Here is a 454,350-nt window from a genome sequence, read left to right on the forward strand (position 1 = left end):
AGGGGCCGGGGATCGACAGCATCCCCGGCGCCATCCATGATCGGTTCCGATGGCGGACGACAGAAGCAACGAAACCAGACCTTCCCCGGACGCGCTGCTCGAGCATGCCGAACGCGAGGGGCGCGGCCGTCTGCGAATATTCCTGGGTGCAGCACCGGGCGTCGGCAAGACCTACGAGATGCTGATGTCTGGCCGCGCCGGGCTGGCCGATGGTGTGGACGTGGTGATTGGCGTCGTCGAGACGCATGGCCGCAAGGAGACGCTGGCCCTGGTCGAGGGCTATGAAGTCATTCCCCGCCGCAAGGTCGAATACAAGGGGCGCATCCTCGAGGAGATGGATATCGACGCCATCATCGCCCGGCGGCCCGCGCTGGTTCTTGTCGACGAACTCGCCCACACCAACGCGCCTGGCAGCCGCCATCCCAAACGCTACCTCGATGTCCAGGAGATTCTGACCCAGGGCATCGACGTCTACACGACGCTCAACGTCCAGCATGTCGAAAGCCTGAACGATGTCGTCGCCCAGATCACCAAGGTCAGGGTGCGCGAGACGGTTCCCGATTCCATCATCGACCAGGCCGACGATGTCGAGATCATCGATCTCACTCCCGACGACCTGATCAAGCGGCTCGAGGAAGGCAAAGTCTATTTCCCCAACACCGCGCAGCGGGCGATCGAGAACTATTTCTCACCCGGCAATCTGACGGCGCTCAGGGAGTTGGCGCTGCGCCGCACCGCGCAGCGCGTCGACGACCAATTGCTGATCCATATGCAGGCCCACGCCATTCCCGGCCCGTGGGCCGCAGGCGAAAGGGTCCTCGTCTGCGTCGATTCGCGTCCGGGCGGGGCGGCCCGCATTCGCTATGCGCGCAGGCTGGCCGACCGGCTCCGTGCGCCCTGGACGGCGCTTCATGTCGATACGCCTCGTTCGGCAGGCATGTCCGAGGAAGACAAGGACCGGCTCGCGACGAACCTGCGCCTTGCCGAGCAGCTCGGCGCCGAGGTGACGACCATTCCCGGGCAGAACGTCGCGCAGGAGATCGTTCGCCATGCGACGGCGAACAACTTCACCCATATCGTGGTCGGCAGGCCGACCCGGTCGCGCTGGCGGGAATTGATCGAAGGCTCGCTGACCTATGATCTCATCCGCAATGCCGGCGATATCAGCGTCCATGTCATTTCGGGAACCGAACGCAACACCGAGGCAACGTCGAGAAACGTCAAGGCGGCCGACGAGCAGTGGCAGTTCCAGATCCGGCCCTATCTCAAGGCCACGGCCTTTGTCGCCGGCTCGCTCGCCTTCGCCGTCCTGCTCGACCAGTTTCTCGACGTTCGCAACCTGGCGATCATCTTTCTCATCGGGGTGCTGACATCGGCGGTGACCGGCGGTCTCTGGCCGGCACTGTACGCCTGTCTCATCAGCGCCCTTGCCTTCAACTATTTCTTCCTGGAGCCGCGCTACACGCTGACGATCCGGGATCCGGAGAGCATTGTCGCGCTCGGCGTCTTCCTGGTTGTTGCGGTCATCGCCAGCAATCTGACGGCACGCGTGCAGCGCCAGGCGGTCGCCGCCCGCTCACGGGCGCGGGCGACGGAGGACATCTATCTCTTTTCAAAGAAGCTTGCCGGTGCCGGCACGCTCGACGACGTTCTCTGGGCCACCGCCTTCCAGATCGCCTCGATGCTGAAATTGCGCGTGGTGCTGCTCCTGCCGGAAGACGGAACGATCACCGTCAAGGCCGGCTATCCGCCCGACGATACACTGGCGGAGGCCGACATCGCCGCCGCCCGCTGGGCCTGGGAGCACAACCGCGCCGCAGGACGCGGTGCCGACACGCTTCCCGGCGCCAAGCGCCTCTATCTGCCCTTGCGGACAGGGCGCACCGCAATCGGCGTTGTCGGCCTCGACAACGACAAGCAGGGCCCGCTGCTGACGCCCGAGCAACAGCGCCTGCTCGACGCGCTGGCCGATCAGGCAGCGGTCGCTATCGAGCGCATCCAGCTCGTCGCCGACGTCGATCGCGCCGGGCTCGCCGCCGAGGCGGACAGGCTGCGCTCGGCGCTTCTCACCTCGATCTCGCATGATCTGAAGACGCCGCTCGCCGCCATCATGGGTGCTGCAGGTACGCTGCGGGAGTTCGCGCCGGCACTTCCCGAAAATGATCGGGCGGAGTTGCTGACGACCGTGCTCGACGAATCCGAGCGCTTGAACCGCTTCATCGCCAATCTGCTCGACATGACCAAGATCGAATCCGGCGCGATGGAGCCGAACTACGCTTTCCACTATGTCGGCGACATGGTCGGCTCCGCGTTGCAGAGAGCCAAGAAAATCATCGGCGAGCACAAGATCGAGACGGACATCCCTTCGGATCTGCCGATGTTGAAGGTGGACCCCGTCCTGTTCGAGCAAGCGTTGTTCAATCTCCTCGACAATGCGGCAAAATACGCACCCGCCGGATCGACGATCCGCTTGCAGGGCTGGACCGACAACGGTTCCGTCATCTTGCAGCTCATGGATGAAGGGCCGGGCATTCCTCCCGGCGATCTGGAACGGATTTTCGATACCTTCTACCGGGTGCGCAAGCGCGATCAGGTCCGCGCCGGCACCGGGCTTGGGCTGTCGATCTGCCGTGGCTTCATCGAGGCGATGGGCGGCACGATCTCGGCGGCGAACCGCACCGACCGTTCGGGCGCGGTTTTCACCATCAGGATGCCGAGGCCGGCGAATCCGCCGGATCTCGATGCCTCCACTACGGACGACCACGATGTTGGTGACTTTGCATGACAAACTCAAACGTCAGGATACTGGTTGTCGATGACGAACCGCCGATCCGCAAGCTGCTTCGCGTCGGCCTCGGCAGCCAGGGCTATGCGATCAGCGAGGCGCCGAACGCCAGGGTGGCGATCGAATTGATGGAGGCGGAGAAGCCCGATCTCGTCTTGCTCGACCTCGGCCTACCCGGCATGGGCGGCCATGAGCTGTTGCGCAAATGGCGCGACGACGGCCTCGATATACCGGTGGTCATTCTTTCCAGCCGCACTGACGAGGCCGGCATCGTCAACGCACTGGAACTTGGCGCCGACGACTACGTCACCAAGCCTTTCGGCATGAACGAGCTGATCGCTCGCATCCGCGTGGCGCTGCGGCACAAGTTCCAGCAACAGGGCGAGAAGCCGGTGTTCCACACCGGCGACCTCAGCGTCGATCTGGTCAAGCGCATCGTCAAGGTCGAAGGCAAGGACGTAAAGCTGTCGCCAAAGGAATATGACATCCTGCGCATCCTGGTGCAGCATGCCGGCAAGGTCCTGACCCACCATTTCCTGTTGAAGCAGGTCTGGGGCGATTCGACCGACGTGCAATATCTCAGGGTCTATGTCCGGCAGCTGCGGCAGAAGATCGAGAAGACCCCCGACCAACCGCGCTATATCACTACCGAGACTGGTGTCGGCTACCGCTTGCGCGAGGTCGAATGAGCGAGAGTCCATTCGACCTCTCGGGATTCTGTCCTAGAGCAGTTCACCGTTTCACGGAAACGGCAAACCGCTCTAACTCTTTGTTTTGACGCAATTCCGGACGGAAAACCGTTTCACACTTTTCCTGGAATTGCTCTAACTGATAGCCTCCTGCAGCCGGTTTGCCGTCGTCGATGTCCGCAAGGCCGCCAGGCAGCCGACAATGCCGAGCGGCACGAAAGCGAGGAACAGCCAGGTCGCGACATTCGCCGCGGCGTCATGGCTCAGTCCCTCCGAAAAGCCGCTGGCATTGGCGACGATCCCGGCAAGCGCGGCGCCCACGGCATAGCCGATGCGCTGCATGGTTGGCACCGCCGCGGAGGCGATGGTCTGTTCGTCGTGTCGCGCCGACGCCACAATGACGCGCGTGAGGAAGGGCCAGGCGATGCCGAAGCCGCCGCCTTGCAACAAGGCGCACATCAGAATCAGAGGAATGGACCCCACCGGTATCGTATAGGCAAAACCGGCGATGCCGGAGGCGATCATCACCGCGCCGCCGACGATGATCAGCCGTTCGCGCCGCGGCGGCGCATTGGCGACGAGGATCGACAGGATCGACCAGGCGATCGATTCGGCGGCGATGATGTAGCCGGTGGTCAGCAGCGGAATGTCGTGCAGGCTGGTCAGCAGCAGCGGTCCGTAGACGCCGAAGGAGCAGGTCGCCACCGAAAAGGCGGCGACCATGGTCATGCCGGCACCGACCGGCGTGCGCCACGAGAACAGTCGCGCCGGGAAAAGCCGAGAGCGCGGCTTCAGCGCGTCGATATAAAAGAACAGCGCCAGGCCAATGAGGCCGAGGACCATCAGCAGCGAGGAGCGCAGCAAGGCGATGTCGACGCCGGCCGAGGCGATCAGCACCACGGCCATGGCAAGGCAGCCGAGCGCGATGAAGGGGAAGGGCGGTGGCTTGCCGCTGGTCGCCTGCGGCCTTTTTGCCTCGGGCGTGTTGAGGACAATCACGCTGGCCAGGGCCATGGCGGCACCACCGAAGGTGAAGATGCCGAAGGCCCAGCGCCATGACAGGAGTTCGGTCATGATCGCACCGAGCATCGGCCCGCTGAAGGCGGCGACGCCCCAGATCGCCGACATGATGCCGAAGAGCTGCGGCCAGATGGCGCGTGAAAACAGCCGTTCGACCGAGACGAAGGCCAGCGACACCAGCGCGCCGCCGCCAAATCCCTCGATCAGGCGGCCGGCAAGGAACAATTGCATGGAAGGCGAGGTGGCGCAGACCAGTGCCCCGGCGGCATAGAGCAGGGCCGCGACCACCATGTTGGTGCGCAGTGCGACATAGCTCACCAGCCGTCCGGCCGCAGCACCAGCGACGATGGCGCCGAGCTCGTAGATCGCCAGCGACCAGCCGACGAGCTGCACGCCGGCCAGTTCTCCGACCATGGCGGGCATGACGGTCGCCACCATCGTCTCATTGGTGGCGTGCAGCAGGATGCCGAGGCTGATGAAACAGAAACGCGCCAGGTCGCCGCTTGCCCACAATGCGCGCCAGTCGACCCTGTTCGTGCTGATTTCGGCCATTCTCGCTTTCCATATCTCGACGCGAGCGCACGACACCAGAAGCCAGTACGGGTTTCCGGCAGGACCATGCGCATCAGCAACGCCCGGCAAGGCGCTGCTCTATTCGGGGCAGGCTTGTAAAACCTCAACCGTGGTTGAGCTCAAGCAGTTTTTTGAGAGCCTGTTCTCGCGGCCGCCTTCCAGGATAGGCGGCCTTTATTGGGGTCAATTCTCGGTGCTGCGCAACTGGAACTGGCTGACGCCGATCGCGAGGTTGATGCCGGTCTGTGTCTGCAGGCTGAGCGGCTGCAAGGTGAAGGCCTGCGAGGAGCCGCCGACCAGCAGATTGGCACCGGCGCCGACGGCGGCCGTCACTTCGGCGCTGGCGCCGACATAGTCTCCAGCCAGCGCGCCCGGCGCGTAGATATTCTTCAACGGCGTCAGCACCAACCACTGCATCACCGACTGCTTTGTGGTGCCGATGTCGAGGCCGTATTTGTTGACCGCGCCGAAATAGGCTTCCGGCGCAAAGCTCTTGTCGGCTGGGGTGAAGGTGCAGCTCAAATCCTTGCTCGAGCCGAAGATGAAGCCGGTGCCACCGCCGATGGCGCAATCAAGCGTGCCGAGCTCTATGCCCCGGTCCTGCGCCTGAGCCGCGCCGGCAAGCACGGTTGCGATTATGGCAGCGGCGAAGGCTGTCTTCGGCATGGCGGTCCCCTCAAAAATCAAACGGCGCGGAACCATCCTATCCGGTTCCGCGCCGCAGGGTGAGGGGCATGGAGCACCTGGCTCCATGCATTTATTTGAACGAGTGGATCAGCTCGAGCGAGGTCACGGCGACGGCAAGATTGACGCCGGTCTGTGCCTGGACGCTGAGCGGTTCCAGCATGAAGGCGCTGTTCAGCCCACCGACAAGCAGGTTGGCGCCGCCACCGGTGACAACGCTCGCTTCGGCGTTGACGCCATAGTAGCTGCCGGCGAGATCGCCTGCGTCGCGGTTGCGCGTTGCCGCCAGCACGGCCCAGACGAGCTGTCCCTGATGGGTCTTGCCGACATCGACGCCGATCTTGGAGATGACGCCGGTATACATCTCCGACGGACCGCCATGATGCGGCCTGAAGGTGCAGGACACGCCCTTGTTGGACGCGACGACGTAGCCGGTGCCGCCATCTATGGTGCAGTCGAGGGTGCCGAGTTGCAGCCTGCCGGCGCTGGCCGGGGCGGCGGCGAATACCGTCGTGGCGAGGGCAGCGGCGCAGGCGAGTTTCTTGATCATGGGTGGGTCCTTTCGCAAATTGCTTCGAAGTAACGGCTTGGATGGCCAGACCGTTCCGCCGAAAACTTGGCGCGAACAAGGCAAGGGCCGGCGGCCTGCCGCCGGGGCTAGCGCGCGGTTGCCGGATCGACGGCGATCGGCGGCGCCGCGTGTCCTTTCGAACACGCAAAGACACCGCGGCATTTGGATGGATGCTGGGGCGCTGCTGAAATCGATATCAGCTGACGCGGGCCAGGCCGTCCTTGGCTGGCTGGTAGGTGGGGTCGAGGTGAACGGCTTCGCGATAGGATTTCGCCGCCTTGACCTTGTCGCCGCGCCGCTCGTAGATCAGCGCCTGGTTGGCCCAGGCCTCGGCGTTCTTGCCATCCAGCTTGATGGCCATGTTGAAGTCGGCGAAGGCATTGTCCTCGTCATTCATCGCCAGATAGGAGAGACCGCGGCCGTTGTAGGGCTCGGCGGCATCGGGCGCGAGCGAGATGGCGGTCGAGAAATCCTCGATGGCGAACTTGTGCTGGCCCTGGCTCTGATAGATCAGGCCGCGATTGTGGTAGGCACGGGCATCGGTCGTGTCGAGCTGGATCGCCTTCTGGAAGTCATTGAAGGCCTCCTGGGTGCGGCCCGCCTTACGGTAGAGATTGCCCCGGCCGATATAGGCCGCGTCGTAATTGCCGTTGATCTGGATCGAGCGGTTGTAATCGTCGAGCGCGGCCGCCTGATTGCCGAGGAAGCGCTGGATGAGCGCGCGGTTGGAATAGGCCTGGAAGAAATTCGGGTTGAGCTGGATCGCGGTGTTGAAATCCTTGAGCGCCGCCTGGTACTGGCCGCCCCGGCCATAGGCGGAGCCGCGCACATTGTAGCCTTCGGGATCCTGGGGATTGCGCTGGATCACCGCCGACAGCGAGGAGATGTTCTCGCTCGACCCTTGCGCCTTGTCGATGTTGTTGAATTCGCCGGTCGGGCCAGCTGTCTGGCAGCCGGCAAGCGCCAGGCCGGAAAGCAGGACTGCCGTCAGGGCGAAACCACGCAATGCGGTCCCGCGCTCCACGCTTGTTGCGTTCATGTCTGCCCTGTCCTCACTTGTGCCGCGTCGTTCAGGTCCGGTTCCCCCCTCCGGGCCGGGTCACAATCAAAACAAAAAGGTGGCGGCGATTCCACATCGCGCCACCTTGGATATCCTTGGAAAAGGACGAAAAATTGGCGTTAGAACCGCGGCGGACGCGGAGCACCACCTGCACCGCCGGCAGCACCAGCGGCAACCGGGCGAGGCGTCATCGGCAGCAGGCCTTCGCGCTGTGCGCGCTTGCGGGCCAGCTTGCGGGCGCGGCGCACGGCTTCCGCCTTTTCACGGGCGCGCTTCTCGGAAGGCTTCTCGTAATGTCCGCGCATCTTCATTTCGCGGAAAATGCCTTCACGCTGCATCTTCTTCTTGAGAGCGCGAAGCGCCTGATCAACATTGTTGTCGCGGACGAGTACCTGCACGGGCAATCCTGTCTTTCGGGTTTGATATCAACAGGCAAGCGGACATAGCCACTAGCCTCCGCGGCGATTTACACCACGAATTGTGGCGGCTGATAGCAGAATCATCCCGCGCTGTCCACAGCCGAAATGAACTTGGACGGCCAAACAGCGGCCGGTTTTGCCGCGGGACAAGGGAGCCGGCTATGCCGTGGCCAGGTGAAGCCGCTCGAAATCCTCGAAGAACTCGCCGTAGTCACAGGTGATTTCCTCGCCCGCTGCGATGTCGCGGGTGGCGGTTGCGCCGCCATACTGCGAAAAATCCGTGTTTGGATTTCCAGCATGGTTCATGAAGCGGCCATTGTCGACTTCATAAACCATGAAACCCGGCCGGTCGGGGCTCGGATAGGCATAGCGGTCGAGCAATTCCCTGAGGTGCGGGGGTGCTGCCTCGTATTTCTCCGTCGGCACCAGCCGGTCGAAGTCCGGATCGAGCCGCCAGATCGAGGCGCCTTTCCGGATCGGCTCGGCGGCGAACACGCCGACGCCCTCGATCGCGCTCGCAGCCACATAGGTTCTGATCAGCATCATGGTTCCGGGCCCCGCTTTTCGACAGGAATTCGACAGGAGACGGAATCGCCAAATCGCGGGAAAAAAGCAAGACCGACGGCCTGCGTCACGGCGACGAAGAGGCATGTTCGCCGCGAAAACGCTTCACGTCCGGTTGATCGACACGCCGCCGTCGGCGAACAGCGCGGTTCCGGGGGTGAGCTAGAGGCATCGGAGAGGCTCCAACCCGCGATGCCGAGGCCGAGCAAGGCGGCCAGCTCCAGCAGGAAGCGCAATGTCAAATTCCGCCGGGCATTGCCCACAATCTTGCTCCAAAGGTTCGGCAACACGAATAGTGGCCGAGGGCCGTTGCATCGGCCAGTCCGGATGCGTCTTTTTTGTCGCGGCGCAAAACGGCAAGCGCCGTCGCAAACAGCGCAAGGGTGGAAGCCCGGTTTCGCTAGTGATACACCTCGCGCGCCGGGACCGACTGAACGCCCGGCTGCAATCCGCGAGATCTGTTGGCGCGAGGCTGGGACGTTGAAGAAATATTCGGTATTCGCCATCGCCCGCGAGGCCATGCGCGGCCACAAGGGCTGGGAGGAACAGTGGTCCTCGCCTGAGCCCAAGAAGGAATACGACGTCATCATCGTCGGCGCCGGCGGTCACGGCCTGGCCACCGCCTATTATCTCGCCACGGTCCACGGCATCACCAATGTCGCGGTGCTGGAAAAGGGCTGGCTGGGCGGTGGCAACACCGGCCGCAACACCACCATCATCCGCTCCAACTATCTCTATGACGAGAGCGCCGGCATCTACGACCATGCGCTGAAGCTGTGGGACGGGCTCAGCCAGGAGCTCAACTACAACGTCATGTATTCGGCGCGCGGCGTCATGATGCTGGCCCACAACGTGCACGACGTGCAGGTGCTGAAGCGCCATGTCCACGCCAACCGGCTGAACGGCATCGACAATGAATGGCTGTCGCCGGAGCAGGCGAAGGAATTCTGCCCGCCGCTCAACATCGCCAGGGATGCGCGCTATCCGGTGGTCGGCGCGGCGCTGCAGCGCCGTGGCGGCACGGCGCGCCACGATGCGGTGGCCTGGGGCTATGCGCGCGGCGCTTCGGCGCGCGGCGTGCATATCATCCAGAACTGCGAGGTCACCGGGGTCAAGCGGGCACCGAACGGCGCGGTCATGGGTGTCGACACGACACGCGGCTTTATCGGCGCCAAGAAGGTCGGCGTCGTCGCCGCCGGCCATTCCTCGGTCATCATGAACATGGCCGGCGTGCGCATGCCGCTGGAAAGCTACCCGCTGCAGGCGCTGGTGTCCGAGCCGGTCAAGCCGGTGGTGCCGTGCGTGGTGATGTCGAACACGGTGCACGCCTACATCTCGCAGTCCGACAAGGGCGAGCTGGTGATCGGCGCCGGCACCGACCAGTATGTCTCCTATTCGCAGACCGGCGGCCTGCACATCCTGCAGCACACGCTTGACGCCATCTGCGAGATGTTCCCGATCTTCACGCGCATGAAGATGCTGCGTTCCTGGGGCGGCATCGTCGACGTCACGCCAGACCGCTCGCCGATCCTGGCCAAGACGCCGGTGCCCGGCCTCTATGTCAATTGCGGCTGGGGCACGGGCGGCTTCAAGGCAACGCCGGGCTCCGGCCATGTCTTTGCCCACACCATCGCCGGGGATGACCCGCATCCGATCAACGCACCCTTCACCATCGAACGCTTCCGCACCGGCCGCCTGATCGACGAGGCGGCGGCGGCGGCCGTGGCGCACTGATGATGGCGCAGATGGCTGTCGCGATGCCGCTGATGCTGGCGGGGGAACAGGGCATGTTCCATTTTCCCTCGGCGGACGAAGTGCGTACGCAGCCGATCAGCCGCGCCGGGAACGAGGCCAACTGGCCGTTTTCCGTCGACGACGGCGTGCTCGCCTGCGTGTGGAGCGGCGGCCAGAAGGTGGTCATGTTCCTGGAGAACAGGCCTTCCGATCTTGGCGAGGACGACACATTCGAGCCACGTCGCGTCATCGTCACGACCGATCCGGTGCAACTCACCATCGGCAACATGGCGTATCGCGACCTGTTTCGCCCGGCCGCGAGCGTGGAGGAGCGCATCCGGCTCGTCGCGCCTTTTGCGGCGATGGGCCAGAGGCTTTGCGACCAACCGGCCGGCGCCCGCGTCGGCCACGGCGAATTGTAGGAACGAACACGATGCTTCTCATTCGTTGCCCCTATTGCGAGGAAGAGCGCCCGGAGCTCGAATTCCGCAATGCCGGCGAAGCGCATATCGCGCGCTCGGCCAACATTGCCGGCGAGAGCGACGACGATTTCGAGAAATTCTTCTTCATCCGCTCGAATCCCAAGGGCATCATCCATGAGCGTTGGCGGCACATGCATGGCTGCGCCCGCTTCTTCAACGCCGTGCGCGACACGGTCACCGACAAGTTCATCATGACCTACAAGGCCGGCGAGCCGAAGCCGTCGAAGCTGCCCAAAATCTCCAACGAAGTGGTTGCCAAATGAGCGGCGCGTTCCGCATTCCCAGCGCCGGCCGCCTCAGCCAGGCGAAGACCGCGCGGTTCAGCTTCGATGGCCAGTCCTACGCCGGCATCGAGGGCGATACGCTGGCTTCGGCGCTGCTCGCCAATGGCGTCCATCTTGTCGGCCGCTCGTTCAAGTACCATCGTCCGCGCGGCATCCTGTCGGCGGGCGCGGAAGAGCCGAACGCGCTGGTCGAGATCAAGCGCGACGCGGCGCGCAAGACGCCGAACGTGCGGGCCACCGTGCAGGAGCTCTATGACGGGCTTGCCGCCCAGTCGCAGAACCGCTGGCCGTCGCTGTCCTTCGATGTCGGCGCGGTCAATGATGTCGCCTCGCCATTGTTTTCCGCTGGTTTCTACTACAAGACCTTCATGTGGCCGAAGGCGGCCTGGAAGAGCCTTTATGAGCCGAAGATCCGCGCAGCGGCCGGTCTTGGCGTTTCCCCGGATCAGCCTGATCCCGATCACTATTCATCGCGCTATGCGCATTGCGACGTGCTGGTGCTGGGCGGTGGTGCCGCCGGCATCGCGGCGGCATTGGCCGCGGCCGAGACCGGGGTGCGCGTCATCCTCGCCGACGAGCAGGCCGAGTTCGGCGGCAGCCTGCGTTTCGAAAGCGGCGCCAGGATCGACGGCCAGGACGGTTTTGCCTGGGCTCAAGGCGTGGTGGGGAAGCTCGCCGCCATGGACAATGTCCGTGTGCTCTCGCGCACCACCGCCTTTGGGTACTACGCGCAGAATTTCGTCGGCCTTGTCGAGCGCCTCAGTGATCATCTGAAGGCCCCCGGCCACGAACTGCCGCGCGAGCGGCTGTGGCAGGTTCGCGCCAAGCGCGTCGTGCTGGCGTCGGGCGCCATCGAGCGGCACATGGTTTTCGCCGACAACGACCGGCCAGGCATTATGCTGGCGGGCGCGGCGCGCACCTATCTCAACCACTATGGTGTGGCGGTCGGCAAGAATGTCGGCGTCTACACCGCCAATGATTCGGCTTACGCGGCGGCGATCGACTTGAAGAAGGCCGGCGTCAATGTGGCGGCGATCGTCGATTTGCGCGACAATCCGGCCGGTCCAGTAATCGACGAGGCAAGGGCGCTTGGCATCGAGGTTAATTTCGGCCGCGCGGTGATCCGTGCCGGCGGCAAGCTCAGGGTATCGTCGATGACCGTGCAGCCGAAGAATGGCGGCGGCGAACGCACCATTCCTGTCGACGCGATCCTGATGTCGGCCGGCTGGACGCCGTCGGTGCACCTGTTCTCGCAGTCGCGCGGCAAGGTCGCCTTCAACGACGAGACCAAGCGCTTCGTGCCGGGAACCTACGCGCAAGACTGCGTCTCGGTCGGCGCCTGCAACGGCACGGACGGGCTGTCGGCGTCGCTCGACGAGGCCTATGCGGCGGGCGCCAAGGCGGCCAAGGATGCCGGCGCGAAGGATTCCAGCGTTAAGGCGGGCAAGGGCACGAAGCCGAAGGTCGACGCCTCGGAGAGCTGGTCGCGCGGCATGCTGGGCGCCGCCCCCGGCGCCGGGCCGGATACGACGGTGAAAGCCTTTGTCGATTTCCAGAACGACGTCACCGCCAAGGATATCCGCCAGGCGGTGCACGAGGGCATGCGCTCGATCGAGCACGTCAAGCGCTTCACCACCAACGGCATGGCGACCGACCAGGGCAAGACCTCCAACATGCACGGCCTGGCGATTGCCGCCGAGACGCTTGGCAAGCCGATCCCGGAGGTCGGCCTGACCACGTTCCGGGCGCCCTATACGCCGGTGACGTTCGGCGCGATCGTCAGCCATGCGCGCGGTCCGCTGTTCGACCCGACTCGTAAGACGGCGATCCATCCGTGGGCCGAAGCCCAGGGTGCGGTGTTCGAGGATGTCGGCCAGTGGAAGCGCGCCTGGTATTTCCCCAAGGCGGGCGAAGACATGCACGCGGCGGTGGACCGCGAGTGTGTGGCGGTTCGTACGACAGCCGGCCTGTTCGATGCCTCGACGCTCGGCAAGATCGAAGTGGTCGGGCCGGACGCGGCCAAGTTCATGGAACTGCTCTACACCAATCCGTGGGAGAAGCTGGAGCCCGGCCGCTGCCGCTATGGCATCATGCTGCGCGAGGACGGCTTCATCTATGATGACGGCGTGGTCGGTCGGCTGGCGCCCGATCGTTTCCATGTGACGACGACGACGGGCGGCGCGCCGCGCGTCATGAACCACATGGAGGATTATCTCCAGACCGAGTTCCCGCATCTCAATGTCTGGCTGACCTCGATCACCGAGCAGTGGGCGGTCATCGCCGTGCAGGGCCCCAAGTCCCGCGACATCATCGCGCCGCTGGTCGAAGGCATCGATATGTCCGACGAGGCGCTGCCGCATATGTCGGTGCGCGAAGGCAAGATCTGCGGCGTGCCGACGCGGCTGTTCCGCATGTCGTTCACCGGCGAGCGCGGCTTCGAAGTCAATGTGCCGGCCGACTACGGCCAAGCCGTCTGGGAAGCGCTGTGGGCCGAAGGGCAGAAGCATGGTGCCGCGGCTTACGGTACCGAGGCCATGCACGTGCTGCGCGCCGAAAAGGGCTACATCATCGTCGGCCAGGATACGGACGGCACGGTGACGCCGAACGACGCCGGTCTCGACTGGGCGGTCGGCAAGAAAAAGGCCGATTTCGTCGGCATCCGCGGCATGGCGCGGCCGGACCTGGTGGCCAAGGGCCGCAAGCAACTGGTCGGCCTGAAGACCAAGGACCCGAAGGTGGTGCTCGAAGAAGGCGCGCAGATCGTCGAGGATCCGAAGCAGGCGATCCCGATGAAGATGATTGGCCATGTCACCTCGAGCTACTGGTCGCAAAATTGCGGCCGCTCCATCGCTCTGGCGCTGGTCGCCGGCGGCCGCGACCGCATGGGCGACACGCTCTATGTGCCAATGCCGAACGGGGTGATCGAGGTGGAGGTTACCGGCATGGTGTTCTTCGACGAGACTGGAGGGCGCCTCAATGGCTAAGGCCGCCGTGAAAAAAGCAACAACTGTCGCAACGCCGTCGGTCGAGCGCCGCCCGGCGCTGGCCGGTCGCACCACCTCCGCACCCGCCGTCAAGGTCGAGGTGCTGCCGCCGGCCGAGCGCATATCGCTGCGCGCGCCGGAGGCTTCGGTCGCCGCGCTTTCGAAGGCACTCGGTGTGACGTTGCCGAAGAAGCCGAAAACCTCGGCTTCGAAAGCCGGACGGACCGCCCTGTGGCTCGGCCCCGATGAATGGCTGGTGATCGACGAGGCCGGCAACGATCCGCTCGCCGATTGCGCCGGGGTTTCCGCCCTGCACTCGGCTGTCGGCATCTCGCATCGCAACGCCGCGATTGCCGTGACGGGTGCGGGAGCTGCGGCGACGATCAATGCGGGCTGTCCGCAGGATCTGTCGCTTGATGCCTTTCCGGTCGGTGCGTGTTCACGCACCATCCTGGGCAAGACCGAGATCGTGCTGTTGCGCAATGCCGCCGATGCGTTCCGGGTCGAGTGCTGGCGTTCCTTCTCGGACTATGTCTTTACTTTCCTGTCCGAGGGATCGCGGGACGCGGCGGTCTGAACTCGGAACGTTTTGCAGGGCACGCTCGTTCTGCATTCGCACGCCGAGGGAGAATGCCGATGCCGTCGAATTCCACGCCAAGATCACAGGCCAAGAAGTCGCCGGCCGTTCGCTCCCTGGAGCATGAGCAACACGAAGAGCCGAGTGCCGAACAGGAACTCGAGGAGGGGCTCGAGGACACGTTCCCGGCCAGCGATCCGATATCGATCACGGGAACGGCCATTCCCGGCGCACCGGCGAAACCGGGCAAGGCCAAGACAGTGGCCGGGCGCAAGAAGCGCAAGACTTAATTTTCGTCGGACAAGGCCGGATCGGACCTTCTCAATCCCATGGGGCATGCTATTTAAAGCGCTTTGGGAGACGAAAATGCCGACAAAAGCCGTTGTTTGGGGCGAAAATGTCCATGAGCAAACCAATGCCGCCGTGCGCGACCTCTATCCCTTGGGCATGCATGGCACCATTGCCGTCGCGCTCAACCAGGACAAGGGCATCGAGGCGACCACAGCCACCTTGCAGGAACCCGAACATGGCTTGAGCGAGAAGCGCCTGGCCGCCACCGATGTCCTGCTGTGGTGGGGTCATGCGGCGCATGGCGAGGTCAAGGACGAGATCGTCGAGCGTGTGCAGAAGCGGGTCTGGGAAGGCATGGGGCTGATCGTGCTCCATTCCGGCCACTACTCGAAGATATTCAAGCGGCTGATGGGCACGCCCTGTTCGCTGAAATGGCGCGAGGCGGGCGAGCGCGAGCGTGTCTGGGCGATCAACCGCGGCCACCCGATCGCTCAAGGCATCGGCGAATGCCTGGAGATCGGCGAGACGGAGATGTATGGCGAGCCGTTCGCGGTGCCGGAGCCGCTCGAGACGGTGTTCGTCTCCTGGTACGAAGGCGGCGAGGTGTTCCGATCCGGGCTGACCTATCAGCGCGGCGCCGGCAGGATCTTCTACTTCTCGCCCGGCCACGAGACCTACCCGATCTATCACAATGAGGGCGTGCAGCAGGTGCTGCGCAACGCCGTGCGCTGGGCGCACAACCCGGCGCCGGCATGGTCCGGCATCACCAAAGCGCCCAACGTGCCGACGGAGGCGGCCAAGGAGAAGATCGTCCAGAAGGGTCTGCGCCTGCATGCCGATGGCGACAAGGGCTTGAGTTGATTGGGGCCTGATCCGATGCATCGACTGCTTCTGCTCGGCACCGGCGGCATCGCCGGGCATCATGTGGAGGAATTCGCCAAGATTCCCGGCTGTGCCATCGTCGCCTGCGTCGACCAGGTGCCGGGCCGCGCGGCAGCGTTCGCCGCCGCCAACAGAATAGGCGATTTCTTCGAGAGCCTGGAGGCAGCGATTAGCTGGGGCGAGTTCGACGCCGCCATCAACGCGACGCCGGACGGCGCGCACAAGGCAACGACACTGGCGTTGCTCGCCGCCGGCAAGCATGTCTTCTGCGAAAAGCCGCTGGCGCCGAACCATGCCGATGCACTTGATATGACGGAAGCGGCCGAGGCGGCCGGGGTCGTCAACATGGTCAACCTGACCTATCGCAACTCACCGGCGATCCAGGAAGCACGGCGCATGGTGCAGGCCGGTGAGATCGGCGAGTTGCGCCATGTCGAGGCGAGCTACCGGCAAAGCTGGCTGGTCAGCAAATCGTGGGGCGACTGGCGGGTCGAGGAAAAATGGCTGTGGCGCCTGTCGAGCCGGCACGGTTCGACAGGCGTGCTGGGCGATGTCGGCATCCACATCCTGGACTTCGCCACCTATGGCGCCGCCCAGGAAATCGTCAGCCTGCATGCGGATCTGGTGACGTTTCCGAAGGCCGAGGGCGAGCGGATCGGCGACTATGTACTGGACGCCAACGACAGCGTGGCGATGACGGCGAGGTTCAAATCCGGTGCACTCGCCACGATCGTGGCAAGCCGTTACATGACCGGCCACGCCAACGATTTGTCGCTGGCCCTGCACGGCACCAGGGGCGCCATCAAGGTCGGGACCGACGGCAAGGCATCGCACCTGTCCGCTTGCCTGGGCAAGGATGTCGACCAGCAGTGCTGGCGAACGCTTGTGCTGCCGGATGTCAAGCGCAACGCCCAGCGTTTTGCCGAGGCGCTGGATGCAGGCCGGAACGGCGATCCGTCCTTCCGGCGCGCCGCCGACATGCAGAAGCTGATCGACGCGGCCTTCGAGAGTTCAGCGGCCAAATTGCCGGTCCCGGTCGCCTGAAGCTGGCCGGCTCGTGCCGGCCAGAAGTGATTTCAAGCTGATATCAGAATGCGCTCGGCATAATCCATGGATTGATGCTGATGCCGAGCCGCGGGCCCTTGCCGTCAGCGGTGTTTTCCGTGGAGCTTTTCTTCTCGACCGATCCGGTCGAAGCGCAATCGAGCTTCACATGGGTCCTGGTGTCGACGCAGGTCGCGGCCGGCGCGTGCTTGACCGGCTGGCTGGCGCTGGCGGCGAAGGCCGAGCCCGAAAGTGCCAGCACGGCGGCGAGGGTGAGGAGTGTCTTTTTCATCGTCAGTCTCCGTTTTTCGACGGGTGAATTCCCTCCGTACATGTACGGTATGGCGTACAAATACGACCATCGATCGCGAAGTTCAAGTCGGAATCGTACGCGTACGATAAACTTTTTGTTAACCAAGAAACTCGCCCCCCCGTTTGGCTGCGGAGGATGGTGAGGACTATGGAAACGAAAGGAGCTGGCGTTCAGCAGTTGACCGGTGTCTCGCTCAGCGGCGGCACGTTCTGCGTGCTGAGCGAGGCAAGCGTGAAATCGCACATCCGCTTCACGAAAGCCTGCGGGTCGCCAAAGGGGTAGAACGGAAAGGTGATCAGCAGCGAGATCGTACCGTGGCCCACCGCCCACAGCATGGTGGCGATGGCGCGCGGATCGCCTTGCAACTTGCCAGCGGCGACGCAGGCCTCGACCCGGCTGATGAGCACTTTCATCGCCGGGTTGCCTTCTTCCATGTCGTCGTAGCTCCTGCCTTCCGGCAGCCTGGTCTTTTCGGTCATGAAGACGGTGCGGTATTCGTTGGGATTGCCGAGCCCGAAGGCGGCATATTCCGTCATGACCGCCTGCAATGCCTCGATCGGATCGTCGGACGAATGCTCCTCGATGCGCCGGGCAAGCGTCTCGAACGCATCCTCGGCCAGCGCGAACAGGATGTCCTGCTTGTCGGCGAAGTAGGAGTAGACCGACATCGGCGCGTATCCGACCCGCTTGGCCAGCTTGCGGATGGTCAGGCCTTCATAACCCTCTTCCTGGACGAGCTTGTGCGCGGCCTCGACCAGTTCGGATCGCAGTTCGGCTTTTTGTTTCTCGCGGCGTGTCTGGACGCTTGGCGGCAAGATCTCGTGCCTTCGTTTGGTTGGTGCGCGGCTAAATTATATACGCTGTACGAAAACGAACAAGGGCGCGACAGGTTCCCAAACGGCAGGTGTCAGATGGCGCCGATGCCGCCGTCGACGGCCAGCGCGTGGCCGGTCATGAAGGAATTGGCGGGGTCGGCGGCGAACAGGATGGCGGTGGTGATCTCCTCGACTTCGGCCACCCGCTTCATCGGCACGCCACGCGTCAGTTCGGCCAATGCCTCCGCCTCCGGCATGCCGGAGAGGCGTACGAAGCCGTCCCCCATCGCCGTCCTTGTGTGGGCGGGGCAGATGGCGTTGATGCGCAGGCCCTTGGTGGCGTATTCGATCGCGGCCGAGCGGGTCAGGCCGATGACGCCGTGCTTGGCGGCGGCGTAGACCGAGAGTTTCGGCGCGCCGGACAGGCCGGCGGCCGAGGCGATGTTGACGATGGCGCCACCCTTGCCAGTCGCCTTGAACTGCCGCTCCATCTGCGGAATCTGGTGCTTCATGGCATAGAAGACGCCGAGCAGATCGATCTCCAGCACGCGGCGGGCCTCGTCCGACGCGACATGCGGCAGGCGCACGAAGCTCTGGACGATGCCGGCATTGTTGACCGCGATGTCCAGCCGGCCGAATTTCTCGACCGCCAGCCTGACCAGATCCTCGGACAGGCTTTCGTCCGCTATGTTGCCGGCCAGGATCGCCGTTTCGGCCCGCAGCGTCCCGGCAAGATCGGCCAACGCCGTTTCGTCGATGTCCGACAGCACCAGCCGCGCGCCCTCAGTGGCAAAGCCCTTCGCGGCGCCCTGGCCGAGCCCGCCGGCGGCACCGGTGATCAGCACGGTTGCTCCGTCAAAACGGCCCATCACGCCTCCTTGTCGATCAGTTTCGAAGCGAGATGCGAAAGCAGCTTCACGGCTTCGCCATAGGTCTTGGCCTTTTCAGGATTGGAGGCGTTGCCGTCCAGCGCCCGCTTGTAGACACCCTGGCAGATCGCGGCCAGCCGGAAGAAGGAGAAGGCCAGGAAGAACGTCCAGTTGCCGATGCCGTCCAACCCGCGCCGCCGGCAGTAGGCGGCGACGTAGGCCTCTTCCGAGGGCAGGCCGAGTGCGGGGCGGTCGACACCACCCAGGCCGCGAAAACCCGAGGCGTGCGGCAAGCGCCATTGCATGCACTGATAGGCGATGTCGGCAAAGGGGTGGCCAAGAGTCGACAGTTCCCAGTCCAGCACCGCCAGCACCTGGGGCCGATCCGGGGCGAAGATCAGATTGTCCAGCCGGTAGTCGCCATGCACCAGCGAGACGCGGCCGTCATCGGCGGGCATGTGCTTCTCCAGCCAGGAAATAAGCCGGTCCATGTCGGCGACGGTGCCCGTCTCCGAGGCGCGGTACTGGCTGGTCCAGCGCGCCAGCTGCCGCTCGAAATAATTGCCCGGCCGGCCGAATTCGCCGAGTCCCACGGCCTCGACATCGACATCATGCATGGCCGCGAGCGTGACGTTCATGGCATCGTAGATGGCGGCGCGCTCATCGTTGTCGCGAGCTTCCGGCAGCGCCGGATCCCAAAAGATGCGGCCGTCGAGGAAATCCATCACGTAGAACATACGGCCGATCGGCGAGTCCTCCGCCGACAGGTGCAGCATTCGCGGCACAGGCACGGCGGTTCCGGCAAGCGCGCTCATCACGGTGAATTCGCGGTCGACCTGATGCGCCGATTTCAGCAACTGCCCAGGCGGCTTGGCGCGCAGCACGTAGCGGCCACTTGCCGCCGTTATCAGATAGGTCGGGTTCGATTGGCCTGATTTGAATTTTTCGATTGCAGCAAGCCCGGAAAAGCCGGGGATGTTCGCCTCAAGGTAAGGCGCTAGAGCCGCCTGGTCGAGAACGTTCGGATCGCTCATGCGGTCTCAGGCTGGCGTTCGATCAGGGTCAGCGTCAGCCAGCGCGCGGTCAATGCCGGCTTCTTCGAGCCCTCGATCTCGATCGTCACGTCATGGGCCGTCTGCACCCAGCCCGACGGCCTGACCTTGACGTCGGCCAGCACGAAACGGGTGCGGATGCGCGCCCCGGTCTTCACCGGTGCCAGGAAGCGCAGCGAATCGAAGCCGTGGTTGACGCCCATCTTGCTGTTTTCGAGCGGCGGCATGGTCTCGAAGGTCATTGCCGACAACAGCGACAGCGACAGGAAGCCGTGCGCGATCGTGCCGCCGAAGGGCGTCTCCCGCATGGCCCGCTCCGGGTCGCAATGGATGAACTGATGGTCGTCGGTGGCGTCCGCGAACTGATCGATCATGCGTTGCGTGACCACCCGCCACGGCGACACGCCAACCTCCTTGCCGACACTGGCCAGAAGCACATCGAGACTGATCGGTTCCACGCTGATGTCCTCCAGTTCACTCCCGGCTTCTGCGGCCGGAAAATGTCATTCCTTGAACAAGGTCAGCCCATGCTGCACCGACTGTCCGCCGTCGATCGGCAGAATGGCGCCGGTGACATAGCTGCCCGCACGGCTGCACAAATAGAGCGTTGCGCCGGCAATGTCATCCGGGGCGCCGATACGACCGATCGGAACGTGGCTGCCGACACGTTTCGCCTGTTCATCGCTGCCGGTGGCGAAAGCCGTCATGCGGCTCTGGAAGGGGCCGGGGGCAAAGGCGTTGACGGTGATGCGTCGGGCGGCGAACTCGAGCGCCAGAGTGCGCGTCAGATGGTGAACCGCGGCCTTCGAGGCGGTGTAGGAATAGGCATCGTCGGCCAACGGCTGCGTGCCCATCACCGAACCCAGATTGATGACCCGGGCCGGATCGGCATCACTGGCGGCGGCTTCCAGCAGCGGCAGCAATTCGCGGGTCAGATGGAAGACGGCGGTGACATTGACGCCGAACACCTTGGCCCATGCCGAATAAGGGAAGCTCTCCAGCGGCGCGCCCCAGGAAACGCCGGCATTGTTGACCAGAATGTCCAGTTTCGCCGTCCGCGCCTTGACCTCGGCCACCAGTGCCGTGATGCCAGCCTCGCTGGAGACATCGCCGGCGAAGCCTTCGGCCCGACCGGAAGCGCCAATCCCGTTCAACTCGGCGGCGACCTTGACGCAGTCCTCGCCCTTGCGCGAAGCGATCATCACGCTGGCGCCGGCCCTGACCAGCGCGGTTGCCGCCATGCGGCCGATGCCGGTCGCGGCGCCCGTCACCAGCGCGGTCTTGCCGGCCACCGAAAACAGCTCGTCCAGATAGCTCATCACAATCCTCCGCGCCTTGCCCCGGCATGCGGGCAAAACAGTTCGCGTTGACAAGGCTATCCGAAGTACGGTCATCCTTGCCACGGGTAAAGTGCCCGGCGTGCATGAAGGGTTAGCGACCGATGACAGACATGAATCTCGGCATGACCGAGCGGCTGAAGCCGATCCACGTGCGTGTCGCGGCGATGGTGCGCGACGAGATCATGCCGCTCGACAAGGAATTTCTCGGCGAGGTGGGCAAGGCCGGCGACCGCTGGGTCTATACGGCGCGCCAGAGCGAGATCCTCGACGGGCTGAAGAAGACCGCGAGAGAGCGCGGCCTGTGGAATTTCTGGCTGACCGGCTCGGAACGCGGCTACGGTCTTTCCACCGTCGAATACGCCTATCTGGCCGAGGAGATGGGCAAGGCGCATCTCGGCGCCGAGACCTTCAACTGCTCGGCGCCCGACACCGGCAACATGGAGGTGCTGGAGCGTTACGGTTCCGCCGAGCTCAAAAAGGCATGGCTGGAGCCCCTGCTCGACGGCAAGATCCGCTCGGCCTACCTGATGACCGAGCCGGATGTCGCTTCGTCCGACGCCACCAACATTTCGATGCGCTGCGAGCGGCAGGGTGGCGACTATGTGCTCAACGGCGAGAAATGGTGGGCCTCCGGCGCCGGCGATCCGCGTTGCGCCATCTATATCGTCATGGTCCGGACGGGCGGCGATGAAGAGCCGCAGCACCGCCGCCATTCGATGGTCCTGGTGCCATCAGACACAAAAGGCGTGACCAAGGTCAGGGCGATGCAGGTCTATGGCGACGACGACGCGCCGCACGGCCACATGCACCTCCGCTTCGACAATGTCAGGGTACCGGCATCGAACCTGATCCTCGGCGAGGGCAGGGGCTTCGAGATCGCGCAAGGCCGGCTCGGGCCCGGCCGCATCCATCACTGCATGCGCGCCATCGGCCAGGCCGAGATGGCGCTGGAGATGCTGTGCCAGCGTTCCGTGCGCCGCGAGGCCTTCGGCCAGAAGCTGGCGAAACTCGGCGCCAATTTCGACATCATCGCCGAATGCCGCATGGAGATCGAGATGGCCCGCCTGCTCTGCCTCAAGGCGGCGTGGATGATCGACCAGGGCGATGCGCGTGCCGCAGCGCCCTGGATCAGCCAGATCAAGGTCGTGGCACCGCGCGTCGCGCTCAAGGTCACCGACGAGGCGGTGCAGATGTTCGGCGCGCAAGGCATCAGCCAGGACACGCCGCTGGCGCGCTCGTGGACGCATTTGAGGACATTGCGCCTGGCCGACGGGCCCGACGCCGTGCATCGCCGGCAAGTGGCGCGCACCGAGTTGAAGAAATACACGCAGGAAAGGGTCTGAGCAGCGGCTCAGCGCGGCCGCGTTGCGGTCTTACTGCCGGTACCAAGGAGCGTTCCGATGACTGTCCCGTCCGAAATGAAGGCGCTGCTGCTGATCGGCGACGGCTACACCAGGACCCCTACCGGCAGCGTTCTGGAGGCGATGGAACCCTACCTGCAGCCTGGCAGTATCGCCCTGCCGACGCCCGGGCCGACGCAGGTTCTGATCAAGGTCAGCCTGGCTTCGATCAATCCGTCCGATGTCATGTTCGTCAAGGGCCAGTACGGCCAGCCACGCGCCAAGGGACAGCCGGCCGGCTTCGAGGGGGTCGGCACAGTCGTCGCCAGTGGTGATGAGCCTTATCCCAAAAGCCTGATCGGCAAGCGGGTCGCCTTCGCCACCGGCGTCACCAATTGGGGCTCATGGGCCGAATATGCCGTCGCCGAGGCGGCGGTCTGCATCCCGCTCCTCGACACGGTGCGCGACGAGGATGGCGCGGCTATGATCGTCAATCCGCTCACCGCGCTCGCCATGTTCGACATCGTCAGGGAAGAAGGCGAAAAGGCCTTCGTCATGACCGCGGGCGCCAGCCAGCTCTGCAAGCTGATCATCGGTCTGGCCAGCGAAGCGAGTTTCCGGCCTGTTGTCACCGTGCGGCGCGACGATCAGATCACGGCTCTGAAAGAGCTTGGCGCGGCGCACGTCCTCAACGAAAAGGCGCCGGATTTCAAGACGGCGCTGCGCGAGGTGATCAAAGCCGAGCAACCGCGCATCTTCCTCGACGCGGTGACCGGGCCGCTGGCCTCGGCCATCTTCGACGTCATGCCAAAACGGGCGCGCTGGATCATCTACGGGCGGCTCGATCCCGAGCCGACAGTCATCCGTGAACCCGGCCAGCTGATTTTCCAGCACAAGCATATCGAGGGCTTCTGGCTGAGCGAGTGGATGCGCCAGTTCCGCGACCGCCGCGGCCCGGCGATCCTGGAGGCGCAGAAGCGTTTTTCCGATGGGCGCTGGTCGACCGACGTGACGGCTGTCGTGCCGCTCTCCGAGGCGATGGCGCGGGTTCCGGCCGAACTGGCCAAGCCCAACGGCAAGGTATTCATCCGGCCTTAGCATCATCTGAAAGGACGCCAGAAGCTCGAATGCCAAGCTTTCCAAACCGCTCTTGATGGTCGATAAAAAGCCGGTGTCCTGCCGCTACCAGGCAGGCGGGACAGATATCCGCGTCTTTCAGTCCCTATGCCACGCTGCTTCGTCCGTGATATGCCGCCGCCATCGAAATGCCGGACGGCGCAGGCAAGGGCCTGTTGCGGGGTCGTGTGGGGTGACTTGATGACGATTTCCAAGCCGGTTTTCGACCGTTTGGGACTTAGCATGTGGATCGGAGCGTTCCTGATCGTTCTTGTCCTGGTGCTGTGGTCGCCCGACACGCGCACTGTGTTGCAGGCCTACAGATACGGCAGCGAGGAATTTCTGGCCGGCCGGCCGCTGTACAATATTCAGTCCGAGATGGGGTATCTGTACGCGCCGGCCTTTGCCGCGCTCTATGCTCCACTGTTCAAGCTGGGACCTCAGATAGGCGGGCTGCTGTGGCATGTTCTCGGCTTTGCAGTGCTGACCTTCGCCGCGGTGCGGCAGGTGCGCAAGCTCGGCGGCGGGGAATTGACCTGGCTGCTTTCGTTCGGTCTTTTCCTTGCCCTGCCGATGGCGCTCGGTGCGATCCGCAACGGCCAGGCGACGATCCTTTTGACCGGTGCTTGCTGGCTTCTCACTTTGTCGGCACTTGAAGGGCGGCGGGCCGAGACGTTTTTCTGGGCCTCGCTTGCCATCATCGCCAAGCCGACCGCGATCATCATGCTGCTGCTGGCTGGAGCGCTGCGACCCCGGTTGATACCGGTGCTGCTGCTGGCGGTGCTGTTCGTGCTCGCCCTGCCTTACGCCTTCGCTCCCGCCGGCTACCTAAACGACCAATATCGTGATTTCGCCCACATGCTGACCTCGATGGCCGTCGACAACACCAGCCACTTTGTTCCCACCGATTTCACCGCGCCCTTCACCGCGATAGGACTGCCCATTCCGGAATTCGATGCCACGATCGTGCGCATGGTCATGGCCCTGCTGACGCTTTCGGCGGTCATCTGGTTCGACCGCAAGCTCGAACAGGGAACGGCGGGGCTGGCGATCTTCCTGACAGCCACTTTCTACATGTGCGTCTTCAACCCGCGCGTCGAGCCCAACACCTATGCCATGATCGCCGTACCGGCCGGTCTCGCCATCGCCCTGTTGTGGCGCGAAGAACAAGGCGGCGTCCTGGCCTCGGTGCTGTCGATAGCGCTGTTCCTGACCGGACTGACCGGCGTCGAGCGACACGTGCACGATTTCTTCTATCCCTGGTTCCGGCCGATCACGGTCACCTTCATCGCCTGTTCGCTGATGTGGTGGTTCTGGGCCAGGGCGCGGGACAAGGTGGCGAATGAAGGGCCCGTTGCACATGGCTGAGTTGCGACCCACTCTCGATATCGTCGCACCGTTCTTCAACGAGGCGCAATCGGCATCGGCCTTCGCCGGGCTGCTCGACAAGCTCGAGGCGGCGGTGTCACAGCGCTTCGGCATGACTGTCCACAAGATCCTCGTCGATGACGGCAGCCGCGACGATGGCGCCGAACGGTTCTCCCATGTGCTGTCGGGGTCCTGGGAGATCGTCCGCCTCAGTCGCAATTTCGGCAAGGAGGTCGCCGTGCTTGCCGGCCTCGACCAGTCGCGCGGCGACATGGTGCTGATCATGGACGCCGACCTCCAGCATTCGATGGACATCAGCCTGAAACTGATCGCCGAACTGGTGGAAAACCCGGACATCGACGTCGTCTTCGCGCAGAACGACCGGCGTGAGGCGAGTTGGCGGCGCAGCCAGCTGGCGCGGCTTTTCTACAGCCTGATCAACAGCAGCCAGCGCTTCGACATTCCCGAGAACGCGGGAGATTTTCGCGTCATGCGTGGTGCCGAGGTGCGCGCGCTGACGAGCCTGCGTGACAAGCGGCGCTTCAACAAGGGCCTGTTCGCCTGGGCCGGCTTCCGCCAGAAAGCCATGCCCTATTCGCCGGAGAACCGCGCCGTCGGCACGTCGAAATGGAGCCGGCTCAACCTGATCGCCTTCTCGCTGGAAGGGTTCACGTCCTTTTCCGTCATACCGTTGCGCATCATCAGCCTGAGCGGAATGCTGGCGGCGTTGGCGGGCCTCGTTTACGGAGCCAAGGTGTTCTTCGAGGTGATGTTCTACGGCATCGCCGTCCCCGGCTATCCCAGCCTTATGGTCGCCGTGGTCCTGCTCGGCGGCCTCAACCTCACGCTGCTCGGCCTGATCGGCGAATATGTCTGGGTGACGCTGAGCGAGAGCAAGGATCGGCCCGTCTACATCGTGCGTGACGTTGTGCGCGGCGACGCCCCCGGCAAACTTTCGCCGGGTGCTCCCGAGACATGACGCGGCGCATCCGCCTGATCGCCGACGACTACGGCCTGGCGCCCGGGGTTTCCGCAGCGATCCTCGAACTGCTCGATCGCGGTCGCTTGACGGGTACTAGTTGCATGACCGGCTTTCCGGAATGGGAAGGGGAGGCGGCGCGCATGAAGCCGATCTGCGACCGTGCCGCGATCGGGCTGCATCTTACCTTGACCGACCAGCCAGCCATCACCGGCCAGTCGAGCCTGGCGCCGGAAGGCCGGTTGCCGCCGCTCCGCTCGCTGGCATTGCCGATCCTGAGCGGCCGTGTCGACGACCGCGACATCCATGCCGAGCTCGACGCCCAGTACGGCCGCTTCGTCGAGGCGCTGGGCCGCCGGCCCGCGTTCGTCGACGGGCACCAGCACGTGCATTTCCTTCCCGTCGTCCGCAGATGGCTGCGCGCGCGCCTTGCCGAAGGCGCCGGCAGGCCGGCGCTGCGCGGCGCCCCGGCACTGGCCGGTGGAGTCGCGGCGCCGAAAGTTGCCGCGATCGCGGCGCTCGCCGCCGGCTTCAACCGGTCGATGCAGCGCGCCGGCTTCACCATTCTCGAACCGCTGGCCGGTATCTATGACTGGCGGCAGCCCGAGAGGTTTGCTCCAGTGCTGCAGGCCGCCGTGGAGGCGTTGCCCGAGCGAGGGCTGTTCATGTGTCATCCTGGCCATGTCGACGCGACGCTGCGCGCGCGTGACCCGATGCAAGGCGTGCGCGAGGTCGAGTTCGCGTTCCTGGCTTCGGACGAATTCGGCGCAAGCCTGTCCCGTGCCGGCGTCGAGATCTTGGGCGGCAAGGGATGAGCGATGCCGACCGGCCCGGGCGTTCGACCGGCAGCAAGATCGTTCGCTTTGCCATCGTCGGACTGGCGAACACGGCCATCGACCTGGCCGGCTTCTTCGTGCTGCTCAAGCTGCATGTCCCGCCGCTGCCCGCCAACATCGCCGCCTGGTTCATCGCCGTCACCTTCTCTTTCGTGGCGAACGGCCTCTGGTCGTTCGAGCGCGATCCGGCCATCCGGCCGCGCGATGCCTTCCTTCGCTTCGTTTCGCTTGGGGCGCTGATTTCGCTCGGCGTCTCCAGCCTTTCGATCGCGCTGTTCGCCGGTATCGTCGGGGTTTGGCCGGCAAAGCTCGGCGGTGTCATTATGGCGGCGGTGCTGAATTTCCTGGCCGCGCGCTGGTCGATCGAGGGCCGCTTGCTGAAATAGCGGCGCCGTGATCGACGCCATCGTTGAACTGGATGGTGACGCGGCTCGGGCCGAGGAGGTCGACTCGACGTAACGTTGGCGGCCTAACGCAGGCTTTCCATCTCGCGGATGCGCTTGGCGCCTTTTGCTTCCAGTTGCCTTGTGACGGCGCCGATCAGCGTTTCGGCGACGACGAACAGGGCGGCGGAGGAATCCCATGCCGAAGGCACCGCGGTTCGTCCTGCGATGACATGGCGGGCAAAGCGGGCGATCGGCGACAGCCACTGGTCGGTGAACAGCACGATCTGCACGCCGCGCTGATGCGCCTTCTCGGCGAAGCGGACGAGGCTGTCCTGGTAGCGCCTGATGTCGAAGATCACCAGCACGTCGCGCTTGCCCATGTCGATCAGCCGGTCGCGCCACATGCTTTCCTGTCCCGCGAGGTGAAAGACATCAGGCTGAATGATGGCGAGGTGGGCGGCCATGTAACGCGCCAGCGGATCGGTGAAGCGGCCGCCGATCAGGAAGGTCTTGCCGCGCCGGTCAGCGAGCCGGGCCGCGATGTCGGCAAGCTGCTTGTCGGACAGGTGCCTGAAAGTCTCGCGCATGTTGTCGAGCGTCGCTTCCAGCATCGGTGACACGGTGCCGCCGCCGGGCGAGGGCGGGTTGAGCGTCCTTGTCGCCGGCGATTGCAGTTGCGCCGCCAGTTCGTCCTGCAGGCTCGACTGGAATTCCGGATAGTTCTGGAAGCCGAGCCGGGCAACGAAGCGCAGGATCGTCGGCGAGGAAACGCCGGCCGCGGCCGAGAATTCGGCAACCGTTTTCAGGCCGATCATAGGATAGCTGGCGATCAGCGTCTGTGCTGCCCGCCGTTCGCTGGCCGGCATCGTGCCAATACGGTCGGCGATCAATTCGGCAATGCTGGAAATCATCTTTTCCCCATCCCTGGCCTGGTCCACGGTCTTTTCCGAAATCGCATTTGACAAAGCCGGGCAAACTGTATGAAATCATCCACAGGGACGCAATGAGGCAAAATACGTAACATACGATACAGCGCTCCCCGGGGACGGCAGACTATGGAGAAAGCACGGCCCGCCAGCCTTGCATCGTCTGATACCGTAAGGGTGACGAACCCGGGCGGGTCGAGCCCTTTCGTGCTGACCTGCGATCACGCCTCGAATTTCCTGCCGGCCGAATTCGGAACGTTGGGCCTCGCCGCCGAGGACCTGTCCCGCCACATCGCCTGGGACCCGGGCGCGCTGCCGGTTGCGCTGCGCATGGCCGAGGCGCTTGACGCGACGCTGGTCGAAACCCGCATTTCTCGTCTCGTCATTGACTGCAACCGGCCGCTTGACGCGCCGGACCTGGTGCCGCCGGTCAGCGAGACCACGGCGATACCGGGCAATACCGGCCTGTCGGAACAGCAGCGCGCGGCGCGTGTTGCCCTGTCATGGCAGCCGTTCCATGGCGCCATCGAACGCATTGTCGAAGACAGGCTGGGGCGCGGGCAGGAGACCCGCCTGGTTTCCGTGCATTCCTTCACACCGGTCTACAAGGGCCGCAACCGGCCCTGGCATATCGGCATCATCCACGACGATGATCGCCGGCTGGCGTCACCGCTGATTGCCGCGCTGAAGCGGCTTGCCGGCGTCACCGTCGGCGTCAACGAACCCTATTCGCCGGCCGACCGCGTCTATTTCACGCTGGAACGCCACGCACGTTCGCGCGGCTTGCCGTGCGCGATGATCGAAATCCGCAATGACGAAATCGCCGGCGAAGCCGGGCAGCGGAAATGGGCGGATCTGCTCACGGGCATTTTTTCGGATCTGGAGCCAGAGGAGGCCAAGGGCTCTCGACCAGCAGTCAGCAAGTCAGTTCAATCGGCCAGCTAAGAACCAACAGGGGAAATCAAAATGGCAGCACCGGGTTATACAGACGTTGACAAGAAGGAGGACCTCAAGGTTCTCCATGGCATGGGCTACGCCCAGGAACTGTCGCGAAGCATGAGCCGCTTCTCGAATTTCGCGATCTCATTCTCTATCATCTGTATCCTGTCGGGCGGCATCAATTCCTTCGCCCAGGCCATCTCTTCGATCGGTGGCGCCGGCGCCGGCATCGGCTGGATTGTCGGTTGCGTTGTTTCAGGGTTCTTCGCCCTCGCAATGGCGCAGATCGCTTCGGCATTTCCGACAGCTGGCGGGCTTTACCACTGGTCATCCATCCTTGGGAATCGCTTCACCGGCTGGCTGACAGCCTGGCTCAATCTGCTCGGCCTGATCACCGTGCTGGGTGCCATCAACATCGGTACCGCATTCTTCTTCGTTGGAACGTTCGGGAGCTGGTTCGGCATTACCGGCACTCCGGGCGAGGTCGTTGGATTTGTTGCCGTCATCACCGTGATCCAGGCGCTCTGCAATCACTTCGGCATCAGACTGACCGCCATGCTGACCGACGCATCCGGCTTCCTGATCCTTGGCGCAACTGCTGTGTTGATCGTTGCTTGCCTGGTGTTTGCTCCGGCAATCGACGTCACACGGCTGTGGACGTTCACCAACTACTCGGGCGACGCCGGAGGTGGTGTTTTCCCGCAGTCGGATTCCATGAGCTACCTGTTCCTGCTCTGTCTGCTGCTGCCGGTCTACACCATCACTGGATATGATGCGTCGGCGCATACTTCGGAAGAAACGCTGAAGGCAGCGCATTCCGTTCCGCGGGCGATCGTTTCGTCCGTGCTCTGGTCGTCGCTGATCGGTTGGGCGATGGTCTGCGCGATCACTCTGGCGATCCCCGACCTAGCGGCCGGCGCCAAGCAGGGCTGGAGCGTCTTCTTCTCGACGATGGATGCAATCCTGCCGGTCTGGCTGAAAGAGCTGCTCTATCTGGCAATCCTGATCTCGCAGTTCCTCTGCGGCCTCGCCACGGTGACCTCGGCCTCGCGCATGTTGTTTGCTTTCTCTCGTGACGGTGGCATGCCGGTCGGTTCGGCCTCGCTCGCCAAAGTCAGCCCAACCTGGCGCACGCCGGTCAACGCCATCTGGACCGCCGCGATCCTCGAGATCATCTACGTCTTTCTTGCTCAGTTTATTTCAGTCGGCGGCACCAACATCTACACCATCGTCGTCAATTCGACGCTGGTGTTCCTGTTCCTGTCGTTCGTCATTCCGATCGTACTCGGCATGATGGCTTTTGGAACGGCGAAATGGCCGACTCCAGGCCCGTGGAATCTCGGCGCCGGGCTGTTCAAGCTGTTTTGCGTCCTGTCGGTCGTCGGCATGGTGATCATCTTCTACATCGCCATCCAGCCGCCGAACGACAAGGTGCTTTACATCACCATTGGCTTCATTGTGTTGACCGCCGTGCTTTGGTTCGGTTTCGAGAATCGCCGCTTCCAGGGCCCGCCGATCGGCGACCAGATCGCCAAGCGCCAGGCTGCCATCGCGGCTGCCGAGCTGGCGGTCGGCGAGACTGGCCACTGAACTCAGTCATCATCGTCATGGCCGGCATCGTGCCGGCCATGGCTCTGTTTACCCTTTCAAACGATAAGCGCTGGAGTGCCAAAGGAATGGCCGGAAATTTCTCGTTCGATCAGTTGAAGAAGGCGGTCTCCAGCGGCGAGATCGACACGGTGCTGGCCTGCATCGTCGACATGCAGGGGCGGCTGGCGGGAAAACGCTTCCTGGCGCAGTACTTCGTCGATTCCGCGCATGACGAGACACATGGCTGCAACTATCTCCTGGCCGCCGACATCGATATGGAGCCGGTGCCTGGCTACAAGGCGGCGAGCTGGTCGAAGGGCTACGGCGATTTCGTCATGAAGCCGGACCTGGCAACATTGCGGCGCATTCCGTGGCTGGAGAAGACGGCGCTGGTGATCTGCGACGTGCTCGACCACCACACCCATGACGACCTGCCGCATTCGCCGCGCGCCATCCTGAAGAAGCAGGTCAAGCGGCTGAAGGAGCGCGGCTATATCGGCTATTTCGCTTCCGAGCTTGAATTCTACCTGTTCAACGAAACCTACGATTCCGCCCGCAAGAAGCACTGGCAGGGCCTCGACACTGCATCGCCCTATATCGGCGACTACCAGATCGGCATCACCACCAAGGAAGAAGGCGTCATGCGCCGGCTTCGCAACGAGATGGAAGCAGCCGGCATCCCGATCGAGAACTCCAAGGGCGAGTGGGGCCCGGGCCAGGAAGAGATCAACGTGCGCTATGCCGAGGCGCTCGACATGGCCGATCGCCACGTCATCCTGAAGAACGGCGCCAAGGAGATCGCCGAGTCCGAGGGCAAGGCGATCTCCTTCATGTCCAAGTACAATTACGGGTTCGCAGGGAATTCCAGCCACATCCATAATTCGCTGTGGAGCGCCGACGGCAAGACGCCGCTGTTCTTCGACAAAAAGGCCGACTGGACGCTGTCGACGCTCGGCCAGCAATGGGCGGCCGGGCAGTTGAAGTACGCCAGGGAGTTCACCTGGTTCCTGGCGCCCTACATCAATTCCTACAAGCGCTTCCAGGCCGGCACTTTCGCGCCGACCAAGATCATGTGGAGCGAGGACAACCGCACCGCCGGCTTCCGCCTGTGCGGCGAAGGCACCAAGGGCATCCGCATGGAATGCCGCATAGGCGGCGCCGACCTCAACCCCTATCTCGCCTTTGCCGCGCTGATCGCCGCAGGTCTTGCCGGCATCGACGAGAAGCTCGAGCTGCAGAAGCCTTTCGTCGGCGACGCCTATCAGGCGTCACGACTGCCGGAGATACCAAAGACGCTGCGCGATGCCACCGAGACTCTGGCGAAGTCGAAGATGCTGAAGCAGGCGCTCGGCGATGACGTGCTCGAACACTATGTCCACACGGCAAAGTGGGAGCAGTTCGAATACGACCGCCGCATCACGGATTGGGAACTGCACAGGGGGTTCGAGCGGTATTAAGGTAGCCTGCGAACGTTGACGCCGCCCCTCACCCTTACCCTCTCCCCGTGAAGAACGGGGGGGGACGCCAGCGCTGGAGCGTTTCCCTTCTCCCCTCACATACGGGAGAAGGTGCCGGCAGGCGGATGAGGGGCGGCGCCAAGCCATGCGATTTGTCGATTGTTGCAGAAGTGCGAGGACTTACAAAATGACCGAAACGGTCAAAATAAAATCCCCCGTCGATGGCTCGATCTATGCCGAGCGGCCGATAGCGACTGACCAGGCGATCAATGCCGCGGTCGAGCGCGCGAAGGCGGCGCAGGAGAAATGGACTGAGACGCCGATCGTCGAACGCGGCAAGTACATGCTCGCCATGCTGGAGGCGCTGGTCGCGATGACCGACGAGATCGTGCCGGAGATCGCCTGGCAGATGGGGCGTCCGGTGCGTTACGGTGGCGAGTTCGGCGGCGTCAAGGAACGCACCAACTACATGGTCGAGATCGCCGAGGCGGCGCTCAAGTCCGTGCCGGCCTCCAATCCGAAGGAAGGGTTCCGCCGCTATGTGAAGAAAGATCCGCTCGGCGTGGTCATGGTGATCGCGCCGTGGAACTATCCTTACCTCACCGCCGTCAACACCATCGTGCCGGCGCTGATGGCCGGCAACGCGGTCATCCTCAAGCATGCGGCGCAGACGCTGCTGGTCGGCGAGCGTTTCCAGCAAGCCTTCGACAAGGCCGGCCTGCCCAAGGGCGTGTTCCAGAATGTCGTCCTCAACCACGCCCAGACCGAAAAGCTGCTCGGCTCGGGCAAGATCGACCATGTCAATTTCACCGGTTCGGTCGCCGGCGGCCGCGCCATCGAAAAGGCGGCGGCGGGCACCTTCATGACGCTCGGCCTCGAGCTTGGCGGCAAGGATCCGGCCTATGTGCTGCCGGACGCCAAGATGGATCATGCCGTCGCCAACCTGGTCGACGGCGCCTTCTACAATTCCGGCCAGTGCTGTTGCGGCATCGAGCGCGTCTATGTGCACGAGAAGGTCTATGACGAATTCGTCGAAGGCTTCATCGCCGAGGCGAAGAACTACGTGGTCGGCAACCCGCTCGACCAGGCGACGACGATGGGGCCGATGGCGCAGGCGCGCTTCGCCGACCTGATCCGCGAGCAGAAGGCCGAGGCGCTGCGCAAGGGCGCCAAGGCGCACATCAACATGAAGGTGGGCAACGACAAGGCCGGCTCGCCCTATCTGGCGCCGGAAGTGCTGACGCAAGTCAATCATCAGATGAGCGTCATGCGCGAGGAGAGCTTTGGCCCGATCGTCGGCATCATGAAGGTGCGCAATGATGAGGAGGCGATCGCGCTGATGAACGACAGTCCCTATGGGCTGACGGCTTCGATCTGGACGCGCGACACCGAGCATGCGGTGGCGATCGGCAACCGCGTTGAGACCGGCACGGTGTTCATGAACCGCTGCGACTACCTCGATCCGGCATTGGTCTGGACCGGCGTCAAGGACACCGGGAAGGGCGCGGCACTGTCGGCCATTGGGTACGACAATCTGACAAGGCCGAAGTCATTCCACCTGCGTGAAGTCATCTGATTTATTGAAAGACAAAAATGTCCAAGCTGATCTCCAAATGGAACTACCCCACCACCGTCCGCTTCGGCGCCGGGCGCATCAAGGAACTGCCTGAGGTTCTGGCGGCGACCGGCATCAAGCGGCCGCTTTTCGTCACCGATCCGGGCCTGGCGAAATTGCCGGTCGTCGCGTCGACCTTGAAGATCCTCGACGATGCCAAGGTCCCCTATGGCGTCTTCTCCGAGGTGAGGCCCAACCCGGTCGAATCCAACCTCACCGCCGGCATCGCCGTGTTCAAGAAGGGCAAGCATGACGGCGTCATCGCCTTCGGCGGCGGCTCGGCGCTCGATCTCGGCAAGCTGATCGCCTTCCAGGCCGGCCAGACGCGGCCGGTATGGGACTTCGAGGATGTCGACGACTGGTGGACACGCGCCAATTCGGATGCGATCGCACCGATCATCGCGGTGCCGACCACGGCCGGCACCGGATCGGAGGTCGGTCGCGCCGGCGTCATCACCAACGAGGCGACGCACACCAAGAAGGTCATCTTCCATCCCAAGCTGCTGCCGGCCATCGTCATCGCCGATCCGGAACTGTCGGTCGGCATGCCGGGCTTCATCACAGCCGGCACCGGCATGGACGCGCTCGCCCACTGTCTCGAAGCGTATTGCGCGCCGGGCTATCATCCGATGGCCGACGGCATCGCCGTCGAAGGTGTCCGGCTCGTTTTCGAAAACCTGCCGAAGGCCTACGCCAACGGCAAGGATCTCGTCGCGCGCGCCCATATGATGAGCGCCGCCGCCATGGGTGCCACCGCCTTCCAGAAGGGGCTTGGCGCCATCCACTCGCTGTCGCATCCGGTCGGCGCGCTCTACGACACCCATCACGGCATGACCAACGCCGTGTTCATGCCCTATGTGCTGGCCTTCAACCGCGATGCCATCGAGGTGCGCATCGCGCGGCTCGCCGCCTATTGCGGCATCAAGGGTGGCTTCGACGGCTTCGCCAAGGCGATCATCAAGCTGCGCAAGGAATTGAAGGTGCCGCATGCGCTGCCGGGCCTGATCAAGGGTCTCGACATGGACAAGAAACGCAAGGGGCTGATCGCCGACATGGCGGTGGTCGACCCGACCGCCGGCGGCAACCCGGTCAAGCTGACCAAGAAGGCCGCGCTGGCGTTGCTCGAAAACGCCATCGCCGGCACGGTCTGAGACGTTTTCCGCACAGGAAATTGATCTGAAAAGGGGCTACGAAAACAAGGGGGAGGATGAAGGGCAAGGCAGAAACTAGTTAGCCGGAAAAAGAATCGCGAGGCGATTGCTACATCAGGTTAAAAAGAGTTTACTTTTTCGTACTGCGAGCAGCCGGTTTCACAAAGCTTTCATCTGGCTGTCACATGAAAACGATACCGCATCGCAGGCGTCCAACGGCGTCAGTTCAACGGAGAGAACACATGTTCAAATTCACGGGGAAGGTGCTTTCCCTTTCGGCCGCGGCGCTTTTTGCGTCGACGGTGATTTCGTCCTCGGCTTCGATGGACGATCTCGTCAAGGCCGCGAAGGCAGAAGGCCAACTCACCACCATCGCCCTGCCGCATGACTGGTGCGGCTACGGCGATGTCATCGCCGGCTTCAAGGCGAAGTATCCGGAAATCACCATCAACGAACTCAACCCCGATGCCGGTTCCGGCGACGAGGTCGAGGCGATCAAGGCCAACAAGGACAACAAGGGTCCGCAGGCTCCCGACGTCATCGACGTCGGCCTGTCGTTCGGTCCGTCCGCCAAGAAGGATGGCCTGATCCAGGCTTACAAGGTGTCGACCTGGGACTCGATCCCCGACAGCGCCAAGGATGCGGAAGGGTTTTGGACCGGCGACTACTACGGCGTGCTTTCCTTCCAGGTGAACAAGGACCTGGTCAAGGAATCGCCGAAGGACTGGGCCGACCTGCTGAAGCCGGAATTCGCCAACTCGGTTGCCCTTGCCGGTGATCCGCGCGCCTCGAACCAGGCCATCCAGGCGGTTTACGCCGCCGGCCTGTCGTCGGGTGCGGCCGCTGGCGAAGCCGCTGGCACCGCCGGCCTCGACTTCTTCAAGAAGCTCAATGCCGCCGGCAACTTCGTGCCGGTCATCGGCAAGGCCGCCACGCTCGCCCAGGGTCAGACCCCGATCCTGGTCACCTGGGACTACAACGCGCTTGCCGGCCGCGACACGCTGAAGGGCAACCCGCCCGTCGACGTCGTCGTGCCGAAGACCGGTGTCGTCGCCGGCGTCTATGTACAGGCGATCAGCGCCTTTGCGCCGCACCCGAATGCAGCCAAGCTCTGGCTGGAATACCTCTATTCCGACGAAGGCCAGATCGCCTGGCTGAAGGGCTACTGCCACCCGATCCGCTTCAACGATCTTGCCAAGAACAACAAGATCCCGGCGGACGTGCTGGCCAAGCTGCCTCCGGCCGAGTCCTACGCGGCCGCGGTGTTCCCGACGCTCGACGAGCAGGGCAAGGCGAAGGAAGCCATCACCAAGAACTGGGACGCCGTTGTCGGCGCCAACGTCAAGTAACACTTGAAATCGATCCGGGCGGCCGCATGGCCGCCCGGACTCCCTCGATGACGGTAGCTGGCGCATGACCGATCTCTCGCTTTCCAATCAGGCCATCGCGGGGAAGACCGCACCCCCCGGTGAGGCGCGCGCCTTGCGGCTGCCGACGCAATGGCTTGGCGTCGCGCCGTTCTTCATCTTCGCCATCATGTTCCTGATCCTGCCCACGCTTTATCTAATGCTGGGCGCGTTCCAGAATGATGCGGGCGAGTTCACCTTCGAGAATATTGCGGCGCTGGCACAGCCGTCGATCGTCGCCGCCTACTGGATTTCGATCAAGGTCAGTCTGGCCTCGTCGCTGATTGGCGCCTTTGCGGGGCTGGCGATTGCCATCGCCATCGTGCGCGGCGGCCTGCCGGACTGGATACGTTCGGCGACACTGACGTTTTCCGGCGTCGCCTCCAATTTTGCTGGCGTGCCGCTGGCCTTCGCCTTCCTTGCCACGCTCGGCCGGCTCGGCCTTGCGACGGTGCTCCTGAACACCTTGTTCGGTCTCAACATCTACGCGCACGGCTTCAACATCCTGTCGTTCTGGGGCCTGACGCTGACCTATGTCTATTTCCAGATCCCGCTGATGGTGGTCATCATCGTGCCGGCCATTGACGGGCTGAAGAAGGAATGGGGCGAGGCCGCCGCGACGCTGGGCGCGACCATGGCGCAGTACTGGCGCATGGTGGTCATTCCGGTGATCTGGCCGAGTTTCCTCGGCACCGTGATCCTGCTGTTCGCCAATGCCTTCGGCGCCATCGCCACCGCCTATGCGTTGACCGGCTCGTCGCTCAACATCGTGCCGATCCTGCTCTATGCCCAGATCCGTGGGGATGTGCTGCACAATGCCCATCTCGGCTATGCCATAGCCTTCGGCATGATCGTCATTACCGGTCTTGCCAATGTCTTCTATATCTGGTTCCGCACCCGCTCCGAGAGGTGGCTCAAATGAAGGCTGGCAGGTTCTGGGCCTGGGTCGTCTTCGCGCTGGGCGCGGCCTATTTCTTCATTCCGCTGATCGCGACAGTGGAGTTCTCCATGCGCATGCGGCGCGGCGTCTATTCCTTTGACGCCTACAAGGTTGTGTTGGGCGACGCACGCTTCCAGGCGACGTTCGGCTATTCGGTTCTCGCCGCCGTCTTCACCATCATCCTCGGCGTGCTTATCGTGGTGCCGGCTGCCTACTGGATCCGGCTTCGCCTGCCGCAACTCAGGCCGGTCGTCGAGTTCATCACGCTGCTGCCGCTGGTCATTCCGGCCATCGTCATCGTCTTCGGCTATATCAGAATGTATGGCTCGAATTCACCGCTGCCGTTCCTGGCAACCGACACGGGCACCAATGCCTTGCTGGTCATCGGTTATGCGACACTGGCGCTGCCTTATATGTATCGAGCCGTCGATACGGGTCTGCGGACCATCGATGTGCGCACGCTGACGGAAGCGGCGCAGATTCTGGGCGCCGGTTGGGGTACGATCATCACCCGCGTCATCCTGCCCAACGTGCTGATCGCGGTGCTCTCCGGCGCCTTCCTCACCTTCGCGATCGTCATCGGCGAATTCACCATGGCGAGCCTGCTCAATCGGCCGGCTTTCGGTCCCTACCTGCAGAACATCGGTGCCAACCGCGCCTACGAGCCGGCGGCCCTCGCCATCATCGCCTTCGCCATCACCTGGGGGTGCATGTCGTTGATCCAGATCCTGTCCCGCTTCGCGCCGAAATCGGCGAACCGCCCGAACTGATCGAAAGAACAACTCCATGGCCGACCCGTTCCTCTCCATCCAGCATGTTCGAAAGTCCTTCGGCGCCACCACGGTCGTGGAGGATTTCAATCTCGACGTCGAGCGAGGCGAATTTGTCTCCTTCCTCGGGCCGTCCGGCTGCGGCAAGACCACCGTGCTTCGCATGGTCGCCGGCTTCGAGGAGCCGAGCGCCGGCAAGATCGTCGTAGGAGGCAAGGACATCACAAGGCTGAAGCCCAACCAGCGCAATGTCGGCATGGTGTTCCAGGCCTATGCGCTGTTCCCGAACCTGACCGTGGCGCAGAACATCGGCTTCGGCTTGAAGGTGGCGGGCATGTCCAAGGCGGACATCGATGCCCGTGTCGCCGAAATGCTGGGCATCATCAAGCTGCCGCAGATGGCGGACCGCTATCCGTATCAGCTCTCGGGTGGTCAGCAGCAGCGCATCGCGCTGGCCCGCGCTATCGCGCCCAAGCCGAAATTGCTGCTGCTCGACGAGCCGCTGTCGGCGCTCGACGCCAAGGTGCGCGTATCGCTGCGCGAGGAAATCCGCTCGATCCAGAAGAAGCTCGGCATCACCACCATTTTCGTGACGCACGACCAGGAAGAGGCGCTGTCGATCTCGGACCGCATCGCCGTGATGTATGGCGGCAAGGCCGAGCAGGTGGGTACGCCGTTCGAGATCTACAACCGCCCGGCGACCAAGTTCGTCGCCAATTTCGTTGGCACGCTGAACGTGCTGGAAGGCACCGTCACCGACGCCGCGTCGGGCAAGGTTCGCGTCAACAGCGAGGAAGTCCTGCTCAAGGGCAAGCTCAACGGGTCCAAGTCGGGCGATACGCTGTCGCTGGCGCTGCGGCCCGAGGCCATTTCGCTCGGTCGCCAGCCCGGCCGCGACTCCAGCCTTTCGGGGGAAATCTCCGAGGTGCATTTCCTCGGTTCGGTGATCCGGGTTCGGGTCGGCATAGGCGGCAACACGGTCTCGCTCGACACGTTCAACAGCCCGGCAACGCCGCCACCAGCGGTCGGGGAGAAGGCCGAGATTTCGTTTTCGTCGAGCGATATGCTGGTGCTGCACTAGGCTGTGCCGATGTTCAGGTGATGCCGGCTCGAAAATGGCGGTTTCCGGCGCTTCCGGGGCTCACATACTTCAAGTACGCTCCGCTCCGGGTCTCGGAAGCCACCTTGTTTGGTTGCTTCGCGCCCGTGTTCGACGCCGACTCGGCCTGACCTCAATCTCGACACCCTGGCTCGCCTAAATCGCGCGTTTTCGAGCCGGCGTTATGAACGGCTGCACCACTATCTGAAGTCAGGCAGCCCTTCCACCAGCGCGGTGTGGGCTCGTGCGGCAGGCCGAGCGCAGTACGCCACAAGTTCCAGGCGTTGCGCATGTCGGCCTGTACGCGACGACCAATCAACGGCATGTTGTTGGCCAGCTACTGCCGACAGTTCTGGTTCCGGGTATAACGAGCCATGGCTCTTTTCGAACTCACACTCGTCCTCTTGCTGATCGCTGTCGCACTCACGGCACTGTCGCGACGGCTGGAGATTCCTTACCCGTCCCTGCTGGCTTTGGCCGGGGTCGGGATTGCCTTCGTGCCTGGCGCGCCGACGATCGAGATCGACCCGGAACTGGCGCTGGCGCTGTTCATTGCGCCGGTGCTGCTGGATGCGGCCTACGACACATCGTTGCGGGATCTCAACCGCTATCGGCTGTCGCTCGTGCTGCTGGCGCTCGGCGCCGTCATTTTCACCACGGCGATCGTCGCCTTCGTCGGCTGGAAGATGGCCGGGCTGCCGATCGCGGCGGCAATAGCGCTCGGCGCCATCGTTGCTCCGCCAGATGCGGTGGCCGCAAGTGCTGTGCTCGGGCAATTCAAGGTGCCGCACCGCATCACCGCCATCCTGCAGGGCGAGAGCCTGCTCAACGATGCCACCGCTCTGTTGATCTACAGGCTGGCGGTTTCGGCAGCGGTAGGCGCGGTCACGCTGAGCAACGCCATTCCGACGATCCTGCTGTCGACGGTCGGCAGCGTGGTCGCGGGTTATCTGCTTGGCCGCTTTTCGCTGCTGACGCTTACCCGTATCGAGGATGCGGCAAGCAGCACCGTGGTGCAGTTCGCCGGGACATTCGGCGTCTGGATCCTGGCCGACAGGCTGGGCCTTTCGGCCATCATCACCATCGTCGTCTATGCCATGACGCTTGCGCGCCGCGCGCCGCGCCACATGTCGGCAAGGAGACGCGTCAGCACCTATTCGGTGTGGGAGTCGGCGGTCTTCGTCCTCAACGTGCTGGCCTTTGTGCTGATGGGCCTTCAGGCACGGTCGATCGTCGGCCGGCTTGCCGGGGACGGCCAGGGCGAAGCATTCGTCTTCGCCGCAACGGTGCTGGCCGTCGTCATCGTTTCGCGCCTCGCCTGGGTGTTGGGTTACGGCGTGATCATCAGATGGCTTGCCCGGTCCGGTAGCGAGGAGCGAAGGCGAGAAGCGCCGTCGGTTCGCGGCGGCTTGCTCGTCGGCTGGTGCGGGATGCGCGGGCTGGTGACGCTGGTGGCGGCCATTGCCCTGCCGGCCAACTTCCCTGGCCGCGATCCGATCGTGCTTGCCGCCTTCGCGGTCGTTCTCGGCACGCTGGTGCTGCAAGGTATGACGCTCAAGCCATTGCTGAAGGCGCTCAGCCTTGATCCGGACACGACAGTCGACCGCGAAGTGGCGCGGGCGCGTGTCGCCGTCATGCAGGCCGCGCTCAACGTGTTGAGCGGCAAGACATCGAATGCCGCCGCCGCCGTGCGCGAGCAATATACGGCGCAGCGCACGATCGCCGAAAACCCGGAAAACGCGCAGGCGGCGACGGAGTATGACCGGCTGCGCCTCTATGCCATCAACAGCCAGCGTGACGCGCTGGAGGAACTGCGCCGCAACGGCACGATCGGCGACGAAGCCTACCATCGCCTGGAAGAGGAAATCGACTGGTCCGAACTGGCGGCATCGCCCGCTGGGCGCTTCCAGCCTCTTACCACATAGGTGGTGTCTTCTCCTGGCCCAGCCACGCCATCGTGGCGGTCCATTGCAAGGCCATCGTCGAACCGTTACTGCCAACATCGAAATTGAGCCGGATTAGGAATGAAGCTGGTCAGCTACAACATCCAGTACGGATTCGGCGGTGACGGTCGCTACGATCTTTCGCGTGCCGCGCGCATTGTTGCCGGTGCCGATATTATTGCCTTGCAGGAAGTCGAGCGCCATTGGCAGCGCAGCAATTTCGACGACCAGCCGGAGCTGCTTTCCCGCCTCTTGCCGGACTATCACTGGGTCTATGGACCTGCCTTCGACATGGACGCCAGCGAACGACATGACGGCCGGATCGTCAACCGTCGCCGGCAGTTCGGCACCATGGTGCTGTCGAAGCTGCCGATCGTCTGGTCACGGCTGCATACGCTGCCGATGCGCCGTACGCTGCGGCCGCTCAACACCCGCAACGCGGCGCTCGAATGCATGATCCGCGCGCCGGCGGGTCCGGTGCGAGTGCTGTCGCTGCATCTCGCGCATATCGCGGCCGAGGAGCGGCTGGAGCAGATCGACTATCTGCTTGCCGAGCACCGCCGGGCGCCTTCCGATGGCGGCCCGTGGAGCGGCATGGATGACGAGCCGGCGCGCAACTGGACCAGCGGCGAAGCCGAGCCTGAGAACCCGCTGGCGGCGATCTGGATGGGCGACTTCAATATGGAACCGGGCAGCGCCGAATACCGCCGCATCGTCGGCAGCACGCCCTATCATCGCGGAGCCGCCTATCTCGACGGCTTCGTCGATGCCGCTTCAGTCGCCAGCGAGCCGGCCGCGGATTTCCATACCCATGTGAAGGCCATCGACGGCAAGCTGACCAAGCGCCGGCTTGATCATTGCTTCGTCGGCGGCATGTTCGCCGGGCGCGTGCGCTCGGTCAGCGCCGACATCGGCGAGGTTGCGTCGGACCATTTCCCGCTGCGGATCGACATCGACCTGGAGACACCGGGCATCGCCACCACCTCTGGAGGCCGATGAGGCGCACATGACCTTGTTCGTCTTTTTCGCGGTGCTCGCCGCCGCCGCCATGCACGCGATCTGGAACGCGCTGGTCAAGGTGCACCTCGACCGCTTCCTGTCGATCACGCTGATGACGCTTGGCATGGGCACTGCCGCCCTCGTGGCGCTGCCTTTCGTCGAAGTGCCGAAAGCCGAAGTGTGGCCCTACATCATCGCCTCGGTCTTCTTCCACATGGGCTACCGGACATTCCTCATCGGCGCCTACAAGGCCGGCGATTTCGCCCAGACCTATCCGCTGGCGCGCGGCACCGCGCCATTGCTCGCCGCCCTCGGCGGCCTGGTGGTGGTCAAGGAGGTTCCGGCGCCGCTCGCCATTCTCGGCATCGCTCTGTTGTCGGCCGGCACGCTGGTGATGTCGTTTCGCGGTGGCGCGCATCTGGAGAAGCTCAACCTTCGCGCCGTCGGTTTCGCGCTTGGCACCTCGATCTTCATCGCCAGCTATACGCTGTCGGACGGCAGTGGCGCACGGCTCGCCGCCACCGCGTCGAGCTATGCCGCCTGGCTGTTCATCTGCGACGCGCTCTGGGCGCTGGTGCTGTGCATCGTCTTCCGCGGGCCGCGGTCGCTGCCGGTGCTGGCGCGCGACTGGAAGGCGGGGCTGTTCACCGGTGTGCTCAGTGGCGCTGCCTACTGGATCGTGATGTGGGCGATGACCAAGGCGCCGATCGCCTCGGTGGCTTCGCTGCGCGAGACCTCGATCCTGTTCGCGATGATGATCTCGGTGTTCGCCCTCGGCGAGAAGATGACGGGCTGGCGCGGCGCTGCCGCGCTCAGCATCGTCGCCGGTGTCGTGGCACTGCGACTGGGATAACTGCCGTCAGTTGAGCACGGTCATCACCTGGCCGCGTCGCTCCGGACTGAAGCGGATGACGACCGGTCGGCAAAAGACAACAGCGATCAGTCGGCTTTGGAAAAACCGGCAGTCACTTTTTCGTAAGATCGAGGTCGAAAACCATCAACCCATCCGTTCCGCCTTCGAGCGCGGCCACCAGCCGGGCACCGGCGCGCTGGTGGGCTTCATGCACCAGATAGGCGTCGCGCACGGCGGCATCGCGGAAATCGATGGTGAAGCCATGGGTGAAGCCGCGGGCGAACGGTTCGGGGCTGACATTGGCGCTGAACTGGACCGCATCCATGCCGTCGATCACCTGTCGCAGTGCCTCGAGGTCGGCGTGGATCGCCTTGCGTTCGCCGACGCCGACATCATTGCGGAATTTGACGAAGACACAGTGCCTGATCATCGGATTGTTCCTTCTCGGCTGTCACGCCGCGCGATTGCCGGAAAACACCGCCGGCGGCAGCGGCTCGCGGCCGAGGACCAGATCGGCACCCTTTTCGCCGACCATGATGGTTGGCGCATTGGTGTTGGAGGAGGGCACGCGCGGCATCACCGAAGCATCGCAGACGCGTAAGGCTTCGATGCCGCGCAGCCGCAGATCCGGCGTCACAACCGCCATGTCGTCGTGGCCCATGCGGCAGGTGCCGACAGGGTGATGATCGGTCTTGGAGCTGCGGCAGGCGTAGTCGAACAGCTCGTCGTCGCTGGCGAGTGATGGGCCGGGCAGCACTTCGCGCAGCACATAAGGGGCAAGCGCCTTCTGCCGCATGATCTCGCGCGCCAGCCTGAGCCCCTTGATCGACATGGCGCGATCATAGGGATCGGACCAGTAGTTCGGGTCGATCAGCGGATGGTCGGCCGGGTCGCCGCTTTTCAGCCGCACGGTGCCGCGCGAGCGCGGCCGCAGGAAGGCCGAGTTTAGGGTGACGCCCGGATTGTTCAACTTCTCCACGCCGGCTTCGATGCCGGAGCCGAGGCCGAGATGGAACTGGATGTCGGGCGAGGCGGCTGTCGGATCGGCGTACCAGAAGCCGCCGGTCTCGAACAGGCTGGAGGCCACCGGTCCCTTCTTCAGCAGCAGGTATTGCAGACCGGCCCAGGCCGTACGGTGCAGCTTGGCGTAGTTGTCGTAGGTGTGGTCGCCAGTGCATTCGGCGATGACGAACAAATCGAGATGATCCTGCATGTTGGAGCCGACGCCGGGCAGATCGTGCACCGGCGTGACGCCGACGGATTTCAGGTGATCGGCCGGGCCGATGCCGGACTGCATCAGGAGCTTCGGCGAGCCGATGGCGCCGGACGAGACGATCACCTCGCGCTCGGCGCGCAGGATCGACTTCTGTCCGCCTGGTCTGTCGACGATTTCGACGCCGATGGCGCGGCCTTTCTCGACGACTATGCGGGTCACCAGCACATCGGTCCTGACGGTCAGGTTCTTACGCGCGCGGATCGGCTTGAGATAGGCAACCGAAGCGGAGGAGCGCCGGGCATCCTTCTGGGTGAGCTGGTAATAGCCGACGCCTTCCTGGCTGGCGCCGTTGAAATCCGGATTGAAGGGAATGCCCATCTCCTGGCCGGCGCGGAAATAGGCCTCGCAGATCGGCAGCGGCGAAATCGGGTTGGACACGCCGAGCGGCCCCTGGTCGCCATGAAAATCGTTGGCGTAGCGCTGGTTGTTCTCGGCGCGCTTGAAATAGGGCAGCACGTCGCGGTAGCCCCAGCCGGCGAGACCTTCTTCCTTCTCCCAGGCGTCGTAGTCGCGGGCATTGCCGCGCGTGTAGATCTGGGCGTTGATCGAGGAGCCGCCGCCGACCACCTTGGCCTGCGTGTACCAGAAGACGCGGTCCTTCATGTGCTTCTGCGGCACCGTTGACCAGCCCCAGGAGGCGATGCCCTTGGTCATCTTGGCGAAGCCGGCCGGCATGTGGATATAGGGATGCCAGTCCTTGCCGCCGGCCTCCAGAAGCAGGACCGAATTCGCCGGATCCTCGCTCAACCGGTTGGCCAGAACGCAGCCGGCCGGGCCGGCGCCCACGATGATGTAGTCGGTCATGACACTATCCACTTACAGTCGCGGCACGGAGAGCGCGCCGTCGACATTGATGATCGAGCCGGTCGAGAAGCCGAGCTTGCCGCCAGCCAGGGTTGCCACCACGGCGCCGATGTCGGCGGCCTCGCCCCAGCGCTTTGCCGGCACCAGTCCACCGTCGATCAATGTGTCGTATTTGGCTGCCACGCCTGCCGTCATGTCGGTGCGGATGATGCCCGGCCGCAGCTCGAAGACGCCGATATTCTCGGCGGCGAGCCTGAGAGCCAGGGTCTTCACCCACATCGAAAGGCCAGCCTTCGAGATGCAGTAGTCCGATCGCTCAGGCGAGGCCATTTCGGCGCTGACCGAGGTGATGGTGATGATCGATCTCGGCCAGTCGGCAGGTGCCGCCAGCATGGCCCTGGCCACCGCCTGGCTGAGGAAGATTGTGCCGCGCAGATTGACGCCGATCGTGCGGTCGAAATTCTCCGGTTTCAGTTCGAGCAGGTCGCCGCGCACGACAGCGCCGACGCCGGCATTGTTGACGAGACAGTCGATGCGGCCGAAGGCGCGCATCGCCGCGTCGACGAGCGTGGTGTGAGCGGAGAGATCGGCGATGTCACAACGGACATAAGCGAATTTCGCGCCGTGCGTGTTGATCGCCCGCGCAAGTCCGTCCGTAGCTTGTTCGGCAAGATCAGCAACAAGAATGTCGAAGCCAGCATCCGCCAGCGCCTGGGCACAGGCAAGACCGATGCCGCGCGCGCCGCCGGTGATGATGGCTGCGGGCCGGGTCATACGACCATGTCCCTTTGGACGTCAGCGCTGCCCCTCATCCGCCTGCCGGCACCTTCTCCCCGTATAGTGACGGGGAGAAGGGAGATGGCCGCAACGCTGGCGACCCCCTCTCCCCGTTCTTCACGGGGAGAGGGTAAGGGTGAGGGGCAGCGCCAACCGATCATGCCGCCAGCTCCGTCTTGCGGATGTGGTCGGCGACGCGCAGCGCTTGCGCGGCAATCGACAGCGCCGGATTGACGGCGGCCGAGTTCGGCAGGAAGCCGCCGTCGACGACGAACAGGTTCTGGTGGTCGAACGAGCGGCAGAAGGGATCAAGCGGCGCGGTGGCGGGATCGTCGCCCATCCTCACCGTGCCGCACTGGTGGGAAGGGGTGCGCTTGTCGAAGGGGCGCGACAGCACGATGGGATAGCCGCAGGCGCGGAAATTTTCGCGCATCACCTTGGTCAGGCCGTCGAGCGACTGCATGTTGGAGCGCCGCCACTGCATGATGATGTCCTTGCCGTCGACCATGATGCGGCTTTCGGGATCGGGCAGGTCCTCGCACATCAGGTACCAGTCGATGGCGTGGCCGGCCATGAAGTCGAGGGCGAATTTAGGCGCGAACTTCACATTGGCCCTGAGCATGTTGCCGTCGATCTTGCCGAGCAGCTGGACGTTGCCGAGCGGCTTGCCGCCCTTGCCGTCGGACAGATAATAGTCATTCAGCATCAGCGTCTTCTGGTAGACGGCATCGTTCCGGCGGCGCGGGTCGATCGCCAGCATGGCGCTCGAATTGTGATTCATGAAATTGCGGCCGACCTGGTCGGAGCGGTTGGCAAGACCTTTGCCACCTGCCTTCCCATTGGGTGAGGGCGAGCGCAGCAGGATCACGGCGGAATTGACCGCACCAGCTGAGAGGATGACCAGTTTCGGCGAGACTTTCTTCGCCTCGCCGTTCTGGCGATAGTGAATGGCCGATATGGTTTTGCAGTCGGGCGACGCTTCGAGATACTCGACATAAGCGCCGGTCTCGAGCTTGATGTTCTGGTCGTTCAGCGCCGTCGTCAGCGGTCCCGTTTGCGCGTCGATCTTGCCCTGGCCAGTGTTCGGGAAAGCGTCCCAGCCGGTCTTGCCTTCCTTCAGCCAGGTGTCGATGTCGACGCCGAGCGGCAGCGAGGCGGGGTGCAGGCCGAGTCCCCTAAGCTCGGCGCGGGCGCGCGCGATCGGCGCTTCGTCGGGCACCGCCTTGAAGGCGTAGGGGATCGAGTGGAACGGCTCGGTCGGGTCTTCGCCCAGGCTGCCGCGGACGCGAAACAGTTGCTCGGCTCTGGAATACCAGGGCTCGAACTCATCGTAAGAGAACGGCCAGGCGGGGGAGACACCGCCAAAGTGTTCCATGGCCGCGAAGTCTTCCTTGCGGTAGCGGATCAGCACCGCGCCATAGAATTTCGAATTGCCACCAACATAGTAGTAGTTGCCGGGGTTGAAGGCAGCACCGCCGGCTTCGCGCCACATCTCCTTCGGCCGGTAATGGCTGTCGACGAAGATGGAGCGCGTGTCACGCGCATGCGGCGTTGCCGGCAACGGCTCGCCGCGTTCCAGCATCAGGATCGAGGCACCACTGCCGGCAAGTCCGGAGGCGATCGTGGCGCCGCCGATGCCGGAGCCGATGATGACTATGTCCGGATTTGTCATAGCCGTCAGCGAATGCGATTCTCGGTCGCCGGATCGAAGAACACCGCCTTGGTCAGATTGAAGGCGAGCGGGGTGTTGGTGCCCGGCTGGATGTTGGCATCGGCGCGCAGCCGCGCCACCACGCCCTTGCCGCCGAGATTGGTGACCGCGAACGTATCGGAACCGGCCGGCTCCACCACTTCGATATGGCAATCGGCGGTGGCGATGTTGGAGGCGTTGCGCTCGGCGCCCTCCGGATCGGTGAGGGCTTCCGGGCGAACGCCGAAGATGATCGGCTTGCCCTGGAACGCCGACAGGCCCGCCGGTGCATTTGCCATCGGCAGTGAGATCGGCTCGCGCGCCTCGCGCTGCAGCACGACGGACAGCGCATTGCCGTTGGTGCCGATCGTGGCCGGGATGAGGTTCATCGCCGGCGAACCCATGAAGTCGGCGACGAAGAGATTGGTCGGGTTGTTGTAGATTTCGGCCGGCGTACCGAACTGCTGCACCTCGCCATCGCGCATCACGGCGATCTTGGTCGCCAGCGTCATCGCCTCGATCTGGTCGTGGGTGACGTAGACGATGGTCGTGCCGGTGGTGGCATGCAGGCGCTTGATCTCGATGCGCATGTCGACGCGCAGCTTGGCGTCGAGGTTGGACAGCGGCTCGTCGAACAGGAACAGTTTGGGGTCGCGCACCAGCGCCCGGCCCATGGCGACGCGCTGGCGCTGGCCGCCCGAAAGCTGGCTCGGCTTGCGCTGCAGGAGATGGCCGATCTGCAGCACCTTGGCGACCTTGTCGATCGCCTTCTGCCGCTCCGCCGCCGGCACGCCGCGCATCTCCATGCCGAAGGAGATATTTCCCGCCACCGTCATGTTCGGGTAGAGCGCGTAGCTCTGGAACACCATGGCGATGTCGCGCTTCGACGGATGCAGATCGTTGATCGTGCGGCCGTCGACACGGATTTCGCCGGAGGTGATCGTCTCCAGCCCGGCAATGGTGTTGAGCAGCGTGGACTTGCCGCAGCCGGACGGGCCGACCAGCACCAGGAAGCCGCCCTTCTCAAGCTCGACATCGATCCCCTTGAGGATCTCGACCTGGCCGAAGCGCTTCCTCAGACCATCAATTTCAAGAAAAGCCATCGGGTTATCCTTTGACGGCGCCGGCCATGAGACCGCGCACGAAGTAGCGGCCGGCGAGCACATAGACGAGAAGGGTGGGGAGTGCGGCGATCATCGCGGCGGCCATGTTGACGTTGTATTCGACGACGCCGGTCGAGGTGTTGACGACGTTGTTGAGCGCCACCGTCATCGGCATGGCGTCGCCGGTGCCGGCGTAGGCCGAGGCGAACAGGAAGTCGTTCCAGATGTTGGTGAACTGGTAAATCACCGTGACGACGAAGATCGGCATGGAATTCGGCAGCATGATGCGCCGAAAAATCTGGAAGAAGGAGGCGCCGTCGACCTGAGCCGCCTTGACCAGTTCGGTCGGGAACGCCTCGTAGTAATTGCGGAAGAACAAAGTCGTAAAGCCGATGCCATAGACGACATGGACGAAGACAAGATTGACCGTCGAATTGCCGAGGCCGAAGCTTGTTCCGATCGAGTTTTGCAGCGTCACGCCGAAGCGGCCGACGCTGCCGAGGATGGTCGCCATCGGCAACAGCACCGACTGGAACGGGATGAAGCAGGCGAACAGCATCAGCCCGAACACCAGCGTTGCGCCACGGAAGCGCCATTTGGTCAGCACGTAGCCGTTGAGGGCGCCGAGCATGGTCGAGATCAGCACGGCCGGAACCACCATCTTGATGGAGTTCCAGAAATAGCCCTTGATGCCGGCGCAGGTCAGGCCGACGCAGGTCTCGCCCCAGGCCTTCAGCCACGGATCGAAGGTCGGCGCCTTGGGCAGCGCCAGCATGTTGCCGCTCTGGATCTCGTCCATGGTCTTGAACGAGGTCACCAGCATGACGAACAGCGGCATCAGGTAGAACAGCGCGAACAGCGCCAGCAGCCCGTAGATGACGATGCGGTTGAGGGTCTTGACGCTCATGCCGCCGGAGGCCTGGCTGGCGGGAGTGGTGACGGCGCTCATCGCGGCTTCTCCCGCAGTTCCGAATAGAGATAGGGCACGATGATGGCGACGATGGTCATCAGCATGATCACCGCACTTGCCGAGCCGACGGCCATTTCGTTGCGCTTGAACGTATACTCATACATGAAGTTGGACGGCAGCCAGGCCGAGCCACCCGGCCCGCCGCTGGTCAGCGCCACGACAAGGTCATACGACTTGATGGCGAGGTGCGCGAGCACGATGAAGGCCGACAGGAAGATCGGCCGCAGCAGCGGAATGACGATGCGGCGATAGAGTTGAAAGGTGGTGGCGCCATCGATCTGCGCCGCCTTCATGATCTCGCCGTCGATGCCGCGCAGGCCGGCCAGGAACATCGCCATGATGAAGCCGGAGGCCTGCCAGACGCCAGCGATGACCACCGTGTAGATGACGAAATCCTTGTTCTTGATCCAGTCGAAATGGAAGCTCGTCCAGCCCCATTGATGCAAGGTCTGCTCGAGGCCGAGGCCGGGATCGAGGAACCATTTCCAGGCGACGCCGGTGACGATGAAGGATAGCGCCATCGGGTAGAGATAGATCGGCCGCAGCATGCCTTCGCCGCGGATCTTCTGGTCGAGCAGGATGGCCAGGAACAGGCCGAGCGCCAGGCAGATCAGGATATAGAGAAAGCCGAAAATACCCATATTGGTGATCGACGTGTACCAGCTCGACGGCGGGTCGGTGTCGAAGGTCCAGCCCCACAGCCGCTGATAGGCGCGCGGGCCGGTGATGACATAGGACGGGAAGGTCTTGGAATTGGTGAAGGACAGATAGATCGTCCACAGGATGAAGCCGTAGACGAAGACGATGGTGATGGCGAAGCTCGGCGCCAGCACGATCTTCGGCAGGGCGTCCTGCAGGCGCGAGCGCACCGAGGCGCGTGGCCGGGCTTGTTCCGGCGTCAGCTTGATCTGGCTTGTCGCTACCGTACTCATGAGGCTCCTCCCGTTTCGGGTCGTCCGTCCCTTGCCGTCATGCGGCAAGCCGGCCCCCGTTCAGGCGGGGTTCTGGTCGGCATGTTGCTGAGCATCGGATTTCCCGATGCTCCAAGCCAACCAACTGTGAGGCGGATCCTTCCCCGCCGGAGCGGGGAAGGTGTTTCATGCGTTGCGCTTACTTGGCGTCGTCGATTGCCTTGACCAGCTCGGTCACGGCCTCGTCCGAGGTCTTGATCTGACCATGGACGAACTTCGAGACGACATCCTTGTAGGCATTGGCGACCGCCGGAGGTGCGCCATAGCCCTGGGCCAGCGAGCCGAACAGCGTGCCGCCGTCATTGGCTGCCTTCAGGTCGGCGATGCCCTTCTTGCCGCAAGCGTCGAAGTCGGTGTCCGGAACGTCGGTACGAGCCGGAACCGAACCCTTGACGACGTTGAAGGCCGACTGGAAGCTCTTCGACAGGGTGGCGGTGGCCAGTGCGACCTGGGCGGCCTTGCGGTCGTCCGGAACGTTGAACATGCCGAACATGTCGGAGTTGTAGATCACCGAGCCGTCGGTGCCCGGGAAGCGATAGCACAGGAAATCCGTGCCCGGGGTCTTCTTGGCGGCGTGGAACTCACCCTTGGCCCAGTCGCCCATGACCTGCACCAGGGCATCGCCCTTGATGACCATGGCGGTGGCAAGGTTCCAGTCGCGGCCCGAGAAGTTCGGATCGACATAGGTGACGAGCTTGGCCAAGTTGTCGAACGACTTCTTCATCGTGTCGGACTTGAGCGAAGCATCGTCGAGATCGTTGAAGGCCTTCTTGTAGAACTCAGGTCCGCCGGTCGACAGCACGACCGAGTCGAACATGGTGGCTTCCTGCCAGTTCTGGCCGCCGAGAGCGAGCGGGATCACGCCTGCCGCCTTGGCCTTGTCGAGCAGTGCAATGAAGTCGTCGAAGGTCTTCGGCTCGGTGCCGCCGATCTTGTCCATGACGGCCTTGTTGATCCACAGCCAGTTGACCGAGTGGACGTTGACCGGAGCCGCGACCCACTTGCCTTCATAGACCGAGAACTTCTGCAGGGCGGCCGGAACCGACTTGTCCCAGCCTTCCTTCTTGGCCGTCTCGGTCAGGTCGCCCATCACGCCGGCCGCGGCATAGTCGAGCACGGTGTAGCCGAGCATCTGAGAGGCGGTCGGGTAGTTGCCGGCCGCGACCATTGCCTTCAGCGCGGTCATGGCAGCGTCGCCGCCGCCGCCGGCGACAGGCACGTCCTTCCAGGCAAAGCCTTCCTTGGCCAGGTCGCCCTTGAGGACGTTGAGAGCAGCCGCTTCGCCGCCCGACGTCCACCAATGCAGCATCTGGACTTCCTTGACGTCCTCGGCATGGGCCGCGAAAGCCAGGCCCGATGCGAGAGCCGTTCCGATAAGCAGTTTGCGCAACATGTACTTCCTCCCTTGTTGCATTACACGACCGGTGGAGCCCACCGGGTTCTTCCCAACTCAGCCGACCCACCAACCGGTGCGCTGGCCGCGATGAAACTGGATTGTCTTTTCCTCGGTATAATCCTCGACGGCGCGTTTGCCGAGTTCACGTCCGAGACCGGACTGCTTGTAGCCTCCGAAAGGCAGCTCGGGATAACCTTCCATGAATGTGTTCACCCAAACCGTCCCCGAACGCACCCCACGCGCCACCGACATGCAAGTGTCGATGCTGGCGCTCCACACGCCTGCCGATAAACCATAGGGCGTGTTGTTGGCGATGTGCAACGCCTTTTCAATCGATTCAAAAGTCAGCACGGAAAGCACCGGGCCGAACACTTCTTCGCGCGCGATGGCCATGTCCTCGGTGACACCACGGATGATGGTCGGATCGAGGTATTGGCCGGCATTGGAAGCCAGTTGCTTGCCGCCGCTGTAGACGCTGCTGCCATTGCTTGCTGCTGCCGTAACGTAACCGGCGACTTTGGCCAGGTGGTCCGACGAGATCATGGCGCCGACCTTGGTGCGATCGTCGAGCGGGTCACCAACAACCACCTTGGAAGTAAGTGCCTTCACCGTGCTGAGGAAATCGTCGGCGATCGCCTCGTGCACGATCAGCCGGCTGCCGGCGTTGCAGCACTCGCCGGCGTTGAAGAAGCCGCCGAACACCGCCGCGTCGGCGGCCGCCTCGAGGTCGGCGTCGGGGAAGACGATCTGGCCGTTCTTGCCGCCGAGCTCCATCGAGACTTTCTTCAGCGACTGCGCGGCCGATGCCATGGTCATCTTGCCGACGCGGGTGGAGCCGGTGAACGACACCATCTCGACCAGGGGATGGCTGACCATCGGCGCGCCGACATCGGCGCCCAGGCCGGCAAGGATGTTGACGACGCCGGCCGGCAGGCCGGCCTGCATCAGGATGTCGCCGAGGACGAAGGTCGATGCCGAGGTCATTTCGCTCGGCTTGACGACAGCCGTGCAGCCGGCGGCGAGTGCAAAGGGCAGTTTCTGGCTGACGATCAGGAACGGGAAATTCCACGGCGTGATGATCGAGACAACCCCGATCGGTTCACGCAGCACGACGCCCAGCATGGCGTCGCCGAGATTGGCGTAGGATTCGCCATGCAGGGTGCGGGCGAGCGATGCGGCATAGCGCCAGATGTCGACGGCGCCACCGATTTCGCCACGCGCCTGGGCGATCGGCTTGCCGGATTCCAGCGCGTCGAGCCGGGCGACCTCTTCCAGCCGCGCCTCGATCAGGTCGGCCGCCTTGAGCAGGATCGCGGCGCGTTCGGCCGCTTTCATGCGCGGCCACGGGCCGGTCTCGAACGCCTTGTGCGCGGCCTGGACAGCAGCTTCCACTTCCGCCGCGCCGGCCTGGGCATAGTGCGAGACGGTAAAACCATGGCCGGGGCTCTTGCGCTCCAGCATGCGGCCGTCGCGGGCATCGACATGCTTGCCGTCGATCAGCAGCCGATAGGTTTTTGGCGCTGCGGATGCCTCGGCGGGCATGGCGATGTTGAGGGGTGCGTTCATCAGATTTTGTTCTTCTCTAGGATCTTGAAAATGCCGGCTTCTGCTTGCTCTTGAAAGCGCCGACGCCGGCCTTGAGGTCGCCGGTCAGGGCGATGAAGCCACTGGCCAGTGCTTCGACGGCGGCGGCACTTTCCTCGCCTTCGGCGACCGCGATCATCAGCTTGGCGGCTTCCGTGGACAGCGGCCCGCGCTCGGCGATCTTTTCGGCCCAGGCCTTGGCCTCCGCATGACCCTTGCCGGTTTCGACCGCCCGGTCGACCACGCCCAGGGTCAGCGCTTCAGGAGCGAGGAGAACCTCGCCGCCGAGCGCCATGCGACGCACCGTCTGCGCGCCGAAGCGGCGCACCGCGCGCTGCGTGCCGGACCAGCCGGGCACCACGCCGATCGAGGTTTCGGGGAAGCCAACTTTCACATGCGCCTCGGCGATCCGGAAATCGCAGGCGACCGCCAATTCCAACCCGCCGCCCAGCGCATGGCCCGACAGCACGGCGATGGTCGGTTGCCGTAGCCGCGCCAGCCGGTCGAAGACACGATGCCCGTAGCGCACCCATTGCACCTGAAAATCGGCGGCGCTCATGGCGGCCCACGCCTCGACGTCGCCGCCGGCACAAAAGCCCTTGCCCTCGCCGCGCAGCAGCACGACACGCACGTCGACTGCCGTCTCTGCTTCGTCGAGTGCTGCCTCCAGCGCGCGCAGCATCGGAATGTCCAGCGCGTTGAATTTCTCCGGCCGGCGCAAGGTGATGGTGCCGATGGCGCCGTCCTGCTCGAAGGTGACGAGAGGCTCAGCCATGCGTGCCTCCAAGTGACGCGCCGCCATTCAGCGACAGGCTGATCGGCGGGTCGCGATAGAGCGCTTCCGGAGTCGTCTTGAGATCCTTGGAGACGGCAAGCGGAATTTCCGACTGCGCCAGCACGTCGCGCTGCAGGTCGATGCCCGGCGCGAGTTCGGTGACGACCAGACCTTCCGGGGTCAGCTTCATGACGCAGCGCTCGGTGACGTAGGTTATGTCCTGGCCCTGCGCGACGGCGCGCTTACCGGAGAAGGAGATGTGCTCGACCTCCGCGACCACCTTCTTGACCTTGCCTTCCTGGTCGATGCGGATGCCGCCATCGGCCAGCGACAGCTTGGCGCCGGCGTTGAAGAAGCCGGAGAACACGATCTTCTTCGCCCGCGCGGTGATGTCAACGAAGCCGCCGGCGCCGGCGGTGACATGCGGCCGCGCCGAGAGCTTCGACACGTTGACCGAGCCGTGGCGGTCGATCTGCAGGAAGGACAGCAGCGACGCGTCGAAGCCGCCGGCCTGGAAATAGATGAATTGGTGCGGCGAGGGCATGATCGCCTCGGCGTTCGAGGCACAGCCGAACTTGAAGTCGAGCAGCGGCACGCCGCCGACCGCGCCCTGTTCGATCACCCAGGTGACCTTGCCGTGCTGGCCTTCTTCGAGAAGGATGCGCGGCACATTGGCCGAGATGCCGAAGCCGATATTGACGGCCATGCCGTCCCGAAGCTCCATGGCGACGCGGCGCGCGATCACCTTCTGGACGTTCATCTCGGCGTTGCGGAAGCTGGACAGCGGCCGGAAGATCTCGCCGGAGATCGCCGGATCGTAGGGCGTCAGCGTCGTCTGCAACTGATCGGGTGCGACGACGATATGGTCGACCAGCACGCCCGGCACGCGCACGTCATGCGGCTTCAGCGTGCCGTTCTCGACAACGCGCTTGACCTGCGCGATGACGACGCCACCATTGTTGCGGGCGGCCAGCGCCTGCTCGAGACCGCCGAGATAGGCGCCCTCATGCTCGTAGGTGAGGTTACCGCGCTCGTCCGCCGTGGTGGCGCGGATGATTGAGACCTGTGGCACGATCGAGCGGAAATAGAGCCACTCCTCGCCGTCGAATTGCTGCACCGAAACGATCGGCTCGCTGGCGGCGGCGTTCATGGCGCAGCCCTGATGGCGTGGGTCGGCGAAGGTGTCGAGACCGACCTTGGTCAGCACGCCCGGGCGCTTGGCGGCGGCCTCGCGGTGCATGTCGAACAGGATGCCGGACGGGACGTTGTAGGCGGCGACAGAATTGTCGCCGATCATCTTCCAGATCTGCGGTGGCTCGGAAGAGGAGGGACCGGATGGATAGGAGCCGCACAGTGTCCGCTTCAACAGGCCCGGCTTGGCCAGATGGTCAATGCCCTTGATGCCATACATGTCACCGGCGGCGATCGGGTGCAGCGTGGTGATGTCCTTGGGATGGCCTTCGCTGTCGAAGCGCTCACCGATCGCGGCGAGCACGGCGTCCGGGCAGCCAAGACCACTCGACGACGACACGGAAACGACCATGCCGTCCTTGATGAGGCCCGCTGCCCGCGCTGCCGAAACGACCTTGCTCAATTCATGCTCCCGAGTTTCGGGTCAATCTTGACGGCCTTGCCGGAGTTGGCTGACTGAAGCGCTGCCTCGGCCGCCGTGAGCGACCAGATACCGTCCTCGCCAGTGGCGGAGGGCCGGCCCTCGCCACGGATCGCGGCATGGAACTGGCGTAGCGACCGGGAGTAGAGGTCCTCGCGGTCGAAGCTCAGTTGCTCCTCGCCCTTGGCGGTGCGCAGCATTACCGAGCCGACCGGCTTCTGCGTCATCACATTGCTGGCGATCAAGGAGCCATCCGAGCCATGCACCTCGAAGCCGGTGTCGGCGAATTTGGTGGTGAAGCCTTCGTGCGACTGCGCGATGACGCCCGACTTGAAGCGCCAGATGCACATGGCGCCGTCCTCCAGCCCGCTGCCGGCCATTCCCGCCGATTGGGTGAAGGCCGAAACCTCGAGGGGATCGTCGCCAAGCACGAAGCGCAGCGTATCGGCGTCATGCACGGTGATGTCGAGCACCACGCCGCCGCCCGCTTCCGGTTTGGTGATGCGCCAGCCCTGCAGGTTTTCCGGCAGATAGACGGAATGGAAGACACGCGCGGCGATCGGCTTGCCGATGCGGCCGGCGGCGATCGCCTCGCGCATGGCGCGATGCGCGCCGGCATTGCGCAGATGGTGGTTGGTGCCGAGTATGACGCCGGCAGCCCTGGCGGCGGCAACCATTGTGCGCGCATCGGCGCTAGTCAGCGCCAGCGGCTTCTCGCACAGCACATGCTTGCCCGCCCTGGCGGCGGCGAGGGCCTGTTCGAGATGCAGTTCGTTGGTGGTCGAGATGTAGACCGCATCGATGTCGGATTTGAGCAGGGCGTCAAGCGTCGAAACGGCGGCTGGAATGCCATTTTCCCTGGCATAGGCCGTGGCGCGCTCCGGGCTGGAACTCATCACCGCCTCGATCGCGCCATCGGACTGCGCCCGGATGGCGTTGATCATGAACTGCCTGGCAATCGTGCTGGCGCCGACCAGTCCCCATCTGACGCTCATGCCGCGTCTCCCAGGTCCGCGGATCGATTTGGGCCGCAGCTTTCCCTGACGACCAGATTGACGGCGCCGATATGGTCTTCGGCGCGGGTGGTGCGCGACTGGATCATCTTCAGCATGACGTGGGCGGCGCGTTCGCCCAGACCTGCCGTATCCACCGAAACGCTGGTCAGCGCCGGCATGTAGTGTTCGGCCTCGACCACATCGTCGAAACCGACGACGGCGAAATCCGTTCCCGGCTCAAGCCCACGCTTGCGCAATGCCAGCATGACGCCAAAGGCGACGGCGTCGTTGAAGCAGAGGGCCGCGGTCGGCGGTTCAGCCATCGCGAGAGCGGTTTCCAGGCAAGCGATGCCACCTCTGCGGCTGGTCTCGCCCTGGACGACAAGCGTGTCGCGGGCGGCGATGCCCAGCGCCTCGCAGGCTTCGCGAAAACCGCCCAGTCGTTCCTGATAGACCACTAGGTCCGAAGTGCCACCGAAGAAGACCAGCCGGCGATGCCCCTTGCCGATCAGATGGGCGGTGGCGAGATAGGCGCCGCGATGATTGTCGGGTGCGATCACCGGGATGCGGCTTTCAGGCAGCCGACGCATGGCGAAGACGACCGGCACGCCCGCCGTCTCCAGGCGCCGGAAGGCGCCAGGGGCGGTGCCGCGAGCCGGTGACACGATGAGGCCGGCGACGCCTTGCTCCATCAGCGATTTCAGCACCTCTTCCTGGCGCACGGGGTTCTCCGCCGTGTTGGCGATGAAAGGCACGATGCCGGCCGACTGGAAGACACGCTCCATGCCGACTGCCAGTTCCGCGAAGAAAGGATTGGTGAGATCGTTGATGACCATGCCGATGACGTTGGAATGAGCCTTGCGCAGATTGGCGGCACCGCGGTTGTAGACGTAACCGACATCCTCGATCGCCTTGCGCACCTTGACCGCGGTTTCAGGCCGGATCAGCCCGCTGCCCTGGAGCACGAGCGATACCGTCGATTTGGACACGCCCGCCTCGCGGGCAATGTCGAATATCGTCGCCTTGGCCCGGCTGGCCATCCCGATGTGTCCTCCCATTGTTTCTCGGTCAAATCTATTGGAACGTTCTAATCCTTGCTCCTAGGATGAGTCAATCGGGATTTTTTCTCGATTCAGAAAACTGATCTCTGGGGGCTGGATGCCATGCGCTTTAACGGGTTCTGTGTTGCATCGCAGCATTTTCATCTGGATCGACGATGAATCGCAAAGGTCCTTGATTTATTGGAACGTTCCATTTATAGGCGCGATAAAGGGAGAGTTCGATGGACATTGCCTTGCCTGGTCAGGAGGGCCGCAGCGCCCGCTACCATCTGGTCGGCCAGCCGGCGCGGCCGGTGATCGGCGCGCGGTTTTCGCGCATCGCCTATGCCGCCGCGCATGTCGTTGCCGACCCGCTTGCGATGACCGATCCGTGGTCGCGGCCGGTGGTCGACTGGGAACGGACTATGGCCTTCCGTCACCATTTGTGGCGGCTCGGCTTCCGCATCGCCGAAGCCATGGACACGTCGCAGCGCGGCATGGGTTTCGACTGGGCAAGCGCACAGGAATTGATCCGGCGGTCGATTGCCGAGGCACGCACGGTCGACGGCGCCGACCTTGCGTCGGGCGCAGGGACGGATCATCTGGCGCCGGCCGCCGCCAGGACGCTCGACGATGTGATCAGCGCCTATGAGGAGCAGTTCGCTTTCATCGAAGGCCTTGGCGGCAAGGCGATCATGATGGCCAGCCGGGCGCTGGCGGCTGTCGCCAAGGGCCCCGAAGACTATGCCAATGTCTATGACCGCATCCTGAGCCAAGCTTCCGGCAAGGTCATCCTGCACTGGCTGGGCGACATGTTCGACCCGGCGCTGAAAGGTTATTGGGGCAGCAGCGATTTCGAAACCGCGCTGGACACGGTCGTCGCCATCATCGAACGCCACGCCGGGAAGGTCGAAGGGATAAAGATCTCCCTGCTCGATGCCGGCAAGGAGGTCGCGCTGAGGAACCGGCTGCCCGAAGGGGTCGTCATGTTCACCGGCGACGATTTCAACTATCCCGAGCTGATCGCCGGCGACGGCAAGAAACACTCGCACGCTCTGCTCGGCATCTTCGATGCGATTGCGCCGGTCGCCAACGCCGCGCTGGCGAAACTGGCGAGCGGCGATCGCGCCGGCTATGACGCGCTGATGGCGCCGACGGTGCCGCTGTCGCGCAAGATCTTCGAGGCGCCGACCGAGTATTACAAGGCCGGCATTGTCTTCATGGCATGGCTGAACGGCCACCAGGACCATTTCTCGATGATCGGCGGCATGCAGTCGGCCCGTGGCATCCGCCACTATGCCGATGTCTTCCGGCTCGCCGACCAGGCGGGATTGCTGGCCGACCCGGAACTCGCCATCACCAGGATGAAGAGCCTCTGCGCCGTCGCGGGCGTCTGAGCTGCACGAAGTTGGGCTAAAAGAATCCCCGCACGGGGATTTGCGTTGTTGGTTTGAATCTGTATTGCGGGAGTGCAGATCAGGGACCAATAGAGCGATGGCAGACAAAGTGGCGCTCATCACCGGTGTAACCGGCCAGGACGGGGCTTATCTGGCACAGCTGCTTTTGCAGAAGGGCTATGTCGTCCACGGCATCAAGCGCCGCTCGTCTTCGTTCAACACCGAGCGCGTCGACGACATCTATATCGATCCGCATGAGCGCGACGCCCGCTTCTTCCTGCACTATGGCGACCTTACGGACGCCACCAACCTGATCCGTCTGGTGCAGGAGACGCAGCCGGACGAGATCTACAATCTCGGCGCCCAGAGCCATGTCCAGGTGAGTTTCGAGACGCCTGAATACACTGGCAATGCCGATGCGTTGGGGACGCTCAGGCTGCTGGAGGCAATCCGCATCCTGCGGCTGGAAAAAACGGTGCGTTTCTACCAGGCATCGACGTCGGAACTCTATGGAAGAGCACTGGAAGTTCCGCAGCGCGAGACGACGCCCTTCCAGCCGCGCTCGCCCTATGCCGCCGCCAAGCTCTATGCCTACTGGATCACGGTCAACTATCGCGAGGCCTATGGCATGTTTGCCGCCAATGGCATCCTGTTCAACCACGAGAGCCCGACCCGTGGCGAAACCTTCGTCACCCGCAAGATCACGCGCGCCGTCGCCTCAATTCATCGTGGCCTGCAGGAGACACTCTATCTCGGCAATATCGACGCCAGGCGCGACTGGGGTCATGCGCGCGACTATGTCGAGGGCATGTGGCGCATCCTGCAGCACGACGAGGCGGACGATTTCGTGCTGGCGACGGGCGAGGCGCATTCGGTGCGCGAATTCGTCGAACTGGCCTTTTCTGAAACCGGGCGGACCATTCGCTGGCAGGGCACGGGCGTGGACGAGATCGGCATCGATGCCGGCTCGGGCGCCGCGCTGGTGCGCATCGACCCGCGCTATTTCCGGCCGACCGAGGTCGACCTGCTCGTCGGCGACGCATCCAAGGCCAGAGCGAAGCTCGGCTGGTCGCACGTGACCGGTTTCAAGGACCTGGTGGCGGAGATGGTGCGCGCCGATCTGGCACGCGTCGCCGCTGATGCCGGGCACGGCTATTCCTGATACGGCAGGGCGATGAACGAGACCTTCGACCTCAGGGGCAAACGGGTTTTCGTGGCCGGACATCGCGGCATGGTCGGCTCCGCCATCGTGCGCAGGCTGGCAGCCGAGGATTGCGAGATCCTGACCGTAGGGCGCGACGAACTTGACCTCCTCGATCAGGCCGGCGTGCGGCGCTGGATGGCCGATCATCGGCCTGATGCCGTGGTGATGGCGGCCGCCAAGGTCGGCGGCATCCTGGCCAATGACAGGTTTCCGGCCGATTTCCTGTATGAGAACATCGAGCTGCAGACCAATGTCATCGAAGCTGCTTTTCGCAGCGAGGTGGGCAAACTGCTGTTTCTCGGCTCGTCCTGCATCTACCCGAAATTCGCGCCGCAGCCGATCCCGGAGGATGCCCTGCTGACCGGACCGCTCGAACCCACCAATGAATGGTACGCGATCGCCAAGATCGCAGGCTTGAAGCTCTGCCAGGCCTACCGGCGCCAGCAAGGCGTCGACTACATCTCGGCGATGCCAACCAATCTCTATGGTCCAGGTGACAATTTCCACCTTGAATCCGGTCACGTCATACCCGCATTGATGCGCAAGGCGCATGAAGCAAAGCAGGCTGGTCGCAAGAGCCTGCAGGTATGGGGATCGGGCAAACCGATGCGCGAGTTCCTGCATGTCGACGATGCAGCCGATGCGCTGGTCTTCCTCTTGAAAACCTACACCGGTGAAAGCCACATCAATGTCGGCACGGGTCAAGACATCACCATCGCCGAACTGGCCAGGACGGTCGCCTCGGTCGTCGACGGCGACGCGAAGATTACATTCGATACGACCAAGCCGGATGGCACACCGCGCAAGCTGCTGGACGTCTCGCGGCTGTTTGCCACCGGCTGGCGCCCTCGCTACTCGTTGCGCAGCGGGCTGGAGCAGACATATGCATGGTTCCTCCGGCATATCGAAGCCGGCCAGGTCCGGCTGTCAGCGCCCGAAAGTTGATGCCGCTTGAGCGATTTCTCCATGATGACATTGGCGGCGACCAGGGCAGACGGCCTTGGAGGGCGCCTGCTCGCCATGGTCAACGCAAAATGTCTCGCCGACAAACTGGGGTGCCGTTTCGGCTTCACCTGGAACCGCCGATCCCTCGACGACATGCAATTCCACATTGTCGATTCCGTCGACAAGGTTTTCGCCACTGGCTTTATCGAGAAACACTGGCTGGGCGAGAAGATCGACGTTTCCCTGTACGGTGTCCTCGACGGGACACCATTCACGCGGTCCAGCCTGGCAGCCGATGCCCGTCGGAACGGTTCCCAGGGATGGATCTGCGATGATTTCGGCATCCTGAAATCGTTCCGGCAGGGCTGGTTCAGGGCGATGCTGCCAGCCAACAGGTCGGCCCGGTCGAGGCATCGGACGTTTGGCACGCTTGGCTTTTCCGAACCCGTGAGAGCAACCATGGCCGCTGCCGACGGGCGTCGGTTTTCCCGGCCGATGGCCGCGCTGCATCTGCGCAGCGGCGATATCATCCACGGCAACTACCGCTCGCGGATGGAGTTTTGCGAGAAGGTCATTCCCGCACCCCTAGCCAAGGCGATCGTATCCAAACTGGCGTCAAAAGGCCTGGCGACGCTGGTGATCGGCCAGGATCGGGCAACGCTCGACTATCTGAAATCGGAGACGGGAGCTTTCCTCTCCGACGATTTCGGAGCGGGCCAGTTCGAAGACGAGACACTCAAGGCGTTTTTCGAAATGGCATTGATGGCTCGGTGTCGGCAGATCTATGCGGGAAGCAGCGTGTTCGCGACAATCTCCTCGGTGATGGGCGGTATCCGCGTCCTCCGACCAAAAGCCTTGTTCGGCGAACGTGGAACAGCGACGGCCATCCTGGACGAATTGAAGGTTCGGCAATCCGATTACCATCCGCTGGAGGCGGCCTTTGGCTATCAGTCGGCCTTCCTGCTTATGGAGGACAGCATCAGCCCAGCGCAGGCGCGGGGAATTCTCGAAAAGGCGGCCGCGCTCGATCCGCCGAACCCCGCCTATGCGCTGAAGATGGCGGCCGGCTATTTTCGGGAACAGAATTATCGAGGCGGCGAGGCAATTCTGAAAGCGTTCATGCTCAGGGAAATCGATGTCGACGCCGAAGATTCCATGCAGATCATGCAGGTTTTGACCGGCGCCTCGTGGCGCGGCCATGTCATGGCCCGTGACTTCGAACTCTACTTTGCCGCGGCCAAGGCTGGCTGTGCCTACGCCGCGGCATGCTCTGCCCATATCCTTCACACGGTTCTGGGCAGAACCGAGGCCGCCTTGGCAATGGCTGCGCTATCACTCAAGGCGGAACCCGCCAACCAGCTTTTCCGGGAAATCGAATTGGCGATCCGGACAGCCGCGACGGCAAATGACAGCTCGCTCTTGCGCGTTTAGCCGCCGGTAGGCGCCTTCGAACTTCGCAGTGGATTGGAACAGACATATGCATGGTTTCTCCGCCACATTGAAAAGGGCGATGTCCGGCTCGGGACCGCATGACGACAGGTCGATGTTGATCGCCGTCAACAGGGATGACGGGCTCGGCGGCCGCCTGCTGGCCATGGCCAACGCAAAGTCACTCGCCGACAGGCTCGGCTACCGTTTCGGCTTCACCTGGAACAGCAGCGCCATCGTCGACCAGGAATCCCATACCGTCGACGTGGTCGGCAAGATCTTTTCCGCCGACTTTATCGAGAAGCACTGGCTGGGCGAGAAGATCAAGACCTCCGATTTCGGCGTTCTTGGCGGCGCCGCGTTCACGCCGTCGGACCTTGATGCGGAGGCACGACAGGGAAGGCAGCGCGGCTGGATCTGCGACGACTTCGACGTCCTCGATTTCTTCCGCGACGATGATGCCGCACCGATGCGAAGGTCCGAAACGCTGCGGGCCTTCGGTTTCTCGCCGGCCGTGCGGCAGGCGCTCGACGCGGCCGGCAAATGCCGCTTTCCCGGCCCGATGGCAGCGTTGCATCTTCGCAGCGGCGACATCGTCTACGGCCATCATCGCAGACGGCTGGTTTTCGCCGACAAGGTCATTCCCTCGACTTTGGCCAAGGCGATCGTGTCGGAACTTTCATCGAGGGGCCTGACAACCCTGCTGATCGGCCAGGATCATGCCACGCTCGACTATCTCAAGGCCGAAACCGGGGCGCTGCGGACCGACGACTTCGGCGCTGGAGACTTCAGGGGGGAGGAAGCCCTCAGCGCATTCTTCGAGATGGCGCTGATGGCAAGATGCCAGCAGATCCATGCCGGAGGCAGCATCTACGCGGCGGTAGCATCGGTGATGGGCGATGTCCCTTGCGTCGGCGCCAGCGCGCTGTTCAGCAAGTCGCGCGCGGCGGAAATCATCTTGGAAGAGTTGCGGGCGCACCAATCAGACTATCACCCGCTTGAGGCTGCCTTTGGCTATCAATGGACCCTTCTGACCCTGGAAGACGAGATCAGTCCGGCGCGAGCAAGGGAGCTTCTGGCGAAAGCCCAGGTGCTGGACCCGCGAAACGATGCCTATGACCTGAAAATGGCGGCTGCCTGTTTTCGTGATGGCGATCCCGCCTCGGGCGAGGCGATCCTGAAATCGCTGATGACCAGCCAGTCCAGGACGCGCTCCAAGATTCCCTTGCCGATGATGGACATCCTGACCGATCGGCTCGGTGGTCGCCTGACGATGGAAAAGGACTTCGAGGTTTTCTTCGCCGCGGCGAAGGCTGGCCATCCCTACGCCATGGCTTGCTCGGCCTATATCCTTCTTGAAGTGCTGGGGAACAGGAAGTCGGCGGTGGAGATGGCGGCAAGGCTAGTGAAGACGGAGCCTGAAAATTCGATCTTCAGGAGAATCAGGCGGCGCGTGACGTTGGGCAAGAAGCCGAAATCCGGCCGAATGGCGAGAGCCATGTGGCGGCTCGGCCGGCTAAGGACGTCCTGGCTCTAAATTGCGATCGAGCACAGGTCCCGAGGCTTCGCGGCGTGATCGCCGCAGCGAAAGATGATGTCCGGCTGGCGGTACGGAGGTGTCATCAGGACCGTCCTCTCATGCAAGCATGGAGTAAATCGCCGGCATCGGCACTTTTCTTTTGAACCAATTCTCCCGGGATCGTCCTTTTGGCCGCCCTCGCCGTTTCGGTGCTGGCCGGCACCGTCCTGGCCAGGGCGGTTCTGCAACGAGGCTTCCCGGTGGTTCGACGACCTGCGGGGCTCGGTGGGAAAAACGGGACTTATTTGGAGGTAGCAGCAGGCTGTCGGATGCGGTAACCCAATGAGCTGCGAAGGGCTGAATTGGTTCGCTTCTCCCGGTCAGTCTATGTGACCAGGCTGAGGTCCGCGATTGACGGATTCGTAACAATCCTCAACGCTCGCCAAGATCATCTGGGGATCGCCTCGCCGTTTGTTCTGATCCTGTGACTTTCTGGCTACATACATGACTGACAAAGCTGATACACTTTGGTGCTTGTCGAATTCGGTGGGGATTCTGATGAAGAGTTTCTTGCTCGCTTCTGTTTTTGGTCTCGCACTGTGCGCACCTGTGATGGCTGCCGATATGGCAACGCCAGCCGAAACGCCGGAATGGACATGGCAAGGGCCTTATGCAGGCGTGTTTGGTGCGGGAACGCTTGAGCACTACAAGATTCACGAGCCGAACATCGACGCCAGTGCCACGCACAGTGTTGGCTCGGCGACCCTTGGCGGTTTTGCCGGCTACAACTTCCAATCGGGCAAGGTCGTCTACGGTGTTGAAGGCGAACTGGGCTATCGCTTCAAGAAGTCGTCCTTCGATGATATCCCTGGCCCGGGCAGACTGGACGCCTCGCTCGGCTTGTTCGGTTCGCTGAAGGGCAGGGTCGGTGTTGATATGGGCGCCTATATGCCCTTCGTGACAGCAGGTGTCACCGCAACCCGGCTGAAGACAAACGCAATCGGCTTCTCGGAGCAGGACGCGACGCTTGTCGGCGGCATTGTCGGTGCTGGTATCGATGTGGCGCTGACCCACAACGTCTTCCTGCGCGGTGAGTACGACTTCTCGTTCTTCGGCAAGAAGACGCTTGAATATTGTGGCGGCGGCTGCGTGCTCGAACACACAGTTCAGACGCATGATTTCAGGGTCGGTGTCGCGATGAAGTTCTAACTGCCCTTGGCCGCTATATAGGCGCGGGCTTCCGCGATCACACCAAAACTCCAGCCGTGCAAATCGGCCATGAGTTGCAGCGCGGCGGACCTGACGGCCGTCTGCCGGTGTCACGCTCTCTCCAGGCGGCGGCCTACCGCAGTTTGCCGAGATCCCAATAAAGCTGGAGCAGCGCAATTGCGGTGCCAACCATATCGACCCCGATAAGCGCCGCTATGCAGCAGAGGCTATCGGCTAAGTCTTGAAAGGATGGTGGGCGTGACAGGGATTGAACCTGTGACCCCTGCAATGTCAATGCAGTGCTCTCCCGCTGAGCTACACGCCCATCCGAAGCCGCGCATACACCATTTTTGATCCGGCGCGTCAATAGCAGGAAAAAGGAAAGAAGGCGTCGTCTCGCCGCAGCGGCGAACGGGCGCCGATGGCTAAAGCGCGTCGCGTCTGAACGGATTCAGGCGACGCGTTTTGGGTCTTTGTTTTCATGCGTGTCGTCCTCCCAAAACCGGGACCACTTTTGGGCGACATGCATTGGCCGGGAAAGCGGCTCAGGCTGCCTGCAGCATCTTTTCGACCTCGTTGACGAGATCGCGCAGGTGGAATGGTTTCGACAGCACCTTGGCGTCTTTCGGCGCCTTGGAATCAGGGTTCAGCGCGACGGCAGCGAAACCGGTGATGAACATCACCTTGAGGTCGGGATCGATCTCGGTGGCGCGCCGCGCGAGCTCTATGCCGTCCATCTCCGGCATGACGATGTCGGTCAAGAGCAGCGAGAACGGTTCTTCACGCAGGCGCTCATAGGCGCTGGCGCCGTTGTCGAAATCGCTGACCTGATAGCCGGCGCGCTCCAGCGCCTTGACGAGGAACCGACGCATATCGTCGTCGTCTTCCGCCAGAAGAATGCGTGCCATGATATCCCGTCCGAATCACCCGCCCGAGATTGCCGTTGGGCAAGCCCGTTAACCATCCTGTATATGAGGAGGTGAGGGTAAACATCAAGTGAACGAAGACGGCGATGAGCCATATTTGCCCGGCGGCGCGGCCGCTGAAATGCTGGACACGCGGCCAGCAAGGTGGCACTTTCACACAATGATGCACTGGTGTTTTCGGGTTCGCTCAAATTGAAGACGGCAGCCGAGGATTTTTCGGTCGTTCCCCCCTTCGAGATCCGGTCGGGCGCCGAGCAGCGCGTCCCCTTCCTCTTCAACTCACCGCATAGCGGTCGCTACTATCCGGAGCGCTTCCTTGCCATGGCAAGGCTGGACCGCAACGCCATCCGCCGGTCGGAGGATTGCTATGTCGATGAGCTGTTCGGCGGCGCCGTCGCACTTGGCGCGCCGATGCTGGCGGCGAACTTCCCGCGCGCCTATCTCGACGTCAACCGCGAGCCCTGGGAACTCGATCCGCGCATGTTCGCCGAGCCGGTGCCGTCCTTCTGCAACATCCGGTCGGCGCGGGTGGCCGGCGGGCTCGGCACCGTACCCAAGCTGGTGGGCGAGGGGCTGGATATCTATTCCGGCCGCTTGCCTTTGGCCGAAGCGGTCGCCCGCATCGAGGCCGTCTACAAGCCCTATCATGAGACGCTGAAACGGCTTTTGACCAGAACCCATGCCCGCTTCGGCTTTGCCGTGCTGATCGACTGTCATTCGATGCCGGCGAGCATCCGTGTCGGCGACAACGGTTTGCGGCCCGATTTCATCATCGGTGACCGTTTCGGCATCTCGGCCACCGCGGCATTGACCGAGACCGCCATCGGTCTGCTCACCGCCATGGGCTATACCGTCGCCCACAACAAGCCCTATGCCGGCGGCTTCATCACCGAACACTACGGTCGCCCGGCGCGTCATCTGCATGCGTTGCAGATCGAGGTCAATCGCGGGCTCTACATGAACGAGCGGACCTTCGAGAAGGCCGCCGGCTTCGACGCGCTGGCCGACGATCTGACGCGTTTCTCGGCGGATCTGATGGCGATGCCCGACCATCATTTCGTTGACCTGCCGCTGGCCGCGGAGTGAAATCGAGGCTTGTCTCTATACAAGTCGTTGTCCCAAGACCGCCGCGCACTTTTGGGCGACATGCATCGGGAATTGCGGCATAAAAAAAGACCGCATCGTTTGCACGATACGGTCGAAGTCTAGGGAGGAAACGCCCAAGGAGGGCATGGACAGGAAAACCTGTCCGAGGCTGAGGGTATTGTGCGCTGCACAAATGTCAAGCGATCTTCAGGCTTTTTTAATTCATAGTGATGTGGAAATTGCGTTTCGATGATATCGGCGTGACATTTTGGCAACGGTTGTCGCAGCGGAAAAGTCGTCGAACACCCTTGTCTTGGCTGGAAAGTGGCGGCAGAGCATGGCTTGGCCATGCTGCAATGCGGGAGAATCAGTTGGACGTCAGCATCGATTTCATGCGTCGCATTGCGCAGGCGGCAGCGGCGGAAACCCTGCCGCGTTTTCGTAGCCAGGGCGCGGTCGCCAACAAGGAAAAGGGCAGTTTCGATCCGGTCACCGAAGCCGACCGCGAGGCCGAACGCGCCATCCGGGCGCTGATATCGGCGAAGTATCCGGACCACGGCATCCTCGGCGAGGAGCATGGCAGCGAGAATACCACCAGCAGGAATGTCTGGGTGATCGATCCGATCGACGGCACGCGCGCCTTCATCTCCGGCCTGCCGGTGTGGGGGACACTGGTCGGGCTGACGGTCGATGGCGACGCGGTTGCCGGCATGATGTCGCAGCCCTTCACCGGCGAGCTCTTCTACGCCAATGCCTCGGGCTCGCACTATGAGGGACCGGGCGGCCCACGCAAGCTGACAACTCGCAAGACCACGAAGCTTGCCGATGCGACGTTCTTCACCACGACGCCGGCGCTCTACCAGGGTGAGGCGCGCAAGCGCTACGATCAGTTCGAAAAGCAGGTGCAACTCGCCCGCTACGGCACCGATTGCTATGCCTTCGCCATGGTCGCGTCAGGAAGCGTCGACATCGTCGCCGATCCCGGATTGAAGCCTTACGACATCGTGGCGCTGATCCCGATCATCGAGAAGGCGGGCGGCGTCGTCACCACCTTCGACGGCGGACCGGCGGAAAAGGGTGGCGACGTGCTGGCGGCGGCGACGCCGGAGCTGCATGCGGCCGCGATGGCGGCCTTGCGCGGTTAAGGTCCGCTGATATTCAGCCTGGATCTCGACGGACCCTGGCGCGGTGACGCGCAGGTTCGGGTTAAGGCATCGATTGCCAATCCGGCAGAGCAATCCTCCTGACAGACAGGTGTCAGTACCCTTCTGTTATGGGAGGATCTCACCAGGGGAGGACCACATGCCGACGCAATCAACAGTCAGCCGCATCAATGACGTTCCGGTGGATGGCCGCAGCGATTTCGATTTCTTCTTCGGCAACTGGGACGTCAGCCATCGAAGGCTGCAAAAGCGCCTGGCAGGCGACGGCAATTGGGACGTGTTCGGTGGCACATGCGTGGTGCGCTCGCTGCTCGGCGGGCTCGGCAATGTCGACGACAACGTGATCGAGCTGCCGGGCGGTGCCTATCGTGCGGCCACGGTGCGAACCTTCGACCCGGCGACGAGGCAATGGTCGATCTGGTGGATCGATGGCCGCAATCCCCTGACCATCGACGTGCCAATGCGCGGTGCGTTCTCCGACGGCGTCGGCATATTCCTGTGCGAGGATGTCTTCGACAGCAGGCCGATCCGGGTTCGCTTCCTCTGGTCAGGGATCACGCAAAATACGGCGCGCTGGGAGCAGGCCTTCTCGGTGGATGGCGGCACGAGCTGGGAGACCAACTGGATCATGGACTTCGCCCGTCGGGGATGAGTCGGCGAAAAGACGCTAACCTTGTGCTCCGGCATCAGAGCGTCGGGTCGTCGCTGCCTGGAATGAAGGCGTCGAAGGCAGCCAGCAACTGCTCGCGGTAGATGTCGGCTTCCTGCAGGATTTCATGGCGGGAGCCGTCGATCATCAGCAGCGAGCCGAGCCGCAGTTGCCGGGCATAGGCTTCCACTGCCTTGGTCGAGACGACCTGGTCGGCGCCAGCGGCGATCACCAGCAAAGGAACTTGGATCCTGGCCATGAAGTCGGGATCGCTGACGGCCTCGGATGCCTTCGCGGCCGCCCGTAGCCAGCGGATTGTAGGGCCGCCAAGCGCCAGTTGCGGATACTCTTCGTAGATGCGCGTGTTGCGTCGATAGCGAACGGGATCGGACGTCAGCTTGTTGGTGTCGAAGGGGGCGGTCACCTTCGGCCGCGGACCCCAGGCGGCATAGAGCCGGCCAAGGCCGAGCGCGCAGAAAAACGAACAGACGCGGCGGACCGTTCTGATCGAGACCGGCAGATCGGGAAGCGTCAGGAACGGCGCGATCAGCACCATCCGCCGCACGCGGTTCACCATCGACGGCGCGGCAAGCAGCGTGATCAATGCACCGGCCGAATGGGCGAGGATATAATACGGTCCGCGGCAGTCGGGCAGCACGATCTCCTCGAAGAACTGCTCCAGGTCCGCGGTATAGTCGCGGAAGCTCCTGACATAACCGCGCTGGCGGTCGCGGATCAGCCGGTCCGAATCGCCCTGGCCGCGCCAGTCGAGGGTGGCAACGCCGAAGCCGCGATCGGCAAGGTTGCGGATGGTTTCGAAGTACTTCTCGATGCACTCGTTGCGGCCGGACAGGACGACCACGGTGCCCTTCAACGGGCGTGCGACCGCTGCAAACAGGCCGTAGCGGATCTTCTTGCCGTCACGGGTGGTGAAGAAGCCGCCGGTGGCGTTTTTCGGTCGCGGATTGCCCTCGATTTCGTGAAAATGGGGGATGTCGTGGACAAGATCCGTCATTCGGCGCTTCGTGCTTGGCGTCTGGCGTGCCCGCCGGTGCTGGCTGGCTCCGCTAAGGTGATAGACGCCCATGCGCCAAAAGCAAAGGAATTCCGGGAGATGGGGAGCTGCAATGGGAAGGCCGGAAGCCGCTTCACGCGTGCCTCCGGCCTCTGTCGATCCGGGAGGAAGGGACGTTAACACCCGGTTCGGCCTCGTCGCGGCACCTGCCTATGAAATCCGGCGCCGCTGTCCTTGATCCTGGGGACACCCTAGCGCCGGCAGTCTGAACGGACGCCGAAGCGGCGGTTCATCTGCCGTTCATCGAGCACGTCGCCGGTCGTTTTTTTGCCGACAGGCGAAATCTTGAAATGTTTTCGAGCGCTCCCCAAATGTTGGATGCGGTCGCCAATGTCGGGGCCGCTGGTCCATCCGAAACGCCGATCGTGGGTTTCGCAGCGGCCATACGCAAACCATGTTGCTCAACAGGAGAACACCTCATGCGTCACGTTGATTTTTCCCCGCTTTATCGTTCGACCGTCGGCTTCGACCGTCTGTTCACCATGCTCGATTCGCTGGCGCAGCCTGACGGCGCGCAGACTTATCCGCCCTACAACATCGAGCGCACCGGCGAGGATTCCTACCGGATCTCGATGGCGGTTGCCGGCTTCTCGGACGACGAAATCTCGATCGAAGCCCACCGCAACGTGCTGACCGTGAAAGGCGAGCGCAAGGACGAGGGCACCGGTGAAGGTTCCGAACTGCTCTATCGCGGCATTGCCTCCAGGGCCTTCGAGCGCCGCTTCCAGCTTGCCGACCATGTCGACGTCGTCGGCGCCACACTTAAGAACGGCCTGCTCTTCGTCGACCTCAAGCGCAACATTCCCGAAGAGCTGAAGCCGCGCAAGATCGCGATCAGCTCGGCTCCGGCCAAGGCCAAGCAGATCGAGGCCAAGACCGCTGCTTAACGTGTTCTGACGCAATTCCGGAAAACCGCTTCACGCTTTTTCTGGAATCGCATTAAAGTCTCCTCCCGAGACGGAAGCGGCGCCGAAAGGCGCCGCTTTTTCGTTGCCGGTGAAACCGATTATCCGGCGATCATCTGGCCAAAGCGGTCGACCTCTTCGGCCGTCGTGGCGAAACTGGTGACGAAACGATAGAGCAACTCGTCCTCGCCGATATGGCCGTCGAAGCCGTGCGGCTTGTGCCAGTCGTAGAAGGCAGCGCCCGCCGCCTGCAGCTTTTCGGCTTCGGCTTTCTTGATCACCGCGAACACCTCATTCGCCTGCGGCAGCCATGCCAGCTTCGCCGAGGCCGAGTCCTCGATCGCCGCCGCAAGGCGGGCGGCCATGGCATTGGCATGCCTGGCTGTGTCGAGCCACAGCCCATCCTGAAAATAGGCTTCGAACTGCGCCGCGACGAAGCGCGACTTGGAAAACAGCTGGGCGGCGCGTTTGCGCAGGAAGGCCAATTCCCTGGCGCGGTCGAGATCGAACAGCACGATCGCTTCCGCGCACCAGCAGCCATTCTTGGTGCCGCCGAAGGACAGGATGTCGACGCCGCGTTTCCAGGTCATTTCGGCCGGCGTCGTTTCGAGCGCGACCAGCGCGTTGGCAAAGCGCGCGCCGTCCATGTGCAGCGGCACGGAATGCCTTTTGGCGATCGCTGAAATCGTCTCGATCTCATCCAGACCGTAGATGGTGCCGACCTCGGTCGACTGCGTGACCGAAACGGCCATCGGGCGCCCCCAATGGACGATTTCGGGCGCGAAGCGGCCAATGGCCCTTTCCAGATTGTGCGGATCGACCTTGCCCAGCGCGCCGTCGACGGCATGCAGCCGCGAGCCGCCGGAGAAATACTCCGGCGCGCCGCATTCATCTTCGATGACATGCGATTCGCGGTGGGCGAAGGAAATACCGCCGGGCTTGTTGAAGGTGGTCAAAGACAGTGAGTTGGCGGCTGTACCCGTTGCCACGAAGAACACCGCGACCTCGCGTTCGAAAATCTCGCTGAAGCGCCGGTAGACGGCCTGGTCGAGTGCGCCGTCGCCATAGGCGGTGGAAAAGCCGCCGGCATTGGCGGACAGGCCGGCGGCGATGTTGGGATGGGCGCCTGCCCAATTGTCGGAAGCGAAGAACATGCATCTGCCTGTGTTTTTGGGGAAGTCGCCGTGACCTTGGCCGGTTTCATGGCGTCCTCGCAAGGGCCAGGCACTGGAAAACCACTAAAGCCAGCCAAGCTGGCCGGGCAGCGGCCGGCGACCGAAGCTTACGTTTCTGCCTAGCTTCACGTAATTTTCTGTCGCCAGCGGTCCAAGTTTTTTGTGAATCGGTCTTGTGTGCGTCCAGGATTTCTGTCATAAAAATTTAGGACAGTAGTGCTGTCTTATTTTGTCGCACAAAACAGGCTGGATTGGCGTATCATTTGGGCCTCTCCGGCTATTGCCGCGAGCGACGGGTGGACGGCCTCAATCTGGCCTGTACGAATACGAGCCATGCGGAAAGCCGCCTGGTTCGGCAAGGATTTCGCAAGACGTGCCGTAAGGATCAAGGGTGGGCCAAGCGCTTGCCGAGGCAAACCAGCGCCCGAAGGGCTGGGAACGGAGGACAGGACGATGACGGACATGACGCTCTCTGCGACGAACGGCCAGGCCGCGCAGACGAAAGCGGCAACCGTCAAAAATACCTCCCGATCCAATATTGGCCGAACCACCACCGGTTTTTCCGCCCAAGGCCTCTACGATCCGCGCAACGAGCATGACGCCTGCGGCGTCGGCTTCATCGTCAACATGAAGGGCGTGAAGTCGCATCAGATCGTCAAGGACGGGCTTGCCGTGCTTGAAAACCTGACGCATCGCGGCGCCGTCGGCGCCGATCCGCTGGTGGGCGATGGTGCCGGCGTTCTGGTGCAGCTTCCAGACCGTTTCTTCCGCGAGGAGATGGCGGCCCAGGGCGTCGAACTGCCGCCGGTGGGTCAGTACGGCGTCGGACACTGGTTCATGCCGCAGGACGCGGCACTGCGTGCCCATATCGAGGACATCATCGCCGAATCGGCGCATTCCGAGGGGCTTCCGCTCATCGGTTTCCGTGACGTGCCGGTCGACAATTCCTCCCTGTCGAAGGCTCCGGACATCGCCGCGTCCGAGCCGTTCCATCGGCAGATCTTCATCGGCCGTACAGCCGACATCACCGACGACGAGGAGTACGAGGCCAGGCTCTATCTGCTGCGCAAGGTCATATCGGGCCGCATCTACGCCGAGAACGACAACAAGGACATCGGTGCCTACTGCGTGTCGCTGTCGGCGCGCACCATCGTCTACAAGGGCATGTTCCTGGCCTATCAGGTCGGCGCCTATTACAAGGACCTGACCGATCCGCGCTTCGAAACCGCGCTGATCCTTGTCCACCAGCGCTTCTCGACCAACACCTTCCCGTCGTGGAAGCTGGCGCATCCGTATCGCATGGTCGCGCACAATGGCGAGATCAACACCGTGCGCGGCAACAACAACTGGATGGCGGCGCGCCAGGCGTCGGTCGATTCCGAGCTGTTCGGCAACAACATCTCGAAGCTTTGGCCGATTTCCTACGACGGCCAGTCCGACACCGCATGCTTCGACAATGCGCTCGAGTTCCTGTTCCAGGGTGGCTACAAGCTCAGCCACGCCATGATGATGCTGATCCCGGAAGCCTGGGCCGGCAACAAGCTCATGGATGCCGACCGCAAGGCTTTCTACGAATACCATGCAGCACTTATGGAGCCGTGGGACGGCCCGGCGGCGGTCGTCTTCACCGATGGTCGCCAGATCGGCGCCACGCTCGACCGCAACGGACTGCGCCCGGCGCGCTACATAGTCACCGACGATGACCGCGTCATCATGGCCTCGGAGGCCGGCGTGCTGCCGGTGCCGGAGGAGAGGATTGTCAAGAAGTGGCGGCTGCAGCCTGGCCGCATGCTTTTGATCGACCTGGAGAAGGGGCGCATCGTCTCCGACGAGGAGCTCAAGTCGGAGATCGCGACCAAGCATCCCTACAAGACCTGGCTCGCCAACACGCAGCTGATCCTGGAAGACCTGAAGCCGGTCGAGCCGCGCGCGCTGCGCAAGGATGTCAGCCTGCTCGACCGTCAGCAGGCGTTCGGCTACAGCCAGGAAGACACCAAGCTTTTGATGTCGCCGATGGCGACGACAGGCCAGGAAGCGGTCGGCTCGATGGGCACCGACACGCCGATCTCGGCCATGTCGGACAGGTCGAAGCTGCTCTACACCTATTTCAAGCAGAACTTCGCCCAGGTCACCAACCCGCCGATCGACCCGATCCGCGAGGAGCTGGTGATGAGCCTGGTCTCCTTCATCGGACCGCGTCCCAACATCTTCGATCTGGTCGGCAATTCACGCCGCAAGCGGCTCGAAGTGCGCCAGCCGATCCTGACCAATGGCGATCTCGAGAAGATCCGCTCCATCGGCCACACCGAGGACCGTTTCGACACCAAGACGATCGACATCACCTATGCCTCGAATGAAGGGGCCGCGGGCATGCAGGGCGCCATCGACCGCTTGTGCGAGCGAGCGGAGGCGGCGGTCGCCGGCGGCTACAACATCATCATCCTGTCCGACCGCCAGGTCGGGCCGGACCGTATCGCCATACCGGCGCTGCTGGCGACGGCCGCGGTCCATCATCACCTGATCCGCAAGGGCCTGCGCACCTCCGTCGGCCTTGTCGTGGAATCCGGCGAGCCGCGCGAAGTGCATCATTTCTGCTGCCTTGCCGGCTACGGCGCCGAAGCGATCAATCCCTATCTCGCCTTCGACACGCTCACCGACATGCACAAGCGCGGCGAGTTGCCGGCGGAAGTCGACGCCTACGAGGTCGTCTCCCGCTACATCAAGTCGATCGGCAAGGGCATCCTCAAGGTGATGTCCAAGATGGGCATCTCGACCTACCAATCCTATTGCGGTGCGCAGATCTTCGATGCCATCGGGCTGAAGTCGGATTTCGTGCAGAAGTATTTCACCGGCACCGCCACGCTGATCGAAGGCGTCGGTCTGGACGAGATCGCGGCCGAGACGCTCAGCCGCCACACCGACGGCTTCGGCAACGATCCGGTGCTGCGCAACAGCCTCGAAGTCGGCGGCGAATACATGTTCCGCATGCGCGGCGAGGCGCATATATGGTCGCCCGACGCGGTCGCCACCTTGCAGCATGCCGTGCGCCAGGGTTCGTGGGAGACGTTCAAGGACTATTCCGCCCAGATCGACAGCGAGACGGCGCGGGCCCAGACCATTCGCGGCCTGTTCAGGATCAAGCTCGCGGACGAGACTGGCCGCAAGAAGGTCGCGCTCGACGAGGTGATGCCGGCGGCTGACATCGTCAAGCGGTTTTCGACCGGAGCGATGTCCTTCGGCTCGATCTCGCGGGAGGCGCACACCACGCTGGCGCGCGCCATGAACCAGATCGGCGGCAAGTCCAACACCGGCGAGGGCGGCGAAGAGGCCGACCGTTATTTGCCGCTGCCTGGCGGGGGCAAAAACCCCGAACGCTCGGCGATCAAGCAGGTCGCCTCGGGCCGTTTCGGCGTGACGGCGGAATACCTCGTCAATTCCGATGTCATGCAGATCAAGGTGGCGCAGGGTGCCAAGCCCGGCGAGGGCGGCCAGTTGCCCGGCCACAAGGTCGACGCCACCATCGCCAAGGTCCGGCATTCGACGCCGGGCGTCGGCCTCATCTCGCCGCCGCCGCATCACGACATCTATTCGATCGAGGATCTGGCGCAGCTGATCTACGACCTGAAGAACGTCAATCCGGCGGCCGACGTGTCGGTCAAGCTGGTGTCGGAAGTCGGCGTCGGCACGGTTGCGGCGGGCGTCGCCAAGGCGCGCGCCGACCACATCACCATCTCGGGCTATGATGGCGGCACCGGTGCGTCGCCGCTGACCTCGCTCAAGCACGCCGGCAGCCCGTGGGAAATGGGCCTGGCCGAGACGCACCAGACGCTGGTGCTGAACGGCCTGCGCTCGCGCGTCGCGCTGCAGGTCGATGGCGGGTTGCGCACCGGCCGCGACGTCATCATCGGCGCGTTGCTCGGTGCCGACGAGTTCGGCTTCTCGACCGCGCCGCTGATCGCGGCCGGCTGCATCATGATGCGCAAGTGCCACCTCAACACCTGTCCGGTCGGTGTCGCGACGCAGGATCCGGTGCTGCGCAAGCGCTTCAAGGGCACGCCCGAGCACGTCATCAATTTCTTCTTCTATGTGGCGGAAGAGGTGAGGGCGCTGCTCGCCGAGATGGGCTACACCCATATCGACCAGATCATCGGCGATACCGACCTTCTGGAAAAGCGCGACCTGATCGTGCACTGGAAGGCGCGCGGGCTCGACTTCAGCAAGATGTTCTTCAAGCCGGATGCGCCGCATGAAGCCGTGCACTGGACGGAACGCCAGAAGCATCCGATCGACGACGTGCTCGACCGCAAGCTGATCGAACTGGCAAAGCCGGCTCTCGAGAGCAAGCAGCCGGTCAAGATCGAGGTCGACATCCGCAATGTCGACCGCTCGACGGGCGCCATGTTGTCGGGCGAAGTGGCCAAGCGCTTCAAGCACAAGGGCCTGCGCGAGGACACGATCTCGGTGAAGCTGACCGGAACCGCTGGCCAGTCCTTCGGCGCCTTCCTGGCGCGCGGCATCTCGTTCGACCTCGTCGGCGCCGGCAATGACTATGTCGGCAAGGGGCTGTCGGGAGGACGCATCGTCATCCGGCCACCGGAGAACTCCAAGATCGTCGCGGCGGAATCCATCATCGTCGGCAACACCGTGCTCTACGGTGCGACCGAGGGCGAGGCCTATTTCGCCGGTGTCGCCGGTGAGCGTTTCGCGGTGCGCAATTCGGGCGTGGCCGCCGTCGTCGAAGGTGTTGGCGATCATGGCTGCGAGTACATGACCGGCGGCATCGTCGTCGTCATCGGCCAGACCGGCCGCAACTTCGCCGCCGGCATGTCGGGCGGTGTTGCCTATGTGCTCGACGAGGCGGGCGATTTCGCCGAACGCTGCAACATGGCGATGGTCGAACTGGAACCGGTGCCGGAAGAAGACGATCTGATGGAGAGACTGCTGCATCATGGCGGCGACCTCGACCACAAGGGTCGCGTCGACGTATCGGGTGACATGACCAGCCATGACGAGGAGCGGCTCTACCAGCTGATCTCCAACCATGTGCACTACACCGGCTCGGCGCGCGGTCGCGAGATCCTCGACGACTGGGCGACGTTCCGGCCGAAATTCCGCAAGATCATGCCGGTCGAATACCGACGTGCGCTGATCGAGATGGAACGCATGCGCATGGGCGTGGCGGCCGAATAGACTTTTGGAATTGCCGGGAAGCCCAGGTTTCCCGGCCCCCAACTTTCAACGACAGTTTGACCTCGTGCGGAAGGTTGCCATGGCTGCCTCAAGAGGTTAACGGGTGCGGCGAAACCGCACCATCTGGACAGCAGGAACTGGACTATGGGCAAGGTAACAGGCTTTCTCGAAATCGACCGGCAGGTGCACAAGTACCAGCCGGCCTCCGACCGCATCCGGCATTTCCGTGAGTTCACGCTGCCGATGTCGGACAAGGAGGTCGAGAAACAGGCCGCGCGCTGCATGGATTGCGGCATTCCGTTCTGCCACGGGCCGACGGGCTGCCCGATCCACAACCAGATCCCCGACTGGAACGACCTCGTCTACAATGGCGACTGGGACAACGCGATCCGCAACCTGCATTCGACCAACAACTTCCCGGAATTCACCGGCCGCATCTGCCCCGCGCCCTGCGAGGAAGCCTGCACGTTGAACCTCGAAGACATTCCCGTCGCCATCAAGACGGTGGAGCAGGCGATCGCCGACAAGGCCTACGAGACCGGTCACATCAGGCCCTATCCGCCGGAAAAGAAGACCGGCAAGCGCGTCGCCATCATCGGCTCCGGTCCAGCCGGCATGGCTGCCGCCCAACAGCTTGGCCGCGCCGGCCATGACGTGCATGTCTACGAGCGCGAGAGCCGGCCCGGCGGGCTGATGCGCTACGGCATCCCCGACTTCAAGATCGAGAAGCACTATATCGACCGGCGCATCGAGCAGATGCAGGGCGAGGGCGTGACCTTCCACTGCGACGTCAATGTCGGTGTCGACAAGCCGGTTGCCGAATTGCTCGCTGAACATGATGCCGTGTTGTACTGCGGCGGTTCCGAAACCCCACGCGCGGCCGGCATTCCGGGCGATGATCTCGGCGGCGTGCATGACGCGATGCCCTATCTGGTGCAGCAGAACAGGCGCGTCGGCGGCGAGCCGATCCAGTCGGTGGCTTGGCCGTCGCATCCGATCATCGCCGGTGGCCAGCATGTCGTCGTCGTCGGCGGTGGCGATACCGCGTCCGACTGTGTCGGCACCGCCTTCCGCCAGGGTGCGGTGCGCGTCACTCAGCTCGATATCCGTCCGCAGCCGCCGGAGAAGGAAGACAAGCTTTCGGTCTGGCCCTACTGGGCGACCAAGATGCGCACCTCGTCCTCACAGGCGGAAGGGGCGGAGCGCGAATTCCAGGTGGCGACGCTCGAGTTCATCGGCGAAGAGGGCCAACTGACCGGCGTCAAATGCTGCGAGGTCGACGACAAGCGCAAGCCGATCCCCGGCACCGAATTCGTCATCCGCGCCGATCTTGCCTTCATCGCCATCGGCTTTGCCGGGCCGGCCGCCGCCGGGGTGGTGTCGGAGCTGGACGGGCAGATGAAGATCGCCACCGACAGCCGCCGTTCGCGCAACGTCGAGGCCAATGACCGCGACTACAGGACCAGCGTCGACAGGCTCTACGCAGCGGGAGACGTGCGTCGTGGCCAATCGCTGGTCGTCTGGGCGATCCGCGAGGGCCGCCAGGCGGCGCGTTCGATCGACGAGGCGCTGATGGGGTCGAGCGTATTGCCTCGCTGAGCCCGTTGGAGACTCTACTCCCGCGGTCATATGACTGGCAGGAGCGAGCTTCGTAACCGCCTCCGAGGGGTCCGCGGCCCTAAGGATTGACCGCCGTCGTCGTATCGACCGCGGCGGCGGTGGCCGCCGGATTTGCGTTGGGCGGCCACGAGAAATCGTCGGCGCGGCCGGGCGAAGCCTGCGATGCCTTGCCCTCGACCACCAGTTTTTCGCCGGGCAGGTTCGGATTGGCCTTTGCCGGTGGTGCCGCGCCCAGCAGTTCGGAACCGCCGTCGAGCGCCGGATCGCTGAGCAGCATCGGCGCGGTGCGGTCGATGACGATGGGCGCCGCGGCAGGCGCCGGCGCCTCGACGGGAGCGCCCGCCGGAGCGGCCGTGACCGGGCTTCCCGGCGCGGTCAGGCCCAGGATCTTCAACAGCGATTTTTCAGTGTAGAAGGCGAGCTTGCGCTTGCCGGCCTTCGACACGTTGATGCCGTCATCGGCGCGCAGCCGAACGGGCTGGCCGTTCATGTCGGGGCCGCTGGTGACGAAGGCACCGTTCTCGTCGACGAACCCATCCCAGACGTCGACGAATTCGCCGCCATGAGCCTCGGCCGCCTGACGGTAGATGTCGTTGAAGGCAAGCATGTCGGAGGTCATCTTCGGCACCCGGAACGCCGGCATACCGACCCACAGGAAAGGCACCTTGGCCTCCGCGATGGCTTTGCCGAGCGCGTCGGTTCGGTGCTCATACTCCTTGGTCCAGTTCTCGGACCGAGGCTGTTCGCGCACGTCGCCCACCTTCATCTGCTGGCGGTCGTTGGATCCCAGCATGACGACCACGGCGGCGGGTTTTTCAGTCTCGATCAGCGACTTGATCTGTTCGGGCCAGTTGTAGAAGTCGTCCCGCACGAAGCCGGACGAGCCATTGGAGCGAGCGACGATCCTGATGCCGGCGTTTTCGCCAAAGGCGGTGTCGAGGCCTTCGGCAAGGCCGGCCGCCATGAAGTCGCCGACCACCAGGACGGTGCGGGCATCAGGCGCCTTCTCGACGATCGGCGTCTCTGGCTCGGCCGGCGCACGCGGGACGCGGGGCTTGCGCGGCTTTGGCTTCGCCTGCTGGATGTCGAGCGGCGGCTCGATCCGCTCGCTGCGGCGCGGAAACAAGAGATCGCGCAACGACCAGCCACGGCTTTGCTGCTGTTCCTGGGCCACGGCCGGGCTGTGGAGGGTCGCCGCAACACCGACGGTGAGCAGGACGACGGCCAGAATCAGCACCGGCACGCGACGAACAAGCCTTGCGATGCGCGCAGCCGAAGCCAATCGTTTCCTCCATCCCTGGCGCACTTCCCCCCGAAAAATCGCATCGACTTCCAGGAGAACCTTGCGCCAATCAGATTGCTACAGTGTCCTTTGCGCGTCCGAAAGGCCGCACGGCACCGCAGGTGGCTCTATTTCTGCCGGAGCCACTTCAGCACTTCCATGCTCGGATAGCCGTCCTGGGTCAAGCCGGCCTTGGCCTGGAAGGCCATGATGGCGGTCTTCGAGCCATCGCCGATCTTGCCGTCGAACTTGCCGTCGTAAAGGCCGTGCTGGGAAAGCCGCTTCTGCAGCTCCTGCCTTTCCTCGAAAGTGAGCTTGGTGAAGGGCCGCTTCCAGTCCTGCACAAGACCGCTGGAGCCGGCGATTTCGTCGGCAAGCAGACCAACCGCAAGCGCATATTTGTCGGCGTTGTTGTAGGCCTTGATGACCGAGAAATTCTTGATCATCAGGAAGGCTGGCCCACCGCGGCCATCCGGCACTTTCAGCGTCGCCTTGTCGGTGCCGTTCTTGAACGGCTTGCCGTTGGCCCTGACGACGCCGAGTGCCTGCCACTGCGCCAGCGTTTTCGATCCGGCGGGAAGTTTGCCGGCCGGCAGGGTGACTTCATAGCCCCAGGTCTTGCCGGCCTGCCAGCCGTTCTTCTTCAAGAGGTTGGCGGCGGTCGCCAGCGCATCGGGGATCGAGTTCCAGATGTCGCGCTTGCCATTGCCGTCCATGTCGACGGCATAGTGCTGATAGCTGGTCGGGATGAACTGGGTGTGGCCCATGGCGCCGGCCCAGGACCCGCTCAGATGGCTTTCGTCGATATCGCCGGTCTGCAGGATCTTCAGCGCGGCGATCAGCTGCGTGCGGGCGAATTTCGCGCGTTTCGGATCGGCATAGGCCAAAGTCGCCAGCGAACGCACGACATTGCGCATGATGTCATCGCGCTTGAGGATCTCGCCATAGTTCGATTCCATCGACCAGATGGCGAGCAGAATATAGCGGTCGACGCCGAACCTTGCCTCGATCCTGTCCAGCCATGGCTTCCACTTCTTGGCCATCTGCTGGCCGACGGCGACAGATTGGTCGTGGACGCGGTTGTCGAAATAGTCCCAGGCAGGCGCGGTGAATTCGGGTTGCGTGCGCGCTTTTTCCAGCACCACCGGGTCAATGTCCTTGATGTCCCTGAAGGCCTGGTCGTAAAGGGCGCCCGAAACGCCGCTTTGCACGGCAGTGGCGCGGAACCCGGCGACCCATTGCCGGAAACCGGCATCGGCGAAGGCAGGCCCGGCAGGCATCAGCAGAGCGAGCGAGAGGCTGGCGGCCGTCATGACGCTGGTCAAACGTTTTGCGGCATTGCGAACGGACATGTTTTCCTCCTTCTCTGTCTCAGGAAAGACCATTCATCGCCGAACCGGGTTAGGAATTAGTTTACCATAGGTGTCGCCTGGAACGAAAAGACACCTCGATGCTTTAACCGGTGCAAATTTCCCTTACCCGCCCCAGTAATCTTCAATTCCGGCGTGAAAATGTCGCGAGACAGGGATTGCGGAGCCGGCCAGCAAACGGATAATTGAAAGCATGAAGAGAGTTCGCAAGGCAGTTTTCCCGGTCGCCGGCCTCGGCACGCGGTTTCTCCCGGCCACCAAGGCTGTTCCCAAGGAAATGCTGACCGTCGTCGACAGGCCGGTCATCCAGTATGTCGTCGACGAGGCGCGCGAGGCGGGCATCGAGCATTTCATCTTCGTGACCGGCCGCAACAAGGCAGTCATAGAAGACCATTTCGATATCCAGTTCGAGCTCTATGACACGCTGGCGCAGCGCGGCAAGGACGAGCAGCTTGCCCGCCTGCAGCGACTGCAGCCGGCGCCGGGCCAAACCAGCTTTACCCGCCAGCAGGTGCCGATGGGCCTCGGCCATGCCGTCTGGTGCGCGCGAGAGCTGGTTGGCGACGAGCCCTTCGCGCTGTTGTTGCCCGACATGATCATGCAGTCGGAAAAGAGCTGCATGAAGTCCATGGTCGAGCTCTACGAGGAAACCGGCAACAACATCATTGCCGTGCAGGAGTGCGACCCGGCAGAGACCCACAAATACGGCATCGTCGGTCGCGGCGAGGATACGCATAACGGCTTCCGCATTACCGAGATGGTGGAGAAGCCGAAGACCGGCACAGCACCGTCCAACCTTTACATCAATGGGCGCTACATCCTGCAGCCCGAGATCTTCAAGATACTCGAAGACCAGGAAAAAGGTGCTGGCAACGAGATCCAGCTCACGGACGCCATGCTGAAGCTGGAAAAGCAGCAGCCCTTCTATGGCTACCACTATCAGGGCCGTACCTTTGACTGCGGATCGCCGGAGGGTTTTGTCGAGGCCAATGTCGCCTTCGCGCTGTGGCGCAGCGACATGAACGAGAACATGGCTGGCGTCATCCGCACGCTGCTCGATGAGATAAAACCATCGGAGCGGCGCGGCGCGGCCTTCTAGGATATATTGATATCCGGGTGATGCCGGCCAGCGAATGGCGGCTTCCCGCCTTTTCGGTGCTCACTTACTTTGAGTACGCTGCGCTCTGGTCCTCGGATCCCACCATTCTCGGCGCGGCCCTGACCTGAAGCTCAGCACATTCCTGGCGTTGGTGCGCCAGCGGCTCAGCGCTGCACTTTCACGCCCAGGTAGATGCTGTTGGCGGTGTAGTCGCGGCCGGGCAGGTTGCTGGTCAGCTTTTCGGTTCTCACCCTTGTGGTCAGGCCGGCATAGCGGTTCAGCCACCACGTCACCCCGGCTTCGGCGCTCAAGGTCATGTCGTGGCCGACGATGCCGATATAGTCGCGCCAGTCCAGGCCCAGAGCCGCATTTCCGGTCAGGTTGGCGCGTATCTGCCGTTCGCCCGTCAAGCGACCTGAATAGAGGATGTCGCCGCTTTGCCCGGCGGTGGTCGTGCCTTCGACGGTGGTCTTCCCGGTCAAGCCGATCGTGGTGCCGCGTTCCGGCGACCATTTGAGGTCGGCGTTCATGGTCGCGCCCGAGATCGCCTCCAGCCGGTCGTCGTCGATCGCTTCCCTCAGCCAGCCGGCCGAGAATTCGCCGGAAAGCTTCTCGCCCATGTCCAGCCGCAGGCCGGCGCGCGCGCCGAGCCGTGTCGAGGAGCGTTCGAAGCCATCGGTGTCGAAGCGGAGATCATAGGTCCGGCGACCGACCTCGATCTCGGTGAAGGGGGTGATGGCGGGGGAGATTTCGTAGCCGGTCCGCAAGGTCGCTGTATAGAGCGTGGAGTCGCGATCCTTCTGCGACAACGAGGTGCCGTCCGAAAGCTTGGCGTCGCCATAGAAGTCGTGCTCGACCGCGCCGGTCAACGCATAGCGCATCTTGCCGACATCCTTCTCGATGCCGAGGCTGCCGTTCACGGTCTGCCGCAGCGGCTGTGAGGAGACACCGGCAATGGCGTCCGGCGACGAGGCCGATTCCGGTACGGCCTCGTAGCCGAGCTTGGCGATGGCACGCAACTCGTTGTCGAGGTCGACGTTGAGCTGGCCTTCGATGCGGCCCTGCGCATTATGAACCGGGTAACCCGATACGGTCTCGCGGAAAAGGCCGTAGCCGTTGATCGTCGCCGAGTTCTCGCGCCAGTCCGAGGCGGCGGAAAAGCGCAGCGCCGTCTCGGACAACAGCGCCGACTTGCCGGCATTGCTCGAATCGCCGTTCGACGTGGCGGTGAGGCCCTGCTCGATCGTCGGCCGTATGACGAAGGAGCCCCACTTGATGCCGGTGGCGGCAAAGGGATCGTCCTCGACCTTCTTGTTCTGGCCTTCAATGGACGCGGTGCGTTCGGCGCCGGGGTCGAGCTTCTGCCGGTCGGCGCTGTCGACGGTGAGGGCGCGGCGATTGGCCGCCTGATCCGTGTCGGTATTGTCGGCGTTGTCGGCCGCGGCCGCAGTGGCGCCGGTGATGGTGGTGGCGTCCGTGGCCGCGGTCGTCGACTTCTTCTTCTTCGATTTGTCGGCGGCCTTGGCCTTGTCCGCCTCCTTTTGCCTGGCAGTCGATGGGCGGCGAGGCTTCGGCGGTGCCGAGGTGTCGGTGGACGTGTCGTCGGTGGCAGCCGGAGGATCGAAAACACTGCCGGTCGCGGTCACGTCGTTGGTGTTCGTGTCGTCAGGCACGGCGCCGGCGCTGGCCGGCAGGTAGGTTCGCGCCGGTGCGTTGTCCTGCGCCGCGTCGGCCGATGCCTGCTGCGCCTGCCTGGCAAGAGCCAGTTTTCTCGCCTTGCGCTGCTGATCGGACAGGATCGCCGATTCCGAGACCTCGCCACGCAGTTCCGTTTCCTGGGCATGGAGGGGCGCCGGGCGCAGCAAGGCAAGCATGCTGGTCGCCAGCAGCAAGGCGCAGGCCGCCTTGCCCCTTCGTCCTCTTGATCCTTCTGGCTGGGCCCCGGACATCGCCACCACTGCTTGCGCGGCGCACGCGCGCCATACTTACCGAACCGTAAATGGGGATGGTTAACGGAGGGTTGAGGCGGCGACTCGCCGGCAGCCTCGACCGCCGATTTCCACACCGATACATGCGGCTTGCGTCAGGCCTCTTGTTTTCATGACTGCCGTTAGCCCAGACCACCACCGCACAGTCTCGGGCGATACGCATCGGCGGCATTTCTGTTGGACAGGCGGGCGGCAAAGCGCTAATCGCATCATCCATGCATGCGGGATCCCTCGATAAGAAGCCTTTGGACAGGCAAGCGTCGATCGCTTCGGCGCTGAGAACGGTGGCAACCGAACAGGCTGGTGTCGCGGCACTCGCGGAGGCGCTCGAGAACGGACTGGCCGCGCCTTTCGCCCAGGCCGTCGACACCGTGTCAAGAATCGAAGGCCGGGTCATCGTCACCGGTGTCGGCAAAAGCGGTCATATCGGTTCGAAGATCGCGGCGACGCTGGCTTCGACCGGCACGCCGGCTTTCTTTGTCCATCCGTCCGAAGCCAATCATGGCGATCTCGGCATGATTGCCAGGGACGACGCCATCATCGCCATGTCGTGGTCGGGCGAGAGCAAGGAACTCAACGGCATCGTCGCCTATTCCAGGCGGTTCTCCATTCCGCTGATTGCGATCACTGCCGGAGAGACGTCGGCGCTGGCGCGGGCGGCGGATGTGGTGCTGCTGCTGCCCCGGGCTCAGGAAGCCTGTCCGCACGGCCTGGCGCCGACGACGTCGACACTGCTGCAACTGGTGATGGGCGACGCGCTGGCGATCGCCTTGCTTGAGGCCCGCGGCTTCACGCCGGACCATTTCCGCACCTTCCACCCGGGCGGCCAGCTCGGCGCCAACCTGACGCAGATCCGCGAGATCATGCATGTCGGTGACAGGCTGCCGCTGGTGGCCTCGGGCACCGGCATGCAGGACGCGATCATGGAACTGTCGCGCAAGGGATTTGGCTGCGTGGCGATCACTGACGCTGACGGCGCGCTGGTCGGCATCATCACCGATGGCGACATAAGGCGTCACATTGGCAGCAACCTGCTGGCAATGACGGTGGATCAGGTGATGACAAGAAAGCCGAAGACGGCGGCACCTGACACGCTGGTGGCAACGGCATTACAGACGATCAACAATTCGGCCATCACCAGCCTGATGGTGGTGGAGGGCAAGCAACCGGTCGGCCTGGTCCATCTGCACGATCTCCTGCGCATCGGCGCGGCCTGAGAGCTCAGACCGGCTCTACTGTCAGTTCCAGATCCGTGTCGGCCGCAGCCGTCACCCGCACCTGCGTGCCAGCCGGCAGGTCCGGGCCGGAGACACGCCACAGCGTATCGCCCAGCTTGATGCGGCCGCGCCCGTTGGCGATCGGCTCGGCAAGCGTGGCCGTCTTGCCAACCATCTGCGCGCCGCGCCTGTTGAGGAGCGGCTGATCGGTCGGTTCGTCGCGACCACCCACCAGTCTCTTGCCGACATAGGCCGAGACCAGCGACAGCGCCAGGAAGGCGAGGACCTGAACCTGCCAGGTCCAGAAGCCAGCATCCCAGAGCAACAGCGACACGGCGCCGATCAGAATTGCGGCGATGCCGATCCACAGCATGAAGATGCCCGGCGCGATGATTTCCATCACCAGCAGGACGAAGCCGAGAACCATCCAGTTCCACGGGCCGAGTTCGGAAATGACACGATCGATCATGGCGTTCTCCTATGTTGGAGACATCAGTTGTCGGTTGGGCGCACGACTGGCGGGCGCGCGGCCTGCCGTTGCGCACCGGTCGTGCCTTCGCTGCGGAAGACCTCCTTGGCGATCTCGCCGATGCCGCCGAGCGAGCCGATCAGCGACGACGCCTCGAAGGGCATCAGCACGATCTTGCTGTTGGTGGCCGTGCCGATCTTGCCCAGCGCCTCGGTATATTTCTGCGCGACGAAGTAGTTGAGCGCCTGCACGTCGCCCTTGGAAATCGCTTCCGACACCACCTGCGTGGCGCGGGCCTCCGCTTCGGCCGAGCGCTCGCGAGCCTCGGCGTCGCGGAAGGCTGCTTCCTTGCGGCCCTCGGCCTCGAGGATCTGCGACTGTTTTAGACCCTCGGCAGCGAGGATCTGCGCGCGCTTGTTGCGCTCCGCGGTCATCTGCCGGCCCATCGATTCGATCAGATTGGCCGGCGGGTTGATGTCCTTGATCTCGACGCGGGTGATCTTGATGCCCCACGGATGCGCGGCTTCGTCGACGACGCGCAGCAGCCGCTCGTTGATGGCGTCGCGGTTGGACAACAGCTCGTCGAGGTCCATCGAACCCATGACCGTACGGATGTTGGTCATCGTCAGGTTGAGGATGGCGTTCTGCAAGCCGGCAACCTGGTAGGCGGCCTGTGCCGCATTGAGAATCTGGTAGAAGGCGATGCCATCGACACCGACGATGGCGTTGTCGCGGGTGATGATCTCCTGGCTCGGAACGTCGAGCACCTGTTCCATCATGTTCATCTTGGCGCCGACGCGGTCGACGAAGGGCATGATGAGGTTGAGGCCGGGGCTCAGTGTCTTGGTGTAACGGCCAAAACGTTCGACGGTATAGTTATAGCCTTGCGGAATTGTCTTGATGCCCTTGAACAGCACCAGCACGACAAGCGCGACCAGAACAATGACCGCGATATCAAAACCACTGAAATCCATTTGGCTCTCCCTCAGACGTCGGCCGCGCGAGCCATTCTCGCGCGGCCGACTTCACCAAAGACTTAAGTGTGTTTCAGGAGCGTTACAATCAGGTGATAAGGGATTGTTTATGGGTTTGCGATCAGCGGTTGAAGGCAAACAGCCTTGCATCCGTATCTTCCAGCCCGTTGATCGAGGCCGAGACAATCTCCGACGCGATCTGTGAAAAGGTGATGCCGTTGCCGCCGTAGCCCATGACGGCGTGGATGCGGGGGTGCCTGGGAATGGCGCCGATATAGGGCAGGCCGGTGGTTGTGGTGCCGAAAGAACCGGTCCAGGCGAATTCGGGCCTGACATCGAGATGCGGAAACAGCCGGCCAAGCTTCTCGGATATCCGCGCGCTCTTGTCGGCGATCAGGCCATCTCGCCGCGTCTCGTCGACAAAATCCTCGTCCTCGCCGCCGCAGATGACCCTGCCGTCGGCTGTCGCGCGCATATAGAGGTACGGGTCCGAAGCCTCCCAGATGAACGCCGCCCGCGGCCAGATCTTTCGCGATTGCGAGCGTGTCGCCATCGCCCATGTCGAGATGATCTGGTGGGCCGCGGCCGGCACGACGTCGACCAGTTCGTAACCGGTGGCCAGAACAACATGCCGGGCGGTGATGGTCCGGCCATCCCTGGTCGAGACGACCACCTCGTCGGCGCTGTCCTCGATCGTCGTCGCTTCGACGGGGGCGTAGAAGCGTGCCTTGCGCTCGAGCGCCTTGAGCAGCAGACCTGCCGTCAGCTTGCGCGGGTCGAGCGCGATGTTGCCATGGCTGAGGATGGCACCGTCGCGGTCGATGCCGAATGTCTCGGCCAGCGGTGCCGGCGTGAGATAGGTCGCGGCGATGCCTGCTTGCCGACGCGCGTCGGCTTCCTCGCGCAGTTCCGACGGGCCGAGCACCGTGCCAGCGAGATAGAGTGACTGGGTGCGGCTCGGACCGCAATTGATGCCGAGTTCGGCAATGCGGGCGGCGAGACTGGAGACGGCAAGCCGCGAGCGGCGCCAGGCCTGCTCGGCCGCGCCCTTGCCGATCATCTTCGAGAGCGTCGTAAGCGGCTGGTCGATTTCGAACTGCACCAGCGCTGTGGTCGCGGGGGTCGAGCCTTTCAGCGGACCCCGGCGGTCGATGCAGATCACCGAATGGCCGTCGGCCGTCAGCGCCTCGGCGATCATGGCACCGCTGACGCCCATGCCGACGACCAGCACGTCGGTCTTCACGTCTCTTGTCAGACTATCCGTCGGCACAGCAGGCGCCCGATAGGCGGACCAGACGGGCCGGCCGGTTCTTAGGTCGAGTTTACGAGACATTGAATTCTCCGGAGGTGCGGCTCAACGCTCCGAAGCATGCGTGGTTCCGGTGTCAGATCGGCGAGCCGCTCCAACTCTTTGTTTGAGGCAATTCCGGACGGAAAACCGTTTCACACTTTTCCTGAAATTGCCTATGCCCAGCCGGACAATTCGCGCCGCACCATCGCCTCGATCACCGCCATACCCTCGGCACTGTCGTTGAGGCACGGGATGTGGGCGAAGTTCTTGCCGCCGGCATGGTGGAAGGTCTCGGCCGCCTCGCGGCCGATTTCGTCCAGCGTCTCGATGCAGTCGACCGAAAAGCCGGGATTGACAATAGCGATCGACTTCACGCCATCCTTGGCCAGTTTCTCCACCGTCTTGTCGGTATAGGGCTGCAGCCATTCCTGTGCGCCGAAGCGCGACTGGAAGGTGATGATCAGCTTCTTCTCGCTCCAACCGAGCCGTTCGCGCAACAGCCGCGTCGTCTTCTGGCAGTGGCAATGATAGGGATCGCCCTTCTCGAAATAAGGTTTTGGGATGCCGTGATAGGAGGCGATGACCACCTCAGGTTCGAAATCCAGCGTCGCCAGATGCCGCTCGATCGAACGGGCGAGCGCTTCGATATAGACGGGCTCGTCATGGTAAGGCGGCACGCTGCGGATGGCCGGCGCTGCCCGCATCTTCATCAAGGCACGAAAAAGCTGGTCATTGGCGGTGGCGGTGGTGGTCGCCGAGTATTGCGGATAGAGCGGGAACGACAGGATGCGGTCGCAGCCCTTGTCGACCAGTCCCTGGGCCACGCTCGCGGTCGAAGGATTGCCATAGCGCATCGCCCAGTCGACGACGACATTGGGCAGGTCGGCGAGCGCCTCGGCCAGCTTTTCGCCCTGGGCACGGGTGTAGGTGCGCAGCGGCGACTCGTTCCTCTCCTGGTTCCAGATCCGGGCATAGTTGGCACCGGACTTCTTCGGTCGCGCGGTGAGCACCAGGCCATAGAGGATCGGATACCAGATCGCCCTGTTGAGTTCGATGACGCGCGGGTCGGACAGGAATTCCCTGAGATAACGCCACATCGACTTGAAATCGGTGCCGTCGGGCGTGCCGAGATTGATCAGCATGACGCCGATCTTGCCAGCCTTGACCGGCGGATGTCCGGCCGGCAACGGGCCTACGGCCTTCGCGGCTTTGGGATCGACAGGGGTGGAAAGCGTCATAGGGGTTCTCCAGGAGACGCGAACCTAATCATCTCGCGCGCGCTTTCAATACCGCGTCTGGCCGCACCCTGGGCTCAAAACAGAAAACCCGCCCGAACTCCCGGGCGGGTTTTCCGTTGAAAGGGGCGAAGCGACGTTACTTGGCCGGGATGGTCAGCGTCGCGCCAAGCTTAAGCTGGTGGGGTCTTAGGCCCTTGTTGGCCTCATAAATCTGTTTCCACTTCGTCGCGTCGCCATAGGCCTTCTTGGCCAGATCCCAATAGGTATCGCCGGCGACGATGACATGGCTGCTTTCGGCAGGAGCTGCCTCGGCCGGCTTAGCCGGCTCGGCGGGTGTTGGCGCGGGGGCCGGGGCTGCTTCGGCCGGTTTTGCGGGCTCAGCCGGTGCAGCAGGCGCTGTCTCTGTCGATATGGCCGGTGGCGTGTTGGCGATGTCGCCCGAATTGGCTGGCAATTCAGGCATTGCCGGCGCCGCATCGGCGGGCTTGGCGGCTTCAGCTGGCTTTGCCGGTTCTGCAGCCGGAGCCGGAGCTGCTGGAGCCGCCTCCGCGGGTTTGGCGGGCTCGGCCGGCTTTGCGGGTTCGGCTGCGGGTGCTGCCGCAACGGTCGCGGCGATCTCGGTGATGCGGCCGTCGAGCTTCGGCGTGTAGGGCCGGTGCGCTCCGAGATAGTCGGCGACCACCTGTTCGAGGCCTGGACCGTAGTCGTAGGCGTTCTTGGCCTTCTCGGCGAAGACCTTGTAGCCGTCGCCGCCCTGGCGGACATAATTGTTGGTGGCGACGAGATAGTCCTTGTCCGGATTGAGCGGCGTCCAGGCGCCGCCCTCCATGACTTCCACCGACTTGACGCGGCCGGCGTTGGGCGCGACCGATTTGTCGAAGGAATATTTCAGGCCGGCGACCTGCGGGAAGCGGCCTGCGCCGTCCTCGATCTGGCTGAGACCGCTTTCGAGCCCCGCCACCAGGTCCTTGCCGGAAATCTGGAAGGTTGCCAGCGTGTTCTGGAACGGCAGCACGGTCAGCACCTCGCCCATGGTCACGGTGCCCTTGTCGATCGAGGCGCGCAGGCCGCCGCCATTGGAGATGACGATCTCGACGCCCTGTCCCTTGACGCGGTCGAGGATGGCGTCGGAGACGAGGTTGCCCATCGCGCATTCATGGGTGCGGCAGCTCTCGCGGCTGCCGTCGATGACGTCGGTGGTCTCGGCCACTTCCTTGTTCTTCAGCGCCTCGATCGGCGCGCCAAGCTCCTTGATGCGGGCGAGCACGGCGGGATCGGGCGTGATCGACTTGTCGAGATAGATCGGGTCGCCGCTGGCCGATTTGACGACGCCATTGTCGTCGAACACCACCTTGAACTCGCCGAGATATTTCGAATAGGAGGCCGCCTGCACCACCGGCACCTTGTAGCCGTCCGGGTTGTCGACCATCGTCGGGTAGGGGCCTTCCGCCTTCGGGTCGGTGTTCGACAGCAACGAATGGCTGTGGCCGCCGACGACGACGTCGATGCCCGGGATCTTGGCGATGACGTCGCGCTCGCGCCTGTAGCCGATATGAGTGACGGCGATGATCTTGTTGACGCCCTGTGCCTTCAGTTTTTCGACCTCGGCGGTGATCGACTTGACGTCATCCTCAATGGTGATGTTGGGGCCGGGCGAGGCGAGTTCCGGCGTGTCGTTGGTGACGGCGCCGATGATGCCGATCTTCTGGCCACCGACCTCGACGACGAGCGACGGCTTGACGCGGTCGCCGAGCTTGGACTGCGCGTTGGCCTTCACATTGGCGCCGAGCACCGGAAACTTGATCATGTCGAGGAACGGCGCCAGGGCGGTCTCGCCATCGTCGAATTCATGATTGCCGAGCGCCATGGCGTCGAACTTCATCTGGTTGAGGAATTCGCCTTCGACCTTGCCCTTGTAGGTCGTGTAGAACAGCGAGCCCTGGAAATTGTCGCCGGCGCTGAGCAGCAGCACGTTCTGGCCGTCGAGCTTCTTGCGTTCCTGGGCGATCGCGGTGATCAGCCGGCCCGCGCCGCCGATGCATTCGCCCTTGGTCTCCTCCTCGGCCGAACAGGTCGACTCGTATTTGTTGTTGCCTTCGATGCGGCTGTGCCAGTCGTTGATGTGCAGGATGTTCAGCGTGAAGTCGGCAAAGGATGCGCCAGCCGACAGGCCGAGCGTGGAGGCAGAAAGGGCGGCAATGGCGGCAAGCTTCTTCATCTTCGTCTCCCGGAAAGCTGATCAGAGGCGTTTAACGCTCTTGCTAGACTGGAACATGACAGTCGGCGTTTTGGCCATGTTCCCATCGCGTTCCGGATGACGCAAGCGGAAATCGGGTGCGCTTTGCCGGCATAAAAAAGGACGGCGGCCATCGGCCGCCGTCCTGTGCAGGAATGGCTGCGCTGGTTCAGGTGCGCCGTGTCAGCACGAAATTCTGGCCCGAGGCGCTGGTGCAGTTGAGCTGGCTTGTCGAAACCATCAGGCAGTTGAAGCTGACCGGCGTCTGGCGGATCAGCGAGGTGCCGTTGATCTGCACGGAAGTGGCACCGGTCATCGTGTAGCTGCCGTCGGCAAGCTTCTGGCCTGTGTCGGTGGCGACTGTCGTAAAGGTACCGCCGGTGAAGGTCGAAAGGCCGGTGCCCTTGGCATCGATCCAGGAGCCTTCGACGCCTTTCGGCGAGGCCGCCATCGGCGGCTGGTCAGGGCCGCTGGTGGCGCAAGCGGCAAGCATCGTCGCAAGGGCGCCAGCGATGCTCATCGAAAGAACTTTGCGCGCAATGATCATATGAAAATCCTCTCCTCTCGCATCGGCCCGAAAATCGGGATCGATTTTCGGAAGGCACAATGCGTGCATCCAAGTTTCGAGAGCGTACCTTGTGCGTCCAGATGGACGCAGGTCGCTCTCGTCCGCATCCCTTCAATCGCCCGATTTCCGGGCGATTGCAAGGCAGGGAGATATGCTCCGCAGGGCGCTATCGAACCAGGATGTTGCGGAATTGCCACGGGTCGTTCCGGTCGAGGTCTTCCGGGAACAGGCCGGGGCGGTTATCGAGCGGCGTCCAGTCGGTGTAGTGGCCCTCGACCGGCCCGAGATACTGGGACTGCACTTCCAGGCAGCGCTTGTAGTCCATCTCGTCGGCCTCGACGATGCCGGCCTGCGGGTTTTCCAATGCCCAGACCATGCCGGCGAGAACCGCCGAGGTGACCTGCAGGCCGGTGGCGTTCTGATAGGGGGCCAGCTTGCGCGCCTCGGCGAGCGAGAGATGCGAGCCGTACCAGTAGGCGTTCTTGTCGTGGCCGTAGAGCAGCACGCCGAGTTCGTCGACGCCGTCGACCAGTTCATTCTCGTCGAGCACGTGGTGTACCGGCTGGGCCTTGCCGGCGGCGCCGAACATCTCGTGCAGCGACAGCACCGCGTCATTGCAGGGATGGTAGGCATAGTGGCAGGTCGGGCGGTAATGCACCTTGCCCTTCTTGCCGCGAACGGTGAAGAAATCGGCGATCGAGATCGCCTCGTTGTGGGTCACCAGGAAGCCGTACTGTGGACCTGGCGTCGGGCACCATGAGCGCACGCGCGTGTTGGCGCCGGGCTGCTCCAGATAGATCGCCGCCTTGGAGCCATGCTTGTGCTTCTTGGCGTTCTTCGGCATCCACTTCTCATGCGTGCCCCAGCCGAGCTCGGCGGGCTGCAGGCCTTCGGAGATGAAGCCCTCGACCGACCATGTGTTCCAGAACACATTCATCGGCTTCGGCTTCTTGGCGCGCTGGGTGTCGCGCTCGGCGATGTGGATGCCCTTGACGCCGGCCTTCTTCATCAGCTTGGCCCAGCCCTCGCGGTCTTCCTGCGCGGGTTCCGAAAACTCGAGGCCAAGATCGGTGGCGAGGTTGACCAGCGCCTGCTTGACGAACCACGAGACCATGCCGGGATTGGCGCCGCAGGTGGAGACCGCCGTCGCACCGCCGGGCTTGTCGTGCTTTTCCTTGATCAGCGCCTCGCGCAGCGCATAGTTGGTACGGCTGGCATTGTCGGCATTGGCATCGAAATAGAAACCAAGCCATGGCTCGACGACGGTGTCGATGTAGAGCACACCGAGCTTGCGGCAGAGCCGCATCAGATCCACCGAGCCTGTATCGACCGACAGGTTGATACAGAAGCCCTGGCCGCCACCATTGGTCAGGAGCGGCGTCAGCAGCTTCTTGTAGTTCTTCTCGGTCACGGCTTCCTGAACGAAGGCGATGCCGCGCTCGTCGAGCAGCTTGCGGTCGGTGTCGCGCGGGTCGATGACCGTCATCCGCGACTTGTCGAACTTGAAATGGCGCTCGATCAGCGGCAGCGTTCCCCGGCCGATCGAACCGAAGCCGATCATCACGACAGGGCCGGTGATCTCGCCGTAAACGGGCCAGTTTTCAGTCGCCATTTTATCGAACACTCCTTCAAAACCCAGGAAACCGGGGAAAACACGCGCAAAAACCGGGCATTTTTGCCCGGCGGCCATGCGCTACATCACAGATCATTGTCACAAACCAGCGAAAAGCGCCAACCAGCGGCTACGCGTCATTGGCCATGTGGTTAAGGACGACGACCAGCCGGTCGCGGTCCGATGTCAGGCCCTTGTAGTCAAGCTGGGCGAGATCGAGGGCTTCGAGCTGGGCGGCGAAAGACATCGCGAGCTTCCCCCGATCCGGATGCCGCGCCAGCACCGCCAGGGGATCGAGGTGGATGCGGATGGTGAACAGGATGTCGCGCGATGCCGGCAGCTTCCTCAGCGTCTGCCGCTCGACGCGGATGAAGGCGTGCGCGTCGATATCGCCATCCGGAAACCGCGACGGGCGGTTGGTGGCGCGGTCGATGCGCTGCAGGTCGGAGAGCGGATGATAGAGTGCGTCGCCCGACTGGATCGACCAGTTGTAGCGCTCGACGGCCTGGCCCTGGAGGCCGTCGAACATGCGGTTGATCAGCTCGGCGGGCCTCGTGCCCGGACCGAAACCCGGCACCGGCGCATGGATATCCTGTAGCGGCCGGCCGAATTTCTCGACCAGCGACCACGACGAGGGAAAGCACAGCGAGCCGGCGACAAGCCGCCAGCCATTGTCGTCGCGGCGCATCAGGATCAGATCTTCCTGGATGAGCAGCGAGGCCGTGACAAGCGGGGCGCCATCGAGACCGGAAGGGGCAGTGAAACGGTTCGCCGCGCCCACTGCCTCGACGCCCGAACCGGTGCTCCGATAGGTGTCGGGAAACTTCTCCAGCAAATGCGTGCCGAGCAGGTCGAGCACTTCCTGCTGGGCGTCTCGCGTGTCGTCCTCCTCGACGAAAACCCGCTCGGGGATCTCGGCATAGAGCCGGCGCTTCTCGGCCAGATACGGCAGCAGATGGTCGTCGACCTCGATCCAGTCCGCCGGATCGAGCGGCTTCAGCCCGATGGTGAAGAGTTTCGACGAGCCGTCATAGGGCGTATGGGTGGGCAGGATTTCGGCCAAGCTCATGCTTCCCTGAAAGTGTCGAGCCCGGCCGCGGTCATCCTCGCCATGAATTCGGTGACATCGTAATCGGCCGCGCCTGCCTTGGCGAAAGGGTCGGCGGCCAACCTGGCGTCAAGCAGGTCGCGTGAGCCGCGCGCGATGATGATGCCGCCGGTCCGCGGTGTCTTCGGCCCTGAGGCGACGAAGATACCTTCCGCATAGCAGGCCTTCAGCCATTCGACATGGGCCGCCTGCAAGCGGTCGATCTCGGCCAGCGGCACCTTGTAGTTCAGAGAAACGATGAACATGGCATTCTCTCGGACACGTTTGGCTCTCGGACAAGTTGGCCCTTGGGCAAGTTGGCTCTCAGGCAAGTCTCGCAGGGATCAGTCCGCGCAGCGAGTTGCCAACGAACAGCGCCTTGGCGGATTGCAGATCAGCCAGGCTGTATATCGCTTCGCGTGCGCGGCCATCATCCAGAAGCTCGGCGCGCAATACACCAGGCAGCAGGCCGCAGTCGAGCCGGGGCGTCGCCAGCATGCCGTCGCCAAGATCGGCGAAGACGTTGGTGATGGTGCCTTCGCAGATTTCGCCGCGCTCATTGGCCAGCAGCACCTCGTCGGCCTGGGTGATGAGATATTCGGCGCGGGCATGGCTGTAGACCTGCCGCCGGCTGGTCTTGTGGCGCAGCAGCATGTCGTGCGAATCGAGCCTTGTCCGCGCCAGCCGCAGCACCCAGACCTTGTCGGCGGCGAGCGGTTCATAGGGCTGCGCGGAGGCGTTTACCTCGCCGTCGCGCGACAGGACGAGGCGCGTGCGCAATGCGATGCCGGACCGGTTTACCGCGCTGCTCAGGGCCTCGCCGACCTTGTCCGGATCGTGGCGGAAGCCCAGTTCCGACGCCGACCCGTAGAGACGCGCCAGATGGCGCTCGAACCGCAGGAAGCCCGAGCCGGGTTCCCACCGCATGGTCTCGATCAGGTCGAAATTGGCGGCGTTCCCGTCGCGAAGCGCGCTTTCAAGAGACACTCCTGATACTCCTCCTGCGCCGTCGAATCGAAGACGATGCCGCCACCGACATTGTAGACGGCCTCGCCGCTGGAAAAGAGCGAGATGGTGCGGATCGCCACGGAAAAGCGCATCGTGCCGCCGGGTGCGATCCAGCCGATGGCGCCGCAATAGACCTCGCGCGGCGTTCCCTCCAGGTCGTGCAGGATCTCCATAGCGCGGATCTTTGGCGCACCGGTGATCGAGCCGCAGGGAAACAGCGCCGCGAAGATCTGGCGGATGGTGAGGCCTGGCAGCAGTCTTGCCCTGACGTCGCTCACCATCTGGTGGACGGTCGGATAGGTCTCGATGCGGAACAGCGCCGGCACCTCCAGCGTGCCGACCTCGCTGATCAGCGAGATATCGTTGCGCAGGAGATCGACGATCATCCGGTTTTCGGCTTGGTTCTTCTCGTCGTTGCGCAGGAAGATCTTCTGCCGTTCGTCCTGCGCCTTGGTCGCGCCGCGCGGCGCCGTACCTTTCATCGGATGCGTCTCGATCATTCCTTTGGCGTCGATCTCGAAGAACAGCTCCGGCGAACGCGACAGTACGATGGGCTCGCCGAGCGCGACCAGCGCGCCATACTTCACCGGCTGGCGTTCGGTCAGCGCGTCGAAGGCGGCCAGCGGATCGCCCGACCATTGCGCATGCACCGGAAAGGTCAGATTGCCCTGGTAGCAATCGCCTTGCCTGATGTGCCGGTGCAGCCGCGCGAAGCGCTTTTCGTAATCCTCGAACGACCAGGTTGCGCGGGCATCGAAGATCGGGCCGTTGGTCGCCACAGCATCGCGGGGCGGCACCGCCCGTTCGACCGGCGCATCGAAGACTCCCAGACAGACAAGAGGGGCGCGGCGTCCGTCCGGCAGCAGGGGAACGAGCTTTGGTTCGAGCAGGTAACCCGCCTCGTAGGAAAAATAGCCGGCCAGCCATTGGCCGGCATCATGAGCGGCCTGTGCCGCCGCCAGCGCCGGCCCGAAATCCTTTGCCTCATGCGCCACGATGATTTCGGCCGGCCGGTCGAAAACGAGCTCGCGCGCGCTTTCGTCGTTGCGGAAAATTGCGGCGGGCAGGGACATGGGACTCGGATGCTGCGGTCAATGAAGCCGTTGACCGCTCTATATGGGGGGCCGCTCACGCGCAATCGAGGGAACGGCAGCCTCTCCCTCAAAGCCGACCTTTGGGCCGACCTCTGCGCCGACCTTTGGGGGCCGACCTTCGGGGAGACGCCTGTGCCGGCCTTGCGGCCAAAAACAAACCGGCGGCGCCATGGTTGCGCCGCCGGCTGCAATCGTCGGAGCTTGCCAATCGCTCAGGTGTTGCTGGCGGTTCCCGCCGTCGGAAACTGCTTGGCGAATTCCTTCTCGTTGCCGGCGGCGAGCAGCTTGGCCTGCTCGATCCAGCGTTCGCGCGCGATGCGGCCGTCGAAGTTCATGACCTCCTCAATCCGCTTGATGTCGGCGGCCGTCCAGGCTGCGATCTGGGCGAAGCTGGTGACACCCTGGGCCTTGAGCAGCTTCTCGTTGGCCGGGCCAATGCCGATCAACCGGCGTAGATTATCGGGCTTTCCGGATGCTGGCTTGGCTGTCGCCGGCGCCGCTTTCTTGGCGGCCGCCGCCTTTGGCGCGGCCGAACTCTTGGCTGCCGAGGCCGTGGCGGCGGGCTTGCTCGCCACGGATTTGGCTGGCGCCGTTGCCTTGGCCGCGGGTTTCGCCGCGGCTGGCTTTGGCGCCGCCGATTTTGCAGGGGCGACCTTCGCGGCGGCCGGCTTGGCAGATGCAGGCTTTGCCGGAGCGGATTTGGCTGCAGCGGATGTCGACATCAAAGCCGCGGGCGCCTGGCTGGCCGGCTTTGCCGCGCTGGTCCCGGCGGCGGGCATTGCCTGCGCTTCGCGCAGCCGGCGCTCGAGGTCGGCGCGGGTCTTGCCGCATGCATCCAGTTCGCCGGTCAGGCGGTCGCTGTCGGCGCGCAACCTGTCGCGTTCGCTGCGTGTGCGGTCGAGGTCGCCGCGCATGCTGTCGAGCTCACCGCGCAGACGTCCCCAGATGAACCAGCCAACCAACAAACCCACAAGGAACGCCAGGAGCATGTAGAAAAAAGTGCCCATTGTCTCTTTCTCCAGTCAGGTCCGCCCGCCGTGGCATGAGGCCATGACTTTCGGCGAAGGACTACTCGATGGTGGTTCCGCGGGTTCGCAGAACAGCCGGCTTCGATCGAGCTGTCGGCGATGGCTTTGCTTGCCCATGGCCAACGGCCGTTGTCGCGTTCGCCTGAGCGCCACGTCCGGCTGAGACTTCTCCTCGCCGATCCGCATGGGCTCCGGCTGAGCTTGGAGCGAAGCTACCATAGAGCTTGTGGAAAGCTATCGGAAAACTTCCGTGGAGAGTACTTCAAGAACAGATATTTAGGCCAAGAATAGAGCCGTTCCCAATATGCATTCCGGCTAAACTGCTTTGCGAACAGATGAGATCTACGGGACGCGTTTCATGCGTCGAGCAGTTCGAGTTCGTCGATCAGGCCGCTGATCACGCCCAACCCGATTTGCCAGAAGGCGGGATCGGTGGCGTCGAGGCCGAAGGGCGCCAGAAGCTCGGAATGATGCTTGGTGCCGCCGGCGCGCAGCATCTCGAAATACTTGTCCTGGAAGCCGCGCTCGGCGTTCTGGTAGACCGCGTAGAGGGAGTTCACCAGGCAGTCGCCGAAAGCATAGGCATAGACGTAGAAGGGCGAATGGATGAAGTGCGGGATGTAGGTCCAGAACACCTCGTAGCCTTCGCGCAGCTTGATCGCCGGCCCGAGACTTTCAGCCTGCACTTCCAGCCAGAACTGGCCGAGCCTGTCGGAGGTCAGCTCGCCATTCTTGCGCTCGGCATGCACCTTGCGCTCGAATTCGTAGAAGGCGATCTGGCGCACGACCGTGTTGATCATGTCCTCGACCTTCTGGGCGAGCATGGCCTTGCGCTCGCGCCTGTCGGAGGTCTGGTCGAGCAGCGAGCGGAAGGTCAGCATCTCGCCGAATACCGACGCCGTTTCGGCCAGCGTCAGCGGCGTCGAGGCCATCAGCGCGCCCTGGCCGCCGGCCAGCACCTGATGCACGCCATGGCCAAGCTCGTGCGCCAGCGTCATCACGTCGCGCGGCTTGCCCATGTAGTTGAGCAGGACATAGGGATGCGCCGACGGCACGGTCGGATGCGCGAAGGCGCCGGGCGACTTGCCCGGCCGCACCGGCGCGTCGATCCAGTTGCGGTCGAAGAAGGTTCGCGCGATCTCGGCCATGTCGGGCGAAAAGCGTTGATAGGCGGAAAGTACGGTGTTCCTGGCCTCGTCCCAGCCGATCACCGCCTGCGGCGTATCCGGCAACGGCGCGTTGCGGTCCCAGTGGTTCATCACCTCCATGCCCAGCCAGCGTGCCTTCATCGCGTAGTAGCGGTGCGACAGGCGCGGATAGGCCTCGCGCACCGCCGTGGCGAGCGCATCGACCACGCCGCGCTCGACACGGTTGGCGAGATGACGTGAATCGGCGATGTCCTCGAAGCCGCGCCAGCGGTCCGATATTTCCTTGTCCTTGGCCAGCGTGTTGGTGATCAGCGTGAAAGTGCGCAGGCTCTTGCGGAAGGTCGCGGCCAGCGCCTCGGAGGCCCGCCGGCGCACCTCGCCGTCGGCATCCTGCAGGCGGTTGAGCGCCGGTTCCAGCGTCAGCTCCTCGCCATCGATGTCGAAACGGAGGTCGGTCATCGTCTCGTCGAACAGGCGGTTCCAGGCTCCGCGCCCGGTGATCGATTTCTCGTGGAAGAGCTGCTCGACGCGGTCCTCGAGCTGGTAGGGCTTGTCCTTGCGCAGATCGAGCACCCATGGCCGGTAATGGCCGAACGCGGGATCGGCGGCCAGCGCGCCTTCGATCGCCGCGTCGTCGATCAGGTTGAGTTCGAGCGTGAAGAACAGAAGGTGCGCGCTGGCGTCGGTCATCTTCTCCTGGACGTCGCCATAGAGCTTGGCGCGCTGCGGATCGGCGGTGTTTCCGGCATAGACCAGTCCCGCATAGGAAACGATGCGGCCGATCAGTTCCTCCAGCGCCTCGTAGGCGACAAGCGCCTCGCCCAGCCTGCCGGCGCTGCCGCGCCCGGCCTCCGCGGCCAGCGTACCCTTCCAGCGGCTCTCGAAGCTGATCGCGTCGGTGGCGGCCTTGGCGATGTCGCGCTTCAGTTCCGGCGCCTCCATGCCGGCATAGAGATCGGCAAGGTTCCACTCTGGCAGGTCGCCAAGCTCGGCCGCGCCCTGACTGGACGTTGGCGCCGCAAGCTGACGACCAGAAACCATGCGCATTGCCAACACCTTCCGTGACCAAGGTTCAAGGAGAAACGTGAAGCCGGTCAAATCCTAAGGAATTCATTCACCGGGTTTTTTGAAACCTTATTTAGAACCCTGTGCCAAGATGGTCCACAGGGCAGAATTCCTCGGGCGGGCGTAGTCGTACCAGTCATGACAGGTTCCATACTCATAGTCGATGACGATCCCGTGCAGCGCCGGCTGCTCGAGGCCGCGGTGACGCGGTTCGGCCATGCGGCGATCGTCGTCGACGGCGGCACGGCCGCGCTCGATGTCCTCGATGGGCCCAGTGCCCGCGACGTCTCGGTGGTCATCCTCGATCTGGTCATGCCCGGTCTCGACGGCATCGGCGTGCTGAAGGCGATGCGCGAGCGCGACATAAATGTCCCGACGATCGTGCAGACCGCCCAGGGCGGCATCGAGACCGTGGTTTCGGCGATGCGCCACGGCGCCTTCGATTTCGTCGTCAAGCCCGCGTCTCCCGACAGGCTGCAGGCGTCGATCGGCAATGCGCTCAAGGTCGAGGCCGTCGAGGGCGAGGTCAAGCGCACGTCGCGCCGTCGCGGCGGCCTTCTGACCTTCAAGGACATGATCACGCACGGCCCGGCCATGGACAGGGTGATCCGCCTCGGCCAGAAGGCGGCGGCATCCAACATACCGATCCTGATCGAGGGCGAGTCGGGCGTCGGCAAGGAACTGGTGGCGCGCGCCATCCAGGGCAGCGGCGACCGCCGCTCGAAACCCTTCGTCACCGTCAATTGCGGCGCCATTCCCGACAATCTGGTCGAATCGATCCTGTTCGGTCACGAGAAGGGCTCGTTCACTGGCGCCACCGACAAGCACACCGGCAAGTTCGTCGAAGCGCATTCGGGTACGCTGTTCCTCGACGAGATCGGCGACCTGCCGCTCGACGTGCAGGTCAAGCTCCTGCGCGCCGTGCAGGACGGCGAGGTCGATCCGGTCGGCGGCCGATCGACCGTCAGGGTCGACATCAGGCTGATTTCGGCGACGCACCGCAACCTGCTGCAACAGGTCAAGGACGGCAAGTTCCGCGAGGATCTGTTCTACCGGCTGAACGTCTACCCGATCTTCGTGCCGCCGCTGCGCGACCGTCGCGACGACATTCCCTATCTGGTCGCGCATTTCATGCAGAAGGTGGCGCCGGCCGACCCGCGTCATCGCCTGCAAGGCATCTCGGCGGCGGCGCTGGCCGTGCTGCAGGCCTATGACTGGCCCGGAAACATCCGGCAACTCGAAAATGCCGTCTTCCGGGCCTCGGTGCTTTGCGAAGGCGATGTGCTGACCACCGAGGACTTCCCGCAGATCCGTGCGCAGGTGGAAGGCACCGTCAACCTCGATACCGGCGGCGTCAGGCCGTCACCGTCCTTGCCCCTGGACATCCAGCGCGACGAGCAAGCTTTGCCGGGCGAGGCCACCTCGATGACGGAGCTCGATCCGCCGGCCAGGCTTCAGCCTCGCTTCGGCACGTTGCGGGCGCTCGACGAGCGCGGCAATGTGCGTGCGCTGGCCGACGTCGAACTCGAGATGATCAAGCTCGCCATCGATCACTACAACGGCCAGATGAGCGAAGTCGCCCGCCGCCTCGGCATCGGCCGCTCGACGCTTTACCGTAAGCTCAAGGAATATGGCATCGACCCGGAAACCGGCCGCGTCGAACGGCTTGCTTCCTAGCCAGATTCCATTCAGATCGAATCTGGATTCCCGTCGGTTTGTTTGTGGGTGACCGTGTCCGAAAACCCGGACCGTGCCTCTCACGCAAGGCCGGGACCAGCTTGTAATGCCAGAACAGGCCCGGTATCGGGGTTTGGCGGAAATGCGGCAGGCCTATGGACAGGCCTGTTCACGCATTAAGGCTAACGGTAACAGATCGTGTTTCGTGCGAGGGCGGAAATATGATCTAAACCAGCGGTTTACCAAGAAACTCTGTGAACAATTTTTGACGGGATATCGCCATGGTGTTACCGCATTTCGGCTTCAATAAGCGATGATTAACCATTAGGATCGATATTCGGATGTGATAACGACACATCCGTTTGGGCAAATCCGGGGACAAACGGCAGCCTGCAAGGCCTTTGATTTGAACAGAATCGAACGACACACAGACGGGCGGCACCATCACGTGAGCGTCTGGCCGAAGTGGCTGGCAGCGTTGATTGTCGCATTTGGTTTTGTTGCCGCGGCTGCGACGGGCGCCAGCGCCGACACACGTTCGCTGAAGCTTTACCACCTCCACACGCATGAGAAGGCCGAGATCGTCTACAAGCGCAATGGCCGCTACGATCCGGAGGGCCTGAGGAAGATCAACATCATTCTGCGCGACTGGCGTCGCAACGAGCCGACCAAGATGGATCCGCGCCTGCTGGACCTGGTCTGGGAAGCCTATCGGGAAAGCGGTTCCTCGGACTACATCCAGGTCGTCTGCGGCTATCGTTCGCCGTCGACGAACTCGATGCTGCGCAGCCGCAGCAAGGGTGTCGCCGAAAAGAGCCAGCATATGCTCGGCAAGGCGATGGACTTCTACATTCCCGGCGTGCCGCTGAAGAAGCTGCGCAACATCGGTCTCAGGATGCAGGGCGGCGGCGTTGGCTACTACCCGACATCCGGTTCGCCGTTCGTCCATATGGATGTCGGCAACGTACGCCACTGGCCCGGCATCAGCCGCCAGGAACTGGTCAGCCTGTTCCCCAATGGCAAGACGCTGCATGTGCCGAGCGACGGCAGGCCTCTGCCCGGCTACGAGCAGGCGCTTGCCTCCTACAAGGCGCGCAGGGGTTCTGGCGCTCCGGCCATCGAGATGGCCAGCGCCGGTGGCAGCGGCAAGAAGTCGGGTGGGTTCCTATCAGCTTTCTTTGGCGGCGGCGACGACGAGGCTGACGACAGCGCGGATGTCCAAACCGCTTCGGCTGCGCCTCCGCCCAAGGCTAGAAACCTGAAGCCGGCCGCGGCAGCCAAGACCAGCAACCTGCCGGGCATCGCCATCGTGGCGCCCGAGAACGCGCAGCGCGCCGAAATTCCACAGGTCGCCGAAGAGCAGGCTCAGGAGCCGGAAAAGGATACGCCGGAGACGATCATCGCGGCGTTGCCTGCCCGCGAGATTCCGCTGCCCGATTTCGCGCCGCGGCCGAAGGCCGACATTGGCGCTCAGCCGCCTGAGACCGTGCCGTTCGGCACGGCGGATGCGACGGCGACCACCGAACAGGCCGTGGCGACCGCGCAGGCGCCGACCAATGTTCCTTTCGGCACGGCTAATGCATCGGCTACCGCCGATCCGGCACAGCTTGCCGTCAACAACATACCGTTGCCGACATGGCGTCCCGAGCGCACGCTGCCGGCAGACTTGGCCCCGCCGCCCAGCAAGGATGTGCTGATGGCGCTGGCCAATACGGCTGAGCAAGACAAGACCGCGACCGCCGCGTTCTCGGTGCTGCCGTCGGCACGGCCCGAGACGACCAAGCCGGATGCGGTAAAGGCCGTGCTCGACGAGGCCAACGCCCAGGTCGGCGAAGCGGCTGACGATTACCAGGTCGCTTCCTTGCCCGTGTCGCGTTCGGCCTTCAACGATCCATCGGGCGCCGATGCCGCATCGCCGCGCGAGGCTGTCGCTGCCCGCCCGGCCGGCTCCGACCCGGTCGCCGCGATCGGCACCGGCGTGAAGACGACGCGCAAGGAATCGAGGGCCACCGCCCGCGACCTGAAACCCGGCCCCAAGGCCATGGTGGTTGCCGCCGCGCCGCAGGCCGCTCGCTGGGCGCTGACCAGTGGCGACACTGTCGCCACCGTTTCGAGCGCGACGACGGCGCCGGGCTATGCCTACAATATCGTGCATACGCCGCCGAGCGAGGTTTACACGGCCGGCTTCCAGCCGGGTAACCAGATGGCCGATGCCAACCGCTTCACAGGCAATGCCGTCAAGTTCCTGTCGGTCGCCCGCTTCCAGACCAAGTAACGGACCAAGCAATCAACAAAGCCGCGCCGGGCAACCTGCGCGGCTTTTTGCGCGGCCGGGCGCGGGTCGCACCGCCCCCTGTAAGTCCGATCACGCCAGTCTGACATTGCAGTGACCGTGGAACTGCTCGCCAATTCAACGGTTTCTCCCAAGTTCATTCAAACCCGGAGATACCCATGAAGAGCATTCTAATGGCATCGGTCATTGCGTTGGCAACCGCTTCGGCGGCCATCGCTCCTACGCAGGCCGCCACCATGATCGTCAAGACCAACGACCACATGCACGGGATGAAGAAGCACTGCCGGACCAAGGTGGTCACGCATTGGCGGCATCACCACAAGGTGGTCGAGAAGGTCAGGGTCTGCAATTAAGCGGCCTGAAGGCGATCCAGCAAAGCCCGGTCGACGCAAGTCGGCCGGGCTTTCATGTCGTATGGAAAGGCCTTAGTTCGCGAGCTTGCACGCCGCGCGCGCCAAAGCTTCGATCTCGTCCCACTTGCCCGCCTTGACCAAGTCGTCGGGCGCCACCCAGGAGCCGCCGACACAGACGACATTGGGCAGGCTGAGATAATCGGCCGCGTTCTTGCCGGTGATGCCGCCGGTCGGGCAAAATTTCACATCGGCGAGCGGCGAAGCGAAGGCCTTCAGCGAGGCGATGCCGCCCGACTGCTCGGCCGGGAAGAACTTGAGAAAGCGCAAGCCCGCCTCGCGCGCGGCCATGATCTCGCCGGGCGTGATGGCGCCGGGCAACAGCGGAACCTCGCTGTCGGCAGCCGCGGCCAGAAGCTCGCGAGTGATGCCGGGGCTGACGATGAAGCGCGAGCCGGCGGCGGCGGCCTCATCGAACTGGCGGGCATCGAGAATGGTGCCGGCGCCGACAATGGCTTCCTTGACCTCGGCTGCCACCCGACGGATCGCTTCCAGCGCATCGGCGGTTCTGAGCGTGATCTCGATTGCCGGCAGGCCGCCGCGTGCCAGAGCGCGCGCCAGCGGTACGGCGTCAGCGACGTTGGTGATCTTCAGCACCGGAATGACTGGTTGGCCGTTGAGGAGCGACAGGAGCTTTTCGGTCTTGCTGGGCACTTCGTCTCTCCTTGATCTGGACAATTCAACCGATTAGCAGAAGGTCGTTTTCCTGTCCACGAAACCAGCCGTGTCGCGATGTCACGCAGTCGGGATCAGTCAGCTCTTCTCTCCATATGGGAAGGATCTACGGCTCTGCCTTGAATCGGCTTGCATGAGCGTTTAGTGGCTTCGGCAATGACTTCGTCCACGCCTCAACCTTTCCGCGTCGCCGCACTCTACCGGTTTGCGCGGCTCGACGCCTTCGAGGAATTGCGCGCGCCGCTCGCGGCCTTCTGCTGCGGGCGCGGCATCAAGGGAACCTTGCTACTGGCGCGTGAGGGCATCAACGGCACCGTTGCCGGCAGCGACGCCGACATCGCCGCCCTGATCGCGCATCTCGAAGCCCTCGAAGAACTGGCCGGCCTCGAGGTCAAGTACAGCGTAGCTGCGGAAATGCCGTTCCACCGCATGAAGGTGCGGCTGAAGCGCGAGATCGTCACCATGGGTGTCGGGGATATCGACCCGACGACAAGCGCTGGCACTTATGTCGCGCCGGCCGACTGGAACGCGCTGATCTCCGAGCCCGACACGATCGTCATCGACACCCGCAACGCCTACGAAGTGTCGATCGGAACCTTCAAAGGGGCGGTCGATCCGGCAACGGCAAGCTTTCGCGAGTTTCCGGCCTGGGTCGAAGCGCACCGGGCAGAGCTCGAAGGCCGCAAGGTCGCAATGTTCTGCACCGGAGGCATACGCTGCGAGAAAGCGACCGCTTACGTCAAGTCGCTCGGCTTCGAGGACGTGTTCCACCTCAAGGGCGGCATCCTCAAATACCTCGAGGATGTTCCGCCCGAACAGAGCCTGTGGCAAGGCGAGTGCTTCGTTTTCGACGAACGGGTTTCGGTGTCACACGGCCTCGCCGAGGGCGAGGCGGAGCTGTGTCGCGCCTGTCGCCATCCACTGACGCCGAGCGACCGGTTGTCGCCTGAATTTGCCGCCGGCGTCTCGTGCCCGCATTGCTTCGATGCCCGTTCGGACGAGGATCGCCAGCGCTATGCCGAGCGTCAGCGTCAGGTCGAACTGGCGCAGGCACGGGGCAGGGGTCCGCATATCGGATCTTAGGCCCGTGCTGGTTTCGTCGGTTGCGGCAAAGCGACGGTTTGTCATTGTAATGCAGAGATTCGGGCCCTACCTCTTCGACGTCCGAAACCTGCCCGTTCGGCCGGGCAATCCTGGAGGCATTGATGTTCGATCCCAAGAAGCTTCTCGACGATCTGCTCGGCTCGCAAATTCCCGGCACCAGCGGCACCGTCCGCGACAAGGCGGGGCAAGCCGTGCAGATGGCCAAGGACAATCCGCTGGCCGCCGGCGCACTCGCTGCCGTGCTGCTCGGGACGGGTGCCGGTCGCGAGGTGACGGGCGCCGCGGTGAAGCTTGGTGGACTGGCCGCGATCGGTGGCCTCGCCTATAAGGCGTACCAGAATTACAAGGCCGGCAACGCACCCGCGGAAGCGCCGTCAGCTGGCGAACCGGAATTGCTGCCGCCTCCCGAGGACACCGCCTTCCACCCGTCGCAGGCGCCGCAAGGCGAGGACGAATTCACGCTGACCCTGATCCGCGCGATGATCTCGGCCGCGAAGGCCGACGGCCATATCGACGATGACGAACGCCAGAAGATCGCCGGCAAGCTGAGCCTCTCGGGGATCGGTACCGATGCCGAAAAATTCCTGATGGCGGAGCTGGAGAGCCCGCTCGATCTCGACACGCTGGTGGCCGGCGCCAAGACCGATGCGCAGAAGCTCGAACTCTACACCGCGTCGCGCCTCACCATCGATCCCGACACACGCGCCGAGCGCGGTTATCTCGACCTGCTTGCCGGCCGGCTTGGCCTGCCGGACGCGCTGGTCGATCATGTCGAGGCGACGGTCTCGGCAGCCAAGGTGCCGGCAACAAAGGCCGGGACCTCACCCAATCCGCGCTGGTAGTCCAAATCGGCACAGGTCGCCTTCCCCTGCGTTAACCTTTCGTTAACTCAGGAAGCGCATGATTCTATGCAGTCGGACCGGCTTTCCTCCTCCCAAGCCCGGTTCAGATCAGGGCGGTCGCCAATGACCGCCCTTTTTGTCGGGACCTGTTGGTGGTTTCGCTTGCCATCACGCCGTTATGTGCAAAGCCTTCGCGCCAAACCCTGAAAATCAGGAGAGGAAGCGCGGCACCTTGTTTTATGCGTGTCGTTGTCCCAAAAACGCAGCGCACTTTTGGGCACCAGGAGGACTTCCATGACCGAGCAAAGAACCGCCATCGTCACCGGCGCCGGCACCGGCATCGGCAAGAGCGTCGCCACGGCGCTGCTCGAGGCCGGCTGGAACACGGTGTTCTGTGGGCGCCGCAAATCCGTGCTGGATGCCGCGATCGTCGAGGCCGGTCCGACGGACGCCAAGGCCTTGGCGGTTGCCTGCGACATCAGCAAGGCCGGCGAGGTCGATGATCTGTTCGAGACGGTGGCGGAGGCCTTCGGCCGTGTCGACCTGCTCTTCAACAATGCCGGCATGGGCTACAAATCGACGCTGATCGACGAGATCCCGGTCGAGGTGTGGAACGATATCGTCGGCGTCAATCTCACCGGTTCGTTCCTGTGCGCCCGCGCCGCCTTCGGCGCCATGCGCAAGCAGCGGCCGATGGGTGGCCGCATCATCAACAATGGCTCGGTGTCGGCCTACGCGCCGCGCCCGTGCTCGGTACCCTATACGGCGACCAAGCATGCCATCACCGGGCTGACCAAGACGCTGGCGCTCGACGGCCGGCCCTATGATATCGCCTGCGGCCAGATCGACATCGGCAACGCCCTGACCGACATGGCGCAGCCGATGACGGTCGGCGTACCGCAGGCCAACGGCTCCATCGCCGCCGAAGCGGTGATGGACGTTCAGCGCGTCGCCGACGCCGTCGTCCACATGGCCAGCCTGCCGCTGGACGCCAATGTGCTGTTCATGACGGTGATGGCGACCAAGATGCCGTTCGTCGGGCGTGGGTGAGCGGCGGGCACCGGCTGGGCTTTCGCCGCCGGCTCATTTGCCCGCCAGCGGCGCTCCGGGCTTGAAGAGCAGAATGGGCCTGATCTCGTAAACGGCGGTCGGATTGACGCGGCGAAGGTCGCGGGCGATCGCGATGGCGGCGTCTCTCGTGGCGCAGTCGACGACATAGAGGCCGAGCAACTGTTCCTTAGTCTCGGCGAAAGGGCCGTCGATGATCATGCCGTCGCCCGGACCGCGCAGGGTGCAGGCATCCTGGGTCGCGCCCAGGCGCGCGGACGGTCCAAGCGTGCCTGCCTCATGAAGCCGGGTGTTGATCTTCAGCAGGTCGGCCATCAGGGCCGCATCTTCCTGCGGCGTCAGCGCCTTGATCGCATCTTCCACGTGATAGGCAAGGATTGCATAGAACATCCGGCGCACCCCACTTCGATCCTTATTCGAGGACCGTAACCGTTCTGGTTATGCACGCCCAGTCTTGATTGCTCGACTCCGGACAGCTCATGACACCGCCATGGCAGCCGGCCGAAATCTTATAGGCTCGCGAGCCGGAGGCTGGGCCTTACTTTGCGAGGAACGCCCCGATCCGGTCCAGCGCGCGCAGGATGTTCTCCTCGGAGTTGGCGTAGGAGAGCCTGACATAGCCTTCGCCGAGGATGCCGAAATCGGGACCACCGATCAGCGCTACGCCGGCATCGTCAAGCAGGGCAGAGGCGAGCTTCTTCGCCTTCCAGCCGGTCTTCGAGACATTGGGGAAGGCGTAGAACGCGCCTTTTGGGGTGATGCAGGAGATGTTGGGCAAGGCATTCAACCCCTCGACCACGACCTTGCGGCGGCGGTCGAAGGCGCGCATCATCTTGTCGACATCGTCCTGCGGGCCGTCGATCGCGGCGATGCCGGCCAACTGGCTCGGCGCGTTGACGCAGGACCAGCAATTGACCGCCAGCTTGCGCACCTTGTCGTAGAGATGGGCGCCCTTGTCGCCATTCGGCCAGATCGACCAGCCCATGCGCCAGCCGGTCATCGCCCAGGTCTTCGACCAGCCGTTGAGAACGATCAGCCGGTCGCGGATCTCGGGAAAGCCAAGCAGAGAGCAATGCGTCTCGCCGTCATAGGTCATGACGTCGTAGATCTCGTCGGAGAGGATGGCGACGTCGGGGTGCTTCTCCAGCCCCTTGACCAGCTTCTCGATCTCGGCGCGTGGCGTAACGCCGCCGGTCGGGTTGGCCGGCGAGTTGAGGATCAGGAGCCTGGTCTTCGACGTGATCAGCGCCAGCGTCTCCTCGGCGGAGAAGGCAAAGCCGTTTTCCTCGCGCATCGGAACCGGGATCGGGGCGGCACCGGTGAACTCGATCATCGAGCGGTAGATGGGAAAGCCGGGGTCGGGATAGAGAATCTCGGCGCCCGGCTCGCCGAACATCAGGATCGCGGCGAACATGGTCGGCTTGCCGCCGGGCAGGATCATCACCGCTTCGGGCGAGACCTCGACGCCGGTGGTGGTTAGCGTGCGGCGCACCACCGCCTCGCGTGTCGCCAGCAGCCCGTTGGCCGGCGTATAGCCGTGGTAGCCGTCGCGCAGCGCCTTGATGGCGGCCTCGACGATATGCTGCGGCGTCTTGAAGTCCGGCTGGCCGATGCCGAGATTGACGATGTCGCGGCCTTGGCTCGCGAGTGCCGTCGCCCGCGCCAATACGGCAAAGGCGTTTTCCTCGCCGAGACGGTCGAAGGCCGAAATCGTGTGGAGCATTTTTCCCGTCCGTGTGGTTCTTACTGTTGGCGTGCGTTTTTGTGAGCTTCGGCGGGCAAATGTCAAACGGATTGGAGCTTTCGGTGTCGGAAAATCTCAAAGATTGGCAGCCGCGCCCGCGTCCCGCGCGCAAGACCATCGACGGCCGGTACGTCCGGCTCGAACCGCTGAGCGCCGCAAAACACGGCGACGGTCTCTATGAGGCCTCCTCTGTATCCGACGTCGACGGCCGCTTCGCCTGGCTGCCCGATTATCCGCCGGAAACCCGCGCCGCCTTCCAGCCATGGCTGGACAGAGTGGAAGCCAGCGAGGATCCGCTGTTCTTTGCCGTCATCGACAAGGCCAGCGGCAAGGTCGCCGGACGCCAGACGCTGATGCGCATCGATCCGGCCTATGGCGTCATCGAGATCGGCAACATCTATTGGGGTCCGCTGATCTCGCGCAAGCCGGCGGCGACGGAAGCGCAGTACCTGTTCATGAAATACATCTTCGACGAGCTCGGTTATCGCCGCTACGAATGGAAGTGCAACAACCGCAACGAGCCATCGAAGCGGGCAGCGGAACGGTTCGGCTTCAAGTTCGAAGGCATTTTCCGGCAGCATCTCATCGTCAAGGGTGAAAACCGCGATACCGCGTGGTATTCGATCATCGACAAGGAGTGGCCGGCCCTGCGCAATGCCTATGAAGAGTGGCTCGATCCGGCCAACTTCGATGGTGACGGCCAACAGAAGCGACGGCTTGAGGATTTTCGCGCGGAGTTCGGCGCGTGAGCTGAATTCGGCGTAACGGGAGTTCGTCATTGGCGCATAGCCACGATCATAGCGGGCACGATCATACTCGGCACGATCATGGGGCCGGCCATGTGCATGGCTCGACCGACAAGAAACGCGTCCTGATCGCCGCCGGCCTGACCGGTGGCTTCATGATCGCCGAAGCGCTTGGCGGCCTCTTCACCGGGTCGCTGGCGCTGCTGGCCGATGCCGGCCACATGCTTGCCGATTCGATCGCGCTTGGTCTTGCCTGGTATGCGTTTCATCTTGCGGGGCGCCCGGCGACCGGCCGTCTCACCTATGGCTTCGGGCGGGTCAAGACACTGGTGGCCTACACCAACGGCATCGCCATCTTCGTCATCGCGCTGTGGATCGTCTACGAGGCATGGGGGCGCCTGCAGGTGCCGGTGCCGGTGCTTGGCGGGCCGATGCTGGTGGTGGCGATCCTCGGCCTCGTGGTGAATATCGGTTGCTTCTTCGTGCTGCATGGCGGCGACCGCGAAAGCCTGAACATGCGCGGCGCCATCCTGCATGTCCTCGGCGACCTGCTCGGTTCGGCCGCCGCGATCGTTGCCGCGCTGGTCATCCTGGCCACGGGCTGGACGCCGATCGACCCGATCCTGTCGGTCTTGGTCTCGCTGCTGATCCTGTACACGGCGTGGTCGCTGATGCGCGAAGCCGCGCATGTGCTGCTCGAGGGCGTGCCGCCGACCCTCGACCGGGATCTGATCGCCAGGGACCTGGAAACGACGGTCCCGGGCGTGCGCGAGGTGCACCACATGCATGTCTGGTCACTCGACGGAACAAGCAACATGGCGACGCTGCATGCCTGCCTTGGCGAGGGCGTCGATGCCTATCAGGCGGTCAGCGCCGTCAAGAAGCGGCTTGCCAGCGAGCACGGCATCAGCCATGCCACGGTGGAACCGGAGTTCGGCCAGTGCGCCGACAAAGGCGACGACGACGATCATGATCGCGGGCACCATGCAGCGCCGCATCATGGCCATTATCACTAGGGCCGATCGATTGATGTCGATCGGTGCTGCCTCAGGAGTTCCAAAGCTTTGAAAGCCAGCCCGATGAATGACCGCCGCTGCCCGGGTGCAGCGTGATGGACCGCGACACGCGCAATGCAGCCATCGCGGCGGTGTGGATCATGCTTCTGTTCGGCATCGCGGCCTTCTATCTGCCGACCGTGATGTTGGCACTGGGCAGCCTCTCGACCGTGCTGGCCGGTGCCTTTGGCATTGTCTTCGTTCTGGCGTTTTTCTCGGTGTTCTGGTTGCGGGCCCGCAAGCAGCGCAAAAACCAGGGTAAGTAGAGGTCTTTGACATGCGCATTCTGATCACTGGTGCCGCGGGAATGGTCGGCCGCAAGCTCATCGCCCGGCTGGCCAAGGACGGCATGCTGCGCGGCCGCAAGATCACCGCGCTCGACCTGCACGATATCGTGCCGCCGCAGGCGCCAATCATGGACGGGGTCAGCATCGCGGCTCACACGGGCGATCTCGCCGTGGCCGGTGCCGCCGAAAGCCTGGTCGCATCGCGCCCCGATGTCGTCTTTCATCTCGCGGGCATCGTGTCCGGCGAGGCGGAAGCCAATTTCGATCTCGGCTACCGCGTCAATCTCGACGGCACACGGGCGCTGTTCGACGCCATCCGCCTGGCCGGCTTTGCGCCGCGCGTCGTCTTCACCTCGTCGATCGCGGTGTTCGGCGCGCCGTTCCCGGACGTCATCCCCGATGACTTCCATCCGACGCCGCTGACCTCCTACGGCACGCAGAAGCAGATGAGCGAAGCGCTGCTGGCCGACTACTCCAGGCGTGGTTTCTTCGACGGCATCGGCATCCGCCTGCCGACCATCTGCGTGCGGCCCGGCAAGCCAAACAAGGCGGCTTCGGGGTTCTTCTCCGGTATCATCCGCGAGCCGCTGAACGGTCAGGAGGCGGTCCTGCCGGTGCCGCGCACCGTCGTGCACACCCACGCCAGCCCGCGTTCGGCGGTGAATTTCCTGATCCATGCGGCTCAGATCGACGGCGCCGCCGTCGGGCCGCGCCGCAACCTGACGATGCCCGGCGTCGCCGTCACCGTTGGCGAACAGATCGATGCATTGGAGCGCGTTGCCGGCGCCAAGGCGGTAAGCCTGATCCGCGAACAGCCGGACGAGACGATCTGGGCGATCGTCAAGGGCTGGCCGACACGATTCGAGGCGCGGCGGTCAAGGGAGCTGGGCTTCAGCGCTGAAAAGAACTTCGACGAGATCATCCGCGCGCATATCGAGGATGAGCTGGGCGGCAAAGTGTATTGATATTCAGGTGATGCCGGCCTGCGAACGGCTGATATCTCCGCTTCCGGTGCTCACGTACTTTACGTACGCTCCGCTCCGGTTCTCGGTATCAACCGTTCTCGGCACGGCCTGACCTGAATCTCAACACACCTTCGGGCTCTACTTATGGGTCAAACGCTGCCGGTCAGGCTCGCCGACAGGAGCAACAGTCCGAACAGGAAGACGAAGGCGGCGCCGCCGATCTCGACGATCGAGTGGATGCGGTTGCCCATGCGGCCATCGCCGGCGAAATACACCGCCCAGTTCTTAGCGGTCACCGCAAGGGTCGCAAGCGCCGAGACGGTGATTGCGGTTCCGAGCGACATCGCCAGCACGGAGAGTAGGCCGCCAAGCCAAAGCCCATTGAGCAGGGCGAAGCTGAGCACGATCAGCGCGCCGGAGCAGGGGCGGATGCCGACGGCGGCCACCGCCGTCCAGGCTGTGCGCCAGTCAAAGCGATCGCCCGACAACAGCGCCGGATCGGGCGCGTGCGAATGGCCGCAAGTGTCGCAGACCTCGCCCGCCGCGTGATCGTGATGAGCATGATCGTGCGCGCCATGACCGTGGTCGTGATGGTCGTGCGAATGGCCGTGCGCGTGGTCGTGATCGTCATGAACGTGCAGGGCGTGCGAATGGGCATGCGCCGAATGGCCGTGACCAGCATGCGAGTGACCGGCATGCGAGTGGCCGCCGTGGGAATTACCGGCATGGGCCGCCGACAGGCTGTAGGCGGGGCCCCTGCCGAACAGCCGCAGGACGGAGGGGCCGAGCTTGCGCCACAGCAGCCAGGCACCAAACAGGGTGACGAAGACGAAGCTCATGATCTCCATGAACCAGGCCGCATCGGTCATCGAGACGGCTGTGCCGCGCAGGACGAAATAGGCGACCGCCATCACGGCGACCGCGGTCAGGCCCTGCAGCAGCGCAGAGACGAAAGACAACAGGATGCCGCGCCGCAGCGCCACTTCATTGGCCACCATGTAGGACGAGATCACCGCCTTGCCGTGACCGGGACCGGCGGCATGGAAGATGCCGTAGGCGAAGGACAGGCCGATGAGCAGCCAAAGTTTGCTGTCGTCCTGGCGCATCGCCTTCATCGCCGTCGCCAGCGCGCGATAGAATTCCTGCTGCCTGAGATTGATCCACATCAGGATGTGGGCGAACGGGCCGGTGGTGGGCGCCATGCCGTCATTGACGCCGATGCCGAGCGAGCTCTGGGCATGGGCGACGTTGGCGAAATGCATCATGGCGAAGGTGATGGCCAACAGGCCGAATGCCAAACGCAGGGACGGTTTCGTCACCGGGTTCATCCTTCTGGCTGACAGTTCAGTTCAAGCTTGGTGGCGAAGATCTTGCTCATGTCGGTGCCTGTCGGATCGTTGAAGAAGGCGTCCGTCAGGGTCTTCTGGTTTTCCTTGATGGCTTCATCCGGGTCCGGCCGAACGACCTTGCTGGTGCAGTTCGATGGCAGGCCTTCAACCGTTATGTTGGAATCCTCGGTGAAGTCGATCGCGGTGTAGAATGTCGGATCGTAGACGCCAATGTCGATCTTACCGGCCAGCTTGATCGGCACCTTCGGTTCGGACTCGAACAGGATGATCAACTGGTCGTTGTCGAAATTGGCCATCAAATGCGGCGGCGGTGTCATCGCCACGTCCTTGCCGTCGACGGTGACGAGCTGGAAATAGTTGAACTCGGCCAGCGAGGCGTGGACGGTGTCGGCAACCTCCTTCAGTTCGTTGTCGTCCAGCTTGAGGTCGGAGTTCTTGTCGAACTCCATCATCACCGTGCTGGAGAACAGATCGTCGAAGCGCCAGAGATGACGGAGCGCCTTCACACTTTGGTGATCCGGGGAGAGGATCACGTCGAGGCGGGCCTCGGCGAAGACGTGCGGATGCACCTCAGCCGGTTCGACGGCGGCAAAGGTCGCCGCCAAGGCCGAAGCCAGCATGATTGCGTGCCGTTTAAGATGCATTCTCGGTCGCGATTCCATCGGCCTCGGAGAGATGTCGAGAGTTACCAGAAAGGGGGCGAAATTGGGACCGCTGGTGCTTGTCACCCAGATGGCGTGGCGGCTTGGGGACATCTACACGCACAAGAAAAGACTCAAAGCGCGTTGCGGCGCAACGCGCTTTGACGGCTGAGCCTAGTCAGGCAGCCTCGCGCGTCCTGAACCACTGCACCAGGAAATCGACGAAGACGCGGACCTTCGCCGGCAGATAGCGGCGATGCGGGTAGACGGCGAAAATGCCGCCGCCGGACAGGATGCGGTCATCCAGCACCGTCACCAGCCGGGCGCTCTCGATGTCGGGCGCGGCGATGAAGTCCGGCAGGACGGAAAATCCCAACCCCGCCACCGCCGCGGCGCGCGCCGTCATCGGACTGTTGACTTCGATCGGGCCCGACACCGAAACGCTTATCGGATCGCCATTGTCACCCTTGAACGGCCAGTTGTTCAGGCCTCGGCCATTGGTGTCGATGATGCACGGCATGCGGCCAAGGTCCTGCGGCCGTGTCGGCGTGCCATGCTTGGCGATCAGCTCGGGGGAAGCGCAGAGCTTTATCGAAAACGGCGCCAGGCGCCGGGCGATCAGCGACGAATTCTCCAGCCGCGAGATGCGCACCGCAAGGTCGAAGCCTTCCTCGACGAGATCGACGAAACGGTCGTCGAGCTGGATGTCGAGCACGATGTCGGGGTGCTGCTTGGCGAAGTCGATCAGCGACTGGCCGATCGGCGCGTCGGCGAAGGTGCGCGGCGCCGACAGCTTGATCCGGCCGCGCACGTCGCCGGAGGATTCGCGCACGGCGTCGGCCAGGCTGTCGACCTCGCGCACGATTTCCGAGGCGCGCCGGTAGTAGGTGTGGCCGGCCTCGGTCATCGAGAACTGGCGGGTGGTGCGGTTGAGCAGCAGCGCGCCGAGCTCGTCCTCCAGCTCGCGCACATACTTCGACAGCAGCGCCTTGGAGCGGCCGATCTTGCGCGCCGCCGCGGAAAAGCCCTCGGCTTCGACCACGTCGATGAAGGCACGCATGCGGGTCAGTGTGTCCATGGTCAGGCCTTTCGTGCCGCGTCGAGAAGTTTCCGGCCGAGCCGTATCAGGGCAATGTCGCTGCCGGAAGGGCCAAGCAGCGACAGGCCGAACGGCGCGCCGGCGACCGAGCCGATGGGCAAGGTGATTTGCGGAAAGCCGGACAGTCCGGCCAGGCACAGAAGCCGCAGCGCCCGCTCGCGAAAGGCCTGGAATTGCTCCGGCGTGCTGTCCACATACGGCGCCGGGCCCGGAACCGTCGGCAGGACAAGGAAGCCGTCCTTGCCGAGCAGGGCGGCCAGTTCGCCGCGAAAGGTCAGCCGGCGTACCGTCTCGCCCTGCGCCGTTCGGTCGTCGACGGCACGGCCAAAGCCGAAACGTTCCTCGACGCCGGGGCCGAGGTCGCGCTCGCCACTGGTGATCCATTGCCCGTGCACCGCCCAGGCTTCCTTGGCCTGCAGCCGGCGAAAGCACCAGTAGAGTTCATCCGGAGACGAGGTGAAGGGCGTTTCCGGCGACGCCGGCGCGCCGAAAATCGCGCTCGCCAGCGCCTTCATGTCAGCATATTCGGCAATCGCCGGGCGGGCGACCAGATCGTCCAGCCAGTCCAGCGACAGCGGGCGGTCCAAGGGGTGGTGGTGCGGGTCGCGGCCGAGCAACAGCTTGCCGACCGTCTCGTAGGTCTCGATGTCGTCGGCGAACCAGCCGAACGTGTCGAAACTCGGCGCCAGTTGCATGGCACCGCCGAGCGAGATGCGTCCATGCGTGGTGCGCAGGCCAATCAGCCCGCAAAAGCTCGCCGGCGCGCGGATCGAACCGCCGGTGTCGGAGCCGGTCGCGATGTCGGCCAGCCTGCCCGCCACCGCCACCGCTGATCCCGACGATGAGCCGCCGGTGACGCGGTCGGGCGCTGCCGGGTTCACCGGAAACGAAAAATGCGCATTCTGGCCGAACAGCGCGAAGGCAAGCTCGTCGGTCTGGGTCTTGCCGACGAAGCGTGCGCCGGCATCGAGAATCATCTGCACGGCGGGTGCGGTGCGCGAGGCGGCATCGCTTTCGTCGAATTTCCGTAAATTGCCACAGCCAGTGCGGTAACCGGCAACGTCGTAGATGTCCTTGACAGCCAGCCGCAGGCCGGCAAGCGGTCCGAGCTCGGCATGTGCCACCGGCATCTCGGGAAGATCGAGAAAGGCGTTTAGAGGGCCGTGCGTGCCTGTCATCGTTCGATATCCGGATACGGTTGTCGCAACATTGTTCGATGCCGGAAATTTTACAACCTTGGATGCGATTTTTATTGATTGTGAAACGCTTCGCTCTTATATCGCGCTTGCCCAAAGTCGCACGTGCCTGTGGGTGTCCGCCGATCCTCGAATGGTGAGGGAAATCGGTAAGGTAACTGGAGCCAACCCCTCCAGTCGGTTTAGCGGCCAACCGCCAGACCGAGGACACCTTGAAGCAACGACGGTGCGGGCCTTTCTGGTGTTCTGCCGGTTGTCCAAAGACCGGGGTTACTGAAGAGGCACACCTTCATTGCCGGCAGTGCGGAACGGGGTCTCCCAATCCAAGCCAAGGCAGACAAAGCGAACCGAGGCCGGGCAAGGCCAAGGTTCACCGCCGCGAGACGGCGTTTCATGGTTCCGGGGTCTCCACCGGCTGGTTCCATGGATTTCCGTCCCGCCTTTGTCCACCGCGTGTTCGCGAGGCCGAGAGCCCGCGTCCCGCAGCCTTTGTGCGCGCCGAAAGGCGCTGATGGAGAGACCCGATGGCTACCCAGCGCATCCTTGACTTCCTCGCCACCCGACGTCCGACCGGCCCCTGCCTCGTGGTCGACCTCGATGTCGTGCGCGACAATTTCCGCGCCTTCGAGAAGGCGCTTCCCGATTCGAAGATCTACTATGCGGTGAAAGCAAACCCGGCGCCGGAAATCCTGCGCCTGCTTGCTGCGATGGGCTCGTCCTTCGACACTGCTTCCGTTGCCGAAGTCGAGATGGCCATGGACGCCGGTGCGCCGGCGGACCGCATTTCCTTCGGCAACACCATCAAGAAGGAGCGTGATATCGCGCGCGCCTACCAGCTCGGTATCAAGCTGTTCGCGGTCGATTGCGTCGAGGAGGTCGAAAAGATCGCCCGCGTCGCTCCCGGCGCGCGCGTGTTCTGCCGCGTGCTGACCGATGGCGAAGGCGCCGAGTGGCCGCTGTCGCGCAAGTTCGGCTGCGTGCCGGCGATGGCCGTCGACGTGCTGCGCCATGCCAAGGGGCTCGGCCTCGACGCCTATGGCGTGTCATTCCATGTCGGCTCGCAGCAGACCGACCTGACCGCCTGGGATCGTGCGCTCGCCGACGCCAAGGCGGTGTTCACGACGCTCGCCGAGGAAGGCATTGTGCTCAAGATGGTCAACATGGGTGGCGGTTTCCCGACGCGCTATCTGCGTGACGTGCCGGCCGCCCGGGCCTATGGCCAGGCGATCTTTTCGGCGCTGCGCAAGCATTTCGGCAATGCCATTCCGGAAACCATCATCGAGCCGGGCCGTGGCATGGTGGGGAACGCCGGCGTCATCAAGTCGGAAGTCGTGCTGATCTCGAAGAAGGCCGACAACGACAATGTGCGCTGGGTGTTCCTCGACATCGGCAAGTTCGGCGGCCTGGCCGAGACGATGGACGAGGCGATCCGCTATCCCCTCGTCACCCGCCATGACGGCACGGAGACCGCACCTTGCGTGCTCGCCGGCCCGACCTGCGATTCGGCCGACGTGATGTACGAGAAGACGCCTTATCCGCTGCCCTTGTCGCTGACCATCGGCGACGAGGTGCTGATCGAAGGCACCGGTGCCTACACGACCACCTATTCGGCGGTCGCCTTCAACGGCTTCGAGCCTCTCCGATCCTACGTGATCTGACGGTTCGCAAGAGCCGATCAGATCATCCGGCGCGGGCGAAGAGATCGCCCGCCTCGGCTCGCTTGTGGAACAGATCTCCGCTCGCCGGGGATTGCGGAAATGGACATTGCAAATTTCACTGTTGAAGGCGCCGCGCACTGGTCGATCTCCTCCCTTGGGGGAGAGGTGGCCGGCGCTGTTGCCATCGTTGCCGAAACCGCGGCCGACGTCACGGCACGCGAAGCCTTGCTCGACGATGCCATGGGGCCGAAGCGCAAGGCAAAGTCGTCGGAAAAGCTGCGGCGTGGCCGGCGCCCTTCGGAAGGCCTTGCCTTCGTCGCGCGCGATGCGTCCAGCGCCGTGGCCGGCACGGTGCGGCTGTGGGACGTCACGCTGGGCGAGGGCGGTCCGGCAGCGCTGCTGCTTGGCCCGCTCGCCGTCGCCCCATCGCTCAAGAGTGCCGGCATAGGCTCGGCGCTGATGCGCCATGCAATCGCCGAGGCGGCGCGCCTCGGCCACGCCGCGATCCTGCTGGTCGGCGACGAGCCCTACTACGGGCGCTTCGGATTCTCGGCCGCCAGGACCGGTTCGCTTGCCATGCCGGGACCCTATGAACGGCACCGCCTGCTGGCGCTGGAACTGGTGGACGGCGCGCTCGACGGTGTGCAAGGCACGCTGAAAGCGGCGGGACGCAAGCTGAAGGCACAGGAGCTGACGTCGGCGGCCTGAGGCTGCAAGGGCAGCTTAAAGCGGGTACTTGGCTTATCGTCCAAAACAAAACGCCGCCGGTCGGGCGGCGTTTTGTGTGTCTGAAATCGATCAGCCCAGCAGCTGGCTGAGCGCCATGGCGACGGTCATGTCGCCTTCGACCTTGATCTTGCCGGTCATGAACGCCATCGTCGGGTTCAGGTCGCCTGATATCAGCGAATCCAGATCGTCGAGCGAGAGCTTGATGGTGCAATCGGCGGGGGCGTCGGTGGTCGAAATGGTCGCGCCGTCGATGACGATGACGCCGTCGCCGCCGGTGTCGAACTTCACGGAACGATCGAACCCGCTGCTGGCCACGCGCGACCTGATCTTCTCGGCAATCTCCTGAACGCTCACGCTGTTCTCCTTGTCTGGTTGCATCTGTCGCCCACCGGCGCTTCGATCCGGCCGAAGCCCCATGCCGTGTTTTTCGCGATCCTGGTCGCTGCCGCATATAGCTTTGGGTTGACGTTTACGTCAACGCGAATTCCGGCTGCGGGCGGCTCAATGTTCCGTGGACGGCTTGGTCATTTCCGGCGCCGTCTCGCTTTTCTTGCGGCGCAGCCAGTTGTCGCGGATCTCGTCCTTCGACAGGAAGTTGACCTGATCGATCAGGACCTCATGCACCAGGGTCGCGCCGACACGCTTGTTGACGGTGTCGCGGATCGCGGCGCGGAAGGCATCGAGGTCGATCGCCTCCTTCTTGGTGAAGTCGATCTGCGGATTGGAATAGAGGTAGGAATAGACTTGGTCCGTAATGAGCGCTTCGGCCGGGATCGACAGCTTCTTTATCTGCTCGGGTTCCACGGTGTAGACGAGCTTGGTCAGGAAATAGCCGTCGATCCTGGAATCGCGGATCAGCGGCACTGAAATGATATCGGTCTTGACGTAGTCGAGCCCACCCAGCATCGGCTTCGGGGTTTCGCCGACGCCTTTTTCGCCCGCCGCCTGGAACGAATAGAACACGGCGCCGAGCGTGGCGGCGCAGATCCAGATGGCGATGGCGATGACCTTGATCATCGGGCGTTGTCATTCCCTGGCGATGGAAACGCGGCGCTGTCTTCTTGCCTCGGCAAGATCGTCGGCAAAAACCGCTTCCCTTTTTTCGTCGACGCGGTGGCTCGGCTCGGCATCATGCCTTCGACCAGCCGAACTCGCCGGCGGAGTAGGTGCCGTCGGCTTCCGAGCGCTGGATGGCGCTCCGCAACAGGCTGGCGACCTCATTGACCGCGCTGAGGTGAGCCAGGATCGCCGCCTCGTTCTTCGCCAGCTTCTGGCGCAGCCGGGTCAGGCCCTCGCGGTGCTGTTCGAGGAACTCGGCTTCACCGCCGCCCTTCATGGCGCGGGTCAGTTCATAGAGATAGCGGCTCTTGCGGGCGTTCGATGCCTTCAGGTCATAGCTGGTGTCGCTGCGGATGCCGGCGGTCTCTTCCTCGACCACTTCCTCGATGCGGCCGATGATGGCGGCGAGATTGCCAGGCCGCGCGAACGGGATCGGCGCTTCCGACACGCTCATGCGCGCGGGCAGGTTGGCGGTGAATTCCGAAAAGTCGGCCATGAGAATCCTGGTCTAGTTAGGTTGAACTCGGATACGCGCTATCTCAGTGCTTGAGCATGATCTTTCCGCAAAGCCGGTTCCGATTTCGGGGATCGTGCCTAGATCTTGATGTCGGTCTTGATGGTCGTGTCGTCACCGGTGATCGACCGCGCGGCCTTGCGCTGCAATTCGTGCACCAACGAGGTTGAGAGGCTGTTCTGCTGATCGATCTCGGTCTTTTCCGGCCCGCCCGAAACCGGGCCGACCGGCACAACGCGTTTGCCTTCGAGATAGTGGTCGGCAAGCATCGACTTGGCGATGCCGATGCCGCCGCGCTCGGCCATGACGTCGGCCACCCGCTCGGCAAGCTGCGATTTCCACATGTCGCCGGCCAGGCCCTTGCCGTAGACGCCTTCGGTGTCCTTGGGCAGCATGTTCTGGATGAAGGTCTGCAGCACCATCGCCTCGAACTTCTTGAACTTCTTGGCGGGGTCGGTTGACGCGGCGGCCTTGTCGGCGGTGGCGCGCGACAGGATCGAGCCGGCATCGACCGACGCGGCGGTGTCGACCGAAAACGTCCCGGCGGCACCACCGGCCCGCTTTGTCAGCGCGGCGCGGGCAGCCTCGATATCCGTCGGGTCGACGGCTCGGGCAACATCCATAACGATGTCGCTGGGTGGAGAGATCGCCAAGAAAGTCCGCCTTTTGTCGGTTTTCCGTGGTTAGGACAATGCCTCAACAAGCTTGTGGCAGGCTTGCGCGGTCGCTGGCTGAAGCGCATCGCCCGGAAACGCAATCCTGCGACGCGCTTCAAGTCCTTGTTTTCATGCATGCCGTTGTCCCAAGACCGGAACCATTTTTGGGGACATGCGCTAATCGTCACTTTCCGGTTGCCGCTTCTGCGCGATCAGGTCGAGGCGCTCGCGGTCGGAGCGTTGGCGTTCGTCGCGGCTGCGCACATCCTTGTAGGTGCGCTCGACCATGTTGGTGCGCGCGGTTGCCGCAGCGATGAGGCCGGCCTCTTGCCTGGCGCTTTCGAGGTTCGCTTCCTGGCGCCCGACCGCGCTGGCGATGCGGCGATGGTAAAGGTCGGGAAACAGGCCCGAAAGGGAATTGGCCTGGTCGAAATGTCCGACCAGATCCCTGGCCTCCGCCTCGGCGGCGCTGGCCGCGGCAAGGAAGGTGGCATGACGAGTTTCGTGCAGCGCCTTCAGTTGCTCCTGCACCTTGACCAGTTTCTTCAGGCGGTCCCTGCGTGCGCTCATTGTCATCTTGCCAGCGTCAGGTCGACAAAGCCGTTGACGAACAGCGACAGCATGGTGCCGACGGCAAAATAGAAGATGATCATGCCACCGGCGATGACGAAGGGCTGGGAGATGAAATAGATCGGGATCTGCGGGGTCAGCTTGTTGACGAAGCCGATCGTCAGATTGACCAGGATGGCATAGGCGACAAACGGGCTGCCGAGCCGGATGACAAGGAAGAAGGTGTCCGACACCGTGTCGGTGACATCGACGAGTGCGGCCTGCGGATTGAAGAAGATGTTGACCGGGGCGACCGTGTAGGAAGCGACCAGCGCGCGTACGATCTCATGGTCGAAATCGAAGACGAAGAGCATCAACAGCGCCGAGAACGAGATGATGGCGGCGAGCGCCGCCTGTGGTTCCGGCTCCTCGATCGCCGGTCCGCCGGTGCCGCCATAGCCGATCAGCATGGCGATGGCCGAGCCCATGAAGCGCAAGGCTTCCATGTACAGCCTGGTCATGGCGCCGATCAGTCCGCCGACCAAAAGTTCCGAGATGATCATCGGCACCAGGATCTGCGGGCGCGGGTCGACGAAGGGAATGATGCGGTCCCAAAGGAAGGCGAGCAGGCCGCCGGTGGCGGCGACCGCCACGAACAGCCTGACCTGGACCGGAACGCGGGCGCTGGACAGGCCGGGCATCAGCATGAAACAGGCGCCGATGCGGCAGAAGGCGAGGAACGCCGCGATGACGACGCTCTGCGAAAGCACGCTCACGATATGGTTCCGAGCACCCTGATCTCGACGCCCTTGGCGATTTCGACATGGCTGAGCACCGGCAGGGTGGTGAACAGCCGCTCGATGATCATGCGCACATAGGGGCGGGCATCGGGCGCGGTGACCAGCACGAAACGCTCGCCGGCTTCCAGATATTTCTTGATCGCCTTGGTGGCGTCCTGGCCGAACTCCTCGAGCTGGCGCGGATCGATGTCGAACTCGCGCACCTCGCCCTTGGCGTCGCGCTTGAGGCTCTGGTGAAAGGCGAGGTCCCAGCGGTTGCCAAGACGCAGCACCTTCAGCACGCCGCCCTCGGAGAGGTCGCCGCAGATCTGCTGGGCCATGCGGATGCGGACATGTTCGACGATCTGCTCGGTGCGGCGCACATGCGGCGCGATCTCGGCGATCGCCTCGATGATCAGATGCAGGTTGCGGATCGAGACGCGCTCGGCGAGCAGCAGCTTCAGCACCGCCTGCAGGCCGGGATAGGAGATGTGCGTGGTGCAGATATCGTCGGCGAGCTTGCGGTATTCCTGGTCCTGCCGTTCGAGCAGCGCCTTCATGTCCTTGTAGGACAGAAGCTGCGGCAGGTTGTTGCGGATGACCTCGGAGAGATGGGTGAGCAGCACCGACATGTTGTCGGCGAAGGTGTAGTTCTCGCGCTTCAAATCCTCGGCGAAGGTTTCGAGCACGGAGTAGGCGCGCATGCCGAAGGCCGGCTCGCGGATTTCCTCGCCCGGTATTTCGGGCAGGTCGCGATTGCCGAGCAGCACCATGATCTCGCCGACGCGCATCTGGTATTCGGCCACCACGGTGCCGTGCACCTTGATCTGGTAACTCTTCGGCGGGATGGCGAAATCGTCGGCGACGCGCACCTCCGGCACGACGAAGCCGTACTGGGTGGCGAATTTCTTGCGCATCTTGGACATGCGGAAAACCAGTTCCTGATGCGAAACCAGGAGCCGCGTCGAAAGCTGCTTGCCGATCAGCAGCTCGATCTCGGCGGTGGCGAGCGAGGCCTTGACCGAATTCTTCTCCTCCTCCGCCTTGGTCACCTTCTCCTGGTTTTTCACCGCTTCGGCTTCGGCGAGGACCCGATTGGCGCGCATCGGGATGACGTAGCCGAGCCCAGCCATGCCGCCGGCCAGCGCAAAGAACGGAAACAGCGGCAGGCCGGGCATCAGGCCGAGCAGCACCAGCAGCGACGCCGCCACATAGAGGGCGCGCGGATGGGCGCCGAGCTGGCCGAACACCGCCTGGTTGGTCGAGCCGCGGGTGCCGCCCTTGGACACCAGCAGGCCGGCGGCGAGCGAGACGATGAGCGCCGGGATCTGGGTGACGAGGCCGTCGCCAACCGACAGCTTGATGAACACGTCGGCTGCCTCGCCCATGCCCATGCCGTGCCTGATATAGCCGATGGCGATGCCGCCGACGATGTTGATGGCGGTGATGATGAGGCCGGCGATGGCGTCGCCGCGGACGAATTTCGAGGCGCCGTCCATCGAGCCGAAGAAGGAGGATTCCTCTTCCAGTTCACGGCGGCGCAACTGCGCCGTCTTGTCGTCGATCATGCCGGCGGAGAGGTCGGCGTCGATCGACATCTGCTTGCCGGGGATGGCGTCGAGGGTGAAGCGGGCGCCGACCTCGGCGATACGGGTGGCGCCCTTGGTGATGACGATGAAGTTCACCACGATTAGGATCATGAAGACGATGAGGCCGATGACGAAGTCGCTGGCCATCACCAGCTTGGAGAAGCCGGCGATGACGTAGCCGGCGGCATGCGTGCCCTCATTGCCATGCGACAGGATCATGCGCGTGGTGGCGATGTTGAGCGACAGCCGCAGCATGGTGGCGATGAGCAGCACCGTCGGGAATGACGAGAAGTCGAGCGGCCGCTGGATCCACAGCGCCACCATCAGGATCAGCACCGAAAGGGCGATCGAGAAGGCGAGGCCGATGTCGATGAGAAAGGCCGGGATCGGCAGGAACAGAACGGCCAGGATGATGACGATGCCGATGGCAAAGAAGACGTCGCGGCCGTTCTTGGCTACTGCCCCTGCCGCTATGCTTTCGCTGATCGCCATGTTGTCCCCAAACCATAGGCTGCCGAACGTGCGACAGCCCGGTGAGGGTAGCTGGCCAAGCTTGCGCGAGGGTGGGAGACTGGCAGGTTCGAACGTCTCGCAAGAAGGGAAACCAGATGCTTCTGATCATCGGCACGATCCGCTTGCCGCCCGACACGCTCGGGGAGGCAAGGCCGGCGATGGAGCGCATGGTTCGCGCCAGCCGCGCCGAGCCCGGCTGCCTCGAATATTCCTATGCGCAGGATGTCTTCGAGCCCGGGCTGATCCGGGTCACGGAAGTCTGGAGCGACAGGACCGCGCTCGACGCGCATTTCCGCGCGCCGCACCTTGCGGACTGGCGTGCGAGCTGGCCGGCGCTTGGCATCGGCGAACGCAACCTCGTGCTCTATGAAGCCGGGGAGCCCAAGCCGACCTGATCGATCCGCGGGCCGGTTCCCGCCCGCCGCTGACGAGCACTCAGGATTTGCTGGTTCCAGCCGTCGCGACGCCAACCAGCCAGCGCCTGACGGCTCGTTCTTCCGGCGCCGACAGGCCCTCGGTCAGTTCGCTCTCGATCGCATGCACCCGCTCGCGGCATGTCCGCAGCAGCGCCTGTCCGCTGTCGCTGAGATCGATATGCTGGATGCGGCCGTGGACGGCATGCGGCTTGCGGACCAGCGCGCCGGCCCGTTCCAGGTTGGCGACGATGACGCTGAGCGTCTGCGGCGTGAGCAGCGCCAGCCGGGCGAGATCGGCGTTGGAGATGCCAGGATACGCCGCAAGCATGGTCAGCGTCACAAATTGCGGTTGTGTCACGCCGAGATCGGCCAGCGCTCTTTCCACCCTGAGCCGATGAGCGCCTGCCGCCTGTCGCAAGAGATAGCCGAGATAGCCTTCCTCGCCGCGTTTGCCTTCGCCCGGAGCCGGAATCGACGGACGTTGATTTGGCTTGCGCATGATGTAAGAGCTCTTATATGTTGTTCGAATACTGATATTATGACGACAGGGAGCTTGTGGCGATGGGTCATCGCATTTTTCTTGCCGGCGCCTCCGGCGCGATCGGGCAACGGTTGATCCCGCAGCTTCTGGCGGCCGGCCATCATGTGACGGGCACCACGCGCAATGCGGACAAGGCCGTCACGTTGCGCGCCCTTGGCGTCAAGCCAGCGGTGGTGGATGTCTTTGATGCCGAGGCCCTGTCGCGTGCGATGCTTGCTGCCCGACCCGAAATCGTCATCCACCAGTTGACCGACCTGCCGCCGGGCCTGGACCCGACCAGGATGGGCGAGGCGATCGTGCGCAATGCGCGCCTTCGCGACGAAGGCACCCGCAATCTGGTCGCTGCAGCCACCGCATCCGGCGTCCGGCGCATGGTCGCGCAAAGCATCGCCTGGGCCTACGCGCCCGGTCCGGAACCGCATAGCGAGGCCGATCCGCTGGACAGCGCCGCGGGCGGAAACCGCGGCATCAGCGTCGGTGGCGTCATCGCGCTCGAAGCGGCGGTGCTTCGGGCGCCATTCGCCGGCATCGTCCTGCGATACGGCCAGCTTTATGGCCCAGGGACGGGAGCCGACGCGCCCGCCGGCCCGTCGCCTCTGCATGTCGATGCCGCCGCTTATGCCGCGCTGCTTGCGCTCGACAAGGGCGCGCCCGGCATCTTCAACGTGGCGGAACCCAACCAGGCCGTTTCGACGCAAAAGGCGTCGAGGAACTGGGCTGGCGCGCCGATTTTCGCTTGCCGGCCTGAGGCCGCCGGTTCGTGTTCGGAGACATCGTCATGATCGGCAATCAATCCCGCTTGCGCACCGGCCAATATCTTGCCGCCGCCGGCACTGCCGCGTTTCTGCTCGCGCTCGCGGCAAGATGGGCCGGGCAGGGCGTCGTCGGCGCCGCGCATGAGGGCATGGAAGGGCACATGGACATGCAAAGCGCTGATGCGGGCGGTTCCGCCACTTCGCGGCCGAAGACCGTCGTCACGCCGGTTTCCTGTGAAAAGCTGCCTGATATGCCGGGCAAGTCGGTCACCACGGTGATCGTGGAGTTCCCGCCCAACGCCTACACACCTCGGCACCGCCATCCGGGTTCGGTGAGTGCCTTCGTCCTGCAAGGCACGCTGCGCTCGCAGTTGGAAGGCAGTCCCGCCGGCACCTACACCGAGGGACAGACCTGGTTCGAGCCGCCCGGTGCGATCCATCTTTTCGCCGAAAACGCCAGCACGACGGAGCCGGCGGCGTTGCTGGCGACCTTCATCGCCGACGACGATTGCGGCGCGCTGACCATCCCGGACTGACGGCAGCGCCGCCCGCGCTCCAGCCACAGGCAGTAAAAGCCTGCCCCCAGCGGGTCCAGCGCCACAATGGCGCCTTGCATGTCGCCATTGTGGTTGCCACGCCGTGTCGCCCGGCGTATCAGGCGAGCCTTCCATTGCCTTTCTGTTATCGGCGAGCCGCCCCGGTGCTTTCCAGAAACCAACCGCAAGTCTACGCCCGCCGGCTGCGCGCGGTGCTGATCAGATCGCTGCCGCTGCTCGAGGCGCGCGGCATCGCGGTGGTCATTCTGGCAGGCGCCGTCGGGGTGATGGCGGGCATCCTCGTCACGGCGATGAGCCAGATCGTGCAGGACCTGCACGGGTTGTTGTTCGGCGTCCAGCCCGGCGGCCGGCTTTCCGGCATGTTCTCGCTCGCCAACCCGTTGCAGGCGCTGATACCGGCGATCGGCGGCATCCTGCTCGGACTTTCGGTGCTCTGGCTGAGAAAGCGGAAATTCCGCACCCCCGTCGACCCGATCGAGGCCAACGCGCTCTATGGCGGGCGCATGTCGCTGACCGACACCTTCATCATTGCCGGCCAGACGATGATTTCCAGCGGCTTCGGTGCTTCTGTCGGGCTGGAAGCCGGCTATACCCAGGTCGGGTCCGGCCTGGCGTCGCGGTTGGCGCGCGTGTTCAGGTTGCGCCGCAACGATGTCCGCATCCTGGTTGGCTGCGGTGCGGCCGGCGCCATCGCCGCCGCCTTCGACGCGCCGCTGACCGGCGCCTTCTATGGTTTCGAACTGGTCATCGGCATCTATTCGGTCGCCAATGTGGCGCCGGTGATGACGGCCGCGATCTCGGCCTCGCTGACCGCTGAAATGTTTGGCGGGGTGCCGTTTCCGCTCGAGCTTTCGGGTCTGCCGGCGCTAACCGCCAGCCAGTACGTGCCGTTCCTGCTGCTCGGCCTGCTCGGCGGTGCGGCCTCGATCGCCATCATGCATCTGGTGACGCTGATCGAACGCGCCTTTGCCGGGCTGTCGGTTGATGCGTCGCTGCGTCCCGTCATCGGTGGTGTCGTCGTCGGGCTGCTCGGACTGATCACCCCGCAGGTCCTGTCCAGTGGCCATGGCGCGCTGCATCGCGAATTCGCCATGAATTATGGGCTGGGCGTGGTGGCGAGCGTCTTCGTGCTGAAACTGGCGGCGTCGGCGATCTCGCTGGGGTCGGGTTTCCGCGGCGGCCTGTTCTTCGCCTCGCTGTTCCTCGGCGCGTTGCTCGGCAAGGCATTCGCCGGCGTGATGGCTTTCGTTTCGCCGGCGACCGGCATCGACCCGTCCGTCGCCGCCGTTGTCGGCATGACGTCGCTGGCCGTCGGTGTCGTGGGCGGTCCGCTGACGATGACCTTCCTGGCGCTGGAATCGACCCGCGACCTGACGCTGACCGGCGTTGTCCTGGCCGCCTCGATCATGGCCGCGATCCTGGTGCGTGAAACCTTCGGCTATTCGTTCTCGACATGGCGCTTCCACCTGCGCGGCGAAACAATCCGCAGCGCCCACGATGTCGGCTGGATGCGCAGCCTCACCGTCGGCTCGATGATGCGCAAGGATATCAAGACCATCGATGCCGCAACGACGCTTGCCGCCTTCCGCAAGGAAGTGCCGCTCGGTTCGGCCCAGCGCGTCATCGCCGTCGACGCGGGCGATCATTATGTCGGCGTGCTGATCGTGGCCGAACTGCACAGCGATCCCTCCGACGGCGAGGTGCCGGTGCGCTCGCTCGCCCAGTTCCAGGACGCCGTGCTGGTGCCCAGCATGAATGTGCAGTCGGCCGCAGAGACGTTCCAGCGCGCTGGCGCCGAAGAACTGGCCGTCGTCGAGGATTTCACCGACCGCATCGTGCTCGGGCTTCTGACCGAGGGCCATCTGATGCGGCGCTATGCCGAGGAACTCGACAAGGCGCGCAGGGACCTTTCGGGCGAAGGGTAGGGAGCGCAAAGCCCCCCGGGTGTCAGTGCTCGATCGGCCCCTTGGCCATGACGAGAGTCGTGCCGGCGGTCGTCGGGCGCTCGATCATGCGGCGCACGCGGGGCGGCTCGCCGCCGCTGTGCAGGGCGCGCAGGCGTTCGCCGACGACGGCGTCGGCATGGGTGATGCGTCCATTGTGGCGCACATATTCGAGCCAGGTCGGCGTGTGATAATGCTCGATCCAGATCGCCGGGTTTTCAAGGTCGCGCGCCAGCGTCCAGTTGCGGGCGCCGTCACGGCGTCGGATGCGGCCACGTTCAGCCATGGTGGCGAGGAACTCCGGCACGTCGTCATCGCGGATGATGTATTCGATCATGATGGCGATGGGGCCGCTGCGCGGCTTCAGGTCGAGTGCCAGGTGCGGTTCCTTGAAGCGGTTGAGCGGGTCGAGGTTGAGCACCTGCTGTTGCGGCAGCGGCAACAGCAAGCCGATGGCGCCGCCGGCCAGCATGGCGATGCTGGCCGCGATCAGCGCGGTCTCGGCACCATGCGCGTCGGCGACGACGCCCCAGATCCAGCTGCCGAGCGCGATGCCGCCGAAGGTCGCGGTCTGATAGACCGACAGCACCCGGCCGACCACCCAGCGTGGTGTCGCCATCTGCACCGTGACGTTGAAATGCGAAAGGGCGATCACCCAGCAGGCGCCGCCGACAAGCAAGCCAAGCGACGTCTGCCAGGCATGATGGCTGACGGCGGCATTGAAGGCGCAGACGGCGAAGCCGGCGAAGGCCGAACGCACCATCGTCTCGCTGGACAGCAGCTGGCGCAGCCGCACGCTGATCAGCGCGCCGCCGACGGCACCGATGCCGAAGGCGCCAAGCATGATGCCGTAGGTCAAGGCGTCGCCCTTGACGACATCGCGCGCCACCAGCGGCAGCAGCGCCAGCACCGCGCCGGCGCTGAAGCCGAAGGCGGCGCCCCTGACCAGCACCTTGCCGATGTTGGGCGACATGGCGACATAGCGCAGGCCGGCGCCCATGGCAGCCCCCAGCGATTCGCGCGGCAAGGTCGATACCGGCACGTCCGGCTTCCAGCGCGCCAGCACGACGATCAGGCCGATATAACTCACGGCATTGGCCGCGAAGGCCGCCGCCGCACCAGCCGCGGCGACGATGATGCCGCCGATCGCCGGGCCGACGCTGCGGGTCAGGTTGAAGCCCATCGAATTGAGCGCGACGGCGGCCGGCACCTTGTTTCGGGGAACGATGTCGCCGACCGAGGCCTGCCATGACGGGCTGTTCAGCGCCGTGCCGCTGTCGATCAGGAAGGTGAAGGCAAGCAGCGTCCACGGTGTGATCAGGCCGGAATAGGTGAACAGGGTCAGGAGCACCGAAACGACCAGCATGAAGGTCTGGGCGACGAGCATCACCTTGCGCCGGTCGAAACTGTCGGCGATCGCACCGGCGACGAGCGCAAACAGCATGATCGGCAAGGTGGTCGAGGCCTGGACCAGAGCCACCTGGTAGGACGAGGTGGCGATCGTGGTCATCATCCAGGCCGCGCCGACGCCCTGGATCAAGCCGCCGAAATTCGAGACGAGACTTGCGGCCCATACGGCGCGGAAAATGCCATGCCGGAACGGCGCCAGCGCCGAGGCGCCCTCGCTTTCCGGCTTTTCGTCAATCATCGGGAGTTCCTGCCATGTCGTGCGGATTCGTCAAATGATCCGTTTGCTGAGATCATTTGCCGAAAGTAGGGCATCGCACCGCAAAGGGCGAACGCCTTTCAAAAAGGATCATGGTCCAACAATGGGATAGCTGCGGTCCACGCCTTTATCTCCGGCCGAGGGGCAAGGGTGAATCAGCGCGCGTCACCGACCGCGGCATGCGGCGTCCGCAAAGACATCGATGCGCATGCGGTGACATCGGGCCGGCGACCGCCTTGCCGGCACGGACGGACCGAACCCGCTGCCCGCAAGCGGGGCGGTTGCTTTCACGCAATTGCGGACGGAAGGCCGCCGCGCCTGTCCTGAAGTGCTCAGAACCCGTTCTGGATGCGCTCGAAGATGACGTTGGTGAAGGCCGATATCTGGCTGCCGATGAAAGGCCCGGTCAGCGCCACCACCAGCATGATGGCGACGATCTTCGGCACGAAGGTCAATGTGATCTCCTGGACCTGCGTCAGCGCCTGGATGAGGGCGATGCCGATGCCGACGACCATGGCGACCAGCACCACCGGGGCGGACGCGGTGAGCACCGTCCACACCGCGTACTGGACGATGTCGAGAGCGTCGGCCTCGTTCATGTGGGAGGTTGGCCTAGCTTGCCGGCTTGATCGACACGCCTGCGCCGACGGGGACCAGGGTGCCATCCTGCAGCACCGCGATCAGTCCGCTGCTGGAGAGCGTCACCGAAGCCACTATTCCGGTGGTCTTGCCGTCGGCCGACGTGATCGAGCGACCGATAATCGCGTCGGCCTGCGACAGCGCCAACGACTGCATGATCTGGTCGAGCTTGGTGTTGGTCTGCACCGATTGCTCGACCTGCGAGAAGGTGGCGAGCTGCGCGACATACTGCGTCGAGTCCATCGGCTTGGTCGGATCCTGGTTCTTCATCTCGGCGATCAGAAGCTTCAGGAAGGACTGGTAGTCGACTGCTGTCTTCGAGGTCGACGTGGTCGTCGAATTGGCGCCAGTCGGTATCGTCGTCGTCATGTCCACGTTCATCAGTATCGTGCTCCCACAGCCAGCGGGCGCGCGCCCGGAACGTCGTCATTGCCGCCAAGCGCGCGGCGTTCGAGCGGATAGAGCGATCGGATCGCCTTCAGCGCCTCATAGATGTGATCCTCGCTGACCATGCGGTCGATCTGCTTGAGCGCGGTGCATATCTGGGCGTCCTCGAAGCTTACCAGCAGCAGCGGCAGCGAACGCCTGAACATGTCGCGCGCCTCGGCCGCGCCGGCCGGATTGATCAGCATGACCTGGAGGATGAAATACAGCTGCTTGAGTGGCGTCGAGGCGTCGTCGGCCTGTATCACATGGCTCTCGAGCAGGAATTGCACGTCGTTCATCAGTTCGACGGTGACCTTGCGGTCGACACGTATAACCGCGCCGTTGACGTAGATCTTTTCGTTCGGCTTCAGCGATATCTTCAGCGTGTTGGTCATTGAATGCCGTCCCGGATGATCTGGGACACCTCGATCAGCCCTTCGAAATTGTTGGTGCGGCCCTGGCGTATGTCCTCAGCCTCGCGCAGCAGCCACAGGCCGATGGAGATGAGGTTGGCGCGCAGTTCCTTGGGCAGGGCGTTGTCGCTGGAGCCGAGATCCTCGACGAACGCGGTCCAGACACGGTTGGTGAAATGCAAAGCCTCGATTGCCTCCATCGAGTCGTGGCCGATGGCCGCCGCCGCCGCCAGCATGTCGATGGAGCGGGTCAGGAGCTGCCGCTCACGGTCCTTCGCGTCGGCAACGGAGTTGCTCTGGATGTCGGCGTAGGAGAATTGGTACATCGTGGGGCTACCGTTCCGTTATGAGGTGTCAGGTCAGGTAATTCAGCAGGCTGAGCTGCTGCAGGCGTGCTGTCAGCGCGAAGGACGTCTCGATATGCTGGGTCAGATTTGCGACCCGGGTCGCGGCTTCGGCCGGGTCGACGGCTTCGAGATCGAGGATGTGCCGTTCGAACAGGTCGACCTGCGTCTTCATGCGGTCGCTGGCATCGGAGACACGCTTCTGCACGATGCCGGTTTCGGACTGGACCTGGGCGATGCCGCTCAGCGCCTCGCCGACCAGTGTCTGCGAGTGGCTGACGATGCTGTCCTTGGCCGCCTGACTGATGTTGCTGGTCATCAGGCTGGAGACCATGGCGGCCGCCATGGCGAGCTTCCGGATGCCGTCGCTGTTGGCGCTGGTCGAAGTCGCGGTAGTTTCGTTGAGCGCGATGCGGCTGACAATCTGCTGGTCGGTGGCATTCGACCAGTTGGTCTGCCAGCCAGAGCCGAGGAACTGCGGCGCGACATCGTTGGTGATGTAGTCGTCCATCTGGGCGGCGGTGATGTTGGCAGCGGCCGGGTCACTGGGCGTGAAACCGAAATGGGACACGAAGGAGGCGTCGAAGGCGGCCTTGGCGGGTGAGCCGGCCGCCGTGAAATCGTTGATCGGCTTGACGTCGGTGTTGGTGCCGGCGAACAGATATTCGCCGTTGACGCTGGTGTTGAGGATCGAGCCAAGCTGCTGGATGGTCGTGTTGGCCGTCGATTGGGTGAGGCTGTCGGAGGAATCGCCTGATGTCGCGGTGGTCAGGCTGGACAGGAAGGTCTGCGCCACGCTTGAGAGCTGGCCGAGCGAGGTCTGCGTCGACGAAAGCCGGGCGGCGACCAGCCCGTTGGAATCGATGATGACGTTGAGCCGGTCGAGATCGCGCGAGAAGGTGACGGACTGGGCCGTGCGCCCGCCCAGCGCCAGCCCGACATCGGCGACCTTGCCGGTGGAGGACTCCTTGGTGGCTTTGACGAGATCGGCCTGCATGCGCATCTGCTGGTAGCGCATGGCGTTGGAGATGGCGGCCGAGGAGACTGAAGTCATGGCTTATCCCACCGCGTTCAACAAGGCCGTCATCATGTCGTCGACGGTCTTCATCATCCGGGCCGATGCCTGATAGGTGTGCTCGAGGTCGAGCATGAGCGACATCTCCTGATCGACATTGACACCGGTTGCGTTGGACAGTGCCTCGGCGCTGCGCGACGCCAGCGCTTCCTTGGCGTCGGCGGCGGTCGAAGCCTGCTGGCGCACGCCCTGAAGCCAGCCGATCGAATTGGCCGCGTAGTCGGAGACGCTGGATGTTACCGAAATCCCGGCGGCGGGATCGAAGGTCATTGGCTGGTCGAGACGGTCGCCATAGGCAACCAGGAGGCTGGAATAGGAAGCGCCGCCGCTGGTATTGGCGACATAGGCCGCGCCGTTGGCGCCACCGTCGCGCAACAGCGTCGGATTGCCGCCGACGCTCGGATCCATCGCCGCGTTGATGCTGATCGAGGCGGCAAGGCCGTTGACCAGCGTGCCGGCGGCGGGCACGGCCGGCGCGCCCGACCAGGTGAACAGGCCGGCGGCATCGGGCATCGACGGAGCCGTCTCGGCAAAGGCGGAGATCAGGCCGCGCGCGGTCTCGTCGAGCTGGCTCTGCATGGTCGAGGCGACGCCGTCGCGCAATTGCAGCAGGCCGGCAAGCTTGCCGCTGGCGCTGGTGTTGCCGCCGGTTCCCGCCGAGATCGGCACGTTGTCGATATAGACGGCATTGCCGGCGGCACCGGCGCTGTAGCCGGACGACGGCGCGAAGCTGACCGAGCGTGGGATGGTTTCGAACAGCGTCGTGCCGTCACCCGTGGTGATGACCATGTCGTTGTCGCCACGCGTGAAGGTCGACACCGGGACATAGTCGGCGATCTTCTTCAAAAGCGCGTCGCGCTGGTCGAGCGCATCGGAAACATCGGTGCCGGAACGGGTTCCCGAAATGACCGCCGTGTTGGCATCCTGGAACTGGCTCAACAGCGAGTTGAGGTCGTCGACGGCCGTGGCGATCTGGCCGTCGGTCTGGGTGCGGAAATCCTGAATGGCCTTAGAGCCGTCATTCAGCGAACGCACGACCTGCTGGGCCGCGTCGATGACGCTGACGCCGAGATTCTGGTTGGACGGGGAGGTGGCATAGAGCTGCAGCGCCTGCTGCAGATTGCCCATCGCCGTCGACGGCGAGGATGCATTGTCGACGCCATTGACCGAAACGTCGAGCTGATCCATGCCGCTGTAGAGCGCATTCTGGCCGCTATACGCCGACAGAGCGCTGAGGTTCTGACGGAACAGCAGGTCGTTGGTGGTCCGCTGTATGTCGACCGAACGCGCGCCCGGGGCCGTGCTGGTGACGACGGCAATGCGGCGCGTGTAATCCGGGTTGGAAGCGTCGGAGACGTTGCGCGTGACAACGCTTGTCTGCCGCGCGGTGTTCATAAGCGCCGATTGGGCGATACTCAATGCGGTGGATAGCGACATGCGGGTCTTTCACGGGCCACGCCCGTTTTATCTCTTCAGGTTGACAAGGACGTCCATCAGGTCGGAACCGGTCTGGAAGACTTTCGAATTGGCGGTGTAGCTGCGCTGCGCCGCGATCATGTTGGTCAGTTCCTCGGCGATATCGACGTTGGAGTTCTCGAGCGCGCCGGAGACGATGGATCCGAGCTTGCCCTCATTGGCAAAGCCGACACGGACCGCGCCGGATTCGGTGCCCTGCGCGTAGACGTTGCCGGGCAGCGCCATGAGCTGGTCCGGGCTCTGCACGTCGGCCAGCGGAATCTTGTAGAGCGGTTTGGTGGAACCGTCCTTGTACTGTGCGTAGATGGTGCCGTCCTTGCTGATCTGGACCTTGTCGATGGTGCTCGGCGCATTGCCGTTGACCTCTGCATCGGAAACCGTGAAGCCGGTGCCGAGCTGGGTCAGCTTGGAAAGGTCAAGCGAGAAGGCACTGCCGTTGGGCACCGTCAGGCCGACGCTGGTGACGGCGCCGGTGAGCTTGCCGGTGGTGGTGTCGAAGGTGAGGTTGGCCGTGCCCAGGGCCCCACCGGTGTAGGGGAACGATGTTCCAGCCGTCGCTTTCGACTGGTCGAAGACCGATACTTCCCAGGTGCCGGCGCCGGTGTTGGTGAAATAGACGTCGAGCAGCACCTTGTTGCCGAGATTGTCGTAGGCGACCATCGAGGATTTCGACGTGTACTGCGCGCCCGCGGCGTTGGTGCTGGGCAGGCTGCCAGCCGCGACCGGCGTGGCGCCCGCGGGCAGGTTTCCGTTGAATGTACCCGCTGTGCTCGGCGTTGCCGTCATTTCCTGATCGGAGATGACCACCGGGACCAGCCCCTCGAAGCCGTTCACCGTCGCTGCCGGCACGCCATTGGCGTAGCTGTAGCCCATCAGCTGGAAGCCGGCCGCGTTGACCAGCCTGCCCTGCGCATCGGGAACGAAGGCACCGGCGCGGGTCAGGAATGGGGTTCCGCTCGGATCCTGAACGACAAAGAAACCATCGCCACTGACGGCAAGGTCGGAGACCGAGGTCGTGTATTGAAGCACGCCCTGGGAGCTGACCGCCGATCGGATCGTCGTGGTGACGCCGCCGGAATTGTAGGCGCCGCCCGTGTTCGGCATGACCAGGGTCGAAAATTCGGCGGAGGATCGCTTGTATCCGGTGGTGTCGGAATTGGCGATGTTGTCGGCCACGGTGGACAGCCGATTTGCCTGCGCATTCATGCCGGAAACGCCGGTCCGCATCATTCCGTAGAGGCTCATCGAAACGTCTCCGCTATGTCCATGCCACTGGCTGGGAGGCTACGCGTCCTGTCTTGCGCGAGGCTGGCGCGGTGCGGCATCAGAAGACCAGCCGGTAGCCGAGGAAGCGCTTGGAATCGATCGGGTCGGAACCTAGCTTCTCGCGCAGCTTCTTGCGCAGCTTGCTGATGTGGCTTTCCACCACGTTCTCCTCGACCTCTTCATCGAAGATGCCGTAGATGGCGTTGAAGACCTGGGTCTTGGTGACGCGACGCCCGCGATTGCTTGCCAGATATTCGAGGATGCGGCGTTCACGACGCGGCAAGGGCAGCGGCTGACCGTCGATCTCCGGGTCACGTCCATCCATGAAGATGCGCATGGCGCCGATCTCGGTGTAGGCGACGTCTTCGTGGGCACGACGGCGGATGGCGGTGATGCGGGCCAGTATCTCGCGGATGTGAACGGGCTTGCGAATGACATCGTCGACGCCGCTCTCGAACAACCGCAGCGTGTTCTCCAGGGAATGCTGCTCGCTGAGCGCAATAACCGGTGCGCCGGTGCGGTCGCGGATCTGCCGTGGCGAGATGACGCCCTCGCGGCAGTCGCCGATGAGGAAGGCCCTGACCGAGCGTAGATCGGTGTCGGCCGCCGAGTTCACCCACTCGCCGAACTCGCCTGGCGCGAAGCCTGCACAGGCGACGCCCTCGCGGTCAAAAAGTGAGTTGTATCCCTCTGTTACGAGCTCGCGCTCGTCAACGATTACAATCATCGGCCCCGCCTCCGAATCAAATTATTTGCCCCGTGAGGAGAGGCGTAGCCGTTGGCGAGAATCCTGAACAACCGTCATTTCTTGTAACTAGTTTCTTGGGAGTCCGGAATCGTGGCGGTTGTATTAGCGTGCAACCAGATATGCTTGCGGTGGCAAGTCTTGGCCAAGTCGAAGCGGCAAACCAAGGACCGTGCGATTGGTGTCCTAGATGCGGAAATACGCCTATGGGTTGCAGAAGGTGCGGGCGTTGGCGGTCCATTTTCCGAACCCGGTGGCGACCATGTTGGCGATGACGCGGCAGACATAGACCTTCTGCGCCGGATCGTTGTCTGGACCGGCATGGTAGCGGGCGACGGCCATCGACCATGTCTCGTGACGGGCATGGAGACTGGCCAGGAAGCGCGCCGCATAGTCGACGTTCTGACGCGGATCGAGCATGTCCTCGACGCTGCGAAAATGCGACGCGTGGTAGTGATGGTTGATCTGCATGCAGCCCAGATCGATCAGCGTCTTGCCCTCGCGCTGGGCATTGGCGAAGGTGGCAAGGGCTTCAGCACGGCTTCTCGGAAAGACCGCTTTTCCTTCTATATTCAATGCGTTGGGTTGAAGGCTGCCTTTCTTTCCGGTCTCGGTCAGGCCGACGGCATAGAGGATGCCGGCGGGCACGCCATAGCGATCGGCGGCGCGCAGGATCTCCGGCTCGCAAGGGTTGGTGGCAGCAGCGGCGGCGCTTGCGACGCTAGATAAACATATCGCCGCCAGCGCGCTCGCGAGAAGGCGAAGCGCCGCGGCCGTAGTCCTGCGCGTCATCGTTGCGTTTCCCCGCTGATTGCTGACCTGGTTGCTGGCCGCCGGCCCCGCTGTTGCCGCCGCCTGAATTTCCGGGTTGGAAGGATGACGGGTCGCGGCCCGGCGCCGCGGTCAGGGAAGCGGTGGCCTCAGCGCGGGTTGCAGCCGGAACCGCTACCGAAGGTTGCAGGATGGTGACCTTATCAACCTCAAAACCGAGTCCGCGCAGTGACTTTACGATCGCCTCGCTGTCGGTGGAAAGCCGGCGATAGGCGTCGTGTGTTTCGGGCTTCAATTCAATCGAGAGTTGTTCTCCGGAGAGGCGAAGGCTGGCTGTAACCATGCCGAGCTCGGCGGGGTGAAGTTCGATCTTCAACACATGTGTCGGAACCGCAACAGAGCCGGCCAATTGGGAGGTCGCGGAGGACGCCGAGAACGCCTGTTGCGCGCCGCCATCGGCGGTTATGGCGCCGATCACATTGATGGCTGCCTGGCTCATTGTGTTCTGCGGCGGCGCCGGGAAGCTCTGCTCGGAAACCACGTCGATGCGGCCAGCCGGCGAAGGCTGCTTTCCGGGGTCGGACCGCATCGAGGACTGGACGTCGGCGATGGTCTTCATCGCCGGCGCGGTCTGTCTCGGCTGCACGCCCGGCACATCGGCTGTTGGCGCGTCCGGCAGAGGACGGGCAGCGATCGCAGTGTCGCGCTTCGGCGCGCCGGGGGCCGCGCCGGCATCCCGGGTATCCTGGACGTCGAGCTCGGTCAAAGGACCGTCGACGATCGACGCCCGCTCGGATTTCGACATGGTTTCGAGGTCGTCGCCCCCGGCAGCGGATTTCGACCGATGAGCCTTTGGCAATTGCCCGGCGAGCACCGGGTCCTGTCCGGTTTCGCTTGAGTCGGCTGCCTTGGCCGATGTCGAGAAATGGCGCAGGTCGTGAAACGCCATCAGCAGCGGCAGATGGTCCTGGAGCGGCGTCGTTGCGGTGTCGTCCACTGTCGCTTCGGTGGCGTTGTCCGTGCCGGACCCGGTGTTCGCCGCATCCTTGGCGGCCTTTGTGGCCGACACTTTGGCCGACACGATCCTTCCGGAATCGGCCGATGCCGGCTCGGCCTTGTCGCCATGTCCGGCAAGGCTGGCGGCGAGCTTGCCCCAGCGCTGCTCGCGCGACCCCGCCTCGGTCGTCGGTCGCCGTTCCGGGTGGGCAGGACCTGTGTCGCCGCCCAGCATCTTGCCGAAGCCCGCGTCGTCCGTCTTGCCGTTCGCAGCCGGTTGTTCCGGCGTCGCGCGCGCGGGGGCAAATCCCGGCAAGGCCGAACCGAGGCTGGTGGTCATTTTGGGGCGGCTCCAAGCATCTGGTCGATCAGGTCGAGCTGTCGACGTGTTCTGGTCATGGCGGCATCGGTCGGATCGGCGGGTTCGGGAGCGGCCGCCGGCGATGGCGCCGACGCCGGCATGACAGTCGCCGCGTCGGCAGGCGCGGCCGCGACAGCCGGCGTATCCGGCGCGTGGATGGCTGGTCCGCTCGAGACCGTGGTGGCGGCAGGTTGCTCCGAGATCGCGCCTTCGACCGGTGGCAACCCGCTCGCGTCGGCGCCTTGCGCCGCGGCGGTCTGGGGAACCGGAGGTTGCCCGGCCGCGGCAGGGGCGGGGGGTCCTCGGGATGGACGGCGGGCGGCGCGACGACTTCGCTGGCGATGGCCTGGGCGGCGTCGAGCAGGGCGCGGTCGCCTTCCGACAACCGGCTGCGGTCGATCTTGCCCAGCCCGGCACGCACGTCCTCGATGGTGCCAGAGGTGACGGTGGACAGGCTGGCGTAAAGCAGGGCGCGTGGGTCGTCCTGGTTGGTGATGCCGTCGCGCCCTTGCTCGGCTCGAGCCGAGGCGAAGGCAGACAGGTCGTTCAGGCCGTCGATCGCGGCTCGGCGGGCGATGCGCAGGTAGATCACCTTCTCGCGCTCCGGATCCATCATCGAGGTGATGTCGGCCAGCTTGTCCTGGCTGATCGACATATGCAGCGTGATGACGCCGGTGACGAAGGAGTCGGCGAACTGGCTGGCATAGGGCGAATAGAGGTAGCGCTCGACATACTGGGTGGAGGCCAGCGCGAAGTGTGCCGCGTCACCTTGCGTGGCGGCAATGCCCACCGAACGGCGAAGTGCTGCTTCCTCGACAAGCGTGCCGGGGCTGAGCAATTTTGCCTCGTCGAGCAGCTTGAGCGCCGCCACCGGCTGGTCGCCGGCGAGCAGCGAGCCCTTGACCAGGGCAAGGAAGGCGCCGAGATCAGGCGGCAGCGCCATGGGATCGATCGGCTTCAAGGCTGCGATGGCCTCACCGGGCCGGCCGTTGAGGTAGTCTATCACGCCTTTGGCAATGGCAAGGTTCCGCGGGTCGCTCGTGGCGCGCGACGCGGCTGCCTCGACGGTCACCGGGTTGCCGCCGCTCATGCCGTAGACCAGCAGGGCGCGAAAATTCTTGGGATCCTTGAAATCCTCGGCATCCGCCGCGCGCAGGCGCGCATCCGTCATCTCAAGCAACTTGGCCTGCATCGGCAAGGCGGCATGATCGCCGGCGGCGATACGGTCCTGGATGAGTTGCAACGAGCGCACCAGCTGATACGGCTGCAGCGTGTCCTGGGCGAAGCCCGCCGACGGATATCCGCCGGCCAGCAGCAGCAGGCCAATCGATCGGCTGATGACGGTCGCCCGCCTCATCCGCCGGTCGCCATCAGGATTTCGATGCGGCGGTTCACGGCTGCCATTGGATCGGCGGGATCCTTCGGCTGACGGTCGGCGAAGCCGGCGACCTCGGTGATGCGACGTTCGTCGACGCCGCCGCGCACGAGCATGTAGTAGGCTGAATGCGCGCGCGCCGTCGACAATCGCCAATTGTCGTAGCTGTCGCTGCGGAACGGCCGTGCGTCGGTGTGGCCATTGATGCTGATGGTGCCTTTCTGGCCGTTGACGATGCGACCGATCTTCTCCATCGCCAGCACCAGTTCGCGTCTCGGCAGCGCCGAGCCCACTTCGAACATGCCGAAGTCGAGCTGGTCGGTGATCGAGATGACGACGCCCTTGTCGGTGGCTTCGACCGAGACGCCGTCATGCAGCTTGTCGCCGGGCTTGAACGCATCGGCCAACTGTTGCTTGACGTCAGCCGCGGCCTTGAGGGCGGCGGCGGTCGGCGCTTTTTCCGCGGCGTCTGGCTTGGCGACCTCTTGCGCCGCGGCGGCGTCCGCCTTGACCGCATCCGCCTTGACCGCATCCGTGGCCTTGGTGTCTTCGGGCTTGGTGTCTCCGGGCTTGGCATCGCTGGCCTTGGCATCGCCGGCCTTGGCATCGTCGGCCTTGGCCATCGTCGTGGCGGCGGCGTCCTTGCCGTCCTTTGCCAGAGGCTCGAGCGGTGCGTTTGTGACGGGCGGGGCCGGCGGCACGGCCTTGACCTTGGCGACCTGCGTCTCGGCGGCCTTGTCGCCGGGCTTGAGCGGGTCGCCCTCGATCCTGGCGCGCTGGGCGCTTGCCTCGGCGCCGGGCGCGGCGACCTGCTGCGACCAGAAATCCGGCTCGAAAGGATCGCGATAGGAGGCGCCACCGGAGGCGCCCGTCGCCGGGCCGGCAGCCTGCGCGCCGCCATCGCCCTTCTGGCTGACATTCTGCATGACGCCGGTGTCGGAGGCGATTTCCGAAAGCACCGCATAGGGGTCGGCGAAGAGATGCTCGTCGGAACGTTCCGACTGTTGCTGCTCCTGCTTGTCCTGTTTGTGATCCGACGAGCCCGCGCCAACGGCGCCATCCTGCCCGGCCTTGGCTGTCGCCTGTTTCGGGTTGTCGGCCGCGGCGCCCATCGCATGCGGACCGTCGCCGAGATCTTCCAGGCCCTTGCGGCTCGAATTGCGATCGACCAGCTTGACAGGGTTGAAGTAGCTGGCAACGGCTGCCTTGGTCTGCTCGTTGGCGGCGTTGATCAGCCACATGACCAGGAAGAAACACATCATGGCCGTCATGAAGTCGGCGAAGGCGATCTTCCAGACGCCGCCATGGTGGGCTTCGTCGTGGTCGTCGTGACCACGCCGCACGATGATGATTTCCTGGTGGGCGTGTCCGGCATCGGCGACGCTCATGCCAGAACCTCGGAAAGCGTCGTCGACCATTCAGCCATGCGCGTCTCGAACACCGCCTCGTCGATTGCGACCGTGAGGTCGAAGCCTGGTGTCTCGACGAAGTCGAGATTGGCGGCGCGGGGGCCGAGCGATGCCTTCAGTGTCTCGAACAGCGAGAGCGGTCCGCGTACCGCGATGCGCACAGCCTCGGCATCGCCGACAGCTTCGCGGATCGCGCCGGCGAGTGCCTCGAGCGAGCGTTTCTGCAGGTCCTCGCTGACGATGCCGCCGATGATGCGGGCGACCGTGGCGGCGACAAGCCCGGTCACGCGTGCCTCCATGGCGTCGAGGCGCGACGAGACCGCCTTGCCGATATCGTCGCCGAGGCTTTCGAGAAACAGCCTTGCTTCCTCGGCATTGGCCTGGCGCTCGGCTTCGAGCGCCGCTGCGTGAGCAATCGACAGGCGTGCCTCGAGCGCGGCTTCGGCCTGGACGACGGCCTCCGCGATCAGCGTGCCGATATCGGCCCGGGGCGCCGGCGCCTCGGGCTTGTGTTCGGGATCGACCGCAGTCCGCGGCTGGTCGGCACGTGGCGTGCGGGTGCCGAAATCGGGCAGAAGGTCGAACAGGGCGGCGGAAGGCATGGTTTACACCGCGACTTCCTGGGCAGCCCATTTGCGCAGGATCTGCGCGGTGCGTTCCTCGTTGAGGTCGACCATTCGGGCAAGCCGATCCTGTGGCGCGGGCCTGATCCTCTGGCGAAGATCGTCGAGCGGAGCGGGACTTGGGCGTGAGCTGGGCAAGGTGCCAACGGCAGCGCTTTCCGCGTTCGCGGTGGCTTCCGGCGTGGGCAGCGAGCGCTGGACTTCATCGAAATTGGGGCCTGACAGAGCCGGTGTCGCCTTTGCCGTCAGCGCTGCCGCCATTGGCCTCAGGCCGAAGAAGGCGACCATGAACACCACGACAATGAAGGCGCCGGCGTTGATCAGGGTGCCGGCGTGCTGGCCGATGGAATCGAGCATTCCAGCCTGCGGGATCGCCTCGCCATCCAGCCCGTCGATGAATTCGACCGCCGAGACGTCGATGACGTCGCCGCGCTTGTCGTCGAAGCCGGTGGCCGAGGTCACCATCTTCTGGATGTCGGCGACGCGCTTGGCAATCTGCTCGGCCGTGGCGTCCTTGCCGAGAATGGCCATCAGCCGCTGCTGGTTGACGACGACCGCAATCGACATCTTGGTGACGGTGTAGCCGTTGGAGACGGTGGCGATCTTCTTCGAATTGATCTCGTAATTGGTGATCTCTTCCTTGCGGTCGTTCTGCGAGGAGGATTGCGGACCTTCGGTGGCGGTCGCCTGGGTCTCGGGCAGGTTCTGCTCGACGCTGGCCGGGGTGGAGGCCTGCTTCTGGTTGTTGTTTTCGTTGGCGCGCACCGACTGCACCGAGCGTTCGACACGGGAATTCGGATCGAAAATGGTTTCTTCGGTCTGGCGGGTGTCGGTGTTGACCTCGGCCTTGACGCTGGCGCGGAAGTTGTCGGGACCGAGATAGGCTGTCAGGGCCCGGCGGATGTTGTCGCCGATCTGCGCCTCGACCGTCTGCTCGACGCCGAGCGTGCGGGCGGCGCTGGTGTTGGAGGGATCGTCGCCGGCGGCAAGCAGGTTGCCATTGGAATCGAGCACCGTGACCTTGTCGGCCGAGAGGCCGGGGACGGCGGCGGCGACGAGATGGCGGATCGACATGGCGCTCTTCTCGGCGTCGATGCCCGAGTAGCGGATGACCACCGATGCGGAAGGCTGCTGCTCGTCGCGGCGGAAATTGGCGCGCTCGGACATGACGATATGGACGCGTGCCGCCTTGATGCCTGCGATCGACTGGATGGTGCGGGCGATCTCGCCTTCCAGCGCACGCACCCGGGTGATCTGCTGCATGAAGGAGGTGAGGCCGAGCGAGCCGACATTGTCGAACAGTTCGTAGCCGGCATTGGCGCTGGTCGGCAGGCCCTTTTCGGCAAGCAGCATGCGCGCCTGCGCGGTGGTGCCGGCCGGCACCAGAACGGAGGTTCCGTCGGCGCCGACATCGAAGCCGATGCCGGCCTCGCCCAACACCAGGCCGATCTGGTTCACGTCGGCACGATCGAGCCCGACATAGAGCGTGTCGTAGGCCGGGCGGTTGAGATAGACCGAGGCGACGCCGATGACGCTCATCACCAGAATGGCGATGCCCGCCAGCATGGCGAGGCGCTTCACGCCAAACCCGCGGAGATTCGAGATGATGCTCTGGATCTGTTCCGGCACGATTCAGCGACTCCCAGCAATGACTGTCCGCCGGAACACTAGCCCTCGAAGCTTGTGCGAAAATGAAATCGGGCCGCGCTTGTGGCGCGGCCCGTCAATCGGAAGCGAAAGCGTGCCTCGGCTGCGGCCGGGTTAGCCGTTCTTGAACAGCGACAGGATCGACTGCGAGGAGCTGTTGGCGATCGACAGCGCCTGGATGCCGAGCTGCTGCTGAACCTGCAGTGCCCGGAGGCGGGTCGATTCCTTGTTCATGTCGGCATCGACGAGCTGGCCGACGCCGCGGTCGATGGAGTCCATCAGGCTCTGCGTGAAGGTCTTCTGCAGGTCGATGCTGCTCTTGGCCGAACCGAGGATGGTGGCCTGGTCGGTCAGCTGGCTCATGACCTTGTCGATCTTGCCGATCATCTGGGTGATGATGTCGTCGGTCACGCCCGATGCCGTGATGTCGAGATTGTAGGCGGAGACGTTGTCGATCTTGGTGACCGCCCCCGCCGCGGTCTGGCCAGCGGTGTTGGCGGCGATGTCGGTGGCGCCGCCGGCGAGCGCGGTCGCATAGGCGGTGTCATAGAGGTTCTGGGCCGCCGCCGTCGAATAGACGGAAGTCTGGCGATCGAGAGTGCCTTGGTTCTTGACGGCCGTGGAAAGGCCGGAATCAAACAGCTTGGTGGTCTCGACATTGATGTCGATCGTTCCGAGCGAGATGGCGCCCGACGAAGAGCGGTTGAACGAAGAGACGATCTTGGCGTCGGGCTGGACGCCGTCATTGGCCGCCGCGACCTGCGTGGAGGTCACCGACAGGAAGTTCGAGCCGGAGAAGGTCGCGGCATCGGCGAAGGACTTCATCTGCGCCTGCAGTGCCGTGATTTCGGTCTGCGTCTTTGCCTTGGCGGCATCCGTCTGGCCGACGGTCGAAAGCAGCTTGGTCTTGATCTGGCCGATCGTCGTCAGCACATTGTTCATGCCGGTATAGGCGGTGTCGACTTTCGAGGCGCCGAGGCCGAGCGCGTCCTGCACGGTCGACAGCGCCTGGTTGTCGGAGCGCATCGTGGTGGCGATCGACCAGTAGGCGGCGTTGTCGGAGGCCTCGGAGACCCTGTAGCCCGTGGAAATCCGGGCCTGCGTCTGTTCGAGCGATTTGTTGGTGGCGTTGAGGCTTTGAAGTGCGGTCAACGCCGCAGCGTTTGTCATGATGCTCGCCAAGAAACTCGCTCCTTTTCTAAGGCTGGCCTTCTCGAAGAACCAGCGTTGCCCTCGCAGGCCGGACAGGCCTGTGCATCGGTTGTCATCGTGCCCGATACGGCCGATTCGCCAACCGTTGTAAGCTATTGGTTAACCATGACTAGCGCGTTATGGTTAACGGCTTGTTAAAGGCCAGCTTTCGAGAGTTAAGGAACGAGGATTGCGTGAGCCTTGAGCAAAACGCAAATCGGGCCGCGCTTTTAGCGCGGCCCGATGTCTTGGTGCGAACTATGGTTGAGCGAAGTCGATTAACGGAAGAGCGACAGGATCGACTGCGACGAACCGTTGGCGATCGACAGCGCCTGGATGCCGAGCTGCTGCTGAACCTGCAGGGCCTGGAGGCGGGTCGATTCCTTGTTCATGTCGGCATCGACGAGCTGGCCGACACCGCGGTCGATGGAGTCCATCAGGCTCTGCGTGAAGGTCTTCTGCAGGTCGATGCTGCTCTTGGCGGCGCCGAGCTTGGTGGCGGCGGTCGTCATGTCCTTGAGCGCGGCGTCGACGACGTTCATCTGCTGGGCGATCTGCGCATCGCTGGCGGCCACGCCGCCGGTGGAGATGGACAGGGTGGCGACCGAATAGGTGTCGCCGGCGGCGGGAGCCGCACCCAGGGTCGGGGCCTGGGCCGTGCCGGTGATGGCACCGGTGGTGCCGAGGCGGGCCGCGTCCAGAATGCCCTTCGTGGTCGGGGCGGCGCCACCGTCATAAAGCTTGATGCTTTCAACGTTGACGTCGATCGTCGAGATCGAAGCCGCGCCGGCAGCGCTACGGTTGAAGGCCGAGACGATCTTGACGTCGGCCGAGGTGCCCGTGGCGTTTGACACCGAAAGCATGTTCGTGCCGGAGAAGGTCGCGCCATCGGCATAGGCCTTCAACTGCTTCTGAAGAGCAGCGATTTCGACCTGGGTCTTTTCCTTGTCGGCATCCGTCTGGCCGTAGGAAGCGGTCAGCTTCTCCTTGATCGTGTTGATGGTGTCGATCGCGCTGCTCATGCCGGTGTAGGCGGTGTCGACTTTCGACGCGCCGAGGCCGAGTGCGTCCGAAACGGTGGACATTGCCTGGTTGTCGGAGCGCATCGTGGTGGCGATCGACCAGTAGGCGGCGTTGTCCGAAGCCTGGGAGACGCGATAACCCGTCGAGATGCGGGCCTGGGTGTCCTGGAGGGATTTGTTGGTGGCGTTAAGGCTCTGCAGGGCCGTCAACGCGGCGGCGTTCGTCATGATACTGGACATGGCTACTCGTACCTTGTTTTTACAGGTGTTTTTTTGACATACCGGCTTGTCCGGTATGACGGAGCGGCATCATGCCAATGACCGTCGAAATCGATCACCCGCCATCTGCGAGCGAATATGGCGGCAAGTCCCTACCAAAGGGCTAAACCGGACGGTTAATCGAAAATATATCGCGTGAATTTTGAGCCGGCGAGGCGCGGGATCAGTTGAAGGAGCGCACCAGGCTGCCGACAAGCAGATTCCAGCCGTCGATCAGGACGAAGAACAGGATCTTGAACGGCAGCGACACCACGGTCGGCGGCAACATCATCATGCCCATCGCCATGGTGATGGTGGCGACGATCAGGTCGATGACCAGGAATGGCAGCACGATCAGGAAGCCGATCTCGAAGCCGCGGCGGATCTCCGAGATCATGAAGGCCGGCACCAGGATGCGCAGGTCGACGGTCTCTTTTGCAACGACCTGGCCGCGTTCGCGGGCGAGGTCGGCGAACAGGTCGAAATCCTTGTCGCGCACATTGCGCAACATGAAGGTGCGGAACGGATCGGAGATCTTTTCGAAGGCTTCGGTCTGGCTGATCTGGTTGTCCATCAGCGGCTTGACGCCGGTGTTCCAGGCCTGATCGAAAGTCGGCGCCATGACATAGAAGGTCATGAACAGCGACAGCGAAATGAGGATGAGGTTTGCCGGCGTCGATTGCAGGCCGATGCCGGCGCGCAGGATCGAAAAGGCGATCACGAAGCGGGTGAAGCTCGTCACCATGATCAGCAGGCCCGGCGCCACCGACAGCACGGTCAGCAGGCCGAACATCTGGATGATGTAGCCGACGGTGGTACCGTCGGCCTTGCCGATGCCGCCGAGGTCGAGTTGCTGGGCCGCCGCGACGGAGGTGGCGGCGGCGATCAGCGCCGCGGCGAGAATAAACTTCTTCATTCGACCAGCAATGTCCTGATGAGAATCTGCTTGGCGTGTCCCTCGCTGCGGATCGCGGCGCGTTCCTCGAGATCGGCCTTCAGGTGCTGGTAGCCGCTGGCGCCCTCCATCTGATGCATCTTCAAGGTGCGCACCAGGGCGAGCAGGTCCTGGTGGATGTCCTCCGACATTGCCGGCGACTGCGGCCCGTCATAGACCACCGAGATTTCCATTCTGATCCAGGTGTCCGCCGGCGAGGCGATGTTGGTGGTGATCGGCGCCAGCGCGACGAGCGTCGGCCCCGCGCCCGGCGACTCGGCCGCGGCTGGCTCCATCACTTTGCCTTCATTCTCGGGCGCGACCGGCACGGGCACCGGCCCCCCGACACCCTTGAGATAGCCGCCGGACAGCCAGCCCATGCCGATGGCGGCGGCCGTCACAAACAGCAGCATGGCGGCCTGGATGGCAAGGGAGGGACCCTTGCGCGGCTGTACCTGTTCGACATTCGCCACGGTGCCGTGTTCCCCAATTCCTAGAACGGAAGAACCTGATCGAGAACCTGCTGGCCATAGGCAGGTTGCTGGATCTCGGTTATGCGGCCGCGACCGCCGTAAGAGATGCGCGCTTCGGCGATGCGTTCGTAGGGGATCGTGTTCTCGGCGCCGATATCGGCCGGCCGCACGATGCCGGCGATGGTCAGCACCCTGAGTTCGGCATTGACGCGCACTTCCTGCGAACCCCTGATCATCAGATTGCCGTTGGGCAGCACGTCGGTGACAACGGCGGCAACGTTGAGCTCCAGCGTTTCCGAACGCTTGATCTCACCGTCCGCGGTGGTATCCGTGGCGGAATTGAGAGTGCCGGCGCCCTTGCCAGCAGTGCTCAGCTTGTCCCATTGCGCGCTGATGTCGAAGCCGAGCTTGCGGTTGGCGGTGCGGCTCCTGTCGTTCTGGTTCTTGAAGTTGGCGCGGTCGTTGATCTTGATGTTGACGGTCAGGATGTCGCCCTGGGACAGCGCTCGCGGATCGGTGAACAGCCGGCTCTGGCGGTCATCCCACAGCGAGAACTTCTTCGGTGCCGCCGGCGGTGTCTCCGGATATTTATAGAGGGAAGACGTGTTGCCGCCGTCGATGCCCGAGCCGACCGGAGACAACGCCGGTTCCCTGCCGACCTCCTTGAGGTTGGTGCCGCAGCCGGACAGCACGGCAACCGCGCACAGGACAAGCATCTTGCGGATCATGACGGATCTACCCTTCGGGCTGCGCTGGCCATGATGCCGGTGAGCGTCGCCGCCGCCTTCTGGTCCATTTCGTTGAGGATGACGCCGGCCTTGCGTGAATCGAGCTTCATCAATATGGCCGCCGCCAGATCGGCGTTGACGATTGCCAGCCGCTCGGCGGCGGCGTCGGGTTTCATGCCGGCATAGATCTGGACGACGCCGTCCTCGGCCCGGGCCAGGAAAACCTCGCGCCGCTTCAGCCAGGTCTCGTATTCGGCCTTCTTTTCGTCCAGTGCCTTCATGCGTTGGTCGATGCCGATCTGGAGTTGTTTCAGTTCCTCGGCCTGCAAGGCGTAGCGACGGTCGCGAGCGGCGTCGGCTATATTGGAGCAGAAGCGCTCGATCTCGCTTTGGTCTGGAGCCTTTTCCCGCGCCAATTGCTGCGGCGCCTCCGCGGCCGGTGCTCCGGGCAGGACCTGGCGAACCTTTTCCTCACCACGCGCGGTACCGACGGCAAGGGGCATGGCGGCAAGGATGGCGGCCGCGAGCAGGATCCCGGCGGGGCGGCGTCTGTCGGTGGGCGAGGGGGAGCGTGTCATCGGCATCGCCTATTGGAGAACCAGGTCGGCCTGCAGGGCGCCGGCCGACTTGATTCCCTGCAGAATGGCAATGATGCCGTCCGGCTTGACGCCGAGACGGTTGAGGCCGGAGACGAGCGTCTCGAGATCGGGTCCGTCAAGCACGGCGACGCGGGCATCGGGCCGGCTGGCGTCGATGGCGGTGAACGGTTCGACGGCGGTTTCGCCCTTGGAGAAGGGTTCGGGTTGCACGACGCGCGGCGCTTCCGTGATGCGCACCGTCAGTGTGCCGTGGCTGATGGCGACGCGGGAGATCTTGACGTCGTTGCCGATGACGATGGTGCCGGTGCGCTCGTCGATGACGACACGGGCCGGCGTATCGGATTCAACCACCAGGTTCTCGATCTCGGCATAGAAGCGCGCCGCTGAAACAGCCTTGGGCCTTCTGATCTGCACGGTGCGGGAATCGCGTTCGGCCGCCACGCGCATGCCGAAGCGCTGGCTGGTATAGTCGTTGATGGCATCGGCGATGCGGATGGCGGTCGAGAAATCGGGGTTGCGCAACTGCAGCGTCAGCGTTGCCTGATCATCGAATTCGGACTGGACCGCGCGCTCGACGATGGCGCCGTTCGGCACACGGCCGGCGGTCGGCACGCCTTGCGTCAGCTGCTCGGCCTGACCCTTGGCGGTGAAGCCGGAAACGATAACCGAGCCCTGGCCGACGGCGTAGATCTCGCCGTCCGCCGCCTTCAGCGGCGTCATGATCAGCGTACCGCCGGCGAGCGAGGTCGCGTCGCCCATCGAGGAGACGTCGATGTCGATGCGCGCGCCCGACTGCACATAGGGCGGCATGTTGGCGGTGACGATGACGGCGGCGACGTTCTTGGCGCGCGCGCTGCCGCCTTCGGTGGCAATGCCGAGATTTTCGAGCATGGCGCGGATCGACTGTTCGGTGAACGGCGAATTGCGCAGGCTGTCGCCGGATCCGGCAAGTCCGATGACCAGGCCGTAGCCGACGAGCTGGTTGTCGCGCGAACTCTGCAACTGGGCGATGTCCTTGATGCGCGAGGCGACCTGGCCCGGCGGCAGCGAACTCGGCCCGGACGAAACCCGGAACATGCGGTTGGTGGTGGCCGGATCATATTCCGGGTCGTCGTAGACGCCGCCATTCCTGGCGGCGAGTTCGCGCTTGGCCTTGGGCGTCAGGCCGTCGGCCAGCGCCGGCTGAAGGCCAAGTGCCGCGGCGAGCAGAAAGGCAAGTGGACGCATCATGAAGCGCTGACCCTGATGGAGCCGTCTGCCATCACGGTGCCGGACAGGATCTTGCCGCTGTCGATGTTGCGAACCTTGACGAGGTCGCCGGCGGCACCCGGCTGCAGCGTCACCGCCGTCGCCGAAATGGTGAGTCCGCCGGCAATGAAGAAGACCTGCACGGCCGCACCCTGTTCGACTAGCCAGGCCTCGCGGATGGCGGTGGTGGGAATGTAGCGGCCGGGCAGCAGCGTGCGCTTGGCGATCTTGCCGTTGAGGTCCTCGGCCCGCGTCGCCACCGCATCGGGCTTGTGCTTGCCCGCCATCAGGGTCACCTGCTTCAGGGCGGCGAGTTCGATGGTCTCGCCGGGATAGATGACCCGGTTGGGGATCAGCACAACCTCGCCGGCAGGCTGGCTGCTGGCGATCTGAGTGGCCGACTGATTGTCCGACTCCTGGGCGAAAGCCGGCATGGCGCCGGTCACCAACGCAAGGACGAGCGCGGTGCGGCGGAATGCGGGGCAGGAGATCGGCATGGCCATCATCCGTTACCTGATGTTCTTGGAGACGACGGAGGCCATGTCATCGGCGGCCTGGATGACCTTGGAGTTCATCTCATAGGCCCGTTGCGCCGAGATCAGCTCGGTGATCTCCTTGACCGGGTCGACGTTGGAAGCCTCGAGATAGCCCTGCTGGATGGTGGCGAAGCCAGGGTCGCCCGGCACGCCGACATTGGCCGGGCCGGACGCGGTGGTTTCCTTGAACAGGTTGTCGCCAAGCGGCGCGAGGCCTGCTTCGTTGGCGAAATTGGCGATCTGAATCTGGCCGAGATTCTGCAGGTCGGTCTGGCCGTCGATGCGGGCGAAGACCTGCCCCGTCTTGTTGACGATGACCTCGACGGCATCGACGGGAACGGTGATCGCCGGAATGACACTGGCGCCGTCGACCGTCACCAGCTGGCCGGTGGCGTTGGTGTTGAGGGCGCCGGCGCGGCTGTAGAGCGTGCCGCCATCGGCGCCCTCGATTTGGAACCAGCCCCTGCCGGTGAGCGCCAGGTCGAAACTGTTGCCGGTGCTGGTCAGTTCACCCTGGGTGTGCACGTTGCGCACGGCCGTCGTCTTGACGCCGAGGCCGATCGAGACGCCCTCCGGCACCAGCGAGGCGTTGGAGCGGTTGGGCACGCCCTGGGTGCGATCGACCTGGTAGAGCAGGTCGGAGAATTCGGCGCGGGCGCGCTTGTAGCCGGTGGTGTTGATGTTGGCGATGTTGTTGGCGATGACTTCCAGGTTTGTCTGCTGGGCATTCATGCCGGTGGCGGCGATGGAGAGTGCTTTCATGGCGGAGCTCCTCAGATGCCCATTCGACTGACTTCGAGATAGGCGGAAACCACCTTGTCGCGGATGGCGACGGCGGTCTGAAGCGCCTGCTGCGCGCTCATCACGGCGTCGACCACCTGACGGGTATCGGCGTCGCCCTTGAGCGCCTGCATCGACACCTGCTCGGCATTCTGCAGCGTGTTGACGGTCTTGGAGGCCGCCTGGCTCAACGCTTCGGCGAAGGAGGTGCCGAGGTTGCCGCCGGTCGCCGGCGCAACGCCACCCTGAAGCAGGTCCGTCGCCGTGTCGCTCAACCCGGGCTTCAGGTTAAGCGCGCCGATGCCACTCACGATCATTGGTTCCTCATCAGGTCGATGGTCATTGAAATGAGATCGCGCGCCTGCTTGACGACCTGAAGGTTGGCCTCATAGGAGCGGTTGGCCTCGGTCATGTCGGCCATTTCGATGAGCACGTTGACGTTGGGCATCTTGACGTAGCCCTTGTCGTCGGCGGCCTCGTTGCCGGGCTGGAACTCGACCGGAAAGTCACTGGGGTCACGGTCGATCGAGTTGACTACAACCGTCGAGCTGCCGGAGGTCCGATCGAGCTCCGAGACGAAGCTGATGGTCTTGCGGCGATAGGGATCGGAACCCGGTGTCGTGCCGGTCGACTGGGCGTTGGCCAGGTTTTCCGACACCACGCGCAGACGCTCCGACTGGGCGCCAAGGCCGGATGCCGCGACTTTGAGGGCTGCGGTCAGTGCGTCCATGGTCAGCTCTTCACCGCCATCATCATCATCGAATGAAACGCCTTGACGATCGCCGTGTTGAGTTCGAAGGAGCGACGCACCTCGCCGGCCTTCATCAATTGGTCTTCCAGCACGACCGAGTTCTTCGACGGCATGACGACGCCGTCGTCTTCCTGCGGCTTGATGGTGAAGCCGGCGTTGGTCGCGGCGTTGCCAAGATGGCCGGCCTGCGTGGCCTGCAGCGACACGGCGGTGCGATCGAGCACCTTTTCGAACGGCTCGACGTCGTTCGCCGTGTAGCCCGGCGTGTTGGCGTTGGCGATGTTGCCGGCGATCGCGGACTGGCGCACGGCCAGCCATTGCGCTTGCTTGGCAGCGAGGTCGAAAAGGGAAACGGGCTCCATGGGAATCTCCGGGCAGGTTCCCGCAGACTAGGCCGTCAGTCTTGCGCGGACCTTGCGGATAGCAGGGCCCTCAAACGCGGGGTGTCTACCTGGAAAGCTCGATCACCTGGTCGGTGCTGGTGACCATGACCCATTTGCCGTTGCGCTGCTCGATGGAAGACACCTGACTGGAGTCCGGCAATATCGATCCGCGCTGGACGATCCAGAGGCCGGCATCGTCCTCGATCATGGCGCGGCCATTGGCGACATGAACCATGCGGAATTTCGTGGCGTCTGTCGGAAAGGGCTGCTCGGCGGGCGCGGGATTGGGGTCGTCCTGCACCGTTCCGGTGGCGAGCAGATCCAGATTGACGGCCGGAACGTCCTTTGCCATCAGCGGCGCGCTGCGTTCGGCGACCACGCCGCCGCCGGCTCGCCCTGAATTGGTGCCGGTGCCGCCGAACTTGATCGCCTGGACGCCAAACTGTTCCTGGTTGAAGAAGATATACCAGGGAAACAGGGCGCAGATCAGCCCGAGCGTGATGCCGAGCGCGGCGACGACGAAGTCACTGCGCCGGCTGGACTCTTTCTTCAGCCTGGGAAACGGCGCCTTTGGTGGCTGCGGCCATTCGGTGAGCGGGAACAGGCCGTCGATCAGCGAGTCGCGGCTGGCCTGCGCAAGCTCGGCAGCCTCCGCCTGGCGAACCTCGGGCAGCGCGAGTTCGGGTGCTCTGACTAGGACAGGCTCGGCCTTGGCAGCCCTGGCCAGGACAGGCTCAGCCTTGGGGGCCCTGGCCAGGACAAGCTCAGCCTTGGGGGCCCTGGCCAGGACCGGCTCAGCCCTGGCGGCCCTGGGCAGGACCGGCTTGACAGCTCTGGCAAGAATAGCCTCGGCTTTGGCAGCTATGGCGCGGGCAGCCTTTGCCTTGGCAACTCGCGTTTCGTCAGCCCTGGCTTTCTCCGCAGCCTTGGCCTCGTCGATCATTTCGCGCAGGATGCGCTCGGTGTACTGGCGTTCAGTCTCCTGCATCGGCATTCATCTTGCTCTTGAGGTGACGGGCGAGATCGGAGAACGGATCGGCGGATGGGCGGTCCTTCGGCGATTGCGTGAGCGCCTCGTAGATCAGCGGCACCTGACGCACCGCGATATCGAGCTCGGCATCGGCACCGCCCTGGTAGGCGCCCAGCAAGCGGATGTCGCGCGTGTCCTCGAAGCGGGAGATCATCGACTTCAGCCTTGTCACCAGCGCGCGCTGTTCGACGCTCCAGGCCTTGCCGGCCAGTCGTGATATGGACGACAGCGGATTGACCGGCGGATAGCGGCCCTGTTCGGCGATCGCGCGGTCGAGCACGACATGGCCGTCGAGGATGCCGCGCACGGAGTCGGCGACCGGGTCGTTGTGGTCGTCGCCATCGACCAGCACGGAAATGATGGCGGTGATCGATCCCTTGCCTTCGGCGCCGGGCCCGGCGCGCTCAAGCAGCTTGGGCAGTTCGGTGAACACCGAGGCGGGATAGCCACGGGCGACCGGAGGCTCACCGGTTCCCGTCGCCACCTCGCGCAAGGCGTGGGCGAAGCGGGTGATCGAGTCCAGCACCAGGAGCACGCGTTGTCCCTGGTCGCGAAAATGCTCGGCGACGCGCATGGCGGTGTCCGGCGCGCGCCGGCGCATCATGGCGCTCTCGTCGCTGGTGGCGACGATGGCGACGGTCTTGGCCATGCTGTCGCCGATCGTATCCTCCAGGAATTCACGGACTTCGCGGCCTCGTTCGCCGATCAGCGCGACGACGACGGTGTCGAACGCGTCGGCGCCGGCGAGCATGGCGAGTAGCGTCGACTTGCCGACGCCGGAGCCGGCAAAGACGCCGAGGCGCTGGCCGAAACAAAGCGGGGTGAAGATGTCGATGACCTTAACGCCGGTCATGAAGGCGGTGCCGACGCGCTGCCGCGCCATGGCGCCGGGCGTCGTCAGGGCGGCGCTTGACGCGTCGTCTCCCCTGATCAGCGGCGGGCCGCCGTCGATCGCCCCGGTGAGCGCGTCGATGGTACGGCCGCGCCACGAGGCATGCGGCGCCACAGCGAGCGGACCACGGCGGAACACGGCATCACCGATACCGGCATCGGCGCTGCGTTCGAAAGGCGCGACAACGATTTCGTCACGGCTGATCTTGACGATCTCGCCGCGGCGCGTGCCGGCCTGGCCGCGCTGCTCGACGATGTCGCCCAGCACGGCGAAGTCGGAAAGGCCACGAACCTTGTAGTGCGTGGGCGTGACTTCGGCGACGCGGCCGCCGCGCTTGAGCAGCGCCTCGGTGTCGACGAAGCGCCGCCATACCCGTTCCAGTGCGGCAAGCCGGTCTTCCGGCGCCGGCTGGAGCTGTCGTTCGGGTGCGCGTATGGATGGCAGGTCGAGCGACATGGGTTACTTCGAGCCGAGTGTCTTGATCGCCTCGTCGGTGGAAGAGTCCGTCTGCCGCATCAGGGCGGCGGTGTTCTCGAAGGCGCGCTGAACCATGATCAGCCGGGTGATCTCCAGCACCGGATTGACGTTGGACTCTTCGAGAAATCCCTGGGCGATCCCGACATCGGAACGATCGGTGACCGGCTCTGGCGTGCGTGCTGGAACGACGCCGGAATTGCCGTAGCGGACGAAGTTCTCGCCCGGATCGAAATTGTAGAGGCCAATGGAGCCGACAAGCTGATCGTTCTGGCGCAGCGAACCGTCGGCGCCGGCCTTGGGCGGACCGTTGCGTGGGTCGAGCTGGATCGGCGCGCCGCCGGCATCGAGCACCGGGTGGCCCTCGATCGACATCAGTTCGCCATTCTCGTTCATCGAAAAGCGTCCGTCGCGGGTCATGACGGTGCCGACCGGAGTGTCGATGGCGAACCAGGCGTCGCCCTGGACGGCGAAATCGAACGGATTTCCAGTCTCGGTCAAGGCACCATGGGCGCCGGAAAGATAGGTCTTGCCTGGGGACGCGAAGGATACCGATTTCGGTCCGCTGCCGGAGACGACGTCTTCGAATTTCACACCGGTGGCGCGAAAGCCGATCGTCGAGGCGTTGGCGACGTTGTCGGCGATCGTGTCGAGGCGGCGCTCGAGCGCGATCTGCGAGGAAAGGGCGACGTACAGGCTGTCCCGCATGATGGTTTCAGAACCTCAGCTTCTGCATGGCCATCATAAGGTCGGTGGAGATGCCCACCGTGAGCGGCTGGGCAAACAGCACGCTGACCGAGGTGACGGCCGATGAGGTCGGGTTGTTGATCTCCCACATGCTGGTGAAGCGGGTCAGGAACTTGCCGAGTTTCTCCGGGTCGGAGAAGTCCGAGATGTCGAGTTTCTGCTCGAACAGCTGCGCCTGCTTGTCGATGTTGGCGGTAGCGAAGGAATCGGGGAGGCCGAGCGCGGTGCGCACGACGCTTGCAAGGGCGGTGTCGGCAAGCACGTCGTACCAGCTGGTGATGGTTGGCGCCTTGCGATCGAAATAGAGCGCCAGCCGCACGCCCTGGTTTGTATTGCCGGCATCCTCTTCGAGGGTCTGGCGCATGTATTTGTCGACAGTCGGCTGCTGCGCGGGATTGTAGGTGGTGGCGTTCTCGCCATAGGCCTTGAAATTGAAGGCAGAGGCCAATGCCGCGTAAGCCGGATTCGTCTGCTTGTTGGCGACGCTGTCGGGATCGCTCACGCCACCTTGCAGGACCTGCTTGATGAGGTCCTTGTCCTCCGTCGCCGAATCGAGGCCGAACGCGGCCAGCGCATAGGTGTAAAGCCGGTTGTTGCCCATCAGATCATCGATGGACTTCACCTTGGTGATGTTGGCGAGATAGTATGTCGTCTCGCCCTTCACATAGTCCGAATTCGGATCGACGCCGGCGATTTCCGCCTGTGCGGCGTAGTTCTTCGTCACCAGCTGCTGCGCCTTGTTGTAGATGGTCGCATCGGCGCCATTGGCGGCGAAGTTGAAGGCGCTGACAAACTCGGCATAGCGCTTGTCGGTGAGCTTGTTGGCGAAACTGTCGGGATCGGAAACGCCTTCCTTGAGCGCCTTGACCATGAAGGCCTTGGCGTAGTCCATGTCCTCGAGCCCATAGGCCTTCATCGCATATTTGAACAACCGGTCGTTGTTGACGAAATCGTCGATCGATTTCACCTTGGTGATGTTGTCCAGATAATATTTGGTATCGCGGTCGACCACGGGCTGCTGCTCGATCCTGTCGAGCGACTTGCCGATGTCCTTGGTGATGAGCTGGTAGCTGGTAAAGGTATTGAGCAAGAACGCGCCTCCGGCCGTAGCTTATGCCAGCACAATAGCCCCACTTCCTTGCGCGAAACTGAATCGTCTTCGACACGCCTCGATTCAAGCCTCACACAAGGCACGGGGACTATCCGTTGCTCCTGATGTGAAATGCGAAGGACCTGCCGTGGGCATTCTGATTGGACTGGTGGTTACGCTCGGCTGCGTCCTTGGCGGCTTCATGGCCATGGGTGGCCATCTGCACGTGCTGGTCCAGCCGTGGGAAGCCGTGGTCATCTGCGGCGCGGCGTTGGGCACATTCCTGGTCGCCAATCCGATGAAGACGGTCAAGGATACCGGCAAGGGCATCATAGAGGCGTTCAAGCAAGCGGTGCCGAAGGAACAGGACTATCTGGAAACGCTCGGCGTGCTGCACAGCCTGATGCGCGAGCTGCGCTCGAAGTCGCGCAGCGAGGTCGAAGCGCATATCGACAACCCCGAGGAGTCGGCGATCTTCCAGGCCTTTCCGACCGTGCTCAAGAACCACGACTTGATGGCCTTCATCTGCGACTATTGCCGCATCATCATCATCGGCAATGCCCGCTCGCATGAGATAGAGGCGCTGATGGACGAGGAGATCCAGACCATCAAGTCCGACAAGATGAAGGCCTATCACGCATTGGTGGCGGTCGGCGACGGCTTGCCGGCGCTCGGCATCGTCGCCGCCGTGCTTGGCGTGGTCAAGGCGATGGGGGCGCTCGACCAGTCGCCGGAAATCCTCGGTGGCCTGATCGGCGCGGCCCTGGTCGGCACCTTCCTCGGCATCTTCCTGTCCTACGCGGTGGTCGGGCCTATCGCCACCAAGATCAAGACGGTGCGCGAGAAGAAGAACCGCCTCTACATCATCGTCAAGCAGACGCTGCTGGCCTACATGAACGGCGCACTGCCGCAGGTGGCGATCGAGTTCGGCCGCAAGACCATATCGTCCTATGAGCGGCCGACGATCGACGCCGTCGAGCAGAGCACGATGAACACGGGCTCCGCCGAAAAGAAGGCCGCCTGAACGATGCGCGACAGCTTGGTCCAAGCCCTGCCATGACCAGTCCCGGAAGCCCAGCGGAAGCCCGCTCGCTGATCATCGAGCGTCTGATCGGCGACAGTGGCGAGGCCGCTCAGGTCATCGGTACCGGCCGGGCCATGGCCGAGCGCGCCGCGCCGCTGCTGCAGAAGAGCCTGACCAGTGAGCTTGGCGTCCCGGTCACCGTCGATCTCAGGGCGGTCGAGGTCAGCCGCGTCTCGGAGGCGCGCTCGCGTGCCGGCGACACGTTTGCCATGACAATCGTCGCATCGTCCACCTCCTCCGACGCCATGACCCTGGTGATCGATGCTCCCGCGATCGCGATCATGGTCTGCACGCTGTTCGGCGGCGATCCAGACCTGCCGGTGTCGCCGATCGAGCGCGATCTGTCGCAGATCGAAGTCGATGTCTCGACCATGGTGTTCCAGCAGGTCGCGCAGGCGCTCAACGGATCGGGACGGCGCTCGCTTGACCTGCGCCTGCCCGTGCCGCGGGCGATGTCGGGCAGCGAGGCGAAACGGCACGTGCTGCGCGACGGCGCGGCAGTGCGCATCGTCCTTGGCATTTCGACACCGGCCGAAACCGGCACCGTCACGGTGACGATGCCGCAGCGTATCGTGCTGGCCAGCCGCGGCGGCGCTGCCGGGGCGAGCGAGGGCGATCTTGGCGCCATCTGGCGCGCGCGCTTTTCGGAAGAGGTGATGCGCTCCACCGTCGCGCTCGAGGCGACCATGCCTCTGGCCCGGCTGACGCTCGGCGACCTCGCCGATTTCGAAATTGGCCAGGTTATCGAATTCGAGGAAACCGCGCAGTCGCGGGCGCGCCTCGGCGCCCGCGGCCAGACGTTGTTCGTGTGCGAGTTCGGCAAACTTGGGCAGAATTACACCGTTCGAATCCGGCATCCCTATGATGCCGGGCAGGACTTCATCGATGGGCTGATGCCGGCTGCCGCCGGGCGTGCCTGAGCATTTGGAGACGAAGCATGGCCATGACCAAGGTGGAAGCCGACCTCGACCAGCCGGACGAGCAGCTCGACCGTGCCATCGAAGAGTTGCGCGGTGTCCTGCATGAAGAGGAGAAACGCCCCGATGCGGCGTTCAGGGCCGCCTCCGGCGCCAATTCGAACGTCATCATGAACATCCCCGTCGATGTCCAGATCATCCTCGGCAGCACCGAGATGCCGGTCTCCGACTTGATGGCGCTGCAGAAGGGGTCGACGGTGGCGCTCAATCGCCGTATCGGCGAACCTGTCGACGTCGTGGTCAACGGTCGCAAGATCGCCCGCGGCGAGATCACCGTGCTGGAAAGCGATCCGTCGCGCTTCGGCATCAGGCTGACCGAAATCATCGCCGGCTCGAAGGGCGCCTAGCATGGGTTGCGGGGCTTGCCGGTGGCGGAGGCGAGAGGCATGACGACGGCAGCGACGCTGACGCGCGCGCAGAAGGCGGCCGCCATACTGGTGGCGATGGGCAAACCGTCGGCCAGCCGTCTGTTGAAATTCTTCAAGCAGGAAGAATTGAAGGCGCTGATCGAGGGCGCTCGCCTGCTGCGGACGATCCCGCAAAGCGATCTCGAGCGCATCGTCGCCGAATTCGAGGCCGAGTTCACCGAAGGGGCGGGATTGCTCGATTCGGCCGACAGGATGGACACCATCCTCAATGAATCGCTCTCGCCCGAGGAGATGAGCGCCATCATGGGCGACAAGAGGTTCGAGGTCGCGCCGGAAAGCCCGCCGCCGATCTGGCCCGAACTCGAGAAGCTCGAGCCGGCACGGCTCGGCACGTTCCTGGCTGGCGAACATCCGCAGACCGCGGCCATGGTGCTGTCGAAGCTGGCACCGCAGGCGGCGGCGAGCGTCCTGTTGACCATGACGAAGCCGATGCGCGGCGAAATCATCAAGCGCATGGTGACGATGGCGAATGTTCCGGACGCCGCCAGCAGGATCGTCGAGGACCGGCTGCGCTCCAGCGTGCTGACGGAAACCTCGACCAAGGACACATCGGCCGGACAGGCCCGCGTCGCCAGCGTGCTCAACGAACTGGACAAGCCGCTGCTCGAGGAGGTCATGCAGGATCTCGAGGCCGCCGGAACGCCCGATCTCGACGGCGTCAGGGCGCGCCTGTTCGCCTTCGACGACCTGCCGCTGCTGACACAGAAAGCGCGGGTGCTGTTGTTCGACGGGCTGTCGACCGAACTGGTCACGCTGGCCTTGCGCGGTGCTCCGGCCGCACTCGCCGAGGCGGTGCTGTCGGCGATCGGCGCGCGATCGCGGCGCATGATCGAGTCCGAACTCGGACAGGGTTCGGAGGGGATTCCCCTTGCCGACATCATGGCGGCCCGCAAGACGATCGTGACGACGACGATCCGGCTGTCGCGCGAAGGCGCGTTCGAGCTGCCCGCGACCCAGAACGCCGCCTAAGATTGCGGCATGGCTGACGCGGTCGACAAGGATTCGAAAACCGAAGAGGCGACGGAAAAGAAGATCCGCGACACCATCGAACAGGGCAAGCTGCCCCATTCGCGGGAAACGGCGCTTCTCGCATCCTTTGTCGCGATCCTGGTGTTCACCGTCTTCTATGCCAAGGACGCCATTGTCGATCTCGGCATGTTCCTGTCGATGTTCCTGGAGAAGCCGGAAGCCTGGCCGATGGACACCGAGACCGACGTCATCGCGCTCTACAAGATCGTCCTCCTCGAAGTGGGCCGCGCACTCGTCAGCCTGCTGGTGCTGCTGACCGTTGCAGGTGTCGGCGCCTCGGTGTTCCAGAACATGCCGCAATTCGTCGGCGATCGGGTGCGGCCGCAACTCTCGCGCATCTCGATCGCCAAGGGCTGGAGCAGGCTGTTCGGCATTCAGGGCTGGGTCGAGTTCCTGAAGTCGCTTGGCAAGGTCGGCTTCGCCATTGCCGTGCTCGCCTTCACGCTGTCGGAAGACCATCGCAAGCTGCTCGCCGGAATGATCACCAATCCCGTCGCCTTCGGCCTTGTCATCCGCGGCATCGCCGTCGACATCCTGGTGGCGATCGTCTTCGTCATGGGGCTGATCGCGGCGGTCGATATCGTCTGGTCGCGCTTCCACTGGAAGCAGGACCTGCGCATGAGCAAGCAGGAGGTCAAGGACGAGTTCAAGCAGTCCGAGGGCGACCCGATCGTCAAGTCGCGGCTGCGTTCACTGGCGCGCGACCGCGCGCGCAAGCGGATGATGACGGCGGTGCCGCGCGCGACGCTGATCATCGCCAACCCGACGCACTTCTCGATCGCGCTGAAATATGTGCGCGACGAGGACGCGGCACCGCTGGTGCTGGCCAAGGGACAGGATCTGATGGCGCTCAAGATTCGCGAGATCGCGCGGGAACACAATATCCCGATCTTCGAGGACGTGGCGCTCGCCCGCTCCATGTACAAGCAAGTTTCGGTGGATAATGTGATCCCGTCGCAATTCTATCAGGCCGTCGCCGAACTGGTGCGGATCGTCTACTCGAAAAAGGCTGAGCGCAGACAGACTTCATGAACCGCCAACCGCACGCAAATTCCCGCGAGATCATCGTCGCCGACGCCATCGAACAGGTGGTGGGGGAACTCAGGCTGATCGATGTCGCCGACTATATCGCCTTCATCCGGCTCGAGCATTTCGCTTGTCTGTCGGATCTGGTCGATTCAGCGGCGGAGTTGTTTTTCAGGCCGGGCACGCTGAGGCTCGGCCACGGCGGCGAGGCGCATGTCGACTGGAGCGGCAGTCCGCGCATCGTGCTCGATCTGGAACTGCGGCCGCCCGGCGTCACGGTCTATTTCCAGCTGACGCTGAGCGAGCGCGGCACCTCGGTGACGGTCAATTATGTTTCGTTCGAGAAGCCGGGCGAGAACCCCGAGCACAACACGGCCCTGCTGGAGGCGGTGATCGAACAAGCGCGTATTCGCAAGGTCGAGCCCCTGGCCTTTCGCTGAGAGTCGATCAATTCCCGGCGACCGCCGGCCGATCCTCGAACCGCTCTATTCGATCAAGCCCAGCCGCAGCGCCTTGGCCACGGCCTGGTTGCGGTTGACGGCGTTGAGCTTCTGGGTCGACTGGGTCAGGTACTGGTTGGCGGTGTGCACCGACAGCTTCAGGAGGCGCGCGATCTCCTCGCTGGTGTTGCCATTGGCGGTCAGCTTCAGGCATTCGAGCTCGCGTTTGGAGATCGAGCGCGTCCGACCTGCGTCGCTTGGACGGATGCGGGCGACAGCGGCGAACAATGAAAAGCAGCGGGCATGGATTTCGTAGAGCGCGTCCTGCGGCAAGATAATCTCCGAACCGAGGAAAACGACGAGGCCGCATTGCCCGCGGTCTGCGTGGACGGGGAATGCGATGCCGCTGGTGCCTGGCGCCAGTGGCGCCATCTGCTCGGTCCAGGCAAGATTGCGGAACGTCTCCGCCGCGGCAGCCAAGCCGTCGTCGGTCCACCAGCGCGGCTCCGTCGAGATGCGGGTGTGGCGCACGATCTCCTCGCCATTGGCGCCTGAAATGAATTTCGTCGCTACCCCAACGCCGGGATAGTCGGAATCGAAGCAAGGGACGAGCCGTGCCCGCTCCGGCGACGGGCTGACGAAGAACAGGCCGAAGGCCGCCGCGTTGATGTCGACGGCGATCCAGCGGCAGCGGCGCACGGCATCGGGAATGGTGACGGCGTGATGGGTTTCGGAACCGAGCGAAAAGGCGCCGAACGGATTGCGCTGCTCGTTGAAAAGGGCTTCGGCAGCCTCCTTGATGTCGGCGTTTTTCAAATGATGCCGCTCCTGATCGCCGTGGCGATGGCCATCGCGCGGTTGCTGGCCGCGAATTTCTGGATCGCGTGGGTGATGTAACTGTTGACGGTGTTGGAAGAGACGCCAAGGATGACGGCCACCTCGTCGGTGGTCTTGCCTTCGGAGACCCAGAACAGGCATTCGCGCTCGCGATCCGACAGCGGATCCTGCATGGCGGCGGCGGCGATCAGTTGCGGGATGTTCGAGAGCGCGTAGCAGCACTTCAGCTGGGCCTTCATCAGCGCCGGCGGGTCGATGCTGCCGGCGGTCGCCGCCGAGAACAAGGCGAACAGGCGCTGACGGCCGACATGGAGGCGCAGCGAATAGATTTCGGCATGGCCAAGCACGTCAAGAAGGCGGGCCTCCTCGCCGGTGACCAGGCCGTCGGCGTCTGGTGCCTGGGCCGCCACCAGCGGCTTCGGACGGATGCCGGGCGCGACGGTGAGCGCCCCTTGCGCAAGGCCGGCGATCAGCCGCTTGCCGATCAGTTCGATGGCGTCGAAAATCCAGTTGGACGAGACGATGCGCGCGTCGTTGCGGTCCTGGTCGTGGACGATGGCGACGAGCATGTAGCTGTCGGCGCCGATCTCGGCGGTCAGTTGCATGAAAAAGCTGGTCAGATCACCGCGCGACGCCAGGCGCGAGCCCAATGTGTCGGATTGAAGTTGCGCGGCGGGACTGCTCATTCTTGTTGCTTTTGGCCGGAATCGTTTCTGCTGTCCGGATGCTGGAAGCCAGCCGCCGAACCCGAATACGCATTACTTTGACGAAGACACACACGTGGCGCAGAGTTGCGCCAACCAGATCCGAATCCATTCAGGGAACGCGAAGACGTCCGCGTCTGGCGCCGGAAAACTCCGGAACGTGAGACTTTGGGTGGTCGCCGCCCCCCGAGGACCGGCTGATTCGCTTCTAATCTATCCGCAGATGAATCCGACATCAAATGCGATTTGACAAAATCGAATCGCGTCGACTCGCATGCGACTCAGAGACCCATTTTCGCGCCTTTCGAGACCGGGACACGAAAAGCCGGCTCTGGTTGCAAGCCAGCCATATCGGCGGCCGATCGATTCCGGTAGGTTCCGGAGCGACTGAAGAGGTGGGCGCCTCTTGCAGCCGTGTCCGCGGGCGACAAGACCGGCGCGGCGGAAATCTTGGTTTCGGGGGAAACGATGAGCGATTCATTTCGGGAAGTTACATCCGTCTCGTGGTTCGGGCGGATCAAGCGTGCGGTCGGCGGGGTCATCTTCGGCCTGCTTTTGATTGTGCTGATGGTGATCGGGCTGTTCTGGAATGAGGGCCGCGCGGTGCAGACGGCGCGCTCGCTGGCCGAGGGCGCGGGTGCCGTGGTCTCGGTAGGGGCCGACAGCGTCGATGCCGCCAATGACGGCAAGCTGGTGCATGTCAGCGGGCCGGTGACGGCCGACAGCGGCCTGTCCGATCCGGATTTCGGCATCGCGGCGCAAGGGCTGCGCCTGTCGCGCACCGCCGAGATGTACCAGTGGAAAGAGGAATCCAAGTCGGAGATGACGAAGAAGCTGGGCGGTGGCGAGGAGACGGTGACGACCTACTCCTATTCCAAGGTGTGGGACGACAGCCAGATCGACTCATCGGATTTCAAGAAGCCGGACGGCCACCAGAATCCGCCGATGGAAATCCACAGCAAGACCTTCCAGATTCCGGACGGCAAGCTTGTCGCGTTCGATCTCGATACGCCGGTGCTTGACCGTATCGAAGGCGACAAGGACTATTCGCTCGCCTCCAGCCAAGCGGCTGCGATCAAGGCTGCTTATACCGGCGCCAAGCCCATCAACGTCGTCGACGGCAAGATCTATCTCGGCGCCGACACGACATCGCCGGCGCTGGGCGATTATCGCATCGGCTATGAGTTGGCGCCGCTCGGCGTGGTCAGCATCGTCGCGCGCCAGGCCGGTAGCCGGTTCGAGCCTTACCAGACAGAGGCGGGCGATGCGTTGCTGATGGTCGACACCGGCGCCGTGCCGGCCGACAAGATGTTCGCCGAGGCGGTCAGTGCAAACACGCTGATCACGTGGCTGCTGCGCGCCGCCGGCCTGCTGCTGCTGACCATCGGCTTTGCCCTGTTCCTCGGCCCGATCGGCGTGATCCTCGACGTCATCCCGCTCCTCGGCAGCATGGCGCGGATGGGAACCGGCATTATCGCCTTCTTCCTGTCGATCCTGGTTGGCACGACTACGATTGCGATTGCCTGGTTCTGGTACCGGCCGGTCCTGGCGGCGGGCATCCTGGCGGCCGGCGTGATCGCGGCGGCGGCGGTCTATTATCTCGGCCGCTCACGCAAGGCATCCGCACCGATGGCCACGCCGAGCACTGGTGCTGCCGCCTAGTTGGAAACGAGGGGGCGCTTGCGCCCCCGTTGCTTCCTACTTGTCCTCGAAACCGGTCAGCACGCCGACGGCGTTGATGCCGATCTCCTCGACGGCATAGCCGCCTTCCATGACGAACAATGTCGGCAGGCCAAGTTTGGCGATGCGGCGGCCGATCTTGGGATAGTCCGATGTCTTCAGCTTGAACTGGCTGATCGGATCCTTCTCGAAGGTGTCGACACCCAGCGAAACGACGACGATGTCCGGCGCATAGGCGGCAAGCTTGACGCAGGCGTCCTCAAGAGAGGCGTTCCAGGCGCCCCAATCGGTGCCGAACGGCATCGGATAATTGATGTTGAAGCCTTCGCCCGTACCGGCGCCGCGTTCGTCGGCATGACCGAGGAAGAACGGATACTCCGTCATCGGGTCGCCATGCAGGTTGATGACCTGCACGTCGGCGCGGTCATAGAAGATTTCCTGCGTGCCGTTGCCGTGGTGGTAGTCGACATCGAGGATGGAGACACGGGCCGCGCCCTGGTCGCGGAACCATTGCGCGGCGACGGCGGCGTTGTTGATGTAGCAATAGCCGCCCATGAAGCCGGCACCGGCGTGATGGCCGGGCGGACGGCAGAGCGCGAAGGCGGAGGCCTCACCACCCTTGACCAGGCCAGCGGCGGTGAGCGCCACGTCATAGGACGACTTGATCGCGGTCCAGGTGCCTTCGACGAACGTGGCGCCGCCATCGAAGGAATAGTAGCCGAGCAGGGCGTCGATGCGCTTTGGCGGCACGTCGCCGCGCAGGCCGCGCGTCGGCCAGGTGAAAGGCATCGCCGAGCCCTTGAAGCCGGCTTCCGTCCATTGCGGCCAGACCGTCGGCAGGAAGTCGATGTAGTCGACCTTGTGGACACGCCTGGCGGCGGCAAGATCATGCTCGAGCGGCAAGATGATCGGACCAAGCTTCTCGCTTTCGACCCGCGCCTTGATGAATTCGGCCCGCGAAGGCTTCTCAAAACCCGGCACGATGGCTGATGTGACCAATTCCATCTGGCCGGTATGGCCGGCATGAAGCGGCGAATAGACAGTCTTCATAAGGTTCCTCTCGATGTGCGAAGTCAGTCAAGGTTGAGATAGGGCGTCACCAAAGCGAGCCACATGGATTCGACATCGTCCTCGATGAGGTCGAACGTCTTGCGATCTCTTTTCATGCCGACAAGCCGGCAGGCGTGCCCGACCTCCATCATGACCAGGCCGAGCCGTTTGGCGATCTTGTCTTCCAGCGCAGGGTTCACGTGTCGCAGCCAGGCGGCGTAAAGCGCGATGATCTGCTCGTCATATTCGTTCTGGATCGGCCTGAGGTCGGCGTTGCCTGAAATAGCCTCGATCACCGGCATAAGGGTGGCGTTCTCGAGATAGAGCCTGGACGTGTCGATGAAGAGCTTGCGCACTTCCCGCCGGAACTCTTCGCGGTTGGTGGGCGGGGCGACCTTGATGCGCTTCGCGATCACCTCGGGAAAGGATGACAGCCAGCGCCGGGCGAGGTCCAGAAGAATGGCTTCCTTGTTGGGAAAGTATTGATAGATCGAACCAACCGACAGGCCCGCGCGCTGCGCGATGGCAAGCGTCGTCGGCGTCCTGGTTCCTTGCTCCCGCGTCAAGATCAGCGCCGCGTCGAGAATCCGGTCGACCACCTTGCTCGAGCGCTGTTGCCGCGGCTGCTTGCGCGGCTCGAGCGCTATCCTGGTTTTGCGATCGAGACTGCGCTTCACTGCTTGATGTCCTCGTTCCCCGCCCGGTCCGAACACAGGCGGAGGATGCTGCCCACAATACATTCTAAATTCCGCATGTTGACAAACGCGAATAATCAATCGCATTCTTTATCCACGCTGTCCTCAGGGATAACAAGGGGAATTTCGAAGGCAGCGGACTGGCATCGTTTTTGTTCCGTGGCGCCGCTCCGGTGGAGCGGCAGGTCGTTGAGCGCAGGACTGTCGGTCTCAATCGGTCATCAAAAGCGCGGAGTCGCGATGTCTGTCACGGGTGCGGGTCGTAGTGCGGATCTGATCGTCATCAATGGTCGTGTGCTGACCATGGACGATGACAATCCCGCCGCCGAGGCAGTCGCCGTCAAGGACGGCGCCATCCTCGCCATCGGCAGCCGCGCTGCAATCGAAGAGCTCAAGGGAACGGCCACACAGGTGATCGACGCCAAGGGCGGTTCGGTCCTGCCTGGTTTCATCGAAGCACACATGCATCTGTTCGGCGGCGCGGCTGAACTCGACAATCTGCATCTGGCTGGCGTGCATGGCTTCGATGCCTTGCGCGATGCTATCCAGTCCTTTGCCGCGGCGCGGCCCAATGCCAGGCTTCTGATCGGCGCCGGCGTCGACTATGCGATCCTGCCCGAGCCGGTCACGCGCCACCATCTCGACCAAATCATCCCCGATCGCCCGTTCGCCATGTCGGCCTCCGACCATCATACGATGTGGGCGAACACCAAGGCGCTGGAAGAGGCGGGCCTCCTGCATGGCAGGGAATTGGGACCGGGCAATGAGATCGTTATGGGTGCCGATGGCCTCGCGGCGGGCGAATTGCGCGAGGGCGAGGCTTTCGGCCCGATCCTGGAGCATTTCGGGCAGAACCGCACACGGCTCGGTCTTACGGGTGGCGAGCCGGAGCCCTATCCGTCCGCCGAGGAGCTTGCCGCCGATCGGGATCTGATGCATCGCGGCCTGGAATGGTGCGCCCGCCACGGCATCACGTCGATCCAGAACATGGACGGCAACCTCTACCAGCTTGAGTTGCTTGCCGGCCTGGAGCAAGAAGGGCGGCTCATATGCCGTACAAAAATCCCGTTCCATTTCAAGAACTTCATGGAGCTGGGTATACTTGAAAAAGCGTCTGCCATGGCCGCGACCTACAAGTCCGAATGGCTGTCCTCGGGCATGGTCAAGGTGTTTTATGACGGCGTGCTCGATTCCTGGACCGCCGTGATGGTCGACGACTATGCCGACCGTCCCGGCTGGCGCGGCGAGCCATTGTTCACGCCCGAGCACTTCGCCGAGGTGGCGGTGGAGGCCGACCGCAGAGGCCTGCAGATCGCCGTTCATTCGATCGGTGACGGCGCAGTCCGCGCAGTGCTCGACGGTTATCAGGCGGCGCAAAAGGCCAATGGCAAGCGCGACAGCCGTCACCGCGTCGAGCATATCGAGGTCACCACCCCGACGGATGTGCCTCGGTTCGCCGAACTTGGCGTCATCGCTTCGATGCAACCGCCGCATCCGCCCGGCGCCATGAACTTTCCGCTGGAGCCGACGATTTCGCGCATCGGTCGCGACAAGTGGCCGCTGAGCTATGCCTGGCGCACGCTCAAGGATGCTGGCGCCCGCGTCGTGTTCGCTTCCGACTGGCCAGTCTCGCCGGTTGATCCGATCCTGGGCATCCAAGCTGCGGTCATGCGCAAACCTTGGGCAGAAGGCTTGCCGGACCAGAGTTTCTCGCTGCATGAAGCGCTTGCCGGCTATACGGTCGAGGGCGCCTACAGCGAATTCATGGAAGACCGCAAAGGCGTGCTGAAGCCGGGTTATCTGGCGGATCTTGTCGTTTTGTCGGCCGATATCGAGAGGACTGCCCCGGAAGCGTTGCATACGGTGCGGCCGGTGACGACCATCTGTGGCGGCAAAATCACCTACCAAGCCTGACTGTGGCATGGGGCTTGCTACCCCAAGACTACTAACTGAACTGTGATTCAATGCCGGGCTTGCCAACATACCGGGCGTATGATCACATCCAACAGGGGAACAGCTCCGCCAGCAAGAGCGGGGTCAACGATGAGGCGTAATCGTGCCGGACAAACCGGATCGGAATGCGATTGAAGTAGTAAACGTCAGCAAAATTTTCGGATCGGGTGAGGGGCAGGTCGCTGCCCTCGACACGGTCTCGGTATCGATCCGCGAGAACGAGTTCTTCACACTGCTGGGACCATCCGGCTGCGGAAAAACGACGTTGTTGCGGCTAATAGCCGGCTTTGATTTTCCGAGTGCCGGCGAAATCCTGCTCTACGGACAAGACATCGCGCCGCTGCCGCCGTTCAAGCGGCCGGTCAACACCGTCTTCCAGTCCTATGCGCTGTTTCCCCACATGACGGTGGCCGACAATATCGGCTTCGGTCTGGAAATGCTGGGCAAGCCGAAGGCGGAGATTGCGGCGCGCGTCGCCCAGATGCTGAAGCTGGTCAAGATGGAAGCGCTGAGCAATCGCCGCACCAGCCAGATCTCCGGCGGCCAGCAGCAGCGAGTGGCGTTGGCCCGGGCGCTCGCACCACAGCCGAAGGTCCTGCTGCTCGACGAGCCGCTCTCCGCACTCGACTACAAGCTGCGCAAGGAAATGCAGATCGAGTTGAAGCGGCTGCAGCACGAAACCGGCATCACCTTCATCTTCGTTACCCACGACCAGGAAGAAGCCCTGACCATGTCGGACCGCATCGCGGTCATGTCGGCCGGCAAGATCCTCCAGGTAGGCTCGCCACGCGACATCTACGACCGCCCGGCCGAGCGGTTCGTCGCCGACTTCATCGGCGAGACCAATTTCCTCAAGGGGACCGTGGTGTCGAAGAAATCCGGTGTCGCCACCGTCAAGCTCGCTTCCGACGCAATCGTGGCGGCAGGGTTCCCGGAAGACTTCGATCCCTCCGATGCGGTGACGGTCGTGGTTCGGCCGGAGCATGCGGATCTGATCGCCGACGCGTCCAAAGGCACGGTCGCCGGAACTTTGGCGAACGTCGTCTATTTCGGCACCGATACCCACTATCACGTGAAGCTTGATAGCGGTGACAACTTCATCGTGCGCCAGCAGAACAGCCGGTCCGGCGCGGTGACGTTCGAACCCGGCGCCAAGGTCGGTATCGTGTTCGAGGACGACGGCGCCCGGATTTTGAGGGACTGATGGCAAACGTTGTTTCCCGGGCTGCGTTGTTCGAAGCCAAAGCGGAGCGGGCCGCGAGCCGCCGCAATCGCCTGCTGGCTACGCCGGCGTTGGTCATCATCGGTATTTTCGGCGTGTTGCCGCTGCTGATTATCCTAGTCTATTCGTTTCTCGAGGCCGCGCCCTATGGTGGCGTCCAGTGGAAGTTTTCGACGGACGCCTATCTTAACTTCCTGTTCCAGCAGGACATTTTCGACGACACGCTGCAGTTTACGCCGGATTTCCTGATCATCTATCTGCGCTCGTTTCTGTTCGCAGTGGTGACGACGGTCATCTGCCTGCTGCTTGGTTTTCCAACCGCCTATTTCATGGCGACGCGGACACCGGCACAGCGCAACTGGTGGGTGCTGCTGATCACCATTCCGTTCTGGTCGAACCTTCTGGTACGTACGCTGGCCATCATGTTCATCATTCGCGACGAAGGCCTCATCAACAATCTTTTGATGGGGCTTGGCGTGATCGAGAAGCCGATCACCATGCTCTACACCAATTTCGCCATCCAACTCGGCCTGCTGTATTCATTCCTGCCATTCATGATCCTGCCGCTCTATGCCAGCCTGGAGAAGCTTGATTTCCGGCTGGTCGAAGCCGCCAACGACCTCTATGCGACACGCCGGCAAGCTCTTTGGCGGGTGATCATTCCGCTGTCGCTGCCGGGCATCATCGCGGGCTGTCTGTTGGTCTTTATTCCCGCCCTCGGCGCCTATGTGACGCCGCTTATCCTTGGCGGCGGCATCCACCTGATGATCGGCGATCTCATCGCCCAGCAGTTCGGTTCCGGGCGCAACTGGCCGCTCGGCTGTGCGCAAGCGCTGATCCTGATGGCTGCTGTGCTGGTCGCGCTCTATTTCTACGTTCGCAACACGTCGGGGAAAGTCCAGCATGGCTGATCCCCGCAACGTCGATATCAAGGACCAGCCGGGCTTCCGCACCATCGCCATCATATGCGTTGGCGTGCTCTATGTGCCGATCCTGATCCTGATGATCTTTTCGTTCAACACCGGTTCGCTCGTCACCCATTGGGAGGGTGTTGGCCTGAGCTGGTACGGGAGCGCGCTGCTCAATGAGGAATTCCACAACGCTGCCAAGAACACGCTGATCATTTCGACGAGCGCGACCGTGATTTCGACCATATGCGCCACGCTGGCGGCGATCGGCATGACGCGGGTGAAACCCTGGCGCGGGCTTCCGGCGGCCTTCATGGTTATCAACCTGCCGCTGATGGTCCCCGAAATCATCACAGCAGTGGCGACCTTGTCCTTCTTTGCCTTGATCGCCGGCGCCTTCGGGCTGAATTTCGGCATTGGCAATCTGATCCTTGCCCACACCGTGTTTTGCATTCCTTTCGCCTATATGCCGATCCGGGCGCGCCTGGAGGACATGGATCTGACGCTCGAATCCGCCGCGGCCGATCTTTATGCCACACCCTGGCATGCCTTCCGGCGCATAACATTGCCGTTGCTTGTCCCCGGCATTCTGTCTGGCGCCGCACTCGCCTTCATCGTGTCTTTCGACGATTTCACCATCACGCAGCTCGTCGCGGGGCCCGGGCAGACGACGCTGCCTCTCTATATCTGGAACCAGATCAGGCGGCCGATGACGCCGGAGATCAATGCCATCTCCACCATCCTGCTCCTGGTCTCGATCCTCTTCGTCTCGGTATCGTTCCTCATCGCGCGCCGACGCGCCAAGTGAATTAATGGGAAGGCAAAGGAGAACAAAATGTCTAGGAAACTGATGGCCGCCGTTTCGACGGCAGCGCTTTTATGGGCAGTGCCTGCGCTCGCCGATGGCGAGTTGCACATCTACAATTGGGGTGACTATACCAATCCCAAGCTGATCGAAAAATTCGAAAAGCAGTACAACGTCAAGGTCACGCTGGACGACTACGACTCCAACGAAACCATGCTGTCGAAAGTGCGCGCCGGCAATTCCGGCTATGACATCGTGGTGCCATCGGACTACACCGTGAAGATCATGGTCGACGAGGGTCTGCTCGAAAAGACCGAGCCCGCCGCGATGCCGAATGGCAAGAACATCGACCCGCGTTTCCTCGACATCTATTGGGACAGCGGCCGCCACTACACCGCGCCATGGCAGTTCGGCACTACGACGTTCGAAGTCAACACCGACAAGTACAAGGGCAACATCGACACGCTGGCGATCCTGTTCAACCCGCCGGACGAGTTGAAGGGCCAGATCAACATGCTCGACGATGTCAACACCGTCATGCATGCAGCGGAGCGCTATGCCGGCGTGCCGCGCTGTGGCGCCGACAAGGCCGACCTGAAGAAAATCAACGACATCCTGACGGCCGCCAAGCCGTCATGGAAGACCTTCAGTTACGACACGATCACCAAGATCACCTCCGGAGACGTCATCGTAACGCAAGCGTGGAACGGCGCGACCTATCGAGCGCGCCAGAAAATCCCGGCAATCAAATATGCTTATCCGAAGGAAGGCATCGAAGGCTGGATGGACAATGTGGCGGTGCTGAAGGGCGCCAAGAACCTCGAAAATGCCAAGCTGTTCCAGGATTTCATCATGGCTCCGGAAAACGCTGCGCTGATCTCGGAATTCGCAGGCTACGACAATGGTATTGCCGGCAGCCACAAGTTCCTGCCGGCTGATTTCGCCGCGTCGCCTGAAATCAACCCCCCGGCCGGTGCCCCGGCGGCGGAGTTCGTTCCGCCCTGTCCGCCGGATGTGGTGGAAATTTACAACAAGATCTGGACCAATTTGCGCAAATAGGTTCGGTCTAAAGTCCAGCGGAAGGGAGGCTTCGGCCTCCCTTCTTTGCGCTTACGGGGAGGGTTCCATGAGATCTTACCGCAATTCCGATCCGCGGCCGCCGATCATGCAGGGCTCGCCGCCCGTCATGGTGCCGCCGAAGCTCGACTGGGATAGGCCGCCCTGGAACCGCTGGGCGTTCCAGCATATCCGCGAAATCCTGCCGACCGCCGAAGTCTGGCGCGGCAATGGCCACCGACACCGTCTCGAACGCGCCGAGGTGGATCTCGACGGGCTGGCGGTCGAGGACGGCGAGGGCAAGCCGACAACGCTCGCCGGGCTGCTCGACGAGACCTACACCGATGGCTTCCTGGTGCTCAAGCACGGCAAGGTCGCCTACGAACGCTATTTCAACGGCATGGGCGAGCGCACGCTGCACCTGTCGCAGTCGATGGCGAAGTCCGTCACCGGCTCGGTGTTTGGCATATTGGTCGGCCGCGGCCTGATCGATCCGGCCAAGCCGGTGACGACCTATCTGCCGGAACTGGCGCAAACAGGCTGGGCCGGCGCCAGCGTCCAGCACGTGCTCGACATGACGAGCGGGGTGCGTTTCTCCGAGGAGTATACCGACCGCTATTCCGACATCGGTCAGGTCGATGTCGCCACCGGGTGGAAGCCGGTGCCGCCGGGCAGCGATCCGGCCTTCCGCTGGCCCTCGCATGTGTTCGAGCTGATCCTGGGCTTGAAGGAAACGGTCCGCCCGCATGGGGCCGCGTTCGAGTACCGCTCGATCGAGACCGATGTGCTCGCCTTCATCATGGAACGGGTGACGGGCAAGCGTCTGCCGCAGCTGGTTTCGGAAGAACTCTGGCAGAAGCTCGGCACTGATGAAAGCGCCTGCTTCACCGTCGACAGCGCCGGCTATGCGGTGGCCGATGGTGGCTTCAACGCAACGCTGCGCGACTATGGCCGCTTTGGCCAGCTGATCCTCGACAATGGCGGCGGCATCGTGCCGGCCGATTGGATCGAGGCGACGCGCAATGGCAGGCACGGACCGGATTTCAGCCCCAGCCTGCCGGAAGGCAGCTATCGCAACCAGTTCTGGATCGAGGATCCGCGCTCGCGCGCGCTGATGTGCCGGGGCGTGTTCGGACAGATGATCCATATCGACTGGAACACCGGAATGGTCGTGGTGAAGCTTTCGACCTATCCGGATTTCAGCAATCTAGCCTATTCCATGGCGACGCTGAAGGCCGTGCACGCCATCGCCGCCGCACTCAGCTAAATCCCAAAAGAAACGACCTGGAAGGAAATGCCATGACCGGCAAGACCGCGTTCGAAATCCGCCATGGCTTCCGCCGCAACGAGGTGCTGCTCGCCAACTGGCGCGAAAACCCGTTCAACCGCTGGTCGTTCCAGAATCTGGGCGAACTGGTGCCGACCGCACGCGTGGCGGCAGCGCCGGGCCTTGTCGAGGCGCCGGTGCGGGATCTGAGTGGCCTGCTTGGCGACAAGGTCACGGTGGCGAGCGCTCCCGAGACGGTGGCCGAGTTCCTCGTACGATCGAGTACCGATGCTCTGACGGTGATGAAGGGTGGCAAGATCGTCGGCGACTGGTTCGCGCCGCACATGGATTTCGGCGCCCGCCACATCATCTTTTCGATCAGCAAGTCGCTGACCGCGATTGTCGCCGGCATACTGGAAGGCGAGGGGGTGTTCGACCCGGAAGCGCCGGTGACGGCCTATATCCCTGAAGCCGCCGGCTCAGCCTATGGCGATGCGAGCGTGCGGCATGTGCTCGACATGAGCGTCAGCCTCGATTTCGAGGAAGCGTACCTGGACCCGGAAAGCGACTTTGCCCGCTATCGCCGCGCCACGCTGTGGAACCCGGGCGGCGGTACGGAAAGCCTGCGCGAATTCATCCTGACGCTGCAGCGGCTGGCCGAGCCGCATGGCCAGACCTTCCGCTATCGCTCGCCCAATTCCGACCTGCTCGGCATCCTGCTCGAGCGGGCGTCCGGCCAGCGCTTCAACGACCTGATGCGCGAGAAGCTGTGGCTGCCGCTCGGCGCCGTCAGCGAAGCCTCGATCGGCGTCGACATGGAAGGCACGGCACGTACCGCCGGCGGCATTTCGGTGACGCCGCGCGATCTGGCCCGTGTCGGCGAAATGATGCGGCAAGGCGGCATGGCCAATGGCCAGCGCATCGTGCCGGAGGCTTGGGTGCGCGACACGACCAGCACCGGCGGCAGTTCCGAAGCCTGGCAGCGCGGCACCATGGCCTTCCTTCTGCCGCAAGGACGCTACCGCAACAAATGGTACCAGACCGGTGGGACAAGCGGTGCCTTCTTCGGCCTTGGCATCCATGGCCAATGGCTCTATGTCGATCCGAAGGCCGAAGTGGTGATCGCCAAGATGTCGTCGCAGCCGGAGCCGGTCGACGATCCGCTCGATGTGGAGATCGTCGCCTTTTTCGAGGCCCTGAGCCGGATGGTCTAAGGTGTGCTGATATTCAGGTGATGCCGGCCTGCAAACGACGGCTTTCTGCGCTTCCGGTGCTCACGGACCTGAATGTCCGCTCCGCTCCGGTTCTCGAAAGCCATCGTTTTCGCCTCGGCCTAACCTGAATCTCAACACACCTTAAGACCGCGCCTGAGCGCCAAGTCAGCCCGTGCTTTCCTGTGGACCGCCGGGCTGACGGAAACGCGGCGGTTGGCGGACTGGAAGTCTGCGCCTATGGTCGCGCTCTTTTCGACGAGAGCAGGAACGACATGGCATCCGACATCAAGCGCATCGCAGCCATCATCGCGGCCGAGATCGCCGCGCGGCCAGAACAGGCGGCCGCGGCGATCGAACTGCTCGACGAGGGCGCGACGGTGCCGTTCGTGGCGCGTTACCGCAAGGAGGTGACCGGCGGGCTGGACGATACGCAACTGCGGCTGCTTTCCGAGCGTCTTGCCTATCTGCGCGAACTCGACGCGCGCCGCGACACCATCCTCGGTTCCATCCGCGAGCAGGGCAAGCTGACCACGGAGCTTGAAGGCAAGATCATCGCCGCCACCACCAAGGCGGAACTGGAAGACATCTATCTGCCTTACAAGCCGAAGCGGCGCACCAAGGCCGAGATTGCCAGGGAGCGTGGGCTGGGGCCACTGGCGGAGGCCATCCTCGCGAACCGTGCATTGGTGCCTGCCGAGCTGGCGCTCGCCTATGTCACCGGGGAGGTGGCCGATGCCAAGGCGGCGCTCGAGGGTGCGCGCGATATCCTGTCGGAACAATTCGCCGAGAATGCCGACCTGGTCGGCAAATTGCGGACCTACATGAAGGAGCGCGCCTTCATGCGCGCCAGGGTGGTCGACGGCAAGCAGGAGGCCGGCGCGAAGTTCTCCGACTATTTCGACCATGTCGAGCGCTGGGCAAATGTGCCGAGCCACCGGGCGCTGGCAATGCTGCGCGGCCGCAACGAGGAAGTGCTGTCGCTCGACATCGAGGTCGATGCCGATGACACCTCGCCGGTGAAGCCGGTCGAGCGGATGATCGCCAATGCCTATGCCATCGGTGGCAGCCTGCCGGGCGATCGCTGGTTGATGGAGGTCGCCGGTTGGACCTGGCGGATCAAACTGTCGTTGCACCTGACGCTCGACCTGATGCGCGACCTGCGCGAGCGGGCCGAGGAGGAAGCGATCCACGTCTTTGCCCGCAACCTCAAGGATCTGCTGTTGGCCGCGCCCGCCGGTTCGCGTGCCACGATGGGCCTGGATCCCGGCATCCGCACCGGCGTCAAGGTGGCTGTGGTGGACGGCACCGGCAAGGTGCTGACAACGACGACGGTCTATCCGTTTCCGCCGAGGAACGATGTGCGCGGCACACAGGCCGAACTGGCGAAGCTCATTCGCTTGCACAAGGTCGAGCTGATTTCGATCGGCAACGGCACCGGCAGCCGCGAGACGGAAAAGCTGGTGGCGGACATGCTGTCCGACATGCCGTCGGATTCAGGGCCGAAGCCGCTCAAGGTGATCGTCAGCGAAGCGGGCGCCTCGGTCTATTCGGCATCGGCGACGGCGGCAGCGGAATTCCCCGGCCTCGACGTGTCGCTGCGCGGCGCGGTGTCGATCGCGCGGCGGCTGCAGGATCCGCTCGCCGAACTGGTCAAGATCGAGCCCAAGTCGATCGGCGTCGGCCAGTACCAGCATGATGTCGACCAGTACCGGCTCGGCCGTTCGCTGGAGGCGGTGGTCGAGGACGCGGTCAACGCGGTCGGCGTCGATCTCAACACCGCTTCGGCGCCGTTGCTGGCGCGGGTTTCGGGTCTCGGCGCGTCGCTGGCCGACGCCATCGTCGCGCATCGCGATGCGACCGGACCCTTCGCCAGCCGGCGCGACCTGTTGAAGGTGCCGCGCCTTGGACCACGCGCGTTCGAACAATCCGCCGGCTTCCTGCGCATTGCCAATGGCAGCGAGCCGCTCGACGCCTCGTCAGTGCATCCGGAGGCCTATGGCGTGGCCAAGAAGATCGTCGCCGCCTGCGGGCGCGATGTGCGCTCGTTGATGGGCGACAGTGCCGCGCTCAAAGCGCTCGACCCGCGTGTCTTCGTCGATGAGCGTTTCGGCCTGCCGACGGTGCGCGACATCCTGGCGGAGCTGGAAAAGCCGGGCCGCGATCCGCGCCCCGGCTTCAAGACGGCGACTTTCGCCGACGGTATCGACGACATCAAGGATCTGAAGCCCGGCATGCTGCTGGAAGGCACGGTCACCAATGTCGCCGCCTTCGGCGCTTTCGTCGATATCGGCGTGCACCAGGACGGACTGGTGCATGTCTCGCAACTCGCCGACCGGTTCATCAAGGACGCGCATGAGGTGGTCAAGGCTGGCGATGTGGTCAAGGTGCGCGTCGTCGAGGTCGACATCAAGCGCAAGCGCATCGCCCTTTCCATGCGCAAGGACGGCGGCGAAGGTGGTGCATCGCGCGGCGGGCCGCGCGACAATGGCGGCGGCAGATCGGCGCCACGTTCGCCGACGCCACAGCGCCAGCCGGAACGCCCGGCCCAGCAAGGTGCGTTCGGTGCGGCGCTTGCCGATGCGCTGAAGCGGAAGTAGCTACCACGCCAGAACGGCCGGCTCCTTCTCAACCTGGCCCAGCAGCCAGTCGCGAAAGCTGGCGACGGGCGGATGGCCGCGCTTGTCGTGCGGGACGACGAGATAATAGGCGCTGCGGCTTTGCATGGGCTGGCCGGGCGCCGGCACCAACTGGCCGCGCTGCAATTCGCCGGCGATGAGGATCAGCGGCAACAGCGCCACGCCGAGCCCCGCCATGCAGGCCTGGGCGGCGGTGCCGAACTGTTCGAACTGCATGCCCGGCCCGGTCGGCGCGCTCAGGCCCTGATGCTCGAACCATTCGGTCCAGGCACCGGGGCGCGTCGCCATGTGCAGCAGCGGCAAGCGGCCGATATCGGCCGGGGTGGCGATGGCGCGGCCAGCGAGGAATTCGGGTGACACCACGGGCGCCACCGTCTCGCGCACCAGCAGCGTCGAGTCGGCCTCCGGCCAGTCGGGCAAGCCATAGTGGATGGCGGCATCCAGCCGTTCGCGAGCGAAGTCGAAGCGGCCAACGCGGGTGACGAAGTTGATGGTGATATCAGGGTTGTTTTCGACGAAATCAGGGATCATCGGCATCAGCCAGCGCGTGCCGAAGGTCGGCAGAATAGCCAAGTTGAGGATGCCACTATGCCGATTGCTCATCAATCCAAGCGCTGCGTCACGCAATTGGCCAAGCGCCGAACGCACCGCCTCGGCATAGATTTCACCCGGTGCCGACAGCCTGACATTGCGGCTGTCGCGCTCGAACAGCCGGCGGCCGAATTGATCCTCCAGCAATCTTATCTGCCGACTGACCGCGCCCTGGGTCAGGTCCAGTTCCTGAGCAGCGGCGGTGAAGCTGCCAAGACGGGCCACCGCCTCGAAGGCTGCGAGGGCGCTGATGTTGGGCAAAAGGCGACGTTGGACACTCATCATCCATTACTAACGCTCATTGATCGGTGAAGCAATTTCGTTTGATTTTTTCCGGCCGCGGGCCGATAAGCCGGGCCAAGATTTTGCTTCACGCATGTCGTTGTTCCCAAAGCCACTAAGCACTTTGGTCGGCATGCACGAGTCTGGGAGAACGCCATGGCCGCCGACAAGAATGCATTCGTCTGGGAAGACCCGTTCCTGATCGAGGACCAGCTTTCGGAAGACGAGCGCATGGTGCGCGACGGTGCGGCGGCTTTCGCCGCCGACAAGCTGGCGCCCAGGATCGAGGACGCCTATCTCAATGAAAAGACCGATGCCGGCATCTTTCGCGAGATGGGCGAGGCCGGCCTGCTCGGCATCACCATCCCGGAAGAGTATGGCGGTCTCGGCGCCAACTACGTGACTTACGGGCTGGTGGCGCGCGAGGTCGAGCGCGTCGATTCCGGCTACCGCTCGATGATGAGCGTGCAGTCGTCGCTGGTGATGTATCCGATCCATGCCTATGGCTCCGAAGAGCAGCGCAAGAAGTACCTGCCCAAGCTCGCCAGCGGTGAGTGGATCGGCTGCTTTGGCCTGACCGAGCCGGATGCAGGCTCGGACCCAGGCGGCATGAAGACGCGCGCCGAGAAGACGGCGAACGGCTACAAGCTCAGCGGCTCCAAGATGTGGATTTCCAACGCGCCGATCGCCGACGTGTTCGTCGTCTGGGCGAAGTTGAAGGGCGAGAACGGCAAGGACGAGATACGCGGCTTCGTGCTGGAAAAGGGCATGAAGGGGCTTTCGGCGCCGAAGATCGGCGGCAAGCTGTCGCTGCGGGCGTCGATCACCGGCGAAGTGGTGATGGAAGGCGTCGAAGTCGGCGAGGATGCGCTGCTGCCCAACGCCAAGGGCCTTGGCGGCCCGTTCGGCTGCCTCAACCGGGCCCGCTACGGCATCTCCTGGGGCTCGATGGGAGCCGCGGAAGATTGCTGGCACCGCGCCCGCCAGTACGGCCTCGACCGCAAGCAGTTCGGCAAGCCGCTGGCCGGCACGCAGCTTTACCAGAAGAAGCTCGCCGACATGCAGACCGAGATTGCCTTGGCGCTGCAGGCGTCGCTGCGGGTCGGGCGGCTGATGGACGAAGGCAAAATGGCGCCGGAAATGATCTCGATCGTCAAGCGCAACAATTGCGGCAAGGCGCTCGACATCGCCCGCCAGGCCCGTGACATGCATGGCGGCAACGGCATCCAGATCGGCTACCACGTGATGCGCCACGCGCAAAACCTGGAGACGGTCAACACCTATGAGGGCACGCACGACGTGCATGCGCTGATCCTCGGCAGGGCGCAGACTGGCATCCAGGCGTTCTTCTAAGCTGTGTCGATATTCAGGTGATGCCGGCCTGCAAACGGCGGTTTCCTGCGCTCCCGGTGCTCACATACGAAAAGTACGCTCCGCTCCGGTTCTCGGTATCAACCATTTTCGACAGGGCCTGACCTGAATCTCAACACGCCTTAAGCCGGCTTCGGCCGCTTAAATTAGGTGCACCGCAACATCTCTGCTTGGAGAATGGCCGGCAGATGTGTCAGGGTTCGGCGATCGAAACGCCGACTTCCGGGGCATCATGGCAATTCTGGCAGCCGTCTACCACCTGACCCACTACAAATATGACCGGCCGGTGGTTCTCGGCCCTCAAATCATCAGGCTGCAGCCGGCGCCGCACTCCCGCACCAAAGTGTTGAGCCATTCGCTCAAGGTCGAGCCGGCCAACCACTTCGTCAACCTGCAGCAGGACCCCTACGGCAACTTCCTCGCCCGCTTCGTCTTCCCCGAGCCGGTGACGGAGCTGAAGATCGAGGTCGACCTCGTCGCCGACATGACGGTCTACAATCCGTTCGATTTCTTCGTCGAACCGTCGGCCGAGACATTTCCGTTCGAATACCCGGAAGAGATACGCGACGATCTCACCATCTACCGCACACCCGAACCGGCGGGACCGCTGCTCTCGGCATTCCTGAAAACCATCGATACCAGCCCGAAGAACACGGTCAATTTCCTCGTTGACCTCAATGCCCGGCTGCAGCGCGAGATCGCCTATATCGTGCGCATGGAGACCGGCGTGTTCTCGCCGGAGGAAACGCTGGCCGCCACCAAGGGATCATGCCGCGATTCGAGCTGGCTGCTGGTGCAGATCCTGCGCAATCTCGGCATCGCCGCGCGCTTCGTCTCCGGCTACCTGATCCAGCTCAAGCCCGATCTCGTCGCGCTCGATGGACCACCGGGAACCGCCGTCGACTTCACCGATCTGCATGCCTGGTGCGAGGTCTATCTTCCCGGCGCCGGCTGGATCGGCTTCGACCCGACCTCCGGCCTGCTCACCGGCGAAAGCCATGTGCCGCTCGCCGCCACGCCGCATTTCCGCAATGCGGCCCCCATTTCCGGCATGGCGAGCTTCGCCAACGTGGAGTTCGGCTTCGAGATGCGGGTCGACCGCATCGCCGAGCATCCGCGCATCACCAAGCCGTTCTCGGACGAAAGCTGGCAGGCGCTCGATGCGCTCGGCAACAAGGTCGATGCGGCACTTGCGGCCGGGGACGTGAGGCTGACGATGGGCGGCGAGCCGACCTTCGTGTCTATCGATGACTTCGAGTCTGCCGAATGGAACACCGCCGCCGTCGGTCCGACCAAGCGCGAAAAGGCCGACGCGCTGATCCGCAAACTGCGCGAACGGTTCGCGCCCGGCGGCTTCCTGCATTACGGCCAGGGCAAATGGTATCCCGGCGAGAGCCTGCCGCGCTGGACCTTCTCGCTTTACTGGCGCGCCGACGGCGAGCCGGTATGGAGCGATCCGTCGCTTATCGCGCGCGAAAAGAGCGAGGCCGATATCGGGCCGAAGCAGGCCGAGAACCTGCTCACCGCGATCGCCGGCGAACTCGGCATCGACAAGACCATGGTCAGCGAAGCCTATGAGGACCCGGCCGAGTGGTTGCTCAAGGAAGGCAAGCTGCCTGATAATGTCGATCCATCCAATTCCAAGCTGGAAGACCCGGAAGAGCGCAGCCGCATGGCGAAAGTGTTCGAGCGCGGGCTGACCAAGCCGTCGGGCTATGTGCTGCCGGTGCAGCGCTGGAACAGCCAGGCGTCGGGACCGCGCTGGCGCTCGGAAAAATGGAAGACGCGGCGCGGCCGGCTGTTCCTGGTGCCCGGCGATTCACCGGTCGGGTACCGCTTACCGCTCGGCACGCTGCCCTATGTGCCGCCGGCGCAGTTCCCCTATATCGTGCCGGTCGATCCCTCGCTGCCGCGCGGGCCGCTGCCGGCACGCGAGGCTATTTTGCCCACCGCTGCTCCGGCAGAGCTGGAAGGCGCCGATGAAATGGCGCACCGCCAGCAGGCGGCGTCGTTCACGCCGGCGACCGGCCAGCAGGACCGGGTCGAGCAGGAGATCACCGAGATCGGCGGCGCGGTGCGCACCGCGCTTTCGGTTGAACCGCGCGACGGGCGGCTTTGCGTGTTCATGCCGCCGGTCGAGGCGCTGGAGGACTATCTGGAGCTGGTCGCGGCGGCCGAAAACGCGGCAAAGGCGATCGGCCTGCCCGTGCATATCGAGGGCTATGGACCGCCGCACGATCCGCGCCTCAACGTCATCCGCGTCGCCCCCGACCCCGGCGTCATCGAGGTCAACATCCATCCGGCTTCCAACTGGCAGGACTGCGTGGCTACGACGACGGCGATCTACGAGGAGGCGCGGCTGACGCGGCTTGGCGCCGACAAGTTCATGATCGACGGCCGCCACACCGGCACCGGCGGCGGCAACCATGTCGTGGTCGGCGGCGCGACGCCCAATGACAGCCCGTTCCTGCGCCGGCCCGATCTGTTGAAGAGCCTGGTGCTGCAATGGCAGCGGCATCCGTCGCTGTCCTACCTGTTCTCGGGCCTGTTCATCGGCCCGACCAGCCGGGCGCCGCGCTTCGACGAAGCCCGTCACGATTCGCTCTACGAGCTCGAGATCGCCATGGCGCAGGTGCCGCATCCGGACAAGGGCGCGGCACCCTTGCCGTGGCTGGTCGACCGGCTGTTCCGCAACCTGTTGACCGACGTCACCGGCAACACGCACCGCTCGGAAATCTGCATCGACAAACTGTTCTCGCCGGATGGCCCGACCGGCCGGCTCGGCCTGGTCGAATTCCGCGGCTTCGAGATGCCGCCCAATGCGCGCATGTCGCTGGCGCAGCAGCTTCTGGTCCGCGCCATCATTGCCCGCGCATGGAAGACCCCGCTCGACGGCCGCTTCGTGCGCTGGGGCACGTCGCTGCACGATCGTTTCATGCTGCCGCATTATGTCTGGGCCGATTTTCTCGACGTGCTCGACGATCTCAAGCTCAACGGCTTCGAGTTCCGTCCCGAATGGTTCGACGCCCAGCTCGAGTTCCGCTTCCCGTATTGCGGCGAGGTGCAGCATGCCGGCATCAAGCTGGAGCTGCGGCAGGCGCTGGAGCCGTGGCATGTCATGGGCGAGCAAGGCGCCATCGGCGGCACCGTGCGTTTCGTCGATTCCTCGGTCGAACGGCTGCAGGTCAAGACCGAAGGCCTCAATCCGGAACGCCATGCCATCGTCTGCAACGGCCGCATCGTGCCGATGAAGGTCACCGACAACCGCGAGGTGGCGGTGGCCGGTGTGCGCTTCAAGGCCTGGCAGCCAGCTTCGGGCCTGCATCCGGCGCTGCCGGTCAACACGCCGCTGGTCTTCGACATCTATGACCGCTGGTCGGGCCGTGCGGTCGGTGGCTGCGTCTACCATGTCGCGCACCCCGGCGGGCGCAACTACGACACCTTCCCGGTCAACGGCAACGAGGCGGAGGCACGGCGGCTCGCCCGCTTCGAACCGCGCGGCCACACGCCGTCCGGCTATGTGCTGCGCGAGGAACAACCGGCGGAAGATTTCCCGATGACCCTTGACCTTCGGCGGCCGGCAAGACTCTGATCAGCGATGGCAAAGGGGAATCACAAGAGGGTACGCGGCAAGCCGCAGATCCACAGCCTGCTGGAACACTACCAGCCGATCGACGGCGTCGTCGACGAGATGGTCGATGCTTCAGGCAACCCCCGTCCGGTATGGAAGGACTTCATCGAGGCGCTCGACGAACTGGGGCCTGAAACGCTCGGCCAGCGCTTCGCCCGCGCCGATCAGTATCTGCGCGACGCCGGTGTCTATTACCGTGTCTACGACAAGGCCGGCGCCAATGAGCGCGAATGGCCGCTGGCGCATGTGCCGCTGCTTATCGAGGACAAGGAATGGGCCGACATCAGTGCCGGCCTCGTGCAGCGCGCCGAGCTGTTCGAGGAAACCATCGCCGATATTTACGGGCCGAACCGGCTTGTCGAAAAAGGCATCCTGCCGGCTGGGTTGATCGCCGCCAGTCCGGAATTTTTGCGTCCCGTTGTCGGCACCGTGCCGGCCAGCGGCCATTTCCTGCATTTCTGCGCCTTCGAACTCGGCCGCGGGCCCGACGGCCAGTGGTGGGTGCTTGGCGACCGCACCCAGGCGCCGTCCGGCGCCGGCTTTGCGCTCGAGAACCGCGTCGCCACCACGCGCGCGCTGTCCGATATCTATGGCGAGATGCATGTGCATCGTCTTGCCGGCTTCTTCCGCCGCTTTCGCGACGCGCTGATCGGCATGGCCGAGGAGACCGGCGGCCGGGTCGCCATCCTGACGCCGGGGCCGCTCAACGAGACCTACTACGAACACGCCTATATCGCCCGCTATCTCGGCATCATGCTGCTCGAAGGCGAGGACCTGACTGTTTCCGGCGGCAAGCTGATGGTGCGCACGGTTTCCGGCCTGATGCCGATCAGCGTGTTGTGGCGGCGGCTCGATGCTGCCTTCGCCGATCCGCTCGAACTGCGCCCGGATTCGCAGATCGGCACGCCGGGGCTGGTCGAGGCGATCCGCCATGGCGCGGTTGCCACCGTCAACGCGCTGGGCTCGGGTCTGATGGAAACGCGGGCGCTGCTCGCCTTCCTGCCCAAGATTTCACGCGCCTTGCGGGGCGAGGAGCTTCTCTTGCCAAGCGTCGCCACGTGGTGGTGTGGCCAGGAGACGGAGCGCGCACATGTGCTGGCCAATATCGACCGCATGGTGATTGGCCCGGCGCTGTCGACCCGGCTTGCCTTCGAGGATGACGATTCGACCAAGCTCGGCTCGGCGCTGTCCGCCGGCGAGCGGGCGGAGTTGGTGGCGCGCATCGAACGCGGCGGCGGTGACTTCGTCGGCCAGGAAGCGGTGACGCTTTCAACGACACCCGTTTTTGTTGGCGGCTGGCTGGAGCCGCGGCCGGCGAGCCTGCGCGTCTATCTGGCACGAACCCCTGAGGGCTGGACGGTGATGCCGGGCGGCTTTGCCCGCGTCGGTCTGTCGCTCGATCCGACGGCGATCGCCATGCAGCGCGGCGGCCAGGCGGCGGATGTCTGGGTGGTTAGCGACAGGCCGGTGGAGCGCGAGACGCTGCTGCCGCAAGAGAGCGACAGCTTCACCCGCACCAGGCCGGGCAGCCTGCCCAGCCGGGCGGCGGAAAACCTGACCTGGCTCGGCCGCTACATCGAGCGCTCCGAAGACACGGTGCGCATCCTGCGCGCCTACCATGTGCGGCTGGCCGAAACGTCCGATCCCGACATGCCGCTGCTCGCCGACATCAGGGATTATCTCGAGCCCTTCGGCATCGATGTCGAGACGGCGATCCCACCAGGGCTGATCGGCACGCTCGATAGCGCCGTCTACAGTGCCGGGCAGATCCGCGACCGCTTCTCGCCCGATGGCTGGCTGGCGCTCAAGGACCTGTCCAAGACCATCCATCAGTTCGCGACGACGGTGGCGCCGGGTGACGATGCGACAAGGGCGATGACGGTGATCCTGCGCAAGCTCGCCGGTTTCTCCGGCCTGCTGCACGAGAACATGTACCGCTTCGCCGGCTGGCGTTTCCTCGAGATCGGCCGGCGGCTGGAGCGCGGCATCCAGATCGCCCGCACGCTGTCCCGGCTGACCAGCGCCAAGGCGCCGGATGGCGCGCTCGACATGATGCTGGAGATCGGCGACAGCGTGATGACCCACCGCCGGCAGTATCCGGTGCAGACCGGCCGGCGCACGGTGATCGATCTTCTGGCGCTCGACCCACTCAATCCGCGTTCCATCCTGTTCCAGCTCGAAAGGCTGAAGGCCGAAATCGGCCTTTTGCCGTCTGTTGGCGGCGAGGGGCATATGTCGCCGGCGGCCAAGGAAATCCTGCAGCTCAACACGCAGATCGCCATCAAGGAGCCTTCGGACATGACGGCAAAGGCCCTGGACGATCTCGCCTATGAAATCGGCGGCCTCTACAACAGCCTCGCCAAGGCCTACTTCGGATAGCGCATGCTCTACGACATCAGGCTTCATCTCCACTATGATTATGCGGCGGCGGCCGGCGGCGGTCGCCATCAGATTCGCGTGTTGCCGTCGACGATTTCCGGCGTGCAGCGCGTCATCGCCGCATCCTTGTCCTTTGCGCCGGCACCCAATGAACGTTCCGACTTTTCCGACTTCTTCGGCAACAACGTCACCTCGATCGCCTTTCGCGACGCGCATGACGCGCTCGACATCAGGATGAGCGCGCGCGTATCGGTGTCGCGGCCCGAGCCCGGGCTCGACGTATCGCCCGATATCGGCCGGCTCAGGCAGGAGCTCGCCGCTGTGCGGTCGCTGGCGCCGTCCTCGCCTCACCATTTTCTGGCCGGCAGCGCTCATTCCGGCATCGACGGAGCGATCACCGGCTACGCGCAAGACAGCATTGCCGGCTCGGCCGCCGGCACGGCAATGAAGCTCTGCAATCGTATCCATCGCGATTTCACCTATGATGGCGAAGCGACGACGGTGCGAACGCGGGCCAGCGATGCCTTCCGGCTGAAACGCGGCGTCTGCCAGGACTTTTCGCACATCATGATCGCCGGCCTGCGCGGGCTCGGCATTCCAGCCGGCTATGTCAGCGGCTTCCTGCGCACCATCCCGCCGAAGGGCAAGCCCCGGCTGGAAGGCGCCGATGCCATGCATGCCTGGGTCAAGGTCTGGTGCGGGCGCGATGCCGGCTGGCAGGAGTTCGACCCGACCAATGGCATGCGGGCGAGCAACGACCATATTACCGTCGGTTATGGGCGCGACTATTCGGACGTCGCGCCGATCGTCGGCGTTCTCAAGACCACCGGCGGACAAGTCGGCGAGCAGGCTGTCGACGTCATTCCGGTCGTGCTCGAAAAGGCGTAGAACCGAACCCAACGGCCCCACCGGTACAATTCTAGGTGGATAAGACCGCTTCTCAAACATCGATGTGGCCGCTAGTCTACATCCGTTTCGAGGTCGACAGTAATTGTATGTTCTTGGAACGCATCAATGCGGGGTTTTGTAATTGAGAGCGGTCAGCGTCGTCATTCCTGCCTACAACGCGGCGACCACCATCGCGACAACGCTGGCGTCGCTTGGTAGCGAGGCCGTGGTCATCGGCGAGATCCTGCTGGTCGACGATGCATCGACGGACAGCACGGTGGCTGTCGCGCGGCAGGCCGCGGCGCAACTGTCCCTGCCGCTGCGCGTGCTGCCGGCCGATTGCCGCGATGCCGGCGGCGCCCGCAATGTGGCGCTGGCGGAGGCGCGCTATCCCTGGGTATACCTGATCGACGCCGATGACCTGCATCTTCAGGGCGGTTTGCGCGCGCTGCTGCGGCAGGCGGAGAATCAACCGAAAGCCGATATGATCGTTGGCGCCTACCGGCGCCGGGTGAACGGCCAGAATCGGCAGATCAAGGTGCCGGACGGCTATCAGGCCGCCTGCCACGCGAACGCTTCGGCCTATGTCAAAGGCGATATACGGTCGGTCGCCGTTGGCAGCGTGCTGGCTTCGCGGCGCCTGATCGCCGAGACGCGGTTCCCGGTCGGACTGGCCTTTGACGAAGACACGTTGTTCTGGGCACGGCTGATGAGCAGGGCATCTCTGGCCATGATTCCCGACCCGGTCATGGTCTATGAGGTTTCGGTGGCGCGTTCCGACGACCGCTTTGCCATGAATCCGGTGCGGCGCTTCCTGGATTGGCGCCGTGAACTGCACACACTCACCGATTGCAATATCCCGGTATCGGCGCTCAAGACCAGGGAAGGGCTTGTCGCCCTCAAAATCGCCCGCGTCCACTATGCGCGCGGCGACCTGGACACCGCGGCGCGCTTCCTGGCGGTGGCCGCGGCCGCGCCGAAGCGACGGTCGGAGGCCTGGCGCTGCCTGCGCTACAAGTTCAAGCTCGCCGCGCGGCGACGCTTGTCCGCGCCATCGACCCAGCTGCAAGGCGCTCTGTAGGCGTCAGGCTCGTCAGCACCGCCGCTCCCGGCCGCCGACTTTTCGGACGATACGTGGAACCAGCAATCGGCCAGCGGCTTATCTACGGATATTTGCGTGGAGCGGACATGTTGCAAAGATCCGGGCTGTCGCACGGCCGGTCGGCTGACGAAGATGCCGTGGCGAAAAATGATGCGCTGAGCAGTGGGGCACAAACTTCGGCCCATCATGCCGCCCTGACCTATGTCAGCGATGCCGAGCCCGGTATCCGCCGGGTGAAGACGGGCAAGGGATTTTCCTACAAGGGACCAGATGGACGCGCAGTCTCGGACGCCAACAGGGCACGCATCGAGGCGATCGCCATTCCACCGGCCTGGACGGATGTCTGGATTTCGCCCGATGCCGATGGCCATATCCAGGCGACCGGCAGGGACCAGCGTGGACGCAAGCAATACCGCTATCATCCACAATGGGCCGACGAGCGTGATGGCGCCAAATATTCGAGCCTTGCCGGATTCGCCGAAAGCCTGCCCGAACTGCGGCGCCGGGTCGACGCCGATCTGCGCCGTCGCGGCTTGCCGCTCGAGCGCGTCGTCGCGGCGGTCGTCTGGTTGCTCGACAATACGATGATCCGGGTCGGCAATGCCGCCTACGCCCGCGACAACAAGAGTTTCGGGCTGACGACCTTGCGCGACCGCCATGTCGATATCGTCGGCTCAAGCCTGCGTTTCGCTTTCAAGGGCAAGTCCGGCAAGCAATGGAAACTGAAGCTGGTCGACCGCCGCATTGCCAGGATCGTTCGCGGGGCGCAGGAACTGCCAGGTCAGAAACTGTTCCAGTATCTCGATGAAGACGGCAACAGGCGGCCGGTCCATTCCGAGGACGTCAATTGGTTTATCCGGGAGGCCGTGGGCACCGATTTCAGCTCCAAGCATTTCCGGACATGGGGCGGCACCATCCGTGCGGCGTCCCTGTTTGCACGGACGGAATTGCCGGAAAGCCGCTCGCAGCAAAAGCAGGTGATGAACGGCGTCATCGACAAGGTCGCCGAGCGGCTGGGCAACACGCGCGCCGTCTGCCGCAAATGCTATATCCACCCGCAGATCTTCGAGGCCTGGGCGCAAGGCCGGCTACTCGACGAAATGATGGAGGCCAACAAGCGCAAGCGCTCGATTGACGGTCTCGATGACGAGGAAGCGCTGGTGCTGAGGTGGCTGAAGACGCACGAGCGCTGACGCACGGCACGGCGGTCACCAATTCCGCGGCGCCCGGATTTTTTTATCGACGCACTGTCGGGATCGGTCCTAGTGTTTCGTCCTTTGACAGAGAAAAGGACCAGCAATGCTCTACGCAATCCTCTGCTATGCTTCCGAAGATGTCGTCAGCTCGTGGAGCAAGGCGCAGGACGACGACGTCATGGCCAAGCTCCTCGATGTCCAGGACAAGTACGCCAAGGCCGGCCGGCTTGGCCCGGTGGCACGGCTGCTGCCGACCACGGCGGCAACGACGCTGAGGAAGGTCAAGGGCGAAGCGGTCGTCATCGACGGTCCGTTCGCCGAGACCAAGGAGCAGTTCCTCGGCTTCTACACGCTCGAATGCGCCGATCTCGACGAGGCCGTGGAGTTTGCGCGCGAGCTTTCCGAGGTCAATCCGAGCGGTGGCTCCTATGAGATCCGGCCGGTGTCGGTCTTCAATCCCCGCAAGGTTCCCGCATGACCGAGCTCGCCTGGATCAGCTCGGCGATCAGCGCCGCCCGCCCGCAAGCGATGGGCGCGCTGCTGCGTTACTTCCGCGACCTCGATACCGCGGAGGAAGCTTTCCAGGACGCGTGTCTCAGGGCGCTGAAAAACTGGCCGCAAAACGGGCCGCCGCGCGATCCGGCAGCTTGGCTGATCTTCGTTGGCCGCAATAGCGGCATCGATGCGGTGCGCAAGCGTGCCAAGCAGGCGCCGATGCCGGAAGAGGACCAGATCTCCGATCTGGAAGACGCCGAGAGCGACATAGCCGAGCGGCTGGACGGGGCGCATTACCGCGACGACATCTTGCGGCTGCTGTTCATCTGCTGTCATCCCGATCTTCCGGCGACGCAGCAGATCGCGGTTGCGCTGCGCGTTGTTTCCGGCCTCACGGTCAAGCAGATCGCGCGCGCCTTCCTGGTCGGCGAAAGCGCCATGGAGCAGCGCATCACCCGCGCCAAGGCCCGCATCGCCGATGCCGGCGTGCCGTTCGAGACGCCGGACGCTGTCGAGCGCTCCGAGCGGCTCGCCGCCGTCGCGGCAATGGTCTACCTGATCTTCAACGAGGGCTATTCGACCAACAGCGGCGAGGCACCGGCCCGCGCGCCGCTGTGCGAGGAGGCGATCCGGCTGGCCCGGCTGTTGCTGCGACTGTTCCAGACCGAGCCGGAGATCATGGGGCTGACGGCGCTGCTGCTTCTGCAGCATGCGCGCGCACCGGCTCGTTTCGACGAGAACGGCGAGATCGTCCTGCTTGAGGACCAGGATCGCAGCCTGTGGAGCCGCAAGATGATCGACGAGGGGCTGGCGCTGGTCGACAAGGCGCTGCGCCATCGCAAGCCTGGCCCCTACCAGGTGCAGGCGGCGATCGGCGCGCTGCATGCCCGGGCGGAGAAGGCCGAGGATACCGACTGGGTGGAGATCGATCTGCTGTACGGTCTGCTCGAACAGATGCAGCCGTCGCCGGTGGTCACGCTCAACCGTGCGGTCGCGGTCTCCAAGGTGCGCGGCCCGGAAGCGGCGCTTGCCATGATCGAGCCGCTCGAACAGAGGCTTTCCGGCTATTTCCACTTCTTCGGCCTCAAGGGCGGCCTGCTGATGCAACTCGACCGGGGCGAAGAGGCGCGCGTTGCCTTCGACCGCGCCATTTCGCTTGCCAACACGGCGGCGGAGGCCGCCCATATCCGCATGCATATCGACCGTTTGATGAAAGACGGTGCCGTGCGGGGGACTGCCCGCTCGGCAAAATGACGCGGCTGCGTCTGGTTCAACGGTCTGCGCCCGGCTTGGACCATGCCGGGGTGGCGATTTTGCCCTGAAACGAGTAATGCCACGCCATGACAGCGCTGATGTGCCCGTCGGCACACAGAGCGCAAGGCTTTGACCTGAGCCATATGATGGCGAACGGATCTGAAAGGGACAAAAATGACGATTGCGAAGGAAACGACCGAACTGCTGGCGAAACTGGGCGTCGCCAGGGAGGCGCTTGTTGGTGGCGACCTCGTCGTGCGCAGCCCGGTGACGGGCGAACAGATCGCGGCGCTGAAGACCATCTCGCCGGCTGACGCGGTCAAGACCATCGATGCCGCGCACAAGGCGTTCCAGTCCTGGCGGCTGGTACCGGGTCCGCGTCGCGGCGAGCTGGTACGGCTGCTCGGCGAGGAACTGCGCGCGCACAAGGCCGAGCTTGGCCGGCTGGTGTCGATCGAGGTCGGCAAGATCCCGTCCGAGGGCCTGGGCGAAGTGCAGGAGATGATCGACATCTGCGATTTCGCCGTCGGTCTTTCCCGGCAATTATACGGCCTGACCATCGCCACCGAGCGTCCGGGCCACCGCATGATGGAAACCTGGCATCCGCTGGGCGTCGTCGGTGTCATTTCCGCCTTCAACTTCCCGGTGGCGGTATGGTCGTGGAACGCGGCGCTGGCGCTGGTCTGTGGCGACGCGGTGGTGTGGAAGCCGTCCGAGAAGACGCCGCTGACGGCGCTCGCCTGCGAGGCGATTTTCGCGCTCGCGGTCAAGCGTTTCGGCACGGACGCGCCGCAGGGGCTGGCGCCGGTGCTGATCGGCGATCGTGCCGTTGGCGAAATCCTGGTCGACCATCCCAAGGTGCCGCTGGTCTCGGCCACCGGCTCGACCCGCATGGGCCGCGATGTCGGCCCGCGACTGGCCAAGCGCTTTGCCCGCGCCGTGCTGGAACTCGGCGGCAACAATGCCGGCATCGTCTGCCCGACCGCCGATCTCGACATGGCGCTGCGCGCCATCGCCTTCGGCGCCATGGGCACGGCCGGCCAGCGCTGCACCACGCTGCGGCGCCTGTTCGTGCATGACAGCGTCTATGATACGTTGGTCCCCCGTCTCAAGAAGGCTTACGAAAGCGTCTCCGTTGGCAATCCGCTGGAGACGTCCTCTCTGGTCGGGCCGCTGATCGACAAGGCAGCCTTCGACGCCATGCAGAAGGCGCTGAAGGAAGCCAGCGCCCATGGCGGCAAGGTGACTGGCGGCACGCGGGTCGAGAATGGTCATCCCGATGCCTATTATGTGCATCCGGCGCTGGTCGAAATGCCGAAGCAGGTGGCTCCGGTGACGGAAGAGACCTTCGCGCCGATCCTCTATGTGATGAAATATTCGGATTTCGACGCCGTGCTCGATGAGCACAATGCGGTGGGCGCTGGCCTGTCGTCGTCGATCTTCACCCGCGACCTGCAGGAATCCGAGCGCTTCCTCGGTGTCGACGGTTCGGATTGCGGCATCGCCAACGTCAACATCGGCACGTCGGGAGCCGAAATCGGCGGCGCCTTCGGCGGCGAAAAGGAAACCGGTGGCGGCCGCGAGAGCGGCTCAGATGCATGGAAGGCCTATATGCGCCGCGCCACCAACACGGTGAACTATTCCAAGGCGCTGCCGCTCGCCCAGGGCGTCTCCTTCGACATCGATTGAGAACGCCGACGCCTGCTCGTCGCTAGTGCGTGACTAATCGCCGAGCGATCAACTCTGTGCGTCCCCCGCATGGGGGATGCCGCACCGATCGACTGGCTGCGCTGACCGAGCCAGCCGCCGCAGCCGAGGTCTTTCGGCATGGGTTCGCGACAGCTTGAGCCATTTGGCGAATTGCCGATTGGCGCCGCCGCCAGCCGCAGTCCGAGGGAATGTTCAGCCGATCCGGGATGCCGGAAAACAGGTATCGAAAGCGGCATCGACAATGGCCAGCTTGGCGGCCTGGACGGTCATGTATTCCTGGTAGAAGGTGTTCGACACCCACATCACCGAATGGCCGCGCTTACCGAGCCAGCCGATGCTGCCGAGATTCTCGGCATCGCGCAACTTGCGGGCAAGATGGGTCCGCGACAGCTTGAGCCATCTGGCGAAGTCGCCGATCGAAACCACGCTGGTCGGGATCCGTTCCAGGCCGGCATCGTCGGGATCGATGCCCGACATCAGCCAGTCCATGACGATGCCGCCATTGTTGAGCCAGATGAACAGCGAAAAGGTCTGGTTGGGTTCGCGCACCGGCTTGGAGGCAAGCAGGCCGTCCGCCACCAGGGGCTGCAGCCTGGCAACCATGTCGGGCCGCTCCAGGAACCTGGTCAACCGGTCGCCACCATCGAGATGATCCAGCGTCCGCAGATGGGCAAGAACCCAACCCGTGAATGTCCGCACGGTCGCCGCCGTCGGCTGCAAGGGGTGCGTGCGCCCGTCCCCGCCCGACACATACTCGGCGATGTTGTAGTGCAGCATCTCCTTGATGAAAGCGTCCGCCGTGTTGCGGCTGGCCACCGCGTGCTGGTGCACGAACTCGATGAAACGCGATACCGTCAAGTCTTTGCGGCGGTCGTTCGGATCCTGCCTGAAATGCATGGCAAGGCCGACATGACCCATCAGCCAACGTTGCTGCGTGGCAAAAATAGAAGCGAGCCGCGGGCTATCTTCATAAATTCGGATCAGCGCCAGCGACTGTTCCTGAACGTAACGGTGCAAGGCCGGATGGCCGGCAATGTCTTCCAGATTCAGCGCTATGCTCCTCGTGTTTCTCTTCAACTCCGACAACGGAGTCGTGTTCCCCATTTTTCAGCCTTCAAAACGTGTGTCTATACGTACCAAATGCGGAGAACAGGCATTGTCGGTCACGACCGGTTGGTGGCCGGTGCGCTTGACCGCGCTGCCGGCAACCGCGACTCGGGCGAGGCCGTCGGAGTCTATGCGATCGGGCAGGTCACCACCACCGATGCGGCCAATTCGAACCACGACACCGGCTTCGTCGCTTCGGATTTCATGGCGGATGCACAAAGCCCGCCGCAAGGCATGCCCCAATCCGCCGCTCATCGATGCGATTGGCGGTCTGGGGCTGGTCAATGGCGGCACGCCGTCCGGCGACCCACGCCATCGTGCAAGGCAGCCTGATCATCCCGGCTAGCGCGGCGGGTGGAGGGATTCAGCCTGGCCTTGCCGGCCGGCCATTCGCCTCGGTGGCCGCTATCGCGACCCTTTGGAGGGCATGCCGGCTACATGCGCATCAGCAAGCCGCCATCGACAGCAAGCTCGATGCCGGTGATGTAGCTCGCCGCGTCGGAAAGGAGGAACAGTGCCGCGTTGGCCATGTCCTGCGGCGTGCCGATGCGGCCGAGCGGTGCGTAGCTCGCCACTGCCGAGCGCTTTTCCTCGGTGTCCCAGCGCGCCTGCAGCGGGGTCAGCGCCATGCCGGGGCAGATGGCGTTGGAGCGGATGCGCTCGCCGGCCAGCTGCATGGCGAGCGATTTCGAGAGTGCGCAGACGCCGGCCTTCGATGCCTGATAGGCATCCTGCGGGTTGGCATCGCCGCGATACCACTGGATGGTCGAGAAGTGCACCATGGCGCCACCGCGGCCGCCCGAGCGCATATGGGGGACGACCGACCGCGCGGTGTGCACGAACGACTTCAGATTGATCCTGAACACCTCGTCCCACACGTCGAGATCCATCTCGAGAGCCGACTTGTCGCGACCGAACCACAGCACGCCAGCGACATTGGCGAGATAGTCGATGCCACCGCGCTCGCGGCCAGCCGTGCCGACGACCTGTTCGACGAAGGCGGCGTCGGTGAGATCGCCCTGCGCGAAGGCGAGCCTGTCGTCATAGGAGGCAAGCGACGAAGGACGTGGCTTCACGTCGATGGCGGTGACGGAGGCGCCGGCATCGAGCAGCGCCAGCGTGATGGCTTCGCCCATGCCGCCGCCTGCCCCGGCGACGACCGCATGCCTGCCGGTGAAATCATAAACGATCATCTGCAACCCCTCATGTGCTCCGCCAACGCGCGATGTCGGGACAATAGGGGCGGATAAAAATTCCATCAAGCGGTATTAGAAAAAATTTGCCAAAATGGAAAATAGCGATATCGTACCGGGATCGATCCTCTCTCAGCTCGAATGGATTTCACGACCATGGACCTGCATTCCGGCGCGCGGACCTTCTCCGTGACCTCTCCCGTCGACGGTTCGACCTACACGACGCGTGCCTATGCCGACGGCGCCGCAATCGAGGCGGCGCTCATCCGCGCCCGTGCCGCCTTGCCGTCCTGGCGGCGGATGAAGCTGGCCGACAGGCTGGCGATCCTGCTGCGCTTCGGCGAGGAGATGAAGGCGCGGGCAACGCCGCTGGCCGAGATGGTGGCATGGCAGATCGGCCGGCCCTTGTGGCAGGCCGACGAGACGCCGCGCCCGGCGCTGGTCGGGCAGCTGCTTGCCGACATCGCGCCGGAGACGCTGGCCGACGTGCCTTACCCCTCGGACGAAACCATCCGCCGCTATGCTCGGCCGACGGCGGGGGGCCTGCATCTGTCGATCTGCGCCTGGAATTACCCGACCGCCATGCTCGGCTATCTCGTCACGGCGCCGCTTGCGGCCGGCAATGTCGTGATCTTCAAGCATTCGCCGCAGACGCCGCTGATTGCCGAGCAGGCTGAGGAAGCCTTCCGTGCCGCCGGCGGTCCCGAGGGCGTGTTCCAGAGCCTGCATCTCGATCATGCCGATGCCGAGCGCCTGATCGCGTCGGGCGCCTTCAACGCGGTGAACTTTATCGGTTCGGTCAATGGTGGCCGGCGCGTTCATACCGCCGCCGCCGGCACCTTCACCCAGGTGCATCTCGAGCTCGGCGGCAAGGATCCGACCTATGTCCGGGCCGACGCCGACCTCGAGGCGACAATCCCGCAGATCGCCGAAGGCACCTATTCCAATGCCGGCCAGTCCTGCTGCTCGGTCGAGCGCATCTATGTCGACAAGGCGATCCATGACCGCTTTGTCGAAGCCCTGGTTGCCGAGACGGCGAAATGGACCATCGGCCATCCCTTTGACGAGAAGCCGATGATCGGCCCGGTGGTGCGCGCGAGCGCCGCCGACACGATCCGCGATCTCACCGAACAGGCGGTGCGGGCAGGGGCCCGGCGCCTGATGCCGCAGGACGGCATCGCCAAGGCTTCTGGCCTCGGGACCGCCTATGTCGCGCCGGAGGTGCTGGTCGGCGTCGACCACAGCATGCAGATCATGCGCGACGAGCTGTTCGGGCCGGTGGCCTGCGTCCAGTCCGTCAGCGGCGACGAGCAGGCGATCGGCCTGATGAACGACAGCGATTTCGGCCTCAGCGCCAGTATCTGGACCAGTGATGTCGAGCGCGGCGTGGCGCTGCTCGACGAAGTCGAGGCCGGCACCGTCTATCTCAACCGTTGCGACCACGCCGACCTGCACCTGCCCTGGGGCGGCATCAAGAATTCCGGCCTCGGCCGCACCAATGGCCGCGCCGGCCCGGCGGAAGCGACAGCGGCGAAGGCCTATCATGTCCGCTCCGTCATCGGTTGATCCGAGGAGCGGCAAGATGAACGTGGCGAGCCTTGCAAGGCTTGATGATGCGACCATCACCACGCTGGCCGCGGCCGGCGTCGAGCGGCTGCGCACGGAGGCGGCCAGCCCCTATCTGCTGATCGCCGAACATGCCGGCAATCTGGTGCCCGCGCCATGGCATGATCTCGGCCCGGCAGTGCCCTATCTCGGCACGCATTTCGCCGTCGATATCGGCGTCGACGCCCTGACGCGCCGGCTCTCGCAAACGTTGCGGGCGCCGGCCGTGGTCGCGCATTATTCGCGCCTGTTCCTCGACTACAACCGCCCGGCCAGCGAGTGGGACTTCATGCGCCCGGATCTCGGCGGCATTCCGGTGCCCGGCAATCTGGCGCCCGACGCGACCGACCGCCGGCTGCGTACCCGTATTGCCTGGGAGCCGGTCGAACAGGCGATCATCGAGGCGGCGGCGGGCAGGCAGGCGCTGATCTCGGTGCATTCCTTCACCCCGGTGATGGGCGGCGTGCGGCGTAACGTCGACATTGGCGTGCTGTGGCGGGAGCCGTCCCCCTTCGTCACCTCGGTGCTGAAAACCCTCGGCGCGCAGGGCGCGGAGGCCGGGTTGAGGATCGGCGACAACGAGCCGTACGACTGGCGTCAGGCCGTCGGCTACACGCTGAACCGGCACGGGCTCGAGCAAGGCAGGCCCTGCCTCTATCTCGAAGTCCGCAACGACCTGCTTTCCGATCCGGAAACATTCGAACTCGTCAGCCGCACCCTGGAGGGTGTCTTTGCCACCGTAGCGATGTCGTTATGGCCGAAACCAGCCATAGCCGTCTAAAGGCTGGACGCCCCCATGCCACGCCGCTAGAGCTTGTCGAATTGGAAACACGACAGCCAAGGGCGTGGGCGATGCAGGGCAGTGTGGGCAGCAAGATCCGTGATGCGCGCAAGGAACGCAACATCACGCTGCGCGACCTCAGCGAACGCTCCGGCCTTTCGGTGTCGCAACTGTCGAAGCTGGAGAACGGCAAGGCCCGCCTGACGGTCGACGTCGCGCTGATGATCGCCGGCGTGCTGCATGTGCCGGTGGCATCCTTCCTGTTCAGCCCGAAGCCGGGCATGCAGGCGCGTCGCTCGATCACGCGCGCCGGCAGCGGCATCCTACATCAGGGCAATGCAATGGAATTCGAGGTCCTGTGCAGCGATTTTCGCGACAAGACCAACATTTTCTGGCGCGTCACGCTGCGGGCGAAGAGCTTCGAGGAAAATGGCGGCTGGCGCAGCCATTCCGGCGAAGAGTTCATCCACGTGCTCAGCGGCAACCTGGAACTGCACACCATCCACTATGATCCGACGGTGCTGCAGCCGGGCGACAGCATCCTGTTCGACGGCGAAATGCAACATGCCTATGTCGCGCTGGGCGGCGAGCCGGTCGTCATGCTGATGTCGAACACCGTGCCGCGCGACGGGCTCCCCGCCGGCGCTGGGGTCTGATCCTGGTCGGTCGGACCGGGTGGGATTCTGGTCGGAAAAGGCGGCGCTTCAACAATATTTTCTAAAATGGAAAAAAATACTTGTTATGGAAAAGTCGGAGGTCTAGCATCCTGTTGACCGGCCGACAGGAGAAATAGCCATCGGCCGGGATGGGAGATGTGACCCGATGCTGTCGGTTGAGTCAGTCGGCAAGACCTTTGGCGGCGTGCAGGCGTTGCGCGGTGCCTCGCTGTCCTGCGAGGCCGGCGAAATCCTCGGCCTTATCGGACCCAACGGCGCCGGCAAATCCACCCTGGTCAACGCCATCTCCGGCGTGCTCAAGCCCGACACCGGCAGTGTCCGGCTGGCAGGCAGGGAAATCACCGGTCATGGTCCCGAATATTGCGCACGGGCGGGAGTCGCGCGCACGTTCCAGACCATTCGGCTGTTCAGGGAATTGACCGTCCGGCAGAATGTCGAGGTCGCCCACATCACCTGCCAGTCCGTTCGGCCGGATGCCGCGGCACGCATCGGCGTCGACCAGTTGCTTGCCCAATACCAACTGGACGGCTTCGCCGACGTTCCGGCCGGCACCCTGTCCTATGGCAGCCAGCGCCGGCTCGAAATCGCCCGCGCGCTGGCGCTCGGTCCGTCGCTGCTGCTGCTCGACGAGCCGGCCGCCGGCCTCAATGAAGGCGAGTCCGAGACGCTGGCGCTGGCGATCGAGGGCATCCGCCGCGATGTCGGCTGCGCCACCATCGTCATCGATCACGATCTGCGCTTCATCAACCGGCTTTGCGACCGGCTCTGCGTCATGGACCAGGGCCAGGTGATCGCCTCCGGGCAGACCGAAGCAGTGTGGCGCGATCCGCGCGTCATCGAAGTTTATGTCGGGCAGTCCGAGACATCGTGACGGCGCCCCGGAACGGCAACAACAAGGGAGAAGGAGGGGTTCAATGGACAAGATGATTCTGGGAGCCGCGGTCGTCGCGGCGGGACTTTCGCAGGTGGCGCATGCTGGCGCCGCCGACCTGAAGATCGGGCTCGCGGTGGCGATGACCGGCACCTACGCACCCTACAGCGAGGCCGAAGGCGCGCGCTGCATGGCCGACGGACTGAACAAGGCCGCCGGCGCCGGTGATCCCAAGATCGAGCTGATGATCGAGGACAATCGTTCCGATCCGCAGCTTTCGGTTTCGCTCGGCCAGAAATTCCTCGATGCCGGCGCGCAGATCATCACCGGCGTGCCGTTCCCCGACGCGCTGATCCCGACCGCGCAGATCGCGGCGCCTTATGGCGCCACGGTGTTCTCGGCGCCGAACACGCAGCTCGAGATGCAGCAGGCCGGGCTCGACAATTTCATCGCCGGCGCGGTGCCGGATCCGATCAACGCGGCAGCCACCGCCAACGCGCTCTACGGCAAGGGCGCGCGCAGCGTGGCGCTGATGGTCTCGCCCGATGCCGGTTCCTATTCGGAAAAGCTGCCGGAATGGTTCGGCGAGGTGTTCGAGCATCTCGGCGGCAAGGTTGTCTCCAAGCTCAACTATTCCTGGGGCACCACCGACTGGTCGCCGCAGATCGCCAGCATCAAGGCCTTGCCGCAGAAGCCGGACGCCATCCACATTTGCGGCGTGCTGCCGGATGTCGGCATTTTCATCCGCCAGCTGCGCGCCAATGGCTATGACGGCTGGGTCGCCGGCTGCGACGCCTTCGACGACAAATCGCTGGAAGGCACCGTTGGCGATCCGGCGTCGCTGGAAAAAGTGATGTTCGCCACCCATGGCGCGACCGGCGTCGACAGCCCGATCGACAAGTTCCTGGCCCAGTGCAAGGCCGATGGCTACAAGATCAACGGCATCTTCGACGCACTCGGCGCCGACATGGTGCAGATCAGCTACGAAGCGGCGAAGAAATCAGGCACCGTCGAGCCCGCCGCCTTGCGCGAGGCGATCCGTGCACCGGGTGGCTATCCCGGCACTACGGCGCCGGTCATTTCTTTCGCCGAGAAGAAGGGCTACCCGGTCAAGGCGGTGCCTGTGATGGGCTTCTCGAACGGCAAGCGGGTGCTGATCTCCGATACGCCACCGACCTTCGTCCCGGCGCTGAACTGAGGCAGGCAGACTAGGTGATGATGGATCGAGCCTTCGCAGCGCAGGCCCAGTCGTGCTGACGGTCGACAATCTGATCGTCCGCTACGGCGCGGTGACGGCGGTGCGTGACCTCAGCCTGAAGGTTGGGCGGGGCGAGCTTGTCGCCCTGCTCGGTCCCAACGGTGCCGGCAAGAGCTCGACCATCAACGCACTGACTGGTCTGGTCACGCCGGCCTCCGGCCGCATCGTTCTCGACGGCCAGGACATCTCGCGGGTCCGCACCGAGGACCGCATTCGCGCTGGGCTGACCTCGACGCCGGAGGGCCGGCACATCTTCGCCAATCTGACGGTCGGCGAGAACCTGCGGCTCGGTGCGGCGACACGGCGTGACCCGAAGGGCGTACGCCAGGACATCGAGCGCTTCCTGGCGCTGTTTCCGGTGCTTTCAGAACGCTACGGCCAAGCGGCCGGCACGCTTTCGGGCGGCGAGCAGCAGATGCTGGCCATCGCCCGGTCGCTGATGTCGCGGCCGAAGCTGCTTCTGCTCGACGAACCGTCGCTCGGGCTGGCGCCGAAGATCGTGGTGCAGATCTTCGATTTCATCGGCGAGCTCAAGGCGGAGGGGCTGACGCTGCTGGTGGTCGAGCAGAACGCCAAGCAGGCGCTTCGTTTCGCGGACCGCGTCTATGTCGTCAGCGCCGGTACGCTTCGCCACAGCGGCCCGCCGGCAGGCCTCGCCGACGAACACGGCCTCTTCAATCTCTATATTGGCGGGTAGGCGGCGACATGGACTATGCCTTGCAGCAGCTTCTCAACGCGCTGGCTTTCGGCGCGGAATATTCGCTGGTCGCGCTCGGCCTCGCCGTGGTGTTCTCGATCATGGGCCTGGTCAATTTCGCGCATGGCGAAATCATCGGCGTCTCCGCCTACAGCGTGCTCCTGGCGGCGGCCCTTGGGCTGACGTCGCCAATCGTCGCCGTACTCCTCGCCGTTGCCGCCGCCGCACTGGCGGCGATAGCCTTCGAGCGGGTGGCGTTCCGGCCGGTGCGCTACGCGCCGACGACGACAGGGTTGCTGACCGCTTTCGGCGTCAGCATCGTCGTGCAGAACCTGTTCATGCTGCTGATCTCGCCAAAGCCGCAGTCAGTCTCGATCCTCAACGGGTTGAACCAGATGTGGTTCTTCGGCCCGTTCGCGGTGTCGTCATTGCAGGTGATGGAACTGGTCGTTTCCGGCCTCACCATTCTGGCGCTGGTGCTCTTCCTCAACCGCTCGACGCTTGGTCTGGCCATCCGCGCGGCATCGCGCGATTTCGCCACCGTGCGGCTGATGGGGATCAGGGCTAACCGGGTGATCGCAACGGCCTTCGCGATTTCGGGCGCGCTGGCAGGCATCGCCGCCGTGTTCATCATCGCGCGGCGTGGCAGCGTCTCGCCCGATCTCGGCTTCAGCCTGGTGCTGAAGGCATTCGTCGCTTGTGTCATCGGCGGCTTCGGCTCGCTTCCGGGAGCGGCGGCTGGCGGCATGCTGCTCGGCTTCATCGAGGTTGGCCTGCTAGTCGCGCTGCCGCAGGAATATGGGGGCTTCAAGGATGCGCTCACCTACGTGATCATCGTCGCGCTGCTTGTCTACCGGCCGGAAGGCCTGCTCGGCCAGCGGGTCGAACTCGGCGACAAGGAGATTTGAGGGTGGCGAGATTTGAAGTGTCGCAGGCAATCGAAAGTACCGCGCCTCCTGCCGCCGCCGTCGCGCAACCCGGCGGTTCCCTCACGCGGTCGCTGATCGGCGGGCTGGTGACGTCGCTGCCGGTGCTGATGGTCGGGTTGCTGATCCTGAATTTCGCACCGACCTATTACACCTATCTGGCGCTCGGTGCCTTCGTGAACCTGATCGTGGTCGTTGGCCTGCAAGTGTTCATGGGCAACAGCAACATCGCCAATCTCGGCCATAGCGCCTTTGTCGGTCTCGGCGCCTATGGCGTCGCCATCCTCTCCACGCCGCTGGCGATGAAGAAGCTGTCGATCCCCAATGCACCTTTCGGCTTCGCGACGCTGCAGCTCGATCCGGTATCGTCGGCGCTCATCGCGCTTGTCGTGGTCGGCATCCTTGCCGCCGTCAGCGGCAAGGTCATCAGCCGCCTGTCGGGCGTCGCGGCGACCATCGTCAGCCTGGCGCTGCTGATCATCGTCCATTCGGTGTTTCTCAACTGGACCGATCTGTTCAAGGGCAATCAGGCCTTCTTCGGCATTCCAAAGGTGGTTGGCCTGCCGTGGATGATGGTGTTCTCGGTCGTGGTGATCGTGCTGGCGCGGCTGTTCAAGGACAGCCGCTGGGGCCTGCAGCTGAGGGCCAGCGCCCAGAGCCCGCAGGCCGCCGCCGCACTTGGCATCGACGCCCGGCGCCTGCGGCTGATGTCATGGGTGCTGTCGGCGCTGATCTGCGGCCTGGCTGGAGTGCTCTACGCCTATTTCGCCGGCACGATCAGCCCCAAGCTGTTCTACTTCCAGATGATTTTCAACACGCTGGCGATGCTCATCCTGGGCGGCATGGCGACGGTGACAGGTGCCGTGACCGGCGTCATTGTGCTTTCGGTCGGGCTCGAATTCATCCGCAGCATCGAATCGGGCGTGACGATCGCCGGCATCCAGCTGCCGCAACTGCTCGGACTGTCGGGCGTGGCGCTCGGCGTCGTCATCGTGCTTTGCATGGCCTTCCGGCCAAGCGGCATCAGCGGGCGCTACGAACTCGACGAACTCTTGTCGCGATTTTTCAGGCGCAGCGCGAAATAGCGCAGCCCCTTGGTTTTCCTGGTGGAGGTTTGAACGTGGAATTTGAGGACAAGGCCGCGGAATACGCGCCGAAGCTTGAGGCGTTGCAGCGCGAATTGGCATCGAGCGGGGTCGAGTTTATCGAGGTGCACACGGTCGACACATCAGGAGCGTTCCGCTCGAAGATCGCGCCGCTGAAACTCTCGACCTATGGGGAATCGATCAACGCCATCCTCTATTGCGTCACCCATGGCGACGGCCAGCCGATGGGCGATGTCGCCTTCGCATCGCCGAGCGCCAATGAGGAGAACGGCTTTCCCAACATCAAAGGGATCATCGATCCGGCGACCGTCGTCCGCCACGGCTGGAAGCCGAAATTCGCCTCCGCCATCACGCGCTCCTACATGCTAGACGGAGCGGTCTGTCCGTTCGATCCGCGCGGCGTGCTGGCTCGCGTCGAGGAACACGCCAAGGCGCTTGGCTACGAGCCGATGTTCGCGCTCGAATACGAGTTCGGCATCTTCCACGCCGACCACGACCTGATGCGCGCCGGGCGCTACCGCGAGCTGAAGCCGTGGGGGCATTCGCTGATCAACTATGATCTGGTGCGCAGCGGCGAGTACCAGGATTTTGCCGCTGAATTCATCACCCGCATGAAGAGCATCGGCATCGGCGTCGCCTCGCTGGTCACCGAATATGGCTATGGCATGTATGAATATGCACTGACGCCGAAGAGTGCGCTGCAGGCGGCCGACGACGCCATGCGCGCCAAGCTGCATCTGCGCGAACTCTGTGCCGAACGTGGCCTGGTCGCCACTTTCATGACGCGCTTCCAGCCGCCGGGCAAGGAAAGCGCCTGCGGCGCGCATCACCATGTCAGCCTGTGGCGCGACGGCAAGCCGGCCTTCGCCGCCGGCCCGAACCGGCTGACGCCGGTCGCCCAGAAATTCCTCGCCGGCGTGCTGAACCGGATGAAGGAGACGCATCTCCTGTTCCGGCCGACGGTCAATTCCTACCGCCGCTTCGACCGTGGCGCCTGGTCGCCGGAAGACGTCGCATGGGGTTTCGAGAACCGCACCGCGCCGATCCGCGCCATCACCACGCCGAACGACGGCGCCTGCCGGCTGGAGCACCGTGCGCCGGGAGCCGACATCAACCCTTATCTGTCGATCGCGGCGATTCTGGCGGCGGGCTGCGAGGGTATCGAGAAGGAGCTGCCGCTCGAAGCGCCAGTGACATCGAACCTCGCCAATCTCGACAAGCCGAAACTGCCGCGCACGTTGAACGCCTCGATCGAGGCGTTCGCCGCATCAGACTTCTGCGCCGACGCTTTCGGCGAGACCTTCCGCGACAATTACGCCGAGAGCCGGCGGGCCGAGCAGGCGGCTTTCGATGCCTGGCAGGCGTCGCATATCACCGACTTCGAGTGGCAGCGCTACTTCGTCAGCTGATTGCGGCTCGAGATGCAAAACGAAACCGGCCAGCTTTCACCGGCCGGTCTGGCTGAAGCCTGATCAGATCAGCCGCAGACGCGGACCTGCTCGATCACCCTGTGATGGTGGCGCCAATGCTTGATCAGCTCGATATGGCAGCGGTGATGCCGGTGATGGCGACGGTACTGGCCGTCATTGTAGTCGCCGTATTGCACATCGCTGTTCTGATCGTTGCCATACTGGTTGTCCTGGTTGTCATAGATCCGCCGGTCATGATGGCGGCGAATGACGATCTGGCCGTTGTCGGACTGGTCGTCCGGTGAATACTGGTTGTTGTCGTCGGACTGGATAATCACGCTTGCGGCCTGCGTTGGCGCTATGACGGCGGCTGTGGCGGCCAATGCAACCATGGAAGCCAGGAATAACTTTTTCATGTCTCGTCCTCTCGCGGTTTCAGCTACATCAACTCGCGGAAGGACTTAGCGTTCCAATAGCGACCCATAAGCTTTTCAGGGCGGTGGGGCGTCAAGCTCGTCATCAACGGCTGGGGCCATGGCCCTACAAGCGAACAAACGCTGTCAGCGGCAGGTGATCCGAGGCAACCCGCGAAAGCGGCGTGTCGTGCGCTTCCACGGCCGAGATCATCCCGTGCCGGTTGGCCATGATGCGGTCGAGCGCCAGCAGTGGCAGGTTCGACGGGAAAGTGGGTACCGCCGGCGGCAGCGGTCCGAAGGTCACATGCAGCGTCTTCAGTGACGAGCGATTGCCAAGCCGCCATTCGTTCAGATCGCCGAGCAGCAGCGTTGGCGTCTCGTCGGGGCTGTTCATGATATCCAGCACGACCTGGGCCTGCTGCGATCGCGACCGGCGCAGCAATCCGAGATGGGCCGCGATGACCCGCAAGGTCCGGTTCCCGTCAAGATCGATTTCCGCCACCACGGCGCCGCGCGGTTCCAGTCCCGGGAGCCTGATCTGATGCACGTCGCGAACGACGCCCTTCTTGAACAGCAGGACATTGCCGTGCCAGCCGTGCCCTTTGCCATTGGCCGCGATCGGCACCGGCACCAGGCCGGTTTCCAGTTCGAGACGGGACAGGTCGAGAAGCCCGACGCGGTCGCCAAAGCGGTTGTCCGCTTCCTGCAGTGCAATGACATCCGGGTCGATTTCGCGGATGACGCGGCTGGTCCGCTCAGGATCGAACTTCCTGTCGATGCCGATGCATTTGTGGACATTGTAGGAGGCAACCAGCGTTCCGGTCATGCCCGCCCTCTTGGGGGCGCTGGCGTTTGCCTTCTGCATCCGCTTGTCGCGGATGGACAGAAGCATGCTTGCCGGGAGGCTGCGTCCAGTTCTCTGCATGTTTGTGCTGCTCGTCCTTGCTGGCTTCAATTCAGAACCTGGGTACCGTCAAAATAGAATCCATCGGCGTATGTTCAATGACGGCGGGCTCCCGAACAAGCCAATCTTGCCTAGAGATAGGGTGAGCCGAGCCACAATACCCGGTCAAACAGTCGAATGAGGAACGGCCGGGCCCGCAAGGAGTCCAGCGTGACCGGCACTGCGGAGGCGATTGCCAACCCGATCCGCGTCTCGATCTCGCTGGCAAAGCCCGTATCGAGGATCTCGAGGTCGATCTCGAAATTCAGCCGGAGCGACCGGGCGTCAAGATTGGAGGAGCCGACATAGGCCCACACGCCGTCGATCGAAAGCAGCTTCGAATGGTCAAAGGGCCCCTCCTTGCGCCAGACGCGGCAGTAGTGCTTGAGGACCTGATCGAGCTGCGCGGTCATCGCGCGATCGACCAGGAAGAGGTTGTTCACGGCCGGCACCACGATGTCGATCTCGACGCCGCGCCTTGCCGCGGTCGTCAAGGCGCTGATCAGTTCGCGGTCCGGCAGGAAATAGGGCGACATCAGGCGGATCGATTTGCGGGCGACGGAAAATGCGCCGATCAGCAGCTTGTGGTTGGTCTCGATGCTGGCGTCCGGACCGGACGCCACCGCCCGCACCAGCATCGGCAGGCCGGGGGCCGGCGACAGCGGGGCAATCCGCCAGGCATCGCCCTTCAGCGCCTCGTTGCCGGCGAAGCGCCAGTCCTCGGCGGCGACCGAAAAGAGATCGGCGACAACCGGGCCGGTGACCCGAAAGTGCGTGTCCCCGGCGCTGCTGGAGCCGGCGAACTCGGCAGAGAAGCCCTTGCGGATGTTCATGCCGCCGGTAAAGGCAACCGTGCCGTCGACGACGAGGATTTTCCGGTGCGTCCTCAGATTGGCGTAGGGCAGGCGCAGGCCCATGACGATGTTGCCGTTGAAGACATCGGCGGTGATGTTGGAATCGCGCAGATGCCCCAGGATGCTTGGCACGGAGTAGCGGGCGCCGACGGCATCGATCAGCACGCGGACGGTGACGCCGCGCCGGACGGCGCCGGCGAGCGCTTCGACGAAGCGCAGGCCGACGGCGTCATTGTCGAAAATATAGGTCTCGAGCAGGATGCTGCGTTCGGCTCCGTCGATCGCCGCGCACATGGCGGCATAGGCCTCGTCGCCCGTCTCCAGCACCGTGATTGCATTTCCCGGCTTGAGCGGGCGCCGCGCCACCCTGTCGCCCAGTGTCCTCAAGCCGGTGAACCGTGGCCCGTATCGCTCTATGATCAGGGCCTCTTCAGCGGCGATGTCGCGGTCTTGCTTGGCGGATGCGGCGTCGTCGGCCAGCGGGCGCTGCGCGCTGATCGAGGCGCGACGAATGCGGTTTATGCCGGCCACGGCATAGATCAGCACGCCAAGGATCGGCGACAGCACCATCACGCCGACCCAGCCGGTGGCCGCGCGGACATCCTCCTTCGTCATGACGGCGTGGATAATGCCGACAGTCGCCATCACCACGGAGATGATCGCGAGGATTTGCGGCCAGTGAGTCGCCAGGGTCTGCAACATTGCCGGGACTATCCAGCGAGCGGTTGCAGAACGCAATGCGGCCGTTCATGCCCAGCATGCTTGCCGCCGGCCTGGCCAGCGTCTCAGGTCTGAATCGGTGGCGCAGGATTTGATGATATCGGTCAGGCGGCGATGAATACTCCAGCGCAGAGCCGCGTACCGGACAACTGGTCCCAGTGGGTCGGCGCGGAATCGGCGATCACGATGCCGAGGCGGCAACCGGTGAAGACGCCGCCCACGTTTCGGCGATGGCGACGATCGCGGCGTTGATCGGTCCGCTCGGGATCGTCGGCATCACCGAGGCGTCGACGACAAAGATGTTCTCGAAGCCGTTCAGCCGCAAGTCGGGGTCGACGACGGCGTCGGCATCCTTGCCCATCCGGCACGTGCCGGCGGGGTGATGGTGCGTGGAGGCTGCCTTGGCGATGAAAGCGTCGAGATCGTCGTCCGATTGCACGGATGATCCCGGCAGAACTTCCACGTCGCGCCATTCGTCCAGTGCCGCATGATGGCCGACCATGCGCGCGGTCTTCAAGGCCATCCGGAAAACCGTGCGGTCGTGTTCGGTTTCGAGATAATGCGGGTCGATGACCGGCGCATCGTTACGGCCCGGCCCGCCCGGTGCGATGCGCCCACGGCTCGTTGGATGGGTGACGCCGCACAGGATCGTGAAAGCGGATCCGTAGGACGGGGCATTCAGGCCCTCGGCCGCTGAGGGAGCGACGACGCAGCCGAGCACGATGTCGGGACTTCCCGCGGCACGTGTCAGGTCGTCGCTGTGCAGGTACATCAGCGATTCGGAGTGCTGCAGGCGGGATGGTGGCACCGGCTTTTTCGCGGCGTAGACATTGCCGAGCGCCAGCAGATGGTCCTGCAGGTTGCGGCCGACATCGCGCCGGTCGGCAAGGCAGCGGATCCCCGCCTGCTTCAGCGCGTCTGGATCGCCGATGCCCGACCGCATGAGGACAAGCGGCGAGGACACCGCGCCGGCACAAAGAACGATCTTGTCGGCGCAGACCGTCATGGGATCTCCATTGCAGACGACAGCCACGCCGGTGGCCCGGTGGCCATCCAACACCAGATGCTCGACCTCGTGGGCCGTGAGCAAGGCGAGGTTCGGTCGCGCCAAGACCTCCGGCGGCAGGTAGGCGTCGGCGACGCTCAAGCGCTTGCCGTCGCGTATGTTGAGTGAATTGGGGCTGGTGCCGACCAGTTCGCCGCTGTTGTGGTCGGTCAGGGTGGGGACCCCCATGGCTCGCCCGGCGGCGATGTAGGCGCGCACGACCGGACTGACCTCGGCGTCCGGCAGGTACACGTCCAGCGGTCCGTTCCGGCCGCGCGTCGGCGCGTCGAAGGCCGTGAAGGCTTCGCTGCGGACAAAGCCCGGCAACAGTCCTCGATAAGACCAACGTTCGCCGCCGGCTTGCGCCCAGGTTTCGAAATCATCGGGATGGCCACGCAAATAGGCCATGGCATGCAGGCAACTCGAACCGCCGACGATTTTTCCGCGCGGCCATTCATGGACGCGGTTGGCGGTAAACGGTTGCGGCACGGTCCAGTAGGCCCAGTCGTAGGCGCGGCCTTGCAGCATCGTCCATTTCAGAGGGTCGGCGATATCCGGATCGGACGGCATGACGCCGGCCTCGATGAGGCCAACCTGGCACGAGCTGTCCTCGCTCAGCCGGCTGGCCACCACCGCCCCGGCGGATCCCGCGCCGACGACCAGCACATCGAAATGACGCGTCAATTTGAAAGTCCCCGCGAGCAGGCTGATTGGCTAGAACGTGCAACGATCACGCGGCAAAAGCGCCGGCATTCGACCGTTCCGTGATCTGTCTTTGCACGGAGAGCAAATGCGCGCGCATGGCGGCTTCCGCCGCCTCGGGATCGCGCTGCGAGATCGCCTCGGCAATCAGACGATGTTCGCCATCGCGCTCGGCGATCCGCTTGGGGCAGGTGGGCGCGGCGGTACGTGCGATCTTTACCCGCGCATCGACCCCGACCTGACGCAGCATCTTGTAGAATTCCGCCGCGAGATGGTTGCGGGCAGCGGCGACGATGGCGAGATGGAAGGCGAAGTCGACCGCGCCCGAGGGGGCGTTCTCCGGTGTGGTTGCGGCGTCCATGATCCGCGCCGTCTCGAAGGAGGAGGCGCGCAGCGATGCCAGCCGGGCGAGACCGGGCTCCATGAGCAGGCGCAATTCCAGTACCTCGATCGGGTTGGTTACCCTGACCAGTTCCTCCCCATATCTTGGCAGGGCGGTCGGCGCCCGCCTGGCGCGCGCCGGCTTGAGGTCGCCTGAATGGCGCAGCACCTCAAGCGCCTTGCGAAGCTGATGGCGCTTCACGCTCAGATGTTCCGCAAGATCGCGCTCGGACGGAAGTTTGCCGCCGCCTTGTTGCAACTGGCGGACCGCGGCAATGATGTCGTCGAGATCCGATGGTTCGACCTGCGGCTCGAATGCGCTCAAAACCAAATCTCCTGTCCGATCGGCAGGTGCCGACTCAACGTCCGGTTATCATATTGTGACACGAAACCTGATGGAAACGGCACTCAACCAATTCAACCAATCTACATCTGCATGCGATGGTTGACAACACCAGTTGCGCGATGGTTGACTGACTTCGTTGACGGCCGCCATCGCGGCTGTCCTTCTCCCGAGGATCACGCATGCCGGCTGGCGAAACCTTTGACTACGTCATTGTCGGCGCGGGTTCGGCCGGCTGCGTGCTGGCAAACCGGCTGAGCGAGGACCCCGCGATTTCCGTGCTGCTGCTGGAGGCAGGGGAATGGGACCGCGATCCGATGATCCACATCCCGCTCGGCTGGGGCAAGATCCTGACCGAGCGCCGTCACGACTGGATGTATTTCTGCGAGCCCGAGGCCAATGTCGGCGGGCGCAAGGTCGAATGCGCGCGCGGCAAGGTCATCGGCGGCTCTTCATCCACCAATGCCATGGCTTACGTGCGCGGCAATCGCGGCGATTACGATCGCTGGGCGGCAAGCGGACTGACCGATTGGTCGTTCGACAAGGTGCTACCCTACTTCAAGAAGCAGGAACGCTGGGAAAAGGGCGAAAGCCGCTATCGCGGCGGCAGCGGGCCGCTGAGCACCCAGTTCTGCCGCTACAAGGATGAACTGATCGATGCCTTCGCCACGGCCAGTCGGGATGCCGGATATCCGCAGACCGACGACTACAACGGCGCCATACAGGAGGGGTTCGGCCGCCTGCAGATGACCATTGCGAACGGCCGCCGCTGCTCGACCGCGTCCGCCTATCTGCGTCCAGCCATGCGCCGCGGCAACGTCAAGGTTCTGACCGGCGCGATGGCGACGAGGATTCTCTTGAGGGACGGGCGTGCGACGGGCATCGCCTACACCAGGGGTGGCGCGACACACGAGGTTGTGGCACGGCGTGAGGTCCTGCTTGCCGGTGGCGTCATCAATACGCCGCAGCTCATGATGCTGTCGGGAATCGGTGACAGCGCCGAACTTGCGGCACATGGCATCGAGACCAAGGTCGATCGCCGGCAGGTCGGCAAGAACCTGCAGGACCACGTTTCTGTCATCCTGATGTATCGGCGCAAGCAGCCGGGGCCGTTTCTCAAGATGATGCGGGCCGACCGCATCGGCCTCGATTTCGTCAAGACCTATCTCACCGGAAAGGGCTTTTCGGGAGATGTGCCTGGCGGGGTCGTGGCGTTCCTGAAAAGCGATGCAAGCCGGCCCCTACCGGATGTCCAGCTGCTTTTCACCGCTGCGCCTCTTGCCGCATGGCCCTATATGCCGCCGTTCAAGGCGCCCTTCGCCGATGGCTTCGCGACACGCATCGTCGCCGTGCAGCCGGAAAGCCGCGGCAGCGTCAACCTGGCGTCGAGCGATCCGCTCGCCGCTCCGCTGATCCATCAGAACTTCCTGTCTTCGCAGCGCGACTGGCAGTCGCTTCGCGCCGGCTTTCGTGTCGCGCGCAACCTTGCCAGCCAGCCGTCCATGGCTCCGTTCGTTGGCGCGGAATTCTTCCCCGGTCCGAAATGCGAGAGCGACGACGAAATCGACGAGCATATCCGCAAGACATCGATCACCGTGCATCATCCGGCCGGCACCTGCCGCATGGGCGTCGATGCGGATTCGGTGGTCGATCCGGAATTGCGGGTGCGCGGCGTTGCCGGACTTCGTGCCGTGGACGCTTCCGTGATGCCGGATCTCGTCTGCGGCAACATCAATGCGGCGGTCATCATGATCGCCGAAAAGGCCGCGGATCTGATCCGCAGCCGCGCTCAACAGAGCGTAGCGGCCTGACAATGGCGGCTGGAATGCAACCAAAATCTTTTGGTTGAGATTAAAATCTGTATTGGTTGAGCTGCCGTGTGATCGTGCATGGCCGTAGCGGGGTGGTCGCAACTCGCATCCACTAGCTTGTTTTGTGCGCTCTTTAGCCATTTTCTGCCTATTTTCGGGCATTTGCCTCTCGAAAACGCACCTCAACCAAAAACTTCAAAATTTCGCAATTTGGGGATTGTCGAGTAAAACCAATGCGAATACGGTTGAGTTGGTTAGAAGCATTTTCTTCGCGATGAGAGGTGTCCGATATGTCCCTGGCGCAACCAGCTAACGATGGGCTGACCAACAAGAAGGCGGCCCTCAAGGGCCTCTATGACGCTCTCTACGAAAAGAACATGTTTCCGTTCTGGGCGACGTCGGAAGGCGTCGACCATGACGAGATCAAGCAGCTGATGGCGACGTCGAAGGCCATTCCCTTCGTTTGGTCCTATTCGGACATCGAGCCGCTGCTGCAGCGCGCCGCCGAACTGGTGACCATGGACGACAGCGAGCGCCGTTCGCTGATCCTGGTCAATCCTGGCCTTGCGCCCAAGCGTGCATCGGTCAGCACCATGTACACCGCCTACCGCCTGAATGATCCGGACGAGATCATGCCACCGCACAAGCATTCGCCGAGCGCCATCCGCTTCGGCCTGACCGGCAAGGGCAACTTCACCGGCGTCGAAGGCGAGGACGTGGTCTTCGGCCCGGGCGACATGGTGCTGACGCCCAACGACGCCTGGCACAATCATGGCACCGTCGGCGGTGAGCAGGCGGTCAACCTGTCGGTGCTCGACCTGCCGCTGGTCGAGACGCTGCACGCCGTGCATTTCGACCACAAATACACCGAGATGGTCGATGGCAAGGAAGTCGAGAAGAAGGTGCAGACCGCGCGCTATCCGAACGACTACTCACAGCGCATCTATGGCGAGGGTGGCCTGATGCCGCGCTTCGTCGACCACAAGCGCGGCGGCGGCCTGTCGTCGCCGATGTATGTCTATCGCTGGGAGAAGATGGAAGCGGTCCTCGACGCCCACAAGGATTGGGATGGCGACCCCCATGAGGGCATCGTCGTCGACTACATCGATCCGACCACCGGCGGACCGGTCTTCCGCACCATCAATTTCTACGTTCAGATGCTGCGTCCAGGTGAGAAGACGCTGCCGCAGCGGGAGACCGCCAGCCTGCTTTTGGCGCCGTTCCGCGGCAGCGGCCATTCGATCATCGACGGCAAGCGTTACGACTGGAACCAGTTCGACACCATCGCCATACCGGGTGGCTCGTGGGTCGAGCACGTCAATGGCTCCGCGACGGAGCCGGTGATCTTCTTCGGCGCGACCGACGCTCCGACCCAGAAGGCGCTGCTGCTCTACAAGCGCTGGGGCCGCAACCAGGCTGGCGATCTGCTTCGCCTCGCCTGATCCCGGTCCTCCGGCATGCAATGTCGCGCCGCCAATGGCGGCGCGGACATCGAAAAAGACGTTTCAGCAGCAAGGGCGTATGCATTTGGTTTCGGCGTTCAACACCAAGCAGATCGGCCATGTCGACTGCCCAGGCGGCGGCCAGGTCTGGGTCGACGGCAACATCCTCTATATCGGCCACATGCGGCCGCCGAGCGGCACGACGCTGGTCGACATTTCCGACCCGCGCAATCCGCGCAAGATAACGACGATCGATGTCCCCCCCGGCTGGCACTCACACAAGGTGCGCGCCAAGGACGGGCTGATGATCATCAACCACGAGCGCTTCGGCAGCGAAGGCCCGGCCGACTTCGGCGGCGGACTGGCGCTTTACGACACCACCAAGCCAGCACAGCCCAAGCTCATCTCGAAATGGGTAACCGGCGGCAAGGGCGTCCACCGCTACGACTTCGACGGCCGTTACGCTTACATCTCGCCGACCGCCGACGGCTATGTCGGCAACATCGTGATGATCCTCGACCTGATCGATCCCACGAAGCCGGTCGAGGTCGGACGCTGGTGGATTCCCGGCCAGTGGACCGGCGGTGGCGAAGAATACCCCTGGCATGACTATGTCACGCCGCGTTGCCACCATCCGCTGCGCATGGGCGACCGACTCTATGTCAGCTACTGGCATCACGGCCTGTTCATCCTCGACATTTCGGACATCACGAAGCCGAAGCTGGTCTCGCACGTCAATTCAAGCCCGAGCTTTCCGCATCCCACGCACACATGCCTGCCCATCCCGCAGTTGCTCAAGGGTCGTAACATCATGGTGGTGGCGGACGAGGATGTCGCCAAACTCCGACCCTCGGCGCCGGCCTTTACCTGGATCTACGATATCACCGACGAGACGAACCCCTTGCCGATCTCGACCTTCCAGGTGCCGGGCCTCGACCCGGACGGCGCACCGCAACCGCCGATGACGGGATGCCATCAGCCTTCCGAACGGTTCAAGGGCACGGTCATTCCGTTTGCATGGTTCGCGCAGGGGCTGCGGCTCGTCGACATCGCCGACCCGTTCGCGCCAAAGGAGGTCGGCCATTTCATGCCCGACGCGCCGGAAGGTGCGGAGCGGTCCTCGTCCAACGACGTGACCATCGATGACCGGGGCATCGTCTATCTGATCGACCGCATCCGTGGCGTCGATATCATCGAAACCAGCGTTCTCTAGGAGCAGGCATTGAGCGACAGCACGCGAAAATCCGCCAGCCACTACGCCATCGGCAACAAGAATCCGAACCTGCCGTTTCATCCGGCGGTGCGTGCCGGCGATTTCATCTTCGTCTCCGGCCAGGTGCCGAAGGACGAGAACAACAACATGATCAGCGGCACGATCGAGGAAGAGACGCTGGCCACGCTGAAGACCATCGCGCGCGTCATCGCGCATGAAGGCGCGACGCTGTCGGATGTCGTGCGGATCACCACCTATCTCGAGGATACGCGCGATTTCGGCCGCTACAACAAGGCGTTCCTCGAAGGGATCGGCGACGCGGTGCTGGCGCGCACGACCGTCGAGGCAAAGGCGGTCATCAACACCAAGATCGAAATGGACGCCATCGTCTACAAGCCGCTGCCGGCGGGCAAGTAGGCCCTGGACACAATCGAGGAGACGACATGTACAAGCTCTTAGGCCGCCAGACATCAGGCAATGTTCAAAAGGTGCTCTTCATGCTCGAGGAGCTTGGCGCCGCGTACACGCGTGAGGACTACGGCCGCCAGTTCGAGAACACGCAGACGGCGGAATACAAGGCGCTCAACCCGACCTCGAAGGTCCCGACGCTGGTCGACGGCGACACCGTGATCTGGGAATCCAACACCATCCTGCGCTATCTCGCGGCATCCGGCGGCGAACACTTGAATGGCGCCACGCCGGCGGAAAAGACCGAAGTCGAGCGCTGGATGGATTTCCTGCTGGCTGCCGTCAATCCCGGCTATCTGGCTGCCTTCAAAGGCGCGAAGCTCACGCCCGAGGAACAGACCGCCGAATACAAGGAACAGGTGAAGGACCTTGTGGCGCAGCTCAAGATCATCGACAGCCACCTGGCCGGCAAGGATTTCCTGGCGATCGGCAAGCTGACCCTTGCCGACATCGCCTGCGCGCCGATCCTGAAGCGCTGCATCGACTTCAAGATAGACCGGCCGTCGATGCCCAATCTGGAGCGTTGGGTGGCCGCGATCGCCGCTCGGCCGGCCTTCAAGGCGGCAACCGCCGCGGCTCCGGCAAAGGCCGCATGATGATCAAGCGCGCCGCCCTCATCGGACTGGGTACGATGGGTCCGGGCATTGCCGCGCGGCTTTCGCGTGGCGGGCTCGATGTCACGGCGTATGATGTTTCGCCGGCGGCAGTCGAGCGTGCCCGGGGCATGCTCGATCTTGCCGGCGGCGTGCTCGACCGTCTCGACATCAAATCGCCAGGGACAGGCGCCGGCAGCGTGCGTTTCGTCGAGACGATCGCCGAGGCCGTCGATGGCGCCGAGCTGGTCATTGAGAACGTGCCGGAGACTATCGACATCAAGGCGCAGACCTATCGCGACATCGATCCGCTGATCGGCCCGTCGGTCATCGTCGCGTCCGACACGTCGGGCATCCCAATCACCAAACTGCAGGCGCATATCTCGCATCCCGAGCGGATGGTGGGCATGCACTGGTCGAACCCGCCGCACATCATTCCGATGATCGAGGTGATCGGCGGCGAAAAAGACCGCGCCTGAAACCGTGGCGACGATCCGAGACCTTATCCGCTCGATCGGCCTGCTGCCGGTGGTGGTGAAAAAGGATGTTCCGGGCTTCGTCGAGAACCGCGTGCTGTATGCGCTGCTGCGCGAGGCGGTCGATCTGGTCGAGCGCGGCGTCATCGAGCCGGAAGATCTCGACACCTGCGTATCCTGGGGCATCGGTTACAAGATCGCCGTCATCGGACCCATGGCGCTGCTCGATATGGCGGGGCTGGATATCTACAAGTCCGTCTCGTCCTTCCTGAATGCCGACCTCTCCAACCGCGACGATGTCGCGCCGATGGTGCTGGAGAAGACCGGCGCGTCGAAGTTCGGCATCAAGTCGGGCGAGGGGATGTTCTCCTACACACCCGAGCAGACAAAGGCGCTGCAAGGCGAACGGGCACGCAAGCTCGTCGCGGTGCGGCGCATCCTGGAAGGCCGAGAGTAGCCAATGTCACACAGCGCGCGGAGGGCCGGCCGGTTTGGTGAGTTCCGCCGTTCGGCCGTTTGTGCGAAAGCCGTCTTCGCAATCAGGACGGCACCGGCACGGCCGGGAACAGCGCGCGAGGCGACCAGCCATGCGCATTGAAACCATCCGGGCCGCCGGCGACAGACCATCCCACATCCGCCATGACGACCTCATCTCGACCAAGGGCGTTTCGGTGGTCATGGGCCGGCAACTGGTCCTCCAGAACATCGATCTTTCGGTGCCGAAGGGATCGTTCGTATCCCTCATAGGTCCTTCCGGTTGCGGGAAAAGCACTTTGCTGAAGGTGCTGGCCGGGCTGGTGCCGCCGAGCCAGGGCAGCGTTTCGATCGCCGGGCTCGCGCCGGCCGAGGCGACGCGTAAGCGGATGATCGGCCTCGTCTTTCAGGACGCCAACCTGCTGCCGTGGAAGAACGCCGTCGACAATGCCTCGATGCTGCTGGGCATCGCCGACAGGTCGCTGTCGCGCTCGCAGTTGCGGGCGCGCGGGCAGGAGATGCTGGAGCTGGTGGGGCTGGGCGATTCCGCCCACAAGCGCCCAAACGAACTGTCGGGCGGCATGCGGCAGCGCGTCGCCATCGCCCGAGCCCTGGCGCTCGACCCGGCGGTCCTGCTGATGGACGAGCCGTTCGGTGCGCTCGACGCCATCACCCGCGATTCCATGGGCCAATCGCTGCTGGAGATCTGGCAGCGCACCGGGAAGACGATCGTGCTCGTGACCCATTCCATCGACGAAGCCATTCACCTGTCGCGCCATGTTCATGTGCTGGGGATCAAGCCGGGGCGGATCACCGAGAGCCTCGATATCGCGCTGCCCTATCCGCGCGACCTGTCGGTCACCGAAGATCCGGAGTTCGTCAGGCTGGTGGTGCAACTGCGCACGATGCTGCGCTCCAGCCATCAGCCGGGAGGCGCGTCTTGAGCGAGCAACCCATCACCAATCTTTCCGAACCGCGGCTCGTCTCGGGCTGGAGTGCCGCGACGGGCAGCTGGCTTCCGGCAGTCATCCTCCTGCTGGTGACGATCGTGATGTGGGAAGCCGCGGTGCGGATCTTTGCCATATCCTCCTTCGTCGTTCCCGCCCCGACCGAGATCGCGCAATCGCTTGTCGCGCAATGGGGTACGCTGATGCAGGCGACGCTGGTGACGGCAGGCGAGATCCTGTTCGGCTTCCTGGTATCGGTCGTGGTCGGCATTGCCATCGCGCTGGTCATCGTGCGTTTCGATTGGCTGGGTCGAGCGCTCTATCCACTGGTGGTGCTGTTCCAGAATGTGCCCAAGGTGGCGCTCGCGCCGATCTTCATCCTGTGGTTCGGGTATGGGCTCGCGCCCAAGATCGGCCTGATCCTCGTCATTGCCTTTTTCCCGGTGACATTGTCGATGCTGGCCGGCATGCAGTCGGTCGACCGCTCGCTGCTGTCGCTGATGAATTCGGTCGGCGCCAGTCCGACGCAAATCCTGTTCAGGATCCGCGTTCCGCACTCGCTGCCAAACCTGATGGCCGGAACCAAGATCGCCGCGACCTTGAGTGTGATCGGCGCCATTGTCGGCGAATTCGCCGGCGCCTCGGACGGTCTCGGCTACGTCATCCAGTTCGCTTCGACCCAGCTCGATACGGCGCTGGTCTTTGCGGCGCTGCTGCTCGTTTCCGTGCTCGGCATCGCCTTCTACTACGCAGCCGAAATTCTCGAACGCATCGTGGTGCCGTGGGCGCCGAAATTCAGCCAGGCCTAGGCCCTCGAACAACCAACGCCACATAAGGGGAACAAAAAATGCTGAGACGCTCATTTATCAAGGCCGCTACCTTCGCGGCGTTTGTCGGAGCCATCGGCTTCTCCAGTGCGGCCCTGGCGGCCGACAAGGTCAACGTCCAGCTCGACTGGGTCGTGCGCGGCAATCACGCCATGTTCTTCGTCGGCAAGGAAAAAGGCTTCTTCGCCAAGAACGACATCGATGTGGCCGAGATCCGCAAGGGGTCGGGCTCGCCCGACGCAATGCGGCTGGTGGGCAACGGGAACGCGGATTTCGGATTCGGCGATCTTCCCACGCTTGCCGTCGCACGGTCGCAGAATGTTCCGGTCGTGGCGCTGGCGGCCGTCAACCAGCACTCGCCGCTGGCAGTCATTTCGCTGGCCAAGACGGTGAAGCTCGCAAAGCCGTCCGATCTCAAGGGGCTGACCATCGGCATTCACCCCGCCGGCTCCACCTACATTTTCTTCAAGGGCTTCCTAGCCGCCAACGGCCTGACCGAAAAGGATATGACGCTGAACAGCGTCTCGCCGCCCTATGAGAGCTACCTGCTGCTCGGTCGTGTCCAGACCGTGGTCGGCTATGTCGATGCCGAGGTTCCCGAACTGGAGGCCAAGGCCGGCGGTCCCGGTTCGCTCAGCATCATGATGGGCTCGGACTACGGCTGGAAGGCCTATGGCTCTGGCCTGTTCACCTCGCAGAAGATGATCAAGGACAAGCCCGAAATCGTGCAGCGCTTCGTCAAGGCCTACAAGCAAGCCTTCGACTATGTCGTTGCTCATCCCGAAGAGGCCGCCGAGATCACGGCCAAGGCCGCTCCGGGTTATGCGGACAAGAAGGACGTCTTGCTGGCGCAGATCAAGGCCGACATCGCATCGACGTTCACCAGCCCCGATACCAAGGAACACGGTCTCGGCTGGATGACGAAGACGCAGTGGGAGGAAACCTTGAAGACGCTCACGGATCAGGGCGTGCTCAAGGCAGCCCTGTCCGCGGACGATGTCTTCACCGACACATTCCTGGCGAAAGAATAGGGGCGCGCGGTGTTCGAGCGGACAGGTCGATGACCGCCTACCGGCAGACCAGGCTGTCCTGCGCCATGGTGCAGGAAACGGCACGCTCGCCTCTGGCGGCGTCGGCGCGATCCAGTGTGATCTGCACGCGGGTGGCATATGCGCGGCCCGACAGGCCGCACCAAAGCCGCTCGACGGGCAGGTTTTCGCGCTTGTCGTTGAGAAGCGTGAACGTGCCGGTCTTCGCATCGAACCAGAGTTCGACGCGGGCGCTCTTGCCCGGTTCGACCGTCGCGATCCCGGCTGAATACCAGTGGGCGAAGTCGGCGTTGCAGGACAGGCCTTCGCCGCCCGCATTCGAAATCGTCAACGGCATCATGTCGAGCCCGTCAGTGCCGGTGCGGACGGTGACATGGTGCAACTCAACCGCGTTGGCGAAGGACGAGAACGCCAGCATCACCGGAAGGACATAACGGATTTCCACTTTGCCTGAGCTCCATATGTAATTTTCTTGGGCAGTCTATCTCGCTTTCGCGCAATAACAATAAGAATATTGATTGGTAGATCAAACAGAGAGGGTAACATGTTAAAGCTTCTTAAGAGCAGTGTAAGTGCAGTTATATTGAGCGGCGTCTTGATGAGCGGCGCGCTTGCCGCCGAGATCAAGTCGATTGCTATCCTGACGCCTGAAGAAGGCACGGATTATGGCTGGAACCAGCAAGGCATCGACGCCGCCAAGGCGGCGGGCAAGGCCGCCGGTGTCGAGGTGGTCGTGGCCCAGGGCCTCGGCTATGGCGACGTTCGTCCGACATTGCGCGAACTTGCCTCCGACGGCGCCAGCCTGCTGATCGCCCACGCCAGCGGCTACAACACCTCGGCGCCCGAGATCGCCAAGGAATTGAAAGTTCCGGTGGCGATCGTCGACACGCCGAACGGCCTGGAGAAGGGCCTCGTCGCCGACTACACGCTGAGCGGCCACCAGGGCGCCTATCTCGCCGGCCGTCTCGCCGCCAAGATGTCGCGCTCCAAGTCGGTCGGCATCGTCGTCTCGGGCGAACCGCCATCGTGGAATTCGCAGTCGGCGGCGTTCGCGCAGGGCGTGAAGGCGGAGAACCCGGCCGTCAAGATCACCTATGCGGTGATCGGACCGGCCGCCTACAGCGATGCGGCCGGTGGCAAGCGCGTTACCGAAAGCGTGATTGCATCGGGCGCCGACATCATCTTCGGGCAGGGCAACGGTTCGAGCTTCGGCATGCTGCAGGCGGTCGAGACGACCAAGGCAGCCGATGGCGGCAAGGTCTATTTCATCGACGTCATCGGTGACAAGTCGCCGATCGACAAGGGCTTCCTGCTGTCGTCGGTGGTGTGGAACATCGAGCCGGTCTACGCGGCGATGATCGCCGACCTGAAGGCCGACACGTTCGGCACCAAACACTATACGATCGGCCTCAAGGACGACTCGGTCAAGCTTCTCAAAACCGCCGCGATCCCGGATAATGTCTGGGCAGAAATCCAGGCGCTACGCGAAGACGTCATTTCCGGCAAGATCGCGGTCGATCCGGTCTATGACGCGGCGGCCGTCAGGGCGCTGATGACAAGCGTCGCCCAGTAAGGCGACCAAGGTCGGCTGCCGGAGGGGTGATCCATCCACCCCTCCGGACGATTCCCATTTTCTGGTGCTGGGTTTTCATGAGCGGTTTTTCTTCATCGTCTGCTTCCGGGCGCGACATCGTCGCGCTCGAAGGCGTGACCAAACGGTTCCCCGGCATCGTCGCCAATGACAGCATCGACCTGGCGATCCGTCCGGGCGAGGTGCATGTGCTGCTTGGCGAGAACGGCGCCGGAAAATCGACGTTGATCGGCATGCTGTCGGGCCTGCAGCAGCCGGACGAGGGACGCATACTGGTCGACGGCAAACCGACCGCGATCACCTCGCCACGTCATGCGCTGGCACTCGGCATCGGGACCGTATTCCAGCACATGATGCTGGTGCCGACGCTGACGGTGGCGGAAAACCTCCTGCTTGGCGGGCCGTGGTGGCAGCGCCCCAGGACCGAGGAACTGGCGGCGCGCGTCGCCGAGATCACCAGCACGCTCGGCATCACCATCAAGCTGCATGCCAAGGTATCGGAGCTTTCGCTGGGCGAGCAGCAGCAGGTCGAGATCCTGCGCGCGATGGTGCGCAACAGCCGTCTGCTCATTCTTGACGAGTCCACCTCCATGCTCACGCCGAAGGGCATCGACGAACTGGGCGCGCTGATGCGTCGCCTCGTCGAGCAGGGCCTGGCGATCGTCTTCATCACCCACAAGCTGAAGGAGGCGGCGGCTTTCGGCGACCGCATCTCGGTGCTGAAGCTCGGCCGCAAGGTCGGCGAGATCCCGCCCGAGCGGTTTCGGGCACTGGGCGAGCAGGAGATCATCTCGGAGATCGTGGAGTTGATGTTCGGCAAGCAGAAGGATGATCCGGAAGCTGTCGAGCGTCCGGTCCGTACAGTCCACGCCGAAGCGGCTCCGCTGCTTCAGGTCGCGGATCTGGCGATCGCGCCGACGGACAATGCACCAGGCCTGTCGTCGATCTCCTTCGACATCCGCCCAGGCGAGATCCTGGGCATAGCCGGCATCGACGGCAACGGCCAGAAACAGCTGGCGGAAGCGCTGGCCGGCCAGCGCGCGACCACCGGCGGTTTGGTGCGGCTGGACGGCGCCGCCATCGAGACGCTGAGTGTCGGTGAACGCCGCCAGCGCGGCCTTCGCTACCTGACCGACGACCGGCTGGGCGAGGGCACTGTCGGCACCTTCCCGGTCTCGATCAACTTCTTCCTCAAGCAGGTCGGCGCGGCCCCGTTGTGGCGCAACGGCGTCGAGCAACGCGCGGAGATCGACAAGCGCGCCGCCCAGCTCGTGCGCGAATACGACGTGCGCACGCCAAGCCTGAAGACGCCGGTCGCCCGGCTGTCCGGCGGCAACATCCAGAAGGTGCTTCTGGCGCGCGAACTGGCAGAGGGCGCCAAGGTGGTGATCTTCAACAAGCCGACCTATGGGCTCGATCTCGCCAACACACTCGCGTCGCGCCAGCGTATCCGCGACACGGCGGCGCGTGGCCTTGCCGTGCTGCTCATTTCCACCGACCTCGAGGAATTGCTGAGCATGTGCGACCGCATCGCCGTCATCGCGAACGGAGCGCTGGTCGGTATCGTCGACAATGCCGACGACGCCCGCACCAAGGTCGGTCGCCTGATGATCGGACTTGCCGCATGAGCATCGACACCGCGCCCACAGTCAGTGCGACCGCACTCGATGCCACGAGCGGGGCGGCGACGCGCCGCGACATCCTGCATCGGTTGCTGATGACGCTCGGCCCGATCCTTGCCGCTCTCGTCATCGCCGGCTGCATCCTGCTTGCCGTCGGCGTCGACCCGCTCGCCTATTATGGCTACGTGCTGGAGAAAGGTCTGTTCTCGCCGCTCGGCATCCAGCAGACGCTGACGCGCATGGCGCCGCTGCTGTTTCTTGCCGCCGGCCTCATCGTGGCCTTTCGCGCCGGCATGTGGAACCTCGGCGGCGACGGCCAGTTCCTGCTCGGCGCGGTGACGGCGGCGGCCAGCGCCCCAGTGTTCGTTCAGATCATGCCGGCCTGGCTGGCGCTGTTCTGCTCGTTCCTCATTGCCATGATGGTGGCGATGACCTGGTCTCTGGTGCCGGCGCTGCTGCGTGCCTACCAGGGCGTCAACGAGATCATCACCACGCTGATGATGACGTTCCTCGGCACGTCGCTCGCCAATGTGCTGGTCAAGCTGGTGTTTCGCGATCCAGGCACGACCGTGCCGCAGACCCGGACGCTGCCGGTGGAAGACCGGCTGCCGCGCCTGTTCGAAACGACCATCACCAGCGGCCTGCTGCTTGGGTTGGCGGCAATCATTATCGTGCATCTGGTGATGACGCGCACTGCGTTCGGGCTGAAGCTGAGGATCGTCGGCGCCAACCCACGCGCGGCGGTTCACTCAGGGCTCGGCGTCCCCGGCCTGACCATCGCCGTCTTCGCCATTTCGGCCGGGCTGGCAGGCCTTGCCGGCGCCGTCGACATCATCGGCGTGCAGGGCAATGTCCGCGCCGACTGGAATCCCGCCTACGGACTTGCCGTGATTCCCGCCGTGTTTCTCGCCCGCATGAACGGCTTTGCGGCCATTGGCTTCGTGTTCCTGCTTTCGGTGCTGTCGATCGGTGGCGAGAGCGCGGCGCGGCGGCTTGGCGTGCCCAATCATTTCACCCTGGTGCTGGTCTCCATCGTGCTGATCGTGCTCGCTCTCGCCGAGTATGTCGATCACCGCTACAGCCAATCGAGAAAGGCCTGAGGCATGACCGGGCTGTTCAGCGAAGTCTTTCTCAGCGCGCTGCTGTTTGGCGCGGTCACCGCGGCAATCCCGCTGCTGCTTGCCGGACTTGGCGAGCAGATGTCGGAAAAGGCGGGCGTGCTCAACATTGGCATCGAAGGCATGATGCTTGCCGGCGCCTATCTCGGTTTTGTCGGCGCCTTCTATTCCGGGTCGCTGTGGCTGGGCTTTCTCACCGGTGCGGCCGGCGGCGTCGCGGTCGCGCTCATCATGGCGCTGCTTTGCGTGCGCATCGGGCTGAACCAGATCGTCATTGGTATCGCGTTGACGTTGGGGCTGGAAGGCCTGACGGCACTGCTCCACCATTTCCAGTTTTCGCGGAGCTATCCGCGCCTGCCGGCGGCTGAAGTGACGGTCATCCCGCTGCTATCGGACATTCCGGTGATAGGGCCAGCGCTCTTCAAGCAGCATCTCATCGTCTATCTGGCGGTCGCGCTGGTTTTCGGCATGGGGTATGTCTACCGGCGCACGCAGCTGGGCCTCAACCTGCAGGCCGCGGGCGACAAGCCGGCAGCGCTCGATGTGGCCGGCATCGACGTCGTGCGAACCCGCACCGTCGCCGTGTTGACGACCGGAGCGCTGGCCGGGCTTGGCGGCGCCTATCTGGCCAATGTCGGGGCCGGGCTGTTCATTCCTTTCATCACCAATGGGGCGGGCTTTCTCGGCATCGTGCTGGCCATGCTGGCGCGCGGTCGCCCGATATGGGTGCTGTTCGGCGCGTTGCTGTTCGGCGTCTGCCTGTCGTTGACGACGGCGATGCAGGTGGCCGGCATCAACATACCGACCGACATCATCCAGATGCTGCCGTTCCTGGCGGTGATGATCATGCTGGTGCTGTTTGGCCGGCGTGCCAGCCTGCCGGCGGCGCTTGGCATTCCATACGAGCGCGGCGCGCGCTGACGACAATTCATGCGCGGACGGGACCCGCGCCAAAACAGGAGGCAAGAATGTCGGATACCAAGGTCTATCTGCTCGACGGCGGCTCGCTCGTTCTCGACGGGTATCACGTGTTCTGGAACCGGGGCCCTGGCGGCGAAGTGCGCTTCCCCGTCTATTCGATCCTGATCGAGCACGCCGAGGGCCGGTTTCTCATCGACACCGGCTATGACTACGATCACGTGATGAAGGTGCTGCCCTTCGAAAAGCCGATCCAGCAAAAGCACCAGACCATCCCCGGCGCCCTGGCGCTGCTCGGCCTCGAACCGAAGGACATCGACGTCGTCGTCAATTCGCATTTCCACATCGACCATTGCGGCGGCAACAAGTATTTTCCGCATGCCAAGGAGATCTGCCACCGGAGCGAGGTGCCGCAGGCCTGCAATCCGCAGCCCTTCGAACATCTTGGCTATTCCGACCTGAGCTTCTCGGCTGAAGCGGCGGAGGCGCGTGGCGCGACCGCGCAGTTGCTGGAGGGCACCACGCGCGCCAACTCGACCTTCGAGGGCATCGACGGCGACGCCGACCTCGCCGAGGGCGTCAAGCTGATCTCGACGCCCGGCCACTCGATCGGCCATTACAGCCTGCTGGTGGAGTTCCCCAAACGCAAGCCGATCATGTTCACCATCGATGCCGCCTACACGCAGAAGAGCCTTGAAACGCTGTGCCGGGCATCCTTCCACATCGATCCGGTGGCGGGCGTCAATTCGATGCGCAGGGTGAAGAAGCTCGCCGAGGACCATGGCGCCGAGCTGATGTATTCGCACGACATGGACAACTTCAAGACCTACCGGACCGGCACGCAATTCTACGGCTGACCGTTACCAATGCGGAGACAAGACCATGCGCTATTCCGACCATGCCGAACCGGTCATCACACTCACCTCTGGGCCGGTGAACGCCTATCCTGATGTACTGCGCGGCCTCGGTCGCACGGTGCTCTACGACTACGACCCAGCGTTCCAGCTGTTCTACGAGAAGGTGATCGACAAGGCGCAGAAGGCGATGCGGCTGTCGAACAGGCCGGTCATTCTGCATGGTGAGCCGGTGCTTGGCCTGGAGGCCGCCGCCGCCTCCCTGATCGCGCCCGACGACGTCGTGCTCAACCTTGCCTCCGGCGTCTACGGCAAGGGGTTTGGCTATTGGGCGAAGCGCTATTCGCCACACCTGCTCGAGATCGAAGTGCCCTACAACGAGGCGATCGACCCGCTGGCGGTCGCGGCAATGCTGAAGGCGCATCCGGAAATCACCGTTGTTTCCGTCTGCCATCACGACACGCCGTCCGGCACCATCAATCCGATCGACGCCATCGGCGCGCTGGTTTCGGCGCATGGCGGTTATCTCATCGTCGATGCCGTCTCGTCGTTTGGCGGCATGAAGACGCATCCGGAGGATTGCAAGGCCGATATCTATGTCACCGGCCCGAACAAATGCCTGGGCGCGCCTCCCGGCCTCACGATGATGGGTGTCAGCGAGCGGGCCTGGGCCAAGATGAAGGCCAATCCCTTGGCGCCGCGCGCATCGATGCTGAGCATTGTCGACTGGGAAAATGCGTGGTCGAGGGACGAGCCGTTTCCATTCACGCCATCCGTCTCCGAGATGAGCGGGCTCGACGTCGCGCTCGACCTCTACCTTGGTGAGGGGCCGGAGGCGGTGTGGGCGCGCCACGCGCTCACCGCCAAGGCCATGCGTGCGGGCGTCGCCGCGATGGGCCTGTCGATCTGGGCCGCCAGCGAAGAGATCGCGTCGCCAACCACGACCGCCGTCCGCACGCCCGAAGGCGTCGACGAGAAGGCGCTTCGCCAGGCCGCGCGGGCCCGCTACGGCGTGGTGTTTTCGTCGGGGCGCGGCGAAACATTGGGCAAGCTGACGCGCATCGGCCATATGGGACCGACCGCCCAGCCGATCTACGCGATAGCGGCGCTGACAGCACTTGGCGGCGCCATGAAAGCGGCAGGGCAGAATCTCGCGATCGGCCAAGGCATTGATGCGGCGCTCGCCGTGATCGACGCCGACGCCTGAACAGACATCACCAGATCACGGATTGAGGGAGTATTTTCATGACTGAACGGCTCGCGGGAAAGACGGCCCTGGTTACGGGCGCCGCGCAGGGTATAGGCAAGGCGATCGCGGCGCGGCTTGCCGCCGACGGGGCAACCGTCATCGTCAGCGACATCAATGCCGAAGGCGCGAAGGCGGCCGCCGCAGCGATCGGCGGAAAGGCGAAGGCGATCGCCGCCGACATTTCCGATCCGGCATCCGTCAAGGCACTCTTTGCTGAAATCCTGGCCCTGACCGGGGGCATCGACATTCTGGTCAACAATGCCAGCATCGTGCCGTTCGTCGCCTGGGACGATGTCGATCTCGACCATTGGCGCAAGATCATCGACGTCAATCTGACAGGTACCTTCATTGTCAGCCGCGCCGGCACGGACCAGATGCGTGCGGCAGGCAAGGCGGGACGGGTGATCAGCATCGCCTCCAACACCTTCTTTGCCGGCACGCCGAACATGGCGGCCTATGTCGCGGCCAAGGGCGGCGTCATCGGCTTCACTAGGGCGCTCGCCACGGAGCTTGGCAAATACAACATCACCGCCAACGCGGTAACGCCCGGCCTGATCGAGAGCGACGGCGTCAAGGCGAGCCCACACAATGAAGCATTCGGCTTCGTCGAGATGCTTCAGGCGATGAAAGGCAAGGGCCAGCCGGAACATATCGCCGATGTGGTTTCGTTCCTGGCTTCCGACGATGCGCGCTGGATCACCGGCCAGACGCTCAATGTCGATGCCGGGATGGTGCGCCACTAGAGGGCATCGCGTTCCAATACCGCTGCACACTTTTGGGCGACTTGCATCGGGTCGCAACGGCGGACGGGCATGGCCAAATGCCTATCCGCAAGGCCTGACATGGACGGTCAATCAAGGGGAATATCATCGTGAATTTCGGGTTCGACACGTCGATGTTCGACGGGCTGACGATTGCCATGCTGGTCGCCGGCATGGCTGTGACCGGGGTGGCGTCCGGCGTGCTGGCCGGCCTGCTCGGGGTCGGCGGTGGCATCGTCATCGTCCCCGTGCTGTTCTGGGTGCTTACGTTGTTTCACTTTTCGCCGACGGTGATCAGTCACCTGGCGGTCGCGACGTCGCTTGCGGTCATTATCCCGACCTCGATCTCATCGATGCGGTCGCACAACAAGCGCGGCAATGTCGATCGGCCTCTGCTCGATCTGTGGGGGCCGGCTATTTTCATCAGTGCGCTCATCGGCGGCATCATGTCGAAATTCATCCCGGGCGCCGGCTTGCGGCTGGTTTTCGGCGTCGTCGGCCTGCTGGTGGCCGTCAACATGGCGCTGCCGAAGAACCTCGTGATCTCCGATCACTTGCCGCAAAGCGGCTGGATCAACCGTGCGGTTGCCTCCGTCATCGGCTTTGTTTCTTCGCTGATGGGAATTGGCGGCGGCACGCTCTCGGTGCCGACGCTTTCCAGCTTTTCCTTTCCGGTCCATCGGGCTGTCGGCACCTCGTCGGCGCTTGGCCTTCTTATCGCGCTTCCAGCGGTGGCCGGTTTCATCTGGTCGGGTCTCGCGGTTGCTGGCAGGCCTCCGCTCAGTCTCGGTTACGTCAGCCTGCCAGCGGTAGCCATCATAGCGCCCGTGAGCTTTTTGTTCGCACCCCTGGGCGCGAGGCTCGCCCACGCGCTCAACCCGCGCTACCTGAAACTTGCCTTTGCGTTCTTCCTGGCGATCACGGCCGGGCGGATGTTGCTTTCCTGAATCCTGGCCTTGGTTCGGAAGCGCAAGCTGGTCTCGATCGACGCACAACGGAGCCCGAGCGCGATGCCGTCCGGCTTGGAGGCGAGCACGGTTCCGACTCCGCCCTGAGTCTTTCCGTTCGAGACTCGGCTTCAGATCGAAGTGGCTGCCTGCCAGCCCGGCTTGCCATAGGCGTATCCATCGACGAGCGTGCTGGGCAGATCGAGGCACGAGAGGATGAAGCGGGCAGCCTTGGGATCCTCTCTCCCATCGGCAAGCGCTCTATAGGTCTTTGCCACCTCGACCATGTCGCATGTGTGCGGAGACAGGCGGATACGCCGGACGCTCCTGGAAGTGAGATCCGCCGGTGCCGGGCAGAAGGCCTGCACCTGGTTGGAGAGCGTCTGCACGCCATTGATCGCGAGAAACTGCTGGTCGTCGAGCGTGTCCACGGCAAGACCATCCGGGTCTCGTTCGCAGGTAAACTGACAGGAATCCTTGTGCAGGCCGTGGATGCGCGCGTGATAACATCGGCCGGAAAGCGCTAGCGGCAGCCGACCGAAGACGAAAATCTCGAATTCCGCCTCGGGACATGCGCCGGCCATGGCGCCGACCGCGGCGAGCGACAATTCCACGGGCGGGCATATCGTTGTGGCACCGCGCTGGATCAGGAACCGCGCGGAAGCCTCATTGTAGACGTTCAGGAACGGACCGGTCACGAAGGGCTTGCCGGAGCGTGAGGGCAGGGCGGTGACATCGTTGATCTCCACCAGCCGTTCGTCGGTGCAGAGGTCCGCGATGCTTCTGCGTTCTCGAACGGTTGCCGGCGCCGCCAGCGTGGACAGCACGACTTCCTTTCCCGCACGCTCGAGGCGTTCGATGATCTCGGGCCATGCCGGGTCGGAAAACGGCATCCGCTTGCCGCATATGACTTCGCCAACATGGACGCGGTCGATCGGAGCCTCGTCTGCTATCCGGCGGTAGAAATCCAGGAGGCGGTCGGGCGACCAATGGAAGAAGACCGGCCCAAGCGTCAACGCAATTGCGGACAAGGTGCTATCTCCACTTCTTGCTGTACGCTCCCGCCGTCTGCCGGGAACCTTCCGACTGGCCAGCAAGAATCCGATCGATCTCGATCGCGTCTCCACCTTGCTCGACGGCGTCAACGGCCTTCCGGAAGGCACGGACCACTTCCGTCACGTAACCTTTGCCACGCTGGCGTCCTTCAATCTTCAAGGCGGTTACGCCAGCGGCTTTCAGCCCGGCAATCATCCCGCCGGCGTTCAGGCTGACGGGATCCTCGAACAGATAGGAGGTCTTGCCGCCGGCCTTGAATTTGCCCTTGCACAAAGTGGGGTAGCCCACCGGCTCGCCTGGCTCGTAGCGGTCGATCGTGAACCCCGAAAGCCGCGCCGCCGTGCTGTTCTGCTCGTCGTCGTAGCTCACCATTTCGGGTGGCGAGCAGACGCCATTCAGATTTGGCGATCTTCCTGTCGCGTATGAAGAGAGATAGCATCGGCCTTCGATCATCACGCAAAGGCCGCCGAACACGAATGCTTCCGTTTCCACTTCGATCGCACGGTTGAGCGCCGCGATCTCCTGAACCGAAAGCACCCGCGGCAGGACGACGCGACGGATGCCGAAACTGGTCGCGTAGAATCCGATTGCCTCTGGCGTCGCGGCCGCGGCTTGCACAGAGAGATGAAGACGGACTTGCTTGTGGTTCTTCGCGACGTGATCGAGGACGGCGATATCCGCCGCGATGATCGCGTTTGCGCCGCATTCGGCCGCCGTATCCGCGGCCTTCTTCCACAGGTCGACATCATTGACCCGCGCGAAGGTGTTGATAGCGACCAGAACCTTGCTGCCGTGGTCATGCGCGAAGCGGACGCCCTCGGCCAGTTCTTCCCCGGAGAAGTTGAGTCCCGGGAAATTCCGGGCATTCGTTTCGTCGCGAAATCCGCAATAGACGGCGTCCGCGCCTGCCTGAACGGCTGCCCTCAACGTAGCGGGGGTTCCGGCCGGGCAGACAAGTTCCATGCGTCCGCTTGTCATGCCTCTGGTGCCTTGCGTCTGGAGTTGCGATCGGCCATTTGGCGCGCGACATCCAGCGCACCGAGAATTCCCGTATCGACAAGACGTGCCAGTGCGCCGCGCAAGCCGAGCAGATCCGCCGGGCGAAGCTCGGCATCCTCGATCGTGTTCCTCAGCGCGAGCACCGCCTCCGTGCGGCCGCTGATCGAGATGATCCGGCTGAAGAAAAGCGCGTCGCCATCAAGCGTGCCGTCGAGCAGGCTCAACAGTGTCAGAATAGGTCCCCTGATCTGGACGCTTGATGTCGCGGCCTCACTTTTCCCGACGACACGAACGATCGAGCGCTCCGCGTCCGGTACCACGGTAAATGCGAAGGCGAGGTCGATCGGGTCGATGAAATAGCAAGCTGTTCGATGTTCGCCGAGGCGATCGAACAATCGAGGCTGTCGCCCGGCCAAAGAGCGCAAGGACAGCGTGAGCAGCGGCCCGAGTGGCAGGCCGGCGAAGGCCGGGAAAAGATAGCGAACGACCGCCGGCAATCTCGGTTCCGTGTTTCCGGTCACCATTCAGTGCATCCTTCCGATATGGGGGGCGCTCAAGCGGATTTCGCGGCGGATTACGTGCTGCGTCCGTTCTCGAGCAGATCTGCAAAATTCTGGCTGTTCGGACAGAAATCCTGATAGTGGCTTTCGAAATCGAAGGCGGCCAGGTGATCATGACACTGGCGGCGATGCGGGCAGGTGATGCAGGTGCGTGCCATGAAACCGTGCGCTTGCAGCGATTGAAAACTGTCCGGATCGATGCCGGCTGAACGCATCGCCGAAGAAAGCAGGTCTTCCGAGGCGTATGGCAACCGCATGGCATCGTCGAATTCGCTTGGCGACAGACCGATGTCATTCAGAATGCCCGTGCACTCATCCATACCCATTGCCCAGAATTCCCTTGTCGCTGCCCTGCTCCGCCGGCGGTCCGCGAGAAGGGAAATTACGGACCGCCAAGCTTCGACAGTTTCACTGATGAGATTGCCGGCCATGTAAATCCCTCATTATTGCCCGGCGCCGCCAACGATGGTCTGCCCGCCTTCGCTGTCGGGGGGCGACCGCTTCCGTACGGCACCAAGTTCGAAAATTAGCGCGGACGGATCGATCGCTCTTTGCGCTAGCGCAAAGTTTCTCGTCAGCGCGCATGGCAGAATTGTCGGCCCGACGATCCGGTCGAGCCGGAATTCACGATGCATCACCGCTGCCTCCCGTCGTTTTCGGACCTCGGCTCATTCCTTTCGTACCTGGATGGGAATGGACAACTGCAGGAGGTCGGGGTGCCTGTTTCGACACGGCTCGAACTGACCGAGATCCACAGGCGGGTGATCGCCGCGAAAGGCCCGGCGCTGCGCCTGACCACGCCCATCGACGACCGCGGCGTCAGGTCGGCCTTTCCGGTCGTCGCGAATCTTTTCGGTACCCGGGAACGCGTCGCTTGGGGCCTTGGCACCGACCTTCCTGGGCTGGAAACCCTCGGCGCGCTTCTTGCGTGGATGAGATCGCCTCGGGCCCCACGGAACCTTCACCAGGCCCGACAGATGTTGCCGGTGGCGCGCGGGGCCTTCGCGGCGCGGCCGAAGATCGTTGCCCCGCCCCGAGAGTGGCGGGACGCCGATCCGGATTTTTCGTTTCTTCCCGTCCAGACCTGTTGGCCAGGAGACGCCGGCCCTCTCATAACCTGGCCCGTGGTTGTCACTCGCCCACCTGGTGAGGACGATCCGAGCACATACAATCTGGGCGTATATCGCATGCAGGTGCTTGCTCGTGATCGCGCCATCATACGATGGCTGCCCACGCGAGGTGGCGCCGCCCACCATCGCATGTGGCAGGCGCGAGGCCTCGAGATGCCGGTGGCGGTTGTCATCGGCGCGGACCCCGCCACGTTGATCGCGTCGGTGATGCCGGCGCCCGAAGGCGTGTCGGAGCTGGCACTGTCCGGGATGATCAACAATCGCCGAGTCGGATTGGCGCCCTGCAGGAGCATCATGCTTCACGCGCCGGCCAGTGCGGAAATCGTGCTTGAAGGTGTCGTCTCTCCAACAGAAACGGCGTTGGAGGGACCCTTCGGCGACCACACCGGATATTACAACGCGCCGGAACGATACCCCGTATTCAACCTCAAGCGCGTTCGCGCCCGTGACGGGGCAAATTACCTGACCACCTTCACCGGGCGCGCGCCCGACGAGCCCTCGGTCCTCGGCGAGGCGCTGCTCGATGTCTACAAGCCGCTCCTGCGCCAACAGATACCGGAAATCGTCGATGTGTGGCTTCCGCCGGAAGCCTGCTCCTACAGGATTGCCGTTATCTCGATCGCCAAGAAGTATGCCGGACAGGCCAGGCGCGTGATGATGGGGTTCTGGTCCCTGCTGCCGCAGTTCTCGATGACCAAGATGATCGTCGTGGTGGATGACGACATCGATATTCGATCATGGCCGGACGTGATGTGGGCGGTCGCCACCCGCATGGATCCCTCGCGCGATCTGATGCAGGTGGATCGGACCCCCATCGACCAGCTCGATTTCGCGTCACCGCTCGAGGGGCTTGGAGGCAAGATCGGGCTCGATGCGACGCGCAAGATTGGATCGGAGACCTCTCGCGAATGGGGAAAGGAGCTGACGATGTCAGCCGATATCGAGGAGCAGGTATCCCAACGATGGAACGAGTTTTTTTCGCAAACGACCGCTCGGAGGCAAGAATGACCAAACGGCTGATAATCGGTGTCACCGGTGCATCCGGCTCCGTGCTCGCGCTGGAGACCATTCGTCAACTGGTCAGGGCCGGGGTGGAGACGCATCTCGTCGTTTCCAAGGGCGCGCGATTGACCGTCGCCCATGAGCTCGGCGCCGACGGCCTTGCCCAACTGACGTCTGTCGCAAACATGGGCTAATCGCGGCGCGACTCACGATCTATTCCGTCGGGACGGCGGATGGTGAAGGCGGTTGCTCCTCGATAGAATCGGAAGCGGGCTCACGATTGGCGCCGGGCCCAAATATCGGACGGAGAGCAACCATGGAGCAGTATGTCGGCCTTGATGTTTCCTTGAAGGACACCGCAATTTCGATCCGCCAGGATGGTGAGCGGATTTGGCGTGGAAAATGTCCTTCTGACCCTCAGATACTGGCGCAAGTGATCCGCAAGCATGCACCGCACGCCAGCCGCGTCGTCTTCGAGACTGGGCCATTGGCAACTTGGTTCTATCACACGTTGGCGGCTAAAGGTCTGCCTGCGATCTGCATCGAAGCGCGCCATGCGCAGAAGGTGCTGAGCGAAACGCTCAACAAGACCGATGCCAATGACGCGGATGGGTTAGCCCGGCTTGCCGAAGCGGGCTTCTTCAAAGCGGTCCGAGTCAAGTCGTACGACACGATGTTGATCCGCACGCTGGTGGCGGCACGCAATCAATTCATCCTCATCTCGACGCAACTTGGCAACCAGATACGCGGAACAATGAAGACGTTTGGGCTCATCGTTCCGCGGGGCAAAGGAGGCGCGTTCGAAAACAATGTCCGGAACCTTCTGGACGGCGAAGAAGGTCTGGCTCGGATCATGCTGCCGCTGCTCGAAGCCTGGCGCGACGTTCGCAAGCGCGCGGCCGATCTCGATCGTCAGCTACTTGCGACGGTGCGCAAAAGTCAGCGGGCTCAGTTGCTGATGACCGTCCCCGGCATTGGTGCGGTGACGGCTATTTCCTATGTCGCAGCGATTGAGGACCCCGACAATTTCCGCAAGTCACGCGCGGTGGGCGCTTGGCTGGGCCTGACCACACGGCGTTACCAGTCCGGTGAGGTCGACTATGACGGCCACATCTCACGACGAGGTGACAAACGCCTGCGCAGCTTGCTCTATGAAGCAGCGCTGGTGATCCTCACCCGAACCGGCGCCAAGAACGAGAGCAGCCTCAAGACCTGGGGACTCCAGCTACGTGAGCGCCTGGGCTTCAAGCGCGCAGCGATCGCGGTGGCGCGTAAACTGTCAGTCATCATGCACGCGATGCTTAAGTCAGGAGAAGCTTTCAACCGATCGGCTGGGGCCAGCGCCTAGCCTAGGCAACCCAGCTCTACACTCTCAGCGCGTCGTCATTCTAGCGCGCCGAGGCGTCCCTGCCGGGACGTGGGTCAGACCATTCCGTTCTCGTGATTGCAGCTCTCCGGAGACTGCGGCGCAAACACAGGAAGGCCTCGCCTGCGAAGACCCATAATGCGACGGCCAAATGCCGATCGCGGAGACAACCCTGCTCCCGGCACTCGCCTATGACTCGCGCGAAAGCGGCCACTGCGGGCATGCCCATTCTTCGTTCCAACCTGCGGCGGTGCAATCCATCGCCCGACTAGAAATGGAGTTGACCAGATGAGAGCGATTAGACAACCACGCATATTCCTATCAGGACCTGGCCGCACCCATTGCCAGCGGCTCTTTCAGAACGGATGGCATGATTGTCGTTCCCTGTTCGATGCGTACCTTGGCGGCGATGGCGCATGGGTTGGGCGACAACCTTCTTACAAGGGCCGCCGATGTCGTGCTGAAGGAAAAGCGCCGGCTGGTCATCGTGCCGCGCGAGGCGCCGCTCCACGAAGGGCACCTTGACGCTATGCTCAGGCTGGCCCGGATGGGGGCGATCATCGCGCCGCCAGTGCCGCCATTCTATGTCAAGCTTGCCTCGGTCGAGGAAATGGTGGTCGAGATGGCTGCCCGGCTGGTTGGCTGGGCGGGCGTGGACCCTGGCAACAAGCTGACACGGTGGGGTGAAGATAACGTCAGCGTCGGATAAGCTCTATGGATGCGCACTTTGGGGCCTCCTCATGCGAGCCTATTTCAGGAATTGACGAAAGCGGCGAAGCGAAAAGGCAAATAATCCAGTGCCAATGGCCAGCAACGCCGCAAGCTGCGGCCAGACGACGTCCAGGCCAGCGCCGCGGAACAGGACGGCCTGGGCCAGTATGACAAAGTGCGTGTTCGGCGCGGCGAACATGATGGCCTGGATGATCTGGGGCATGCTCTCACGCGGCGTGACGCCGCCGGACAGCAACTGAAGCGGCAGAAGCACCATCATCAGCAGCAACCCGAATTGCGGCATCGAGCCCGCGATGGTCGCAAGGAAGATCCCCAGACAGGTCATGGCGAATATGTCCAGGGCCGCTCCGGTCATGAACAGCAGCGCGGATCCGTTCGTGGGCACGGAGAGCAGGCCCTGCACGACTAAGACCAGCGACAGGCCGGAAGCCACCAGCACGACGAGACCCATCGACCAGACCTTGCTCATCATGATTTCGAACGGCTTTACCGGCATGACCAGCAAATGCTCGATCGTTCCATGCTCGCGCTCGCGGATGAGTGCCGCGCCGGTCAGGATGATGGAGAGCATGGTGATCGAGGAAATCACGTCGGTGATGGCGCCAAACCATCCCTTGTTGAGTTCGGGATTGAAACGCGCGCGCAAGTCAAGATTGACAGGCAGCACGGTCTCGGCGCGATAGCGATCCAGAAATTCACTCACTTCCCCCGATACGATCGACTGGACATATCCCCCGCCGGTGAAGGCCTGCGACATGCGGGTCGCGTCGATATTGAGCTGGATCGTGGGCGATCTGCCGGCCAGGAGATCGCGCTGGAAGTTCGGAGGGATATCGAGCGCGAATGTGTCCATGCCGGAATCCATGCGCCTGTCCATTTCGGGCTGGGAGATGAGCCGGGGCGCCGTGAAGAAGGGAGGGTAGAACGCGGTTACGATGCGCGAGGACAGCGGCGACTGATCTTCGTCGACGATCGCGATCGGCGCGCGATTGAGGGTTTCCGGCATCGCCTTGGACGCTGTGTAGATCGCCAAGGTGAAGGCATAGGCGATCAGCACGAGCAGCATCGGATCCCGCGCAAGGCCGCGCAGTTCCTTGATGCCGAGCTGGAAGATGTTGGCGAAACGCATTTCAGCGGGCCTGTTTCCTGAGAAGTGCCGCTCCGAGGCCGAGCAACACGGGGATGGCGATGAGGAGTGGCAAAAACGCGCTGGAAAGGTCGTCAAAGCCGAGTGCCTTCGAGAAGGCGCCACGCGAGATGATGACAAAATAGGTCATCGGATAGATCTGGCCAATGAAGGCACCCACGCCCTGGAGCGACGAGACCGGATCGATCATGCCCGAATATTGCGAGGCCGGGATCATCGTGATCAGCGCGGTTCCGAAGATCGCCGCGATCTGGCTGCTCATGAAGGTCGAGAGCAGCAGCCCCATTCCCGTCGTGACGATGACATAGAGAAACGCGGCGGCGGCGAAGGTTGCAAAACTGCCGGTGAACGGCACGCCAAAGATGAAGACGGCAAAGGCTGTCAGTAGCAGGAAGTTCAGCATCGCGAGCACGACATAGGGAATCTGCTTGCCGAGCAGGAACTCGAACCGCGTGACCGGCGTGACGTAGAAATTGATGATCGAGCCGAGTTCCTTTTCGCGCACGACGCTCAGCACGGCCAGCATGGACGGTATCAACAGGAGAAGCATCGGGATCACTGCCGGAACAATAGCATCGAGGCTCCGGACATCGGGGTTGTAGCGGTAGCGGATCGCCAGCTGAAAATCGCTGACCGTGGCCGCGTCGCCATAGATTTCGCGTGCCTTCTGGGCAAGCCAGCCTGCGTGCATGCCCTGCACGTAACCGCGCACGGTCTCGGCACGCATAGGCATGGCGCCGTCGATCCACGCGCCGATGGCAACGTTGCGGCCGCGCGCCAGGTCGCGACCAAAGCCGGGCGGAATCTCGATCGCCAGGCTGAGCTCGCCGTCTCCCATGCGTCGGTCAAGATCGGCGTAGTCCGAGATAGGCGCCTTTTCGGTGAAATATCGCGAGCCGGCGATTTGCTGCACGTAGTCGCGGCTGATTGCCGTATCGTCGTGATCGAGGACGGCGAAGGTCATATTCTCCACGTCCATGTTGATGCCGTACCCCACGACGAGCATCAGGATGAGCGTGCCGACGATGGCGAGCGTGGCGCGGATCGGATCGTGCACGAGTTCGAGCGCCTCGCGCCGCGTATAGGCGAACATACGGCGGGGATCGAAGACGCGATTGCCACGCTTTTCCCGCGAATGCCTAGTCCACCCTTGCGGCGCGCCGGTGGCGTGTGCCGGTTCAGTCCCGGTATCTGGCGGTGCGGTCTCCGTCGCGGCGGCCCCCGAGCGGCAGGGCATCGGGAAGCGCGTCCACATGGCCGGCGAGATCGAAGCGCTGCGCCATCTCCGCGATCCTTTGCGGGATGGCGTCTGGAGCCAGGCCGAAGAGCCGGGCATGAAGCTCGAGGTTCTGACGGACCGTCAGCTCGGAATAGAGCGAGAATCCCTGCGACATGTAGCCGACGCGCCGCCGAACTTCGATGTCGTTCGGGTCTATCTCGCGTCCGAAGAGCCGGGCCTTGCCTTCGCTGGCCTGAAGCAGACCGGTCAGCATCTTCATGGTGGTCGTCTTGCCGCAGCCATTCGAGCCCAGGAAGCCGAAGATCTCGCCACGCTCGATACGGAAACTCACGTCGTCGACGGCGGTGAAATCGCCGAACCGCATGGTGAGATGTTCCGCCTCGATGGCAGTTTCGCCATCGGTGCCCGCGGATCGGGGCGGGATCACCACCTGCTGATGGCCGTCCCGCCTTTCCCGCGGAAGGAGTGCGATAAAGGCCTCGTCGAGGTCAGGCGCGCCAGTCCGCTCAAGCAGCTCCGACGGCGATCCAGAGGCCAGCACGCGGCCCCCGTCCATTGCGACCAGCCAGTCGAATCGGGCGGCTTCCTCCATGTAGGCGGTTGCAACAATGACGCTCATTCCAATGCGACCGCGGCGGATCTGGTCAATCAGCTCCCAGAACTGGCGACGCGACAAAGGATCGACACCGGTCGTTGGCTCGTCCAGGATGAGGAGGTCGGGATCATGGATAAGGGCGCAGCAGAGGCCGAGCTTCTGCTTCATGCCACCGGAAAGCTTGCCTGCCTGCCGGGCAGCGAAGGGCGCCAGCCCCGTGCTCTCCAGAAGCTCGCCGATGCGGCGCTCCCGCTCATCCCGATCGTGCCCGAACAAGCGGCCGAAGAAGTCGATGTTGTCGAAGACGGACAGCGTCGGATAGAGGTTCTTGCCGAGGCCTTGCGGCATATAAGCAATCCTCGGGTACGTGGTCTGTCGATGGCGGACGTCGGCCATGTTGCCGCCAAGCACCGCGATGCTCCCTTGCTGTATTGCCCGCGCTCCCGCGATCAAGGAAAGCAGGCTGGACTTGCCGACGCCGTCGGGCCCGATCAGGCCAACCATGCAGCCGGCAGGTATGTCCAATGTGATGCCGTCGAGCGCCCGGGTCCTGCCATAGGAATGGCCAACTCCCTCCAGCCGTGCGACCGGCTGTGAAGGAGGACTTGCGGTGGCGCCCGGCCACGCGCTCATTGAGCGAGCTTTCCTGGAGCTTGGCCGGCCACGCAACCTGCGGATCCAACCGGATATAGGCCACGCCCGGCAAGCCGGTCTTCACCTGCTGGATGTACTTACGCAGCAGGTCCGGTGAAATCTGCGCCTTGATCCGGAACATCAGCTTCAGGCGCTCTTCCTCGGTCTCGACCGTCTTTGGCGTGAACTGGGCGACGTCAGCGACGTAGATGGCCTTGGCAGGGATCACATATTGCGGGGCAGCGTCGAGCACGAGGCGGACCTCCGTGCCGATTGCCACACGGCCTGCCTGCGCCGTCGGCAGGAAGAAGGTCATGTAGACGTCGCCGAGATCGACGAGATTGAGCACGCGCCCACCGGCTGACAGGACTTCCCCAGGCTCCGCCACCCGGTACTGCACCCGTCCGTCGCGCGGAGACTTGAGCGTGGAATCGTCGATGTCGGCGTCGATGCTCTCGATCGCGGCCTGGGCCGCGTCGACCGCCGCCTTGGCGTCGATGACCTGAGCCTTTGCAGCGTTGATGGCGGCATCGCTTGCGGCTTGCTGAGCTTGTGCCGCCGCTACCGCAGCCTTTGCCCCCTGCGCGGTTGCCCGGTCGTTGTCGAGAACCTGCTGGGAAATGGTGTTGTTGGTGGCAAGCTGCTCGGTGCGCACCAGCGTGCGCTCGGCGGCATCCAATTGGGCTTCGCGCTGCGCGACGACCGCGGCCGCCGCCGTTCTTTCGGCTTCTCGCTGCGTTACCAGGCTATTGGCGGTCTCCACGCCGATCACAGCGCGTTGCAACTGCGCTTCGGCCTGACGGCGCTGGGCCTCCAGCTGCACCGTGTCCATGCGGGCAAGCACTTCGCCAGCTTTGACGAAATCGCCTTCATCGACAAGGATGTCCTTGATCCGGCCCGCCGCTTTCGTCGACACGTCGATCTCGACCGCTTCTATGCGGCCATTCCCGCTCGCGATGCCTTCCGGCAGATCGCCATCCTTGGATTTCTGCCATGCGTAGTAACCACCCGCGCCAAGAACGATCAGAAGGCCGGCGATCAGCCATGTCCGCCGAGAGTTCATCACCGCAGGACTCCCGTAGCACCTGCCGGCTTCGGAAAAACTCTTCCCGGATTCGGGGCCTGTTCCTCGACAAGGGCGCGCGCGATCTCGTTCCCCAGCCATCGCCGCAGTTGGGGCGAAGCGGATCTGATTTGTTCAAGGCTTGATGTGATATCGACCATGGCGAGGGACTCCGCTTGGGGTGGCTGATTTTCACGAAGCCAAAACAGAGAGCCGCCGCGACGGCCTTGATCCGCGTCAATCGTGGGGGGCCTGAACTGCCTGGGCGCGGACATCGTTCGCCGCGGCGCTTCGATGTTGCCTCAAGCCGGCCGATTTGAGCCATATCAAAGGCTCGCGGCCGATAAGGCCTAACTGTGGGTCTTCGACGGCGCCACGCACTCGTTGCCGTCGATCCAATCAAGGTTTGACCCGTGAAATTGCAGGCGTTTCTCCCTCTTGTCACATACCCTGACAGCAACTCGGATGCGATCGCATCAAACGCGACGGCGATTGCGGCATATTTGGGCGCTGAACTTCATGCCGAAGTTATCAGCGCCCATATCTCAAACGTCTCGACCGTCATGTCGCGGCTACTGCCCAAATTGCCGGAGCTCATCCGCGAGGCCGAAGCGGCGAGCCGCCGGCGCGGCGAGCACCTGCTTGAGAAGATTCGTGAAGAAGCCGCGAAGAAACCGGTGAAGCTGACGACCGGCGTGTCGTCGGCCGCGCTGTTGCTGACTGGCGAAGCCGCGGCGATGGAGGCACGGTATTTCGATATCTCGCTGCACGGATGGGAAACCGGCAACTCGACTTCACGGGCGACGGCGGAAGCCGTCATGTTCGGTTCCGGCCGTCCCGCCATCCTCTTGCCGGAGGCACTGACCATCGGAACGATCGGTCATGTTGCCATCGCCTGGGATGGGAGCCGCGTTGCGGCGCGCGCGGTCGCGGACGCAAAGCCCTTCCTTGAAAGGGCGTCCAGGATCACCGTGTTCACCATCGTCGACGAGAAGCCGCTTACGGAAGAAGATGGCGCCGAGCGCCTGGCCGGGGGGCTCAGGAGGAGAGGGCTGGCCGCCGAAGCGGCCGCCATCGACATTGAAGACCGCCCGGTCGGGATCGGCCTGCAGGTGCAGGCGCTTGAGCGCGGGGCCAGTCTGTTGGTGATGGGCGGTTATGGCCATTCTGTCATTCGCGACTTCGTGTTGGGTGGGGCAACCGAGGATGTGCTCGATGATCTCAGGCTGCCGGTGCTCTTCTCACACTGAACCGAGCGTGCTGACGCGCTGTTCATGGTCGTTTGTCGGTTTCCGTGGTCGATACATTGGCCTGCCTGCCGACGGCAGCTCCGCCGTGAGGCATGGAAGTTGCCCCTTTGTTGGGAAACCCGGTAGGCTCACTTACCTGCGAGACGGCGAGAGATGCCAAAGCTGAGACAGATGTCCGACATGAAACAGATACCCGACAGGAAGCAATTGAGATTGCTCGGTGTCCTGGCCGCGACGGCGATCTGCCTGTATGTCTGCTACCTGCTGGCTCTGCCGTTCTTGCCCGCACTGACCTGGGCGCTCGTGCTGGCAATCGTCCTTTATCCGGCCCATCGATGGGTCGAGGGACGGCTCGGAAATCGAACCCTGGCCGCACTCATATCGGTAAGCGTTGCGGCGGTTGCCGTGGGCTTGCCGCTGGTCTTCGTAGCGCAGCAGATTGTTCGAGAGGCGATAAACGGAGCCACCTATCTCGAGGGGGTCATTCGTGGTTGGAACGCGGATGGCTTCGTGTCGAACTACCCCACGCTTTCGGCCATTGTCGTTTGGATCGAGGACCGGCTCGATCCGGCCGGATCGGTCGCCGCGTTCGCACAATGGCTGACGGGACAAAGCACGTCGCTGTTGCGCGGTTCGATCAATCAGGTCGTGATGTTTGTCCTGACATTCTACCTGTTGTTCTATTTTCTGCGGGATCGCCAACAGGCCCTTCGAGGCGTCGAGAGCCTCTCACCCCTGGACGCGCCGGAGACGGCCTATATCTTGTCCCGCTTTGCCGAAACCGTACATGCGACCCTTCTCGGCACGGTGTTCGTCGCCGCCGTGCAGGGGACTCTGGGCGGCCTGATGTTCTGGTGGCTCGGCTTGCCCACTCCGGTCTTCTGGGGCTTGGTGATGGGACTTCTGGCCATCGTGCCTGTACTGGGCGCGTTCGTGATCTGGGTGCCGGCGGCTATCTATCTCGCGCTGGAGGGGGCTTGGGCCAGCGCCGTGACACTGGCCCTGTGGGGCGGCGTCATCGTCGCCGGCATCGATAATCTGCTCTATCCGATGCTTGTCGGGAACCGGTTGCGGCTCCACACGGTGGTAGCCTTCATTGGCGCGGTCGGCGGCGTCGTCCTGTTCGGAGCATCCGGGCTCGTCCTCGGCCCCGCGGCAATAGCCGTCGCCAGCAGCCTCATCGACATCCTCAAGAAGCGATTGAACGACCAACCCAAGACCGGGTCGGTCTCAGGAGGCGACACAGAGCTATCGCATTAGGCTGGAGCCGACTGAGCGCCCGTTGCATCCCAAGCTGCATGGAAGCGATGCGTGGGCGATGGCTTCACGGTCCTCGGAGCGGCGGAAGGAAAGGCCCTCGCTTGGAAGCAAGGCCTCGACGCGTTTTTTTATCCGGCGCACTGGCGAAGAACTTGTCCAGATAGGCCCTGTCTTCGGGCCTGCCCACGCAGGGTCGAAACAGATCGTTCGGCAGTCGCGCATGCCAGCCGTGGCGGCGCTTGATCGATGTCAATGACACCTGCTCTGTACGGCGCAAGACGTGAGCTGTCACCTACCGGGGAAGACGTCGAGCATCATGCGGCACATCAAGATTGCATTCTGGGGCCTGCTGGTGCTGCTGAGCATTCTATGGCTGGCTGCCGAACCTTCGGTATTCCAACCGGAGAGTTTCATGGCTCTTCGCGGTACAATGGTCCAGTACAGCGGTGTCATCGCCATGGGCGTGATGAGCGTCGCGATGGTCCTGGCGCTGCGTCCGCGCTGGCCGGAACGGTGGTTCGGCGGGTTGGACAAGATGTACCGCTTGCACAAGTGGCTCGGCATCGCGGCATTGGTTGTCTCCGTGGTGCACTGGTTCTGGAGCCAGGGGCCGAAATGGGCAGTCGGGTGGGGCTGGCTGGAGCGTCCGGCACGCGGCGAAAGGCCAGCGGTCGAAAACCCGGTCGAAGCCTTCTTCATGAGCTTGCGCGGTTCCGCGGAAGGGCTGGGCGAATGGGTATTTTATGCCGCCGTGCTGCTGATCGCCTTGGCGCTGATCAAGTATTTTCCCTACCGGCTCTTCTACAAGACACACCGCCTTCTCGCTGTCGCCTATCTTGTGTTGGTTTTCCACGCGATCGTGCTGACCGAGTTCCGCTACTGGACCTCGCCGATTGGCGTGGTGATGGCGCTGCTCCCGGCGGCGGGCACCTATGCGGCGGCGATCGTGCTGCTCCGTCGCGTCGGCGCCAGCCGGAAGGTTCAGGGCAGGATCGCCTCGCTTCACTACTATCCTGGCGTACGAGCTCTCGAGACCGAGATCGAGGTGCCGCACGGATGGCCCGGCCACAGGCCCGGTCAGTTCGCCTTCGCGACATCGGACAGCTCCGAAGGCGCGCACCCCTACACCATCGCCTCGGACTGGAACGACAAGGATCGCAGGATCACCTTTGTTACCAAGGAACTGGGAGACCACACCGGCCGGTTGCGCGAAAAGCTGCACATCGGGCAAGATGTAAAGATCGAGGGGCCATATGGCTGTTTCGACTTCGACAACGGCCAGCCCCGACAAATCTGGATCGGTGGCGGCATCGGCATCACGCCGTTCATTGCCGGCATGAAGCACATCGCGCTGGAGCGGCATGCGAAGCCGGATCGGCCCTCACTGGCGATCGACCTGTTTCATACGACCGCCGACTATGACGAGACAGCCATCGCCAAGCTGAAAGCAGACGCCGAGGCCGCGAACATCCGCCTGCATGTCCTAGTCGACACTCGCGACGGGCTCCTGACTGGCGACCGCATCCGGGCCGAAGTGCCGGAATGGCACGCGGCCAGCATCTGGTTCTGCGGTCCCGCGGGCTTCGGCGAGGCGCTGCGCAAGGATTTTGCCGCGCGCGGGTTGCCCGTGGAGGAACGGTTTCATCAGGAACTGTTCGCCATGAGATAAGGGTGATCGCAAGCTTCTCTCCGGCAGAAGCGGCATTCTTGACGGTCTGCCAGGGAGGAGGGGCTGTTCGCATACCGCACTCACGACCATCCAACCGTCGGTGACCTGACCGCCGCAGGGACGCATTTTTGCGGTGGATCAAAGCCCGACTCGTCCATAGCGACTAGGAATGTTGCGAACGGTGGCCGTTTGGCCCTACGGCAACGGAGGCGAAATCCAATGAAGCTTATGGCAACCCTCTGTCTGGCGACCTATCCAGATGCGAACTCCCCGGCCATTGCCGCGAACTCGGTTGCCGTCGTGAAGCAGCTTGACGGGACGCTTCATGCAATCGCCGTCAACGTCGATATTCCCGACGTCTCGAACGCGCTGTCACGCTATTTGCTCGATCTCCCCAGCAAGATCCGGGAGGTCGAGGCGACCAGCCGCAACAATGGCAAGACCTTGCTGGAGGCCGTGGCCAAGGAGGCCTCACAAGGCGCGGTGGCCCTGACCACGCAAGAGATCGCGGCGGCGCCGGCCCTGATGGGCGATGTTGCCGCAAACCAGTGCCGCTACTTCGATCTCTGTCTTGTCGGCCTCTCACCTGACAATCCGGCGGCGCGCATGACCGCCGAGGCCATACTGTTCGGTGCGGGCCGGCCGACGCTCCTTCTTCCCGACGCAACGGATGCCGGTGTGCTTGGCCATGTCGTCATCGCCTGGGACGGCAGCCGCGTGGCGGCGCGGGCCGTCGCCGACGCACGGCCGTTCCTGGAGCGGGCCTCGAGGGTAACCATCGTCAGCGCGACCGACGAAAAGCCGCTGCCTGGAAAGGATATCGGCGAACGCCTTGCCGAGGGCCTGAGGATGCGCGGGCTGACGGCCGATGCCGCGTCGATCCAGGCCGGCGATCGTCCGATCGGCGTTGCTCTCCAGGAGCATGCCCTCAAGATCGGCGGCAAGCTGCTCGTCATGGGTGGATATGGCCACTCGCGGGTCAGGGACTTCGTGCTCGGCGGCGCCACGGAGGGTGTCCTCGCCGACCTGCGCCTGCCTGTCCTGCTGTCGCATTAGGGATCGGTGGCATGAATCCTATTCTACGCTGCCACGGCGCCGCCCACGGCGTTACCGGCTCTTGTTATGAGATCGAAACGCCGCGCGCGCGCATTCTCGTCGACTGCGGCCTCTTCCAGGGGTCGAAGTCCGAGCGGGCGTTGAACTATGGCGCGTTCCCGTTCCCGCCGGAGGCGATTGACGCGGTCATCCTGACGCATGCGCATATCGACCACAGCGGACTTCTGCCGAAACTGGTCAAGCAGGGTTTTTCTGGTCCGATCCATACGACCAGGGCCACGATCGATCTTTGCTCGGTCATGCTGCCGGATGCCGCCCATATCCAGGAGACGGAGGTGGAACATCTGAACCGTCGCAACGCGCAACGCGGGCTGCCGCTGGTCGAGCCGATCTACAGGCTCCAGGATGCCGCCGCATGCATGACCTTGTTCCGGGCCCTGGAATATGGCGAATGGACCGCCGTCGCCGAGGGCTTTCGCGCCCGCTTCTGGAACGCCGGCCATCTGCTCGGTTCCGCCTCGGTCGAGCTTGAGATCGATCTCGATCCTCAGGACACACCGATGCGCCTGTTGTTTTCAGGCGATATTGGACCCGGGCACAAGCTGCTGCAAACCGATCCGGAGGGTCCGGCTGGTGTCGACTATCTCGTCTGCGAATCGACCTATGGCGACCGGGACCGCCCGGATGTCTCGCCGGAACAGCGGCGATCCATGCTCGGCGATGTGGTGCGCGGCGCCGCCGAAGCGAGCGGCCCCCTTATCGTTCCCTCCTTCGCCGTCGAGCGGACACAGGAATTGCTGGTAGACCTCTACCAGCTCATGAAGGCCGGAGAGGTGCCGACAGCCACGGTCTTCGTCGACTCGCCGCTGGCGACCCGCGCCAGCGCGATATTCGAGCGGCATGCCGACGACATCGAACAGGGCGACGTTCTGCGTCAGGCTCTCGTTTCACCCCAACTGCGCTTCACCGAAACCGTGGAACAAAGCAAGGCGATCAACCGCCTGACCGGCTTCTTCGTGGTGATCGCCGCCAGCGGCATGTGCGACGCGGGACGCATTCGTCATCATCTCAAGGCAAATCTTTGGCGCAGGAACGCCACGGTTATGATGGCCGGGTACCAGGCCAAGGGGTCGCTTGGCAGGATCCTGCTCGACGGCGCGCGGCGGGTGCGCATTCAGGGCGAGGAGGTCGAGGTCAAGGCACGTATCAGCCTATTCGACCTTTATTCCGGCCACGCGGACGCCGGCGAACTGGTCGCTTGGGTCAAGGCCCGAAGTCCGGTGAGGCAGGCGGTGTTCCTGACGCATGGCGAGGAAGCTGGACTCGGTGGCCTGCGCGCAGGGCTCGCAGGGTTGATCCCCGACGACAGGGTCATTACGCCGGGGCTGGACGATGCTTTCCAATTGACACCCGGAGGCTGTTTGCCGATCGACGTCAATGAGCCGCGCCGCCTGAAGCCGGAGAAGATTGCCCGCCTTGACTGGCACAATGATCTCTCAAAGCTTCTCCTCGACGTCACCGAGGTGGTCAATGCCGCGGCCGACGACCGAGGTCGCGCCGCCGTCATCAGACGAATGCGGCGCGCGCTTGAAACCGACGGTCAGTAGAGGCTGCTCGAACATGAACCGATTGGCGCGCGAATCATCGGCCTCAGTCGCGGCCCAGAAGCTTGCCGCTGGCAAGCCAGAAGGGCGGCAAGCAGAGCGGGATGGCGGACAGCAGCAGGATATCCTCCTTCACCGGGATGCCGATCCGCTCGGCGACAAACCGGCGGCGCGCCTCGAACCGCTGCGCCAGCGCCGGATGACGCCGTGTGATTTCGGCACGCAGATCGGCATCGGCGAAGGTCACCGCATCCTCGCAATTGAGCGTCCATCCATCGGGCATCGGCACGGGTATGATGTCGACCTGGAACGGCATGCCGGAGACGATGCGTTCGGTCGAACCGGGACGGATCGGCGAGTTCATCCACTCGTCGAGACCGACGAGATGGCCGGGATTGAGGGCTGGGCGCAACTTGCCACGTGCCAGGCTCGAAATCACCGCCTCATGGATCGCGCCGCCCTCGGCACCAATGCCAGCCGCCTCGTACCAGGCGATCAGGCCGCGGAAATAGGCCTTGGCCACCTCCAGAAATATGTCGTCATGCTCGGCGATCAGGCCGCCTCGGGCGGTCAGCCCGCCCCAGTAGCCGACCGCCGTGGTGGCGCCGTCACCACGCTTCGGCACCCGGGCCGTAGGACTGCGCAAGCCCATCACCTGGCCGGACACATCGTTGGTCGCGAGCATCGGATGGCAGTTCATGGGCTCGCCGGCATAACCCATGCGCGAGGCCGCCATCATCTCGGTGTCGCCGAGCGTGAATCCGCTCAGGATACGCCACACGGCCATTGAAGAGCGGGCCGCACCCCATTCGGCCTCGGCGATTTGATCGGCATCGACGACGGCGCGCAGCCCGTCGGTCTGGTGCATCAGTACCGGCGTCGCGTCGGTGATCGACGACGCGGGCACGATCGAAGCGATCGCGTCGACGATGAAGGCCGGCACGAGGAACGTCGGTCGCTGCGCGGACCATTCTTGCCTCTCGAGATATTTCCAGCCCACCAGGCCGACACTGTCGCCTGGCGTGATGCCAGCCTCGCGCAGCACGGCCACGAGGTCCGGCTTCTGCATGCGGTCCTGCGCCATCAGGCTCAGGGACTGCGCCAGCATGGTGATGATCCCAGGCAGTCCGGCGATAGGCGTATAGCCGAGATTCTCGTTGCCGGTGACGACGATGCGCTGGCCCGATTTGCCGAGCAGCAGGATTGCCTCCTCGAAACGCGGCTCGAAACCGGTCAGGAAGGCGATATTGGCGGCATGCTCGCGATCGGCATAGACGGCGAGCCAGTCCGTGCCGACGCGCTCAAGCGCCTTGACGCAACGTGCCTCGTAGGTCGCGGCCGGAATGGCGGGACGCTCGACAGGGATGCCGAAGTCGGGGATGTCGACGGTGCGAAGGCTGATGGTCATCATGTCTCTCGATCTGTCAGGGAATGCGGATTTCGGCCGAAGCCGACAGTCAATTGGATATGCCGGCGACGGATGCCGTCCTATTCATCGGCAAGAAAGCCGATGCTCGCGGGTAGCACGCTGCAGGTGACCTTGCCACCGGCGGCGATGTCGCGAGCCGCCGTCGAGGATGCCAGGACCAGGAGTTCCTGGCCGTCCGGGGTGGATACGGTCACGCGCTCGGACGAGCCGACGAAGGACACGTCGGCGACAACAGCGGGAAAGGCGATGGCCCCAGGCCGCGGCTCGCCAATGGCGATGTCTTCCGGCCGCATCCAGACCGTGAGCACCGATCGGCCGTGCCGTGACGCATCGTATCCCGCGGGCATCGGCGCCCGGCTCCCGAACAGCTCGATCCCGCCATCAACAGCACGCGCCGAAACGATGTTGTTGCCGCCGAGGAAGCCCGCGACGAAGCGCGAGGCGGGCGCGCGGTATATGTCGCGTGGGGTGCCGACCTGGACGATTGCGCCATTATGGAAGACGGCTATGCGGTCCGACATGGCGTAAGCTTCCTCCTGGTCATGGGTAACATAGACGAAAGTCACGCCGGTTTGCCGATGCAACCGCTTGAGTTCGCGTTGCATGGTGTCGCGCAACGTACGGTCGAGCGCCGACAGCGGTTCGTCGAGCAGCAGTATCTTCGGCCCGAAGGCCAGCGCGCGGCCGATCGCCACGCGCTGCTGCTGACCGCCCGACAGTTCGCGCGGCTTGCGCGCGGCCAGCGTGTCGAGGCCTACAAGGGTCAGGATCTCTTCCACCCTCGCGGCGATCCTGGCCTTGTCCCATTTGCGGACCCGCAAGGGGAAGGCGATGTTGTCCGCGACGTTCAGGTGGGGAAACAGCGCGTAGCCCTGAAAGACCAGCCCGAAATTCCTCTCCTCCGGGTCGACGCGCGTGATGTCGACGCCATCCAGCAGGATGGCGCCTTCGTCCGGCTTGGTGAACCCGGCGACCGACATCAGCAGCGTCGTCTTGCCCGACCCCGAAGGGCCGAGCAGGGTCACGAACTCCCCCGCCTCGATCGACAGGTCGATACCGTCGAGCGCGACGGCGGAGCCGTAGGTCTTGCGGAGGTTCCGGACGTCGAGAAAGGACATTCAGATCGGATCCCGGGCGAGTGGACCCGTCGAGCAGTGAATGCCACCCCCGTTCAGCTCGATGCATTCATAGTCCAGCGTCAAGATCTCGATGCCGGCGGCATCGAGCCGGTCAGCCAATCGCGGCGAGCGTGTGGCGTGCATGACGACCCTTCCGGGGGCGATCGCCGTGCAGTTCAAAGAGAAGGCGTTGTCCTCCGGCGGCAACTCGATCAGCTTCATGCCGCGCTTGTTCAGATAGTCGATGAAGACATAGGGCAACTCGTTGATGTTGATGATCGCCGTCTCCCGGTCGATCATCATGAAGCTGCCGTCAATGTGGATGCGATAGCCGGGCATCGGCACCTTGATCAGCTCGACGCCCAGACTGTTGAGGATCATCTCGACCTGTCGCACGCCCTCGGCGTTGCAGGCGACGGAGACGGAACAGACGGCCGTCTTGTCGTCGAGGAGCGCGAACCCGCCGCCTTCGAACACCGCCTCGCCATGCAGCGTGCCGAGGATCGGGCAGCCGGCCTTGGCTAGCGCTTGGGTGACCATCAATTCCTCGCCGCGGCGCGCGCGGCGGGCAAGCCGGGTGACGATCGCGCCGCCCTTCACGCCGATGACGCTGTCGCGGCAGAAGGTCGACTTGAGGGCGCCGGGCGCAGCCTTCTCGGTGAGAATGACGTCGACGCCCTCGGACCGCAACAGCTTGGTGAAGGCATCATGGGCGGCCTGCATTGCGGCGAGATCCGGCGGCGTCTTGCCCATGAAGTACCAGCCCTTTTCCGGATCGCCGAAGCCGCCGATCTCGGGCATCGGCTTGTTCTTGTCGACGACATTGATCTCGTCGCCCGGCCGGTGCATCAGCACGGCGCGCAGCTTGCCGACATCATTGCTGCAACCCCAGGGGCGCCCCCAGACGCGGGTCTGCTCTTCCGGGTCGTGGAAAGCCGGCGTTGGGACGGAACCGAAGGTCTGGAAGAACTTGGCCTCGCGGTATTCGTGCTCGCTCATTGCGGCGCTGTGGGCAGTCATTTCTTCGATTTCCTTTCTGAAACAAGCGAAGCTGTTGAAGGTCGTGTCATGACCGGCGCTGGGCAATTCGGTCCCAGATGGTCATGCGCAGGATGAGGCCGACGATGGTGACCGCCAGCATGACGGTAGCGATCGCGGCCAGCGCGGGGTCGACGGCATCGGCGATGCTCGTCCAGATCTTGCGCGGCAGGGTGACGATGCCCCGGCTGGTGATGAACAACGTCACCGTGATCTCGTCCCAGGAGACGATGAAGGCGAGGATAGCTCCGGCAACCGTGCCCGGCACGATGTTGGGCAGGATGACGCGGCCGAAGATCGTCGCCGGGCGCGCGCCGAGCGAGCGGGCCGCCTGAACCAGCCTCGGATCGAGGTTCGACAGCGAAGCGCCTATCGCCAGGACCGCGAGCGGCATCGCGAGGATCACATGGACGATCGAGACACCAAGCCATGTGTCGAGAAGCCCCAGTTTCGACCACAGGCGCACCATGCCGACTGCGTAGATGATCGGCGGCACGATCAGCGGCGAAAGCAGAATGACGCGCAGAATCGACGGCCAGCGCCCGACATAGACCCAGGCCCCTATGGCAAAGGCCGCCGAAACGGTCGTCGCTATGACGCTTGAGGCCACGGCGATGCCGAGGCTCGTGAGTATGCTCGGCATCCAGCCCGCGCGCCAATTGGCCAGGGTCGCGAAATGATCGAATGAAATGCCGTTGTTGGGCAGGGACAGATAGTCCCGGTCGGTCAACGCCACGGGAATGACGACGAGCACGGGAACGAACAGGAAGGCGAGCAGCAGCCAGGCGAAGAGCTTCGGCAGCGCGCGTTCGAGCATATGGCGCGCTCGCGGCGTCATTTGTGGCCACCTTCGAAGGCAGAGCGCAACGCCGGGCTGCGCATGGCCAGTGCGACAAGGATGCCGACGACGAGCAGGAGCATCGTCGACAGGGCCGTCGCCACGCCCCAGCGCAGCGTCGAGGATATCTGCACGGAGATGTATTCGGCGACCATCAGCACCCTGCCGGCGCCCAGGATCGCCGGCGTGACGAGGAAGCCGAGCGAGAAGATGACGATGAACAGGCCGGCGATGGCCAGGCCGGGCATGCTGAGCGGCACCCAGACACGAAAGAAGATGGTGACCGGGCGCGCGCCAAGCGATCGCGCCGCCTGGATGATCCTGAGATCGATCTCCGACAGGTTCGCGTAGAGCAGCATGATGGCGAAGGGCATCATGTAATGCACCATGCCCACGACCACGCCGAACTGGTTGTAGACAAGGTCGAGAGGCTCGCTGACGGCGCCACTGGCGACGAGGGCCGAATTGAGCACGCCATTGCGGCGCAGGATGGTGATCCAGGCAAAGGCGCGCACCAGCACCGATATCCAGAACGGCACCATGACCATGAACAGCGCGACGCGGCGTGTCGCCGGCGGCATATGAACCAGCGCGAAGGCGACCGCATAGCTCATGACGATCGTAAGCACTGTCGTCACCGCCGCGATGAAGACGGTCGTGCGCACGACACGGCCGATCGCGGCGTTCTGAAACAGAGCCACATAATTGCCGACGCCGAGGGTCGGCTCGGTGAAACTGAGCGCCAGCACCTGAAGGATGGGCAGCACGTAGAGACACAGGGTCAAAAGCGCTGCCGGCACCGTCAGGCAGAAGGCCCAACGCTGGAATGACGTCATGATGTTTCGAACCACCACCGGCCGTCGGCCGGTGGTGGTTTCCGATGGTTAGCGTGAGATGAAGTCGAGGAACTTGTTTTGCAGTTCGGCCTCGTTGTCGGCATAGTATTGCGCCGAGACCGGCAGACCCGTCTTGGCGTTCTCGGGGGCCAGCGAATAGACCGCCTTGTCCTCATCGGTCATCAGCGCCAACGCCTTCGGGTTCGACGGGCCGTTGCCCATGAGGCGCAACAGCGTCACCTGGCCTTCCGGGTCCATCGACGAATTGATGAAGTCGAAGACCTTCTTGCCGGCGGGATTGCCCTTCGGCACCGACCAGGCGCTGGCGAACATCAGGTTCTGGTTCCAGGTCCAGGTGTAGTTCGGGTTCTCCTTGCGCAGCAGGTTGGCGCGCGTATGCCAGATATTGCCCATCACCACCTCTCCGTCGCGGAAGAGTTGCTGGCTCTGCGCGCCCGAGTCCCAGAAAATCAGATTGGGCAGCAGCGGTTCGAGCTTCTTGAAGGCGCGGTCGACGTCGAGCGGATATATCTCTTCCGGCTTGACGCCATCGGCGAGCAGTACGGCTTCGAGCTGCCCCTGGATCCACTTGCACATGGTGCGCTTGCCGGGAAACTTCTCAAGATCGAAGAAGTCGTTCCAGCTTGAAGGGGGAGTGGCTCCCACCTTCTTGGCGTCATAGGCCAACACGTTGGAGTAGGTGTAGTTGCAGATACCGAACTCGGCCGCGAGACCCTCGCCGACAAGAGACTTGTCGACGATGGAATAGTCAATCGGCTCGAGATAACCGCCTTTGCCGAGCACGACGGCGTCCGTCATGCCGCCATCCGTGGCATCCCAGGTGACATTCTTGGAATCGACCATGGCGCGGATCGCGCCGGTCGCCGGGCCGGTGCCGTCAATGACGACGTCAATGCCGGACTTGGCCTTGAACGGCGCGCCATAGGCCTTCTGAAAGGCTTCGAGGGCAGCGCCGCCCCAGTTGCAGACGACGATTTCCGACACCTCGGCGGAAGCCCGGCCCGGCTTGAACGCGACTGCGATGCCAAGCCCGGCCATGGCGGTCATGAAGCCTCGGCGGTCGATCTTCCCAGTTCTGAATTTATCAAGCGCAATCAACGCTGCGTCTTGACCAAAGCGATTGATGGACATGTTTGTTCCCCTTTCACGTCCGCGGAAGCGGCTAACTCTCTTGCTCTTCCTCCCTGGCCGACACCGGCAGCCCATCAGGGCTTCCAGAGTCGGTATGCGCTATCGAACGTCCTGACGGACGGCCGTGTGGCGGTGCCACCGAACTGCGTATGACGAGTTCGACACCGACCCTTTCGATCACCGTTTCGGATTTCCTGCCGGCGATGAAATCGAGCAGCATGTTGACGCCGCGCGTACCGAACTCGGCCGCCGACTGACGCACCGTGGTCAGCGCCGGCGCGAGCAGGTCCGCGTTGTGGATATCGTCGAAGCTGACGAGCGAAACGTCGTCCGGAATGCGGATGCCGGCCTGCCGCGCGGCCCGCATGGCGCCGGTGGCTAGCATGTCGCCGAAGGTGAAGATCGCGGTGGGCGGCTCGTCCTGCTCCAGAAGGTCGAGAAACGCGATCGAGGCTGGCGCCTCCTCGTATTCGCAGAACCTCAGCAGCGCGGGATCGGCATCGAGACCGGCCTCCGCGAGCGCCCGCTTGAAACCGTCGAGACGTTCGGTGGTGCTGAGAAGCCCTCTTGGCCCTCCGATAGCGGCGATGCGGGTGTGGCCGCGCGATATCAGATGGCGTGTCGCCGAGGAGGCCGCCATGGACGTTGTCGGCGAACAGGCGCGGCGCCTTCGCGCCGGGCACGTCCTCGTCGAGAAGCACGACGCTTCCGGTCTCGTTGATCCGCCGCAAAAGCCGCCCGTCATCATGATGGTTGGTGAGCAGCAGGATGCCGTCGACCTGTCGGTCCTCGATGCGCGACAGGAAGGAGACTTCCTTCTCCGCCAGGTTCCGGCTGTTGAACATCAGGAGATTGTAGCCATGCCTCGCGGCCTCGGCTTCCGACGCGCTGGCGATCTCGGCAAACAGCGGATAGGCGATGTCGGCGGTGATGAGACCGAGTGTCTCGCTCCTGCCGCTGCTGAGCCTGCGGGCGATCGCATTGGGACGGTAGCCGAGGCGCATCGCCGCCTGCTCGATGCGGCCCGCCGTCGGCTCGGGCAGGCTGATCAGCCCGTTGAGATGACGGGAAACGGACGTGACGGACACGCCGGCTGCCCGGGCGACGTCGCGAATGGTGACTTTCAATCTTCCCGACAAGCGGCCGAACTCCCGCGAGACATGTGCAGATAACCGGTTAAGTAAACCGGTTTCATAAACGGCCCAAAAAAATCTCGCGCGCCTTCCGCAACAGAGCGGGAGCGAATGACGGCGGCGCTCACGAGAGGTCTCCGGCCCGGAAGAATTCCTGATGATCGCGCTTCAAGCCCACCTGATCCAGATCGGCATTTCGGATGTGCGCCGCCATGAGCCGTGCGGCCTCGCCCATATTGCCGGCCCGGACCTGGTCGAAAATGGCACGGTGCTCGGCTATGATCGAGCGGATATGATCCGGCTTCATGCCGATCAGGAACTGGACGCGCATCATGTCGGCCGAAACGTGCTGGCACGCCGTCCACGCCCGAGGATGCGCGAAAGCGCCAAGCAGGCCTGCATGGAAGGCCATGTCGGCGCGGTGCAGGGCGCCCATGTCGTCGCCGTGGAGGAGGCGCTCTTGCGCCCGAAGCGACAGTTCGATCTCATCCAGCAGGGCCGGATCGGGCCTGACGCCGCTGTTGGCAATGACCGCACTTTCGAGCGTGGCGCGAATGAACACCGCCTCGCGGACGCGCGCCATGTCGATCAGCGAGACGCGGGTGCCGGTTTGGGGTGAAATCTCGATCAGACCCTCGTCGAAAAGCCGCGTGAAAGCCTCATGCACAGGGGTGCGACTGATGCCGAGCGACTGAGCGACATCCGTCTCCGAAAAACTGGCACCGGGCGCGACGCGCGCGGTGATGATCGCCTCACGCAGCTCGACATAAGCCTTGGACGAGATCCTGTTCCGACGCTCGTTCTGATCTGCAAGGAGTGAGGTGCCAAGGTTCAGCATGGCAGTATGCTGGCATTCAGGGTCATTTCGAGTCAAGCACATTCTTTGTGCAGCTGCGAGATCAGCTCAATTTTCGGCCAGCCTTCCAGGCCGGACTAGGCCAGGAAGTCTGCGACCCTCTTCGAGCGCCGTAATGACGGCGGCAATAGACGCCGCGGCGCCCTGCGGTGTAGGCAGGCCGGCACGATGAGGCGTCATTCGGATGCGTTCGTGCCGCCAGAACCAGTGCTCGGGCGGCAGGGGCTCGACGGCAAAGACGTCCAGCCATGCGGCGCCGAGCCGACCCCGGTCGAGAGCGGCACGTAGCGCCTCCTCGTCGAGGTGATCGCCGCGGCCGAGATTTACGACATAAGCACCGTGTGCGAGGCGGGAAAAAAGCCGGTCCGACAGGATGCCCTTCGTTTCCTGCCTCGAGGGCAGGAGATTGACCACCACGTCGGCGCCGTCGACGCAAGCGCCGAGCCCGTCGTCGCCATGCAGGCAAGCGACGCCTTCAATCCGACGCGGGGTTCTCGACCAGGCAGACACCGTGAAGCCGGCGGCCGAAAGCCCTCGCGCGACATGCAGGCCGAGCGGACCCAGCCCAAGGACAGCCGTCCGCAGCGACCCGCGTGTCCGGTTCTGGCGATCAGGCGGGCGCCACAGGCGAGCACGCTGGTCGGCTCTGGTGACGACGTCGTCATTCAGGCGCGCCAAGACCGCATGCATCGCATAGTCCAGCAGTTGCTCGGCCTGACCTTGGTCCTGCAGGCGCGCGATCGGGAGGTTGGCCGGGATGCGGGGGTCATCGAGAAGCTGATCAGTTCCCGCACCGAAACAGAAGATGGCACGCAGCGACGGCGGCAGCGCGATCATGTCCTTCGGCAGATGCCAGGCGACCAGAAGATCGTAATCCGCGCCGACCGCCAGATCCGGCCAGCGTACGAAGTCTGCCGACGGAAGAGCGTCGCGCAAGGCGCGCTCGAAGGGGACGCTGTAGGCAAGCGGATCGGCGATGACGATCCGCATGGGTCAATGCCTGTCGATGGGCATTCCCGCAAGCCGGCGCAGCGCCAGCCATTCCAGTTCCGCGGCGCCGTCCGGGTCCGCTTCATACTGCCGGGCGGTGCGCTCGCACACTTCCTTGCTCGGCAGGCGGATGGGACGCCCGCTGCCCATGGCGGAAAGCTGGATGCGACACGCCTGCTCGAGGTTGTACATCAGGGCGAAAGCCTCCCCGACGGATCGCCCGACGGTCAACAGCCCGTGGTTTCTCAGGATCATGGCACGATTGGCGCCGAGATCGGCGACCAGGCGCTCCTGTTCCCCGGGGTCGAGCGCGATGCCCTCGAACTCATGATAACCGACCTGTCCGTAGAAGAGCAGCGACGTCTGGTTCAGCGGCAGGAGTCCTTCCTCGAGGCAACTGACCGCAACACCTGCGACGGTATGCGTATGCATGACGCAGACCGCATCCGGGCGGGCGGCGTGGACCGCTGTATGAATGACGATACCCGCCGTGTTGATCGGCACCTGCTGGCCGCGCATCTGCTGGCCATGGTGATCGATCACCGCCAGCGATTCCGGCGTCACCTCTGCAAAGAGATCGCCGTAGCGGTTGATCAGCAGGAGTTCCGGCTCTTCGGGCAGACGCGCGGATATGTGCGTGTGGATGATGTCGTCCATCCCGAACCGGGCGATCAGCCGATAAGCCGCCGCCAGATCCTCGCGCATGGCCATTTCAGCTGTCGATATCATACCGGATCGCCCTTTTCGTTGACCCCCGGCGCATACTTGAATTCCTGTATGCAGTCAACAAACCGAACGGGCTGGCAGACGGCAATTGGCCGGACTATGGCGGCGCATCGCTGCGCCGAGCGATCGGGTCGCGGCGCTTCGAACTGACGTCGGTTCAGCTGCTGATCTCAGGAAGGCTCACAAACCGCGGTCATCGCGGCCAACTTGTTGGCTATCGCAGCCATGCCTCAACCGCCCCCTCGACGGTATGGGACCGTATAAGGGCACTGGAGACAGCAATAGCTGAGGGACAGCTAAGGTGGCCCCGATGCGGGTGAGGCGCCTAAGTTTTTGATTTCAATGAATGAAATTTGGTAGCGGGAGAGCGCTACCGCCTTTCCCCCCACTCGTCGAACTGTCAGTTCTGGCTCCTTTGCTACGGCTGATTGAGGCGAGTATCTAATGGGGAATTTTCCGGACGCCCTTCCTGTTGCTTCCCAATGCCGGTCGTTGTACGTCCGCGGCGCGCACTTTCTGATCTGATGAGCAACAAAGTTTAGCGGCGTCAACGAAACTAATATTCGTGGCGGCCCCTGCTGGATATGACAAGCAATTGAAGGAATGTCGGGCCTAGACCGCCATTCCTTCCAGGACCATCATGTGACATCTGAGGGCGAGTATTTCGCTCTGCCACGGGTCGTAAGGTCATTGTCGTAGCAGTTGTGAAACGAGTCCTCAGCATTCCGGGTTGCGGCTGTGGCGGCGCTGTCGCTAACTGTTGGTGCTTCGCATCGTTTCGAACAGGAACCAAACGCGCTTCTCGCCCTCGTCGATCCAATTCTCCAGCAGGCTGGCGGTGGCCACGTCGCGATGTTCGTCGCAGAGGTCGTGCATCGAGCGCATGCTGCCAACAAGGGTTGCATTGTCCTCGCGCAGTTCTGCGAGCATCTCGAGCGGGTGGACGAAATCGGCGTCGTTGTCCTGGACCCGCTGCCGGCGGGAAATGTCTCCGATCGACCTAATGGTGCCGGCGCCGAGAGCGCGTACTCGCTCCGCCAGCGGATCGGTCATTGCAATGATTTCGGCGCCCTGGTGGTCTAGCAGGCGATGATAGTCGCGGAAATGCGGACCCGACATATGCCAGTGGAAATTCTTCGTCTTTAGATAGAGCGCAAAGATGTCGGCGAGCAGCACCGTTGCGGCAGCACCGATATCCTTCGTTGCATCCGCACCGAGATCAGTCGGCGTCTTAAGGTCGTACGCTATACGCGATCTAACTGGTTGTGCTCATGGGACGGTTCCTTGTTGAGAGGCGGACATCCGGGCTCACTTCGGAGAGGGTTCGCTGGAAGGGGCCAGGAAACTGAGGGCGACCAGCGCCGGAGGCACGACGAAGCACCAGGTCGGTGAGGCGATGAAAGCAAGTGCTGCGGCCGCGCAGCCAATTGCAAAGCACACAAGGCTGGTGGCCGATCGCTTCAGCCGCCCCTTGACCTCGCTCGCGCGCTCAGTTGCCGTGCCGGATATGAGTTCGGCGAGATCCATCATGACCTGCGTCGTCGTGCCGGTCATCAGCGTCGTTGGCGGTAGCTTGGAAAGGTGTGCTCGATGCAACCCGTTCTGGAGTGCCATGGCCGTTACGAGGATCATGCCGATGGCGATGGCGGCCGGGGCATCGCCGCTCAAGACGGGGCCGTTCACGACCGCGGCAATTGCTGCAATCGTGAACAGCACAAGCTTCAGGGAGAGGAGCGTGACGATCGCTTTGCGTTCCTTGAGCTTGAGGCGAAGGGACAGCACGCTCGACAGCAGGATGACAATGCAGAAGACCGGCAGAGCCAGAAGCTTCCCGATAACTCCTGTTGTTCCGAAGACGAGCGCGGCGCCAAGTGTCACGAAGTTCCCCGTAACATGGGCAGTGAAGAGGCCGGCAAAGGCCAGGAAGCCCATCGTGTCGACGTAACCGCCGTTAAGACTGAGGATTACGCCGAGTGACGGTCTAGTCATGACCGACAACTGGCGAAGTCGTTTCCAGCGACAAGACAACGGCGGTATTGCTGTTCATAAATGGCTCCTGGATCAGACGGCCCAACAACTGCAGCCTAGAGCGCCGAAAAAGCCTTTGAGGTCGGCCACCGGCAGCTTCGAAGTCCACGCTCCGGCATGATCGTGGCCATGCAGCCCGCATGTGGATGAACAGCCGCAGGAGGTGATCGCGGTCCTTCGCAGTGAGTGCCGCCCGGCGCCGTCCGTCTCGCCCCAGGCGCCATAGCCTCCGAAGGTGCGGACCGGTGACCAGTCCGGCATCGCGGGCGGCATTGCGGTCTCGTCGAGAGCGGCGAAATCACCCGCGCCAAACACCACCTTGCCGCCAACAATGGTGAGTTCCGACGTGAGAAAGGAAATCTCTTCCTCGTCACAGGCGAAGAAGTCCTTTTCGGGGACAATGAGATCGGCGTGATGGCCCTTTTCGATCCGGCCTCTTCTGCCCACGTCGTTCAGGAACCAGGTAACGTTCTCGGTCCACATGCGAAGTGCCGTCTCGCGGTCGAGACAGTTTCGGCGCGGATATATACGCATGCCGCCGACCGTGCGCCCAGTGATCATCCAGGCGAGCGAGACCCAGGGATTGTAGGAGGCGACGCGAGTGGCATCTGTGCCGGCCGAAACGCGGACACCTCTCTCCAGCATCTTTGCGATCGGTGGTGTCGCCTCGGCAGCGCCCTGGCCATAGCGTTCGACGAAATATTCGCCCTGATAGGCCATGCGATGCTGCACGGCGATGCCGCCACCCAGGGCCGCGACGCGGTCGATCGATTCGTCGGAAATCGTCTCGGCGTGGTCGAAGAACCAGTTCAGGCCCTCGAGCGGAATATCCTGGTCGACCTTCTCGAAAACGTCGAGCGCCCGGCTGATAGTTTCGTCATATGTGGCATGCAACCGCCACGGCCACCGGTTTTGTGCAAGGATGCGGACAACCTCCTCCAGGTCGCCTTCCATTTCCGGCGACATGTCTGGGCGCTGCTCGCGGAAATCCTCGAAATCGGCCGCCGAGAAGACGAGCATCTCGCCCGCGCCGTTATGGCGGAAATAGTCCGTCCCCTGTTTGTATTTGACTGCCGAGGTCCATTTGAGGAAGTCGTCCTTCTCCTCTTTCGGCTTTTGCGTGAACAGATTGTATGCAAGCCGGATGGTCATTTGGTCATCGTCGGCAAGCTTCTGGATTACTGCGTAGTCGCCCGGATAGTTCTGGAATCCGCCGCCGGCGTCGATGACGCCGGTCACGCCGAGACGGTTAAGTTCGCGCATGAAATGACGGGTGGAATTGACCTGATATTCGAAGGGCAGTTTCGGACCCTTAGCAAGCGTCGCGTAGAGGATGCCGGCGTTCGGCTTGGCAAGCAGCAGGCCGATCGGATTGCCGGCCGCGTCACGGGCGATCTCGCCGCCAGGTGGATTCGGCGTGGCCTTGGTGTAGCCGACGGCACGAAGCGCGGCGGCATTGAGCAAAGCGCGGTCGTAAAGATGGAGAATAAACACCGGCGTGTCGGGGGCGGTGGCGTTGAGTTCCTCGATGGTAGGCAGGCGCTTTTCAGCGAACTGATGTTCGGTAAACCCGCCGATGACCCGCACCCACTGCGGCGGCGGAGTGATATCGACTTGCCTCTTCAACATCGACATGGCGTCGGCCAGCGAGCGAACACCGTCCCAGCGCAGCTCCATATTGAAGTTCAGGCCACCGCGAACGACGTGAGTATGGTTGTCGATCAGCCCGGGCAACACGCGCTTGCCTCTCAGATCGACAACTTTGGTGCTGGCGCCAGCCAATGCCACGATGTCATGGTCGTGGCCGACAGCCAGGATTTTGCCGTCCTTGATGGCCACGGCGCTCGCCGTCGGATTGGAGCGGTCAAGTGTGGTGATCAGCCCATGATGCAGGATCAGGTCTGCCTTAGTGCCTTCAACCATGGTTCGTTGCCTCGCAGATTTTGGAATTCAGCTCTGTATGCTCTTTTCAGAGCGCCGGGCTTCCGCGTCGGACGGCAAGCAGCCTTGCGGCAAATGTCCGAATACATGCGGACGTACCTGATGCAGCCATGAAAGTGCTGCTGGTTCGCTGCGCCACATATTCCTGACAAGCGGTGGAAGCTGTTCCCCGACGAGGATGCCAAGAAGGCCGACAAGCGCGATGATCGGCGGTGCGGGGGAACGGACATTCAACAGTCCATAGATAACGCCCACGAGAAGGCCGGCGGCAACCGAGATGACATAGGGTTTCATGTGGCGCTCCGGGAGAACGGAAGGGATTGCCTGGCGGCGCCGGCGACTTCGCCTGCGCCAGTGCCGACGATTCAGCCCTTGTGCGCGCCGAGCATCGTCTTGGCATAGATGACGCCGAGCCCGTAGGAGCCGCCGAACTTCTTGGCGATGCCGGTCGTCAGCTCGTAAGTGGCTCCGCGTGCCCAGTCGCGCTGCAGCTCCAGCAGATACTGCAGCGATGTCATCGGCCGCACGCCGGCCTGGATCATCCGCTGCATGGCGCGCTCGTGTGCTTCGTCGGAGACATCGCCGCAGGCGTCTGCAATCACATAGACTTCGAAACCCTGATCGAGCGCGGAAAGCGATGGGCCGACGATACAGACACTGGTCCACAAGCCGCACAGGACGAGGCGTTTCTTGCCTATCTCATTGACTTGGCTGATCACGGCGGCGTCCTCCCAGGTGTTCATGGAGGTGCGGTCAAGTAGCGGCTGGCCGGGAAAGGCAGCTGTGATCTCGTCGAACATCGGTCCCGAGAAGGTCTTCTCGGCGACGGTGGTCAGGATCGTCGAAACGCCGAAGCCGGCGGCGGCATGGGCGACCAGCGCGGCGTTGTTACGTAAGAGGACGGCATCGATCGACTTGGTGGCAAAGGACATTTGCGACTGGAAATCGATCATGATCAGCGTGTGGTCCCTCGGCGAAATCAGCTCGGAGCCGGGTGTGGGAGTGGCATTTGTCGACATGGTCGTCCTCGTTTGGGATGGATTGACGTTCGTGCGGAGCCCGGCCGAAAGACTATTCTGCGCCTGCGTTCATTTCTCACAGCGAGCGCCGGGAAGCCTCGTTTCCGTGGGTCGAAGCTGATCACGTCGGCGAGTTCAAGGCTTGTAGGAAGCGCGTGTGCCTTTGACGTTTCTCGCAGGATTGTTGGCAGGTTCTTCGGCGGGATCGACGCATACGCTGAGCGCCGACAGACGGGTCAGGTCAGGATGTCGATCATGCTTGAGACGTCAAAATACCCGGCGCTTTGTACAAGCCGCGAACTCCAGTGCGTGGTCAAAGGATGCTCTCGTGAGCAGCGAAAGCGCCGAGATGGCTGAAGAGTAATTCACCGCAAGCCCCTCTCGTTATCGCGCAAGTTGGTTGAGAGAGGAAGGATCGATGACGACAGTCCGGACCTCATGCGCACCTGAAGGTAGCTGGTTCCGTTCGTTCTCTCTAATGATTGGCGTTGGCCTGTGCGCCAGCCAGCTCACCGCATGCATCACAGCTTTTCCTCGCGATAGTGTCCCAGAGCAATTTGCATCGGCGGCCGAGCCGCCCGGCTATCAGCACGACATCCGGCTCTGGGGCGATTCCTACGCCAGTTATCCAGCCGAACGACTTGTCCGGTTCCACGATGAGAGACTGAAAGCGTCAAAGGCTGATCCCACTATGAACTTGAGAGAGCTCAACGCCCTTACGCTATCTGGCGGTGGGAGCAGCGGCGCTTTCGGGGCGGGAATTCTAGCTGGCTGGGCGAAAGCCGGGACCAGGCCAAAGTTCGACATTGTGACCGGGATCAGCGCAGGCGCGCTCATTGCACCCTTTGCCTTCCTGGGGCCGGCCTATGACGGCGAGCTCAAGGATGGGTTCACCGAGGTCAGCGAGGCTAATATTTATACCAGGCACAGTTTGCTCGGAGCTCTCACAAGCGGCTCGTTCACCAGCAATGCCCCGCTGGCCAAGATGCTCGACGAACACATCACCGACAAGATGCTTGCGGAGATCGCCAGCGAGTACGCCAAGGGACGCCGACTGTTCATTGGCACAACCAATCTCGATGCCGACCGCGCTGTCATCTGGGACATGGGGGCCATCGCGGCGAGCGGGCGGCCGGATCGCAAGCAACTGTTTGACGAGGTCATCCTCGCCTCAACGTCCATTCCCGGCATCTTTCCACCGGTCAACTTGAAAGTGACCGCGGCCGGCAAGACCTATCACGAGATGCATGTGGACGGCGGGACCGCCAACGAGGTCTTCCTCATGCCGGCCGGGCTGACTCTCGGCGCGCTCGACAAGACCTTCCACACCAAGGTCAAGGCGCGACTTTATGTAATCCGCAACGGCCGAACCACTCCGGAGTACAGCTCGGTCAAGGTAAGTCTACCCGATATAGCCGAAAAGGCGGTCTCGTCGCTGATCAAGACGCAGGGCATCGGCGACCTCTACAGGCTCTATGCAGACGCCGAACGTGACGGGATCGACTTCAACGCCATAGACATCCCGCCGGACTTCACCGTTGAGGCGAAGAGCCCGTTCGACAACAGGTTCATGCGCGCACTCTATGCGAAGGGTTACGAAATGGGTCGCAACGGCGTCCCGTGGAAAAAAACGCCGCCTGGATTTTTGCGATGAGCGTGCCGTCGAAACGACAAGACCCGCGGACAATCGCCATCAAGCATCGTCAGGACCAAACAATTGGAGACCCAGGTGTCGGACATGTCACGTGACCCGATAAGCAAGACGTCGGATTCGAGTGACGAGTCGTTGCCGCCCGGATCCGGCACGCCGGTCGCGCGTCTTGACGGTCCTGAAATTCCGCCCCGGAGCCTTGGAAGCCCTCAAGCCGAATTGCCGCAACCGGACATTCTTCTGCCCGCGCCAATCGAACTCGCCGCCGCCGAGCCGCCCAAAACGTCGAAAATCGCGGCGATCATCGTTGCGCTCACCGCGCTGGCGATTGTTGGTCTGTCCTTGTGGTATCTCGTTCAGCCGCAACCATTGCTGCTGCAAGGCGAAGCCGATGCCACGCGCGTCGATATCGCGGCTCGTATCGATGGCAGGGTCGGACAGCGGCCGGTCTCGCGCGGTGACAATGTCACTGCCGGACAATTGCTGGTAGGGATCGACAATCCGGAGCTGTTGACGAAGCTAAACGAGGCGGAGGCGGCGAGAGTCGTCGCCCAAGCAGACTTCACGCGCATCCAGGTCGGCACGCGCGCCGAGGTGGTTGCGGAACGCAAGGCTGAGGTCGCGTCGGCGCAGGCCAATCTGACGCTTGCCCAGCAGACCTATGACAGGGTCAAGCAGGTCACCCAGGGCGGTTTCGAGTCGGTCGCAAAGTTCGATGAGACGACGGCATCGCTGGACGTGGCGAAGCGAACATTGGAGCAAGCAAGCCTCGCTTATCAGGAGGCTGTCGCTGGCGACACAGCCGAGGAGCGCGGCGTGGCACAAGCTGCCGTCGCCAAGGCTGAGGCGGCGATCGCAACCTTGCAGGTGCAAGTCAACGAGATGACCGTCAAAGCGCCGATTACCGGGCAGGTCTATCAGGTCGGCGCGGAGCTTGGCGAATATGTGTCGCCCGGAGTGCCGTTGCTTTCGCTGGTCGACCTCAGCGATATCTGGCTGGGCTTCGATCTCCGCGAGGACCTGATCAAGGGCCTGAAAGTGGGGGACCGGTTCACGGTCAAAATCCCTGCACTCGGTGAGATGCCTGTAACCGTCGAGGTGCGGACCATTGCCACACGTGGCGAGTATGCCGGATGGCGCGCGACACGCGCGACGGGCGACTTCGATCTCAGGACCTTCGAGGTGCGGGCTTATCCGGTCGAAAAGCTCCCCGACCTCAGGCCTGGGATGAGTGCTTACGCCGATTGGAAGGGGGCGCACTGATGCCGAGTATGCGTCGTTTCGGCATTGTCGATGTCGCTCTGCGCGAGGTGGCCTGGATCCGCCGCGACAAGGTCGCCCTGTTGCTTGTCGTCGTCATCCCGTTGATTGCCTTTGCGATCCTTGCCACGACATTCGGCAATGCGGTCATCCGTGATCTTCGGGTCGACGTGGTCGATCAGGATAGGACGAAGACGTCCGAGACCTTCGTGCAGGCGATCAGCTCGGCACCCAGCGTCACTGTGGCGAGACGTTCTTCCGATCTTAATGACGCCATGCATGCGGTGCGCTCCGGCGAGGCCATCGCGGCGGTCTACATTCCTCAGTATCTCGAACGCGACATCACGGCGGGGCGCCGGCCGCAGATCGTGATCTTCTTCAACAAGCAGTTCTTCACGCCCGGCAACGTCGCCTCGAGCTCGCTGCAGGCGGCACTATCGGCAGCCATTGCCGACCTGCCGGCGGGACCACGCACCGCCACCTTCACGCTGGGACCGCTTGTCGTCGAGCAATACGTTCTAACCAATCCCGCGCTGAACTATGTGCAGTTCCTTTTGCGAGCGATCCTGCCGACCGTGCTGCATATTGTGATCGCAATTTCCGCCGGCTATGCGGTCGGCTCCGAGTTCCAGTCGCGCAACATACGGGAATGGCTGGCGACAGCGGGCGACAGCATGCTCATCGCGCTCGTCGGCAAGCTGGCACCTTATTTCGGCATCTTCCTCGTCATGATGGCGGTCGGGCTCGGCATCATTCACGGCATTTTTGAGATACCCTTCCGCGGCGACCCTGTGCTGGTCGCCGCGGGCGCTTGCCTGCTGATCGTTGCCTATTTGTCGTTGGGCGCGCTGCTGCAGCTTCTCGTCAGGAACCTTGCCTTCGGTCTCAGCCTGACCGGCATCATCTGTTCGCCGGCGTTCGGCTTTGCCGGCGTCGGTTTCCCTGTGTTGGCCATGAACATCTTCTCCCGGGCCTGGGGGGCAATGCTGCCGCTGCGCTGGTACATCCAGATCCTGTTCGACCAGGCGGCCCGCGGCGTATCGGCAAGGGATTCCGCCGAGCCTTTCATGATGTTGGGTGGATTGGCAGTCATCTATTTCGGCCTGGCCTGGTTAAGGCTCCGATCCGTTGCTAGGCATCCGCGGCCAAAGCCGATCGAAGCGCCCCAACCGGAAAGGCCGGAAAGGATCGGCATTGTTCAAGCATTCATCGACGAATTTCGCAGGATCATCAGCAACCGCATGGCCTTCGGCCTGATCGTCATGGCGCCTATCGTTTACGGCGTGTTCTACCCGCAACCCTATCTCGGCCAACTGATCAAGGACATCCCCATTGCCGTCGTGGACGGCGATTCCTCCGACGTCAGCCGCACGATTATCCAGGCGGTCAATGCCGATGAAGCGGTGAAGGTGGTGCTTCGACCGACGACGCTGGCCGAAGCGCAGGCAGCGCTCGCACGCCGGGAAGTGTTCGGCATCCTGAGCATCCCGGCGGGAACCGAGCGTGAGATCTTGAAGGGTGATCAGGCCAGACTGCCTGCCTATGTCGATTCAGCTTATTTCCTGCTCTACAACCGAACGCTGCAGGGTATTCAGGAAGGAGTGGGCGCGGTCACGGCGGATCTAGCGGCGCGCAGCGCCCGCCTGGATGGCAGCCTCTACCACGCGGCTCTCGCGCAAAACTCGCCTGTGGAGATTTTGAACCAGCCGCTGTTTAATCCTACCGGTGGTTATGGCAGCTACGTCGTTCCAGCCGCCTTCATGCTGATCTTGCAGCAGACCCGGCTGATGGGCGCGGCCACGGTGGCCGGGGCGGCCTACGAGCAGAGCGGCCGCAGCGCTCGCCGCCGTCGTGGCACCATGTCAGCGGTGATCGGTCAAAGCCTCGCGCATCTGCTGCTTGCGCTGCCGGGCTTGGCGCTGTTCCTCATCGTGCTGCCAAGGGTCTACGGTTTCTCGGCAACCGATCATGTGCTCGACCTGATCGTCCTTGCCATCCCCTTTGTCCTCTCGGTCAGCCTGCTCGGCCAGCTTGTTGGCAACTGGTTCAAGCGGGGCGAAACGGCGGTTCTGCTGTTCGTCGCAATCAGTCTTCCGATCTTCTTTCTCGTCGGCGTCGCATGGCCGTTGGAAGCGATTCCGCCGGTGCTTCGGACAGCCAGCTTTATCCTTCCGAGCACCTTCGGCATCGATGGCCTGGTGCGGGTCAACCAGATGGGAGCGACTTTGACGGACGTCTGGAAAGACTGGATAGGGCTGTGGGTGCTGACAGGCATCTACGCAGTCCTTGCTGTCGCGTCAGCCAGAATTGCCGCGGGTTGGAGGGCATCCGATGCTCACTAGACCGCGACACAGCCTTGCAGTCGTATTGGCTGCGGCAAGCACGATACTATGCAGCGTTTGGCAGGCGTCGGCAGAGCAGGCAAAGCCGCCACCGATCCCCGGCATGGTTCGGCAGACCGAGATTCGCATCGCCCCCGAGACGACGGGACGACTGGCGACGATAGCCGTCATTCCAGGCCAGCGTGTACGCAAGGGCGATCTTCTTGCTGTGCTTGACAACCCGGAGCTGACAGCATCCGTCGGTGAAGCCAAGGCCGCTGCATCGAGCGCCAAGGCACAGCGGGATAAGGTCTATTCGGGCGTACGGGCGGAAGAGGTGGCAATCGCCAACCAGGCCATCCAGACGTCGCAAGCCAACCTTCTGCTCGCCCAGCAACAGTATGACCGCGCATCGGCACTTGCCGGCAAGAACTTCGCCAGCAAACAAACGCTCGACACGAGTTTGGGCTCGCTTGCAAAGGCCAAAGCCGACCTTGATCTCAAACGGGCACAAGCTGCAGAAGCGGAAGCCGGTCCCACCGCCGAGGAGCGCGCTGTAGCCGATGCCCAAGTGGCGCTGGCCGAGGCGACAGTCAGGGATCTCCAGACCCAGTTGGACAAGACCAGACTAACGGCGCCGACGGATGGTACAATAGGCATCCGCGTTGCTGAGCCAGGCGAGATCATTGATCCGGGAAAGCCGGTGATGACGATGGAGGCGGATGGTGAGGCCTGGTTCGCTTTCACGCTGCGTGAAGACGACCTGCACGAAATAACGCTCGGAAAAACGCTGGCGCTGAAGGTTCAGGACGGACGCCAGATCGATGCTCGCGTGACGGAACTGCGTCCATTGGGGGAATTCGCGACTTGGCGCGCGGCGCGCGCCGTCGGCGATCACGATCTGAATTCGTTCCGATTGCGACTTGATCCAAATGGCAATGCCGGAGGGCTCGAGGCTGGCATGACTGTTTGGCTCACCGCCCGACCATAGTCTTCAAGGGGTTGTTGTGTAATGCCGGTCTCGGCGACAGTAAGACCCCCAAACCTGCCGTCGATTTTGCGTGCCAGATTCAAAAGGGCAATCATCCGCGACCTTCCCGTAGAGGTGGTGGATTGGGATGGATCGAAATCATCCAGCAGCTTCGTTGATGCGATCCATTCGGCACCCAGGGTCAAGGTAACGATGCGCTCCTGCAATCTCTGTGAGGCAGAAACGACCGTGCGGTCTGGCAAGGCCATCGCTGCAGTCTACATTCCTGAAAATCTTGAATGGGACATCATCCGCGGGCTGCGTCCGCATGTCACCGTCTTCTTCAACAAGCAGTTCTTCACTACCCGCAGTATGACTTCCAACTCAATTCAGGCGGCGGTCTCAGCCGCTGCCGCCGAGCTTGAGGCAGGCCCGTACAGCGGGTCGCTAACAGCGGGTCCTCTTGTCGTTGAACAATATGTGGCTCCCAATCCCATGGTTAACTACCCACACCTATCTGACATCATCTTGGATCCCATCGTACAGACCGGCCTAGTTGCCACGCTTGGTGCGCTGGTTACGCGCATTCTGCTCCGGAGTCGCCGGACGCTGCGCCTGGTCGGTCAGTCGACATTCTTTTTGGCCCTCACCGGACTGCTGCTGTATCACGGCATCATCCCGTATGAGGTCGATCCGGCCGGTATCTCCAGGGTGCAGCAGGTATTCATCGGCATCGTCAAGGTGATCTGGTGGATCAACGCCGCATGGTCCCTAATAGGCGTGGTCCGCGTATTTCTCATCCTCGAACACCAGCCGCGTGAAGGACGGCTTCTTCAGGAGCTTGTTGTCGGCGTGATCTACGTCGCAGCGATCCTGTCGATCATCGCCTACGTGTTTAATGTTCCGGTCGGCACGCTGATAGCCACATCCGGCGCGGTCGCTATTGTGCTGGGCCTTGCCTTGCAGAGCACACTCGGCGACGTCTTCTCGGGTGTCGCGCTCAACCTCGCCAGGCCCTACGGAATCGGCGACTGGCTTGTGCTGGGCAACGGCATTGAAGGGAAGGTAGTCGAGACGAACTGGCGGGCCACCCATCTTCTGACGGGTACAAACGATTTGGTGGTTGTTCCCAACAGCGACCTCGCAAAAGCAAGGCTGACCAATATCAGCAGTCCCGAGCAGAGCCATGGGGTGGCCCTTACAGTCCGTTTTCGGCCAAGCACCGCTCCATCCACGATGGCCGATGTGATGCGCTCGGTTCTCTTGAGCAGTAATTCGATATTGTCGCAACCGGAACCGAGTGTACAAACAGTGTCGCTGGACGGAGGCGCTGTGGAACTGGAGCTTGCTTTCAGGGTCGCGGACAGGGCCCTCGCCGGCAAGGCAAAGAGCGAAATTTTCGACTTGATCTTCCGTCACGCCAAGGCGGCAGGTCTTACTCTTGCAGCCCCCTTGGAAGCTGTTGGTCCGGCAAACCCGGAACCAAATGGGGTCGAGGTACCGTTCGGTTTCCACACGACACCAAGGCGGCTTCTGGACGCGATCCCGCTGTTTGCTTCATTGACGGAAGATGAAAAGGAAGCACTCGCTTCGACGATGACGCGCCGGACCTTCCGGAAGGGTGAGATCCTTGCGGAGCAGGGCGAGGTGCTGAAGTCGCTTATGATCCTGCGCAGCGGCGTCGTAACCGTAAATCGGCGCGACGGCGAGCGCGAGACGGAACTTGGCCGTCTTGCACCGGGTGACTGCCTCGGCGAAGGCGGTCTTCTAACGGAAGCCGGTGAATTGGGCAGCGTGAAGGCTCTCACCTTCGTAGTCGTCTATGAGATCACACAGAAGGGCTTAGCGCCACTGATGCAAGAACGTCCCGCGATAGCCGACGAACTGGCACTGCTTCTCTCGAAGCGAAACGCATCGGGTCAGCTTCGGCTCGGTGGAGGTGACAGAGCGGACGCGGCGACGACGATGCCGCCGCTGCGGGCGCGCATCAGGCAGTTGTTCAAGCTCTGATCTTGCGGGACCGACAACGGGTTCTGGCGGTCGATGCTTGTTTCATCGCGCAGACTCTGTCGGGTCGGCGGATTACGGAGTGGAGTACGAACGGAGCAGCCGGCGTCAGCGACAGGCTGACCGCAATCTAGGCAGTCATTAAGAGAGCGTGAACGGCAGTCGGATCGTGTCGGCTGGCGTGCTCCCGCGCCTTCTTCAGAGGCGTTTAAAAGTCTTCGTGACGGTTGCACATAGGTAGACGCTGCACGAGCCATACTCGCCCGGCACCCGCGTCGGCACAGCTGTTTGATCGGGACTGCAAGATTGACGATCACGCACGTATAGATCGTAGAGCATCAACTCTTTTACGCCGGGCGAGGGGTGTCGAAGAACAGACCGCTGCTCGAGCTCAAGGGCTGAACCAATCGCATTACATGACATATGCGATACGTCGTGCCGCTCAATCGCTGCTGCGGGTGTGGTGAGAACGCTCATAACAACGAGCGTCGCGATTCCTCTCATAGATGTTCTCCTTTGTGTGGATTTCGATGGCGACGCTTGTTCAGTTCGATGCCCGGACATCGTTAGTTCGGGCGTTCAGTCGCCTGCCGAGAGAGCTTACCGGCACCAACCTGAATTGATTGGTCGGGTTTGCGTCGGCTTGCACGTCTATGCCGGGAATGGCGATATCGCGCCAAGGAATCGATCGGGGATCGAGGATGCTGTTCCTTGCCCCGAATGCGCTTGCCGAAACGGTGGCCGACGACTTCAGCCGTTTCGATTGCGACGCCGATGTATCTGGAGCTTCGCTGAACTGGCCGAGTGGCCAGAAAGATCCTGCGAGAAACGTCAAAAGATCAGATGCTTCCTACAAGCACTGAATCTTGAGACGTGATCAAAATTGAGCATATGGAAACCAGATTTCCCGACACTCTCGATGGAGAGAAGCCATGGCTGACAATCTCAATATGACGTCCGCGCGTTGCGTTATTGACAACGATATTGCCCTGCAGCCAGTTCCCGACCCGCGCTTGTTGCTCGCCTCCATCGTTCACGATTTCAACTTGTTGTTGACGCCGATCGTGTCTGTCCTGGAGGAGATGCAAGGTCGTGGCGCCGGAACGGCGCGGCAACTGAAAAAGATTGACGGAGCCATTTACTGCGCCTTCCGCGCCAAGACGCTCGCACGGCAACTGCTCGACTTTGCGAGCCCCCGGCCAGTCAAGCTTGCAGCGGTCGATATCGGTCGGCTTCTGCAACGGCTCGAGGCGCCGCTTGCAAGTTTGTTGTCGGGGCGCATTCGTCTTGACCTCGACATCGCCGAGCATCTCCCCAAGGCTTTCATTGACCAGCAACTGATCGACCGGGCGTTGCTCAATCTTGTTTTGAATGCCCGCGACGCGATGCCGGAAGGCGGACTTGTGAGGATCGCCGTCGCACAGGATCGCTATCCCACCGGTCGGATGCGAGGCGGCAACCCGATGATCCGCCTGACCATCTCGGACTCCGGCAGCGGAATGGATGAGACCACGCTGAAAATGGCAGGGGAGCCGCACTTCTCGACCAAGACAAATGGAACGGGCCTCGGCCTGGCGACTGTCAGGCAGCTAATGGAACGCCAGGGTGGCGGGCTGTCGATTGCCAGCACGCCTCATCGCGGCACCACCATCGATCTGTGGCTGCCGGTGATGTGAGCCCACGTCGATCCGAACGCCGCAAGCATGTTCCGCTCGCGGCAGATCGGTACAATCAAGATGTGCATCGGCGCGGTATCGCATTGCATGGTCGTCAGATTGGCCAGATGCACAACCCCGGTTAGTCATGAGGTGATGAGCGATGTTGGCTGAGATTGGTCCCTCCGAAATCGCCACGGACGCTGGTGGTTCACACACCAGGCGGCCGCGGGTCGTTATCCTAGGCGCCGGTTTTGCCGGCGTTGCCGCGGCGCGCGCTCTCAAGAGATCCGATGCGGACGTGATTTTGATCGATCGCCGCAATCATCATATCTTCCAACCGCTGCTCTACCAGGTTGCGACCGCGGTGCTGGCACCGTCCGAGATCGCGGCGCCGATCCGGCAGCTGGAGGCAAAGCAGGCCAATTTGGACGTGATGCTTGCCGACGTCGTTGGTGTCGATACGACCCATCGCACGGTCGATACACTTGTTCCCGGGATCGGCATCCGCAAGGTACGATTCGATATCTTGGTCGTCGCCACGGGCACGCGCCCGAGCTATTTCGGTCACGACGAATTCGCAGCGTTTGCACCGGGGATCAAGACCCTCACCGACGCCGAGGTGATTCGAACCAAGATCCTGAGTGCCTTTGAAATGGCCGAGGCGACCGATGACGAGACTGAGCGCGCGCGCCAGATGAATTTTGTGCTCGTCGGCGCCGGACCGACCGGTGTCGAACTTGCGGCATCGATCGCCCAGATGGTGAAGGTCACGCTGCGTGGAAATTTCAGACGGATCGAACCGGCAACCAGCACGATCACCTTGATCGAGGGAGGCGATCGGGTTCTCCCGACCTTTGATCCGTCGCTGTCGAAAAAGGTCGCCAGACACCTTGCCAAGCTCGGCGTCAAAGTCTTGCTCGGCGTCAAGGTCGACCGTGTCGACGCTGAGGGCGTGATTGCGGGAGGCGAAAGAATTCCAAGTGCAACTGTGTTGTGGACGGCCGGCATGGCGGCATCGCCGATCATCCAGATGCTTGGTGCCAAAACGGATCGCGCGGGTAGGGCGCTCGTCGAGCCTTTCCTCAATTTGCCAGGTCAACCCGGCATATTCGTGGTCGGCGACGCGGCGTCCATACAGCAGGATGGAAAGCCCGTACCCGGCGTCGCGCAGGCGGCCATCCAGCAAGGGCGCTATGTGGGCCGACGGATTGCCGACCAGATCACGGGTCGCGAACCGAAGCGGCCGTTTCGTTACCGTGACAAGGGCAATATGGCGGTCGTCGGCAAGAACTTTGCCATCCTGGAGTCTGGTCATCTTAAGACGGCTGGCTTCTTGACCTGGTTCATCTGGGCTTTCGTTCACCTGTTGGCTCTCCCCCAGCTTCAGAACCGTTGGCGGGTCCAATCGCAATGGCTCTGGTCGTATCTGACCGGCCAGCGCAGTTCGCGGCTGATCTCTGAAGCGCCCCGACCAACAACCGTTGCGGTCACCGCGGAAAAAACGACAGCCCCGTAATCCGCCTGGTGAGCCAAAAGCGACGGTCCCTCGCCGTCGCCACGAGGCGGATCGGCTTCGGATAACGTCGTCAACTCAATAGAACGGCCGGATGGTCTTGGCTGGACCTGTCGGATTTGCTCTCGAAGACAATCCTCCAGCTGCAGAGTGATTGTCTCGGTCGAACTGGAGTGGCCTGCGCGACGGCGTTTCGCACGCCGGCCGCCGGCGGTGCCGATTGACCGGGCACCCAAACCATCAGGACGCTTCCATGTACGAGCTTCTGGCCAGTCAGGTTTTCGGAATCGACGGTCTGGTTACCCTATCGAACCTCTTGTTCCTTGTTGCTTATTCCGCGCGAGATGTCCTGAAGCTGCGAATTTTGTCTTTTTTCGGCGAGGCAATAATACTCCCGTATTGGTACTTTCAGCACGAGACACTGTGGGCTCCGCTTTTTTGGAGCATAGCGTTCATGGCCGTGAATGCGGTTCGCATCGTCGCAACCGCCCTGAGCGGCGACCGGTCGTTCTCAGCGAGAGGGAAGAGCGGCTTTATCGCCTGGCCTTCACCTCCGTCGACAAGAAAGAATTCTTGAAATTGATCAACCTTGGCCGATGGGTCGACTGTTTGCCCGGGCACCTCATCCTCGAAAAGGACCGGCCGATCTCCGACGTGACTGTCCTCATTTCCGGCGACGTTGAAGCCATATTTGCCAGTGGTACCAGAATGGCATTCCGCCCCGGTCAACTTATCGGCGACGTCAGCGTCTACAGTGGCCTGGCCAGTCCGGTCGATGTCGTGGCTCGCAGTTATGGAACCTTAGTAAAATGGGACTGGCGGCAATTGGTGGAGTTCATGGCCAGCAGGCCGGCACTCCGCGCCAAGCTCTTGACGCTGGTGAGCGCGGATCTGGCTGCAAAACTCCGTGAAATAACAACGGCAATGTGCGGTCTCGTCCTGGAACAGTCAGCGCCTAGGTAGCGTCGACGGTCGACCTCCCTGGCCGGTTGCCTTTGACTTGCCGTCGAAACAAACAAGCCGGCGCATTCCGATCAAATCGAGCGACGACCGGCACCGTTAAGGTCCTGCTGCAGGCGAATGAAACGCGTTGCTTCGCAGGATCACCGCAATGGCCAAGAAGCCCACGATTGACAATGGTTTTGACCGAGCAACGCTCAGGCTAGTCGCCGACCATCTGGCGATTGGGCTGACTGATCTGCTGTACGACATCCTCCGACTCGCGTCGCGAATGCAGTCAGGAGAGGGGAAGGCTACCAGACCTGAGTACCTCGAGCTTTGTGACCGCGAAGGCCTGGCTGCGACTGCGAGCTGGCGTGCAAACACAAACCGAACCATCTCTATTCTGAGCGTGAGAAGGCATTCGTCCGCGCAGCGCAACAGCGCCACCAGTCATTTCGAAGCCAGTCCCAAGATCGGGCACGGGCGTCCTACCCGCCGCAGGGTTGTCCAAGAGGAAAGGGCGGGCAGAGGCCATAGTCCTGCTCACAATTCATTCCGAGAGATCGGGACAATCGAGCAGGAGAACGACGATGGCAGTGGCAACTGCAACTAAGCAAGACAAGCAGGCGAAGCCTTTGCCGGCGCCGAACAGCGACTTCTACCAGCTCGCCGATCTCCTGGCCCCCGACGAACTCGCGGTGGTCAAGAAGGTTCGGACGTACATGGAAAGCAAGGTCCAGCCAGTCATCAACAAATACTGGTCCGACGACGCGTTTCCCTTCGAACTGCTGCCTTCGTTCAAGGAATTGGGACTGGGCGGCCTTGGATACGAGGGGTACGGCTGCGCCGGCGGGAGCCAGAAACTGTTTGGCTTCGTCGCAATGGAGTTGGCCCGCGTCGACGCATCGTTCTGCACCTTCTTCGGCGTGCACAGCGGCCTCGCCATGGGCTCGATCTATCTCGACGGCTCGGAAGAACAGAAGCAGAAGTGGCTGCCGCCGATGGCGCGCTGGGAAAAGATCGGCTGCTTTGGTCTCACCGAGCCGCTGGTCGGTTCCGGCACGAGCGGCGGACTGACCACGACCGCCAAGCGCGAGGGCGATACCTGGGTCCTCAACGGGCAGAAGCGCTGGATCGGCAACGCGACGTGGTGCGACGTCTCGATCATATGGGCCCGTGACCTCGCCGATAATCAGGTGAAGGGCTTCATCGTCGAGAACAAGACGACGCCCGGATTCAGCGTCGAGAAGATCGAGCACAAGATCGCGCTTAAGGTCGTTCAGAACGGTGTCATCACGCTGAAGGACGTCCGTTTGCCGGAAGCAAACCGCCTGCAGGGTGGCAACTCGTTCCGCGATACTGCCAAGGTGCTGCGGATGACACGCTACATGGTCGGCTGGGCGTCGACCGGTATCCAGATGGGCGCGTTCGAGGCGACCCTGAAGTACACTCAGGAGCGTCTGCAGTTCGGCAAGCCGATCGCTTCGTTCCAGATGGTGCAGGACATCCTCGCCAAGATGCTCGCCAACCTGACCGCGTGCCAGTGCCTGATGGTCCGCTTGGCGCAGATGGATGACGAAGGGAAACTTGCCGACCACCACGCGTCGCTTGCCAAGGCATTCTGCACGTCAAAGTCTCGCGAGACGGTCGCATGGGGGCGTGAACTGCTCGGCGGCAACGGCATCGTTGCAGACTACAATGTCGCGCGCTTCTTCAACGACGCCGAAGCGCTCTACTCATACGAAGGCACATTTCAGATGCAGAATCTGATCGTCGGTAAAGCCATTACCGGCCTTGGCGCATTCGTGTGAGCAGCGGCGAGCCAGGGTCGCTCCCCCCACCCTGGCTCGCCCCCCTTTTCTGAACTGGAGTATAATCATGGCCGTGGAAACGGCGGGCCTGGCGCTCGCAAACGTGCTCTATGAGAAGAAGGGCAACATTGCCTATGTCACCGTAAATCGCCCAAAGGTCCTCAACGCACTCAACACGCCGACATGGTCGGATTTGAGAAAGGCCTTCGAGGACGCTCGCGACGATGATGCGATACGCGGTGTCATTCTGACGGGTGCCGGCGACAAGGCTTTCATCGCTGGCGCCGACATCAGCGAGCTCGCACATGTGTCAGCGTTCGAGGCTGAACAATCCAGTCGCTTCGGTCAAGGAGTGTTGGACCTCGTCGAGAACCTGGGCAAGCCGGTGATTGCGGCCGTGAACGGATTTGCGCTCGGTGGCGGCTGTGAGACGGCGATGGCCTGTACCATCAGGATCGCGGTGGAAACAGCGCGGTTCGGTCAGCCGGAGGTGGTACTGGGCTTGCTGCCGGGTGGCGGCGGAACCCAGCGACTGCCGAGGCTTGTCGGCAAAGGCCGAGCTCTTCAACTCATCCTCTCAGGCGAGATGGTCACGGCGCAGGAGGCGTATCGGATCGGGCTGGTCAACGAGATTGTCCCGGCCGCCGAGCTGATCACACGCGCCGAGGCCATCATCCGCAAGATTGCCGCCAACGCTCCGATCGCCATCAAGTTCGCGCTCGAGGCGGCGAACAAGGGGATGGAGACGAGTCAGAGCGAGGGCCAGCTGCTCGAGGCCTCCTACTTCGGGCTCTGTGCCGCAACCGAGGACAAGAAGGAGGGCACAACTGCCTTCCTCGAGAAGCGTGCGCCTCAGTTCCGTGGGCGCTGAAACAACCGACGCACACGGCAATTCAGAAAGGACAGCCCATATGGCAACCGACAACATTTTCGCTGGATTGAAGGTGGTGGACCTGGCCAGCTTCATCGCGGGACCCGCCGCCGCGGTTATCCTGTCCGACTTTGGTGCCGAGGTTATCAAGGTCGAGCCGCCAACCGGCGACACGTGGCGAATTGGATACAAGGTCCCGCCGCAGCCCCGGTCAAAAGACAACTATCCCTGGCACCTCAACAATCGCAACAAGCGCGGACTGGCGCTGGATCTGAAGTCACCCGAAGCGTGGGAGGTACTGCGACGGCTGGTGGTATGGGCGGACGTTCTGATCGTCAACACACCGCATCCGGCGCGTGAAAAACTGAAGCTCGGCTACGAAAACCTAGCGCCGTGGAATCCGCGCCTGATCTATGCGGACGTCACCGGCTATGGCGACAGCGGGCCTGATGCCCAGCTCCCGGGATTCGACCTCACAGCGTATTGGGCTAGAAGCGGACTGCTTTCGCTCACGCGCGATGCGGGTGCCCCGCCAACGTTCCCCGTCACCGGCAGCGGTGATCATGGCACAGCGGTCAGCCTCTATTCGGCAATCGTCACCGCGCTCTACCGGCGCGAACGCACGGGAAAGGGTTCCTACGTTACCACTTCGCTGCTCGCTGCAGGCGTCTGGGCCTCCGGAGTCATGGCACAGGCCGCGCTTGCCGAAGCAACGTTCTTCCCGTTGCACGATCGCGCCAACCCGCCGAACGCGACGTTGAATGTCTATCGGGCGGCTGACGACAAATGGTTCCTCATCGTGCTGACACCGGATAAATGGCCGGCTCTGGTTAATGCGATTGGTCGCCCGGACCTCTTGACGGATGCCCGCTTCGCGGACCCTGCGAAACAGGCAGCGAATTCGGGGCAGCTTACCACGATCCTGGATCAGACCTTTGCCGCGCAGCCGATGGCACACTGGATCGAAGTGTTCGAACACGCCCATCTGACGTTTGGTGTCGTGCAGGCGCCCGCCGACGTGATCAAGGATCCGCAGCTCAGGGCAAACGACATCGTCGTGCCACTCGAAGGCGCAGGCGGCAACCTCAATTTTACGATCAGCAGCCCGCTACAGGTGCATGGCGTTGCTAAGGCCTCCGCCACGCGAGCGCCGGACCTCGGCGAACACAGTGAGGATATCCTCAGGCAGCTCGGCTTCAGCACCAACGAGATAGACGCTCTGCTCAACAGTGGCACGGTTCCGAAGGCACCTGGACGTGCGGCATAGCTCGAGGCACCGAAGCTGCTCAAGCTTTGCCGAACTTAATCAACTCCTGGATGGACGGAAATTGAAGACAATGGATGACATAGTTACGGAACGTACCGACGGCATACTTCGCATCGAATTGAATCGGCCGGAAAAAAAGAACGCGCTGACTTCGACAATGTACGCGAAGCTCGCCGATATCTTCAACGACGCAGGAAAGGATGACAGTGTTCGTGTCGTGCTTTGGCACGGCGCGGGAGATACTTTCAGCGCCGGCAACGATATCCAGGACTTTCTGAAGAATCCCCCAGGGGCTGGTGAATCTCCCCAGGCTCGACTCATGAACGCGCTGGCTGATTTCGGCAAGCCAATCATTGCGGCCGTGCGTGGCGCCGCAATCGGCAGTGGGACTACCGTGCTGTTGCACTGCGATTTCGTATACGCGGGCGAGAGCACCAGGTTCCAGATGCCTTTCATCAACCTTGCCGTGGTGCCGGAATTTGGCTCGAGCTGCGCCGTTCCGGCTGCGATCGGACACATCCGCGCGGCAGAGTTGATTATGCTGGGATCAGCGTTCGATGCCAGGCGCGCTGTGGAATTGGGATTGGCCACGCAGGTCGTGCTCGATGAGAACCTCCTGCCGGTGGCGACCGAAACGGCGCGAAAGCTGGCAGCCAAACCGGCTGGTGCGCTGCAGGCGTCCAAGAGACTCCTGAAGCTTCCGTTTCGTGAACAGATAAAGGCGGCAATGCAGGCCGAGAACGAGGCATTCAGCCTTCATGTCCGCTCCGAGGAGGCGAAGGAAGCGCTGACGGCCTTTATGGAAAAGCGTCCGCCTGACTTCACCAAAGTCAGAAATCTTGTAGCCGCCGAGTAGGCCGCTATGGGCGAACGAATTTGCAGGATGCCGCACTTCTGCATCGCGGCCGTGAGCTGTGAAAGGAAAGACTATGAATGACGCCTTCACGACGAAGTCGAAACCAATATCGGGCAGCAAGAGTACGATTGGTCGACTGTTCGTACTCGAACTGAGTGGTCACCGTATCCATTCGATGAACCCGGACGGCTCCGACCGGAAGGTCATCGTCACCGATTGTCATCTGCCTGACGGCATCGTGGTCGATGCCGAGGCCGGCCATATCTACTGGACGAACATGGGGGTGCCCAGCCTCAATGACGGTTCCATCGAGCGGGCCGATCTCGACGGCGGCAATCGCAGGATTATAGTTCCCAAAGGCATCACACACACGCCGAAACAGCTTCACCTGGAAAAGCGGAGCGGCAAGCTCTACTGGTGCGACCGGGAAGGCATGCGAGTGATGCGCGCAAACCTCGACGGCACGGACGTCGAGACGCTGGTCCAGACCGGCGAGGGCGAGGACGACAGTCGCGATGCCACCAAATGGTGCGTCGGCATAACGGTCGACCCTGAGCGCCAGCAAATCTACTGGACGCAGAAGGGGCCGGACAATGCGGGCCTCGGCTGCATATTCCGGGCGGGCATCGACATACCTAATGGCGAGGACGCCGCCAGTCGAACGGATATCGAAACATGGTTCGATGAGCTGCCCGAACCGATTGACCTCGAGCTCGATCTTGCAAGTCGCTTTCTCTACTGGACGGATCGCGGCAATCCGCCTGCTGGCAATACCGTCAATCGTGCCTCGATCGAAGCACCGGCCAGAAATGGATATGCACCTGAGCTTCTCATCAGCGATCTGATGGAAGGCATCGGTATCGCGCTCGACGTTGCTGGCGATCGGATGTTCGTCACCGATCTTGGAGGCTCGGTCTATACCGCAAAACTCGACGGCTTGGAGAAGCGCGCGTTTCTCTTCGCGCAAGGCAATCTGTCCGGCGTCGCCTACGCCGAAATCCCCTCGAAGGAGAAATGACCATGGCTGACAGCAAGCAGATCTCTCAGGTCGCCATTATCGGTACGGGCGTCATCGGCGCCAGCTGGGCGGCACAATTCCTGGCCAAGGGCCTCGATGTCGTGGCGACGGATATAGCCCCCAATGCGGAAGCTTCATTGAGACGCTTTATCGACGCCGCTTGGCCTGCACTCGACAGGCTGGGGCTCGCGCCCGGCGCCTCCCCAATGCGGCTGGCTTTTAGCGCCGACATGGCAGCGGCCGTCAAGGGAGCCGATCTTGTACAGGAGAATGGACCAGAGCGGATCGACTTCAAGAAAAAGCTGTACGGCCAGCTCGACGAATTGCTGCCGCCCGATGTGATTATCGCCTCGAGCTCTTCGGGTCTGACCATGAGCGAGATCCAGTCCGGCTGTCCTAACCATCCCGAGCGGTGCGTCATCGCGCACCCGTTCAATCCGCCACATCTGGTGCCACTGGTCGAGATCGTCGGCGGCTCCAAGACGTCCGAGGAGACGATCCGGCGCGCATCGGAATTCTATACGGCTCTGGGCAAGAAGACCGTCCGCCTGCACAAAGAAGTGCCCGGCCATGTCGCCAATCGGCTACAGGCTGCCCTTGCCCGCGAAGTGTACTACTTGGTCGGCGAGGGCGTCGTCAGCGTCGCCGACGCCGACACCGCGGTCTCGTGGGGACCGGGGCTGCGCTGGGGCATCATGGGCCAGGTCCTGCTCAACCATCTTGGTGGCGGACAGGGCGGCATGGAGCATTTCCTGCAGCAATTCACCGGTCCGATGTCGGCCTGGTGGAAGGTGCTGGGTTCGCCGGAACTGACGCCGGAGCTGCAGAAGAAGCTGATCGATGGTGTTCACGCTGAGGTCGGCTCGCGGTCGATCGATGACCTGGCCGAGCAAAGGGACGAGGTCCTACTTGGGCTTCTGGAGTTGCGAAACAAGGCGGATGCAGAAGCGGCGCCGTCGAGTAAGGCCAATCGCGTCGCCTAGAACCGAGGCGGGCCAATTGAGGCCGGCCATCATCAAGCCATTTGGCCGGCGTCCTCGCCATCGAGCGCTGACGCGCGACATATCCCTGAGGACGCCGCCATGGCTGGATTACAAGTCACCAACTCCGCCTACCACTATCCGCTGATCATCAAGCAGCTGTGGCATACGCCGCTCCTGCAGGCGCCTGATCAGGAGATCGTCTATCGGGACAGGACGCGGTTCACCTACCGCCAGTTGCGCGACCGCATCGGGCGGCTCGCGTACACCCTCGACAGGCTTGGCGTACGCGCCGGCGACACGGTCGGCGTGCTCGACTGGGACAGCAACCGGTTCCTGGAGGCCTACTTTGCCGTCCCCATGATGGGGGCTGTCTTGCAGACGGTGAACGTGCGTCTGTCGCCGGAACAGATCGCTTATACGATCGACCACGCAGGCTCGTCGGTGCTTCTCGTCAATGACGACTTCGTTCCGGTTCTAGAAGACATCAAGCAGCAATTGCCCAAAGTGAAGACGTTGGTCCTGATGTCGGATCGGGCAGCGCCTGAGACAGGTGGGCTTTCGTTCGCCGGCGAATATGAGGATCTGCTGCGTGGCGCTTCGCCCGACTACGCTTTCCCGGACTTCGACGAGAACAGGATTGCCACCACCTTTTATACGACGGGCACAACGGGTTCGCCGAAAGGTGTCTACTTCAGCCATCGCCAGCTGGTGCTGCATTCGCTCGCCGAAATGGCCTTCCTGGGCAGCGCCGCGAAACAAGGTCGGTTCTGCCGCGACGACGTCTATATGCCGATCACCCCGATGTTTCATGTCCACGCCTGGGGGTTTCCGTGGACGGCGACGCTTTCCGGCGTCAAGCAAGTGTATCCGGGACGATACGATCCCGCCGTGCTCCTCAGGCTGATCAAGACCGAAGGCGTTACCTTCACGCATGGCGTGCCGACGATCCTGCAGATGTTGCTCGGCGCGGCCACGGCGGCAAACACCGATCTCGCAGGCTTGAAGATGGTGATCGGCGGATCCGAACTTCCAAAGGCGCTTGCCAGACAGGCGCTGGCGCTGGGCGTCGACGTCTATGCCGGCTACGGCATGTCGGAAAGCGCACCGCTGCTTTGCCTGGCGCAGGTGCAATCCGCGGACCTGGCAGGCGGCTCCGATGAGGAGATCGATATCCGCACCAAGGCCGGCATGGCCGCACCGCTGGTCGACATCCGTTTGCTCGACAGGGACCGCAGCCAACTACCGCATGACGGAAAAACCCCTGGCGAAATCGTCGTGCGCGCGCCGTGGCTCACGCAGGGATATGTCGACAACGCCGAAGCGTCGGAGCAATTGTGGGCTGGCGGCTATATGCACACCGGCGACATCGGTATCATCGAGCCTGACGGATATGTCCGCATCGTCGACCGGATCAAGGATGTCATAAAGACCGGCGGCGAATGGGTGTCATCGCTGCAGCTCGAAGATCTCATCTCGCAATGCGAGGGTGTGTCGGAAGCCGCCGTCATCGGCGTCAAGGACGACAAATGGGGAGAGCGACCGCTGGCGCTCGTCATTCGGGACGTCCACTCCGGCAAAGATCTCAGCGACACGCAAATCAAGGCGCACCTGAAAGCCTTCGCCGATGCCGGCGTGATTTCGAAATTCGGAATTCCGGACAAGATCCTGTTTGTCGACGCGCTCCCCAAGACAAGCGTCGGTAAGTTCGACAAAAAGAAACTCAGAGAGCAATACGGCGAACGCTAGCTGATACTCGCGCCTCAGGGATGCTGGAGCGCAGGGCGCGCCGCACGCAACCGCACGCTCTTTGCTCCGCACGTGAAGGCGGCTGGGTCGCCTTGCTCCTTGCGATGGAGTGCGCAGAGACAACCAAATCGCAGCATGCCGATGCAAGCGACAAACATCCCTCCCGGCTACCCTTTCTTGCTAATATATCGACAGAGAGCAGGCCGTTCGCTGCATTTCGGACGAGCCCTCATCATAAATATACATGGATTGGCGAGGCGAACTCGCCTCCGCCCAAGCGCATTCATATGATTTTGCCTACACCAGCCTTGCAGAGCGTCCTAGGATGAGGGGAGCCATCCCGGAAGCTTCGCCAATCGCTCGAATGAAGCGAGAGGATATGGTCCATCTCCGGCACAGCGGGTAAGGTGACCGCGCCCCCTCTGCCGGGTCGTCCACGGTCTTCCGCGACATGGCGCTTCCGGCAAAGGCAGGTCCGAATCGGGAGACCGGTCATGGAGCGAGCTTTGTCAAAGGACGGTGACGGAGCCGAGGTGGCTCTCTTAAGCGGCGAGCAAGAACATCGTTTGCTGGTGGAGACGATCCCGACGCTGGTGTGGCGAGCCGCACCCGACGGCAATATCGAGTACGTCAACAAGCGCGTGCTCGACTATTTCGGTGCACCGCTTGATGAGATTACTGGCTGGGGATGGGCGGAAAGAGTTCATCCGGAGGACGTCGCCTTCAAGGTGAGGAGCTGGCTCACAAACCTCGAGACTGCAAGTCCACACGATGTGGTCTGTAGATTTCGCGGTGCCGACGGTCAATATCGCTGGTTCAATGTACGGGGAGCACCTCTGAACGCCGGAGACGGCCGTGTCCTCCGCTGGTACGGCGTCCTGATCGATATTGACGATCAAAAGAAAGCGGAGGAGGCCCTTCGCGAAAGCGAATTCACGCTCCGTCAAATCTTCGAGACTGTGCCAGGTCTAATCTGGTTGGCCGAACCAACGGGCAACCCGACCTATGTCAACCAACGCATCTTGGATTACAACGGCGCGCCGTTTGAAGAATTTGTTGGTCAGGGTTGGGAGGCATTCATACACCCCGACGACCGCCCGGAAACAGCAAACGCTTTCCGCCAGGCAATCCAGACCGCAACTTCCCACGAGATTGTTCACCGTCTGCGTCGGTCGGACGGCGCATATCGCTGGCATCACACTCGTGCTGAACCCCTGCGAGATCAGCAGGGAAGCGTCATCCAGTGGTATGGCCTGTCCGTCGATATCGATGAAGGCAAGAGAGCCGAAGACCTGCTACGCCGCAGCGAAGCCTATCTGGCGGAAGCACAACGGCTGAGCCGAAGCGGCGCGTCGGCCTTCAACGAGTCTACGATTCTCCATCGAGTTTCGGTCCGGTATCGGTCAGGGCGAGATGCCGCCGCTCTTCGTCATCGGCCCATCGGGCGGCTCGGAACTGGTCAACTACCGCGCCCGGCAGAATTATTACGTTGTCGACCGGCTGTTTCCCGCCGCCGAACTGAGGCTAGGCGACAAGACGAGCGAGAAGCGTGTCAGAATCGTGCGCACTGACGGGAAAAAACCACAGCGCAGCACGGGGCTGTTCCGATGAGCGACGTTGCAAATCCCCCGAACGCGGACATCAGGGCCGAACTACGTCTGAGGCCCGAGCCCGCCAGGGTCACGCGCCTTTCGCGCAAGGTGCTGATCGGTCTTGGTGGAGTGGCCAGCGCTGCGATCCTTGGCACACTGATCTGGGCGCTCGACACCAGGCGGCGCGGCAACGATGGGCCGTCCGAACTCTTCACCACTGAAAATCGATCGACCGCCGACGGGCTACAAACCTTGCCGAAGGATTATGCCGGCGTTCCAAAACTCGGCGCGCCTTTGCCCGGCGATCTCGGCCGCCCAATCCTGCGTGCGCAGGAGCGCGGCCAGTCGATCGAGGTGCCCAACGTCAGTACGCCGCGCGCCGATCCGGACGAGCAGCGTCGCTTGGCAGAGATTGAGGCCGCGCGTGTCGCAAAGCTCTTTACCGACACCAACACGCGAGCGAATCCTGCGCGGCAGGATACTGGTGCAGGAAATGCCGTGGCGAACGCCATGTCCGGCTTGACACCACCGACCGAACAGCCGCCGCTCGATCCTGGCGCTACGCAAAACATGCAGGATCGCAAGCTCGCCTTCGTCAACGCCGAACCGGATCGACGCACCGTCAGTCCTGATCGTCTCGCCGGGAAGGCCTCGCGCTATGTCGTTCAGGCCGGCACGGTCATTCCGGCTGCACTCATTACTGGTATCCGTTCCGACCTTCCCGGTCAGATCACCGCTCAGGTCACGGAGAACGTTTACGACAGTCCATCAGGATCGTATCTGCTGATTCCGCAGGGTGCGAGGCTGATCGGTCAGTATGACAGCCAGGTCGCCTTCGGTCAGTCACGCGTGCTGCTGGTCTGGAACCGACTGATCATGCCGGACGGCACCTCGATCGTGCTGGAGCGCCAGCAGGGCGCTGACGCAGAGGGGTTTTCCGGGCTGGAAGACGAGGTCGACCATCACTGGGGTCGGCTCTTCCGGGCGGCGGCGCTCTCGACCCTCCTCGGCGTGGGGACCTCGCTTGGTTCCGGCGACGGTGAAAGCGATATCGCTAAGGCCATCCGCGAAAGCGCACAGGATTCGGCTTCCAATGTCGGTCAGCAGATCGTGCGCGACCAGCTGAACGTCCAGCCGACGCTTACCATCCGCCCCGGTTTTCCGGTTCGGGTCATCGTCAATCGTGACCTTGTGCTGGCGCCCTATGGCACGGCAAAGGAGCCGTCATGATCAAGCTGAAGCTTTCCGCCATTCCTGATGATCGGCCGGTCAAGATCACGATCGAAGTGCCCGCCGCCGTTCACCGCGATCTCGTCGCCTATGCTGAGGTGCTCGGCCGCGAAACCGGACGGACCGTCGCCGATCCGGCAAAGCTGATTGCACCGATGCTGGCGCGGTTCATGGCGACAGATCGGGCGTTCAGCCGAGCCCGAAACGATCCTAAAGGCGGCTGATTTCGTGCGCGGATGATGAAGGGTGTCAGGACGCAGGAGACCGCGTCCGGAGCAACGCGATGAAGGGAGCCACGTTGGGATCGCTGCCCATCGATCCAACGACAGCGTTGAGAAACGCGCAATGGCAAAGGGACGCACCCACCCCGGTCGATGGCTGGACACTCCGCCCCGACCCTGTTGCGTCAACCTGCTCGAGCGCTTCATCCAGATCGTTCAGAATGCGGCGGAGGTTGGCCAGGAAGCGTTCGCCGGCAGCCGTCGTGGTGACCCCGCCCGGATGGCGTTCGAACAAGGCCACGCCCAAGGTCAACTCGAGATGCCTGGTGCGCCTGCTGAGCGCGGAATGATGAATTCGCAGTCGCCGGGAGGCACCGAGAAAGCTGCCTTCCTCGGCGATAACGATCGTACAGTAAAGCGTGATCAGCTGAATGGAGCGCCACATTGCAACTCCTTTTTGCGGAAACGATGTCTCCATCTCACGAGATTGAGCTTTTGATGCCTGGGCTGCGCGTCTCGCGAAGCCTTTGCAGCGTGCGCTCATCGAAACGCGCCGTCACCGCGACTGTCTCTTCACCGCCGATGAGCCTCGGAAGCCCCAGCGGTGTCACTCTGAAATGCAACTGAACCAGGCGCAGCAGCCAAAGCGGGTTCATTTCGATGATGATTGTGTCGACGCCGCTGCCCAGGCCCCACTCGACAATGCCGGACAAAAGCGCATTCGCGACAGGACTGAGCATGCGTCCGCGTTCGCGAAATTGCGGTTCGACGCAGTAGCGCGTCCATTCCCAGATGTTTGCGCCAACCGGCCGCTCGCCTTCGCAAAGATCCAACAGGACCTCCGACAAAAGGTGCGGTCGCGTCGAAGGCAGCATGCGTTGGTAGCCGACAACGTGATTTTCGGTGAGAAAGAGCATGTGAACTGCGTGCTCATCGTCGAAGCGGTCGATCTCACGACCGTCTTCGCGGCGCAGATCAGTCCAGCCCTTTTCTTCGACAAATACCGTGTGGCGCAGGCGAAATGCCTGATCCAACTCCGCTTGATATTCTTCCGCATTCTGCGCTGTAACGATAAGAAGCATCTTAGTTGTCCTCCAGTTTCGAGGTCAACCAATGGTCGTTTCCGGTAGAAGGCGGCATCACGCAATTGCGTGAGTTAGGCGATCAAACCGTGGCGAAAAGCTTCCGCGACAGCGTGTACGGTGTTTGCTACTCCGAGCCTCTCCCGCGCCGATCGCAGATGAGTATCTGCCGTATTGCGGCTGATGCTGAGGCGATCAGCGATTTCGTCCACGGTGAAGCCTTCCGAGGCCCAGTGCAGGACGTCCCTCTGTCGCGGGGACAGGCGCACCGGTTTCGAATCCCATTTTCTATCCGCGAGAGTAACCGCGCAGCCGAAAGAGCAGGCGGCAACGAACTGAAAAGCGAGACGGTCGTGAGGGTCGGGATCCAGCTTTTCACCGGCGACGGAAAAGCCAACCGCCTGTCGTTCCAATGTCGCGAACGGTATAGTGAAACCTTCGCACAATTTGAACTCGGTTGCTTCGTCCATGACCCGCCGACCGACAGGACCCACCCTGCACATCTCATCCATTTCGCTCCAGCGGAAAGGGCTGCTACCACGACTTACGAGTTGAATGGTTGGATCACGATAAAGATAGCCCTTTGAAAAATAGCGCTCGGACCATTGTTCTGGCCAAGCGTCGAGCAGGACATGTGAAACCTGCTCACGCCTTAAGGCACGAGGTGGAGGAATTGGTCCTGCCAGCAAGTTCGTAGCGCCAAATCGTTCGGCGTAGCAAAGCAGGTGCCGACATATTTCTTGTTGGGTTGAACTCCGCCGAATTCTACACAGAAACTCGAGCGTATCATCAAGACGTCTGCGCCAAACTGCAGTTTCTCTCATAACGATCAGATGTCATCCCTGCGAGACGGGAGCGACAACCCCAGTCGTCGCGTGTCGCCCTCCGGCCCTGTAATTTCCCACAGACCCCAGTGGTCTCTCTCAGTCACACCGGCCGTCTCGCTCCGCCGGGATTACGCCAGTACACATAGCCAGTTCCACATCCGGTTCTCCTCTTCTTGCATCGCCAATCGGGGCGGAATCACATGACGGGTAGGCTATGCGATGGCATCGTTTTGCGCTCGAATGGGGTGCCGGTGGGCAATCAGGGAGGTTTTATGCCCACCGGCGTCCTGGCTCGGCCGCCGCGCTGCCAGGATAGCGGAATGACGATCGACCGAGGCGCATACGGCTACAATCCACAGTTCTTCCAATAACCCTTTAGGCCCTCCAGGTGTTCGATCTTCGGGCTTGCCCGCGCAAACTGCGCGGATGTGCCAATCGGCGGTCGGCCCGTACGCCTACACACGTTGGTCACGGTGCGAAACTCGAGTGACATTTTGATCCGCGCGATCGCGCGCCTATAGACAATCTGCCAATAGCGGCGGTAGCGCACTGACATTCAGTCCAATTCTGCTTGAGTGCATCAATTGGCTTCTCTCGGAGCCGTCTGAATTCACTCAGATTGTCACCTTTGCGTATTCGCGTTCGCTGTCGGCACACCAGTTCCCAACATTCCAGGATCCATAGGAGCCGAGATTGCTCACGTCGCTCCCGGCATCCCAATATACCGGGACATGCACCAGCGACAGGCCGTCGTAGGAATGTGCCGCCTTGAGCGCGTTGAGCAGTTCCTCGCGGCTATAGCCACCGAAATGCGTGGACAGTCCCGGGATGACCTTGGCCAGTGCCACATAGTCCACGGCAACGGCGTCATTGGTGGCGTAGATGTTGCCGAACTGCGCCGCCTGCAGGCCGCTGATGGCGCCCATCCTGCGGTTGTCGAGCAGAACGATCATGCCGCGCACGCCATGTTCTATCCCATCGGTCAGCACTTGCGGATTCATCCAGAAGGCACCGTCGCCCGACACGGCAATGCTGTAGCGCGGCTTGTCCGCGATGGCTGAGGCCACCAGAGAACTGACGGCAAAGCCCATATAAGAGGCCCCGCCTTCACTCATGGTGTCGAACGGCCGGTCGTCCTCGCAGATCTGCAGCGCGTTGCATTGCACGTCACCGGAATCGAAGAATTTAACCGCATCCACCGCCTTGGCGAAATCCACGATCTGCTTGATCGCCACTGGCTGGGTCAGAACCGTCCTCTGCCAGACCCGGTCATATTGCGGCTCGACCGCGTAGCGTGTCTCGCGCAGCTCGCGCCATTCCTTCTTTTTGGCCTGGCAAGCTTGGGTCCAGGTCGCCCGCCCGGCGAGGTCGAGGTCATCCAGTCGCTTCAGTAGCGCTTCGATGCTGGCTGCAAGATCGCCCACCAGCGCGACTGTCTTGTTGTAATGGTTCACATCCGACCAGTCCGCATTGATGTTGATGACCGCCTTGGCGTTCCTGTAGCCAAGCCCCGAGCAATCCGCCTGACAGACCGAGCGCGAGCCCGCGACGATTACCAGGTCAGCCTCCGACATGGCGAAATTGCCTGAAAGCGAGCCCTTGGTGCCGCCCACATGCAGGTTGTTAGGGTGCAGATCCGGTAAGATGCCGGAACTGACGGGAGATGTAATAACCGCGGCGCCCGTGCGTTCGGCGAGGTTGCGGATAGACTCGCCGTGGCGCCGGCTGCCGCCGCCGGCCTTGATGACGATACGGTCGAATTTCCGAATCAAAGCGGCGGCGTCGTCCAGATCCGGCTCGGAGGCCGCGCCAAGTCTCGCCGACATTCGCTGCGGCAGCGCCAGCAGATTCAGCCCATGGATTGTGCGCGGCTGGATGTTCATCGGCACATGGACGAAGAATGGGCCGGCGTGGAAGGGATGGAACACCCGCGCGCTGCCGCGCCTCATCATATCGCGCAGAGCCTCGGGCGTGTGCAGGAGATAGGATTCGGAGGCCAAAGCTGTCATGCGGCTGAAGATATGTTGCTCTGTCGGTTTCGGGATGCCCTGGAAGTTCTGTCCTTCGCCATGGGTCGTTTCGTCCCCGTAGATATGATAGAGGCCAACCCCGTTGGTGATCGATGTAAGCGCCCCAGCCATGGCCTGCAGTGGTCCGGGCCCGATTGAGGCCACCAGCGCAACCGGCTCGTCGTAAAGCCAGCGCATCGTGGTGGCGGCATGCGCCATCGAGACCTCGTTGTGGAAGGCGTAGGTTTTCACCAGCCCCGCCTCCTCGTAGATTCGCAGCATATCCCCAATCGAGGTCGAGCCATGGCCGAAGATCGCCAGGTATTTCCTCACGCCCTGGCGCAGCAGCCCGAGCACGATCCCCTCCGACACCGACGCGTCCACAAATTGCTCTAACGTGCCCGCCTCTATGGCCGCCTCGATGCCACCGGCAGCGGCGATGGCGGCAGCACGCGTCTCCGCCGAGAGACCAGATCCATCCATGACATTCATTGTAATGATCCTCCCACGTCGCTCGATCCACGATCCGAATCCGACGCTATTATGACAACACATATTTCAATATAAGAAACGGTCAACAGCTGTCAGTCAAGAAAGTTCTGGATTTGCGGTTCAGTTTATGCATTTCTAAAATCAGAATTGTGACTATGACAACAGACGAAAAGGGAGGGAAGCGAAATGAAGCTGTTATCGAGAGCAATCGGAATGACCGCGGTTCTGGTCGGGCTGGCTGGCGTGACGCCGGTGCCTGCGATGGCTGAGGACGCGATTGGTATCGCGAGTTCCGGCGGGATAATGCTTGAGGCAGGCCGGGCTGCGCTTTGGGGTCCCGCGACCGAAAAGCTCGGCCTGAAGTACCTTGAGGATACAATCGATGAAGGTCTGAACGCCGTCCGGCTGCAGGTGAATGCCAACAACGTCACCTATGATCTGGTGCAGATGGCAAACTATGAGGCAGCGCTCGGCGGCAAGGAGGGGATCCTTACGCCCATCGACTATTCGGTGGTCAACAAGAATGGCTTCAACGGAACCGCCACCGACTACTGTGTGGGTTACCAGACCTATACATTCTCGCTAGCCTGGAACACCAAAACCTATGGAAAGAAGGGTCCGCAGAGTTGGGCGGACTTCTGGGACGTGAAAAAGTTCCCGGGAACCCGCGCCATGCGCGCCAATGCCGAAGCGCAGCTTGAGGCAGCACTTATGGCCGACGGCGTCGCGCCCGAGAATGTCTACAAAGTACTCGCGGAGAAAGGCGGGGTGGAACGCGCCATCGCAAAGCTTGAGGAACTCAAGCCTCACGTCGCGGTCTGGTGGACGAGCGGCGCACAGGTGGCGCAGCTATTGCGGGACGGCGAGGTTGACATGACAACCGGCTGGAATGGTCGCTTCCAGGCCGTCCAGAAAGACGGCGGGCCGGCAGACTTTACCTGGAACCAGGGCATCCTGGGGGTGGACTGTTTCGCCATACCGAAAGGCGCGCCGCATCTCGAGAAGGCCATGCAAATGCTGGCCTACATGGCTGAGCCCGAACCTCAGGCCAGGATGGCAACCCGCACGAACTATGGGCCTGGAAACAGCAAGGCTTTTGACACCGGGATCATATCCCAAGATACCGTCAAGCTGCTGCCCAATTATCCCGAGAACGCAAAGACACAGATTACGCTGGATCCGGACTGGTGGGCGGCGAACAACAACCGCGCTCAGAAGCTTTTCGACGAAATGCTGACCCGATGAGCTCGAGGCATCGATGACGAAACCGGCAACGATTTCCATTGAAGCGCTGGGCAAGACTTACGGGTCGTTCCATGCCCTTCGCAATGTCTCCCTGGAGGTCGGGGCCGGCGAATTCCTGACCCTGCTCGGCCCATCGGGGTCTGGCAAGAGCACCTTGCTGATGGCGTTGGCGGGCTTTGTCATTCCGGACCGCGGTGCCATCCGCATCTCCGATAAGAACGTCGTGGATCGCCCCGCCAACAAGCGCAACATCGGAATCGTCTTCCAAAGCTACGCGCTGTTTCCCCACATGAGCGTCTTCGAGAACGTCGCGTTTCCGCTGCGGTTGCGCAAATGCAACCGCGCGGAGATCGAAGCGCGTGTAGCCGCCACGCTGCAGCAGGTCCAACTGGCGGACCTGGGCGGACGGCGTATCTCCGAGCTCTCGGGTGGCCAGCGTCAGCGCGTGGCGCTGGCGCGTGCGATCGTGTTCGAGCCGAGAGTGATGCTCATGGATGAGCCTCTCTCGGCGCTCGACAAGAAATTGCGCGAAGAGATGCAGATCGAAATCCGAGAACTCCACCAGCGCCTGGGCGTGACCACAGTTTACGTTACGCACGACCAGCGTGAGGCGCTCACGCTCTCGGACCGGATCGCGATCATGAACAAGGGCGAGATCGTGCAGATTGGCACCGCCCGGCAGATCTACAACGAGCCAAAAGACGACTTCGTGGCCGATTTCATCGGCGAGGCGATTGTTCTAGAAGCTGGGCTTCTGGCTTTCTCGGGAGCGAGGGGTTTCGATCCCTCGGTGCGGCTCGCCATTCGCGCGGAGGACCTGCGGTTGTGTGCCGCTGAGACAATGGAGGAGCATGCCACGCTGCAGGGGAAACTGGAGACGGTTGTGTTTCAAGGCGACAGTTGGCTGCTCAGATTGTGCTTGCCGGGCGGAAGGCAGATTTACTCGCGCGTGCAGAAACCCGATGAGCATCTCATTTCGCTAGTCTCTGTAGGCGATTCCATCACCCTGCATGTCCCCCAGCGCAAGCTGCGCGCGCTGCAATAGGCAGAATGGTGCGTTGATCGAGTTGATCGACGGGCGCCTGTCAGAATTGCGGGTGAATTTCGCCGATTCTCTGTTGATAGTAGGTTTGCCATGTCGGCAATAGAAAATACGGTGCAAGAGCGAGCATTTATGCGGGCACCTAGCCGTGCATACAGAGCCGAGCGGCGTAGTCACCTTGTGCATATTGCCCTTGTGGCGCCTAGCCTCGTGCTTGTTGCGGTGCTGGTGCTGGTGCCTTGCTTCTGGCTCTTCTGGCTCTCCGCCTTCGACCTAGACGGTAACCTCAGCTTTGAGAACTACCGTACGGTGTTTGAGTCAGCCGGCTATCGAAGCGTTTTCCTGACTACGTTTCTGGTTGCCTTCGCAACCGTGCTGGTCACGATACTGGTCGGGGGTCCTTTTTCGTTGTTCTTGGTCAATATCCAGGAGCGGAAGGCGCGCCTGCTGTTGACGGCCGTGATGCTGTCCTTCTGGACCTCGGTTCTCGTGCGGGCATATGCCTGGCTGGTGCTCCTGCAACGAAACGGGGTCGTCAACTCACTCCTGATCGACCTCGGGGTGATTGGTGATCCGCTGCGTCTCGTCTTCAATTTTTCCGCGGCGGTGCTGGGCATGGTCCACATCATGTTGCCGGTCTTCATCTTGCCAGTCTATGGCGTGATGTCGCGGATCGACCCTGACTTGATGCGCGCGGCAGCGAGCTTTGGAGCTTCCCGGGGGCAGGCGCTGCGGCAGGTGTTCCTGCCGCTTGCCATGCCCGGCATTGCTGCTGGCGGCGTCCTGGTCTTCGTGATGAGTCTGGGATTCTACGTCACGCCGGCCATTCTGGGTGGTGGACGCGTCTATATGATAGCAATGCGCATCGAGCGTTCGCTGTCCAATTTCACCAGCTACGGGGCCGCGAGTGCCCTGGGTGTCCTGTTGCTTGTCGCCACGGCGATCATCCTGGGCCTGAGTTATCTCGCAACGCGCACGGTATTGAAGGTCAGATAGAATGAACGACGGATTCCCCCAGAACCGGACGCTCCGCATCCTGTCCTGGGCGTTCGCGGTACTGACCACCTGCTTTCTCGCCGCGCCGTCCTTCATCGTTGTTCTGATGTCCTTCTCGGGCAGCAATTTTCTCGAACTGCCGCCCCGTACCTGGTCGCTCCGCTGGTATGAGGCATTCATGTCCTCTGAGCGTTGGCTTGGCGCCGCGGCAACCTCCTTTTTGCTGGCAGGACTGGTGGTGATAGTTGCCGTGCCCATCGGGGTGCTGGGCGCCTATGGTGCCATGAAGATGAGCCAAGGATGGCGCTCCTTTGTGCAGGCCTTTATGCTGATGCCCGCCGTGGTGCCGGCGATCCTGATTGCCGTCGGACTTTTCTTTTTCTATTCCCGGATCGGGCTCGTGGGGACCCTGACGGGGCTGGTGTTTGGACACGCGGTGCTTGCGCTGCCAGTCGTGTTCCTGGTGATGAGTGCCGCATTCGCCAATTTCGATTTCGATCAAGTCCGTGCCGCGCACAGTCTTGGGGCCGGAGAGGTGACGGTCTGGCGAATCATTATTCTTCCGCAGATGATCTACAATATCCTCGTCTCCTCGCTTCTGGCGTTCCTCACATCTCTCGATGAAGTCGTGATCGCGATGCTGTTGTCGGTGGGGCGGCGCACCACAATGCCCAAGCTCATGTTCACGTCCTTGCGCGATCAGATCGACCCCGTCATCGCCGTGGTATCGACCCTGCTGCTCGTCCTTGCGACAGTGGTGGTGATTGTTCTTCAGCTACGTGGGAACGCCGTTCGGAACCGATGAAGAAACTCTGATCAGTCAAAAAACGTCATAGAGCGCTTGGGATTTGCTATTTGCCCAATCGTTGATCTCGCGGGTTTGATGAGATTGAGAACTGGGATCGATATCGAAGGCTGTTTTGAAGTGTGTTGAGGCGCGGATCAGCGTCTTTGGCTATCCCGATCACCCGCAGCCTTTCCACGATTATCGCTGTGGGCGTGTTGAAAATATCAACCCGTATTGCGATATAAGCTATACTATCGGAGAGCGAAGCAGATATAACGGGAACGGCTAGGCCCCGTCATGGGACTCCGGCGATTGATTTCTGCAGGCGGATCGAAGGCGATATGGACAAGATACCGGACCGAAAGGGTGCCGTCGATATAGTTGAGGGCTCCGTAGACGAGCAGCCGGGCGTCAAGACCCTCGACAAGGGTTTGCGGATCCTGGATTTCATCATCGGAAGGCAGCGCAGTTTCGGCGTCAGCGAGATTGCCAACGAATTCGGGATGGACAAGGGCTCGGCCTACAGGTTTCTGACGACATTCGATCGCTACGGCGTGCTGCGTCAGGACAAGCAGAGCCGCAAATATGGTCTTGGCACGAAATTCTTGGTCTGGGCCTCGCGGGCGAACTCGCTGACCACCATTGTAACCGTGGCGCGTCCCTCGCTGGAGGAACTGGCGCGCCAGACCGGCCTTGAGGCGCATCTGGCGTTGATGTCGCATCGCACCGCGGTGCTCGTCGATACCGCCTTCCCGAATACGCCAATGTCGACACGCAGCCTGATCGGGCTCGAAGAGCCATTGCACAACACCGCTCTCGGCAAGGCACTGCTTGCCTTTCTCCCCGAGGACGAAATGAACGCTTTGGCGGAAACCATTCCCCTGACCAGGTCGACAGACAGGACGATCGTCGATCGTGCCGTACTGGCCGAGTCCCTCATGGAAATCCGGCGAACCGGCGTGGCAACCGACCGCGGCGAGTTCTTCGCGTTCCTGACCTGCTTTGCAGCACCGGTCTTTGACGAAACGGAGCGGGTCGTGGCGTCAATCGGAGTGTCCGCCGTGGCCGATTCGCTGACGGAGAAGGCAGAGCGCGAGATTTACAAGAAGCTCCTCCAGATTTCGGATGGTCTTAGCCGGCAGTTGTCTGGCTGATACGTGCACCGGGACGAACTAGAGTCGCCCTGCCTCAATGATCCGCTGCAGGAAAGCACGGGTTCTGTCTTGTTTCGGATTGCCGAAAATCTCCGACGGCGGGCCCTCTTCATGCACCTTGCCGTCGGACAGGAAACAGACCTTACTGGCCACCTCTCGCGCAAATCCCATCTCGTGCGTGGCAAGCAGCATGGTCATACCTTCGGCTGCGAGGTCACGCACAATGTTGAGGACTTCCGAGACAAGTTCCGGGTCGAGAGCCGAGGTAATCTCGTCGAGCAGCAACACCATCGGGTTCATGGCTAGCGACCGGACGATGGCGACGCGTTGCTGCTGACCCCCGGAAAGGCGATCCGGGTACTCCTTGGCTTTGTGTTCTAGGCCGATGGGTCTCAGGAGGTTCATCGCGTTCGCCTCCGCTTCAGCGCGGCTCTCCCCCAGGACCTTGATAGGTGCAAGGGTGACATTTTCCAGTACGGTCATATGTGGGAATAGGTTGAAGCTCTGGAAGACAATACCGACATCACGGCGCAGTGCATTGACGTCAACACCTGGACCGGTCACGCGATCGCCGTGGATGCAGATCTCGCCGCCTTGAATGTTTTCCAACCCGTTCATACAGCGAAGTAGCGTCGACTTTCCACAACCGGAAGCGCCTATCAGGCAAACCACCTGATGTTCATCGACTTCAAGGTTCAAGCCGTCGAAGACCTTGTGGCTACCGTAGCTCTTGGAGATGCTGCGAATTTCGATCATCGCCATGATGTGGCTAACCTTAACTGCCGCCGCGGATACGGCGCTGGTCGCGTTCCAGCACCTTATCGACGAAACGCGCCTGGGGAATGGTGATCAAGATGAACAGGATGGCGACGGTGGTCACCGGTGACAGGTTGAAGTGATTGCTGGCGACGATTTTCGCCTGGTTGAAGGCATCGATCGAGCCGATGACATTGACGAGGGCGGTATCCTTCTGGAGACCGATAAAGTCGTTAAGGAGCGGTGGGATGATGCGCCGGATCGCTTGCGGAACGATTACGTAGCGCAACGTCTGCAAGTAGCTGAGGCCAAGCGAACGCGCTGCCGCCACCTGGCTCCAATGAATGCCTTCGATGCCGGAACGATACACTTCGGCGACATAGGCGCCATAGGTCAGGGTAAGCGCAAAAATGGCGAAGGACTCTCCCGAAAAGTCCTTGACCCACGGCAGCCCGGTCAGTGGGAGGCCGAAGCCTATCAGGTAGATATTGATGATCGCCGGTGAGCCGCGAAATATGTCCGTATAGATGGTTGCCATAACGCGCACAGGCCGCCCGGCCTTGCCCGGAACAAGCCTGGCTATGGCTACGACCAGGCCCCAGATCAGCACCAGAATCTCCGCCACGACGAAGATGTAGATATTGGTCCAGAAGGCTTTGAGTATCAGCCAGAAGGAACTGCCGATCAGCGGCAGCAGCATGAAGGTCCGACTGACAGCGAGGTCGTTGGCGATGAAGAACTGGACGACAATAAGCAGCGTGGCTAAGGCCGCGGAGAGACCCAAAGTATAATAGGCGTGATCGCGCGCGGCCGCCGTGAAGACCCTGGCATCGACCAGTTTGTCCTCGGCAAATGCTGCCTTCGCCAAATGCGACTGGCGAAGGCTCTGGATCGCTGGCCATGTAGGCAACAGCAGGCAAAGGCCACAGATCACCAGGATCGCATCGGCCAGGAGCCCGTCGACTTGCAGATTGACGGTGGCCGCCCGGGCATCCAAAAGCGTCTTCCAACTGCCGGCAACAACGAGGAAACTGATGACGAGGACCGTTGCCGCCAGGTTGGTGACATCTTTCGGCGGCGTCCCCGCGCTCCAGCGACGCTCACCCCCGAGAAGGCCGAGTGTCTGGCCTTCTCGGTTACCGATGATAGATGACATCAGGTGATCCCAAGTTGCTCGATTAAGGCTTCAGGTAGGGAACTTTGGCCGGATCGGCGCCCCAGGCTGCGGCCAGATACTTGGCTGAGATTTGCTGCAGGGTGCCGTCCTTGATCAGCGCGTCGATGATTTTATCGATGGTCGCGGCGTTGGGGGAATTCTTCGGATAGATGGCGCCATAGGTTTCGCCGGTTGAATATTGGCCGGCTGCTACAAGCGTGCCATTTGATTGCGAGGCCACGGCCAGCACATTTGCCGTGTCAGTCATGGCTGCATCGACTTGACCAGCTGCCAACGCCGCCCACATGCTGGGCCCGTCCGGGTAGACCTTGGACTCAGCTGGCTTGAGAGTGTTGGCGACGAAGTCGGCCCCAGTAGAAGCCTGTTGCACGCCAATCCGCATCTTCTTGATGGAGTCGCTATCGACGGACACACCTTTTTTGACAAGAACTCCGATATCAGAGTTGAAATAGGGGATCGAGAAATCAACGACCTTCTTGCGCTCATCGGTGATGGAAATCCCCGACAAGGAGAGATCGAAGTCCTTGGTCTGACCCGCGACCAATGCATCCCACGCGACATTAACGACCTTGACTTTATCCAGGCCCCCGCGATGGGCGATATTGGCGGCCATGCAATATTCATAGCCGTCTTTGATGAGCTCTGGTGCATCCCCGTTCCACCAACCGGGCGCCGGAAGACTGACTTCGACAGTCAACTCCCCAGCCTCGACGGGAGTGAAGGGAATGGAACCTCTGGTTCCGGTGACTTCGCAATTGCCTATCATATCGGCAGCGTCAACCGGTGAGATGGAAAGAGAAATAATTGCTGCGGCAATAGCAGGCCGAACGCGAACAAGAATGGATTCTAGGTGCGGTGTAATCATGCTTTTACTCCCACTAAAGCTTTAAGGTGATTTTTATCCGTATTGAAATACTATGAGCTGACATGGTCTCTCCGGCCTCCCGAAAACACTGCTCTCTTTTTCTGTTCGCTATTGACTACTCTCGCCGAAGGCCGGCGACAGATTCACATTGCAGTAGCGTTGCGCCTCGCTCATTTCACACCCCGAGGTCGCGCAGAAAGGCACGCGAACGTGTCAGAACGGTCATGGGATCAATTTCCCAGCCGAAGTAGTTCGCCTCGTATTCGATGGTTAGTGCGCCGGCATAGCCAATGTCGCCCAGCGCGGCGATCAGCTTCGGGAAGTCGATCTCGCCCTCACCCAATGGCGGGAAGCTGAATTCGGGATAGCGGCCTTTGGCGTCCTTGATGTGGACGTGGCGGATCAGTGGAGCCAGCCGGTGAACGGCCTCAACAGGGTCCTCGCCGATGGCCTGGAAATGGCTCGGGTCAAAATTGACGGCCAGTTCCAGCGGCCTGAGCGCTTCGGCTAGTTCAAGATAGCGGCCGCACTGAGGGTACATGTGCGGCGCGGCTGATTCGAGGCCCACGCTCACGCCCTTTTCGCCAGCCTTCCTCAAGACCGCCTGCATGGTTTCGATGAACAGCGGCATCATCGCCATTTCGTCCTGCCCGGGCGTCGGCCGGCCGGAGCAGAGATGGACATAGTCCACCCCGATGGCCGCAGCGCGGTCGATCATCGCACTGACATGGGAAAGGCCCCGCTGCCGTTCCGCCTCGTCCTTGGCGAAGAAATAGAAGTTGACGCTCATCGCAGGGATTGAAAGCCCTGCGGCACACACGGCTCCGGCCAGTTCGCGGCATTGATCGAGGCTCATCTCCGGCGTCACGTGCGGCGCGAACTTCGACGGAATGCCGTCGCCGTTGATCGCAAGATCGGTATAGCCCGCATCGGCAACGACCGTTGCTGCCTCTGGCAAGGAAAGGTGCGAGAGCATCGTGCTGTAATATCCGGGGCGCATGGGATGGTCCTTCGTAGAAGCCGGAATGCCAGTGTCCGGAGTGTCGCCGGCAGGATGGTTTTGCCTTGATGTTGCGTATTTTGCAATAGAGATTTTTTATATGAGGCAGCCGATGCCTGCCAATTTGTGGCATTTGACGATGAATCGGCACCAAAATGTTTGCTATTTAGCAAAACGGTTCTTTACTAATAACAACGCTTGGCGCTACAAACGTTCGGAACGCGGCCAGCAAAGGGAGGGGTCGAAGCGGCGCGCGGCCAGCGCACTCCGACGACCCGGATAGACATGAAAATTACCGGTATCAGTTCGATTGTCGTGAACGCGAAGATGCGCAACTGGGTGTTTGTTCGGGTCGATACGTCCGTGCCGGGCCTTTATGGCTGGGGTGAAGCGACGCTGAACTGGAAGACCCGCGCCGTGACCGGCGCGGTCGAGGATCTGGCGCAACTGATGCTCGGCACCGATCCGCGAGACATCGAACAGGCCGTGCGGCGGATGAACAAGCACAGCTACTACCGCCTGGGCATCATCGGCGCCTCGGCGATCAGCGGGATCGAGCACGCGCTCTGGGACATCTCGGCCAAGGAGCTGGGTGTGCCGGTCTGGCGGTTGCTGGGTGGAAAAGTGCGCGAGCGCGTGGATCTCTACTCGCATCCGGGCCTTGGCGAGATGAAGACGCTCTACGAAGACACCTTCGACCCCAGCAAGCTGGTCGAAGCCTCGCAGAAGGTGCTTGAAAAGGGGTTCCGTGCGGTCAAGGTCGTCTGCATTCCCTATTCCCACGCGACAACCACGCGCGCCGCCTGCCGCAACCTCGAGCGGTTGGGCATCGCGCTTCGCCAAGGTCTGGGGGACGACGCGGCGATCATGGTGGATTTCCACGGCCGCGCCGCCACCGTCAGCGCAACGCTCGAATATATCAAGGCGCTGGAGCCCATGGGCCCGATGTTTGTCGAAGAGCCCGTTCAGCCCGGCGACACCAAGGCCATGCGGGAAATCGTCGAACGCTCGCCGGTGCCGATTGCTACTGGCGAGCGCCTGGTCGGGCTGCGTGAATTCGACGAGCTGTTGAGCGCGCGGGCCTGTCACATCGTACAGCCCGATCTCAATCATTGCGGCGGCCTGCTTGAGGCGAAGAAGATCGCCACCCTGGCCGAGATCGCACAGGCAGGCGTTGCGCCGCACAATCCCAACGGCCCCTTGGCGGCCGTGGCTTCGCTCCATTACGGCATCTCGACGCCGAACTTCGTCATCCTCGAGGCGATGCCGGGCGCCGTGCCCTGGTATCACGACGTTGTCGAAGGTCTGCCCGAGATGGTCGATGGTCGTTGGGGTGCACCCGACAAACCCGGCTTTGGCATCGAGGTGAACGAAAAGGAAGCTGCCAAGCATCCTTTCCAGCAAGAGGTTCTGCACACTCAGACCGCGGTGCTGGACGACGGCACACTGGTGGATTGGTAAGATGCGGAGCGGCGAGACCATGGCCTATCCGGTGCTTGGCCCGATCATCGGCGGTGTCCGTCTTTCTCCGCCGGGCCGCAAAGTCATCCCGGTCGAGAACCCGGCGACGCTGGAAAGCCTCGGCGATCTGGCGCTGGCCACGGACGCCGATCTCGAGGCGGCGCTGGCCGCTGCGGACAGAGGTTTCGCGATATGGCGCCGCACTTCGCCGCTGGAACGTTCGCGCGTCCTGCGGCGAACGGCTGCGCTGCTACGCGAGCGGGTCGAGGACATCGCGCGTGTCATGACGATGGAGCAGGGCAAGGTGCTGGCGGAATCGCGCGCCGAGATATTGGCCTCCGCCGAGATCTTCGAATGGAGCGCCGAAGAGGGTCGCCGCACTTATGGTCGCGTGATTCCGGCGCGAGAGGCGGGCCAGCATTTCGAGGTGCGGCACGAACCTATCGGCCCGGTAGCCGCCTTCAGCGCCTGGAACTTCCCGATGGTTCTCCCAGCCCGCAAGGTTGCGGCGGCGCTCGCGGCGGGCTGTTCGGTGATCCTCAAGCCCTCCGAGGAGACACCAGGCGTCGGCTCCATGATGGTCCAGGCGATCCTCGACGCGGGGCTGCCGCCGGATGTGCTTTCGCTGGTTTTCGGCGATCCGCCGCATGTTTCGGCAAAACTCATTGCCTCGAATGTGATCCGCAAGGCGTCAATCACCGGGTCGATCCCGGCAGGGCGAGCGGTGGCAGGGCTGTGCGGGCAACATCTCAAGCGCTGCACGCTTGAACTGGGCGGGCACGCCGCGATCGGCGTGTTTGCGGACGTCGATATGGCGAGCGTCGTTGCCAAGCTCGCAGCCACCAAGTTCCGCAACAGCGGGCAGGTCTGCGTCTCGCCCACGCGGTTCTTCGTGCAGAAGGCCATCTATGACGATTTCGTCGACGGCTTCGCGCGCTACGCGAAGGGCCTGAAGGTCGGCAACGGGCTCGACCCCGAAAGCCAGATGGGTCCGCTTGCCAATGCGCGGCGGCTCGAGTCGGTTGAGCGGATGATTTCCGACGCGGTTCAGAGGGGGGCAACCGTGGCCGCAGGCGGCAATCGGATCGGCAATGTCGGCTATTTCCACGAACCAACCGTGCTGGTGGACGTGGCGGACGATGCCGTCGTGCTCACCGAGGAGCCCTTTGGCCCTGTCGCCACGATCCTGCGGTTTTCCGAGGCTGAGGAATTCGTGACCCGCGCCAATTCGCTGGAATTCGGATTGGCATCGTCGGTCTTCTCCAACGACCTCAAGATCACCCGCTATGTCTCCGAAGGGCTGCAGGTCGGCATGGTCGGCGTCAACGAAGTGGCGTATGGCCTGGCCGAAACGCCGGTCTGTGGCGTCAAGTCCAGCGGTATGGGCCACGAGGGCGGAATTGAAGGCGTGGCCGATCACATGGTCACGAAATTCATCACAGAGCGCAGCTGAATGGCCAAATATACCGCCGCCCATTGGGGGGTCTATGAGATCGACGCGAAGGGGACGCCGGTCCCCCTGCGCGACGATCCGGACCCTTCCCGGATCGGCAGCGGCTGGCTGAGCGCGGCGCGGGATACCGCCAGTCGCATTGCGGCGCCGGTGGCACGCAAGGGCTGGCTTGCCGGCGACCGTGGCAAGCAGCGTTGTGATGACAGTTTCGTGGAGGTCGGTTGGGCCCGCGCTATTGAACTCGTGGCCGGTGAGCTGGAGCGCGTCCGCGGCACATATGGCAACAACGCTATTTTTGCGGGCTCTTACGGCTGGGCGAGCGCGGGGCGCTTTCATCATCCACAAGGGCAGATGCGCCGCTTTCTCAACCTGATCGGCGGGCATGTCGGTAAGCGGGATTCCTATTCCTTTGCCGCCGCCGAGGTGCTTTTGCCGCGCATTTTGGGTCTGTCGAGAGAGGCGCATGAGGACAACATGACCGGCCTGGAGCTGGTGGCGAAGGAATGTTCGCTGCTGGTGGCCTTTGGCGGGTTCTCCGGGCGCACCGCGCAGGTGGATTCAGGCGGTACTTCTAACCACCGGTTGCGGAACCTGCACGCGCAGATGGCCGCGCGCGGGGCGGAACTTGTTTCTATTTCGCCCCGGCGGGACGATTTTCCAGGCGCTGAACGAGTGTCCATTCGACCCGGCTGCGATACGGCGATGATGCTTGCCCTGTCATACGAGATTCTGGCGGCGGGCAGGCAGAACGAAGCATTCCTGGCACGCTACACCAGTGGCTGGCCGGAATACCGCGCCTATTTGCTGGGCGGCCACGACGGGCAGAAAAAGTCCGCTGACTGGGCGGCGCCGCTTTGCGATGTGCCGGCGCAGTATATCCGCCGCCTCGCTCTGCGCATGACTGAGGCTCGCACGATGATCTCGATAACTTGGTCGTTGCAGCGGGCAGAGCATGGCGAGCAACCGCTATGGGCGGCGCTGGCGCTGGCGACGATCCTTGGCCAGATGGATCAACCAGGGCTGGGATTCGGCTTTGGTTATGGGTCCAGTAACGCGGTCGGCCGCACACAACGGGGGTTCCGCTGGCCCGCCTTTCCGCAAGGGCCGAATCCGGTGAAGGATTTCATTCCCGTGGCGCGGATCACGGACATGCTGCTTTCGCCAGGGGCAGAGTATACCTATGACGGCGAGACGCGCCGCTACCCCGACATCCGGCTGGTCTACTGGGCCGGGGGCAATCCCTTTCATCACCATCAGGATCTGATCCGGCTTGAAGGCGCGTGGACGCTGCCAGAAACGGTGATCGTGAACGAACACAGCTGGACCGCGACCGCGCGGCGGGCGGACCTGGTGCTGCCCTGCACCACGCCTCTGGAGCGCACGGACATGATGATCAACAAGCGCGATCCGGCGCTGTTTTTCATGTCTCCGGCTCGGGCGCCCTATGGTCAGGCCAAGGACGACCACGAAATATTCCGCCTTCTTGCCCGCCATTTCGGGGTGGAGGAGGCATTCACGGAAAAGCGCGATATCGAGGGATGGCTTCGGGCGCTGTGGGACGGGACGCGCCGCGAGGCCGACCGGCACGGCATCGCATTGCCGGATTTCGACGCGTTCCGCCGAGAGGGACGGATCGACATACCCCCTCCTGAAAAATCGCAAGTGCTTCTGGGGGATTTCTTCGCCAACCCGGCGGCGGCGCCGTTGAAGACGGAAAGCGGTCGGATAACTCTGTTCAACCGCGCCATTGCCGATCTGGGGCTGGCCAATTGTCCGGGCCATCCGGCCTGGATTATGCCGACCGAAAGCCTGCTGACCGCCGAAGCAGGCGAGCTTCATCTGATCTCGGGCCAGCCTGATACTCGGCTGCACGGTCAGAATGATCGTGGAAAAGAGTCCCTGTCTGAAAAAATCAAGGGCCGGGAGCCCTGTGAGTTGCATCCCGAAACGGCTGCCGAGCTTGGACTGGCAGCAGGCGATATCGTGCGGATCTACAATGATCGTGGAGCTTGCCTCGCAGGATTGAAATTGGACGCAGGGCTGCGACGCGACTGCGTTTTTCTGGCAGCGGGCGCCTGGTTCGACATGCAGACCATAGACGGCAGCCGGATCGATGTGCATGGCAACCCCAATACCTTGACCCGAGACAAAGGCTGTTCGGATCTGACCCAAGGTACGTCCAGCCACAGCTGCGTGGTGCGGCTTGAGCGTTGGACTGGCGATCTGCCGCGTCTTTCGATCGACAGCCTCCCGCTGATCGAGCCCTCCTCGAAGAATTCTGGGTCCGCTTCGTCCTATGGCAGCGTTGCCACTTCGCAACAACCACATTCTTAGTTAGGAAAAGCTGAGCGCTGGGGATTTCTTGCGACAACGCAACGATCTTCATGCTCGCGGTGTCGAAGGTTTCCTAATATTTCGACCGTCCGCCGACCCGAGCTGGCCTGGATGACGTCAACACCTTCAGGGTTTTCGCCGAAGTGCGCAGGATTTCGCAGCGGTTGGCCTGCCTTGATCGTGCTCCTCACCGATTACCTCAGAGTCAACGCCACCGGCCGGAGCGATTCGTCGGTTCACGGAAAATCGAAACCGCAAGGTCTTCAAGAGCGGGGGCCGGTGGCTCCGCCCGGATCAGCTATATTTGGGCAGTATCCACGGTGCGCCGTCGGGCTGTGGCAGATCCACCCAGCGACGCTCGTTTTGTGCAGTGTAGGCAGCGTGCATCACCTCGATATTGTGCACCCCGTCCTCCAGCGTGCAGAGGGCGATCTCTGGCGTCTCGCCCCGCAGGAGCTGGGCAAAGGCCCGAATCTGGTTCACATAAGAACTGCGCCGCGGTGGGTAGAGAAGATACCAGCCGTCGGTCTTGCGCTGGTTGTGATAGGCAGCAAAGCGCGGCCGTGCGTTTTCCTGTAGCACGCGCGGCAGTTCCTCGAGCGGACGATCCGAGAAGACCGCGAGCGGCGCCACAGTCGTGCCGCTCATCACGAGCTGAGACAAATGAAGCGAACCCTCGGTGCCGTAAAGATCGGTGGTGAAATGATGCGTGGGCGAAAAGCGATCGGAGGAGAACGTGCCCGACGTCCCATTATTCATCTCGGCCATGAGGTGCACATTGTCGTCCACTGCCTTGGGCATCACGCTATGGCGCAAGCTTGAAGCGACGGAAGCATAGTCGCCGCCGATCAGATAGCGCACCAGATCCACCGAATGGCTGGTAATATCCATCATCGTCGCGCCCCCGGAGAGTTCCAGGTTCCAGCGGTAATCGTCGATCGAGACCACCTTCCAGCTATGCGAGAACACATTGCGGAAGGAATGCACTTCGCCAAGCGCGCCGCTCCGGACGATCTCCCGGGCCAGGATGCTCGCGTCCTGGCACCGCTCGTTATGGCCGACCCGCACGATCTGTTTCGTGGCGGAAAAGGCGTTCAGCACCTCGCGCGCGGTCGCGAAATCATGCGATACGGGTTTTTCCAGCAGCATGTGCTTGCCGGCCTGAGCCGTCGCAATAGCCACGTCGCGATGGAAGCGGTTAGGCACCGCCACGATCACCGCGTCGATGGCGCTGTCCGACAGCACTTTTTCGGGATCGTCCGAGACCTCGGCGATACCGTGCTTCGCGGCCGCCTGTTCGGCCTTGTCACGCACCACGTCGCAAACCGTCTTGACAGTCAAACCGTCTACTTGGGCGATTGCAGCGATGTGAGTGGCTCCGATCAATCCTGTGCCAATCACGGCGACATTGATGTTGTCTTTCGACATTAGTACCCTTTCCGAGTTGATCTGATTGCAAAAGAAGCAATTTGGCCGCGGGAAATCGCTCTCATGCTTCGCTGCCCAAGCCAGGGCGAGGCTCATTTGATTTGAGCAACTGCCTGATCGCGAGGAAACTAACCGCAGTTGCCGTTGCGAGCACTATTACGACGATCGCGTTCACAGATGGCGCGAAACCAAGGCGCATCATCGCCCAAAGTCTCATTGGGAAAGTCGGCTCGCCGCCGGAGATCAGAATGGTCACAAGCGTTTCGTCGAAGGACAGCGCGAAACATAGTATGAACGCGGCCGCAATGGCGCTTTTAAGGTTGGGTAGAACAACCATGTAAAAGGCTTGAAAATGCGATGCGCCCAGATCTAGTGCCGCCTCGGTCAGCGATGCGCTCAACTCGGTCAGACGGACGACAATGAGCCGATGAGCGATTGCCAGCAACAGGATGACGTGGCCGATTACCACGGTTAGCAAAGACCGATCAATCCCGATGTCTCGGAAGAAAATCAACAGCGCCAACCCGGTGATCATTGGCGGCATTACGAAGGGGACGAAGATCAGAAACTGCAGAACCGAGCGATCGAGGCTCTTGCCCGACGCGTAGTACAGGCTGGTGAGAATGCCGATGATGACGGCTAGGCTGGATGCCGTAAAACCGACCAAAAGCGTGTTGCCGAGGGCGTGTGCCACAGATTTGTCGGAACCCAGCGAGAAGAATGACTCCAATGAGGGTTCGGACAAAATGATCGAGCCGGCATTGGTCTCGAAAAACGCGCCAGCGATAGTCACGGCTATCGGTCCATATATAACCGCCATGACGAGGGCAGCCAGACCGATGAGCAAGACCCAGGTGATTACGGGGGTTTTCATCGCTTTGCCCGCCTTGGGGAGAAAAGGGCCGGGACCGCAAGCGCAGCGAGCACAAGGACCATCAGCACGATCGCCAGTGCAGAACCGAAAGGCCAGTTGAAGGCTAGGCCAAACTGGCTGTACACGACCCGTCCAAGTGTGAAGCCGTTGGGACCGCCCACCATTTGCGGTGTAACGAAATCGCCGATCGAAAAAACGAATGCAAACGCAAATCCAACCGCCACGCCCGACATGCTGAGCGGGAGGACGACCCGTAAAAAAGTCTGGAGTCGAGTTGCTCCGAGATCGTAGGCTGCGCTGAGCAGGGAGTTCGGGATACGCTCCAATGCGATGTAGATCGGCAAAACCGCGAACGGCAGAAGGATGGAGACGAGAACCAGGAACACAGCGTTGAGATTGAACACGAATAGCGTCGTAGGCGTATCCGACAACCCGAGCGCCATTATCAGCTGATTAAGAAGTCCTTTTTGCCCCAGTATCGACCGCATTGCGTAGATTTTGATGACGTAGTTCAACAACAGGGGGATCACGACAAGGCACATTAACACATATCGTTTTCCGCCGCTCAGTATCGCGAGCAAGTAGGCAATCGGATAGCCGAAGAGCACGCAAACCAACGCTATCGATATGCAGAGAAACAATGTCGTCCAGATGACATCGAAGTAAAGCGGATCCGTGGCAATCCGGGTAAAGTTCTTGCCCGTAATGGTCATGACGATATCGGGGCCGTTCACCTCGCCAAGACTTAGATAGAGGAAGGACGCGAACGGTATCGCAACAAAAAAGATCGGAACGAAGAAGACGGCAAGCGTGAAGGCAAATCTGGCGAAAACAGCGCGTAACCGCGTTCTCGGTTGCGTGTCGATCGAGACGCTCATTGCTTTATCACCCAAGCCTCGCAGTCAGCCCAGGAAACGCCAACCTTAGCTCCCGGACGAATGCCTGCGCCGTTGACCCCGCTGAGACTTTTGGCCTCAATCGATACATTGGAGTCTCTGCATGAGCGGATCTTGAAAGCCGTCGTCGATCCGACAAACTCAATCTGCTCGACGTGTCCGCAGGCCGGACCGCCTGTGGCAGGGATTACCTTTATGGCTTCCGGCCGCACAGCCAGATTAACTGCATCGCCCTTACGAAAAGAATGTCCCGACGGTACCGCGACGCGGCATTGGCAAAAGGGCGTGTCCAGCAGAACGTCGGAATTCAGGGCATCCGCGACGACGCCAGGGATAAGATTATTGTCGCCGAAGAATTGGGCGACGTAGCGATCGGCCGGCCGGTAGTAGAGTTCCCTCGGCGTCGCCACCTGGCGGATGTGGCCATGGTCCATGACGACGATTCTGTCGGCCATCGTAATCGCCTCTTCCTGATCATGGGTAATGAACAGGAAGGACACACCGACTTCGCGTTGCAGTTCCTTCAGGAACCGCTGCATCTGATGTCGCAGCGATGCATCCAATGCCGCGAGTGGTTCGTCCAATAGTACAAGCCTAGGCTTGCAGACAATCGCGCGTGCGAGCGCTACCCGCTGGCACTGCCCGCCAGATAATTCCGATGGATATCGTGATCCCAAGCCGTCGAGTTCAACCAGACTGAGAACGCGATTTGTTTCGCGATCAATTTCCTTTCCTGGCACTCCGCCAACCTTCAGGCCAAATCCGATGTTTTTGGCGACGGTCATGTGTGGAAAGAGAGCGTAATCCTGAAAGACCGTATTGAAGGGTCTCCTGTTGATCGGGATGTCAGACAAGGGCTGGTTGCCATCTAGAAAAATTTCACCGTCCGTGGGACGCGTGAAGCCACCAATCATTCTGAGGATAGTGGTCTTACCTGAGCCGCTCGGCCCCAGGATGACGAGAAATTCGTTGCGCCCAACGCTCAGGTCGATCCTTTTCAGGACTTCGACGGCACCATAGCGCTTCGTCACTCCGCGCAATTCGACGAGGCTTTCACTCATGAAATCGATCCGCTGACCTTTAGGTTGAGGAGTGACGCGCAGGCGCCACTCCATATTCTCATTGCGCAGCCTTGATCTCGTTCCAAAGGTCACTGCGGCGGGTCGGATCTTCGACCGATTTGACCCAGAAGACCTTGTCGTTAGGGGAAAGTACCCCGGTATCGATAATTGTTGAGCCGAAGTGCATGCGGTCGACCATCGCTTGAGCGATCTTCTTATTGAGAATGAAGTTGATCCACTTGTGCGCAAGCTCGACCCGCTCCGGTGATGCGCCGGCGGTGATTGCCATGGCGTCCAGCCAGACTGGCGCACCCTCCTTTGGGAAGACGGGCTCAACATTCGCGCCGGCGTCCCGGATGGCCTTGATCATCTGCGGGCCATAGCCGGCGATCATTACAGCTACATCGTTGTTCTTGTACTGCTGCACGGCCTCGTCCGAGTATGAGTAGAACGATAGAAGCTGCCGCTTTAGCTCGATCAGTTTCTCTTTATATTTTTGCAGCTGCTCTTCCGAAAGCTTGTATGGATCCTTTGCTCCGTCCAAGATCGCAGCAATGGTGAAGTTGTATTCGTAAGAGTCGTGAGTCAGCACCTTTCCCTTGTACTTAGGGTCCCAAAGCACGCTCCAGGACGTCGGAGCCGGACTGACGAGGTCAGGGTTATAGGCCAGCAAGTAGGGGCCGTAGAGGAATGGGATCATGAATACCTTCTTGTCATGAACCACTCCCGGAACATTGCTTAGATCGCGGAACCTCCCCAGGAACGCAGCCTGGTTCGGCACCTTGTTCAAGTCGATGGGCGCGAGCAAATTCGCTTCGACGTAGCGCTGAAGCTGGCCCACATTGGTGCAGATGATGTCGGCATCCTGGCCGTTGGAGCCACGGACCTTTGCCCAAATCTCAGCGTCGTCTCCTACGAAGGTGACCTCAACCTTCGCGCCCGTCTCAGCTTCGAACTCCTTAATGTAGTCTGGGTCGGCATATCCCTCCCAGGTCATGATACGCAGCGTTTCGGCGGATGCAGGACCGGCCCACATCACCGCAGCCAACGCCATTATTAGCGTCGATTTGATCGCGGTTCGCAACATTTCTCTCTCTCCTCCACTGGGGCCGCCCTGCGTAAGCGCAGGACAGCACCGAGCAAGAGGTAACCTTATCGTTTGCAATGTGTCAATCGGTGTGTTTGTATTAGCAACGATTTCGGGCGGAGCATACGATGAGGGCGGCTTAGCGCCGAAGGAAAGTGGAGACGTGCATGAGCGTGAGGATTGCGATTATCGGCGCCGGATTGATTTCAAACTGGCATATTCCTGCCGTCCAGGCTGCGACAGGCGCTGAACTGGCCGGGATATGCGACAAGGTCCAGGAAAGGGCCCGCGCCGCCGCTGAGAAGTTTCGGATCAACAAGGTCTATGCCGATACCGACGAGGTTTTTGCGGACCCCAACGTCGATGCTGTCGTCATCTCCGTGCCCAATCGTTTTCATCACGATCTTGCGATCGCTGCGGCGCGAGCCGGAAAGCATATTCTGCTTGAAAAACCAGTGGCTCATGATCTTGACGCAGCGAAATCAGTTCTGGCTGCGTGCCGCAAAGCCGGCGTAAAAGTCGCGGTCGGGCATCAGGCCCGCTTCCTGGACGTAGCGGGAATTGCGCGGTCGCTTGTCGCCCAAGGCGTGATTGGCAAGGTGCACTCTTTTCGGAGTGTCTTTTCGGAAATCTGGGACGTTGTTTCCATCGATGATTACAGATGGAATCTTGCCTTGTCCGGTGGTGCGACGCTCATGGACTTGACGGTTCACCGCATGGATATCGTCCAATATCTTTTGGGCGGCGCCTACACATCTGTCGCAGCGAGCCTGCGTCACAAGGCAATGCCAAAACCGGTTGACGATAATGTTCACCTGATTGTCGATATGTCCAACGGCGCGACTGGCACTTTCACATCCGATCGGTTCACGCCTTCCTTCAATGACGTCACCGACTTTTATGGGACCGAAGGGTCACTGCATTTCACACTCGAGTCCGTAGGCGCTTTCAATACGTCGCCGCTGTCGGTTTACTCCAAAAAGCCCCTTGAAGAGTTGCCGCAATCGCTGGCTGAAATGGCGCGCATCCCCGCCCACTATCATAAGAAAAATGTTCAGCACGATGGCTGGTTTGTCCTGATGCCGGCCAACGCCGACCCTTACAACAGGCAGATGCAAGGGTTCGTCGACTTGATCTCCGGCGGCGTGCCCCAGATCGAGATGGCATCGCTGGAGGATGGCGTCCATCTGCTCGAAGTGGTTAAGGCGGCATACCTTGCCCAGAGAGAACGCAAGTGGGTCGATATCCCGCTTTCGAGCGACGCGCCCTGGACCATTGTCGACTTCGCTTAAACGCCGGCTTTTGGGCTTTGGCGGCCGATCTCATCCGTAAGACGACTAGAAAGACCGTTTGAACCATGTCCATGCAAGCAAGCTACTACTCGACAATGCTCTCCAGGCATCCGCTGAGGGAGGTTGCGGAGATGGTCAAGGCGGCCGGATACGGCGCGTTGGCTATCAACTGCGACGGTATCCCGTCGCCTGCGACGCCCCATATTACCCCGGAAAATTCGATCAGCGAGTCCGTCGCGCTCATCGATGGTGTACGCAAGGCCGGATTGTCGGTTCCTGCGCTCAGTACCAACTACTTCTTCTTCGCCCAAGATGCCGACGATGACGCGCGCGGCATTCGCTATGTCAAAGCCATGATCGATCGGGCTGCGGCAGCAGAGGTCGCGTATGTCCACCTTTGTTCGCCGTACTTACCCTCGTCAAAGGGCGACGACGTGTTTGCCGACTTTGTCGACATTCTGCGAACCATTCTTCTGCATGGCAAAGCCAAGGGCGTTGCTGTTGGTCTGGAGTCCCCCGCACCATTCCTTTACCCGCGGATCGCGGATTACCAACGGATCATCGACGCTCTGGGCGATCTCGATTTGATGGTGAACTACGACCCCAGCCATTTCGCTGCTCATGGAGAGGATCCTGTTGCCGCGGTTTGGGCCTTTGCCAATCGCATCCGGCATGTACACATGAAGGACGCGGCGGGTCTTTATCCGAACTTTACCTTTCCGCCCCTCGGCAAAGGCGTGGTCGATTTCGAGGCGGTTTTGAGCGCGTTGAAGGCTGTCGGATATGACGGTTCGCTCACCGTCGAATACGAGGCCAATGAATTCGGCTGGAATATCGGAGAAGCCGAAGTGCTCGCTTCAAGTCGGGCATTTCTAAGCGGCCTCGGCATTTCGGAAAGCACGCAAAAGAAGCCCTGACCCAGAAGCCGCTCAAGCGAGGCGCTTTATCCTCGCCCTTACCTTTGCCGGTTGCGTGGCTCGGTATCACCTATGACGGCGGGGAGGAAACATGGCACGGAGATTTACCGCATCTCACTGGGGCAACTACGCTCTAACCGATGGCGACAGACCGGAATTGGTGCCCGATCCGTCTGATCCACAGCCATCCCGCATTGGGCGGGGGTGGGTCAGTGCGGCGCGCGATCCAGCCTTACGCATCGCGCGGCCTGCTATCCGCAAGGGCTGGCTCGAAGGAGACAACGGGGCTCGCCGTAACAATGACAGCTATATTGAAGTCAACTGGGATCGCGCAACCTACTTGGCTTCTTCTGAGCTAAGGCGCGTTATCAATCGGTATGGCAACGGGGCTATATTCGGCGGGTCATATGGATGGGCGAGCGCGGGTAGGTTCCATCACGCACAATCTCAGCTTAAGCGATTTCTGAACCTGATCGGCGGTTATACAACACACCGCAATACCTATTCACACGGAGCGGCCGAGGTAATACTGCCCCGCATAGTCGGGGTTTCCAATGAGGATTTTCTGGACGGTGCGACCAGCTGGCCGCTCATCCTCGAAAATTGCACCCTTCTCTTGGCCTTTGGTGGCATTTCTCCGAGAACCGCGCAGATCGAGCCAGGTGGAACGTCCCAACATGAAGTGGCTTCGCAACTGAATGCAATCGCCCAACGCGGCATAAAAGCGATAAACATTTCGCCCATTCAGGGCGATCTGGCTGCAGTCTCGAATGCCCGTTGGATGCGGATACGTCCAGGTACGGATACAGCGCTGATGCTGGCGCTGGCATTCGAGCTCCATGCCAATGGCTGGCACGACGCCGGATTTCTGGATCGCTACACAAGTGGGTGGCCGAAGTTCAAAGCCTATCTAACCGGTGACGTCGACGGGCTGCCGAAAACATCCGACTGGGCCGCGCATATTTGCGGAATATCGGCGCAAGAGATCCGCGATCTTGCGGCTGAGATGGCGCGAGAGCGGGTCATGATCTCAGTGTCTTTTGGCGTTCAGAGGGGGGACCATGGGGAGCAACCGGTATGGGCGGGTATGGCTCTAGCCGCGATGCTGGGTCAGGTGGGGCGGCCGGGCACCGGGTTTGGATTCGGCTATGGCTCGCTGACCGCGGTGGGCCGGCCGCAGCGCATCGTACGATGGCCGTCTTTTCCGCAAGGGTCGAATCCGGTCCGAGACTTTATTCCGGTGGCCCGCATAACCGACATGTTTCTCAATCCCGGAGCGCCCTATCAATATGATGGAGGAACGCGGACTTATCCCGATATTCGGCTCGTATATTGGGCGGGCGGGAACCCGTTTCACCACCAGCAGGATCTGAATCGGCTCAGCGAGGCCTGGACGCAACCGGAGACCGTGATCGTCAATGAACATTCATGGACTGCGACCGCGCGGCGGGCCGATATCGTGCTCCCCTGTACGACACCGCTGGAGCGCGAAGACATGATGGTCAACAGGCGAGATTCATCGCTCGTCTACATGAGCCGTGTGTTCGAGCCGTTTGCCGAAGCGCGCGACGATCACGCAATCTTCCGCGACCTGGCAAATCAAATGGATGTCGGCCCGGATTTTCATGAGAACCGCGACACGGAAGCATGGCTCAGGTGGATGTGGAACCGGTGCCGCGAGGTGGCCGAGAGAGAAGGCTTCGCTCTTCCATTTTTCGACCAGTTCCGAGAGATCGGCAAATTCGATATCCCCCTCGAAAACGAGCCAAGGACTTCACTCGGAGAGTTTGTGCGTGATCCTGAAGGGAAACCACTGCAGACGGAGAGCGGCAAGATAACCCTTTATAATGAGGCGATCGCGCACATGAACGCCGAAGATTGCCCGGGCCACCCAGCGTGGATGGAACCGGCGGAATGGCTCGGTAATGCGCAAGCAGGTCAATTGCACCTGATTTCGGGTCAACCGGACACTCGGTTGCACGGCCAGCTTGACAATGGAAGCGAAGCGCAAGCCACCAAGATTCACGGCAGGGAACCTTGCACGCTTCACCCGCAGACCGCCAAAAACCTGGGGGTCGAACATGGCGACATCGTCAGGCTTCACAACGGACGAGGCGCGTGTCTCGCAGGGGTGACGGTGAGCGAAGGCATTCATCCAGATTGCGTCTCACTTGCGACAGGCGCCTGGTTTGATCCGCAGTCTATATCAGGCGAGGTCCTCGAGGTGCATGGCAATCCCAATGTGCTCACCCTCGATAAAGGCACCTCGTCCTTAGCCCAGGGAACGATAGGCCACACCTGCTTGGTCTACGTTGAAAAATGGACGGCTGCTCTTCCAGAGCTCAGCGTAAATGTTTCTCCACACTTCTACCATTCCCAGGACATGGGCGAGTGACCCTGAAGCGTTGATTAGGCCTCTATCATGACAAGGGCAACGCGAGCTCGCTGGCGCAGGGCGCTTATCGCGCTGCCCGTCGAAATCAGTCTTGGGATTTGTCGTTTCGCTTTTTGCAACGCGGGTGGCGTCTGCCTCACGATGTTGATAGCGAATGTGTCGCCGCCCGCTACCTAGCAACGATTTTTTTTAGCCTTGTGTGTCAAAATCGTCGAACTGGCTAGCAAAATCCGCAAAACCAATTGACATATTTGAAACAAATGTGGCAAATTTCCAGGCACGGAACGATTGATTGGCCGGGTAGAGCCAACTGACTGCAAAGCAAACGAATGGGAGAAATCGATGAACAACTATCGTAATGACGTCTTGATGAAGGGGCTGTCGGAAGCAGCCCGCACCGGAAAAATCTCGCGCCGCTCATTCATGCATTACGCGATGGCTGCCGGGTTGACGGCTACCGTTGCAACCGGCGCGTGGACCCGCTCTGCCAGCGCGGAGCCGAAGCGGGGAGGCACGTTTCGCGTCGCATCGCACGACGGCAGCGCATCGGATTCACATGACCCGGGAGCATATTTGAATTTTTCGGTCTATCTGCTTGCCAACGCATACCGCTCCTACGTGACCGCAATCCAATCCGACTCGTCGTTGGGGCCTGACATCGCCAAGGAATGGCATGCGTCCCCTGATGCAACGGAATGGACTTTCCAACTTGACCCGCGTGCCGTTTTTCACAGCGGCAAAAAGGTGATGGCCGACGACGTCATCGCCTCGTTGAACCATCACCGTGGTGACAAATCCACGTCAGCGGCGAAGTCAATGCTCGCCGCCGTGAAGGACATAGTCAAAAACGACGATCATTCGATCACCATTAGAATGAATTCCGGCATGGCAGATTTGCCATGGTTGTTGACGGACGTTCATCTGGCAATTTGCCCTGCCAATCCGGATGGAACACTCAACTGGCAATCGGGTGACGGTTCCGGCCCCTACAAACTGGTCAGCGGCGATTTCGGCAGGAATTTCGAACTGCAACGCCATGACGGCTGGCATCTGGAGGGCGCCTATTTCGATGCCGTGTCGATCGTTGTCGTCAACGATCCGAGTGCCCGCCAGGCGGCGCTGATTTCAGGCGAAGTCGATGCTGTAACGCAACTCGAGCTGAAAACCCTGGCATTGCTGAAGCGGGATCCCAACATCAATGTCCACAATCTTCCGTCGGGATCGGCAATCACGATGCCGATGCATACGAACGTCGCACCGTTTGACAATGTCGACGTCCGAAACGCCTTGAAATATGCCATCAACCGCAAGGACCTCGTCGACAAGATCGAATTCGGTGCGGCTTCGATTGGCAATGATTTTCATCATTCTCCGGAGATGCCATATTACCCGAAGGATATTCCCCAGCGGGAATATGATCCCGATCAGGCGCGCTCATTGCTGAAGAAGGCCGGTGCCGAGGGGCTGAAAGTGAATCTCAGCACCGCGGACAGCGTGACATCCGGAGCCGTCGACATGGCTGTCCTGTTCGCCGAACATGCAAAGGCTGCGGGCATCGAGATAAACGTCGTTCGCGAGCCCAACGACGGATATTGGTCAGATGTCTGGCTCAAGAAGCCGTTCTGTGTTGCGCAATGGGGTGCGCGCCCCACGCCAGACGTCATGTACAGCACGGCCTATAAGGATGACGCCGCCTGGAATGAATCGAAATGGAACAACCCCCGTTTCAATGAACTTCTTCTGAAGGCGAGAGCTGAACTGGACAACAGCAGGCGTGCCGAAATGTACCATGAAATGGCGATGCTTTCGCGGGATCAGGGCGGAACCATTCTGCCCATGTTCCTGAATGTGGTGTTCGCGTCCAGATCGAATGTGGCGCATTCGGATCAGATGGCAGTCAACTGGACGTTCGATGGTGCCCGTGGCACCAGCCGTTGGTGGTTTGCCTGAAGCAATTCCGGAATTGCTTTCAAAACAAAGAGATGGAGCGGCTCTGCGTTTCTGTGGAACGCTGAGCCGCTCGATCATAAATAGCAGCACTCCTCCCCAACTTGGCGACAGACTTGTTCTGTCGCCAGTTTCTGATTTCGTAAAAACAAGTTTCCGAACGACCCCGTGTCTGATGGGTGTCGCCCAAGATGCGCAGCCGCTTTGACATAGCGGCGTGCATAAAAATAAAGACTGCGACGGGCCTCAAATCAGAGGAAATGCCGTCCTGGACAACCCGCCATCCACCAGCAGATTTTGACCGGTCATGTAGCCATTGGCGTCGCTTGCGAGCCATGCAACGATTTCGGCAATCTCTTCGGGTTTGCCGTAGCGGCCCAACGGGATGACTGCGGCGTCTTTGGCGATGCGTTCTTGCGAGAACCGCTTCGCAACGGTGTCTGTCAGAATATAGCCGGGCGCGACCGCGTTCACGAGAATCCCGTGTGGTGCGAGCTCCGCCGCCAGCGAAGCCGTCAGCCCATCCAAACCGAATTTTGAGGCGCAATAGGCAGCATCATTGCGCTGGGCACGCACGGACCAAAGCGATGTAATGTTTACGATCCGGCCCCAGCCGCGCTGTTTCATGTAAGGAACTGCCGCTCGAGACAGCGAGAAGGGCGCCTTCAGGTTGATGGTCATCAGCGCATCGAAATCGGCGTCGGCAAACTCATCCGTGGGGCCGCCAATGTTGATCCCCGCATTGTTCACAAGGATGTCGATCTGCAACGCCGAGATCGTATCGGCCAGCCGTGCCACGTCAGCGGGCAGGGTCAAGTCAGCGACCAGGGTCTCTGCGCCTTCGGGAGCACTTTCGCCGGATGATTCCGTCGTGCCGGTGACAATACATTCAATACCCGACTGTATCAGGCGTAGTGCAATCGCGCGTCCCATGCCGCGCGTGCCTGCGGTGACCAGTGCCTTCATGAGTTCTGCCTCTTGTCTCTGGCCTGCGCGAGGCCTCCGGTTTCCACCAATAGATCAATCCGCTAAGGCATTCGCGCACGGAGGCGGAGTGCGGCGCACGGCAAATAGCGTCCGCCACTTAACCGATGTTTGTGTATTTTGACAATCCCGTTGCCATATTGCCAAAAACATTATAGCGTTTTTTACGGATTGCCGACCCAGATACCTTGTCAGCGGTCATTAAAGGCACGAGCCGCTCGACCACTTTCCGGTGATCGCGACAAGAGGGCGACGGCAGGGCAAACCGGGCGGAACATCGGCCAGGAGACACTGGAGAGGCTATTGTCTGACATCCTATCCCTCATCATCAGGCGGCTGGGCTTGGGGTTGCTGACGATGTTGATCGTGTCGTTCCTGATATTTTTTGCCCTTGAGTTGCTTCCGGGAGATTTGGCGCACGCCGTTTTGGGCCAAATGGCGACCGACGAGACGGTAGCGGCCATGCGAAAGCAACTGGGTCTCGATGTTCCCGCCATCATTCGTTACTTTTATTGGCTGGAGGGCGCTGTGCACGGCGACTTCGGCACGTCGCTGATAAACAAAGCCGACGTTGGCCATGCGATTTTTGGCCGGCTTGCCAATTCGTTTTTCCTGGCTGGTTTCGCCGCGCTCTTTGCCATCCCGCTGGCAGTCTCGCTGGGTATTGCAGCGGCCCTGTTTCGGGACACGCTTTTCGACAAGGCCATCAATGTCGCATCGCTGACGGCCGTTTCCGTGCCTGAATTCCTGTTGGGGTATATCCTGGTTCTGTTTTTTGCGGTGTGGGCGCATGTGTTTCCCCCGATGGCGGACATCAAGGATCACACGGAGTTCGGCGAGCGCGTCTATCGCAGTTTCCTGCCGGCAATGACCCTTGTCCTGGTCGTCACGCCTCACATGATGCGCATGACACGCGCCGCGATCATCAACCTCCTTGCGAGCCCCTACATCGAGATGGCTCGCCTGAAGGGGACACCGCCGTGGCGGGTGATTGTCTGGCATGCGCTGCCAAACGCATTGGCCCCAATCATCAACGTGGTGACGCTTAACCTGGCATATCTGATCACGGGTGTAGTGCTGGTCGAGGTGGTCTTCGTCTATCCCGGGATCGGTCAACTGCTGGTCGATTCCGTCGCCAAACGGGATTTCCCGATCGTCCAGGCTTGTTGCCTGATCTTCGCGGCGACATTCATCGTGTTGAATATCGCCGCCGACGTCGGTTCGATCATGACAAATCCCCGCCTCAGGCACCCGAAATGAGTGACTTTGTATCTGGGGATTTCCTGGTGGAATTTATCGCCCTGATTTGTCTCGCGACAGGTTGGTACATTTACCGTGGAGAAAAAGGCAGGTGGTCGATCGCGGTGCTGCTTGCGGCAGCAACCGCGATAATCTGGTTTGCGGCTGGCAGGGGTGGGGTCCATACGCTTGCTGTCCTCGTCGTCCTGATGAGCGTAGCGATAACGGTCTGCCACGCCTTGCGATGGCTTCTCGTCAGGCTGGCACCGTCATCTCTTGCCCCAACATTTCGCTCGGCGCCTCTTACGGCCATGTTCGGTTTCATTGTGATCGGTGCTTGCCTTCTGATGGTTATTTTCGCGCCGCACATCGCACCGTTCAGCGAGTCCGAAGTCGTATCGGCGCCCTACGCGCCGACTGACGCAACCTATTGGCTGGGTACCGATCAACTCGGGCGCGACATGTTCTCACGCATGGTGTTTGGTGGGCGACACTCGATCCTTTTGTCTTTGATCGCGACCGTCGTGGCCTTCTCGCTGGGCATGTTTTCAGGCCTCTTCGCCGCTATCAGAGGCGGCATCATTGATCAGCTTTTAGGGCGTCTGGCCGATATCTTCATGTCGGTGCCCGCGCTGATCCTGGCGCTGTTGCTCCTGTCGATCCTGGGCACGAATCTGGTCGTCTTGGTTGGTGTGGTAGCGGCCATCTACGTCCCTCGGATCTTCCGGCTGACCCGCTCCGTTGCCGCCGGGGTGGTGGTAACCGACTTTGTCGAAGCCTCGCGTGTGAGAGGCGAGGGCGACTGGTACCTCATCCGAAGGGAAATTCTGCCAAACACGGCAGCGCCGCTGATCGCGGAGTTCGGACTGGAATTCTGCTATGTGTTCCTGCTCATCGCTGGACTGTCATTTCTTGGCCTGGGGATACAGCCGCCCATGGCTGACTGGGGTTCCATGGTGCGAGAAAACGCGGTGTTGATCTCATTTGGCGACATCACACCTTTGATCCCCGCGATGGCAATCGCGCTGCTGACGGTTGGGGTGAATTTCATCGTCGACTGGATGTTGAAAATCACCGCTGGACTGAAGGACAATTCGTGATGGAGATTGGCGACAAGCGGCTGCTCGAGATCCGGGGTCTGCGCATCGAAGCCGTGGCCGGCGATGCTATTTCCGAGATTGTCAAAGGCATCGACCTCGACCTCAATCGCGGCGAGGTGCTTGGGCTTATTGGTGAATCTGGTGCGGGAAAGTCCACGATCGGGCTCGCTGCGATGGGATTTGCCCGCGCCGGTACACGCATTTCCGGCGGCCGGATCCTGTTTGACGGACAGGACTTGCGGGCGGCGAGCGATGCACAATTGCGCGCCTTGCGCGGCGCACGAATTGCCTATGTCGCGCAATCAGCGGCCGCCAGCTTCAACCCGGCCCACACGATAATCGATCAGCATGTCGAAGCGCCCGTGTTGCACGGATACCAGTCCCGCTCCGCGGCGCAGGATGATGGGATCAAGCTTTATGCCAAGCTCCGTTTGCCGGAGCCGGACGTTATCGGATTCCGGTATCCGCATCAGTTGTCGGGTGGGCAATTGCAGCGCGCAATGACAGCCATGGCGATGGCCTGCCGTCCGGACCTCATAATATTCGACGAACCGACGACCGCGCTTGATGTCACCACGCAGGTCGAGGTCCTTTCCGCGATACGCGATGTCGTCGAACAGTTTCGCACCGCCGCCATCTACATCACCCATGATCTGGCGGTGGTCGCCCAGATGGCCGACCGGATCAAGGTTCTTTTGAAGGGCGAGGAGGTTGAAGAGGCGTCGACCGAGCAGATGCTGGCTCATCCCAAGGGGAGCTATACCAAGAAGCTCTGGGCCGTGCGGAGTTACGAACGGCCTGAAAAGTCGCGGGTCTCGGACACCGCTCAGCCGGAACTGTCGATACGCGGACTCGAGGCCGGCTATCATCACGGGCCAAAGGTTCTGCACAACGTCAGTTTCGATCTTCATCGCGGCATGACTGTCGCCGTGGTTGGAGAATCCGGTTCTGGCAAATCGACCACGGCGCGGGTGATCATGGGGTTGTTGCCAGCCGCCAGCGGTGAAATCCGACTCCGGGATGAAGCTCTGCCGCCGAGTTTTCGCGCGCGAAGCAAGGATCAGCTGCGCCGCATTCAAATGATCTATCAATCCGCCGAGACCGCACTTAATCCCAGAATGCGCGTCAGCGAGATCATCGGCAGGCCAGCGCAGTTTTACAGGAACCTAAAGGGCTCTGTCCTGCGCAACCGCGTCGAGGAACTGTTATCGCTGATCGAGCTTGACCCGGCAATATTCTATGATCGTCTCCCGTCGGAGTTGTCCGGCGGTCAAAAGCAACGCGTCGGGATTGCCCGCGCGTTGGCAGCCGACCCCGACATCGTCATCTGTGACGAGGTTACCAGTGCCCTTGATCAGATTGTGGCAGAGGGCATTTTACGACTGCTGGACCGGCTGCAAAGCGAGATCGGCCTCACCTACATGTTTGTCACGCATGACCTATCCACGGTCCGTGCGATCGCGGACGAAGTCGTGGTCATGCAGCGCGGATGCGTGGTGGACAGCGGCCGGAAGAGCAAGATCTTTGCGCCTCCGCACCACCCCTATACCGCCCAGTTGCTCGCATCCGAACCGAAAATGGACCCGCACTGGCTGGATGCGCACAAAAAGATCCAGACTTTGACAGATACATTTGCGAAGCCGACCGGTACTTTGAGCGCAACGAATTTTCGTTAGGCTCTTCCTCGTTCGCGCGACTCAACATCCGTCTATTCGTTTGATGGCAAGGCATTTGTTAGAATTCCCAACGATTGGACCGGTTCTAGGTCCCGAACTTTCCAGCGTTCGATGAATGCAGACAAATCTGGCGTGGGCGAACTCGACCAAAAATGCTCGGCCCGGAGGAGGGCCGCATCCGAACCGAACGCACCCAAGCCATAGGCCGGGAAATTCAGGACCTGGGCCGAGACCCGAACACGCCCCTGGCATACGCGGATTTTGAAGTCCGGCTCCGGGCCCTACAGGAGCTCGGGTTCTATCCCGATAGGTGCCTGGACTCCATTGTGGCGTAGGCCATCAAAGCCTTGCGGCGGATCAGGCCCGAGACAGCCCTGCCCCTCCCTGAACTGCGTCTCCATGTCGAACGCCATCAACATCCACGCCGTTTACCTAGGTGAAGATGGACATCTTCCTGTGCGTTTCTGGACTTTCTGAGTGAGAAAGTCTCGATTTCTTGATCGCTGCTTTCGCCCTTTCGTCTCCGGGAGCGTTGGCAAGCGAGAACGAAGTGCGGTGGACCAGCTCAGCGCCGCCGCAACTTACCGTCGGTCGAGTGGTGCCGATCAAGCCGGAATGGATTTCTCAAATCCCCTGATTAGGAGACGATTCAAAACGAGGCGTACTCTGGCAAGATCAGAGTTCCCGGTTGGGTATCGAGCGGGATTATTCGTGGAGACGAATTGGCCCTTCATATCGCTACCATCAGCGAGTGTCGGTATCGGTGGTTGCGCCTCCGCGATTTGAACCTGCGGTTTTTTGCCAACAAGGCTGAACGGAGAGCAACCGATCAGGCTCGCGGATTTCCGAAAAGCACGCCTTGCTATCCCTTTCTGCGACCGATCGATTTGATGGCTTCTCTCATCTCCCGCATGTGCACATCTTGGGAGACATGGACCAAGATCATGATCTCGCCAGGATTGAAGGAGGCCACGCATCCTGCGGACTGCTATTTTCCGCAGGAGCACAGCCGAGCCGTAGCGAGCGCTACTCGCAATGGTTGTGAAATCCCGAAAACAGGCCTTGCTCCGAGCGCCTGACAGAGCGATTCTGCGCCTTGCACACGCACTCGCGCGCCAAGCGGCCCGCGAAGATCACGAGCGTGAACAGGCCGAGAAAACTCACCATGAATCGAACCGCGATCTACGCACGCTTCTCAACCGACCTCCAGAATGAGCGATCGATAGACGATCAACTCGCTTTATGCCGAGCGTACTCAGAACGTGAGGGGTTGAACGTTGTCGCAACGTTTGACGACCGAGCGCGCTCCGGCGGCTCCGTCATGGGCCGTGACGGTTTGCTTCACCTCATGGACAAAGCTCGTGAGCACGAATTTGATGTTCTCGTTGTGGAGGCCCTTGATCGGCTCTCGCGTGACATGGAAGACCTTGCCGGCATTCACAAACGCCTTTCGTTTCTTGGCATCGAAATTCGTGCCGTCCACGAGGGCGTGGTGAACACAGTCTTGGTCGGGCTTCGCGGTCTTGTTGGGCAACTCTATCGAGAGGACATTGCTCACAAAGTCCGTCGGGGCCAGGCCGGTCGAGTCGGCAAGGGGCTCCATGCCGGTGGATTGACCTACGGCTACTCCTACGTGCTAGGCGACCCTGGGAAGCGACTGATCGCTGGGAAGGAAGCGGACATCGTGCGTCGTATCTTCAGGGAGTATGTCGATGGACAGACCCCGCGTGATATCGCGCACAATCTAAATAGAGACCGCATACCGCCGCCTCGTGGTCGAGCCTGGAATGCCTCTACTATCAATGGAAATGCGCAGAGAGGGACGGGTCTGCTTCATAATGAGCTTTATGCTGGCCGCTTGATCTGGAACAGGGTCAGAATGATCAAGGATCCTGATACGGGGAAACGTGTCTCGCGTCCGAATCCCAAGGGTGAATGGCGAACAGTCGAAGTACCCGATCTTGCCATTGTTTCGTCCGACCTGTTCGACGCAGCACACGCGCGGAAGAAGGCGCGCGCAACCACCCATCCAAGCCACCAGCGCCGACCACGGCATATGTTGACCGGACTCCTGAGGTGCGGTGCCTGCGGTGCGGGAATGTCGTCAAAAGGCATGGACAAGTCCAAGCGCATTCGCATCCGCTGTTCGGCCGCGACAGAAAGCGGAACATGCGCTGATCCTAAAACCTTTTATTTGGATACGGTCGAAACTGCAGTTCTGAACGGGCTTGCCGCCGAGTTGCGCCATCCTGAAGTGATTGCCCGGTACGTGCAGACGTACCACGAAGAACGGAAGCGCTTGGCAGCCGATACCGATGCCAGGCGCACTCGTTTGGAGCGACGGCTTGGAGAACTATCTCGGGAGATCGAGCGGCTGGTCAACGCCATTGCCAAGGGTCACGGCGACCCAGCCGTACTGGGACCGCAATCAACAACGCTGAATGAAGAGCGTAAGGGCATTTTGGCCGAGTTGGATCGGGTGCCCGCCGCGACCGGAGTGATCGCGCTGCATCCTGCGGTGCTGGCACGCTACGAGGAACAACTGAACCAACTTCAGACAGGACTTGCCAAGGGCATTGCTGCTGGCGACTCCGAATGTGCCGAGGCGATGCGGGACTTGGTCGAAACCGTCACGGTGTTTCGAGATCCATCGAGGATCGGCGGGGTCGAAGTCGAAATCGCTGGGCGGCTAACGGCACTCTTGGGCGAGGGTGCCTTCCCCCACGGCGTCAAAGGAGTGGGGGGAATGGTGGTAGCGGGAGAGGGACTTGAACCCCCGACCCCAGGATTATGATTCCCGTGCTCTAACCAACTGAGCTACCCCGCCAGGGCGGCGAAAAGCCCGAAATCCGCCTCAAATCGAAAGGCATGTCCGGGCGTTCGCCAAGGTCGCGCGGATATAAGGTTGGGAGGGTGAGCCTGTCAAGCTTCGAAGCAACCGCCGCGCCGGCTTATTGTCGCCGCCGAAAAGCTTTGCCGCGCAGACATTTGAGCGCGGCTGCCGGGGTTGAGTTCGAGGGGACACGTCGCTATGTCTCGGCCACGACTTCTTAGAGTTTGAAAAACAGATGAAACCGCGCATTGCAGTCCTCGGTTGCGGATACTGGGGCAGCAACCACATCCGCACCCTGAAGGCGCTTGGCGCGCTGCACGCGGTCTCCGACCTCAACCGTGCCCGCGCCGAAGGTTTCGCCAGTGAGCAGGACTGTCTGGCGATCGAGCCCGACCAGCTGTTCGTCCGTGACGACATCGACGCCATCGTCATGGCGCTGCCGCCGCAGTTCCATGCCGATCTTGCCGTGCGCGCCGTCGAGGGCGGCAAGGATGTGCTGGTGGAAAAGCCGATCGCGCTGACGGTGGCGGACGCCGAGCGCGCGGTGCAAGCCGCCAAGGACAATGGCCGCGTCTTCATGGTCGGCCATGTCTTGCGTTTCCATCCCGCCTTCGAGACCCTCAAAGGGTTGATCGACAATGGCGAACTCGGCGAAGTCCGCTATATCCACTCCCACCGGCTCGGCCTTGGCAAGTTCCACACCGAGAATGATGCATTGTGGGACTTGGCGCCGCACGATTTGTCGATGATCCTGGCCATCACCGGCACGGAGCCAATCGAGGTGCGCGGCGAGGGCGCCGCCCTGCTCGACAATCTCAGCGACTTCGCGCACCTGCACATGCGCTTTCCCAACGGCCTGCGCAGCCATCTCTTCGCCTCGCGGCTCAATCCCTATCGCGAACGGCGGCTGACCGTTGTCGGCACCAAGGCGATGGCGGTGTTCGACGATGTCGAGCCATGGGAACGCAAGCTTGCCGTCTATCGCCACGCGGTGTGGCAGGACAGCGGCCAATGGGCCTTCACCACCAACGAGCCGTCCTATGTCGCGGTGGCGCAAGGCATGCCGCTGACGCGCGAGCTGGAGCATTTCATCCAATGCATCGAGACGCGGGCCGAGCCGCGCACCAGCGGCGAGGAAGCGATCAGGGTGCTGCGCATCCTGACGGCCGGCACCGTCACGCACACCAAATCCTGAGCGAGCGCCTGGAAATACTATTCTGGCGGCCAGAGCGAATTTCGAAACGGTCGCTGAGAGGATAGCGTTTTATTCGGCGGGAATCTGCGCCGGCCTGGCGGCAAGCCGGGTCAGCATGGCCTCGGCCTCGGCGCCACGCTCGGAACGCTCGATGAAACCGCCGCCGAACACGCGCGCCTCGTTGCCGTCATCGGAATAGAGCACGCAGGCCTGTCCGGGCGCGATGCCGGACTCACCATCGACCAGTTCCACCCATGTCGCGCCATTGCGGTGATGCAACACGGCCGGGCGGGGCGGGCGCGTCGAGCGGACCTTGGCGAACAGCTCCAGGCCGGCGGCAGGAACATCGGCCAGCGGCCCGTCGCCCAGCCAGTTCATGTTGCGCAGATAGATCTTGTGCGTCTCCAGCGCCTCGCGCGGGCCGACGACGACACGGGCGCGGTCGGCATCGAGATGGACGACATAGAGCGGCTCGCCCGAAGCGATGCCGATGCCACGGCGCTGGCCGATCGTGTAGCGCAGGATGCCCTCGTGGCGGCCGAGCACGCGGCCGTCGATATGGACGATGTCGCCGAGGATTGGCCGCCGCCGGCTTCAGCTTGGCGATGATGTCGGAATATTTGCCTTGCGGCACGAAACAGATGTCCTGGCTGTCCTGCTTGGCGGCGACCGTCAGTCCCATTTCCTCGGCGATGGCACGAACCTGCGGCTTCGACAGGCCGCCGAGCGGAAAGCGCAGATAGTCGATCTGCGCCTGCGTGGTGGCGAACAGGAAATAGCTTTGGTCGCGGTCGGCGTCGACCGGCCGGTAGAGCGCGCGGTGGGCGCCATTGGCGCCGGAACGGATATAGTGGCCGGTGGCCAGCGCTTCTGCGCCAAGCTCCTTGGCGGTGGCCAGAAGATCGGCGAACTTCACCGTCTGGTTGCAGGAAACGCAAGGGATAGGCGTCTCGCCGGCGACGTAGCTTTCGGCGAAGGGATCGATGACCGCCTTGCGAAAGCGTTCCTCGTAGTCGAGCACATAGTGGGGAATGCCGAGCGTCTCGGAGACGCGGCGGGCATCATCGATGTCCTGCCCGGCGCAGCATGAGCCGGCCCGGTGTGTCGCCGCGCCATGGTCGTAGAGCTGCAAGGTGACGCCGACGACATCATAGCCCTCGCGCTTCAGCAGGCCAGCGACGACCGATGAATCGACGCCGCCCGACATGGCGACGACGATACGGGTGTTTTCGGGACGTCCGGGAAGATCGAGGCTGTTCATGGTTCTTTCATTCCGCCCGGCGCTGAATGCCAGTGGCTGGAATATAGGTCAAGCACCACGGCTGCGCCAGCTTTGAGGGCCTGCCGATTTTGTGTCCGAATCCGAACCAGCCGCGAGGTGTTTAAAATGCTGACCAAAAGACTAACGCGGCGTTCATGATCCTTACCTAGTCATTAGGGTCTGCTTAGGCAAATTTTAAAGCTGTGGCGGTAACGTGGCGGGGATTGGGTCTTTGAGTTTTTTGTAGAGAGTACGATGACCGATCTGGTTAGACCGAGAGTCAAATATGTTATCGGGCCTGACGGCAGCCCTCTTACGATTGCCGATCTGCCGCCGACGAACACACGTCGCTGGGTTATCCGGCGCAAGGCGGAAGTGGTTGCGGCGGTGCGCGGCGGGCTTTTGAGCCTCGACGAGGCATGCCAGCGCTACAAGCTGACCACCGAGGAATTCCTGTCCTGGCAGGCGTCGATCGACGAATATGGCCTTGCCGGGCTGCGCACCACGCGCATCCAGCAATACCGGCATTAGCAAAGTTTGCTTCCGGAACGGCGATCGTGGGTCAAGGGGCGGCGCAAGCCGTCCTTTTTTTCGCGAGCGGGCACGCTGATTGATCGCCCACTACTACGTAAAGTCGCGTGCCGACCTGCGGGTGCGAGCCATGGGGCGGCGCGCCCTCCTTCGGAGTCCCACAGGGCGAGGCTAGGGCCGCTTCCCGGTCGGCATGACCGGACTCTAGCTCACAAACGAGCCAAGAAAGTCGTTGACCAAATCCTCCCTCGTCTCTGAAAAAAGACTTTCGATGGTCAGGTCCATCTCTTTTTGGGCGATGATGGCGTCGATCTGCGCGGTTGGGAGGGGATTGCTGAATCGGCAACTCAGCGTGTGCTGTGTTCTTTGAACCAGATAGCAGCTCACGAGTTCGGATTTTTCGTCACCAAATTGCAGGTAAAAGTAATCCGGACTGCCTGAAAAGCCGCCGACATACAGCGCCGCTCCGCCTTCAGACAGGTCCAGCATGCGGAAATTGGCGCTCTGGACCTCTCGCAGGCCGTGGGACGGGAAGATGAGGCGAACAAGGAAATTGACGTCCCTTCGAACCCATCTGCGTTTTTCCTTCGTGTTCTCAGAATACTTCACGGGTTTTCCCCAAAAAGACTTAGATGTCCAAGTATTCCTCAGCACCCACTTTGGGAGCATGGAGTGAAAAGGCTTAAGGATCGATAAGAGGTTCCGTTCGAATTGGTTCTTCCTATGTGACGTTGGGAGAGCCCATCCGCTTCTTCAACATCATTGATCGCGCCTTGTGGCCGGGCCGAGGCGAGACGCTCGCGCCGCAGCAGGTTTCGTCCGCGTCCGCGCGCCTGAAACAAGGGCGGCGAGGGCGCGGCGATCCGCGCGCTTTGTGTTTTTCGGAGCGAGCCTTTTGACGCTCAGGCTGTCAACACCACTTTGCCGATCGGCTTGGTGGCGAGAAAGGCGTGTGCGGCGCCTGCCTGCTCGAGCGGGAAGCTTTTCGCCACATGGACGGCGAGCTTTTTGGCATCGATCAACTGGGCGAGATTCAGCAAGCCCTCACGGTCCGGCACGACGGACATGCGCTCGACCCGGACGCCCTGCGCGCTGGCCTGCGTCTTCGTCGCATCGCTGACATTGAGCAATGACACCAGCACGCCGCCACGCTTGAGCACCTTCAGCGAATGTTCTGCATGGTCGCCGCCAACAGTCTCCAGCACGAGATCGATGTCGCGAAGCTTGTCCGCGAAATCGCCCTGGGTGTAGTCGAGAACCTCATCGGCGCCGAGCGAGCGGGCGAAATCGAGCTTCTGCGGGCTGGTGGTGGCGATGACGTAGGCGCCGTGCGCCTTGGCGATCTGCACCGCCAGATGGCCAACGCCGCCGGCTGCCGCGTGGATCAGCACGCGCTGGCCCGATTTCAATCCGCCATGGCGGACGAGGCCCTGCCGGGCGGTGAGGCCGGCCAGCGGCAATGCGCCCGCCTGGATGTGGTCGGCGCCGCTGGGCTTCGGCGCGATTTCGTCAGCGGGCACCGCGGCCAACTCGGCGTAAGCCGCCGCCTGCTTGGGGAAGCGCGGCATGCCGAACACCTCGTCGCCGATCTCGAAGCCCGAGACCCCGGCGCCCAGCGCCTCGACCGTTCCCGAGATATCCCAGCCGAGAATGAAGGGCGGCTCACCGAGAAGCTTATAGTGGCCGGCGCGGACGGCGCCATCGACTGGATTGATACCGGCGGCCTTGACCCGGACCAGCACTTCGCCGGCCTTCGGCGTGGGGTCGGGCTGATCGGAGATGACAAGGACGTCGGGTCCGCCGACGGAATTCTGGATAACGGCACGCATGGGATGTCTCCTGCTCGGTTCGTGCCACTATCATTTGGATAGTAGTAGTCTATTGTCTAGTATGTACCTTTTCGATATATAGGCACCTCATGGATAGTGATAGCGACTCCCCCTTCGGCTATGATGCGTTCCGGCGAACGTGTCCTTCGCACACCGTGCTGGAGATGCTGGCCAGCAAATGGGTTTATCTGGTGGTCTGCGCGCTGCGCAAAGGCCGGCTGCGCAATGGCGAGCTTGCCCGCAAGCTTGAAGGCATTACGCCGAAGATGCTGACGCAGACGTTGCGCGCGCTCGAGCGCGACGGCCTGGTGCGGCGCGAGATCTTCCCGGTCATCCCGCCGCGCGTCGAATATGAACTGACCGAGCTCGGCCAGAATCTGGCGGGGCTGCTCACCCAGATCAGGTCTTGGGCGGAGCAACATGCACCCGACATCAAGGATGCGCGGGCACGGGCAACCGCCGAAAATGAGGGGAATTGGGCCGCTTGAGGGCAGTCTTCAGGTCTGCTCGATCGAGCTTTTCATGACCTTCGGCCAAGACCGGCACAGGGAGCAAGACTGGCGCCGGGATACCGCGCCCGCCTGAGTGGCAGGCGCCGGCGCCACGGACAGGCCGGGCTTCAGCCGATCATCGCACTGCGGCCGCCGATTTCGGCTTCGCGAATCTTGGTGTCGCGTGATTCGAGCATTTCCGCCTTGGAAAGCTCCGCTTCAGCTTCGCCGAGTAGTGATTCGGCAGCGCTTCGCTGCTGGGCGAGGTCGCTTTGCGAGTTTCTGAGATTGTCGCGGCGCAAACGCGCCGCCTTGGCAAAGGTCGGATAGGCGAAATGGTTGATATCGGTGATGCCGGCTTTCTTTTCCTCGGCGGTGATCTGAAGCTCAAGCTCGACGGCCATGCGTTCGAACTCGGCGATCATCATGTCGAGCTGCAGCAGCTGCCGCCGCTTCTCATTCACCCGAAACTGCTTCAGCCGAACGAGGTTTTCACGTGACTTCATGATTCGGTACTCCCGGAAACGCACACCCGCACATATCGTCGATCCACCTGGAAAGGCTCAGGCGTTGCCCGTTTCCACTGGCTTTCCCGGAACTATGGGAAACAAAACCCTAAAGTTTTTTGCCGGCGGTAACCATTCGTTTACGGGCATTGTTAATCATACGTGTCAGGGCTTAAGGCCGGGTAAAAATTCCGGCCGCCGATACGGAAGCGCGTCGATGAGTCCCTGGAGTCACTTAGTCCAGGTTATTAATGTGTCGCATTAGGAATTTTGGTCTGTGATTCGTTATTAGATTCAAGAGGGTGTAGAAAGGGGTTAAAAAATCTGGTACCGTCGTGGACGGGAAATTAGGTTTTGTTAACCATTCGATGGCAGCCTCTGCAAAGGCAACCACTGCTCCGGTCCAGGACGGGTCGTGAAATGGTCCGGCGGCAGAAAAGGGGAATGAAATGCGTGTTCTGCTGATAGAAGATGACAGTGCAACCGCACAAAGCATCGAACTGATGCTGAAATCGGAAAGTTTCAATGTCTATACGACGGACCTCGGTGAAGAGGGGGTCGATCTGGGCAAGCTCTACGACTACGACATCATTCTTCTCGACCTCAACCTGCCTGACATGTCGGGTTATGAGGTCTTGAGAACCCTTCGCCTTTCCAAGGTAAAGACGCCGATCCTTATCCTGTCAGGCATGGCCGGTATCGAGGACAAGGTACGCGGCCTCGGCTTCGGCGCCGACGACTACATGACCAAGCCGTTCCACAAGGACGAGCTGGTCGCCCGTATTCACGCCATCGTGCGGCGCTCCAAGGGGCATGCCCAGTCGGTCATCACCACCGGCGACCTGGTGGTCAATCTCGATGCCAAGACTGTTGAAGTCGGCGGCCAGCGCGTGCATCTCACCGGCAAGGAATATCAGATGCTGGAGCTGCTCTCGCTGCGCAAGGGCACCACGCTGACCAAGGAAATGTTCCTCAACCACCTCTATGGCGGCATGGACGAGCCCGAGCTGAAGATCATCGACGTCTTCATCTGCAAGTTGCGCAAGAAGCTCGACGCGGCATCCGGCGGCCAGAACTACATCGAGACGGTCTGGGGCCGCGGCTACGTGTTGCGCGAACCGGAAGACATCCGCGTTAGCGCCTGAGCGAAAGGCACCGTCCGAACCTGTCTTTCTCGATAAAAAAACCCGGCTCTGGCCGGGTTTTTGCTTGATGGGCCGACGATTGGCCAGAGCGGTTCGACATGGAAAGCTCTTCCGCTGTAACTGTCAGTTTTTGCGCAATTCCGGACGGGAGATCGTCACACGCTTCCTGGAGCTACTCCAGGTGGCCGGCCGAATCAGGCGGCGATCTTCAAGGTGCGAAAACGCTCGAGCAGTTGCGGCCGGTTGAATGGCTTCAGGAGATAGCCCTGGGCGCCGGCGCGCTTGGCCCGCATGATCGAAGCGATATCGAGTTCGACCAGCGAAATCAGGATCTGCGGCCTGATCAGGCTGTCCATGGCGCGCACGCGACGGATGAGATCGACGGCGGCTACATCCGGCAAGGCGCCGTCGACGATGATGATGTCGGGCATGTCGGCCGCGCACATCTCCAGCGCGTCAAGTCCGCTGGCGGCTTCTATGACCACCATGTCGGAGCCGCCCAGGATGCGTTTTGCAACCTTCCTGATGACGCTTGAATCGTCGACGAACATGCAGCGTGTCATTTCCGGGTCCTCTTTGCCTTCTGGCAATCCGGTAGCGTCGGGGCATCCGGACTGCACCATAGGCCGATCTGGTAAAGAAGCCGAAAAGCCATTAGGTAAAATTTTTGAAAAGATGCCATTCGCAGGCTGTTCTTCGCAATGCTTCGCAACGGCCGCTTGGCGAAGCTCGTCTCACTTCAATTGAAAAGCCGCCGCGGATATTGCGGCTTGGAATACTTCGGTTTCTCTGAGGTCAGGCGCGAATTTCAGGCAGCTGATTTCAGGCAGCTGAAAGGACGATTTCTTCCGGCGTGGCGTGGATCGAAATCGTCATGTTGGCCTCACGCGCCAGAAGCAGCGTGTAATAAGGCTGTACCGAATGCGCGTCGATCGGTTCCTCCGGCTTGTGGCCGGAATGCAGTTCGAGGAATTTTGGCGGCACGCGCAGCATCGGGCCGCTCGCCGCGAGCGCAAAGCGTGGCTCGGTTTCGAGGTTTTCAAGGGTCACGGAAAGCTTGCCGCCGCGCGGAATGGCGGCGTTGGCGATGAGGAGCAGGTTGAGCAGCAGCTTGACCTTGTTCTTGGGCAGCAGCGCGCGGGTTCCGTTCCAGCTCAGTTCCGGCTTCTCGTTCTTGAGGAAAGCGATGGCGACGGCTTCGGCGTCGCCGGTATCGATCAGCATGCCGGCCGAGCCGGCGGCGCCGAAAGCGATACGGGCGAATTGCAGCCGCGCCGAAGCGTTGCGGGCGCTCTGGCGGATCAGCTTCATGGCGTCTTCGTCGGCGCCGCCTTCGTCGAGCAGTTCGAGCCCGTTGTTGATCGCGCCGACCGGCGAGATGATGTCGTGACAGACCCGGCTGCACAGAAGCGCTGCCAGATCGGGTGCGGAAAGGGTGAACAGATCGGCCATCGGCGAAAATCCCTGCAAAATTTCACAAACTACGGCCGAGCGATCGATCGTCGCCTGCCCACACGAATCACGCTCTCTCTCCCCGGGCTCCTGAATACACAGCGCCCGTGCGTGCGGCAACAAATCCAAAATTGTGGTCATGGCAAATGGCGTGTTCACGCAGGCTGCCGATGAGCGATCCGAAACAGCCTTTGAACCGCCATGTTCATGTGGGAGCTTAATGGTTGAAAAAGGATTACGGCATAGTTTGCCCGTAACAGTTACCCTTAACGGCCGGCTAAAAGAGCCGTACGGGTGCGAGGCGTCGGCGAAGGTGCTCCCTGACGGAGATTGGAAGCATGTTTTCCCGATTCTACGACCGGAGGTTTTTCCGTGTCACCTCTGACCGGACCCTGTTCCGTGTCATCTCTGACCGGATTTCGTTCCGTGTCATCGCAGACCGGGCATTTGTCCGTGTCGTATCAATGACGATCGCGCTCATGGGCGTTCTCGTCTTCTCGACTTCAGCCCTGCGGGCCCAGGAATATACCGCTCAGGAGATAGTCGATTCCGGTCACAAGTTCTTCGGCGCGACATCGGGCGGGCTCGCCACGGTCGTCGAGAAGATCTTTGCTTCCTACGGCCTGCCCAACGGTTATCTGCTGGGCGAAGAGGGCTCGGGCGCGCTGATCGGCGGCCTGACCTATGGCGAAGGCACGCTCTACACCAAGAATGCCGGTGATCACAAAGTGTTCTGGCAAGGCCCATCGCTCGGCTGGGATTTCGGCGGCGAGGGGTCGCGGGTGATGATGCTGGTCTACAATCTCGACGATGTGAGCAGCCTCTACAACCGCTATGGCGGCGTTGCCGGTTCGGCCTATGTGGTGGCGGGCGTCGGCTTCAATGTGCTGAAGAACAACAATGTGCTGCTGGTGCCGATCCGCACCGGCGTCGGCGCTCGACTCGGCGTCAATCTCGGCTACCTGAAGCTTACCGAGCGTGCCACGTGGAATCCGTTCTGAGGTGAACCCATCCAGTTGCGGCAAAAGCTTGCCGCAACGCTGGATTTCCGCCATGCCAACGTGGCACAGTCCAGCTTTCGTCCATAACGGGTGGTCACTTGGTTCAGTCGTTCCTGTTCTTTGCCCTCGGCTTCCTCTGCGCTGGATTTCTGGCGCTGATGGTTGCCCCGGCCATATGGCGGCGGGCCGTCGCCCTGACGCGCAAGCGCATCGAAGCCTCGATACCGTTGACGCAAACCGAGATCCAGGCCGACAAGGACCGTATCCGGGCCGAGTTCGCCATGTCGGCTCGTCGTCTCGAAATGAGCGTCAAGGCGTTGCGCGAGAAGACGGCGGAGCAGCTGGTCGAGATCAACCGTGGCCGCGAGGCCCTGAAGGGCCTGGCGGTCGAGCGCATGGACAAGAACCAGGCGCTTAGCGAACTGGGGGTCAAGGGTGAAATGCTGCGGCAGCGCGAGGGCGAGCTGCAGCTTCTGTCGGACCGGCTCAAGGAAACCGAACGCAAGCTGGAAAAGCGCGCACTCGAGCTCGAAAAGCTGGAGCGCATGTATGATGACGCCAGTTTTTCGTCCAGCAGCCGACAGATCGAGCTCGTGGCGCGCGAATCCGAATTGCAGAAACTCGCCAGCGACATTGCGCTGCTGCGCGGCCAGCGCAAGGAGGCGGACAGGCGCAACCAGGAGATCGCCGCCGAGAGCAAGGCCGCGCGCGATGCCCTGAAAGCCGAGAAGAAAAGGACCGCCGAGCTCGATAAGAAGCTCGAACGGCTGCTTGCCACGCTCGCCGATCGCGAGGAAAAGCTCGACCGCCGCGAAAAGGAACTGGCGCGGCTCCGTGAAAAGTCGAAAGCCGAGGACAGCGCACCGGCCGTGCGGCTGGTCGGCAAGGACGGTCAAGTTGCCAAGGGCGATGAGGTCGACAAGGCGATCGCCAAGCTCGACAGCGAACGTGAACGGCTCGAGACGAGGCTGACGGCGCTGGCGCGCGAGAACAAGCGGTTGAAAGCGGATCTCGATGCGATGGCCGCGTCCGGTCCGACGGATGGCAGCTCCGCATTGCGCGAGCAGATGAACGAACTGGCGGCCGAGGTCGTCCACCTGACGGCCAAGCTCGAGGGGCCTGATTCGCCGATCGCCGGGGCGCTGGCGGCACCCTCGGATGCACGCTCCGGCAGCGGCGGCCGCAGCCTTGCGGATCGCGTGCGGGCGCTGCAGAAGGCCGTCGCGGCAAACTGAGATCAGTCCCTGTTTGCAGAAAAATGATGCAGCGCGATGGCTGACGCCGCGGCGACGTTCAGGCTGTCGAAGCCTTGCGCCATGCCAATGCGCACCGTGTGCAGGCGGGCAAGCAGGCTTTCGGGCAGGCCTTCGCCCTCGGTGCCGAGATAGAGCGCCAGGCGCTCGCCCGGCCGCGCATCGCGTATGTCGGTCTGCCCGCGTGGCGACAGCGCAAACTGGCGATAGAAGCGGCGGTCAAGCGATGCCGTGAAGTCGGCGACGTCGATGAATGACGCGAACGGGATTTTGAGCGCGGCGCCGACCGAAACGCGGATCGCCTTGCGGTAGAGCGGATCGCAGCATGTCGCATCCAGCAATACCGCATCGGCGCCAAAGGCGGCGGCGTTGCGGAAGATTGCACCCATATTGTCATGATTGGCGATGCCGACGAGCACCACGATCAGCGCGCGGGCCGGCAAGGTATCGAGCAGGGCCTTTGCCGGTTGCGGCGCACCCTTGCGGCCTATGGCCAGGATGCCGCGATGCATGTGAAACCCGGCGATCGCGTCCATCACTGCACCGGTGGCGACATAGACCGGCAGGTCCGCCGGTGCCTTGCGCAGGATGCCCTCGAGGCCGGCCAGCCGGTTTTCCAGAATCAGCACCGATTCGGCTGCAAAACGTCCTGTCGACAGCAGCAGGTCGAGCACCACCTTGCCTTCGGCAACGAAGCGGCCTTGCCGGCCGGCGAGGTCACGCTCGCGGATATCGAGATAGGCGGCAACACGCGGGTCTTGCGGGTCGTCGATACGAATGGGATCCATGCGTTCCTCGCGGCCATCGTCCGAAAAACCGATCGGCTCCCGAAGCATACCTGGGTTCGAAAAGCACGATGCGACAATTCAGGACTATCGGCTATCTCCGTGCGTCCGGATGGACGCACGTCGCCGCGAAAGCATTATCACCGACTACAAGGCCGGCCGGTCAGGTCCCGGCGCGCCGCAAGCGTTGCGCCATGTGGGACAACTCATCCTGGCCGCTGCCGAAAATGCCGTCCAGCATGCCGAGCAGTTCACGCACGGCGTCGGACTTGCAGGAATAGTAGATCATCTGGCGATCGCGACGGGTTTCCACGAGATCGAGGGCCCGCAACTTGGCCAGATGTTGCGACAGGGCGGATTGGCTGAGCATTACCTTCTCGGCGATGGCGCCGACCGACATTTCGCCGTCGGTCAGGTAGCTCATGATCAACAGCCGTTTTTCATTGCCCATCAGCATCAGAAATTCGGCTGCCGATTCGGCGTTGGCTATTAGCTTAGTCGAGACCATCGATCCCCCGTGCCTTTTGCTCATCCCGACGCCATGGGGGCAATGGCATCTGATTCCATAAACTCACTTGTGAATAGGCGCTGGCGAGTCAGCTCCACTAGCAAAGGTAGAACATTTCGTTCAAATCTCAAGCATTGCTTTTGATCCAACACGATTAAGTGTCAGTTTTTGTGTTGGTGCCGGTTCTGGCGATCCTGGCCATCTCGACCAGAACTTGTCGCAATTCCCGTGCCGCCGCCAAAGGTTGCGGGAAGAAGACCCGGCAAACATTGTCGCCCGACACCAGATCCATGCCATCGGCATCGAATCCGGCAATGGTCCAGCCGTCGCCGGAAGCCTTGGCGAAATGACGCGCATAAACGGCGATCGCGTCGAGATGGTCGGCGTTCATATGGTCGACGGCGGATTGTTCGCTTTCGGCCAACTCCTCGACGATCGGTCCGTTGGTGAGCAGGCTGGATCGATCGAGCTGATAAGCCTTGCCGAAGCCGCCATTCAGGCTGGCGTGTTGCGGCTCGAGTCGAAAAATCGAAAAGTCGCCAAGCCCGGCGTAGAGGCTCGCCTTGGGATTGCGGTTGAGATAACGGCGCTCGGCGCGTGCGTGCGCGTTCGATCCACGCTCGAGGCGTGCCGCCTGGCAGACCAGCGTCAGGCGTGGATGCGCCAGCGGGTCGCCCTTCCCGGGCTCGCCGACCAGCAGGGAACAGCGCGGATCGGCAAGCAGGGCGCCGGTGTGCGCCGAGAGCATTGAAACCAGGATCAGTGGCGCGCCGTCGGTGTCCGTGGCCACGCCGACCCTGCTGGCCAGCGGCGAGCCGGTTTGCGGCTCGATCACCGCCAGCGCGCCGAAACGGGCGCGGCGCAGGAGCGTCTTCGCCAGGCGGATCGCCTCGGCGTCAGTCTTGCGGATCACTGCTTTCTTCTGGTCCGTCAAAACGCCCATCGCAATAAGCTGATTTTTCTTCTCTAGTTATTGGCCAGCATGCCTAATTTGACAAGGTCGTAGATCTCGGTTTTCGCAAAGCCGAAACGCGCCAGCACTGTCGACGGTGACAGATCCTCGTCGCCAGGCATCGTTGCCGGTGTCGGCCGTGAGCCCGAGAAACGCGGTGCCGGTGCAGGGCGCTCAAACGCGCCCGTCGTCACGAAGGCATCGCGCGACCGATTGTGCGGATGGCGCTTCGCTTCACGCAGCGACAGGACCGGAGCAACGCAGGCATCGGTTTCGGCGAACAGCCGGTCCCAGTCGTCGCGTGATTTCCGCCTGATCCGGTCGGCAATGGCGGCGCGCATCGGGGGCCACAGCGACTTGTCATACTGGCCGGGCACAAACCGCTCATCGAGTGGCAGCAACCTGGCGAATTCGGCGAAGAATTGCGGTTCCAGGCAGCCTATGGCGATGTACCGGCCATCCGCCGTCTCATAGGTGTCGTAGAAGGGAGCGCCGGAATCGAGCAGGTTCGCGCCGCGCCTTTCGTCCCAAAGGCCGGCCGCCGTCAAGGCGTGCAGGGGCGTCGCCAGCATCGAGGCGCCCTCAACCATCGCGGCGTCGATTACCTGGCCCTTGCCCGTGCGCGAGCGTTGGAACAGGGCGGCCAGCACGCCGGCAACCAGCATCATGGTGCCGCCGCCATAGTCGGCGACGAGGTTGAGCGGCGGCACGGGGCGGCTGTCCGCGTGGCCTATTGCGTGCAGCAGGCCCGAATAGGCAAGGTAGGTGATGTCGTGGCCGGCACGGCCCGCGAGTGGTCCATCCTGGCCGAAGCCGGTCATGCGGCCGTAGATCAGAGCCGGATTGCGCGCCAGAACGATATCCGGACCGAGGCCAAACTGCTCCATGACGCCCGGGCGAAAGCCTTCGACCAGAAGGTCGGCCTTTTCGGCAAGGCGCAGCGCCAGTTCGGTGCCTTCCTGGCGCTTCAGGTCGATGCGCAGGATGGAGCGGCCGTGACGATCGATGTTGTATTCATCCGCCAGCGACAGGAGCGGCCGGTCCAAACCAGCCCGTTCGATGCGCAGCACCTGCGCGCCCATCTCTGAAAGCATCAGGCCCGCCAACGGCACGGGACCGAGCCCGGCCATCTCGATCACCTTCAGCCCGGCAAGCGGACCGGTCTTTCCGGCTGTGGATATGCCGGTGTTCATGACCAGCTATTTCGGGGCCATGCGGATGGCGCCGTCGAGGCGGATGGTTTCGCCGTTCAGCATCTGGTTCTCGATGATGTGCAACGCAAGGGCCGCATATTCGGATGGCTCGCCCAGACGTGACGGGAAGGGCACCGCGGCACCCAGCGAATCCTGCACCTCCTGCGGCATGCCGGCCACCATCGGTGTCTTGAAGATACCGGGCGCGATGGTGCAGACCCGGATACCGGAACGGGCAAGGTCGCGCGCCACCGGCAGCGTCATGCCGACGACGCCACCCTTGGAGGCTGAATAGGCGGCCTGGCCGATCTGGCCGTCATAGGCGGCGACAGAAGCGGTGTTGACGATGACACCACGCTCGCCGCCTTGCAGCGGCTCGAGCACGGCGGCACGGTCAGCGACGAGACGGATCATGTTGAAAGTGCCGATCAAATTGACTTCGATGACCTTGCGGTACTGATCGAGGGGATGGGGGCCATCCTTGCCGATCGTCTTCACGCCGATGGCGATGCCAGCGCAATTGACGAGGATACGTGGCTCACCAAGCTTGGCGGCGACCTCGGCGAGAGCGGCAGTGCCACCGTCGGCGCTGCTGACATCGCATTGAACGGCAATGCCGCCGATCTCGGCCGCAACCTTTGCCGCGCGGTCAATGCCAATGTCGAAGATGGCGACGCGGGCGCCCTTGGCGGCAAGCGCGCGCGCCGTTGCCTCGCCAAGACCGGAACCGCCGCCGGTAACGATCGCGATCTGGCCATTCGGGTTCATGGCGTCATCCTTCTAGATGAGAACAGGAACTGATCAGGCGCCAGGTCGGCTCGCAAGGTCAAGCCATCGCCGTGATGTGATCGGCAACCCTGGCCTGATCGGCGTGGCAGACTTCGCCCGCGAGCACGGCGACCGCGCCCGGCTTGATCTCATGCGACAGCAGCCGGTCGAGATCGACAGGGCGTGGCATCGAAATCTGGCCGCGCGGGATCCTCTTGAAGCCGAGCGGTCCGTAATAGGGCTCGTCACCGACCAGCATGACGGCGGGCGCACCGGCCTTGGCGGCCGCTTCCAGCGCGATCGCCACCAGTCGGCGGCCGATGCCGAGATTCTTGAAGGCCGGCCGCACCGCAAGCGGCCCGAGCATCAGGGCGCGGCCGGCGCCGGCGGCGATACGGGTCATGCGCACCGAAGCGACAACGGTATCGCCATCAACGGCGACAAAGGACAGCGACCGCTCGTGCCCTCCGGCCTCGCGGATCTTGTAGGCGGCCAGCACGAAACGGCCGGGCCCGAAGGCTTCGTCATTGATGGCTTCGATCTGAAGGTCATGCGCCGGGGTTTCCGGCAGGTATTTCACGTCGGCAAGGCTCATGGTCTTTGCGTTCCGGGATAGGAGGAAAGGTTTGCTGCAAACGGCAGCATTCGCCAGTCAGCGCTTCATCAAGCGCGGGCGCCCTTTCGTCGTCGGTCAAACCGGATCAAGGCAAAGTCGAACATGCGGATTGTCCGCTAGCATCAATTTCCCGCCGCTGCAATCGGAGGCTTCTTGGGCCACGCCGTCGCTTGACGGTCTGTTCAGCGTCAGGCGATTCCGCGCGGGCGCCTGGCGTCCTACATGGAGGGCAAGCAGGAAAGGAACATACAATGGGATTGCTGGTCGACGGCAAATGGCAGGACCGCTGGTATGACACCAAGGACAGCGGCGGCAAGTTCGTGCGGGCGCGATCGCATTGGCGCGACTGGATCACCCGCGATGGAGCGCCAGCCGAAGGCCGCAGCCGCGGCTTCAAGGCGGAGCCCGGCCGCTATCACCTCTATGTCTCGCTTGCTTGCCCGTGGGCCCACCGGACGCTGATCTTTCGCGCGCTGAAGAAGCTCGAAGGCATCATATCGGTGTCGGTGGTGCATCATTTCATGGGTGCCAACGGCTGGACGTTCCTGGCCGAGGACGGCGCCACCGGCGACACGCTCTATGGTCTCGACTTCCTGCACCAGATCTACACCAAGGCCGATCCGGCCTATTCGGGCCGGGTAACGGTGCCGGTGCTGTGGGACAAAAAGGAGCAGACCATCGTCTCCAACGAATCCTCCGAGATCATCCGCATGCTGAATTCAGCCTTCGATGAATGGGGGGACGCCAGCCTCGATTTCTATCCGCAGGCGTTGCGCGGCGAGATCGATGCGATCAACGCGCTGGTCTATCCCGCAGTCAACAACGGCGTCTATCGTGCAGGCTTCGCAACCACGCAAGGCGCCTATGAGGAAGCATTCGGTGAACTGTTCTCGGCGCTCGACACACTGGAGGACCGCCTCTCGGGACAACGCTATCTGGTCGGCGATCGCATCACCGAGGCCGACTGGCGGCTGTTCACCACGCTGGTGCGCTTCGACCCGGTCTATGTCGGCCATTTCAAATGCAATCTGCGCCGCATCGCCGACTATCCGAACCTGTCGAACTATCTGCGCGATCTCTATCAGGTGCCTGGCGTCGCGGAGACCGTGAACCTGCATCACATCAAGGCGCATTATTACGGCAGCCACGAGACGATCAATCCGACCCGGATCGTGCCGGTTGGCCCTGAACTCGATTATGCCCAGCCGCATGACCGGGCGCGGTTCCGCAAGGCGGCTTGATCTACCAGTAAGGCGATGCGGGCTCGCCGCCAAAAATCTCGGCGATCCGGCGTAGCGTTGCCGGTGTCGTGCCTTCCGGCAAGCGGTCGAGCGGGAAGAAGCCTGCCTCGGCGATCTCGTGATCCGGCAGCTTCGGCGCGGTCTGGCTGAAGTGCTCGATCAGGTAGAGGCCTACATGGTCGCGGCGGCTGGAGCGGCGGTTGAAATGCATCGACCTCAGCACCGGCGGGGCGTTCAGCGCGATGTTGCCTTCCTCGGCAAGTTCGCGCGTCAGCGCCTCGGCAAGCGTCTCGCCCACCTCGACCCCGCCACCGGGAAGTTGCCAGCCCGGAACATAGGTATGGCGAATGAGGAAGACTGAATTGGTTGCCTTGTCTTGAACGAGGGCGCGCACGCCAAGCGTCATCGGTCGCCGCAGCACGAAATAGAGATGGAACAGCCTTGCCCTGAGCCCTGCCCAGCCGGTCTGACGGAAAACGTCTTGCGAGCCGGTCGTCATCAGTAGAGAAACCGTGGGTGGAAAGCGGGAAGCGCGTCGCTTATGAAAGACGGATGTTCAGGCTCGCGCATATTTCCGATGTCCATCTGGGGCCGCTTCCCGATGTAACCTATCGCGATCTCGCCTCCAAGCGGGTGCTCGGTTACGTCAACTGGCAGCGCAATCGCCGCCGCCACATGCATGACGCCGTCATCGACACGATCGTCGCCGACATCAAGGCGAGGAGCCCCGATCACCTCGCCGTCACTGGCGACCTGGTCAATCTGGCGCTCGACGCCGAGATCGAAATGGCCGGTACTGGCTGGAGACGCTGGGATCGCCGCATGATGTTTCGGTCGTTCCGGGAAACCACGACGCCTATGTCCCCGGGGCCTTCGACAAGGTCTGCCGGTCATGGGCGGCGTGGATGAGCGGCGACGGCATCAACACGCCGGTCGACCGCAACGCCTTCCCCTATCTGCGCGAGCGCGGCGATGTCGCGCTGATCGGCGTCTCGACGGCGCGCGCCACCGCGCCGTTCATGGCCAACGGTTTCTTCATGGAAGGGCAGGCGGGTCGGCTGGGCAAGATTCTCGACGCGACGGGCAAGCAAGGACTGTTTCGCGTGATCATGATCCATCATCCGCCGGTGCGCGGCGCGGTCGCGCAGCAAAAGCGGCTGTTCGGCATTGCCCGCTTCCACAAGATCATTCGCCGCCATGGCGCCGAGCTCGTCCTGCACGGCCATTCGCACCTGCCGTCGCTGTTCTTCATCGGCACCCGGGGCACCCGGGTTCCGGTGGTCGGCGTCGCCGCCGCCGGCCAGGCGCCGGGCGGCAAGCACCCGGCGGCGCAGTACAATCTGTTCGACATCGACGGCGAAAAGGGCAATTGGCGGATCCAGCTTACCCGGCGTGGCCTGACCGGGCCAGCAATACCGCCATCCGATCTGCAGACGCTGGAACTGGGTGCTCCAGCCGCTACGGTCGCAGGCTGAGGACCATGGCCACGATGCGGTCCCAGAACAAGGCGACCGACACCGCCAGCCCAACCAGCGCGCCAGCGGCGATCAGGCCAAGGCCGGACAGGAACGCCGACCAGCCCGCGCCGCGCGTCGTCGACCGCAATGGTGGCTCGGCTTCCCGAACGTCGGCGCGTTTCAGGCCGGCGACGGCCGGCTCGACGCCACCTTCCATCATCCTCTGACGCTCGACGACACGTTCGGCGACGTAGCGCGTCACGGAATCGGCAACGGACTTCATCTCGGTCGATTCGGCAAGCACCACACGGCCGACGCGGGTGTCCCTGAGGAAGCGATAGGTGCGGCGGTCCCGTCCCATCGCGACATGGCTGACGGCGTCGATCCACAGCCGCGGCTGCAAGCCGGACGAGACGACGAAGTCGAAATTGTCCATGTCGGCAGGAACATCGGCAAAAACCGGCGCCAGTTCCGCGGCAAGCAAATCGAGGCGCATGCGATGAGCTTCGCGCATATCGACGACGACGTCGTCACGGTCGGCAAAGGCATTCTTCACATCACGGATGGCGTCGGACAGTGTTTTCGACGGATCGTTTATCTTCTCGCCTGCTTCCTTCATTGGCGTTCGCCTCGCGGGTTTGGTTAACACGGAGTTAACACAGACGCCGGCAAAATGCACTGGCGAGATCGGTGGGATCAAGACGTTCCGGAAGGCATCGCGCCCAACAGAGTCAGCTGGCCGCGGCGGCGAATTTCAGGCGATGTCGCCTGGCGCGGCGGTTGATGTTGCGGCGAATGATCTCGGCGACGAGGTCTGGGGCTTCCTCGGCCAGCATATGGCCAGCCTCCAGCACATGATGCACATGAAAATGCGCCGGCAGACCATCCGCCTGGGTAAAGGGCAGCACTGTGTCATCTGTTCCCCACACCACCATCACCGGCATGTTCAGCCCTTCGAGGCGGTCGCGCGGGATGACGCCTTGCCGATCGTCCGTGGTCATGCCGGCCGCGATCTCGACAAGCTTCGGCAACTGGCCGGAACGCTTGCGCATGTCGCAAAGCACGTCGACGATGCGCTCCGCAGGGAGGCTGCGGGGGCCTGACATGGCGGCAAGGCAAGCGTGGATCTCGGCTTTGTCGACGGCGCCGGCAAAGCGGCGCAACAGCGGGCCGTTGATCTCGGGGCCAAAGCCGCCTGGAGCCAGAAGCGTCAGCGAGGCCACTTTTCCGGGCTCGGCCAACGCCATCAGCGTCGCCACCGCGCCGCCCATCGAGTGGCCGACGAGATGAACGCGCTTCAGCCCACGCGCCGACAGATCGGCGAGAATGGCCTTTGCCGCCACCTTGGCTGGACCGGCCGCGGGAAAATCGAGCGACAGCCCGTGCCCCGGCAGATCATAGGCCAGCGTGCGCGCGGAAGGCGCCAGCGAGGAGATCACCTCGCGCCAGACGTCGTGGCAGCCACCGAAACCATGCAGCAGGACGATGGTCTTCGAACCAACACCCTGTTCAGCGGCAAAAAGCGATGAGGTCATGAAAGCTGAAGGCTTTGAATTATTTATTATTGCAGGATGCGCGAGATCGAATGTGGCTGAATTGCTCCTTGTCCAGGGCGATAGCCAGTAAAATCTTCGCGATTGGCAACGGTTGCCGGCAGAACCCCAAGGCCAATTGACACTTGGTGATCGGAGCGCACCGTATTCTTCGTGGCGTGGTGCGTCATGCTACGGTCCTGCATGTCGTTCGTGCTAGCTGGCGTTGCCGAGCCCGGCGGCGTGCAAGGCATTGACCAGCCGATCGGTCAGGTCGGCCGGGTATTTCCTGTCGACGAAGGTTGCGCGTGGATTGGCGGCAAAATTCGGAAATTTGGCGGTCAGTTCATCGATCAACTTGCGCGCCTGATTGTCATGGCCAGCGATCTTGGCGCCGATCAGCCGGGCGGCGAGATAATGCGATTTTGTTGCAGTCGTTCTCAACGCGTTGCTGGCTATGGTGGCCTTGTCCATGTCGCCAAGCATGAATTCGCCGGCGAAGAGTCCGAAATCCCACCATGTCGGATGGCCACTGGAGACATCCACGGCATGGGCCAGAAGCGGTGTTCCCTCGGCGTAGCGGCCGGCGAAAACCAGCCCATAGCCATAGGCGGCGGCCATGGCGACATCGTAGGAATTGAGGTCATAGGCCTTGCGCATCCAGCGCAGCGCTTCGTCGGCATTACCAAGGCGCGAATAGATGTAGCCATAGGCGCGATGCGCTGAAGGGCTGGTCGGCCCCATCTGCACTGCGCGGTGGGCAAATGTCAGCGCCCTCTCGATCGTCGCATCCGGCGGATAGGCGTAGTGGTCGTTCACTGCCTCGAGGTGCAGCGAGGCGAGTTCGGAATAAACCAGCGATGATTTTGCACCGTTGTTGGCCAGGGTTTCCAGGCAGCGATAAGCGGCCTCGTGGGTTCTGGCGTTCTGGTCGAGATAGTATTTGCCGTTGAGCAGCAGGCACTGCGTCAGGCCGTTCTGAATGCCGCTTTGCTCGATATAACTGTAGATCGTGCCGGAAGCGGGAAGGGCCGAACTGAGGATGCCGGCGATACTGTCCTCGACTGTGGCCGGAGTGCTGTCGTCGGCAATCAGGTTGCGCGACAAAAGCACCCGTCCGGTTGCCACGCTCTGCAATTCGATCGTGACATCGCCCGCGTCAGGTCCAGGCAGCACCTCGAAGAGGAAGCTGGTTGCATTGGTAGCCGGATCGGTCGTGTTGACGGCGTCGCGACCGATGAAATCGATCGTATCGAAGCTGCTCAGGCCGGCGCGCAGCGATGCGGCGACGCGGTTGCCTTCGGGGCCATCGGCCTTGACGGCGATATAGACGAGCGGCAGTGCTTCACTCACCGGTGACGGCACGATGCTGCTGGTTTGGCCGGTGGTCTCAAGCGATGCCGGCATCTCGCCTCCCGCCAGCAAGGCACCATCGCCCTGACGCAGGATGAGAATGCCGAGCATGGCGATGACCAGGGCGATCGCCATCCAGAAGAACTGGAGATGGCGCGCCACCGAGGGGGCCGGTGCCAGCAATGCAGCGGCGGGAACAGCGTCTCCCACGTCGCTGGATCGTTCGGATGGAGCCGCCGCCTCCGCTTGCCCGGCAGGCTCCAGGGCTTCCGGCAGGCGGATCGCATTGAGCTCATAGGCTGGAACATAGCCGCCGCGTGGAATGGCGATGCGGACGGGCTCGGCGACGCCTTCGTTGGCGAAATAGTGTTGCAGCAGGTCGCGCAACCTGCCCGCCTGCACCCGGACCACGGCATCGGTCGACGGATCGAAATCGCCGTCCTTGCCGAAGACGTCCATGGCGATGGAGAAGCCCTTCAGCCTGTCGGCTTCCCCTGCCTGCTCGCGCTCGACAAGATAGCGAAGCAGTTTACGCGCGCGCTCGGATCTCCCGAACGTTTCGCTGGCAAGCAGTCGCTCCAGTGTCTCGCGCACTGCGGGGGCGGCAGGCGTCGCATGCTGCAAGTGTCGATCCTTTCGAAGTCGGCACAGGTTGAGGCGCGATCATATCGTTCCCGCACCACCACACAAGTATACACCCATTATGCGATCACGTACCCCACCGGATAATTCAGCGGTGGTTAATGATGCGAAGGATCGGAACCGATCACCGGATGGGGATAGTCCCGACCTTCGTTCTGGTCGCGCCTCAACCGGCCCTTTTGCCGACGATACGGTTGGCGGCGGACGTCACCGCTTCCAGCGAAGCGGCAACGATGTTGGTGTTGATGCCGGCGCCGAACAGCTTGCCATCAGGATATTCCATCTCGACATAGGAGATGGCCGAGGCGTTCGAGCCACGCTGCATCGAGTGCTCGGAATAGTCGAGAACCGACATCTCGACGCCGAGATGACGCGACAGTGCATCGACGAAGCCGTCGATCGGACCAGTGCCGGTGCCTGATATCGTCACTTCCTTGCCGTTGTCGAGGATGGTCGCCTCGACCACGCGTCGGCCCTTGACCGCGGTGTCCGGATAGGTGTGGTGATCGAGGAATTTCAGCCGGGCGCCGGGCTGGTCGACATAGGTCTCGAGAAAGCGCTCGTAGATGCGCCTGGCCGGCACTTCCTTGCCCTCGGCATCGGTGATCGCCTGGATTTCCTGGCTGAATTCGATCTGCAGGTTGCGCGGCAGGTTGAGGCCGTAATCGGCCTGCAGCACATAGGCGATGCCGCCTTTGCCCGACTGCGAGTTGATGCGGATGATCGCTTCGTAGCTACGGCCCACATCGGCCGGATCGATCGGCAGATAAGGCACTTCCCACAGGCTCTTGTTGGCCTTCTTCAGCGCCTTCATGCCCTTGTTGATGGCATCCTGGTGCGAACCGGAAAAGGCCGTGTAGACGAGCTCGCCGACATAGGGGTGGCGCTCGGGGATCTTCAGCTGGTTCGAATATTCATAGACGTCCTTCATCCGGTTGATGTCGGAGCAGTCGATCCCCGGATCGACACCTTGCGTGTACATGTTGAGCGCCAAGGTGACGATGTCGACGTTGCCGGTGCGCTCGCCATTGCCGAACAGCGTGCCTTCGACGCGGTCGGCGCCAGCCATCAGGCCGAGCTCGGTGGTGGCGACGCCGGTGCCGCGGTCATTGTGCGGATGCAGCGAGATCAGCAGGTTCTCCCGGTTGTCGAGGTTGCGGCACATCCATTCGATGCGGTCGGCATAGATGTTGGGCGTCGACATCTCGACCGTCGACGGCAGATTGATGATCAGCTTGTTGTCGGGGGTCGGCCTGACGATCTCGGTGACGGCGTTGCAGATATCCAGCGCTACTTCGAGTTCGGTGCCGGTGAAGCTTTCCGGCGAATATTCGAAGCGAAAGCCGCCGCCAGCCTTGGCAGCCATGTCGGTGATCATCTTGGCGGCGTCGGTCGCGATGCGCTTGATGCCGCCGATGTCTTTTTCGAAGACGACGCGGCGCTGCAATTCGCTGGTCGAATTGTAAAAATGGACGATCGGGTTGGTGGCGCCCTTGAGCGCCTCGAAGGTGCGGGTGATCAGTTCCGGCCGACACTGCACCAGCACTTGCAGCGAGACATCGGCGGGCACGTTGCCCTCTTCGATGCACCAACGGGCAAAATCGAAATCGGTCTGCGATGCGGAGGGGAAACCGATCTCGATCTCCTTGAAGCCCATGTCGAGTAGCAACGCGAACATGCGCGCCTTGCGATCGTGGCCCATCGGATCGATCAGCGCCTGGTTGCCGTCGCGCAGGTCGACGGAGCACCAGATCGGCGCCTTGTCGATGACCTTCGAGGGCCATGTGCGGTCGGTGAGGCCAACGGTTGGATAGGGTTGATATTTGCGGGCCGCATCAGGCATGCCCCGGCTCTTCATGCTCTTTGCGGTGTCCTTGCCGGCTACCGCGGCATCAGGGCGGATTTCTTCTCGTGCGTTCATCGTCGTTTCTCCCGGCGGCCCGCGGATCCGCCTTCAGACGGAGTGCTGGCGAGTGGCGCCTTTACCAGATTTTCGTTCGCTTGATATGAGTGCCAAGGAGCATGCGCTTGCGCGGCGGTTCGACCGCCGGGCGCTCCTTCAGCGAACCCGGCGATCGCCGATAAGGCCGAGAAGCAGCAGGGTGGAAGCCAGCGCGCGCACGGTCTCGCCGGGAAAACCGGTCGGACGGGTAGCGTTGGTGGCGCGCGTGTTCATGGCGGCTCTCATACAGGAGCGGCTCGTGGGAGGCAAGTGGGACCGCATGGCGGGCCCGTGTTTGTCGAGCAATGTCCCCAACGCGAGTGCTCTTCCCCGCGCGCTGCAAATGCGCCAGACTTGGACGTCGATGGGGCCGCGATGTCCTGTCGTCGGGAGGGGTCATCCATGAATTTCGTGTTCTTCTCGCCGCATTTTCCCACCAACGGCGCCGATTTTTGCGATCGGCTGAAGAAGGCCGGGGCCACGGTGCTCGGCATCGGCGATGCACCCTATGACGCGCTGGACGGCAAGCTGAAGGCAGCGCTTTCGGAATACTACCGTGTCGCCGACATGGAGGACTATGAGCCCGTGTTCCGGGCGATGGGGCATTTCATCCACAAATGGGGCCGCATCGACCGTTTTGAATCGCTCAACGAGCATTGGCTGGAGCTGGAAGCCAACATCCGCACCGACTTCAACATCTACGGCACCAAACTCGATTTCGTGAAGAATTTGAAACGCAAGAGCCGCATGCGCGCCTTCTTCCGCAAGAGCGGGGTGGACACCATCGCGCAGCGCAAATGCTCCGACCGAACCGGGGCCATGACCTTCATCCGCCGCGTCGGCTATCCGGTGGTGGTCAAGCCCGACACCGGCTCCGGCGCCTCGAACACCTTCAAGATCTCCAACGCCGGGGAACTCGATCAGTTCTTCAAGGACAAGCCCGAGGATGTGACCTTCGTCATGGAGCAGTTCATCGAGGGGCTGGTGGTGACGTTCGACGGGCTGGTCAACCGCGACGGCGAGGTGGTGCTGGCCGCCAGCCACCGCTACGACCAGAGCGTCATGGAGGTGGTCAACAAGGACCGCCACATGAGCTACACCTGCTTCCCCCGGATCAGCCCGGCGGTCGAGGAGGCCGGCCGCAAGATCCTGAAGGCGTTCGACGTGCGCGAGCGCTTCTTCCACATCGAGCTGTTCGAGACCAGCGACGACCGTGTCATCGCGCTGGAGGTCAACATGCGACCGCCCGGCGCCTGGATGACCGATGCGATCAACTACACGTTCGACATCGACGTCTATGCGGCCTGGGCCGACATGGTGGTCAAGGACGCCGCCAGTGGCCCCTATGAGGGCAAGTATTTCACCGCTTACGCCAGCCGCAAGCGCCACCTCCACTATTTGCACAGCCATGAGGACGTGCTAGCGGCGCACCGCGACAAGATCGTCCACCATCAGGCCATCGAAGAGGTTTTCAGCCGCGCCATGGGAAATTACGCCTACCAGATGCGCTCGAAGGACGCGGCGGCGCTGCGCGAGGCGGTCGCCTACATCCACGCGGAAAAGGCGTGAGGCGATGGACATATCCTATCACAAGAATTTCTCGCGCGATCTCGGCCGCGACATGGAATACAAGCGCTATGGCCATGCCGGCCGGCCGGTTGTGGTGTTCCCGACCTCGCAAGGACGGTTCTTCCAGTTCGAGGATTCGGGCGGGGTGAGCGCTCTGGCCGAGTTCATCGACACCGGCCGTATCCAGCTGTTCACGGTCGACGGCATCGATTCGGAGTCCTTCTTCGACAAGCATGCCGAGGCCGCGCACCGCATCGCCCGTCACGAGGCCTATTTCCGCTATCTGCGCGAGGAGGCACTGCCGGAGTTCCTGTCCACGGCCGCGCAAGCCAATGGCGGGCGCAAGCTGAAGCCACTGTTCTCAGGCTGTTCGATGGGCGCCTACCACTCGTCGAACTTCGTTTTCCGCTTTCCTGAACTGGCCAGCGGCGTCATCGCGCTGTCGGGCGTCTATTCGGCCCGCGACTTCTTCGGCAGGGCGCTGGACGGCGACATCTTCTACAATTCACCGCTCGACTATCTGCCCGGCATCGTCGACCAGAAGCTGCTTGGCCGCCTGAAGGCGCTGCGGCTGATCTTCTGCTGCGGGCAAGGCGCGTGGGAAGAGCGGATGCTGGTCGAGACGCGCAAGCTGGAACAGATCCTGCGCGACAAGTCCATTCCCGCCTGGGTCGACTATTGGGGTGGCGACGTCAGCCATGACTGGCCGTGGTGGCACAAGCAACTGGTCTATTTCTTCGGCCGCTGGCTGGATGATGATCTGATGCACAGGCTTGACTGATGACCACACCAGAACCCATCCGCCGCTTTGTCGAGGCCACCAATGAAGGCGATACCGAAGCTTTTCTTGGCGCCTTTGCCGACGACGCGTTTTTGAGCGACTGGGGACGATCGTTCCAGGGCCGCGAGCAGATCGCCCGCTGGAACCAGTCGGACAATATCGGCGTGAAGTCCCATCTTCGCATCATCCGCATCGCGCCGGCTGAAGGCAGCTACCAAGTCCGCATCGCCGTCACAGGCAACGGCTTCAACGGCGAGGGCGACATGACCTTCACGCTGGACGGCGATCGCATAGCGAGCCTCGTCATCGCCTGACGTCACCCTTCCAGGCACACCGGAAGAGGGACAGCATCCTGTTCCGCTGCCGATCCTCGACGCAGGCCGAGGAAGACGACAAGGGCAGTCATGACGGTGATGGCCGCCAGCACGATCAGCAGCCTGTCGAATGCCGTTTCGTAGGCATGGACCAGAACGGTGGCGTTGGTCGTCGGCAAATGTTGCGCCGTTTCATTGAGGCTGCCGGTCACCAGAAACCGCGCCGCCGCGGCCGCATCCCTGGAAGTCGTTCCCTGAGCGGCGAGTTGTGCCGCGGTGAAGCCCGACAGGGTCGCCAAGACGATGGCCAGCGCCACGCCCTCGCAAGCGACGCGGGTGGTGTTGAAAATGCCGACCGCCATGCCGGCGCGTTCCCTTGGCACGACGCTGACGGCAAGCCCGTCCATCAGCCCCCAGGGCAGGGCGATACCGACGCCGATCAACATCAGCGGCGCCACCAGTGCGATGTCGACCGGTGGTGTCAGGCTCAGCCAGCCAAGCCCAGCGGCGGCGATGAGCAGGCCCGCGCCGCAGATTGTGGCCGGCGCGACCCAGCGCGCCAGCTGGCCGGCGAGCAGGGGCAGGATCAGCAATGGCCCCGAGAGGCAGATCATCAATTGCCCCGCCTTGATCTCGCTCATCCCTTCGATGCCGATGAAGCGGATCGGCAAGAGCACGAGCAGGACGACGAAGCCATAGGCGGGCGCCGCTGCCAGGAACTGGACGCCGACGAAGCGGGGAAAGCGAAACAAGGTGAGATCGAGCATCGGCCGCCGCACACGCCGCTCGACGATCACGAACGCGGCGAAGAAGAGGACCGCCGCTGCAAGCAGGGCGATGACGAGGAGATCGGCCCAACCGCTCTGTGGTGCCTGCAAGACACCATAAGTCAGTGAAGCCAGCGCGACGGTGAAAATGCCGGCTCCCGCCCAGTCGAGGCCGGTCGCATCCGGGTCGCGGGATTCGCTGATGGTGCGCAGGCCCAGCGCCGCGGCTGCGATCGCGAGCGCCGCGACCAGAACAAAGATCGACCGCCAGCCAAATGCGGAGATGAGCAGGCCGGAGGCGATCGGGCCGAAGGCGAGGCCGATGCCGAAACTGGTGCCGAGGAAACTGAAGGCGCGCAGCCGCAACGGTCCCTCGAATTCCTGGGCAAGTGCAGAGGCGCCGCCGGCGAAGGCCAGGGCACTGCCGATCCCTTGCGCCGCCCTGAACATGTCGAACCAGACGATGTCGGGCGCCAGCATCGCGCCCAGTGATGCAGTGACATAGAGGCAGAGGCCAGAGAGGAAAATACGCTTGCGGCCATGGTTGTCGGCCAGCGCTCCGGCCGCCATCAGGCTGGCGCCGAAGGTCAGCATGAAGGCATTGGTCACCCAGTTGAGCGCGATCGGGCTGCCGCCGAGATCGGCCGCGATGCGCGAGAGCGCGACGGCCGGGCCGGTGAAGGTCAAGGGCATCGTCATCGCGGCAAGGCATACCGACAGCAGCACCAGCCATCTCTCGGCCGCGCCGGTTCTCGTCTTCAAGGTCATGGATTTTCCTATCTGAAGTACAATCTGCCGGCATTCCGCTCAGTGGCAGCGCCGGTCCCAACGACAAGATAGGTCGACGACATTTGCGGCAAAATGGTATGTTATCTCCAGATATACCGGACCGAAACGCTCGAATGGATTGATGCAATGGATCGTCTCAGCGGCCTGATGGCCTTTGCCCGCACCGCCGAGTTCGGCAGTTTCGTCGCCGCCGGCCGAGCGCTCGGCATCTCGGCTTCCGCTGTCGGCAAGAGCGTCGCCCGGCTCGAACAGGAGCTCGGGGTGCGGCTCCTGCAGCGCAGCACGCGGCGGATCGGACTGACCGAGGAGGGCGGGCTGTTCAACGAGCGGGTGCGCCGCATCCTCGACGACATCGACGATGCCGAGGCGATGCTGTCGCGGACACGCGAAACGCCGCACGGACGGCTGCGCGTCTCGACCCCGATTGTCACCTATCACCTGCTGCTGCCGGTGTTGTCGGAGTTCATGGAGCGCTATCCCGAGATCGAGCTTGATATCGATTTCAACGATCGCATTGTGGACGTGATCGACGAAGGCATCGATGTCGCGATCCGCAGTGGCGAACTGCCCGATTCACGCTTGGTGTCGAGACCCGTTGCGCCCTTTCGCATGCTGCTGTGCGCGGCGCCCTCCTACCTCGACCGCCACGGCACCCCCGGCGTGCCGGCGGATCTCATCAGGCATTTCGGCATAAATTTCCGCTTTCTCAACAGCGGCAGGTTGCTCGACTGGCCGTTCATTGCCGGGGGTGCTGAACCGCGGATACGCTCGAGGCTGACCTGCAACAACATGGAAGCGTTGAAGGGCGCCACCATCGCCGGCCTCGGCATCGGCTGCATGCCCGATTTCCTGGTGCGCGGGGCGCTGCACGACGGCAGGCTGCGCACCGTCCTTGATGATCATGTCGATGGGCGTGGCCAGTTCCGGATGCTGTGGCCCTCCAATCGCCATCTGTCGCCGAAGGTTCGTGTGTTCGTCGATTTCCTTCCTGAGCGGCTGGCTGAAGGGCGGTAGGCCAAGGTGAGCCGAGCGGCTCACGGCCTTGTGATTTTCACATACGAAGGAAAACTTTGAAGTTTACCTTCGTATGTGCCACAAGGCGAGGATGAAAGATCAATTGCCGCCGCAGAACGACCCCGAAGCCGCGCGTGCGCTGGCGCTGGCGGCGGAGCTTCGGGTTGTAGCCGGCAGGCTGATCCGGCGTCTGCGCGAACAAGCTGATACCGGCGACCTCACCACGTCGCAGAAGTCGGCGCTGCTGCATCTTGACCGAGAGGGTCCGGCGACGGTCACGATGCTGGCGCGCGCTCAGGATATGCGTCCGCAATCGATGGGCGCCATTATTTCAGCACTGCAAGTGGCCGGTCTGGTGCAAGGTTCGCCGGATCCGGCCGATGGCCGGCAGACCATCCTGTCGCTCACACCCGCCTGCCGGGAGATGATCGCGACCGGGCGGGCAGCCCGGCAGGATTGGTTGTTCCGCGCCATCCAGATGAAGCTTGACCGCGAGGAGCAGGAGCAACTCGCAGGCGCCGTCGAACTGCTTAGACGTCTCGCGGACTTTTAATCAATCGTCCGGCTCCAACCATCGGAAGGAAAACACGGATGGCAGTCACCACGCTTGACCAGAAAACGGCACTCGTCGTCATCGACCTGCAGAAAGGCATCGTCTCCTTGCCTGCTGTCCATCCGATGGCCGAGGTCGTGAAGCAGGCCTGCACGCTCGCCGAAGCGTTCCGCGCTCGTGACTTGCCGGTCGTGCTCGTCAATGTTGCCGGCGCGCCTCCTGGCCGGACGGAGCAGGCCCCTCGCCCGGGAGCCCGTCCCGCCGGCTGGACCGATCTTGTCGCCGAATTGAGGCAGCAGCCGACAGACCACATGGTGACAAAGCGGACGGCGGGTGCCTTCGTCAACACTGATCTCGAAGCGTGGCTGAAGGGCGAGGGCGTAACCCAGGTGGTGATCGCCGGCGTCGCCACCAGCATGGGTGTCGAGGCGACAGCCCGCCATGCCCGCGATCTCGGGTTCAACGTTACGCTCGCCCTCGACGCCATGACCGATACCAACCTTGATGCCCACACCAACAGCATCGCGCATATCTTCCCGAGGCTGGGCGAAAGCGGCACGACGCGGGACATCCTCGATCTCCTGGCCAAGGGGAGTGCCTGACGATGCAATGGATCGACTGTGCGTCCTATTTCTTCGGCGGCGCTGTGCTGACTAATGCCGTGCCGCATTTCGTCAGTGGCGTGATGGGGCGGCCTTTTCAAAGTCCCTTCGCCAAGCCGCGCGGCGAGGGACGCTCCTCCTCGACGGTGAACGTGCTGTGGGGGTTTCTGAACCTGGCGATCGGTTATCTCCTGGTGCTCCGCGTCGGAGATTTCGACCTGCGATCCACGGCTGATGTCGTCGCGCTGGGGCTGGGCACCCTCCTCATGGGCGTGGTGATGGCACGCATGTTCGGCCTCTTCAACGGCGGCAATTTCCCGGCCGACGGATGAGCGCTCCGGCAAAAGGCACGTTCCGTTCACTGGCCAATTTCAACTATCGGATATGGGCTGGCGGCGCGATCGTGTCCAATGTGGGAACATGGATGCAGCGCACCGCGCAGGACTGGCTGGTGCTGACCCAGCTGACCCACAACAACGCGACCGCGATGGGCGTGGTGATGGCGCTGCAGTTCGCGCCGCAGGTCCTCCTGCTGCCATGGACGGGTTTTGCCGCCGATCGTCTCGACCGGCGCAAGCTGTTGCTCGCCACGCAAGGCACCATGGGCCTGCTTGCGCTTGGCCTCGGCCTGCTCACCGTCTCCGGCCTCGTTCAGTTGTGGCAGGTCTATGTGTTCGCGCTCCTGCTCGGCTCCGCCGCCGCGTTCGACGCGCCGGCGCGGCAGACATTCGTCTCGGATCTGGTCGGCGAGACCGATCTGTCGAACGCGGTGGCGCTGAACTCGACATCCTTCAACGCGGCGCGGATGATCGGCCCGGCGGTAGCCGGGGTCCTGATCGCTTCCGTCGGCTCAGGCTGGGTCTTCCTGATCAACGCGGCGTCGTTTGCCGCCGTGCTCGGCTCGCTTTGCCTGCTGCGCATCGGTGAGCTGCATCTCAAGGACAAGGCGCAGCGGGGCCGTGGAAGCCTTGTTGAGGGTTTTCGCTATGTCTGGAAACGCCCCGATCTAAGAGCCATCCTCCTCATGCTTTTCCTGATCGGTACGTTCGGCTTCAACTTCCCAATCTTCATCTCGACCATGTCAGTCACCGTCTTTCACGCCGGTGCCAGCCAATACGGGCTGCTGACGTCGGCCATGGCGATCGGATCGGTCGTCGGCGCGCTGCTGGCCGCCAGGCGCGAGCAGCCGCGCCTGGTGTTTCTTCTGGCCGGGATCGCGATCTTCAGCCTTGGCTTCGGCCTGGCCGCGATCATGCCCAATTACTGGCTGTTCGGCCTCGCACTCGTCGTCATCGGCGTCTCCGCCCAGACGATCACCACCTCGACGCTCAGCCTGGTGCAGCTCTCAACCGAGCCTGCCATGCGCGGGCGGGTGATGGCGATCCTGATGGCCATTGCGCTTGGCGGCACCCCCATTGGCGCGCCGATCGTCGGCTGGGTGGCCGACAGTTTCAGCCCGCGCTGGGCGCTTGGCGTTGGGGCGCTGGCCGGTTTGTCCGCGGTTGTCGTAGGGGTTCGCTACTTCGTGCGGTATCGTCGGCTGCATCTGCGCTTCGACGCCGGACGCTTCCATTTCGTGATGGATGGCGAGACGATCGAAGCCTAGATGCATGTCCCGGCATTCGCGGAGCCAGATCCTTTCACTCCCTCACGTTTCTCGCCACCAACCGCGCCACGCTCGGGCCGAGCAGCAGCACGATCAGGAAGCGTGCCGATTGCAATGCCATGACGAAGGAGATGTCGACGTTGTGCGCGGCGGCGGCGATGATGGCGATGCTGTCCATGCCGCCGGGGCTGGTCGCCAGATAGGCGGTCAGCGGATCGATGCCGAGCAGATGGCTGATCATGAAGGCGAGGCCGCCGCAAAAGGCGATCAAGGCCACGATCGAGGCAATGATCTGCGGCAAGGCGCGCGCCGCATGGCGCAGGATCGGCCGGGTGAAGTTCAGGCCGATCGACCAGCCGACCAAGGCGTAGCTGACGGCCAGCAGCCATGGCGGCAACTGCATTTCCACGCCAAGGCCGAGATGGGTGATGGAGCCGAGGATGAAGGTGCCGAGGAAGAGGGGCGAGGGCAGCCTGAGCAGTTTTCCCGACAGGCCGCCGACAAGCGCGATGCCGATGGTGGCGGCGAAGGCATGCGGATCGATCGGCGGAAACCAGATGATGGCGGGGACTTCAACGCCTGACGTGTCGACCCACATCTTGGCAACGAGAGCCGCGGTCATCGACACGAAGATGACGCGCAGATATTGCATGAAGGCGACGAGGCGCTGGTCGGCGCCGAAGGCGCCGGCCATCAGCACCATGGCGGTGGAGGCACCTGGCGACGAGCCCCAGACGGCGGTGGTGCCGGGCAGGATGCGCCAGCGGCTGATCAGCCAACCGAGCAGGCTGGAGGCTGTGACGGTGGCAATCACCACACCGAGGAACAGCGGCCATTCCCGGTAGAAAACGGGAAAGATGCCAGTCGAGATCGACGCAGCGACGAGGCAGCCGACGACTGCCTGGGCGGCGCCGAACAGAAGGCGCGGCACGCGCACCCCGGCGCCGTTGGTGCCGGCGAGGATCGCCGCCAGCATCGGTCCGATCAGCAACGCCGCCGGCAGCGCGGCGAGTTCCAGCGCACCGGCAAACAGCGTCGAGACGACCAGCAGGGCCAGCCATTGCCAGAGCTTGTGCAGGCGCGCCATGCGCTCGATGGTGGGCTGGTCTGGGGGCTGCTCGGCCGAGGAATCCATGTTTTGGTCTTAGACTCGAAGCGGGACGATGCGAACCCCGCCGCGCCGAAAAAGGATGCCTGCCTTGGAGCGGTTCATCGTTTCGCGGAAACGCAGAACCGCTTCATCTCAGCGAACTCCAGGCAAAGTTCCACAATTCACAGCAGATCACTTCGACCGGAGCCTAACGATGCAGGCCGTCATGGTAGGGCTGAACTATCGTTTCTGAGGCGCGCTTGTTTTAAGCTTTCGCCATAAAGTCTTGTTTGGTAGCGGGAGGACGCGCTCCTTGCCGGGTTGTGCACCATACAGCCAAGCGTAAGTGACGCGCTCTTGGTTCTCTTAGCCACCGTCTTCCTTGTCACCACTCCCGGAAACTTGCTGCGCGCAGCTATCATGAAGAATCGCAACGCAAATCTATGACCCGCCTACAGGCATCAGTCGTCATGAACAGTTCTATTTCGCTCAGTTGTGACAAAAATGGGACTGCGTAGGACCGCGCTTGCTGTTAGGAGAAAAGTCAGGCGGTAACTCTGAATTTTGCTGGGGCTGAGCAGTATGCGGACTTCGATTTTTGGTTGGACCTTTGTTGCGACCCTGATGACCAGCGCCGCATTCGCCGCCGACCCGATGGCGGTAGCTCCAGTCGCTTCGACATTCAACTGGAGCGGCGGCTATCTGGGCGTGCAGGGTGGCTATGGTTGGGGTGATTCCGACCATCTGCTTGGCGGCACGAACGAGACCGCGCACAACAACGCCGACGGCGGGGTTTTCGGCGGGTACGCCGGTTATAACTACCAGTTTTCGAACAACATGGTCCTTGGCGTCGAGGGTGACATCGCCTGGAGCGGTCAAAACGGCGGGCCGGATATCATCGTGTCGGCGGCAGGGGTCCCCAATCCCCCGAACGCTGTGTCTACCGATGTCGAATGGACAGGCGCGCTGCGCGGTCGTCTCGGCTATGCCGTTGACCGGTGGCTCCCTTACGTCACGGGCGGCCTGGCGTTCGCGCAGGTTAAGGGAACCTATGATTATGTAGGGGCCGACGGTGAAATCAACGAAGTGATGACGGGCTGGACGATTGGCGCTGGCGTGGACTACGCCTTCACGGACAACCTGATATTCCGCGCCGAATATCGGTATGCTGACTTCGGCAGCGAGACCCAACAACCGTTCCTGCCGGGGTTCTCCAACGACCAAGAAATCGAGCTCACGTCGCAAGATGTGCGAATTGGTCTGGCCTACAAATTTTGATCTCTGGTACCGATCCCGCACCACGCCGCAATCTATCGCGTGCGCCACAGCGAACATGTTCGGCAGGCAAGGATTGGGCGCGTATCCTATTCGCTATGACCGCGGTGTGCGCACCTTCATGTCTGCCATCTGCATCGCCGCCAACGCCACCTTCTGGATCAATCAGTGAGTCCTGAGCCTAGCCGGTCTTGCCGTCGGCGAGCCCGAAGCCGCCGACTGGGTGGGTTTCGACCTGGAATTCAAAGCCGGCGATGAACGGCCGCGCCTTGGCGATCGCCGCCTGGACTTCGGGAAGCTGCAGCGAGGCCTTGTGGCTTTCGGCGTCGGTCCACACTTCGGTGACCCATATCGCATCGGCATCGGCGGGGTCGCGGGCGATGATATAGCTCAGGCAACCCGGCAGGGCACGGGTGCTGGCACGCAGAAGGTCCATGACCGCGTCACGCTGGCCGCGCGCCGCCCGCATCTTGCCGATCAGTCCGTACATTCCATTGTCTCCCTTCAAGGTTTTCGACAAGAATATGCAGATCGCCAGTATGCAGGCCGCCGCTCAAGGCATCAACTGGCCGCCATTCACCTCGATCACCTGGCCGGTGATATAGCCGCTCAGAAGATCGGAAGAGAGAAACAGATAGGCGCCGACGCAATCCTGCGCGGTGCCGGCGCGCCCCTGGGGAATGGTGGCGACCATGCCCCTTATCTGCTCCTCGGTCGAATAGCGCTCATGGAAGGGTGTGAGTATGACGCCCGGCGCCACCGCGTTGACGCGGATGCCGAAGCCGATCAGTTCCTTGGCCATGCCGCGCGTGACATTGGAGACGAACGCCTTGGCCGAACCATACAGCCCGGCGCCGCCGGCGGCGCCGTTGCGGGCGGCGATCGACGATGTGTTGATGATGAATCCGCCCTGCTTCTTCAGCCATGGGATTGCCTTGCGCGACGCGGTCAGCACCGAACGCGCGTTGAGGTCCATCACCGCATCGTAGTGCGCTTCGGTCTGCTCGGCATAGGGCACGCGGCCAAGCATGCCGCCGGCGTTGTTGACCAGCCCATCGAGCCGGCCGAAATGCCGCGCGCTGTCCTCGACGACGCGTTCGACATCGGCGGAAACGGAAAAGTCACCCTGGACGAGGAACACCTCGCCGCCCTTGTCGGCAATCGTCTTGCCGAGCTTTTCGGCGGCTTCGCGGCTGGAATTGTAGTGCAGCGCCACCCTGGATTTCTGCTCGGCATAGGCCAGCGCGAGTGCCGCCCCGATGCCGGTCGACGCACCGGTGACCAGTACCGCCTTGCCGGCGAGATCGGGGATGCTGAGGGTGGCGGTGGCTGGCACTGCTGTTCCTCCGGGATGGTTGCCGTCCTTCGTAGGCCTTTGCCCCCCAGATGTTCAAGCCTCAGGGACGCAGATAGGCGTAGCCCTGGCCCTGCAGTTCGGCGAGCTTGACGACGCCGCCCTTGTCGGCGGCATGGAAACCGGCGAGCAGGTCGGCGAGCGAAATGTCCATGCCTTGCATGGTGTTGGCGCAGGCCTGCGGCTCGAGCCCCTGCCGCACCAGGCCGGCGAAGCGGCCGGAGACTGCGGCCGATATGCCTTTCGACTTGAAGGCGGCAAGCGCTGGACCATGTACGACCAGCACGATGTCGACATTGCCGCCGGTGCCGTCATAGTGGTTCTTGATGTTGCCAAGCACGAAATTGACCTTGTCGAGATCGCTGAGGTGGTAGGCGACCTTCTGCCTGGCGGGCTCCGTGGCCGCTGCCTGCACCACGCGCAGGCCGAAAAATGCTCCGGTTCCGGCAAGAACCGCACGGAACATATCGCGCCGGCGCATCGCATCCTCCCCCGCTTGGCGGCCACCGCAAGTTGCGTGGCTGCGGCCACAATACTAGCATAAAATGACGTTGCATCCTGTCGATGCGAGGAGGGAGAGGTTACATGGCATTAAGGGGATGGGCGTTTTCGGAATGGAAGACAGTTGTCCGCGCCGGATTTGGCGCCGCGCTGCTTGGCGTGCTTGCCGGCTCGGCCTTGGCCGATGATGCGCTCAAGCTCACTGAACTCAGCCCGAACGGCGCCGATGCCTGTTTCGGCCGCGTCTATGATGCCGCCCACCTGAAGGCACACCCGCGTCAGAAGGTGGCGCGGATTTTCTTCTACTACGGCCATGATCCGGTCAGCCGTCCGAACGAGGAACCAGCCCCCTCCGACACGTCCTACAATGCCTTCGTCACCACCACGGTGCGCGGCGCCAAGGCGCCGGAATGGGCTGGGGGCTGGTGCAACCACGCGTCCGAGGACGGCAAGACCGGCCCGATCCATTGCGGCATGGACTGCGACCGCACGCTGGCGTCGCTGAAGGTCGACGAGAAGGGACGGCTGCTGCTGTCTGACCTGTCGCCCGATATCTACCTGGATCCGGATTCGGAGGAGCAACTCGGCAAGGCGGAATATGACAGGCAGGCGCTGGGCAAGGAGGACGACAATTTCCGCCTCGACCCGATGCCGGCCGCGACCTGCAAGGCTGAATTCGCGCGCATCGATCCGATCGACCCGGCGCTCGGGGCCCCGCTGCGCGAGCGGCTGAAGCCTGACCAGGCGTTCTGCTACGGCCGCGACTATGACGCAGCGCATCTCAGTTCGCATCCCAACCAGCTGACGCAGTCGATCCGGGTTTTCCGCGGGCCGGTGGAACTGGCGTCCTTCGCTTCGGGCGGCGATGCCGCCAACTGGCCTGACGGCGCCGATATCGCCGTCTCGGTCACCACGCGGCAGAAATCGGGTAAGGTCACGCAGACCTATTCCTGCCAGGGCGAGGCCGACCAGTGGCGCTGCGCGGCAAGTTCGAAGATGAGCGATTTCTCCTGTGACATCGCGCAGAAGGAGATTTTCCTCAAGCGCAGCGCCAACGGCACGATGATGCTGGCCAATCCCAACAGCAGCCTGGCGATCGTCGATCTGTGTTCGAAGGCCGCCGACGGCAAGACGAAATCCGACGACAAGGTCTACCGGCTGCAGCCGATGCCGCAATCGGCCTGCGCGCCTTGAACACCAGTGCTTCGTCATCCTATGGCGGAGCAAGGAGCGAAGCGACGCGGCGCAGACCACAGGATCCATGCCGGGACTCCTGAGCGCTGCTGCGGTGCAGAATTCTGTTCCGCCATGTGCTCGTCCCAGGTCGCGGCATGGATCCTCGGGTCTCCGCGACGGAGCTTCGCCCCTGCTCCGCCCGTGGATGACGAAGTCGAGAGGCTTCGGCTAATTTTCCAAGGTCGTGACGAAGGATCGCCTCACGCGAAGGGCACCGCCGTCGTGCCCTTGGGAAGCTTCGCCTCGTCGTCAGGCTCGACATGGATGGTGACGCGTACCGAGGGGATCTCGGCCTTCAGCGCATCCTCGATGCGGTCGCAGATGACATGGCTGGCGCCGACCGTCATGTCGGCATCGACGACCAGATGGAACTCGATGAAGGTGGCGCGGCCGGCGATGCGCGTCTTCAGGTCGTGCACCTCGAGCGCGCCCTTGCAATTGGCCGAGATGACGTCACGGATGCGCATGTGCGCCTGCGTGTCGACGGCGCGGTCCATCAGGCCGTTCATCGACGAGCCGATCACGTGCCAGCCCTGCCACAGGATGTTCAGCGCCACGATGACGGCGAGTGCCGGATCGAGGATCTGCCAGCCGGTCAATATCGCCCCTACCAGACCGCCGAAGACGCCGATCGAGGTGACGACATCGGTCATGATATGATTGCCGTCGGCGACCAGCGCCGGCGATTTCTCCGCCCTGCCGGCGCGGATCAGCGTCCACGCCCAGAAGGCGTTGATGACGGTGGCGACGCCGTTGATGGCAAGGCCTTTCCAGGGCTGGTCGAGCGGCGCGGGCGCCTGCCAGGAGCGCCAGACCTCATTGAGGATCAAAAGGGCGGCGAGCACGATCAGCACGCCTTCCAAAACCGCCGAAAAGTATTCCGCCTTGTGGTGGCCGAAGGGATGATCCTGGTCGGCCGGCTTGTAGCTGACCTGGATCGCCCAGAAGGCGGCGACCGAGGCAATGACGTTGACGATTGATTCCAGCGCGTCCGAGTAGAGGGCGACGGAGCCAGTGACGTACCAGGCGGCAAGCTTCAGGCCGAGCACGACAAAGGCGACCACGATCGACCAGAAGGCAAGGTTGGCGACCTTGCGCTTCGCTGCGGCCTTGGCCGCGATCGCCATCGTGCTTTCGGTTTCGGCCATCGACGTCAGGCGGCCTTTTCCTTGGCCTTGCGCGGCAGATGGGCAACGATGTTCTCGATGATGCGCATGCCGGCATTGTGGCCGAGCGTCATGATCGATTCCGGGTGGAACTGCACCGCGGCGATCGGCTCCTTGCGGTGCTCGAAAGCCATGATGATGCCGTCCTCGGTCTCGGCCGTGACGATGAAATCGTCGGGCAGGCGCACCGGATCGGCGAAGATCGAGTGGTAGCGGCCGACGGTGACTTCCTTGGGCAGGCCGGAGAAGATGATGCCTGGCTTGGAGACGCGAATGCGTGACGGCTTGCCATGCATCGGTATGTGCAGTTGCCTGAGTTCACCGCCATAGGCCTCAGCCAGGGCCTGCAGGCCAAGGCAGACGCCGAAGATCGGCAGGTCGCGGGCACGCGCCTTCTTGATGGTGGCGGCGCAGTCAAAGTCCTTCGGCGTGCCCGGTCCGGGGGACAGCACGACGAGGTCGGGCTTCAGCCGGTCGAAGACCTCCTCCGGAACCGGGGAGCGCACGGTCGAGACATTGGCGCCGGTCTGGCGGAAATAGTTGGCCAGCGTGTGGACGAAACTGTCCTCGTGGTCGACGAGCAGGATGTTGACGCCGTCGCCGACGCGCGCGGTGGTGCGCTCGGTGCTGGCGGAATTGCCTGCCTTGGCGTCGCGAATGGCGGAGAGCATGGCGGATGCCTTCAGTTCGGTTTCGGCTTCTTCTTCCTCGGGAATGCTGTCGAAGAGCAATGTGGCGCCGGCGCGCACCTCGGCGATGCCGTCCTTGATGCGAATGGTGCGTAGCGTCAGGCCCGTATTCATGTCGCCGTTGAAGTTGACCATGCCGATCGCGCCGCCATACCAGGCGCGCGGGCTCTTCTCGTTCTGCTCGATGAAGCGCATGGCCCACAGTTTCGGCGCGCCGGTGACGGTGACCGCCCAGGCATGCGACAGGAAGGCGTCGAAGGCATCCATGCCTTCGCGCAGACGGCCCTCGATGTGGTCCACGGTGTGGATCAGGCGCGAATACATCTCGATCTGACGGCGACCGATGACGCGCACCGAACCCGGCTCGCAGACCCGCGATTTGTCGTTGCGGTCGACGTCCGAGCACATGGTTAGCTCTGATTCGTCCTTCTTGGAGTTGAGCAGCTTCAGGATCTGCTCCGAGTCGGAGATGGCGTCGTCGCCGCGCTTGATGGTGCCCGAGATCGGGCAGGTCTCGACACGGCGGCCGTTGACGCGCACGAACATTTCCGGCGAGGCGCCGATCAGATATTCGCCTTCGCCCAGATTGATGAAGAAGGAATAGGGCGAGGGGTTGATCGACTTCAGCTTGCGCGAAATCTCGGACGGTTGCGTCTCGCAACGCTCGTAGAACATCTGGCCGGGCACGACCTCGAACAGGTCACCGCGCTTGAAGCTCTCCATGGCGCGGCGCACCAGGTTGGCGTATTCGCCCGGCTCGTGGTCGCCGCGCGGCGGGATACGGTCGGCGATCTTGAACGGCTCGGCGATTTCGTCGCGCGGCAGGCCTTCGGTCGAAAATCCTTCGCCCGCATAGTCGTAACGATCGGTCCAGGCCTTGGCCGAATAGTGGTCGACGACCAGGATCTCATCGGGCAGGAACAGCACAAGGTCGCGCTGGCTCGGCTTGCGCTCGAGCTTGTAGTCGACCGGGTCGAACTGGAAGGCGAGGTCGTAGCCGAAGGCGCCGTAAAGGCCAAGATTGGCGTCTTCCTCGGTCTTGAACAGGGCTGTGATGGCGCGCAGCACGGTGAAGACGGAAGGGACGCGGCTGCGCTCCTCCTCGGTGAAGACTCGGCCGGGTTTGGCGACGTCGAGGCGGATCAGTTTCTTCGATGTCTCGGCGACGGCGACATCCGCCAGGCTGTCCAGCGCCTTGCCGATGACCGGCAATAGGACCTCGCCACGGCCGTTCAACGCCTCGATGCGCATGGCGCGGCCGCGCGCCGAGATCACCAGCGGCGGATCGATGATGGCCGTGTCCCAGCGCGTGTAGCGGCCGGGATATTCGTAGTTCGAGGAAAACACCGCGCCCCGGCGCGCATTCAAGCCATCGACATAGCTGTCGATCGCGCCCTCATAAGGCCGGTCGTGGCGCTCGCGGGTGATGGTTACGCCACCCGCCGTCACGAAGCGTTCAGCGCCGTTTTCCAGAACCTTCATCGTCATTGCCGTCTCCATCAGCGTCTTGGGTATGTCAGCTTCTTGGGGCAACGGACCCGGGAATGGCTTGAAAAAACAAATGGCCGCCCGGACTTTCCGTTGCGGCCACCCTCTATTTTCACGCGCACGCGTTCGAACAGGCCGCTGTCAGCAGGCCCACCACCAAATGGTCTTGGTCGAACGCATGTTCATGCGGATTCCCATAGCGGCGATTGAACAGCCGCGCAACTGGATTCCATGAAGGCGGTGAAGTTCAGTCCTCCAGCGTGCCTGATCTGGCGTCGGCGCTCTTCCTGTCGCCGACCAGTTTCAAGAGGTCCTCGCCGGCGCGGATGATACGGCGCGAGCGGCGCGTCAGGATGAGGCCGTCCTGCGGCGCAAACACTTCGGTGCGGCCGTCGGCTTCGCCCGGCGCATGGACGATGGTGGCGAGGCGATCGCCCCGGCGACGCGGTCGCCGGGTTTCACGTCGTAAAGCACAGCGCCGGCCCGTGGCGCCGGCATCATGTCGATGTTCTCCAGCGGGGCAACGACGCCGGTGAATGGACCGGGCACGGGCAGGGCGCTATCGGCGATCACGCCACGCGTCACCAGCAGCCGGTAGAGCCCTTCGGCGTCGGCGGCGGCCAGGGCGCCGTCGACATCGAGAATGCCGCGATATTCGACGGTGGTGGCGACGCGCCGGTCGAGCTTGGCCACATCGGCGGGAACGTTCTGGTAGGGCATGATCGAGGCGCCCTCGAAGGTGCCGTCGGTGTCTTCGCTCCACAGCACGACCGCATCGACGCCCATGGCGGCGGCGCAATCGGCCATGGCCGGCCACAGGCTGGTGTGGACGTAGAGATAGGCGAGGCCTTCATCGTCGCAATGCAGGTCGAGCACGATGTCGTGGCCGAGCGAAAGCTGCAGCAACCGGCTTTTCAGCCGCTGGTCGGCGCCGCCAAGGCTGGTGTTGGGCAAGAGTGCCGGGTCGGGGGCGGCGAGCAGCGGAAAGCCGCGGTTGAAGTTGGTGCGGGTGCCCAGATGAAAGCGGCCCTGATGTTCGCCGAAATGATATTGCGCCCGACCGATCGGGTTGGCCCAGGGCACGATGGTGATGTTGCCCTTGATACGGCCCTCGGCCTCGGCGTTGTTGAGCATCGGCATCAGCGCGTCGATGGCGACGACGCCCGGCAACTCGCCGGCATGGAGTGCGGCCTGCAGATAGGCGGATGGGACGGCCTTGTCGGCGCCGCCAAAGCGGAACACCGGGAATTCGTAGGAAACGCCTTCGCTTTCGCCGGCGATGCGTTCGATCGATTTCTGCATGGGATGTCTCCGAAAAGTCAGCGGAAGACATGCATCTTTGTTGCTACGCTGTCGATTGGTCCAGCATCCGGCGCGATGGGCGCAAGCTACTCGGCAGGGGCCTGAAGGGTCGCAACTGGTGCCGACCGGTCGAGCGCTTGCGACAGCACCGCGACGGCAACCGCCAGCAGGGCCAGCGCCGCGCCGACTAGGGGCAGGTTGGCATAGGAAACGCCGGCGGAAAGGGCCACGCCGCCAATCCACGCGCCGCTGGCGTTGCCGACATTGAAGGCGCCCTGGTTCAGCGTCGCGGCAAGGTTCGGTCCCTCGGAAGCCGCCTCGACGACGCGGATCTGCAGCGGCGGCACGACGACGAAGATGAGCAGGCCCCACAGGAAGACGATGCCGATGGCGACGCTGGCTATGGCGCCGAACTGCATGAAGCCAACAAACAGCAGCGCCAGCAACAGCAGCGTGCCGATGACCGTCGGCATCAGTTTCCAGTCGGCCAGCCTGCCGCCGATGATGTTGCCGATGGTCATGCCGGCGCCGAACAGCAGCAGCACCCAGGTGACCGCTGAGGTGGACAGGCCCGTTACGTCGGTCAGATAGGGCTTGATGTAGGTGAAGACGGCAAACAGGCTGGCCGAGGCAAGGGCCGCGATCAGCATCGCCAGCCAGACCTGCAGCTTGCCAAGCACGCGCAACTCGCCGCGCAGTCCGCCACCGCTCGGCTCGGTTACGTCAGATGGCACCAGCCAGGCGATGGCGGCGACCGAGATCAGGCCGATGCCGACCACGGCCACGAAGGTGGCGCGCCAGCCGAAGGCTTCGCCAAGCGCGGTGCCGGCGGGAACGCCGAGGATGTTGGAAAGCGTCAGTCCGGCAAACATAAGCGCCATGGCGCTGGCGCGCTTGTTGCGCGGCACCAGGCTGGCGGCAACGACCGAGCCGATGCCGAAGAAGGCGCCGTGGCCGAAGGCGGTGAAGACGCGCGCGGCCATCAGCGTCCAATAGTCAGGTGCGATGGCGCAGAACAGATTGCCGACGACGAACGAAGCGGTCAGCCCGACCAGCACAGGCTTGCGCGGCAGGTGCGCCGTGGCCATGGCGACGACAGGCGCGCCGAAGACGACGCCGAGCGCATAGCCGGTGACCAGCAAGCCCGCCGAAGGGATGGACACGCCCAGGTCGGCGGCGACCTCTGGCAGCAAGCCCATGATGACGAATTCGGTGGTGCCGATGCAGAAGGACGCAATGGCAAGCGCAAGAATCGGCAAGGGCATCGGGCGTCCAGACTGAATCGGTTCAAATGGAGACTGCGCGGAGGAGTATGCCGTGCGCAAGCGGCGTTGCTGCATTGCAGCAATGCAGAAAAGGAAGGGCTGGGCCGCAGGCCATCAGGCCAGCGGCTTCAGCTCCTGGGCGATGGTGGGCAGCAGTTCCGAGACGTTGGGGTGGATGTGCACGGCGCGCGCCAGCGTGTCGACAGGCGCCTTGGCGTACATCAGGTCGAGCACGCAATGCACCGCCTCGTCGCCACCGGGGCCGAGCACCGAACAGCCAAGGATCTCCCGCGTGTCGGCATCGACCAGGATCTTCATGAAGCCCTGCGTCTCGCCCTTTTCGACGGCGCGGCCAACGCGGGTCATCGGCCGCTGGCCAACCAGCGCGCGGCGGCCGGATTTCTTGACCGCTGCCTCGGTCATGCCGCAGCGGCCGAGCGGCGGGTCGATGTAGAGCGCATAGGCCTCGATGCGATCGCTGACCTTGCGCGGATCGTTGTCGAGCAGGTTGGCGGCAACGATCTCGTAGTCGTTGTAGGAGGTGTGGGTGAAGGCGCCCTTGCCGTTGCAGTCGCCCATCGCCCAGATGCCGGGCACGCTGGTGCGCAACTGGTCGTCGACGGTGACGAAGCCGCGCTTGTCGACCGCGACACCGGCCTTGTCGAGGCCGAGGTCATCGGTGTTGGGCACCCGTCCCAGCGCCAGCAGCACATGCGAGCCGACCGCAGGCGCCTTGCCGGCGGAGAAGGTGACGGCGATGTCCTTGCCTTGTTTGGCGAAGCCGATGTCGTCGGCGCCGACATGGACGGATATGCCTTCGTTTTCGAGGATCGACAGGATGGCGGCGGAAACGTCCTCGTCCTCGCGGCCGGTCAGGCGCGGGCTCTTTTCGATGACGGTGACTTCGCTACCGAAGCGGCGGAACATCTGCGCGAATTCGAGCGAGATGTAGCTGCCGCCGACGACGATCAGATGGCGCGGCAACACGTCGAGATCCATCATCGACGAATTGGTCAGATAGTCGATGTCGTGGATGCCCGGCAAATCGGGCACCGAGGCGCGGCCGCCGGTGTTGAGGAAGATCTTTCCGGCAGTCAGAAGATCATCGCCGACACGCACCGTGTTGGCGGATTCGAAGCGCGCATGGCCGCGATAGAGCGTGCATTTGTCCATGCCGGCGATCCAGGTTTCCAACCCGGTGCGGGAGGCGCCCGAAACCTTGTCCTTGCGCGCCTTGATCGCCTTGTAGTCGACGCCGACAGGGCCGCCGATCGTCACGCCATAATCGGCGGCGCGGCGGGCGAGATGCGCGGCATAGGCGCTCGCCACCATCGTCTTGGTTGGGATGCAACCGGTGTTGACGCAGGTGCCGCCGACCAGCTTGCGCTCGATCAGCGCCACGCTCATGCCGGCTGCGTTCAGCCTGCCGGCGAGCGGTGTGCCGGCCTGGCCGGCGCCAATGATGATGGCGTCGAAGGTCTTCGCCGTCATGCGACCGCCGCTACGATCAGCAGGCCGCCGATGATCGCCACCGCGTCCTCGATGAAGGCGGCGGGCGGATCCTTGCCGAAGCTTGCCGCCAGCCGGCCGCGCGCCTCGGCGCCGCCCAGCGTGCCGATGACAGCGCCTATGGCGCCGGCGATCAGGCCGCCGATGGTGGCGCCGCCAGTCGCGCCGATCACAGCGCCGGTAAAGGCACCCATGATGATGCGGGCGCCGAACTGCTGCGGCACTTTGCGGCTCGGCGTCGACGGCAGCTGGTCGGTGACCAGCTCGACGATGGCCAGGATGGTGAAGATGCCGACAGCGGCCCAATGGCTCATGAAGCTCGCCCAGGTGCCGGCGACCGGCAGCCAACCGAGATAAGCGCCCCAGGCGACGGCGGCCGGCGCGGTCATGGCGCGAAGACCGGCAATGACGCCGATCAGGAGTGCGAGAATATACAACATGGTTGATCCCCTCGATCCCCGGACCAGGACAGCCCGGCAAGAGCAGGCTAGCATAGGCTTTGGATTTGACCAGCGCATGACTGCGAAAATCGGAATGGATTCTGCGCTCGAAGCCGCAGTGACGCCGGCACTTTCCCATTCACTGCAATTGTGCTTTGGCAATCACGTCAAATGGAGACACCGCCATGGCTGGAACCGAGCGCGTGAAAATGGCAACCGGGGAATGGTACACATGCCTCGATGACGAATTGGAGGCACTGCGCGCCATAGCGCGCGACGCGGTTTTCGAGCACAATTCGCTGCCGCCACGACAGCGCGGAAACCTCGGGCCGGGCCTGCAAGCCCTGCTCGGCAAGGTGGGTGAGGGCGCTCGCATCGAGGCGCCTTTCCACTGCGCCTACGGCTTCAACATCTTTCTCGGCAACGGCGTCTTTCTCAATGCCGGTTGCACCATCCTCGACACGGCGACGGTGCGCATCGGCAACGGAACACTGCTTGGCCCGAATGTTCAGATCTATTGCGCCGAGCATCACAGGGAGGCCGCGGGCCGGCAAGCCGGGCTGGAAATCGCCAGGTCGGTCGACATCGGCGCCAACGCCTGGATCGGCGGCAGCGCCGTCATCCTCGGCGGCGTCAGCATCGGGGAGGGCGCCATCGTCGGTGCCGGTGCCGTGGTGACGCGCGACGTGCCCGACAACACCACCGTGGTGGGTAATCCGGCACGGGCGATCAAGCGGAACTGAGCGGATCAGGACGAAAGGGCGTGCGCCATGCGCTCGTCCTGATCGGCGCGCTGCGAGAATTCGCGCCGGTACTGCGCCGGCGACGTCCTGAGCCGGGCGGCGAAATGCTGGCGCAGCGACGTGGCGCTGCCGAAGCCGGCCTCGAAGGCCACGATGTCCACCGATTTCTCGGTTGCCTCCAGCAGGCGCTGCGCCAGTTCGATCCGCTGGCTGGTCAGCCATTCGCCGAAACTGGTGCCGATCGATTTCTGGAAGCGGCGGGTGAAGGTCCGCCGTGTCAGGCCGGCGGCTTCGGCGATGCGGTCCAGACTGTGCGTTTCGCTAAGCGTTGCGCGAACCGCGTCGAGGGCCTGGGTGAAACGGTCGGCGTCCGCGCTCCTCGCCACCGGGTGCTCGATGAATTGCGCCTGCCCGCCCTGCCGATGCGGGGACAGGACAATCTGGCGGGCGAGCCGAAGTGCGGCTTCCGCGCCGTAACGGGCCCGCACGATGTGGAGACAGCAGTCGAGGCCGGCGGCTACGCCGGCCGAAGTCACGACGTCGCCATTGTCGACATAGAGCACCGAGGCGTCGACAGCGATGTCGGGATGGAGTTTCTGCAACCGCTCGGCATAAGCCCAATGCGTCGCCGCACCGCGCCCCGAAAGCAGCCCGGCCGCGGCAATGGCAAAGGTTCCCAGACACAGGCCGACAATCAATGCGCCGCGCCGGTGCGCCTGGCGCAGCGCCTCCATCAGCAGCGGTGCTGGCGGCTCGGCGAGATGATGCCAACTGGGGATGATGACGATGTCGGCGCCGTCGAACCCTTCGAGCCCATGCGGCGCGGCAACGGTCAGTCCTGCCTCGGTATGAATCGGGCCGGGCTTGCCCGCGCAGATGCGGAAGTCGAAGCGCGGCAGGCCAAGTGCGGTCCTGTCCTCGCCGAACACCAGGCACGGCACGGAAAGATGGAACGGGCTGATGCCATCAAAGGCGAGGACGGCGATGATCGGGTCGGTCATGGGCGCTTCCGGCACTTGAATACGGATTGTCCCAATTCTTGCGAATGATGTCAATCGGGACACTTTCGACTATCCGACGATCCGCCTATTTTCGACCCATCGCATTCAAGCCGGAAAGGAAAGCACCATGTCTGACCCAGTCAACACCACGCCGCGCCGGGCGCTGATCGTCGTCGATGTCCAGAACGACTATGATGGCGGCAACCTGGCCATCCAGCACCCACCATTCCGCGACAGCGTCGTCAATGTGGCGCGCGCCATGGACGCGGCGGCGGCGGCCGGCGTCAAGGTGGTGGTCGTCAAGCAGATGGCGCCCGAGACGTCGCCGATCTTCGCCAAGGGCAGCCATGGCGGCGAACTGCACCCCGAGATCGCCGGGCGCGGCCGCGACCACTACGTCGAAAAGATGCTGCCCTCCGCCTTCACCGGCACCGACCTCGAGGACTGGCTGCGCGCCAACGCCATCGATACGATCACGGTCGTCGGCTACATGACGCATAATTGCGACCTGTCGACCATCATCCACGCCGTGCATATGGGCTTTGCGGTGGAATTCCTGTCCGACGCCACCGGCTCGGTGCCTTACGCCAACAGCGCCGGTTACGCCTCGGCCGAGGAGGTCCACCGCGTGGTGACGATCATCCTGCAGTCGCGCTTCGCCGCGGTGCTGAAGACCGCCGAATGGATCGAGTGCCTGAAGACCGGCACGCTGCCGGAGCGCGACACCATCTTCGGTTCCAACCAGCGGGCACTGGCGCGCAACGCGGCTTAGAGCCTCTGAAACAAGAAAGGCGCCGCATCGCTGCGGCGCCCTTTGTTGTCGAGACGGCAAGATCTCAGAACAGGCCTTCGATCTGGCCGGCCTCGTTGAGGAAGATCTTTTCCGAGGACGGCGCCTTGGGCAGGCCGGGCATGGTCATGACTTCGCCGCAGATGATGACGACGAAACCGGCGCCGGCCGACAGTCGGACCTCGCGCACCGGCACGGTGTGGCCGGTCGGCGCGCCGCGCAGGTTCGGGTCGGTCGAGAAGGAGTACTGCGTCTTGGCCATGCAGACCGGCAGGTGGCCATAGCCGGCCTCTTCCCAGGCCTTGAGCTGGTCGCGCACCGACTTGTCGGCGATCGCTTCCGAGCCGCGATAGATGCGCTGGACGATGGTATTGATCTTCTCGAACAGCGGCATGGCGTCGGGATAGAGCGGCGCGAACTGCGAAGCGCCGGATTCGGCCAGCGCCACCACCTTGTTGGCGAGATCCTCGATGCCGGCCGAGCCCTTGGCCCAGTGCTTGCACAGGATGGCTTCCTCACCCATCGAGGCGACATAGTCCTTCATCGCCTGGATTTCGGCGTCGGTGTCGGAATAGAAGTGGTTGATGGCGACCACAGCCGGCACACCGAACTGGCGGATGTTCTCGATGTGGCGGCCGAGGTTGGCGCAGCCCTTCTTCACCGCCTCGACATTTTCCTTGCCGAGGTCTTCCTTCTTGACACCGCCATTCATCTTCATGGCGCGCACGGTGGCGACGATAACCGCCGCCGCCGGCTTGAGGCCCGCCTTGCGGCACTTGATGTCGAAGAACTTTTCAGCACCCAGGTCGGCGCCGAAGCCGGCTTCGGTGACGACATAGTCCGCCAATTTCAACGCCGTCGTGGTGGCGACGACCGAGTTGCAGCCATGCGCGATGTTGGCGAACGGGCCGCCATGCACGAAGGCCGGGTTGTTCTCCAGCGTCTGCACCAAATTGGGCTGCATGGCGTCCTTCAGGAGCACGGCCATGGCGCCGTCGGCCTTGAGGTCGCGGGCGTAGACCGGCGACTTGTCGCGGCGATAGGCGACGATGATGTCACCGAGGCGCTTCTCGAGGTCCTTCAGGTCGGTGGACAGGCACAGGATGGCCATGACTTCCGAGGCGACGGTGATGTCGAAGCCGGCCTCGCGCGGGAAGCCGTTGGCGACGCCGCCGAGCGAGCAGATGATCTCGCGCAAAGCGCGGTCGTTCATGTCCATGACGCGGCGCCAGACGACGCGGCGGGTGTCGATGCCGAGCTCATTGCCCCAGTAGATGTGGTTGTCGATCAGCGCCGACAAAAGGTTGTGCGCCGTGGTGATGGCGTGGAAGTCGCCGGTGAAGTGAAGGTTCATATCCTCCATCGGCACGACCTGGGCGTAGCCACCGCCGGCGGCGCCGCCCTTGACGCCGAAATTCGGGCCGAGCGAGGCCTCGCGAATGCAGACGATCGCCTTCTTGCCGATGCGGTTGAGGCCGTCACCGAGGCCGACCGTGGTGGTCGTCTTGCCTTCGCCAGCGGGCGTCGGGTTGATGGCGGTGACGAGGATCAGCTTGCCGTCCTTGTTGCCCTTCACCGACTTGATGAACTCGGCGGAGATCTTCGCCTTGTCGTGGCCATAGGGCAAAAGGTGTTCGGTCGGGATACCGATCTTCTGGCCGATCTCCTGGATCTGCTTCTTCTTGGCGCCGCGCGCGATCTCGATGTCGGACTTCACTTCGGCCATGACGGCTTTCCTCTGGATTGGACGGTGGAGGGGACGGGTTTGATCTCACTCGCAGGCATGTTGAACCCGGGCGCGGGCATGTTCTAACCCTGTCGCTGCCGCGGCGTCAACTTGCATGCAACTATGTTTCCTGTGAAGAAAATTCCTCTGCGGCGGCCGACCTGCCATCGGTTCTTTCTGCTCCGCTTGCCGCGCCGTATAGAAGCCAGAGCGGAGGCGCTTCCGCCGTCTCAAAACAGCCGCACAATGCACGGAATGCGACAGAGGCGACGGCGCAAATTCGCCATTGCCCGAGCCTGAAGCGCATCGCGCTTGATCGGGTTCAGGCGATGCGCTTCAGGTCTTTGTTTTTAGGCATGTCTTTCGCCCAAAGCCGAGGCCGCTTTGGGCGCATGCATTGGGCTGAACAGCGTTACTGCGACAGCACGTTGCTGATTTCGACCATGTTGGAGCGCACCCTGAGCACGTAGAAGCCCATCGTCGTCAGGTGCGTCGGCAACAGCCAGCCATCCTCGCGGCCATTGGCGATGATGAAGGGCTGGATCTTCAGCGCCGAGACGAACTGCGAGTCCATCGTATCCCACAGGTTCTGCAGGTGCTTTTCCTTGATGACGTCCTCGAAATCGGCCTGGGCGCCTTTCATCAGGCCGTAATAGGCATAGAGCTGGCCATAGGCGAACCAGTAGCGGTCGTCGGCGCGGAAATCGAACCAGCCATTGTTGTGGTTCTCGGCGCGCTCCTTGAGGATCGCCGACGTCGAACCGATGTCCGACGAGATGCGATCGATATACTGCTTCAGATTGTCGGCGCGGGCATCGAAGGTGGCCTGGCAGGTGGCGAGCCGGGCGTTGAAGGAACGCAGCATGCGCACGGCGTCGCGATAATAGCTCGGCGTCGGCGTCTTGGGGCCGAACGGGTTCAGGCCGAAATACCAGGTCTCCTCGTCGAACTGCAGATTGCCGCGGGCATTCTGCAGATCGCTGTCGATCTGCGAGGTGGTGCGCACGCGGCCAAGATTGTCGGCAAGCTCGGTCGCCGTGCGCCGCACCGCCTGGTTGATGCCGCGCTGGAACGAAGCCTTGTTGTCCATCCACGGCGTGTGGTCCCAGTCGATGCCGAACAGGCCGACCTTGTAGAGGATCATCGACGAGATCCAGGCATTCTGGTTGACATTGAAGTCGGTGAGGTCGGCCGCCATCTGGGCGATACCGGAGTTTCCGCAGGTCTTGGCGGTGTCGGTGCCGGCGCCGGCGGCGACTTGTTCGCCAGCGGAAATGTTGCGCTTCTCGAAGGTGTAAGTGTCGGGATAGTTCGGGTTGAAATTGTTCCACCACTGGGTGGCGTAGAAGAAATTGGCGTAGAGGCCGATCAGCACCAGCAGAGCCACGCCGACCGCGGCCTTCAGGATCCAGCCGCGCTGCGTGTACCAGCGCCCGGCCCACAGGAACGGCCACAGGATAACGCCGATGAGCAGGCCGATGCCGCGGCCGATCCATTGGAAAATCCGGGTGAAGAAGTTCACGATCGGATCAAGCATGGCGATGTCACCCCTCAAAGCATGATGCCAAAAAGTTGCAGACTTTTTGGATAACATCATGCGCCAAAACAACAAGTTAGAACGAAATGACGGCTCATTTCGTCCTAGTCAGTCAGGCCGTAGAGGCGTGTGCGAAACGCCACCTTGTCCTTCAAATATGTGGTTTTCAGAACGTCCACAACATGCGATCGCAAGGCGTCGCTGAAGCCGTCATAGTCCTTGTAGAAGCCCTGCTTGTTGAAGATGTAGCGTGAGACGAAGTCCGACGGCACGAAATCCGAGATCAGCCGGTTGGTCAGCCAGGCGTCGGGATGATCGGGCTTGGCGCGGACGACCAGGAAACGCTGCTGCGGGAAGACATCGTCGATCTTGAGGTGGCCAAGCTGGGCGATCTCGCGCTTGGCGGCGTTGAGGAAGGGGAAATTGCCGTCCCTGGTGATCAGGTCGGCATGGCTCTGGATCCAGGTCTGCAGCCAGACCTTGTCGACATCGGTCAGATTGCGGTCAGGTTCGGCGTCGCGGATCAACGCGCGCACCACCATTTCGGCACGGTGCTCGAGATAGCCCGATGCCTCGACCCAGGACGCGCGGGGCAGTTCAATGCGTCCGGTGGAGGCAAGGAACTTGAACACCTTGTCGGCATCGTTGATCGAGATATAGCTCACCTGCCACGGCCGCGAGCGGCGGAAGCCCGGGGCGGCCGGATCACTGATCACCGTCGTCATGTCCGGATCGACGAACACGTAGAGCCCGCCGAAATGGCTGGTCCAGTAGGCATTGTGGCGGAAGATGACCTGGTCCGGCACCAGCGCGTTCTCGCGGATGTCGCCGCAGACCTTGGCCAGTTCCACCATGCGGGTCAGCATGGCGTTGTCGCGCCACGCGTCGGGCTCCTGCTTCAGCCGGTCGACGAGCTTGCCGAGTTCGGCGGCCTTGCCCAGCACGTCCTCCGCCGACAGCACCTTGAACTCGACCTGGTTGATCGACAACAGGTCCTCGATGTCGTTGACCTTGGGAACGGCATCCTCGATCTCGCCATAGATGACGTCCTTGATCGTCAGCGCGTCGATGGCGCGCTGGTTCTTGGACATGAACTCGAACATCAACTGCGAGGTGTTGGAGAAAGCGGTGTGCACCACCGGCAGGTCGATCTGTGACGGCGTCAGGATGATGAAGCGGCGATTGACCTCGTTGGGATCGAGATAGTCAGGGTCGCCGTATTCGTCCGCCACCTCGGGCGAGAAGCCGGTGCGGTCGATCTGGAAGCTCTTCAGCTTGGTGGGCTCGAGGCCGAACGCGGCCAGCGCCTTGTTGTAGCGCTGGATGAGATGCGGCTCGTCGATCATCAACAAGCGGCCATAGATCAGCTCGTTGTCGCGCAGAAGGTCGGGTTTCTTGGCGGTCATGAGTGCAGTTCCAAAGCACGCGGTGGAGGGCAGGACTCCAACGCTGACGCCCCCTCTCCCCGTTCTTCACGGGGAGAGGGTAAGGGTGAGGGGCGGCGCGAACGATCAAGGACATGTCTCTCCATAGTCTTTGGCGGCAACAAATCGAAGCTCATGCGTCTCAATATGGGTTTCGAGGCGCCCCTCGATCGCAGCCAGTATCGTTTCGAGCACTTCTTCCCGGCTCTTCAAGACGTCGACATTCCAAAAACGAAGGACAGACCAACCGTTTGAAACCATGGAGCGATCCCTGGCCTGGTCATACTTGTTGTCGGCATGCTGACTACCATCGATCTCGACAACAAGCTGGTATTCCCTGCAGGCAAAATCGGCAAAATAGCTGCCTATTGGAAATTGCCGCACGAATTTATGACCGTTCAGTCTGCGGTCGCGCAGTTCAAGCCAAAGCGCGTTTTCAGCGTCATTGTCCGATCGACGCAGACGCCTCGCTCGACCCGTTGTCTCGATTTCCGGTCCACGCATGCGCTGCCCCTCACCCTTACCCTCTCCCCGTGAAGAACGGGGAGAGGGGGGCGTCAGCGTTGGCGCTTCGTCCTTCGGCATCGCGATTGCAACCTGTCCATTGGTGGCGAGGGTTCACAAGGGACGAAAACTCACGCATTCCACAACCCCTTCTTCTTCATCTCCTCCATTTCGCGCGCCGCCCGTTCGCGCAGGCGGGCGTCGCGCAGCAGCTTCTCCACCGCGGCGTCGTCGGACTTGTCGGAATAACGGAATTCACTGTCGGCGTAGCGGTTGATCTCCTGCATGACCATGTCCATCGAGAACGGGCCGCGCAGTTCCTCGATCATCGCCTTCTTCTCATCATAGCCCTTGTGCATGAAGGCTTCGGGCTTCTCGAACCAGTCGTCGGGAAGCTCGATGTCCATGGCGCGCATCTTGATGGCGTCGGTGACATTCTTGATGGCGCGGCCGGTGAAGCGCGGCTCGGCATCCTTGATTAGGTGCAGATAAGTGCCGATGTCGGCCATGGATTTCGGCGCCCCGTTCTGCTTCATGTAGCGCTCATAGACCTTCATCAGCCCGTCTTCCTGCGGCTTCTCATGCTCTTCATAGGCCTCGGTCACGGCGCGCTGGATCTCCTGCGCGGCGTAGAGCTTGTGGTCGCCGAGCGGGATCTTGTGGTTCTTGCCGACAAGCAGCACGAAGATGTCGATGTAGTCGTCGCGGGTCTGCGGACCGTCGACTAGCCAGCGGGCGCCGGCGCGCTGGCGTAGCGCGTCGTCGACATTTTCAGGATAGTTGGAGAACATGCCGAACGAGCAGTTGCCGCGCACCACGGTGCCGGCACCGGCGAAAGCATCCATCAAGACGCCGGTGATCTCCTGCTGGCCGGCCGAGGCGCGGTCGTCGGAGCGTCTGGCCGCCACCTGGTCGATGTCGTCGATGGTGCCGAAGCCGATGACGCGCGGGTTGAGCACATTGTTGATGAACTGGCGGCAGTTCTGGCCCGACTTGCCCTGGTAGGACGAGATCTGGTCAACGCCGAAATTCTCGTAGGCGAAGGGATAACCGGCGACCTGGCAGTAACCGTTGACGAGGCCGGCGATCATCTGGATCAGCGTCGTCTTGCCGGTGCCGGGCGCGCCATCGCCGATGAAGGTGAACAGGAAGCCGCCGAGCTCGACGAACGGGTTCAGCTCGCGCTCGAAATCATAGGCCATCAGCATCTTGGCGAGCTTGACCGACTGGTATTTGGCGATGTGGTTGCCGACGACCTCTTCCGGCGTCTTGAAGGTCATCACCGAGGGCTTCGACCGCTTGCCGGGCGCGACGTCGAAACCATCGAGGGTGAAATCGTCGACATCGATGCGGATATGGGCGTTCTCGAAGGGGCCGATGCCGTCGAAACGGCCCTTGCGCGCCAACAACCCGTCGATGGCGACACGAGCAAAGGCGCGTGCCCTGGTCATCAGGTCGGCGTCGTCGGACGATCCTGATACCGCCTTGTCGAGGCCGGCCAGGATCGACTTCACCGCATCCTGCGGCGTGTCGAACAGGAAGTCCGGCTCGGGACTGTCGTTGGGCGCTTCGCCGTCGCTGTCGATCAGCTGGAGCAGATAGGAAGCGAGGCTGAAGGCCGAGATGTAAGCCGAGGCTGACAGAAGCTTCTTGAAAGTGGCGGCCTCGTCGCCTTCGAGGGGCGCGCGGGTGTTCTTCGCCTGCAGGCTTTCGAGGTCCGAGCCTTCGGCGAAGACGTCCGATATCGCGAGCGCGATGGCCGTGCCGCGCCGGGCGCGAAACAAAAGCGTGTGCTGGGGGATGGTCAGCAGCTGATCGTCGGGATGGACGGCGCCGACGGTTTTCGACAGCTCGACCTCGCGCGTGCGGCGCACCGAGCCGACCGAGACGGTGGAGACGAAGCGGCGGTTGGTGCCGGCAAGGGCGGTGCCGGATTCGCGTGAGGGATCCTCCAGCACGACGATGCGGGTGATGAAGCTCTGCGCGGTGGCGCGGTGCTTCTCGATCGCCGCTTCCGGAATGGTGGTCAGGCCGGTGTCCATGAAGGGTGCTCCGTGGTGTGACGGTCAGACGTCCGAGATGACCTGTCCGTTGGACAGGATATGGACCTTGTAACCGGAAAAGATCTTCTGCGCCTCGCCGGCGGCATAGAGCGCCTGATAGGCCTCGTGCGGGATCAGTGCATGGTTTTCGTAGCTTGACACGCCCTGGCGCGCGGCCTCGAGGTCGTCGGTGTTGATGAAGAATTCCTGCGTCGTCTTCTCGCTCGAAAACAGCCCCTTGCGGCCGGGCTTCTCGCCCTTGGAATAGACTTCCTGGATGGTCCAGGTCAGCAGCCAGGCATTTTCCGGCTTGCGCACCTTGGCCAGAACCTCGGTCACCGTCGAGTTGTTCTCGGTAATCCCGGCCGAATAGAACGGGCCGAGCACGACGCGGCGCAGCTGCTTGGGATGCAGCGGCTCGAAATCCTTGTCGAGGTTGACGGCAATGGTCGCCGGCGACAGCGTGTAGGCCGAGTTCTTCTCGGTGAAATCGTCGAAACGGTGGGCAAGCTCGGGATTGAGCAGGCCGTCGACCGGCAGCGGAATGTCGACTGTCTCGTTGAGCTTGCCATTTCTGTCGACGAGCTGGCGGATCATCGCTTCGGAGGAATCCTCCACCGTCACCATGTAGACCAGCGGCAGGTTGGCGCTGCCGTCGAACGTCGCCCAGTGGACGAGATAATAGGGCCGTGCGGTCTTCGGATTGACCGAGACCTTGGCCGTCTGCGCCAGCGTGAACGGGCCGAACGTGGTCTCGCTTTTCACGTCCTCGAGGTAGAGCCGCTCGGCCATCGACTTCTGCAGCGCCTCGGGGAATTCCTTGTGGCGAAGGATGAAGTCGGCCATTTCCTCGCGCAGCTCGCCGGCCAGCGGGATGTTGGCAAGCCGCGCGTCGGCCTGGCGGCGATCGTTCTCCAGTTCAAGCAGGTTCTGGAAGACCGGGAAGCCGCTTTCGGCGCGCGAAATGCGGAACGTGTCCATGAAGCCCAGCCGGTTGCGCCAGCAGGAAAAGGACTTGTCGAGCCGGGCGATGTATTCGGCGACGATCTTGGCGACGATGCCGTGCCGGTAGAGCGGCGAGCGGTCGTCGCGCATGAACACTTCGAGCCCGCTGAGTGCTGCCGTTATCGCCGAGAAATATCGCGCCGCCGCGTCGTTTTCGGGGGTCATGCTGTCAGCCCTGGGATTGTCGCACCGATGCGTGCGGCAATTACTGCTGCACGTAGTTGGCCGAATTGTGCTTCTTCAGCACCTCGTCGAAGCGGCGGGCGAAGGCATCGTCGGCCAGCTTCTTGCGGCGCTGGATGTCGGCGCTGGCGACCATGTTCTTCTCGTGCATCTCCAAGAGGTCGCCGATGTGCTTCTGCGAGGCGGCACCAATGCCGGCCATGGTTTCCTCGGCGGTGTTGTCGACCTGGCTGCCCAGCGTGTTGATCTTGTGGGCGACGTCCTGCTGGGCGGCGGTCTTCAGCGAATCTTCCAGCGCCTTGTAGAGCACGATGCGCTGCTCGGTATCGATGGTCAGCTTGTTGATCAGCGTCGATTGCGCGGCGATCTGGTTGTTGAGCGAATCGACGAAGGTCTGGAACATCGAGGTGTAGCGCTCGAGCGTCTGGCTCTCGGCCAGCAGCTCCTGTTCCTTGGCCTGCTTCTCGTTGTATTCGGTGGCGAGCTTGGAGCGCTCGCCTTCGAGTTGCGTGCGATCCTTCTGGCTGGTCGAGGCGGCGATCTTGTTCTCGATGTCGAGCAGCATCGGATTGAGTTCCTCGATGCGCTTCTGCACGGCTTCGAGGTTGGACATGGTGGTCTTGCGGCGCTCGATCACCTGCGACAGGCTGGCCTCGGAGGTCTTGTAGCGCTGATCGAGAACCTCCTTCTGCGCCTTGAGGATGCCGACGATGGTGTCGGACTTGGCCAGCAGTTCCTGCAGATTGCCGGCCAGCGACATGTTGCGGACACGGTCGGTGCGCATGCGCTGCTTGCTCTGGCTGGAGAAGATGCCGATGAAATTCTCCCAGCCGGTGTAGTTCTTCATGCTCTCGAACTCGGCGCCGAAGACGTTGGTGGCATCCTCAAGCCCGATGATCAGGTCGGCGATGTTGCCTTCCATCACCTTCTGCTGCTTCAGCACGTCCTCGATGCGGGCATTCTCGATGTCGAAATTGGCGTCGCCGATCTTCTTGTCGGCGGTGGCGAGCGTATCCAGAACGGTACCGGACTGCTCGATCTTGGTGCGCATGTCCTGGACGACCTGCTTGGTCTTGGCAATTTCGGCATCGAAATTCTGCAATGTCGCCATTAGGGCCTCCCGCTTCGGCATCAGGTCGCTGGTTGCGAACAGCGGCGAATATATGTGGGGCATCCGGGGATTGAAAGACGCAAGACAGGGCCGGCCCGAAAACAAAAGAATTCGTCACGGTCTTGAAAGACAGTGAAGGCATGGTCATGGCGTGATTACCGCGTCATGCGAACGTAGTTCAGCTGTCATTGAACTTTCATGCCGGCAAAGCGACTGGGAAAGCGTTCAATCTCCGCCGATGCGGATGCCTCGAAATTCGACACAGCACTGAACCGCTCGAGGGTCTCGACAAACAGCCGGATCGAGCACTGTCGCCAAGCGCGCCGACGGTTGCTAGGGCTTCGGATCGGCCTTCAGATAGGCGATGACATTGGCGATGTCGTCGTCGCTGGTCAGGCCGCCGAAGGCCATCTTGTTGCCAGGCACCTTCAGCTTCGGGGCCTTGAGATATTCGGCAAGGTTCGCCTCGTCCCAGACAAGGCCGGCGGCGCCGGCGCTCTTCATCGCCTCGGAGTAGTGGCCAAGGAAGCTCTCGGCGCTGCCGGCGGTGCGGCCGACCACACCCATCAGATGCGGGCCGATCTTGTCGCGATCGGTGGCCGCTTCGTGGCAGGCGATGCATCTGTTGAAGACGCGCTTGCCCAGCGCCGGGTCGCCTCCGGCATGGGCGGCAAGGGCACTGGCAAGGAGAAGGAGACCGGCAGGCGAAGCGGCTCGAAACATGGCTGACTCCGACGAGTTCTGGCTGGAACGAGATGACGCAAAATAGGACCGAGGCCTTAACAAACGCTGCATCGTGGCGGGATTGCGGAAGGCGGGCCAGCGCCTGATCTCGTATGCGCGGACGATGACCTCCGCAAGTCAGGCTTGCTGGGCCAGATCGCGGCGCAGGAAATCATTCAGCCGTTCGACCGCCGGCGTTGTCGACAGCGGGTTGCGCAGGATGCCGATTTCGAGATCGGGCAGCACGGGAAGCCCTTCATTGCCGCCGATGATGCGCAGTGACGGCGGCACGCTGCGCTGGGCCAGGCCGGCAACCGCAAGCCCGGCTTGCACGACCGCGACAAGGCCAAGCAGGGAGGCGCTGGAATAGGTGCAGCGGTAGGACCGGTCGGCATCGCCAAGCGCCTGCAGGACATTCATCCTGGCGGCACAGCCAGGCTCGAACAAGGCGACGGGCAAGGGATCGCTCTCCCAGGCGACATGGTTGGGCGAGGCGACCCAGACGAAGCGTTCCAGGCGGATCACATCAAGCGCTTGCTCCGGCAGACGGGTGACGATCGCCAGGTCCAGCCGTCCCTCCGCCAGCGTCTTCACCAGCGCGGTCGATTGTTCGCAGATCAGTTCCACCGTCACCAGGGGATGCTCCGCCGCGAAGCGCGACAGCACCGGCGGCAAGAGGAACGCCGCATAGTCATCCGGTACGCCAAGGCGCACGCTGCCCGTTTCTTTGGGTCGGGTGACGCTTGCCCAAGCCTCGTCCGACAGCTTCAGCAGCCGGCGGGCATAGATCAGGAAATCCTCGCCGATCGCATTGGGCGTGACCGTTCTCGGCCCCCGCACCAGCAACTGGGTGCCGACCACCTCCTCCAGCCGCTGCATCTGCATGCTGACGGCCGACTGGCTGCGGCCGACGCGAGGCGCCGCATTGGAAAGGCTGCCGCTCTCGACGACGGCGACAAAGGTCTTCAGCAAATTGAGGTCAAGGGGAGCGGCCATACTGCTATCAGCATATCGAATAGATGGTCACAAATCTATTCGCTTGTTTGAAGGCTTTGTTGCTGTCCAGATGGCCGTCCCAGCGTTGGAAAGACCATGCATGACCGACACATCGAAAGCTCGCTTTCCGGCCGCCAACCTTGCCCTGGCGATGGTGATTGCCGGTACGGTCGGCGCCTTCGTCACGGAATCGGGGCTGCATCCCGTGACCGTCGTCTTCTGGCGTTGCGTGTTCGGCGCGGTATTTCTTTTCGCATGGTGCCTGCTGCGCGGTTATCTGCCGGACCGCACCCTGTCCTTGTCCCGGCTGGCGCTGGCCGCGCTTGCCGGCATCTGCATGGTGCTCAGCTGGACGGCCTTCTTCGCCGGCTTCACCCTGACGTCGATCGCCACGACGACGATCGTCTACCATGTGCAGCCGTTCTTCGTGGTGCTGATCGGCGTGATCTTTCTCAAGGAGCGCATCTCGCTCGATCAGGTCCTTTGGATGCTGGCGGCGTTTCTTGGCGTCGTGCTGGCCAGCGGCCTCACCATTTCGCACGGCCATGTCGATGCCAACTGGGCAATGGGCATTGGGCTGACGCTGGGAGCAGCCATGCTCTATGCCGTGGCGACCATCCTGGCCAAAGGCCTTGGCCGGCAGCGCGCGGAAATCACCGTGCTTTGCCAGACGGTGGTAGGTGTCGTCATGCTCGCCCCGTTCGCGGCGGTTGGCCAGCACATCCCACTGGCGTCATGGGGTTGGCTGGCCGGCATCGGCGTCCTGCACACCGGCATTGCCTATGTGCTGATGAATTCAGCCTTTCCGCGCCTGACGACACCGGTGATCGGCGTCATCACCTTCATCTACCCGATCGTCGCCATCATCATCGACTGGGCAATCTACGGGCATCCGCTTGGATTGGCACAGGCTGCCGGCATGGTGCTTATCGCGCTGGCAACACTTGGCGTGCGGCTCGGCTGGCGGTTCTCGAGATGGCATGTCTCGGCCGCGTGAGCTTGCTCAGGCCCTGACAAAGCCGATGAAATCGTCGGGCGCCGCACGCCCCATCTCTTCTTCCCAGTGGCGGCGGCAGAGCGAGACATAGACGTCCTTGCCGATCGCCACCTGCTCGCCCTGCCGGGCGACCTTGCCGTCGGCGCCGAGGCGCACCACCATCGTCGCCTTGCGGCCGCAGCGGCAGATGGTGCGCACCTCGCGCAGATCGTCCGCGATGGCCAGCAGCGCGCGCGAGCCGGAAAACAGCTTGCCCTGGAAATCGGTGCGCAAGCCGTAGCACATGACCGGGATGTTCAGTCGGTCGGCGATGCGGGCGAGTTGCCAGACCTGCTCTTCCTCGAGGAACTGCGCCTCGTCGACGAAGACGCAGTGCACCGTCGTATGCCCGTGGTGCTCGGCGACGCGGGCGAACAAATCATCGCCGTCGCGGAACATCTCGGCTTCCGTCTCCAGTCCGATGCGCGACGAGATCAGGCCGCTGTCGCCCTTGCGGTAGTGGCCGGCGACGAACAGCATCGTCGTCATGCCGCGCTCGCGATAATTGTACGACGCCTGCAGGAGCATCGTCGTCTTGCCGGCATTCATCGTCGCGTAGTGGAAGTAAAGCTTGGCCATGCCGCCCTAAAGGTCTGTTGACATCCAGGTGATGCCGGCGTGCAAAAGGCGGTTCCCGCGCTTCCCCGTTCTACTGCGACGCAGCAGAACTGAGCTCACGTACCCGAAAGTACGCTCCGCTCCGGTTCTCGGAACCCACCATTTTCGGCGCGGCCTGACCTGAATCTTGACAGACCTTAAGCCGACTTGCCCCGGCGCGGGGAGAGGCGCCGTCGCGTTCCCCCCAAGAAACACCACCCGTGCATCGCAAAAGCAGGAAGCGTGTCGCTGATTGGCCAGCCCGCGCCGTTGATCGTGATTGCCTTGACGCTTGAAACCGCACGAGAATGGTGTTTGGTTGACGAAACAAGGCGGGCAGAGAAACCGCAACTTCGCTTCGCCAAAGAATCGCAATGGGAGAATATCTATGTCGCGTATGAATTCCTTCGTCGCCGGCCTCGGCCTGGCGGCTTTGTTGTCTACGAGCGCTGCCTTCGCCGGCGATCCGGCAAGCTGCAAGGCGGTGCGCCTTTCCGATGTCGGCTGGACCGATATCCAGGCGACGACCGGCGTCGCTTCCGTGCTGCTCACCGCGCTCGGCTACGAGCCGCAGGTGATCCAGCTGTCGGTGCCGGTGACCATGGCGTCGCTGAAGAACAAGGATCTCGATGTCTTCCTCGGCAACTGGATGCCCTCGATGACCAACGACATCAAGGACTACACCGCCGACGGTTCGGTCGAGACGATCAGCACCAACCTGACCGGCGCCGGCTATGGCATCGTCGTGCCGACCTATGTGGCGGACGCGGGCGTCAAGACGCTGACCGACCTTGGCAAGTTCAAGGACAAGTTCAACGGCAAGATCTACGGCATCGAGGCCGGCAATGACGGCAATCGTATCATCCTCGACATGATCAAGAACCCGAAGGACAATCTCGAAGGCTTCGAACTGGTCGAATCCTCGGAGGCCGGCATGCTGACGCAGGCCGAGCAGTCGATAAAGAACAATGAGTGGATCGCCTTCCTCGGCTGGACGCCGCATCCGGTGATGGGCGCGATGAAGATCACCTATCTCAACGGCATGGGCGACAGCGGCTTCGGTGCCGCCACCGTGTTTACCAATGTGCGCAAGGGCTACACCACCGAGTGCCCGAATGCCGGCAAGTTCATCGCCAACCTGAAGTTCAACCTCGACATGGAAGGTGAGATGATGGACGCGATCCTGAAGGGCGGCGACGCCAACACGGTCGCGACCGACTGGCTGAAGAAGCATCCGGACGCGGTTGCTCCGTGGATCGCCGGCGTGACCACCTTCGATGGCGGCGACGCCGCGGCGGCGGTCAAGACCGCGCTTGGAAGCTGAGCCGACTGTGATTTCGGCATAACCGAAATTGAGGGCAGCCATTTTAGAAAAGGCTGCCCTTTTTCATATCCTGTGACAAGATGACGTTGCGACAGTAGAGGCCGAGGGCGGGGCGGTCTCCGGCATGAGAGGGGCGATATGGATCCGATTTCGAAATTCATGGTCGATCACAAGATTCCGATCGGCGCCTGGGGAAAGGCGTTCTTCGGCTTCCTCACCGACAATTTCGATACTGTGTTCAGGGCCTTCTCCAATGGCCTCAATTTCCTGCTCGACGGGCTGGTCGACATCCTGCTGGTGGTGCCGCCGGTGCTGCTGGCGCTGATCATCGCGGCCATCGCCTGGCTGCTGCAGCGCTCGCGGCCACTCGCCATCGGCGTCTTCCTCGGGCTCATCTTCATCATCAACCAGAACCTCTGGAAGCAGACGGTGCAGACGCTGGTGCTGGTCGTCGCGGCGGCGGCGATGGCGATGGCCATCGGCGTGCCGCTCGGCATCTGGGCGGCGCACAAGCCGAAGGTCTACCGCGTCATGCTGCCCGTGCTTGACCTGATGCAGACGCTGCCGACCTTCGTCTACCTGATTCCGGTGCTGACCCTGTTCGGTCTCGGCAATGCGCCCGGCCTCATCGTCACCATCATCTTCGTCATCCCGACCGCGGTCAGGCTCACGCATCTTGGCGTCGTCTCGGTGCCGAAGTCGATCATCGAAGCGGGCGAGGCGTTCGGTGCCACCAAGAGCCAGCTGTTGTGGAAGGTGGAACTGCCCTCGGCGTTGCCGACCATCATGGCCGGTCTCACCCAGTCGATCATGCTGTCGCTGTCGATGGTGGTGTTCGCGGCGCTCATCGGCGCCGGCGGTCTCGGTACCGAGATCAACCGGGCGCTCGGTTCGCGCCGCATCGACCTGGGGCTCGAGGCTGGCCTGGCCATCGTCGTGCTCGCCATTGTGCTCGACCGGATGACCCGCATCGGTGTTGGAGGCAAGAAATGACCGTCGCCGTCGATTTCAGAAACGTCGATATCGTCTTCGGCGCCGACCAGGCCGGCTCGCTGGCGATGATCGACGCCGGCGCGACGCGCGCCGAGATTCTCGAGAAGACCGGCAACGTGCTGGGCTGCGCCGGCGCCAGCCTGACCGTCAACGAGGGCGAGATTTCGGTGCTGATGGGCCTGTCCGGCTCCGGCAAGTCGACGCTGCTGCGGGCCGTCAACCGGCTGAACGTGGTGTCGCGCGGCCAGGTGCTGGTCAAGGACGGCGACAAGATCGTCGATGTCGTCACCTGCGACCAGGCCACCTTGCGGCGCCTGCGCCAGAAGCAGGTGGCGATGGTGTTCCAGCAGTTCGGCCTGTTGCCGTGGCGCACGGTGGAGGAGAATGTCGGTCTTGGCCTCGAACTTGCCGGCGTGCCGGAGGCCGAGCGAAAGGAACGCGTGCACCGTCAGCTCAAGCTGGTCAATCTCGACCAGTGGTCGAAGAAATACGCGCATGAGCTTTCGGGCGGCATGCAGCAGCGTGTCGGCCTTGCCCGCGCCTTCGCCACCGAGGCGCCGATCCTGTTGATGGACGAGCCGTTCTCGGCGCTCGATCCGCTGATCCGCACCAAGCTGCAGGACGAATTGCTGCAGCTGCAGGCCGAACTGAAGAAGACCATCATCTTTGTCAGCCACGACCTCGAGGAGGCGCTGAAGATCGGCAGCCACATCACCATCATGGAGGGCGGCCGCATCGTGCAGACCGGCGCTCCGGAAGACATCGTGCTGCGGCCCGCCAACGACTACGTCCGCGACTTCATCGCCAATGTGAACCCGCTGTCGGTGCTGACCGCCTGGAACGTCATGCGCGACCGGCGCGACCTCGAACAGGGCAAGGACGGCTGGGTGTGGCTCGACCGGCGCAAGACGACGCGCTTCAAGATCGACGATCACGGGCTGGTGGCGGCGGCCGAACGCGACGGCAAGCCCGCGGTCTGGGTGTCATGCGCCGACGTCGAGGCCCAGCCGGAGGAGATGGCGCAAGTGTTCTGGGCCAATCCCGGCACCTCGCTGAAAACGGTTATGCTGGCCATGCATCGCTCGCAGACCGCACCCGTGGCGCTGTTCGACGACCAGTCGCGCTTCGTCGGCGCCATCGGCATCCGCGACGTGCTGTCGGCGGTGCTGCGGCGGTAGTTTTTCCCAGGAACCCGAAGTCGACGAGGCGAAGCGATCGAGCGCGCCTCGTTCTACGCCGCCAGCGGCAGGCGCAGTTGCGTCAGCAGGCCGCCGCCCGGGTTGTTGGACAGGCTGATCTCGCCGCCGGCGGCGCGCGCGATGTTGCGGGCAATGGTCAGGCCCAGCCCGAGCCCGCCGGTCTGGCGGTTGCGGGATTGTTCGAGCCGCACGAAAGAGCCGAACACGGCATCGATCTGGGCCTGCGGTATGCCGGGCCCTTCGTCGCGGATGGTGAGCAGGATCATGTTGTCCGACCGGCGCAGGCTGAGATGCGCCTTCTTGCCATAGGTGACGGCGTTCTGGACCAGATTGGTGACGCAGCGCCTGAGCGCGACCGGCCGCGCCATGCAGATGAGGCCGCGTGAGCGGGTATCGTCGTCGAACGAGACGTCGTCGTAGCTGTCGGCGATCGATTCCACGAGCGACCAGAAGTCGATGCGCTCGCTCTTTTCCTCGGTCACCTCGAAGGTGGCGAAGTCGATCACCGAACTGGCGATGCTCTCGACATCGGCTAGATCGTGCGCCAGCGCCTCGCGGACCGCCGATTTGCGCAGCAGCTCCAGGCGCAGACGCATCCGCGTCATCGGCGTGCGCAGGTCATGCGCCAGCGCCGCCGCAAGATGTTCGCGGTCCTCGACATATTCACGCAACCTGGCCTGCATGGCGTTGATAGCCTTGGCGGCGGCACGGACCTCGCGGCTGCCCGACTCGGCGATCGGGGGGCTCTTCAGATCCTTGCCGATCCTGTTCACGGCGGTTTCCATCATCCGGTAGGGTGCCGTCAGCCGGCGCAGCGACCAGATCGACATGATCACCACAAGCCCGGCGATCAGCGAATAGAGCGGTAGGCTGTCGAAGCTCAGGATCGGGCCGACGGGCGTGATCGGCTCGGTGAAGTTCAGCCATTGGCCGTCGGCGAAGCGCAGCGAGGCCGTTAGTTTGTCGCTCTGGGCGAAGTCGGCGGCCAGCACCAGAAGGTCGCGTTCCACCTGGCCGATATCGGGTCCCGGCGCCGTGCCGCTGGCGTCGTCGGCCTCGCGCGTCGCCGGATCGCGCCGCACGCGAGCGTCGGTGATGCCGAACTTCGACAGCCGGCCAACGAGGATGTCTTCGAGTTCGGCCAGTTCGTCGTCGCCGGCGATCGACGAGGTGACCGCGGGCGTGTCCGAGACGGTGAGCGCGTAGGTGGAATTGAACAGGCCGGTCGCCGTCGTCTTGCGTTCCTCCGGCGTAGCGTCATGCATCAGCTGCACCAGCGAGAAGGCACGATCGTTGAGGCGATAAAGGTCGACAATGTCATTGGCGGCGGCACGGTCGCGCGACACGATATAAAGGGTTGCGACCTGGCTGATCAGCAGGCCGGCAATGACGATCAGCAGCACCCAGACGGGCAGGGTCTGCGGCAGGAAACGTCTCATTCGGAAGTCGTCTCGGGCAGGAACTGGTAGCCGCCGCTGCGCACGGTCAGGATGAGCTTGGGCGTTTTGGGATCGTCTTCCATCTTGCGCCGCAGCCGGCTGACCAGGATGTCGATGCTGCGGTCGAAGGAATAGTCGCTGTCGCCGCCGGAGAGTTCGATGAGCTGGTCGCGGGTCAGCACGCGTCCGGCGCTCTTGACGAAGGTCTGCAGCAGGTTGAACTCCGCCATGGTCAGCTCGACCCTGACATCGTCGGGCGCGGTCAGCCGCCGCCGCGAACAGTCCATTGTCCAGCCGGCGAAGCGGTAGACCTGCTTGGTGGTGGCGCGCTTCGGCTCGGCGGCGCCGTTGCGCCGCAGCACGGCGCGGATGCGGGCCAGCAGCTCGCGCGGGTCGAAGGGTTTGGGCACATAGTCGTCGGCACCCATTTCCAGGCCGACCACGCGGTCGGTCGTCTCGGTGACGGCGGTCAGCATGATGATCGGTGTCGAATACTGGGCGCGCAAGTCGCGGCACAGTTCCAGCCCGCTCTTGCCAGGCAACATCACGTCGAGCACGATGAGATCCACATGCGAGCGGCGCAGGATGGTCTCCATCTCGGTGCCGTCGGCGGCAACCGATGTGTGCAGGCCGCGCTTCTGGAAGAACTCCTGCAGCAGGTCGCGGATGCCCTTGTCGTCGTCGACGATCAGTATGTGTGCGTCGGATTTCACAGGTGCCCCGTCTCTGTTGCCGGCCAAGCTATCCTTGGTTGGTGAGCCACACGATAGAATTCGGGCCATATGTTGGCCAGTGCCTTGCATTTCAAGGTGGAGCGAAGCATCGGCGCCTTCGCCGGCCATGCAGAAACAATCCAGAAACAAAATTCTACAATCCGGAAAAACTCCTGAAAAGGTAGGACGGCATAACGGTGCCGTAGCGGTCAGGTCATTGGCTGCGACGCCAGTCTGCGGGTTCACGGATAAACCGATGCCAAGGTTGTCGATCAGTTTGTTGGGTGCCTTGCTGGGCGTTGGCCTGGTTACCGCCGCTGCCGGACAATCGGATGCAAAGGTGACGCCCACCACCCGGGCCGAACGTTGCGCCAATCTCAGCCGCCAATTCGACGAAGCCCTCGAAACCCACGCCACGGCAACGCAGGTCACCGCGGCAAAGGCACTCCAAAGAAAGGGAAACCGGTACTGCGCCGCCAAGAAACAGGCACAGGGCATCCGGATGCTCGCAAACGCTTTGAAGCTGCTTGGAGTGACGCCGAACGACCCGGTTCAGTGACACTCGAAACTCGACCCGCATAAAAAGGAAACGAAGCCATGAAAAAGTCCCTCCTGTCCGCCCTCGGTCTCGCCGTTGCTCTCGCCTTCTCGATGCCGGTCCTCGGCAACGCTGCTGCCACCACGACCGCTGCTCCGGCTGCTACCACGACCGCTCCGGCTGCCGCCGCGACGACCACTGCCGCTCCGATGAAGGCTGCCCCGAAGAAGGTCGCCAAGAAGGTCTGCAAGGTGACCAAGAAGCACAAGTGCCCGGTCAAGAAAGCCCCCGCGAAGGCCGCCCCGAAGGCTGCTCCGAAGAAGCCCTGATCGGTCCAAAGCCTGCTTTCTACAAGGCCGTTCCAGCTGCAAGCCGGCTGGGGCGGCCTTCTGCAAGCGCATCGTCGAAGGGCGGTGCACCGGCGACGAAGCGGGTCGGCGAACCCGGCCCGATGGCGGCGAGGGCTGAAAACCGGCAGCTTCCAGCCAAGCACTTCGATCATGTTTAACCCGTTCGCAACGCCGGCCGTGTAGGACAATCCGCATGAAAAAGCGGCTTTCGTCCATTCTGCGTTCGATGGTGCTCGGTGGCCTGGTCGCCAGCGGCGTGGCCAGGGTGCTGATCCTGCTCACCGCCAGCCCGGTGCCGGATCCGGCGAGCGGGCGTACCGAGCCTTCGCTGTTCGCGCCGGCAATCTCCAGCAACTGGGACTACATCACGCCGCTACAGGCCTGGCTGCTGATCATACTCACCGGCGTGACGCTGAGCTGCGTTGTCGCGTGGCCGATCGCTGCGTGGATGGAACGGCGGGCGGATGCGGGCGGAAACCGCCGCATCTTTGGCCGTCAGGGCCGTTGAACCGCTACCAACAATTCCCACATGATCGTCAATGACAGCGCTCACCCGCTGCCGGTCCGCGTGCCAATCAAAATGGACCATCGCTTTCGCCCGTGGCAAAATGCGGGGCGAAACTGTCGATGGCGAGACTGTCGGTTCCGATGCCTGAAATCACCACAAAACCGCGCGTCCAGGTCAAGCCGCAGGTCGAACGGCCGAAGCTCTACAAGGTCATCCTCATCAATGACGATTTCACGCCGCGCGAGTTCGTGGTGACGGTGCTGAAGGGCGAGTTCAAGCTCAGCGAGGACCAGGCGCACAGGATCATGATCACCGCGCATCGGCGTGGCGTCTGCGTCGTCGCGGTGTTCACCAAGGATGTCGCCGAGACCAAGGCGACACGGGCCACCGATGCCGGCAAGGCCAAGGGTTACCCGCTGCTGTTCACGACCGAACCGGAAGAGTGAGGAGTGGTCGCCCGTAGGGCGATCAATCGACAATGATTTGTCGATTGAAACGACGAACGCCCGGAGCCATAGCGGATGGCAGCGGCCGCAGGGCGGTTTTCCCTTCTCCCACAGGGGGAGAAGGAAGAGCGGCCACTACCGTCCTTCGCGATACCACATCGAACCCATTGCCAAAAGCAGCAGGCCGAGGCCGAGGAAACCGCCGAACAGCGGCACGCGCGAGACGGCCTTGAGCACGCTGTCGTCGGTGGTGCGCAGGCCGATCCAGTCGCTGCCGGACGCGGCGCCCGCCGACCGCACCGGCACGATGGAAGGCAGCGTCACGTCGCTGCCAAGGGCCGCGGATGGCGTCAGCCGGCGCACGCTGCCGCCGGTCGTTTCCGCCGGTGCCTTCAGGCGGTTCTCGGTGGAGATGACGTCGGCGAATTCCGGCGCATTGACCGGTCCGACATGGGCAAGTGCGGTGAGGTCGCCATTGGCGACCTGGTAGAGGCCGATTTCACTGGTCTCGACACTGCCGAGGAAGACGCCGGGTTCGGATTTCTGCAGCTTGACGGTCATTGTCTTGCCGGACGGAGTGATGATCTGCGCGGCGCCAGGATCGTCGGCCATGGTCTGGCGTCGGATTTCCAGGACCATGCCACGACCATCAGCGGTCAGCCGCTCCTCCTCGAGCTCGGGTTCCTTCATCAGCCAGTGCGCAATGCGCCGATAGAGCTGGACATGCGGACCGCCGCCCTCGAAGCCGCGCGCCCACAGCCATCCCTGATCGGACAGAAGCATGCCGACGCGGCCTTCTCCCTTGTGGTCGAGCAACAGCAGGGGCCGGTTGTCGGCACCCTTCATCACCACTTCGCCTTCCGGGTTCTGCACGCCGATGGTGCGGAACCAGCGGCTCCAGTGCGGCGGCTCGGTGGCGGAGCCATCCAGCCCGCGCGTCACCGGGTGACGCTGGCCGAGATCGGTGAGGCGCGGATAGAAGGCCTTGTCGACCACCTCGCCGGTCGGCATCGCCGGCAAGGCCGACATCAGCGGCGTGCGCGCGATCGAGCTTTCGCCGGCATATTCGGGGCCGGCCGCGATCAGCAGCGCGCCGCCCTTTTCGACATATTCGGAGATGTAGTCGTAATAGAGGATCGGCAGCACGTCGCGGTGCTGGTAGCGATCGAAGATGATGAGGTCGAAATCCTTGATCTTCTCGACGAACAGCTCACGCGTCGGGAACGCGATCAGCGACAATTCATTGATCGGCGTGCCGTCCTGCTTTTCCGGCGGCCGCAGAATGGTGAAATGGACGAGATCGACCGAGGCGTCGGACTTCAGCAGATTGCGCCAGGTGCGCTCACCCGCATGCGGCTCGCCCGAGACGAGCAGCACGCGCAGGTTCTCGCGGATGCCGTCGATCAGCGCGATGGCGCGGTTGTTGGTGTCGGTCAGTTCGCCCGGCTCGCGATCGATGGCGAGTTCGACGATGTTGCGGCCGGCTCCCGGAATGGTCACCTGCAGCGGCATGGCCTGGCCTACGGTGGCATGCTCGACCGCGACCTGCTCGCCATTGACCGAGACGCGCACGTCGACCGGGCCGGTCTCGTTTTCCGTTGAAATGACCCGGTATGTCATGTCGAGCGGCTTGCCGACGATGCCGAAGCGGGGCGCGTTCTCGAAGCGGATGCGGCGATCCTTTTCGTGGTCGTTGCCGGTGATCAGGGCATGCAGCGGGGCGTTGAAATCGGGTGCGCCGGCCGGCACGTCATGCACTTCGCCGTCGGTGATCATGATGGCGCCGCCGATGCGCGACGGCGGCACGTCGCGGAAGGCACCCTCGAGCGCGCCGAAGAGCCGCGTTTCGGTGCGCTCCTCGGCGGCTTCGGACTTGCCTGCCTCGACAACGCGCACGTCGAACTGCTTGAAGCGGCCAAGACGCTGTTGCAGCCCAGCCAGCGCCCCGTCCGTCTGCCTGGTGCGGTCGCCTATATCCTGGCTCTGGCTGCGGTCGACGATCAGGGCGACAACGCTTTTCAGCGGCTCGCGCTCCTCATTGAGGAATACCGGATTGAACAGGGCGGCGGCCAGCGCCAGCAGCGCGACGAAGCGGAAGATCGCGCCGCGCTGGCGAAACCACAGGCCGACGAGCGCGAGCAGGATCAGCGGTACCAGCACCACTGCCAACAATGGCCAGGAGATGAGGGGCTCGAAGGAGATCGACCAGTTCATCCTACTGCCCCAGCCGTTCGAGCAGTATGGGCACGTGCACCTGGTCGGATTTGTAGTTTCCGGTCAGCATGTACATCATGATGTTGACGCCGGCGCGTAGCGCGTAGATGCGCTGCATCGGGTCCGCGGGCACTGTCGGCAGCAACGGATCGCCATTCTCGTCGACCGCCCAGGCGCCGGCGAAATCATTCGCGGTGATCATGATCGGCGAAACGCCGTCGCCGGTGCGCACCGGCCGGTTCTCGGCGTTGCTGGCATCGAGCGACGCCTCGACCCAGAGGGGGCTGCCGGCGAAGCGGCCAGGAAATTCCGGCAGGATGAAGAAGGATTTGGTCAGCACGTGGTCGGACGGCACCGGTTCCAGCGGCGGCACGTTGAGGTTGCCGAGGATGTCGCGCAGCCGCTCCGTCGCCGGGCTGGCCGAATCGGCGCCGATGCCGTTGGCGAACTGGTCGCGCGTGTCGAACAGCACCGTCCCGCCCTGCTGCATATAGGCGTCGATGCGGGCGATCGCGGCCTGGCTCGGCATCGGTGCCGCCGGATCGATCGGCCAGTAGATCAGGGGATAGAACGACAGCTCGTCCTTCGAGATGTCGACACCCGCGGGTGCGCCCGGTTCCAGTGCGGTCTTCTCGATCAGGAAGCGGGTCAGGCCCTCCATGCCGGCGCGGCTGATCGAGTCGTCGCCCGGCACGCCGGTCAGCACATAGGCAATGCGGGTCTTCGAAATCGCCTCGATTGCCGCCTGGTCGCCCGGTTTGGCGTCGTCGGCTCGGGCAAGGTCGGCATGGCCGAACAGCGCGCCGAGCGCAATCAGGATCGCGGCGGTGGTTGCCACGGCTCCGGCACGGCGCGGTCGGCGCGAAAACAGCCCGCCCATCCACAACACCACCAGCGTATCGAGCAGCATCAGCGCCAGGGCGGCCACGACCAGCGCGCCCTTCAGGTTGCGCGATTCATCAAACGCATACTGGATTGACGTGACGGGAACGGTGATTTGCGGGCGCGCCAGCGGCGCGAAGGTGCTTGTTGCCTCGAGCAGGTTATGGGCGAAGACGCCGGTCTCGGAGCCGTAGAGGCCGGGCGGGTTCTCGAAAGTCACCGGTAACGAGCCGGCGGCCGGCACCAGCGGCCGCGCATCCGGCGTCGGCGGCACCAGCGAGCCGTCGGCCGATATCATGCGATAGGGCGCCAGCGAGGTGGCGGCGGCTTCGGCACTGGCGACCGCCGCGCCCTGGTTGCGCGACAGCTGAACGAGGCGGCGCAGCATCTCGACGAAGCTGCCCGAGATCGGCAGGTTCGACCATGTCGCCTCGGGCGTGACGTGGAACAGCACCAGCGTGCCCTTGCCTTTCTTCAGACCGGTGACCAGCGGCGTGCCGTCGGCGAGAGCCGCCCAGGTGCGCTCGACGATATCAGGCGTCGGCTCGGCCAGCACCTGTCTGGTAACGGTGACCTCGGTGGGCGGGGCAAGATCGGCGAACGGACCGGCCTTTGGAAATTCGGTGACCGGCTGCGGCGATGTCCATGACAGCGCGCCGCCGAGCGAACGCTCGCCGGTGCGCAGGCGGACCGGCAAAAGGTCATCGTCATTGCCGGCGGCGGCCAGCCGCGAGCCGGCGAAACGCACCAGCGTGCCGCCATTGTCGACCCAGTCGACCAGCCTTTGCCGGACCTGTGCGGGAATGGTGCCGATGTCGGCCATGACGATCATCGCCGGCTTCTGGTCGAGGATCTGCGGGATGGCGTCGGCGAGGTCGGCGCTGGAGGGCTCGACGAGATCGGCGAAGGGCTGCAGCGCGCGCCTGATGTAATAGAGCGGCGACAGAAGCGGCTGTGCCTGGTCGGCCTCGGCCTGCGACAACAGTCCGACGCGGCGGCGCTTGGAGCTTTCGTCGAGGACGCGCACGGCGCCAGCCTGGCGCTCGCCGTCGAGCGCGATCGAGGCGAAGTCGTTACGCAGTTCGAACGGCACCGCCATGGTGCCGGTGGCGGTGGATTCGCCTGGCGCAAAGGTCAGCGTCGCATCGGCGATGCGGCGGCCCTTGTCGTCGAAGGCACCGGCGGTGACCTGAGCCGGGGCTGGGTCGCCCGGTGCGCGGATGGCCGTCAGCGCAAAGCCGTCGACCTGGTTCTCGGCGGCGGTAAGGCCGGTCAGCGAAAGCCGGTCGGCGGTCGCCCAGACGACGCGGGCGGCATTTCTGGACAACAGCGTGTTGAAGGCGGCCTCGTCACCCTTTGCCGCCAGGCCATCGGCGAGCACGGCGACGCTGGCGCCGGGCAAGGTGTCCAGCACGCCGGCGACGCGGGCATAGACAGCGGGCCGGTCGGTCGGGATCGGTCGCGGCTTGGCGGCGCGCAGCCGGTCAAGAGCCGTGGCGGCATCGAAGGGGCCGATTTCCGAATTGGGCTTTTCGGCGGTGAAAGCGATGATGACCGGCACGCCGTTCGAGCCGGCGTCGGCTATCAGCCGCTCCGCGGTGGCGACGCGCTTGCCCCAATCGGCGGCACTTGCCCAATCATTGTCGATGACCAGCGCAAGGGCCGCCCCCTCGGCAGGCAGCTTTTCGCGCGGATTGAACACCGGTTCGGCGAGTGCCGCGACGATGAGGGCCGCCATCAAGAGCCTGAGCAGGGTCAGCCACCACGGGCTTTGCTGCGGCGTCTCCTCGCGCTTCAGCACGCGCGCCAGGATCTTCAGCGGCGGGAAGATCTCGGTCTGCGGCTTGGGCGGTGTCAGCCGCAACAGCCACCAGATCACCGGCAGCGCCAGCAGGCCCCACAGCACCATGGGAGCGCCAAAGGAGAGCGGCAGCCAGCTCATGCGCCGACCTTTCCGGCATGGTCGCCACCGGCGGCCAGCCCGGCATGACCGCCACCGGTCAGCCCGGCATGACTGGCGGTCAGCCCGGCATAACCGCCATCGGCGGTCATCGCCATGTGCAGGCGGACCAGCGCGTCGGAAGCGAGCCGATCTGTATGGTTGACGGTAAAGCTCCAGCCGAGGCGCTTGCACCAGGCGGCCAGTTCCTGGCGCCGGGCGGTGTAGAGCAGGCGGTACTCATCGCCGAGCATTTCGGCGCGACCGGCGGTCAGCTTGTCGCCGGTCTCGGGATCGGTGAACTCGGTGCGGCCGGCATAGGGGAAGGTTTCCTCGGCCGGGTCGGCGACCTCGATCAGGTGGGCGCGCACGCCGTGGCGGGCGAGCACATCAAGCCAGGCCATCGTTTCCTCGACCGGGTCGAGGAAATCGCTGGCGATGACGATGTCGCAGAAGCGGCGGATGCCGGACAGATCGGGTTTTGCCGGCAACTCACCGGCATGCATGAGCTGGGCGGCGATGCGCTCGGCACCGTTGCGGGCGGTGAACGGATCAGTGAGATCCGGCCAGGCGATGCGCTCGCCGCTACGCGATAACAACTCGGCCATGGCCAGCGCCAGCACAAGCGCGCGCGATTGCTTGGAAACGCTGGCGCCGGTCGACTTGTAGAGCATGGACGGCGAGGGGTCGGCCCACAGCCAGACCGTATGGGCGGCTTCCCATTCGCGATCGCGCACATAGGTATGATCGTCGCGGGCCGAGCGGCGCCAGTCGATGCGCGAGGCATCGCCTTCGACATAGGGCCGGAACTGCCAGAAATTCTCGCCGATGCCGCGCTTGCGGCGGCCGTGCCAGCCGGCGATCACGGTGTTGACGATGCGGCGCGCCTCGACCAGCAGGTCAGGCACAAGCGAGGCCCGCAACCGGCCACGGGCGAGCGCGTCGCGCGTCGCTGCCGGAGCCTGAACCTCGCCGATGCGCGCCATCAGATGCCTTTTGCCAGCTTCGCCACCACGTCACGCACACTGGTGCCTTCGGCGCGAGCGGCGAAGGTCAGCGCCATGCGATGCTGCAGCACCGGCTCGGCCAGTGCACGGACGTCGTCGATCGAGGGCGCCAGCCGTCCTTCATAAAGCGCGCGCGCCCTTGTGCACAGCATCAGCGCCTGGCTGGCGCGCGGGCCGGGGCCCCAGGCGACATGCTTGTCGGTCTCGGCGTTGCCCTGGCCGGGACGCGCCGAGCGCACCAGCGTCAGGATCGCTTCGACGACGCTTTCGGGCACCGGCATGCGGCGGATCAGCGTCTGGATTTCCTTCAGCCGCGCTGGCTGCAGCACGTTCTGCGCTTTCGCATCCTCGATGCCGGTGGTTTCCAAAAGGATGCGGCGCTCGGCCTCGATTTCGGGATAGAGGATGTCGACCTGCATCAGGAAACGGTCTAGCTGCGCCTCGGGCAGCGGATAGGTGCCTTCCTGCTCCAGTGGATTCTGCGTTGCCAGAACGTGGAAGGGCGCCGGCAGGTCATAACGGGCACCGGCAATGGTCACGTGGTATTCCTGCATCGCCTGCAGCAGCGCCGACTGGGTGCGTGGCGAGGCGCGATTGATCTCGTCGGCCATCAGCAATTGCGCGAAGATCGGCCCGGAGATGAAGCGGAAGGAGCGCTTGCCGAATTCATCCTGCTCCATCACTTCCGAGCCGAGGATATCGGACGGCATCAGGTCGGGCGTAAACTGAATGCGGCGCGAATCGTGGCCGAGCACGATGCCCAGCGTCTCGACCAGCTTGGTCTTGGCGAGGCCCGGCACGCCGACCAAAAGCGCATGGCCGCCGGCCAAAAGCGCCACCAGCGTGCGCTCGACGACGCTCTCCTGGCCGAAGATGACCCGGCCGACCCCGTCGCGGACTTTGGAAATATCGGCCAGTGCCTTCTCGGCCTCGGCGATCATGTCCTTTTCGCTGATCGGGCTTTCCTTGACCATCACGCTCATGCCGCATCGATCCTTGTGGTTGGAAATACCGGCCCGCACCATAGCACAGGTTGCCGCGATTCGGCCTCGCGTGGCGCCTATGCCGAAACTTAAATCACAGACCTAGGCTGACAAGCGGAACAACAGTGACTATTTCGTGACCATGACGGAACACTCCGAACATCGCGAACAAAGCCTTACGAGCGCCACCGAGGCGCGGGGTCTCGAGGCGCTGATCTCGCGTGCCGCCCGCGCCGGCAAGGGCGCGGCGCCGGTGGAACGCTGGAATCCCGACTTCTGCGGCGATCTCGACATGGAGATCAAGGCCGACGGCACCTGGTTCTACCCGGGCACGCCGATCGGCCGCATGCCGCTGGTGCAGCTTTTCTCCTCCGTGCTGCGCAAGGACGCGGACGGCAGGACCTATCTGGTAACGCCTGTGGAAAAGGTCGGCATCCGCGTTGCCGATGCGCCGTTCATCGCCGTCGAAATGGATGTTTCGGGCAGCGGTGACGCGCAAGCCATCACCTTCCGCACCAATGTCGGCGATGTCGTGGAAGCCGGGCCAGAGCGGCCGCTGCGCTTCGTCGACGAGAGCGAAACCGGCGGGTTGAAGCCCTATGTGCTGGTGCGCGGCCGGTTGGAGGCGCTGGTGGCGCGGCCGGTGATGTACGAGCTGGTCGGGCATGGCGAGGAAATCGAGATCGGCGGCAAGGCCATGTTTGCCGTGCGCTCGAAGGGCGCGGTGTTTCCGATCATGCCGGCGGACCAACTGAAGCGGCTGAGTACGTGATGGACCAGACGACGCCGAGGCCGTTTTCGTCAGCCGATTTTCGCGCGCGCTTTGCCGCGCAGCCGGACGCGCATGCCGGTGACGACTATGGAGATCATCGCTTCAATCCTGGCCATCCGCGCCTTAGCCAGGCCAAGGCGCTGCGCGATGCCGCGGTGCTGATCCCGGTGGTCGATCACGACGGCGACGCGACGGTTCTTTTGACCAAACGGGCCGAAAAGCTGCGCAGCCATTCGGGGCAAGTGGCCTTTCCCGGCGGCACCATCGATGCCGCCGATGCCAGCCCGGAAGCAGCGGCGCTGCGCGAGACCTTCGAGGAGATCGGCCTTGGCCCGGATCGTATCGAGATCATCGGCCGCATGCCCGATTACGTCGCCGGCAGCGGCTATCGCATCGCACCGGTGCTGGGCATCGTGCGGCCCAGTTTCCAACTGACGCTCAACGCCGACGAGGTCGACGCCGCCTTCGAAGTGCCGCTGCGCTTCCTGATGGACCCGGCCAATCACAAGCGCGACAGCCGCATGTGGAACGATCTCGAATGGTTCTTCTACGATATGCCTTATGGCGACCGGCGCATCTGGGGCGTCACCGCCGGCATCATCCGCACGCTCTATGAAAGGCTCTATCCGTGAATGTCTCTATCGCGGGCAGGGCCGACTGGCTCGGCAATATGCATCTGCAGCGACTGCTGGCCGTTCTGGCGGAGGTCGGTGAAGAAGCACGTGTCGCCGGCGGCGCCGTGCGCAACGCGCTGATGGGCCAGCCGGTCGCCGACATCGACATCGCCACCACTTGCCTGCCGCAGGAAACCATCCGCCGCGCCGAGGCGGCAGGCTTCAAAGCGGTGCCGACCGGCATCGAGCACGGCACGGTCACGGTGATCGCCGGCGGCAAGCCTTATGAGACCACCACCTTGCGCGCCGACATCGAGACCGACGGCCGCCGCGCCAAGGTGTCGTTCGGGCGCGACTGGAAACTTGACGCCGAGCGGCGCGATTTCACCATCAACGCGCTCTATGCGCAGGCCGACGGCACGGTTGTCGACCTGATCGGTGGCGTCGCCGACATCGAGGCGCGCCGGCTGCGCTTCATCGGCGATCCGGAAGCGCGCATCCGCGAGGATTATCTGCGCATCCTGCGGTTCTTCCGCTTCTTCGCCTGGTACGGCGACGGCCGGCCGGACGCCGAAGGGCTGAAAGCCTGTGCCCGGCTGAAGGATGGGCTGGTCCAGCTTTCGGCCGAGCGCATCTGGGCCGAACTGAAGAAGCTTCTGTCGGCGCCCGATCCGTCGCGGGCGCTGCTGTGGATGCGCCAGGCCGGCGTGCTGACCAGCGCGCTGCCCGAGAGCGAGAAATGGGGCATCGATGCCATCCATGGAGTGACCAAGGCCGAGAAGGATCTGGGCTGGGCGGCGGATCCGCTGCTCAGGCTGGAGGCGATCGTGCCCCCGGATGCGGCGCGCATGAAGACGCTCGCCGACAGGCTGAGACTGTCGACGGCGGAGGCCGAACGCCTGCGCCAATGGGCGCTTGCCACTATCGTCGAGCCGAAGACGACCGAGAGCGAGCTGGCGAAAAGGCTCTATCGCGGCGACCGGCAGGGCTTCGTCGATCGTCTGCGGCTATCGCTGGCCGCAGCCCGGGTGCGTGCCGTCGAGGACAATGACGCTCTGCTCGAAGCCGGCGGCTTTTCGCGCCTGCTGGCCTTTGCGCTCAAATGGGAAAAACCGCTGTTTCCGCTGAAAGGTGCCGATTTGACCGCGCTCGGCGCCGTTCCTGGGCCGAAGCTTGGCGAAATCCTCAAGAACCTCGAGGCGGAATGGATCGAAGCCGGATTTGCCCCCGATCGCGACGCGTTGCTTGAACGTGCCGCGAAGGCGCTTGAAACGTAGAGCAGCTCACCGTTTCACGGAAACGGCAAACCGAGGCGGCGATTTGGCCGGGCGAAGCTTCGCCCGTCTACTTGATCGCTACGGGAGCCAGGGCGCGCGAAAGGCTTGCCTCGCCCTTGCCATAGACGGCGGCGCTGTAGTTGACCAGCGTGTCGGTACGAGCCGTGTTGAGCAGATCGTTGGTGATCTGCGTCGCGGTAGCCTTGGTGAATTTGCTGCCGATGATCGCAGCGTATCCCGAAATGATCGGCGCGGCGAAGGAGGTGCCATAGAGGCCTGTCTTGTCTCCGGTAACACCGACCACAAGGAAGTGGCTTTGCACAAGCGTGTTCGAGCCGGCATAGTTGGAGTACCAGGCAAGCTGGGCCTTGTTGGATGTCGTGCCATTCGTGGATAGGGCGCCGACGAAGATCGCCGAGGCTTTGCCAACCAGAGCGAGGTCGAGATAGTCCTGCTGACCGCCTGTGACACCGCCCACGGCAACCGCATCGTTGCCCGCTGCCTTCGAAACAACGGCCGTTCCTTTGGTGGCATAGGAGATGATGGAGGCTTCCTCGGGACTCCATCCGATCTGGTTCAGGCGGTAGCCCGCTTTGGCGTACATGCCATAGCTCAGGTTGAGCACGTTCAGGCCGGGCGCCAGGCTGACGGCCGAGCTTGTTGAGAAGTCCTTCGACCTGATGGTCGCGAAGGGCGCGATCATGCTGGCTTCCTCGCGCGTCCATTCACCGTGGCGCTGGGTTTGAACCCCGACACCGAAATTGCCGGAGAAGCGCGACGTACTGGAGAAATCATCGACGATCGTAATCGTGACGCCCTTGCCCTTGTATCCCGCAGCCCAAGCGGCGCCTACGTCGGGGCTCATCCACCCCTGCACCGCTTGTGTGCCCGCGGCAGGGATCGTTGCGCTCACGCATGTGGACAGGCCGCCGCCGTGGCACAGCGCGGCCATCTCGTCGGCATTGACCGCCTCCTGTGCCGACGCCATCGACGCCGACAGGATGGTGAGAGCCGTGGCGATACCAAATTTCAAGCAACTACCTGACATGCTCTTACTCCGGATGCCGGTGTCCTCCGTGATCTGGGTCAAAAGGTCGACATGCATGTCGACCCAGCTTGCGTGGTACCATTGGTTGAACGATATCCGGCTTCCGTCTTGCAATTCATAACCGCCGTCGCCCAGGCCGCGCGCGCGATCGCTGAGCGGCGAGCCTTGACGGATGTCGACCAGCGATGTCGTCATCTCCTGGGCAATCGCCGGAGACGCGGCAATGAGCCCGTACAGCAGGAGCGCCGTCGTGCGGTAACTCACTCGATTGTCGGACCTTTCGCGCATGCGCGAAACACCTCGCCCCACCGATTCCGGACCAGTGCCTGGTGGCGACGGGCTTCTCTTGCAGCCCACTGTAGCCGGATTATCCGCCCGACAGTGGCACGGGCTCGGTTACCGCAGGGTTTATTTTAGCCGATACAAATATGATTTTTGGCCAGGCAGGATCTGCACCGCGCCGTGTCGTTTAAACGCGCGCTTGATCAAATCGCCCGCGACGGCATCAAGCGCCAATCGCGGGCGTCCCAGCCCTACGTTCATTGTCTGCTGGTGCCCGTTCGCCGTAGCTGACAAGCCCAGGCCGCGCAAAACCTACGCGGCGTCGCGGACCTTCTCGATGCGCGAGCGGATCGCCTCGATCATCGTCTCGCGGATGACCGTCTCGCCATGCGTCTCGCGCATGTGATCGACGGCACGGCGCATGACCTCGGCCTCTTCGTCGGCACGTGTGTGCCAGTCACAGCCGGGAACGAGCGACCCGCAGTGAAATTCCTTCATTGGATTTCTCCTTTCCTCCGTGGAGCCTGAAGCTCCGGTACTTTTTTAGCTCATGGCCCAATTCCGGGGTCGGATGTTCGGACCGCGAGCGGGGGCGAAAATCATAACACAGATGGCGTGGTATTGGTTGCGGTCAACGGCAAAAAGGCGGAGCGGCGCTGCTCCGCCTTCTTACGCTACCCCAAAACAGGGCCAGACATCGTCTCGTCCTGCTCTGGCGGACCGGCGATCACTTCACGATCTTGACTGCCTCGGCAACCTTGTTCTTGCCGCTCATGTCCCATGAGACCCTGACCTTTTCACCAACCTTCAGGCCAGGATCCTTGAAGGTCTCGGGAAGCGTAAAGGTAGATCCGTTATCGAGCACAAGGCTCATGGCCGTCGCGTCGAAGGTCTTGATCGTCCCGGTGGTGTGCTTGACGGCAGCGAACGCCACCGAACCGGAAGCGAGAAGGGCAGCCGCGGCAGCCGAAACAATGATCTTGCGCATTGGGAAGTACTCCTGGAAAGAGCGGGCATCCTTTTGACGAGGATGTCCCGCATCATCTGGGCCGTCCGGTCGCGTCGGGTCGCGGCTCGCCTTGTCCTGACGCAATTCCGAACGGGAAACCGTTTCGCACTTCCCGGAATTGCGCTCGGGCGAACCGCCGGCGCTTCCCGACCCGGCCCGACAGATAGGCCAGTCTTTTCAAGCGCCTATTAGACGAAAAAGAAATCTTTCGAGGCTCCGTGTGCCACATTCCATGCCCATTTCGAGCGAATGGGACATCAATGCGACCTCACATCCTGCTCACCATTTTGTTACGGCCAGCGAACCTCTGGCGGCAGGCTGGAGAGGATGGAGGCGACATTGCCGCCAGTCTTCAGGCCGAAGATGGTGCCGCGATCGTGAAGCAGGTTGAATTCGACATAGCGGCCGCGACGGATGAGCTGTTCGTCGCGGTCGCCGTCGGTCCAGTTCTCGTTGAAATTGGCACGCACGAGATGACCATAGACGACGAGAAAAGAGCGCCCGACATCCTGGACGAAGTTGAAGTCGGCATTCCAGCCGCCTCTGTCCTCGCCCGAATGCAGCCAGTCGAAGAAGATGCCGCCGGTGCCGCGCGGTTCGTTGCGGTGCGACAGATAGAAGTACTCGTCGCACCAGGCCTTGAATTTCGGGTAGTCGGCGACGTCGGCGTTCTTCTCGCAAGCGAACTGCATGGCGCGGTGGAAGGCGATCGTATCGGGATCGTCCTGACTGCGGCGGCGATCGAGCACCGGCGTCAGGTCAGCGCCACCGCCGAACCATTGTCTAGATGTGACCACCATGCGCGTGTTCATGTGCACGGCCGGAACGTTGGGGTTCCACGGGTGTGCGATCAGCGAAATGCCAGATGCCCAGAAGCGCGGGTCTTCCTCGGCGCCGGGCATCTGCTTCCTGAATTCGGGTGAGAACTCGCCATGGACGGTCGAGGTGTGGACGCCGACCTTCTCGAAGACGCGGCCATGCATCATCGACATGGTGCCGCCGCCGCCGCGACCCTCGTCGCGTTCCCAGGGCGTCCTTTCGAAGTGGCCGGGTGACCACGAGGCCAGCGGGCCCCCAAGATCCTGCTCGATCTGTTCGAACCCAGCGCAAATGCGTTCGCGCAGCGCCTCGAACCACAACCGCGCCTTCATCTTCTTCTGTTCGATGTCGGCGGGCAGGCCTGCCGGTATTTCGGGTCGTTCCAAGTGCCGTCTCCGGTTGCGGGCGGCGAGTCCTACAAATGACTCGTCTTTTGCCGGCGCGATCCCTAATCTCTTAAGGGACAGGGTCAAGTCACTTTGGTTTCGCGCACGATCCTTTCCGAAACTCGATTCCGATTTCGGGGTCATGCGCTACGGTGCAAGGAGTTGTTTCGTGCGCACCCCGGCAAGACCGCCGCTGGATGGCCTGAAGAAAAGGCTCGACCAAAGCCGGGCCGAGCGCGCGCGCATGCCGCGCGACGGGTTCCTGCGCGAGACCTTCCTGCTGCCGCGCTCCGATGCGCGGCTCAAGGCCAAGGAATGGTTCGAGCGCTTTCCCAAGCAGGCCTACTGGACCGAGATCGAGAGCTGGTTCGAGCGGCCGGGGGACCTCATCGAATTCACCATCAGGCGATTGCCGGCGGCTGACTGAAGCGCGGATCAGCCCGCCACCAGTCGCCTTGCGCCGGTGCCTTCCCTTGCCAGCCGGTCGCCCTTGTTCCTCAGCGGGCATTTGTCGATCGACATGCAGCCGCAGCCGATGCAGTCGGTCAGCCCGTCGCGCAGTTTCTTCAATTGGGCGATCTTGTGGTCGAGCCCGTCGCGCCAGGCGGTCGACAGCAGGCTCCAGTCGTCGCGCGTCGGCGTGCGGCCCTCGGGCAGCGAAGCCAGTGCCGCGCGGATCTCGGCCAGCGAGATGCCGACCTCCTGCGCGACCTTGATGACCGCCACCCGCCGCAGCACGTCACGGCCGTAGCGGCGCTGGTTGCCCGATGTGCGGTGGCTGCGGATCAGGCCGCGGGCCTCGTAGAAATGCAGCGCCGACACCGCCACTCCGCTGCGCGCGGCCACCTGGCCGACCGTCAATTCCGTTACTGGCGCCATCCCTGATTTTCCACTTGACCTCAACTTAAGTTGAGCTTGTAGCGAAGAAAGCCGGGATGTGCAAACGAAGGAGAAGGCGATGTGCGCCTGGGTGAAGATGACGGGTGGCGAACTCCTATCCGAGCTGCCGAATGGCTTCGCCAGCCACCATGGCGACGGACAACGCGACGTTGATGCTGCGCGCCGCGCCCTGCATGGGGATGGTCAGCCGCGCATCCGCGGCCTGATGGACCGGATCCGGCACGCCTGCGGATTCGCGGCCGAACAGAAGGACGTCCCCTTTGGCGAAGGCGAAGCTCGTATAAGCGGTCGAGGCTTTGGTCGACAACAGCACCAGCCGGCGCGAGCCCGCCTTGCGCCAGTCCTCGAAGGCGTGCCAGTCGACATGCCGGGTCAGGTCAGCCATTTCGAGGTAATCCATGCCGGCTCGCTTGAGCGCCCGGTCGGAGAGCGGAAATCCGGCCGGTTCGATGATATCGACGCCGAGCCCGAGGCAAGCGGCGAAGCGCAGGATTGTGCCGGTATTGCCGGCGATATCCGGCTGGTAGAGCGCGATGCGGAGACGATCGTTCATTTCCGCGTCCTTCTAATAAGTGGCAGATCGGCCACAGCGGCTTCGCGGTTTTGGAAATTCCTGGACCTGCGGGTGGCCATTTTCTGCGAAGTCGGGTATGTCAGGTCCATTGTCAACCCGAACCGATGGAGGGGTAATTCATGATGACCATGCACATCCAGCGCCCCTCTCGTGGGCTTACCTGCCTGCTGGCGGTTTCGGTACGACGATTCTCCTGACTCTCTAAGATTTGATCGCACCGATTCCCGCCGAAACGCTTTTTCGGCACCCGAAGGAATCCTGCGATGTTTTTCAAACTGTCGAAGGGGCTGAACGCCCCGCCTGAACATGTCCGGACCGACGCCTGTCGTGTCCAGACCGATGCAATGCGCGCCTCCGGCCGAATGCCGGCGGACGATGTTGCTTCGCCTTTCTATCTCGATTTTCATACGGAGGACGGACCGATGTTCGATCCCTACAGAATACCTGGCTCAAGGAGCCTGCATATCCACCGGGTGCCGACCTGGGCGCTGCTGATCGGCGAAACCTATTCGTCGGCCGTTCACGCCGAGGTCCGCCGCCGCCCGCATCGGGGCATGCTGCCGGATGTCGATTTCTCGCGCGCGGTTCCCGACCCGAGCCGGCCGTCGCTGGTGCGCCGGATCATCCGGCTGGTGCGGCCCGGCCCGAAAATCCGGGTCGTGGACACTTCGCCGTCAGGATCGTCAAGCGCGGCTGTCGGCGAAAAGCCGGCGAACCCCTATATTGCGCGAAGCAGGGCCGACGGTCCGGATGATTCCGGACCGTCGGCCCTCGACGCCATGCAGTCCGGGGACTTCGTACGTTCGCGTGCCGCGTAGGCGGAAAACAGATTTCATGAGCATGACCTATGTTGTTGTTTAGCTGGTTTGAAAAAAAGCTCGATCCGTTCCCGGCAGCGGAACCGGTCGAGCCACCCAGGACGCTGGTCGCCTTCTGCCTGCATTACACGCGCGGCGCCTGGCCCTATATCCTTGTCGATGCGGTGCTGGTGACGGCCATCGCCATCGCGGAAGTGTGGATGTTCGGCTTCCTCGGCCGCATCGTCGACTGGCTGTCGGCCCAGAACCGCGAAACCTTCCTGCAGACGGAGGGTTGGAAGCTGGCCGGCATGGCCTTCATCGTGCTGTTCGTGCTGCCCGGCACGGTATGGCTGCATTCGCTGCTCAACCAGCAGACGCTGATGGGCAACTATCCCATGCGCATCCGCTGGCAGGTGCACCGCTACCTGCTCAAGCAATCGATGAGCTTCTACCAGGACGAGTTTGCCGGCCGCATCGCCACCAAACTGATGCAGACGGCACTCGCCGTACGCGAATGCGTCATCAAGGTGATCGACGTCTTGAACTACGTCATCGTCTATTTCCTCGGCATGCTGTTCATCGTCGGGTCGGCCGACTGGCGTCTGGCCGCTCCGCTCGGCGTCTGGCTGGTCGGCTACATCCTGTTGCTGCGCTACTTCATCCCCAGGCTGGGCAAGGTCGGCGAGGAGCAGGCCAATGCACGTTCGACCATGACCGGCCGCGTCGTCGACAGCTACAGCAACATCCAGACGGTCAAGCTGTTCAGCCACGCACGCCGCGAAGCATCCTTCGCCAAGGAGGGCATGGCCGGCTTCCTCGACACGGTGTACCGGTCGATGCGGCTGGTGACCGTGCTTTTCGGCTCGCTCTACATTCTCAACGCGCTGCTCTTGTTCTCGGTCACCGTCATCTCGCTATGGCTTTGGCTTGGGCAAGCCGTGACGATCGGCGCGGTCGCCGTGGTCATCGGCCTGGTGCTCAGGATGTGGGGCATGTCGCAGTGGATCATGTGGGAAATGTCGGGCCTGTTCGAGAACATCGGCACGGTCCAGGACGGCATCGCCTCGATCTCGCTGCCGCGGTTGGTCGAGGACAGGCCTGATGCAAAGGACATCACCGTTTCCAGGGGTGAGATCCGGTTCGAGGATATCCGCTTCCACTACGGCAAGCAGAAAGGCGTGATCGAAAACCTGTCGCTGGCGGTGAAGCCGGGCGAGAAGGTCGGCATTGTCGGCCGCTCGGGCGCCGGCAAGTCGACGCTGGTCAACCTTCTGTTGCGTTTCTACGATCTTGAAAGCGGAAAGATCCTGATCGACGGCCAGGAAATCGCGGCGGTCAAGCAGGATTCGCTGCGTGCGCAGATCGGCATGGTCACGCAGGACACCTCCCTGCTGCATCGCTCGGTGCGCGAGAACATCCTCTATGGCCGGCCCGACGCCAGCGAAGAGCTGCTTGTCGAGGCAGCGCGGCGCGCCGAGGCGCTGGATTTCATTGCCGGGCTTTCGGATGCCAATGACCGCAAGGGGTTCGATGCCCATGTCGGCGATCGCGGCGTCAAATTGTCCGGCGGCCAGCGGCAGCGCATCGCCATTGCTCGCGTTATGTTGAAGGACGCACCGATACTTATCCTTGACGAGGCGACATCGGCGCTGGATTCCGAAGCCGAGGCGGCGATCCAGGAGAATCTCTACAAGCTCATGCAAGGCAAGACCGTCATCGCCATCGCGCACCGGCTGTCGACCATCGCGGCGATGGACAGGCTGGTGGTGATGGACAAGGGCCGTGTCATCGAGGAAGGTTCGCACGAGGAACTCGTCGCCAAGGGCGGCCTCTACGCGCAGCTCTGGCAGCGCCAGTCGGGCGGGTTCCTGCTCGAGGACGGCCCCGCCGACGCCGCCAATGACGCACTCGCAAAGGGCCAAGCCGCCGAATGATGACTGCCGTCTACCGCTGGTTCGAGAACTGGGTCTATCCGTTCAGGGAGCCGGCGAACCTTCGGCCACCATCGAGCGTTGGCGGCTTTCTCTGGCACTATGTCGGCCAGGCGAAGTTCGCCTTCTTCGCCATGCTGGTCATCGGCGGTATCGCGCCGCTGGTCGAGGCCGGCCTGTTCTACTTTGTCGGGCGGCTGGTCGATATTCTCGACCAGCTTCCCGGCGAGCGCAGCTGGCATGCGCTGTGGAATGCCGCCGGTCCTGAACTGGTGTTCATGATTGCGGTGGTGCTGGTCATCCGCACCATCGTCGTCGGGCTGTCGGCGCTGGTCGACGAACAGACGATCACGCCCGGTTTCTACAATCTGGTGCGCTGGCAGGCTCATCGCCATGTGTCGCGCCAGTCCTACGCCTTCTTCCAGAACGATTTCGCTGGCCGTATCGCCACCAAGGTCTGGCAGGCCGGGCAAGCCACCGGCGACCTGATGGAAAGCTTCATCGAGGTCGTCTGGTTCATGGTCGTCTATACGGTGACGACGCTGGCGCTGGTCGCGGGGCTCGATCTCAGGCTTGCGGTGCTGGTGGTGATCTGGATCGTCGCGTTCGGCTGGCTTGCCAAACTCTATCTGCCGGCAATCCGCAAGCATGCCGAGGCAACCGCCGAGGCGGGCTCGATGATCAACGGCCGCATCGTCGATTCCTATTCCAACGTGCAGACGCTGAAGTTGTTCGCGGCCGACGGCGACGACCGCTACATCAGGAACGGCTTCGACATCTATCTCGATGCATTGCGCCCCTTCACCCGCCGGCTGACCGGCGTGCGCATGGCGCTGACGACGCTGTCGGGCATCATGATCACGGCGATCGGCTGCTTTGCCGTCTATCTCTGGGTCGAGGGCTCGATCACCGTCGGCGCGGTCGCCTTCACGCTGTCGCTGGTGCTGCGGCTCAACATGCTGCTCGGCCGGTTGATGATGCAGCTCAACAGCATCTTGCGGAACCTCGGCGTGCTGGAAAATTCCAAGGCGCTGATCTCGCAGCCGCTCGGCCTCACCGATGCGCCCGACGCGAAGGAGCTTGTCGTGGCCGGCGGACGCATCGATGTGAAGAAGGTCGAGTTCCACTACGGCAAGGGGTTCGGCGTCCTCAACGGCATCGACCTCGTGGTGCGGCCCGGCGAAAAGGTCGGATTGGTCGGACCGTCCGGCGCCGGCAAGACGACGCTCGCCAACCTGATCCTGCGGCTCTACGATCTGGAAGGCGGGTCCATCACCATCGATGGCCAGGACGTCTCCAAGGTTACGCAGAATTCGCTGCGCGCCAATATCGGTGTCGTCAGCCAGGACACCGCACTGTTCCACCGCTCGCTACGCGACAACATCAAGCTCGGCATGCCCGATGCGACCGACGCGCAAGTGATCGCCGCGGCGAAGAAGGCCGAGGCGCACGACTTCATCCTGACCTTGCGCGACAACAGGGACCGCGCCGGCTACGAAGCCTTTGTCGGCGAACGCGGCGTCAAGCTGTCGGGCGGCCAGCGCCAGCGCGTGGCGATCGCCCGCGTCTTCCTCAAGGACGCGCCGATCCTGATTCTCGACGAGGCGACCTCGGCGCTCGATTCCGACATCGAGGCGGCGATCCAGGAGAATCTCGCCAGGCTGATGGAGCACAAGACGGTCATCGCCATCGCCCATAGGCTGTCGACGATCGCCGCACTCGACCGCCTCGTGGTGCTCGACGGCGGCCGCATCGTCGAACAAGGCACGCATGACGAGCTGGTGGCGCTCGACGGGCTTTATGCGCGGCTGTGGAAGCGGCAGTCCGGCGGCTTCCTCTATCACGAGGACAGCGTGCTCGAAGAGACGCGGCCGGCGGAGTAGGGCATGGGTGCATCGCCAGAGGCCGGCCCAGGGGTCGGCTATGTGCTCAACCGGCTCCGGCCAACCATGCTGGGCTTCGACGCGCTGAAGGAAGAGAGCCGCTCGGAAGGCTATTGGATGCTGGTGCGCCTGGCGGATGGCTGGGCCAGCGGCCGCAACAAGTTTCGGAAGCGGGGCGAGGCACTGTTCGGGGCATGGCATGGCCGGGAACTCGCCGGCGTGTGCGGGCTGAACATCGATCCCTATTTCGAGGGTAGGGAACATGGCCGGGTCCGGCACCTGTTCGTCAGCGCGCCTTACCGCCGCAGCGGCCTTGGCCGGACGCTGGTCGAGACGGTCATCGACAGGGCACGTCACTATTTCGCCGTGCTCAACACCAGAGCACCGCCAGAAGCTTTCGGCTTCTATGAACGGCTTGGCTTTCAGCCGGTGTTGGGTGAAGAATTCGTCACGCACCGCATGTCGTTCGAAAAAGGGGGCTGAAATGTCCTTGCGTCCGCCATCTCATCTTGCCGGCACCTCGGCCACCGAAGCCGCCTTCGATGCCCTCGGCCATGAGATCCTTGCCGAGAAGGCGGCGGCACTGGGTCGTGCCGGCCAGCGGGTCGAGGAAACGCTCGCCCGGCTGCGCGACAATGCCGACGAACACCTGCGCCCCCGGCTTCTCAAGGAGGCCGCCGAGGCGGTTCACGGCTATTTCATCCAGCGCGAACTGTGCGGGTTGCGAAAGCACGATGGCGTCATCCGCGAATACAACATCCCGAAAGCGGTGCTGGTCAGGCTCGGCGCGAAATAGGTCTATTTTGTTTGACCATGATCCTTGCCGAAAACCGGGTTCCACTTTTCGGGATCATGGTCACTCCAGCCATTTGGTAATGAACGCGCCGTTCTCGTGGATGTCGGTCGTTTCCAGCGGACCGGGGCCGAGATTGGTGAATTTGTGTGGCGTGTTGGGTGGAACGATCAGGATCTGGCCAGCGGAGGCCTCGATCTCCTGGTCGCCGACCGTGAACAGGGCGGTTCCCTGGCGGATGATGAAGATCTCCGCGTAGGGATGCGTGTGCAGCCGCGGGCCGCCGCCCATGTCGGGCAGATAGTTGAAGATCAGGCAGGAGTTGGAACCGTAGGCGCCGCATTGCAGTTCGCCCTTCCAGTGGTCGGAGCGAACAGCCCATTCCTCGCGATCGATGACATGCGCCATGCGGCCAAGGATAGATCACACCGGCGTCGTGAGTCGAGGCAAACAGGAACACCGGATTTTGCTGATATTTCCGGTTGTTTAGCGATGTTCGACGTCACTTTGCCCGATGCCGGATTTTGTCCCCGCGACAATCTGCCCATGTGCCTTCACCCGTCTGGACAAAAACGGGCTTCACGCATAAACCGAAGTCCAAATGCCGGAGGAATTCGCTAGCCTGTTCGCCATGCGCTGTCGGGTTGGCGTGAATGAGCGGGGAACAAGGCTCGGCCACCGGCGCGGAAGAGGCGAAAGGATCAGGCACCCGTGAGCGCAACCGACATCCACGATCCCAACCGTCGAGACTTTCTCTACGTCGCCACCGGCATGGCCGCCGTGGTCGGCGCGGGCGCGGTTGCTTGGCCGTTCATCGACCAGATGCGCCCCGATGCCTCGACGCTGGCGCTCGCCTCGGTCGAGGTCGATGTCTCTTCGCTGACGCCGGGCATGTCGCTGATCGTCAAGTGGCGCGGCAAGCCGGTCGTGGTGCGCAACCGCACCGAACAGGAGATGAAGGACGGCGAGGCGGTCAAGCTCTCAGATCTCAAGGATCCGATCGCGCGCAACGCCAATCTGCCGTCCGACGCGCCGGCGACCGACGCCAACCGCACCACGCCCGGCAAGGAAGCCTGGATGGTGATGGTTCAGGTCTGCACGCATCTGGGCTGCATCCCACTCGGCCAGGAAGGCGATTTCGGCGGCTGGTTCTGCCCGTGCCACGGCTCGCAATACGATACGGCCGGCCGCATCCGCAAAGGTCCGGCGCCCGAGAACATGGCAGTGCCGGTATTCAAGTTCATTTCCGATACCAAGATCCTTATCGGTTGAGGCAGGGGATATTTCGATGAGCGAGGGACACTCGACCTATACGCCCAAGACCGGTCTCGGACGCTGGTTCGACGCCCGCATGCCGCTGCCGCGGCTGGTCTATGACAGCTTCGTCGCCTATCCGGTGCCGCGCAACCTCAACTATGCGTGGACGTTCGGCGGTATCCTGTCGATCATGCTGGTGGCGCAGATCCTGACCGGCATCGTGCTGGCCATGCACTACACCGCCGACACCAATCTCGCCTTCGGCTCGGTCGAGAAGATCATGCGCGACGTGAATTCGGGCTGGCTGCTGCGCTACCTGCATTCGAACGGCGCCTCGTTCTTCTTCGTCGCCGTCTACATCCACATCTTCCGTGGCCTCTATTACGGCTCCTACAAGGCGCCGCGCGAACTGCTCTGGATCCTCGGCTGCATCATCTACCTGCTGATGATGGCGACCGGCTTCATGGGCTACGTGCTGCCATGGGGCCAGATGAGCTTCTGGGGCGCCACCGTCATCACCGGCTTCTTCAGCGCCATTCCGCTGGTTGGCGACTGGATCCAGCAGCTGCTGCTCGGCGGCTTCGCCGTCGACAATCCGACGCTCAACCGTTTCTTCTCGCTGCACTATCTGCTGCCGTTCATGATCGCCGGCGTCGTCGTGCTGCACGTCTGGGCGCTGCATGTCGTGGGCCAGTCGAACCCGACCGGCATCGAGGTCAAGTCGAAGACCGACACCGTCGCCTTCACGCCCTACGCGACCATCAAGGACGCGTTCGGCATGATCGTGTTCCTGTTCGTCTTCGCTTATTTCGTCTTCTACCTGCCGAACTATCTCGGCCACCCGGACAACTACACGGTCGCCAACCCGCTGAAGACCCCGGCCCACATCGTGCCGGAATGGTACTTCCTGCCGTTCTACGCGATCCTGCGCGCCATCACCTTCAACGTCGGGCCGATCAACTCCAAGCTCGGCGGCGTGCTGTGCATGTTCGGCGCCATCGCCATGCTGTTCCTGGTGCCGTGGCTCGACACCTCGAAGGTGCGCTCGGCGGTCTACCGTCCCTGGTACAAGCTGTTCTTCTGGCTGTTCGTGGTCGATGCCATCTTGCTTGGCTGGCTCGGCTCGCAGCCGGCGGAGGGCAGCTATGTGTTCATGGCGCAGATGGCAACGCTGTTCTACTTCGCCTTCTTCCTGATCGTGCTGCCGGTGCTCGGCCTGATCGAGACGCCGCGAAGGCTGCCGAACTCGATCACAGAGGCGGTGCTTGAGAAGAACAAGGGCGGCAGCGGACATCCGGCGGGCGCCACGGCCGCGCCAGAGACCAAGGGCTGAGCGGTAGAGAATCTAAGGGGATTTGGCATGAAAAAGATTCTCACCTCGCTGGCGCTGATCGGCCTTGTGGCCGCCGGCACCGGAGCGATCGCGGCCGAAGAGGCACACAACGCGGCCGCACCGACGCATTTCCCGATCAACGAGCCGAAGGAGATGAGCTGGAGCTTCACCGGCCCGTTCGGCACCTATGACAAGGCGCAACTGCAGCGCGGCCTGAAGGTCTACAAGGAAGTCTGCTCGGCCTGCCATTCGATGAATCTGGTGGCGTTCCGCACGCTTTCGGACCTCGGCTATTCCGACGCCCAGATCAAGACGCTGTCAGCCGAATACACGATCCATGACGGTCCCAACGATGCCGGCGACATGTTCGACCGCCCCGGCAAGCCGTCGGACCATTTCCCGGCGCCGTTCGCCAACGAGGAAGCCGCCGCTGCCTCCAATGGCGGCGCTGCCCCGCCCGACATGTCGCTGCTGGCCAAGGCGCGCGGCGTCGAGCGCGGCTTTCCGCAATTCGTCTTCGACATCTTCACCCAGTACGACGCCGGCGGCCCCGACTATATCCATTCGCTGCTGACCGGCTACGACCAGACGCCGCCGGCTGGAATGGTCATCCCGGAAGGCACCCACTACAACCCGTACTTCATGTCCGGCGTGTCGCTGAAGATGCCCAAGCCGCTCTCCGACGGCCAGGTGACCTATGACGATGGTTCGCCGCAGACGATCGATCAGTATTCCCGCGACGTGTCGGCTTTCCTGATGTGGGCGGCCGAGCCGCACATGGAAGACCGCAAGAAGACCGGCTTCCGTGTGCTGGTGTTCCTGCTGCTGTTCGGCGCGCTGGTCTATCTCACCAAGCGCAAGGTGTGGGAAGGCGTCGCGCACTAACCGCGCCGAAGGAAATACGATCATACAAGGGCGCCGGAAGGCGCCCTTTTTGCTTGCTGGAGCGGGCATTGCCGGCGACGCAGCGGTCGTTGCCGTCTTGGTCGAACAAGTCCGTTGGCACGGCGCCATGTGGTTGGTATGCCACGCAGGACCAGTGGCGAAAGGATCGCCAACGACATGGCATTTGGAATTCGATGATGCGGCTGCGCGACTGTCACAATTTTTCAGACTTCCGCCGCATGGCACAATGGCGGCTGCCGGGGCCGATCTTCGACTATATCGACGGCGCGGCCGACGATGAGGTCACCTATCGCCGCAACACCGAAAGCTTCGAGACGTGCGACCTGGTTCCCAACGTGCTGCGCGGGGTGAGCGAGATCGACATGTCGGTGACGGTCATGGGCCAGAAGCTGGCGATGCCGGTCTACTGCTCGCCGACCGCTTTGCAGCGGCTGTTCCATCATCAAGGCGAGCGCGCGGTCGCCAGGGCCGCCGCCAAATACGGGACGATGTTCGGCGTCTCCTCGCTCGGCACCGTCAGCCTCGAGGAGGCGCGCAAGATCAGCAGCGGCCCGCAGGTCTATCAGTTCTATTTCCACAAGGACCGCGGCCTCAACAGGGCAATGATGCAGCGGGCAAAGGAGGTTGGCGTCGAAGTGATGATGCTGACCGTCGACAGCATCACAGGGGGAAACCGCGAACGGGACAAGCGCACCGGCTTTGCCATTCCCTTCAAGCTCAACCTCGCCGGAATGCTGCAGTTCGCGCTCAAGCCGGCTTGGGCGATCAATTATTTCACCCATGAGGGGTTCAAGCTGCCGCAACTGGACGAGCATGTCGACATGGGCGGCGGCACGATGTCGATCAGCCGCTACTTCACCGAGATGCTCGACCCGTCGATGACATGGGACGACGTCGCCGAGATGGTCAAGCTGTGGTCGGGGGCCTTTTGCCTCAAGGGCATCATGTCGGTGGAGGACGCCAGGCGCGCCGTCGAGATCGGCTGCAGCGGCATCGTGCTGTCGAACCATGGCGGCCGGCAGCTGGATGGCTCGCGGGCGGCTTTCGACCAGCTGGCTGAGATCGTCGATGCGGTCGGCGACCGCATCGACGTCATCATGGATGGCGGCGTGCAGCGCGGCACGCATGTGCTGAAGGCGCTGTCGCTGGGCGCCAAGGCGGTCGGTGTCGGGCGCTACTATCTGTTTCCGCTCGCGGCGGCTGGCCAGCCGGGCGTCGAACGGGCGCTCGAACAGATGCGGGTCGAGATCGAACGCGGCATGAAGCTGATGGGCTGCAGTTCGATCGAGCAATTGTCACGCAAGAACCTGCGTTTCCGGTAGCCGGCCGGGAAGGGGCCGGCCATGGCGGATACGGAAGATCGCCGCGCCGGCGAGGCCAATCCTTTGCCGGATGCGCTTGTCTCGACGGCCGCATCGCGCTAGCCGTTGTCGGTCGCGAGGGGTTCGATCGACCTCCGCGGCAGTTCGTACCTGTCAGCCGAACCTGGATCATCCGGAGCCGCCTCATGAAACCGTCGCTCGAAGACACGCTGCTTGCCGCGATCCGCACCATTCCCGACTATCCCAGGCCCGGTATCCTGTTTCGCGACATCACCACGCTGCTCGGCAATGCGCGTGCCTTCCGCCGCGCCATAGACGAGCTGGTGCATCCCTATGCCGGCCAGAAGGTCGACAAGATCGCCGGCATCGAAGCGCGCGGCTTCATCCTTGGCGGCGCCGTCGCTCATCAGCTCTCGGCCGGTTTCGTGCCGATCCGCAAGAAGGGCAAATTACCCTTCGAAACGGTGCGCGTCGCCTACAGCCTTGAGTACGGGCTGGACGAGATGGAAATGCACAAGGACGGTGTTTCGCCGGGCGAGAAGGTGATCCTGGTCGACGATCTGATCGCCACCGGCGGTACGGCGGAGGCCGCGGTCAAGCTGCTGCGGCAGATCGGCGCCGACATCCTTGCCGCTTGTTTCGTCATCGACCTGCCGGATCTCGGCGGCCGCGCCAAGCTGGAAGCGCTCGGCGTGCCGGTGAGGACGCTGATCGGGTTCGAGGGGGTTTGAGACCGGTTTGCCGAAGGCAAATTGAAAGGTCCAGTGGGCCTGTCAAAGGTCTCGAACGCCCGGAGCGATAGCGAAGGGCCGGGTGGCAACGCGAACTCCCAGCGCGGGCGCCGCCCCTCATCCGCCCTTCGGGCTCCCCTAAACGGGGCGAAGGGAGAGTCTATTCCGTCTTCACCAGCACGGCGCTTTCGAACTCAAGCACCTTGTCGCCGGTCGAATCGAAAGCTTCCGAACGCAGCGCCAGCAGCCGCCAGCCGGGACGTGAGGCGATCGGGCGGTGGGAAAGCGCTGTCCGGGTAAACGTGACGGTTTCGCCGGCATAGACCGGCTTCGGCCATTTGAGGTTCTTGAACCCCGGCGAGGGGCCGAATTCGGGCATCGGGCCAGGACCGTTCCACTCCGCGCCCTCGGCGTCCATGCGCTTTTCGAGATTGCACTTCATCCAGGTAGCGGCGGTGTGCCAGCCGGAGGCGCACAGGCTGCCAAGGACGCTGTCCCTTGCAGCCTCCTCGTCGACGTGGAAGACTTGCGGATCGTATTTCCTGGCGAATGCCTTGATCGCCTCGGGCTCGAATTTGTGCGAGCCGAGCGTGATGGTGGTGCCGATGCAGAAGAACTCGTCGAGGGTCACGCGATGGCCTCACGGGTCAGGAACATGCAGGTGTTCTCGAATTCGAAGACGCTTTCACCACGCTGGTTGAACAGTTCGCTGCGCATGGTGACCAGCCCGATCTGTGGCTTGGACCTGGACACGCGCCTGGCAAGCACGGTGGTGTTGCCGGAGAGCGTGTCGCCAGCCAGCACCGGCTTCTTCCATTTGACATAGTCGACGCCGGGCGCGCCTTGCGAGGTCGAGTCCAGCAGGAACGCATCGCACAGCATGCGCATGAACATGGCGCAGGTATGCCAGCCGGAGGCCGCCAGTCCGCCGAGGATGCTGGCCTTGCCGGCTTCCTCGTCGAGATGCATCGGCTGGGCGTCGAACTCCTGCGCGAATTCGATGATTTCGGCGGCGCTCACCAGCTTGGTGCCGAGGTCGAGTGACGTGCCCTCGACGAAATCCTCGTAGGCCCAGGTTTTTGCAGTCATGGTCTGAAATCCGGCTCAGGAACCCGCGATCCCCAGGATGGGGGTTTCCGGATGCAGGCCGAAGGGCATTTGGTCAAGCGATTTCTGCTGCGCCAGCCTGTCGGCACCCAATAGGCAACAGCGTGATCAGAGCCAGCCGCGGCGGCGGAAATACCAGAAGGGCAGGATCGCCGACAGCACCATCATGGCAATGGCGAAGGGGTAGCCCAGCTCCCACTTCAACTCGGGGATGACATCGAAATTCATTCCATAGATCGAGGCGACGAGCGTCGGCGGCAGGAAGATGACGGCGGCGACCGAGAAGATCTTGATGATGGCGTTCTGCTCGATCGAGATCATGCCGAGCGTGGCGTCGAGCAGGAAGGAAATCTTCTGCGACAGGAAGGTGGCATGGTCGGCAAGCGACAGCACATCGCGCGACAGCGTCTTGATGCGCGCCTTGGTGTCCTTGCTCATCTTGGTCCGGGTCGAGGCATGGGCGAAGAAACCGGCGAGGCGCTGCAGCGAAATCAGGCTGTCGCGGATCGAGGAGGCGATATCCTCCTTGCGGCCGATGGCCTTCAGGAGTTCCTGGAAATCGCGGTTGCGCTTGGACACCTTGGTCGAGGTTGCCCGGAAGATGTCACGCGAGATCGCCTCGATGTCGCGGCCGGCGCGTTCCAAGATATCGGCGAGGCGGTCGACGATCGCCTCCAGCAAGCCGATCAGGATGGTATCGCCGCTGGTGCAGCCAGTCGCCACTTTCTCGGCGCGCTGCGGAAAGGTCTTGAACGCTTTCGGTTCGTGGTAGCGCACGGTGATCAGCCTCGTGCCGGCGAGCACGAAGGTGACCGGCGACATCAGCGGATCGTCGACCTCGGTGTGGGCAGGCAGGGTGGCGGTCATGAAGTAGGCGCCGTCCTCGACATAGAGGCGGCTCGAAATCTCGATCTCCTCCATCTCCTCACGCGTCGGAATGGCCACGCCGAGCCAGCTCTCGATCGTCGCTTCCTCTTCCTTGGTCGGGTTGAGGAGATCCGCCCAGACGACGGCGTCGCCGTTTGCCAGGAGATCATCGACGACGCGCAGACGATCATTGTCGACGACGAAGGCCTTGATCATCGTCGGGTCTCCCTTTGGGGACGCTCGTGGTCGTTTCAGGTCGAGTGCGACCGCCCTTAGACCCGGCGCCAGGGGCAGTCAAGCGGTCTGAACGCCGGTCCATCGCGCGCGCGGACGATCCGGTCCCTGACGTCGCCGCCGATCCTTAGCCAGAACCTGGTCAGGCATCGTCTCCGCGCCAAAGTTGGGTTCGATGTCACGGAGTTGGCGGCCCGCATCGGCGCCTGCGCCGTCGGCCTACATGCCGCACGCCACGCAGTTGGGATGAAGCGCGGCGACGGCGCGCTGGCCGATAGTGAGGCAAAGCGCTCAAGCCATTGCTTTTCAAGTAACTCCTAAAGTGGCTCGGAACCCAATCCTTTCGAGTTTCCATTAATTTTCGTAAAGTTGAAATAAAATTCTACGGCCCTTGTTAGTAGAAATGTAGAAATAATAAATGTGCGAAAATCATTAGTGACACCGAATACAGCAAAGAGTACACTGGGGATACTCATACGATTTTTTTGATCCTGTTTGGCCGTTTAAGATTGTCGACTCGAAACAGTCGGCAACACTGGAGGGTTTGCGCAATGGACGAAATCGTACCGGTAATCCTCGGATCTGTATTAGGAGCGCTGGTCTGGTGCACCTCGGTTGGCCGGATGCGTTCCGTGCTTGCCATTCTTGCGGTCTTCGCGGCAGGCGCTTTCGCCACCATACTGAGCGGCGAGGTCCAGCTCAGCTGGGTCTATTTCCTGATTGATTTCAGCGAAGCTGGGCTTGGCCTCGCAATTGGCATTGCGCTTGTGCATTTCTTCCGGCGAAGCCGGGCAGGGAACGCTTCAGTACGAAACTAGTTTCCGGACTGCAAATTTAGGATCGTTTTCATCGCGGACGTTTCGTCCGTTGGGAGGAGTGCGCCATGAGCACGGACGAACGACGCCCGGAGGAAGCCGGTTTCATATTCCGGGGCAAGGCAGTGCCGGACAAAGATCGTTCAGGCCGTGATGAAGGCGATGCCGGACGCGGCTCCCCGGCGGAAAAAACAATCAGGATCCATATCGACGAGGTGATGCACAGCACCGCCGAATTACGCGGCCTGCACGGCCGTGACGCTTTGGTCATTACCGAACAGAGGGCGACCTTCGAAGGCGGCGAGGAATTCGTCTTCTTCACCGACGTCGTGTCGCTGGGCGACGATCTCGTCGTTCGCGAACTCGGCCATCGCCGCGCTACGTCGGAAGCGCGCGAGGAGACCGCCGAGATGCTGCGTGCCGCCGCTGAACGACCACTGGCCGAACGCGTGCGCCATGCCAACCTGATCGTGACAGGCGAGGTCACGGCTTCCAGGGTGCTGGAGCGTCCGTTTCCGCCGCGCTCGGAGCATGATCCCGAATGGGGCATCGCGCGCGTGGCCATACGGACCGTCCACAAGGGGAAAAAACCGAAGGGAGAGGTCGAAGTCCTCTTCGCCAATAGCCATGACATCGCCTGGTACAAATCGCCGAAGCTGCATGAAGGGCAACACGGCATCTTCCTGCTGCACCTGGCTGAGCAAGGGGACGAGGACGACCATCCGCGCGACTTGCCCAGGCCCATCCACAAGGCGATCGATCCGCTCGACTTCCTGCCCGTGGACCGCGAGGCCGAGGTGCGGCGCCTGATCGATCAAGAGGGAGGTCGCTGAGATGTCGGACGTCCTCACAATCGTCAACATGATCCCCAACCTGTCGAGCGGGGAGACCAACCAGGACAGCGAACCCAATCTGGCGGTCAATCCCGCCAATCCGCTGGAGATCGCCGGAACAGCCTTCACGCCAAGCCCCAATGCCGGCAGCAAGAATTCCCCCATCTTCTTTTCCAACGATGGCGGCTCCACCTGGAGCCTGAAGGACCTGATTGCCGGCACGCCGGTGCGCGACCAGACGCTGCGCTTCGCGACGACGAGCGGCAACCTCTACGCCGGCGTGCTGTGGGGCGGCGGCGGCATCGCGTCGATCAATTTCGACATCTTGCGGACCAACGACTTCTCCGGCGCCACGACGATGTTCAGAATGGCGACGCGCAAGAACGACGATCAGCCCTTCGTACAGGCGGCGACGGTTCCTTCCGGCCCCGGCGCCGGCAAGGACCGCGTCTATGTCGGCAGCAACGACCACGCACCGGCCAACATACCGGCAACGGTCGACCAGTCGCTTGACGCGGCAATCGCCGCACCCGCGACCAGCACTTTCGTCATCGAAGGCCGTACCGTCGCCCGCGATGGCTTCCAGACGCGGCCGGCCATCCACCTGAACGGCACGGTCTACGCGCTGTTTTATGCCGCTCTGCCCGGCTTCGCGTCCTTCGACGTGGTGGTCGTGCGCGACGACAACTGGGCAAGCGGCGCCACGCCGTACACCGCGCTGACCGATCCGGGCGACCTCAACCAGGGCCTGCGCATCGCCACGGGCGTCGACAACCCGTTCCTGGGCCTCAACATCGGCCAGCAGCGCATCGGCGGCGATCTTTCGATCGCGGTCGACCCCAACAACAGCGCGGTCGTCTATGCCTGCTGGGGTGACCAGACGGGTGGCACCTATACGCTGTATGTACGCAAGTCGACCGATTCCGGGGTGACCTGGTCTGGCAACCTGCGCAGCATAGCCAATGCGACCAATCCGGCGCTGGCCATCAACGAGGCGGGCCGGCTCGGCTTCGTCTACCAGCAGGTCACCGGCCTGGCGCCCAGCCAGCGTTGGGAAACGATGTTGGAACTGACGACCAATGATTTCGGGTCGATCAGCACCTATACGCTGGCCACCACGCCGGCCAGTTCGCCGGCGGCGAGTTTCCAGCCTTATATCGGCGACTATCTCTACATGATGGCGGTCGGACGCTCGTTCTACGGCATCTTCAGCGCCAACAACACGCCCGACACCGCCAACTTTCCCAACGGCGTCAAATTCCAGCGCAACGCCAATTTCGCCACCAAGACGCTGCTGGCCACGGACAACGTCACCCCGGTGGCGGTGTCCATCGACCCGTTCTTCTTCAAGGTCGCGCCCGGGACCGGCAGGGTCGTCACCGGCATCGCCGACAAGGGCAATTTCGGCCATGTCTGCCTCGGCTCGTTTACGGACGAGGAACTGACCATCGACAATGGCGGCACGGCGATGCTGACGATCACCAACATTGTCTCGTCGTCGCCGGACTTCGTCACGCCGAGCGTGCTGTCCTATCCGATCAAGCTTGGTGTCGGCGACGCCATCGATCTGCCGATCCGGTTCGAGCCGACCAGCCTCGGCCTCAAGGCGGCGACCATCACCGTGTTCAGCGACGATCCGGCCGGGCCGCACAAGGTCCACGTATCGGGCCTGGCGCAAGGGCCGAAGCTCAACCTCCTGATCGCTGACACCGGTAATTTCGGCAAGGTCTGCGTCGGGTCGTTCCGCGACGAGCCGCTCATCCTCAACAATGGCAGCCATTGCGGATTGACGGTCACCGGAGCGGCATCGTCTTCGCCGGACTTCCTGGTTCCCGAGGCGTTGTTCTATCCGCTGCTGATCGGGGCCGGCGCATCGCTGCCACTGCCGATACGCTTCGCGCCGAAGAGCTTTGGCGCGAAGGCGGCGACGATCACCGTCACCAGCACCGATCCCGGCAGCCCACACGACATCGTGGTCAAGGGCGAAGCGCCGAGCGGCAAGCTCGCCGTTACCGGCTCGCTCTGCTTCGGCGGGGTCAAGGCCTGCTGCCGGGCTGAGCGGATAATCTCGATCTGCAATGTCGGCGAATGCGCCCTGCACGTGACGAGCGTCGCCTTCAAGCGCAAGAGCCATCACTGGAAGCTGGTCCACAACCCGTTCCCGGCGACATTGCATGCTGGGTCGTGCATGGCGCTCACCGTTTGCTACAAGGCAAACGAGAAGTGCCCGCGCGCCTGCGAACTGATCATCACCAGTGACGACCCGGTGATGCCGGTCAAGACGCTGGACGTGATGGCCTATACGATCTGGGAGGAATGTGGCTGCAAGCGCGAAGGCCACGAGCACCACAAATGCGGTTGCGAAAAATGCTGCGACGATTGCTGCGACGACGACGATGGTGACGACGAGGAGGACGACGAATAAGTAGAGCGCATCGCGCGTTACATCGAGGACAATCGCCGCGTCGGACCGTGCGCGGCGGAATCGTCGCGCGCCGGGGATTTGTCAGCAGGCAGATCAGGTGTTGAACTTGAACAGCATGATGTCGCCGTCCTGGACGACATAGTCCTTGCCTTCGTCGCGTGCCTTGCCGGCTTCCTTGGCCGCCACTTCGCCGCCCAGCGTGATGAAGTCGTTGTAGGCGATGGTCTGGGCGCGGATGAAGCCGCGCTCGAAATCGGTGTGGATGACGCCGGCCGCCTGCGGTGCCTTGTCGCCCTTGTGCACGGTCCAGGCGCGCGTCTCCTTCGGCCCAACGGTAAAATAGGTGATGAGGTGCAACAGCTCGTAGCCGGCGCGGATCACCTTGTTCAGGCCGGGCTCGTCGAGGCCGAGCGAGGACAGGAATTCCATCTCTTCCTCGTCGGAGAGCTGGGCGACTTCGGCCTCGATCGCGGCCGAGATGACGACGGTGCGGGCGCCTTGTGCCGCGGCCATCTTTTCAACGGCCCTGGTGTGCTCGTTGCCGGTGGCGGCATCGGCCTCGGAGACGTTGCAGACGTAGAGCACGGGATGCGAGGTCAAAAGGTTCAAGCCCTGCAGGATGCGCAGGTCTTCCGCCGAGATGCCGTTGAGCAGGACGCGGGTTGGCTTGCCGGCCTGCAGCAGTTCGAGCGCCGCCTCCATCATCGGCAGCACGGTCATGGCTTCCTTGTCCTTGCTGCCGGCGCGCTTGCGGAATTGCACGATGCGGCGCTCGAGGCTGTCGAGGTCGGCGAGCATCAGCTCGGTCTCGACGGTCTCGGCATCGGCGACGGGGTCGATGCGGCCCTCGACATGGGTGATGTCGTCATCCTCGAAGCAGCGCAGCACATGCACGATGGCGTCAACCTCGCGGATGTTGGCGAGGAACTGGTTGCCCAGCCCTTCGCCCTTCGAGGCGCCGCGCACCAGGCCGGCGATGTCGACGAAGGAGATGCGGGTCGGGATGATCTCCTTCGACTTGCCGATCGCGGCGATCTTCTGCAGGCGCGGGTCGGGCACCGCCACCTCGCCGGTGTTCGGTTCGATGGTGCAGAACGGATAGTTGGCGGCCTGCGCCGCCGCCGTCCTGGTCAACGCGTTGAAAAGCGTCGACTTGCCGACGTTGGGCAAGCCAACGATGCCGCATTTGAAACCCATTGTGTCCGGTCCTATCGGGAAAGCGAAATTTGATGAGGGCTATGGGCGATCGGGGTGACGAACGTCAAGCCCTAGCTGCGTTCAGCGGGTTCGCCATGCCGGCTCACCACACGACGTATCGGCCCCGTCACGCGCTTGGCTTCGCTCAATCCTTGCCGAACAGCTTCTTCAGCATGGCGGCCATCGGGCCGGATTCCGGCAGTTTGGCGGGCGCCTGCGGCGGGCGCGCCTGGCGGATGTGGCTCTGGGCTTTCGGGCTTTGGGCCTTCGGCGCCTTGGGCGGCGGGCGGTCGTCGTCGCTGGTCGGCACGAGCTTGTCGCGCAAAGCTAGCGTCACCCGGTTCATGAAGGAATTGTCGTCGCCCTTGGCCAGCAATCCGGCATCGTCGGCTATCGTGTCGAGCAGCACGTCAAGCCATTCGCGGTCGGCCTTGGCGAAGTCGCCGAGCACATGGCCATGGACCATCTCCTTGACGCCGGGATGGCCGACACCGATGCGTACACGGCGATAATCCTTGCCGACGTGCTGGTCGAGCGAGCGGATGCCATTGTGGCCACCGGAGCCGCCACCGACCTTGACCCGAACCTTGCCTGCGGCGAGATCGATCTCGTCGTAAAAGACTGTGAGCGCTGATGGGCCGAGCTTGTAGAAGCGCAGCGCTTCGCCGACCGACTGGCCGGACAGGTTCATGAAGGTTTGCGGCTTGATCAGGACGATCTTTTCGCCGCCAAGCGTGCCTTCGGAAATCAGACCCTGGAATTTCTTCGACCAGGGCGAAAAGGAATGGCGGCGGGCGATAGCGTCCGCCGCCATGAAACCGACATTGTGCCGGTTGTCAGCGTATTTCGCGCCCGGATTGCCGAGGCCTGCAAAGACAAGCATCGTCTGCTCCGGGCGGGAAAGAGTTACTTCTCTTCGGCGGCAGGCGCCGCTTCAGGTACAGCCTCGACCGTCTCTTCCGTCTCCGGCTTCATCGCCGACGAACCGGCAACGGTCGCGATGGTGAAGTCGCGGTCGGAGATGACGGGCTTCACACCGGCTGGCAGCTTGACCGCCGAGATGTGGATCGAGTCGCCGATATTGGTGCCGGTGAGATCGACGGTGATGAATTCCGGGATCGCATTGGCCGGGCAGTGGAACTCGACTTCGTGACGCACGATGTTGAGCACGCCGCCGCGCTTGATGCCGGGCGACTTGTCCTCATTGATGAAGTGGACAGGCACGTCGACATTGACTTCGGTGTCCTTGCCGATGCGCAGGAAGTCGACATGGACAGGGAAATCCTTGACCGGGTCGAGCTGGAAGTCCTTCGGCAGGACCTGGATCTTCTTGCCGTCGACATCGATCGTGGCGACCGTGGTCAGGAACCCGCCGCCATGGATCTTGTAGTAGATGTCCTTGTAGGTGAGGGCGATCGCCAGGGGAGGCTGCTTGTCACCATAAATTACTGCAGGCACTTTACCGTTGCGGCGAACTGCACGGGCGGACCCCTTACCGACCTGTTCACGCGCTTCGGCCTTGAGCTCGTAAGTATCGTGGCTCATGGCATTTCCTTTCGGTTTGTTCTGGAGCGTTCGCGGAGGGCAACGTGCCTGGACCGTAAACGTCGAAAGCCGCCGGGTGAGGCGGCCTTCCGCCGCGTTGCCTCCAAGGGTGTCTACGCGGGTGGCGGCTCTATAGCGGAAGGCGGCTGGCGGTGCAAGCCGGAGGCAGGTAAGGGCGGTGTCGCGCCTTGAATTTTCTGCCTTTGCGCCGTGAGCCGACATTTCCATGTCTTCTCCGAAGCTCCGCTCGTGCTTCGTATAGCCATTCCGGCGGCTTTGTGAACTCGATCCACCGGTTAGATGTTCTCGCGTGTATACACCTCAAAAGGCAGGATCGTCGTGAAGTTGCCGGTCTCGTTCGGGGCGGCGACGGCGCGGACCATGCCGGCCAATGCTTCCTGGGCGATGCGGGCGAGCGGGTGCGAAATGACAAAGGTCAGCGTGCCGTCGAGCAGCGCCGGACGGGTCGACTCCATCAGCTCATAGCCGACGACGACAACGCTGCCGGCGCGACCGGTGGAGCGCAGGGCCGCGATGGCGCCGGTGATGCCGCCACCGGCGACATAAAGACCGGACAGATCCGGATTTTCGTTCAGCAGCTTTTCGGTCATCTCCTGCGCGATGGCGCTCGATTCGAAGGTCAGCAGCGGCTCCAGCAGCGTGAATTCAGGCGCATGCTCGCGAAAATAGGAGCGAAAGCCGCTCTCGTTCATTTCTTGGCAGCGATAGCGGTGATTGCCGACAAGGATGCCGAGCTTGCCGGGCGCGCGGCAGACATGCTCGAAAACCCAGGCCGCGGTGCGCCCGACCTTCCAGTTGTCCAGTCCGATATAGCGCACATGTCCGGTCGCCGAGATCTGCGAGATCAGCGCAAACACCGGTACGTTGCTGGCATGCAATGCATCCACCGCCTGGGTGACGAGGGGATGGACCGCGGCGACGACGCCGACGGCATCGCATTCGGCGCCCAAGGCCAGCATCCGCGAGGCGACGTTCTGCGGCGACAGATCGTCCAGAAACTCCGTGCGCAGCTCTATCTCGCAGTCGGGCATCGTTTCCGTTGCCAGGCGCAGCGCCTCGGCCATGTTGCGGTAGAAGGCGCGGCCGGGCTGGTGCAGCAGGAAACCGAACCTGTAGCGCGGCCTGGCGGCCGCCACGCGGCTGCGTAGCGCGCCCATGCCATAGAAGCCGATCTGCTCCGCCGCCAGCCTGACGCGCTCGCGCGTGCCCTGGCGGACGGCGCCCGAGCCGCTCAGCACCCGGTTGACGGTGGCCACCGAAACATTCGCCTCGGCGGCTACATCCTTGATCGTTGGCCGCTTACCTTGATCCATTTTATCTCATCAGCCTGTAGCAATTGATACAAAGATATCATTCACTCTGCAAGATTGATATGAATGACACAATCAATTTGGAACAAACATTCTATTCTTGATTCATTTTGGATCAAGATGTTTATCTCCTGGAAAGCAAGCAAGGCGGAAGCACCGCCAGCCCAGGGATAACAGCAGCACAGCGCAGACACGGGTCTCGCACACCGCCCTCAGGCGGTGTGAGGCAGCGTGCGCGTGCGGCCATCCCAGGCATGGCGGGTGGAGGAATTGCATGGATGATCTCAAATACGGCGTGCGCGACAAGCGTGGCGACTGGAAGCCGAACGGACGCATCGAGGGGGCGCCGTTGTGGTACTGGCCACCGAAACTGCCGAAGATCCTGGCGTGGCTGCCCGGCTATATCTGGCCGTGGAATGCCTTCCACATGGCCACGGCGCTGATCTACTGGTTCTATGTCGTCCCCAGCGTCGAGACGATGAAGACGATCAGCTGGGGTTGGGCGTTGTGGCTCTACGCCGTCAACGCCGCCGCGATCCTCGTCTTCTACGGCATCTTCGAGCTGCGCTACTACATCAAGCGCGCCCAGGCGACGCGGTTCAAATACAACCACAGGTTCCCCGCCGATGCGCCTTCCGACGTGTTCTGGTTCCAGAGCCAGAACATCGACAACTTCCTGCGCTCGTTCTTCATATCCATCCCGCTGTGGACCGTGGTCGAAGTCGTCTTCCTCTGGTGTTTCGCCAATGGCTACGTGCCGTGGGTCGGCTGGCAGGGCCACCCGGTCTATCTTGCGGCGCTGGTGCTGGTCGCGCCGGCCATCCACGAGGTGCATTTCTTCTTCATCCATCGCCTGATCCACTGGGGACCGCTCTATCGCTGGATCCATTCGGTCCACCACAATTCGATCAACCCGTCGCCCTGGTCGTCGCTGTCGATGCATCCGGTGGAAGGGTTCCTTTATCATGCGGTCGCCTTCTGGCACCTGATCATCCCGTCCAATCCGATCGTCGCGCTGTTCCAGCTGCACATCGCCGGCTTCGGCGCAGTCAACGGCCATCTCGGCTTCGACAAGCTCGAGGTGAGCGAGGACACGGCCGTCGATAGCCACGCCTACACGCACTACCTGCACCACAAATTTTTCGAGGTGAACTATGGCGGCGACGGGCTGATCCCGCTCGATCGATGGTTCGGCACCTGGCACGACGGCACTAGGCAAGGCGACGCCATGATGGACGCCCGCTTCCAGAAAAAGAAGGAACGCATGAACGCCAAGGCTGCAGCGAACCATTGATCACGTGACGCGACGCGCAACGGGAGAGGTGCGCGCCAGCAGATAAATTCACTGTTTTTCTAAACCCGTCTGATGACGGCAACTGGGAGGAGACGACATGAAGCGTACAAGGAAGCTCTTGACGGCGATGATGACGGCGGCCGTGGTGGCGACAGGCGCCACAACCGCAATGGCCGATGGGGCGAAGATCTTCGTCATCGGCGGCAAGGCGGACGACCCGTTCTGGTCGAAGGTCAAGAAGGGCGCCGACGATGCCGGCAAGGTCGCCGAACTGACCGGCGGCTCGGTGACCTGGCTCGGCCCGCAGAACTACGACAATCTCGGCCCGGACGCTGCCAAGCTGATCCGCACAGCGCTCAGCCAGAAGCCGAGCGCGATCGTCGGCCCCGACTGGGTGCCAGAGGCCATGGACGACGCCTTCAAGGAAGTCGTTGCCGCCGGCGTGCCGCTCATCATCTACAATTCCGGCGGCATGGACGCCGCCAAGCGGCTCGGCGCCATGAGTTATGTTGGCAATGAAGAGTACGCGGCTGGTCTCGGCGGGGGCGCCTATTACGGCAGCCATGGCGCCAAGAACGTGCTGTGCGTCAACACACTGCCGGGCGCGACCAACACCGAAGACCGCTGCAAGGGCATCGCCGACGCCATCGCCAAGACCGGCGGCAAATCCAGCCAGCTGCCGCTGCCTTCCTCCAGCTTCGGCAACCCGACCGCGGTCGCCGAGGCGATCAAGGCCGCCGTGCTGAAGGACAACACCCTCGACGGTGTCATCACCATCAGCGCCGGCGACGCCAACAGTGCGGCCAACGCCATCAGCCAGGCCAATGTCGGCGACAAGGTGAAGCTCGCTTCGTTCGACATGGATGAGACCGGCCTTCAGCGCATCAAGGACGGCACTCAGATGTTCTCGATCGACCAGCAGCCTTACCTGCAGGGCTATCTCGCTGTGTCGCTGTTGAACGGCTTCGTCAATTACGGGCTCGACCTGCCGACGAAACCGGTGCTGACCGGACCGGGGATCGTCGACGCCGCCAATGTCGATGCGACGCTGGCGGGTGCCGCGGCCGGCGCTCGATAAAACGCCGCCTCACCTTCTCCCCTTGTGTGGGAGAAGGTGGATCGGCGCGCAGCGCCGAGACGGTTGAGGGTTGTTCGAAGAAACTCCAACGCCTCACTCCGCCCAGCACCCCTCATCTGTCGCCTTTGGCGACACCTTCTCCCACAAGGGGAGAAGGGGGAGCCATGTTCAAGCCAGGGACATTTCGATGACATCCCAAGCCCATCACCAACCCGCCACGGCAGCGACCGCGCCGTCCTCCCAGCACTCTTCGCTGCCCTCGATCGGCAGCCTCGTGCGCCGACCCGAGGTGGGTTCGCTGATCGGCATGATCGCCGTGCTGATGTTCTTCTCGATCTTCGGCGGCGCCAATTTCATGTCGGCCGGTGGGTCCGCGAGCTGGCTCAACGTCGCCTCGGAACTCGGCATCATCGCACTCCCGGTTGGGCTGTTGATGATCGCCGGACATCTCGATCTCTCCGTCGGGTCGATGGTCCCCGCCAGTTCGATGACCATTGCCATCATCTCGGGCCACTATGGCGCACCAATCATCGTCGGGATCCTCGCGGCGCTCGGTCTGGGCCTCGCCGTCGGCTTCATCAACGGTGTCCTGGTGATCCGCACCAAGGTGCCATCCTTCGTCGTGACGCTCGCCACGTTGTTCGCATTGGCCGGCCTGACGCTCGGCCTCTCGGTCATCCTGTCCGGCAGCACCAGCGTCGCGCTGAAGAGCGGACCGACCGCCAAGCTGCTGTTCGGCGACTATCTCGGCGGCAAGTTCGAGGTGACGCTGTTCTGGTGGATCGCCGCCATCCTCATCGTCGGCTTCATCCTGAATTTCTCGCGGTTCGGTAACTGGATCCTGGCCATGGGCGGTGACGCCGTCAGCGCCCGCAATGCCGGCATCCCGACCGACCGGGTCACCATCGCGCTGTTCATGAGCAGCGGCCTGTGCGCCTCCTTCGTCGGCATGTCGCAGGCGATCCTCTACAACAGCGCCCAGGTGGCCGCCGGACAGTCCTTCATCTTCAACTCGATCATCGCGGTGGTCATCGGTGGCGTGCTGCTGACCGGCGGCTACGGCTCGGTGGTCGGCATCGTGCTCGGCACGCTGACCTTCGCCATCGTTAACCAGGGCATTTTCTACACCGGCTTCGACGCCAACTGGGCGAGCCTGATCATCGGCGTCCTGCTGCTGGCGGCGGTGCTAATGAACAACACCTTCCGCACCATGGCGCTGACCTATTCGCCGCGCACCAAACCGAGGGCACGCTGATGACAACGCCCCTGCTCAGACTGACTGGGATCAACAAGTCGTTCGGTCCGATCGACGTCCTCCACGACATCTCGCTCGAGGTCAACAGAGGCGAGGTGCTGTGCCTGCTCGGCGACAATGGTGCCGGCAAGTCGACGCTGATCAAGATCCTCTCCGGTGTCCACAAACCGACGTCGGGCACGATAGAAATGGACGGCAAGTCAGTCGCCTTCGACAGCCCCCGCGACGCCAGCGACCATGGCATCGCCACCGTCCACCAGTTCGGCGGGACATTCCCGCTGATGAGCATCGGCCGCTCCTTCTTCGTCGGCGCCGAGCCGACGCGGCGCTGGGGGCCGCTGACCATCTACGACCGCAAGCGGGCCAATGAGATCGCCGTCAGCGAGATGCGCCAGCTCGGCATCACCCGCATCGACGATGGCGACCGCCTCGTCGGCGGACTGTCCGGCGGCGAACGCCAGGCGCTGGCGATCGCGCGCGCCGTGCATTTCGGCGCCAGCGTGCTGATCCTCGACGAGCCGACCGCGGCCCTTGGCGTCAAGGAGGCGGCGCATGTGCTGCGCATCGTCCTGCAGGCACGCCGCAAGGGCATTGCGGTGATCTTCATCACCCACAATGTCGTCCATGCCCTGACCGTCGGCGACCACTTCGCCGTCCTCATCAGAGGCTCCAAGGCCGCCGATTTCCGCAAGGGTGAGAAAAGCCGCGAGGCGATCACCGACCTGATGGCGGGCGGCGAGCAGATGGCTGAGCTTGAAGCCGAGATCGAGAGCTTCAGCGCAACGCAGTGAAGACGCCCATCTTCTCCTCCCGGGCATCTTCCTGTGCGGCCGGCGGAATGCGTGGTCCCGCCGGCCGCCTTTTCAACCGAACAAAGACAGGCTTGCAGGAACCAGCAATGGCAAAGTGGATTGACGCGTGCGCGACCGATGACATCGAGGAAGAGGACGTCATCCGCTTCGATCACGAAGGCCGGACATTCGCCATCTATCGCAGCCCCGAGGATGCTTTCTTCTGCACCGACGGGCTTTGCACGCATGAGAAGGTGCATCTGAGCGAAGGGCTGGTTATGGAATACAAGATCGAATGCCCGAAGCACAGCGGCGTGTTCGACTACCGGACCGGCGAAGCGCTGCGCGCACCGGTCTGCGTGAACCTTAAAACCTACACCACGAAGGTCGAGGACGGCCGCGTGTACATCGAGGTCTGACATGTCCGATACCTTCACCCTTGCCGCTTGCGCCGAGATGCTGTGGCGCGACCGGCCGATGGAATGGCGCGTGCGGCGCCTCACCGAAATGGGCTTCCATGTTGGCCTGTGGAACTGGCCCGAACATGATCTCGCCATGCTCGAAAAATCCGGCGCGACCTTCTCGATCATGAACGGCTATCTGCGCGGCAGGCTTGCCGATGACGAGGGCGCCGACGAACTCTTGAGGACGGCGAAGGAGACGGCGGCAGTCGGCAAGCGCCTCGGTGTCGCACGGCTCAACCTGCACGGCACCGGACTGGGCGAAGGCGGCCTACCGGTCACGCCCTGTGAGACCGTCACCGGCGCGATGTGGCTCAAGGCGCGCGACACGCTGAACCGCATCGCCGACCTTGCCGAGACCGAGGGCGTGACCTTCACGCTGGAGAATCTGAACCTGCCGGTCGACCATCCCGGCGTGCCGTTTGGGCGCGCGCAGGATACGCTTGCGCTGGTATTGAGCGTCAACCGGCCGAGCCTGCGCCTCAATCTCGATCTCTACCATGCGCAGATCGGCGAAGGGAACCTGATCGAACTCTGCCGCGCCTGCTTGCCGTGGATCGGTGAGGTGCAGGTAGCCGACGTGCCCGGACGCATGGAGCCCGGCAGCGGCGAGATCAATTACAAGGGCATCGCCCGTGCGCTGAAGGACATGGGCTATCGCGGTCCGGTGGGAATGGAGGCGTTCGCCTCCGGCGATCCCGAGGCAGCCCTGCTGGCCTTCCGCGAAGCCTTCAACGTCTGAGGAACGAAATGGTCACCAAGAGCATCCGCCCCACCGTCGCCGATATCCGCGCCATGAAGGGTCGTGGACAAAAGATTTCCATGCTGTACGTCACCTCGCTCGAAGAGGCGGCAGCGGCGGACGCGGCAGGCGTCGACATGCTTTCGATCGAGGGCCGCTTCTTTTCGCCCGAGATGCGCGAGGCGGCCGGCCGCTGCTTCGTGCAGGTCGGGCTGCCTTACGGCCCCGCCGGCAACCTGGTCACGTCAGAGGACTATCTGAAAACCGCCTATCACTTCATGCGCATCGGCGGCGACTGCTTCTACTGTGCCGCCTCGCTCGATATCCAGAAGGCGCTCTGCGACAACGCGGTACCGGTTGTTGCCCATGTCGGCCTGATCCCTTCGCAATGCACCTGGACCGGCGGGTTCAAGGCCGTCGGCAGAACGGCCGAGAGCGCGCGTTCGGTGTGGGATCACGTCAAACGCTTGGAGGCCATCGGCTGCTTCGGCGCCGAGCTGGAAGTGGTGCCGACCGGATTGCCGAATTGATCACAAGGAATACGCCCATGATCATGCTTGGCATGGGCGCCGGGCCACACGCCGACGCGCAGTATCTTTTCAGCGAGGACGTGCTTGGCCACACCGCTGGCCACAAGCCGCGCCATGCCAAGACCTACCGCAACTTCGCCGCCGAGTATGATCGGCTGCAGCGCGAGCGTGTCGCCGCCTATCGCGAGTTCATCTCGGACGTACAAACGGGCGCCTATCCCGAGCCGCAGCACGTGGTTCCCGTCACCGACGAGGAATTATCGACCTTCAGGACGGCCCTCGGCCTCTGAGCACGCCGATCATGGCGGCGGCAGGATTGGATCTTTGGGGGATGGCGGCTTGCGTCTTGCAAAAAACGGATGAGGCCGCCACACCGGATCGGACGATTGCCGTCCATCGGACGTTTCTCGACGTGGCGAAATCGGCACGCCGAGCTAGCTATTGGTTGCCGCTCAGCGCATCGCGCAGCGCCTGGATCTGGCGGTTCAGGGCATCGAGTTGTGCCAGCGTCATGCCCGAGCGTTCGATCAAGGTCTCGTTCAGGCAGTTGCACTGGACAAGCAGCGCGCGCCCGGCGGCGGTCAGATCGACCTGCACCTGACGCTCGTCGATCTGGCTGCGCTGGCGGGTCACCAGCCCAGCCTGCTCCATTCGCTTCACCAGCGGCGTGACGGTGCTCGATTCCAGGGCAAGCCTGTGCGCGATGGTGCCAACCGACATGCCATCGGCTTCTCCCAGCGCATTGAGCACAAGATACTGCGGATAGGTGATCCCCATCTCGTCCAGCATCGGCTTGTAGGTGCGATTGATCGCCATGCTCGTGGCGTAGAGCGTGAAACAGAGCTGATTGTCCAACGGGAGAGGCACGACGCATTCCTTCTTGCCGACATCGGCACAAACTCCATACCACGAAAAATGATATCGCGATACATATTTCCATGGACAAGGGTTGCAAGCTGCGCTAGCTATATTGTTATCGCGATATTGTTTGTCGCGACAATCAATTAAAGGAGATTGAGATGACCTCGCAATCCAAGCCCGGCTCCGGCAGCGGCACGATCACCACCAAGGACGGGACTGAAATCTTCTACAAGGACTGGGGAACCGGTCAGCCGATCGTCTTCCATCACGGCTGGCCATTGAGCAGCGACGACTGGGATGCGCAGATGCTGTTCTTCCTAGCACAAGGCTACCGCGTCATTGCCCATGACCGGCGCGGCCATGGCCGCTCCACGCAGACGGATATCGGCAACGAGATGGACACTTACGCCGCCGATGTTGCGGCACTCGCGGCGCATCTCGATCTCAAGAACGCAATCCATGTCGGCCATTCGACCGGTGGCGGCGAAGTGGCGCGCTATGTCGCCCAGTACGGCTCGGGGGGCCGCGTCGCCAAGGCGGTGCTGATCGGCGCGGTGCCGCCAATCATGCTCAAGACCCCGGCCAATCCCGGCGGCCTGCCGATCGAGGTCTTCGACGGTTTCCGCTCCGCCCAGGCAGCCAACCGCGCCCAGTTCTTCCGCGACGTTCCGGCTGGTCCGTTCTACGGTTTCAACCGTCCGGGCGCCGCAGTATCGCAGGGGATCATCGACAATTGGTGGCGCCAAGGCATGATGGGCGGCACCAAGGCGCACTATGATTGCATCAAGGCCTTCTCGGAAACCGACTTCACCGAGGACCTGAAGACAATCGATGTGCCGGTGCTGGTCATGCACGGTGACGACGACCAGATCGTCCCTATAGCCGACTCGGCGCTGCTGACGATCAAGCTGCTCAAGAAGGGCGAGCTCAAGATCTACAAGGGCTTCCCGCATGGCATGGCCACGACCCATGCCGACATCATCAACGCCGACCTTTTGGCCTTCTTCAAGGCCTAGGCTTTTCGAACAGGGTAAAGCACCCGCCGTCAGGCAGGTGTTTTACCCGTCTGAATTCGGTCCTATCGGATCGCAGCGTCCGCCTATGCCGTCCTGGCTTGCTTCATGTTCGGCAGGAACACCGTTAGCAGTCCGAGGAACGGGAGATACGAGCAGATCTGGAAGACGAAATCGATGCCCTTCATGTCGGCGACGACGCCGAGCACGGCGGCGGCGATGCCGCCCACGCCGAAGGCGAAGCCGAAGAAGATGCCGGCGATCATGCCGACGCGGCCCGGCACCAGTTCCTGCGCGAAGACGACGATGTTGGAGAAGGCCGACGACAGGATCAGCCCGATCAGCACCGTCAAGACCATCGTCCATTCGAAGTTGGCGTAGGGCAGGGCCAGCGTGAAGGGCAACACGCCGACGATCGAGAACCAGATCATGGCCTTTTGTCCGTAGCGGTCGCCGAACGGGCCGCCGAGCAGGATGCCCAGCGCCGAGGCGCCGAGGAACAGGAACAGCATGACCTGAGACATCTGCACCGAAACGCCGAACTTATGGATGGAATAGAAGGTGTAGTAGCTGGCCAGGCTGGAGATGTAAGCGTTCTTGGTCAGCACCAGCAGCGTCAGAACCAGCAGCGCGCCCATCACCTTGCGGCGCGGGAATGGCGAGACGAAGCTGACCGCCTTGCGGGTGCCCTGCGTGGCGCGCAGCCGGCTGTACCAGCCGCCGACCCGCCACAACACGAATATGCCGATCAGCGAACCGACGGCGAACCAGGCGATGCTGGTCTGGCCGAACGGCACGACGATGAAGGCGGCCAGCAACGGGCCCATGGACTGGCCGAAATTGCCGCCGACCTGGAACAGCGACTGCGCCAGACCGAAGCGGCCGCCGGAGGCGAAGCGGGCGATGCGCGAGGATTCCGGATGGAAGATCGCCGAGCCGATGCCGATCAGCGAGGCGCCGACCAGCAGCAGCGCATAATGCCCGGCATAGGCCAGCACGATCAGGCCAATCAGCGAGGAGGCCATGCCGTAGGGCAGCGAATAAGGCATCGGCCGCTTGTCGGTGACCATGCCGATCACCGGCTGCAGCAGCGACGCGGTCACCTGGAACGTGAAGGTCAGGAGGCCGATCTGCCAGAAATCGAGACCGTAATTCTCTTTCAGCAAGGGATAGATGGCCGATAGCAGCGACTGCATGATGTCGTTGATGCAATGGCAGAAGCTCACCGCCAGGATGACGGTGAAGGCCGTCGCCTGGGCTGAAGCGTGGCTGGCGGTCGCGGGCGACGCGACGGCGGTGGCTGTTGTATCGGTCAAGACAGGCTCCGTGGTCTTTTTGGCGGGCACGCCGGCAGGCAGTTTGGCGGGCGCTCCCGCAGGCGCCTTATAGGCCGGTTGCCAGGCGACTTCTTTCGTGGTTTGGTCCAATAGTTTCGCAAGTGGGCCATAGCCGATGCCGCACGGCAGGGAAATCTTTCACGCCGGCAATGCCGATCTGCAGCAATTGCACGAGCGTCGCTGGCAATGGCTGGAGCAAGTAGCCGGTCCGGCGGTGGCTTTGCCGACCGAATATCCCGACGGCTACCATGTGCCGCGGCACCGCCACAGCCGCAGCCAGCTGCTGCATGCGCTGGTCGGCGTCGTGCTGGTGACGACGCGGCACGGACGGTGGATGGTGCCGCCCGATCACGCGATGTGGATTCCGGCCGGCACCGAGCATTCCGTCGAGATGCTGGGCGATGTCTCGATGCGTTCGGTGTATGTGATGCCGCGGGCTATTCCCGGGCTGCCGGAGGGCTTGCGCGTGGTCGGTGTCACCGACCTGATGCACAGCCTGATCGTGGAATCGGAAAAGCTGCCGCAAGGCGGCGAGCTGGAAGGGCGCGGCGGACTGATCATGAAGCTTTTGCTGCATGAAATTCCGACCCTGCCGGAGCGGCCGCTCGGCCTGCCGTTCCCGTCCGACCCCAGGTTGGCGGCGCTCTGCCGGCGTTTCGTCGCGGCACCCTCGCCGCATGCGACGATCGACGAATGGGCGGATGCCGCCGGCATGAGCCGCCGTTCCTTCACCCGCGCCTTTCATCGCCAGACCGGATTGTCGCTGTCGACATGGCGCCAGCAGGCCTGCCTGTTCGCGGCGCTGCCGAGGCTGGCCGATGGCGAGCCCATCACCAGGGTGGCGCTCGACCTCGGCTATGACAGCGTGCCGGCCTTCATCACCATGTTCAAGCGTATGCTGGGCGCGTCGCCACGCGGCTATATGCGCGGCGCGCGCGACAGCGGTGAAGGTGCGCGTCGCCAACCCGGTCCGGCTCGGCTGGAGAGCCCCTGATTTCAGGCTGATGCCCGGCTTCGCCTTCAGCCCGCGACCGGCTCCGGCAGGCGGATGATCTCCTCGCCATGGGGAGCGGAAGCCGGTGCGTGGCCACGGCCATGTTGCCGTGGCGAACAGCCCATCACCCGCTTGAAGGCGGTGCTGAAGGCACTTTCGGACTCGTAGCCGAGCGACAGCGCGATGGCCGAAACAGGGTCGCCGGAACTTGCCAGCCGGTCGCCCGCCAGCAGCATGCGCCAGCGCGTCAGGTAATCCATCGGCGAGGCGCCGACAGTCGCCTTGAATTTCAGGGCAAAGGTCGACCGCGACATGCCGGCGCGCTCCGCCAGCGTCTGCAATGTCCAGCCATGCGCCGGATTGTCGTGCATGGCACCGATCGCCGCGCCGATCTGCTTGTCGGCCAGGGCAAACAGCCAGCCGACGCCGCCTCGCAACCCCTCGGCCATGTGCAGGCGCAAGGCCTCGATCAGGATCATGTGGGCGAGGTGCTCGACGATGAGGAAGCCACCGGGCTGGCGCTCACGCAATTCCTGCATCATCCGCTCCACTGGCCAGCGCAATGCCGAATGGTCGGCATCGCTGCGGATGTGGACGATGGGCGGCAGCATCCGCAACAGGATGCCGGCATGGCCGCCGGAAAGGGCGAAGCGGCTGCTGACGAGAAGGAAATCGCCGCCGCCATTGTGCGAGGTGACGCCGCCGGTGCGGGCCGGGGAAAAGATCGTGCGGGCATCGACCGCCGGCAGGTCCATATCGCTGGCAAGGCGGAAGGGCCGGCCGCGCGGCAGCAGGAAGCAGTCGCCCGTCTCGAGGCGCACCGCGTCAGTGACGCCCTCCACGGACAGCCAGCACTGGCCGGACACCACGGCACCGCATTTGATGGCTGCCTGCTGGTCGGGGAACTGGATCGACCAGTCGCCACCGGCCTCCAGCCCGGCGGAGAGGTAATTGCGCGGCTTCAGCAGCGACAGCACGTCTGAGAGCGGATCCATGAGTATTCCCGGACGATTGCGAAGATAATACGGACTTTACAGCATAGATCGTATTACCTCAATCCCGTATCTCCTTTGGCAACGGAGTGCCTGTCCGGCCTCGCACGAGCCAAAGGAGAGATCACCATGCGTGTATTTGTGACCGGTGCCACCGGTTTTGTCGGTTCCGCAGTCGTGCGGGAGCTTGTTGGAGCGGGTCATCAGGTGCTCGGTCTTGCCCGCTCGGATGCAGGCGCCAGGTCGGTCGCCGCCGCAGGCGCCGAGGCGCTTCGCGGCGATATCGAGGATCTGGAAAGCCTGCGCAGCGGGGCCGCCCAGTCGGACGGTGTGATCCATACCGCCTTCAACCACGACTTCTCGAAATTCGCGGCGAATTGCGAGGCGGACCGGCGCGCCATCGAGACGCTTGGCGCGGCACTCGAAGATTCCGAAAGGCCATTGCTGGTCACGTCCGGGCTCGCGGTGCTGACGCAGGGCAGCATGGCGACCGAGGACGACGCGCCTGTTCCGCCGTCTGCTTCCTATCCCCGCGCTTCGGCAGTGACGACTGAGGCGCTGGCGGCGCGCGGGGTGCGCGCCTCGACGGTGCGTCTTTCCCCCTCCGTCCACGGCGACGGCGATCACGGCTTCGTGCCGATGCTGATCGGCATCGCCCGTCAGAAGGGCGTCTCGGCCTATATCGGTGATGGGACCAACCGCTGGCCGGCGGTGCACCGGCTCGATGCCGCCACGCTCTTCAGGCTGGCGCTGGAGAAAGGGGCCGGCGGAGCCCGCTACCATGGCGTCGCCGATCAAGGAGTGCCGACGCGAGAGATCGCCGAGATCATCGGCCGGCGCCTGAACCTGCCGGTCGTGTCCAAAACCCAGGAGGAAGCGGCCGACCATTTCGGCTTCCTCGCGCACTTCTTCGGCGTGGACTGGCCAGCTTCCAGCCAGCAGACCCGGGATGTACTTGGGTGGCAGCCTAAGCAGGCAGGGCTGATTGCCGACCTCGACCGCCTCAGCTATTTCGAAAGCTGAAGGCTGCTTTGGCCTAGTCGAACAGGCTGGACACCGATTCCTCGGTCGCCGTGCGCGAGATGGCTTCGCCCATCAGGTCGGCGATCGAGATGACGCGGATGTTGGGGGCGTCGAGAACGCCCTGCGTCGGCTGGATGGAATCGGTGATCACCAGTTCCTGCAGCTTCGAGCCGCTGATGCGGGCGACGGCGCCGCCCGACAAGACGCCGTGGGTGATGTAGGCGGTGACGCTGGTGGCGCCGTTGGCCAGCAGCGCATCGGCGGCATTGCAGAGCGTGCCGCCGGAATCGACGATGTCGTCGATCAGCAGGCAATCCTTGCCGGCGACCGCGCCGATGATGTTCATGACTTCCGATTCACCGGGACGCTCACGCCGTTTGTCGACAATGGCGAGTTGCGCGTCGAAGCGCTTGGCCAGCGCGCGCGCGCGCACCACGCCGCCAATATCGGGCGATACCACCACGACATTGCCGAGCTGCTTGTACTTCGCCTTCACGTCGCGGGCCATCACCGGCACCGAGAACAGATTGTCGGTCGGGATGTCGAAAAAGCCCTGGATCTGGCCGGCATGCAGGTCGAGCGTCAGAACGCGGTCGACGCCGGCGCGGGTGATCATGTTGGCGACCAGCTTGGCCGAGATCGGGGTGCGGCCGGAAGCACGGCGATCCTGCCTCGCATAGCCGAAATAGGGAATCACCGCCGTGATGCGTTTCGCCGACGAGCGCATGAAGGCATCGATCATGATGAGCAGTTCCATCAGGTGATCGTTGGTCGGGAATGAGGTCGACTGCAGGATGAAGACATCCTCGCCGCGCACATTTTCCTGGATTTCGACGAAGATTTCCTGATCGGCGAAGCGCCTGACGCTGGCCTTGCCAAGCGGGATGTTGAGATAGCGGGCGACCGCTTCGGCCAACACCCTGTTGGAATTGCCTGCGAAGAGTTTCATGCACCGTTCCTGGTGAGGGATTTCATCGGGCTTTTAGCGGCCCGCGCCGGTATTGCAAGCGCCGTGATCGGGAATCCGCCGGCTAATCTGAAGAAAGCTCCGCACCATCGCCAGCCGGCAACAGGAAGCAGCGGACTCTCGCTGCTCCCTCTTCTCGTTTGAGCATCGGATTTTCCCAAAACCGTTTCCACTTACAGGTCCGATGCCTAGCCTGCCTTGCCGCCCAGCCAGGCCGCGAACTGGTCGATGGTCTGGTCGGCGATCGCCTGCATGGTGGTCGGCGCGACCGCCTTCCAGCTGTCGCCGCTGTTGGCCGAAGGCGCTTTCAGCTGGCCGTTGATGCGGTGCAGGCGGTTGCCGGCCGGGTCGTAGACGTCCCAGACATAGATGACAGTGGTGTCCTTGCCTTCCGAAATCGCCGAGAAATAGCCTTTGAGCACATGGGTCGCGGTCTGGTCGGCGCTGCCGGCGAGCGTGATGCCGCGCTGCACGGCGCGCGTCTGCAGCTCCGCCGTCAGCGGCGTCGCGGCTTCAACCGAGGCGCCGACGATCGGCGCGATCTGCAGGCGGGTCTTGGAAAGGATGGCGGCGCTCTGGGCAGGCGTGAGCGGTGTGGTGGCGGTTGCAGGAGCGCCCGCCGTGGTGGTGGCTGGTGCTGGAGCCGCGGCTGCCGTGTTGCCTTGCGTGGCGGGCAGCGCCTGCGTCGAGGTCGCCGGCGGGGTGATCGCCGAAGGCTCGAGGACGTCCTTGGCGTTGGTGCAGGCCGCAAGAGCGAGCGCCACGAGCAATGACACGGTCGTCACATGCGATCGTCTCATTTGCCTGATAACTCCTTGGCGAAGAACGCCTCCCATTATGGATTCACTGTACGATCAAGTCGAGATCATGGCGGGAAAGCGGCTTCGGCTGGGATTCGGTGGTCAGGTAGGTGCGGCCAAGCGTCATCGCCGTCTCGGTGTCGGAATCCATGATGATCATGTGGGCGAACAGCGTCATGTTCGGCGCGATCGGCTCGGGATTGCCCTGGTAGAACATCGGCATGTCCATCCAGGACGGCGTGAAACGGGCGCCGACGGAGTAGCCGCAGGCGTTCAGCCGGTGCTTGGTCAGGCCGTGCGCTTCCATGGTGCGGGCATGGGCATCGAACACGTCGCCGAAGCTGTTGCCCGGCGTCATAGCCTTCTCGACGGCCAGGAGGGAGGCGCGGGCGGCGTCGAAAAGCTCCTGATGGCGCTTCGAGACCTTGCCGGTCAGCACCGTGCGCATCATCGGCGCGTGGTAGTGGTTGAAGACGCCGGCCCATTCGAGCGTCAGCTGGTCGTTCTTGGTGAGCTTGCGGCGGCCGGCCTTGTAGCGGCACAGCAGCGCGTCGACGCCGGAGCCGATGATGAACTCGTTGGCCGGATAGTCGCCGCCGCCGGCAAAGATCGCGCCCTGCATGGCGGCGAGGATCAGGGCTTCGTCGCCGCCCTGCTTGATCAGCGGCAAGGCCGCGTCGAGCGCGTCGTCGGAGAGATTGGCGGCCTTCTCGGCCTTGGCGACCTCGGCCGGGCTCTTGAACAGGCGCAGCCGGCCGACAATGCCGGACGCGTCGGCGATCTGGCCAAAAGTCTGCAACTGCTCGTCCAGCCGGCGGCCATTGTAGGCGGTCAGCCCGTGGGTGTCGTATTCGACGCCGATGCGGGCGCCGAGCAGGTCGAGCTCGTTGAGCAGATTGCGCAGGTCGACCGCCGGATTGGCGCCGTTGCGGTCGGTCCACAGGACGATGTTGTCGATGATCGAGGTGTGGCGCGCCTGGCGCAGGTCGGCCGAACGGGTCAAAAGCACCATCGAACCGTCGGCCTTCACCACCAGGCACTGGAAGAAGCAGAAGCCGAACGTGTCGTAACCGGTCAGCCAGTACATGCTCTCCTGCGCGAACAGCAGGATGGCGTCGAGCTTCTTTTCGGCCATCTCGATCATCAGCCGGTCGCGCCGCGCGTCGAATTCCGATCGTTCAAAATGCAGCGCCATTATTCCCTCTCCAAAACGATTGCCGAAACCTGCCGGCCGTAATCGGGCTCCCCGCGGTGCGTGGTGCGCCGGTAGGAGTAAAACAGATCCGCCTCGGCATAGGTGCAGCGGCCGAGACCCTCGGCCGTCACCCCGGCCTTCGCAAGCCGGTCGACCGTGTAGCGGTTGAGGTCGAACATGGCATGGCCGGCGTTGGCGGAGGGCGCGAAATAGCCGATGTTTTCGGCGTCGGCCTCGACGAAGCGGGCGACGAATTCCGGTCCGACCTCGTAGTTCTCGGGGCCGATCGAGGGGCCGAGCACGGCAACGATGCGTTCGCGCCGGGCGCCTAGGCTTTCCATCGCGAGAACCGTGTTTTCCAGCACGCCGGTGAACGCACCTTTCCAGCCGGCATGCGCCGCGCCGATGATGCGCGCCTGCGCATCGGCGAACAGCACCGGGCCGCAGTCGGCGGTAGAGGCGCCAATGGCGATGCCCGGCTGGTCGGTGACGATGGCGTCGGCCTTGGGCCGTTCGCCGGCAAACGGCTCCCTGGCGATGACGACATCGGGCGAGTGGATCTGGTGGGCGGTCAACAGATGGCTCGCCGGCACGCCCATCCAGGCGGCGACGCGGCCGCGGTTCTCCGCGACAAGCGCCTGGTCGTCATTCGATCCGGTGCCGATGTTGAGGCCCCGGTAGATGCCGCTGGAGACGCCGCCCTTGCGGGTGAAATAGCCGTGGCGGATGCCTTGCGCCTGCGCCTTGTCCAGCAGGGGCGACCGAACGGGATCCGGTTTGGTCTGATTCAGCATGCGGGCGTTGTTGTCCGTGTGGGCGGTTTCGTCAAGAAAAAGTCGGGACAAAGCGCGGCCGGGGGTTCGACCACTCTTTTACCGGACGGGAGATTGGGAGGGGCGGCGACGAAAAGTCAATCCGCCGCGGCAAAGGGGCGGACGGCCACGCCACGCGGCAGCACGGCAAGCACCTTGAACAGCTCGCCCATGGCTTGCGGGCCGGCGAGGCGTTCGACGTCGTCGGCGATCTTTTGGCGGGCTTCCTGGGAGGCATCGGCGCCGAGCCGGCCGGCGCGCTCGAGAATGCCCATGCCGAGCAGGAAGTGGCCCTGTGTCGACAGATGTGCGTCGAGGCCGTGCGCGCGCACGATCGCGGCGAGTGCGGCGAAATCGACATGGGTCGTCAGGTCGGCTTCGCCGGGATTGGCCAGCACATCTTCGTGATCGTGGCCGCGCAAGGCCTGCAGCGTGTCGCCGACGCCTGGCTGGAGGTGGCCATAGTCGAGGAACAGGCCGGCACCGCCTTGTCCCGCTATGCGTCCGGCGATGGCCGCCATCAATGCGGCGCGGGCAGGCGCCACTTCGACGATGGCGCCTTGCGGCGCGCTGGCGGCATCCTTAGGCAGCAGCGTCGGGTCGACCGAGCCGGCGCCAGCAAAGAAGCCGAGGTTGTCCCCATCGTCCAGGCCGACCATACGCTCGCGCCAGCCGGCGCCGGCGCGGACGAACTGGCGAATGGGCACGGCGTCGAACAATTCGTTGCCGACGATGAGAAGCGGCTGTTGCGGCAGCGTGTCGATGGTTTCGTGCCAGCGAACCGCGAAAGGTGTCGCGGCAAGCGTCTGTTTCTGGACCTCGGCCAGGCGCGGGCTGGTCTCGATCATGGCGAAGGTGGCGCCGTTGGCCAGATCAGGATCAAGCCGCGACAGGGTGCGCAGCATGTCCTTCATCAGCGTGCCGCGGCCGGGGCCGATCTCGGCGATGGTCACCGGCAGCGGCCGGCTGCCGGCCAGCCAGGCCTGGTAGAGCCAGACGGCGACGAGCTCGCCGAACATCTGGCTGATTTCCGGCGCGGTGATGAAGTCGCCGGCGGCACCGAAGGGTTCGCGCGTCGTGTAGTAGCCGTCCGTGGGGTCGAACAGGCATAGCGCCATGTATTCGTTGACCGGGATCGGCCCCAGCGCCTCGATCAGGTCGACGATGCGGGCCTTCAGCCGTGTCATGCCGGCTGTGACTGTGGCACCGGCTTGGCGGTCGCCATCGCCCAGATGCCGGCCAGCACCATCGGCGACGACAGGATCATGCCCATGGTCAGCCAGTTGGTGCCAAGGAGATAGCCGAGCTGCTGGTCGGGCTCGCGGAAGAACTCGACGAAGATGCGTGACAGGCCATAGCCGCAGATGAAGGCGCCGCCGACGAAGCGCGGCGTCTTCAGCTTGAGGCGCGAATGGGTGAGGATGCGCAGCACGAGGAACAGCACCACGCCCTCGAGCAAGGCCTCGTAGAGCTGGCTCGGATGGCGGGCAAATGGCCCGCCATTGGGGAACTCGATCGCCCACGGCACATCGGTCGGTCGGCCCCAGAGTTCGGAATTGATGAAGTTGGCGACGCGCACCAGGCCGAGGCCGACCGGCACGCCGGCGGCCACGACATCGAACAGCGACCAGGTGCGGATGCCGCGCTTGATGGAAAACAGCGTCATGGCGAGGGTGACGCCGAGCAGGCCGCCATGGAACGACATGCCGCCTTGCCAGACGGCGAAGATGTCGAGCGGGTGGGCAATGTAGCGCGGCAGGTCGTAGAACAGCACGTAGCCGGTGCGGCCGCCCAGCACGACGCCGATGGCCGCCCAGACGATGAAATCATCGAGGTCCTCCGGCTTCATCGGCAGGATGCCGTTCGGCCACAGCCCGGCATTGGCGGCGAGCCGCTTGGCATACCACCAGGCGAACAGGATGCCGACGATGTAGCCGACGCCGTACCAGTGCACCGCCAGCGGACCGATCTGGATCAGGATCGGGTTGATGTTGGGAAAGGGCAGGGAGGCCAGCGGCAGCAGGAAATATTCGTTCAACGGGGAGCTCTCGGTTGCGGTCGCATTGGGCGCGGACCATGCGGCAGGGTTTTGGCGGGGTCAAGGCAAGGTGGTTCCCGTCAAGGCTCGGGGAACGGGATCGCCACAAGGGCCATCGCGCCGTGCAGGGACATGCCGCAAATCTGCCGTGGCAGCGGCCGGATGGCTGGGTTCAATCCTCAGGCTCGACAGCAACCATCCGCCGCAACGCGTCGTTGATCCTGTCCTGCCAGCCGGGACCATCTTCCTGGAAATGGTCCAGCACGGCGCGATCGATCCGGATCGAAACAAGCTCCCTGACATTCGGTGCGGCCGAGGGTTCGCGAATTGGTGCCGCCGGTTTCTTGATCGGCTTGAAGGCAGCCTCGGCGGCTGCCATCGGATTTGTCGGTCGGCGCGGAGGCGTTGCCATTTGATTGACCCTAACTGGAGCGTGCTTGACGCAAGATGAGATGAAAGCACCACAATAGGCGACTTGGCGCCATCCCGTATAGTCTGGAAGGAGCCGCTCGAAAGCTCCCTGCACGCGCGACAATCAGTCTGCGGACATGCGTTATAGCAGCGCAGACAGGCCACGGGATCGACTGGCGATGCGCCAGAGGCGTGCAACGTTCTTGCATTCGACGCGCGGCATCATTACGTCATTTCGAGCAAGCGAGGATTTGCCATGTCGACCGGACCGAACCGCATTCTCGATGAATTCGCCAAGCTGATGACCGACGCCGCGGGCGCGGCGCAAGGCGTGCGCCGTGAGGTGGAAACCGCCTTCAAGGGACAGGCCGAGCGCATCCTCAACTCGATGGATGTGGTGCAGCGCGAGGAGTTCGAGGCCGCGCGCGAGATGGCCGCCAAGGCGAGGGACGAGAATACCCGTCTTGCCGCCCGCGTCGAGGCGCTCGAAGCGAAGCTTGCCGAATTGACCGGACAGGCCGCACCAGCGGCGGCGGCAAAGCCCCGCGCAAAAAAATAATCGTTAAACTTTTCCACAAAGCACAATCCTGAAAAGCGCTTTGCCGTGAATCGCTTAACGGCATTGCATGAATCTTTGTGACAGCGGCTTTCCACATGCGAATGACGCAGTGCGAAAAATTGGGCTGTTCACGCGACTCCCGATCAATAGACTGAATTTGTTGCATGATTCGGAGCAGGGTCATGTGGCCGGGCGGTGGGGTCCGGTCTGGGGTCTTTGTGTCGAGAAGTCCTGGCCGTCCGAGTTCTAGACAAGATTGTTCGTTGTGTGTGCCCTCCCGCGGAGCGTGTGGCGGCGCTCCTCAGAACGACAGGAAGCATTCCATGGAACTTCTCGAACTCGAATTCTCCCGCGAAATCCATCCGGTGGATGTTATCGAGCAGGTGGCCCACAACAACGACTGGTCCTTCGAACGGGCTGGCGACGACGAGATTTCGATCTCGGTTGCCGGCAGCTGGACCGACTATCACGTCTCCTTCTCCTGGATGGAGGATTTCGAGGCGCTGCATCTGGCCTGTGCCTTCGACATCAAGGTCCCGGAGACCCGTGCGCTGGAGGTGATGCGGCTCTTGTCGCTGATCAACGAACAGATGCTGTTCGGCCATTTCGACCTCTGGGAGCAGGAGGGCGCGATCATGTTCCGCCAGTCGCTGCTGCTGGCGGGCGGGGTCGAGCCGTCGAGCCAGCAGGTCGAGGTGCTGCTGTCGTCGGCTTTGGAAGCTTGCGAATGCTATTTCCAGGCGTTCCAGTTCGTCGTCTGGTCGGGAACCTCGGCCAAGGACGCGCTGGCCGGCGTGCTGTTCGAGACCTACGGCAACGCCTGAACCAAGCAAGGCAGAGATGAGTTCGAGCAGCGAGCGCAAGCCCGAGATCAGTTTCGCCGATTTCGATCGTGTCGACATTCGCGCCGGCACGATCGTTGAGGCTGAGCCGTTTCCGCAGGCGCGCAAGCCGGCATTCAAGCTGAAGATCGATTTTGGCGCCGACATCGGCATCAAGAAATCGTCGGCGCAGATCACCAAATACTATGTGCCCGAAACGCTGATCGGCCGGCAGGTGTTCGCGGTGGTCAATTTCCCGCCGCGCCAGATCGGGCCGTTCATGTCGGAAGTGCTGACGCTCGGTTTCCCCGACGAGGAGGGCGCCGTCGTCCTCGGCGCGATCGAGCGCAAGGTGCCGGATGGCGGGCGATTGTTTTAGGCTGGGCGCTGGCAGCCCGCCGAGTCGCGGGTTTTCGTCATCCACGGCGGAGCAAGGAGCGAAGCGACGCAGCGCAGACCCGAGGATGACGAAGAGAGGGGCGGTTCAGCTATCTGGCCGCCTGGCCCGTTAGGCTGCCAGCTTCCGCGTCGTGCCGAGCGCTTCCTCGACCGTATCGAGAAACATCTCCGCGCAGGCTTTCCAGCTGTAGCGCATGGCGCGTTCGCGCGCATCGGCGCGGTCGACGTTGAGGGCGGCGAGTGACGCCTCGCGCAGGTCGTTCGAGACCGCGCCGCCAAAACCATCGCCGACAATGTCGATCGGCCCTGTCACCGGATAGGCGGCGACCGGCGTGCCGCTGGCCAGCGCCTCGATGATGACGTTGCCGAACGTATCGGTGCGGCTGGGGAAAACGAAGACATCGGCCGAGGCATAGATCTCGGCCAGTTCGTCATTCGGCCGATGGCCGAGGAAATGCGCCTGGGGGTACTTCGCCTTGAGCACGGCAAGTTCGGGACCCTCGCCGACGATCACCTTGCTGCCGGGCAGGTCGAGGTCGAGGAAGGCCGGGAGGTTCTTCTCGATGGCGACGCGGCCGACGCAGAGGAAGATCGGGCCGGGGAAGCCGAGGTCCTTCTTCTTGTCCGGCCGGAAATGGTCGGTGTCGACGCCGCGCGTCCATGGCCTCAGCTTGGTGAAGCCGCGCGCCGACAGATCGTCGGCGAGCGATTGGGTGGCGACCAGCGTGCCCTGGCCGGAATTGTGGAAATCGCGCAGCCAGCGATAGGCCCAGCTTTCCGGCACCGGCAGGCGGGCGCTGAGATATTCGGGAAAGCGCGTGTGATAGCTGGTGGTGAATGGACGCCCGGCATTGCGGCAATAGCGCCGCGCCATGATGCCGAGCGGACCCTCGGTAACGATGTGGATGTGGTCGGCCTTGCCGGCTTCGATCAGTCGCGCGACGTGGCCGGGCGTGGTCAGCGCCAGCCTTATGTCGGGATAGGTAGGCAAGGGCAGCGTACGAAAGATGTTGGGTGTCAGGAAATCCACCGCGACGTCGAAGGATTTCAGCGTTTCGGCAAGCCGCTCCAGCGTATGGACGACGCCATTGACCTGTGGGCGCCAGGCGTCGGTGACCATCAATATGCGCATGGCGGCCCTTTGCTCGAAAGGTCGACGCTTGCCTTGAGGCGATGCCGGAACGGCGACCAGCTTGCCGCGCTCGCTTCGCTCCAGCGCACCCGGGCGGGTACGGGGTCGAAGTGAGGCCGCAGGGCCGAATCAAGAGTGCTCGCGCGCTTCATGCGCGCTCTTCACCATGGTTTCATGACGGGCGGATGAAGCCTGGCGCCTGGCCTGCCTAGGCGGGTACCTTGATCACGGCGCGCAGTCCGCCGAGCGGGCTGTCGTCGAGCGTGATGTCGCCGCCATGGCTGCGGGCGATGTCGCGGGCGATCGACAGGCCGAGCCCAGTGCCGCTGGCGTCGAGGTTGCGGGCCTCGTCGAGCCGCAGGAAGGGTTTGAACACATCCTCGCGCCGGTCGGCGGGAATGCCCGGACCGTCGTCGTCGATGGTGACCAGCAGCGAGCCGCGTCCATGCGTGGCGTTGACCTCCACCGTCCTGGCATAGCGGAAGGCGTTGCCGATGACGTTGGACAGCAGCCGGGCGAAGGCACTCGGCCGCACATGCACGGTCGGATCGCCGACAAGCGTCGTCGACAGTTTGCATTTGCGCAGGTTTGCTTCCTCGCCGAGCTTCTGGAAATAGACTTCCAGATCGAAACGTCCGGGGTCCTCCGAGGCCTCGCCGCGAGCGAAGGAGAGATAGCCTTCGAGCATCGACTGCATGTCGTCGATGTCCTGATTGAGGGCTGCCTTGGTCTCTGCCTTGCCGCCGGCCAGGGCCAACTGCAGCTTGAAGCGGGTGAGGATGGTCCTGAGGTCATGGCTGACGCCGGTCAGCATGGCGGTGCGCTGTTCGATCTGGCGTTCGATGCGCTCGCGCATCTGGATGAAGGCGAAGCCGGCGCGGCGAACCTCCTCGGCGCCGCGTGGCCGGAAGTCGCGTGGCATCGGCCGGCCCTTGCCGAAGCTTTCGGCGGCTTCGGCAAGCGTCAGGATCGGCCGGATCTGGTTGCGCAGGAAGGGGATGGCGATCATCAAAAGCACCAGCGAGGTGCCGACCATCCAGATCAGGAAGATGTGGGTGTTCGAGGCATAGGCCTGGCTGCGGCGCACGAAGACGCGCAGCACCTTGCCCTCGAGCTGGACGCGCACCTCGACGATGTTGGAATTGCCGACCGTGTCGATCCAGAACGGCCGGTTGATCTGGCGGGTGATCTCGGCCGAGAGAACGTCGTCGAGGATCGAGAAGAATGGTTTGGGTCCGGGCGGCGGCAACGGATCGGGCGGCAACAGGTCGACCTTCAGCTGCATGCGGTCCTGGGAGATGCGGATGATGTTGGCGTAGTCGGCGTCGTGCGGATAGGTCTCGATCATGTCGATGATGGCGGCGATGTCACGCACGGTGGCCTGCGACAGGCGCTGCGTCACGGTTGCCCAATGGCGCTCCATGAAGACGAAGGCGACGACCGATTGCAGTAGGATCATCGGCGCGATGACGATGATCAGCGAGCGGGCATAGAGCCGCTTGGGCATGTAAAGCGAAACGAGGCGCCAGAACCGGTTCCAGATGCGCGGCACCGTCTTCAGCGTCCGCGCGGTGCGTGCGCTCAAGCCGCCGTTCCCCGGCTGTTCCAGTTCCGTGGTTGCCATTCGATCTTTTCGCTCAACCGCAACCGTTCAGCAGGCTGCGGGCGGCATTCTATTCCACGCTGAACCGTTCTGGAACAGCCGTGGCAGTTCAAGCGGTTAGGTTGTCAAAATCGTGTTTATGAAGCATTGATAACAAAGGCTTTATTCCCGAATTGTCAAACTCCGTGGTGCCTTTTCGCTCCCGGGTCTGGCGCCGGTTCGGTGGATAGACATTTTGCTCACATCGCTATTTCCTCGGTTCAGCCCGGCCGGGACGATGGGCGATGACGCTCGTCTTTTCATTCCATAGCCACCAACCATCGGCAAATTTACACCGCGCCGTATGGCAGATAAAATTGGGCACAGACGATCGGTATCCCAAATGAAGGGCCTACTGGGGATCAAGGTACTCGGCCAGCTGGTTGTCCTACGGGACGACCGGGAGATCGCCCTGCCTCCGTCGAAGAAAACCCGCGCGCTGCTCGCCTATCTGGCGGTGACGAACCGGAGGCAGCGGCGCGACCATTTGTGCCAGATGTTCTGGGACATCCCGGATGATCCGAGAGCTTCGCTGCGATGGAGCCTCTCGAAGCTTAGGGGCATCATTGACGACAATAGTGACTGCCTCAGGACCGATCGGGACAGCGTGCTTTTCGACACCACCGGTCTCGACGTCGATCTACTCGGCGTCGCCCATATGACGGCCAGCGATGTTCGCTCCCTCGACACCCAGCGGCTGGAGACGGCGGCTGCCTTGTTCCGGGGGCGGTTCCTCGAGGACTTGGAGCTGCCGCGCTGCCCAGTGTTCGAGGCGTGGCGCACATTCCATGGCGACGCCTTGGATCGCACCCGATTGATGATCCTGCAGGCGCTTGTCGAGCGGCTGCGCTCGGACCCGGAGCGGGCGCTTTCGCATGCTGAGACACTCCAGTCCCTCGATCCGACCAACAAGCAGATCGCCTTGGAGGTTCGATCGCTGGCCACCGAGGCCGGGGAGCGCGCGGTGCAACCGCCACCGGCGCGGGAGGAGCACCAGGCGTTGGCCGAAGGCCCCGCGCCAGGCATTCAGCGTTCCCAGGAGATACACTATTGCAGCAGCCCGGACGGGGTCCGGATCGCCTATGCGGTTTCGGGCAGCGGCCCGCCACTGCTTCGCGCGGCGCACTGGATGTCGCATCTGCAGTATGAATGGGAAAGCCTGGTGTGGCGACACTGGATCGATTCGCTTTCGACCGGGAATACCCTGATCCGCTACGATGAGCGTGGGAACGGCCTCTCCGACTGGAACGTCGGCGATTTTTCCTTCGATGCCATGGTCACCGATCTGGAAAGCGTTGCCGACGCAAGCGGTCTCGACAGGTTCCCGCTGCTCGGCGTCTCCCAAAGCTGCGCCATATCGATCGCCTATGTGATCCGGCACCGCGAGCGCGTCTCGCGCCTCATCCTCTACGGCGGCTAT

Annotated in this window: 417 protein-coding genes, 2 tRNA genes and 9 pseudogenes (1 of these 428 cut by a window edge); 213 read left to right on the forward strand and 215 right to left on the reverse strand. The window is 63.0% G+C overall.

Annotated elements, in window-relative coordinates; translation table 11 throughout:
- Positions 1–49: 49 nt before the first annotated feature.
- On the forward strand, positions 50–2,785 hold the full coding sequence (locus tag AC56QQ_RS08425) for a DUF4118 domain-containing protein (protein WP_497126366.1): 2,736 nt from the start codon (positions 50–52) through the stop codon (positions 2,783–2,785).
- The gene (locus AC56QQ_RS08430; protein WP_489863175.1) at positions 2,782–3,474 is read left to right on the forward strand and encodes a response regulator transcription factor; all 693 of its coding nucleotides are present in this window, start codon (positions 2,782–2,784) and stop codon (positions 3,472–3,474) included. The genes AC56QQ_RS08425 and AC56QQ_RS08430 overlap by 4 nt, the downstream gene beginning before the upstream one ends.
- Positions 3,475–3,609: 135 nt before the next feature.
- Here AC56QQ_RS08430 and AC56QQ_RS08435 read toward each other — a convergent pair whose 3' ends face one another.
- The 6 genes from AC56QQ_RS08435 to AC56QQ_RS08460 all read right to left on the reverse strand — a co-directional run bounded on the left by AC56QQ_RS08435 (position 3,610) and on the right by AC56QQ_RS08460 (position 8,347).
- On the reverse strand, positions 3,610–5,046 hold the full coding sequence (locus AC56QQ_RS08435) for an MFS transporter (protein ID WP_497126368.1): 1,437 nt from the start codon (positions 5,044–5,046) through the stop codon (positions 3,610–3,612).
- Between the two features lie 204 nt (positions 5,047–5,250).
- Positions 5,251–5,733 carry a DUF992 domain-containing protein gene (locus AC56QQ_RS08440; RefSeq protein ID WP_256751410.1) on the reverse strand — a complete coding sequence of 161 codons (483 nt, stop codon included), beginning with the start codon at positions 5,731–5,733 and terminating at the stop codon, positions 5,251–5,253.
- A gap of 91 nt (positions 5,734–5,824) precedes the next feature.
- Complete coding sequence (locus tag AC56QQ_RS08445; RefSeq protein ID WP_497126370.1) at positions 5,825–6,301, reverse strand: DUF992 domain-containing protein; 477 nt, start codon at positions 6,299–6,301, stop codon at positions 5,825–5,827.
- Positions 6,302–6,518: 217 nt separating this feature from the next.
- Positions 6,519–7,361 carry a tetratricopeptide repeat protein gene (locus AC56QQ_RS08450; RefSeq protein ID WP_497126372.1) on the reverse strand — a complete coding sequence of 281 codons (843 nt, stop codon included), beginning with the start codon at positions 7,359–7,361 and terminating at the stop codon, positions 6,519–6,521.
- A gap of 140 nt (positions 7,362–7,501) precedes the next feature.
- Positions 7,502–7,780 carry a 30S ribosomal protein S21 gene (rpsU, locus tag AC56QQ_RS08455; protein ID WP_023810129.1) on the reverse strand — a complete coding sequence of 93 codons (279 nt, stop codon included), beginning with the start codon at positions 7,778–7,780 and terminating at the stop codon, positions 7,502–7,504.
- A 180-nt stretch (positions 7,781–7,960) separates the two neighbouring features.
- Positions 7,961–8,347 (reverse strand): SET domain-containing protein, encoded by a 387-nt coding sequence (locus AC56QQ_RS08460; protein ID WP_091577946.1) that lies wholly within the window; start codon positions 8,345–8,347, stop codon positions 7,961–7,963.
- 498 nt (positions 8,348–8,845) lie between these two features.
- Between AC56QQ_RS08460 and AC56QQ_RS08465 the strand changes: the two genes are divergently transcribed.
- The 8 genes from AC56QQ_RS08465 (at position 8,846) to AC56QQ_RS08500 (ending at position 16,643) form a co-directional block, all read left to right on the forward strand.
- On the forward strand, positions 8,846–10,099 hold the full coding sequence (locus AC56QQ_RS08465; RefSeq protein ID WP_497126374.1) for a sarcosine oxidase subunit beta: 1,254 nt from the start codon (positions 8,846–8,848) through the stop codon (positions 10,097–10,099).
- Positions 10,099–10,521 carry a hypothetical protein gene (locus tag AC56QQ_RS08470; RefSeq protein WP_497126376.1) on the forward strand — a complete coding sequence of 141 codons (423 nt, stop codon included), beginning with the start codon at positions 10,099–10,101 and terminating at the stop codon, positions 10,519–10,521. The genes AC56QQ_RS08465 and AC56QQ_RS08470 overlap by 1 nt, the downstream gene beginning before the upstream one ends.
- A gap of 11 nt (positions 10,522–10,532) precedes the next feature.
- Positions 10,533–10,844 (forward strand): sarcosine oxidase subunit delta, encoded by a 312-nt coding sequence (locus AC56QQ_RS08475; protein WP_497126378.1) that lies wholly within the window; start codon positions 10,533–10,535, stop codon positions 10,842–10,844.
- Positions 10,841–13,849: a sarcosine oxidase subunit alpha gene (locus tag AC56QQ_RS08480; protein ID WP_497126380.1), complete on the forward strand. Its 3,009-nt coding sequence runs from the start codon at positions 10,841–10,843 to the stop codon at positions 13,847–13,849. Before AC56QQ_RS08475 ends, AC56QQ_RS08480 begins: the two co-directional genes overlap by 4 nt.
- A complete protein-coding gene (locus tag AC56QQ_RS08485; RefSeq protein ID WP_497126382.1) occupies positions 13,842–14,426 on the forward strand; it encodes a sarcosine oxidase subunit gamma in 585 nt (194 codons plus the stop codon). The genes AC56QQ_RS08480 and AC56QQ_RS08485 overlap by 8 nt, the downstream gene beginning before the upstream one ends.
- A 59-nt stretch (positions 14,427–14,485) precedes the next feature.
- Entirely contained in the window at positions 14,486–14,716 is a 231-nt protein-coding gene (locus AC56QQ_RS08490; protein WP_091578079.1) for a hypothetical protein, read from the forward strand.
- Between the two features lie 76 nt (positions 14,717–14,792).
- Positions 14,793–15,578 (forward strand): ThuA domain-containing protein, encoded by a 786-nt coding sequence (locus AC56QQ_RS08495; RefSeq protein ID WP_497126384.1) that lies wholly within the window; start codon positions 14,793–14,795, stop codon positions 15,576–15,578.
- A 15-nt stretch (positions 15,579–15,593) separates the two neighbouring features.
- Positions 15,594–16,643 carry a Gfo/Idh/MocA family protein gene (locus AC56QQ_RS08500; RefSeq protein ID WP_497126386.1) on the forward strand — a complete coding sequence of 350 codons (1,050 nt, stop codon included), beginning with the start codon at positions 15,594–15,596 and terminating at the stop codon, positions 16,641–16,643.
- A 43-nt stretch (positions 16,644–16,686) separates the two neighbouring features.
- Here AC56QQ_RS08500 and AC56QQ_RS08505 read toward each other — a convergent pair whose 3' ends face one another.
- The 6 genes from AC56QQ_RS08505 to AC56QQ_RS08530 all read right to left on the reverse strand — a co-directional run bounded on the left by AC56QQ_RS08505 (position 16,687) and on the right by AC56QQ_RS08530 (position 21,011).
- Positions 16,687–16,935, reverse strand: a complete 249-nt coding sequence (locus AC56QQ_RS08505; RefSeq protein WP_489863163.1) for a DUF680 domain-containing protein — start codon at positions 16,933–16,935, stop codon at positions 16,687–16,689.
- A 191-nt stretch (positions 16,936–17,126) separates the two neighbouring features.
- Positions 17,127–17,771: a TetR/AcrR family transcriptional regulator gene (locus AC56QQ_RS08510; RefSeq protein ID WP_489863162.1), complete on the reverse strand. Its 645-nt coding sequence runs from the start codon at positions 17,769–17,771 to the stop codon at positions 17,127–17,129.
- Positions 17,772–17,863: 92 nt separating this feature from the next.
- Positions 17,864–18,640 (reverse strand): SDR family NAD(P)-dependent oxidoreductase, encoded by a 777-nt coding sequence (locus AC56QQ_RS08515; protein WP_497126388.1) that lies wholly within the window; start codon positions 18,638–18,640, stop codon positions 17,864–17,866.
- Positions 18,640–19,674: a phosphotransferase gene (locus AC56QQ_RS08520; RefSeq protein ID WP_489863160.1), complete on the reverse strand. Its 1,035-nt coding sequence runs from the start codon at positions 19,672–19,674 to the stop codon at positions 18,640–18,642. The genes AC56QQ_RS08515 and AC56QQ_RS08520 overlap by 1 nt, the downstream gene beginning before the upstream one ends.
- A complete protein-coding gene (locus tag AC56QQ_RS08525; protein WP_269905276.1) occupies positions 19,671–20,156 on the reverse strand; it encodes a MaoC family dehydratase in 486 nt (161 codons plus the stop codon). The genes AC56QQ_RS08520 and AC56QQ_RS08525 overlap by 4 nt, the downstream gene beginning before the upstream one ends.
- 39 nt (positions 20,157–20,195) lie before the next feature.
- Entirely contained in the window at positions 20,196–21,011 is an 816-nt protein-coding gene (locus AC56QQ_RS08530) for an SDR family oxidoreductase (RefSeq protein ID WP_497126390.1), read from the reverse strand.
- Between the two features lie 122 nt (positions 21,012–21,133).
- Here AC56QQ_RS08530 and AC56QQ_RS08535 point away from each other — a divergent pair, with 122 nt between their 5' ends.
- The 6 genes from AC56QQ_RS08535 (at position 21,134) to AC56QQ_RS08560 (ending at position 27,057) form a co-directional block, all read left to right on the forward strand.
- Positions 21,134–22,375 carry an acyl-CoA dehydrogenase family protein gene (locus AC56QQ_RS08535; RefSeq protein ID WP_497126392.1) on the forward strand — a complete coding sequence of 414 codons (1,242 nt, stop codon included), beginning with the start codon at positions 21,134–21,136 and terminating at the stop codon, positions 22,373–22,375.
- Between the two features lie 57 nt (positions 22,376–22,432).
- On the forward strand, positions 22,433–23,470 hold the full coding sequence (locus AC56QQ_RS08540; protein ID WP_497126394.1) for a zinc-binding dehydrogenase: 1,038 nt from the start codon (positions 22,433–22,435) through the stop codon (positions 23,468–23,470).
- A gap of 219 nt (positions 23,471–23,689) precedes the next feature.
- Complete coding sequence (locus tag AC56QQ_RS08545) at positions 23,690–24,856, forward strand: glycosyltransferase family 87 protein (protein WP_497126396.1); 1,167 nt, start codon at positions 23,690–23,692, stop codon at positions 24,854–24,856.
- Positions 24,849–25,835 carry a glycosyltransferase family 2 protein gene (locus tag AC56QQ_RS08550; RefSeq protein ID WP_497126398.1) on the forward strand — a complete coding sequence of 329 codons (987 nt, stop codon included), beginning with the start codon at positions 24,849–24,851 and terminating at the stop codon, positions 25,833–25,835. The genes AC56QQ_RS08545 and AC56QQ_RS08550 overlap by 8 nt, the downstream gene beginning before the upstream one ends.
- A complete protein-coding gene (locus AC56QQ_RS08555) occupies positions 25,832–26,650 on the forward strand; it encodes a ChbG/HpnK family deacetylase (RefSeq protein WP_497126400.1) in 819 nt (272 codons plus the stop codon). The genes AC56QQ_RS08550 and AC56QQ_RS08555 overlap by 4 nt, the downstream gene beginning before the upstream one ends.
- The gene (locus tag AC56QQ_RS08560; protein WP_489863153.1) at positions 26,647–27,057 is read left to right on the forward strand and encodes a GtrA family protein; all 411 of its coding nucleotides are present in this window, start codon (positions 26,647–26,649) and stop codon (positions 27,055–27,057) included. Before AC56QQ_RS08555 ends, AC56QQ_RS08560 begins: the two co-directional genes overlap by 4 nt.
- 83 nt (positions 27,058–27,140) lie before the next feature.
- Here AC56QQ_RS08560 and AC56QQ_RS08565 read toward each other — a convergent pair whose 3' ends face one another.
- Positions 27,141–27,968, reverse strand: coding sequence for a MurR/RpiR family transcriptional regulator (locus tag AC56QQ_RS08565; RefSeq protein ID WP_091578076.1), 828 nt, complete (start codon positions 27,966–27,968; stop codon positions 27,141–27,143).
- Positions 27,969–28,112: 144 nt separating this feature from the next.
- On the opposite strand from AC56QQ_RS08565, the gene AC56QQ_RS08570 reads away from it, so the two are divergent.
- From AC56QQ_RS08570 to AC56QQ_RS08625, 12 genes are all read left to right on the forward strand, one after another.
- Positions 28,113–28,928, forward strand: a complete 816-nt coding sequence (locus AC56QQ_RS08570; protein ID WP_497126402.1) for an N-formylglutamate amidohydrolase — start codon at positions 28,113–28,115, stop codon at positions 28,926–28,928.
- A 21-nt stretch (positions 28,929–28,949) separates the two neighbouring features.
- Positions 28,950–30,512: an amino acid permease gene (locus AC56QQ_RS08575; RefSeq protein ID WP_489863151.1), complete on the forward strand. Its 1,563-nt coding sequence runs from the start codon at positions 28,950–28,952 to the stop codon at positions 30,510–30,512.
- Between the two features lie 86 nt (positions 30,513–30,598).
- The gene (locus AC56QQ_RS08580) at positions 30,599–31,969 is read left to right on the forward strand and encodes a glutamine synthetase family protein (RefSeq protein ID WP_489863150.1); all 1,371 of its coding nucleotides are present in this window, start codon (positions 30,599–30,601) and stop codon (positions 31,967–31,969) included.
- 187 nt (positions 31,970–32,156) lie between these two features.
- Positions 32,157–33,545, forward strand: coding sequence for an aldehyde dehydrogenase family protein (locus AC56QQ_RS08585; RefSeq protein WP_489863149.1), 1,389 nt, complete (start codon positions 32,157–32,159; stop codon positions 33,543–33,545).
- A 17-nt stretch (positions 33,546–33,562) separates the two neighbouring features.
- Positions 33,563–34,735 (forward strand): iron-containing alcohol dehydrogenase, encoded by a 1,173-nt coding sequence (locus AC56QQ_RS08590; protein WP_489863148.1) that lies wholly within the window; start codon positions 33,563–33,565, stop codon positions 34,733–34,735.
- Positions 34,736–34,977: 242 nt separating this feature from the next.
- Positions 34,978–36,084 carry an ABC transporter substrate-binding protein gene (locus tag AC56QQ_RS08595; protein WP_489863147.1) on the forward strand — a complete coding sequence of 369 codons (1,107 nt, stop codon included), beginning with the start codon at positions 34,978–34,980 and terminating at the stop codon, positions 36,082–36,084.
- 64 nt (positions 36,085–36,148) lie between these two features.
- Positions 36,149–37,063 carry an ABC transporter permease gene (locus AC56QQ_RS08600; protein ID WP_497126403.1) on the forward strand — a complete coding sequence of 305 codons (915 nt, stop codon included), beginning with the start codon at positions 36,149–36,151 and terminating at the stop codon, positions 37,061–37,063.
- Complete coding sequence (locus tag AC56QQ_RS08605; protein ID WP_091577904.1) at positions 37,060–37,851, forward strand: ABC transporter permease; 792 nt, start codon at positions 37,060–37,062, stop codon at positions 37,849–37,851. The genes AC56QQ_RS08600 and AC56QQ_RS08605 overlap by 4 nt, the downstream gene beginning before the upstream one ends.
- Positions 37,852–37,867: 16 nt before the next feature.
- A complete protein-coding gene (locus AC56QQ_RS08610) occupies positions 37,868–38,932 on the forward strand; it encodes an ABC transporter ATP-binding protein (protein WP_256751440.1) in 1,065 nt (354 codons plus the stop codon).
- A 392-nt stretch (positions 38,933–39,324) separates the two neighbouring features.
- Entirely contained in the window at positions 39,325–40,875 is a 1,551-nt protein-coding gene (locus AC56QQ_RS08615; protein ID WP_497126404.1) for a cation:proton antiporter, read from the forward strand.
- 99 nt (positions 40,876–40,974) lie between these two features.
- The gene (locus AC56QQ_RS08620; RefSeq protein WP_497126405.1) at positions 40,975–41,892 is read left to right on the forward strand and encodes an endonuclease/exonuclease/phosphatase family protein; all 918 of its coding nucleotides are present in this window, start codon (positions 40,975–40,977) and stop codon (positions 41,890–41,892) included.
- A 7-nt stretch (positions 41,893–41,899) separates the two neighbouring features.
- Positions 41,900–42,745, forward strand: coding sequence for an EamA family transporter (locus AC56QQ_RS08625; RefSeq protein WP_497126407.1), 846 nt, complete (start codon positions 41,900–41,902; stop codon positions 42,743–42,745).
- Between the two features lie 112 nt (positions 42,746–42,857).
- Here AC56QQ_RS08625 and AC56QQ_RS08630 read toward each other — a convergent pair whose 3' ends face one another.
- From AC56QQ_RS08630 to AC56QQ_RS08690, 13 genes are all read right to left on the reverse strand, one after another.
- Positions 42,858–43,175, reverse strand: coding sequence for a Dabb family protein (locus AC56QQ_RS08630; RefSeq protein WP_497126409.1), 318 nt, complete (start codon positions 43,173–43,175; stop codon positions 42,858–42,860).
- Positions 43,176–43,196: 21 nt separating this feature from the next.
- Positions 43,197–44,825 carry a GMC family oxidoreductase gene (locus tag AC56QQ_RS08635; RefSeq protein WP_497126411.1) on the reverse strand — a complete coding sequence of 543 codons (1,629 nt, stop codon included), beginning with the start codon at positions 44,823–44,825 and terminating at the stop codon, positions 43,197–43,199.
- Between the two features lie 12 nt (positions 44,826–44,837).
- Positions 44,838–45,599, reverse strand: coding sequence for a 3-ketoacyl-ACP reductase (locus AC56QQ_RS08640; RefSeq protein ID WP_497126413.1), 762 nt, complete (start codon positions 45,597–45,599; stop codon positions 44,838–44,840).
- Positions 45,600–45,759: 160 nt separating this feature from the next.
- Positions 45,760–47,274 carry a GMC oxidoreductase gene (locus tag AC56QQ_RS08645; protein ID WP_497126415.1) on the reverse strand — a complete coding sequence of 505 codons (1,515 nt, stop codon included), beginning with the start codon at positions 47,272–47,274 and terminating at the stop codon, positions 45,760–45,762.
- A gap of 5 nt (positions 47,275–47,279) precedes the next feature.
- Complete coding sequence (locus AC56QQ_RS08650) at positions 47,280–48,395, reverse strand: ABC transporter ATP-binding protein (RefSeq protein ID WP_489863138.1); 1,116 nt, start codon at positions 48,393–48,395, stop codon at positions 47,280–47,282.
- Between the two features lie 4 nt (positions 48,396–48,399).
- A complete protein-coding gene (locus AC56QQ_RS08655) occupies positions 48,400–49,344 on the reverse strand; it encodes a carbohydrate ABC transporter permease (protein WP_489863137.1) in 945 nt (314 codons plus the stop codon).
- Positions 49,341–50,297 carry a carbohydrate ABC transporter permease gene (locus AC56QQ_RS08660; RefSeq protein ID WP_497126417.1) on the reverse strand — a complete coding sequence of 319 codons (957 nt, stop codon included), beginning with the start codon at positions 50,295–50,297 and terminating at the stop codon, positions 49,341–49,343. Before AC56QQ_RS08660 ends, AC56QQ_RS08655 begins: the two co-directional genes overlap by 4 nt.
- Positions 50,298–50,475: 178 nt before the next feature.
- On the reverse strand, positions 50,476–51,729 hold the full coding sequence (locus tag AC56QQ_RS08665; RefSeq protein WP_489863135.1) for an ABC transporter substrate-binding protein: 1,254 nt from the start codon (positions 51,727–51,729) through the stop codon (positions 50,476–50,478).
- 57 nt (positions 51,730–51,786) lie between these two features.
- A complete protein-coding gene (locus AC56QQ_RS08670; protein WP_489863134.1) occupies positions 51,787–53,298 on the reverse strand; it encodes an aldehyde dehydrogenase family protein in 1,512 nt (503 codons plus the stop codon).
- A 16-nt stretch (positions 53,299–53,314) separates the two neighbouring features.
- A complete protein-coding gene (locus tag AC56QQ_RS08675; RefSeq protein ID WP_497126419.1) occupies positions 53,315–54,091 on the reverse strand; it encodes an enoyl-CoA hydratase/isomerase family protein in 777 nt (258 codons plus the stop codon).
- The gene (locus AC56QQ_RS08680; RefSeq protein WP_497126421.1) at positions 54,084–55,685 is read right to left on the reverse strand and encodes an acyl CoA:acetate/3-ketoacid CoA transferase; all 1,602 of its coding nucleotides are present in this window, start codon (positions 55,683–55,685) and stop codon (positions 54,084–54,086) included. Before AC56QQ_RS08680 ends, AC56QQ_RS08675 begins: the two co-directional genes overlap by 8 nt.
- Entirely contained in the window at positions 55,682–56,698 is a 1,017-nt protein-coding gene (locus AC56QQ_RS08685) for a Gfo/Idh/MocA family protein (protein WP_497126423.1), read from the reverse strand. Before AC56QQ_RS08685 ends, AC56QQ_RS08680 begins: the two co-directional genes overlap by 4 nt.
- A complete protein-coding gene (locus AC56QQ_RS08690) occupies positions 56,695–57,738 on the reverse strand; it encodes a LacI family DNA-binding transcriptional regulator (RefSeq protein WP_497126425.1) in 1,044 nt (347 codons plus the stop codon). The genes AC56QQ_RS08685 and AC56QQ_RS08690 overlap by 4 nt, the downstream gene beginning before the upstream one ends.
- A 242-nt stretch (positions 57,739–57,980) precedes the next feature.
- Here AC56QQ_RS08690 and AC56QQ_RS08695 point away from each other — a divergent pair, with 242 nt between their 5' ends.
- The 6 genes from AC56QQ_RS08695 (at position 57,981) to AC56QQ_RS08720 (ending at position 65,440) form a co-directional block, all read left to right on the forward strand.
- Positions 57,981–59,135, forward strand: coding sequence for a dihydrodipicolinate synthase family protein (locus AC56QQ_RS08695; protein ID WP_497126427.1), 1,155 nt, complete (start codon positions 57,981–57,983; stop codon positions 59,133–59,135).
- 97 nt (positions 59,136–59,232) lie between these two features.
- Positions 59,233–60,297: a GDP-mannose 4,6-dehydratase gene (gmd, locus tag AC56QQ_RS08700; protein WP_497126429.1), complete on the forward strand. Its 1,065-nt coding sequence runs from the start codon at positions 59,233–59,235 to the stop codon at positions 60,295–60,297.
- A gap of 12 nt (positions 60,298–60,309) precedes the next feature.
- A complete protein-coding gene (fcl, locus tag AC56QQ_RS08705; protein ID WP_497126431.1) occupies positions 60,310–61,284 on the forward strand; it encodes a GDP-L-fucose synthase in 975 nt (324 codons plus the stop codon).
- Positions 61,285–61,290: 6 nt separating this feature from the next.
- A complete protein-coding gene (locus AC56QQ_RS08710; protein ID WP_497126433.1) occupies positions 61,291–62,715 on the forward strand; it encodes a hypothetical protein in 1,425 nt (474 codons plus the stop codon).
- Positions 62,716–62,794: 79 nt separating this feature from the next.
- Complete coding sequence (locus tag AC56QQ_RS08715; RefSeq protein ID WP_497126435.1) at positions 62,795–64,249, forward strand: O-fucosyltransferase family protein; 1,455 nt, start codon at positions 62,795–62,797, stop codon at positions 64,247–64,249.
- Between the two features lie 540 nt (positions 64,250–64,789).
- Positions 64,790–65,440: an outer membrane protein gene (locus tag AC56QQ_RS08720; protein ID WP_497126437.1), complete on the forward strand. Its 651-nt coding sequence runs from the start codon at positions 64,790–64,792 to the stop codon at positions 65,438–65,440.
- 250 nt (positions 65,441–65,690) lie between these two features.
- On the opposite strand, the gene AC56QQ_RS08725 is transcribed toward AC56QQ_RS08720, so the two are convergent.
- Together AC56QQ_RS08725 and cpdR are read right to left on the reverse strand one after the other, a co-directional pair.
- Positions 65,691–65,765, reverse strand: a tRNA-Val gene (locus tag AC56QQ_RS08725).
- A 220-nt stretch (positions 65,766–65,985) separates the two neighbouring features.
- Positions 65,986–66,348: a cell cycle two-component system response regulator CpdR gene (gene cpdR / locus AC56QQ_RS08730; protein WP_006199474.1), complete on the reverse strand. Its 363-nt coding sequence runs from the start codon at positions 66,346–66,348 to the stop codon at positions 65,986–65,988.
- 162 nt (positions 66,349–66,510) lie between these two features.
- Between cpdR and AC56QQ_RS08735 the strand changes: the two genes are divergently transcribed.
- The 3 genes from AC56QQ_RS08735 to AC56QQ_RS08745 all read left to right on the forward strand — a co-directional run bounded on the left by AC56QQ_RS08735 (position 66,511) and on the right by AC56QQ_RS08745 (position 69,267).
- The gene (locus AC56QQ_RS08735) at positions 66,511–67,452 is read left to right on the forward strand and encodes an N-formylglutamate amidohydrolase (RefSeq protein WP_497126439.1); all 942 of its coding nucleotides are present in this window, start codon (positions 66,511–66,513) and stop codon (positions 67,450–67,452) included.
- Between the two features lie 371 nt (positions 67,453–67,823).
- Positions 67,824–68,597: a histidinol-phosphatase gene (hisN, locus tag AC56QQ_RS08740; protein WP_497126441.1), complete on the forward strand. Its 774-nt coding sequence runs from the start codon at positions 67,824–67,826 to the stop codon at positions 68,595–68,597.
- A 157-nt stretch (positions 68,598–68,754) separates the two neighbouring features.
- Positions 68,755–69,267, forward strand: a complete 513-nt coding sequence (locus AC56QQ_RS08745; protein ID WP_497126443.1) for a DUF1579 domain-containing protein — start codon at positions 68,755–68,757, stop codon at positions 69,265–69,267.
- A 34-nt stretch (positions 69,268–69,301) separates the two neighbouring features.
- Here the strand turns inward: AC56QQ_RS08745 and AC56QQ_RS08750 are convergent, their stop codons facing one another.
- Positions 69,302–70,279: an alpha/beta fold hydrolase gene (locus AC56QQ_RS08750; protein WP_497126445.1), complete on the reverse strand. Its 978-nt coding sequence runs from the start codon at positions 70,277–70,279 to the stop codon at positions 69,302–69,304.
- Positions 70,280–70,758: 479 nt separating this feature from the next.
- Between AC56QQ_RS08750 and AC56QQ_RS08755 the strand changes: the two genes are divergently transcribed.
- Positions 70,759–71,226: an Hsp20 family protein gene (locus AC56QQ_RS08755; protein WP_497126447.1), complete on the forward strand. Its 468-nt coding sequence runs from the start codon at positions 70,759–70,761 to the stop codon at positions 71,224–71,226.
- Positions 71,227–71,345: 119 nt separating this feature from the next.
- On the opposite strand, the gene AC56QQ_RS08760 is transcribed toward AC56QQ_RS08755, so the two are convergent.
- A complete protein-coding gene (locus tag AC56QQ_RS08760) occupies positions 71,346–72,398 on the reverse strand; it encodes a threonine aldolase family protein (protein ID WP_497126449.1) in 1,053 nt (350 codons plus the stop codon).
- A gap of 474 nt (positions 72,399–72,872) precedes the next feature.
- Between AC56QQ_RS08760 and gltB the strand changes: the two genes are divergently transcribed.
- Together gltB and AC56QQ_RS08770 are read left to right on the forward strand one after the other, a co-directional pair.
- Positions 72,873–77,609 carry a glutamate synthase large subunit gene (gltB, locus tag AC56QQ_RS08765; RefSeq protein WP_489863118.1) on the forward strand — a complete coding sequence of 1,579 codons (4,737 nt, stop codon included), beginning with the start codon at positions 72,873–72,875 and terminating at the stop codon, positions 77,607–77,609.
- 144 nt (positions 77,610–77,753) lie between these two features.
- Positions 77,754–79,208 (forward strand): glutamate synthase subunit beta, encoded by a 1,455-nt coding sequence (locus AC56QQ_RS08770; protein ID WP_489863117.1) that lies wholly within the window; start codon positions 77,754–77,756, stop codon positions 79,206–79,208.
- A gap of 79 nt (positions 79,209–79,287) precedes the next feature.
- Here the strand turns inward: AC56QQ_RS08770 and AC56QQ_RS08775 are convergent, their stop codons facing one another.
- The gene (locus AC56QQ_RS08775) at positions 79,288–80,511 is read right to left on the reverse strand and encodes an SGNH/GDSL hydrolase family protein (RefSeq protein ID WP_497126451.1); all 1,224 of its coding nucleotides are present in this window, start codon (positions 80,509–80,511) and stop codon (positions 79,288–79,290) included.
- Positions 80,512–80,639: 128 nt separating this feature from the next.
- Positions 80,640–81,863 carry a lytic murein transglycosylase gene (locus AC56QQ_RS08780; protein ID WP_091578067.1) on the reverse strand — a complete coding sequence of 408 codons (1,224 nt, stop codon included), beginning with the start codon at positions 81,861–81,863 and terminating at the stop codon, positions 80,640–80,642.
- Between the two features lie 211 nt (positions 81,864–82,074).
- On the opposite strand from AC56QQ_RS08780, the gene galU reads away from it, so the two are divergent.
- Positions 82,075–82,980, forward strand: a complete 906-nt coding sequence (gene galU / locus AC56QQ_RS08785; RefSeq protein WP_497126453.1) for a UTP--glucose-1-phosphate uridylyltransferase GalU — start codon at positions 82,075–82,077, stop codon at positions 82,978–82,980.
- 164 nt (positions 82,981–83,144) lie between these two features.
- Here the strand turns inward: galU and AC56QQ_RS08790 are convergent, their stop codons facing one another.
- Complete coding sequence (locus AC56QQ_RS08790; RefSeq protein ID WP_497126455.1) at positions 83,145–84,929, reverse strand: outer membrane beta-barrel protein; 1,785 nt, start codon at positions 84,927–84,929, stop codon at positions 83,145–83,147.
- 254 nt (positions 84,930–85,183) lie between these two features.
- On the opposite strand from AC56QQ_RS08790, the gene AC56QQ_RS08795 reads away from it, so the two are divergent.
- Positions 85,184–86,185 (forward strand): KpsF/GutQ family sugar-phosphate isomerase, encoded by a 1,002-nt coding sequence (locus AC56QQ_RS08795; RefSeq protein ID WP_489863114.1) that lies wholly within the window; start codon positions 85,184–85,186, stop codon positions 86,183–86,185.
- 4 nt (positions 86,186–86,189) lie between these two features.
- Here AC56QQ_RS08795 and AC56QQ_RS08800 read toward each other — a convergent pair whose 3' ends face one another.
- The 13 genes from AC56QQ_RS08800 to AC56QQ_RS08860 form a co-directional block, all read right to left on the reverse strand.
- Positions 86,190–86,654, reverse strand: a complete 465-nt coding sequence (locus tag AC56QQ_RS08800; protein ID WP_497126457.1) for an NfeD family protein — start codon at positions 86,652–86,654, stop codon at positions 86,190–86,192.
- 23 nt (positions 86,655–86,677) lie between these two features.
- On the reverse strand, positions 86,678–87,628 hold the full coding sequence (locus tag AC56QQ_RS08805; RefSeq protein ID WP_091577846.1) for an SPFH domain-containing protein: 951 nt from the start codon (positions 87,626–87,628) through the stop codon (positions 86,678–86,680).
- A 121-nt stretch (positions 87,629–87,749) separates the two neighbouring features.
- On the reverse strand, positions 87,750–88,961 hold the full coding sequence (locus tag AC56QQ_RS08810) for an NAD(P)/FAD-dependent oxidoreductase (protein WP_497126459.1): 1,212 nt from the start codon (positions 88,959–88,961) through the stop codon (positions 87,750–87,752).
- 131 nt (positions 88,962–89,092) lie between these two features.
- Positions 89,093–90,157, reverse strand: a complete 1,065-nt coding sequence (gene hemH / locus AC56QQ_RS08815) for a ferrochelatase (protein WP_489863110.1) — start codon at positions 90,155–90,157, stop codon at positions 89,093–89,095.
- Between the two features lie 136 nt (positions 90,158–90,293).
- Entirely contained in the window at positions 90,294–92,375 is a 2,082-nt protein-coding gene (locus AC56QQ_RS08820; RefSeq protein ID WP_497126461.1) for a 5'-nucleotidase C-terminal domain-containing protein, read from the reverse strand.
- Between the two features lie 187 nt (positions 92,376–92,562).
- On the reverse strand, positions 92,563–92,940 hold the full coding sequence (gene omp10 / locus AC56QQ_RS08825; protein ID WP_489863108.1) for an outer membrane lipoprotein Omp10: 378 nt from the start codon (positions 92,938–92,940) through the stop codon (positions 92,563–92,565).
- Positions 92,941–93,127: 187 nt separating this feature from the next.
- The gene (locus AC56QQ_RS08830; protein ID WP_497126463.1) at positions 93,128–94,573 is read right to left on the reverse strand and encodes a homospermidine synthase; all 1,446 of its coding nucleotides are present in this window, start codon (positions 94,571–94,573) and stop codon (positions 93,128–93,130) included.
- Between the two features lie 130 nt (positions 94,574–94,703).
- Entirely contained in the window at positions 94,704–95,642 is a 939-nt protein-coding gene (locus AC56QQ_RS08835; RefSeq protein ID WP_497126465.1) for a heme-dependent oxidative N-demethylase family protein, read from the reverse strand.
- Entirely contained in the window at positions 95,639–95,926 is a 288-nt protein-coding gene (locus AC56QQ_RS08840) for a YciI family protein (RefSeq protein WP_489863105.1), read from the reverse strand. The genes AC56QQ_RS08835 and AC56QQ_RS08840 overlap by 4 nt, the downstream gene beginning before the upstream one ends.
- 58 nt (positions 95,927–95,984) lie before the next feature.
- On the reverse strand, positions 95,985–96,647 hold the full coding sequence (locus AC56QQ_RS08845; protein WP_497126467.1) for an aminotransferase class IV family protein: 663 nt from the start codon (positions 96,645–96,647) through the stop codon (positions 95,985–95,987).
- Positions 96,596–97,741: an aminodeoxychorismate synthase component I gene (locus AC56QQ_RS08850; RefSeq protein WP_497126469.1), complete on the reverse strand. Its 1,146-nt coding sequence runs from the start codon at positions 97,739–97,741 to the stop codon at positions 96,596–96,598. Before AC56QQ_RS08850 ends, AC56QQ_RS08845 begins: the two co-directional genes overlap by 52 nt.
- Positions 97,742–97,974: 233 nt before the next feature.
- A complete protein-coding gene (locus AC56QQ_RS08855; protein WP_497126471.1) occupies positions 97,975–98,769 on the reverse strand; it encodes a helix-hairpin-helix domain-containing protein in 795 nt (264 codons plus the stop codon).
- A gap of 377 nt (positions 98,770–99,146) precedes the next feature.
- Positions 99,147–100,985: a M3 family oligoendopeptidase gene (locus tag AC56QQ_RS08860; protein ID WP_497126473.1), complete on the reverse strand. Its 1,839-nt coding sequence runs from the start codon at positions 100,983–100,985 to the stop codon at positions 99,147–99,149.
- A gap of 156 nt (positions 100,986–101,141) precedes the next feature.
- On the opposite strand from AC56QQ_RS08860, the gene AC56QQ_RS08865 reads away from it, so the two are divergent.
- The 3 genes from AC56QQ_RS08865 to AC56QQ_RS08875 all read left to right on the forward strand — a co-directional run bounded on the left by AC56QQ_RS08865 (position 101,142) and on the right by AC56QQ_RS08875 (position 105,326).
- Positions 101,142–102,680, forward strand: coding sequence for a sigma-54-dependent transcriptional regulator (locus AC56QQ_RS08865; RefSeq protein ID WP_497126475.1), 1,539 nt, complete (start codon positions 101,142–101,144; stop codon positions 102,678–102,680).
- Between the two features lie 448 nt (positions 102,681–103,128).
- Positions 103,129–104,955, forward strand: a complete 1,827-nt coding sequence (locus AC56QQ_RS08870; RefSeq protein WP_497126477.1) for a peptidoglycan L,D-endopeptidase MepK — start codon at positions 103,129–103,131, stop codon at positions 104,953–104,955.
- A gap of 176 nt (positions 104,956–105,131) precedes the next feature.
- On the forward strand, positions 105,132–105,326 hold the full coding sequence (locus AC56QQ_RS08875) for a hypothetical protein (protein WP_489863098.1): 195 nt from the start codon (positions 105,132–105,134) through the stop codon (positions 105,324–105,326).
- A gap of 72 nt (positions 105,327–105,398) precedes the next feature.
- Here the strand turns inward: AC56QQ_RS08875 and AC56QQ_RS08880 are convergent, their stop codons facing one another.
- The gene (locus AC56QQ_RS08880; protein WP_489863097.1) at positions 105,399–106,037 is read right to left on the reverse strand and encodes a 2-dehydro-3-deoxy-phosphogluconate aldolase; all 639 of its coding nucleotides are present in this window, start codon (positions 106,035–106,037) and stop codon (positions 105,399–105,401) included.
- 177 nt (positions 106,038–106,214) lie between these two features.
- Between AC56QQ_RS08880 and trhO the strand changes: the two genes are divergently transcribed.
- The 3 genes from trhO (at position 106,215) to AC56QQ_RS08895 (ending at position 109,054) form a co-directional block, all read left to right on the forward strand.
- A complete protein-coding gene (trhO, locus tag AC56QQ_RS08885; protein ID WP_497126479.1) occupies positions 106,215–107,141 on the forward strand; it encodes an oxygen-dependent tRNA uridine(34) hydroxylase TrhO in 927 nt (308 codons plus the stop codon).
- 122 nt (positions 107,142–107,263) lie between these two features.
- Positions 107,264–108,004: a tellurite resistance TerB family protein gene (locus tag AC56QQ_RS08890; protein ID WP_497126481.1), complete on the forward strand. Its 741-nt coding sequence runs from the start codon at positions 107,264–107,266 to the stop codon at positions 108,002–108,004.
- Between the two features lie 294 nt (positions 108,005–108,298).
- On the forward strand, positions 108,299–109,054 hold the full coding sequence (locus AC56QQ_RS08895) for an SDR family oxidoreductase (RefSeq protein WP_497126483.1): 756 nt from the start codon (positions 108,299–108,301) through the stop codon (positions 109,052–109,054).
- A gap of 33 nt (positions 109,055–109,087) precedes the next feature.
- Here AC56QQ_RS08895 and AC56QQ_RS08900 read toward each other — a convergent pair whose 3' ends face one another.
- Positions 109,088–109,462: a YciI family protein gene (locus AC56QQ_RS08900; RefSeq protein ID WP_497126485.1), complete on the reverse strand. Its 375-nt coding sequence runs from the start codon at positions 109,460–109,462 to the stop codon at positions 109,088–109,090.
- Between the two features lie 148 nt (positions 109,463–109,610).
- The gene (locus AC56QQ_RS08905) at positions 109,611–110,795 is read right to left on the reverse strand and encodes a pyridoxal phosphate-dependent aminotransferase (RefSeq protein WP_497126487.1); all 1,185 of its coding nucleotides are present in this window, start codon (positions 110,793–110,795) and stop codon (positions 109,611–109,613) included.
- A gap of 83 nt (positions 110,796–110,878) precedes the next feature.
- On the opposite strand from AC56QQ_RS08905, the gene AC56QQ_RS08910 reads away from it, so the two are divergent.
- The 4 genes from AC56QQ_RS08910 (at position 110,879) to denD (ending at position 113,869) form a co-directional block, all read left to right on the forward strand.
- Complete coding sequence (locus AC56QQ_RS08910) at positions 110,879–111,565, forward strand: GNAT family N-acetyltransferase (protein WP_497126489.1); 687 nt, start codon at positions 110,879–110,881, stop codon at positions 111,563–111,565.
- A 29-nt stretch (positions 111,566–111,594) separates the two neighbouring features.
- On the forward strand, positions 111,595–112,578 hold the full coding sequence (locus tag AC56QQ_RS08915) for a cation diffusion facilitator family transporter (RefSeq protein WP_489863091.1): 984 nt from the start codon (positions 111,595–111,597) through the stop codon (positions 112,576–112,578).
- A 92-nt stretch (positions 112,579–112,670) separates the two neighbouring features.
- Complete coding sequence (locus AC56QQ_RS08920; RefSeq protein WP_497126491.1) at positions 112,671–112,883, forward strand: hypothetical protein; 213 nt, start codon at positions 112,671–112,673, stop codon at positions 112,881–112,883.
- Positions 112,884–112,894: 11 nt separating this feature from the next.
- Positions 112,895–113,869 (forward strand): D-erythronate dehydrogenase, encoded by a 975-nt coding sequence (gene denD / locus AC56QQ_RS08925; protein WP_497126493.1) that lies wholly within the window; start codon positions 112,895–112,897, stop codon positions 113,867–113,869.
- A 149-nt stretch (positions 113,870–114,018) separates the two neighbouring features.
- Here denD and AC56QQ_RS08930 read toward each other — a convergent pair whose 3' ends face one another.
- The 4 genes from AC56QQ_RS08930 to AC56QQ_RS08945 form a co-directional block, all read right to left on the reverse strand.
- A complete protein-coding gene (locus tag AC56QQ_RS08930; RefSeq protein WP_497126495.1) occupies positions 114,019–115,197 on the reverse strand; it encodes a nickel/cobalt transporter in 1,179 nt (392 codons plus the stop codon).
- Positions 115,194–115,862 carry a DUF1007 family protein gene (locus AC56QQ_RS08935; protein WP_497126497.1) on the reverse strand — a complete coding sequence of 223 codons (669 nt, stop codon included), beginning with the start codon at positions 115,860–115,862 and terminating at the stop codon, positions 115,194–115,196. Before AC56QQ_RS08935 ends, AC56QQ_RS08930 begins: the two co-directional genes overlap by 4 nt.
- Before the next feature lie 175 nt (positions 115,863–116,037).
- The gene (locus AC56QQ_RS08940; protein ID WP_497126499.1) at positions 116,038–116,937 is read right to left on the reverse strand and encodes a LysR family transcriptional regulator; all 900 of its coding nucleotides are present in this window, start codon (positions 116,935–116,937) and stop codon (positions 116,038–116,040) included.
- A 2-nt stretch (positions 116,938–116,939) separates the two neighbouring features.
- Positions 116,940–118,136: an amidase gene (locus AC56QQ_RS08945; RefSeq protein WP_497126501.1), complete on the reverse strand. Its 1,197-nt coding sequence runs from the start codon at positions 118,134–118,136 to the stop codon at positions 116,940–116,942.
- Between the two features lie 542 nt (positions 118,137–118,678).
- On the opposite strand from AC56QQ_RS08945, the gene odc2 reads away from it, so the two are divergent.
- Positions 118,679–119,812, forward strand: a complete 1,134-nt coding sequence (gene odc2, locus AC56QQ_RS08950) for an ornithine/lysine decarboxylase (protein ID WP_497126503.1) — start codon at positions 118,679–118,681, stop codon at positions 119,810–119,812.
- 99 nt (positions 119,813–119,911) lie between these two features.
- Complete coding sequence (locus tag AC56QQ_RS08955) at positions 119,912–120,520, forward strand: GNAT family N-acetyltransferase (protein ID WP_489863087.1); 609 nt, start codon at positions 119,912–119,914, stop codon at positions 120,518–120,520.
- Positions 120,521–120,610: 90 nt separating this feature from the next.
- Here the strand turns inward: AC56QQ_RS08955 and AC56QQ_RS08960 are convergent, their stop codons facing one another.
- The 7 genes from AC56QQ_RS08960 to flhA all read right to left on the reverse strand — a co-directional run bounded on the left by AC56QQ_RS08960 (position 120,611) and on the right by flhA (position 126,179).
- A complete protein-coding gene (locus tag AC56QQ_RS08960; RefSeq protein ID WP_489863086.1) occupies positions 120,611–120,895 on the reverse strand; it encodes an SCP2 sterol-binding domain-containing protein in 285 nt (94 codons plus the stop codon).
- Positions 120,896–121,042: 147 nt separating this feature from the next.
- On the reverse strand, positions 121,043–121,558 hold the full coding sequence (locus tag AC56QQ_RS08965) for a hypothetical protein (protein WP_497126505.1): 516 nt from the start codon (positions 121,556–121,558) through the stop codon (positions 121,043–121,045).
- Between the two features lie 112 nt (positions 121,559–121,670).
- Positions 121,671–122,096 (reverse strand): hypothetical protein, encoded by a 426-nt coding sequence (locus tag AC56QQ_RS08970; protein ID WP_497126507.1) that lies wholly within the window; start codon positions 122,094–122,096, stop codon positions 121,671–121,673.
- A gap of 98 nt (positions 122,097–122,194) precedes the next feature.
- A complete protein-coding gene (locus AC56QQ_RS08975) occupies positions 122,195–122,737 on the reverse strand; it encodes a rod-binding protein (protein WP_489863083.1) in 543 nt (180 codons plus the stop codon).
- A gap of 210 nt (positions 122,738–122,947) precedes the next feature.
- The gene (locus AC56QQ_RS08980; RefSeq protein WP_489863082.1) at positions 122,948–123,340 is read right to left on the reverse strand and encodes a hypothetical protein; all 393 of its coding nucleotides are present in this window, start codon (positions 123,338–123,340) and stop codon (positions 122,948–122,950) included.
- A gap of 2 nt (positions 123,341–123,342) precedes the next feature.
- Positions 123,343–124,095: a flagellar biosynthetic protein FliR gene (gene fliR, locus AC56QQ_RS08985; RefSeq protein ID WP_256751510.1), complete on the reverse strand. Its 753-nt coding sequence runs from the start codon at positions 124,093–124,095 to the stop codon at positions 123,343–123,345.
- Positions 124,092–126,179: a flagellar biosynthesis protein FlhA gene (flhA, locus tag AC56QQ_RS08990; RefSeq protein ID WP_497126509.1), complete on the reverse strand. Its 2,088-nt coding sequence runs from the start codon at positions 126,177–126,179 to the stop codon at positions 124,092–124,094. The genes fliR and flhA overlap by 4 nt, the downstream gene beginning before the upstream one ends.
- 116 nt (positions 126,180–126,295) lie before the next feature.
- Here flhA and AC56QQ_RS08995 point away from each other — a divergent pair, with 116 nt between their 5' ends.
- On the forward strand, positions 126,296–126,595 hold the full coding sequence (locus AC56QQ_RS08995) for a putative quinol monooxygenase (RefSeq protein WP_497126511.1): 300 nt from the start codon (positions 126,296–126,298) through the stop codon (positions 126,593–126,595).
- 40 nt (positions 126,596–126,635) lie between these two features.
- On the opposite strand, the gene AC56QQ_RS09000 is transcribed toward AC56QQ_RS08995, so the two are convergent.
- Complete coding sequence (locus tag AC56QQ_RS09000; protein WP_497126513.1) at positions 126,636–127,115, reverse strand: MarR family winged helix-turn-helix transcriptional regulator; 480 nt, start codon at positions 127,113–127,115, stop codon at positions 126,636–126,638.
- A gap of 62 nt (positions 127,116–127,177) precedes the next feature.
- Between AC56QQ_RS09000 and AC56QQ_RS09005 the strand changes: the two genes are divergently transcribed.
- From AC56QQ_RS09005 to AC56QQ_RS09015, 3 genes are all read left to right on the forward strand, one after another.
- Positions 127,178–127,939 carry an NAD-dependent epimerase/dehydratase family protein gene (locus AC56QQ_RS09005; protein ID WP_497126515.1) on the forward strand — a complete coding sequence of 254 codons (762 nt, stop codon included), beginning with the start codon at positions 127,178–127,180 and terminating at the stop codon, positions 127,937–127,939.
- Positions 127,936–128,448, forward strand: a complete 513-nt coding sequence (locus AC56QQ_RS09010) for a cupin domain-containing protein (RefSeq protein WP_497126517.1) — start codon at positions 127,936–127,938, stop codon at positions 128,446–128,448. Before AC56QQ_RS09005 ends, AC56QQ_RS09010 begins: the two co-directional genes overlap by 4 nt.
- A 164-nt stretch (positions 128,449–128,612) precedes the next feature.
- Complete coding sequence (locus tag AC56QQ_RS09015; RefSeq protein WP_497126519.1) at positions 128,613–130,394, forward strand: chloride channel protein; 1,782 nt, start codon at positions 128,613–128,615, stop codon at positions 130,392–130,394.
- 22 nt (positions 130,395–130,416) lie between these two features.
- Here AC56QQ_RS09015 and AC56QQ_RS09020 read toward each other — a convergent pair whose 3' ends face one another.
- The 31 genes from AC56QQ_RS09020 to AC56QQ_RS09170 form a co-directional block, all read right to left on the reverse strand.
- Positions 130,417–132,060 (reverse strand): MFS transporter, encoded by a 1,644-nt coding sequence (locus AC56QQ_RS09020; protein ID WP_489863075.1) that lies wholly within the window; start codon positions 132,058–132,060, stop codon positions 130,417–130,419.
- A gap of 350 nt (positions 132,061–132,410) precedes the next feature.
- Positions 132,411–132,677: a flagellar biosynthesis protein FliQ gene (gene fliQ, locus AC56QQ_RS09025; protein WP_023761707.1), complete on the reverse strand. Its 267-nt coding sequence runs from the start codon at positions 132,675–132,677 to the stop codon at positions 132,411–132,413.
- A gap of 13 nt (positions 132,678–132,690) precedes the next feature.
- Positions 132,691–133,086, reverse strand: a complete 396-nt coding sequence (gene flgD, locus AC56QQ_RS09030; protein ID WP_497128914.1) for a flagellar hook assembly protein FlgD — start codon at positions 133,084–133,086, stop codon at positions 132,691–132,693.
- 11 nt (positions 133,087–133,097) lie between these two features.
- Positions 133,098–133,538, reverse strand: coding sequence for a flagellar biosynthesis repressor FlbT (flbT, locus tag AC56QQ_RS09035; protein ID WP_497126521.1), 441 nt, complete (start codon positions 133,536–133,538; stop codon positions 133,098–133,100).
- Positions 133,535–133,882 (reverse strand): flagellar biosynthesis regulator FlaF, encoded by a 348-nt coding sequence (flaF, locus tag AC56QQ_RS09040; protein ID WP_489863072.1) that lies wholly within the window; start codon positions 133,880–133,882, stop codon positions 133,535–133,537. Before flaF ends, flbT begins: the two co-directional genes overlap by 4 nt.
- Positions 133,883–133,910: 28 nt before the next feature.
- Entirely contained in the window at positions 133,911–134,954 is a 1,044-nt protein-coding gene (locus tag AC56QQ_RS09045) for a flagellar hook-associated family protein (protein ID WP_489863071.1), read from the reverse strand.
- 3 nt (positions 134,955–134,957) lie between these two features.
- Entirely contained in the window at positions 134,958–136,412 is a 1,455-nt protein-coding gene (flgK, locus tag AC56QQ_RS09050) for a flagellar hook-associated protein FlgK (RefSeq protein ID WP_497126523.1), read from the reverse strand.
- 27 nt (positions 136,413–136,439) lie between these two features.
- The gene (locus AC56QQ_RS09055; protein ID WP_489863069.1) at positions 136,440–137,696 is read right to left on the reverse strand and encodes a flagellar hook protein FlgE; all 1,257 of its coding nucleotides are present in this window, start codon (positions 137,694–137,696) and stop codon (positions 136,440–136,442) included.
- A 79-nt stretch (positions 137,697–137,775) separates the two neighbouring features.
- Positions 137,776–138,444, reverse strand: coding sequence for a response regulator transcription factor (locus AC56QQ_RS09060; protein ID WP_256751524.1), 669 nt, complete (start codon positions 138,442–138,444; stop codon positions 137,776–137,778).
- A gap of 222 nt (positions 138,445–138,666) precedes the next feature.
- Entirely contained in the window at positions 138,667–139,254 is a 588-nt protein-coding gene (locus tag AC56QQ_RS09065) for a transglycosylase SLT domain-containing protein (RefSeq protein ID WP_497126525.1), read from the reverse strand.
- Positions 139,184–140,569, reverse strand: coding sequence for a flagellar hook-length control protein FliK (fliK, locus tag AC56QQ_RS09070; RefSeq protein ID WP_497126527.1), 1,386 nt, complete (start codon positions 140,567–140,569; stop codon positions 139,184–139,186). The genes AC56QQ_RS09065 and fliK overlap by 71 nt, the downstream gene beginning before the upstream one ends.
- Positions 140,570–140,624: 55 nt before the next feature.
- Complete coding sequence (locus tag AC56QQ_RS09075) at positions 140,625–141,947, reverse strand: MotC family chemotaxis protein (RefSeq protein ID WP_497126529.1); 1,323 nt, start codon at positions 141,945–141,947, stop codon at positions 140,625–140,627.
- Positions 141,944–143,353, reverse strand: coding sequence for a MotB family protein (locus AC56QQ_RS09080; protein WP_497126531.1), 1,410 nt, complete (start codon positions 143,351–143,353; stop codon positions 141,944–141,946). The genes AC56QQ_RS09075 and AC56QQ_RS09080 overlap by 4 nt, the downstream gene beginning before the upstream one ends.
- The gene (locus AC56QQ_RS09085; RefSeq protein ID WP_497126533.1) at positions 143,350–143,976 is read right to left on the reverse strand and encodes a hypothetical protein; all 627 of its coding nucleotides are present in this window, start codon (positions 143,974–143,976) and stop codon (positions 143,350–143,352) included. Before AC56QQ_RS09085 ends, AC56QQ_RS09080 begins: the two co-directional genes overlap by 4 nt.
- Before the next feature lie 3 nt (positions 143,977–143,979).
- A complete protein-coding gene (gene fliF, locus AC56QQ_RS09090) occupies positions 143,980–145,626 on the reverse strand; it encodes a flagellar basal-body MS-ring/collar protein FliF (protein WP_497126535.1) in 1,647 nt (548 codons plus the stop codon).
- A 132-nt stretch (positions 145,627–145,758) separates the two neighbouring features.
- Complete coding sequence (locus tag AC56QQ_RS09095) at positions 145,759–146,826, reverse strand: flagellin N-terminal helical domain-containing protein (RefSeq protein ID WP_497126537.1); 1,068 nt, start codon at positions 146,824–146,826, stop codon at positions 145,759–145,761.
- Between the two features lie 287 nt (positions 146,827–147,113).
- Positions 147,114–148,097 carry a flagellin N-terminal helical domain-containing protein gene (locus AC56QQ_RS09100; RefSeq protein WP_489863061.1) on the reverse strand — a complete coding sequence of 328 codons (984 nt, stop codon included), beginning with the start codon at positions 148,095–148,097 and terminating at the stop codon, positions 147,114–147,116.
- Between the two features lie 202 nt (positions 148,098–148,299).
- A complete protein-coding gene (fliP, locus tag AC56QQ_RS09105) occupies positions 148,300–149,031 on the reverse strand; it encodes a flagellar type III secretion system pore protein FliP (protein ID WP_497126539.1) in 732 nt (243 codons plus the stop codon).
- Positions 149,028–149,522, reverse strand: coding sequence for a flagellar basal body-associated FliL family protein (locus tag AC56QQ_RS09110; RefSeq protein ID WP_497126541.1), 495 nt, complete (start codon positions 149,520–149,522; stop codon positions 149,028–149,030). Before AC56QQ_RS09110 ends, fliP begins: the two co-directional genes overlap by 4 nt.
- A gap of 20 nt (positions 149,523–149,542) precedes the next feature.
- Positions 149,543–150,250 carry a flagellar basal body L-ring protein FlgH gene (gene flgH / locus AC56QQ_RS09115; RefSeq protein ID WP_497126543.1) on the reverse strand — a complete coding sequence of 236 codons (708 nt, stop codon included), beginning with the start codon at positions 150,248–150,250 and terminating at the stop codon, positions 149,543–149,545.
- A complete protein-coding gene (locus AC56QQ_RS09120; RefSeq protein WP_489863058.1) occupies positions 150,247–150,828 on the reverse strand; it encodes a MotE family protein in 582 nt (193 codons plus the stop codon). Before AC56QQ_RS09120 ends, flgH begins: the two co-directional genes overlap by 4 nt.
- 9 nt (positions 150,829–150,837) lie before the next feature.
- Positions 150,838–152,079 (reverse strand): flagellar basal body P-ring protein FlgI, encoded by a 1,242-nt coding sequence (locus AC56QQ_RS09125; RefSeq protein WP_497126545.1) that lies wholly within the window; start codon positions 152,077–152,079, stop codon positions 150,838–150,840.
- Complete coding sequence (gene flgA, locus AC56QQ_RS09130; RefSeq protein WP_497126547.1) at positions 152,076–152,600, reverse strand: flagellar basal body P-ring formation chaperone FlgA; 525 nt, start codon at positions 152,598–152,600, stop codon at positions 152,076–152,078. The genes AC56QQ_RS09125 and flgA overlap by 4 nt, the downstream gene beginning before the upstream one ends.
- A gap of 6 nt (positions 152,601–152,606) precedes the next feature.
- Positions 152,607–153,395 (reverse strand): flagellar basal-body rod protein FlgG, encoded by a 789-nt coding sequence (gene flgG, locus AC56QQ_RS09135; protein ID WP_489863055.1) that lies wholly within the window; start codon positions 153,393–153,395, stop codon positions 152,607–152,609.
- An 11-nt stretch (positions 153,396–153,406) separates the two neighbouring features.
- Positions 153,407–153,730 carry a flagellar hook-basal body complex protein FliE gene (gene fliE, locus AC56QQ_RS09140; RefSeq protein WP_489863054.1) on the reverse strand — a complete coding sequence of 108 codons (324 nt, stop codon included), beginning with the start codon at positions 153,728–153,730 and terminating at the stop codon, positions 153,407–153,409.
- Positions 153,727–154,143, reverse strand: coding sequence for a flagellar basal body rod protein FlgC (flgC, locus tag AC56QQ_RS09145; protein ID WP_489863053.1), 417 nt, complete (start codon positions 154,141–154,143; stop codon positions 153,727–153,729). The genes fliE and flgC overlap by 4 nt, the downstream gene beginning before the upstream one ends.
- Positions 154,144–154,145: 2 nt before the next feature.
- Positions 154,146–154,526: a flagellar basal body rod protein FlgB gene (flgB, locus tag AC56QQ_RS09150; protein WP_256751541.1), complete on the reverse strand. Its 381-nt coding sequence runs from the start codon at positions 154,524–154,526 to the stop codon at positions 154,146–154,148.
- A gap of 85 nt (positions 154,527–154,611) precedes the next feature.
- A complete protein-coding gene (locus AC56QQ_RS09155) occupies positions 154,612–155,541 on the reverse strand; it encodes a hypothetical protein (RefSeq protein WP_497126549.1) in 930 nt (309 codons plus the stop codon).
- Complete coding sequence (gene fliI, locus AC56QQ_RS09160) at positions 155,522–156,925, reverse strand: flagellar protein export ATPase FliI (RefSeq protein ID WP_497126551.1); 1,404 nt, start codon at positions 156,923–156,925, stop codon at positions 155,522–155,524. Before fliI ends, AC56QQ_RS09155 begins: the two co-directional genes overlap by 20 nt.
- A 3-nt stretch (positions 156,926–156,928) precedes the next feature.
- Entirely contained in the window at positions 156,929–157,651 is a 723-nt protein-coding gene (gene flgF / locus AC56QQ_RS09165) for a flagellar basal-body rod protein FlgF (protein ID WP_489863050.1), read from the reverse strand.
- Positions 157,652–157,658: 7 nt separating this feature from the next.
- A complete protein-coding gene (locus AC56QQ_RS09170) occupies positions 157,659–158,780 on the reverse strand; it encodes a DUF1217 domain-containing protein (protein WP_489863049.1) in 1,122 nt (373 codons plus the stop codon).
- 148 nt (positions 158,781–158,928) lie between these two features.
- Between AC56QQ_RS09170 and motA the strand changes: the two genes are divergently transcribed.
- The 6 genes from motA to AC56QQ_RS09200 are packed head-to-tail and all read left to right on the forward strand — an operon-like array spanning position 158,929 to position 163,764.
- Positions 158,929–159,804, forward strand: a complete 876-nt coding sequence (gene motA, locus AC56QQ_RS09175) for a flagellar motor stator protein MotA (protein WP_489863048.1) — start codon at positions 158,929–158,931, stop codon at positions 159,802–159,804.
- Positions 159,805–159,836: 32 nt separating this feature from the next.
- Entirely contained in the window at positions 159,837–160,784 is a 948-nt protein-coding gene (locus tag AC56QQ_RS09180; protein WP_497126553.1) for a FliM/FliN family flagellar motor switch protein, read from the forward strand.
- Between the two features lie 17 nt (positions 160,785–160,801).
- A complete protein-coding gene (gene fliN, locus AC56QQ_RS09185; RefSeq protein ID WP_489863046.1) occupies positions 160,802–161,188 on the forward strand; it encodes a flagellar motor switch protein FliN in 387 nt (128 codons plus the stop codon).
- 39 nt (positions 161,189–161,227) lie between these two features.
- A complete protein-coding gene (locus AC56QQ_RS09190; RefSeq protein WP_497126555.1) occupies positions 161,228–162,238 on the forward strand; it encodes a flagellar motor switch protein FliG in 1,011 nt (336 codons plus the stop codon).
- A 9-nt stretch (positions 162,239–162,247) separates the two neighbouring features.
- Complete coding sequence (gene flhB, locus AC56QQ_RS09195) at positions 162,248–163,330, forward strand: flagellar biosynthesis protein FlhB (RefSeq protein ID WP_497126557.1); 1,083 nt, start codon at positions 162,248–162,250, stop codon at positions 163,328–163,330.
- The gene (locus AC56QQ_RS09200) at positions 163,327–163,764 is read left to right on the forward strand and encodes a BspJ family T4SS effector nucleomodulin (RefSeq protein ID WP_497126559.1); all 438 of its coding nucleotides are present in this window, start codon (positions 163,327–163,329) and stop codon (positions 163,762–163,764) included. Before flhB ends, AC56QQ_RS09200 begins: the two co-directional genes overlap by 4 nt.
- A gap of 45 nt (positions 163,765–163,809) precedes the next feature.
- Here the strand turns inward: AC56QQ_RS09200 and AC56QQ_RS09205 are convergent, their stop codons facing one another.
- Positions 163,810–164,580, reverse strand: coding sequence for a helix-turn-helix transcriptional regulator (locus AC56QQ_RS09205; RefSeq protein WP_489863042.1), 771 nt, complete (start codon positions 164,578–164,580; stop codon positions 163,810–163,812).
- Positions 164,577–165,287 (reverse strand): helix-turn-helix transcriptional regulator, encoded by a 711-nt coding sequence (locus AC56QQ_RS09210; RefSeq protein WP_497126561.1) that lies wholly within the window; start codon positions 165,285–165,287, stop codon positions 164,577–164,579. Before AC56QQ_RS09210 ends, AC56QQ_RS09205 begins: the two co-directional genes overlap by 4 nt.
- A gap of 486 nt (positions 165,288–165,773) precedes the next feature.
- Between AC56QQ_RS09210 and AC56QQ_RS09215 the strand changes: the two genes are divergently transcribed.
- The gene (locus tag AC56QQ_RS09215) at positions 165,774–166,967 is read left to right on the forward strand and encodes a TMEM43 family protein (protein WP_497126563.1); all 1,194 of its coding nucleotides are present in this window, start codon (positions 165,774–165,776) and stop codon (positions 166,965–166,967) included.
- 36 nt (positions 166,968–167,003) lie between these two features.
- On the opposite strand, the gene AC56QQ_RS09220 is transcribed toward AC56QQ_RS09215, so the two are convergent.
- Together AC56QQ_RS09220 and AC56QQ_RS09225 are read right to left on the reverse strand one after the other, a co-directional pair.
- A complete protein-coding gene (locus AC56QQ_RS09220) occupies positions 167,004–168,035 on the reverse strand; it encodes a histone deacetylase family protein (protein WP_497126565.1) in 1,032 nt (343 codons plus the stop codon).
- 23 nt (positions 168,036–168,058) lie between these two features.
- Positions 168,059–168,712, reverse strand: coding sequence for a TetR/AcrR family transcriptional regulator (locus AC56QQ_RS09225; protein ID WP_489863038.1), 654 nt, complete (start codon positions 168,710–168,712; stop codon positions 168,059–168,061).
- A 258-nt stretch (positions 168,713–168,970) separates the two neighbouring features.
- Here AC56QQ_RS09225 and AC56QQ_RS09230 point away from each other — a divergent pair, with 258 nt between their 5' ends.
- From AC56QQ_RS09230 to AC56QQ_RS09265, 8 genes are all read left to right on the forward strand, one after another.
- Positions 168,971–170,644: an amidohydrolase gene (locus AC56QQ_RS09230; RefSeq protein WP_497126567.1), complete on the forward strand. Its 1,674-nt coding sequence runs from the start codon at positions 168,971–168,973 to the stop codon at positions 170,642–170,644.
- 142 nt (positions 170,645–170,786) lie between these two features.
- A complete protein-coding gene (locus AC56QQ_RS09235) occupies positions 170,787–171,887 on the forward strand; it encodes an ABC transporter ATP-binding protein (protein WP_497126569.1) in 1,101 nt (366 codons plus the stop codon).
- On the forward strand, positions 171,887–172,816 hold the full coding sequence (locus AC56QQ_RS09240; protein WP_091577742.1) for an ABC transporter permease: 930 nt from the start codon (positions 171,887–171,889) through the stop codon (positions 172,814–172,816). Before AC56QQ_RS09235 ends, AC56QQ_RS09240 begins: the two co-directional genes overlap by 1 nt.
- On the forward strand, positions 172,809–173,621 hold the full coding sequence (locus AC56QQ_RS09245) for an ABC transporter permease (RefSeq protein WP_497126571.1): 813 nt from the start codon (positions 172,809–172,811) through the stop codon (positions 173,619–173,621). Before AC56QQ_RS09240 ends, AC56QQ_RS09245 begins: the two co-directional genes overlap by 8 nt.
- A 27-nt stretch (positions 173,622–173,648) precedes the next feature.
- On the forward strand, positions 173,649–174,677 hold the full coding sequence (locus AC56QQ_RS09250; RefSeq protein WP_497126573.1) for an extracellular solute-binding protein: 1,029 nt from the start codon (positions 173,649–173,651) through the stop codon (positions 174,675–174,677).
- A 67-nt stretch (positions 174,678–174,744) separates the two neighbouring features.
- On the forward strand, positions 174,745–175,941 hold the full coding sequence (locus AC56QQ_RS09255) for a serine hydrolase domain-containing protein (RefSeq protein WP_497126575.1): 1,197 nt from the start codon (positions 174,745–174,747) through the stop codon (positions 175,939–175,941).
- Positions 175,942–175,973: 32 nt separating this feature from the next.
- Positions 175,974–177,155: a serine hydrolase domain-containing protein gene (locus AC56QQ_RS09260; RefSeq protein WP_497126577.1), complete on the forward strand. Its 1,182-nt coding sequence runs from the start codon at positions 175,974–175,976 to the stop codon at positions 177,153–177,155.
- Between the two features lie 272 nt (positions 177,156–177,427).
- Positions 177,428–179,752, forward strand: a complete 2,325-nt coding sequence (locus AC56QQ_RS09265) for a Tex family protein (protein ID WP_497126579.1) — start codon at positions 177,428–177,430, stop codon at positions 179,750–179,752.
- Here AC56QQ_RS09265 and AC56QQ_RS09270 read toward each other — a convergent pair whose 3' ends face one another.
- Entirely contained in the window at positions 179,753–180,664 is a 912-nt protein-coding gene (locus AC56QQ_RS09270) for a LysR family transcriptional regulator (RefSeq protein WP_256751564.1), read from the reverse strand.
- 156 nt (positions 180,665–180,820) lie between these two features.
- Between AC56QQ_RS09270 and AC56QQ_RS09275 the strand changes: the two genes are divergently transcribed.
- From AC56QQ_RS09275 to amaB, 9 genes are all read left to right on the forward strand, one after another.
- Positions 180,821–182,017 (forward strand): acyl-CoA dehydrogenase, encoded by a 1,197-nt coding sequence (locus AC56QQ_RS09275; RefSeq protein ID WP_497126581.1) that lies wholly within the window; start codon positions 180,821–180,823, stop codon positions 182,015–182,017.
- 250 nt (positions 182,018–182,267) lie between these two features.
- Complete coding sequence (locus AC56QQ_RS09280; RefSeq protein ID WP_497126583.1) at positions 182,268–185,627, forward strand: transglutaminase family protein; 3,360 nt, start codon at positions 182,268–182,270, stop codon at positions 185,625–185,627.
- Between the two features lie 6 nt (positions 185,628–185,633).
- Entirely contained in the window at positions 185,634–188,045 is a 2,412-nt protein-coding gene (locus AC56QQ_RS09285; protein WP_497126585.1) for a circularly permuted type 2 ATP-grasp protein, read from the forward strand.
- 3 nt (positions 188,046–188,048) lie between these two features.
- Complete coding sequence (locus AC56QQ_RS09290; protein WP_497126587.1) at positions 188,049–188,933, forward strand: transglutaminase family protein; 885 nt, start codon at positions 188,049–188,051, stop codon at positions 188,931–188,933.
- 142 nt (positions 188,934–189,075) lie between these two features.
- Positions 189,076–190,014 carry a glycosyltransferase family 2 protein gene (locus AC56QQ_RS09295; protein WP_497126589.1) on the forward strand — a complete coding sequence of 313 codons (939 nt, stop codon included), beginning with the start codon at positions 189,076–189,078 and terminating at the stop codon, positions 190,012–190,014.
- A gap of 107 nt (positions 190,015–190,121) precedes the next feature.
- Positions 190,122–191,228 (forward strand): DNA topoisomerase IB, encoded by a 1,107-nt coding sequence (locus AC56QQ_RS09300; RefSeq protein WP_497126591.1) that lies wholly within the window; start codon positions 190,122–190,124, stop codon positions 191,226–191,228.
- A 106-nt stretch (positions 191,229–191,334) separates the two neighbouring features.
- Positions 191,335–191,709, forward strand: coding sequence for a YciI family protein (locus tag AC56QQ_RS09305; protein ID WP_091577722.1), 375 nt, complete (start codon positions 191,335–191,337; stop codon positions 191,707–191,709).
- Positions 191,706–192,980 carry an RNA polymerase sigma factor gene (locus AC56QQ_RS09310; RefSeq protein WP_497126593.1) on the forward strand — a complete coding sequence of 425 codons (1,275 nt, stop codon included), beginning with the start codon at positions 191,706–191,708 and terminating at the stop codon, positions 192,978–192,980. Before AC56QQ_RS09305 ends, AC56QQ_RS09310 begins: the two co-directional genes overlap by 4 nt.
- A 174-nt stretch (positions 192,981–193,154) precedes the next feature.
- Positions 193,155–194,669, forward strand: coding sequence for an L-piperidine-6-carboxylate dehydrogenase (gene amaB, locus AC56QQ_RS09315; protein ID WP_497126595.1), 1,515 nt, complete (start codon positions 193,155–193,157; stop codon positions 194,667–194,669).
- Positions 194,670–194,882: 213 nt separating this feature from the next.
- Here amaB and AC56QQ_RS09320 read toward each other — a convergent pair whose 3' ends face one another.
- The 3 genes from AC56QQ_RS09320 to AC56QQ_RS09330 form a co-directional block, all read right to left on the reverse strand.
- Positions 194,883–195,794, reverse strand: a complete 912-nt coding sequence (locus AC56QQ_RS09320; protein WP_497126597.1) for a hypothetical protein — start codon at positions 195,792–195,794, stop codon at positions 194,883–194,885.
- 3 nt (positions 195,795–195,797) lie between these two features.
- Complete coding sequence (locus AC56QQ_RS09325) at positions 195,798–196,052, reverse strand: hypothetical protein (RefSeq protein WP_497126599.1); 255 nt, start codon at positions 196,050–196,052, stop codon at positions 195,798–195,800.
- A 179-nt stretch (positions 196,053–196,231) separates the two neighbouring features.
- Entirely contained in the window at positions 196,232–196,990 is a 759-nt protein-coding gene (locus tag AC56QQ_RS09330) for an SDR family NAD(P)-dependent oxidoreductase (protein WP_256751574.1), read from the reverse strand.
- A 156-nt stretch (positions 196,991–197,146) separates the two neighbouring features.
- Here AC56QQ_RS09330 and AC56QQ_RS09335 point away from each other — a divergent pair, with 156 nt between their 5' ends.
- The 9 genes from AC56QQ_RS09335 (at position 197,147) to AC56QQ_RS09375 (ending at position 206,320) form a co-directional block, all read left to right on the forward strand.
- Positions 197,147–198,556 (forward strand): aldehyde dehydrogenase family protein, encoded by a 1,410-nt coding sequence (locus tag AC56QQ_RS09335; RefSeq protein WP_497126601.1) that lies wholly within the window; start codon positions 197,147–197,149, stop codon positions 198,554–198,556.
- Between the two features lie 16 nt (positions 198,557–198,572).
- The gene (locus AC56QQ_RS09340) at positions 198,573–199,376 is read left to right on the forward strand and encodes an N-formylglutamate amidohydrolase (protein WP_497126603.1); all 804 of its coding nucleotides are present in this window, start codon (positions 198,573–198,575) and stop codon (positions 199,374–199,376) included.
- A 71-nt stretch (positions 199,377–199,447) separates the two neighbouring features.
- Positions 199,448–200,032, forward strand: a complete 585-nt coding sequence (locus AC56QQ_RS09345; RefSeq protein WP_497126605.1) for a helix-turn-helix domain-containing protein — start codon at positions 199,448–199,450, stop codon at positions 200,030–200,032.
- Positions 200,033–200,198: 166 nt separating this feature from the next.
- Positions 200,199–200,924, forward strand: coding sequence for an ABC transporter ATP-binding protein (locus AC56QQ_RS09350; protein WP_497126607.1), 726 nt, complete (start codon positions 200,199–200,201; stop codon positions 200,922–200,924).
- 43 nt (positions 200,925–200,967) lie between these two features.
- On the forward strand, positions 200,968–202,122 hold the full coding sequence (locus tag AC56QQ_RS09355; RefSeq protein ID WP_497126609.1) for an ABC transporter substrate-binding protein: 1,155 nt from the start codon (positions 200,968–200,970) through the stop codon (positions 202,120–202,122).
- 52 nt (positions 202,123–202,174) lie between these two features.
- Positions 202,175–202,879, forward strand: coding sequence for an ABC transporter ATP-binding protein (locus AC56QQ_RS09360; RefSeq protein ID WP_489863017.1), 705 nt, complete (start codon positions 202,175–202,177; stop codon positions 202,877–202,879).
- Positions 202,880–202,887: 8 nt separating this feature from the next.
- A complete protein-coding gene (locus tag AC56QQ_RS09365) occupies positions 202,888–203,787 on the forward strand; it encodes a branched-chain amino acid ABC transporter permease (RefSeq protein WP_489863016.1) in 900 nt (299 codons plus the stop codon).
- 2 nt (positions 203,788–203,789) lie between these two features.
- On the forward strand, positions 203,790–204,890 hold the full coding sequence (locus AC56QQ_RS09370) for a branched-chain amino acid ABC transporter permease (RefSeq protein ID WP_489863015.1): 1,101 nt from the start codon (positions 203,790–203,792) through the stop codon (positions 204,888–204,890).
- A gap of 35 nt (positions 204,891–204,925) precedes the next feature.
- Positions 204,926–206,320: a glutamine synthetase family protein gene (locus tag AC56QQ_RS09375; RefSeq protein ID WP_497126611.1), complete on the forward strand. Its 1,395-nt coding sequence runs from the start codon at positions 204,926–204,928 to the stop codon at positions 206,318–206,320.
- A gap of 68 nt (positions 206,321–206,388) precedes the next feature.
- Here AC56QQ_RS09375 and AC56QQ_RS09380 read toward each other — a convergent pair whose 3' ends face one another.
- The 5 genes from AC56QQ_RS09380 to AC56QQ_RS09400 form a co-directional block, all read right to left on the reverse strand.
- Positions 206,389–206,736 carry a hypothetical protein gene (locus AC56QQ_RS09380; protein WP_489863013.1) on the reverse strand — a complete coding sequence of 116 codons (348 nt, stop codon included), beginning with the start codon at positions 206,734–206,736 and terminating at the stop codon, positions 206,389–206,391.
- Between the two features lie 124 nt (positions 206,737–206,860).
- Positions 206,861–207,661: an endonuclease/exonuclease/phosphatase family protein gene (locus tag AC56QQ_RS09385; RefSeq protein WP_497126613.1), complete on the reverse strand. Its 801-nt coding sequence runs from the start codon at positions 207,659–207,661 to the stop codon at positions 206,861–206,863.
- 110 nt (positions 207,662–207,771) lie between these two features.
- On the reverse strand, positions 207,772–209,235 hold the full coding sequence (locus AC56QQ_RS09390; RefSeq protein WP_497126615.1) for a phospholipase D-like domain-containing protein: 1,464 nt from the start codon (positions 209,233–209,235) through the stop codon (positions 207,772–207,774).
- Between the two features lie 199 nt (positions 209,236–209,434).
- Positions 209,435–210,982 (reverse strand): GMC family oxidoreductase, encoded by a 1,548-nt coding sequence (locus AC56QQ_RS09395; RefSeq protein ID WP_497126617.1) that lies wholly within the window; start codon positions 210,980–210,982, stop codon positions 209,435–209,437.
- Positions 210,983–211,028: 46 nt separating this feature from the next.
- The gene (locus tag AC56QQ_RS09400) at positions 211,029–211,706 is read right to left on the reverse strand and encodes a FadR/GntR family transcriptional regulator (protein WP_256751587.1); all 678 of its coding nucleotides are present in this window, start codon (positions 211,704–211,706) and stop codon (positions 211,029–211,031) included.
- 200 nt (positions 211,707–211,906) lie between these two features.
- Here AC56QQ_RS09400 and AC56QQ_RS09405 point away from each other — a divergent pair, with 200 nt between their 5' ends.
- The 10 genes from AC56QQ_RS09405 (at position 211,907) to AC56QQ_RS09450 (ending at position 221,006) form a co-directional block, all read left to right on the forward strand.
- A complete protein-coding gene (locus AC56QQ_RS09405; protein WP_489863008.1) occupies positions 211,907–213,535 on the forward strand; it encodes a GMC family oxidoreductase in 1,629 nt (542 codons plus the stop codon).
- Between the two features lie 290 nt (positions 213,536–213,825).
- Positions 213,826–214,977, forward strand: a complete 1,152-nt coding sequence (locus tag AC56QQ_RS09410) for a cupin domain-containing protein (RefSeq protein ID WP_497126619.1) — start codon at positions 213,826–213,828, stop codon at positions 214,975–214,977.
- Between the two features lie 79 nt (positions 214,978–215,056).
- Entirely contained in the window at positions 215,057–216,190 is a 1,134-nt protein-coding gene (locus AC56QQ_RS09415) for an LVIVD repeat-containing protein (protein WP_497100997.1), read from the forward strand.
- 9 nt (positions 216,191–216,199) lie between these two features.
- A complete protein-coding gene (locus tag AC56QQ_RS09420) occupies positions 216,200–216,607 on the forward strand; it encodes a RidA family protein (protein WP_056582478.1) in 408 nt (135 codons plus the stop codon).
- A gap of 26 nt (positions 216,608–216,633) precedes the next feature.
- A complete protein-coding gene (locus AC56QQ_RS09425) occupies positions 216,634–217,254 on the forward strand; it encodes a glutathione S-transferase family protein (RefSeq protein ID WP_497126621.1) in 621 nt (206 codons plus the stop codon).
- Positions 217,251–217,730 (forward strand): 3-hydroxyacyl-CoA dehydrogenase NAD-binding domain-containing protein, encoded by a 480-nt coding sequence (locus AC56QQ_RS09430; protein WP_497126623.1) that lies wholly within the window; start codon positions 217,251–217,253, stop codon positions 217,728–217,730. Before AC56QQ_RS09425 ends, AC56QQ_RS09430 begins: the two co-directional genes overlap by 4 nt.
- 4 nt (positions 217,731–217,734) lie before the next feature.
- Complete coding sequence (locus AC56QQ_RS09435; RefSeq protein ID WP_497126625.1) at positions 217,735–218,184, forward strand: 3-hydroxyacyl-CoA dehydrogenase family protein; 450 nt, start codon at positions 217,735–217,737, stop codon at positions 218,182–218,184.
- Positions 218,185–218,314: 130 nt separating this feature from the next.
- Positions 218,315–219,145, forward strand: coding sequence for an ABC transporter ATP-binding protein (locus tag AC56QQ_RS09440; RefSeq protein ID WP_489863004.1), 831 nt, complete (start codon positions 218,315–218,317; stop codon positions 219,143–219,145).
- Positions 219,142–219,957: an ABC transporter permease gene (locus AC56QQ_RS09445; protein WP_489863003.1), complete on the forward strand. Its 816-nt coding sequence runs from the start codon at positions 219,142–219,144 to the stop codon at positions 219,955–219,957. Before AC56QQ_RS09440 ends, AC56QQ_RS09445 begins: the two co-directional genes overlap by 4 nt.
- Positions 219,958–219,995: 38 nt before the next feature.
- Positions 219,996–221,006 (forward strand): ABC transporter substrate-binding protein, encoded by a 1,011-nt coding sequence (locus AC56QQ_RS09450; RefSeq protein WP_497126627.1) that lies wholly within the window; start codon positions 219,996–219,998, stop codon positions 221,004–221,006.
- 37 nt (positions 221,007–221,043) lie between these two features.
- On the opposite strand, the gene AC56QQ_RS09455 is transcribed toward AC56QQ_RS09450, so the two are convergent.
- Complete coding sequence (locus tag AC56QQ_RS09455; protein ID WP_497126629.1) at positions 221,044–221,469, reverse strand: hypothetical protein; 426 nt, start codon at positions 221,467–221,469, stop codon at positions 221,044–221,046.
- Between the two features lie 153 nt (positions 221,470–221,622).
- On the opposite strand from AC56QQ_RS09455, the gene AC56QQ_RS09460 reads away from it, so the two are divergent.
- From AC56QQ_RS09460 to AC56QQ_RS09495, 8 genes are all read left to right on the forward strand, one after another.
- Positions 221,623–222,597, forward strand: coding sequence for a putative B6 ABC transporter substrate-binding protein (locus tag AC56QQ_RS09460; protein ID WP_244529561.1), 975 nt, complete (start codon positions 221,623–221,625; stop codon positions 222,595–222,597).
- A gap of 77 nt (positions 222,598–222,674) precedes the next feature.
- Positions 222,675–224,243 (forward strand): putative B6 ABC transporter ATP-binding protein, encoded by a 1,569-nt coding sequence (locus AC56QQ_RS09465; RefSeq protein WP_497126631.1) that lies wholly within the window; start codon positions 222,675–222,677, stop codon positions 224,241–224,243.
- Positions 224,240–225,337: a putative B6 ABC transporter permease subunit 2 gene (locus AC56QQ_RS09470; protein ID WP_497126633.1), complete on the forward strand. Its 1,098-nt coding sequence runs from the start codon at positions 224,240–224,242 to the stop codon at positions 225,335–225,337. The genes AC56QQ_RS09465 and AC56QQ_RS09470 overlap by 4 nt, the downstream gene beginning before the upstream one ends.
- A gap of 3 nt (positions 225,338–225,340) precedes the next feature.
- Positions 225,341–226,276, forward strand: a complete 936-nt coding sequence (locus AC56QQ_RS09475; protein ID WP_489862998.1) for a putative B6 ABC transporter permease subunit 1 — start codon at positions 225,341–225,343, stop codon at positions 226,274–226,276.
- A 47-nt stretch (positions 226,277–226,323) separates the two neighbouring features.
- Positions 226,324–227,130: a 4-pyridoxolactonase gene (pldA, locus tag AC56QQ_RS09480; RefSeq protein ID WP_497126635.1), complete on the forward strand. Its 807-nt coding sequence runs from the start codon at positions 226,324–226,326 to the stop codon at positions 227,128–227,130.
- Positions 227,131–227,155: 25 nt separating this feature from the next.
- Entirely contained in the window at positions 227,156–228,334 is a 1,179-nt protein-coding gene (gene ppaT / locus AC56QQ_RS09485; protein WP_489862997.1) for a pyridoxamine--pyruvate transaminase, read from the forward strand.
- A 38-nt stretch (positions 228,335–228,372) separates the two neighbouring features.
- Positions 228,373–229,119 (forward strand): pyridoxal 4-dehydrogenase, SDR-type, encoded by a 747-nt coding sequence (pldH, locus tag AC56QQ_RS09490; protein ID WP_091577674.1) that lies wholly within the window; start codon positions 228,373–228,375, stop codon positions 229,117–229,119.
- 128 nt (positions 229,120–229,247) lie between these two features.
- Entirely contained in the window at positions 229,248–230,084 is an 837-nt protein-coding gene (locus tag AC56QQ_RS09495; RefSeq protein ID WP_497126637.1) for a sulfite exporter TauE/SafE family protein, read from the forward strand.
- Positions 230,085–230,215: 131 nt separating this feature from the next.
- On the opposite strand, the gene ubiV is transcribed toward AC56QQ_RS09495, so the two are convergent.
- From ubiV to AC56QQ_RS09515, 4 genes are read right to left on the reverse strand one after another with little or no spacing between them, the layout of a single operon-like run.
- Positions 230,216–231,115 (reverse strand): ubiquinone anaerobic biosynthesis protein UbiV, encoded by a 900-nt coding sequence (gene ubiV / locus AC56QQ_RS09500; RefSeq protein ID WP_497126639.1) that lies wholly within the window; start codon positions 231,113–231,115, stop codon positions 230,216–230,218.
- A 4-nt stretch (positions 231,116–231,119) separates the two neighbouring features.
- Positions 231,120–232,103 carry a ubiquinone anaerobic biosynthesis protein UbiU gene (ubiU, locus tag AC56QQ_RS09505; RefSeq protein WP_497128916.1) on the reverse strand — a complete coding sequence of 328 codons (984 nt, stop codon included), beginning with the start codon at positions 232,101–232,103 and terminating at the stop codon, positions 231,120–231,122.
- Between the two features lie 11 nt (positions 232,104–232,114).
- On the reverse strand, positions 232,115–232,663 hold the full coding sequence (ubiT, locus tag AC56QQ_RS09510) for a ubiquinone anaerobic biosynthesis accessory factor UbiT (RefSeq protein WP_489862992.1): 549 nt from the start codon (positions 232,661–232,663) through the stop codon (positions 232,115–232,117).
- 50 nt (positions 232,664–232,713) lie between these two features.
- Complete coding sequence (locus AC56QQ_RS09515; protein ID WP_489862991.1) at positions 232,714–233,130, reverse strand: hypothetical protein; 417 nt, start codon at positions 233,128–233,130, stop codon at positions 232,714–232,716.
- 285 nt (positions 233,131–233,415) lie between these two features.
- Between AC56QQ_RS09515 and AC56QQ_RS09520 the strand changes: the two genes are divergently transcribed.
- From AC56QQ_RS09520 to AC56QQ_RS09535, 4 genes are all read left to right on the forward strand, one after another.
- On the forward strand, positions 233,416–234,837 hold the full coding sequence (locus AC56QQ_RS09520) for a UbiD family decarboxylase (RefSeq protein WP_497126641.1): 1,422 nt from the start codon (positions 233,416–233,418) through the stop codon (positions 234,835–234,837).
- Positions 234,834–235,025 carry a hypothetical protein gene (locus AC56QQ_RS09525; RefSeq protein ID WP_497126643.1) on the forward strand — a complete coding sequence of 64 codons (192 nt, stop codon included), beginning with the start codon at positions 234,834–234,836 and terminating at the stop codon, positions 235,023–235,025. Before AC56QQ_RS09520 ends, AC56QQ_RS09525 begins: the two co-directional genes overlap by 4 nt.
- A gap of 122 nt (positions 235,026–235,147) precedes the next feature.
- A complete protein-coding gene (locus AC56QQ_RS09530) occupies positions 235,148–236,179 on the forward strand; it encodes an IS110 family RNA-guided transposase (protein ID WP_497123285.1) in 1,032 nt (343 codons plus the stop codon).
- Between the two features lie 358 nt (positions 236,180–236,537).
- Positions 236,538–236,906: a UbiX family flavin prenyltransferase gene (locus AC56QQ_RS09535; protein ID WP_497128918.1), complete on the forward strand. Its 369-nt coding sequence runs from the start codon at positions 236,538–236,540 to the stop codon at positions 236,904–236,906.
- Between the two features lie 39 nt (positions 236,907–236,945).
- Here AC56QQ_RS09535 and AC56QQ_RS09540 read toward each other — a convergent pair whose 3' ends face one another.
- The 3 genes and pseudogenes from AC56QQ_RS09540 to AC56QQ_RS09550 all read right to left on the reverse strand — a co-directional run.
- Positions 236,946–238,058, reverse strand: a complete 1,113-nt coding sequence (locus tag AC56QQ_RS09540; protein WP_489862988.1) for an ABC transporter permease — start codon at positions 238,056–238,058, stop codon at positions 236,946–236,948.
- 1 nt (position 238,059) lies between these two features.
- Positions 238,060–240,544 (reverse strand): annotated as a pseudogene (locus tag AC56QQ_RS09545) (ATP-binding cassette domain-containing protein).
- Between the two features lie 13 nt (positions 240,545–240,557).
- A pseudogene (locus tag AC56QQ_RS09550) lies at positions 240,558–241,607 on the reverse strand (HlyD family secretion protein); the annotation flags it as partial.
- 413 nt (positions 241,608–242,020) lie between these two features.
- On the opposite strand from AC56QQ_RS09550, the gene AC56QQ_RS09555 reads away from it, so the two are divergent.
- From AC56QQ_RS09555 to AC56QQ_RS09575, 5 genes are all read left to right on the forward strand, one after another.
- Positions 242,021–242,857: a universal stress protein gene (locus tag AC56QQ_RS09555; RefSeq protein WP_497126645.1), complete on the forward strand. Its 837-nt coding sequence runs from the start codon at positions 242,021–242,023 to the stop codon at positions 242,855–242,857.
- Between the two features lie 171 nt (positions 242,858–243,028).
- A complete protein-coding gene (locus tag AC56QQ_RS09560) occupies positions 243,029–244,117 on the forward strand; it encodes an AI-2E family transporter (RefSeq protein ID WP_497126647.1) in 1,089 nt (362 codons plus the stop codon).
- Positions 244,118–244,433: 316 nt separating this feature from the next.
- Positions 244,434–245,786, forward strand: a complete 1,353-nt coding sequence (locus AC56QQ_RS09565; RefSeq protein WP_497126649.1) for a ferredoxin reductase family protein — start codon at positions 244,434–244,436, stop codon at positions 245,784–245,786.
- A gap of 219 nt (positions 245,787–246,005) precedes the next feature.
- Positions 246,006–246,842: a universal stress protein gene (locus AC56QQ_RS09570; RefSeq protein WP_497126651.1), complete on the forward strand. Its 837-nt coding sequence runs from the start codon at positions 246,006–246,008 to the stop codon at positions 246,840–246,842.
- A gap of 11 nt (positions 246,843–246,853) precedes the next feature.
- Positions 246,854–248,449, forward strand: a complete 1,596-nt coding sequence (locus AC56QQ_RS09575) for an MBL fold metallo-hydrolase (RefSeq protein WP_497126653.1) — start codon at positions 246,854–246,856, stop codon at positions 248,447–248,449.
- Between the two features lie 43 nt (positions 248,450–248,492).
- Here the strand turns inward: AC56QQ_RS09575 and AC56QQ_RS09580 are convergent, their stop codons facing one another.
- The 16 genes and pseudogenes from AC56QQ_RS09580 to AC56QQ_RS09655 all read right to left on the reverse strand — a co-directional run bounded on the left by AC56QQ_RS09580 (position 248,493) and on the right by AC56QQ_RS09655 (position 263,550).
- Positions 248,493–249,854 carry a Xaa-Pro aminopeptidase gene (locus AC56QQ_RS09580; RefSeq protein WP_497126655.1) on the reverse strand — a complete coding sequence of 454 codons (1,362 nt, stop codon included), beginning with the start codon at positions 249,852–249,854 and terminating at the stop codon, positions 248,493–248,495.
- A gap of 80 nt (positions 249,855–249,934) precedes the next feature.
- On the reverse strand, positions 249,935–250,993 hold the full coding sequence (locus tag AC56QQ_RS09585) for an ABC transporter ATP-binding protein (protein ID WP_489862978.1): 1,059 nt from the start codon (positions 250,991–250,993) through the stop codon (positions 249,935–249,937).
- The gene (locus AC56QQ_RS09590) at positions 250,994–252,013 is read right to left on the reverse strand and encodes a dimethylarginine dimethylaminohydrolase family protein (protein WP_497126657.1); all 1,020 of its coding nucleotides are present in this window, start codon (positions 252,011–252,013) and stop codon (positions 250,994–250,996) included.
- Positions 252,014–252,059: 46 nt separating this feature from the next.
- Entirely contained in the window at positions 252,060–252,869 is an 810-nt protein-coding gene (locus AC56QQ_RS09595) for an ABC transporter permease (protein WP_489862976.1), read from the reverse strand.
- A complete protein-coding gene (locus AC56QQ_RS09600; protein WP_497126659.1) occupies positions 252,866–253,705 on the reverse strand; it encodes an ABC transporter permease in 840 nt (279 codons plus the stop codon). The genes AC56QQ_RS09595 and AC56QQ_RS09600 overlap by 4 nt, the downstream gene beginning before the upstream one ends.
- Before the next feature lie 48 nt (positions 253,706–253,753).
- Positions 253,754–254,773, reverse strand: a complete 1,020-nt coding sequence (locus tag AC56QQ_RS09605) for an ABC transporter substrate-binding protein (RefSeq protein ID WP_497126661.1) — start codon at positions 254,771–254,773, stop codon at positions 253,754–253,756.
- A 115-nt stretch (positions 254,774–254,888) separates the two neighbouring features.
- The gene (locus AC56QQ_RS09610) at positions 254,889–255,497 is read right to left on the reverse strand and encodes a substrate-binding domain-containing protein (RefSeq protein ID WP_497126663.1); all 609 of its coding nucleotides are present in this window, start codon (positions 255,495–255,497) and stop codon (positions 254,889–254,891) included.
- Positions 255,498–255,561: 64 nt separating this feature from the next.
- Positions 255,562–255,945 (reverse strand): annotated as a pseudogene (locus tag AC56QQ_RS09615) (LacI family DNA-binding transcriptional regulator); the annotation flags it as partial.
- Positions 255,946–256,114: 169 nt separating this feature from the next.
- Entirely contained in the window at positions 256,115–256,828 is a 714-nt protein-coding gene (locus AC56QQ_RS09620; RefSeq protein ID WP_497126665.1) for a GntR family transcriptional regulator, read from the reverse strand.
- A gap of 66 nt (positions 256,829–256,894) precedes the next feature.
- On the reverse strand, positions 256,895–257,836 hold the full coding sequence (locus AC56QQ_RS09625) for a 2-hydroxyacid dehydrogenase (protein ID WP_497126667.1): 942 nt from the start codon (positions 257,834–257,836) through the stop codon (positions 256,895–256,897).
- A gap of 3 nt (positions 257,837–257,839) precedes the next feature.
- Entirely contained in the window at positions 257,840–258,541 is a 702-nt protein-coding gene (locus tag AC56QQ_RS09630) for a class II aldolase/adducin family protein (protein WP_489862970.1), read from the reverse strand.
- Positions 258,542–259,315: 774 nt separating this feature from the next.
- On the reverse strand, positions 259,316–259,738 hold the full coding sequence (locus tag AC56QQ_RS09635; RefSeq protein WP_497126669.1) for a Dps family protein: 423 nt from the start codon (positions 259,736–259,738) through the stop codon (positions 259,316–259,318).
- 132 nt (positions 259,739–259,870) lie between these two features.
- A complete protein-coding gene (locus AC56QQ_RS09640; protein ID WP_497128920.1) occupies positions 259,871–260,551 on the reverse strand; it encodes a YoaK family protein in 681 nt (226 codons plus the stop codon).
- Positions 260,552–260,623: 72 nt separating this feature from the next.
- Positions 260,624–262,513, reverse strand: a complete 1,890-nt coding sequence (locus AC56QQ_RS09645) for an amidohydrolase (protein ID WP_497126671.1) — start codon at positions 262,511–262,513, stop codon at positions 260,624–260,626.
- A gap of 27 nt (positions 262,514–262,540) precedes the next feature.
- On the reverse strand, positions 262,541–262,825 hold the full coding sequence (locus AC56QQ_RS09650; protein ID WP_497126673.1) for a XapX domain-containing protein: 285 nt from the start codon (positions 262,823–262,825) through the stop codon (positions 262,541–262,543).
- Between the two features lie 71 nt (positions 262,826–262,896).
- Positions 262,897–263,550: a hydrolase gene (locus AC56QQ_RS09655; protein ID WP_497126675.1), complete on the reverse strand. Its 654-nt coding sequence runs from the start codon at positions 263,548–263,550 to the stop codon at positions 262,897–262,899.
- A gap of 418 nt (positions 263,551–263,968) precedes the next feature.
- Between AC56QQ_RS09655 and AC56QQ_RS09660 the strand changes: the two genes are divergently transcribed.
- From AC56QQ_RS09660 to AC56QQ_RS09755, 20 genes and pseudogenes are all read left to right on the forward strand, one after another.
- Positions 263,969–265,204, forward strand: a complete 1,236-nt coding sequence (locus AC56QQ_RS09660; RefSeq protein ID WP_497126677.1) for a patatin-like phospholipase family protein — start codon at positions 263,969–263,971, stop codon at positions 265,202–265,204.
- An 84-nt stretch (positions 265,205–265,288) separates the two neighbouring features.
- The gene (locus tag AC56QQ_RS09665; protein WP_497128922.1) at positions 265,289–266,464 is read left to right on the forward strand and encodes an HlyD family secretion protein; all 1,176 of its coding nucleotides are present in this window, start codon (positions 265,289–265,291) and stop codon (positions 266,462–266,464) included.
- Positions 266,464–268,803, forward strand: coding sequence for an ABC transporter permease (locus AC56QQ_RS09670; RefSeq protein ID WP_497126679.1), 2,340 nt, complete (start codon positions 266,464–266,466; stop codon positions 268,801–268,803). The genes AC56QQ_RS09665 and AC56QQ_RS09670 overlap by 1 nt, the downstream gene beginning before the upstream one ends.
- Positions 268,804–268,906: 103 nt before the next feature.
- The gene (locus AC56QQ_RS09675; RefSeq protein WP_497126681.1) at positions 268,907–269,773 is read left to right on the forward strand and encodes an HlyD family secretion protein; all 867 of its coding nucleotides are present in this window, start codon (positions 268,907–268,909) and stop codon (positions 269,771–269,773) included.
- Positions 269,774–269,794: 21 nt separating this feature from the next.
- The gene (locus AC56QQ_RS09680) at positions 269,795–271,762 is read left to right on the forward strand and encodes a cyclic nucleotide-binding domain-containing protein (RefSeq protein WP_497126683.1); all 1,968 of its coding nucleotides are present in this window, start codon (positions 269,795–269,797) and stop codon (positions 271,760–271,762) included.
- A 929-nt stretch (positions 271,763–272,691) separates the two neighbouring features.
- Positions 272,692–273,435, forward strand: a complete 744-nt coding sequence (locus AC56QQ_RS09685; RefSeq protein WP_497126685.1) for an ATP-binding protein — start codon at positions 272,692–272,694, stop codon at positions 273,433–273,435.
- 142 nt (positions 273,436–273,577) lie between these two features.
- A complete protein-coding gene (locus AC56QQ_RS09690) occupies positions 273,578–274,933 on the forward strand; it encodes an NAD(P)/FAD-dependent oxidoreductase (protein ID WP_497126687.1) in 1,356 nt (451 codons plus the stop codon).
- Between the two features lie 250 nt (positions 274,934–275,183).
- Positions 275,184–275,507, forward strand: a complete 324-nt coding sequence (locus AC56QQ_RS09695; RefSeq protein WP_497126689.1) for a hypothetical protein — start codon at positions 275,184–275,186, stop codon at positions 275,505–275,507.
- The gene (locus tag AC56QQ_RS09700) at positions 275,504–275,893 is read left to right on the forward strand and encodes a cyclic nucleotide-binding domain-containing protein (RefSeq protein ID WP_497126691.1); all 390 of its coding nucleotides are present in this window, start codon (positions 275,504–275,506) and stop codon (positions 275,891–275,893) included. Before AC56QQ_RS09695 ends, AC56QQ_RS09700 begins: the two co-directional genes overlap by 4 nt.
- Before the next feature lie 569 nt (positions 275,894–276,462).
- Positions 276,463–277,683 (forward strand): acyl-CoA dehydrogenase family protein, encoded by a 1,221-nt coding sequence (locus tag AC56QQ_RS09705; protein WP_497126693.1) that lies wholly within the window; start codon positions 276,463–276,465, stop codon positions 277,681–277,683.
- 67 nt (positions 277,684–277,750) lie between these two features.
- The gene (locus tag AC56QQ_RS09710; protein WP_497126695.1) at positions 277,751–278,554 is read left to right on the forward strand and encodes an enoyl-CoA hydratase-related protein; all 804 of its coding nucleotides are present in this window, start codon (positions 277,751–277,753) and stop codon (positions 278,552–278,554) included.
- A 40-nt stretch (positions 278,555–278,594) separates the two neighbouring features.
- Positions 278,595–279,821 (forward strand): CaiB/BaiF CoA transferase family protein, encoded by a 1,227-nt coding sequence (locus tag AC56QQ_RS09715; protein ID WP_497126697.1) that lies wholly within the window; start codon positions 278,595–278,597, stop codon positions 279,819–279,821.
- A 70-nt stretch (positions 279,822–279,891) separates the two neighbouring features.
- Complete coding sequence (locus tag AC56QQ_RS09720) at positions 279,892–280,677, forward strand: enoyl-CoA hydratase (protein ID WP_497126699.1); 786 nt, start codon at positions 279,892–279,894, stop codon at positions 280,675–280,677.
- Positions 280,678–280,750: 73 nt separating this feature from the next.
- The gene (locus AC56QQ_RS09725; RefSeq protein WP_497126701.1) at positions 280,751–281,695 is read left to right on the forward strand and encodes a 3-hydroxyacyl-CoA dehydrogenase; all 945 of its coding nucleotides are present in this window, start codon (positions 280,751–280,753) and stop codon (positions 281,693–281,695) included.
- A 2-nt stretch (positions 281,696–281,697) separates the two neighbouring features.
- A complete protein-coding gene (locus AC56QQ_RS09730; RefSeq protein WP_497126703.1) occupies positions 281,698–282,678 on the forward strand; it encodes a 3-hydroxyacyl-CoA dehydrogenase NAD-binding domain-containing protein in 981 nt (326 codons plus the stop codon).
- Positions 282,679–282,777: 99 nt separating this feature from the next.
- Complete coding sequence (locus tag AC56QQ_RS09735) at positions 282,778–284,424, forward strand: fatty acid--CoA ligase (protein WP_497126705.1); 1,647 nt, start codon at positions 282,778–282,780, stop codon at positions 284,422–284,424.
- 494 nt (positions 284,425–284,918) lie between these two features.
- Positions 284,919–285,656: pseudogene (locus tag AC56QQ_RS09740) on the forward strand (PAS domain-containing protein); the annotation flags it as partial.
- A gap of 148 nt (positions 285,657–285,804) precedes the next feature.
- Positions 285,805–286,035: pseudogene (locus tag AC56QQ_RS09745) on the forward strand (TrbG/VirB9 family P-type conjugative transfer protein); the annotation flags it as partial.
- Positions 286,032–287,246: a TraB/TrbI/VirB10 family type IV secretion system protein gene (locus tag AC56QQ_RS09750; RefSeq protein ID WP_489862943.1), complete on the forward strand. Its 1,215-nt coding sequence runs from the start codon at positions 286,032–286,034 to the stop codon at positions 287,244–287,246. The pseudogene AC56QQ_RS09745 and the gene AC56QQ_RS09750, both read left to right, overlap by 4 nt.
- Positions 287,243–287,470, forward strand: coding sequence for a DUF2274 domain-containing protein (locus AC56QQ_RS09755; protein WP_489862942.1), 228 nt, complete (start codon positions 287,243–287,245; stop codon positions 287,468–287,470). Before AC56QQ_RS09750 ends, AC56QQ_RS09755 begins: the two co-directional genes overlap by 4 nt.
- Positions 287,471–287,495: 25 nt before the next feature.
- Here AC56QQ_RS09755 and AC56QQ_RS09760 read toward each other — a convergent pair whose 3' ends face one another.
- The 4 genes from AC56QQ_RS09760 to AC56QQ_RS09775 all read right to left on the reverse strand — a co-directional run bounded on the left by AC56QQ_RS09760 (position 287,496) and on the right by AC56QQ_RS09775 (position 291,877).
- Positions 287,496–287,912 (reverse strand): LysR family transcriptional regulator, encoded by a 417-nt coding sequence (locus AC56QQ_RS09760; protein WP_489862941.1) that lies wholly within the window; start codon positions 287,910–287,912, stop codon positions 287,496–287,498.
- 34 nt (positions 287,913–287,946) lie between these two features.
- A complete protein-coding gene (locus AC56QQ_RS09765; RefSeq protein WP_489862940.1) occupies positions 287,947–288,549 on the reverse strand; it encodes an acyl-homoserine-lactone synthase in 603 nt (200 codons plus the stop codon).
- Between the two features lie 74 nt (positions 288,550–288,623).
- On the reverse strand, positions 288,624–289,373 hold the full coding sequence (locus AC56QQ_RS09770) for a helix-turn-helix transcriptional regulator (protein ID WP_489862939.1): 750 nt from the start codon (positions 289,371–289,373) through the stop codon (positions 288,624–288,626).
- A 617-nt stretch (positions 289,374–289,990) separates the two neighbouring features.
- Positions 289,991–291,877 (reverse strand): thiamine pyrophosphate-dependent enzyme, encoded by a 1,887-nt coding sequence (locus tag AC56QQ_RS09775; RefSeq protein WP_489862938.1) that lies wholly within the window; start codon positions 291,875–291,877, stop codon positions 289,991–289,993.
- Between the two features lie 186 nt (positions 291,878–292,063).
- On the opposite strand from AC56QQ_RS09775, the gene AC56QQ_RS09780 reads away from it, so the two are divergent.
- The 5 genes from AC56QQ_RS09780 to AC56QQ_RS09800 all read left to right on the forward strand — a co-directional run bounded on the left by AC56QQ_RS09780 (position 292,064) and on the right by AC56QQ_RS09800 (position 297,101).
- Positions 292,064–293,122 (forward strand): ABC transporter substrate-binding protein, encoded by a 1,059-nt coding sequence (locus AC56QQ_RS09780; RefSeq protein ID WP_497126707.1) that lies wholly within the window; start codon positions 292,064–292,066, stop codon positions 293,120–293,122.
- A 13-nt stretch (positions 293,123–293,135) separates the two neighbouring features.
- Entirely contained in the window at positions 293,136–294,167 is a 1,032-nt protein-coding gene (locus AC56QQ_RS09785; RefSeq protein WP_489862936.1) for an ABC transporter ATP-binding protein, read from the forward strand.
- A gap of 207 nt (positions 294,168–294,374) precedes the next feature.
- The gene (locus AC56QQ_RS09790; RefSeq protein ID WP_489862935.1) at positions 294,375–295,160 is read left to right on the forward strand and encodes an ABC transporter permease; all 786 of its coding nucleotides are present in this window, start codon (positions 294,375–294,377) and stop codon (positions 295,158–295,160) included.
- A gap of 1 nt (position 295,161) precedes the next feature.
- Positions 295,162–295,965: an ABC transporter permease gene (locus tag AC56QQ_RS09795; RefSeq protein WP_489862934.1), complete on the forward strand. Its 804-nt coding sequence runs from the start codon at positions 295,162–295,164 to the stop codon at positions 295,963–295,965.
- A gap of 323 nt (positions 295,966–296,288) precedes the next feature.
- Positions 296,289–297,101: an IclR family transcriptional regulator gene (locus AC56QQ_RS09800; protein WP_497126709.1), complete on the forward strand. Its 813-nt coding sequence runs from the start codon at positions 296,289–296,291 to the stop codon at positions 297,099–297,101.
- Between the two features lie 18 nt (positions 297,102–297,119).
- Here the strand turns inward: AC56QQ_RS09800 and AC56QQ_RS09805 are convergent, their stop codons facing one another.
- The 4 genes from AC56QQ_RS09805 to AC56QQ_RS09820 form a co-directional block, all read right to left on the reverse strand.
- Positions 297,120–297,863 carry an amino acid ABC transporter ATP-binding protein gene (locus tag AC56QQ_RS09805; protein ID WP_497100990.1) on the reverse strand — a complete coding sequence of 248 codons (744 nt, stop codon included), beginning with the start codon at positions 297,861–297,863 and terminating at the stop codon, positions 297,120–297,122.
- A 13-nt stretch (positions 297,864–297,876) separates the two neighbouring features.
- Positions 297,877–299,013 carry an amino acid ABC transporter permease gene (locus AC56QQ_RS09810; protein WP_489862932.1) on the reverse strand — a complete coding sequence of 379 codons (1,137 nt, stop codon included), beginning with the start codon at positions 299,011–299,013 and terminating at the stop codon, positions 297,877–297,879.
- A 22-nt stretch (positions 299,014–299,035) separates the two neighbouring features.
- Entirely contained in the window at positions 299,036–299,899 is an 864-nt protein-coding gene (locus tag AC56QQ_RS09815) for an ABC transporter substrate-binding protein (protein WP_489862931.1), read from the reverse strand.
- A gap of 175 nt (positions 299,900–300,074) precedes the next feature.
- The gene (locus AC56QQ_RS09820) at positions 300,075–300,899 is read right to left on the reverse strand and encodes a sugar phosphate isomerase/epimerase family protein (protein ID WP_489862930.1); all 825 of its coding nucleotides are present in this window, start codon (positions 300,897–300,899) and stop codon (positions 300,075–300,077) included.
- Between the two features lie 327 nt (positions 300,900–301,226).
- Between AC56QQ_RS09820 and AC56QQ_RS09825 the strand changes: the two genes are divergently transcribed.
- From AC56QQ_RS09825 to AC56QQ_RS09835, 3 genes are read left to right on the forward strand one after another with little or no spacing between them, the layout of a single operon-like run.
- Positions 301,227–302,360, forward strand: a complete 1,134-nt coding sequence (locus AC56QQ_RS09825; protein ID WP_497103687.1) for an enolase C-terminal domain-like protein — start codon at positions 301,227–301,229, stop codon at positions 302,358–302,360.
- A gap of 19 nt (positions 302,361–302,379) precedes the next feature.
- A complete protein-coding gene (locus AC56QQ_RS09830) occupies positions 302,380–303,813 on the forward strand; it encodes an NAD-dependent succinate-semialdehyde dehydrogenase (RefSeq protein ID WP_489863518.1) in 1,434 nt (477 codons plus the stop codon).
- Positions 303,814–306,147, forward strand: coding sequence for a molybdopterin-dependent oxidoreductase (locus AC56QQ_RS09835; RefSeq protein ID WP_497100989.1), 2,334 nt, complete (start codon positions 303,814–303,816; stop codon positions 306,145–306,147).
- A 294-nt stretch (positions 306,148–306,441) separates the two neighbouring features.
- On the opposite strand, the gene AC56QQ_RS09840 is transcribed toward AC56QQ_RS09835, so the two are convergent.
- The 5 genes from AC56QQ_RS09840 to AC56QQ_RS09860 all read right to left on the reverse strand — a co-directional run bounded on the left by AC56QQ_RS09840 (position 306,442) and on the right by AC56QQ_RS09860 (position 311,493).
- Positions 306,442–307,575, reverse strand: a complete 1,134-nt coding sequence (locus AC56QQ_RS09840; protein WP_497100988.1) for a Gfo/Idh/MocA family protein — start codon at positions 307,573–307,575, stop codon at positions 306,442–306,444.
- A 61-nt stretch (positions 307,576–307,636) separates the two neighbouring features.
- Positions 307,637–308,449, reverse strand: coding sequence for an ABC transporter permease (locus tag AC56QQ_RS09845; RefSeq protein WP_489862924.1), 813 nt, complete (start codon positions 308,447–308,449; stop codon positions 307,637–307,639).
- A complete protein-coding gene (locus tag AC56QQ_RS09850; protein ID WP_489862923.1) occupies positions 308,446–309,327 on the reverse strand; it encodes an ABC transporter permease in 882 nt (293 codons plus the stop codon). Before AC56QQ_RS09850 ends, AC56QQ_RS09845 begins: the two co-directional genes overlap by 4 nt.
- Positions 309,324–310,406 carry an ABC transporter ATP-binding protein gene (locus tag AC56QQ_RS09855; RefSeq protein ID WP_489862922.1) on the reverse strand — a complete coding sequence of 361 codons (1,083 nt, stop codon included), beginning with the start codon at positions 310,404–310,406 and terminating at the stop codon, positions 309,324–309,326. The genes AC56QQ_RS09850 and AC56QQ_RS09855 overlap by 4 nt, the downstream gene beginning before the upstream one ends.
- 58 nt (positions 310,407–310,464) lie before the next feature.
- Positions 310,465–311,493, reverse strand: coding sequence for an ABC transporter substrate-binding protein (locus AC56QQ_RS09860; RefSeq protein ID WP_489862921.1), 1,029 nt, complete (start codon positions 311,491–311,493; stop codon positions 310,465–310,467).
- Positions 311,494–311,660: 167 nt separating this feature from the next.
- On the opposite strand from AC56QQ_RS09860, the gene AC56QQ_RS09865 reads away from it, so the two are divergent.
- From AC56QQ_RS09865 to AC56QQ_RS09880, 4 genes are all read left to right on the forward strand, one after another.
- Positions 311,661–312,785 carry a Gfo/Idh/MocA family protein gene (locus AC56QQ_RS09865; RefSeq protein WP_489862920.1) on the forward strand — a complete coding sequence of 375 codons (1,125 nt, stop codon included), beginning with the start codon at positions 311,661–311,663 and terminating at the stop codon, positions 312,783–312,785.
- 131 nt (positions 312,786–312,916) lie between these two features.
- Positions 312,917–313,702: a sugar phosphate isomerase/epimerase family protein gene (locus tag AC56QQ_RS09870; protein ID WP_489862919.1), complete on the forward strand. Its 786-nt coding sequence runs from the start codon at positions 312,917–312,919 to the stop codon at positions 313,700–313,702.
- 91 nt (positions 313,703–313,793) lie between these two features.
- Positions 313,794–316,097 (forward strand): molybdopterin-dependent oxidoreductase, encoded by a 2,304-nt coding sequence (locus AC56QQ_RS09875; protein WP_489862918.1) that lies wholly within the window; start codon positions 313,794–313,796, stop codon positions 316,095–316,097.
- 342 nt (positions 316,098–316,439) lie between these two features.
- Positions 316,440–318,047, forward strand: a complete 1,608-nt coding sequence (locus AC56QQ_RS09880) for an ABC transporter substrate-binding protein (protein ID WP_489862917.1) — start codon at positions 316,440–316,442, stop codon at positions 318,045–318,047.
- Positions 318,048–318,290: 243 nt separating this feature from the next.
- On the opposite strand, the gene AC56QQ_RS09885 is transcribed toward AC56QQ_RS09880, so the two are convergent.
- Positions 318,291–319,010 (reverse strand): SDR family NAD(P)-dependent oxidoreductase, encoded by a 720-nt coding sequence (locus AC56QQ_RS09885; RefSeq protein ID WP_489862916.1) that lies wholly within the window; start codon positions 319,008–319,010, stop codon positions 318,291–318,293.
- 321 nt (positions 319,011–319,331) lie between these two features.
- Here AC56QQ_RS09885 and AC56QQ_RS09890 point away from each other — a divergent pair, with 321 nt between their 5' ends.
- The 4 genes from AC56QQ_RS09890 (at position 319,332) to AC56QQ_RS09905 (ending at position 325,837) form a co-directional block, all read left to right on the forward strand.
- On the forward strand, positions 319,332–320,288 hold the full coding sequence (locus tag AC56QQ_RS09890; RefSeq protein ID WP_497100987.1) for an ABC transporter permease: 957 nt from the start codon (positions 319,332–319,334) through the stop codon (positions 320,286–320,288).
- Complete coding sequence (locus tag AC56QQ_RS09895; protein WP_489862915.1) at positions 320,285–321,367, forward strand: ABC transporter permease; 1,083 nt, start codon at positions 320,285–320,287, stop codon at positions 321,365–321,367. Before AC56QQ_RS09890 ends, AC56QQ_RS09895 begins: the two co-directional genes overlap by 4 nt.
- Positions 321,367–323,043: an ABC transporter ATP-binding protein gene (locus AC56QQ_RS09900; RefSeq protein ID WP_489862914.1), complete on the forward strand. Its 1,677-nt coding sequence runs from the start codon at positions 321,367–321,369 to the stop codon at positions 323,041–323,043. Before AC56QQ_RS09895 ends, AC56QQ_RS09900 begins: the two co-directional genes overlap by 1 nt.
- Positions 323,044–324,208: 1,165 nt before the next feature.
- Entirely contained in the window at positions 324,209–325,837 is a 1,629-nt protein-coding gene (locus AC56QQ_RS09905; RefSeq protein ID WP_489863517.1) for a recombinase family protein, read from the forward strand.
- Here the strand turns inward: AC56QQ_RS09905 and AC56QQ_RS09910 are convergent.
- Positions 325,794–325,870: transfer RNA gene (locus AC56QQ_RS09910), tRNA-Met, on the reverse strand. The genes AC56QQ_RS09905 and AC56QQ_RS09910 overlap by 44 nt on opposite strands.
- Before the next feature lie 241 nt (positions 325,871–326,111).
- On the opposite strand from AC56QQ_RS09910, the gene AC56QQ_RS09915 reads away from it, so the two are divergent.
- A complete protein-coding gene (locus AC56QQ_RS09915) occupies positions 326,112–327,071 on the forward strand; it encodes a Gfo/Idh/MocA family protein (RefSeq protein WP_256753189.1) in 960 nt (319 codons plus the stop codon).
- A gap of 69 nt (positions 327,072–327,140) precedes the next feature.
- On the opposite strand, the pseudogene mnmA reads toward AC56QQ_RS09915, so the two are convergent.
- Positions 327,141–328,332: pseudogene (gene mnmA, locus AC56QQ_RS09920) on the reverse strand (tRNA 2-thiouridine(34) synthase MnmA).
- A 255-nt stretch (positions 328,333–328,587) separates the two neighbouring features.
- Between mnmA and sciP the strand changes: the two are divergent.
- A complete protein-coding gene (sciP, locus tag AC56QQ_RS09925; RefSeq protein ID WP_013529904.1) occupies positions 328,588–328,863 on the forward strand; it encodes a CtrA inhibitor SciP in 276 nt (91 codons plus the stop codon).
- 204 nt (positions 328,864–329,067) lie between these two features.
- Here the strand turns inward: sciP and AC56QQ_RS09930 are convergent, their stop codons facing one another.
- The gene (locus tag AC56QQ_RS09930; protein ID WP_489862911.1) at positions 329,068–329,472 is read right to left on the reverse strand and encodes a hypothetical protein; all 405 of its coding nucleotides are present in this window, start codon (positions 329,470–329,472) and stop codon (positions 329,068–329,070) included.
- Positions 329,473–329,765: 293 nt separating this feature from the next.
- Positions 329,766–330,692: an NADP-dependent oxidoreductase gene (locus AC56QQ_RS09935; protein ID WP_497126712.1), complete on the reverse strand. Its 927-nt coding sequence runs from the start codon at positions 330,690–330,692 to the stop codon at positions 329,766–329,768.
- An 89-nt stretch (positions 330,693–330,781) separates the two neighbouring features.
- On the opposite strand from AC56QQ_RS09935, the gene AC56QQ_RS09940 reads away from it, so the two are divergent.
- On the forward strand, positions 330,782–331,180 hold the full coding sequence (locus tag AC56QQ_RS09940; protein WP_497126714.1) for a winged helix-turn-helix transcriptional regulator: 399 nt from the start codon (positions 330,782–330,784) through the stop codon (positions 331,178–331,180).
- 131 nt (positions 331,181–331,311) lie between these two features.
- On the opposite strand, the gene AC56QQ_RS09945 is transcribed toward AC56QQ_RS09940, so the two are convergent.
- Complete coding sequence (locus tag AC56QQ_RS09945; RefSeq protein WP_091578987.1) at positions 331,312–331,689, reverse strand: flagellar export protein FliJ; 378 nt, start codon at positions 331,687–331,689, stop codon at positions 331,312–331,314.
- Positions 331,690–332,138: 449 nt separating this feature from the next.
- Between AC56QQ_RS09945 and ctrA the strand changes: the two genes are divergently transcribed.
- Positions 332,139–332,834: a response regulator transcription factor CtrA gene (gene ctrA, locus AC56QQ_RS09950; protein WP_006203583.1), complete on the forward strand. Its 696-nt coding sequence runs from the start codon at positions 332,139–332,141 to the stop codon at positions 332,832–332,834.
- A 194-nt stretch (positions 332,835–333,028) separates the two neighbouring features.
- Here ctrA and AC56QQ_RS09955 read toward each other — a convergent pair whose 3' ends face one another.
- Complete coding sequence (locus tag AC56QQ_RS09955; protein ID WP_489862908.1) at positions 333,029–333,397, reverse strand: response regulator; 369 nt, start codon at positions 333,395–333,397, stop codon at positions 333,029–333,031.
- A 259-nt stretch (positions 333,398–333,656) separates the two neighbouring features.
- Complete coding sequence (gene chpT / locus AC56QQ_RS09960; protein ID WP_497126716.1) at positions 333,657–334,286, reverse strand: histidine phosphotransferase ChpT; 630 nt, start codon at positions 334,284–334,286, stop codon at positions 333,657–333,659.
- A gap of 464 nt (positions 334,287–334,750) precedes the next feature.
- Between chpT and AC56QQ_RS09965 the strand changes: the two genes are divergently transcribed.
- Positions 334,751–335,287, forward strand: coding sequence for a DUF1134 domain-containing protein (locus AC56QQ_RS09965; protein WP_091578993.1), 537 nt, complete (start codon positions 334,751–334,753; stop codon positions 335,285–335,287).
- Positions 335,288–335,385: 98 nt separating this feature from the next.
- Positions 335,386–336,522, forward strand: coding sequence for a coiled-coil domain-containing protein (locus tag AC56QQ_RS09970; protein ID WP_497126718.1), 1,137 nt, complete (start codon positions 335,386–335,388; stop codon positions 336,520–336,522).
- A 2-nt stretch (positions 336,523–336,524) separates the two neighbouring features.
- Here AC56QQ_RS09970 and AC56QQ_RS09975 read toward each other — a convergent pair whose 3' ends face one another.
- The 6 genes from AC56QQ_RS09975 to AC56QQ_RS10000 all read right to left on the reverse strand — a co-directional run bounded on the left by AC56QQ_RS09975 (position 336,525) and on the right by AC56QQ_RS10000 (position 341,341).
- A complete protein-coding gene (locus AC56QQ_RS09975) occupies positions 336,525–337,328 on the reverse strand; it encodes a TrmH family RNA methyltransferase (protein WP_497126720.1) in 804 nt (267 codons plus the stop codon).
- A 160-nt stretch (positions 337,329–337,488) separates the two neighbouring features.
- Positions 337,489–337,833, reverse strand: coding sequence for an ArsR/SmtB family transcription factor (locus AC56QQ_RS09980; protein WP_091578996.1), 345 nt, complete (start codon positions 337,831–337,833; stop codon positions 337,489–337,491).
- A 154-nt stretch (positions 337,834–337,987) separates the two neighbouring features.
- Positions 337,988–338,776: a HugZ family pyridoxamine 5'-phosphate oxidase gene (locus AC56QQ_RS09985; protein WP_497126722.1), complete on the reverse strand. Its 789-nt coding sequence runs from the start codon at positions 338,774–338,776 to the stop codon at positions 337,988–337,990.
- A 23-nt stretch (positions 338,777–338,799) separates the two neighbouring features.
- Complete coding sequence (locus tag AC56QQ_RS09990) at positions 338,800–339,978, reverse strand: CaiB/BaiF CoA transferase family protein (RefSeq protein ID WP_497126724.1); 1,179 nt, start codon at positions 339,976–339,978, stop codon at positions 338,800–338,802.
- A 6-nt stretch (positions 339,979–339,984) separates the two neighbouring features.
- The gene (locus AC56QQ_RS09995; RefSeq protein WP_497126726.1) at positions 339,985–340,746 is read right to left on the reverse strand and encodes a 3-hydroxyacyl-CoA dehydrogenase; all 762 of its coding nucleotides are present in this window, start codon (positions 340,744–340,746) and stop codon (positions 339,985–339,987) included.
- Positions 340,747–340,804: 58 nt separating this feature from the next.
- The gene (locus AC56QQ_RS10000; RefSeq protein WP_497126728.1) at positions 340,805–341,341 is read right to left on the reverse strand and encodes a GNAT family N-acetyltransferase; all 537 of its coding nucleotides are present in this window, start codon (positions 341,339–341,341) and stop codon (positions 340,805–340,807) included.
- A gap of 272 nt (positions 341,342–341,613) precedes the next feature.
- On the opposite strand from AC56QQ_RS10000, the gene AC56QQ_RS10005 reads away from it, so the two are divergent.
- Entirely contained in the window at positions 341,614–342,603 is a 990-nt protein-coding gene (locus AC56QQ_RS10005; RefSeq protein WP_497126730.1) for a glutathione S-transferase family protein, read from the forward strand.
- A gap of 1 nt (position 342,604) precedes the next feature.
- Here the strand turns inward: AC56QQ_RS10005 and AC56QQ_RS10010 are convergent, their stop codons facing one another.
- Complete coding sequence (locus tag AC56QQ_RS10010) at positions 342,605–343,102, reverse strand: NUDIX domain-containing protein (RefSeq protein ID WP_497126732.1); 498 nt, start codon at positions 343,100–343,102, stop codon at positions 342,605–342,607.
- A 53-nt stretch (positions 343,103–343,155) separates the two neighbouring features.
- Here AC56QQ_RS10010 and AC56QQ_RS10015 point away from each other — a divergent pair.
- Positions 343,156–344,078 (forward strand): annotated as a pseudogene (locus AC56QQ_RS10015) (metallophosphoesterase family protein).
- On the opposite strand, the gene AC56QQ_RS10020 reads toward AC56QQ_RS10015, so the two are convergent.
- From AC56QQ_RS10020 to leuA, 4 genes are all read right to left on the reverse strand, one after another.
- The gene (locus tag AC56QQ_RS10020) at positions 344,062–344,679 is read right to left on the reverse strand and encodes a hypothetical protein (RefSeq protein ID WP_497126734.1); all 618 of its coding nucleotides are present in this window, start codon (positions 344,677–344,679) and stop codon (positions 344,062–344,064) included. The pseudogene AC56QQ_RS10015 and the gene AC56QQ_RS10020 sit on opposite strands and share 17 nt — an antisense overlap.
- A 112-nt stretch (positions 344,680–344,791) precedes the next feature.
- Positions 344,792–345,595 (reverse strand): alpha/beta fold hydrolase, encoded by an 804-nt coding sequence (locus tag AC56QQ_RS10025; RefSeq protein ID WP_497126736.1) that lies wholly within the window; start codon positions 345,593–345,595, stop codon positions 344,792–344,794.
- Between the two features lie 213 nt (positions 345,596–345,808).
- The gene (locus AC56QQ_RS10030; RefSeq protein WP_497126738.1) at positions 345,809–347,569 is read right to left on the reverse strand and encodes a tetratricopeptide repeat protein; all 1,761 of its coding nucleotides are present in this window, start codon (positions 347,567–347,569) and stop codon (positions 345,809–345,811) included.
- Between the two features lie 184 nt (positions 347,570–347,753).
- On the reverse strand, positions 347,754–349,508 hold the full coding sequence (leuA, locus tag AC56QQ_RS10035; protein ID WP_497126740.1) for a 2-isopropylmalate synthase: 1,755 nt from the start codon (positions 349,506–349,508) through the stop codon (positions 347,754–347,756).
- Between the two features lie 423 nt (positions 349,509–349,931).
- On the opposite strand from leuA, the gene AC56QQ_RS10040 reads away from it, so the two are divergent.
- From AC56QQ_RS10040 to AC56QQ_RS10050, 3 genes are read left to right on the forward strand one after another with little or no spacing between them, the layout of a single operon-like run.
- Complete coding sequence (locus AC56QQ_RS10040; RefSeq protein WP_497126742.1) at positions 349,932–351,098, forward strand: ATP-grasp domain-containing protein; 1,167 nt, start codon at positions 349,932–349,934, stop codon at positions 351,096–351,098.
- A 4-nt stretch (positions 351,099–351,102) separates the two neighbouring features.
- A complete protein-coding gene (locus AC56QQ_RS10045; protein WP_497126744.1) occupies positions 351,103–351,879 on the forward strand; it encodes an esterase family protein in 777 nt (258 codons plus the stop codon).
- The gene (locus AC56QQ_RS10050; RefSeq protein WP_497126746.1) at positions 351,879–352,193 is read left to right on the forward strand and encodes a nuclear transport factor 2 family protein; all 315 of its coding nucleotides are present in this window, start codon (positions 351,879–351,881) and stop codon (positions 352,191–352,193) included. The genes AC56QQ_RS10045 and AC56QQ_RS10050 overlap by 1 nt, the downstream gene beginning before the upstream one ends.
- Before the next feature lie 2 nt (positions 352,194–352,195).
- Here AC56QQ_RS10050 and AC56QQ_RS10055 read toward each other — a convergent pair whose 3' ends face one another.
- Positions 352,196–353,728, reverse strand: coding sequence for an MFS transporter (locus tag AC56QQ_RS10055; RefSeq protein ID WP_497126748.1), 1,533 nt, complete (start codon positions 353,726–353,728; stop codon positions 352,196–352,198).
- A 147-nt stretch (positions 353,729–353,875) separates the two neighbouring features.
- Here AC56QQ_RS10055 and AC56QQ_RS10060 point away from each other — a divergent pair, with 147 nt between their 5' ends.
- The 5 genes from AC56QQ_RS10060 (at position 353,876) to AC56QQ_RS10080 (ending at position 357,524) form a co-directional block, all read left to right on the forward strand.
- Positions 353,876–354,763 (forward strand): LysR family transcriptional regulator, encoded by an 888-nt coding sequence (locus AC56QQ_RS10060; RefSeq protein ID WP_497126750.1) that lies wholly within the window; start codon positions 353,876–353,878, stop codon positions 354,761–354,763.
- Positions 354,764–354,854: 91 nt separating this feature from the next.
- On the forward strand, positions 354,855–355,316 hold the full coding sequence (locus AC56QQ_RS10065) for a MarR family winged helix-turn-helix transcriptional regulator (RefSeq protein WP_497126752.1): 462 nt from the start codon (positions 354,855–354,857) through the stop codon (positions 355,314–355,316).
- 38 nt (positions 355,317–355,354) lie between these two features.
- The gene (locus AC56QQ_RS10070; protein ID WP_497126754.1) at positions 355,355–355,918 is read left to right on the forward strand and encodes an isochorismatase family protein; all 564 of its coding nucleotides are present in this window, start codon (positions 355,355–355,357) and stop codon (positions 355,916–355,918) included.
- 2 nt (positions 355,919–355,920) lie between these two features.
- Positions 355,921–356,250 carry a hypothetical protein gene (locus tag AC56QQ_RS10075; protein ID WP_497126756.1) on the forward strand — a complete coding sequence of 110 codons (330 nt, stop codon included), beginning with the start codon at positions 355,921–355,923 and terminating at the stop codon, positions 356,248–356,250.
- Positions 356,247–357,524: an MFS transporter gene (locus AC56QQ_RS10080; RefSeq protein WP_497126758.1), complete on the forward strand. Its 1,278-nt coding sequence runs from the start codon at positions 356,247–356,249 to the stop codon at positions 357,522–357,524. Before AC56QQ_RS10075 ends, AC56QQ_RS10080 begins: the two co-directional genes overlap by 4 nt.
- 34 nt (positions 357,525–357,558) lie before the next feature.
- Here AC56QQ_RS10080 and AC56QQ_RS10085 read toward each other — a convergent pair whose 3' ends face one another.
- Positions 357,559–358,659: an AbrB family transcriptional regulator gene (locus AC56QQ_RS10085; protein WP_497126760.1), complete on the reverse strand. Its 1,101-nt coding sequence runs from the start codon at positions 358,657–358,659 to the stop codon at positions 357,559–357,561.
- A gap of 579 nt (positions 358,660–359,238) precedes the next feature.
- On the opposite strand from AC56QQ_RS10085, the gene AC56QQ_RS10090 reads away from it, so the two are divergent.
- Entirely contained in the window at positions 359,239–359,892 is a 654-nt protein-coding gene (locus AC56QQ_RS10090; protein WP_497126762.1) for an outer membrane protein, read from the forward strand.
- Between the two features lie 178 nt (positions 359,893–360,070).
- Here AC56QQ_RS10090 and AC56QQ_RS10095 read toward each other — a convergent pair whose 3' ends face one another.
- From AC56QQ_RS10095 to AC56QQ_RS10105, 3 genes are all read right to left on the reverse strand, one after another.
- Positions 360,071–360,379: a putative quinol monooxygenase gene (locus tag AC56QQ_RS10095; RefSeq protein WP_489862883.1), complete on the reverse strand. Its 309-nt coding sequence runs from the start codon at positions 360,377–360,379 to the stop codon at positions 360,071–360,073.
- 63 nt (positions 360,380–360,442) lie between these two features.
- On the reverse strand, positions 360,443–361,225 hold the full coding sequence (locus tag AC56QQ_RS10100) for an SDR family NAD(P)-dependent oxidoreductase (RefSeq protein ID WP_497126764.1): 783 nt from the start codon (positions 361,223–361,225) through the stop codon (positions 360,443–360,445).
- A gap of 61 nt (positions 361,226–361,286) precedes the next feature.
- Complete coding sequence (locus AC56QQ_RS10105; RefSeq protein WP_497126766.1) at positions 361,287–361,724, reverse strand: DsrE family protein; 438 nt, start codon at positions 361,722–361,724, stop codon at positions 361,287–361,289.
- 104 nt (positions 361,725–361,828) lie between these two features.
- Between AC56QQ_RS10105 and AC56QQ_RS10110 the strand changes: the two genes are divergently transcribed.
- Positions 361,829–362,938: a hypothetical protein gene (locus AC56QQ_RS10110; protein WP_497126768.1), complete on the forward strand. Its 1,110-nt coding sequence runs from the start codon at positions 361,829–361,831 to the stop codon at positions 362,936–362,938.
- 242 nt (positions 362,939–363,180) lie between these two features.
- On the opposite strand, the gene AC56QQ_RS10115 is transcribed toward AC56QQ_RS10110, so the two are convergent.
- The 6 genes and pseudogenes from AC56QQ_RS10115 to AC56QQ_RS10140 form a co-directional block, all read right to left on the reverse strand.
- On the reverse strand, positions 363,181–364,128 hold the full coding sequence (locus tag AC56QQ_RS10115) for a cation diffusion facilitator family transporter (protein WP_489862879.1): 948 nt from the start codon (positions 364,126–364,128) through the stop codon (positions 363,181–363,183).
- 5 nt (positions 364,129–364,133) lie between these two features.
- The gene (locus AC56QQ_RS10120; protein ID WP_497126770.1) at positions 364,134–366,323 is read right to left on the reverse strand and encodes an anthranilate synthase; all 2,190 of its coding nucleotides are present in this window, start codon (positions 366,321–366,323) and stop codon (positions 364,134–364,136) included.
- Between the two features lie 247 nt (positions 366,324–366,570).
- A pseudogene (locus AC56QQ_RS10125) lies at positions 366,571–367,625 on the reverse strand (M14 family metallopeptidase).
- An 86-nt stretch (positions 367,626–367,711) separates the two neighbouring features.
- Complete coding sequence (locus AC56QQ_RS10130; RefSeq protein ID WP_497126772.1) at positions 367,712–368,890, reverse strand: MFS transporter; 1,179 nt, start codon at positions 368,888–368,890, stop codon at positions 367,712–367,714.
- A gap of 114 nt (positions 368,891–369,004) precedes the next feature.
- Positions 369,005–370,381 (reverse strand): FAD-containing oxidoreductase, encoded by a 1,377-nt coding sequence (locus tag AC56QQ_RS10135; RefSeq protein WP_497126774.1) that lies wholly within the window; start codon positions 370,379–370,381, stop codon positions 369,005–369,007.
- Entirely contained in the window at positions 370,378–370,839 is a 462-nt protein-coding gene (locus tag AC56QQ_RS10140; protein ID WP_091579043.1) for a DUF4126 domain-containing protein, read from the reverse strand. The genes AC56QQ_RS10135 and AC56QQ_RS10140 overlap by 4 nt, the downstream gene beginning before the upstream one ends.
- A 185-nt stretch (positions 370,840–371,024) precedes the next feature.
- Here AC56QQ_RS10140 and AC56QQ_RS10145 point away from each other — a divergent pair, with 185 nt between their 5' ends.
- Positions 371,025–371,582 carry a sugar O-acetyltransferase gene (locus AC56QQ_RS10145; protein ID WP_497126776.1) on the forward strand — a complete coding sequence of 186 codons (558 nt, stop codon included), beginning with the start codon at positions 371,025–371,027 and terminating at the stop codon, positions 371,580–371,582.
- A gap of 5 nt (positions 371,583–371,587) precedes the next feature.
- Here AC56QQ_RS10145 and AC56QQ_RS10150 read toward each other — a convergent pair whose 3' ends face one another.
- The gene (locus AC56QQ_RS10150) at positions 371,588–372,583 is read right to left on the reverse strand and encodes a GlxA family transcriptional regulator (protein ID WP_497126778.1); all 996 of its coding nucleotides are present in this window, start codon (positions 372,581–372,583) and stop codon (positions 371,588–371,590) included.
- A 127-nt stretch (positions 372,584–372,710) separates the two neighbouring features.
- Here AC56QQ_RS10150 and AC56QQ_RS10155 point away from each other — a divergent pair, with 127 nt between their 5' ends.
- The gene (locus tag AC56QQ_RS10155; RefSeq protein ID WP_497126780.1) at positions 372,711–373,355 is read left to right on the forward strand and encodes a cysteine hydrolase family protein; all 645 of its coding nucleotides are present in this window, start codon (positions 372,711–372,713) and stop codon (positions 373,353–373,355) included.
- Positions 373,356–373,419: 64 nt separating this feature from the next.
- On the opposite strand, the gene AC56QQ_RS10160 is transcribed toward AC56QQ_RS10155, so the two are convergent.
- The 9 genes from AC56QQ_RS10160 to AC56QQ_RS10200 all read right to left on the reverse strand — a co-directional run bounded on the left by AC56QQ_RS10160 (position 373,420) and on the right by AC56QQ_RS10200 (position 384,624).
- Entirely contained in the window at positions 373,420–375,099 is a 1,680-nt protein-coding gene (locus AC56QQ_RS10160) for a formate--tetrahydrofolate ligase (protein ID WP_497126782.1), read from the reverse strand.
- Positions 375,100–375,511: 412 nt separating this feature from the next.
- On the reverse strand, positions 375,512–376,636 hold the full coding sequence (locus tag AC56QQ_RS10165; RefSeq protein ID WP_497126784.1) for a DUF2333 family protein: 1,125 nt from the start codon (positions 376,634–376,636) through the stop codon (positions 375,512–375,514).
- 104 nt (positions 376,637–376,740) lie between these two features.
- On the reverse strand, positions 376,741–378,042 hold the full coding sequence (locus tag AC56QQ_RS10170) for a DUF6638 family protein (protein WP_497126786.1): 1,302 nt from the start codon (positions 378,040–378,042) through the stop codon (positions 376,741–376,743).
- Positions 378,043–378,147: 105 nt separating this feature from the next.
- The gene (locus AC56QQ_RS10175) at positions 378,148–378,564 is read right to left on the reverse strand and encodes an endonuclease domain-containing protein (RefSeq protein ID WP_497128924.1); all 417 of its coding nucleotides are present in this window, start codon (positions 378,562–378,564) and stop codon (positions 378,148–378,150) included.
- Between the two features lie 131 nt (positions 378,565–378,695).
- Complete coding sequence (locus tag AC56QQ_RS10180; RefSeq protein ID WP_497126788.1) at positions 378,696–380,606, reverse strand: AAA family ATPase; 1,911 nt, start codon at positions 380,604–380,606, stop codon at positions 378,696–378,698.
- A 24-nt stretch (positions 380,607–380,630) separates the two neighbouring features.
- Complete coding sequence (locus tag AC56QQ_RS10185; RefSeq protein ID WP_497126790.1) at positions 380,631–381,776, reverse strand: hypothetical protein; 1,146 nt, start codon at positions 381,774–381,776, stop codon at positions 380,631–380,633.
- 40 nt (positions 381,777–381,816) lie between these two features.
- On the reverse strand, positions 381,817–382,905 hold the full coding sequence (locus AC56QQ_RS10190; RefSeq protein WP_497126792.1) for a hypothetical protein: 1,089 nt from the start codon (positions 382,903–382,905) through the stop codon (positions 381,817–381,819).
- 333 nt (positions 382,906–383,238) lie between these two features.
- Entirely contained in the window at positions 383,239–383,628 is a 390-nt protein-coding gene (locus tag AC56QQ_RS10195) for a c-type cytochrome (RefSeq protein ID WP_497126794.1), read from the reverse strand.
- A gap of 138 nt (positions 383,629–383,766) precedes the next feature.
- A complete protein-coding gene (locus AC56QQ_RS10200) occupies positions 383,767–384,624 on the reverse strand; it encodes a LysR substrate-binding domain-containing protein (RefSeq protein ID WP_497126796.1) in 858 nt (285 codons plus the stop codon).
- Positions 384,625–384,724: 100 nt separating this feature from the next.
- Here AC56QQ_RS10200 and AC56QQ_RS10205 point away from each other — a divergent pair, with 100 nt between their 5' ends.
- On the forward strand, positions 384,725–385,621 hold the full coding sequence (locus AC56QQ_RS10205) for a DMT family transporter (protein ID WP_497126798.1): 897 nt from the start codon (positions 384,725–384,727) through the stop codon (positions 385,619–385,621).
- Between the two features lie 6 nt (positions 385,622–385,627).
- Here the strand turns inward: AC56QQ_RS10205 and AC56QQ_RS10210 are convergent, their stop codons facing one another.
- Positions 385,628–386,239, reverse strand: a complete 612-nt coding sequence (locus AC56QQ_RS10210; protein WP_256753143.1) for a thymidine kinase — start codon at positions 386,237–386,239, stop codon at positions 385,628–385,630.
- Between the two features lie 406 nt (positions 386,240–386,645).
- Between AC56QQ_RS10210 and AC56QQ_RS10215 the strand changes: the two genes are divergently transcribed.
- From AC56QQ_RS10215 to choV, 3 genes are all read left to right on the forward strand, one after another.
- Positions 386,646–387,581, forward strand: coding sequence for a choline ABC transporter substrate-binding protein (locus tag AC56QQ_RS10215; RefSeq protein WP_497126800.1), 936 nt, complete (start codon positions 386,646–386,648; stop codon positions 387,579–387,581).
- A gap of 138 nt (positions 387,582–387,719) precedes the next feature.
- Entirely contained in the window at positions 387,720–388,574 is an 855-nt protein-coding gene (gene choW, locus AC56QQ_RS10220; protein WP_489862863.1) for a choline ABC transporter permease subunit, read from the forward strand.
- Entirely contained in the window at positions 388,571–389,752 is a 1,182-nt protein-coding gene (gene choV / locus AC56QQ_RS10225; RefSeq protein ID WP_256753140.1) for a choline ABC transporter ATP-binding protein, read from the forward strand. The genes choW and choV overlap by 4 nt, the downstream gene beginning before the upstream one ends.
- Positions 389,753–389,805: 53 nt before the next feature.
- On the opposite strand, the gene AC56QQ_RS10230 is transcribed toward choV, so the two are convergent.
- Entirely contained in the window at positions 389,806–391,212 is a 1,407-nt protein-coding gene (locus AC56QQ_RS10230) for an ATP-binding protein (protein ID WP_489862862.1), read from the reverse strand.
- Complete coding sequence (locus AC56QQ_RS10235) at positions 391,209–391,925, reverse strand: response regulator (protein WP_489862861.1); 717 nt, start codon at positions 391,923–391,925, stop codon at positions 391,209–391,211. The genes AC56QQ_RS10230 and AC56QQ_RS10235 overlap by 4 nt, the downstream gene beginning before the upstream one ends.
- Positions 391,926–392,181: 256 nt before the next feature.
- On the opposite strand from AC56QQ_RS10235, the gene AC56QQ_RS10240 reads away from it, so the two are divergent.
- The 4 genes from AC56QQ_RS10240 to clpS all read left to right on the forward strand — a co-directional run bounded on the left by AC56QQ_RS10240 (position 392,182) and on the right by clpS (position 393,767).
- Positions 392,182–392,484, forward strand: coding sequence for a hypothetical protein (locus tag AC56QQ_RS10240; RefSeq protein ID WP_497126802.1), 303 nt, complete (start codon positions 392,182–392,184; stop codon positions 392,482–392,484).
- A gap of 38 nt (positions 392,485–392,522) precedes the next feature.
- Positions 392,523–392,792 (forward strand): hypothetical protein, encoded by a 270-nt coding sequence (locus AC56QQ_RS10245; protein ID WP_489862860.1) that lies wholly within the window; start codon positions 392,523–392,525, stop codon positions 392,790–392,792.
- A gap of 214 nt (positions 392,793–393,006) precedes the next feature.
- Positions 393,007–393,321, forward strand: coding sequence for a hypothetical protein (locus AC56QQ_RS10250; protein WP_489862859.1), 315 nt, complete (start codon positions 393,007–393,009; stop codon positions 393,319–393,321).
- Positions 393,322–393,461: 140 nt separating this feature from the next.
- The gene (clpS, locus tag AC56QQ_RS10255) at positions 393,462–393,767 is read left to right on the forward strand and encodes an ATP-dependent Clp protease adapter ClpS (protein ID WP_489863515.1); all 306 of its coding nucleotides are present in this window, start codon (positions 393,462–393,464) and stop codon (positions 393,765–393,767) included.
- Positions 393,768–393,902: 135 nt separating this feature from the next.
- Here clpS and AC56QQ_RS10260 read toward each other — a convergent pair whose 3' ends face one another.
- From AC56QQ_RS10260 to AC56QQ_RS10275, 4 genes are read right to left on the reverse strand one after another with little or no spacing between them, the layout of a single operon-like run.
- Entirely contained in the window at positions 393,903–395,981 is a 2,079-nt protein-coding gene (locus AC56QQ_RS10260) for a hypothetical protein (protein WP_497126804.1), read from the reverse strand.
- 1 nt (position 395,982) lies between these two features.
- The gene (locus AC56QQ_RS10265; protein WP_497126806.1) at positions 395,983–398,805 is read right to left on the reverse strand and encodes a DUF4159 domain-containing protein; all 2,823 of its coding nucleotides are present in this window, start codon (positions 398,803–398,805) and stop codon (positions 395,983–395,985) included.
- Complete coding sequence (locus AC56QQ_RS10270) at positions 398,802–399,788, reverse strand: DUF58 domain-containing protein (protein WP_497126808.1); 987 nt, start codon at positions 399,786–399,788, stop codon at positions 398,802–398,804. The genes AC56QQ_RS10265 and AC56QQ_RS10270 overlap by 4 nt, the downstream gene beginning before the upstream one ends.
- Entirely contained in the window at positions 399,788–400,792 is a 1,005-nt protein-coding gene (locus AC56QQ_RS10275) for an AAA family ATPase (RefSeq protein WP_497126810.1), read from the reverse strand. The genes AC56QQ_RS10270 and AC56QQ_RS10275 overlap by 1 nt, the downstream gene beginning before the upstream one ends.
- Positions 400,793–400,934: 142 nt before the next feature.
- Here AC56QQ_RS10275 and AC56QQ_RS10280 point away from each other — a divergent pair, with 142 nt between their 5' ends.
- From AC56QQ_RS10280 to AC56QQ_RS10290, 3 genes are read left to right on the forward strand one after another with little or no spacing between them, the layout of a single operon-like run.
- The gene (locus AC56QQ_RS10280; RefSeq protein ID WP_497128926.1) at positions 400,935–401,564 is read left to right on the forward strand and encodes a DUF1285 domain-containing protein; all 630 of its coding nucleotides are present in this window, start codon (positions 400,935–400,937) and stop codon (positions 401,562–401,564) included.
- Entirely contained in the window at positions 401,564–402,196 is a 633-nt protein-coding gene (locus AC56QQ_RS10285; protein WP_497126812.1) for a CoA pyrophosphatase, read from the forward strand. Before AC56QQ_RS10280 ends, AC56QQ_RS10285 begins: the two co-directional genes overlap by 1 nt.
- Positions 402,193–403,455 (forward strand): CCA tRNA nucleotidyltransferase, encoded by a 1,263-nt coding sequence (locus AC56QQ_RS10290; RefSeq protein ID WP_497126814.1) that lies wholly within the window; start codon positions 402,193–402,195, stop codon positions 403,453–403,455. The genes AC56QQ_RS10285 and AC56QQ_RS10290 overlap by 4 nt, the downstream gene beginning before the upstream one ends.
- Positions 403,456–403,522: 67 nt before the next feature.
- On the opposite strand, the gene AC56QQ_RS10295 is transcribed toward AC56QQ_RS10290, so the two are convergent.
- The 4 genes from AC56QQ_RS10295 to hemF form a co-directional block, all read right to left on the reverse strand.
- Positions 403,523–404,791 carry a S8 family serine peptidase gene (locus tag AC56QQ_RS10295; protein ID WP_497126816.1) on the reverse strand — a complete coding sequence of 423 codons (1,269 nt, stop codon included), beginning with the start codon at positions 404,789–404,791 and terminating at the stop codon, positions 403,523–403,525.
- 306 nt (positions 404,792–405,097) lie between these two features.
- Positions 405,098–405,283 (reverse strand): DUF1059 domain-containing protein, encoded by a 186-nt coding sequence (locus AC56QQ_RS10300; protein ID WP_091579087.1) that lies wholly within the window; start codon positions 405,281–405,283, stop codon positions 405,098–405,100.
- Positions 405,284–405,512: 229 nt separating this feature from the next.
- Positions 405,513–405,773 carry a DUF1344 domain-containing protein gene (locus tag AC56QQ_RS10305; protein ID WP_091579451.1) on the reverse strand — a complete coding sequence of 87 codons (261 nt, stop codon included), beginning with the start codon at positions 405,771–405,773 and terminating at the stop codon, positions 405,513–405,515.
- A 311-nt stretch (positions 405,774–406,084) separates the two neighbouring features.
- On the reverse strand, positions 406,085–406,999 hold the full coding sequence (hemF, locus tag AC56QQ_RS10310) for an oxygen-dependent coproporphyrinogen oxidase (protein WP_497126818.1): 915 nt from the start codon (positions 406,997–406,999) through the stop codon (positions 406,085–406,087).
- Positions 407,000–407,168: 169 nt separating this feature from the next.
- On the opposite strand from hemF, the gene AC56QQ_RS10315 reads away from it, so the two are divergent.
- Complete coding sequence (locus tag AC56QQ_RS10315) at positions 407,169–407,426, forward strand: hypothetical protein (RefSeq protein ID WP_256753125.1); 258 nt, start codon at positions 407,169–407,171, stop codon at positions 407,424–407,426.
- A gap of 8 nt (positions 407,427–407,434) precedes the next feature.
- Here AC56QQ_RS10315 and soxR read toward each other — a convergent pair whose 3' ends face one another.
- Both soxR and AC56QQ_RS10325 read right to left on the reverse strand, forming a co-directional pair.
- A complete protein-coding gene (soxR, locus tag AC56QQ_RS10320) occupies positions 407,435–407,878 on the reverse strand; it encodes a redox-sensitive transcriptional activator SoxR (RefSeq protein ID WP_497126820.1) in 444 nt (147 codons plus the stop codon).
- A gap of 115 nt (positions 407,879–407,993) precedes the next feature.
- Positions 407,994–408,452, reverse strand: a complete 459-nt coding sequence (locus AC56QQ_RS10325; protein WP_497126822.1) for a tRNA (cytidine(34)-2'-O)-methyltransferase — start codon at positions 408,450–408,452, stop codon at positions 407,994–407,996.
- 284 nt (positions 408,453–408,736) lie between these two features.
- On the opposite strand from AC56QQ_RS10325, the gene AC56QQ_RS10330 reads away from it, so the two are divergent.
- From AC56QQ_RS10330 to AC56QQ_RS10350, 5 genes are read left to right on the forward strand one after another with little or no spacing between them, the layout of a single operon-like run.
- Entirely contained in the window at positions 408,737–409,291 is a 555-nt protein-coding gene (locus AC56QQ_RS10330; RefSeq protein WP_497126824.1) for a hypothetical protein, read from the forward strand.
- Between the two features lie 29 nt (positions 409,292–409,320).
- The gene (locus AC56QQ_RS10335) at positions 409,321–411,207 is read left to right on the forward strand and encodes an ABC transporter ATP-binding protein (protein WP_489862847.1); all 1,887 of its coding nucleotides are present in this window, start codon (positions 409,321–409,323) and stop codon (positions 411,205–411,207) included.
- Positions 411,204–413,087, forward strand: a complete 1,884-nt coding sequence (locus AC56QQ_RS10340; RefSeq protein WP_497126826.1) for an ABC transporter ATP-binding protein — start codon at positions 411,204–411,206, stop codon at positions 413,085–413,087. The genes AC56QQ_RS10335 and AC56QQ_RS10340 overlap by 4 nt, the downstream gene beginning before the upstream one ends.
- A 3-nt stretch (positions 413,088–413,090) precedes the next feature.
- Positions 413,091–413,570: a GNAT family N-acetyltransferase gene (locus AC56QQ_RS10345; protein WP_497126828.1), complete on the forward strand. Its 480-nt coding sequence runs from the start codon at positions 413,091–413,093 to the stop codon at positions 413,568–413,570.
- Between the two features lies 1 nt (position 413,571).
- On the forward strand, positions 413,572–413,883 hold the full coding sequence (locus tag AC56QQ_RS10350; RefSeq protein ID WP_489862844.1) for a DUF6665 family protein: 312 nt from the start codon (positions 413,572–413,574) through the stop codon (positions 413,881–413,883).
- Positions 413,884–413,943: 60 nt separating this feature from the next.
- On the opposite strand, the gene AC56QQ_RS10355 is transcribed toward AC56QQ_RS10350, so the two are convergent.
- The gene (locus AC56QQ_RS10355) at positions 413,944–414,288 is read right to left on the reverse strand and encodes a cupin domain-containing protein (RefSeq protein ID WP_497126830.1); all 345 of its coding nucleotides are present in this window, start codon (positions 414,286–414,288) and stop codon (positions 413,944–413,946) included.
- Between the two features lie 303 nt (positions 414,289–414,591).
- Between AC56QQ_RS10355 and petA the strand changes: the two genes are divergently transcribed.
- The 5 genes from petA to AC56QQ_RS10380 all read left to right on the forward strand — a co-directional run bounded on the left by petA (position 414,592) and on the right by AC56QQ_RS10380 (position 419,429).
- A complete protein-coding gene (gene petA, locus AC56QQ_RS10360) occupies positions 414,592–415,152 on the forward strand; it encodes a ubiquinol-cytochrome c reductase iron-sulfur subunit (protein WP_497126832.1) in 561 nt (186 codons plus the stop codon).
- 16 nt (positions 415,153–415,168) lie between these two features.
- Complete coding sequence (locus tag AC56QQ_RS10365; RefSeq protein WP_091579103.1) at positions 415,169–416,470, forward strand: cytochrome b; 1,302 nt, start codon at positions 415,169–415,171, stop codon at positions 416,468–416,470.
- Between the two features lie 27 nt (positions 416,471–416,497).
- Positions 416,498–417,355: a cytochrome c1 gene (locus tag AC56QQ_RS10370; RefSeq protein ID WP_489862841.1), complete on the forward strand. Its 858-nt coding sequence runs from the start codon at positions 416,498–416,500 to the stop codon at positions 417,353–417,355.
- 197 nt (positions 417,356–417,552) lie between these two features.
- The gene (locus tag AC56QQ_RS10375; protein ID WP_497126834.1) at positions 417,553–418,698 is read left to right on the forward strand and encodes an alpha-hydroxy acid oxidase; all 1,146 of its coding nucleotides are present in this window, start codon (positions 417,553–417,555) and stop codon (positions 418,696–418,698) included.
- Positions 418,699–418,883: 185 nt separating this feature from the next.
- Positions 418,884–419,429, forward strand: coding sequence for an adenine phosphoribosyltransferase (locus AC56QQ_RS10380; protein WP_091579108.1), 546 nt, complete (start codon positions 418,884–418,886; stop codon positions 419,427–419,429).
- 160 nt (positions 419,430–419,589) lie between these two features.
- Here AC56QQ_RS10380 and AC56QQ_RS10385 read toward each other — a convergent pair whose 3' ends face one another.
- From AC56QQ_RS10385 to corA, 3 genes are all read right to left on the reverse strand, one after another.
- Positions 419,590–420,060 (reverse strand): MaoC family dehydratase, encoded by a 471-nt coding sequence (locus tag AC56QQ_RS10385; protein WP_497126836.1) that lies wholly within the window; start codon positions 420,058–420,060, stop codon positions 419,590–419,592.
- The gene (locus AC56QQ_RS10390; protein WP_091579111.1) at positions 420,057–420,518 is read right to left on the reverse strand and encodes a MaoC family dehydratase; all 462 of its coding nucleotides are present in this window, start codon (positions 420,516–420,518) and stop codon (positions 420,057–420,059) included. Before AC56QQ_RS10390 ends, AC56QQ_RS10385 begins: the two co-directional genes overlap by 4 nt.
- A gap of 126 nt (positions 420,519–420,644) precedes the next feature.
- Positions 420,645–421,619: a magnesium/cobalt transporter CorA gene (corA, locus tag AC56QQ_RS10395; RefSeq protein WP_497126838.1), complete on the reverse strand. Its 975-nt coding sequence runs from the start codon at positions 421,617–421,619 to the stop codon at positions 420,645–420,647.
- A 569-nt stretch (positions 421,620–422,188) separates the two neighbouring features.
- Here corA and AC56QQ_RS10400 point away from each other — a divergent pair.
- From AC56QQ_RS10400 to AC56QQ_RS10410, 3 genes are all read left to right on the forward strand, one after another.
- The gene (locus AC56QQ_RS10400) at positions 422,189–422,455 is read left to right on the forward strand and encodes a hypothetical protein (protein WP_489862837.1); all 267 of its coding nucleotides are present in this window, start codon (positions 422,189–422,191) and stop codon (positions 422,453–422,455) included.
- 65 nt (positions 422,456–422,520) lie between these two features.
- On the forward strand, positions 422,521–423,285 hold the full coding sequence (locus AC56QQ_RS10405) for a hypothetical protein (RefSeq protein WP_497126840.1): 765 nt from the start codon (positions 422,521–422,523) through the stop codon (positions 423,283–423,285).
- 1 nt (position 423,286) lies between these two features.
- On the forward strand, positions 423,287–425,710 hold the full coding sequence (locus tag AC56QQ_RS10410; RefSeq protein WP_497126842.1) for a choice-of-anchor D domain-containing protein: 2,424 nt from the start codon (positions 423,287–423,289) through the stop codon (positions 425,708–425,710).
- 93 nt (positions 425,711–425,803) lie between these two features.
- Here AC56QQ_RS10410 and ychF read toward each other — a convergent pair whose 3' ends face one another.
- The 4 genes from ychF to AC56QQ_RS10430 form a co-directional block, all read right to left on the reverse strand.
- Complete coding sequence (ychF, locus tag AC56QQ_RS10415) at positions 425,804–426,907, reverse strand: redox-regulated ATPase YchF (protein WP_497126844.1); 1,104 nt, start codon at positions 426,905–426,907, stop codon at positions 425,804–425,806.
- 145 nt (positions 426,908–427,052) lie between these two features.
- Positions 427,053–427,790 (reverse strand): aminoacyl-tRNA hydrolase, encoded by a 738-nt coding sequence (gene pth / locus AC56QQ_RS10420; protein WP_497126846.1) that lies wholly within the window; start codon positions 427,788–427,790, stop codon positions 427,053–427,055.
- Positions 427,791–427,813: 23 nt separating this feature from the next.
- Complete coding sequence (locus tag AC56QQ_RS10425; protein WP_497126848.1) at positions 427,814–428,452, reverse strand: 50S ribosomal protein L25/general stress protein Ctc; 639 nt, start codon at positions 428,450–428,452, stop codon at positions 427,814–427,816.
- Positions 428,453–428,748: 296 nt separating this feature from the next.
- A complete protein-coding gene (locus tag AC56QQ_RS10430; RefSeq protein WP_497126850.1) occupies positions 428,749–429,786 on the reverse strand; it encodes a LacI family DNA-binding transcriptional regulator in 1,038 nt (345 codons plus the stop codon).
- Positions 429,787–430,057: 271 nt separating this feature from the next.
- Between AC56QQ_RS10430 and AC56QQ_RS10435 the strand changes: the two genes are divergently transcribed.
- The 7 genes and pseudogenes from AC56QQ_RS10435 to AC56QQ_RS10465 all read left to right on the forward strand — a co-directional run bounded on the left by AC56QQ_RS10435 (position 430,058) and on the right by AC56QQ_RS10465 (position 436,224).
- Complete coding sequence (locus AC56QQ_RS10435; RefSeq protein ID WP_497126852.1) at positions 430,058–431,077, forward strand: sterol desaturase family protein; 1,020 nt, start codon at positions 430,058–430,060, stop codon at positions 431,075–431,077.
- Between the two features lie 97 nt (positions 431,078–431,174).
- Entirely contained in the window at positions 431,175–432,155 is a 981-nt protein-coding gene (locus AC56QQ_RS10440; protein ID WP_497126854.1) for a sugar ABC transporter substrate-binding protein, read from the forward strand.
- A 307-nt stretch (positions 432,156–432,462) separates the two neighbouring features.
- Positions 432,463–433,410: an ABC transporter permease gene (locus tag AC56QQ_RS10445; RefSeq protein WP_489863513.1), complete on the forward strand. Its 948-nt coding sequence runs from the start codon at positions 432,463–432,465 to the stop codon at positions 433,408–433,410.
- Positions 433,410–434,201, forward strand: coding sequence for an ATP-binding cassette domain-containing protein (locus AC56QQ_RS10450; protein WP_489862827.1), 792 nt, complete (start codon positions 433,410–433,412; stop codon positions 434,199–434,201). Before AC56QQ_RS10445 ends, AC56QQ_RS10450 begins: the two co-directional genes overlap by 1 nt.
- A 107-nt stretch (positions 434,202–434,308) precedes the next feature.
- Positions 434,309–434,620: a MocE family 2Fe-2S type ferredoxin gene (locus AC56QQ_RS10455; RefSeq protein ID WP_497126856.1), complete on the forward strand. Its 312-nt coding sequence runs from the start codon at positions 434,309–434,311 to the stop codon at positions 434,618–434,620.
- A 1-nt stretch (position 434,621) separates the two neighbouring features.
- Positions 434,622–435,404: a TIM barrel protein gene (locus AC56QQ_RS10460; RefSeq protein WP_497126858.1), complete on the forward strand. Its 783-nt coding sequence runs from the start codon at positions 434,622–434,624 to the stop codon at positions 435,402–435,404.
- Between the two features lie 8 nt (positions 435,405–435,412).
- Positions 435,413–436,224, forward strand: a pseudogene (locus AC56QQ_RS10465) (3-methyl-2-oxobutanoate hydroxymethyltransferase).
- 148 nt (positions 436,225–436,372) lie between these two features.
- Here AC56QQ_RS10465 and AC56QQ_RS10470 read toward each other — a convergent pair.
- Positions 436,373–436,801 carry a MarR family winged helix-turn-helix transcriptional regulator gene (locus tag AC56QQ_RS10470; RefSeq protein ID WP_497126860.1) on the reverse strand — a complete coding sequence of 143 codons (429 nt, stop codon included), beginning with the start codon at positions 436,799–436,801 and terminating at the stop codon, positions 436,373–436,375.
- Between the two features lie 152 nt (positions 436,802–436,953).
- Between AC56QQ_RS10470 and AC56QQ_RS10475 the strand changes: the two genes are divergently transcribed.
- Positions 436,954–437,811, forward strand: coding sequence for an alpha/beta fold hydrolase (locus AC56QQ_RS10475; RefSeq protein WP_489862822.1), 858 nt, complete (start codon positions 436,954–436,956; stop codon positions 437,809–437,811).
- Positions 437,812–437,894: 83 nt separating this feature from the next.
- On the opposite strand, the gene AC56QQ_RS10480 is transcribed toward AC56QQ_RS10475, so the two are convergent.
- Complete coding sequence (locus AC56QQ_RS10480; RefSeq protein ID WP_497126862.1) at positions 437,895–439,124, reverse strand: MFS transporter; 1,230 nt, start codon at positions 439,122–439,124, stop codon at positions 437,895–437,897.
- Between the two features lie 136 nt (positions 439,125–439,260).
- Between AC56QQ_RS10480 and AC56QQ_RS10485 the strand changes: the two genes are divergently transcribed.
- Complete coding sequence (locus AC56QQ_RS10485; RefSeq protein ID WP_497126864.1) at positions 439,261–440,139, forward strand: AraC family transcriptional regulator; 879 nt, start codon at positions 439,261–439,263, stop codon at positions 440,137–440,139.
- Between the two features lie 26 nt (positions 440,140–440,165).
- On the opposite strand, the gene AC56QQ_RS10490 is transcribed toward AC56QQ_RS10485, so the two are convergent.
- Positions 440,166–441,134, reverse strand: coding sequence for an AraC family transcriptional regulator (locus AC56QQ_RS10490; RefSeq protein ID WP_497126866.1), 969 nt, complete (start codon positions 441,132–441,134; stop codon positions 440,166–440,168).
- Positions 441,135–441,260: 126 nt separating this feature from the next.
- Here AC56QQ_RS10490 and AC56QQ_RS10495 point away from each other — a divergent pair, with 126 nt between their 5' ends.
- Positions 441,261–442,154: an SDR family oxidoreductase gene (locus AC56QQ_RS10495; protein ID WP_497126868.1), complete on the forward strand. Its 894-nt coding sequence runs from the start codon at positions 441,261–441,263 to the stop codon at positions 442,152–442,154.
- 13 nt (positions 442,155–442,167) lie between these two features.
- Here AC56QQ_RS10495 and AC56QQ_RS10500 read toward each other — a convergent pair whose 3' ends face one another.
- The 7 genes from AC56QQ_RS10500 to AC56QQ_RS10530 all read right to left on the reverse strand — a co-directional run bounded on the left by AC56QQ_RS10500 (position 442,168) and on the right by AC56QQ_RS10530 (position 448,378).
- Complete coding sequence (locus tag AC56QQ_RS10500) at positions 442,168–443,103, reverse strand: ribose-phosphate pyrophosphokinase (RefSeq protein WP_019860650.1); 936 nt, start codon at positions 443,101–443,103, stop codon at positions 442,168–442,170.
- Between the two features lie 206 nt (positions 443,104–443,309).
- Complete coding sequence (locus AC56QQ_RS10505) at positions 443,310–443,921, reverse strand: hypothetical protein (protein ID WP_497126870.1); 612 nt, start codon at positions 443,919–443,921, stop codon at positions 443,310–443,312.
- A 43-nt stretch (positions 443,922–443,964) separates the two neighbouring features.
- The gene (locus AC56QQ_RS10510; protein WP_489862816.1) at positions 443,965–445,116 is read right to left on the reverse strand and encodes a M24 family metallopeptidase; all 1,152 of its coding nucleotides are present in this window, start codon (positions 445,114–445,116) and stop codon (positions 443,965–443,967) included.
- Positions 445,116–445,910, reverse strand: a complete 795-nt coding sequence (pgeF, locus tag AC56QQ_RS10515; protein WP_497126872.1) for a peptidoglycan editing factor PgeF — start codon at positions 445,908–445,910, stop codon at positions 445,116–445,118. Before pgeF ends, AC56QQ_RS10510 begins: the two co-directional genes overlap by 1 nt.
- A 116-nt stretch (positions 445,911–446,026) precedes the next feature.
- Positions 446,027–447,115, reverse strand: a complete 1,089-nt coding sequence (locus AC56QQ_RS10520; RefSeq protein ID WP_497126874.1) for a class I SAM-dependent methyltransferase — start codon at positions 447,113–447,115, stop codon at positions 446,027–446,029.
- Positions 447,112–447,966, reverse strand: a complete 855-nt coding sequence (lgt, locus tag AC56QQ_RS10525) for a prolipoprotein diacylglyceryl transferase (RefSeq protein ID WP_497126875.1) — start codon at positions 447,964–447,966, stop codon at positions 447,112–447,114. Before lgt ends, AC56QQ_RS10520 begins: the two co-directional genes overlap by 4 nt.
- Positions 447,967–448,138: 172 nt before the next feature.
- Positions 448,139–448,378: a BrnA antitoxin family protein gene (locus AC56QQ_RS10530; protein WP_497126877.1), complete on the reverse strand. Its 240-nt coding sequence runs from the start codon at positions 448,376–448,378 to the stop codon at positions 448,139–448,141.
- 255 nt (positions 448,379–448,633) lie between these two features.
- On the opposite strand from AC56QQ_RS10530, the gene AC56QQ_RS10535 reads away from it, so the two are divergent.
- The 3 genes from AC56QQ_RS10535 to AC56QQ_RS10545 all read left to right on the forward strand — a co-directional run bounded on the left by AC56QQ_RS10535 (position 448,634) and on the right by AC56QQ_RS10545 (position 450,136).
- Positions 448,634–448,936 carry an accessory factor UbiK family protein gene (locus tag AC56QQ_RS10535; RefSeq protein ID WP_497126879.1) on the forward strand — a complete coding sequence of 101 codons (303 nt, stop codon included), beginning with the start codon at positions 448,634–448,636 and terminating at the stop codon, positions 448,934–448,936.
- Positions 448,937–449,259: 323 nt separating this feature from the next.
- Positions 449,260–449,760 (forward strand): type III secretion system chaperone family protein, encoded by a 501-nt coding sequence (locus AC56QQ_RS10540; RefSeq protein WP_013893499.1) that lies wholly within the window; start codon positions 449,260–449,262, stop codon positions 449,758–449,760.
- A gap of 16 nt (positions 449,761–449,776) precedes the next feature.
- Positions 449,777–450,136 carry a tRNA-binding protein gene (locus AC56QQ_RS10545; protein WP_497126882.1) on the forward strand — a complete coding sequence of 120 codons (360 nt, stop codon included), beginning with the start codon at positions 449,777–449,779 and terminating at the stop codon, positions 450,134–450,136.
- A gap of 129 nt (positions 450,137–450,265) precedes the next feature.
- Here AC56QQ_RS10545 and AC56QQ_RS10550 read toward each other — a convergent pair whose 3' ends face one another.
- Positions 450,266–451,288, reverse strand: a complete 1,023-nt coding sequence (locus AC56QQ_RS10550) for a glycosyltransferase family 4 protein (protein WP_497126884.1) — start codon at positions 451,286–451,288, stop codon at positions 450,266–450,268.
- Between the two features lie 208 nt (positions 451,289–451,496).
- Positions 451,497–452,912 carry an ATP-binding protein gene (locus AC56QQ_RS10555; RefSeq protein WP_497126886.1) on the reverse strand — a complete coding sequence of 472 codons (1,416 nt, stop codon included), beginning with the start codon at positions 452,910–452,912 and terminating at the stop codon, positions 451,497–451,499.
- A gap of 361 nt (positions 452,913–453,273) precedes the next feature.
- Between AC56QQ_RS10555 and AC56QQ_RS10560 the strand changes: the two genes are divergently transcribed.
- On the forward strand, positions 453,274–454,350 hold the 5' portion of the coding sequence (locus AC56QQ_RS10560; protein ID WP_497126888.1) for a bifunctional AfsR/SARP family transcriptional regulator/alpha/beta hydrolase. Its footprint extends 720 nt past the window's final position; 1,077 of the gene's 1,797 nt are visible here — the first part of the coding sequence; the start codon lies at positions 453,274–453,276; the stop codon falls past the right edge of the window.

The organism is Mesorhizobium sp. RCAM 05099 (assembly GCF_059683685.1).

Excerpts from the sequence above, each read along its gene's own strand:
- AC56QQ_RS08425 (WP_497126366.1), top strand. The coding sequence starts at position 50 with ATGGCGGACGACAGAAGCAACGAAACCAGACCTTCCCCGGACGCGCTG.
- AC56QQ_RS08430 (WP_489863175.1), top strand. The coding sequence starts at position 2,782 with ATGACAAACTCAAACGTCAGGATACTGGTTGTCGATGACGAACCGCCG.
- AC56QQ_RS08435 (WP_497126368.1), bottom strand. The coding sequence starts at position 5,046 with ATGGCCGAAATCAGCACGAACAGGGTCGACTGGCGCGCATTGTGGGCA.
- AC56QQ_RS08440 (WP_256751410.1), bottom strand. The coding sequence starts at position 5,733 with ATGCCGAAGACAGCCTTCGCCGCTGCCATAATCGCAACCGTGCTTGCC.
- AC56QQ_RS08445 (WP_497126370.1), bottom strand. The coding sequence starts at position 6,301 with ATGATCAAGAAACTCGCCTGCGCCGCTGCCCTCGCCACGACGGTATTC.
- AC56QQ_RS08450 (WP_497126372.1), bottom strand. The coding sequence starts at position 7,361 with ATGAACGCAACAAGCGTGGAGCGCGGGACCGCATTGCGTGGTTTCGCC.
- AC56QQ_RS08460 (WP_091577946.1), bottom strand. The coding sequence starts at position 8,347 with ATGATGCTGATCAGAACCTATGTGGCTGCGAGCGCGATCGAGGGCGTC.
- AC56QQ_RS08470 (WP_497126376.1), top strand. The coding sequence starts at position 10,099 with ATGATGGCGCAGATGGCTGTCGCGATGCCGCTGATGCTGGCGGGGGAA.
- AC56QQ_RS08475 (WP_497126378.1), top strand. The coding sequence starts at position 10,533 with ATGCTTCTCATTCGTTGCCCCTATTGCGAGGAAGAGCGCCCGGAGCTC.
- AC56QQ_RS08480 (WP_497126380.1), top strand. The coding sequence starts at position 10,841 with ATGAGCGGCGCGTTCCGCATTCCCAGCGCCGGCCGCCTCAGCCAGGCG.
- AC56QQ_RS08485 (WP_497126382.1), top strand. The coding sequence starts at position 13,842 with ATGGCTAAGGCCGCCGTGAAAAAAGCAACAACTGTCGCAACGCCGTCG.
- AC56QQ_RS08490 (WP_091578079.1), top strand. The coding sequence starts at position 14,486 with ATGCCGTCGAATTCCACGCCAAGATCACAGGCCAAGAAGTCGCCGGCC.
- AC56QQ_RS08495 (WP_497126384.1), top strand. The coding sequence starts at position 14,793 with ATGCCGACAAAAGCCGTTGTTTGGGGCGAAAATGTCCATGAGCAAACC.
- AC56QQ_RS08500 (WP_497126386.1), top strand. The coding sequence starts at position 15,594 with ATGCATCGACTGCTTCTGCTCGGCACCGGCGGCATCGCCGGGCATCAT.
- AC56QQ_RS08505 (WP_489863163.1), bottom strand. The coding sequence starts at position 16,935 with ATGAAAAAGACACTCCTCACCCTCGCCGCCGTGCTGGCACTTTCGGGC.
- AC56QQ_RS08515 (WP_497126388.1), bottom strand. The coding sequence starts at position 18,640 with ATGGGCCGTTTTGACGGAGCAACCGTGCTGATCACCGGTGCCGCCGGC.
- AC56QQ_RS08520 (WP_489863160.1), bottom strand. The coding sequence starts at position 19,674 with ATGAGCGATCCGAACGTTCTCGACCAGGCGGCTCTAGCGCCTTACCTT.
- AC56QQ_RS08530 (WP_497126390.1), bottom strand. The coding sequence starts at position 21,011 with ATGAGCTATCTGGACGAGCTGTTTTCGGTGGCCGGCAAGACCGCGCTG.
- AC56QQ_RS08535 (WP_497126392.1), top strand. The coding sequence starts at position 21,134 with ATGACAGACATGAATCTCGGCATGACCGAGCGGCTGAAGCCGATCCAC.
- AC56QQ_RS08540 (WP_497126394.1), top strand. The coding sequence starts at position 22,433 with ATGACTGTCCCGTCCGAAATGAAGGCGCTGCTGCTGATCGGCGACGGC.
- AC56QQ_RS08545 (WP_497126396.1), top strand. The coding sequence starts at position 23,690 with ATGACGATTTCCAAGCCGGTTTTCGACCGTTTGGGACTTAGCATGTGG.
- AC56QQ_RS08550 (WP_497126398.1), top strand. The coding sequence starts at position 24,849 with ATGGCTGAGTTGCGACCCACTCTCGATATCGTCGCACCGTTCTTCAAC.
- AC56QQ_RS08555 (WP_497126400.1), top strand. The coding sequence starts at position 25,832 with ATGACGCGGCGCATCCGCCTGATCGCCGACGACTACGGCCTGGCGCCC.
- AC56QQ_RS08560 (WP_489863153.1), top strand. The coding sequence starts at position 26,647 with ATGAGCGATGCCGACCGGCCCGGGCGTTCGACCGGCAGCAAGATCGTT.
- AC56QQ_RS08565 (WP_091578076.1), bottom strand. The coding sequence starts at position 27,968 with ATGATTTCCAGCATTGCCGAATTGATCGCCGACCGTATTGGCACGATG.
- AC56QQ_RS08570 (WP_497126402.1), top strand. The coding sequence starts at position 28,113 with ATGGAGAAAGCACGGCCCGCCAGCCTTGCATCGTCTGATACCGTAAGG.
- AC56QQ_RS08575 (WP_489863151.1), top strand. The coding sequence starts at position 28,950 with ATGGCAGCACCGGGTTATACAGACGTTGACAAGAAGGAGGACCTCAAG.
- AC56QQ_RS08580 (WP_489863150.1), top strand. The coding sequence starts at position 30,599 with ATGGCCGGAAATTTCTCGTTCGATCAGTTGAAGAAGGCGGTCTCCAGC.
- AC56QQ_RS08585 (WP_489863149.1), top strand. The coding sequence starts at position 32,157 with ATGACCGAAACGGTCAAAATAAAATCCCCCGTCGATGGCTCGATCTAT.
- AC56QQ_RS08590 (WP_489863148.1), top strand. The coding sequence starts at position 33,563 with ATGTCCAAGCTGATCTCCAAATGGAACTACCCCACCACCGTCCGCTTC.
- AC56QQ_RS08595 (WP_489863147.1), top strand. The coding sequence starts at position 34,978 with ATGTTCAAATTCACGGGGAAGGTGCTTTCCCTTTCGGCCGCGGCGCTT.
- AC56QQ_RS08600 (WP_497126403.1), top strand. The coding sequence starts at position 36,149 with ATGACCGATCTCTCGCTTTCCAATCAGGCCATCGCGGGGAAGACCGCA.
- AC56QQ_RS08605 (WP_091577904.1), top strand. The coding sequence starts at position 37,060 with ATGAAGGCTGGCAGGTTCTGGGCCTGGGTCGTCTTCGCGCTGGGCGCG.
- AC56QQ_RS08610 (WP_256751440.1), top strand. The coding sequence starts at position 37,868 with ATGGCCGACCCGTTCCTCTCCATCCAGCATGTTCGAAAGTCCTTCGGC.
- AC56QQ_RS08615 (WP_497126404.1), top strand. The coding sequence starts at position 39,325 with ATGGCTCTTTTCGAACTCACACTCGTCCTCTTGCTGATCGCTGTCGCA.
- AC56QQ_RS08620 (WP_497126405.1), top strand. The coding sequence starts at position 40,975 with ATGAAGCTGGTCAGCTACAACATCCAGTACGGATTCGGCGGTGACGGT.
- AC56QQ_RS08625 (WP_497126407.1), top strand. The coding sequence starts at position 41,900 with ATGACCTTGTTCGTCTTTTTCGCGGTGCTCGCCGCCGCCGCCATGCAC.
- AC56QQ_RS08630 (WP_497126409.1), bottom strand. The coding sequence starts at position 43,175 with ATGATCAGGCACTGTGTCTTCGTCAAATTCCGCAATGATGTCGGCGTC.
- AC56QQ_RS08635 (WP_497126411.1), bottom strand. The coding sequence starts at position 44,825 with ATGACCGACTACATCATCGTGGGCGCCGGCCCGGCCGGCTGCGTTCTG.
- AC56QQ_RS08640 (WP_497126413.1), bottom strand. The coding sequence starts at position 45,599 with ATGACCCGGCCCGCAGCCATCATCACCGGCGGCGCGCGCGGCATCGGT.
- AC56QQ_RS08645 (WP_497126415.1), bottom strand. The coding sequence starts at position 47,274 with ATGACAAATCCGGACATAGTCATCATCGGCTCCGGCATCGGCGGCGCC.
- AC56QQ_RS08650 (WP_489863138.1), bottom strand. The coding sequence starts at position 48,395 with ATGGCTTTTCTTGAAATTGATGGTCTGAGGAAGCGCTTCGGCCAGGTC.
- AC56QQ_RS08655 (WP_489863137.1), bottom strand. The coding sequence starts at position 49,344 with ATGAGCGCCGTCACCACTCCCGCCAGCCAGGCCTCCGGCGGCATGAGC.
- AC56QQ_RS08660 (WP_497126417.1), bottom strand. The coding sequence starts at position 50,297 with ATGAGTACGGTAGCGACAAGCCAGATCAAGCTGACGCCGGAACAAGCC.
- AC56QQ_RS08665 (WP_489863135.1), bottom strand. The coding sequence starts at position 51,729 with ATGTTGCGCAAACTGCTTATCGGAACGGCTCTCGCATCGGGCCTGGCT.
- AC56QQ_RS08670 (WP_489863134.1), bottom strand. The coding sequence starts at position 53,298 with ATGAACGCACCCCTCAACATCGCCATGCCCGCCGAGGCATCCGCAGCG.
- AC56QQ_RS08675 (WP_497126419.1), bottom strand. The coding sequence starts at position 54,091 with ATGGCTGAGCCTCTCGTCACCTTCGAGCAGGACGGCGCCATCGGCACC.
- AC56QQ_RS08685 (WP_497126423.1), bottom strand. The coding sequence starts at position 56,698 with ATGAGCGTCAGATGGGGACTGGTCGGCGCCAGCACGATTGCCAGGCAG.
- AC56QQ_RS08690 (WP_497126425.1), bottom strand. The coding sequence starts at position 57,738 with ATGGCCAGCCGGGCCAAGGCGACGATATTCGACATTGCCCGCGAGGCG.
- AC56QQ_RS08695 (WP_497126427.1), top strand. The coding sequence starts at position 57,981 with ATGGACATTGCCTTGCCTGGTCAGGAGGGCCGCAGCGCCCGCTACCAT.
- gmd (WP_497126429.1), top strand. The coding sequence starts at position 59,233 with ATGGCAGACAAAGTGGCGCTCATCACCGGTGTAACCGGCCAGGACGGG.
- fcl (WP_497126431.1), top strand. The coding sequence starts at position 60,310 with ATGAACGAGACCTTCGACCTCAGGGGCAAACGGGTTTTCGTGGCCGGA.
- AC56QQ_RS08715 (WP_497126435.1), top strand. The coding sequence starts at position 62,795 with ATGTCCGGCTCGGGACCGCATGACGACAGGTCGATGTTGATCGCCGTC.
- AC56QQ_RS08720 (WP_497126437.1), top strand. The coding sequence starts at position 64,790 with ATGAAGAGTTTCTTGCTCGCTTCTGTTTTTGGTCTCGCACTGTGCGCA.
- cpdR (WP_006199474.1), bottom strand. The coding sequence starts at position 66,348 with ATGGCACGCATTCTTCTGGCGGAAGACGACGACGATATGCGTCGGTTC.
- AC56QQ_RS08745 (WP_497126443.1), top strand. The coding sequence starts at position 68,755 with ATGCCGACGCAATCAACAGTCAGCCGCATCAATGACGTTCCGGTGGAT.
- AC56QQ_RS08750 (WP_497126445.1), bottom strand. The coding sequence starts at position 70,279 with ATGACGGATCTTGTCCACGACATCCCCCATTTTCACGAAATCGAGGGC.
- AC56QQ_RS08755 (WP_497126447.1), top strand. The coding sequence starts at position 70,759 with ATGCGTCACGTTGATTTTTCCCCGCTTTATCGTTCGACCGTCGGCTTC.
- AC56QQ_RS08760 (WP_497126449.1), bottom strand. The coding sequence starts at position 72,398 with ATGTTCTTCGCTTCCGACAATTGGGCAGGCGCCCATCCCAACATCGCC.
- gltB (WP_489863118.1), top strand. The coding sequence starts at position 72,873 with ATGACGGACATGACGCTCTCTGCGACGAACGGCCAGGCCGCGCAGACG.
- AC56QQ_RS08770 (WP_489863117.1), top strand. The coding sequence starts at position 77,754 with ATGGGCAAGGTAACAGGCTTTCTCGAAATCGACCGGCAGGTGCACAAG.
- AC56QQ_RS08780 (WP_091578067.1), bottom strand. The coding sequence starts at position 81,863 with ATGTCCGTTCGCAATGCCGCAAAACGTTTGACCAGCGTCATGACGGCC.
- galU (WP_497126453.1), top strand. The coding sequence starts at position 82,075 with ATGAAGAGAGTTCGCAAGGCAGTTTTCCCGGTCGCCGGCCTCGGCACG.
- AC56QQ_RS08790 (WP_497126455.1), bottom strand. The coding sequence starts at position 84,929 with ATGTCCGGGGCCCAGCCAGAAGGATCAAGAGGACGAAGGGGCAAGGCG.
- AC56QQ_RS08795 (WP_489863114.1), top strand. The coding sequence starts at position 85,184 with ATGCATGCGGGATCCCTCGATAAGAAGCCTTTGGACAGGCAAGCGTCG.
- AC56QQ_RS08800 (WP_497126457.1), bottom strand. The coding sequence starts at position 86,654 with ATGATCGATCGTGTCATTTCCGAACTCGGCCCGTGGAACTGGATGGTT.
- AC56QQ_RS08805 (WP_091577846.1), bottom strand. The coding sequence starts at position 87,628 with ATGGATTTCAGTGGTTTTGATATCGCGGTCATTGTTCTGGTCGCGCTT.
- AC56QQ_RS08810 (WP_497126459.1), bottom strand. The coding sequence starts at position 88,961 with ATGTCTCGTAAACTCGACCTAAGAACCGGCCGGCCCGTCTGGTCCGCC.
- hemH (WP_489863110.1), bottom strand. The coding sequence starts at position 90,157 with ATGACGCTTTCCACCCCTGTCGATCCCAAAGCCGCGAAGGCCGTAGGC.
- AC56QQ_RS08820 (WP_497126461.1), bottom strand. The coding sequence starts at position 92,375 with ATGAAGAAGCTTGCCGCCATTGCCGCCCTTTCTGCCTCCACGCTCGGC.
- omp10 (WP_489863108.1), bottom strand. The coding sequence starts at position 92,940 with ATGATCATTGCGCGCAAAGTTCTTTCGATGAGCATCGCTGGCGCCCTT.
- AC56QQ_RS08830 (WP_497126463.1), bottom strand. The coding sequence starts at position 94,573 with ATGGCGACTGAAAACTGGCCCGTTTACGGCGAGATCACCGGCCCTGTC.
- AC56QQ_RS08835 (WP_497126465.1), bottom strand. The coding sequence starts at position 95,642 with ATGAGCTTGGCCGAAATCCTGCCCACCCATACGCCCTATGACGGCTCG.
- AC56QQ_RS08840 (WP_489863105.1), bottom strand. The coding sequence starts at position 95,926 with ATGTTCATCGTTTCTCTGAACTACAAGGTGCCGCTGGCCGAGATCGAC.
- AC56QQ_RS08850 (WP_497126469.1), bottom strand. The coding sequence starts at position 97,741 with ATGTCCCTGCCCGCCGCAATTTTCCGCAACGACGAAAGCGCGCGCGAG.
- AC56QQ_RS08855 (WP_497126471.1), bottom strand. The coding sequence starts at position 98,769 with ATGGGCACTTTTTTCTACATGCTCCTGGCGTTCCTTGTGGGTTTGTTG.
- AC56QQ_RS08860 (WP_497126473.1), bottom strand. The coding sequence starts at position 100,985 with ATGCGCATGGTTTCTGGTCGTCAGCTTGCGGCGCCAACGTCCAGTCAG.
- AC56QQ_RS08865 (WP_497126475.1), top strand. The coding sequence starts at position 101,142 with ATGACAGGTTCCATACTCATAGTCGATGACGATCCCGTGCAGCGCCGG.
- AC56QQ_RS08875 (WP_489863098.1), top strand. The coding sequence starts at position 105,132 with ATGAAGAGCATTCTAATGGCATCGGTCATTGCGTTGGCAACCGCTTCG.
- trhO (WP_497126479.1), top strand. The coding sequence starts at position 106,215 with ATGACTTCGTCCACGCCTCAACCTTTCCGCGTCGCCGCACTCTACCGG.
- AC56QQ_RS08890 (WP_497126481.1), top strand. The coding sequence starts at position 107,264 with ATGTTCGATCCCAAGAAGCTTCTCGACGATCTGCTCGGCTCGCAAATT.
- AC56QQ_RS08895 (WP_497126483.1), top strand. The coding sequence starts at position 108,299 with ATGACCGAGCAAAGAACCGCCATCGTCACCGGCGCCGGCACCGGCATC.
- AC56QQ_RS08900 (WP_497126485.1), bottom strand. The coding sequence starts at position 109,462 with ATGTTCTATGCAATCCTTGCCTATCACGTGGAAGATGCGATCAAGGCG.
- AC56QQ_RS08905 (WP_497126487.1), bottom strand. The coding sequence starts at position 110,795 with ATGCTCCACACGATTTCGGCCTTCGACCGTCTCGGCGAGGAAAACGCC.
- denD (WP_497126493.1), top strand. The coding sequence starts at position 112,895 with ATGCGCATTCTGATCACTGGTGCCGCGGGAATGGTCGGCCGCAAGCTC.
- AC56QQ_RS08930 (WP_497126495.1), bottom strand. The coding sequence starts at position 115,197 with ATGAACCCGGTGACGAAACCGTCCCTGCGTTTGGCATTCGGCCTGTTG.
- AC56QQ_RS08935 (WP_497126497.1), bottom strand. The coding sequence starts at position 115,862 with ATGCATCTTAAACGGCACGCAATCATGCTGGCTTCGGCCTTGGCGGCG.
- AC56QQ_RS08940 (WP_497126499.1), bottom strand. The coding sequence starts at position 116,937 with ATGGACACACTGACCCGCATGCGTGCCTTCATCGACGTGGTCGAAGCC.
- AC56QQ_RS08945 (WP_497126501.1), bottom strand. The coding sequence starts at position 118,136 with ATGACAGGCACGCACGGCCCTCTAAACGCCTTTCTCGATCTTCCCGAG.
- odc2 (WP_497126503.1), top strand. The coding sequence starts at position 118,679 with ATGGCTACCCAGCGCATCCTTGACTTCCTCGCCACCCGACGTCCGACC.
- AC56QQ_RS08955 (WP_489863087.1), top strand. The coding sequence starts at position 119,912 with ATGGACATTGCAAATTTCACTGTTGAAGGCGCCGCGCACTGGTCGATC.
- AC56QQ_RS08965 (WP_497126505.1), bottom strand. The coding sequence starts at position 121,558 with ATGATCAAGGTCATCGCCATCGCCATCTGGATCTGCGCCGCCACGCTC.
- AC56QQ_RS08970 (WP_497126507.1), bottom strand. The coding sequence starts at position 122,096 with ATGGCCGACTTTTCGGAATTCACCGCCAACCTGCCCGCGCGCATGAGC.
- AC56QQ_RS08975 (WP_489863083.1), bottom strand. The coding sequence starts at position 122,737 with ATGGATGTTGCCCGAGCCGTCGACCCGACGGATATCGAGGCTGCCCGC.
- AC56QQ_RS08980 (WP_489863082.1), bottom strand. The coding sequence starts at position 123,340 with ATGAGCGCACGCAGGGACCGCCTGAAGAAACTGGTCAAGGTGCAGGAG.
- flhA (WP_497126509.1), bottom strand. The coding sequence starts at position 126,179 with ATGGCGATCAGCGAAAGCATAGCGGCAGGGGCAGTAGCCAAGAACGGC.
- AC56QQ_RS08995 (WP_497126511.1), top strand. The coding sequence starts at position 126,296 with ATGCTTCTGATCATCGGCACGATCCGCTTGCCGCCCGACACGCTCGGG.
- AC56QQ_RS09000 (WP_497126513.1), bottom strand. The coding sequence starts at position 127,115 with ATGCGCAAGCCAAATCAACGTCCGTCGATTCCGGCTCCGGGCGAAGGC.
- AC56QQ_RS09005 (WP_497126515.1), top strand. The coding sequence starts at position 127,178 with ATGGGTCATCGCATTTTTCTTGCCGGCGCCTCCGGCGCGATCGGGCAA.
- AC56QQ_RS09010 (WP_497126517.1), top strand. The coding sequence starts at position 127,936 with ATGATCGGCAATCAATCCCGCTTGCGCACCGGCCAATATCTTGCCGCC.
- AC56QQ_RS09020 (WP_489863075.1), bottom strand. The coding sequence starts at position 132,060 with ATGATTGACGAAAAGCCGGAAAGCGAGGGCGCCTCGGCGCTGGCGCCG.
- fliQ (WP_023761707.1), bottom strand. The coding sequence starts at position 132,677 with ATGAACGAGGCCGACGCTCTCGACATCGTCCAGTACGCGGTGTGGACG.
- flgD (WP_497128914.1), bottom strand. The coding sequence starts at position 133,086 with ATGACGACGACGATACCGACTGGCGCCAATTCGACGACCACGTCGACC.
- flbT (WP_497126521.1), bottom strand. The coding sequence starts at position 133,538 with ATGACCAACACGCTGAAGATATCGCTGAAGCCGAACGAAAAGATCTAC.
- flaF (WP_489863072.1), bottom strand. The coding sequence starts at position 133,882 with ATGTACCAATTCTCCTACGCCGACATCCAGAGCAACTCCGTTGCCGAC.
- AC56QQ_RS09045 (WP_489863071.1), bottom strand. The coding sequence starts at position 134,954 with ATGACTTCAGTCTCCTCGGCCGCCATCTCCAACGCCATGCGCTACCAG.
- flgK (WP_497126523.1), bottom strand. The coding sequence starts at position 136,412 with ATGTCGCTATCCACCGCATTGAGTATCGCCCAATCGGCGCTTATGAAC.
- AC56QQ_RS09055 (WP_489863069.1), bottom strand. The coding sequence starts at position 137,696 with ATGAGCCTCTACGGAATGATGCGGACCGGCGTTTCCGGCATGAATGCG.
- AC56QQ_RS09060 (WP_256751524.1), bottom strand. The coding sequence starts at position 138,444 with ATGATTGTAATCGTTGACGAGCGCGAGCTCGTAACAGAGGGATACAAC.
- AC56QQ_RS09065 (WP_497126525.1), bottom strand. The coding sequence starts at position 139,254 with ATGACGCGCAGGACTACGGCCGCGGCGCTTCGCCTTCTCGCGAGCGCG.
- fliK (WP_497126527.1), bottom strand. The coding sequence starts at position 140,569 with ATGACCACCAGCCTCGGTTCGGCCTTGCCGGGATTTGCCCCCGCGCGC.
- AC56QQ_RS09075 (WP_497126529.1), bottom strand. The coding sequence starts at position 141,947 with ATGAGGCGGGCGACCGTCATCAGCCGATCGATTGGCCTGCTGCTGCTG.
- AC56QQ_RS09080 (WP_497126531.1), bottom strand. The coding sequence starts at position 143,353 with ATGAGCGTCGCCGATGCCGGACACGCCCACCAGGAAATCATCATCGTG.
- AC56QQ_RS09085 (WP_497126533.1), bottom strand. The coding sequence starts at position 143,976 with ATGCCTTCCGCCGCCCTGTTCGACCTTCTGCCCGATTTCGGCACCCGC.
- AC56QQ_RS09100 (WP_489863061.1), bottom strand. The coding sequence starts at position 148,097 with ATGTCCAGTATCATGACGAACGCCGCCGCGTTGACGGCCCTGCAGAGC.
- fliP (WP_497126539.1), bottom strand. The coding sequence starts at position 149,031 with ATGAAGAAGTTTATTCTCGCCGCGGCGCTGATCGCCGCCGCCACCTCC.
- flgH (WP_497126543.1), bottom strand. The coding sequence starts at position 150,250 with ATGATCCGCAAGATGCTTGTCCTGTGCGCGGTTGCCGTGCTGTCCGGC.
- AC56QQ_RS09120 (WP_489863058.1), bottom strand. The coding sequence starts at position 150,828 with ATGACACGCTCCCCCTCGCCCACCGACAGACGCCGCCCCGCCGGGATC.
- AC56QQ_RS09125 (WP_497126545.1), bottom strand. The coding sequence starts at position 152,079 with ATGATGCGTCCACTTGCCTTTCTGCTCGCCGCGGCACTTGGCCTTCAG.
- flgA (WP_497126547.1), bottom strand. The coding sequence starts at position 152,600 with ATGGCCATGCCGATCTCCTGCCCCGCATTCCGCCGCACCGCGCTCGTC.
- flgG (WP_489863055.1), bottom strand. The coding sequence starts at position 153,395 with ATGAAAGCACTCTCCATCGCCGCCACCGGCATGAATGCCCAGCAGACA.
- fliE (WP_489863054.1), bottom strand. The coding sequence starts at position 153,730 with ATGATCGTGAGTGGCATCGGCGCGCTTAACCTGAAGCCCGGGTTGAGC.
- flgC (WP_489863053.1), bottom strand. The coding sequence starts at position 154,143 with ATGGACGCACTGACCGCAGCCCTCAAAGTCGCGGCATCCGGCCTTGGC.
- flgB (WP_256751541.1), bottom strand. The coding sequence starts at position 154,526 with ATGGAGCCCGTTTCCCTTTTCGACCTCGCTGCCAAGCAAGCGCAATGG.
- AC56QQ_RS09155 (WP_497126549.1), bottom strand. The coding sequence starts at position 155,541 with ATGCCGATGCAGGAGACTGAACGCCAGTACACCGAGCGCATCCTGCGC.
- fliI (WP_497126551.1), bottom strand. The coding sequence starts at position 156,925 with ATGTCGCTCGACCTGCCATCCATACGCGCACCCGAACGACAGCTCCAG.
- flgF (WP_489863050.1), bottom strand. The coding sequence starts at position 157,651 with ATGCGGGACAGCCTGTACGTCGCCCTTTCCTCGCAGATCGCGCTCGAG.
- AC56QQ_RS09180 (WP_497126553.1), top strand. The coding sequence starts at position 159,837 with ATGACCAGTCCCGGAAGCCCAGCGGAAGCCCGCTCGCTGATCATCGAG.
- fliN (WP_489863046.1), top strand. The coding sequence starts at position 160,802 with ATGGCCATGACCAAGGTGGAAGCCGACCTCGACCAGCCGGACGAGCAG.
- AC56QQ_RS09190 (WP_497126555.1), top strand. The coding sequence starts at position 161,228 with ATGACGACGGCAGCGACGCTGACGCGCGCGCAGAAGGCGGCCGCCATA.
- flhB (WP_497126557.1), top strand. The coding sequence starts at position 162,248 with ATGGCTGACGCGGTCGACAAGGATTCGAAAACCGAAGAGGCGACGGAA.
- AC56QQ_RS09200 (WP_497126559.1), top strand. The coding sequence starts at position 163,327 with ATGAACCGCCAACCGCACGCAAATTCCCGCGAGATCATCGTCGCCGAC.
- AC56QQ_RS09210 (WP_497126561.1), bottom strand. The coding sequence starts at position 165,287 with ATGAGCAGTCCCGCCGCGCAACTTCAATCCGACACATTGGGCTCGCGC.
- AC56QQ_RS09215 (WP_497126563.1), top strand. The coding sequence starts at position 165,774 with ATGAGCGATTCATTTCGGGAAGTTACATCCGTCTCGTGGTTCGGGCGG.
- AC56QQ_RS09220 (WP_497126565.1), bottom strand. The coding sequence starts at position 168,035 with ATGAAGACTGTCTATTCGCCGCTTCATGCCGGCCATACCGGCCAGATG.
- AC56QQ_RS09230 (WP_497126567.1), top strand. The coding sequence starts at position 168,971 with ATGTCTGTCACGGGTGCGGGTCGTAGTGCGGATCTGATCGTCATCAAT.
- AC56QQ_RS09240 (WP_091577742.1), top strand. The coding sequence starts at position 171,887 with ATGGCAAACGTTGTTTCCCGGGCTGCGTTGTTCGAAGCCAAAGCGGAG.
- AC56QQ_RS09245 (WP_497126571.1), top strand. The coding sequence starts at position 172,809 with ATGGCTGATCCCCGCAACGTCGATATCAAGGACCAGCCGGGCTTCCGC.
- AC56QQ_RS09250 (WP_497126573.1), top strand. The coding sequence starts at position 173,649 with ATGTCTAGGAAACTGATGGCCGCCGTTTCGACGGCAGCGCTTTTATGG.
- AC56QQ_RS09255 (WP_497126575.1), top strand. The coding sequence starts at position 174,745 with ATGAGATCTTACCGCAATTCCGATCCGCGGCCGCCGATCATGCAGGGC.
- AC56QQ_RS09260 (WP_497126577.1), top strand. The coding sequence starts at position 175,974 with ATGACCGGCAAGACCGCGTTCGAAATCCGCCATGGCTTCCGCCGCAAC.
- AC56QQ_RS09265 (WP_497126579.1), top strand. The coding sequence starts at position 177,428 with ATGGCATCCGACATCAAGCGCATCGCAGCCATCATCGCGGCCGAGATC.
- AC56QQ_RS09270 (WP_256751564.1), bottom strand. The coding sequence starts at position 180,664 with ATGAGTGTCCAACGTCGCCTTTTGCCCAACATCAGCGCCCTCGCAGCC.
- AC56QQ_RS09275 (WP_497126581.1), top strand. The coding sequence starts at position 180,821 with ATGGCCGCCGACAAGAATGCATTCGTCTGGGAAGACCCGTTCCTGATC.
- AC56QQ_RS09280 (WP_497126583.1), top strand. The coding sequence starts at position 182,268 with ATGGCAATTCTGGCAGCCGTCTACCACCTGACCCACTACAAATATGAC.
- AC56QQ_RS09285 (WP_497126585.1), top strand. The coding sequence starts at position 185,634 with ATGGCAAAGGGGAATCACAAGAGGGTACGCGGCAAGCCGCAGATCCAC.
- AC56QQ_RS09290 (WP_497126587.1), top strand. The coding sequence starts at position 188,049 with ATGCTCTACGACATCAGGCTTCATCTCCACTATGATTATGCGGCGGCG.
- AC56QQ_RS09300 (WP_497126591.1), top strand. The coding sequence starts at position 190,122 with ATGTTGCAAAGATCCGGGCTGTCGCACGGCCGGTCGGCTGACGAAGAT.
- AC56QQ_RS09305 (WP_091577722.1), top strand. The coding sequence starts at position 191,335 with ATGCTCTACGCAATCCTCTGCTATGCTTCCGAAGATGTCGTCAGCTCG.
- AC56QQ_RS09310 (WP_497126593.1), top strand. The coding sequence starts at position 191,706 with ATGACCGAGCTCGCCTGGATCAGCTCGGCGATCAGCGCCGCCCGCCCG.
- amaB (WP_497126595.1), top strand. The coding sequence starts at position 193,155 with ATGACGATTGCGAAGGAAACGACCGAACTGCTGGCGAAACTGGGCGTC.
- AC56QQ_RS09320 (WP_497126597.1), bottom strand. The coding sequence starts at position 195,794 with ATGGGGAACACGACTCCGTTGTCGGAGTTGAAGAGAAACACGAGGAGC.
- AC56QQ_RS09325 (WP_497126599.1), bottom strand. The coding sequence starts at position 196,052 with ATGAGCGGCGGATTGGGGCATGCCTTGCGGCGGGCTTTGTGCATCCGC.
- AC56QQ_RS09330 (WP_256751574.1), bottom strand. The coding sequence starts at position 196,990 with ATGATCGTTTATGATTTCACCGGCAGGCATGCGGTCGTCGCCGGGGCA.
- AC56QQ_RS09335 (WP_497126601.1), top strand. The coding sequence starts at position 197,147 with ATGGACCTGCATTCCGGCGCGCGGACCTTCTCCGTGACCTCTCCCGTC.
- AC56QQ_RS09340 (WP_497126603.1), top strand. The coding sequence starts at position 198,573 with ATGAACGTGGCGAGCCTTGCAAGGCTTGATGATGCGACCATCACCACG.
- AC56QQ_RS09345 (WP_497126605.1), top strand. The coding sequence starts at position 199,448 with ATGCAGGGCAGTGTGGGCAGCAAGATCCGTGATGCGCGCAAGGAACGC.
- AC56QQ_RS09350 (WP_497126607.1), top strand. The coding sequence starts at position 200,199 with ATGCTGTCGGTTGAGTCAGTCGGCAAGACCTTTGGCGGCGTGCAGGCG.
- AC56QQ_RS09355 (WP_497126609.1), top strand. The coding sequence starts at position 200,968 with ATGGACAAGATGATTCTGGGAGCCGCGGTCGTCGCGGCGGGACTTTCG.
- AC56QQ_RS09365 (WP_489863016.1), top strand. The coding sequence starts at position 202,888 with ATGGACTATGCCTTGCAGCAGCTTCTCAACGCGCTGGCTTTCGGCGCG.
- AC56QQ_RS09380 (WP_489863013.1), bottom strand. The coding sequence starts at position 206,736 with ATGAAAAAGTTATTCCTGGCTTCCATGGTTGCATTGGCCGCCACAGCC.
- AC56QQ_RS09385 (WP_497126613.1), bottom strand. The coding sequence starts at position 207,661 with ATGCAGAGAACTGGACGCAGCCTCCCGGCAAGCATGCTTCTGTCCATC.
- AC56QQ_RS09390 (WP_497126615.1), bottom strand. The coding sequence starts at position 209,235 with ATGTTGCAGACCCTGGCGACTCACTGGCCGCAAATCCTCGCGATCATC.
- AC56QQ_RS09405 (WP_489863008.1), top strand. The coding sequence starts at position 211,907 with ATGCCGGCTGGCGAAACCTTTGACTACGTCATTGTCGGCGCGGGTTCG.
- AC56QQ_RS09410 (WP_497126619.1), top strand. The coding sequence starts at position 213,826 with ATGTCCCTGGCGCAACCAGCTAACGATGGGCTGACCAACAAGAAGGCG.
- AC56QQ_RS09415 (WP_497100997.1), top strand. The coding sequence starts at position 215,057 with ATGCATTTGGTTTCGGCGTTCAACACCAAGCAGATCGGCCATGTCGAC.
- AC56QQ_RS09425 (WP_497126621.1), top strand. The coding sequence starts at position 216,634 with ATGTACAAGCTCTTAGGCCGCCAGACATCAGGCAATGTTCAAAAGGTG.
- AC56QQ_RS09430 (WP_497126623.1), top strand. The coding sequence starts at position 217,251 with ATGATGATCAAGCGCGCCGCCCTCATCGGACTGGGTACGATGGGTCCG.
- AC56QQ_RS09440 (WP_489863004.1), top strand. The coding sequence starts at position 218,315 with ATGCGCATTGAAACCATCCGGGCCGCCGGCGACAGACCATCCCACATC.
- AC56QQ_RS09450 (WP_497126627.1), top strand. The coding sequence starts at position 219,996 with ATGCTGAGACGCTCATTTATCAAGGCCGCTACCTTCGCGGCGTTTGTC.
- AC56QQ_RS09460 (WP_244529561.1), top strand. The coding sequence starts at position 221,623 with ATGAGCGGCGCGCTTGCCGCCGAGATCAAGTCGATTGCTATCCTGACG.
- AC56QQ_RS09465 (WP_497126631.1), top strand. The coding sequence starts at position 222,675 with ATGAGCGGTTTTTCTTCATCGTCTGCTTCCGGGCGCGACATCGTCGCG.
- AC56QQ_RS09470 (WP_497126633.1), top strand. The coding sequence starts at position 224,240 with ATGAGCATCGACACCGCGCCCACAGTCAGTGCGACCGCACTCGATGCC.
- AC56QQ_RS09475 (WP_489862998.1), top strand. The coding sequence starts at position 225,341 with ATGACCGGGCTGTTCAGCGAAGTCTTTCTCAGCGCGCTGCTGTTTGGC.
- pldA (WP_497126635.1), top strand. The coding sequence starts at position 226,324 with ATGTCGGATACCAAGGTCTATCTGCTCGACGGCGGCTCGCTCGTTCTC.
- ppaT (WP_489862997.1), top strand. The coding sequence starts at position 227,156 with ATGCGCTATTCCGACCATGCCGAACCGGTCATCACACTCACCTCTGGG.
- pldH (WP_091577674.1), top strand. The coding sequence starts at position 228,373 with ATGACTGAACGGCTCGCGGGAAAGACGGCCCTGGTTACGGGCGCCGCG.
- ubiU (WP_497128916.1), bottom strand. The coding sequence starts at position 232,103 with ATGGAACTTGTCTGCCCGGCCGGAACCCCCGCTACGTTGAGGGCAGCC.
- ubiT (WP_489862992.1), bottom strand. The coding sequence starts at position 232,663 with ATGGTGACCGGAAACACGGAACCGAGATTGCCGGCGGTCGTTCGCTAT.
- AC56QQ_RS09515 (WP_489862991.1), bottom strand. The coding sequence starts at position 233,130 with ATGGCCGGCAATCTCATCAGTGAAACTGTCGAAGCTTGGCGGTCCGTA.
- AC56QQ_RS09525 (WP_497126643.1), top strand. The coding sequence starts at position 234,834 with ATGACCAAACGGCTGATAATCGGTGTCACCGGTGCATCCGGCTCCGTG.
- AC56QQ_RS09530 (WP_497123285.1), top strand. The coding sequence starts at position 235,148 with ATGGAGCAGTATGTCGGCCTTGATGTTTCCTTGAAGGACACCGCAATT.
- AC56QQ_RS09540 (WP_489862988.1), bottom strand. The coding sequence starts at position 238,058 with ATGCGTTTCGCCAACATCTTCCAGCTCGGCATCAAGGAACTGCGCGGC.
- AC56QQ_RS09560 (WP_497126647.1), top strand. The coding sequence starts at position 243,029 with ATGTCCGACATGAAACAGATACCCGACAGGAAGCAATTGAGATTGCTC.
- AC56QQ_RS09565 (WP_497126649.1), top strand. The coding sequence starts at position 244,434 with ATGCGGCACATCAAGATTGCATTCTGGGGCCTGCTGGTGCTGCTGAGC.
- AC56QQ_RS09570 (WP_497126651.1), top strand. The coding sequence starts at position 246,006 with ATGAAGCTTATGGCAACCCTCTGTCTGGCGACCTATCCAGATGCGAAC.
- AC56QQ_RS09575 (WP_497126653.1), top strand. The coding sequence starts at position 246,854 with ATGAATCCTATTCTACGCTGCCACGGCGCCGCCCACGGCGTTACCGGC.
- AC56QQ_RS09580 (WP_497126655.1), bottom strand. The coding sequence starts at position 249,854 with ATGACCATCAGCCTTCGCACCGTCGACATCCCCGACTTCGGCATCCCT.
- AC56QQ_RS09585 (WP_489862978.1), bottom strand. The coding sequence starts at position 250,993 with ATGTCCTTTCTCGACGTCCGGAACCTCCGCAAGACCTACGGCTCCGCC.
- AC56QQ_RS09590 (WP_497126657.1), bottom strand. The coding sequence starts at position 252,013 with ATGACTGCCCACAGCGCCGCAATGAGCGAGCACGAATACCGCGAGGCC.
- AC56QQ_RS09595 (WP_489862976.1), bottom strand. The coding sequence starts at position 252,869 with ATGACGCCGCGAGCGCGCCATATGCTCGAACGCGCGCTGCCGAAGCTC.
- AC56QQ_RS09600 (WP_497126659.1), bottom strand. The coding sequence starts at position 253,705 with ATGACGTCATTCCAGCGTTGGGCCTTCTGCCTGACGGTGCCGGCAGCG.
- AC56QQ_RS09605 (WP_497126661.1), bottom strand. The coding sequence starts at position 254,773 with ATGACCGCCATGGCCGGGCTTGGCATCGCAGTCGCGTTCAAGCCGGGC.
- AC56QQ_RS09610 (WP_497126663.1), bottom strand. The coding sequence starts at position 255,497 with ATGGCGGCCTCCTCGGCGACACGCCATCTGATATCGCGCGGCCACACC.
- AC56QQ_RS09620 (WP_497126665.1), bottom strand. The coding sequence starts at position 256,828 with ATGCTGAACCTTGGCACCTCACTCCTTGCAGATCAGAACGAGCGTCGG.
- AC56QQ_RS09625 (WP_497126667.1), bottom strand. The coding sequence starts at position 257,836 with ATGCGGATCGTCATCGCCGATCCGCTTGCCTACAGCGTCCCCTTCGAG.
- AC56QQ_RS09630 (WP_489862970.1), bottom strand. The coding sequence starts at position 258,541 with ATGCGCGAGGATCTGGCGGCGGCTTATCGGCTGATCGCCCGGTTCGGG.
- AC56QQ_RS09640 (WP_497128920.1), bottom strand. The coding sequence starts at position 260,551 with ATGACTAGACCGTCACTCGGCGTAATCCTCAGTCTTAACGGCGGTTAC.
- AC56QQ_RS09645 (WP_497126671.1), bottom strand. The coding sequence starts at position 262,513 with ATGGTTGAAGGCACTAAGGCAGACCTGATCCTGCATCATGGGCTGATC.
- AC56QQ_RS09650 (WP_497126673.1), bottom strand. The coding sequence starts at position 262,825 with ATGAAACCCTATGTCATCTCGGTTGCCGCCGGCCTTCTCGTGGGCGTT.
- AC56QQ_RS09655 (WP_497126675.1), bottom strand. The coding sequence starts at position 263,550 with ATGTCGACAAATGCCACTCCCACACCCGGCTCCGAGCTGATTTCGCCG.
- AC56QQ_RS09660 (WP_497126677.1), top strand. The coding sequence starts at position 263,969 with ATGACGACAGTCCGGACCTCATGCGCACCTGAAGGTAGCTGGTTCCGT.
- AC56QQ_RS09665 (WP_497128922.1), top strand. The coding sequence starts at position 265,289 with ATGTCACGTGACCCGATAAGCAAGACGTCGGATTCGAGTGACGAGTCG.
- AC56QQ_RS09670 (WP_497126679.1), top strand. The coding sequence starts at position 266,464 with ATGCCGAGTATGCGTCGTTTCGGCATTGTCGATGTCGCTCTGCGCGAG.
- AC56QQ_RS09675 (WP_497126681.1), top strand. The coding sequence starts at position 268,907 with ATGGTTCGGCAGACCGAGATTCGCATCGCCCCCGAGACGACGGGACGA.
- AC56QQ_RS09680 (WP_497126683.1), top strand. The coding sequence starts at position 269,795 with ATGCCGGTCTCGGCGACAGTAAGACCCCCAAACCTGCCGTCGATTTTG.
- AC56QQ_RS09685 (WP_497126685.1), top strand. The coding sequence starts at position 272,692 with ATGGCTGACAATCTCAATATGACGTCCGCGCGTTGCGTTATTGACAAC.
- AC56QQ_RS09690 (WP_497126687.1), top strand. The coding sequence starts at position 273,578 with ATGTTGGCTGAGATTGGTCCCTCCGAAATCGCCACGGACGCTGGTGGT.
- AC56QQ_RS09695 (WP_497126689.1), top strand. The coding sequence starts at position 275,184 with ATGTACGAGCTTCTGGCCAGTCAGGTTTTCGGAATCGACGGTCTGGTT.
- AC56QQ_RS09705 (WP_497126693.1), top strand. The coding sequence starts at position 276,463 with ATGGCAGTGGCAACTGCAACTAAGCAAGACAAGCAGGCGAAGCCTTTG.
- AC56QQ_RS09710 (WP_497126695.1), top strand. The coding sequence starts at position 277,751 with ATGGCCGTGGAAACGGCGGGCCTGGCGCTCGCAAACGTGCTCTATGAG.
- AC56QQ_RS09715 (WP_497126697.1), top strand. The coding sequence starts at position 278,595 with ATGGCAACCGACAACATTTTCGCTGGATTGAAGGTGGTGGACCTGGCC.
- AC56QQ_RS09720 (WP_497126699.1), top strand. The coding sequence starts at position 279,892 with ATGGATGACATAGTTACGGAACGTACCGACGGCATACTTCGCATCGAA.
- AC56QQ_RS09725 (WP_497126701.1), top strand. The coding sequence starts at position 280,751 with ATGAATGACGCCTTCACGACGAAGTCGAAACCAATATCGGGCAGCAAG.
- AC56QQ_RS09730 (WP_497126703.1), top strand. The coding sequence starts at position 281,698 with ATGGCTGACAGCAAGCAGATCTCTCAGGTCGCCATTATCGGTACGGGC.
- AC56QQ_RS09735 (WP_497126705.1), top strand. The coding sequence starts at position 282,778 with ATGGCTGGATTACAAGTCACCAACTCCGCCTACCACTATCCGCTGATC.
- AC56QQ_RS09750 (WP_489862943.1), top strand. The coding sequence starts at position 286,032 with ATGAGCGACGTTGCAAATCCCCCGAACGCGGACATCAGGGCCGAACTA.
- AC56QQ_RS09755 (WP_489862942.1), top strand. The coding sequence starts at position 287,243 with ATGATCAAGCTGAAGCTTTCCGCCATTCCTGATGATCGGCCGGTCAAG.
- AC56QQ_RS09760 (WP_489862941.1), bottom strand. The coding sequence starts at position 287,912 with ATGTGGCGCTCCATTCAGCTGATCACGCTTTACTGTACGATCGTTATC.
- AC56QQ_RS09765 (WP_489862940.1), bottom strand. The coding sequence starts at position 288,549 with ATGCTTCTTATCGTTACAGCGCAGAATGCGGAAGAATATCAAGCGGAG.
- AC56QQ_RS09770 (WP_489862939.1), bottom strand. The coding sequence starts at position 289,373 with ATGAGAGAAACTGCAGTTTGGCGCAGACGTCTTGATGATACGCTCGAG.
- AC56QQ_RS09775 (WP_489862938.1), bottom strand. The coding sequence starts at position 291,877 with ATGAATGTCATGGATGGATCTGGTCTCTCGGCGGAGACGCGTGCTGCC.
- AC56QQ_RS09780 (WP_497126707.1), top strand. The coding sequence starts at position 292,064 with ATGAAGCTGTTATCGAGAGCAATCGGAATGACCGCGGTTCTGGTCGGG.
- AC56QQ_RS09785 (WP_489862936.1), top strand. The coding sequence starts at position 293,136 with ATGACGAAACCGGCAACGATTTCCATTGAAGCGCTGGGCAAGACTTAC.
- AC56QQ_RS09795 (WP_489862934.1), top strand. The coding sequence starts at position 295,162 with ATGAACGACGGATTCCCCCAGAACCGGACGCTCCGCATCCTGTCCTGG.
- AC56QQ_RS09800 (WP_497126709.1), top strand. The coding sequence starts at position 296,289 with ATGGACAAGATACCGGACCGAAAGGGTGCCGTCGATATAGTTGAGGGC.
- AC56QQ_RS09805 (WP_497100990.1), bottom strand. The coding sequence starts at position 297,863 with ATGGCGATGATCGAAATTCGCAGCATCTCCAAGAGCTACGGTAGCCAC.
- AC56QQ_RS09810 (WP_489862932.1), bottom strand. The coding sequence starts at position 299,013 with ATGTCATCTATCATCGGTAACCGAGAAGGCCAGACACTCGGCCTTCTC.
- AC56QQ_RS09815 (WP_489862931.1), bottom strand. The coding sequence starts at position 299,899 with ATGATTACACCGCACCTAGAATCCATTCTTGTTCGCGTTCGGCCTGCT.
- AC56QQ_RS09820 (WP_489862930.1), bottom strand. The coding sequence starts at position 300,899 with ATGCGCCCCGGATATTACAGCACGATGCTCTCGCACCTTTCCTTGCCA.
- AC56QQ_RS09825 (WP_497103687.1), top strand. The coding sequence starts at position 301,227 with ATGCGCAACTGGGTGTTTGTTCGGGTCGATACGTCCGTGCCGGGCCTT.
- AC56QQ_RS09830 (WP_489863518.1), top strand. The coding sequence starts at position 302,380 with ATGGCCTATCCGGTGCTTGGCCCGATCATCGGCGGTGTCCGTCTTTCT.
- AC56QQ_RS09835 (WP_497100989.1), top strand. The coding sequence starts at position 303,814 with ATGGCCAAATATACCGCCGCCCATTGGGGGGTCTATGAGATCGACGCG.
- AC56QQ_RS09840 (WP_497100988.1), bottom strand. The coding sequence starts at position 307,575 with ATGTCGAAAGACAACATCAATGTCGCCGTGATTGGCACAGGATTGATC.
- AC56QQ_RS09845 (WP_489862924.1), bottom strand. The coding sequence starts at position 308,449 with ATGAAAACCCCCGTAATCACCTGGGTCTTGCTCATCGGTCTGGCTGCC.
- AC56QQ_RS09850 (WP_489862923.1), bottom strand. The coding sequence starts at position 309,327 with ATGAGCGTCTCGATCGACACGCAACCGAGAACGCGGTTACGCGCTGTT.
- AC56QQ_RS09855 (WP_489862922.1), bottom strand. The coding sequence starts at position 310,406 with ATGAGTGAAAGCCTCGTCGAATTGCGCGGAGTGACGAAGCGCTATGGT.
- AC56QQ_RS09860 (WP_489862921.1), bottom strand. The coding sequence starts at position 311,493 with ATGTTGCGAACCGCGATCAAATCGACGCTAATAATGGCGTTGGCTGCG.
- AC56QQ_RS09865 (WP_489862920.1), top strand. The coding sequence starts at position 311,661 with ATGAGCGTGAGGATTGCGATTATCGGCGCCGGATTGATTTCAAACTGG.
- AC56QQ_RS09870 (WP_489862919.1), top strand. The coding sequence starts at position 312,917 with ATGGTCAAGGCGGCCGGATACGGCGCGTTGGCTATCAACTGCGACGGT.
- AC56QQ_RS09875 (WP_489862918.1), top strand. The coding sequence starts at position 313,794 with ATGGCACGGAGATTTACCGCATCTCACTGGGGCAACTACGCTCTAACC.
- AC56QQ_RS09880 (WP_489862917.1), top strand. The coding sequence starts at position 316,440 with ATGAACAACTATCGTAATGACGTCTTGATGAAGGGGCTGTCGGAAGCA.
- AC56QQ_RS09885 (WP_489862916.1), bottom strand. The coding sequence starts at position 319,010 with ATGAAGGCACTGGTCACCGCAGGCACGCGCGGCATGGGACGCGCGATT.
- AC56QQ_RS09895 (WP_489862915.1), top strand. The coding sequence starts at position 320,285 with ATGAGTGACTTTGTATCTGGGGATTTCCTGGTGGAATTTATCGCCCTG.
- AC56QQ_RS09900 (WP_489862914.1), top strand. The coding sequence starts at position 321,367 with ATGGAGATTGGCGACAAGCGGCTGCTCGAGATCCGGGGTCTGCGCATC.
- AC56QQ_RS09905 (WP_489863517.1), top strand. The coding sequence starts at position 324,209 with ATGAATCGAACCGCGATCTACGCACGCTTCTCAACCGACCTCCAGAAT.
- AC56QQ_RS09915 (WP_256753189.1), top strand. The coding sequence starts at position 326,112 with ATGAAACCGCGCATTGCAGTCCTCGGTTGCGGATACTGGGGCAGCAAC.
- sciP (WP_013529904.1), top strand. The coding sequence starts at position 328,588 with ATGACCGATCTGGTTAGACCGAGAGTCAAATATGTTATCGGGCCTGAC.
- AC56QQ_RS09935 (WP_497126712.1), bottom strand. The coding sequence starts at position 330,692 with ATGCGTGCCGTTATCCAGAATTCCGTCGGCGGACCCGACGTCCTTGTC.
- AC56QQ_RS09940 (WP_497126714.1), top strand. The coding sequence starts at position 330,782 with ATGGATAGTGATAGCGACTCCCCCTTCGGCTATGATGCGTTCCGGCGA.
- AC56QQ_RS09945 (WP_091578987.1), bottom strand. The coding sequence starts at position 331,689 with ATGAAGTCACGTGAAAACCTCGTTCGGCTGAAGCAGTTTCGGGTGAAT.
- ctrA (WP_006203583.1), top strand. The coding sequence starts at position 332,139 with ATGCGTGTTCTGCTGATAGAAGATGACAGTGCAACCGCACAAAGCATC.
- AC56QQ_RS09955 (WP_489862908.1), bottom strand. The coding sequence starts at position 333,397 with ATGACACGCTGCATGTTCGTCGACGATTCAAGCGTCATCAGGAAGGTT.
- chpT (WP_497126716.1), bottom strand. The coding sequence starts at position 334,286 with ATGGCCGATCTGTTCACCCTTTCCGCACCCGATCTGGCAGCGCTTCTG.
- AC56QQ_RS09965 (WP_091578993.1), top strand. The coding sequence starts at position 334,751 with ATGACGATCGCGCTCATGGGCGTTCTCGTCTTCTCGACTTCAGCCCTG.
- AC56QQ_RS09975 (WP_497126720.1), bottom strand. The coding sequence starts at position 337,328 with ATGGATCCCATTCGTATCGACGACCCGCAAGACCCGCGTGTTGCCGCC.
- AC56QQ_RS09980 (WP_091578996.1), bottom strand. The coding sequence starts at position 337,833 with ATGGTCTCGACTAAGCTAATAGCCAACGCCGAATCGGCAGCCGAATTT.
- AC56QQ_RS09985 (WP_497126722.1), bottom strand. The coding sequence starts at position 338,776 with ATGGGCGTTTTGACGGACCAGAAGAAAGCAGTGATCCGCAAGACTGAC.
- AC56QQ_RS09990 (WP_497126724.1), bottom strand. The coding sequence starts at position 339,978 with ATGAACACCGGCATATCCACAGCCGGAAAGACCGGTCCGCTTGCCGGG.
- AC56QQ_RS09995 (WP_497126726.1), bottom strand. The coding sequence starts at position 340,746 with ATGAACCCGAATGGCCAGATCGCGATCGTTACCGGCGGCGGTTCCGGT.
- AC56QQ_RS10000 (WP_497126728.1), bottom strand. The coding sequence starts at position 341,341 with ATGAGCCTTGCCGACGTGAAATACCTGCCGGAAACCCCGGCGCATGAC.
- AC56QQ_RS10005 (WP_497126730.1), top strand. The coding sequence starts at position 341,614 with ATGGGATTGCTGGTCGACGGCAAATGGCAGGACCGCTGGTATGACACC.
- AC56QQ_RS10010 (WP_497126732.1), bottom strand. The coding sequence starts at position 343,102 with ATGACGACCGGCTCGCAAGACGTTTTCCGTCAGACCGGCTGGGCAGGG.
- AC56QQ_RS10020 (WP_497126734.1), bottom strand. The coding sequence starts at position 344,679 with ATGAAGGAAGCAGGCGAGAAGATAAACGATCCGTCGAAAACACTGTCC.
- AC56QQ_RS10025 (WP_497126736.1), bottom strand. The coding sequence starts at position 345,595 with ATGACCTCATCGCTTTTTGCCGCTGAACAGGGTGTTGGTTCGAAGACC.
- leuA (WP_497126740.1), bottom strand. The coding sequence starts at position 349,508 with ATGAACGCACGAGAAGAAATCCGCCCTGATGCCGCGGTAGCCGGCAAG.
- AC56QQ_RS10040 (WP_497126742.1), top strand. The coding sequence starts at position 349,932 with ATGAATTTCGTGTTCTTCTCGCCGCATTTTCCCACCAACGGCGCCGAT.
- AC56QQ_RS10045 (WP_497126744.1), top strand. The coding sequence starts at position 351,103 with ATGGACATATCCTATCACAAGAATTTCTCGCGCGATCTCGGCCGCGAC.
- AC56QQ_RS10050 (WP_497126746.1), top strand. The coding sequence starts at position 351,879 with ATGACCACACCAGAACCCATCCGCCGCTTTGTCGAGGCCACCAATGAA.
- AC56QQ_RS10055 (WP_497126748.1), bottom strand. The coding sequence starts at position 353,728 with ATGACCTTGAAGACGAGAACCGGCGCGGCCGAGAGATGGCTGGTGCTG.
- AC56QQ_RS10060 (WP_497126750.1), top strand. The coding sequence starts at position 353,876 with ATGGATCGTCTCAGCGGCCTGATGGCCTTTGCCCGCACCGCCGAGTTC.
- AC56QQ_RS10065 (WP_497126752.1), top strand. The coding sequence starts at position 354,855 with ATGAAAGATCAATTGCCGCCGCAGAACGACCCCGAAGCCGCGCGTGCG.
- AC56QQ_RS10070 (WP_497126754.1), top strand. The coding sequence starts at position 355,355 with ATGGCAGTCACCACGCTTGACCAGAAAACGGCACTCGTCGTCATCGAC.
- AC56QQ_RS10075 (WP_497126756.1), top strand. The coding sequence starts at position 355,921 with ATGCAATGGATCGACTGTGCGTCCTATTTCTTCGGCGGCGCTGTGCTG.
- AC56QQ_RS10080 (WP_497126758.1), top strand. The coding sequence starts at position 356,247 with ATGAGCGCTCCGGCAAAAGGCACGTTCCGTTCACTGGCCAATTTCAAC.
- AC56QQ_RS10085 (WP_497126760.1), bottom strand. The coding sequence starts at position 358,659 with ATGGATTCCTCGGCCGAGCAGCCCCCAGACCAGCCCACCATCGAGCGC.
- AC56QQ_RS10090 (WP_497126762.1), top strand. The coding sequence starts at position 359,239 with ATGACCAGCGCCGCATTCGCCGCCGACCCGATGGCGGTAGCTCCAGTC.
- AC56QQ_RS10095 (WP_489862883.1), bottom strand. The coding sequence starts at position 360,379 with ATGTACGGACTGATCGGCAAGATGCGGGCGGCGCGCGGCCAGCGTGAC.
- AC56QQ_RS10105 (WP_497126766.1), bottom strand. The coding sequence starts at position 361,724 with ATGCGCCGGCGCGATATGTTCCGTGCGGTTCTTGCCGGAACCGGAGCA.
- AC56QQ_RS10110 (WP_497126768.1), top strand. The coding sequence starts at position 361,829 with ATGGCATTAAGGGGATGGGCGTTTTCGGAATGGAAGACAGTTGTCCGC.
- AC56QQ_RS10115 (WP_489862879.1), bottom strand. The coding sequence starts at position 364,128 with ATGGCCGAAACCGAAAGCACGATGGCGATCGCGGCCAAGGCCGCAGCG.
- AC56QQ_RS10120 (WP_497126770.1), bottom strand. The coding sequence starts at position 366,323 with ATGACGATGAAGGTTCTGGAAAACGGCGCTGAACGCTTCGTGACGGCG.
- AC56QQ_RS10130 (WP_497126772.1), bottom strand. The coding sequence starts at position 368,890 with ATGCCCTTGCCGATTCTTGCGCTTGCCATTGCGTCCTTCTGCATCGGC.
- AC56QQ_RS10135 (WP_497126774.1), bottom strand. The coding sequence starts at position 370,381 with ATGACGGCGAAGACCTTCGACGCCATCATCATTGGCGCCGGCCAGGCC.
- AC56QQ_RS10140 (WP_091579043.1), bottom strand. The coding sequence starts at position 370,839 with ATGTTGTATATTCTCGCACTCCTGATCGGCGTCATTGCCGGTCTTCGC.
- AC56QQ_RS10145 (WP_497126776.1), top strand. The coding sequence starts at position 371,025 with ATGGCTGGAACCGAGCGCGTGAAAATGGCAACCGGGGAATGGTACACA.
- AC56QQ_RS10150 (WP_497126778.1), bottom strand. The coding sequence starts at position 372,583 with ATGACCGACCCGATCATCGCCGTCCTCGCCTTTGATGGCATCAGCCCG.
- AC56QQ_RS10155 (WP_497126780.1), top strand. The coding sequence starts at position 372,711 with ATGTCTGACCCAGTCAACACCACGCCGCGCCGGGCGCTGATCGTCGTC.
- AC56QQ_RS10160 (WP_497126782.1), bottom strand. The coding sequence starts at position 375,099 with ATGGCCGAAGTGAAGTCCGACATCGAGATCGCGCGCGGCGCCAAGAAG.
- AC56QQ_RS10165 (WP_497126784.1), bottom strand. The coding sequence starts at position 376,636 with ATGCTTGATCCGATCGTGAACTTCTTCACCCGGATTTTCCAATGGATC.
- AC56QQ_RS10170 (WP_497126786.1), bottom strand. The coding sequence starts at position 378,042 with ATGACCGCCAAGAAACCCGACCTTCTGCGCGACAACGAGCTGATCTAT.
- AC56QQ_RS10175 (WP_497128924.1), bottom strand. The coding sequence starts at position 378,564 with ATGCGTGGACCGGAAATCGAGACAACGGGTCGAGCGAGGCGTCTGCGT.
- AC56QQ_RS10180 (WP_497126788.1), bottom strand. The coding sequence starts at position 380,606 with ATGGACACCGGCCTGACCACCATTCCGGAAGCGGCGATCGAGAAGCAC.
- AC56QQ_RS10185 (WP_497126790.1), bottom strand. The coding sequence starts at position 381,776 with ATGACCCCCGAAAACGACGCGGCGGCGCGATATTTCTCGGCGATAACG.
- AC56QQ_RS10190 (WP_497126792.1), bottom strand. The coding sequence starts at position 382,905 with ATGGCGACATTGCAGAATTTCGATGCCGAAATTGCCAAGACCAAGCAG.
- AC56QQ_RS10195 (WP_497126794.1), bottom strand. The coding sequence starts at position 383,628 with ATGTTTCGAGCCGCTTCGCCTGCCGGTCTCCTTCTCCTTGCCAGTGCC.
- AC56QQ_RS10200 (WP_497126796.1), bottom strand. The coding sequence starts at position 384,624 with ATGGCCGCTCCCCTTGACCTCAATTTGCTGAAGACCTTTGTCGCCGTC.
- AC56QQ_RS10205 (WP_497126798.1), top strand. The coding sequence starts at position 384,725 with ATGACCGACACATCGAAAGCTCGCTTTCCGGCCGCCAACCTTGCCCTG.
- AC56QQ_RS10210 (WP_256753143.1), bottom strand. The coding sequence starts at position 386,239 with ATGGCCAAGCTTTACTTCCACTACGCGACGATGAATGCCGGCAAGACG.
- AC56QQ_RS10215 (WP_497126800.1), top strand. The coding sequence starts at position 386,646 with ATGTCGCGTATGAATTCCTTCGTCGCCGGCCTCGGCCTGGCGGCTTTG.
- choW (WP_489862863.1), top strand. The coding sequence starts at position 387,720 with ATGGATCCGATTTCGAAATTCATGGTCGATCACAAGATTCCGATCGGC.
- choV (WP_256753140.1), top strand. The coding sequence starts at position 388,571 with ATGACCGTCGCCGTCGATTTCAGAAACGTCGATATCGTCTTCGGCGCC.
- AC56QQ_RS10230 (WP_489862862.1), bottom strand. The coding sequence starts at position 391,212 with ATGAGACGTTTCCTGCCGCAGACCCTGCCCGTCTGGGTGCTGCTGATC.
- AC56QQ_RS10240 (WP_497126802.1), top strand. The coding sequence starts at position 392,182 with ATGCCAAGGTTGTCGATCAGTTTGTTGGGTGCCTTGCTGGGCGTTGGC.
- AC56QQ_RS10245 (WP_489862860.1), top strand. The coding sequence starts at position 392,523 with ATGAAAAAGTCCCTCCTGTCCGCCCTCGGTCTCGCCGTTGCTCTCGCC.
- AC56QQ_RS10250 (WP_489862859.1), top strand. The coding sequence starts at position 393,007 with ATGAAAAAGCGGCTTTCGTCCATTCTGCGTTCGATGGTGCTCGGTGGC.
- clpS (WP_489863515.1), top strand. The coding sequence starts at position 393,462 with ATGCCTGAAATCACCACAAAACCGCGCGTCCAGGTCAAGCCGCAGGTC.
- AC56QQ_RS10260 (WP_497126804.1), bottom strand. The coding sequence starts at position 395,981 with ATGAACTGGTCGATCTCCTTCGAGCCCCTCATCTCCTGGCCATTGTTG.
- AC56QQ_RS10265 (WP_497126806.1), bottom strand. The coding sequence starts at position 398,805 with ATGAGCTGGCTGCCGCTCTCCTTTGGCGCTCCCATGGTGCTGTGGGGC.
- AC56QQ_RS10270 (WP_497126808.1), bottom strand. The coding sequence starts at position 399,788 with ATGGCGCGCATCGGCGAGGTTCAGGCTCCGGCAGCGACGCGCGACGCG.
- AC56QQ_RS10275 (WP_497126810.1), bottom strand. The coding sequence starts at position 400,792 with ATGAGCGTGATGGTCAAGGAAAGCCCGATCAGCGAAAAGGACATGATC.
- AC56QQ_RS10280 (WP_497128926.1), top strand. The coding sequence starts at position 400,935 with ATGACGGAACACTCCGAACATCGCGAACAAAGCCTTACGAGCGCCACC.
- AC56QQ_RS10285 (WP_497126812.1), top strand. The coding sequence starts at position 401,564 with ATGGACCAGACGACGCCGAGGCCGTTTTCGTCAGCCGATTTTCGCGCG.
- AC56QQ_RS10295 (WP_497126816.1), bottom strand. The coding sequence starts at position 404,791 with ATGCGCGAAAGGTCCGACAATCGAGTGAGTTACCGCACGACGGCGCTC.
- AC56QQ_RS10300 (WP_091579087.1), bottom strand. The coding sequence starts at position 405,283 with ATGAAGGAATTTCACTGCGGGTCGCTCGTTCCCGGCTGTGACTGGCAC.
- AC56QQ_RS10305 (WP_091579451.1), bottom strand. The coding sequence starts at position 405,773 with ATGCGCAAGATCATTGTTTCGGCTGCCGCGGCTGCCCTTCTCGCTTCC.
- soxR (WP_497126820.1), bottom strand. The coding sequence starts at position 407,878 with ATGGCGCCAGTAACGGAATTGACGGTCGGCCAGGTGGCCGCGCGCAGC.
- AC56QQ_RS10325 (WP_497126822.1), bottom strand. The coding sequence starts at position 408,452 with ATGAACGATCGTCTCCGCATCGCGCTCTACCAGCCGGATATCGCCGGC.
- AC56QQ_RS10330 (WP_497126824.1), top strand. The coding sequence starts at position 408,737 with ATGTTTTTCAAACTGTCGAAGGGGCTGAACGCCCCGCCTGAACATGTC.
- AC56QQ_RS10335 (WP_489862847.1), top strand. The coding sequence starts at position 409,321 with ATGTTGTTGTTTAGCTGGTTTGAAAAAAAGCTCGATCCGTTCCCGGCA.
- AC56QQ_RS10340 (WP_497126826.1), top strand. The coding sequence starts at position 411,204 with ATGATGACTGCCGTCTACCGCTGGTTCGAGAACTGGGTCTATCCGTTC.
- AC56QQ_RS10345 (WP_497126828.1), top strand. The coding sequence starts at position 413,091 with ATGGGTGCATCGCCAGAGGCCGGCCCAGGGGTCGGCTATGTGCTCAAC.
- AC56QQ_RS10350 (WP_489862844.1), top strand. The coding sequence starts at position 413,572 with ATGTCCTTGCGTCCGCCATCTCATCTTGCCGGCACCTCGGCCACCGAA.
- AC56QQ_RS10355 (WP_497126830.1), bottom strand. The coding sequence starts at position 414,288 with ATGGCGCATGTCATCGATCGCGAGGAATGGGCTGTTCGCTCCGACCAC.
- AC56QQ_RS10365 (WP_091579103.1), top strand. The coding sequence starts at position 415,169 with ATGAGCGAGGGACACTCGACCTATACGCCCAAGACCGGTCTCGGACGC.
- AC56QQ_RS10370 (WP_489862841.1), top strand. The coding sequence starts at position 416,498 with ATGAAAAAGATTCTCACCTCGCTGGCGCTGATCGGCCTTGTGGCCGCC.
- AC56QQ_RS10375 (WP_497126834.1), top strand. The coding sequence starts at position 417,553 with ATGCGGCTGCGCGACTGTCACAATTTTTCAGACTTCCGCCGCATGGCA.
- AC56QQ_RS10380 (WP_091579108.1), top strand. The coding sequence starts at position 418,884 with ATGAAACCGTCGCTCGAAGACACGCTGCTTGCCGCGATCCGCACCATT.
- AC56QQ_RS10390 (WP_091579111.1), bottom strand. The coding sequence starts at position 420,518 with ATGACTGCAAAAACCTGGGCCTACGAGGATTTCGTCGAGGGCACGTCA.
- corA (WP_497126838.1), bottom strand. The coding sequence starts at position 421,619 with ATGATCAAGGCCTTCGTCGTCGACAATGATCGTCTGCGCGTCGTCGAT.
- AC56QQ_RS10400 (WP_489862837.1), top strand. The coding sequence starts at position 422,189 with ATGGACGAAATCGTACCGGTAATCCTCGGATCTGTATTAGGAGCGCTG.
- AC56QQ_RS10405 (WP_497126840.1), top strand. The coding sequence starts at position 422,521 with ATGAGCACGGACGAACGACGCCCGGAGGAAGCCGGTTTCATATTCCGG.
- AC56QQ_RS10410 (WP_497126842.1), top strand. The coding sequence starts at position 423,287 with ATGTCGGACGTCCTCACAATCGTCAACATGATCCCCAACCTGTCGAGC.
- ychF (WP_497126844.1), bottom strand. The coding sequence starts at position 426,907 with ATGGGTTTCAAATGCGGCATCGTTGGCTTGCCCAACGTCGGCAAGTCG.
- pth (WP_497126846.1), bottom strand. The coding sequence starts at position 427,790 with ATGCTTGTCTTTGCAGGCCTCGGCAATCCGGGCGCGAAATACGCTGAC.
- AC56QQ_RS10425 (WP_497126848.1), bottom strand. The coding sequence starts at position 428,452 with ATGAGCCACGATACTTACGAGCTCAAGGCCGAAGCGCGTGAACAGGTC.
- AC56QQ_RS10430 (WP_497126850.1), bottom strand. The coding sequence starts at position 429,786 with ATGGATCAAGGTAAGCGGCCAACGATCAAGGATGTAGCCGCCGAGGCG.
- AC56QQ_RS10435 (WP_497126852.1), top strand. The coding sequence starts at position 430,058 with ATGGATGATCTCAAATACGGCGTGCGCGACAAGCGTGGCGACTGGAAG.
- AC56QQ_RS10440 (WP_497126854.1), top strand. The coding sequence starts at position 431,175 with ATGAAGCGTACAAGGAAGCTCTTGACGGCGATGATGACGGCGGCCGTG.
- AC56QQ_RS10445 (WP_489863513.1), top strand. The coding sequence starts at position 432,463 with ATGATCGCCGTGCTGATGTTCTTCTCGATCTTCGGCGGCGCCAATTTC.
- AC56QQ_RS10450 (WP_489862827.1), top strand. The coding sequence starts at position 433,410 with ATGACAACGCCCCTGCTCAGACTGACTGGGATCAACAAGTCGTTCGGT.
- AC56QQ_RS10455 (WP_497126856.1), top strand. The coding sequence starts at position 434,309 with ATGGCAAAGTGGATTGACGCGTGCGCGACCGATGACATCGAGGAAGAG.
- AC56QQ_RS10460 (WP_497126858.1), top strand. The coding sequence starts at position 434,622 with ATGTCCGATACCTTCACCCTTGCCGCTTGCGCCGAGATGCTGTGGCGC.
- AC56QQ_RS10475 (WP_489862822.1), top strand. The coding sequence starts at position 436,954 with ATGACCTCGCAATCCAAGCCCGGCTCCGGCAGCGGCACGATCACCACC.
- AC56QQ_RS10485 (WP_497126864.1), top strand. The coding sequence starts at position 439,261 with ATGCCGCACGGCAGGGAAATCTTTCACGCCGGCAATGCCGATCTGCAG.
- AC56QQ_RS10490 (WP_497126866.1), bottom strand. The coding sequence starts at position 441,134 with ATGGATCCGCTCTCAGACGTGCTGTCGCTGCTGAAGCCGCGCAATTAC.
- AC56QQ_RS10495 (WP_497126868.1), top strand. The coding sequence starts at position 441,261 with ATGCGTGTATTTGTGACCGGTGCCACCGGTTTTGTCGGTTCCGCAGTC.
- AC56QQ_RS10500 (WP_019860650.1), bottom strand. The coding sequence starts at position 443,103 with ATGAAACTCTTCGCAGGCAATTCCAACAGGGTGTTGGCCGAAGCGGTC.
- AC56QQ_RS10505 (WP_497126870.1), bottom strand. The coding sequence starts at position 443,921 with ATGAGACGATCGCATGTGACGACCGTGTCATTGCTCGTGGCGCTCGCT.
- AC56QQ_RS10510 (WP_489862816.1), bottom strand. The coding sequence starts at position 445,116 with ATGGCGCTGCATTTTGAACGATCGGAATTCGACGCGCGGCGCGACCGG.
- pgeF (WP_497126872.1), bottom strand. The coding sequence starts at position 445,910 with ATGCTGAATCAGACCAAACCGGATCCCGTTCGGTCGCCCCTGCTGGAC.
- AC56QQ_RS10520 (WP_497126874.1), bottom strand. The coding sequence starts at position 447,115 with ATGACACGGCTGAAGGCCCGCATCGTCGACCTGATCGAGGCGCTGGGG.
- AC56QQ_RS10530 (WP_497126877.1), bottom strand. The coding sequence starts at position 448,378 with ATGGCAACGCCTCCGCGCCGACCGACAAATCCGATGGCAGCCGCCGAG.
- AC56QQ_RS10535 (WP_497126879.1), top strand. The coding sequence starts at position 448,634 with ATGTCGACCGGACCGAACCGCATTCTCGATGAATTCGCCAAGCTGATG.
- AC56QQ_RS10540 (WP_013893499.1), top strand. The coding sequence starts at position 449,260 with ATGGAACTTCTCGAACTCGAATTCTCCCGCGAAATCCATCCGGTGGAT.
- AC56QQ_RS10545 (WP_497126882.1), top strand. The coding sequence starts at position 449,777 with ATGAGTTCGAGCAGCGAGCGCAAGCCCGAGATCAGTTTCGCCGATTTC.
- AC56QQ_RS10550 (WP_497126884.1), bottom strand. The coding sequence starts at position 451,288 with ATGCGCATATTGATGGTCACCGACGCCTGGCGCCCACAGGTCAATGGC.
- AC56QQ_RS10555 (WP_497126886.1), bottom strand. The coding sequence starts at position 452,912 with ATGGCAACCACGGAACTGGAACAGCCGGGGAACGGCGGCTTGAGCGCA.